The 461,373-nt window shown below is 46.5% G+C and carries 407 protein-coding genes, 4 pseudogenes and 4 riboswitches (2 of these 415 running past the window's edge); of the genes and pseudogenes, 102 read left to right on the top strand and 309 right to left on the bottom strand.

Annotation, left to right across the window (positions count from 1 at the left end; translation table 11 throughout):
- The 5 genes from BAZ21_RS03535 to BAZ21_RS03555 form a co-directional block, all read right to left on the bottom strand.
- Positions 1-635: the 5' portion of a helix-turn-helix domain-containing protein gene (locus BAZ21_RS03535; RefSeq protein ID WP_068497154.1), read on the bottom strand. The gene continues 739 nt to the left of window position 1, outside the view; the window shows 635 of its 1,374 coding nt (coding positions 1-635); the start codon lies at positions 633-635; its stop codon lies beyond the left edge, outside the window.
- Between the two features lie 431 nt (positions 636-1,066).
- Positions 1,067-1,738 (bottom strand): hypothetical protein, encoded by a 672-nt coding sequence (locus BAZ21_RS03540; protein ID WP_068497156.1) that lies wholly within the window; start codon positions 1,736-1,738, stop codon positions 1,067-1,069.
- 2 nt (positions 1,739-1,740) lie between these two features.
- A complete protein-coding gene (locus BAZ21_RS03545) occupies positions 1,741-2,931 on the bottom strand; it encodes a HEAT repeat domain-containing protein (RefSeq protein WP_068497157.1) in 1,191 nt (396 codons plus the stop codon).
- A gap of 765 nt (positions 2,932-3,696) precedes the next feature.
- Entirely contained in the window at positions 3,697-3,819 is a 123-nt protein-coding gene (locus BAZ21_RS29490; RefSeq protein WP_256019624.1) for a hypothetical protein, read from the bottom strand.
- Between the two features lie 397 nt (positions 3,820-4,216).
- The gene (locus BAZ21_RS03555) at positions 4,217-5,515 is read right to left on the bottom strand and encodes a helix-turn-helix domain-containing protein (protein ID WP_068497161.1); all 1,299 of its coding nucleotides are present in this window, start codon (positions 5,513-5,515) and stop codon (positions 4,217-4,219) included.
- A 297-nt stretch (positions 5,516-5,812) separates the two neighbouring features.
- On the opposite strand from BAZ21_RS03555, the gene BAZ21_RS03560 reads away from it, so the two are divergent.
- Both BAZ21_RS03560 and BAZ21_RS03565 read left to right on the top strand, forming a co-directional pair.
- The gene (locus BAZ21_RS03560) at positions 5,813-6,388 is read left to right on the top strand and encodes an RNA polymerase sigma factor (protein WP_068497163.1); all 576 of its coding nucleotides are present in this window, start codon (positions 5,813-5,815) and stop codon (positions 6,386-6,388) included.
- Positions 6,360-7,505, top strand: coding sequence for a DUF4179 domain-containing protein (locus BAZ21_RS03565; protein ID WP_068497166.1), 1,146 nt, complete (start codon positions 6,360-6,362; stop codon positions 7,503-7,505). Before BAZ21_RS03560 ends, BAZ21_RS03565 begins: the two co-directional genes overlap by 29 nt.
- 56 nt (positions 7,506-7,561) lie before the next feature.
- Here the strand turns inward: BAZ21_RS03565 and BAZ21_RS03570 are convergent, their stop codons facing one another.
- The 13 genes and pseudogenes from BAZ21_RS03570 to ftsE form a co-directional block, all read right to left on the bottom strand.
- A complete protein-coding gene (locus tag BAZ21_RS03570; protein ID WP_068497168.1) occupies positions 7,562-7,930 on the bottom strand; it encodes a hypothetical protein in 369 nt (122 codons plus the stop codon).
- 476 nt (positions 7,931-8,406) lie between these two features.
- The gene (sigI, locus tag BAZ21_RS03575) at positions 8,407-9,141 is read right to left on the bottom strand and encodes an RNA polymerase sigma-I factor (RefSeq protein ID WP_068497170.1); all 735 of its coding nucleotides are present in this window, start codon (positions 9,139-9,141) and stop codon (positions 8,407-8,409) included.
- Positions 9,142-9,298: 157 nt separating this feature from the next.
- A complete protein-coding gene (locus BAZ21_RS03580; protein WP_068497172.1) occupies positions 9,299-13,375 on the bottom strand; it encodes a glycosyl hydrolase in 4,077 nt (1,358 codons plus the stop codon).
- A 241-nt stretch (positions 13,376-13,616) separates the two neighbouring features.
- Positions 13,617-13,832: pseudogene (locus BAZ21_RS03585) on the bottom strand (glycoside hydrolase family 48 protein); the annotation flags it as partial.
- 613 nt (positions 13,833-14,445) lie between these two features.
- Entirely contained in the window at positions 14,446-14,829 is a 384-nt protein-coding gene (locus tag BAZ21_RS03590) for a hypothetical protein (RefSeq protein WP_068497176.1), read from the bottom strand.
- A gap of 210 nt (positions 14,830-15,039) precedes the next feature.
- A complete protein-coding gene (locus tag BAZ21_RS03595; protein ID WP_068497178.1) occupies positions 15,040-16,239 on the bottom strand; it encodes a DUF4179 domain-containing protein in 1,200 nt (399 codons plus the stop codon).
- A complete protein-coding gene (locus tag BAZ21_RS03600) occupies positions 16,226-16,762 on the bottom strand; it encodes a sigma-70 family RNA polymerase sigma factor (protein WP_068497180.1) in 537 nt (178 codons plus the stop codon). The genes BAZ21_RS03595 and BAZ21_RS03600 overlap by 14 nt, the downstream gene beginning before the upstream one ends.
- 175 nt (positions 16,763-16,937) lie before the next feature.
- The gene (locus BAZ21_RS03605; protein WP_068497182.1) at positions 16,938-17,495 is read right to left on the bottom strand and encodes a class I SAM-dependent methyltransferase; all 558 of its coding nucleotides are present in this window, start codon (positions 17,493-17,495) and stop codon (positions 16,938-16,940) included.
- 178 nt (positions 17,496-17,673) lie between these two features.
- A complete protein-coding gene (locus tag BAZ21_RS03610) occupies positions 17,674-18,990 on the bottom strand; it encodes a PDZ domain-containing protein (protein WP_068497184.1) in 1,317 nt (438 codons plus the stop codon).
- A gap of 167 nt (positions 18,991-19,157) precedes the next feature.
- Entirely contained in the window at positions 19,158-20,624 is a 1,467-nt protein-coding gene (locus tag BAZ21_RS03615; RefSeq protein ID WP_068497186.1) for a S41 family peptidase, read from the bottom strand.
- A 206-nt stretch (positions 20,625-20,830) separates the two neighbouring features.
- A complete protein-coding gene (locus tag BAZ21_RS03620; RefSeq protein ID WP_068497187.1) occupies positions 20,831-22,114 on the bottom strand; it encodes a murein hydrolase activator EnvC family protein in 1,284 nt (427 codons plus the stop codon).
- Positions 22,115-22,214: 100 nt separating this feature from the next.
- A complete protein-coding gene (gene ftsX / locus BAZ21_RS03625) occupies positions 22,215-23,132 on the bottom strand; it encodes a permease-like cell division protein FtsX (RefSeq protein ID WP_068497190.1) in 918 nt (305 codons plus the stop codon).
- Positions 23,122-23,808: a cell division ATP-binding protein FtsE gene (gene ftsE / locus BAZ21_RS03630; protein WP_007432660.1), complete on the bottom strand. Its 687-nt coding sequence runs from the start codon at positions 23,806-23,808 to the stop codon at positions 23,122-23,124. The genes ftsX and ftsE overlap by 11 nt, the downstream gene beginning before the upstream one ends.
- Before the next feature lie 224 nt (positions 23,809-24,032).
- Here ftsE and BAZ21_RS03635 point away from each other — a divergent pair, with 224 nt between their 5' ends.
- Positions 24,033-25,451, top strand: coding sequence for a VanW family protein (locus tag BAZ21_RS03635; protein WP_068497192.1), 1,419 nt, complete (start codon positions 24,033-24,035; stop codon positions 25,449-25,451).
- Positions 25,452-25,525: 74 nt separating this feature from the next.
- Here the strand turns inward: BAZ21_RS03635 and BAZ21_RS03640 are convergent, their stop codons facing one another.
- From BAZ21_RS03640 to prfB, 15 genes are all read right to left on the bottom strand, one after another.
- Positions 25,526-26,701, bottom strand: coding sequence for an S-layer homology domain-containing protein (locus tag BAZ21_RS03640; RefSeq protein ID WP_068497194.1), 1,176 nt, complete (start codon positions 26,699-26,701; stop codon positions 25,526-25,528).
- A gap of 327 nt (positions 26,702-27,028) precedes the next feature.
- Complete coding sequence (locus tag BAZ21_RS03645) at positions 27,029-28,663, bottom strand: glycosyltransferase family 39 protein (RefSeq protein WP_068497196.1); 1,635 nt, start codon at positions 28,661-28,663, stop codon at positions 27,029-27,031.
- A 100-nt stretch (positions 28,664-28,763) separates the two neighbouring features.
- A complete protein-coding gene (locus tag BAZ21_RS03650) occupies positions 28,764-29,183 on the bottom strand; it encodes a GtrA family protein (protein ID WP_068497197.1) in 420 nt (139 codons plus the stop codon).
- A complete protein-coding gene (locus BAZ21_RS03655) occupies positions 29,146-30,153 on the bottom strand; it encodes a glycosyltransferase family 2 protein (protein WP_068497199.1) in 1,008 nt (335 codons plus the stop codon). The genes BAZ21_RS03650 and BAZ21_RS03655 overlap by 38 nt, the downstream gene beginning before the upstream one ends.
- Positions 30,154-30,176: 23 nt before the next feature.
- Complete coding sequence (locus tag BAZ21_RS03660; protein ID WP_068497201.1) at positions 30,177-32,633, bottom strand: glycosyltransferase family 2 protein; 2,457 nt, start codon at positions 32,631-32,633, stop codon at positions 30,177-30,179.
- Positions 32,626-32,877 carry a hypothetical protein gene (locus BAZ21_RS03665; RefSeq protein ID WP_068497202.1) on the bottom strand — a complete coding sequence of 84 codons (252 nt, stop codon included), beginning with the start codon at positions 32,875-32,877 and terminating at the stop codon, positions 32,626-32,628. Before BAZ21_RS03665 ends, BAZ21_RS03660 begins: the two co-directional genes overlap by 8 nt.
- Before the next feature lie 394 nt (positions 32,878-33,271).
- Positions 33,272-34,684, bottom strand: coding sequence for an argininosuccinate lyase (gene argH, locus BAZ21_RS03670; protein WP_068497203.1), 1,413 nt, complete (start codon positions 34,682-34,684; stop codon positions 33,272-33,274).
- An 89-nt stretch (positions 34,685-34,773) separates the two neighbouring features.
- Positions 34,774-36,009, bottom strand: a complete 1,236-nt coding sequence (locus tag BAZ21_RS03675; RefSeq protein ID WP_010349641.1) for an argininosuccinate synthase — start codon at positions 36,007-36,009, stop codon at positions 34,774-34,776.
- Between the two features lie 54 nt (positions 36,010-36,063).
- Entirely contained in the window at positions 36,064-37,020 is a 957-nt protein-coding gene (argF, locus tag BAZ21_RS03680) for an ornithine carbamoyltransferase (RefSeq protein ID WP_068497205.1), read from the bottom strand.
- A 48-nt stretch (positions 37,021-37,068) separates the two neighbouring features.
- Complete coding sequence (locus BAZ21_RS03685; protein ID WP_068497207.1) at positions 37,069-38,331, bottom strand: acetylornithine transaminase; 1,263 nt, start codon at positions 38,329-38,331, stop codon at positions 37,069-37,071.
- Between the two features lie 52 nt (positions 38,332-38,383).
- Positions 38,384-39,223: an acetylglutamate kinase gene (gene argB / locus BAZ21_RS03690; RefSeq protein ID WP_068497209.1), complete on the bottom strand. Its 840-nt coding sequence runs from the start codon at positions 39,221-39,223 to the stop codon at positions 38,384-38,386.
- Positions 39,224-39,313: 90 nt separating this feature from the next.
- A complete protein-coding gene (gene argJ / locus BAZ21_RS03695) occupies positions 39,314-40,540 on the bottom strand; it encodes a bifunctional glutamate N-acetyltransferase/amino-acid acetyltransferase ArgJ (RefSeq protein ID WP_068497211.1) in 1,227 nt (408 codons plus the stop codon).
- Positions 40,541-40,645: 105 nt separating this feature from the next.
- Positions 40,646-41,695 carry an N-acetyl-gamma-glutamyl-phosphate reductase gene (gene argC / locus BAZ21_RS03700; RefSeq protein ID WP_068497213.1) on the bottom strand — a complete coding sequence of 350 codons (1,050 nt, stop codon included), beginning with the start codon at positions 41,693-41,695 and terminating at the stop codon, positions 40,646-40,648.
- A gap of 300 nt (positions 41,696-41,995) precedes the next feature.
- Positions 41,996-42,895 carry a YitT family protein gene (locus BAZ21_RS03705; protein ID WP_068497214.1) on the bottom strand — a complete coding sequence of 300 codons (900 nt, stop codon included), beginning with the start codon at positions 42,893-42,895 and terminating at the stop codon, positions 41,996-41,998.
- 99 nt (positions 42,896-42,994) lie between these two features.
- Positions 42,995-44,108 (bottom strand): peptide chain release factor 2 gene (prfB, locus tag BAZ21_RS03710; protein ID WP_141694938.1). Its coding sequence is split into 2 segments (ribosomal slippage): positions 42,995-44,035 and positions 44,037-44,108, totalling 1,113 coding nucleotides; the frame shifts between segments, so codons are not numbered across the junction.
- Between the two features lie 45 nt (positions 44,109-44,153).
- Between prfB and BAZ21_RS03715 the strand changes: the two genes are divergently transcribed.
- Complete coding sequence (locus BAZ21_RS03715) at positions 44,154-44,387, top strand: hypothetical protein (RefSeq protein ID WP_068497218.1); 234 nt, start codon at positions 44,154-44,156, stop codon at positions 44,385-44,387.
- Positions 44,388-44,562: 175 nt separating this feature from the next.
- Here the strand turns inward: BAZ21_RS03715 and secA are convergent, their stop codons facing one another.
- Both secA and hpf read right to left on the bottom strand, forming a co-directional pair.
- A complete protein-coding gene (secA, locus tag BAZ21_RS03720; protein WP_068497219.1) occupies positions 44,563-47,013 on the bottom strand; it encodes a preprotein translocase subunit SecA in 2,451 nt (816 codons plus the stop codon).
- Between the two features lie 417 nt (positions 47,014-47,430).
- A complete protein-coding gene (gene hpf / locus BAZ21_RS03725; RefSeq protein WP_025716758.1) occupies positions 47,431-47,991 on the bottom strand; it encodes a ribosome hibernation-promoting factor, HPF/YfiA family in 561 nt (186 codons plus the stop codon).
- A gap of 355 nt (positions 47,992-48,346) precedes the next feature.
- Here hpf and BAZ21_RS29495 point away from each other — a divergent pair, with 355 nt between their 5' ends.
- On the top strand, positions 48,347-48,529 hold the full coding sequence (locus BAZ21_RS29495; protein ID WP_256019655.1) for a hypothetical protein: 183 nt from the start codon (positions 48,347-48,349) through the stop codon (positions 48,527-48,529).
- A 74-nt stretch (positions 48,530-48,603) separates the two neighbouring features.
- Positions 48,604-49,086 carry a DUF11 domain-containing protein gene (locus tag BAZ21_RS29500; protein WP_256019657.1) on the top strand — a complete coding sequence of 161 codons (483 nt, stop codon included), beginning with the start codon at positions 48,604-48,606 and terminating at the stop codon, positions 49,084-49,086.
- A 164-nt stretch (positions 49,087-49,250) separates the two neighbouring features.
- On the opposite strand, the gene BAZ21_RS03735 is transcribed toward BAZ21_RS29500, so the two are convergent.
- From BAZ21_RS03735 to BAZ21_RS03810, 16 genes are all read right to left on the bottom strand, one after another.
- Positions 49,251-49,448: a cold shock domain-containing protein gene (locus BAZ21_RS03735; RefSeq protein ID WP_007432685.1), complete on the bottom strand. Its 198-nt coding sequence runs from the start codon at positions 49,446-49,448 to the stop codon at positions 49,251-49,253.
- Positions 49,449-49,813: 365 nt separating this feature from the next.
- Positions 49,814-51,025: a UDP-4-amino-4,6-dideoxy-N-acetyl-beta-L-altrosamine transaminase gene (gene pseC, locus BAZ21_RS03740; RefSeq protein ID WP_068497223.1), complete on the bottom strand. Its 1,212-nt coding sequence runs from the start codon at positions 51,023-51,025 to the stop codon at positions 49,814-49,816.
- Positions 51,026-51,055: 30 nt separating this feature from the next.
- A complete protein-coding gene (locus BAZ21_RS03745; RefSeq protein WP_068497225.1) occupies positions 51,056-52,003 on the bottom strand; it encodes a dTDP-glucose 4,6-dehydratase in 948 nt (315 codons plus the stop codon).
- A 91-nt stretch (positions 52,004-52,094) separates the two neighbouring features.
- Positions 52,095-53,141 (bottom strand): pseudaminic acid synthase, encoded by a 1,047-nt coding sequence (gene pseI / locus BAZ21_RS03750; protein WP_007432688.1) that lies wholly within the window; start codon positions 53,139-53,141, stop codon positions 52,095-52,097.
- Positions 53,141-54,202: a UDP-2,4-diacetamido-2,4,6-trideoxy-beta-L-altropyranose hydrolase gene (gene pseG / locus BAZ21_RS03755; RefSeq protein WP_068497228.1), complete on the bottom strand. Its 1,062-nt coding sequence runs from the start codon at positions 54,200-54,202 to the stop codon at positions 53,141-53,143. The genes pseI and pseG overlap by 1 nt, the downstream gene beginning before the upstream one ends.
- Positions 54,199-54,882: an HAD family hydrolase gene (locus BAZ21_RS03760; RefSeq protein ID WP_068497229.1), complete on the bottom strand. Its 684-nt coding sequence runs from the start codon at positions 54,880-54,882 to the stop codon at positions 54,199-54,201. The genes pseG and BAZ21_RS03760 overlap by 4 nt, the downstream gene beginning before the upstream one ends.
- Positions 54,879-55,823: an ATP-grasp domain-containing protein gene (locus tag BAZ21_RS03765; RefSeq protein ID WP_256019664.1), complete on the bottom strand. Its 945-nt coding sequence runs from the start codon at positions 55,821-55,823 to the stop codon at positions 54,879-54,881. Before BAZ21_RS03765 ends, BAZ21_RS03760 begins: the two co-directional genes overlap by 4 nt.
- 48 nt (positions 55,824-55,871) lie before the next feature.
- Positions 55,872-56,600, bottom strand: a complete 729-nt coding sequence (locus BAZ21_RS03770) for a cytidylyltransferase domain-containing protein (protein ID WP_068497230.1) — start codon at positions 56,598-56,600, stop codon at positions 55,872-55,874.
- Positions 56,601-56,617: 17 nt separating this feature from the next.
- The gene (locus BAZ21_RS03775; RefSeq protein WP_068497231.1) at positions 56,618-57,364 is read right to left on the bottom strand and encodes a crotonobetainyl-CoA--carnitine CoA-transferase; all 747 of its coding nucleotides are present in this window, start codon (positions 57,362-57,364) and stop codon (positions 56,618-56,620) included.
- Positions 57,365-57,499: 135 nt separating this feature from the next.
- Positions 57,500-58,495: a UDP-N-acetylglucosamine 4,6-dehydratase family protein gene (locus BAZ21_RS03780; RefSeq protein ID WP_068497233.1), complete on the bottom strand. Its 996-nt coding sequence runs from the start codon at positions 58,493-58,495 to the stop codon at positions 57,500-57,502.
- A 21-nt stretch (positions 58,496-58,516) separates the two neighbouring features.
- Positions 58,517-60,307, bottom strand: a complete 1,791-nt coding sequence (locus BAZ21_RS03785) for a motility associated factor glycosyltransferase family protein (protein WP_256019668.1) — start codon at positions 60,305-60,307, stop codon at positions 58,517-58,519.
- A gap of 115 nt (positions 60,308-60,422) precedes the next feature.
- Complete coding sequence (locus tag BAZ21_RS03790) at positions 60,423-60,767, bottom strand: hypothetical protein (RefSeq protein WP_084011502.1); 345 nt, start codon at positions 60,765-60,767, stop codon at positions 60,423-60,425.
- A complete protein-coding gene (gene fliS / locus BAZ21_RS03795; RefSeq protein ID WP_068497239.1) occupies positions 60,767-61,150 on the bottom strand; it encodes a flagellar export chaperone FliS in 384 nt (127 codons plus the stop codon). Before fliS ends, BAZ21_RS03790 begins: the two co-directional genes overlap by 1 nt.
- Before the next feature lie 17 nt (positions 61,151-61,167).
- A complete protein-coding gene (gene fliD / locus BAZ21_RS03800; protein WP_068497240.1) occupies positions 61,168-62,691 on the bottom strand; it encodes a flagellar filament capping protein FliD in 1,524 nt (507 codons plus the stop codon).
- Positions 62,692-62,703: 12 nt separating this feature from the next.
- A complete protein-coding gene (locus tag BAZ21_RS03805) occupies positions 62,704-63,051 on the bottom strand; it encodes a flagellar protein FlaG (protein ID WP_068497242.1) in 348 nt (115 codons plus the stop codon).
- A gap of 181 nt (positions 63,052-63,232) precedes the next feature.
- Positions 63,233-64,000: a flagellin N-terminal helical domain-containing protein gene (locus BAZ21_RS03810; protein ID WP_068497244.1), complete on the bottom strand. Its 768-nt coding sequence runs from the start codon at positions 63,998-64,000 to the stop codon at positions 63,233-63,235.
- Positions 64,001-64,275: 275 nt separating this feature from the next.
- On the opposite strand from BAZ21_RS03810, the gene BAZ21_RS03815 reads away from it, so the two are divergent.
- Positions 64,276-65,676 (top strand): carboxypeptidase-like regulatory domain-containing protein, encoded by a 1,401-nt coding sequence (locus BAZ21_RS03815; RefSeq protein WP_068497245.1) that lies wholly within the window; start codon positions 64,276-64,278, stop codon positions 65,674-65,676.
- A gap of 112 nt (positions 65,677-65,788) precedes the next feature.
- Here the strand turns inward: BAZ21_RS03815 and csrA are convergent, their stop codons facing one another.
- The 14 genes from csrA to BAZ21_RS03885 form a co-directional block, all read right to left on the bottom strand.
- Positions 65,789-66,031: a carbon storage regulator CsrA gene (gene csrA / locus BAZ21_RS03820; protein ID WP_068497247.1), complete on the bottom strand. Its 243-nt coding sequence runs from the start codon at positions 66,029-66,031 to the stop codon at positions 65,789-65,791.
- On the bottom strand, positions 66,031-66,480 hold the full coding sequence (gene fliW / locus BAZ21_RS03825; RefSeq protein WP_068497248.1) for a flagellar assembly protein FliW: 450 nt from the start codon (positions 66,478-66,480) through the stop codon (positions 66,031-66,033). Before fliW ends, csrA begins: the two co-directional genes overlap by 1 nt.
- A gap of 78 nt (positions 66,481-66,558) precedes the next feature.
- Positions 66,559-67,467 carry a flagellar hook-associated protein FlgL gene (gene flgL / locus BAZ21_RS03830; RefSeq protein WP_068497250.1) on the bottom strand — a complete coding sequence of 303 codons (909 nt, stop codon included), beginning with the start codon at positions 67,465-67,467 and terminating at the stop codon, positions 66,559-66,561.
- 23 nt (positions 67,468-67,490) lie between these two features.
- The gene (flgK, locus tag BAZ21_RS03835; RefSeq protein ID WP_068497252.1) at positions 67,491-69,071 is read right to left on the bottom strand and encodes a flagellar hook-associated protein FlgK; all 1,581 of its coding nucleotides are present in this window, start codon (positions 69,069-69,071) and stop codon (positions 67,491-67,493) included.
- A 15-nt stretch (positions 69,072-69,086) separates the two neighbouring features.
- Complete coding sequence (locus BAZ21_RS03840; protein WP_068497253.1) at positions 69,087-69,584, bottom strand: flagellar protein FlgN; 498 nt, start codon at positions 69,582-69,584, stop codon at positions 69,087-69,089.
- A 12-nt stretch (positions 69,585-69,596) separates the two neighbouring features.
- Positions 69,597-69,872, bottom strand: coding sequence for a flagellar biosynthesis anti-sigma factor FlgM (flgM, locus tag BAZ21_RS03845; protein ID WP_068497255.1), 276 nt, complete (start codon positions 69,870-69,872; stop codon positions 69,597-69,599).
- A 196-nt stretch (positions 69,873-70,068) separates the two neighbouring features.
- Complete coding sequence (locus BAZ21_RS03850) at positions 70,069-70,479, bottom strand: TIGR03826 family flagellar region protein (RefSeq protein WP_068497256.1); 411 nt, start codon at positions 70,477-70,479, stop codon at positions 70,069-70,071.
- Positions 70,480-71,213: 734 nt separating this feature from the next.
- Positions 71,214-71,678 (bottom strand): LysM peptidoglycan-binding domain-containing protein, encoded by a 465-nt coding sequence (locus BAZ21_RS03855; protein ID WP_068497258.1) that lies wholly within the window; start codon positions 71,676-71,678, stop codon positions 71,214-71,216.
- A gap of 351 nt (positions 71,679-72,029) precedes the next feature.
- A complete protein-coding gene (locus tag BAZ21_RS03860; RefSeq protein WP_256019679.1) occupies positions 72,030-72,593 on the bottom strand; it encodes a ComF family protein in 564 nt (187 codons plus the stop codon).
- Between the two features lie 350 nt (positions 72,594-72,943).
- Positions 72,944-75,040: a helicase-related protein gene (locus tag BAZ21_RS03865; RefSeq protein ID WP_068497260.1), complete on the bottom strand. Its 2,097-nt coding sequence runs from the start codon at positions 75,038-75,040 to the stop codon at positions 72,944-72,946.
- A 204-nt stretch (positions 75,041-75,244) separates the two neighbouring features.
- On the bottom strand, positions 75,245-75,685 hold the full coding sequence (locus BAZ21_RS03870) for a hypothetical protein (protein WP_068497262.1): 441 nt from the start codon (positions 75,683-75,685) through the stop codon (positions 75,245-75,247).
- Between the two features lie 89 nt (positions 75,686-75,774).
- The gene (locus BAZ21_RS03875; RefSeq protein WP_068497264.1) at positions 75,775-76,497 is read right to left on the bottom strand and encodes a response regulator; all 723 of its coding nucleotides are present in this window, start codon (positions 76,495-76,497) and stop codon (positions 75,775-75,777) included.
- Positions 76,498-76,501: 4 nt separating this feature from the next.
- Positions 76,502-77,662 (bottom strand): sensor histidine kinase, encoded by a 1,161-nt coding sequence (locus BAZ21_RS03880; protein WP_010349692.1) that lies wholly within the window; start codon positions 77,660-77,662, stop codon positions 76,502-76,504.
- Between the two features lie 47 nt (positions 77,663-77,709).
- Positions 77,710-80,427: a stalk domain-containing protein gene (locus BAZ21_RS03885; protein WP_068498007.1), complete on the bottom strand. Its 2,718-nt coding sequence runs from the start codon at positions 80,425-80,427 to the stop codon at positions 77,710-77,712.
- Positions 80,428-80,692: 265 nt separating this feature from the next.
- Here BAZ21_RS03885 and BAZ21_RS03890 point away from each other — a divergent pair, with 265 nt between their 5' ends.
- From BAZ21_RS03890 to BAZ21_RS03900, 3 genes are read left to right on the top strand one after another with little or no spacing between them, the layout of a single operon-like run.
- A complete protein-coding gene (locus BAZ21_RS03890) occupies positions 80,693-82,102 on the top strand; it encodes an efflux RND transporter periplasmic adaptor subunit (RefSeq protein WP_068497266.1) in 1,410 nt (469 codons plus the stop codon).
- A complete protein-coding gene (locus BAZ21_RS03895; RefSeq protein ID WP_068497268.1) occupies positions 82,099-85,215 on the top strand; it encodes an efflux RND transporter permease subunit in 3,117 nt (1,038 codons plus the stop codon). The genes BAZ21_RS03890 and BAZ21_RS03895 overlap by 4 nt, the downstream gene beginning before the upstream one ends.
- Before the next feature lie 58 nt (positions 85,216-85,273).
- Positions 85,274-86,173 carry a TetR/AcrR family transcriptional regulator gene (locus BAZ21_RS03900; RefSeq protein WP_068497270.1) on the top strand — a complete coding sequence of 300 codons (900 nt, stop codon included), beginning with the start codon at positions 85,274-85,276 and terminating at the stop codon, positions 86,171-86,173.
- A gap of 163 nt (positions 86,174-86,336) precedes the next feature.
- On the opposite strand, the gene metK is transcribed toward BAZ21_RS03900, so the two are convergent.
- The 52 genes from metK to BAZ21_RS04160 form a co-directional block, all read right to left on the bottom strand.
- Positions 86,337-87,539, bottom strand: coding sequence for a methionine adenosyltransferase (metK, locus tag BAZ21_RS03905; protein WP_068497271.1), 1,203 nt, complete (start codon positions 87,537-87,539; stop codon positions 86,337-86,339).
- 334 nt (positions 87,540-87,873) lie between these two features.
- Positions 87,874-88,164, bottom strand: coding sequence for an alpha/beta-type small acid-soluble spore protein (locus BAZ21_RS03910; protein WP_068497273.1), 291 nt, complete (start codon positions 88,162-88,164; stop codon positions 87,874-87,876).
- 115 nt (positions 88,165-88,279) lie between these two features.
- A complete protein-coding gene (locus tag BAZ21_RS03915) occupies positions 88,280-88,861 on the bottom strand; it encodes a hypothetical protein (protein WP_068497274.1) in 582 nt (193 codons plus the stop codon).
- 70 nt (positions 88,862-88,931) lie between these two features.
- On the bottom strand, positions 88,932-90,446 hold the full coding sequence (locus tag BAZ21_RS03920) for a stalk domain-containing protein (protein ID WP_068497276.1): 1,515 nt from the start codon (positions 90,444-90,446) through the stop codon (positions 88,932-88,934).
- Positions 90,447-90,544: 98 nt separating this feature from the next.
- Complete coding sequence (locus tag BAZ21_RS03925) at positions 90,545-92,905, bottom strand: copper amine oxidase N-terminal domain-containing protein (protein WP_068497278.1); 2,361 nt, start codon at positions 92,903-92,905, stop codon at positions 90,545-90,547.
- Positions 92,906-93,440: 535 nt separating this feature from the next.
- Entirely contained in the window at positions 93,441-94,787 is a 1,347-nt protein-coding gene (locus BAZ21_RS03930) for an efflux RND transporter periplasmic adaptor subunit (RefSeq protein WP_068497279.1), read from the bottom strand.
- A gap of 20 nt (positions 94,788-94,807) precedes the next feature.
- Positions 94,808-97,948 (bottom strand): efflux RND transporter permease subunit, encoded by a 3,141-nt coding sequence (locus BAZ21_RS03935; RefSeq protein ID WP_068497282.1) that lies wholly within the window; start codon positions 97,946-97,948, stop codon positions 94,808-94,810.
- 353 nt (positions 97,949-98,301) lie between these two features.
- Positions 98,302-102,321 (bottom strand): S-layer homology domain-containing protein, encoded by a 4,020-nt coding sequence (locus BAZ21_RS03940; RefSeq protein WP_068497284.1) that lies wholly within the window; start codon positions 102,319-102,321, stop codon positions 98,302-98,304.
- A 193-nt stretch (positions 102,322-102,514) separates the two neighbouring features.
- Positions 102,515-103,645 (bottom strand): glycosyltransferase family 4 protein, encoded by a 1,131-nt coding sequence (locus tag BAZ21_RS03945; RefSeq protein WP_068497285.1) that lies wholly within the window; start codon positions 103,643-103,645, stop codon positions 102,515-102,517.
- A 138-nt stretch (positions 103,646-103,783) separates the two neighbouring features.
- A complete protein-coding gene (locus tag BAZ21_RS03950; RefSeq protein ID WP_068498009.1) occupies positions 103,784-104,545 on the bottom strand; it encodes a WecB/TagA/CpsF family glycosyltransferase in 762 nt (253 codons plus the stop codon).
- A gap of 8 nt (positions 104,546-104,553) precedes the next feature.
- On the bottom strand, positions 104,554-105,693 hold the full coding sequence (gene csaB, locus BAZ21_RS03955; RefSeq protein ID WP_068497287.1) for a polysaccharide pyruvyl transferase CsaB: 1,140 nt from the start codon (positions 105,691-105,693) through the stop codon (positions 104,554-104,556).
- Positions 105,669-107,678, bottom strand: a complete 2,010-nt coding sequence (locus tag BAZ21_RS03960) for a DUF5693 family protein (RefSeq protein ID WP_068497290.1) — start codon at positions 107,676-107,678, stop codon at positions 105,669-105,671. Before BAZ21_RS03960 ends, csaB begins: the two co-directional genes overlap by 25 nt.
- A gap of 177 nt (positions 107,679-107,855) precedes the next feature.
- Positions 107,856-109,574 (bottom strand): phospho-sugar mutase, encoded by a 1,719-nt coding sequence (locus tag BAZ21_RS03965; protein WP_068497292.1) that lies wholly within the window; start codon positions 109,572-109,574, stop codon positions 107,856-107,858.
- A 96-nt stretch (positions 109,575-109,670) separates the two neighbouring features.
- Positions 109,671-110,117: a 3-hydroxyacyl-ACP dehydratase FabZ gene (fabZ, locus tag BAZ21_RS03970; protein ID WP_068497294.1), complete on the bottom strand. Its 447-nt coding sequence runs from the start codon at positions 110,115-110,117 to the stop codon at positions 109,671-109,673.
- An 897-nt stretch (positions 110,118-111,014) separates the two neighbouring features.
- Positions 111,015-111,227 carry a DNA-directed RNA polymerase subunit beta gene (locus tag BAZ21_RS03975; RefSeq protein ID WP_068497296.1) on the bottom strand — a complete coding sequence of 71 codons (213 nt, stop codon included), beginning with the start codon at positions 111,225-111,227 and terminating at the stop codon, positions 111,015-111,017.
- A gap of 10 nt (positions 111,228-111,237) precedes the next feature.
- Entirely contained in the window at positions 111,238-112,065 is an 828-nt protein-coding gene (locus BAZ21_RS03980; protein WP_068497298.1) for a flagellar hook-basal body protein, read from the bottom strand.
- A 15-nt stretch (positions 112,066-112,080) separates the two neighbouring features.
- Positions 112,081-112,965 (bottom strand): flagellar hook-basal body protein, encoded by an 885-nt coding sequence (locus tag BAZ21_RS03985; RefSeq protein WP_068497300.1) that lies wholly within the window; start codon positions 112,963-112,965, stop codon positions 112,081-112,083.
- Between the two features lie 125 nt (positions 112,966-113,090).
- Complete coding sequence (locus tag BAZ21_RS03990; RefSeq protein WP_068497302.1) at positions 113,091-114,089, bottom strand: rod shape-determining protein; 999 nt, start codon at positions 114,087-114,089, stop codon at positions 113,091-113,093.
- Positions 114,090-114,259: 170 nt separating this feature from the next.
- Positions 114,260-114,547, bottom strand: coding sequence for a sporulation transcriptional regulator SpoIIID (gene spoIIID / locus BAZ21_RS03995; RefSeq protein WP_007432737.1), 288 nt, complete (start codon positions 114,545-114,547; stop codon positions 114,260-114,262).
- Between the two features lie 202 nt (positions 114,548-114,749).
- Positions 114,750-115,490 carry a M23 family metallopeptidase gene (locus tag BAZ21_RS04000; protein ID WP_068497304.1) on the bottom strand — a complete coding sequence of 247 codons (741 nt, stop codon included), beginning with the start codon at positions 115,488-115,490 and terminating at the stop codon, positions 114,750-114,752.
- A gap of 70 nt (positions 115,491-115,560) precedes the next feature.
- Positions 115,561-117,006, bottom strand: coding sequence for a stage II sporulation protein D (gene spoIID / locus BAZ21_RS04005; RefSeq protein WP_068497307.1), 1,446 nt, complete (start codon positions 117,004-117,006; stop codon positions 115,561-115,563).
- A gap of 229 nt (positions 117,007-117,235) precedes the next feature.
- Complete coding sequence (murA, locus tag BAZ21_RS04010) at positions 117,236-118,591, bottom strand: UDP-N-acetylglucosamine 1-carboxyvinyltransferase (protein ID WP_068497309.1); 1,356 nt, start codon at positions 118,589-118,591, stop codon at positions 117,236-117,238.
- 320 nt (positions 118,592-118,911) lie between these two features.
- Positions 118,912-119,163 carry a DUF1146 family protein gene (locus BAZ21_RS04015; protein WP_068497310.1) on the bottom strand — a complete coding sequence of 84 codons (252 nt, stop codon included), beginning with the start codon at positions 119,161-119,163 and terminating at the stop codon, positions 118,912-118,914.
- Positions 119,164-119,516: 353 nt separating this feature from the next.
- Entirely contained in the window at positions 119,517-119,924 is a 408-nt protein-coding gene (locus tag BAZ21_RS04020; protein ID WP_068497313.1) for a F0F1 ATP synthase subunit epsilon, read from the bottom strand.
- A gap of 72 nt (positions 119,925-119,996) precedes the next feature.
- The gene (gene atpD, locus BAZ21_RS04025) at positions 119,997-121,397 is read right to left on the bottom strand and encodes a F0F1 ATP synthase subunit beta (RefSeq protein WP_068497316.1); all 1,401 of its coding nucleotides are present in this window, start codon (positions 121,395-121,397) and stop codon (positions 119,997-119,999) included.
- 120 nt (positions 121,398-121,517) lie between these two features.
- Positions 121,518-122,384: an ATP synthase F1 subunit gamma gene (gene atpG / locus BAZ21_RS04030; protein WP_068497318.1), complete on the bottom strand. Its 867-nt coding sequence runs from the start codon at positions 122,382-122,384 to the stop codon at positions 121,518-121,520.
- 213 nt (positions 122,385-122,597) lie between these two features.
- Positions 122,598-124,112, bottom strand: a complete 1,515-nt coding sequence (gene atpA, locus BAZ21_RS04035) for a F0F1 ATP synthase subunit alpha (protein WP_010349722.1) — start codon at positions 124,110-124,112, stop codon at positions 122,598-122,600.
- Between the two features lie 19 nt (positions 124,113-124,131).
- The gene (locus BAZ21_RS04040; protein ID WP_068497321.1) at positions 124,132-124,677 is read right to left on the bottom strand and encodes a F0F1 ATP synthase subunit delta; all 546 of its coding nucleotides are present in this window, start codon (positions 124,675-124,677) and stop codon (positions 124,132-124,134) included.
- The gene (gene atpF / locus BAZ21_RS04045; RefSeq protein WP_068497323.1) at positions 124,674-125,162 is read right to left on the bottom strand and encodes a F0F1 ATP synthase subunit B; all 489 of its coding nucleotides are present in this window, start codon (positions 125,160-125,162) and stop codon (positions 124,674-124,676) included. The genes BAZ21_RS04040 and atpF overlap by 4 nt, the downstream gene beginning before the upstream one ends.
- 109 nt (positions 125,163-125,271) lie before the next feature.
- A complete protein-coding gene (gene atpE / locus BAZ21_RS04050) occupies positions 125,272-125,496 on the bottom strand; it encodes a F0F1 ATP synthase subunit C (RefSeq protein ID WP_007432750.1) in 225 nt (74 codons plus the stop codon).
- A 105-nt stretch (positions 125,497-125,601) separates the two neighbouring features.
- Complete coding sequence (gene atpB / locus BAZ21_RS04055; protein ID WP_007432751.1) at positions 125,602-126,426, bottom strand: F0F1 ATP synthase subunit A; 825 nt, start codon at positions 126,424-126,426, stop codon at positions 125,602-125,604.
- Positions 126,427-126,455: 29 nt separating this feature from the next.
- On the bottom strand, positions 126,456-126,836 hold the full coding sequence (locus BAZ21_RS04060; RefSeq protein ID WP_007432752.1) for an ATP synthase subunit I: 381 nt from the start codon (positions 126,834-126,836) through the stop codon (positions 126,456-126,458).
- Positions 126,829-127,083 (bottom strand): AtpZ/AtpI family protein, encoded by a 255-nt coding sequence (locus BAZ21_RS04065; RefSeq protein WP_068497324.1) that lies wholly within the window; start codon positions 127,081-127,083, stop codon positions 126,829-126,831. The genes BAZ21_RS04060 and BAZ21_RS04065 overlap by 8 nt, the downstream gene beginning before the upstream one ends.
- A gap of 175 nt (positions 127,084-127,258) precedes the next feature.
- On the bottom strand, positions 127,259-128,425 hold the full coding sequence (wecB, locus tag BAZ21_RS04070; protein WP_068497326.1) for a non-hydrolyzing UDP-N-acetylglucosamine 2-epimerase: 1,167 nt from the start codon (positions 128,423-128,425) through the stop codon (positions 127,259-127,261).
- A 108-nt stretch (positions 128,426-128,533) separates the two neighbouring features.
- Positions 128,534-129,163: a uracil phosphoribosyltransferase gene (gene upp, locus BAZ21_RS04075; RefSeq protein ID WP_068497327.1), complete on the bottom strand. Its 630-nt coding sequence runs from the start codon at positions 129,161-129,163 to the stop codon at positions 128,534-128,536.
- 544 nt (positions 129,164-129,707) lie between these two features.
- Positions 129,708-130,958 (bottom strand): serine hydroxymethyltransferase, encoded by a 1,251-nt coding sequence (gene glyA, locus BAZ21_RS04080; protein WP_068497329.1) that lies wholly within the window; start codon positions 130,956-130,958, stop codon positions 129,708-129,710.
- Between the two features lie 71 nt (positions 130,959-131,029).
- Positions 131,030-131,617 (bottom strand): TIGR01440 family protein, encoded by a 588-nt coding sequence (locus BAZ21_RS04085; RefSeq protein ID WP_068497331.1) that lies wholly within the window; start codon positions 131,615-131,617, stop codon positions 131,030-131,032.
- 209 nt (positions 131,618-131,826) lie between these two features.
- Positions 131,827-131,908, bottom strand: a riboswitch (ZMP/ZTP riboswitch).
- A 78-nt stretch (positions 131,909-131,986) separates the two neighbouring features.
- On the bottom strand, positions 131,987-132,571 hold the full coding sequence (locus tag BAZ21_RS04090; RefSeq protein WP_068497333.1) for a low molecular weight protein arginine phosphatase: 585 nt from the start codon (positions 132,569-132,571) through the stop codon (positions 131,987-131,989).
- 103 nt (positions 132,572-132,674) lie between these two features.
- Positions 132,675-133,235, bottom strand: a complete 561-nt coding sequence (locus BAZ21_RS04095; RefSeq protein WP_068497335.1) for a manganese efflux pump MntP — start codon at positions 133,233-133,235, stop codon at positions 132,675-132,677.
- Positions 133,236-133,328: 93 nt separating this feature from the next.
- Positions 133,329-134,648 carry an L-threonylcarbamoyladenylate synthase gene (locus tag BAZ21_RS04100; RefSeq protein WP_068497337.1) on the bottom strand — a complete coding sequence of 440 codons (1,320 nt, stop codon included), beginning with the start codon at positions 134,646-134,648 and terminating at the stop codon, positions 133,329-133,331.
- Positions 134,649-134,803: 155 nt separating this feature from the next.
- Positions 134,804-135,496, bottom strand: coding sequence for a stage II sporulation protein R (spoIIR, locus tag BAZ21_RS04105; protein WP_068497340.1), 693 nt, complete (start codon positions 135,494-135,496; stop codon positions 134,804-134,806).
- Between the two features lie 183 nt (positions 135,497-135,679).
- Positions 135,680-136,873: an FtsW/RodA/SpoVE family cell cycle protein gene (locus BAZ21_RS04110; RefSeq protein WP_068497342.1), complete on the bottom strand. Its 1,194-nt coding sequence runs from the start codon at positions 136,871-136,873 to the stop codon at positions 135,680-135,682.
- Between the two features lie 75 nt (positions 136,874-136,948).
- Positions 136,949-137,848 carry a peptide chain release factor N(5)-glutamine methyltransferase gene (gene prmC / locus BAZ21_RS04115; protein WP_068497344.1) on the bottom strand — a complete coding sequence of 300 codons (900 nt, stop codon included), beginning with the start codon at positions 137,846-137,848 and terminating at the stop codon, positions 136,949-136,951.
- Between the two features lie 3 nt (positions 137,849-137,851).
- The gene (prfA, locus tag BAZ21_RS04120) at positions 137,852-138,919 is read right to left on the bottom strand and encodes a peptide chain release factor 1 (RefSeq protein WP_068497346.1); all 1,068 of its coding nucleotides are present in this window, start codon (positions 138,917-138,919) and stop codon (positions 137,852-137,854) included.
- Positions 138,920-139,196: 277 nt separating this feature from the next.
- Positions 139,197-140,297 (bottom strand): redox-regulated ATPase YchF, encoded by a 1,101-nt coding sequence (gene ychF, locus BAZ21_RS04125; protein WP_068497348.1) that lies wholly within the window; start codon positions 140,295-140,297, stop codon positions 139,197-139,199.
- A gap of 132 nt (positions 140,298-140,429) precedes the next feature.
- Positions 140,430-140,921 carry a GNAT family N-acetyltransferase gene (locus BAZ21_RS04130; RefSeq protein ID WP_068497350.1) on the bottom strand — a complete coding sequence of 164 codons (492 nt, stop codon included), beginning with the start codon at positions 140,919-140,921 and terminating at the stop codon, positions 140,430-140,432.
- A complete protein-coding gene (fni, locus tag BAZ21_RS04135) occupies positions 140,918-142,018 on the bottom strand; it encodes a type 2 isopentenyl-diphosphate Delta-isomerase (RefSeq protein ID WP_068497352.1) in 1,101 nt (366 codons plus the stop codon). The genes BAZ21_RS04130 and fni overlap by 4 nt, the downstream gene beginning before the upstream one ends.
- 239 nt (positions 142,019-142,257) lie before the next feature.
- Entirely contained in the window at positions 142,258-142,749 is a 492-nt protein-coding gene (locus tag BAZ21_RS04140; protein ID WP_068497354.1) for a DMT family transporter, read from the bottom strand.
- Between the two features lie 34 nt (positions 142,750-142,783).
- Complete coding sequence (locus tag BAZ21_RS04145) at positions 142,784-143,488, bottom strand: Crp/Fnr family transcriptional regulator (protein ID WP_068497356.1); 705 nt, start codon at positions 143,486-143,488, stop codon at positions 142,784-142,786.
- Between the two features lie 63 nt (positions 143,489-143,551).
- Entirely contained in the window at positions 143,552-143,977 is a 426-nt protein-coding gene (locus tag BAZ21_RS04150; RefSeq protein ID WP_068497358.1) for a DMT family transporter, read from the bottom strand.
- A 174-nt stretch (positions 143,978-144,151) separates the two neighbouring features.
- Positions 144,152-145,219: a HAMP domain-containing sensor histidine kinase gene (locus tag BAZ21_RS04155; RefSeq protein ID WP_068497360.1), complete on the bottom strand. Its 1,068-nt coding sequence runs from the start codon at positions 145,217-145,219 to the stop codon at positions 144,152-144,154.
- Positions 145,216-145,887, bottom strand: coding sequence for a response regulator transcription factor (locus BAZ21_RS04160; protein WP_068497362.1), 672 nt, complete (start codon positions 145,885-145,887; stop codon positions 145,216-145,218). Before BAZ21_RS04160 ends, BAZ21_RS04155 begins: the two co-directional genes overlap by 4 nt.
- A 231-nt stretch (positions 145,888-146,118) precedes the next feature.
- Between BAZ21_RS04160 and BAZ21_RS04165 the strand changes: the two genes are divergently transcribed.
- Positions 146,119-147,147 (top strand): zinc-dependent alcohol dehydrogenase, encoded by a 1,029-nt coding sequence (locus tag BAZ21_RS04165; RefSeq protein ID WP_256019730.1) that lies wholly within the window; start codon positions 146,119-146,121, stop codon positions 147,145-147,147.
- A 45-nt stretch (positions 147,148-147,192) separates the two neighbouring features.
- Here the strand turns inward: BAZ21_RS04165 and cls are convergent, their stop codons facing one another.
- A complete protein-coding gene (cls, locus tag BAZ21_RS04170; RefSeq protein ID WP_068497367.1) occupies positions 147,193-148,704 on the bottom strand; it encodes a cardiolipin synthase in 1,512 nt (503 codons plus the stop codon).
- Between the two features lie 231 nt (positions 148,705-148,935).
- On the opposite strand from cls, the gene BAZ21_RS04175 reads away from it, so the two are divergent.
- From BAZ21_RS04175 to BAZ21_RS04190, 4 genes are read left to right on the top strand one after another with little or no spacing between them, the layout of a single operon-like run.
- Positions 148,936-149,529 carry a TetR/AcrR family transcriptional regulator gene (locus BAZ21_RS04175; protein ID WP_068497369.1) on the top strand — a complete coding sequence of 198 codons (594 nt, stop codon included), beginning with the start codon at positions 148,936-148,938 and terminating at the stop codon, positions 149,527-149,529.
- Between the two features lie 25 nt (positions 149,530-149,554).
- On the top strand, positions 149,555-149,896 hold the full coding sequence (locus BAZ21_RS04180; protein ID WP_068497371.1) for a DMT family transporter: 342 nt from the start codon (positions 149,555-149,557) through the stop codon (positions 149,894-149,896).
- Positions 149,896-150,210 (top strand): DMT family transporter, encoded by a 315-nt coding sequence (locus BAZ21_RS04185; protein ID WP_068497373.1) that lies wholly within the window; start codon positions 149,896-149,898, stop codon positions 150,208-150,210. The genes BAZ21_RS04180 and BAZ21_RS04185 overlap by 1 nt, the downstream gene beginning before the upstream one ends.
- A gap of 14 nt (positions 150,211-150,224) precedes the next feature.
- The gene (locus BAZ21_RS04190; protein WP_068497374.1) at positions 150,225-151,157 is read left to right on the top strand and encodes a 1-phosphofructokinase family hexose kinase; all 933 of its coding nucleotides are present in this window, start codon (positions 150,225-150,227) and stop codon (positions 151,155-151,157) included.
- Positions 151,158-151,245: 88 nt separating this feature from the next.
- On the opposite strand, the gene BAZ21_RS04195 is transcribed toward BAZ21_RS04190, so the two are convergent.
- Positions 151,246-151,680, bottom strand: coding sequence for an Lrp/AsnC family transcriptional regulator (locus tag BAZ21_RS04195; protein WP_068497378.1), 435 nt, complete (start codon positions 151,678-151,680; stop codon positions 151,246-151,248).
- Between the two features lie 161 nt (positions 151,681-151,841).
- On the opposite strand from BAZ21_RS04195, the gene BAZ21_RS04200 reads away from it, so the two are divergent.
- Positions 151,842-152,303 (top strand): VOC family protein, encoded by a 462-nt coding sequence (locus BAZ21_RS04200; RefSeq protein ID WP_068497380.1) that lies wholly within the window; start codon positions 151,842-151,844, stop codon positions 152,301-152,303.
- A gap of 79 nt (positions 152,304-152,382) precedes the next feature.
- Positions 152,383-152,847: a DUF3592 domain-containing protein gene (locus BAZ21_RS04205; RefSeq protein WP_068497382.1), complete on the top strand. Its 465-nt coding sequence runs from the start codon at positions 152,383-152,385 to the stop codon at positions 152,845-152,847.
- An 11-nt stretch (positions 152,848-152,858) separates the two neighbouring features.
- On the opposite strand, the gene BAZ21_RS04210 is transcribed toward BAZ21_RS04205, so the two are convergent.
- From BAZ21_RS04210 to BAZ21_RS04225, 4 genes are all read right to left on the bottom strand, one after another.
- A complete protein-coding gene (locus BAZ21_RS04210; RefSeq protein ID WP_068498012.1) occupies positions 152,859-153,473 on the bottom strand; it encodes a LysE/ArgO family amino acid transporter in 615 nt (204 codons plus the stop codon).
- A gap of 75 nt (positions 153,474-153,548) precedes the next feature.
- Positions 153,549-154,325 carry a molybdenum cofactor guanylyltransferase gene (gene mobA, locus BAZ21_RS04215; protein WP_068497384.1) on the bottom strand — a complete coding sequence of 259 codons (777 nt, stop codon included), beginning with the start codon at positions 154,323-154,325 and terminating at the stop codon, positions 153,549-153,551.
- A 157-nt stretch (positions 154,326-154,482) separates the two neighbouring features.
- The gene (locus tag BAZ21_RS04220; RefSeq protein ID WP_068497386.1) at positions 154,483-158,112 is read right to left on the bottom strand and encodes an Ig-like domain-containing protein; all 3,630 of its coding nucleotides are present in this window, start codon (positions 158,110-158,112) and stop codon (positions 154,483-154,485) included.
- 17 nt (positions 158,113-158,129) lie between these two features.
- Positions 158,130-159,953: a motility associated factor glycosyltransferase family protein gene (locus BAZ21_RS04225; protein ID WP_068497387.1), complete on the bottom strand. Its 1,824-nt coding sequence runs from the start codon at positions 159,951-159,953 to the stop codon at positions 158,130-158,132.
- A gap of 513 nt (positions 159,954-160,466) precedes the next feature.
- Here BAZ21_RS04225 and BAZ21_RS04230 point away from each other — a divergent pair.
- Positions 160,467-161,690: an MFS transporter gene (locus BAZ21_RS04230; protein ID WP_068497389.1), complete on the top strand. Its 1,224-nt coding sequence runs from the start codon at positions 160,467-160,469 to the stop codon at positions 161,688-161,690.
- 149 nt (positions 161,691-161,839) lie between these two features.
- Here BAZ21_RS04230 and BAZ21_RS04235 read toward each other — a convergent pair whose 3' ends face one another.
- Positions 161,840-163,519 (bottom strand): glutamine--tRNA ligase/YqeY domain fusion protein, encoded by a 1,680-nt coding sequence (locus BAZ21_RS04235; RefSeq protein WP_068497391.1) that lies wholly within the window; start codon positions 163,517-163,519, stop codon positions 161,840-161,842.
- A gap of 207 nt (positions 163,520-163,726) precedes the next feature.
- Here BAZ21_RS04235 and BAZ21_RS04240 point away from each other — a divergent pair, with 207 nt between their 5' ends.
- A complete protein-coding gene (locus BAZ21_RS04240; protein ID WP_068497392.1) occupies positions 163,727-164,455 on the top strand; it encodes a copper amine oxidase in 729 nt (242 codons plus the stop codon).
- Between the two features lie 84 nt (positions 164,456-164,539).
- The gene (locus BAZ21_RS04245; protein ID WP_068497394.1) at positions 164,540-165,088 is read left to right on the top strand and encodes a GNAT family N-acetyltransferase; all 549 of its coding nucleotides are present in this window, start codon (positions 164,540-164,542) and stop codon (positions 165,086-165,088) included.
- Positions 165,089-165,187: 99 nt separating this feature from the next.
- On the opposite strand, the gene BAZ21_RS04250 is transcribed toward BAZ21_RS04245, so the two are convergent.
- The 15 genes from BAZ21_RS04250 to BAZ21_RS04315 form a co-directional block, all read right to left on the bottom strand.
- A complete protein-coding gene (locus tag BAZ21_RS04250; protein WP_068497397.1) occupies positions 165,188-165,682 on the bottom strand; it encodes a GNAT family N-acetyltransferase in 495 nt (164 codons plus the stop codon).
- Positions 165,683-165,787: 105 nt separating this feature from the next.
- Positions 165,788-167,035: an MFS transporter gene (locus BAZ21_RS04255; protein WP_068497403.1), complete on the bottom strand. Its 1,248-nt coding sequence runs from the start codon at positions 167,033-167,035 to the stop codon at positions 165,788-165,790.
- A 46-nt stretch (positions 167,036-167,081) separates the two neighbouring features.
- Positions 167,082-169,214 (bottom strand): molybdopterin-containing oxidoreductase family protein, encoded by a 2,133-nt coding sequence (locus BAZ21_RS04260; RefSeq protein ID WP_068497405.1) that lies wholly within the window; start codon positions 169,212-169,214, stop codon positions 167,082-167,084.
- 358 nt (positions 169,215-169,572) lie between these two features.
- Positions 169,573-170,418, bottom strand: a complete 846-nt coding sequence (locus BAZ21_RS04265; RefSeq protein ID WP_068497407.1) for a formate/nitrite transporter family protein — start codon at positions 170,416-170,418, stop codon at positions 169,573-169,575.
- A gap of 388 nt (positions 170,419-170,806) precedes the next feature.
- Positions 170,807-172,168 (bottom strand): FAD-dependent oxidoreductase, encoded by a 1,362-nt coding sequence (locus BAZ21_RS04270; protein WP_068497409.1) that lies wholly within the window; start codon positions 172,166-172,168, stop codon positions 170,807-170,809.
- A gap of 387 nt (positions 172,169-172,555) precedes the next feature.
- Positions 172,556-173,032, bottom strand: a complete 477-nt coding sequence (locus tag BAZ21_RS04275) for a glutathione peroxidase (protein WP_068497414.1) — start codon at positions 173,030-173,032, stop codon at positions 172,556-172,558.
- Between the two features lie 92 nt (positions 173,033-173,124).
- Positions 173,125-173,928 carry a (2Fe-2S)-binding protein gene (locus BAZ21_RS04280; protein ID WP_068497416.1) on the bottom strand — a complete coding sequence of 268 codons (804 nt, stop codon included), beginning with the start codon at positions 173,926-173,928 and terminating at the stop codon, positions 173,125-173,127.
- A 12-nt stretch (positions 173,929-173,940) separates the two neighbouring features.
- A complete protein-coding gene (locus BAZ21_RS04285; protein WP_068497418.1) occupies positions 173,941-174,834 on the bottom strand; it encodes an ABC transporter ATP-binding protein in 894 nt (297 codons plus the stop codon).
- Between the two features lie 315 nt (positions 174,835-175,149).
- Positions 175,150-175,833, bottom strand: coding sequence for a hypothetical protein (locus BAZ21_RS04290; protein WP_068497421.1), 684 nt, complete (start codon positions 175,831-175,833; stop codon positions 175,150-175,152).
- Between the two features lie 111 nt (positions 175,834-175,944).
- Positions 175,945-176,103 (bottom strand): hypothetical protein, encoded by a 159-nt coding sequence (locus BAZ21_RS28805; RefSeq protein WP_157739695.1) that lies wholly within the window; start codon positions 176,101-176,103, stop codon positions 175,945-175,947.
- Between the two features lie 181 nt (positions 176,104-176,284).
- Positions 176,285-177,304: an LLM class flavin-dependent oxidoreductase gene (locus BAZ21_RS04295; RefSeq protein ID WP_068497422.1), complete on the bottom strand. Its 1,020-nt coding sequence runs from the start codon at positions 177,302-177,304 to the stop codon at positions 176,285-176,287.
- A gap of 130 nt (positions 177,305-177,434) precedes the next feature.
- Positions 177,435-178,598, bottom strand: coding sequence for an AI-2E family transporter (locus tag BAZ21_RS04300; protein WP_068497423.1), 1,164 nt, complete (start codon positions 178,596-178,598; stop codon positions 177,435-177,437).
- Positions 178,599-178,774: 176 nt separating this feature from the next.
- Entirely contained in the window at positions 178,775-179,788 is a 1,014-nt protein-coding gene (locus tag BAZ21_RS04305; RefSeq protein WP_068497427.1) for an LCP family protein, read from the bottom strand.
- Positions 179,789-179,923: 135 nt separating this feature from the next.
- Entirely contained in the window at positions 179,924-180,868 is a 945-nt protein-coding gene (locus BAZ21_RS04310) for a cation diffusion facilitator family transporter (RefSeq protein ID WP_068497429.1), read from the bottom strand.
- Positions 180,869-181,080: 212 nt separating this feature from the next.
- Positions 181,081-182,661: a DEAD/DEAH box helicase gene (locus BAZ21_RS04315; RefSeq protein ID WP_068497431.1), complete on the bottom strand. Its 1,581-nt coding sequence runs from the start codon at positions 182,659-182,661 to the stop codon at positions 181,081-181,083.
- Positions 182,662-183,054: 393 nt separating this feature from the next.
- Between BAZ21_RS04315 and BAZ21_RS04320 the strand changes: the two genes are divergently transcribed.
- The 4 genes from BAZ21_RS04320 (at position 183,055) to BAZ21_RS04330 (ending at position 185,243) form a co-directional block, all read left to right on the top strand.
- Complete coding sequence (locus BAZ21_RS04320) at positions 183,055-183,699, top strand: immunity 50 family protein (protein ID WP_068497432.1); 645 nt, start codon at positions 183,055-183,057, stop codon at positions 183,697-183,699.
- 75 nt (positions 183,700-183,774) lie between these two features.
- Positions 183,775-183,933, top strand: a complete 159-nt coding sequence (locus tag BAZ21_RS28810) for a hypothetical protein (protein WP_176718092.1) — start codon at positions 183,775-183,777, stop codon at positions 183,931-183,933.
- 29 nt (positions 183,934-183,962) lie between these two features.
- Positions 183,963-184,592, top strand: coding sequence for a hypothetical protein (locus tag BAZ21_RS04325; protein ID WP_068497434.1), 630 nt, complete (start codon positions 183,963-183,965; stop codon positions 184,590-184,592).
- A gap of 90 nt (positions 184,593-184,682) precedes the next feature.
- Entirely contained in the window at positions 184,683-185,243 is a 561-nt protein-coding gene (locus BAZ21_RS04330; RefSeq protein WP_068497435.1) for a hypothetical protein, read from the top strand.
- Here the strand turns inward: BAZ21_RS04330 and BAZ21_RS28815 are convergent.
- From BAZ21_RS28815 to BAZ21_RS04345, 5 genes are all read right to left on the bottom strand, one after another.
- Complete coding sequence (locus BAZ21_RS28815) at positions 185,225-185,386, bottom strand: hypothetical protein (protein ID WP_176718093.1); 162 nt, start codon at positions 185,384-185,386, stop codon at positions 185,225-185,227. The two genes, BAZ21_RS04330 and BAZ21_RS28815, sit on opposite strands and share 19 nt — an antisense overlap.
- Positions 185,387-185,416: 30 nt before the next feature.
- Positions 185,417-186,772: a branched-chain amino acid transport system II carrier protein gene (gene brnQ, locus BAZ21_RS04335; protein ID WP_141694939.1), complete on the bottom strand. Its 1,356-nt coding sequence runs from the start codon at positions 186,770-186,772 to the stop codon at positions 185,417-185,419.
- A 51-nt stretch (positions 186,773-186,823) separates the two neighbouring features.
- The gene (locus BAZ21_RS28820) at positions 186,824-186,985 is read right to left on the bottom strand and encodes a hypothetical protein (RefSeq protein WP_176718094.1); all 162 of its coding nucleotides are present in this window, start codon (positions 186,983-186,985) and stop codon (positions 186,824-186,826) included.
- Positions 186,986-187,464: 479 nt separating this feature from the next.
- Positions 187,465-188,079, bottom strand: coding sequence for a TetR/AcrR family transcriptional regulator (locus tag BAZ21_RS04340; protein ID WP_068497441.1), 615 nt, complete (start codon positions 188,077-188,079; stop codon positions 187,465-187,467).
- Positions 188,051-189,595 (bottom strand): phytoene desaturase family protein, encoded by a 1,545-nt coding sequence (locus tag BAZ21_RS04345; protein WP_068497442.1) that lies wholly within the window; start codon positions 189,593-189,595, stop codon positions 188,051-188,053. The genes BAZ21_RS04340 and BAZ21_RS04345 overlap by 29 nt, the downstream gene beginning before the upstream one ends.
- Before the next feature lie 371 nt (positions 189,596-189,966).
- On the opposite strand from BAZ21_RS04345, the gene BAZ21_RS04350 reads away from it, so the two are divergent.
- Positions 189,967-191,202, top strand: coding sequence for a PHB depolymerase family esterase (locus tag BAZ21_RS04350; RefSeq protein WP_068497445.1), 1,236 nt, complete (start codon positions 189,967-189,969; stop codon positions 191,200-191,202).
- A 419-nt stretch (positions 191,203-191,621) separates the two neighbouring features.
- On the opposite strand, the gene BAZ21_RS04355 is transcribed toward BAZ21_RS04350, so the two are convergent.
- Positions 191,622-191,981, bottom strand: coding sequence for a hypothetical protein (locus BAZ21_RS04355; RefSeq protein WP_068497447.1), 360 nt, complete (start codon positions 191,979-191,981; stop codon positions 191,622-191,624).
- Between the two features lie 172 nt (positions 191,982-192,153).
- Here BAZ21_RS04355 and BAZ21_RS04360 point away from each other — a divergent pair, with 172 nt between their 5' ends.
- The gene (locus BAZ21_RS04360) at positions 192,154-192,396 is read left to right on the top strand and encodes a helix-turn-helix domain-containing protein (RefSeq protein WP_068497448.1); all 243 of its coding nucleotides are present in this window, start codon (positions 192,154-192,156) and stop codon (positions 192,394-192,396) included.
- Between the two features lie 142 nt (positions 192,397-192,538).
- The gene (locus tag BAZ21_RS04365; RefSeq protein WP_068497450.1) at positions 192,539-192,808 is read left to right on the top strand and encodes a helix-turn-helix domain-containing protein; all 270 of its coding nucleotides are present in this window, start codon (positions 192,539-192,541) and stop codon (positions 192,806-192,808) included.
- Positions 192,809-193,002: 194 nt separating this feature from the next.
- On the opposite strand, the gene BAZ21_RS04370 is transcribed toward BAZ21_RS04365, so the two are convergent.
- The 10 genes from BAZ21_RS04370 to BAZ21_RS04415 form a co-directional block, all read right to left on the bottom strand.
- Positions 193,003-193,878 carry a cysteine ABC transporter substrate-binding protein gene (locus tag BAZ21_RS04370; protein ID WP_068497452.1) on the bottom strand — a complete coding sequence of 292 codons (876 nt, stop codon included), beginning with the start codon at positions 193,876-193,878 and terminating at the stop codon, positions 193,003-193,005.
- Between the two features lie 42 nt (positions 193,879-193,920).
- Complete coding sequence (locus tag BAZ21_RS04375) at positions 193,921-194,676, bottom strand: amino acid ABC transporter ATP-binding protein (protein WP_068497454.1); 756 nt, start codon at positions 194,674-194,676, stop codon at positions 193,921-193,923.
- A gap of 18 nt (positions 194,677-194,694) precedes the next feature.
- Entirely contained in the window at positions 194,695-195,372 is a 678-nt protein-coding gene (locus BAZ21_RS04380; protein WP_068497456.1) for an amino acid ABC transporter permease, read from the bottom strand.
- The gene (locus BAZ21_RS04385) at positions 195,353-196,018 is read right to left on the bottom strand and encodes an amino acid ABC transporter permease (RefSeq protein ID WP_068497458.1); all 666 of its coding nucleotides are present in this window, start codon (positions 196,016-196,018) and stop codon (positions 195,353-195,355) included. The genes BAZ21_RS04380 and BAZ21_RS04385 overlap by 20 nt, the downstream gene beginning before the upstream one ends.
- A 218-nt stretch (positions 196,019-196,236) precedes the next feature.
- Positions 196,237-197,685, bottom strand: coding sequence for a SulP family inorganic anion transporter (locus tag BAZ21_RS04390; RefSeq protein WP_068497461.1), 1,449 nt, complete (start codon positions 197,683-197,685; stop codon positions 196,237-196,239).
- Positions 197,686-198,088: 403 nt separating this feature from the next.
- The gene (locus BAZ21_RS04395; RefSeq protein WP_068497463.1) at positions 198,089-198,313 is read right to left on the bottom strand and encodes a hypothetical protein; all 225 of its coding nucleotides are present in this window, start codon (positions 198,311-198,313) and stop codon (positions 198,089-198,091) included.
- Positions 198,314-198,379: 66 nt separating this feature from the next.
- Complete coding sequence (locus BAZ21_RS04400; protein WP_068497464.1) at positions 198,380-198,952, bottom strand: hypothetical protein; 573 nt, start codon at positions 198,950-198,952, stop codon at positions 198,380-198,382.
- A gap of 30 nt (positions 198,953-198,982) precedes the next feature.
- On the bottom strand, positions 198,983-200,653 hold the full coding sequence (locus BAZ21_RS04405) for an ABC1 kinase family protein (RefSeq protein ID WP_068497466.1): 1,671 nt from the start codon (positions 200,651-200,653) through the stop codon (positions 198,983-198,985).
- Positions 200,654-201,013 (bottom strand): phasin family protein, encoded by a 360-nt coding sequence (locus BAZ21_RS04410; protein WP_068497467.1) that lies wholly within the window; start codon positions 201,011-201,013, stop codon positions 200,654-200,656. It lies immediately after the preceding gene.
- A gap of 102 nt (positions 201,014-201,115) precedes the next feature.
- The gene (locus tag BAZ21_RS04415; RefSeq protein ID WP_068497468.1) at positions 201,116-201,754 is read right to left on the bottom strand and encodes a ThuA domain-containing protein; all 639 of its coding nucleotides are present in this window, start codon (positions 201,752-201,754) and stop codon (positions 201,116-201,118) included.
- Positions 201,755-202,174: 420 nt separating this feature from the next.
- Here BAZ21_RS04415 and BAZ21_RS04420 point away from each other — a divergent pair, with 420 nt between their 5' ends.
- Positions 202,175-202,624, top strand: coding sequence for an AbrB/MazE/SpoVT family DNA-binding domain-containing protein (locus tag BAZ21_RS04420; RefSeq protein ID WP_068497469.1), 450 nt, complete (start codon positions 202,175-202,177; stop codon positions 202,622-202,624).
- A 130-nt stretch (positions 202,625-202,754) separates the two neighbouring features.
- On the opposite strand, the gene BAZ21_RS04425 is transcribed toward BAZ21_RS04420, so the two are convergent.
- The 18 genes from BAZ21_RS04425 to BAZ21_RS04505 all read right to left on the bottom strand — a co-directional run bounded on the left by BAZ21_RS04425 (position 202,755) and on the right by BAZ21_RS04505 (position 220,948).
- The gene (locus BAZ21_RS04425; protein ID WP_068497470.1) at positions 202,755-204,212 is read right to left on the bottom strand and encodes a cobyrinate a,c-diamide synthase; all 1,458 of its coding nucleotides are present in this window, start codon (positions 204,210-204,212) and stop codon (positions 202,755-202,757) included.
- Positions 204,205-205,293 (bottom strand): cobalt-precorrin 5A hydrolase, encoded by a 1,089-nt coding sequence (locus tag BAZ21_RS04430; protein ID WP_068497471.1) that lies wholly within the window; start codon positions 205,291-205,293, stop codon positions 204,205-204,207. The genes BAZ21_RS04425 and BAZ21_RS04430 overlap by 8 nt, the downstream gene beginning before the upstream one ends.
- Positions 205,286-206,080, bottom strand: coding sequence for a precorrin-4 C(11)-methyltransferase (cobM, locus tag BAZ21_RS04435; protein WP_068497474.1), 795 nt, complete (start codon positions 206,078-206,080; stop codon positions 205,286-205,288). Before cobM ends, BAZ21_RS04430 begins: the two co-directional genes overlap by 8 nt.
- Entirely contained in the window at positions 206,077-206,793 is a 717-nt protein-coding gene (gene cobI / locus BAZ21_RS04440) for a precorrin-2 C(20)-methyltransferase (RefSeq protein ID WP_068497476.1), read from the bottom strand. The genes cobM and cobI overlap by 4 nt, the downstream gene beginning before the upstream one ends.
- Before the next feature lie 31 nt (positions 206,794-206,824).
- Positions 206,825-208,081 (bottom strand): bifunctional cobalt-precorrin-7 (C(5))-methyltransferase/cobalt-precorrin-6B (C(15))-methyltransferase, encoded by a 1,257-nt coding sequence (locus BAZ21_RS04445; protein WP_068497478.1) that lies wholly within the window; start codon positions 208,079-208,081, stop codon positions 206,825-206,827.
- Positions 208,074-209,219, bottom strand: coding sequence for a cobalt-precorrin-5B (C(1))-methyltransferase (locus BAZ21_RS04450; RefSeq protein ID WP_084011503.1), 1,146 nt, complete (start codon positions 209,217-209,219; stop codon positions 208,074-208,076). Before BAZ21_RS04450 ends, BAZ21_RS04445 begins: the two co-directional genes overlap by 8 nt.
- Before the next feature lie 74 nt (positions 209,220-209,293).
- Positions 209,294-209,938 (bottom strand): precorrin-8X methylmutase, encoded by a 645-nt coding sequence (locus BAZ21_RS04455; protein WP_007432843.1) that lies wholly within the window; start codon positions 209,936-209,938, stop codon positions 209,294-209,296.
- Between the two features lie 223 nt (positions 209,939-210,161).
- Positions 210,162-210,926: a precorrin-6A reductase gene (gene cobK / locus BAZ21_RS04460; protein WP_068497481.1), complete on the bottom strand. Its 765-nt coding sequence runs from the start codon at positions 210,924-210,926 to the stop codon at positions 210,162-210,164.
- Positions 210,923-212,017, bottom strand: coding sequence for a sirohydrochlorin chelatase (locus BAZ21_RS04465; protein ID WP_068497483.1), 1,095 nt, complete (start codon positions 212,015-212,017; stop codon positions 210,923-210,925). The genes cobK and BAZ21_RS04465 overlap by 4 nt, the downstream gene beginning before the upstream one ends.
- A gap of 91 nt (positions 212,018-212,108) precedes the next feature.
- Positions 212,109-213,920, bottom strand: coding sequence for a precorrin-3B C(17)-methyltransferase (cobJ, locus tag BAZ21_RS04470; protein ID WP_068497485.1), 1,812 nt, complete (start codon positions 213,918-213,920; stop codon positions 212,109-212,111).
- A 274-nt stretch (positions 213,921-214,194) separates the two neighbouring features.
- Positions 214,195-214,380: riboswitch (cobalamin riboswitch) on the bottom strand.
- 57 nt (positions 214,381-214,437) lie between these two features.
- On the bottom strand, positions 214,438-214,992 hold the full coding sequence (locus BAZ21_RS04475) for an LOG family protein (protein ID WP_068497490.1): 555 nt from the start codon (positions 214,990-214,992) through the stop codon (positions 214,438-214,440).
- A 157-nt stretch (positions 214,993-215,149) separates the two neighbouring features.
- Positions 215,150-216,001, bottom strand: a complete 852-nt coding sequence (locus tag BAZ21_RS04480; protein ID WP_068497495.1) for a uroporphyrinogen-III synthase — start codon at positions 215,999-216,001, stop codon at positions 215,150-215,152.
- A 101-nt stretch (positions 216,002-216,102) separates the two neighbouring features.
- Positions 216,103-217,275, bottom strand: coding sequence for a GerAB/ArcD/ProY family transporter (locus BAZ21_RS04485; RefSeq protein WP_068497498.1), 1,173 nt, complete (start codon positions 217,273-217,275; stop codon positions 216,103-216,105).
- 38 nt (positions 217,276-217,313) lie between these two features.
- Positions 217,314-217,538, bottom strand: a complete 225-nt coding sequence (locus tag BAZ21_RS04490) for a hypothetical protein (protein WP_068497500.1) — start codon at positions 217,536-217,538, stop codon at positions 217,314-217,316.
- Positions 217,531-218,751: a Ger(x)C family spore germination protein gene (locus tag BAZ21_RS04495; protein WP_068497502.1), complete on the bottom strand. Its 1,221-nt coding sequence runs from the start codon at positions 218,749-218,751 to the stop codon at positions 217,531-217,533. Before BAZ21_RS04495 ends, BAZ21_RS04490 begins: the two co-directional genes overlap by 8 nt.
- Positions 218,751-220,376, bottom strand: a complete 1,626-nt coding sequence (locus BAZ21_RS04500) for a spore germination protein (protein WP_068497504.1) — start codon at positions 220,374-220,376, stop codon at positions 218,751-218,753. Before BAZ21_RS04500 ends, BAZ21_RS04495 begins: the two co-directional genes overlap by 1 nt.
- 213 nt (positions 220,377-220,589) lie before the next feature.
- The gene (locus BAZ21_RS28825) at positions 220,590-220,760 is read right to left on the bottom strand and encodes a hypothetical protein (RefSeq protein ID WP_176718095.1); all 171 of its coding nucleotides are present in this window, start codon (positions 220,758-220,760) and stop codon (positions 220,590-220,592) included.
- A complete protein-coding gene (locus BAZ21_RS04505) occupies positions 220,757-220,948 on the bottom strand; it encodes a hypothetical protein (protein ID WP_068497506.1) in 192 nt (63 codons plus the stop codon). The genes BAZ21_RS28825 and BAZ21_RS04505 overlap by 4 nt, the downstream gene beginning before the upstream one ends.
- 163 nt (positions 220,949-221,111) lie before the next feature.
- Between BAZ21_RS04505 and BAZ21_RS04510 the strand changes: the two genes are divergently transcribed.
- On the top strand, positions 221,112-222,167 hold the full coding sequence (locus BAZ21_RS04510; protein WP_068497508.1) for an acyltransferase family protein: 1,056 nt from the start codon (positions 221,112-221,114) through the stop codon (positions 222,165-222,167).
- 122 nt (positions 222,168-222,289) lie between these two features.
- Here BAZ21_RS04510 and BAZ21_RS30360 read toward each other — a convergent pair.
- From BAZ21_RS30360 to BAZ21_RS04525, 4 genes and pseudogenes are all read right to left on the bottom strand, one after another.
- Positions 222,290-222,453 (bottom strand): annotated as a pseudogene (locus BAZ21_RS30360) (SPRY domain-containing protein); the annotation flags it as partial.
- A gap of 222 nt (positions 222,454-222,675) precedes the next feature.
- Positions 222,676-223,011, bottom strand: a complete 336-nt coding sequence (locus BAZ21_RS04515) for a hypothetical protein (RefSeq protein WP_068497511.1) — start codon at positions 223,009-223,011, stop codon at positions 222,676-222,678.
- 15 nt (positions 223,012-223,026) lie between these two features.
- Positions 223,027-223,740, bottom strand: coding sequence for a pirin family protein (locus BAZ21_RS04520; RefSeq protein WP_068497512.1), 714 nt, complete (start codon positions 223,738-223,740; stop codon positions 223,027-223,029).
- A 71-nt stretch (positions 223,741-223,811) separates the two neighbouring features.
- Positions 223,812-224,669, bottom strand: a complete 858-nt coding sequence (locus tag BAZ21_RS04525; protein WP_068497514.1) for a LysR family transcriptional regulator — start codon at positions 224,667-224,669, stop codon at positions 223,812-223,814.
- A 179-nt stretch (positions 224,670-224,848) separates the two neighbouring features.
- On the opposite strand from BAZ21_RS04525, the gene BAZ21_RS04530 reads away from it, so the two are divergent.
- A complete protein-coding gene (locus tag BAZ21_RS04530) occupies positions 224,849-225,829 on the top strand; it encodes a DMT family transporter (protein WP_176718096.1) in 981 nt (326 codons plus the stop codon).
- Between the two features lie 95 nt (positions 225,830-225,924).
- Here the strand turns inward: BAZ21_RS04530 and BAZ21_RS04535 are convergent, their stop codons facing one another.
- The 6 genes from BAZ21_RS04535 to BAZ21_RS04560 all read right to left on the bottom strand — a co-directional run bounded on the left by BAZ21_RS04535 (position 225,925) and on the right by BAZ21_RS04560 (position 231,230).
- Positions 225,925-227,910, bottom strand: coding sequence for a methyl-accepting chemotaxis protein (locus BAZ21_RS04535; RefSeq protein WP_068497520.1), 1,986 nt, complete (start codon positions 227,908-227,910; stop codon positions 225,925-225,927).
- A 153-nt stretch (positions 227,911-228,063) separates the two neighbouring features.
- On the bottom strand, positions 228,064-228,471 hold the full coding sequence (locus BAZ21_RS04540; protein WP_068497521.1) for a DoxX family protein: 408 nt from the start codon (positions 228,469-228,471) through the stop codon (positions 228,064-228,066).
- 124 nt (positions 228,472-228,595) lie between these two features.
- Positions 228,596-229,456 carry a M56 family metallopeptidase gene (locus BAZ21_RS04545; RefSeq protein ID WP_068497522.1) on the bottom strand — a complete coding sequence of 287 codons (861 nt, stop codon included), beginning with the start codon at positions 229,454-229,456 and terminating at the stop codon, positions 228,596-228,598.
- Positions 229,457-229,459: 3 nt separating this feature from the next.
- Complete coding sequence (locus BAZ21_RS04550; protein WP_068497523.1) at positions 229,460-229,873, bottom strand: BlaI/MecI/CopY family transcriptional regulator; 414 nt, start codon at positions 229,871-229,873, stop codon at positions 229,460-229,462.
- Between the two features lie 146 nt (positions 229,874-230,019).
- Positions 230,020-230,859 carry a response regulator transcription factor gene (locus tag BAZ21_RS04555; RefSeq protein ID WP_068497524.1) on the bottom strand — a complete coding sequence of 280 codons (840 nt, stop codon included), beginning with the start codon at positions 230,857-230,859 and terminating at the stop codon, positions 230,020-230,022.
- Positions 230,835-231,230, bottom strand: coding sequence for a Fur family transcriptional regulator (locus tag BAZ21_RS04560; RefSeq protein WP_007432866.1), 396 nt, complete (start codon positions 231,228-231,230; stop codon positions 230,835-230,837). Before BAZ21_RS04560 ends, BAZ21_RS04555 begins: the two co-directional genes overlap by 25 nt.
- 390 nt (positions 231,231-231,620) lie before the next feature.
- Between BAZ21_RS04560 and BAZ21_RS04565 the strand changes: the two genes are divergently transcribed.
- Positions 231,621-232,715, top strand: a complete 1,095-nt coding sequence (locus BAZ21_RS04565; RefSeq protein WP_068497525.1) for a GGDEF domain-containing protein — start codon at positions 231,621-231,623, stop codon at positions 232,713-232,715.
- 93 nt (positions 232,716-232,808) lie between these two features.
- Here BAZ21_RS04565 and BAZ21_RS04570 read toward each other — a convergent pair whose 3' ends face one another.
- On the bottom strand, positions 232,809-233,306 hold the full coding sequence (locus BAZ21_RS04570; RefSeq protein WP_068497526.1) for an RrF2 family transcriptional regulator: 498 nt from the start codon (positions 233,304-233,306) through the stop codon (positions 232,809-232,811).
- 91 nt (positions 233,307-233,397) lie between these two features.
- Positions 233,398-236,370 (bottom strand): glycoside hydrolase family 3 C-terminal domain-containing protein, encoded by a 2,973-nt coding sequence (locus BAZ21_RS04575; RefSeq protein WP_068498016.1) that lies wholly within the window; start codon positions 236,368-236,370, stop codon positions 233,398-233,400.
- Between the two features lie 235 nt (positions 236,371-236,605).
- On the opposite strand from BAZ21_RS04575, the gene BAZ21_RS04580 reads away from it, so the two are divergent.
- The 8 genes from BAZ21_RS04580 (at position 236,606) to BAZ21_RS28830 (ending at position 245,472) form a co-directional block, all read left to right on the top strand.
- A complete protein-coding gene (locus tag BAZ21_RS04580; RefSeq protein WP_068497528.1) occupies positions 236,606-237,076 on the top strand; it encodes an AbrB/MazE/SpoVT family DNA-binding domain-containing protein in 471 nt (156 codons plus the stop codon).
- Positions 237,077-237,334: 258 nt separating this feature from the next.
- On the top strand, positions 237,335-239,284 hold the full coding sequence (locus tag BAZ21_RS04585; RefSeq protein WP_068497529.1) for an anaerobic ribonucleoside triphosphate reductase: 1,950 nt from the start codon (positions 237,335-237,337) through the stop codon (positions 239,282-239,284).
- The gene (gene nrdG / locus BAZ21_RS04590) at positions 239,281-239,778 is read left to right on the top strand and encodes an anaerobic ribonucleoside-triphosphate reductase activating protein (protein WP_068497530.1); all 498 of its coding nucleotides are present in this window, start codon (positions 239,281-239,283) and stop codon (positions 239,776-239,778) included. The genes BAZ21_RS04585 and nrdG overlap by 4 nt, the downstream gene beginning before the upstream one ends.
- A 147-nt stretch (positions 239,779-239,925) precedes the next feature.
- Positions 239,926-240,125: riboswitch (cobalamin riboswitch) on the top strand.
- Between the two features lie 161 nt (positions 240,126-240,286).
- On the top strand, positions 240,287-242,605 hold the full coding sequence (metE, locus tag BAZ21_RS04595; RefSeq protein ID WP_068497531.1) for a 5-methyltetrahydropteroyltriglutamate--homocysteine S-methyltransferase: 2,319 nt from the start codon (positions 240,287-240,289) through the stop codon (positions 242,603-242,605).
- Positions 242,606-243,088: 483 nt separating this feature from the next.
- The gene (locus BAZ21_RS04600) at positions 243,089-243,418 is read left to right on the top strand and encodes a PadR family transcriptional regulator (RefSeq protein WP_007432875.1); all 330 of its coding nucleotides are present in this window, start codon (positions 243,089-243,091) and stop codon (positions 243,416-243,418) included.
- Positions 243,419-243,697: 279 nt separating this feature from the next.
- On the top strand, positions 243,698-244,417 hold the full coding sequence (locus BAZ21_RS04605) for a 3-ketoacyl-ACP reductase (RefSeq protein WP_068497533.1): 720 nt from the start codon (positions 243,698-243,700) through the stop codon (positions 244,415-244,417).
- A 187-nt stretch (positions 244,418-244,604) separates the two neighbouring features.
- Positions 244,605-245,042, top strand: coding sequence for an AbrB/MazE/SpoVT family DNA-binding domain-containing protein (locus BAZ21_RS04610; protein WP_068497534.1), 438 nt, complete (start codon positions 244,605-244,607; stop codon positions 245,040-245,042).
- Between the two features lie 268 nt (positions 245,043-245,310).
- Positions 245,311-245,472, top strand: a complete 162-nt coding sequence (locus BAZ21_RS28830) for a hypothetical protein (RefSeq protein WP_167383736.1) — start codon at positions 245,311-245,313, stop codon at positions 245,470-245,472.
- 25 nt (positions 245,473-245,497) lie between these two features.
- Here BAZ21_RS28830 and BAZ21_RS04615 read toward each other — a convergent pair whose 3' ends face one another.
- From BAZ21_RS04615 to BAZ21_RS04630, 4 genes are all read right to left on the bottom strand, one after another.
- Entirely contained in the window at positions 245,498-246,661 is a 1,164-nt protein-coding gene (locus BAZ21_RS04615; protein WP_068497535.1) for a nitric oxide synthase oxygenase, read from the bottom strand.
- A 149-nt stretch (positions 246,662-246,810) separates the two neighbouring features.
- Entirely contained in the window at positions 246,811-247,290 is a 480-nt protein-coding gene (locus tag BAZ21_RS04620) for a Dps family protein (RefSeq protein WP_068497536.1), read from the bottom strand.
- A 193-nt stretch (positions 247,291-247,483) separates the two neighbouring features.
- Positions 247,484-248,722 carry a M20 metallopeptidase family protein gene (locus BAZ21_RS04625; protein ID WP_256019808.1) on the bottom strand — a complete coding sequence of 413 codons (1,239 nt, stop codon included), beginning with the start codon at positions 248,720-248,722 and terminating at the stop codon, positions 247,484-247,486.
- A gap of 246 nt (positions 248,723-248,968) precedes the next feature.
- Positions 248,969-249,580, bottom strand: a complete 612-nt coding sequence (locus tag BAZ21_RS04630; RefSeq protein WP_068497537.1) for a TetR/AcrR family transcriptional regulator — start codon at positions 249,578-249,580, stop codon at positions 248,969-248,971.
- A gap of 171 nt (positions 249,581-249,751) precedes the next feature.
- Between BAZ21_RS04630 and BAZ21_RS04635 the strand changes: the two genes are divergently transcribed.
- Complete coding sequence (locus BAZ21_RS04635; protein ID WP_141694940.1) at positions 249,752-250,657, top strand: NADPH-dependent F420 reductase; 906 nt, start codon at positions 249,752-249,754, stop codon at positions 250,655-250,657.
- Positions 250,658-250,781: 124 nt separating this feature from the next.
- Here BAZ21_RS04635 and BAZ21_RS04640 read toward each other — a convergent pair whose 3' ends face one another.
- The 10 genes from BAZ21_RS04640 to BAZ21_RS04685 all read right to left on the bottom strand — a co-directional run bounded on the left by BAZ21_RS04640 (position 250,782) and on the right by BAZ21_RS04685 (position 260,256).
- Entirely contained in the window at positions 250,782-252,509 is a 1,728-nt protein-coding gene (locus BAZ21_RS04640) for an adenine deaminase C-terminal domain-containing protein (protein WP_068497541.1), read from the bottom strand.
- A gap of 28 nt (positions 252,510-252,537) precedes the next feature.
- Entirely contained in the window at positions 252,538-253,596 is a 1,059-nt protein-coding gene (locus BAZ21_RS04645; RefSeq protein ID WP_068497542.1) for an ABC transporter ATP-binding protein, read from the bottom strand.
- 16 nt (positions 253,597-253,612) lie between these two features.
- On the bottom strand, positions 253,613-254,401 hold the full coding sequence (locus tag BAZ21_RS04650) for an ABC transporter permease (RefSeq protein WP_007432886.1): 789 nt from the start codon (positions 254,399-254,401) through the stop codon (positions 253,613-253,615).
- Between the two features lie 6 nt (positions 254,402-254,407).
- A complete protein-coding gene (locus tag BAZ21_RS04655) occupies positions 254,408-255,229 on the bottom strand; it encodes an ABC transporter permease (RefSeq protein WP_010347136.1) in 822 nt (273 codons plus the stop codon).
- A gap of 27 nt (positions 255,230-255,256) precedes the next feature.
- The gene (locus tag BAZ21_RS04660; RefSeq protein WP_068497545.1) at positions 255,257-256,186 is read right to left on the bottom strand and encodes a nucleoside hydrolase; all 930 of its coding nucleotides are present in this window, start codon (positions 256,184-256,186) and stop codon (positions 255,257-255,259) included.
- Positions 256,186-257,259 (bottom strand): ABC transporter substrate-binding protein, encoded by a 1,074-nt coding sequence (locus BAZ21_RS04665; protein WP_068497547.1) that lies wholly within the window; start codon positions 257,257-257,259, stop codon positions 256,186-256,188. The genes BAZ21_RS04660 and BAZ21_RS04665 overlap by 1 nt, the downstream gene beginning before the upstream one ends.
- 175 nt (positions 257,260-257,434) lie before the next feature.
- A complete protein-coding gene (locus BAZ21_RS04670; RefSeq protein ID WP_068497549.1) occupies positions 257,435-257,779 on the bottom strand; it encodes a DUF2294 domain-containing protein in 345 nt (114 codons plus the stop codon).
- Positions 257,780-258,134: 355 nt separating this feature from the next.
- Positions 258,135-258,446, bottom strand: a complete 312-nt coding sequence (locus BAZ21_RS04675; RefSeq protein ID WP_068497551.1) for a hypothetical protein — start codon at positions 258,444-258,446, stop codon at positions 258,135-258,137.
- Between the two features lie 29 nt (positions 258,447-258,475).
- Positions 258,476-258,772, bottom strand: coding sequence for a WXG100 family type VII secretion target (locus tag BAZ21_RS04680; protein ID WP_068497553.1), 297 nt, complete (start codon positions 258,770-258,772; stop codon positions 258,476-258,478).
- Positions 258,773-258,813: 41 nt separating this feature from the next.
- The gene (locus BAZ21_RS04685) at positions 258,814-260,256 is read right to left on the bottom strand and encodes a lipase family protein (RefSeq protein WP_068497554.1); all 1,443 of its coding nucleotides are present in this window, start codon (positions 260,254-260,256) and stop codon (positions 258,814-258,816) included.
- Positions 260,257-260,335: 79 nt separating this feature from the next.
- Between BAZ21_RS04685 and BAZ21_RS04690 the strand changes: the two genes are divergently transcribed.
- Positions 260,336-260,683: a hypothetical protein gene (locus tag BAZ21_RS04690; RefSeq protein WP_068497560.1), complete on the top strand. Its 348-nt coding sequence runs from the start codon at positions 260,336-260,338 to the stop codon at positions 260,681-260,683.
- 287 nt (positions 260,684-260,970) lie between these two features.
- On the opposite strand, the gene BAZ21_RS28835 is transcribed toward BAZ21_RS04690, so the two are convergent.
- The 16 genes from BAZ21_RS28835 to BAZ21_RS04765 form a co-directional block, all read right to left on the bottom strand.
- Positions 260,971-261,117, bottom strand: coding sequence for a hypothetical protein (locus tag BAZ21_RS28835; protein ID WP_176718097.1), 147 nt, complete (start codon positions 261,115-261,117; stop codon positions 260,971-260,973).
- Positions 261,118-261,145: 28 nt separating this feature from the next.
- On the bottom strand, positions 261,146-262,540 hold the full coding sequence (locus BAZ21_RS04695) for a hypothetical protein (RefSeq protein WP_068497561.1): 1,395 nt from the start codon (positions 262,538-262,540) through the stop codon (positions 261,146-261,148).
- Positions 262,541-262,560: 20 nt separating this feature from the next.
- Positions 262,561-264,591, bottom strand: a complete 2,031-nt coding sequence (locus tag BAZ21_RS04700) for a DUF4163 domain-containing protein (RefSeq protein WP_068497562.1) — start codon at positions 264,589-264,591, stop codon at positions 262,561-262,563.
- Positions 264,592-264,608: 17 nt separating this feature from the next.
- Positions 264,609-265,682: a hypothetical protein gene (locus BAZ21_RS04705; RefSeq protein WP_084011518.1), complete on the bottom strand. Its 1,074-nt coding sequence runs from the start codon at positions 265,680-265,682 to the stop codon at positions 264,609-264,611.
- A gap of 65 nt (positions 265,683-265,747) precedes the next feature.
- A complete protein-coding gene (locus BAZ21_RS04710) occupies positions 265,748-266,980 on the bottom strand; it encodes a hypothetical protein (protein ID WP_256019827.1) in 1,233 nt (410 codons plus the stop codon).
- Positions 266,967-268,157 carry a hypothetical protein gene (locus BAZ21_RS04715; RefSeq protein ID WP_068497563.1) on the bottom strand — a complete coding sequence of 397 codons (1,191 nt, stop codon included), beginning with the start codon at positions 268,155-268,157 and terminating at the stop codon, positions 266,967-266,969. Before BAZ21_RS04715 ends, BAZ21_RS04710 begins: the two co-directional genes overlap by 14 nt.
- A 24-nt stretch (positions 268,158-268,181) precedes the next feature.
- Entirely contained in the window at positions 268,182-269,429 is a 1,248-nt protein-coding gene (locus tag BAZ21_RS04720; protein WP_256019830.1) for an NADase-type glycan-binding domain-containing protein, read from the bottom strand.
- Between the two features lie 191 nt (positions 269,430-269,620).
- Positions 269,621-271,045, bottom strand: coding sequence for a discoidin domain-containing protein (locus BAZ21_RS04725; RefSeq protein ID WP_084011520.1), 1,425 nt, complete (start codon positions 271,043-271,045; stop codon positions 269,621-269,623).
- A 65-nt stretch (positions 271,046-271,110) separates the two neighbouring features.
- Positions 271,111-273,837: an NlpC/P60 family protein gene (locus tag BAZ21_RS04730; protein ID WP_068497573.1), complete on the bottom strand. Its 2,727-nt coding sequence runs from the start codon at positions 273,835-273,837 to the stop codon at positions 271,111-271,113.
- A gap of 52 nt (positions 273,838-273,889) precedes the next feature.
- On the bottom strand, positions 273,890-274,267 hold the full coding sequence (locus BAZ21_RS04735) for a DUF4280 domain-containing protein (RefSeq protein ID WP_068497574.1): 378 nt from the start codon (positions 274,265-274,267) through the stop codon (positions 273,890-273,892).
- Positions 274,268-274,281: 14 nt separating this feature from the next.
- Positions 274,282-274,794 (bottom strand): hypothetical protein, encoded by a 513-nt coding sequence (locus BAZ21_RS04740; RefSeq protein WP_256019836.1) that lies wholly within the window; start codon positions 274,792-274,794, stop codon positions 274,282-274,284.
- Entirely contained in the window at positions 274,766-275,371 is a 606-nt protein-coding gene (locus BAZ21_RS04745; protein ID WP_068497580.1) for a hypothetical protein, read from the bottom strand. Before BAZ21_RS04745 ends, BAZ21_RS04740 begins: the two co-directional genes overlap by 29 nt.
- 357 nt (positions 275,372-275,728) lie before the next feature.
- Positions 275,729-276,685 (bottom strand): nucleoside hydrolase, encoded by a 957-nt coding sequence (locus tag BAZ21_RS04750; RefSeq protein WP_007432899.1) that lies wholly within the window; start codon positions 276,683-276,685, stop codon positions 275,729-275,731.
- A 123-nt stretch (positions 276,686-276,808) separates the two neighbouring features.
- A complete protein-coding gene (locus tag BAZ21_RS04755) occupies positions 276,809-277,423 on the bottom strand; it encodes a pentapeptide repeat-containing protein (protein ID WP_068497581.1) in 615 nt (204 codons plus the stop codon).
- Positions 277,424-277,463: 40 nt separating this feature from the next.
- Entirely contained in the window at positions 277,464-277,973 is a 510-nt protein-coding gene (locus tag BAZ21_RS04760) for a MarR family winged helix-turn-helix transcriptional regulator (protein WP_068497582.1), read from the bottom strand.
- Positions 277,963-280,344 carry an ATP-dependent DNA helicase gene (locus BAZ21_RS04765; protein ID WP_084011504.1) on the bottom strand — a complete coding sequence of 794 codons (2,382 nt, stop codon included), beginning with the start codon at positions 280,342-280,344 and terminating at the stop codon, positions 277,963-277,965. Before BAZ21_RS04765 ends, BAZ21_RS04760 begins: the two co-directional genes overlap by 11 nt.
- Before the next feature lie 167 nt (positions 280,345-280,511).
- Between BAZ21_RS04765 and BAZ21_RS04770 the strand changes: the two genes are divergently transcribed.
- Both BAZ21_RS04770 and BAZ21_RS04775 read left to right on the top strand, forming a co-directional pair.
- Positions 280,512-281,588 carry a diguanylate cyclase gene (locus BAZ21_RS04770; RefSeq protein ID WP_068497583.1) on the top strand — a complete coding sequence of 359 codons (1,077 nt, stop codon included), beginning with the start codon at positions 280,512-280,514 and terminating at the stop codon, positions 281,586-281,588.
- A 132-nt stretch (positions 281,589-281,720) separates the two neighbouring features.
- Positions 281,721-281,903, top strand: a complete 183-nt coding sequence (locus tag BAZ21_RS04775; RefSeq protein WP_068497585.1) for an aspartyl-phosphate phosphatase Spo0E family protein — start codon at positions 281,721-281,723, stop codon at positions 281,901-281,903.
- Positions 281,904-282,039: 136 nt separating this feature from the next.
- Here BAZ21_RS04775 and cidR read toward each other — a convergent pair whose 3' ends face one another.
- Positions 282,040-282,939 (bottom strand): cidABC operon transcriptional activator CidR, encoded by a 900-nt coding sequence (cidR, locus tag BAZ21_RS04780; RefSeq protein ID WP_373441515.1) that lies wholly within the window; start codon positions 282,937-282,939, stop codon positions 282,040-282,042.
- 130 nt (positions 282,940-283,069) lie between these two features.
- Between cidR and BAZ21_RS04785 the strand changes: the two genes are divergently transcribed.
- Complete coding sequence (locus tag BAZ21_RS04785; RefSeq protein WP_068497589.1) at positions 283,070-283,441, top strand: CidA/LrgA family protein; 372 nt, start codon at positions 283,070-283,072, stop codon at positions 283,439-283,441.
- Positions 283,438-284,115 (top strand): CidB/LrgB family autolysis modulator, encoded by a 678-nt coding sequence (locus BAZ21_RS04790; RefSeq protein WP_007432908.1) that lies wholly within the window; start codon positions 283,438-283,440, stop codon positions 284,113-284,115. The genes BAZ21_RS04785 and BAZ21_RS04790 overlap by 4 nt, the downstream gene beginning before the upstream one ends.
- Before the next feature lie 126 nt (positions 284,116-284,241).
- Here the strand turns inward: BAZ21_RS04790 and BAZ21_RS04795 are convergent, their stop codons facing one another.
- Positions 284,242-285,945: a glycerol-3-phosphate dehydrogenase/oxidase gene (locus BAZ21_RS04795; protein WP_068497591.1), complete on the bottom strand. Its 1,704-nt coding sequence runs from the start codon at positions 285,943-285,945 to the stop codon at positions 284,242-284,244.
- A 302-nt stretch (positions 285,946-286,247) separates the two neighbouring features.
- On the bottom strand, positions 286,248-287,084 hold the full coding sequence (locus BAZ21_RS04800; protein WP_068497593.1) for a helix-turn-helix transcriptional regulator: 837 nt from the start codon (positions 287,082-287,084) through the stop codon (positions 286,248-286,250).
- A 212-nt stretch (positions 287,085-287,296) separates the two neighbouring features.
- Between BAZ21_RS04800 and BAZ21_RS04805 the strand changes: the two genes are divergently transcribed.
- The gene (locus tag BAZ21_RS04805; protein WP_068497595.1) at positions 287,297-288,043 is read left to right on the top strand and encodes an SDR family oxidoreductase; all 747 of its coding nucleotides are present in this window, start codon (positions 287,297-287,299) and stop codon (positions 288,041-288,043) included.
- Between the two features lie 377 nt (positions 288,044-288,420).
- Here BAZ21_RS04805 and BAZ21_RS04810 read toward each other — a convergent pair whose 3' ends face one another.
- Entirely contained in the window at positions 288,421-288,978 is a 558-nt protein-coding gene (locus BAZ21_RS04810) for a glycerol-3-phosphate responsive antiterminator (protein WP_068497598.1), read from the bottom strand.
- A 212-nt stretch (positions 288,979-289,190) separates the two neighbouring features.
- Entirely contained in the window at positions 289,191-290,144 is a 954-nt protein-coding gene (locus BAZ21_RS04815) for an alpha/beta hydrolase (protein WP_068497600.1), read from the bottom strand.
- A gap of 269 nt (positions 290,145-290,413) precedes the next feature.
- Here BAZ21_RS04815 and BAZ21_RS04820 point away from each other — a divergent pair, with 269 nt between their 5' ends.
- Positions 290,414-291,049, top strand: a complete 636-nt coding sequence (locus BAZ21_RS04820) for an NAD(P)-dependent oxidoreductase (RefSeq protein WP_068497602.1) — start codon at positions 290,414-290,416, stop codon at positions 291,047-291,049.
- Between the two features lie 136 nt (positions 291,050-291,185).
- Here the strand turns inward: BAZ21_RS04820 and BAZ21_RS04825 are convergent, their stop codons facing one another.
- From BAZ21_RS04825 to kduI, 8 genes are all read right to left on the bottom strand, one after another.
- The gene (locus BAZ21_RS04825; protein WP_068497609.1) at positions 291,186-292,397 is read right to left on the bottom strand and encodes a cation:proton antiporter; all 1,212 of its coding nucleotides are present in this window, start codon (positions 292,395-292,397) and stop codon (positions 291,186-291,188) included.
- A gap of 311 nt (positions 292,398-292,708) precedes the next feature.
- Positions 292,709-293,296, bottom strand: coding sequence for a GNAT family N-acetyltransferase (locus BAZ21_RS04830; protein ID WP_068497610.1), 588 nt, complete (start codon positions 293,294-293,296; stop codon positions 292,709-292,711).
- Between the two features lie 52 nt (positions 293,297-293,348).
- Positions 293,349-294,713 carry an MFS transporter gene (locus BAZ21_RS04835; RefSeq protein ID WP_068497615.1) on the bottom strand — a complete coding sequence of 455 codons (1,365 nt, stop codon included), beginning with the start codon at positions 294,711-294,713 and terminating at the stop codon, positions 293,349-293,351.
- A 92-nt stretch (positions 294,714-294,805) separates the two neighbouring features.
- Positions 294,806-295,960: a winged helix-turn-helix domain-containing protein gene (locus tag BAZ21_RS04840; RefSeq protein WP_068497617.1), complete on the bottom strand. Its 1,155-nt coding sequence runs from the start codon at positions 295,958-295,960 to the stop codon at positions 294,806-294,808.
- Positions 295,941-297,179, bottom strand: coding sequence for a CynX/NimT family MFS transporter (locus tag BAZ21_RS04845; RefSeq protein WP_068497619.1), 1,239 nt, complete (start codon positions 297,177-297,179; stop codon positions 295,941-295,943). Before BAZ21_RS04845 ends, BAZ21_RS04840 begins: the two co-directional genes overlap by 20 nt.
- A gap of 272 nt (positions 297,180-297,451) precedes the next feature.
- Positions 297,452-298,228 (bottom strand): 2-dehydro-3-deoxy-D-gluconate 5-dehydrogenase KduD, encoded by a 777-nt coding sequence (gene kduD, locus BAZ21_RS04850; RefSeq protein WP_068497620.1) that lies wholly within the window; start codon positions 298,226-298,228, stop codon positions 297,452-297,454.
- Positions 298,229-298,288: 60 nt separating this feature from the next.
- Positions 298,289-298,933, bottom strand: a complete 645-nt coding sequence (locus BAZ21_RS04855; RefSeq protein ID WP_010347097.1) for a bifunctional 2-keto-4-hydroxyglutarate aldolase/2-keto-3-deoxy-6-phosphogluconate aldolase — start codon at positions 298,931-298,933, stop codon at positions 298,289-298,291.
- Positions 298,934-299,010: 77 nt separating this feature from the next.
- On the bottom strand, positions 299,011-299,841 hold the full coding sequence (gene kduI / locus BAZ21_RS04860) for a 5-dehydro-4-deoxy-D-glucuronate isomerase (RefSeq protein WP_068497622.1): 831 nt from the start codon (positions 299,839-299,841) through the stop codon (positions 299,011-299,013).
- Positions 299,842-300,182: 341 nt separating this feature from the next.
- On the opposite strand from kduI, the gene BAZ21_RS04865 reads away from it, so the two are divergent.
- A complete protein-coding gene (locus tag BAZ21_RS04865; protein WP_068497624.1) occupies positions 300,183-301,139 on the top strand; it encodes a sugar kinase in 957 nt (318 codons plus the stop codon).
- A gap of 185 nt (positions 301,140-301,324) precedes the next feature.
- Here the strand turns inward: BAZ21_RS04865 and BAZ21_RS04870 are convergent, their stop codons facing one another.
- Together BAZ21_RS04870 and BAZ21_RS04875 are read right to left on the bottom strand one after the other, a co-directional pair.
- Positions 301,325-302,338 (bottom strand): LacI family DNA-binding transcriptional regulator, encoded by a 1,014-nt coding sequence (locus BAZ21_RS04870; RefSeq protein WP_068497626.1) that lies wholly within the window; start codon positions 302,336-302,338, stop codon positions 301,325-301,327.
- A gap of 225 nt (positions 302,339-302,563) precedes the next feature.
- The gene (locus BAZ21_RS04875) at positions 302,564-303,973 is read right to left on the bottom strand and encodes an MATE family efflux transporter (RefSeq protein WP_068497628.1); all 1,410 of its coding nucleotides are present in this window, start codon (positions 303,971-303,973) and stop codon (positions 302,564-302,566) included.
- A gap of 316 nt (positions 303,974-304,289) precedes the next feature.
- Between BAZ21_RS04875 and BAZ21_RS04880 the strand changes: the two genes are divergently transcribed.
- Entirely contained in the window at positions 304,290-305,297 is a 1,008-nt protein-coding gene (locus tag BAZ21_RS04880; protein WP_068497630.1) for an acrylyl-CoA reductase family protein, read from the top strand.
- 158 nt (positions 305,298-305,455) lie between these two features.
- Here BAZ21_RS04880 and BAZ21_RS04885 read toward each other — a convergent pair whose 3' ends face one another.
- Genes BAZ21_RS04885 through BAZ21_RS04895 form a run of 3 tightly spaced genes read right to left on the bottom strand, consistent with a single transcriptional unit; the run spans position 305,456 to position 308,395 of the window.
- Positions 305,456-306,280, bottom strand: coding sequence for a carbohydrate ABC transporter permease (locus BAZ21_RS04885; RefSeq protein WP_068497632.1), 825 nt, complete (start codon positions 306,278-306,280; stop codon positions 305,456-305,458).
- Positions 306,280-307,146, bottom strand: coding sequence for a carbohydrate ABC transporter permease (locus BAZ21_RS04890; RefSeq protein ID WP_068497634.1), 867 nt, complete (start codon positions 307,144-307,146; stop codon positions 306,280-306,282). Before BAZ21_RS04890 ends, BAZ21_RS04885 begins: the two co-directional genes overlap by 1 nt.
- A gap of 16 nt (positions 307,147-307,162) precedes the next feature.
- Complete coding sequence (locus tag BAZ21_RS04895) at positions 307,163-308,395, bottom strand: ABC transporter substrate-binding protein (RefSeq protein WP_084011505.1); 1,233 nt, start codon at positions 308,393-308,395, stop codon at positions 307,163-307,165.
- A 168-nt stretch (positions 308,396-308,563) separates the two neighbouring features.
- On the opposite strand from BAZ21_RS04895, the gene BAZ21_RS04900 reads away from it, so the two are divergent.
- On the top strand, positions 308,564-309,568 hold the full coding sequence (locus tag BAZ21_RS04900) for a cellulase family glycosylhydrolase (RefSeq protein ID WP_068497636.1): 1,005 nt from the start codon (positions 308,564-308,566) through the stop codon (positions 309,566-309,568).
- Between the two features lie 115 nt (positions 309,569-309,683).
- On the opposite strand, the gene BAZ21_RS04905 is transcribed toward BAZ21_RS04900, so the two are convergent.
- From BAZ21_RS04905 to BAZ21_RS04965, 15 genes are all read right to left on the bottom strand, one after another.
- Positions 309,684-311,066 carry a lanthionine synthetase C family protein gene (locus tag BAZ21_RS04905; protein ID WP_068497637.1) on the bottom strand — a complete coding sequence of 461 codons (1,383 nt, stop codon included), beginning with the start codon at positions 311,064-311,066 and terminating at the stop codon, positions 309,684-309,686.
- The gene (locus BAZ21_RS04910) at positions 311,063-312,850 is read right to left on the bottom strand and encodes an ABC transporter ATP-binding protein (protein ID WP_176718099.1); all 1,788 of its coding nucleotides are present in this window, start codon (positions 312,848-312,850) and stop codon (positions 311,063-311,065) included. Before BAZ21_RS04910 ends, BAZ21_RS04905 begins: the two co-directional genes overlap by 4 nt.
- Positions 312,851-312,939: 89 nt before the next feature.
- Complete coding sequence (locus tag BAZ21_RS04915; RefSeq protein WP_068497638.1) at positions 312,940-316,131, bottom strand: lantibiotic dehydratase; 3,192 nt, start codon at positions 316,129-316,131, stop codon at positions 312,940-312,942.
- Between the two features lie 28 nt (positions 316,132-316,159).
- Positions 316,160-316,927 (bottom strand): hypothetical protein, encoded by a 768-nt coding sequence (locus BAZ21_RS04920; RefSeq protein ID WP_068497639.1) that lies wholly within the window; start codon positions 316,925-316,927, stop codon positions 316,160-316,162.
- An 11-nt stretch (positions 316,928-316,938) separates the two neighbouring features.
- Entirely contained in the window at positions 316,939-317,739 is an 801-nt protein-coding gene (locus tag BAZ21_RS04925; RefSeq protein ID WP_068497640.1) for an ABC transporter permease, read from the bottom strand.
- Positions 317,736-318,464 carry an ABC transporter ATP-binding protein gene (locus BAZ21_RS04930; protein ID WP_068497641.1) on the bottom strand — a complete coding sequence of 243 codons (729 nt, stop codon included), beginning with the start codon at positions 318,462-318,464 and terminating at the stop codon, positions 317,736-317,738. The genes BAZ21_RS04925 and BAZ21_RS04930 overlap by 4 nt, the downstream gene beginning before the upstream one ends.
- Positions 318,465-318,632: 168 nt before the next feature.
- Positions 318,633-318,797, bottom strand: a complete 165-nt coding sequence (locus tag BAZ21_RS29360; protein WP_218061415.1) for an FDLD family class I lanthipeptide — start codon at positions 318,795-318,797, stop codon at positions 318,633-318,635.
- A 447-nt stretch (positions 318,798-319,244) separates the two neighbouring features.
- The gene (abc-f, locus tag BAZ21_RS04935; RefSeq protein WP_068497642.1) at positions 319,245-321,329 is read right to left on the bottom strand and encodes a ribosomal protection-like ABC-F family protein; all 2,085 of its coding nucleotides are present in this window, start codon (positions 321,327-321,329) and stop codon (positions 319,245-319,247) included.
- A 104-nt stretch (positions 321,330-321,433) separates the two neighbouring features.
- A complete protein-coding gene (locus BAZ21_RS28840) occupies positions 321,434-321,577 on the bottom strand; it encodes an RAxF-45 family protein (RefSeq protein ID WP_162833912.1) in 144 nt (47 codons plus the stop codon).
- Positions 321,578-321,657: 80 nt separating this feature from the next.
- Positions 321,658-322,842 (bottom strand): MFS transporter, encoded by a 1,185-nt coding sequence (locus BAZ21_RS04940; RefSeq protein ID WP_068497643.1) that lies wholly within the window; start codon positions 322,840-322,842, stop codon positions 321,658-321,660.
- Positions 322,843-322,910: 68 nt separating this feature from the next.
- Positions 322,911-323,010, bottom strand: a riboswitch (purine riboswitch).
- Between the two features lie 56 nt (positions 323,011-323,066).
- Positions 323,067-324,026 carry an acetylxylan esterase gene (locus BAZ21_RS04945; RefSeq protein WP_068497645.1) on the bottom strand — a complete coding sequence of 320 codons (960 nt, stop codon included), beginning with the start codon at positions 324,024-324,026 and terminating at the stop codon, positions 323,067-323,069.
- Positions 324,027-324,038: 12 nt separating this feature from the next.
- Positions 324,039-325,088 carry a glycoside hydrolase family 130 protein gene (locus BAZ21_RS04950; RefSeq protein ID WP_068497647.1) on the bottom strand — a complete coding sequence of 350 codons (1,050 nt, stop codon included), beginning with the start codon at positions 325,086-325,088 and terminating at the stop codon, positions 324,039-324,041.
- 77 nt (positions 325,089-325,165) lie between these two features.
- Positions 325,166-325,999 carry a carbohydrate ABC transporter permease gene (locus BAZ21_RS04955; protein ID WP_068497649.1) on the bottom strand — a complete coding sequence of 278 codons (834 nt, stop codon included), beginning with the start codon at positions 325,997-325,999 and terminating at the stop codon, positions 325,166-325,168.
- 2 nt (positions 326,000-326,001) lie between these two features.
- Positions 326,002-326,883 (bottom strand): carbohydrate ABC transporter permease, encoded by an 882-nt coding sequence (locus tag BAZ21_RS04960; RefSeq protein WP_068497651.1) that lies wholly within the window; start codon positions 326,881-326,883, stop codon positions 326,002-326,004.
- 65 nt (positions 326,884-326,948) lie between these two features.
- On the bottom strand, positions 326,949-328,271 hold the full coding sequence (locus BAZ21_RS04965; protein WP_068497652.1) for an ABC transporter substrate-binding protein: 1,323 nt from the start codon (positions 328,269-328,271) through the stop codon (positions 326,949-326,951).
- A 277-nt stretch (positions 328,272-328,548) separates the two neighbouring features.
- On the opposite strand from BAZ21_RS04965, the gene BAZ21_RS04970 reads away from it, so the two are divergent.
- The 3 genes from BAZ21_RS04970 (at position 328,549) to BAZ21_RS04980 (ending at position 332,101) form a co-directional block, all read left to right on the top strand.
- Positions 328,549-329,724, top strand: coding sequence for an AGE family epimerase/isomerase (locus BAZ21_RS04970; protein WP_068497653.1), 1,176 nt, complete (start codon positions 328,549-328,551; stop codon positions 329,722-329,724).
- On the top strand, positions 329,721-330,911 hold the full coding sequence (locus BAZ21_RS04975; RefSeq protein WP_068497654.1) for a glycoside hydrolase family 130 protein: 1,191 nt from the start codon (positions 329,721-329,723) through the stop codon (positions 330,909-330,911). The genes BAZ21_RS04970 and BAZ21_RS04975 overlap by 4 nt, the downstream gene beginning before the upstream one ends.
- Positions 330,912-331,087: 176 nt before the next feature.
- Complete coding sequence (locus BAZ21_RS04980) at positions 331,088-332,101, top strand: substrate-binding domain-containing protein (protein ID WP_068497655.1); 1,014 nt, start codon at positions 331,088-331,090, stop codon at positions 332,099-332,101.
- 117 nt (positions 332,102-332,218) lie between these two features.
- Here BAZ21_RS04980 and BAZ21_RS04985 read toward each other — a convergent pair whose 3' ends face one another.
- Together BAZ21_RS04985 and BAZ21_RS04990 are read right to left on the bottom strand one after the other, a co-directional pair.
- On the bottom strand, positions 332,219-332,431 hold the full coding sequence (locus BAZ21_RS04985; protein ID WP_025716444.1) for a cold-shock protein: 213 nt from the start codon (positions 332,429-332,431) through the stop codon (positions 332,219-332,221).
- Between the two features lie 117 nt (positions 332,432-332,548).
- A complete protein-coding gene (locus BAZ21_RS04990; RefSeq protein ID WP_068497656.1) occupies positions 332,549-333,064 on the bottom strand; it encodes a DUF2179 domain-containing protein in 516 nt (171 codons plus the stop codon).
- A gap of 189 nt (positions 333,065-333,253) precedes the next feature.
- Between BAZ21_RS04990 and BAZ21_RS04995 the strand changes: the two genes are divergently transcribed.
- Both BAZ21_RS04995 and BAZ21_RS05000 read left to right on the top strand, forming a co-directional pair.
- On the top strand, positions 333,254-333,955 hold the full coding sequence (locus BAZ21_RS04995) for a CTP synthase C-terminal region-related (seleno)protein (protein ID WP_068497657.1): 702 nt from the start codon (positions 333,254-333,256) through the stop codon (positions 333,953-333,955).
- Between the two features lie 325 nt (positions 333,956-334,280).
- Entirely contained in the window at positions 334,281-335,324 is a 1,044-nt protein-coding gene (locus BAZ21_RS05000; protein WP_068497658.1) for a stalk domain-containing protein, read from the top strand.
- A 110-nt stretch (positions 335,325-335,434) separates the two neighbouring features.
- On the opposite strand, the gene BAZ21_RS05005 is transcribed toward BAZ21_RS05000, so the two are convergent.
- The 4 genes from BAZ21_RS05005 to BAZ21_RS05020 form a co-directional block, all read right to left on the bottom strand.
- On the bottom strand, positions 335,435-336,238 hold the full coding sequence (locus tag BAZ21_RS05005) for a copper amine oxidase N-terminal domain-containing protein (RefSeq protein ID WP_068497659.1): 804 nt from the start codon (positions 336,236-336,238) through the stop codon (positions 335,435-335,437).
- A gap of 192 nt (positions 336,239-336,430) precedes the next feature.
- Positions 336,431-337,612, bottom strand: coding sequence for an NAD(P)/FAD-dependent oxidoreductase (locus tag BAZ21_RS05010; protein WP_068497660.1), 1,182 nt, complete (start codon positions 337,610-337,612; stop codon positions 336,431-336,433).
- A gap of 27 nt (positions 337,613-337,639) precedes the next feature.
- Positions 337,640-338,071 carry a DUF1641 domain-containing protein gene (locus tag BAZ21_RS05015; protein WP_068497661.1) on the bottom strand — a complete coding sequence of 144 codons (432 nt, stop codon included), beginning with the start codon at positions 338,069-338,071 and terminating at the stop codon, positions 337,640-337,642.
- Between the two features lie 443 nt (positions 338,072-338,514).
- Positions 338,515-339,348: an HNH endonuclease gene (locus BAZ21_RS05020; RefSeq protein ID WP_068497662.1), complete on the bottom strand. Its 834-nt coding sequence runs from the start codon at positions 339,346-339,348 to the stop codon at positions 338,515-338,517.
- Positions 339,349-339,540: 192 nt separating this feature from the next.
- Here BAZ21_RS05020 and BAZ21_RS05025 point away from each other — a divergent pair, with 192 nt between their 5' ends.
- Entirely contained in the window at positions 339,541-341,034 is a 1,494-nt protein-coding gene (locus BAZ21_RS05025; protein ID WP_068497663.1) for an alpha-amylase, read from the top strand.
- A 63-nt stretch (positions 341,035-341,097) separates the two neighbouring features.
- Here BAZ21_RS05025 and gpmA read toward each other — a convergent pair whose 3' ends face one another.
- Positions 341,098-341,847, bottom strand: a complete 750-nt coding sequence (gene gpmA / locus BAZ21_RS05030) for a 2,3-diphosphoglycerate-dependent phosphoglycerate mutase (protein WP_068497664.1) — start codon at positions 341,845-341,847, stop codon at positions 341,098-341,100.
- A gap of 496 nt (positions 341,848-342,343) precedes the next feature.
- Here gpmA and BAZ21_RS29505 point away from each other — a divergent pair, with 496 nt between their 5' ends.
- The 5 genes from BAZ21_RS29505 to BAZ21_RS05055 all read left to right on the top strand — a co-directional run bounded on the left by BAZ21_RS29505 (position 342,344) and on the right by BAZ21_RS05055 (position 346,199).
- Positions 342,344-342,469 (top strand): hypothetical protein, encoded by a 126-nt coding sequence (locus tag BAZ21_RS29505; RefSeq protein ID WP_256019883.1) that lies wholly within the window; start codon positions 342,344-342,346, stop codon positions 342,467-342,469.
- A 784-nt stretch (positions 342,470-343,253) separates the two neighbouring features.
- Entirely contained in the window at positions 343,254-344,210 is a 957-nt protein-coding gene (locus tag BAZ21_RS05040) for a hypothetical protein (RefSeq protein ID WP_068497667.1), read from the top strand.
- 182 nt (positions 344,211-344,392) lie between these two features.
- Positions 344,393-344,650, top strand: a complete 258-nt coding sequence (locus BAZ21_RS05045) for a hypothetical protein (RefSeq protein WP_068497669.1) — start codon at positions 344,393-344,395, stop codon at positions 344,648-344,650.
- A gap of 427 nt (positions 344,651-345,077) precedes the next feature.
- Positions 345,078-345,554 (top strand): peptidoglycan-binding domain-containing protein, encoded by a 477-nt coding sequence (locus BAZ21_RS05050; protein WP_068497671.1) that lies wholly within the window; start codon positions 345,078-345,080, stop codon positions 345,552-345,554.
- Between the two features lie 15 nt (positions 345,555-345,569).
- Entirely contained in the window at positions 345,570-346,199 is a 630-nt protein-coding gene (locus BAZ21_RS05055; protein WP_068497672.1) for a DUF4367 domain-containing protein, read from the top strand.
- Positions 346,200-346,583: 384 nt separating this feature from the next.
- On the opposite strand, the gene BAZ21_RS05060 is transcribed toward BAZ21_RS05055, so the two are convergent.
- From BAZ21_RS05060 to BAZ21_RS05075, 3 genes are all read right to left on the bottom strand, one after another.
- On the bottom strand, positions 346,584-346,868 hold the full coding sequence (locus BAZ21_RS05060) for a hypothetical protein (RefSeq protein WP_068497675.1): 285 nt from the start codon (positions 346,866-346,868) through the stop codon (positions 346,584-346,586).
- A gap of 614 nt (positions 346,869-347,482) precedes the next feature.
- Positions 347,483-347,725, bottom strand: a complete 243-nt coding sequence (locus BAZ21_RS05070) for an aspartyl-phosphate phosphatase Spo0E family protein (RefSeq protein ID WP_068497678.1) — start codon at positions 347,723-347,725, stop codon at positions 347,483-347,485.
- Between the two features lie 213 nt (positions 347,726-347,938).
- Positions 347,939-349,324, bottom strand: a complete 1,386-nt coding sequence (locus tag BAZ21_RS05075) for a helix-turn-helix domain-containing protein (protein WP_068497680.1) — start codon at positions 349,322-349,324, stop codon at positions 347,939-347,941.
- A gap of 228 nt (positions 349,325-349,552) precedes the next feature.
- Between BAZ21_RS05075 and BAZ21_RS05080 the strand changes: the two genes are divergently transcribed.
- A complete protein-coding gene (locus BAZ21_RS05080; RefSeq protein WP_068497681.1) occupies positions 349,553-350,005 on the top strand; it encodes an AbrB/MazE/SpoVT family DNA-binding domain-containing protein in 453 nt (150 codons plus the stop codon).
- Positions 350,006-350,086: 81 nt separating this feature from the next.
- Positions 350,087-350,980 (top strand): DNA-binding protein, encoded by an 894-nt coding sequence (locus BAZ21_RS05085; protein ID WP_068497683.1) that lies wholly within the window; start codon positions 350,087-350,089, stop codon positions 350,978-350,980.
- Between the two features lie 151 nt (positions 350,981-351,131).
- On the opposite strand, the gene BAZ21_RS05090 is transcribed toward BAZ21_RS05085, so the two are convergent.
- The 4 genes from BAZ21_RS05090 to BAZ21_RS05105 form a co-directional block, all read right to left on the bottom strand.
- Positions 351,132-351,872, bottom strand: coding sequence for a Bax inhibitor-1/YccA family protein (locus BAZ21_RS05090; protein ID WP_068497686.1), 741 nt, complete (start codon positions 351,870-351,872; stop codon positions 351,132-351,134).
- Between the two features lie 173 nt (positions 351,873-352,045).
- On the bottom strand, positions 352,046-352,333 hold the full coding sequence (locus BAZ21_RS05095) for a hypothetical protein (RefSeq protein WP_068497688.1): 288 nt from the start codon (positions 352,331-352,333) through the stop codon (positions 352,046-352,048).
- A 238-nt stretch (positions 352,334-352,571) separates the two neighbouring features.
- Positions 352,572-354,866, bottom strand: a complete 2,295-nt coding sequence (locus BAZ21_RS05100; RefSeq protein WP_068497689.1) for a glycoside hydrolase family 2 protein — start codon at positions 354,864-354,866, stop codon at positions 352,572-352,574.
- Between the two features lie 198 nt (positions 354,867-355,064).
- Positions 355,065-356,129, bottom strand: a complete 1,065-nt coding sequence (locus BAZ21_RS05105; RefSeq protein ID WP_068497691.1) for a LacI family DNA-binding transcriptional regulator — start codon at positions 356,127-356,129, stop codon at positions 355,065-355,067.
- 201 nt (positions 356,130-356,330) lie between these two features.
- Here BAZ21_RS05105 and pepT point away from each other — a divergent pair, with 201 nt between their 5' ends.
- Entirely contained in the window at positions 356,331-357,566 is a 1,236-nt protein-coding gene (pepT, locus tag BAZ21_RS05110; RefSeq protein ID WP_068497693.1) for a peptidase T, read from the top strand.
- Positions 357,567-357,765: 199 nt separating this feature from the next.
- On the opposite strand, the gene BAZ21_RS05115 is transcribed toward pepT, so the two are convergent.
- Complete coding sequence (locus tag BAZ21_RS05115; protein ID WP_068497696.1) at positions 357,766-358,641, bottom strand: DNA-binding protein; 876 nt, start codon at positions 358,639-358,641, stop codon at positions 357,766-357,768.
- A 401-nt stretch (positions 358,642-359,042) separates the two neighbouring features.
- On the opposite strand from BAZ21_RS05115, the gene hxlA reads away from it, so the two are divergent.
- Positions 359,043-359,678, top strand: a complete 636-nt coding sequence (hxlA, locus tag BAZ21_RS05120; RefSeq protein ID WP_013312540.1) for a 3-hexulose-6-phosphate synthase — start codon at positions 359,043-359,045, stop codon at positions 359,676-359,678.
- Between the two features lie 5 nt (positions 359,679-359,683).
- Positions 359,684-360,241, top strand: a complete 558-nt coding sequence (gene hxlB / locus BAZ21_RS05125) for a 6-phospho-3-hexuloisomerase (protein ID WP_068497698.1) — start codon at positions 359,684-359,686, stop codon at positions 360,239-360,241.
- Between the two features lie 90 nt (positions 360,242-360,331).
- Here the strand turns inward: hxlB and BAZ21_RS05130 are convergent, their stop codons facing one another.
- Together BAZ21_RS05130 and BAZ21_RS05135 are read right to left on the bottom strand one after the other, a co-directional pair.
- The gene (locus tag BAZ21_RS05130; protein WP_068497700.1) at positions 360,332-362,479 is read right to left on the bottom strand and encodes an endo-1,4-beta-xylanase; all 2,148 of its coding nucleotides are present in this window, start codon (positions 362,477-362,479) and stop codon (positions 360,332-360,334) included.
- A gap of 63 nt (positions 362,480-362,542) precedes the next feature.
- Positions 362,543-363,466 carry a carbohydrate ABC transporter permease gene (locus BAZ21_RS05135; protein ID WP_068497702.1) on the bottom strand — a complete coding sequence of 308 codons (924 nt, stop codon included), beginning with the start codon at positions 363,464-363,466 and terminating at the stop codon, positions 362,543-362,545.
- Positions 363,467-363,552: 86 nt separating this feature from the next.
- Between BAZ21_RS05135 and BAZ21_RS28845 the strand changes: the two genes are divergently transcribed.
- Positions 363,553-363,699: a hypothetical protein gene (locus tag BAZ21_RS28845; protein ID WP_218061416.1), complete on the top strand. Its 147-nt coding sequence runs from the start codon at positions 363,553-363,555 to the stop codon at positions 363,697-363,699.
- 574 nt (positions 363,700-364,273) lie between these two features.
- On the opposite strand, the gene BAZ21_RS05140 is transcribed toward BAZ21_RS28845, so the two are convergent.
- The 4 genes from BAZ21_RS05140 to BAZ21_RS05155 all read right to left on the bottom strand — a co-directional run bounded on the left by BAZ21_RS05140 (position 364,274) and on the right by BAZ21_RS05155 (position 369,023).
- A complete protein-coding gene (locus BAZ21_RS05140) occupies positions 364,274-365,248 on the bottom strand; it encodes an ABC transporter permease (protein WP_068497704.1) in 975 nt (324 codons plus the stop codon).
- A gap of 14 nt (positions 365,249-365,262) precedes the next feature.
- Entirely contained in the window at positions 365,263-366,930 is a 1,668-nt protein-coding gene (locus tag BAZ21_RS05145) for an ABC transporter substrate-binding protein (RefSeq protein WP_068498032.1), read from the bottom strand.
- 314 nt (positions 366,931-367,244) lie between these two features.
- Entirely contained in the window at positions 367,245-367,418 is a 174-nt protein-coding gene (locus tag BAZ21_RS05150; RefSeq protein ID WP_068497706.1) for an aspartyl-phosphate phosphatase Spo0E family protein, read from the bottom strand.
- A gap of 219 nt (positions 367,419-367,637) precedes the next feature.
- The gene (locus BAZ21_RS05155) at positions 367,638-369,023 is read right to left on the bottom strand and encodes a helix-turn-helix domain-containing protein (protein ID WP_068497708.1); all 1,386 of its coding nucleotides are present in this window, start codon (positions 369,021-369,023) and stop codon (positions 367,638-367,640) included.
- A 221-nt stretch (positions 369,024-369,244) separates the two neighbouring features.
- Between BAZ21_RS05155 and BAZ21_RS05160 the strand changes: the two genes are divergently transcribed.
- A complete protein-coding gene (locus tag BAZ21_RS05160; protein WP_068497710.1) occupies positions 369,245-369,679 on the top strand; it encodes an AbrB/MazE/SpoVT family DNA-binding domain-containing protein in 435 nt (144 codons plus the stop codon).
- A gap of 101 nt (positions 369,680-369,780) precedes the next feature.
- On the opposite strand, the gene BAZ21_RS05165 is transcribed toward BAZ21_RS05160, so the two are convergent.
- The 3 genes from BAZ21_RS05165 to BAZ21_RS05175 all read right to left on the bottom strand — a co-directional run bounded on the left by BAZ21_RS05165 (position 369,781) and on the right by BAZ21_RS05175 (position 372,304).
- The gene (locus BAZ21_RS05165) at positions 369,781-370,599 is read right to left on the bottom strand and encodes a hypothetical protein (RefSeq protein WP_068497712.1); all 819 of its coding nucleotides are present in this window, start codon (positions 370,597-370,599) and stop codon (positions 369,781-369,783) included.
- 181 nt (positions 370,600-370,780) lie between these two features.
- On the bottom strand, positions 370,781-371,596 hold the full coding sequence (locus BAZ21_RS05170) for a hypothetical protein (protein WP_068497714.1): 816 nt from the start codon (positions 371,594-371,596) through the stop codon (positions 370,781-370,783).
- Positions 371,597-371,785: 189 nt separating this feature from the next.
- A complete protein-coding gene (locus BAZ21_RS05175) occupies positions 371,786-372,304 on the bottom strand; it encodes a hypothetical protein (RefSeq protein WP_068497716.1) in 519 nt (172 codons plus the stop codon).
- 265 nt (positions 372,305-372,569) lie between these two features.
- Here BAZ21_RS05175 and BAZ21_RS05180 point away from each other — a divergent pair, with 265 nt between their 5' ends.
- Positions 372,570-373,022, top strand: a complete 453-nt coding sequence (locus BAZ21_RS05180) for a regulator (protein WP_068497719.1) — start codon at positions 372,570-372,572, stop codon at positions 373,020-373,022.
- A gap of 115 nt (positions 373,023-373,137) precedes the next feature.
- Here BAZ21_RS05180 and BAZ21_RS05185 read toward each other — a convergent pair whose 3' ends face one another.
- From BAZ21_RS05185 to BAZ21_RS05195, 3 genes are all read right to left on the bottom strand, one after another.
- Entirely contained in the window at positions 373,138-373,638 is a 501-nt protein-coding gene (locus BAZ21_RS05185) for a hypothetical protein (protein ID WP_068497721.1), read from the bottom strand.
- 209 nt (positions 373,639-373,847) lie between these two features.
- Positions 373,848-375,614, bottom strand: a complete 1,767-nt coding sequence (locus BAZ21_RS05190) for a sensor histidine kinase (protein WP_068497723.1) — start codon at positions 375,612-375,614, stop codon at positions 373,848-373,850.
- Positions 375,611-377,242: a response regulator gene (locus BAZ21_RS05195; RefSeq protein WP_068497725.1), complete on the bottom strand. Its 1,632-nt coding sequence runs from the start codon at positions 377,240-377,242 to the stop codon at positions 375,611-375,613. Before BAZ21_RS05195 ends, BAZ21_RS05190 begins: the two co-directional genes overlap by 4 nt.
- Positions 377,243-377,611: 369 nt before the next feature.
- Between BAZ21_RS05195 and BAZ21_RS05200 the strand changes: the two genes are divergently transcribed.
- Positions 377,612-385,759, top strand: coding sequence for a leucine-rich repeat protein (locus BAZ21_RS05200; protein ID WP_068497727.1), 8,148 nt, complete (start codon positions 377,612-377,614; stop codon positions 385,757-385,759).
- Positions 385,760-385,891: 132 nt separating this feature from the next.
- Here BAZ21_RS05200 and BAZ21_RS05205 read toward each other — a convergent pair whose 3' ends face one another.
- Positions 385,892-386,665 carry a class I SAM-dependent methyltransferase gene (locus BAZ21_RS05205; RefSeq protein WP_068497728.1) on the bottom strand — a complete coding sequence of 258 codons (774 nt, stop codon included), beginning with the start codon at positions 386,663-386,665 and terminating at the stop codon, positions 385,892-385,894.
- Positions 386,666-386,781: 116 nt separating this feature from the next.
- The gene (locus BAZ21_RS05210) at positions 386,782-387,123 is read right to left on the bottom strand and encodes a cupin domain-containing protein (protein ID WP_068497730.1); all 342 of its coding nucleotides are present in this window, start codon (positions 387,121-387,123) and stop codon (positions 386,782-386,784) included.
- A gap of 262 nt (positions 387,124-387,385) precedes the next feature.
- On the opposite strand from BAZ21_RS05210, the gene BAZ21_RS05215 reads away from it, so the two are divergent.
- From BAZ21_RS05215 to BAZ21_RS05230, 4 genes are read left to right on the top strand one after another with little or no spacing between them, the layout of a single operon-like run.
- On the top strand, positions 387,386-388,621 hold the full coding sequence (locus BAZ21_RS05215; RefSeq protein ID WP_068497732.1) for an FprA family A-type flavoprotein: 1,236 nt from the start codon (positions 387,386-387,388) through the stop codon (positions 388,619-388,621).
- A 36-nt stretch (positions 388,622-388,657) separates the two neighbouring features.
- Positions 388,658-389,839, top strand: coding sequence for an NAD(P)/FAD-dependent oxidoreductase (locus tag BAZ21_RS05220; protein WP_068497735.1), 1,182 nt, complete (start codon positions 388,658-388,660; stop codon positions 389,837-389,839).
- A 15-nt stretch (positions 389,840-389,854) separates the two neighbouring features.
- The gene (rd, locus tag BAZ21_RS05225) at positions 389,855-390,025 is read left to right on the top strand and encodes a rubredoxin (protein WP_068497737.1); all 171 of its coding nucleotides are present in this window, start codon (positions 389,855-389,857) and stop codon (positions 390,023-390,025) included.
- Between the two features lie 60 nt (positions 390,026-390,085).
- On the top strand, positions 390,086-390,790 hold the full coding sequence (locus tag BAZ21_RS05230) for a Crp/Fnr family transcriptional regulator (RefSeq protein WP_068498035.1): 705 nt from the start codon (positions 390,086-390,088) through the stop codon (positions 390,788-390,790).
- A 150-nt stretch (positions 390,791-390,940) separates the two neighbouring features.
- Here the strand turns inward: BAZ21_RS05230 and BAZ21_RS05235 are convergent, their stop codons facing one another.
- Complete coding sequence (locus BAZ21_RS05235; RefSeq protein ID WP_068497739.1) at positions 390,941-392,623, bottom strand: glycosyltransferase 87 family protein; 1,683 nt, start codon at positions 392,621-392,623, stop codon at positions 390,941-390,943.
- Between the two features lie 271 nt (positions 392,624-392,894).
- Positions 392,895-393,608, bottom strand: coding sequence for an MBL fold metallo-hydrolase (locus BAZ21_RS05240; protein ID WP_068497741.1), 714 nt, complete (start codon positions 393,606-393,608; stop codon positions 392,895-392,897).
- Between the two features lie 138 nt (positions 393,609-393,746).
- On the opposite strand from BAZ21_RS05240, the gene BAZ21_RS05245 reads away from it, so the two are divergent.
- On the top strand, positions 393,747-394,094 hold the full coding sequence (locus tag BAZ21_RS05245) for a YrdB family protein (protein ID WP_084011509.1): 348 nt from the start codon (positions 393,747-393,749) through the stop codon (positions 394,092-394,094).
- An 88-nt stretch (positions 394,095-394,182) separates the two neighbouring features.
- Here the strand turns inward: BAZ21_RS05245 and BAZ21_RS05250 are convergent, their stop codons facing one another.
- Positions 394,183-394,782, bottom strand: coding sequence for a TetR/AcrR family transcriptional regulator (locus BAZ21_RS05250; RefSeq protein ID WP_068497744.1), 600 nt, complete (start codon positions 394,780-394,782; stop codon positions 394,183-394,185).
- Between the two features lie 197 nt (positions 394,783-394,979).
- On the opposite strand from BAZ21_RS05250, the gene BAZ21_RS05255 reads away from it, so the two are divergent.
- The 4 genes from BAZ21_RS05255 (at position 394,980) to BAZ21_RS05270 (ending at position 399,055) form a co-directional block, all read left to right on the top strand.
- Entirely contained in the window at positions 394,980-395,720 is a 741-nt protein-coding gene (locus tag BAZ21_RS05255; RefSeq protein WP_068497746.1) for an ABC transporter ATP-binding protein, read from the top strand.
- Entirely contained in the window at positions 395,717-396,478 is a 762-nt protein-coding gene (locus tag BAZ21_RS05260; RefSeq protein ID WP_007432992.1) for an ABC transporter permease, read from the top strand. The genes BAZ21_RS05255 and BAZ21_RS05260 overlap by 4 nt, the downstream gene beginning before the upstream one ends.
- Before the next feature lie 207 nt (positions 396,479-396,685).
- Positions 396,686-398,047: an amidohydrolase family protein gene (locus tag BAZ21_RS05265; protein WP_068497748.1), complete on the top strand. Its 1,362-nt coding sequence runs from the start codon at positions 396,686-396,688 to the stop codon at positions 398,045-398,047.
- Between the two features lie 105 nt (positions 398,048-398,152).
- Positions 398,153-399,055: an AraC family transcriptional regulator gene (locus BAZ21_RS05270; protein ID WP_068497749.1), complete on the top strand. Its 903-nt coding sequence runs from the start codon at positions 398,153-398,155 to the stop codon at positions 399,053-399,055.
- A gap of 371 nt (positions 399,056-399,426) precedes the next feature.
- Here the strand turns inward: BAZ21_RS05270 and BAZ21_RS05280 are convergent, their stop codons facing one another.
- The 4 genes from BAZ21_RS05280 to BAZ21_RS05295 form a co-directional block, all read right to left on the bottom strand.
- Complete coding sequence (locus BAZ21_RS05280) at positions 399,427-399,936, bottom strand: hypothetical protein (RefSeq protein ID WP_068497752.1); 510 nt, start codon at positions 399,934-399,936, stop codon at positions 399,427-399,429.
- 84 nt (positions 399,937-400,020) lie between these two features.
- The gene (locus tag BAZ21_RS05285) at positions 400,021-400,482 is read right to left on the bottom strand and encodes a copper amine oxidase N-terminal domain-containing protein (RefSeq protein ID WP_068497754.1); all 462 of its coding nucleotides are present in this window, start codon (positions 400,480-400,482) and stop codon (positions 400,021-400,023) included.
- A gap of 169 nt (positions 400,483-400,651) precedes the next feature.
- Positions 400,652-400,840 carry an aspartyl-phosphate phosphatase Spo0E family protein gene (locus BAZ21_RS05290; RefSeq protein ID WP_068497756.1) on the bottom strand — a complete coding sequence of 63 codons (189 nt, stop codon included), beginning with the start codon at positions 400,838-400,840 and terminating at the stop codon, positions 400,652-400,654.
- A 227-nt stretch (positions 400,841-401,067) separates the two neighbouring features.
- Positions 401,068-402,465 (bottom strand): helix-turn-helix domain-containing protein, encoded by a 1,398-nt coding sequence (locus tag BAZ21_RS05295; RefSeq protein WP_068497758.1) that lies wholly within the window; start codon positions 402,463-402,465, stop codon positions 401,068-401,070.
- A gap of 176 nt (positions 402,466-402,641) precedes the next feature.
- Between BAZ21_RS05295 and BAZ21_RS05300 the strand changes: the two genes are divergently transcribed.
- Entirely contained in the window at positions 402,642-403,085 is a 444-nt protein-coding gene (locus tag BAZ21_RS05300) for an AbrB/MazE/SpoVT family DNA-binding domain-containing protein (RefSeq protein WP_068497760.1), read from the top strand.
- Positions 403,086-403,270: 185 nt separating this feature from the next.
- Positions 403,271-404,452 (top strand): serine hydrolase domain-containing protein, encoded by a 1,182-nt coding sequence (locus BAZ21_RS05305; RefSeq protein ID WP_068497763.1) that lies wholly within the window; start codon positions 403,271-403,273, stop codon positions 404,450-404,452.
- On the opposite strand, the gene BAZ21_RS05310 is transcribed toward BAZ21_RS05305, so the two are convergent.
- Positions 404,438-404,881, bottom strand: a complete 444-nt coding sequence (locus tag BAZ21_RS05310) for an Lrp/AsnC family transcriptional regulator (RefSeq protein ID WP_068497765.1) — start codon at positions 404,879-404,881, stop codon at positions 404,438-404,440. The two genes, BAZ21_RS05305 and BAZ21_RS05310, sit on opposite strands and share 15 nt — an antisense overlap.
- A gap of 156 nt (positions 404,882-405,037) precedes the next feature.
- Between BAZ21_RS05310 and BAZ21_RS05315 the strand changes: the two genes are divergently transcribed.
- A complete protein-coding gene (locus tag BAZ21_RS05315) occupies positions 405,038-406,216 on the top strand; it encodes an MFS transporter (RefSeq protein ID WP_068497767.1) in 1,179 nt (392 codons plus the stop codon).
- A gap of 195 nt (positions 406,217-406,411) precedes the next feature.
- Here the strand turns inward: BAZ21_RS05315 and BAZ21_RS05320 are convergent, their stop codons facing one another.
- Entirely contained in the window at positions 406,412-407,119 is a 708-nt protein-coding gene (locus BAZ21_RS05320) for an SDR family oxidoreductase (RefSeq protein ID WP_068497770.1), read from the bottom strand.
- 59 nt (positions 407,120-407,178) lie between these two features.
- A complete protein-coding gene (locus BAZ21_RS05325) occupies positions 407,179-408,123 on the bottom strand; it encodes a helix-turn-helix domain-containing protein (RefSeq protein WP_068497772.1) in 945 nt (314 codons plus the stop codon).
- A gap of 163 nt (positions 408,124-408,286) precedes the next feature.
- On the opposite strand from BAZ21_RS05325, the gene BAZ21_RS05330 reads away from it, so the two are divergent.
- From BAZ21_RS05330 to BAZ21_RS05340, 3 genes are all read left to right on the top strand, one after another.
- On the top strand, positions 408,287-410,482 hold the full coding sequence (locus tag BAZ21_RS05330; protein ID WP_068497774.1) for a glycoside hydrolase family 52 protein: 2,196 nt from the start codon (positions 408,287-408,289) through the stop codon (positions 410,480-410,482).
- A 36-nt stretch (positions 410,483-410,518) separates the two neighbouring features.
- A complete protein-coding gene (locus BAZ21_RS05335) occupies positions 410,519-412,774 on the top strand; it encodes an alpha-glucuronidase family glycosyl hydrolase (RefSeq protein ID WP_068497776.1) in 2,256 nt (751 codons plus the stop codon).
- Positions 412,775-413,018: 244 nt separating this feature from the next.
- The gene (locus BAZ21_RS05340; RefSeq protein ID WP_068497779.1) at positions 413,019-416,444 is read left to right on the top strand and encodes a family 14 glycosylhydrolase; all 3,426 of its coding nucleotides are present in this window, start codon (positions 413,019-413,021) and stop codon (positions 416,442-416,444) included.
- Between the two features lie 179 nt (positions 416,445-416,623).
- Here BAZ21_RS05340 and BAZ21_RS29510 read toward each other — a convergent pair whose 3' ends face one another.
- The 4 genes from BAZ21_RS29510 to BAZ21_RS05355 all read right to left on the bottom strand — a co-directional run bounded on the left by BAZ21_RS29510 (position 416,624) and on the right by BAZ21_RS05355 (position 419,295).
- The gene (locus BAZ21_RS29510) at positions 416,624-416,737 is read right to left on the bottom strand and encodes a putative holin-like toxin (RefSeq protein ID WP_232289167.1); all 114 of its coding nucleotides are present in this window, start codon (positions 416,735-416,737) and stop codon (positions 416,624-416,626) included.
- Between the two features lie 165 nt (positions 416,738-416,902).
- Complete coding sequence (locus tag BAZ21_RS05345; RefSeq protein ID WP_068497781.1) at positions 416,903-417,637, bottom strand: ABC transporter permease; 735 nt, start codon at positions 417,635-417,637, stop codon at positions 416,903-416,905.
- Positions 417,638-417,665: 28 nt separating this feature from the next.
- A complete protein-coding gene (locus BAZ21_RS05350; RefSeq protein WP_068497782.1) occupies positions 417,666-418,376 on the bottom strand; it encodes an ABC transporter permease in 711 nt (236 codons plus the stop codon).
- Entirely contained in the window at positions 418,369-419,295 is a 927-nt protein-coding gene (locus BAZ21_RS05355; RefSeq protein ID WP_068497784.1) for an ABC transporter ATP-binding protein, read from the bottom strand. The genes BAZ21_RS05350 and BAZ21_RS05355 overlap by 8 nt, the downstream gene beginning before the upstream one ends.
- Positions 419,296-419,594: 299 nt before the next feature.
- Here BAZ21_RS05355 and papA point away from each other — a divergent pair, with 299 nt between their 5' ends.
- The 3 genes from papA to BAZ21_RS05365 all read left to right on the top strand — a co-directional run bounded on the left by papA (position 419,595) and on the right by BAZ21_RS05365 (position 423,074).
- Positions 419,595-419,744 (top strand): freyrasin family ranthipeptide, encoded by a 150-nt coding sequence (gene papA, locus BAZ21_RS30185; RefSeq protein WP_176718101.1) that lies wholly within the window; start codon positions 419,595-419,597, stop codon positions 419,742-419,744.
- A gap of 91 nt (positions 419,745-419,835) precedes the next feature.
- Entirely contained in the window at positions 419,836-421,239 is a 1,404-nt protein-coding gene (gene papB, locus BAZ21_RS05360; protein WP_068497786.1) for a PapB family radical SAM/SPASM ranthipeptide maturase, read from the top strand.
- Positions 421,240-421,343: 104 nt separating this feature from the next.
- Positions 421,344-423,074, top strand: coding sequence for an ABC transporter ATP-binding protein (locus tag BAZ21_RS05365; RefSeq protein WP_068497788.1), 1,731 nt, complete (start codon positions 421,344-421,346; stop codon positions 423,072-423,074).
- 146 nt (positions 423,075-423,220) lie between these two features.
- Here the strand turns inward: BAZ21_RS05365 and BAZ21_RS05370 are convergent, their stop codons facing one another.
- The 4 genes from BAZ21_RS05370 to BAZ21_RS05385 form a co-directional block, all read right to left on the bottom strand.
- Complete coding sequence (locus BAZ21_RS05370; RefSeq protein WP_176718102.1) at positions 423,221-424,249, bottom strand: NADH:flavin oxidoreductase/NADH oxidase; 1,029 nt, start codon at positions 424,247-424,249, stop codon at positions 423,221-423,223.
- A gap of 280 nt (positions 424,250-424,529) precedes the next feature.
- Positions 424,530-425,834: an ABC transporter substrate-binding protein gene (locus BAZ21_RS05375; protein WP_068497792.1), complete on the bottom strand. Its 1,305-nt coding sequence runs from the start codon at positions 425,832-425,834 to the stop codon at positions 424,530-424,532.
- A 106-nt stretch (positions 425,835-425,940) separates the two neighbouring features.
- Positions 425,941-427,587 carry a response regulator gene (locus BAZ21_RS05380; protein ID WP_068497795.1) on the bottom strand — a complete coding sequence of 549 codons (1,647 nt, stop codon included), beginning with the start codon at positions 427,585-427,587 and terminating at the stop codon, positions 425,941-425,943.
- Positions 427,580-429,439, bottom strand: a complete 1,860-nt coding sequence (locus tag BAZ21_RS05385) for a cache domain-containing sensor histidine kinase (RefSeq protein ID WP_068497797.1) — start codon at positions 429,437-429,439, stop codon at positions 427,580-427,582. The genes BAZ21_RS05380 and BAZ21_RS05385 overlap by 8 nt, the downstream gene beginning before the upstream one ends.
- Positions 429,440-429,560: 121 nt before the next feature.
- On the opposite strand from BAZ21_RS05385, the gene BAZ21_RS05390 reads away from it, so the two are divergent.
- Both BAZ21_RS05390 and BAZ21_RS05395 read left to right on the top strand, forming a co-directional pair.
- On the top strand, positions 429,561-430,457 hold the full coding sequence (locus tag BAZ21_RS05390) for a carbohydrate ABC transporter permease (protein WP_084011510.1): 897 nt from the start codon (positions 429,561-429,563) through the stop codon (positions 430,455-430,457).
- On the top strand, positions 430,457-431,287 hold the full coding sequence (locus tag BAZ21_RS05395; protein ID WP_068497799.1) for a carbohydrate ABC transporter permease: 831 nt from the start codon (positions 430,457-430,459) through the stop codon (positions 431,285-431,287). The genes BAZ21_RS05390 and BAZ21_RS05395 overlap by 1 nt, the downstream gene beginning before the upstream one ends.
- A gap of 106 nt (positions 431,288-431,393) precedes the next feature.
- On the opposite strand, the gene BAZ21_RS05400 is transcribed toward BAZ21_RS05395, so the two are convergent.
- Positions 431,394-433,082 carry a methyl-accepting chemotaxis protein gene (locus BAZ21_RS05400; protein ID WP_068497800.1) on the bottom strand — a complete coding sequence of 563 codons (1,689 nt, stop codon included), beginning with the start codon at positions 433,080-433,082 and terminating at the stop codon, positions 431,394-431,396.
- 284 nt (positions 433,083-433,366) lie between these two features.
- On the opposite strand from BAZ21_RS05400, the gene BAZ21_RS05405 reads away from it, so the two are divergent.
- Entirely contained in the window at positions 433,367-434,569 is a 1,203-nt protein-coding gene (locus BAZ21_RS05405; RefSeq protein WP_084011511.1) for a GTP-binding protein, read from the top strand.
- A 113-nt stretch (positions 434,570-434,682) separates the two neighbouring features.
- Here BAZ21_RS05405 and lepB read toward each other — a convergent pair whose 3' ends face one another.
- The gene (lepB, locus tag BAZ21_RS05410; RefSeq protein ID WP_068497802.1) at positions 434,683-435,303 is read right to left on the bottom strand and encodes a signal peptidase I; all 621 of its coding nucleotides are present in this window, start codon (positions 435,301-435,303) and stop codon (positions 434,683-434,685) included.
- A 329-nt stretch (positions 435,304-435,632) separates the two neighbouring features.
- On the opposite strand from lepB, the gene BAZ21_RS05415 reads away from it, so the two are divergent.
- From BAZ21_RS05415 to BAZ21_RS05425, 3 genes are all read left to right on the top strand, one after another.
- On the top strand, positions 435,633-436,982 hold the full coding sequence (locus tag BAZ21_RS05415) for a right-handed parallel beta-helix repeat-containing protein (RefSeq protein ID WP_068497805.1): 1,350 nt from the start codon (positions 435,633-435,635) through the stop codon (positions 436,980-436,982).
- Between the two features lie 111 nt (positions 436,983-437,093).
- Complete coding sequence (locus tag BAZ21_RS05420; RefSeq protein ID WP_068497807.1) at positions 437,094-438,626, top strand: MFS transporter; 1,533 nt, start codon at positions 437,094-437,096, stop codon at positions 438,624-438,626.
- 50 nt (positions 438,627-438,676) lie between these two features.
- The gene (locus tag BAZ21_RS05425) at positions 438,677-439,804 is read left to right on the top strand and encodes a glycoside hydrolase family 88/105 protein (protein ID WP_068497808.1); all 1,128 of its coding nucleotides are present in this window, start codon (positions 438,677-438,679) and stop codon (positions 439,802-439,804) included.
- A 70-nt stretch (positions 439,805-439,874) separates the two neighbouring features.
- On the opposite strand, the pseudogene BAZ21_RS05430 reads toward BAZ21_RS05425, so the two are convergent.
- From BAZ21_RS05430 to BAZ21_RS05450, 5 genes and pseudogenes are all read right to left on the bottom strand, one after another.
- Positions 439,875-440,201, bottom strand: a pseudogene (locus tag BAZ21_RS05430) (PD-(D/E)XK nuclease family transposase); the annotation flags it as partial.
- Positions 440,202-440,281: 80 nt separating this feature from the next.
- Positions 440,282-441,235, bottom strand: coding sequence for a polysaccharide deacetylase family protein (locus tag BAZ21_RS05435; protein WP_068497811.1), 954 nt, complete (start codon positions 441,233-441,235; stop codon positions 440,282-440,284).
- Positions 441,236-441,446: 211 nt separating this feature from the next.
- On the bottom strand, positions 441,447-443,402 hold the full coding sequence (locus BAZ21_RS05440) for an acyltransferase family protein (RefSeq protein ID WP_068498041.1): 1,956 nt from the start codon (positions 443,400-443,402) through the stop codon (positions 441,447-441,449).
- Between the two features lie 269 nt (positions 443,403-443,671).
- A complete protein-coding gene (locus tag BAZ21_RS05445) occupies positions 443,672-445,021 on the bottom strand; it encodes a sodium-dependent transporter (RefSeq protein ID WP_068497813.1) in 1,350 nt (449 codons plus the stop codon).
- Positions 445,022-445,368: 347 nt separating this feature from the next.
- Positions 445,369-446,286, bottom strand: coding sequence for a helix-turn-helix transcriptional regulator (locus BAZ21_RS05450; protein WP_068497815.1), 918 nt, complete (start codon positions 446,284-446,286; stop codon positions 445,369-445,371).
- A 229-nt stretch (positions 446,287-446,515) separates the two neighbouring features.
- Between BAZ21_RS05450 and BAZ21_RS05455 the strand changes: the two genes are divergently transcribed.
- From BAZ21_RS05455 to BAZ21_RS05475, 5 genes are all read left to right on the top strand, one after another.
- The gene (locus tag BAZ21_RS05455) at positions 446,516-446,872 is read left to right on the top strand and encodes a hypothetical protein (RefSeq protein ID WP_068497816.1); all 357 of its coding nucleotides are present in this window, start codon (positions 446,516-446,518) and stop codon (positions 446,870-446,872) included.
- A gap of 38 nt (positions 446,873-446,910) precedes the next feature.
- Positions 446,911-447,516 carry a pentapeptide repeat-containing protein gene (locus BAZ21_RS05460; protein ID WP_068497819.1) on the top strand — a complete coding sequence of 202 codons (606 nt, stop codon included), beginning with the start codon at positions 446,911-446,913 and terminating at the stop codon, positions 447,514-447,516.
- 255 nt (positions 447,517-447,771) lie between these two features.
- Positions 447,772-450,606: an excinuclease ABC subunit UvrA gene (uvrA, locus tag BAZ21_RS05465; RefSeq protein ID WP_068497821.1), complete on the top strand. Its 2,835-nt coding sequence runs from the start codon at positions 447,772-447,774 to the stop codon at positions 450,604-450,606.
- 35 nt (positions 450,607-450,641) lie between these two features.
- Positions 450,642-451,175, top strand: a complete 534-nt coding sequence (locus BAZ21_RS05470) for a CarD family transcriptional regulator (RefSeq protein ID WP_068497823.1) — start codon at positions 450,642-450,644, stop codon at positions 451,173-451,175.
- A gap of 89 nt (positions 451,176-451,264) precedes the next feature.
- Entirely contained in the window at positions 451,265-452,194 is a 930-nt protein-coding gene (locus BAZ21_RS05475) for a helix-turn-helix transcriptional regulator (RefSeq protein WP_068497824.1), read from the top strand.
- Between the two features lie 39 nt (positions 452,195-452,233).
- Here the strand turns inward: BAZ21_RS05475 and BAZ21_RS05480 are convergent, their stop codons facing one another.
- Positions 452,234-452,662, bottom strand: coding sequence for a pyridoxamine 5'-phosphate oxidase family protein (locus tag BAZ21_RS05480; RefSeq protein ID WP_068497826.1), 429 nt, complete (start codon positions 452,660-452,662; stop codon positions 452,234-452,236).
- A gap of 22 nt (positions 452,663-452,684) precedes the next feature.
- Between BAZ21_RS05480 and BAZ21_RS05485 the strand changes: the two genes are divergently transcribed.
- Positions 452,685-453,023, top strand: a complete 339-nt coding sequence (locus tag BAZ21_RS05485; RefSeq protein ID WP_141694941.1) for a hypothetical protein — start codon at positions 452,685-452,687, stop codon at positions 453,021-453,023.
- A 328-nt stretch (positions 453,024-453,351) separates the two neighbouring features.
- On the opposite strand, the gene BAZ21_RS05490 is transcribed toward BAZ21_RS05485, so the two are convergent.
- The 5 genes and pseudogenes from BAZ21_RS05490 to BAZ21_RS05505 all read right to left on the bottom strand — a co-directional run bounded on the left by BAZ21_RS05490 (position 453,352) and on the right by BAZ21_RS05505 (position 458,081).
- Positions 453,352-453,858: a hypothetical protein gene (locus tag BAZ21_RS05490; RefSeq protein WP_256019931.1), complete on the bottom strand. Its 507-nt coding sequence runs from the start codon at positions 453,856-453,858 to the stop codon at positions 453,352-453,354.
- A gap of 486 nt (positions 453,859-454,344) precedes the next feature.
- Complete coding sequence (locus BAZ21_RS05495; protein ID WP_068497833.1) at positions 454,345-454,524, bottom strand: aspartyl-phosphate phosphatase Spo0E family protein; 180 nt, start codon at positions 454,522-454,524, stop codon at positions 454,345-454,347.
- A gap of 189 nt (positions 454,525-454,713) precedes the next feature.
- A complete protein-coding gene (locus BAZ21_RS28855) occupies positions 454,714-455,208 on the bottom strand; it encodes a hypothetical protein (RefSeq protein ID WP_068497835.1) in 495 nt (164 codons plus the stop codon).
- Positions 455,209-456,331: 1,123 nt separating this feature from the next.
- The gene (locus BAZ21_RS30060) at positions 456,332-456,445 is read right to left on the bottom strand and encodes an aspartyl-phosphate phosphatase Spo0E family protein (RefSeq protein ID WP_176718103.1); all 114 of its coding nucleotides are present in this window, start codon (positions 456,443-456,445) and stop codon (positions 456,332-456,334) included.
- Between the two features lie 235 nt (positions 456,446-456,680).
- A pseudogene (locus BAZ21_RS05505) lies at positions 456,681-458,081 on the bottom strand (transcriptional regulator).
- 177 nt (positions 458,082-458,258) lie between these two features.
- Here BAZ21_RS05505 and BAZ21_RS05510 point away from each other — a divergent pair.
- Both BAZ21_RS05510 and serS read left to right on the top strand, forming a co-directional pair.
- Positions 458,259-458,705, top strand: coding sequence for an AbrB/MazE/SpoVT family DNA-binding domain-containing protein (locus tag BAZ21_RS05510; protein ID WP_068497837.1), 447 nt, complete (start codon positions 458,259-458,261; stop codon positions 458,703-458,705).
- Between the two features lie 298 nt (positions 458,706-459,003).
- Complete coding sequence (serS, locus tag BAZ21_RS05515; RefSeq protein ID WP_068497839.1) at positions 459,004-460,293, top strand: serine--tRNA ligase; 1,290 nt, start codon at positions 459,004-459,006, stop codon at positions 460,291-460,293.
- A gap of 119 nt (positions 460,294-460,412) precedes the next feature.
- Here serS and hmpA read toward each other — a convergent pair whose 3' ends face one another.
- On the bottom strand, positions 460,413-461,373 hold the 3' portion of the coding sequence (hmpA, locus tag BAZ21_RS05520; protein WP_068497840.1) for an NO-inducible flavohemoprotein. 269 nt of this gene lie beyond the right edge of the window; 961 of the gene's 1,230 nt are visible here — the last part of the coding sequence; its start codon lies off the right edge, out of view; its stop codon occupies positions 460,413-460,415.

A 461,373-nucleotide genomic window follows, 5' to 3' on the forward strand; every position in this document is an offset into this window, starting at 1 on the left:
GTTTGACTCCATTTGTGCAAAGAAGAATAAATATTAGTCATTTGCAATAGTGCGTCCAACTGATAGGCCGCAGGTAAACGATATAAAAAAGGAGAGAATTGAATAGTTAACTTTAAATTCTCCTCTGCATTAGTACCCAATTGTATGCGAAACAATCTATACTGGCTGATTGCAAGCCGTTCCGAGTGATAATACCTTTCGTTCTCTACCACACACTCGTAAAAAGGGACAGATTCCTCAACCTTGCCTCCTTTATGTAACTCTTCTGCAAGTTCAAATATTGTCAACACATAGGATAAATCCTCTGTTAGTCTCGACAATACTTTCTGAATACAGTCTTTCCTCTCTAACTCCACACAACGCAATAAAAAAGGCTTGATCCGTTTCCAGTGACCTTTTCCTTCGTAAAAGCATTCATCTATGTACAACTCATACAACCAGCCCTCGGGATATCCCAATGCCTTGGTAATGAGGTCCATCTGCCGAACGGAGATCGGCTTGGGCGGGTTGCTGTTCAGCATGGTGCTGAATGTACCACGGTTAATACCGGAGATCTTACTAAAGCTGCTAAAGCTATAGCCCCTTTGCTTCAATTCTGTCTCTATCTTCGAGCGGATCGTAGGTGTATGTTCCATGCTAATCCCCCTCATATAAGTTTAGACATATCATAAGTGGCATTTTATATGTAAAATTCACCCTATAGGAAATTCACTCCAATACAAAATCACGAAAATAGTGAAATATATAGTCTATATATTCACTTTAATTTATGATGCCTTAGACAGAAGTCTTTTTTTAACGAATTCGGTGATAATTGGGGCTTGGAACACATCCCTTTTTCAACATTCAAGCACTTCATTAAAGTACTGATTATTTAATGCAAAAAGGGCTCTCTCGGATTTATCCAAGAATGCCCTTCGTTTTTCCGTTTAGTGAAATCTAGAGGATGCTGCACTACTAATGCTGCTATTGGTAAGCAGGCGCAATACTACCGAAGACGCCCGTATAAAACTCAAACGATTTTATCCACAGTTTAAAGACTGATTAGTGTACTAGTTATGTGATTTTACGAGGTTCTTGGGCGTAATTGAGTCCATCTAGTAGGGTTATCTACGGTTGCCGCTCCACGCTGTACCCTTGGACTAACTTCTATCCAAGGCTCATCGTATCCTAAATTTGCGTGGTATTTCACATTTGCTTTACTTGATATATCAAAATCTGTTGGGTTCCCTGAGTTTGTTCTAGTACTAGATGGCCCCCAAACATAAACATCATTATATTCATAGACATACTCGATAACTCCATCGCAACGTATATCTGTGATTTCATCAACATGGACATATGATGACGAGCGAATATCGTCGTACATAAGTTGCGCTTGAGCAGTATAAGTAATGTCCGGGTCGCCGTTCATTCCAGCAAGCGTGCTTATAATATAGCTTCTTTTAGAATCTGTTATAGAAGGATTGGTATAAAATCCATAAAATGTCTTACCCGATTTAAAGCTATCAAAATCACTCAATACAACTCCACTACCGAAATAACCCTTAATTTCATAGACAACACCACTATTTCCGCGTACACCACCATGGTCACTTCCAAAAGTAAGCCATCCCCCCTCTCTATATCCTGCATCACCTCTATCTGCCGCATGAGTGTAACTAGCTCCTAGTAAAACTAATAGTGGAAGAAGTATAGCTATCAGTAATTTTTTATTTAGAAGCGAGATATTATGCATAATTATCTTCCCTCCCATTTCTTGGTATTAAACTCATCAACAAGATTTTCCGGTATAATCGTTTCTAAAGCGTGTTCTGCTGCTTTGATAACCTCTGAGTTTTTAGAATTTTTATGGATTTCCTTTATGCCAGGGTACGCTTCTCCATAATTGATAATCTCTGATGCTTTTAAAGCTGTTATGATTTTATCATCAGATTGGCTTTTCAACATGGATGAAATGGTATTCAAATTTCTTAGTAAGGAGTACTTACCAACTTCCTCTGCATTTCCCTTAAACTTTCCATAATGCTGTACAACTAGATTTACTGCCTCCTCACCACCAGAAATACCAAGCGCGTATATTGTACTTCCAAAAACCTGCTCATCCTTAGTTTCATTAAGAATTTTTTTCACCACTTCTATATAATTATCTAATTCTCCGGCTTTTGCAGCACTTGTAACCAAAGTGCGTAGTAGGGGATCATTCGCGTTCTCACTTTTGCTTAAAGAAGATAAGACCACTTTAAAATTAGGATCTTTTAACCTCCGCATAGCTGTAATTGCGGCGGATCTTACTTGAACGGATTCATTAGAATCATCAAATATTGCTTTCAAATTAATAGACTTTTCTTCAGTACTTAATACAGGGTCTTTTTGTGGCTCCAATTGCAATAAAGCATATCTCCGAAGATTCTCCTCTTCATGCTTATTTTCTATGACGGTTCTAATTTTTTCGAGACTGTTTTTATCCAATTTGTTACCATTAGCCAGTATATCTATAATAAATGCTCTTAATTTAGAATTATATTCTTGATCAGATACTATATCAGAGACTCCAAGTGGCACCTTTCCCTGCCACTCCTTATTTAAATAAGGTAAAATTGATTCTGCATACTTTTCAAAATTTGGCTCGTCGTAAATGGAAAGTTCACCAAGTGTTTCAAACAACTCGTTACCATTTAATGTTTTCAAATATTCAGTTTGTTTTACCCGGCTATCCGAATCACCATACACTGATAAGTTGACTGTTTGAGCGTTATTCAGTGATTTCAATACTTCGACATGATCTAAATCTTTAAGTGACGATATAGTTGGTTTAACAAAGCCTGTTGATTCTTTTGAGGCAGCATTTAATGCTAGAGCAGCAGGAACGACAGAGGAAATTAAGAGAATGGTAGTCCCGATTGTTACAACCGTCTTATTTATTTTCATCACTTGACCTTCTTTCATTTTTAATGAAAATTAACTCATACTATCCAAGAAGTATGTGTATACTTAGTTGTATTATTTTTTGCGACTACGGCGAATATATGTTATATTAACTGTAAATATTTGTTTGGAGGTATGGTCAATGAAATCATTTCGCTTTTGGTTGGTCCTAATCTCAATTCTAGTAATTATTGTAAATATTTCAGGATACGACGACTATAATATGCTATTGGCTATTATTAGCCCGTTGGTTTGGATTTACGAATCATTTCGATTTGTACGAGAAGCAGGTATTCCAATAGTCGTTGTATACTTGACTACACTAGGTTTCTGGTATCTTATTGGTTTGGTTTTGGATCGTCTAATAAAAAAAACAAGATAAAAATTTTAGACAAAACGTCTTATTTTGTATTGTAATCCGCCAAAAATGCGGCACTATCTTATGCCCTTTGAGCATGAGGTACACCACAGGTCAGCCTCTCCTGATGAGTCCCCGATCATGTATTGTCCTTTCTTAAAAAACATACACAAAATGAAAAAATTAAAAACAGATTCCACTCCATATTCCCTTTCATACAGGTCACCAAATGCCGTTTTTTGTACATATCCTTATCCCATTTCCGCTGCACTCGGCGATTTCTCTGACTTGGGATCACGGAGAATGCACTTTGCTCTTCCAAGATGTTCAGAATTTGATTGGTATCAAAGGAACGGTTCGCCAAAACAAAGGCTATGAGCTAAATCTATTGATTTCAGCAACTCGTAACCCTACCGAATCGTAGTCTTGCCAGTAGTCAATTTAAAACGCATGGAATTGCCTAAAGCGTCTACGACCGCATGAATTTCAGTGGTCGTCCGCTCTTTGTATTTATTTTTTACTGGAAGGATCACTCTCTAAAAAAGTAGGTGTTTTTATATCCCTTCCCTTCTTAGCGGGGTGCCATGTAGCACAAACTAGATCTTGCGCGGCGGGTTTCTCCGCCTAGATCTGGAAATCCCCATTATTCATGCTTCATGTGTCAAAAATACGAACTCCTTTCAAACAAGTGCTTTAGCTGCTTTGTTAAAATGCAAGTCGCTTTTAGCAAGTTCCTTCTGAAGTCCTTCCTTCATCCACTGAGCCAATTGCTTTAAATCATGTACAGTTATTTATCTTAAAACCTATCCCCCTTCCTACTAGCTCTAAAGAGATTATAGTTCTTGATGTGTTACAAAAAAGATAGAAATAAACATATAATTTCTTTTTTTACAAAATAATCAATAAAAAAGACCAATCTCGAAGATTGGCCTAATCTGACTGCATATGATCTTGAAGAATATCAATCAAAATTGGTGGCTTAAACCAATTCCTTTTTTTGGATAGTGAAAGAAAATTGAAAAAATCCTTTTGCCCTTCTAGTGCTCTTCCACGTTTGTAATGGTAAATGGCAAGCTGATACATGTAAGAATAATAATAGGTCAATTGTTTAACATCCTTAGAGTCCTGTAATCTCTTTATTTGCTCAGAATATTTATCAATAATAGAATCTACATCAAAATCATATCTATTAGCAGTTTCAAGTATAGTTACAAGTCCGGAACTTATTTCTTCGGGGTGATCTTCGAGGAAAGTTATATACGCCGGAAGGATATCTTTCTTGCCTATAAGTAAATCCAAAGTATAAGAATTGGCTTTAGCCCACAAACGGAATTGCTTCACATCTGCTTCACCTTCTGAGTCAAGCCCTTTAAACCAGCTTAAATCTGCATAGCCCTCAAGCTCTGCCCTTGCCTCTTTAATATAGCCTTTCTTTTGTAATGCTGTAGAGACAGAAAGGAATCCGTAGCCATAGTAAAATACCAAGTGTCGCTCTGCATGTAACCATGTAGTTGCTCTTCTTTTTTCTTTCCTTATTTGCTGGTTCGTATAAATTACATACGCCAGTTCCTTTAATTCGTGGCCGTACTTCTCCACCTCATCCCATTTGTGTAAGTAAAAATATATATTTGTGATCTTATGAATCGCCTCCAACTGATAATGCTCAGGAAGCAAATTACGATAAGGTATAAATTCCAATACTAACTCAAGGCTCTTTTCCAAGTCAGACATTGTAAATGCTTTAAACCTTTTGTATTGGCTTATAGCCAACCGCTCCGAATGACGATATTTTTCATTTTCGATTACACACTCATAAAAGGGGACAGATTCCTTTTCCTTGCCTCCTTTAAATAGCTCTTCTGCAAGTTCAAATATCGTCGACACATAGGACAAGTCCTCGGTTAGTCTCGACAATACTTTCTGAATACAGTCCTTCCTCTCTAGCTCCACACAACGCAATAAAAAAGGCTTGATCCGTTTCCAGTGCCCTTTTCCCTCGTAAAAGCATTCATCTATGTACAACTCATACAACCAGCCCTCAGGATATCCCAATGCCTTGGTAATGAGGTCCATCTGCCGAACGGAGATCGGCTTGGGCGGGTTGCTGTTCAGCATGGTGCTGAATGTACCACGGTTAATACCGGAGATCTTACTAAAGCTGCTAAAGCTATAGCCCCTTTGCTTCAATTCTGTCTCTATCTTCGAGCGGATCGTAGGTGTATGTTCCATTTCAATCCCCCTACAATAAGTTTTGGACATACCATTGGTGATACTTTATATGTAAATTCATCTAAATTGGAAATTAATAATGATATAAAATTGAGAATAGTGAAATATATGGTCAATATCCCTATTTTAATTTATGATGCCTTAGAAAGAAGTCTTTTTTTAACGAATTCGGTGATAATTGAAAAGTTGAATGAAGTTTATGAAGAGACGCATTAAAAGCAAGCTTCAAGTTTTTTTTATTTGAATGTCACAAACGCATACCATTTTCAGTTATATAGGCAGAAAGGAGGGATGTTAATGGAAAAACTACATGCAAGTAATCAAGACACAGATATCAATCTTGTCATAGAACAGGTTCAAGCGGGCGACAAACGAGCATACACACATATCATACGGCGTTATCAACAACAGATCTTTTTATATTGCTACTATTTACTTAAAAATCAGGAAGAAGCAGAAGATGCCGCTCAAGAAATATTCATCAAAGGGCTTGAGCACATCCATCAGTTCGTACCTACAGTTTCTTTTTCAGCTTGGCTTTACAAAATCGCTCAAAATCACTGCACTGACTTATTAAAAAGAAACGCTAGAACATTCAAATCCTTCATTCAGTACAAACTGAACCTAAAGCAACAACCAATACACGAATATACAAATTTAATTCACGAGTTACTGGACCAGCTAACATTAAAAGATCGCCAAATTTTATTATTACGTTCACTTGAGGATTACAACTACGAAGAGATTGCTACAATTATGGGACAGAAATCATCCACTATTCGAAAAAGATATGAGCGACTCCGTAAAAAGCTAATCAACTACAATGAAAAGGGAGGAAAAACATATGAGCATTCCTTTAAAACCGGAAGATAAAGAAATCGAGCATTTACAAAAGCTTATTCGGAATACCCCATTACAAGTGGATTTAATTGATAGAACTATGGAACGCTTTGAGAAAATGGACACAAGGCTTTATAAGCGTTCTAACATTCCACTCAAAAGGATGCGTAATACAATTATTGCGACTTCTGCTACGCTTGCAATTATATTTATGGTTGTGGTTGGTACTAGTTTTATTTCCCCAACTATGGCTGCATCCATTAGACAAATTCCAGGTATGGATTCTATATTCCAGCTTGCTGGTGATCTTGGTTTACAAACAGCAGACGAAAAAGGGTTGTTATCAAAACCAAATCTTAGTGACACTCACGATGGCCTGACTCTCAGTGTACCGGAAGTCATGTTTGATGGAACACGTATATCAATTGCCTTAGAACGACAAACCTCTGACAAAAGATTTTTAAATACCGAATTACCCTTATTACTTGATGATTTAATACTTTCCATTAATGGAGAGGAAATAAATTCTTCTTATGCACCTGCTAACACAAGCAACTCCATTGATCCCTATATGATACCTGGAAAAAATTCAAATTCAACAATTATACAATTTTCAGATTTACGTAACCAAGGAGGAAAAAAATTTCCAGATAAGTTTGATTTAACACTTTCCATGCCTGTCTCCGGCATTAAGCAACCATTTAAAATAGAAATTCCTGTGGAAAAGAACACCAAAAATAACTTGGTTTTTACACCATCCCTTAAGCGAGAGTATAAAAACATTGACTATACTCTAGAAAAAGTTGAGCTCACGCCGATTACAACCAGCATCACTACTCGCATAAAGCTACCCGCTAATTCAAAAATTTCTTCTTCACTTCCTTTGTTCTTGAGTTATGAAATTTACGATGATAAAGGAAAGCAACTAAATTTTATTAGCAACAATGGTTGGAGTGCTACTGATGGAAACGTTCTGATAAGTGATTCACGCTTTGAACCTTTCATCTCTCTCCCCAAAGAAATTACTATAAAGGTTTACAAATCTATCTTAAAAAAGGATGATAGGAGTAAGTTCGAACTAGGGAAAGATGGCAATCCAAAAAAAGAGTATTTCCCTGATTTAGAAATCACTTACCCAATTAATCCATGAAAATAAATAAGTGAAGGAAGTGAAGCGTACTTCACCTCCTTCACTGCATACAAATACTATCTTTCAACCTTAAAAGTATAAACTCCAAGTTTGGCTCCATTAGATTTAAAAGCTTCAACCTGAGCTGTACCGTAGCCAATCATCTTAGCTTTATTTCCATGAAGTTCGACAACATCACTTCCATACAAAATCATCCAGTTAGAACCTTCCATTTTATATGTGCTACCTATGCCTAATCGAAGTACGGGACTATCCTGCTTTGTAATGGGTGCTTTTTCTCCTGTTGCAAGTTCAAAAGTTACTGTAACTGTCGCTGGTTTTACATCTGATGCCGTTGAACTTACTGGTGAAGCGGAGGCTACTCCCCTAAAGATAATGCTAGCGCAGAAATTGATAGTGCTAAGATTGCTTTTTTCATTTGTCATTTCTCCTCTTTAATAGTCTTCTTTCTAAGCCACTAAATGCCTTGCTTTATGTCTGTGACTACGTTTCTGTTATTCTCAAGATATTAACCTTTTCATTTCTTCATCCCCTTTCTTCTAATTAATTCCATTCTAATTCTTGATGTGTTACAAAAAGGATTAAAATAAACATATCATTTCATTTTTTACAAAATAATCAATAGTCACAACCACCAGCTTAGCCGGTGGCTTCATCAGCCCTATAAGGGCATGGTACAAGCAAGCGGCTCAGAAGGCGTATTGGAAGTCTACCAACCGCGTGGGTTTTCGGTTTACCGACTCTCTCGTAAACGGGTCTAGCAGTTCTTTCATGGTCAGTTATTCGTATGTATATGATCCGTAGGGGTTTCCTTGTACAAAAAAATGAGCAGGCGGGATACTAAATCCCCCTGCTCATTTCAGCGATGGTATTTATATCATTTTAAAATGGCGGGAACTCGCTACAACTGCTCTACGCACCGCGTTTCCTCCTCCACACTTGTAAAAGAGATGCTCTCGCGGATTCCCGTAAAATCCTCGCAGCCGAAAATCAGAATCAGCGATATCAGATACTTTCGATTGCGTTCCAGTGTCTTTTTACTGACGTTGATCTCTTTGGTCATTGCCTTCAAGGGAAGCTTCTTTTTTTGAAAAAGATCGTTCAGCCACTCCCGGTTGTCACAAAAATTGCGGGCAATCCGCACCAGCATTTGCCGGGTATCCCGATGGCTTGGCATGATATCTTCCAGTTCCCGAAGACAAACACCGAATTCCTGGAGTCTTTCATCGTAGCTGACCAAATCCTCCGACAGCGCCGCAGCTCGTTCCTGCCTCTCAAAAGCATCCAGCGAGCTTACCTTATCTGCAATGTACAGCATTTCCTCTTCGTCTTTCCAATCGGCTTCGTTTTGGGAAATTTTTATTTTTTTCCGAAAATCATCAATCAATCGTCTGCGGATCATAAGAAAAGCGAAATTATTAAATGTTTTTCCATACTCCGTACGGTATCGATCGACAGCTTCATTGAAAGCGATCAAACCTATACTTGCTTCATCATCACTCCATCCAATTCGGCGCTTGCAGACGTGTTTGACAACCTTCAATATAAAGGGACGGTATTGAACAATCAGAGCCGACCGTGCCTGCTCATCGCCGTTGCGAATTTGCGGCAAGTATTCTTCAGATAAGTTGTTCATCTGGCAACCACTTTCCAATTTGTAATCACTTCATTTTTTTGTATTGTGGTGATTTACGGCCATCATAATGATGGTATGAAGCTTCGGGTTGAGAAGAACGTAATGTCCCCCCTCTCTTGGCGTTGATTCACATGTTGCCGTATATCAGACGCTTGCCTTAATTTGCTGTCGGTTCGGTTCCCCAAACAAGTTCGTCATTTTGATACAACGTAACTTTCGTATGATCGGCAAATGAAGTTTGCGTGCCTTTATACGAGTAATCGTCACTTTCGTTATAGTTCGACCAGTCTGTTTTATTAATACGGGTTTGAATTTCGCCCGTGCTTCCTCCAGGTGCTAACACGCCTGCATCCGAGTTGAAGCTGACTTCCAAATAATAATCAGCACCGGTTGCAGCTTTATCCATTTTAACCAGCTTGCCGTTCAGCTTCGAGCAGCCCAGCGTCGCATAGTCGCAGTTGAATGTCTGGGCGCGGTCGCCGTCGATCGTGTAGTAGTAGCGAATTTTCAACTCGTTGATCGGTACGGAGGTTGTACCTTTGTTTAAAATTTGGAAATGTGGCTTAAAGTGATTGTCGTTCACATTTGTATCCGCTGCGCGATACTGGAGCACCAGCCCTGTTGTCGGCTGCTGAACATCCGCTTTCGGCGCTGCACTAGCCGTGTTCGAAATCGTTTGGCCTGCATCGTTCTTCGCTACGACTTGGTAGTAGTACGTCGTGTCTGCCGTTACGTCTGTGTCCGTGTAGCTGCTTCCGTATACATCGCTCGCTACTGTCGCAGGCGTGCCGTTTGCAGCCGTCGAACGCTTCACTTCATAGCTTGCCGCCTTCGCCGATGCTGTCCAGTTCAGCGTTACTTTCGCCTTTTCGCCCGCTGCACTCAGCGTGAAGCTGCCCGGTACTGACGGTTGCTCGGTAATGCCATACGTTTTTAAGTTGGTCGGGAGCTTGTCAAGCGTAATGACGTTCGGATGATTATACACTTTTTTCAGATGCTCAAGACTGTTTTGTTTGCCGTCTCTCAGGAAATCCCCATACCATGTAGCGAACCAGCTCCAATGGGCTTGATACGCCTTCATCAGATCAGGATCTGGGATAGGTCCGTTTTCGCTCATGGCAACTAACTTCTTGTCCTTGCCCAATGTAACAAGGTCTTCGTATTTTGCAATTTGCGGGCTGTAGTCGCCTGCTTGCGGATAAGAGTCAAAGCTCAAAATATCCACATACTCGTCTCCCGGATACCAATCCGGAGCAACAGAATTCCAGACCCAAATCAGATTGTTCAATTTGTGCACTTTAGTCAAACGGTCATGCATCAAAATATACAATTTTTTAACAGGCTCAGGACCTTTGGCGCCCCACCAGAACCATTTGCCTTCCGCTTCGTGCAAAGGACGGAACAGGACAGGAACTTTCGCATCCTGCAACTTCTTCAATTGCCCTGCAATCACATCGATGTCGCGAATAAGCAATTTATAATCTTCGGACTCTGGATTATTCATCGCATATTCTATATCGAATGTAGTCGAATCGGCATAGAAGCCTCTCCACCATTCTTTACCTTGCGTATCGATAAGATCTTTCGGCGCGTTCCAGTGCCATGCAAAGGAAACAATGCCCCCTTGCTTATCCCACTCAATCGCCTTTTCCGTCTCTGTGGAATTAAGACCGTGTTCCGCTCTGCTTGGCGAATAGTCGATCAGGTCAAGCGTCGCAATAGCCGGCTTTTTACCTACATTTGCTTGAAGCCAATCAATTTCGTCTATATTCTCTTGACCAGAGAGCATATTCTTGCCGTATTGATCAACCAGGTAGTTCATCAATGCTTTTGCTTCTACCGTCGCATTCGGATTGGTGAGCGTTTTGGTTACCGCATGCGCTGGACGATCAGCAGCAGGCTCCAGCTTGACGTAGTCGATATCGTACCAGCCCCAGCCTGTTTCAAAACCGATCGTATTCGCCCCTGCATTCAACAGAAGCTTACCTCCGGATGTTTCTTTAAAATCAGCCGATTTCCAAAGCACCAGCTCGCCAGACGATTTGCCGTTTAAAGAGAAATTCGTGCGTTTGTCGTCATAAGGAGAACGGTAGCCGATTGTAAGATTGTACAAACCTGCCGCTGGAGCCTGAATCGTCATCGTCAGGGAATCCCCTGCATTGTGGAAATTAGTTACGTAACCGGTACCGGAGAAGCCGGCCCCGCTGGATTCCACAGTTGTTCCCTTCAGCGTGCCGTCTTCGGCTTCAAAGCGAACAGGGCCGTCTACAGGCACCTGCGGAACCGCATTCACGACATTGGAATCGCTCGTTCCCGCATTTGATCTAGCGGTTACTTTGTAATAGTAAGAAGTGCCGTTCTTTACGCTGGTATCCGTATAAGACGTTCCGATCAAGTTGGATGCTATAGCAGTAAAAGGACCGTTTGCATCCGTTGCCCGCTGTACACTGTAACCCACAGCTGCGCTGGAAGCGTCCCAGGACAAATCGATTTTACCATCGCCAGCCTCAGCTTTCAGCGTAAAGCTTTCAGGATCATCTACAGGAGGTACAGGCGGCTCAGGTGTACCATTGCCGGCAGTCAACACGATGTGATAAGCCGTCAAAGGTGGTACTGTATAGGTAAAGCGGTTGCCTGAAATTTGCGTGATTGGTGCAGCTTCCTTAATTTGCGAGCTATTTTTGTCGAAGCCCCATACTTTACCGGAACCGTAAGTTGTCTCACCGGAAAGATCGAATTGGGCGTCGAATGCGCTGTCCATGCTTTTATTCATGACAACGAGGTGCAGTTCTTTGTAGGATGCATCCGTTACAGAAGCATGCACTGAGCTATTGACAATATCCGAGGTTTGCGCATTAACGCTAATATCGCCGAAAGTAGAATTTTTTCCGTCATAATTGCGGTAAAGCTTGTAAGCAGCGCTAACGTAGTTGTTGGCGCCATCCTTTAACTTCCAGTAGTCTGCCATATAAACGTCGTTTTTGCCAAATATGCCCAGAACATCAGTCATAGCGATACCGCCGGAAATATCATTTTCACCGCCGTAGCTATACTCGGTCAAAGCCAGCTTGGTTCCCGGGTAATACTTGTCTATAGACTGCTTCAATCGAGGCAGTAAAGGCAAGAATGCGCTGTTCCATTGAGCGATCCAGCTATCTTCCTTGTAGGTCGGGTCCCACAAAGTACGAGGCGCCTGCATTCTGGCTTTCTTCGTTTCGTCGTTGCCTACCTCATTCGTAATTCGTATGCCTCCGCCCATCGCTTCGGGATACCAGTGCACATCGAAAACATCCAGCAATCTCTTGCCTTCGGCTTGCGAACTGAGGCGCATTTGATCCAGGAAATAGTCCACGAACCAGCTGTAATTGCCTTTTACAGAGTTCCAATCAGGTGCAGATTGAAGATCTGTATAGGCGCCAAAACCGTAAAGAACCGGGCCAAAAATTTCCGCACCCGCATCAACCGCTTTGACGGCTTTGGATAAACTTACCGACCGGTCTACCAACTCTTTCGCTCCGACCTTTTCACCATGAATGCGCGGATGCGTATGCGACCAGAGAGCTGGTTCATTGTCGAGCGAGTATCCTTTCACACCCGTCTTTGTTGAAGCAGCGCCGTACTTGTTCACCAAAAAGTTGACGAATTCATCCGCATAAACCTTATTGTCATTCAGATCAGGCTGCAGTTGGAACGGCGCATTTTTGGCGTTTACGACCTGATTCCAACGAGCGGAAGGGGCCTTTTCGCTTTCCTGTACACTTCCGTTTCCATCCTTGGCCACATAACCGGCCATCGGCAGCGTGACTAAAGAATAGGCGCCAAGCTTCAGCGATTGATCATGAAACGAAGTCGTCACCGCTCCTGGCTTTTCGCATTCGGCTTTTGTCAGGCCACCATTAGTGCATAAATAGTTATCGCTGGATTGCTGCCAATCGCTTCCTGCATTGGACATATTGTTTTCCCAGTTGTAGCCGGTCATTCGATTGCCACCAAGTCGTCTGGCAGCCATATTTTCATCGCCTGCCAAATCCTGATTCGTACCGTATATATAAGGACTAATAGGCTTACGATCCTTGGATGTATCGACTTTAATGGTAACGGTCTTTGCCGTTTGACCATGAACTACAGCTGGAGACGGTAGTGCCCCCCCTACTATAATCGTGCATGCCATGACGACAGGCAGCCATTTGGAACGTTTGGACAAAATACCACTACTACTATTTCTTGCCTTCATGCCGCTTTCCTCCTTTAAATTTAAAAAGAGCGGCACCCATACGGGTGCCGCTCCGTCAGGCTTTAAGGCTCCTGACCCCAAACGAGCTTATCGTTCTGGTACAGCGTCACCTTACTCCAATCCGCAAATTAATTTCTTGTAGGATCGTAGGAGTAGTCATCTGCCATATTGTAGTTCGTCCATTCGTTTTTGTTGATACGCGCTTGAATTTCGCCAGTCGAAGCTCCAAGTATCCGGCTGACTACACACTCTTCTCCGTCCGAAATCCAGAATTGGCCGGATCGTCAAGTGTCGCAACAGCCGCATTCACACCGCACATGATGCGTTTGCCGCTTGCATCGAGGTAGTATTCTTCGCTATCCATTACCGACCAAGCCTGCATATCGAACCAGCTGTTGGACGGAAGGTCCATATACACAGGTGCTTCCAGATAAGCCATATGGTAGAACATGCATTCGCCGCTACTACGCTTTGGTAGTTTTGGTAGCCTTGGTGCATATGGCTCGCGCCCCTGGACAAGTCATCTAAACCGCGTCTGACTGAATCTAAAAATATGGCAGGTATAACAGTTTACCTGCATAGCTTTCTACATAGTTGTTCTAGCTATGTCACCGCCTTTCTTTGAAACTGGACAAACTTCGACAGGTTATCTATTTATACGCAGGAAGATATTGTTTTCTGTCCGTCCTACTTCATATTTTTACATTTTATTACTTTCCCCCTCCCTAGATATAGAGATTAAGAACGATATATGTCGAATTGTGAGGTTATGATATAACCTTAACACAAAGGTGTATTGAAATTTTTAATCCTAGTTTTAATTAACTAGGATTAATTTCCTAAACAACCATAAAAATTGAATATTTATCCATGAATTGCGATATGGGTATAGAAGAATGCTAAAGTCAAATTGCTTTATGTAGCTTTGAACCTCTGAAAATAAAAAAGAATGGTTGAGCAAACACGGAGCCTGCTAAACCATTCCTTATGGAAAATTAATACGCCGTCCAGTCGCCACCGACGGCGATCACGACCCCGTTTATGAAACGGGAATCTTCACTCCAATCTCCCTATCGCACCTTGTCCTTTTGAATAAGCTCATAATAGATGCGCGAAGGCTCTGATTCTCCTGTGGATAAAATATATTCTGCCAAAGGGGCACACAGCTTTTGGAGGTAAAAGGAATATAGCAGCTCGGCCGTGTCAAAATGGATTTTCAGCACCTGCTTCATCAGTCCTTCAAATCTGGAGTAATCCAATTCCTCCGGGGTAATGTCAAACGGGTATTCAGGAAAGGTTTTTCTCTGAATCTCAACAAATTGTTCTCTAAGTTTCGGATGATTGCCTGATCGGGCAGCCGAGAAATTCATCATAAAAAAAGAAATAAAATCTGTCTCACGGTCACTTAACCCGTAATACTCACACCAACGCATGAACATCAGCGGTTTTACCATACATAAATCCCCTTTAACAAAAGCTCAGAATTATTATGAATTACACAAAATCTAACAGGTTCCAGCATATGTAATATATAGGTTAAGTCCCATTTTAAAATATGATTCCTTAAACGAATTTTGCTTTTAAACATATCCCCTTATTTCATAAAAAACTCTCCAGATATGATTCATCCGAAGAGTTCTTCGTGTCCGTCTCATCTTCACACCTTAATTATTTTCTCCAATTGGAATTTTCATTGCTAGTTCAGGCAGGTATGTTCTTTTCCAATTTCCTTGTTCATCATATGCGGGTTTGCCCCCCACCTCAGTTACATTCAAATAGGGTTTAATGGTAATGAATTTGGGTGTTTTTTCAAAGGGAGCAACGAAAATTTGGTGAATAGCCGCCCTTGTTTTAGTCCCAGGACGTCCTGAATCTCCAGTAACCCATGGTTGTTCCTGCCCTTTGTCATCAAAAACCGCATAGCCTAGTGTATTCATTGCCAGTCCATACCCGTATGCCTCACTCCCATACGTAGTCGGTCCTGGGCTTATATAATGGGTCTTAGTCGCAATCATGGTAGACATTGGTGTCATCTCTATTTTTTCTACAACCAAACGGGCAAACTCATTTGCTTTCTCCATTCGAGGTGTGAGCACCAAGTTTTTAGAAGGAATCTTTTGCACTGGTAATTCAAACTCAAAAGGTTCTTTTACTCCTTGGATTTGTATGCCTGCCTTTAGTTTAAATTGATCAGGAAGCTCTTTTCCCGAAGAGTACATTTTCTCCAAATCACTATAATAAACGATAACGGAACCCGGTGTGCCTCCGGAATTATAGCTTAGAAAGCGTCCATCGAAATCAAACGGTTTGCCATTGCACCATAATGTGATATCTTCAATTCGGTCTTTCAGCGTTGTGCCCAAATCTTCCCGGTTACTTTCCAATGTCAGAGCCAGACGAACACCGTCATAAGCAACCTGAGAAATGTGGAGCCGGGTTCCGTTATGAGTGCTGCTAACCGCTGTCTTTGTCACAAGACCTGCTTCCTCAACCTCCTGAAGTCCCAGGTCACCTGCTCGCATAAACGCATTTCCACCTGCTGTTGAAAGCCCTTGATTCGCTGTCAGTTGTAGAACACTGCTCACTATTGGAACTTGCCATAACAATTTCGCCATATTAGGAGAAATGAATGCAGAGGCTACGATTCCACTACTCAACACAATAGTTGTTATGAGCAAAGTTCCTATAAATCTACGACGGCGTGAAGTTGAGTCCGCGCGACTCGTATCTTGATAGATAAAACCTGTCTCAATCTGGCTATATACAGCCTCCAGCCGTTGTCGCACATACGGTGTTATGACATGCTCATTCCTAGCTTTTGCTTTAGCTGTTACCCACTCATTATCCAGCTTAATATCTCCCATGGATTGGTGTTCCCCTTTCTCCTGAATTTGATAACATGCGAAGCAGAGATTTCCGTGCGCGGTACAACCTCGTTTTGACCAGACTCTCTGATATGCCCAATGTTTTTGAAATCTCCTTAATGTTCAGATCATAGAAGTATTTTAAAATAATAACGAGCCGCATCGGATCTTCCAACTGATCCACTGCTTCATACAGTTCAATGTTTTCATACTCACCAGAAACACCAACTTGGTGCGAAAATTCAGATACGGCAACGGAGCGAGAACGCTTTTTAGCCAATTTATTGGATTCGTTAATGATGATCCGATACATCCAGGTTTTGAAGAGACTCTCGTCCCTCAGTGTGCCCAAAGATTTATATGCCTTGAGTATGGCTTCTTGTAGCGCATCAGCACTATCTTGTTCGTTTCTCAGGATAGAGTACGCCATTCCGTATAGATCGTTTTCAACTTCTCTAATAATGTTCACAAAAGCCCGTCTATCTCCGTGTTGCGCCTTTTTAACTTCATTTTCGATATTCAAAGGAAACCTCCTTTCAAGTTACCTATCTATTAGATCAACTAACAGGACGATCCGTTACAATTTAATTCCAAATTACACAACAAAAAAGACCTGTTCAACATCTTAATGACGCTAACCGGGTCTTCCCAAAAATTCTCTATTCGTATTTATTCTTATCCTCTACATAGGTGACAGATCACAGGCTGCAAGTGAATACATAGGCAGGTGGGACGTTGTAGTGTACTTTTTTAATTTGGATATCAGCAAAAAAGGTGCGAAAAAAATTGTGTTTGACCTTGCTATACTGGAACGTAATAAATTTACCCTCCTGACCTAAAACCTCTGCTGTTTGTCCCAAAATAAGGCTGGATAACACGGCTGGCAGGCTGGTAAAAGGAAGCCCTGACACAACATAGTCCACCTTGGAGACCTCATACTGGCGCATATACTGTGCTACGTGCTCAGCCGATCCGTGAATAATGTGCACCCGCTCCAAATGTCCGAACTTGCTTTGTAGTGTTTTGTAAAACGATTCATTGGCTTCGATCACCAGAAGTAGCGTTTCCGGGCGCTTGTTGGAGATCAACTCTTGCGTAAACACACCGGTACCTGCGCCGTATTCAATAATACACGATGCTTTGTCGAAGGAAATCGGTGTGGTAATTTGCTTGGCCAGCTGTCTTGAACTGGGGATAACAGCGCCTACGCTGCGCGGATGCCTAATATACTCTCGAATAAAGTGAATTGCATTCATCTTTTCCTCTCCCTGCTTCACACACTTGATAGGCATACGGTTCATCAACGTATCATATTCCATATCCATTGTATATTGATCAGAATAGTCATTTCAAGCAGGCGACTACCTGAATAAAAAAAGAGCGCAGCACTTTATTCGACTCTAATCCAATAAAGACTGCCCTCTTGTGGTAAACCTATTTTTCCATGGTGTCCAGGCTTACACCCTCTGCCTTCGATGCCTGTCCAGCTTTACGTCGCCGCGCACCTATATGCATGGCAAGAATCCGGTAGATTGAGGCCGACTGTATGGACACGGCCCAGCTCGCGTCTTCATCCGGTGCAAGCACGACCCCTAGCTGGTGATGATCGCCATCGTACATGCCACGCTGTACAAACTTGATCTCACCTTGAAGGTTGCGCACCTCCAGTTTGCAAAAAGCAGAATTGATTCGCAAGGCCTGGTGCAGCTCGGCACGGCTATTTACAATGACGCCGTTCACACGGTAAATGGCCTCCCCTGGCACAATGCCCATGGCCATCGCCGGACTGTCCGGCAGCACAGCAAGAACGCGCATTCCTTGCTCCGGATGAACAAACATCGGACTGAGACGGCTTTCCTCCAGGTTGCCATACCAGATCAGCGCTTCATGGGCGAGGAAGGAGAATAACGCTGCCAGCAGCATCAGCGGGCTCCACCATGCCGCCAGCAGACTTAGCAAAAGCAAAGCCACGCTGTACAGGAGCAGACGGTTCGACGTGAGCACCGCCTTTTGACGTGGCAGGTTGCCCAGCGTCATGCTGCTGAAGCCCATCAGGACTGGCAAGGCAGCCAGCATATATCCGGCTCCGGCATCGCCGCCGAATAAAGGTGTCCATGGAAGCGTAAAGCCTCCCTGAACGGGAACCAACAGCAGCAACGGAATCGGCCAGAGATCTTCCATACGGTAGCCTCCAACCAGCCTTCCCCGTTTGCCCTCCACAAATAGCGGAGTGGCCGCCTTTCCTCCTTGCCAGCGAACGAGCAGCGCCTCAGCCACATGCAGCGCGGCGACCAGCACCAGCAATGCAGGTATATCCAATCCGCGGATGGCTGCTAACGATGCTCCGAGCGCCCCCACAGGCTGCCAGCCATCTGCGACGTTCAATACAAATTGAGCCACACCCAGCAGACCTACCGAATAGGCCAGACACAGGTAACGGACACGCACCAGCATAAGCAGCAATGTGGTCACCCACAGACACACGATGGAAGCTGTGTTCAGATGTACGCTGACGAACATTCCCAGAGCGGATAGCACCATTCCAGCGATCAAGCCACTCCATACGACGCGCCAGGTTTGTCCTGCCCAACTGTGCACTTTGGTATGAAAGAGCTTGCGCTCCAATAGCATTTGCCGACGGTAGCCAAGCGCGACAATGAGTATCGAGATATAGTAAAACGGCTGCAAAAGCAGGTACAAGCAAGCATTCAGAACGCTCCATCCCCATTGTAATGCCCATTCCAAGTTCATTCACACTCCTTATGCCCCTGGCCCGCTGGTATAGCGGATCACGTACATTTCATATCCATTTATTCTATATGAAATTGCCAACGTAGGGAAGACAAACCGACAGACTGCAAATAAATCCCAATAACAAAGGAGGCTGTTTCCAGCCCCCTTGTTGTAGCCTTCCTAATTTATTTCGCTGCGCTAGTCTTCATTTCCTTCCGAATCTCTTCAATCCCCTGCTTGAGTTGATTATCGTTTTTCGGATCACGAATTTTTTCAATCAACTTGGCTTCCATCGCCGCTGCTGTCTTCGCATCAATGATACCGCTAGCCGTCAGCTTCGCCTGTTTTTGAAAAGCAATAACAGAGCTCTCGGTCGCTTTATCAAAGTAGCCGTCTTCACGCCCCGGTTTGTAACCCAAGCCTTGCAGAATGATTTGCGCATTTTTTACATCGCTGCTATTCATATTGTATTTCAAGGACTTTTCTTTGTTCAGTGGTGCCGCTGTGAAGTATTCAGGTTGCTCCACTGCGATATCCGGCTTAATCCCTTTTTTATGAATCCACGTACCATTTGGCGTTAGCCATTTGGCAATCGTGATTTTGAGTAGGCTGCCGTCGCCCATTTGCTTGTCATAGCTGGTTTGTACCGTTCCTTTACCAAAGGAGTTTTCCCCGATCAACACTGCACCAGCCGATTGCTGGAGAGCACCTGCCAGAATTTCGGACGCGCTGGCGCTGCCTTTATTCATCAGCAAAGTCACCGGATAGTTTTTGCTTGAACCTTTGGATTTCTCTTCTTCACGCTTCTGGTTCTTGTCCTCCACCTGTACAATCGTTTTGCCAGAAGGAACAAATTGCTGGGCAATATCAATGACGACCGAAAGCACACCGCCAGGGTTATTACGCACGTCGATGACGAGTCCTTTAAGCCCTCGTTTTTCCAGCTTCGTCAGCTCTTCTTTGAAGCGATCTGCTGTATTTAACGAGAATTGGGTGATGGTAATAACACCTACACCGCCGCTTTCCATATGAGCTGTGACGGTTTCCATATCAATGTTGTCACGGGTAATCGTGTATTCAAGCGGATCAGGAGAGCCATTGCGCTGAATTTTGACCTTGGCCTGACTGCCCTTGGGTCCCCGAATTTTGGAAACGGCCTTGTTGAGATCTAATCCATCCAGTGTTTCACCGTTAACAGACAAAATAATATCCTTAGCGCGTAGTCCCGCCTTCTCGGCCGGAGAGCCTTTAATCGGCGTTACTACGACTACTTTCCCGTTTTCCGCCGCTACCTCGGCTCCGATCCCGGTAAAAGAGCCTTCAATAGACTGCTCAAACTGTTGTGCAGTTTCTTTGCCCATATAAGAGGAATACGGGTCGCCTAGCGACTCCATCATACCATTGATGGCGCCATCCACCAGCTTGGTACGATCCACATCCTGATAATATTGTCCCTGAATCAGGTCCATCGCTGTCTCAATTTTGCGGATATCACTTCTGGAGGCGGAACTGCTCCCTGTCACACTTGCCAGCAGTCCCTCGCCCAGAGCGCTATTCCCCACTGTGGCCGTTCCAGTATAAGCAAAAGTGAGCAGACTGCCGCCAAGCAGGCCAATCACCATCAAGAGTACTGCTGTACTTTTTTTCAACATCTAATCGTCCACCGCCTTCTCTTTATCTTGTAGCCTATTCCTCAAACGCATATCCATTCACGCAGTATACGTCTAGCTTGTACGGAATATGTTAATTGTATCCTACTCCGTGTCTCAATGCACATGTTCTTCATCGGGTATCAAGTTATGAAAGCAAAGCCCTATCTACAACCGTATTGGCTACAAATAGGGCCTGTCTTTTTCAACTATAGATAGTTCATCGGATTTACAGGTTTGTTATTCTCGCGCACCTCAAAATGACAGTGAGGTCCTGTTGAATTACCAGTCGAACCAACTTCCGCAATTTTTTGACCGCGTTTCACCGTCTGTCCCGTATGAACCACCGTACCGCCATTGCGAATATGTCCGTATAGGGTCCATAGCCCGTCCCCGTGGTCAATTACAACCGTGTTTCCATAGCCACTCCACCATTCGGCTACAATGACAACACCGTCTTCTGCTGCATGAATATCGGTCCCCTGCGGAGCCGCCATATCAATGCCTGTGTGGCCTTTCAGCTTGCCGGTTATCGGATGTACCCGCATGCCAAAAGTAGATGAGAGTCGGTAATGGGATACAGGCAAAGCCAATGTGCCCGATCCGCCTGTATACGTACTTGCTGCCGCATGGCTGGAATTCGAGCCAGTGCCTGAGGATGAAGAAGCATATCGCTTGGCTTCAGCAGCACGTGCAGCCGCTCTGGCGCGTGCTGCTTTAGCAGCCTGCTCCGCTCTGAGCTTGTTTTTCTCCTGCAACAGACCCACACGTTTGTTAGCAAGGGCTACCAGCATATCATTTTGCTCTTCACTGATTTCATCTGACTCAGCAATATCATGATCATAGCCGGCGATCAGTCTTTGCTTCTCTTGCTCCTTGGAATTCAGCTCTGCTTTGGCGTCCTGCTTGATCGCATACAGCTTCTTCGCATTTTTATATTCCGTGTCGAGCTGCTTCTTCTTGCTTACGACCAGAGCCTTGTCCTTTTTATGCTCGTCCAACAGGATTTGATCCTGCTCCACGATCGTTTTCAAGGAATCTACCCGGCTGAGAAAGTCGCTAAAGCTGGTCGAAGACATAAGTACGTCCATATACGAGACGGTTCCATCCGTATACATCAGACGCACGCGCGTTTCCAGCATTTTTTCCCGTGACTGGATACGATCAATTGCTTCGGCCAAGTCCTTTTTAGTTGCACGCAGATTATCTTCCGTTTGATCTATCTCAACCGCTACACGAGTCAGCTGGTCGCTGACACTATTAATCTGATCAAGTACAATTTTCAGATTTTGCACGGTTTTATTTTTATAATGCTGGGCATACTGTTTATCTTGAGCAGCCTTTTCCTGCTGTTGCTTGGCAGATTTGGACTGCTTATCCAATTGGTTCAACTGCGAATTGATTTCACTCATGCTTTTGGCATATCCGTCAGAAGGCTGAATCAGCAATGCGGCTACCAAGGTAGCGGCCAACACAGATCCTGTTTTCTTCAACTTGCAATCCCCATCCTTTATCGCAAAATCTTTATCGCAACATAACAGCGGGCTTCCCCGTTCTAATTAATATCAATTACGACGTCCACCAAATGATTCTTTATACTTTCAAGAACTTGCGCATGGACAGGGTACTGCCAATAATGCCGACCAGCATCCCCAAAATAACCAGCAAAGCACTCAACTGAATCCAAATGCCCTCAAGCGGCATAAGCTTCAGCATATTCAATGCGATATCTCCCTGAACGGCCGTGAGCAGACGCTGATAGCCTGTAAATAAAATACCTACGGTAATCAGGGAACCAATGAGACCAATAAGTGCGCCTTCAATAAAAAACGGCCATCGTATAAAAAAGTTGGTCGCACCGACCAGCTTCATAATGCCAATCTCTCTGCGTCGTGCCAATATCGTCACACGAATCGTATTCGAGATCAGGAACATGGACATAATCGCCAACCCGGCTACGAATATAAAGCCAACATTGCGGATCAGCTTGGTTATCGTAAAGAGCGTCTCTACGGTGCCTTTTCCATAACGAACCTTTAAAATCGGCTTCTCTGGATGCAACGTATTCAGCTTCTCAATCTTCTCGGCCACAAATGGAACCGTCGTCGGTTCAATAACCTCTACCACAATTTTGTCCGGCAACGGATTGCTATCCTTGTCAAAACCCTCCAGCAGGTCTTTGCCGCTGTCTCCCAGATCTTTGCGCAGCTCTTCCAATCCTTGAGCTTTAGTCACAAAGCTGGTTTTGCTGATTTCCGGCATGGCCGCGATTTCCTTTTGCAGCGTTTCACGCATGCTCTGATCCACATTCAGCTCCAGAAATACGTTAACCTCCACCTGACTATCTGCTTGATCAGCCAAGGAGTTGACGTTGAGCACCAGCATGATAAACACGCCCAATATAAGCAGTGACACAATAATTGAGGTGATGGATGCTACGGACATCCAGCCATTGCGGAATATGTTTTTGAAACCTTCCCGCATATGACGCAAGAAGGTATTAAAAGTCATATCCGTACTCCCCTCTTACCTGATCTCTTACGATGTTGCCATTTTCGATAGCAATAACGCGTTTACGCATGGAGTTCACGATGTCCTTATTGTGTGTTGCCATCACAATCGTCGTCCCCCGGAAATTAATTTCGTCCAGCAACTGCATGATCTCCCACGATGTTTCGGGGTCCAGATTACCCGTCGGCTCATCGGCAATGATCACCGAGGGATTGTTCACGATGGCCCGTGCAATCGCTACGCGTTGCTGCTCCCCACCGGAAAGCTGGGCAGGCTCGCGATTCATTTTTTCTTTCAAGCCAACCAATTCGAGCACTTCCGGCACTCGTTTGCGGATCAGCTTTTTGGGAGCCTCTATCACTTCCATAGCAAACGCTACATTCTCATAGGCTGTCAAACGCGGCAAAAGGCGGAAATCCTGAAAAATGACTCCGATATTACGACGAACATAGGGGATTTTACGCTGCTTGAGCTTCCCGATATTAAATCCATTAACTGAAATTTGCCCCTTGGTCGGTACTTCTTCTCTATAAATAAGCTTCATGAAAGTCGATTTACCCGCCCCGGACGGGCCGACTACGTATACGAATTCATTACGGTCAATTCTGACCGACACTCCCTGAAGTGCGTGGGTCCCGTTAGTATAGGTCTTCCACACATCCTGCATTTCAATCACTCGATCACTTCCCGCTGCTTAATCATGTTACGTATAACCTAATAACCATTCGACATATTCCATGCATTTCCTTTATAAACTTCTGTATTTCATCATACCGTCTATCATTGTAACAAATTTGTTACCTAAATAGTACCGAAAGTTTTCCGCTTTTGGCACATATACATGAATATGATGGCACACGAATGCGTTACCAAGCTTACGAGACAGGAGACAGCTGCATTATGAAAAAAATTCATTTATCTGTCATTTGGATATGGTGTGGAATTTTGGCGCTGGCGATGCTATGGGGAGGGCTTCACCTGTACGCCGACAGACAAACGCTGCCGAAGGGAGTAAGGGTCGGAGGAATCAGCATGGGAGCTATGGATAAAACAGCCGCTCTTCGATTGCTGGACGAAAAACTGGATGCCTTGAAGCAACGCCCTCTGATCTTAACGGATAATGACAGCAGTGCGCAGGATATAAAACTTACCCTTGGAGAAGCAGGGATTACTTATAAAGCAGCGGCATTCCGCAATGCCGTAAAGGCGCTCGGCTCGGAGCATCTGTGGACTCGTGTGCAGACACGCTTTACCTTTGAAAAGGAATGGTCTGTCACGCCTTCCCGACAGGAGACCGCCTTAAAAGCCCAATTGGGAACCGATTGGGAGGAACAGCGCTACGGCATGCCGGTGAATGCCGTGCGTCAGATCACCGCATACGATCAGGTTCGCTATATTCCGGGGCGATCCGTCCGCCGCCTGGATTGGTCTAAACTGGACGTAGCACTGGATAGTGCGCTACCCAAGGATTTAACCGCCTCCGGGGAGCCGGTGCAAGTGGAGCTACCGTTCCGTCAGTTGGAACCGGATGTTACGGTGGATAGCCTGCGGGGCGAAGGTATCGAGCGTAAAATCGTCCAGTTTTCCACCAGCCTGGGCAGCAGCTCGGAAGGACGTGTGTATAATGTTAACTCGGCCGCCAGCACCGTTGACGGTTTGATCCTCAGGCCTGGCGATATATTTGACTATGGTCAAATAATAGCCAAGGCTGAGCGCACTCAAGGCTTTCGTGAAGCCCCGGTAATCGTGAACGGACAGCTGGAATCCGGCATTGGCGGCGGGATTTGCCAGGTATCCAGCACCGTCTATAATGCGGCGCTGCGAGTCGGCTTGGACATTGTTGAGCGCCACAACCACTCCTTGCCGGTCAGCTACCTGCCCAAGGGACAGGATGCTACTTTTGCTACAGGGTCTATTAATTTTCGCTTTAAGAACAATACGGGCAAACATTTGCTCCTGCGTGCCGCTGTTCAAAACCGCATGCTTACCGTAAAATTTTTTGGCACCTTCCCGTCTAATGTGTCCTTTGAGCTGGAATCCCGCACGGTTCGTGTCCTCCCCATACCGGAAAAGAGAATCCGTAATGGCTCATTTTCCCCCGGCTTCTATCAAGTACTTCGGCAGGGCAAGGAAGGTTATATAGTGGAAACATACCGAATCAAAAAGGTGGACGGCAAGACTGTGGAACGCACCCGGATCAGCCGCGATACATACCGTGCGCAGCAGCGTATTGTTGCTGTTCCTGACGAAAGTACATCGTCTGAGCCCCAAACACGCGAACCGCAAAAGCGTATTATCGAGGACGGCATAAGCGAATAAACGAAAGATCCCCCTCCAACGGCTGCCTGAATTGGTTCAGACAGAGTTAAAGGGGGATTTTAATTATAGACTGATTACTCGCTGCGTTTACCCAAAACAGAAACTTCTACAGGCGCAATTTCGTTGCCGTCTGCATCTTTAGCCTTGATTACCAGTCTAACCGTTGCTTTTTGAGCAATCACGCTGATACTAAATGTACCATCATCCTTGGCTACCGCACTACCGATGGGCAGATCGTTGGAATAGGCAGTTACTGTGGAACCAGCTTTGGCTGTCCCTGTAATTGTACCTTCCCCGTCATACACGTCATTGACTTTCAGTGTACCTGTGCTTGAAACCGCGTCAGTAGTTGCGTCTTTAGTTGCGTCTGTATCTGCACTAGTATCGGTTGTTGCAGAGTTGTCCACAGTCGTGCTGCTGTTCGTCGTAGCATCTGTAGTTGTGGTTGTGCTTTCTGTGGTTGTGCTAGTGCTGCTATCCTCAGCTTCGCTGCCATAAGTTGTAGACGTGCTGCCATAAGTGGAATCCGTAACATTGCTGTATGTGGAATCTGTTACGGTTACGCCAGGAGTCGTTGTCAGATTATCAACGGAGCTCAGGTTGTAACCGGATGCCGCATCCAGAATAGCAATCGCTTCTGCACGAGTCAGCGGCTTCAGTGGCTGGAATTTGCCATCAGGATAGCCGTTAATGATTTTTTGCTCCGCAGCTGCCGCTACACTTTTCTTCGCCCAAGATCCAATCTTGTCGGAGTCGATGAATCTAGTGACATCTGCTGCGTTACCCGCAGTCAGTCCAATCGCTTTGCCCACGATAGCCGCGGCTTCCTGACGTGTCACTTTTCCATTCGGTTTGAGCTTGTTATCTGCATAGCCACTTATGTAACCTGCATTCACGGCACTTGTCAGCTCATTGTATGCCCAGTGCGATGCTGGTACGTCTGTGAACGTTCTGCTTCCATTACCGTTTACTTTCACACTGTCTGCATACGTTACGTCCGTCACAGCCGGAGTTTCCACTGTAAACGTACCCAGGCTGCGGTTCAGAAGAACAATAAATTCTGCGCGCGTGATCGCTGCATCCGGTTTCGTTGCACTATCCAAATGCCCTGTAGCCGACCAGCGTTGTATCTGATCTCCTGCCCAATGGCCGCTTGTTGTTTGAGGAGCTGCTGCCGCTACGCTGAATGCGCTTAGAATAAGGCCCGTACTCAATACACCTGTAACTGTGTTTCTGAATTTCTTCCCCATACTGTAAATTCCTCCTTTGGTTGGCTTCATCATTCTTTTTTAAACACTTTACCAGAAATCAAACCCGAATAACCCCCAAATTGAAAAAATCGTCCCATATAACCACACCCCCGCCTAATGTAGGATAAATAAGACTCAGGACTTAATGCCCAGCTAATTGCTAGGATATGTATATGTGGACAGGCCACGGGCTACCTTGGGGACGCCAAAATCCAGGATGTATTGGCATGGCTGCCGATTCAGGGGCAACTAACAGGTTAAAAAAATCCCCACAGCCTTCCTCACCATACTACAGTGAAGAAGAGGCCGCGGGGATTTGTTGCACAATCAAGGAGCTGTTGTTGTCTCCGTTGATGCAGATACTTTAGCTTGTGACTTGGGTAACACTTTGTACAGGCGCCACTCGCCGTTAAACTCACGCTCAAGCTGGACCCACGGTGCACCCTTTTCATATAAATTCGGATATACCATATTGATTTTACTCAGTGGCATGCCTGACATGATTTTAGGTACAAGGATATAATCCACATGGCTATCCTGCGGATAGCTTAATGCTTTATTGAACGAGTAATCACTTGTGATCAGGAAACGTTTGGGATACTGACTATATACGATCATCGTGTAGGCTGAGGCCGAATCGGTCATAATCGTAGACTTCGGCAGATGCTCGTCCAGCCAGACGGCGATCTTTCGATCTGATACCTGTCTTACATAGTTCACATTCCCCGTCCGGGTGAGGAAGCTGTTCTCATCCGGTGCAATATCCGGACGAGTCAGCGCATAAGAGAGTAATCCTGCGGTAAGCAGCAGACTGACAGATACCAGACCAAAGGCCGCTCTCCGCCATCGTCCCTGAAGCTGGCTCAGCTCATACGGCAGCCATGCCACGGTAATGGGGAACACATACATAAAATAACGGAACCACCCATACGAGGATTGCTTCATCATAAGTAAAAATTGCAAGCCCGGCACGGACAGAAACAGCAGCAAAATAATCAGGGTTCCCCACCGGAACAAGCGCCCGCTTAATAAACGAATAAGCAAAATAGCAAACAGCGGTACGGAATACCAAATCGTTTTGGAAGCAATAAACTTCAAGGCTACCAGCGGATTGGAGAACATCTCCACGAATTTATCATCATTCAGCAGCTCTGCTGATTGCGCCGTGTTCGAATACTCCGAATTGAGGAAATAAAAAGCATTTCCCATAATGAGATAATTAAAGAAAATCCACAGCAGCCCGGAAAAGACCACGGGGAGCAGGAGCAGAAGCCAGGTCGCCTCGACCTTGTGCAGCTTTTCCCGCAAAGGCAGCTCACGTCTATCCATATGCCGATGTAAAAACAGCACTGCTACGACCACGCCACAGGCCATTGCTACGCCCAGAGGCACCGCCTCATAGCGAGTCCAAAACGCCATAGCTAACGCTAATCCGGATACAATCAGACTCGCTGTCATACGATCCTTGAGCCACAGCGCAAATTCAATCACCGTCATCATAATAAAATATATGTATAGCGAATCACTCAGCCCGTTGGCACCAAACAGTAGAACAAATGGATTTAGCGCATACAGCAAAGCTAGCAGCAAGCTCATTCCCGAGCTAAGCCCTGTTCTGACACCTGCCCGATACAGCAGCATAGCAGTCAAAGCTGCGAAGGTAGCACTAAGGATGACCGCGGCCAATCCATGGGATGCTAATGCCGGAAAAACCGGATACAGCACTAGAATCACCATTTCCAGAAGACTGGGCAGCGGATTCCAGATAAACCCGATTGCGCCCAGATGCGGGTCACGGCTATACAGCACATAAAATGCGTTAGCTACGCGACTGAGCGCGTCCGTATGCATATATCCCAAAACATAGCTGAAATAAATGCCTGCGGACAGCTCTAACGCAAGTATAAATACAAACAGACCTATAGCCATCCATCTGCTTGCAGACCATTTGCGAAAGGACATTCCTCTCGTTCCCCCTCAAACTTGTTGCGGTATTGCAGCTATAGCCTTATCTTCCAACCTATAGCTGCATGATTCGAACGTTTTTCCGTGTTTTTTAAAATTATGAAGCCTCTTTCTGATGCTTTTGCGGAACGGAGAAAATCCAATAGCGATTCCAGAGGTAATTATGAATGGGCACGATGATGGTAGTCAGCACTTCACCAATCAGATACGACCAACCGATCCAGTGAATCGTTACGTACATAAGACCTGCATTCAAGAGCAGACCACAGGAGCAGACCAACAAATATTTAAGAAATTGTGTGCGGCTCCCCTCGCCGGTGGGTTCGAATGTCCAGTTCCGATTCAGCACGTACGAAACGCACAACGTCACCACAAATCCTATCGTAGTAGCTGTTACCGCAGGGACCTTAAACAGCTCCACCAGCAGCACAAGTACACCGACATGAATACCTGTACCCAGCAACCCCACAATACCGTATTTAATGATTGGATACTTTAGATATGAACGTCTGATCATGTTGATTAAACTCCCTATCCACCCACAATCGGTCAGCATTCGCCCGTTTGTCCGCGATTAGATAACGGGGTCGGGCTTTGACTTCGTGATATATGGCGGCAATATATTCTCCTACTACTCCAATGGACAGCATGAGGACACTGCCAATGATCAAGAGCAGCAATATGACAGTGGTAAAACCGGTCACAGCGTCACCCATTAATTTGCGCATCAAGGTTTGAATCCCCAAGACGACTGAAATCAGCATAAAAATGATTCCCATCAAACTTACTACCCGCAGCGGTACGGTTGAAAACGAAACGATCGCTTCTGCTGCCAGCCGAAACAGCCCAAACGGACTCCAACGGCTTGGACCTTGCTCCCGTGGAGCTACCCGGAACGAAATCTGGGCTTTGCGGAAGCCAAGCCAAGCCGTCATTCCGCGAAAAAACGGCATCCGCTCCGGCATCGCCATCCAGGCATCCACGACCCGACGATCCAAAAGCTTATAATCAGAAGCATCCTTCAGGTTAAAGCCCGTCAGACGGTTCAAGGTCGCGTAAAACAATGAAGCACCGAGCTTTTTGCCCACCGACTCTTCTCCCCTGAATTCCTTCACACATTCCACCAGATCATAACCTTCATTCTGCCATAAACGCACCATTTCCCCGATCATCTCAGGAGGATGCTGTAAATCGCCGTCCATGACGATGATCGCATCGCCGGAGGCATTTTCCAAACCTGCGCACAGTGCCAGCTCCTTGCCAAAGTTCCGGCTCAGCCGCAGCGCGAGCAAAGAGGGCATGCGACGGGACAATTCGGACAGTTTGAGCCACGTATCGTCTTTGGAACCATCATCTACGATAATCAGCTCATAGCGTGAGGTGACAACAGACAATACTCCATCAATTACCGTGAGTGAACGCTCCAAATGCGAGCTTTCATTGTACATGGGAATGACGACGGATAAAAAGGGGGTTTTTGTCTCCATTCTTGCTCCTTCTCTCTTCATATTCAGGAGGACTGTGCCGGGGCATCATCCAAGTCGTGCATATCGGTCAGACCATGTGTCGTCTTCTCCCAATAGAACGGTTTGGTAATGAGCTGCCAGGCTGCTTTTACCGCAGCTATACTCATAAGTACCCAATATATTGGCGAAAGCAGCCCGTATTTGACCATCGAGTATGAAAATGTTCGTTCACCACGCTCTTCCAGCTCCCCGATGACCCAATACATGCCGGCCACATTACTGAATACGAACAGAAAGTTGCCGATATAAAATTCCGCGCTGGCCAGGTAATACACATAACCCGGAAACAGCTTGGGAATAAAAGACAATTCCCAGCCGAACCATAAAATAAGCAAGCCCCAAAAAATCGGGTTCAGCAAAGGCAGCATTGGAGTTGCCAGAATCATGACCTGGAAACCGAAAAAACCTTTCCAGCCCACTTCACGCACCAATTTAACCGGATTGCGCATATGAACCAGCCATGTCTGCATATAACCCTTGATCCAGCGTGACCGCTGACGAATCCAGTTGCCGACGCGGCTGTTGGCCTCCTCCCATGTACGGGAGTCGACAATGGCGGTTTTATAGCCGCCTTTATACAGACGTATGCCCAAATCGGCATCCTCGGTTACATTGTAGGGGTCCCATGCGTTGATATCTTTTAATACAGATACCCGAAAATGATTGGACGTGCCGCCGAGCGGAATTGGGGTATCTAGCTGCATAATGCCTGGCAGCAGCAATTCGAACCACATACTGTATTCTTGAGTAAACCAGCGAGTGAGCAAATTTTGCGTGCTGTTAAAATAATTGAGCTTCGCTTGAATACATGCATAATTCTCAGGAAGTGAGTCGAACGCCGCAATGACCTTTTTAAGCTGGTCAGCGTCGGGACGGTCCTCGGCATCGTAAATGACGACAAATTCGCCACGTGCCCGAATTAGCCCGTAATTACATGCCTTTGGCTTGGTTTTCGGCAAGCCGTCAGGAACGATCAGTGTCGTATAATAGGCAGGCAGCTTCATTTCGCGAAGCAGCTCAATCGTCTCAATGTCATCCTCTTCAATTAGCAACCGCACATCCAGCTTGGACTTGGGATAATCCAGCTGCTCCAAATTCCGCAAAAGCATCGGAAGCACGCCAGCCTCCTTGTACATCGGTACAAGAACCGTATAGATCGGCAGCTTTTTTTCATCCATGGCGTCAACCTCTTCCTTCGTGAAGCGAAGCTGCGCTGCACGCCGGGAACCGAGATAGATAATGCCGAATTTGAAAAGGGTCATAGCAAAATAAAACAGCTGAATCATCATATTGATAATCAGCACCGTTTTCCAACTGTTCCAGAAGAGGCCGAGCAGTGTAATTACGCCCATCGCCGTGAACACCCATAGCTGTCCCTTCGTAAAGGTCGTGCGCGCCGAATTGTGCGGCTCTTTTTCCAGCAGTCCGGTCGTGCTCTCCTGCATCATTTCTTCGCCGTAAATTTTACCCCAGAGCTGCTCCATCTCTTCCTTGGTCGCCAGCACTTGCTCTACCGGCATACCGAGGATTTCCTCCAGCTTCAAGCGTCGCTCTTCCGGCAGCGGGTCACTGACCGCCACAATATAGCGGTTCATATATTGATGAATGACGACCACACCATAAGCCATAGCCACCTGCTCGGGCAGCTTATAGGCAGCATCCAGCGCTAATTCCTCACCGATACGGCCGATACGGTTCTGTGTAGCAATCGCGCGGTACAAATCCGCGGGTTCCAGCATTCGCAATGACAGTAAAATGTCGCCGAGCAGCCCGCCGCTCTTCGCCTGGAACTCCAGTGCACGCTCTAGCTGCTCGGGTAAAATATAGCCGGAACGAACCAGCATATCGCCTAATCGTTCCTTGGACTCGTCCCCGCTAACCTGCTGCTGCAGCTCCCCGACTGTAATGAAGCCCATCTCCACGAGAATGTCACCCAGCCTGCCACCATAACGCTTCTGGTTTCGGATGGCGTCCGCCAGCTGATCCCGGGTAATCAGCCCGTTCTCCACCAGTTGATCCCCCAGACGGGCTTTACCGTTTCGTCCGCTTTGGGCTCCAGTGAAAATCTCTCCATCTGCCGCGTCTGCCATGCTGGAGGCCGCTCCTACAGCGGCGCCTGCTGCCTGTTCCTGCTGCCCGGAAGCGTACTGGACTTGCGCCTCCTGTGCCTGTCCAGCCTGCATGCCTTCATCCAGCAATGGCTCCACTGCTGCTGAATCATCAGCGTTCTTGATAGCCTGGATGCGAAGCTCTGTATCCTGAAGTCGCCGTTCCAGCTCTTCGATATGAAAATCAAGCTTGTACAGCACCGGAGCTTGCTCCGACCGCTGGGCTTCCAGCTGCTGCTGCAGCTGAGCGATCAGTTGACGCTCTTCTTTTATTCTTTTCTTGGTTTGGCGAATCGACACTCCGCCAATCTGCCACCTAAGCTTGTCACCCATGGATTCCCGCCCTTTCAATCCAGCGCCGCTCTTCGGCGAGCGCGTCCGCAAGCAACTGCTTCAGCTCCGCATCCCGCTGCTTTTTCCGTTCCAGCGCCGCGTGAAAAAGCTCCCGTTCCTCACGCAGCAACTTCTCCGCTTGCATCCGCTCCTCATTCAATGAAAACACCAGTTGTTCGGCGTCAGAAGCACGATAACCGATCCATGCGCTCTTTAACTTCCGTGCCGTTCTTTTACTTCTCATAATACCTCCTGTACGGTCCCAACTCTGTCCCTTGAACATATCACTACTTCGATGATCCATCCGTTACGCATATCAGAACATCCTTATATTTCTTATATATACCAATCGTTTACACATTGATGCAAATTTTCCGGTCGGAAAGAGCTCTTTCCGACCTAAACTCAGCTATGTAAAAATGGGTCCGTTCTGGCTAATTGGGTCTACCTTTAAAAACTTAGTGCTATTCTACCATAATTATGTCAGAAGTAGGTATACAATAATATAAACTATTCAATCTTTCATACTTATGTATGACCAGGTATTTAGAACTACTTACATATGCCTTAAAAAACACAAAAGGCACCGCGAACGGTGCCCTCTCTTGAACAAAACTTGAAATTCCTATTTTGCTGATTTAGTTACTACGTTGGTGTTCTTCAAACCAGGCTGACGTGTTCGCCAGGAGCTGCTCACTGCGTCCAATGGCTGCCTGTACCTGCCCTGTAGCTGTTCCGCCATATACATTCCGTGCGTTCACTACTGCCTCTGGTTGAAGCACCTCATAAATGCGGTCGTCGAACAAATCGGAGAACTGCTGGAATTCCTCCAGTGTCAGATCAAGCAAATATTTGCCGTGCTGAATACAATACAGCACGGTTTTGCCGATGACCTCATGCGCCTGACGGAAAGGAAGTCCCTTGCCGACCAGAAAATCCGCAATATCCGTTGCGTTCGAGAAATCTTGATTGACCGCTTGACGCATACGATCCTTGTTCACCTTCATCGTGGCGATCATCGGTGCGAACAGCTGCAGCGCTCCTTCCAGCGTAGCAACGGTATCAAACATGCCTTCCTTGTCCTCCTGCATGTCTTTGTTGTATGCCAGTGGCAAGGATTTCAGAACGGTTAGCAAGCCCATGAGATTGCCGTAGACACGTCCGGTTTTACCGCGTACCAGCTCCGGTACGTCCGGGTTCTTCTTCTGCGGCATAATGCTGCTGCCTGTGCAAAAGGCATCATCCAGCTCCACGAAGCCAAACTCCGTGCTGCTCCACAGCACCAGTTCCTCGCTCAGACGAGACAAATGCGTCATAATCAGCGAGGCTCCAGCCAGGAACTCTACTATAAAATCCCGGTCGCTGACGGCATCCAGACTATTTTCATATACGCCATCAAACCCGAGCTGCTCAGCTACAAAATGACGGTCGATCGGGAAGGTGGTTCCTGCCAAAGCGCCAGCACCTAACGGCAACACATTGATACGCTTGTAGCTGTCCTTAAGACGGTCAATATCACGCTCCAACATAGATACATATGCGAGCAAATGATGTGCAAATAAAATCGGCTGCGCACGCTGCAAGTGTGTGTATCCAGGTACAATCGTGCCCAGATTGTCTTTCGCCTGTCCGATTAATGCGGCTTGCACGTCATGCAGCATCCCCACCAGCGATACGACACGGCCACGCAAATACAAGTGCATATCCGTGGCTACCTGATCGTTGCGGCTGCGGCCTGTGTGCAGCTTACCGCCAACCGGACCAATAGCTTCGATCAGATTTTTTTCGATATTCATGTGAATATCCTCGTCCGAAACGGAAAATTCAATCTCGCCACGACGGATGCGCTCCCGCACCGTGTGCAGCCCTTCCTTGATCGTGTCGGCATCCGCTTGCGGGATAATGCCGCATTTGCCCAGCATGGCTACATGGGCCAAGCTTCCTTGAATATCCTCTTCTGCCAACGCTTTATCAAATCCGATGGAAGCCGTGTATTCCTCTACCAGCTTGTTCGTTTGCTTTGTAAAACGCCCGCCCCATAACTTACTCATTGCATAATCCCCTCTCTGCAATAACAAGCCGCCCTCGTCGTTTGGACAAGAACGGCCCGCATTCCGTACATTTTTTTTAGATTACATCATTATTTATGATTTTTTGTGACGCCCGCATTAACCTTCAAACGCAAAGCATTCAACCGGATGAAGCCTGTTGCATCGCCTTGATCGTAGGCTTGTGTCGGATCGGCTTCCATTGTCGCAATATCCGGGTTGTACAAGCTAACCGGACTTTTGACGCCTGCGCCGATAATATTGCCTTTGTACAGCTTCACGCGCACCGTACCACTGACATTTTTCTGGCTCTCATGAACCAAAGCCTGCAAAGCCACACGTTCCGGCGCGAACCAGAACCCGTTGTACACCAAGGTAGCATAACGGGTAATCAGACTGTCACGCAAATTCATAACTTCGCGATCCATCGTGATGGATTCCATTTTGCGGTGAGCTGTGAACAGGATCGTACCGCCCGGTGTCTCGTAGACTCCGCGGCTCTTCATGCCCACAAAACGGTTCTCCACCATATCCACACGTCCGATGCCGTGCTTGCCGCCCAGTTCATTCAGCTTTTCCATCACCTGTAGTGGAGTCAACTGCTCTCCGTTCAAAGCGACGCAGTTGCCTGCTTCAAATTCCAGCTCCAAATATTCCGCTTCATCAGGAGCGTCCTCTGGCGCGTTGCTGAGCAAGAACATCTCTTTATTTTCAGGAGCGCTCGGATCAAACCAAGGGTCCTCCAGCACACCGCTTTCATAGCTGATATGCAGCAGGTTGCGGTCCATGGAGTACGGCTTGGCTGCAGAAGCGGTTACCGGAATATTATGTTTTTCAGCATAGGCAATCATTTCTGCCCGGCCCGGGAACTGATTGCGGAACTCTTCCAGCCGCCAAGGTGCAATCACCTTGATATCCGGCGTCAACGCCGCCGCGTTCAGCTCGAAGCGCACCTGATCGTTGCCTTTACCTGTTGCGCCATGAGCGATCGCTGTTGCTCCCTCGGCAATCGCAATATCGACCATCCGCTTGGCGATCAATGGACGTGCAATACTCGTTCCGAGCAAATATTGTCCTTCATACAAAGCACCCGCCTGAAACATCGGATAAATAAAATCCTTGGCGAATTCATCACGCAGATCATCAATGTACACTTTGGAAGCTCCCGTAGCGAGCGCTTTTTCCTCCAAACCGTCCAGTTCTTCCTTCTGACCGATATCAGCGGTAAATGCGATGATTTCGGCATCATACGTTTCCTTGAGCCATTTCAGAATGACCGACGTATCCAGACCGCCGGAATATGCGAGTACGATTTTTTCTTTTGCCATGATTAAAGTCCTCCCCAAAATGCTTCTAGCCTTTATCTTCCTTACCTATCTTCCTTACCCCAGCAAAGCAACCAACAGCGCTTTTTGCGCATGCAGGCGATTTTCCGCTTCATCAAAAATGACCGAATTCGGACCGTCAATGACACCCGCACTCACTTCTTCCCCACGATGTGCAGGCAGACAGTGCAGGAACAAATAATCCGGCTTCGCCAGCTTGACCAGCTCCTCATTCACCTGGAAGTCGGCAAAAGCAAGCTCACGCTCCTTTTGCTCTTCCTCAAAGCCCATGCTCGCCCATACATCCGTATAAATTGCATCCGCATCCTTTACCGCTTCTTGCGGACTTTGGGTTATAACAATTTCACTACCTGTCTGTTTGGCAATCTCACGGGAAGCTGCAACGACACTCGGGTCGGGCTCATATCCGGCAGGACTTGCAATCGATACATGCACTCCGAGCTTCGCTCCACCAATCAAAAGAGAATGCGCCATATTGTTGCCATCCCCGATGTAAGCCAATTTGAGTCCTTTTAGCTTACCCTTTTGCTCATACAAGGTTTGATAATCAGCCAGCACCTGACATGGATGCGCCAAATCGCTCAAGCCGTTGATCACAGGAACGGATGCATAACGTGCCAATTCTACGACATTATCGTGCCCAAAGGTACGGATCATAATGCCGTCCAGATAACGTGACATCACTTGTGCCATGTCGCTAATGGGTTCGCCGCGTCCCAGTTGAATGTCATTTTTGCTGAGGAAAAGGGCGTGCCCGCCCAATTGATACATCCCAACTTCAAAGGATACCCGTGTACGTGTGGAGGATTTTTCGAAAATCAGTCCAAGTGTTTTCCCCTGTAGCGGCTGATAGGTTTCTCCGTTTTTGTGCTTACGCTTGATTTCGATGGCGAGATCAATTAAATACTGGATTTCCTCTGCCCTGTAGTCATCCAGCTCAAGGAAGTCCCGCCCCTTCAAATTCATCTGCTGCAGTGCGCCGCTCTGGCTCATGCTATCGTCTCCTTTTACACTTTAATCTGGATGATTTGATCTTTAAAACTAAGCCACATGCTCCCGAATCAATTCAGCAATCAGTGTTACAGCCTGATCAATTTCATCCTTCGTTACATACAGGTTAGGCAACAGGCGAATCACGTTTGGTCCTGCTGTAATGAACAGAATTCCCTTCTGCTGTCCTGCCAAAACAAGCTCTGCTACCGGCTCTGCACACTCAATGCCGACCATCAGCCCTTTTCCGCGGATATCCTTCACAAAAGGAATATCTCCAAGCTGCTTTTGCAGGCTATGGAACAAATATTCGCCCATCTCAGCTGCACGTTCTGGCAGTTTGTCATCTATAATCGTTTCAATGGTAGCCTGAACCGCTGCCATCGCGAGCGGCGTACCACCAAAGGTGGAACCGTGGCTGCCCGCCGTGAACGCTTCACGCAAATATCCTTTGCCCAGCATCGCACCTACAGAAAAGCCACTGCCCAGTCCCTTCGCCAATGTAAAGATATCCGGCTCTATGCCATAATGCTCGAAGGAAAACAGCTTACCTGTCCGTCCCATGCCTGTTTGCACCTCATCAATGATCAGCAGCAAGCCATGCTCGCGGCACAGCTTGGTAATCACGTCTACGAAAGCAGGGTCTACCGGATACATGCCGCCTTCAGCCTGCACCATTTCCAGCATAATGGCCGCCGTATTTTCACTGATGGCCGCTTCAAGCGCAGCCTGATCATGAAGTGAAACGCTTTTAAACCCGGCAGGAAGCGGCAAAAATCCCTCTTTAACTTTATCCTGACCGGTAGCGGTCAGGGTTGCCAGTGTCCGCCCGTGAAAGGATTGCGTGAACGTAATGATCTCGTAGCGGGCAGTCTGCTTTACTTTTTGATGATACCGACGCGCCAGCTTAATCGCAGCTTCATTCGCTTCTGCTCCGCTATTGCAGAAAAATACAGCATCCGCGCTGCTATTGGCAGTCAGCAAAGCTGCCGCCCGTTCCTGCCCCGGAATATGAAACAGATTGGATACATGCCACAGTTCATCAATCTGTTTTTTCAAACGCTCAGCTACAGCCTGAGGGGCATGCCCGAGATTGGTAACGGCAATGCCTGACATGAAATCCAGATAACGCTTGCCCTGATCATCCCACAGCCAGCTTCCTTGACCTTTGACCAGTGACAGCGGATATCTTGCGTAGGTTGGAAAAAGAGAGCTTTGCGGCTGCGCTTCTGCCGCTACCTTTTCCGTGCGCACTCCGATTGCATCCGTATTTGGCAATTCCTCGCTCACCAGTGCATTAGACTCCTTACTCATGTTGTTCACGCTCCTTTTTTTGTTTGGTTATACAGGCTTCCTTATATCACAATTACTGCATACGCACGATGCGCGTTCCAATTGATTCCCCGCCCAGCACACGGCTCAGTACCTGCGGTTCACTGCCATTCACAATAACGACTTCCTTCACTTTTCCGTGGATGCAGGCAATAGCCGCCCTCACTTTTGGGATCATGCCCCCGTAGATTTCACCCGTGCTGATCATATCTTCAATCTCCTGTACAGTGATGGAGTCCAGTACCTTCTTTTCTACTCCATTCTTTTTCAATATGCCTGGTACATCCGTAACAACAATCATCCGGCTGACGCCGAGATGAGAGGCCACTGCACCCGCCGCTGTATCGGCATTAATGTTGTAACGCTGACCAGATCGATCAATGCCAATAGGTGCAATCACAGGCATATAGTCCATATCCAGCACACCTGTAATAATCGAAGCTTGAACAGACGTTACCTCTCCGACCCAACCGACCTCTGCGGCATTCGGCACAGGCTTTGCTTCGATTAAATAGCCATCACTGCCTGACAACCCCAACGCTCGCCCTCCGTGCATCCCTATTCTGCGTACAATCTGCTTGTTAATGTTGCCCGCCAGCACCATTTCCACGACATCCAGCACAGGTTCAGTCGTTTTACGCAATCCATTAATGAACTCTGTTTCGATTCCCAGTTTCGCCAAATTGTCAGAGATCGCGGGCCCCCCGCCATGTACAATGACAGGCTGAAGACCTTCCGACTGCAAACGGGCCAAGTCGTCAAAAAAGGAATCAGGCAGCGCAGCCAGCGTACTTCCTCCGCATTTCATCACAAAATTACGACGTGCCACTCCGGCTTGATTGGCTTGATCCGCGTGTTCCGTTGCTGATTGCATATCATCTCTCCTTTTCTCCTCTGCACAGTCCATGCAATTTTAAAATGATGCCAGATTTAACCCGTTTTGTTCCGTACTTATTCCTTGCATTTATGTCCGATATGCAGCGTTAATCCGCACATAATCATAAGTTAAGTCACAGCCCCAGGCTGTAGCAGTCCCGTTGCCGTGATGCAAATCAACGACAATTCGCACCATGTCTCCCCGCAAATAGGAAAGTGCCTCGGCTTCATCAAAAACGACCGGACTGGATTGGCTCAGCACGATAATATCACCCAGGCGGATGTCTACCGTATCTGGATTCACCGGCTCTCCAGCACGCCCGACGGCTGCGATAATGCGTCCCCAGTTGGCGTCTGCGCCGAAAACGGCTGACTTCACCAGACTGGACCCGATCACCGTCTTGGCTATCGCCTGTGCAGACGCATCGCTTACCGCCCCGCTCACAGACACCTCTACCAGCTTCGTAGCACCTTCTCCATCGCGAGCAATCGCCTTCGCCAGCTCCCGGCAGATATAGGTGAACGCCTCGGCAAAAGCCTCCCAATCGGGATGACCTGTATCCAACTCGCGGTTGCCCGCCAGCCCGCTTGCCATAGCGATCAGCATATCGTTGGTACTTGTATCGCCATCTACTGTAATCATATTAAAGCTCGTATCCGTCGCCTGCTTTAGGAGCTGGTGAAGCGCCGCCTGCCCGATGGCTGCATCACAAGTCATAAAAGCCAGCATCGTTGCCATATTCGGATGAATCATGCCCGAGCCCTTCGCCGCCCCGGCGATGTGCACCGTCACACCATCCACTTCAACCGCCACGCACGCTTCCTTTTTCACCAAATCTGTCGTCAGAATGGCCTGGGAAAATTGCTCCGCTCCATCGCTTTCCCCGTTCACGCGGTCAGGTAATAACGATATACCGCCAAGCACACGATCCATTTTCAAATGCTCACCAATCACGCCAGTCGAAGCAACGGCTACATTGCTCTCGGCAACCTCCAGCTCACGAGCCGTAGCCGCACGCATAGCGTAGGCATCCTGCTCCCCTTGATGCCCCGTGCAGGCATTGGCATTCCCGCTATTCACCACTACCGCCTGCAAACGGCCATCCGCCAAGCTCTCGCGGGTCACCTTCAGCGGTGCAGCCTGAAACACATTGGTGGTGTACACCGCAGCAGCCGTCGCCTCTACCTCGCAACGAATTGCGCCAATATCGTTGCGGTCTGTATTTTTCAGTCCGCAGTGCAATCCCCCGGCTGTAAAGCCACGCGGAGTTACGATGTTGCCCCCATTTACTACTGTAAACCCTACTTTACTCATAATTATGTGCCCTCGTACGCAACATATGGGATGAGTAACAGCTAAGCTTGCGTTCCCAAACCTGCCTGCTGTCGTTCCCCGCAACCTGTTGCGGTTACTTGCTACTTACGGATATACCGGTATGAAGCCCAGCCCGAGGTTCTCCTCCCATCCCATCATCAAATTTAAATTCTGAATCGCCTGTCCGGCGGCACCCTTCACAACATTATCAATGACAGAAATAATCGTAAGGCGCCCGGTTCGGGCATCTGCTGCAAAACCGATATCACAATAATTCGAGCCAAATACTTCCTTCGTCGCCGGCCATACACCTTCGCCACGTACACGAACAAATGGATGATTTTTATAGTAATCTCGGTATAGCCCGATAAGATCCTGATCCGTATGGTCACCTTTCAACGTGACATAGATTGTACTCATAATTCCCCGGGTCATAGGCACAAGCTGTGTCGTAAACGTGACCGTAACATCCTCGCCCGCAATATCACCCAGAACCTGTTCGATTTCAGGGATATGCTGATGCTTGTTCACCTTATAAGCCTTAAAGTTCTCGTTCATTTCCGCATAATGCGAAACAAGACTTGTTCCTCGTCCAGAGCCGGATACCCCGGACTTGGCATCCACAATCAGCGTCCGATGGTCGATCCAATCCGCCTTCAGGGCAGGGATAATCCCTAGCAGTGTTGCCGTTGGATAGCAGCCCGGATTAGAAATAAAAGAAACACCCGCAAGCTTTTCTGCATACACCTCGCTGAGTCCATATACCGCTTGCTTGAGATATTCGGAGGAAGCCGCAGGCTTTTTATACCATGCTTCATACGTTTCCCCGCTTCGGAGCCTGAAGTCCCCGGATAGATCAATGACCTTCAGTCCGGCATCCAGAAGCTGCGGCACCAGTTGGGTGCTAACGCCCGATGGCGTAGCTGTAAAAACCAGATCGGCCTTGGCAGCAATTTCGTGGATATCGACACCGTCCAAATCCTGCACCACAATGTCCGTCAGATGTGGAAACCCGTCACTGATCGGGACACCCGCGCTGGACGAAGATATAACAGATACAATCTCTACCTGCGGATGATGAACCAAAAAACGAATGAGCTCCACCCCGCCATACCCGGTGGAACCGACAATTGCCACTTTTAGCTTGCTGCTCACAGACCTTCCTCCATTCCGTTCCTATGAAATATGTATTATTATACGACTCTATTCATATAAATACAACACACTCATGTAATGTTTTACCGCAAATTTAAAATTACCGCTCCTGCCTATTCTTTTGACGGACAAGCTATGCAGACTATAAACAAAGAAATAAAAAAAGAGACAGGAAGTCTCTTGGGTACAGTCCGACGTTCTGCATAAAGAAAGAGGCTTTATTCAGTTGAACGCTTCACTGGTAACCACAAAAAACCCTCGTCTGATAAGACGGGGGTTTCCAGCAGGTCACTCCTGTTTTTAGCTTTCCTTCTTAAAACCTTCTCCCAGCACTTCACGCGTGTTACTAATGATCACAAAAGCTTCCGGATCTACCAAGCGGACGAGCGTTTTGAGACGAGTTACCTCGTTTTGCCCGACCACAACCATAAGTACAGGGCGTTCCTCATTCGTGTAACCTCCACGTCCTGCCAGCTCTGTCAATCCCCGATCCAAGTCCTGCAATATGGCCTGTGTGATCGTTTCCTTCTGGTTGGATATGATGTAGGCCACCTTGGAATAGCTTAGCCCCATTTCCACAGCATCAATGACCTTGCCTGTTACAAACAGGCCAATCAATGCATACAATGCCCGCTCCGGGGACAGGGTAAAGCCAGCCAATGTAATGACCGTGCCATCCATTAGCATGACACAGAGAGAAAGGCTAAAGCCCGTATATTTATGAATAATTTGCGCCAAAATAGCCAGTCCGCCCGTCGAGCCTCTGCCCCGAAATACGGTGCCCAATCCCAAACCCACTCCGATCCCGCCATACAGCGAAGCCAGCAGCGGATTCGTTGTCGGAACCGCCCAATCCTTGGTCACATACACGAATAGCGGCAGCATAATACTCCCCAGCAGAGAGCGCAGTCCGTACTTTTTCCCTAACAGCAGCACCCCTGCTATAAATAGGGGGATATTCATACCCCATTGCGTATAGGCCGGTTCCAGACCAAACAGCTCCTCGCCCACGATAGACAAACCCGATACCCCACCGGACGCAATCCGGTTTGGAAGCAGGAACATATTGAAGGTCAGTGCTGTAATGAAGGACCCGAGTATTATCAGCAAAATATCCGTTACATTACGTACGGGGCCGCTGGCGGCAATCCAAGGCTTGCGGCGTCTTCGGCGAGCAACGGGAGGATTCAATTGAGACATAAGTTCATGTTCTCCTTTAATTCAAAATACCGTATACACAAAAATTCCTACAGTCCGCAGGCACCCGGTCCGCGGTTCTGTAGGAAAACGTACAGGCTATTATTCTGCGTCCAGCTTAATTTGACTGCGCAGGTAACCGTCGATGAACGGATCGAGATCGCCATCCATAACAGCCCCTACGTTGCCTGTTTCCACGCTGGTACGATGATCTTTGACCATACTGTATGGATGGAACACGTAGGAGCGAATTTGGCTCCCCCATGCAATATCAGACTGTTCTCCACGGATTTCGTCCAATTGTTGCCGTTGTTCTTCAATCTTGCGCTCATAGAGCTTGGAACGAAGCATCGTCATCGCACGTTCACGGTTCTTGATCTGGGAACGTTCATTTTGACAAGTCACGACAATACCAGTAGGCAAATGCGTAATCCGAACAGCTGAGTCGGTCGTATTAATATGCTGACCACCCGCACCGCTGGCCCGGTACGTATCAATTTTAAGATCTTCCGTGCGGATCTCAATATCCACATCATCCGCAATTTCCGGAACCACATCACAGGATACGAACGATGTATGCCGACGACCGGAGGAATCAAATGGAGAGATGCGAACAAGCCGATGCACGCCTTTCTCCGCTTTAAGATAACCGTAGGCATTGTAACCTTTGATCAACAGGGTTACACTCTTGATCCCCGCTTCATCACCTGCCAGATAATCCAGGGTTTCCACCTTGAAGCCCCGTTTTTCTGCCCAGCGTGTATACATGCGTAGCAGCATTTGGCCCCAGTCCTGGGACTCGGTACCGCCTGCTCCCGGATGCAGCTCCAGAATAGCATTAAGCTTGTCATAGGGCTGATTTAAAAGCAACTGCAGTTCAAACTCCTGCAATTTGCTCAGCAGCGATCTAACACTGTTTTCAATTTCTCCAACCAGTGCTTCATCGCCTTCCTCATCAGCCAGCTCAGCCATCATGCCTGTGTCTTCATATTCCTGACGAAGCTGTTCATAGCTGTCCACAGAAGACTTAACAGCATTCATTTCGGCAATTACACCTTGGGCCTTTTCGTTATCATCCCAAAAATCAGGCGCAGCCATCTTTTCCTCAAAGTTCGCGATCATTTCCTGTTTGAGATCTAAGTCAAAGAGACCCCCTAAGGTTTGTTAGTTTCTTGCCTATTTCTCGTAAATCATGTTTTACACTTGGATCAATCATGATGTTATTCTCCTTTAATATGTGGTTAGGGGGAGTGAAAGCGTTGTGAGTTACGGCTGGGTGGGGAGACGCTGCGCGAATGATTTGATCTTACGATCGCTGTTGCAGCGAGATGCCCTGATTGAAATAACACATTTAAAGGTGGGCATCTCACTGCAAAGGCGAACGCTTGCGCTTCTCCAGATTCAAATCCTCCGCTTCGCTACCGACCGCCGTAAAGTCAAACAGCTTTTAAATAACTGGCTCTGGTTAAGTGAGCCGAGTCAAGAGCTGAATTAACTGACAAACAAGCAGGGACCTGCTTATTTGTCATAATTGTTTTAAAAAGAATTGGGAGCGCATCCGTCCCCTGTATGGCACAAAATGGCCGACGGGCAGTGTTTGAACTGCCGTCTGCCATTATACGCATTGCACGGAATGGTGTATCTCTATATCAATTCTTTAATTCAAATCATTATCTTCTGCGTGGACGCGCAGGGGCGGATTTCTTTTTAGGTGCAGCAGGTTCGCCACTCGTCGAGATTTTATCTTCATCAACGACAGCCTGACGTTCTTGGTTGGATTCAATTTGTGCTTTCATGATGTATGTCGAAACTTCCTCTTGGATGCTGGCGATCATAGCATGGAACATTTCGAAGCCTTCAAATTGGTATTCACGCAACGGATCAGTACCACCGTAAGCACGCAAGTGAATGCCTTGACGCAATTGATCCATAGCATCAATATGATCCATCCATTTGCTATCAACCGCACGCAGTACGATAACTTTCTCGAACTCGCGTACCATATCTTCGCCAATCATTTCTTCACGGCTGTGGTATCTGTCGGTAACTTTCTCGAAGATCATATCTACCATCTCTTCTCTTTCCTTGCCCCACAGATCATCACGAGTCAGTGTATTTTCCTCAAGCAGGTTGTTATTTACATACTCTGCAACTTCTTCAAGCTCCCAGTTTTCAGGAATGTCATCCCCGCAATGAGCTTCCACCACACGCTCAATGACAGGCTTGATCATATCAAACACAATTTCCTTAATGTTCTCCGATTCCAGCACTTCACGGCGCTGTTTGTAGATAATAGCACGCTGCTGGTTCATGACATCATCATACTGGAGAACGACTTTACGCTGATCAAAGTTGTTGCCTTCGACGCGTTTTTGCGCTGATTCGATAGCACGTGTAATCATGCGGCTCTCGATTGGCTGGTCTTCTTCAAAGCCCAAGCGCTCCATCATATTCAATACGTTATCCGCACCAAAACGCTTCATTAATTCATCGCCGAGTGATAAGTAAAACTGCGTGGACCCTGGATCACCCTGACGTCCTGCACGTCCGCGAAGCTGATTATCAATACGACGGGATTCATGACGCTCTGTACCGATGATATGCAATCCACCGAGTTCTGATACGCCTTCACCCAGTACGATGTCAGTACCGCGCCCTGCCATATTGGTAGCGATAGTAACCGCGCCAGCTTCACCTGCGTGTGAAATAATCTCCGCTTCCTCAGCGTGATACTTGGCGTTAAGCACTTTATGACGAACGCCTTTGCGTTTCAGCATCTCAGAAAGCAGCTCCGAGTTTTCGATAGAAACCGTACCTACCAATACCGGCTGATTCTTTTTGTTACGCTCCAGAATTTCATCCACTACTGCATGGAATTTGCCTTTTACGCTCTTGTATACAACGTCAGGCATATCTACACGCTGGTTAGGTCGATTCGTTGGAATTTGGAGCACTTCCAGACCATAGATTTTTTTGAATTCTTCTTCTTCTGTTTTCGCTGTACCCGTCATACCAGCCAATTTGCGGTACATACGGAAGTAGTTTTGGAATGTAATCGTCGCCAGCGTCATACTTTCATTTTGTACAATGATGTTTTCCTTCGCTTCAATGGCCTGATGCAAACCATCACTGTAACGACGTCCAGCCATCAGACGACCTGTGAACTCATCGACAATCAGAACTTCACCGTCAGCTACGACATAATCCACATCCAGGCGCATAATAGCGTTAGCCTTCAATGCCTGTACAATGTGGTGGTTGATCGTCACGCTTTCCTGATCGTACAGATTTTCCAGTCCGAAGAAATTTTCGGCCTTGGATACGCCGTTTTCGGTCAAGGCAACCGACTTCACCTTGATATCCAGTGTGTAATCCTCTTCAACATTCAGGCTCTTCACAAAACGGTCAGCTGCGAAATACAGCTCTGTCGATTTTTGAGCTTGTCCTGAAATAATCAATGGTGTACGAGCCTCATCGACGAGAATGGAATCCACTTCATCAATGATACAGAAGTATAATGGTCGCTGTACCATCTGCTCTTTGTAAAGCACCATATTATCGCGCAGATAATCAAACCCAAACTCATTGTTCGTACCATACGTGATGTCACAGGCGTAAGCTTCCTGCTTGGCGGCATGATCCATGTTCGCCAAATTCAGCCCTACAGTCATCCCCAGGAAGTTGTAGATTTGTCCCATTTCTCCGCTGTCACGCTGTGCCAAATAGTCATTGACCGTAACCACGTGCACACCTTTACCCAACAGTGCATTCAAATAAACCGGCAGCGTACCTACCAATGTTTTACCTTCACCGGTTTTCATTTCGGCAATTTTACCTTCATGCAGCGCAATACCGCCGAGCATCTGAACGTCATAATGACGTTTGCCCAGCACCCGCTTGGACGCTTCACGAACGGTTGCAAAAGCTTCCGGCAGAATTTCTTCAGCCGTAGTACCTTGTTCAATCCGCTCTCTAAACTCCGCCGTCTTCGCTTTCAGCTCCTCATCCGAGAGCTTCTCAAAATCCGGCTCTATTTTATTGATCAGTTCAACCGTCTTCATCAAACGTTTGACGTCACGTTCATTTGTATCACCAAAAATTTTTTTAACAATTCCTAGCATGGTTTACCCCTTTCGCGCAAAACAAATTAATAGAATCAATTTCACAATAAGAAAGGGTCCATGATGAAATTGATTCCCGATATGTTTGACAGGCCCGGCTGTACCAGCCCATCGTGCGATGTTCTTTGCATAAATTGTAACAGTTTGTAGGACATGCCGCAACACAAGCAGCCTCAGGAATTGCATCCAGTTAAAGAAACCAGAGCAATTGACGCATGAAATACACATTTGGTTACGTTTATTCGAGTTAAAATTACCCTATTCCATTTACAACATACATATAAAAGAGCCCTACCCCGCCAGATTTGCAAGGATAAGGCTCGTTGTTATTTTCATTTTCGCTAATATCCATAAAGCATGCTTGCATTGAAACTGTACTATTCATTTTAAAATAAGGTGAGCTTCTAACTCTACAAACTATTCCCGTTCAATTAGACCGTACTTACCGTCATTGCGTTTGTAAACCACGCTGACTTCTTCGTTATCGATATTGGCAAATACGAAGAAATTATGTCCAACCATGTTCATTTGAAGAATAGCTTCTTCCACATCCATAGGCTTCAATAAGAAGCGCTTGGTGCGAACGACCTCCAGCTCATCCAGTTCTGCATCCTCATCTTCAGCCACAACCACGCCACCTGCCGGATCTTCCACAAAAAGAGTTTTCAAACTGCCTTTTTGACGGAATTTTCGGTTTAGCTTGGTTTTGTTCTTTCGGATTTGCCGCTCAAGCTTGTCTACCACGGCATCAATGGACGCATACATGTCATCGCTTTCGTCTTCGGCACGGAGTACAAGCCCCGGCAAAGGAATGGTTACTTCTACAGTGTGCAAATCTCTGGTTGTGCTTAACGTTACACTTCCGTCAGACGTCGGGGGTGCATCGAAATACTTTTCAAGTCTGCTGAATTTCTTATCAACGTAGTCCTTCAAAGCGTCGGTAACCTCGATCTGTTGACCTCGTACTGTTAAGTTCATAGGGCACGCCTCCTTTGCCCCTTCAGTATAACACATATGTTAACGCCAAGTAAAAAAAACACCCAACATTTCGAAGCTTTTTTACAAAAATCTTCATTATTCGATAAAACGCTTCAGGTAACGTCATCCTTGTATCTGGAGCTTCACCAGTTACAGGCATTACACTCGGCTCGCTTGTTCCTTCCAGCAGTACCGTAGTGAATTTCCAATCGGTTGTTTCGTCTCTGCTACCCCCGCTTGTACCAACCGTTCTTGGGCAAGCGAACTTTACCTACTCACCGCCTGACGGTAGAGTGCTGAGTGGTTCTATCACATCAAATACAGTCAATGTCAGCGTATCCGCACTAATACCCAGGTGACGCAAACACCCAGCTTGGGGGCCGCTGTAATCGGCGATACAGTCAGATACACACTGAGCATCACGAATAGCGGTGTAGATTTGGCCACATACCGTTGTAACCGATATTATTCGGCCGTAACCTCCTTTGTTCCAGGTAGTGTGCTCATCGACGGCGTAGCCATCTCTAAGCCTCTCTAGTTGCTGGAATTGCCATTGACGACGTTGCGCCTGGAAATACATTCATCGTTAGCTTCCAAACATCTGTCCAAACTTTGCCGCAGCCTCCACTGCTCACAAATATCTCAGCCGTCACATTTACCAGCGGAACATTCACCGACACTACCTTTTCCGATCCGCTTATCGTACCTGTATTCCAGCCGCTCATTGCACTTGCCAAAACATCCAGCACCCTTAACGCCTCTGTTGGTGATACACTAACCTACACGATACAGCTTAACAACTTTGGCAACGTAACTACGGAAGTTACTTTGCCAAAGTTCATTCCGGCCGGAACTCTGTTCATTCCTGGCAGCCTGCAACTGAACGGTCAATTGCTGTCGGGAGCCAATCTATTAAAGGCGGTATCACGGCACAATATCCATTGTTCTCAGAGCTGTTACCACAAGGATTGGTTTATGTACCCGGCAGCCTGGCCATCCAAGAAAAAGCATAGCCAGGCGCCAATCCCGGTACAGGCACCGCCCTCCCGGATATTGCACCAGGCGAAATTCTCAACCTTACGCTACAAGCGCTGATCCACGAAGTACCGTGGCTCTTTTTTATGTCAGGATTCCAAAAAAATCCTTATGTGTTTAGAAAAAAATAAAAAAGCCCTGGAATATATTCCAGGGCAGTTGCTAGCGCGTTATCCATTGCTAACCATCTTACCAATTATGTAGGTCGGCTATGCCGGGGATGATTATAATTTGGTTACGTTAGCGGCTTGTGGTCCACGTGCGCCTTCGACAATGTCGAACTCCACGTCTTGTCCTTCTTCAAGCGTTTTGAAACCTTCTGTTTGAATTGCGGAAAAATGTACAAATACGTCGCCGCCTTCAGCAGTTTCAATGAAACCATAACCTTTTTCAGCATTAAACCATTTTACTTTACCTTGCATGCACTAACATTCCCTTCGTCATCAAATGAAGTGAAGCTCTCGCCCACATTTCCGACTATACCACCCAAACTTATCCATTGTCAATTGGAATTGATAATGTTTTCATACATTATTTTACCACAATTTAGGATTCAGTATTGATTTAGTCAAGGCATATATACAAAAAATAAAGGAGCTTCTCAGCTCCTTTACCCCGTACAAATTTATTTGAAACAAAAAATTTAAATAGTTTTCTTCTATAATTAAATTACAGAAGAGCTCCATCACAGAAAATTCCGTAAGAGATATTTTTCTTGCTCATGCTCCATCCTCATATGAGACGACTATTCATGGTCATCGTTAGAAGTTGGTCTTATATAAGATTTTCACTTTGTTATATTTTCTCCAGAAACCGATCTTGAATATCTGGTCCATACCTTACGAACCGCCTGAATTACATCCTGCACATCCTGATCTGTCATCTTAGGAAAGAGAGGGAGTGTTAATGCTGTCCGATAATACTCCTCAGCGTTCGGACACAGCCCTTCCTCATAGCCGAGGTTTTGGTAATAAGGTTGCAGATAAACAGGAATATAGTGCACATTTACACCGATATTCTCAGACCGTAAGGCCTCAAATATCGTCTTCCGATTTGCGTTAAAATGCTCTGGCTGCCAACGGATCACATATAAGTGCCAGCTAGAGTTCGCCCCGGCAAGCTGCTCAGGAAGGACAATCCCGGTCAACTCACTCAAAGCTTCATTGTAAGCCTGCACGATCGTACGACGCTTCTCTACAAACGCATCGAGCTTCTTCATCTGGGAATGCCCCAATGCAGCCTGGATATCTGTCATACGATAGTTATATCCCAGTTCCTGCATTTCGTAATACCAAGAGCCGTCGTTTTTTGTCAACTCCTGTGGGTCGCGTGTCATACCGTGGCTACGGAACAATAACAATTTTCGATAAAATTCCTCAGAATTCGTCGCAATGATGCCACCCTCGCCTGTCGTAATATGCTTGACCGGATGGAAACTGAACATGGTCATGTCCGCCCATGAACCTACTTTGCGTCCATGGTAATCCGCCCCCAAAGAGTGAGCCGCATCCTCAATGAACACCAACCCACGGTCCCGGCACAACATCGATATTTTGTCGAGTTCAGCCGGCTGACCCGTAAAATCGACGGCTATGACCGCCCGAGTATGCTCGGTAATCCGCTCTGCAATCCGGTCCGCATCAATATTGTAGGTGTGCATATCAATGTCGGCGAACACCGGCGTTCCTCCCTGGTATAATACGCAATTACTACTGGCGAGGAATGTAAGTGGTGTTGTGATAACCTCATCGCCTTGTCCAATCCCTGCGGCAAAACAGGCTCCATGCAGTGCAGCAGTTCCGTTGGTGAACGCCACCGCATACTTGGCACCTACATACTCAGCAACCTTCGCTTCAAATTGCTGAATCGCAGGTCCCTGCGTAACAAACCCGCTACGGAGTACATCCACAACAGCTTGAATATCTTCATCGTCAATCCATTGCTGTCCATATGGCAACAGTGTATCACGCACAGGTTCAGTTATTACATCATCGGACATTCAATTAACCCCCTCTATGCTTAAAACAAACTAGATCATGCCGCTCTCACGAATCCAGACTGTCGTACGCCGGATACCTTCTTCCAAACTAATACGCGGTTCCCAACCAAGTAACTCCTTCGCCTTCGTCGAGTTACACAACAGCTTCTGAATCTCACTTTGCGGATGGATGTGCTCCACATGCTTGATACGGGACTGATCGCCACTTATCAGAAATGCCAGATCGTTCACAGAAATATCCTGACCCAATCCCGCATTGACAATCTGACCATTGACACGGTCGCTAAATCCAGCCTCCACGACGAAGCGAGCGCAATCCTCAACGTACAGAAGATCACGGGTTTGTGTGCCTTCTCCATAGATGTTAAGGTCTTTACCTTCCAAATGGTTTTTAATGAAGATCGCAACTACGCCGCCCTCACCGCCTGTCTTTTGAAAAGGGCCATATGTATTAAACGGGCGAATAACCACTGTTGGTAAACCATAAGCGAAATAGTAGGATAATACCATATTCTCAGCAGCTACCTTCGCTCCTGCATAAGGAGAAGCCGGCTTGGTCGGATGCAACTCATTAATGCCTTGATCGTCGCTACAGCGGTCATAAACCATACATGTACTCATAAAAACTACCTTGGTTTGATGCTTGCGGCACTGCTCCAAGATTGCGAAGGTTCCTACCGCATCGTTATTAAAAGTAGTGCGTGGATCATCAATAGAATCCTGTACATTTATGGAAGCTCCTAAATGGTAGCAAATTTCAAACGAATGCTCTTCGAACAACCGTTCCAGCAGCGCTTCATCCAAAATACTTCCTTTGATGAATTCCTTGAAGTTGCTGTGTTCGACTAGATCCGACAAATTTTCCTCGCGTCCATTCGACAAATCGTCGACAATCCAAACCTGATGCCCATCCTCCAACAGACGCTTGGCAACCCAACGCCCAATAAAACCAGCGCCACCAGTGAGTAAAATGTTCATAAGTGCAACTCCTGTCTATTTCATTTTGTCGAGACTCTTCATAGTGTATAGCCTGATTGTACTTACTCTATGACCTGTGGCTCACAGGCACTTAAAATAACCCCCAGTTTACTGGCGTACCTTTAGGGGTATTCTCTTTCACTGATTTTCCAATAATTTCGTCTAGAAATTTTGTCGGCAGTCCTAAGCCTGGACGAATTGCCTTAATATGCTCCCTAGTGATCATTTCACCCTTTTGGATGTCCTTGGCGATATAGAGAGACCTTCTATGCTTCAAAGACTCCTTTTCTCGTTCCGTCGCACCATATGTAATATGGCCGATAGACTGCCAGGCACGTTCTGCTTCCGTCACCAGCGCAGCCATTTCTTCAGGCTCCATGGAAAAGGCTGAGTCCACTCCACCATCAGCACGACGCAACGTAAAGTGCTTTTCAATTACCGTCGTCCCCAAAGCCACACTCGCCACCGACACGCCAACCCCCATAGTATGATCCGATATACCAACCTGGCAACCGAATAGTTGTTCCAAATGAGGAAGCGTCGCAATATTCGTATTGTCTGGCGACGCAGGGTAAGTACTTGTACATTTCAGTAAAACAATGTCCTTGGCGCCAGCCTCCTTCGCTGCACGAACTGATTCATCTAGTTCAGCTACCGACGCCATACCTGTTGAAATGATCAGTGGTTTGCCTGTTGCCGCAACCTTTCGAATTAATTGGATGTCCGTGTTTTCAAAGGAAGCTATTTTATAAGCAGGCACTTTCAATGATTCAAGAAAGTCGACAGCTGATTCATCAAAAGGAGTGCTGAACGCCAAAATCCCCAACTCTGCACATTTATTGAAAATGGGTTCATGCCATTCCCATGGCGTATATGCTTCCTGATAAAGACTATACAACGAATTGCCTTTCCACAGACTGTTCGGGTCCTCAATGAAAAAGTCGCCCTCATGAATGTCCAACGTCATTGTATCTGCTGTATAAGTTTGGAGTTTGAGCGCATCCACTCCAGATGCCGCCGCAGCCTCCACGATGGCAAGCGCCCGATCGAGCGACTGATTATGATTACCAGACATTTCTGCTATTATAAAAGGTTTGTGTTTCTTACCGATCCAACGGTCGCCAATTTGGAATTCCACTATAATTCCCCCTTCAATATGGAAAGGATGGGATGTCTCCCGCTCCTTCTCTGTGTCTCCGTCAAAGCCAGAACCGCCCTGCTCTGCTCAGCTAACAATTCGGGCTTATTCAGCAATTTCTCCAGCATATCTGTAACTTGTTCAGTCCTGACCTCCCCACTTGCCCCTATATGCCATGCAAGTCCCCGTTTTGCTGCTTCCATAACAGTTGCCTTCTGATTTTCAGCCACGGTGATAATCACGGAAGGTACACCCATATAGCAGCGCTCCCACATAGAGATTCCACCTGCACCGATCGCCAAATCCACTGAGGCTAACAGCTCCGCCATATTCGAATAATTCTCATAAAACGTAACATGGTCAAAAGGAGAGAATGCCGCTCGCAGTTCTGGTACACGAGAATTGGCTGGACCTGCAACTACAATAAAATGAAACTGTTTCCCGATTTCGCTTTCAACGACAGGCAGCATTTTGCCCAACTCATTGGTTGGATCACTTCCACCGAAATTAACAAGAATGCATTGACATTGTGTCCGAGCGACCGCGTTTTCCGACAGACGGAAAAAGTCGTTCCGTAGCAATGCAAATTCCGGGCCCAATAGTTGAAGTGCATGCTCCGGCAGCAATCCAATATATCTTTTATCCATATCTGGATATAAGTTCTGGTCCAATAGTACGTCACAATCATGTGGCCGATTTGCCAGGTCATCAATCACGAAGATACTGCGGACATAAGGACGGAGCAATTGCTCCCAACGGGCATCTAAGCCATAATGGTCCACAATAAGCCAATCGCATTGTTCACCACCTACAGCTGCAGTCTCCCGGGCATCCCGGTCCATATCTAAGGGTTCCTCATCAGTTCCCGATAGACAGGAAAGGCTAAAGCCTCTGCAGCAAATATCTTCAGCCAAAGCTTGCGGTATATCAGCATTACACACAAAGCGGATATCTGCTGGTATGTTATCTCGTATGCTCAAGGCAAGGGTAATGCACCTCATCACATGCCCGGTTCCCAGTCGAGAAGAGGCATTCGCCCGTATCAGAATCTGCATTTTCATTGGAATACATCCCAAGCAGTCGTAATCTCAAACAATTGGTCCAAAGTCTCCACTTCCACATCTGCATTATATTCCTCAGGCTTTACGGTATCCTTAAAATGCCCTCGACGAATTCGAATCGTGCGGTACCCTAAAGGCCGTATACCCACAAAGTCTTTGTTCGGATTATCTCCAATATATATAATATCGGACGGATCAACCTTTTCCGTTTGCGCGATGAGCTGGAAACAATAAGGAGAAGGTTTAGATCTATGTCTCCCGTATCGATAGGTGATATAGCATTTCCTCACCCGCTCTTCCAAACCTAATGCTTTAATCTTGTTATATTGTACGACCTTGTTGCCATCCGTCACAATATAGATCGGGGAGCCTTCGACCGCCAGGCGCTCCAAAACCGCATCCGCATCAGGGGATAGTGTGATGTCCGGTCGATGAAGCCTATAAATCGATAGGCATTTCCTGATATTACGCCGTGTTGCCATCCCATAATGTTCAAGCACTCTGTCAAAGACCTTTCCTCTACCCTCTTGCTCCAGCACATCCCACATGATTGAGAAGGCCTCCTGTGAGTTTATACCAAATTGCTCGCTCAAGTAAGAAGCGACCGCCTGAAATCCGCTTCGAACAAAAGTAATTTCTTCGTACAAAGTATCATCAAGATCAAAAACAAAAACCTTCATAAGATTAGGTCCTCCGCATGCCGAACTAGCATTTTCTCATGCGCAGATCTATGAAAGAACAAGTCGTCAATTTGAGTCCCCTCGCTCTCCTTCAGAAACCAGAAAAAACTATCCAGCCCCATTGCTAATGATAGCGTCGACGCTCCCCCAAACCGACAGTTACACTCAATTAGATGCTGCCGTTTATCTCCATCCACTATAAGCTGGAAGATAACATGACCACGAAATCGGAAACGCTCTGCAATCTGCTGACACAGTTTCTCTATTTCCGGGTAACGGACTGATGTCGTGATCTGTGACTCCCCATTCATCACCCAATTGCGTTGCCGAACAAGAGCCCCCACAGCCTTACTTTCCCTTGTTAAGAAAACATCAACACTATATTCGATCCCTTGAATCAGAGGCTGAAATACTGGGTTCAACATTCTTTTCGCATGCCTTTTGGTTTCATGGGGGCTAAGACCAATACCCGCATTGATTGAACCGGCCCCAAATCGCTCTTTCACCACATATTGTCCAACGTTATAGTAGGAGGATGTTGTTATAGCTTCAAGCTCTGTGAATGTTGGAATTACCGGATATCCCTGTTCCGCCAGTACCTCATAAAAGCGTAACTTGTCCAAACATAGCTCTACTGCATCAACATCCGATATCATAACCGTAATCCCGGCCTTCTCTAGTTGTTGCCGATGCTCTGCAAAATATAGTAATTCTCCGTCTCTGCTCGGAATGATTACTGAAATCTCTTGTGCATGACAGTAGCTGATAAGACTATCCACCGTCAAATCTTGTAAAGAAGGACAAAGCCAGAATACATCAACCACATACTGCCCTAAACAGCTAGCACTAATATCCGCTCCATACAACTTGGCACCTGGACGGGCACGATGCAGAGCATCCCTTACCGCTTTAATCATAGGCACCTTCTGACTGATACTCATGATCATGACATTCATACCGCAAACCTCGCTTTATCAGTCATCACTTTATTACTCGCCTAGCTTTTTTTGCTTTACCTCCGCATTGATCAGCGCCAGTTCAGGTTGACGCTCAAGTAGCGAAAGTATCTCGTTCCAGTGGAAAATGCTGCCTGTATATAACTCCCCATAAATCCTGGAAATCAGCTCCCAATCCTCGGGGGTATCTAACGTCAACCTGTATCGACTAAAATCTGTGCTGCTGCTGTATGCATGGATATGAAATAAATCAGGATGCTGGTAAATGTAGGGTGTAACGTGCTCGTATTCATATTCTTTCGTGGCATGAAAATACGATCGGCTTAAAGCATCAAAGGTAAACACTTCTGTATCCAGTCCCCGTGCAAAAGTACCACTTAAACCACTGCTGGAATAATCTAAATCATTGTCCAAAAAATGAGTAATGACTTTATCGGAAATAAGTGGGTCTAACAGAGGACAATCCGATGTAATTCGCACAACAACATCTGATTTTACTTCCTTTGCTGCTTCATAGTAACGGCTGAGGACATTCGTCCGGCTTCCCCTGAAATAGTTTACCCCGTAATGGCTTGCCTCCTGACAGATATGGTCATCCTCCGTCTCCGTGGTCGTAGCCACGATGACCTGGTCCAAGGTAGGAATTGCAAGTACCCTATTAATCACATGTCCCAGAACTGTCTGATCCCCCAGCTTGTTCATAACCTTGCCAGGAAGACGCGTAGATCCCATACGGGCTTGGATAATGGCAGTAATATTCATGAATATTCGCCTTTCTTTTATTCAATAATGATATAAGAACATAGTGGATTCATAGGATCTCTTCTAATGGCATATCGACTTAAACCCAATACTTCTTTTAAAGCGATTGTCTCACCAGGAAGTGCACTATAGTTAAGCTCATCAAAAGCTAAAACACTTCCTTTTGTGAGATGGCTTGAAATAGCCTCCAGGCATTTTTTTGTAGGTTTATATATATCAAAATCAAAATATGCTAATGAAACAATAGTTTCAGGATGATCAGATAGATAAGTCGTAATACTATCCGTTGCATCTCCCTTTATCAACTCATATTTTTTAATGTGGGAAATCGGACTTTCTTGTTCATGAAATTGCATCACACTGTCCAAGTACTCAAAATAGTTAGGAGTAACAGAATAATCTCCTTTACTGACGTGCTGACCATCCTTAATATCTACTTCAGGAAAGCCTTCAAACGTATCAAATCCAATAATTTTTCTATTATAATTATATGGTTCATATATACCCCTTAAATTTTCATATAACGACAGATTCTGCCCCCATCTCACTCCAAATTCCATAATAACTCCATGAACATTTATAATCTTTTTATATAATTCATTAATGTATAATAGCCTTGAGAGAGTTTGTCTTCTTAGATAAATCCCCATATTATCCAAAATTTCCTCATCAGGAATGGGTGAATTCTTCATTATCTCCACGAATTTTTGTTTACCTTTTTTTTCTTCATTACTTGAGTTTCCTAAATACCTGATTGAATTCATATGTTACTCTCCCCTACTTTTTTATAGAATCCTTTTTTCAGTGCTTCTCGAACGGTAAATACTAACACATCAAATGCTCTTTAGATCTCTTTCCATGGGTTTATTTTCAATTTTTCATATCCTGTTCGACAACAATTAAATCAGATTTTCTGATATTAACCAGTCTATAATCACGTTTTTAGCAATTGGAAGCTCATTTGGCTTAATAATCTTATTTGATAACGTTTGATTTTTATTTTTAGAAAGTGATGGTATAATATACATTTGCTCTGTTTCTAGAGCATTTAGTCGTTCGTCTTCAGTCATTAATTCTTCAAACATCTTCTCGCCTGGACGAAGTCCTATCCGTTTAACTTCGACTTTAGTTTTGATCCCGGATTTTTCTAAAAAAACCTTTATGAGCGCTTCGGCTAAGTCACCAATTCGCACAACAGGCATTTTCAGGACAAAGACTTCCCCCCCCTGTGCATCCTCGTTAGCCTGCAGGATTAATTCAATCGCCTGTGAAGGGGTCATCATATATCTCAACATCTCTGGATCTGTAATGGTGATTTCGTCATTTTCCAAAATTTGCTTCTTAAACAATGGAATAACGGAGCCACGTGAACCCATCACATTTCCAAAGCGAACCGAAGAAAATATAGTAGACTTGGAGCCCTTTTGATATTCAGAGGCCGAAATCAGACGCTCTGCTGTTAGCTTGGTTGCACCATAAGTGTTGGTCGGAGAAATAGCCTTATCCGTACTTGTGAAAAGGACCTTTTTCACACCATTCTCCAAAGCCGCCTGAATGACATTCTGAGTACCTATTACATTGGTTTGTACAGCCTCAAACGGGTTATACTCACACGAAGGTACGTGCTTCATTGCGGCTAAATGGAATACGTAATCAATATCCTCCATTGCTCTCATCAATCTTTGCTGATCTCTCACATCACCAATCAGAAAACGCAATTGATTAGAATGGGCTTGAAAATCTATATTCATTTCATACTGTTTATGCTCATCACGGCTAAAAATACGAATTACACTCGGCTCATCTTTCAAAAGTCTCTGCACCAGTTGACGCCCTATTGTTCCCGTTCCACCTGTGATTAATATTTTCTTCCCTTTGTAGGTTTCCTTCTGCATTTTGAACACGTCCCTTGTCCTTTAACTCTTTATATTATCTATTCTGCGAATTGCTTCTATAAACAGTTCTTCAAGCATCGGAATTTTATCCAGTATCTCATTCGTTAGCTTTCCTAGATGTTCATGTATCATGTCAGCTTTGCGGGAGAGATTTTGCTCTATAGCGATCAAAGGTTGTTGCTGGTCAAATAGACCAATTTCCAGTGGAAGTACGGTTTCTATAATAGGATTAAACCAATCTCTACTTACAATGCTGGTCCAGCGTTGTTCAATTTCAACAATCGCATTGTGACATTTGAGCGGCTTCATTCGGCTCCATTCTCTAATATTCCCGATCGTTTTCAGCATGATTTTCAATTCTTCCCTGAATTGAGCGAAATCATTGAGCGTATGCTGTATTTTCCCTTTAACCTCTTCGATACGATTCTCATTTATAATAAAGGGCTGATTCCGTTGGATACTGGCTATTGCATCGTGCTCAATATGTTCCTCGGCAATCATATCATATACTTCTTCAATCGGCTTCCAAACGGTTCCCTCTAGCGCGGCCCCGTTACGAGTCGTATTAATAAATTCAATACTGGATAAAGCTTCAAACAAGTGCTCAAGTGCGTCTTTCATAAACAAGAAACTTTCGTTCGTAGCATTATATTCACCATGCACGTTCAATACCTGTTGCAGTGCCTTCTCCATAAACGATGCTTTGTGGGATTCGTTAATATGTCCTACTCCATCAGCGTAGACCTTATTACCTGGGAAGGATAAATCCTGCCCCATCAGTACGATGCGCCGAGCCCCAAGCCATGCAGCCGCTTGTATGGCTGAGCCTACAACCGTCGGTGTTGCTGTTATAGCAACCTGTGTCTGGTCAATTCCTAAATAATACTGCGAAATAGGATCATTACTCAGCACAAAATGGATGGTATCCTTCTGCTTTCGATCTGTAATCCCAAAATAAGAGGTAGACCCGTATAATAGAGGAGCTTCCAACGTTTCTGGCTGGGAAAACACCTTATCATTGATAATACCACCATCCAGCGTGACCGCTAAATGCGGCTGTATTCCCTCTTTAACTAGTGCTTGAATACTAGAGCCCGCTGCGATAACAAGCGCATGAGGTTGCACTCGCTTAATCCACTCAATATCCTGCTGAAGCGATGGCCCCGATGCGATAATAAAAGCCGTGCTTCCGGGAAAAGAAAATTTAAAATCATCAATAGAGGGCGAAGACAGCATTCCCGCCATCTGGTACATGCTGTTACGAATCCAGTCCTGCCGAAAAAAATGATTAGTGCGTTGGTTTGATTCATAGGTACGATTGTAATCTTTCAATTTTTCTTTAACATCACGTAATACATTCATTTCGTCCTCGAGATAATGACGAAGTGCAACAAAGGCTAACTCTCGCTGCATATGGACAGACGCCATATAAAACAGTGAATTTAATTGGAGATCGCCAATGGCCAGCCAGTACAAATTGGGGTGCTCTAAAAGAATCCGCATATCATAACTGCTAATAGACTTTAGGAACTGGTATTCATCCGGTTCATATACAAGAAGCAAGCGGTCAGGATACATTTCAAGGATGTCAGCGACGCCAAGACCCTGACCAAATCCATAAACAAAGACACATTCTATATTTCCTACCGATTGCTGAACCGCCTCCAGCCAAATATGATCTTTTTCTACAGGTTCATTATAAGACTTGTGATCCTTGACCCCAGTTGGCTCAAGTGAGAGTACTGTACTAGAAACATTTGGAAATCGCTTCTGTATAGCTGTCAGATTCAATGATAAAATTGTCAAGACCATACCACCATTCATTATGATTCTTCATAATTAATATATCGGACTGTAACATGAAGGAGTGAACCTTGCAAATAAAAAAATCCCTCCCAGTATAACCTGAGAGAGATTATAATACCATTTACTTCCTGTGATCTATAAAAAGACTATCAACTGAATAAGCACGCTGGTAAGCACTTTGTTGGACACGTATATTTCCTTTTCTCTCCATCCAACTACCGGCTTCATCTTTCAACTTATTCATACGCTCCAATATCGGTGCATCCATATCCAAAATAAGTCCTATTTCTTGTTTATCTTCCTCAGTGATAACATTCCGAAATTTCTTCATTTCCTGCACAATTTCTTGTCGACGATCGACAAAAGCAACTAACTCTTCCTCTTCTATGATCGAGAGTCGGTTGGTCGTCTCTATTGTCATTTCTTTTAATGCTTGAATGAGGGCTTGAATACTGTTACTGTCCATCAGCTACCTGTGACCGAGCTTGGAAGTTTGCTCACTTCCACCCAAGCCTCACGAAGATCTGTTAGATGTTCCTCTACTTCCCGAGCCTTAGAGACATCTTTATGAACGTTAGCTTCAATCAGACAATGCAGCATATATTCATAAATTCTTAATAAATCCTGTGCAATCGGATAGTCAAAATTCAAGGCAGATATTAATTCATGGATGATAGCTTGTGATTTACAAAGATTATAGTTCGCTTTCCCGAAATCTTTATCTAAAATCCCGTCTATACCTGCCCGAGTAAAACGGATTGCCCCATCATACAGCATAATCAGAAGTTTAGGCTTGGAGGCAGTCTGGGCTTGAGCCTGCTGGTACTTCTGGTAAGGGGATTGAATCAAATGTATGACCTCCTTATTTATCTAAAGCTGGACAAACTAGAAGAAGTGCTATTATATTTATTAATTGCCGTCTCCATAGCTGTGAATTTTTTGTAGTAATTCGTTTCTATCATATTCAATCGGGCTGTCATATCGGTAATTCTTCTGTCAATACTCGTTAACTCTGTTCCCATTGTGCTGTTGATAAGGAATGAAGCACTAAGATCAGTACTTACCTTTGAGGTTCCTGCCTTGTCAGCTAACTTTTGCAGCGCAGTATTGGATATTTTTTTCATGCGTGCAAAAATCCCGTCTTGGTCCGTATATTTATTACTTTGTGCTGTGGCAGAATCCTGCTTACTGAAAAAGTTGGTCACAATATCAGGATCTTTATCTAAAGCAGCTTTCAGCTTATCTGTATCTAAAATAAGTTTCCCTTTTGTCTGATACGTACCTGTTGTTATACCGAGCTGGGCAAGACTAATTGTTGTACCGTCGTCCAGTTTAACTCCCTGAGTCATTGCACTACGCATATCCGCTGCTGCGCTCTGCAAAATACTGTCATTTTTAAGCATTCCACTTTTAGCTTTATCAGTCCATTGTTTAACTTCATCATCACTCATGTCCTTTTTTTGGGCAGTTGTTAAAGGTGTATATTTTTTGTATCGTTCTTCACTAACTTTGTTATTCAACGTAGAGAGAACATCGTTGTACGCATCAACAAACCCCTGAACCGTTTCAACCAGCTTATCCGTATCTTTGACCACTTCAATGCGTGTAGAAGTACTGCCACTGGCATTATTAAGCGTAAGTTCGACACCATTCATCGTGAAGGTATTGGAGGATCTTGTGATATCCAAACCATTTACAGTAAGTTTAGCGTCTTCGCCGCCTGTAATGGTATTCCCCAGCTTTAAAGCAGAAAATACCGCTCCATTAAGCTCAATATCTTTGGCTCCAGTCGTTTTACTTGTTAGAGAAATCTTACCTGTGGCAGAGTCATAGATCGCACTCACACCAGCTTGCTTATTTGAATTGATTTTTTGGACAAAGGAATCAATCGTTTCATTGGCAGGATCTATTTCTATGGATGCTTCCGAAGCTCCTGAACCAATTTTGACTGTTATTGGAGTGGTTCCTGAGATTCCCGAATCTTTAATATCCTGTAGCTTAACAGTTCCCCAATCGGTCGGTGCAGAAACAGAACCATTGAGTTCAATAGCTGCAGAAGAAGTAGCGCTTGATGCTGTTGCCAGCGAGGTCACTTTTACATCCAATACTCCACTGGCCGACGAAGATACTTTCGCACTAACTGCACTAGTATTTCCGGTAATATTCGCCTTCTGAGCACTGATTGCACTACTCAAGTTAAGTTTAGATAGTTTATCTTGCGTAAAACTAACCAGTTTCACACTGGTCTCCCGATAGTTTTCACGCTTCCATTCCATTAGCTGTTTCTGTTGATTTAGCTTGTCGAGCGGAGCGCTCTCAGCTGTCATCAGCTTTTTAACCATTGAATCTATATCCATACCAGACGCCAAACCACTTATTCTTGTTACCATGAACGTTCCTCCTTATGCCTTTTTATCAACAATAATCCCGGTGATTTCCATCATTCTTGCTGCTACATCCAGAATTTTTTCTGGCGGAACCTCACGAATGAGATCGCCCGTTTCCTTGTTTAAAACTTTAATCATAATAGTGTGGGTTTTTTCGTGTACAGATATTTCAAACATTTTTCGAGGACCTTGAATCGCATCAATTGCTTTTTGCAATTGTTCAATTGTTTGCTCGTGTGTTTGCTGTACTTTTGCAGGAATTACAGATTGGACTGGATCAGTAGCTGTCTCCTCCTTTGGAGTTCCGGCAGAAACATGAATCGGTGTTATACCTCCTGCATTGGCGGGTATCAACGGTTCCATAACATAACCCCTCGCTTGTAAAATGGTATGCCACGCACTGCATCTCTTTTATTCCTATCAGATGTCCTACTTTATATATCGGTTAATGATTTAGAATGTTTATGAAAAATAATACAAAAAAACAAAAAAAGGCTCTGCATTTTGCAGAGCCTTTTTAATAATTCGCTTGCTTTCCAAAATCTTAACGAAGCAGGGACAATACGCCTTGTGGCGCAGAGTTTGCTTGTGACAGCATGGATTGCGAAGCTTGCAGCAAGATGTTGTTTTTGGACAAAGCAACCATTTCTTTTGCCATGTCAGTATCACGAATACGGGATTCGGAAGCTGTCAGGTTCTCAACTGTAGTACCCAAGTTATTGGAAGTATATTCCAAACGGTTTTGAACAGCACCCAGTCTAGCACGTTGTGTAGCAACTTTATCAATACCGTCACTTACGCTTGTCAACGTGGAACCAGAATTCAAGCCAGTAAATCCTGTAGTAGCAACACCACTAACTGTAATTGTAAAAGCTTTATCGTCAGCTTGTATTTTTACGTTAGAAGTGATTTTGATTCCATTGAACGTTGTGTTGGACATGATAGCGTTGATTTGCGATCCCAATGCGTTAAGCTCCATGTTGATATTGCTCTTGTCGCTTGCAGAATATGTTCCGTTCAGCTTTTGAACGTTCAATTCTTTCATACGGGAAAGCATGGAGGATACTTCGTTCATTGCACCCTCAGCAGTTTGTGCAAAAGAAATACCGTCTTGAACGTTACGTTGAGATTGTTCCAGACCACGGATTTGTCCGCGCATTTTTTCGGAGATGGAGAGACCAGCAGCGTCATCAGCAGCACGGTTGATACGCAGACCGGAAGACAGCTTCTCCATGTTTTTACTTGCTGCAGCATTATTCATACCCATGTTACGATGAGTGTTCAATGCAGGAATATTGTGGTTAATAATCATTTGAAATTTCCTCCCTGAAATGGTTTAATTCCCACGTCCTTGTGGTATGAGCGTCTTCACAGGTCGGCCGCCCTGAAGAATTACCGCTCTAAATTATATATCGACACCTGCCACTGTATTGTTTATAGCATTTCAAAATTTTCAAAAAAATCTATTTTGGAAAACAGCATTTCGACTCAAAAATTTTTATTTTAACCAATAATTGATATTTTTTGAACTCTAGCTTATATTAAGCTTGTGGTAAAAAATATACTAATATAAGGAGTGTTTCAATTATGCTTCGGAAAACTATTCGTTTGCTATCCGTTTTGATACTCGCGGTTGGGTGGTTCTCATCTTCTTTTAATCAGGCACTTGCGGGTTCTTCTCAAGCTAAACCTATTCAGTTGCCAGCACAATTTCTGAATTCCATGTATAAGAATGGCTCAAACACACTTTTAAGCGACCTACATACAACGCCAACCCAATCCAAATCTCTTTCAATCTCCAAGGAGGAAATTTTAAAATATCCAAAGTTAAATGCATTACCAGAGACTTCGTCTAACAATAAAATTTCCGTCTCCGCAGTCACATATGATGTTTATAATACTACACCCGATGGTGCGATCTTTATTAAATCTGGCATTTCCACACAAGGTTATATTACTGCAGAGGGTGAAGGCCGCTGGTTTTTCACACGTGTTGAAACTCCCAATAAACTGACTGTCTTTCTGAATCCAGGGGCATCCACAACCAATGATTACGATCTTCATCTATACAAGCTTGATGAAAGCACAGGAACGCTAAACAAAGTTTCCTATTCCACAAAGGGGGCTGGTCAATATGAACAGGTCAGCTATGTAGCAGGGAGCGGCTATTATTTCATACTTGTCCAATCATATAAGGGATTTGATGTCACCCAGCCATTTTCCGTTCATACTATTCAATCCGACAGCTATGACAGCAGTGAACCAGATGACAATCCTTGGTTTGCTAAAAACCGCGGATCAGCTACCTTTAGCAGCAGCCAAACGATCGACAATATCCTGGATGAGGATTGGAGCAAAATCAAGCTTCCTTCTGATACTAATGTCCGTCTCAACCTCAACAATACGTCAGCTTACGGCGAATACCGACTGGACCTATATGACGCTAATTTGAACAGTCTCGGATATCTGAACCAGAACACAACTGCACAAATAAAATTATCCGCAGGTGAATATTATATTCGTGTTATTGCGCCATCCAAATTCGATCTCACCACTCCATATACTTTGACAGTGAGTTACCAAAATGCTGATGTTGCACGGGTGGTAACTTCCAACATTACAACAGACGGTGGAGTATACGGTTTTATCAACTATGGCTATGGACAAAAATGGAGAATAAAAAATAATATCACCATTAGCGGCAGAGCGTTTGATGCCCAAGGTACTCCTGTTGCAAATGCTATTGTTACCACGAGAATTATTGTGACAATAAACAATAAGGTATTCACGGCAAGCGGAACAACCAATGAGCAAGGATACTTTACGATTCCTGTAAATGGTTTAACCTCGGCTGCAGGTAGGTACTCTTTCTACAACAGTGTCAGCACACATTATTTCGATATTATCCCAATCGACTTTTACAGTGGCGGTAAACTACTAAACTCCGATATCAACAGTCTCTATCATTTCGCTTACCAAATAAGATAGTATAATACAAAGCGAAGGTTATTAAATCCTTTTCAGTTTAAACAGCATGATAAATAAAACAAAAAAGCTGGCCCCCGATGGGGTCAGCTTTTTTATCAAATCTAACAGAGGCCTACTCGATGCCGCTACTTTCTCTTCCCATTTCCAATATTGCGTTTTGGAGAGTTTTAAGATCCATTGCTGCGCTTTGGTTATTATCCTGAATTGCGTCGAAAATCTCTTTACGATAAATATCTATATCCTTGGGGGCAGATATTCCAATCTTAACGTTATCTCCTTCAACGGAAAGCACGGTTAAAACAATATTATTCTGAATTACGACAGACTCGCCTTTCTTGCGGGACAAAACCAGCATCAGGCTTCACCGCCTTGCTCTTCCAATTTCAAATCTGGCCATAATGCATGTTTGGTCGTATACTCTGAACTTTGCAGAACGATCTGCTTACCTTTTAAATTTTCAGTATTAAAAATGATAGGTGCAATTAAGTTGACCGTTATTTTGTCTCTATTACTGTGCCAGGTTACAATACAACGTACTGCCACCTGCTTTTGCTCTGTTACATCAATATCTGCAAGAGCATCATTAGACAACTCAAACTCGTAATCATGTACAAAGTCAAAAGGGTTGATTGTTATAAAGGAGACCCCTGTCTCTTCTACAGCACTAAAAATACTAAAGAACTCGTTATGTTCCTGTAGCTTAAATTCACGTAAATACTCGAAACCGGGTAATCCTTTAGGGAAAATAAAAATGGACTCTGTTTTATATTGTCCCTTTTCATCTACTTCATGTTTTTGGTTCATACCTCATCCTCCTAAGATAGTAACAAAAAAGCTACGGACTTTCGTCCATAGCTTCAAAATGTCAAAGAAAGCAAAATGTCATCTCATAAAATCCATAAGAGATGGCTGCATGATCTGAGCCGATGATTTCAAAGCAGCTTCATATATGGTCTGGGCAGAGGTCGCCTGAATCATCAGGCTTGCAATATCCGCATCCTCAGTCTTAGACTGCAAATTTGTTAAATTCAAATTACGATCACCCAGACGCGCTTGCACAAGCTCCACACGATTCGTGCGCGCTCCAACTTCGGATAGGCCGGACTGCATTGTGGTATAACGCGATTCAATATCTGTGAGTTGATTCGCTACTGTCGTTTGGTTTCCACTTGCTAAAGCTGCACTCAAATTATCCATAATTTTAAAAACGTTATCTGCATCCGTTGACGCTCCAAAAAACTCACTTCCAGAAGTATTCACCTGAAATGTGGATTGATCTCCAATTGCAAAATTTACAGCACCTTGATCTGTATCAATTTGGTCATAGCTAGTAATTGTACCAGTAAGCTCGTATGGCGCCTGGTCATACTTTTGACCATTAAAAATGTATTTACCACGAATCTGGCTATTCCCAATATTGGTCATTTGCTCTTTGAGCTGATCCACCTCTAACTTAATCGCATCCAATCCGGATTGAGGAACAGTACCAGTTGAGGCTTGAACTGTTAGCTCTTTTAGTCGTTTCATCACATCTCCAGCCTGCTGCATAGTGGAATCCGTAAAATCCAACCAGCTTACGGCTGCATCTGCATTGCTGGAATACTGCTCATTGGAGGCCAGCTCAGATCTGTAACGAAGAGCATAAGTCACACCCACAGGATCATCTGAAGGTTTATTGAGCTTACGTCCGGTTGTAATCTGATTCTCCATTTTATTCATATTGCTATAGTTACGATTCAGGTTACTGAGCGTTTGCATGCTCATCATCCCCGAGGTTACTCGGATCGCCATACGCTACCTCCTACTAATTTGAATTAGAGTCCTACACGGCCTGTGCTATTAATCAGCTTGTCCAGCAATTGATCGAATGTCGTCATAAAACGTGAAGCCGCACTATAAGCATGTTGGAACTTAATCAGATTGGACATCTCCTCATCCAAAGATACCCCGCTAACAGACTGTCTGCTCAAATCTACTTGCTCTGTCAGTAGTTGTGCGTTCTTCGATTGACGTTCTGCCTCCTGAGTCTGAACCCCAAGCTGCCCGGCAATAGAGCTAAAATAATCATCCACTGACGTTGGACTAGATAAAGCTGCCCCGAAATCAAATTTTACATTTTTCAAGTTAGCCATTGCCATAGCTAAAGCGTTATTCCCGAGTATCACCTTCTCATCTGTCGTTCCCGTACCCTCTACCCGCAGAGAAGTTGCAATTTTATTAGGGTCACTTTGTATGTCGGGGTTTAGCGTAATATTACCCGCTGTAATCGCAGCTCCATCTTTAGAGGTAAAAAAAGCATCCCCTTTAGTAGGAGTTGTCCCACTAATTGTATAACCCAACTGGTGAAGTCCATTGATACCTTGAACAGTAACTTTCAAATCGCTCGTTAAAGTCCGGTTATTATTAGCATTAGAGTAAGTAACCGCTGTATTATTCGGCCCTGTATTCAATACCGTTCCTTCAGGAAGCACAGTTCCTTTAGGAAGGGTAACCTCAATATTCCCATTAGCTAGTGTGTTCGCCAATTGGTTCATCTGGTTTTTGTAATCCGCAACATATCTGTCACGTGATAATACCATTCCGTAAACTTCACCGCCAGTCAAGGTGCCACCTGTAAAAGCAGCCTGAAGACCGTCTGCGGTTAATGGTGTAACTACAGTACCAGCTACAGCTATTTGCCCAGCTACTGTTACTTGATACCCATCATCCAGTTGAGTAACCTGTACATTAGCCAATTTGGACAACTTATCGATCGCATAATCTCGCTGATCTCTCAAGTCATTTGGATTATCTCCCAACGACTCCAACTTGGTGATGTTACCGTTTAAATCTGCTACAGATTGCAAAAGAGCATTCATTTCTGTTGTTTTTAATGTAATATTATTGGTTAAATCAGAATCTAACGCATCAAGCTGTTTGCTTGTCTGATTCAATGCATCCGTCAATGCCAGCGTCGTTTCTTTTACGATTTTACGGTTAGTTACATCCTGGGGATCTTGACTTAAATCCGACCAAGCATTCCAGAAATTATCCATAACCTTGCGCATTCCTGTGTCAGAGGGCTCGTTCATAATTGCTTCGAGCTTATTCAAAGTATCGTAGCGGATATCCCATCCACCTAAAGAGGAGTTTTCATTGCGATACTGGTCGTCCAAAAATGTCTGACGAACACGCTCAATAGCAGTGAATTCAACACCTGTACCCATTTGCCCTCTTACAACGGAACGATTCAAACCATAAGCTTCCATAGAGTCGGTGGCTTTCATACTGACCACTTGTCTGGAATAACCAGCTGTGTTGGCATTTGAGATATTGTGTCCGGTTGTATTGAGTGCTGCGGTTTGTGTGTTCAAGCTTCTTTTTGCTGTTTCTATAGCATGAAATGTTGAGACCATACTTTCCTCCTTCAATTAGGCCCGAGTGTCGAATAACCCTGAGCGGATAGTAGAATTTTTTTCATCTGGTCGGTGATACGTTGTTTCAGATTCCTCATAATAAGACATCGTCTCTATGGAAAAATCAATGTAAGAGAGCGCCTGTTCTATAAGCTGACGATTCAACTCATTAAGTTGCTTAAGTTCGTTCAACGTCTCCGAAAGCCGTGCTTGAATGCTTAACAATTTCTGCTTGTCTTGAAGGTCAAAAACAAGACGGGATAACTCTGTAATGGTTAAGTTCAACTTAGATTTAATTCCGCGTTCCTGCAAAAACTCATATGCAGAGGAAATACGTTGTTCTTCAAGTTGATCAATAAGTTTGGATATCTTCGATTCCTGATTCATGACTAAAATGAGCTGATCTACCTTATTAGATATCAGTGCTGCTTTTTTTTGAGTTCCTAATGCAATCAACTGCTCGTGAGCCTCTCTCAACTGCTCCAGCACATCAATCAGGCGCTCTAAAGGCATATTTTACTTCACCTAGCTTTCGGAAGACTGCTTGAAGTAAGGCAACAGCTTCTCTGCAATTTTGTCTGCATCCACACGATATGTTCCAGAAGCCACTTGCTGCTTAAGATCCTGAATCTTTTTAACTCGATCTGTATCGCTGCTGCGGTTCAGCATTTCCATTGCTTCCGGGGAGATGGAAACCTCATCCTTGCGACGAGATTTCTTTTGCTCCTCTTGGCGCCCTGTTTCAATATTTCGCTGGTATGGATTAATCGCTCCGATGCGGTTGGTCTCGTTAATTTTCATAACTTCCACCTTCCTTAGTTATTTGATATGGTCAGAATGTATCAGACGACATAGCGTCGAACATGGTTCGTATTATGCCTTACTTCTTTATTTTGTGCGTGATTGCTAAAAATAAAAAAACCGATAAGCTCTATAAAGATTATCGGCGGTATTTGAAACTTTTTGAATAGCTAAATACGTTTTTAATTCCCCTGTACTACTTTCCACGAAGTTTATCCATTGCACTGTAGGTACCTTTGCCCATATTGTTACTTTGCTCCTGATTACTGCTTTCACGTGCGGCCTGATGCAGGTCTTTGGTCAGTCTTGTTCGACAAGAATCGCACATGTGTCCTTCACGAATCGGTATTCCGCACACCTCGCAAGGATACGTCATATTGGGTGCATTAGCAATGGAAATACGTCCCTCACGTATAAATGTCGTGATTTGCTTAACGGATACTCCAGTAGCCTCCGAAAGCTCATGCATATGAATCCCTTTATTTTCACGTATATGTTTGACGCAGCTCTCATATTCAAGCTCAATTTCTTTAATACAATTCTGACAGATTCCTCTGACATTTATAATAAATAGCTTTCCACAGCGGGGACAGTTATCCAAATTCATCCTCTGCAGCGCCCCTTTCCAATTTCCGGTCTCTTATTACTTTTATCCTTACATTACCTTATACTGAAGAGCCTCGTCTAGCGGATATTTCAAAAAAGATTCTCAGATTTTACACAACTACACATTTTGTACGTTATCATAATTAAAATATAGATGATAATACTTCATCAGCAAAATTTTCTCCACATCTATATGTATCATTATTCAAATGACATACAACCAAGGAAGCCAACGAATCTTTACATCTCAACCTATGGCATGTATCTATTTATCGTCAAACAAGGCGACTTATTTAAGATGAAAAAATAAAATAAGCGCCATTCCAGTAATTTTCGGGAATAGCGCTTCATTATAATTAAAATAGCTATATATGAATATGATCAAACATAGAAATGCAGGTCAAACTGAGGGGAAAACCGGGCGAAACAATCCTCAGAAGAATTCATGTTCACCTGTGCCCCGAATACTATCAAGCAAATGCTGTAAATCCGGGGGATCGGCGCCCATACGAATGCTCCGCACATGGAGTGTGGGGATTCATAAATCTTATGCAACTATCCTCATCTCAATTCATAAACTATCTGAAATCAAGATAGGTGCATTATTGAAAATTTGCAGCCCAAAAAAAACAAACAATTATTCAAAAAAGCATTGTTTTAATAGAGGCCTTCCCGTATACTATAGTCAAACACTTGGTTTAATAAACACATATTATTATGCATTCATAATAATAATTATTTATTTGTGTTTGTTTGTGGCACTTGCAGTTCTTGACCCACTTTAATCAGGTTGTTGATTTTAACCAGTTCTTCGACAGTTACGCCGTATTTTTCTGCAATAGAAGCCAGTGTATCGCCGTCTTGAACATTTACTGTGATTGTGTTTACAGTAGCTGGTGTTTCAGTTGTAGTAGTTGCTGGTTTTGTAGTTGTTGTTTGGTTGTTCTCAGTAGCTGGTTGAGCTGGTGTTGTAGCTGCTGCTTCTTCAGTAGCTTTAATTCCAAAAACTTTTGCTTCGAATGCTTTTTGTGCTGCTTCTTGTTGTTGAATGATCAATTGTTCTTCAGCTACATCTTTATCACGATCTTGTCCTGATGCTGCCATTACTTGACCTGTTGCGAGTGGACTCAACAAAGATACTGCACCTAAGCTAACTGCCAGCATACTAGATACTGCTACTTTTTTCATTACGTTTTTCATGATTTTTTCTCTCCTCTTTTTAGCTTTAAATTTTAATTAACTGCTTTACTACTGAGCGAGACACTCCCAATGTCCGCTCTGTTTGTCGTTAGCCAATTCATTACCAATTCATGTTAGCTATCAACAGATAGAAATTTTACTCCTCTTTTCCAAAAAAATCAACCTCTAAATTGAAATATTCTTAATTCATCCCTCACTTCCTTACTTTTTGTTTGTCTCTATATTTTTATTATATATCTCTTTCTAGCTCGTTGTCAAATTCTGCTGATTGCGCAGTGTAAAAGGACTCTACTCAATCTTTATTTCATAGTTTCAAATAGGCCTCCCATAACAAATACAGAAAATTTAGACTTATGATCTTGCTAAAGTCAGGCAAAAAATAGCCAAATGCACCCCTTGCTCTGCTGCCTTTTCACCTAAAACACGCGCACACGCCTGCAAGGTGCTACCTGTTGTATAAATATCGTCTACGAGCAAAACAGTAACATACTGCATCCTCGCTGATGTATATCGAGAATCTGCTTTTAAAATAAGAGGCTTCAACAACTTTGGCATATCAGGGACAACAGCAAAGGCATTATCCATGGTGCTTATGCGTTCCTTTTTGGTTTTAAAGCTCTGTTTGCCTGTATCTTGTGGACGAGCAAGTAAAGATACGAAAGGGATCTTATTCCGCCTGGCAATCTCTTCTGCCAAAACTTGAGCCTGATTGAAGCCTCGTTCTGCCAGTCTTGTCTCACTTACCGGAACACAGGTCACAACGTCTACGTTCCACAAAGATCGTTTGGGAATAGAATGGCCATGGTCTGTAAACTCATGTCTCATCGCCCGATAGGCTCGGTTCATTATCTCGCCCAACGCAGAAGCATACTTTTCATTCCCACGATATTTGAACTGTCCAATCCATTCTCTCATCATCGGCGTATAGCTGATTGCACTTCGATTACACACATAGTAGCCTGCTGATCGGACAGGCCTTACACAATCCGGACAAAATGTCGGACGCCCGCAATGAACGCACCGAATTTTGTAAATCCAAGGAATTTGAGCAGAACAAGAAGTACAAATCCCGGAGTACTCGGAAAAATGCCCTGTGAGAGTGCCACAAGAGATACATGTTTGGGACTGACGATGAAGTAGCCAATTCATAAAAAGACGGGTTTTGGAAATCATACCCATACCAGAATACACCTTTCTTGGTAGTTTACGTACCGACATGGCTTCAGGTTTCATATTTCTAAAAAAACTTTTTTTATTTACTGCATTTAATGCTTTTTCTCCTTCAGATAGCCTTTTTTTCGTGCTAGTGTATTCATGCGTTGAATCTGTCTGATTGCTCTCTTTTGACCACGAGTCCATTGGGAAGATGTAAAAATAACGCCACCACACGGGTCATCCTTGGATCTTCCCGCGCGACCCGCCATTTGGACGAGAGATGCCTCATCAAAAAGGCTGCTATCCGCGTCCAGTATGTACACATCGCTTCGTGGAACAGTCACGCCCCGCTCTAAAATAGTGGTTGTAACCAGTACACGTATTTCAGTAGCTCGGAATAAACGTACTTTAGCGGTTCGCTCTTCATCCTGTGATGAGGTACCCGCAATAGGAACATCAGGTAAGTGTTTAATCAGCAGCTCTACAAGACCCTGAATATGTGAAATTCGTGTCACAAACAAAAAGACCTGCGCTCCACGTTGTATAGATACACGCAGGTGTTGGATCAAGGACGCAGGAAGCTGAGCTTTTTGCAGCCACTGCTTCACTGGAGCAGTCCCTAAGCGATATGGAACAGGTAATGGATAGCGATGAAAACGAACGGGAACCTTGGCGTGTGGCAGCCAGCCGCGTGCAGCCTCTTTCTGCAGGGCATGCGGTGGCGTAGCAGACAAATAGATAAACTTGCCCTCTGGCTTACATACAGCTTGTGCAGCAAAAGCGAGCATAGGATCATTGTGATAAGGAAACGCGTCAATCTCATCAATCACTACCAGATCAAAGGCATGACGATAACGCAATAGCTGGTGTGTCGTTGCCAGTGTCAGCTGTCCTCTTTGCCAACGTTCTGCGCTTCCGCCATAGAGCGTTACCATGCTAGCCTGGGGAAAAGCAACTGCCAAACGAGGTGCCAACTCCAGCACCACATCCCGGCGCGGTGTTGTTACAAGCGCTGTCCCTCCGCGCTCCAACACATGCTGCAGGAGCGGAAACATCATCTCCGTCTTGCCTGCGCCAGTCACGGCCCAGAGCAGAAAACGTTCTGCCGCGAAATCGTTGACTTGCCGATCAGCGATACGCCCCGCACGCTGCTCGCTGCCGGCAAGGGTACTGCCATGCGTAGCGGCAGCGCCTGAGCCCCGGCGCGTAACCATGCCGCGCCGGAACAATTCGCACACCCGCAGCCAGTGGCCTTCCGGGTGGGAGCGTCTCCGCACCTCCACGGGTGGTGCGGCCAAAAAGCGCAGTGCCGCTTCGGCGGCGGCACGTTGCGCAGGGCTCAGCCCCCAGCGGTCGAGTTCCACCGCCGGGGCTGCTGCCGTGCGCGGCACGGCGGGTTTCGCTGCACCGCGCAGCAGCAGCGAGCATTCACGGCTGCGCCCAAGTGCGAGACAAGTCTCGCAGTAGGCGCACGCCTTGCGTCCGCACGATGCGCAGCTCGTGCGGTACACCATCCCGCTGCCACAACGGTTGCAGCGGAGTTCATATGCACGCGCGGCAGACCAGCGCGCACGTGGTGCGGGGGCGAGGCCAGCAGCAAAGCTGAGCCGGCCTTGCAGATATGCTAGTTGCGCAGCTGAGCGCCAAGCATGCTCCAAACCTGGCGCTGCCTCCGCCAACAGCGCTTCGGCTTCCGGTACGAGCAACTGGCGTCCTGTCAGCAATTCAACCAACTCATCTGCTTGGCGTGCCACACACTGCATATCCAGTTCTTCAATTTCACTGCAGAGATTCTTTTTTTGAATAAAACATAATGCTCCTTGTATTTCTCGTCTTTCTCCCTCATTTTCTGCACCAGAAATCCAGCCTTGTACACGATCCCAAATGCATAAATGGTCTGTTTCTCCAGCTAAAATTCGTTGTCCGCCAAAAGGTTCCAGAGACAGCTCATTCTTTAGGTTGGAAAGAATATATCCCCACCACTGCTTATTCCCCCATCGCTTCATATCCACTAGTTCCTTGAATATTTCACACAGCTTTGTTCCCCAAGGCAATGGAAGCCCTTCTCCTAATAACACCCACCTATCGACAATATTCTTCTGTCCCTCATTTCGATGCATCCACCATGTCATATCCACTCGAATATCCACAGACAATCGTAAATTCCAATGCCCCATATACCTAACCGCATACACAGCAATTTTCATCGTATTTCCCTCCCGCCTATCACGATCATTTTTTCTGCTTCTTATCACACCAGATAAAAACAAAAAAGCACACTCCTATGGCTTATAGCCTGAAGTGTGCTTCACATCAATCGAACCTCAACAAGATCCGTACCATCTTGCATATGCAATTGCTTATACATATTTATATCCGATTTTGAGCCTTGTGTCCACAATTCCCTGTCATTAAGGAACAAGCGGGGTGTCTGCCAACGGGTTGGCTGTTCTAAGATCAATAACAACCTGCTTTTCACCGCCTGACTTCGGTAAAACCGGGTCCCCCGGTGAGAAACGACATGAAATAACTGAAATTTCCATATGGCTATAACGCACCATCCGTGTCAGAATCGGCAGTGTTTCGTCCATGGACTCATCATCCAGTACCGTCACATGCAGCGGCCTCCGGTGTAGCCAAGCAAGTATGCTTAACGAACGCATCACCCATTCCACGCGATCACCGTCATTGGACGTAATCACAATATAGCGGGTCGCACGATGCTCCGGAGATAATGAGTGCGCATCTTCACCATTGCGATAAGCCTGAACCGCCTGTCGTATATACATGAGATGCACGACCGCGGCTCCTAGACCGTATATAAGCAATATCCAAACCAAGTGAGCCGTCACGAAGGTTCCACCTCCTCCTATAGCGACAATATATGCCGTATAACAGGAAGAGGTGTCACGGTTATGTACTGGGTTGCAAAGACTACACTTTACAGCGTAACCCATCCGTATTTGATCGAGTTAATAACCGCTTGTGTTCGGTCGTCAACCTCCATTTTTTGCAGAATGCTGCTGACATGGTTTTTGACCGTTTTTTCGCTAATGAATAAATATTCACCGATCATTTTGTTGCTCTTGCCTTCAGCCATCAAACGCAGCACTTCAGCCTCACGGCGGGTCAACGGATTATTTTCGCCTGCGACAAACTTCACGCCTGCTTCCTTGGTATGACCCTCAGCCATAGCCCCGGTTTCATTCAGGTAGGTCATCCGGCGGAGCTGCTGAATAAGTTTACCCGTTACCTTCGGATGAATAAACGCATATCCTTCATGAACCGAGCGAATTGCGTTAATAAGGGACTCGGCCTCCATATCTTTTAACAGATATCCGTTGGCCCCCTTGCGCAACGTTTCGAATACGTAGCTTTCATCATCATGAATGGATAAGATGATCACTTTGACATCCGGGAACATCTCGCGCAGCTTTTCGGTTGCCTCTACACCATTTTCAATTGGCATATTAATGTCCATCAGAACAATATCCGGTTTCTCTACGTTACAAAATTCCAGCACTTGGATGCCGTCGCCACATTCCCCGATGACCTCAATGTCATCCTCCATATTCAAAATACGTTTAAGTCCTTCACGGAACAACTGATGATCGTCCGCCAAGAGAACTTTAATGGGTGCATTACTGACTTCTTGATTTTCCATGTTGTTACTCCTTTCCCTTTTCCACGTTGGTTGGGATATGAATCACTATCTTGGTGCCCTGATTCTCAGCTGATTCGATCTCCATTCTCCCCTCGAGCAGTTCAACCCTTTCCCGCATACCAATCAGACCAAAATGCCCATGATCTTTGCTTTTTTGCTGGAAGAGCTCTGGCTTGAAGCCCAGACCATTATCCTGTACCACGATTTTTACAAGCTGCGCCTGATAGGTAATCTCAACAAGCACATAGGTAGGATAAGCATGCTTGGCAGCGTTGGTCAAAGCTTCCTGAATCAGACGGTAAATGGCTGCTTCCATCGCGGAAGAGAGACGGTGTTCCTTGCCCCTTGTTTCAAAAAGAGCTCTAATCTTCGTTTTTTCTTCAAAATCTTGCACATATTTTCGGAGCGTCGGAATAAGCCCCAGGTCATCCAGGGCCATAGGACGCAGATTGAAAATGACCTTGCGCATTTCCTCAAGACTGGAGCGGACTTGTTTCTTCAAGTCTACTATTTCGTCCTGAACCATCTTAAATTCCTGCTTGGCGATCATTCTTTCCACAATTTCCGTCCTAAGCACTAGATGTGCAAGGAGTTGCGCAGGTCCATCGTGAATTTCACGAGATATGCGCTTACGCTCCTCTTCCTGAGCCAAAATAATTTTGAGACCAATAAACTGTCGATTTTTAGCCGATTCGATGATCCGCGTCACTTGTCCCAGCTCACCTGACAAATATTCCAGCACGACACCCATCTGTGAGCCAATGGTTTCGGCGCGCTCGACAGAAGCCTCGACACTTTGGGCTCGCTTTTGCAGATCATCTCTTCTGGCTTTAAGATACATTTCCTTCTCGCGAAAAATCATCACATCGAGTTGAAGCTGTGTCGCCTTCTCATAAGCCTGCTTGATATCTTCTTCTGAATAGCGGACAAAGTCACGGCTGACCTCAGTCAGCCGAATGCGGGACCGCCGATAATTCATTTCCAGCTGGTCCACCTTTTCAATCGTTTCCGCCGTTTCCTTCAGGACACTTTGAAGCTCCTGATTTAACGTGACCAGCTCGGTCCGGGCCGTGTCCAATATTTCGAACATCTGATATTTGCTGTTCTCCATCACCTGGATGGCATTTTTAATGACTCGGTCTATGATATCGGCTTGAAAGTCCACAAATGTTCTACTCCAATCCTAGCATTTCAAGTATATATCATACCATATCATGACTGGAGGGTGATGGTCTTCGTTTCTTGTTCCCATTTTACAGTCATCCCTAACTGCTCAGACACGAGTCTTAATGGGACTAAAGTCCTACCGCCTAATACTATAGGTGCTACATCAGTGCTCTGACGCTTTCCGTTTAGAACAACTTCTTTTTTCCCCACGGTCAAATCCATCAGTACACCGCCACGCATAATCGTGATCCGCTGATCGCCTGCATTCCACTTGGCCTGCCCACCAAAAGCATCAAGCACATACTTGATCGGCACATATGTTGACCCATTGCGTGTCATCGGAGCCGCATCAATCGCGGTCGCTGTTCCGTTCACGCTCATTGACTTTTGCCCAATCGTCATCTGAGCTGTTCCTTTTTTGAGTCCTTCGGTGCCAACCGTTCCCGGTGTATTAAAAGAAATATTATCAAAAGCAACATTGCCCGTTTTAGCGCGCTCATCCTGACCCTCGGCTACATTGACTACATAAAGACGCTTGAGCTTCGCCGGATACGAAATATTCAAACCGCTCATATCTGCGTTTATCGTTTTCCAGCCGTTCCAGTCAATCACTTTGGCCAGATCAATATATGCCGTTTTGCCTTGAGCATCCTCCAATTCCGCCCGCAGCCAGTTCAGACTCTTATCTCCTCTCACATCAACGGAAATGGATGTAGCCGCTTGTTCCAGCGTTTTTCCGGTTGTACCGTTCAGTTGAGCATAAGCATACATTTTGCCACTGCCATCCGTCATGTCGTAGTTCAGCTCCAGCACCTTAGAGTTGGCATGATCCCCATCTCCTTGCACAACGGCAGCTGTCCCGGTAACACCAGCTACATTCGAAGTAAAATCAATCGGATACGAAACATTTTCGAAATTCTCCCAGTTGCTTGTACTCTCCCCGCCTGCAGACAGGAAGACAACTGCACTGAAACCATCATAGCGACCGATGGCATAGCCCGTTTTCACACCCGAGTCCACCGAGTTGACCGTAAGCTCGCTGTCCTTAACACTTCCCTTAAAGCCGATGAATTCCCACTTGAGGGCATCTGACGTAATGCTGACGCTCTGGCCATCTTTCGTCTTTGCCGTTACAGGTACTGCAATTTTAGCTCCAGCGGCAAGTGAGCCTGTTCCACTTCCTGCGGTCAGTGATGAAATTTCATCTGCTCCAAGCACCGTAACCTTGGTTGTAGCGCTTGCTGAACCACTGGATGCTGTTAGCGTAGCAGTTCCCGGCTTGGCTCCCTTGACAATGCCGCCGCTCACTGACACAACAGCCGGGTTGCTGGATTTCCACGTTACTTGCACCTTCGAAGTATCGAATGGATTGTAGTAGTTGTCATATCCTTTGAAGGAATAGCTTCCGGTCTGACCGATCAGCAATGTTTTATTGCCTTTAATCGTGAAGCCTTTAAGCGTTCCTTTAGGAGCAGTGGTATATACACCCACTCCATTCACGACGCTGCGCTGCTCTGTACCGTATTCCGTATTAAAAGTAAGCCCTGCAGTCGTATCTCCCAAATCACGAGTTACCATGGTAGTAGAGCCGCCCCCGTCAAGGTTCATCCCCTTCCAGACGCCAATATCTTGCATCAGCGTTTGCAGCTCGCTCAGAGAGACACCAACGCTGTTCCCGTTCTTCTCAACGGCAATGACATAAGCATAACGCTTGTCACGGGAATATCCCAAAGCTGTACGCGCACGGGTCCCGCCTATGCTTGTTGTGCTTCGGGAAAACGAGGTTTTCTGACCGTCATTTACTAATATGGTATGTCCACCAATCATCATTTGAAGGTTGGAAGGATCTACTTCACTCCCTGTCGATTTCACACGAAGGTGATAGCTCGTTTCTACTGTCTGTCCCACTGTCAGATGCTCTTTGGCATATTCAGCCGCCTTACCATGAGTACGCAAAATATAGCCATCCTGTGGGACTGTCATATTCAATCCAGCGTTGCTGGAGACTTGCGTAACCACACCGTTTTGTACCAATACCTCGGTAGGCGTTGTCGAGCTGTTTTTTGGACGTTCCACTGCCTTCCAAGCAGATGTATAAATATACATAGCATTGGAGTGGCTGTAGCTGCTTCCACTCGTTTCAGGCGTATATGAAGCCTTGTTCATCCCTGCCAAAGAAAAGGATGACCCATCCCCGGCCTGTACTGTACCTTCAAAAGTAAACTGCTCTACCATCGGAGAACCGTCCTTGGTTACGGCAAAAGCATACATGCCTGTTAAATCAGACGGAGTAGACATTAACACACCCTTGGATACTTGTCCGCCAATCGGTGCTCCCTCGCTGGAGGTATTAAAATAATCTCCGTTTACGCCAGCAACCGCACCGGTTTCTTTTGCCATGCCACCAGTACTCTGACGGGTTGTGAACTGTCCGTTCTTCCCAGTCATGACATCCAGCTTGACGTATGGATTTTGCAAGTCCACCCGAATAATATCAGCCAGTGCCGTTCCTTTTGAACCTTTAAAACGATATTTCATCAAAGTTGCACCAGAAGTAAGGATTTCTTCGCCCAGCTTTACAGTTGAACCGGAGGCTGCATTTGCGATTGGCACAGACATCCAGCCATTTAACGGGATTAGAGCCCCTGTACCAGCAACCGGCCCTACCCACAATACTCCTGCCAGTGTCAGAACGGCCCATTTCTTAGCTATTCTTCTACCTTCCACTTTCTCATTGCCCTGTTTCCTATTACTTAAAAACATTTGGATAATAGCTCCCATCTTCATTGTATTCAAACGGAATGCTCCGTACGTGTACTCTACAATAAACAAAAAAAGTCTTCTTATATTAATAGACTTATTATAAAGGCAAAAGTTACGAAAATCCCGTCAACTTATTCACAAAATCGAAAACAGCGAATTGACGAACACAATATGGGCGCAATATAATACAAATGAACTAATAAGTTCAAAACATACTAATCAGTTCAGGTCTATTTTCATATGGCCTATCGGGAGGTTTGAAATCATGAATAAACAACGGTTACTTACCGTACTTTCTTTATCCCTGAGCATAGCGGTCGCTGGATGTTCCAGTGCGGAGAAAGATGCCGCTTTAGGCTCATCTGCACAGCCAACCGTTGTGCGTACTGCAGTTGTCAAATCCTCTCCGCTCCATACTGCCTATAACTTATCAGGCACTCTTCAGGCTTATGAGGAAAACACACTGGCTTTTCAAAATGGAGGTACCGTAGCCAGTGCATATCTCACTATCGGTACTGCTGTACAGAAGGGGGCCGTTATTGCTCGTTTGGATGATGCTGACTACAAGCTTCAGGTGGCACAAGCGACTGCCTCCATCCTGGAAGCGCAGGCTGGTATTGATAACGCGCAGGCTAACTTACAGGCTGCCGCCTCTGCGATTCAATCTGCCGATGCAGGTATTACAGGAGCTCGCGCGAATGTCAACAAGGTCAATAAAGGGGCACGCGCTCAAGAGAAGCAGCAGGCGCAAGCTACTGTAGATAAGGCACAAAGTGCTTATAATAAAGCCAAAACAGATAGCGAGCGTACACAGAAGCTGTTTGAAGCAGGTGCTGCTACCGCATCAGATAATGAGAACGCTCGCCTGAATGCTACCGCAGCCCTGAAAGATCTGGAGCAAGCCAGGGAATCCCTATCCCTTTTGCTGGAAGGGGCCACAGTCGAAGATCATCAATCCGCCCAGGCTAACTTTCAGGATGCGCTTGCAGGTAAAAGCAAAGCTCTTGCTGCCAGTGAGCAGGCTGCGGCTTCCCAAAAACAAGCCCATGCCAACTACGAAAAAGCCCTTGTTGCCAAGGGGCAGGCAGAACTCGCACTTTCACGCACCCGTCTAATCGCTCCAGTGAACGGCGTTATTTTAGGCAAGAGTGTGAATGCAGGTGACTTGGTCGCTTCAGGCCAGGCCGTCTATCGGATAGGCTCTATTGACCGTCTCAAGGTACTACTGCCGGTACCGGACAGTGAAATCAAAGATTGGAAAAAGGGACAATCGGTGAATGTGATGCTATATGAAGAAAGCCGCCAAGGCACGGTTTCCAACATCTATCCTTCAACCAGTACCAATACGGGAATCGTTAACGTAGAGATCGTTATAAACAATCCACAGCGAGACTGGTTGCCTGGTCAAGTCATTAAAGCTGCTCGACAGGTGACAGACAAGAACGGCATTCTCGTTCCCGCTGAAGCGGTCATTAACACAGGAAGCGAGCCCTTTATTTTCAAAGATATTAAAGGAAAAGCTGTTAAAACACCCGTAGAGCTTGGCGATCAGGTTATAGAAAATCAATTGCAAATCGTATCCGGCCTTCGTGAAGGTGAACGCATTGTTATTAAAGGGGCAGAAAATCTGTTTGATGGAAATCCGATTAAAGCGGAGGAAGGCGGCCGCCCATGATTGAATATTTCGTAAAAAAGCGAAAAATTACGTTACTGTTTTTTGTTATGCTTGTTTTAGTCGGAGCTTTTGGATTTTTTCAATTGCCGAAACAGGAGATGCCAGATGTCACCATACAGAATGCTATGGTAACAACAATCTACGCTGGTGCTTCACCACAAAAAGTAGAACAAACCGTAACCAAAGAACTGGAAAAGCGCATTAAGGAAGTTGAAGGTGTTAAAACGATTAGTTCGACTTCCGGCAACGGATTCTCCTCTATTTTAATTGAATCCAAAAATGGAGTTGATCCTCAAACCGTCTGGGATAATATGCGTAAAAAAGTACAGGATGCGCAAGCTGATCTTCCCGAAGGTGCTGAAACACCTGTTGTGAATGACAAGCTGACCAGTTCGTTTATTGGTTCCTATGCCCTGGTCGCTGACTCTCCTGCACCGCTGTATAAACTAAATGATTTGATCACAACGTGGAAGGATCAGCTCAATACCTTATCAGGTGTATCAAGTGTCAAGTTCAATGGCCTTCCTGATCAGGAAGTACGTGTCCAAATCGACAATCAAAAGCTTCAGCAATACCATCTGTCGTGGGGACAGGTTGCACAAGCGATCCAGTCACAAATGGATCGGGTTCCTACCGGTGATATTGAATACAACGGGCGCACCTTTCAACTCATCGTCCGGGAAACCCAAAAAGCCGAAGAATTAAATCAGGCCATTCTGACACGTACAGAAGCAGGGGCTCCTGTTTATTTGCGAGATGTCGCTTCAACGGAGCTGTCACATCCCCATGCAGAATATTTTGCCTATGTAGGGGAGAAGCCAGCCATTACGCTAAGCATTGGAGCAGAAAAGGGCACAGACGTCCCGTCTATGAACGAAAAGGTCAATGCGAAGCTCAAAGAACTGGAGAAAACACTTCCCGAAGGCGTTCGTCTTGAGACTCTTTTTGCACAAAAGGATCAGGTAGATCATATCTTCGGTGATTTACAACGAGAGACGATTCTAGCAATTGCAGCTGTTATTCTCGTTTGTATGTTGGGCCTGAATTTGCTGACCTCAACGTTTGTCGCACTGGCGATTCCAATTTCGGTTGCGATTGCCATTATCTTTTTGCCTATGTTCGGTATTACACTGAATCAAATTTCCGTTGTCGGTCTGATCATTGTACTTGGTATACTCGTTGATGACGCCGTAGTGGTCAATGATAATATTGAGCGAAGACTTACGGAATTAGGAGAATCGCCCACAGATGCAGCTGTAAAGGGTACCAAAGAAGTGATGCTTTCGATTTTGATTGCAACACTGGCTACCATCTCGGCCTTTGCTCCACTGTTGTTTCTACCCGGAAATGTAGGTGCATTCATCAAGCCTATTCCGGCCATTGTTTCTCTGACCATGCTTGCCTCCATGGTTATGTCACTCACCATTATCCCAATTTTTCGAGAATGGTATGAGAAACGCAGACAGACTCGGCGACCTCAAGGTAAAACGAAGCCTGCAGGCTTGTTGGGCCGGCAGATTCAGTCTTTGAACAAGCTGTACTCACAAAAGCTGATGCCCAAAGTCATTAAGCGTCCCTTGCTGACTGCAATGGCAGGACTTATGCTTGGAACGGCCGCTTATGGATTGGTTCCTTTCACCTCAGTTGAACTCTTTCCAGAAGCAGAGGACCCTCATGTTGCATTAAATATAAAGATGCCTATAGGCACCTCCGTTACAGAAACAGATCAGGTTGTCAAAGACATTGCAGGCTGGATCAAGAAGCAGCCCGAAACCTCCAAGGTCGTCTACAGTGCCGGAGGAACTGCTCCGCAACTATTTAGTGACATTAGTAGTTCGGGTGGTGATATTAGATATGATGAGACTGTAGGACAAGTTGCTATCGTCGGTAAAAAAAATATTTTCGATCTCAATAAGACAGTCAATGCTTGGGAACAGCATGCTAAAAAATCCTATCCTGAAGCTACTGTGACGACGTATATTCCTCGTCTTGGAATCCCGGTGGGTAAGCCCATCTCTATTCGGATTTCAGGTCAGAACCTGAATCAGCTACAAACCCTTGCCCAAAAAGTAAAAGAGCAGATTGCCACAGTAGAGGGTACAAGCGGTGTCATGGATGATATAGGAATTGAAAGATATGCACTGGATTTGCAGGTCAACAAACAAGCCATGGATCAATACCTGGTAAGCTACACAGATCTGACTCGTACCCTGCTTTTATTAAAAGAAGGGGCTAAAGTTAGCCAATTTGATACAGGAAACGATCTGGTGGATATCAAATTGTATTTGAATCATGACAACGAGGAGCCCAGCACGCTTTTCCAACAATTAAGTGTAGTCAATTCAGCCGGTGCGCAGATTCCGTTAAACCAGCTCGTACAGATTAAGCCTTCATTTGCTATTCAGCAAATCAAGCATTACAATATGGAGCGGACGATTACGGTAGAAGCCGACTTGAACGGGCGAACTGCAAGCGATGCAATGGTGGATGTAGAAAGCAAACTGGCACAAATGAAGTTCCCTGAAGGCTATAAATGGGAGGTAGGCGGCGAAACATCCGATCAGTCCACCATATTCGGGGATTTAGGAAAGCTGGCAATCGTTGTAGTCCTGCTCATTTTACTCTTGATTACCATGCAGTTTTATTCGCTGTCCATCCCTATTATCATTATGACAACCGTATATCTGGCAGCAGCTGGCGGCATTATTGGTATTTTCTTAACTGGCATGCCTATCGGTTTTATGAGTATCATGGGGATTATTGCACTCTCAGGTATTGTTGTACGGAACGGTATTGTGTTAATTGAATTTATCGAGGATGCCCGACATGAAGGAATGGAGCTAAAAGAAGCTGTGATACAAGCAGCCGCTGCCCGCTTCAGACCCATTTTATTGACTTCTCTGGCGGCCATTGTAGGCATGATCCCGTTAGCTCTGTTGGGAAGTCTTCTCTTCAAGCCACTGGCCTTTACCGTCATTTTCGGTTTGCTATTTTCAACCTTGCTAACCTTGTTTGTCGTGCCGTCCTTATATATGATTATGGCCAAGTTCAAGATGCGCCGTCAGCTCCAAAAACAGCAACACACAGTTATGACACCCGACCGGCCTTTGTAGAATGAATGTATGGAGTAAAGCGGCGGGATGGCGGATTGGCCCCTAGGGGGTAGTATGTATGGAAAGCAAAAAAAATGATATTTTACAGGCAGCCATTCGGCTGTTCTCCAGAAAGGGCTATTATTCAACATCTGTTGAAGAAATCGCCAAAGAAAGCGGGATGGCAAAGGCATCCTTTTATAAATATTTTCAGGGAAAAGAAGAATTGCCTCTGGAAATGTGCGTTATTCTGGAGAACAATATTGAACAAGACATCAGAGCACTTTACAGTAAACCCGACCTCACTAATGAGGATAAGCTGCATGATTTTACTGTGCTTTATTTAAGAAATCTTGTGAAAAACAAAGTATACCTGATGATGGATCTTCCCGAGCCGTCTATGCTTATTTTTCAAAATGAACAACTCAACAGCACCTTCGAACAACATGAATACAAATTGTACAAATGGATATGTGACTGCCTGATCGATGTTTTCGGACCAAGTATTGAAGATTATGTATGGGATATTACCTTTGTGCTCAAAAGCGTTGTATTTGAATATATTCGTTTCTTTGCTGACCGAATGAACGATGAAACGATTGAGCATCTTACGCAATTCATCATCTTCTTAATCAAATCCTTGGTAGCCAATCTGAATAGCGCTGATCCGGCTCCTCATTTGTGGAGCCGTCAGGGCTGGATGCCCGAAAGTGTACTAAGCAGTCCCTTCGATCATGGGCGCCAGATCCAAAGCCTCCTCCACTCTCTGGAAGACAGCATACTGTTGTCTACCTTGAGTTTGGAGGATAAGCAGGAGTACCAGCAAATTTTCGCTCTGTTAAAGGAGGAGGCTCTGAAAGCGAGCCCTCAAAAGGGGCTCTTAAAAGCTCTTTTCTCTTACTTGGAGCAGCGTAAGGAACTGCAAAAGGTTTGCCATTTACTCAAAAAATTATTGGACCTTGCACCGGTATCGGAATAATAGCCAATCATTCGGTGCATTATAACAGACTTTCAGACGCCGATAAAGTAAATTTTGCTGAATCTGCTGTAGTTAGTCTGCGAAACATAACTAAAAAAGACTGCTCATTTACATGAGACAGTCTTTTTTAGTTTATTACTGTTATTTAAGAACATGCGAGGAATTATAGACCCGCTTGTTCTTTCAATGTTTCTGCCTTGTCTACGCTCTCCCAAGGTACATCCAGATCTGTACGGCCAAAGTGACCGTAGGCAGCCGTTTGCTTGTAGATTGGACGGCGTAGATCCAGCATGCGAATGATACCTGTTGGACGAAGATCAAAGTTGCTGCGGATCAGTTCAACCAGCTTCTCATCGCTTACTTTACCTGTACCGTATGTATCCACGTTAATCGAAACCGGCGTAGCTACACCAATCGCATATGCGAGCTGAATTTCCACCTTGTCAGCCAATCCAGCTGCCACAAGGTTTTTTGCTACATAACGAGCAGCGTAAGCAGCGGAGCGGTCCACTTTGGTCGGATCCTTGCCGGAGAATGCTCCCCCGCCATGGCGTGCATAACCACCGTATGTATCGACAATAATTTTACGACCTGTCAGACCTGCATCTCCTTGAGGTCCACCAATAACGAAGCGACCCGTCGGGTTGATGTAATATTTGGTTTGCTCATCCAGCAATTCAGCAGGAACAACCGGCAAAATAACCTTTTCCTTAATGTCTGCTTGAATTTGCTCCAATGTCGTATCCTCTGCATGCTGTGTAGAAACCACAATGGCATCGATACGAACAGGCTTGCCATTCTCATACTCAACCGTTACTTGTGTTTTACCGTCTGGGCGGAGGTAATTGAGTGTTCCATCCTTACGCACTTCAGACAAACGTCGTGCAATACGGTGAGACATAGCGATAGGCAAAGGCATCAGCTCAGGGGTTTCATTTGTAGCAAAACCGAACATCAAACCTTGGTCCCCTGCACCAATGTTTTCTGTTTCTTTATCCACTTCAGCAGGATCACGGCTCTCCAAGGCAGCATTAACACCTTGAGCAATGTCCGGAGATTGTTCATTTAAAGAAGTCAATACAGCGCAAGTGTTGTAGTCAAAACCGTACTTTGCACGTGTATAGCCAATTTCCTTGATTGTGTTTCGTACAATGGATGGAATATCCACGTATTCCGATTTGGAGCTGATTTCACCAATGACGAGAACGAGACCGGTAGCTACCGATACTTCACATGCTACCCGTGCATTAGGGTCATTAGCCAAAAAGGCGTCCAAAACAGCATCGGATATCTGATCGCAGATTTTATCTGGATGCCCTTCTGTTACAGACTCGGACGTGAACAAATGACGGCCCTTTACAGACATGAACTTCAACCTCCCATAATTAAAATACATGAGGATTTATATGAGAAATCCTTACATGACGATGGTACTATTCAGGGCACCTTCAAGCCAGCATATGACAGGAAGATATCTTTTCACCTGATTAACAAAAAATGAACCTTTTCCGGTAGGAAAAGGTTGCGTACAAGCCTCAAATGTCATGATATCCTATTTAAAACAAGGTGTCAATTCATATCGCTTAATTACAAGCTTCGAAGTCGGAATAAGTTTGCATGTGAATCATTTTCGACTCACATGCAAACAACTTCACTTCACAAGCTACTATGTTTATGGAATTTGTAGAGATTATTGTAATTTATAATGCACCAAATTCAGATAAGCTACGCTCAGCAGATTGTACCAATCGCTTCGTAATTTCTCCGCCAACAGAACCGTTTTGCCTTGAAGTTAAATCTCGCCAGGCCATATTCCCAGTTCCCGCAAACTCCCCCAATTCCGCAGCGAATTCACTATCAGCGTTGGGATGTATATGTGCATATTGAGGGTTATAGACAGGAAGTCCAAACTCAGCAGCGATCTCATACTTCAAATCATGTAATCTGGCACGGCTTTCGGGAATTAATTGTCTTTGACTTCTTGACGCCATTATACACACCCTCCATTACATAGTATTGTCTTTCATGAGGTTAGTGTGCAGCGATTAGAGATCAATTAGCCAAGAACAATTTGCTATCCCAAACAGTATTTATGAACAAGAGCAGTTACTGTAACGTATAACCGCCTCGCACCATAACGACCAGGCCAAACTTCTGACCTTCTTTTACCTGAATACCTCTTCCTTCTCTAGGAAAAGATAATAAATGATTTTTTTCAACAGCCTGATTATGAACAATTTCCGTTCCAGAAGTAATATCAATAGCACCACTGGCATCCATACTATACACAACAGCATACCCATTACGTAAAATAAATTCCGCTCCAGCTTTGGCAATCAACTTTTGACCAGGCTTTACATCAACAACCTTCAGTTCCTCGGTCTGTTCCACCGATGTGGAAGCTTTGCCTGTGCTAGAGGCTCCCGAAGTTGTTGTACTAGAAGTGGCATTTGTCGCGGGAGCCGCAGAAGTAGTCGTTTTACTATTAGTGCTACTTGCTGGTGTCCCACCTTTGATGGCCTGAGCGATCTTTTGGTCGACATAGCTTTTGGTTACGACCGGATCATCAGCTGTGCCTGGTTGTCCAGAGCTGGAGGCTCCATTTGCTGCGTTGTTCATTAAGGAGCCTGCAATGATTCCTCCTCCAAGTAAAACTGCAGCCAACGATACTTTGTAGCGTGATTTCATGCTGATCCTCCTACAGCAGGTTCATGCCTCTGTAAAAATAATTATATATTAGTATTGTTGTTAGCTTGCTTTAAGAAGAAGCACCTTGCATGGCCCACGGTTTGTTATAAGCCATCTTCAAAGTATCAATACTTGAAACCAAGTCCTCTGCTTGCTGTTCAGCAGTGGTCACTTTCAAATTAGCCTCATAAACCTGAAGTTCAGTAGCCAGGCCTACATCAAATTGCTTTTTAGCCATATCAGCCGCACTTCTAGCGCTCACCAAACCAGCTTGAATTTGAGAGTATTGACTTTCCAAGCCTTTGATGTTGTTATAAATCGTTCTTACAGCTTCTTCAAGCTGTCTCTTTGTACCTTCTGTAGCATACTGAGCTTTCTCAACATCAAGTTGTTGAGCTTCGTATGTCGTTCCTTGAGTATTAAAACTGTAGAGCTTCAAGCTCAATTCAGCTAAATCCACTTTTTGTTCACTTAACCAAATAGCCGTGCTGCTGGTAAGTACTTGGCTCACCTTAGTTTCCACATTATCTTTGAATTCAGAATAAACAGGTTTATCCTTCAATTCGTAACGCTGTTCTGGCTTGTAACCAATCACTTGATTCAAAGATATATATGCACTATCCAGATCTTTTTTAGCCTTGTCTAAAGCAGCTTGATTTTGAGTTAACTGATTGGTTGCTTGAGTCACCTCATAATCACTCGACATTTGATTATCTCGTTTAATTTGTGCAACTTTCAGCTTGCGCTCAGCATCTTCAATATTCAAAGCAGCCAGCTTAACAGCATTTTGCTTTTGAAGAAGCTTGTTATAAAGATCCTTCACATTATATTCAATGCCTTCTTTGGTCATTTCCAGGTTCTTTTTGGCAGCCGTATAGTTAAGGTTAGTTTGGGCATAGCCTTTAAAAGCTTTATCTTGTGCTTCATCACCTGCTTCGGCAGGAACAAAGTCAATATTTTTACCTGTTTCCTTCATAATCTTGCCAGCTTGATCGATATTCACTTCTCCTGTTTTAACGGAGGTACTATCAGCTATAGCCAGCTTAACCGCATCATTATAGGTCAAAGAATCGTTATAGTATGTGTCATAAGTAACTTTAGTCACCGGAGCTGTGAAAGGCTTACTGGACAAGCTATCTCCAGTAGTGCTTCCATTAGCTTGATTTGAAATCGTTACTGTTCGTGTAGTCTGATTCCAATCTACTTTGGCGCCTAATGATTGGCTCACAAAACGCAAAGGAACGAATACTTGGCCCTTTTGAATTTGAGTTGCAGCGTCCAATTGCACAGGTGCGCTGTTCTTATAGGCAAGTTTAGAACCAACATTTAAAGTCAACGTATCTTCATTTTTAGATGCCGTTACTTTTTTAGCTTTGCTATCCCATTCCACTTGCGCTCCCAAGCTTTCAAAGACACCGCGAAGAGGCACTAAGGTTGTATTTTGACTAACCACTGGAGACTGTGTATATTGCTGAGTTACACCGTTAATAATAACCTTTATATCACCTGATTGAGCACCTGCAAGACTGGCAAACGTAGAAGTAAGAGTCAATGTGGACAGTAGTGCCACTCCAAAACGTTTCATAATTTCTCTCCTTTGTCAATAAGGCTAATAAAAGAAAAGGGCTCCAAAAGGAACCCTCTTCTCATCTAATTCAGTTAACTCAAAAGAGCTGCTCTTAATTACTTGTTGTTTTCAACAGTAACTGTTTTTGCAGTTGCATCATAGTTAATGGATGCATCCAGCGCTCTACCTACCCAAGAGATTGGCAGTACAGTACGGTTTTTGTTAGTTACAGCTTTAACGTCCATACGAATCACAGAACCGTTAACAGTCAACAGGTTTGTGTTCAGTTTGATTTGAGCAACAGTGCTACCTTTGATCAGGGTAACTGTGGAAGTTGCTTTGTCAAACAGGATGTTTTGTGGGGATACACCCAAAGCTTCAGCTGCATAACGTACTGGCAAGTAAGTGCGTCCGTTTTCAGCATAAGGAGCTACTTCTGCTGTTTTAGATTGACCATCTACAGTATAAGAAGTGCTTCCCAGTGTGAAGACAGCTTTAGTACTAGTAGCGCCTGGAGCTGGAGTTCCAACAGTTGCGATTGCTACTTCAGCAGCTGCAGTGTTGTTGTCTTTCCAGTTTTGAGTGTTGTCAGTTGCGCCTTTGTATGCAGTGTAAGAAACTGCGCTACCTTTCAGCTTAGCAACGATGTCGCCTTGAGCTACAGTACGGTCAACAGTCAGCTTAGGAGCCGAGATTGTGATTGTACTTGGAGTAGCACTTTCGCTGTCGATGTAGAAGCTCAGACGGCCTTTGTTGCTTTCGCCGTAAGTATCAGTAGATACGCTCTTCACTTTAACGTCACCAGCTGTAACTTTTACTTCTGGAGTAGAAGCAAAACGTACGCCTGTTGGCAATTCCAAGATTACTTCGCGGCTACCGTCTTTCTTAACGAAAGCTTCTTTAGCAGCTTCAGTGATTGTGATGTCGCCAACTTGTTGGTCGCCCAGACCGATTGTCAGGGTTGGTTTGGAAGCAGCAGCCAAAGTAACTGCTTGTTTCACAGTTGCAACCTTAACAGTACCGCTCAGACCTTGGCTACCACCAACTTCAACGTTCAGATCGCCAGAGAAACCTGGTTGTGTAGCAACTTCAACGTTTTTCAGTTTCAGGGTACCAGCATCAGTTGTGCTGTTAACGTTTTTGAAAGTCAGTTTCAAAGTACGTTTGTCAGAGTCAGTGTAAGAAACATCTGCTCCACCCAATCCGTTAGTGTTCTCCATAGAACCTACGAAGTTGCTTCCTGGGCTGTTGCTTTCGAAAGTAGACTGCCAACGAGCACCTTCAGGCAGACGCAAAGTTACAGTACGTCCATTAACAAAAGATTTAGCAACAGTTTCTTTAATTACGATGTCGCCAAGTTTTTGTTCGTCATGACCTGCAAGGATAGTTGATGGAGTAGCAACGGAAACGCCACCACCGATTTGACCATAGCTACCAACTACGAGGGAGCTAACGTCAGTTGTTGCACTACCGGAAATGTTAGCTGTAACATCGCCTTCTTTAGCACTAGTTTCATCATCAACATAGAATTCTACAGGCAATTGGAAAGATGTTTGTTTAGTGCTTTGGTTTTTCAAGGACAAAGTCAAAGTGTCGCCGTCAATTTTAGTGATTACATCACCAGAAGCGATATCACCATAAAGAACGGTTGCATTACCAGCAGTGTTCCATTTGAAACCACTTGGCAATTTGAATTTAATGTTGTTGTTGTTAGCCAAAGAACCAGCAGTTTCTTCTTTAACTTTCAAAGTTGCAGTGAAGTTTTCTTCGCTGGAAACAGTATCAGCTACAGACAAAGATACTTGACCGGAAGAAACTACATTTGCAATTGTAACTTCACCACTAGTCAGACCACTTGCGGAAGCAGCGTCAATAGAAACTTTTACAGGGCCATTGCTAGGTCCAGTAACGTTAACTTTACCAAAGTTCAGGTAAAGATCAGCGCTATCTTTGGAGTTGCTGAAATTCAAAGTTACTTTTGCAGAGTTGTTAGTCAGCTTAGTAACTTCCACTGCATTAGCGTCGTTATATCCAGTAGATGGAATGTTTTCTGGATCGTCGTTATCTTGTGCATCCAAGTATACGCCCAAACCATAAGTATCATCAGTAGCAGTAGTTACGCGACCAACTCCGTTATTAGCGCCAGAAAATTCAAAGCCTTTTGGCAATGTTACTGTAAAAGATGCGCCAGCAGCGATGGAAGCTTGGCTAATGCTAACTTTTGCTCTACCCAATGTAGCGTTAGATTGTGCACTAGAGCTAATGCTAGGAGTGCTCAATGCAGTATAGCTGGAAGCCGCATGGATTGCAGTTGGTGCAGTCAAAGCTGCGATTGGAGCTGCAACACCAGCAACCAATGTTGCTGTTGCCAGCACGTTGATCATTTTTTTATTAAACTTTGTCATAACCTTTTTTTCTCCTCCTTGAATATAAACAGAAATATTATTTTTGTCTTTTTGTCGGATCTTGTCACTCATCAGTCGTTACACCTCCTTTCCGAGCTTTATGAGAACCCTTATAAAATGATATCTGTGACAATATCACAGAAGCTTGGAATCTAGTTGAAAGAAAGCGTCCATTTACGACGTACTCCAGTATTATACAATGTGATAACAATGCCGTAAAGATTTTTTTTAGCGAATTTTGTCTTTACACGCTTTTGTACCCCTTTGTTTCATACTCACCCAATTAGACGTAGCATAGGTTTAAAAAGTTGCGTCAGTTTCAAAAAAAAATTTATTTTTTTTGATTATGTATTCCGCTTTCCACAGTCATAATTATACTATTAAACCTGTTCCTCCGTCATCCTACAACTTTTACCTTATCAGCCTTAAATGTACAAGGGCTTTCCCTGTGCTTTTAAAGCAGCTTTTATTGAAGTATATTCATTGAGAAATATCCATAGAATATATAATGTATACAAAAGATCAAAGATACCTTTGAGCTCTTATACATTTTAAGCAGTAGGTAATGACGGAGTAACAGTATTTATTTTGAATATTACAAAAACAATTACTTCACTATATTAACCTTCGCACCATCTGTAAGCAGACTTATACCTTTAACGGCAATAGTCTGCCCTTCAGTAAGCCCTTTGGTTACTTCAACCTGTTTGGCGCTTTCCTCGCCTGTTTGCACCTCTACCCGCTTAGCTGTGGATCCCTCAACTACATACGCATACTTTTTCCCCGCCTGCTCCGTAATTGCATCCTGCGTCACGAGAATATTGTGTGCAGCTTCTGATTTCATGTAAACATTCACTACCATACCGGATTTGAACTCGCCAGAAGGATTAGGGACTGTTATTTCGACAGGATATGCCTTGAGATCATTATCCATAACGGGATTGACCGCTGTCACTTTAGCTTCAATTCGCTTGTCTAACGAGTCCACCCCTACAGTCACAGTGGAGCCTACATTTAACTTAAGCAGATCCTCTTCAGATACATTTACCTTGGCAAGGATCGGATTGGTGTTTGCAATTGTAGCTACAGCTGATTGAGAGCTGACCATTTGCCCTGTTGTACCTGACACTACGGAAATAGTGCCTGACATAGGGGCTCTTACGACAGCGTCAACAAGCTGACTACGTGCCGTATCCAAAGCAGCCTTGGCCTGATTTACCGAAGCACGTGCTACATCAATACCTGTTTTTTGCTGTGCCAGACGCAAAGATTTCTGAGCATTACTGTATGTTGTTTGAGCACTTTCCTTGGACGTTTGCGCATTATGAAGTGCAAGCTGAGCGTTTTCCAGCGCTGTTTGAGCTTTTCTATGCGTTATTTGAGACTGCTCTAGATCAGATTGCGAAACAGCACCTGCACTAAACAACTGCTGATTTCGAGTTAGCGTACTTTGGGCATCACGCACAGAATTCTGAGCATCTACCAGAGCATTCTGAGCCTGTGTAATAGCATTGTCTTGCTGAACAAGTGCACTTTTAGCTTGGTCTACACTCGATTCACCCTGCTGCACCGATTGTGATGCTCCAGACTCAGCCTGCTTCAAATTAGCCAGTGCAACCTGATAGGATTCTTGAGACTGCGTGATGGAATCCCGAATGTCTTTCTGATCAATCGTAAACAAAACATCGCCTTTGTTTACCTTTTGCCCTACCGTCAAATTAATGTTCTGTATTTTTCCGCTAATTTTCGGGGAAACCTGAGCCGTATCTTTAGGCGCGAAGCTGCCTACAATCCCTGTTGAATCCGCCAGACTGCCTTTAGCTACTTTTGCTACCTGGATTGGAATTGCTTTTTGGGCAGCAGGTGAAGCAGCGGGAGCCTCTCCCCCACCGCAGCCTGCCAATGCAACTGATAAAAGCAATGTCGTGGCAATCAGAGCACTTTTTTTATTCATTATATCTCTTCACCTCATTATTAAATGTGAACACTCTTTTGTTGCAGCTTTGCTTCTTTTTTAAGCTCTCTCTTCGCCTGTCTTTTCAATTTCCGATTTTTACGTTTTTCGATCATATTATCCATGATTACGTAGACTACCGGAATAAGAATCAATGTAATCAAAGCAGCGAAGGACAACCCGAACACAACGACAACTGCCATAGGTGCTTGTGTTTCATTACCATCTCCTGTAGCGAATGCCATTGGAAGCAAAGCAAGTACGGTAGCAAGCGTAGTCATCAAAATTGGACGTAACCGCTCAGATGCTCCATGAATAATGGCTTCATCCCGATCTTGACCTTCTTTACGGAGCTGGATGATGAAATCAATCATAACAATGGCGTTATTCACGACCAAGCCGACGAGCATAATATAACCGGTTAGTGCCGATACGCTAAGACTAGATCCTGTGACAACCAAACCGATAAGCACACCTATTAATGTAGGTGGAACCGAAAACATAATAACAAACGGTGTAAGCAACGATTCGAACTGTCCTGCCATAACCATATAAATCAGCACGACAGATAGCAGAATAGCTATCGCCAAGTTCATAAAAGACTCCATCATTTGTTCATTTTGTCCGCCACCTGTATCTGCACTGTAGCCTTCTGGGAAGTGAGTACTCTTCAAAAGAGCATCTATTTTTTGATTAATGGTAAGAATGTCCCCTGTTCCATCAATATCAGCAGTAATCTGCACTTGACGCGTTTGGTCTTGACGAGAAACAGTATCGGGTACAGTCCGTTTATCAATACTTACTACTGAAGACAAAGGTACATCAATACCTTGTGAAGTGGTAATCCGTAAGGCTTGAAGGTATGACAAATCATGGCGATTCTGTTCTGGCAACGATATCTTCACATCAATCTGATCTTCACCTGTACGATAGCTTGTGGCGACTGATCCATTAAAAGAAGTATTCACTGCAGATAAGATTTGGGTCGCTGATAAGCCATATCGACTAGCAAGCTCCCGATTAACCGTAATCTCATATTCTTCGCGAACCGCACTCAAGGAACTTTTTACATTAACGGTACCAGGTATGTTTTTCACGTCCGCAACGAGATTGTCCGAGAGTTCTCTCAGGACGTCAATATCGTCACCTTTTAGATTAATATTAACTGCCGCTCCACTTGAAAGGCCTGTTGTAGACACCAGTGTAATCTCTGCATCCGGAATACTATCAAATTTCTTACGAAGGCCCTCAACTATAACATCTGTTGGCTGATGCCCATCCTTCAGCGCAACATTTAGATCTGCCGAGTTGGTTGGAGTTGCGCCTGAAAAGGCAGAATTGCCACCAGAACCAACTGTCACTGTCATTTTATCCAGATCAGGAACTTTCAAAATTTCTTTTTCTATATCTTGAACAACCTTTTCAGTTTCTTCCAAGACCGTTCCATTAGGAAGTTTTACGTTAACTGTGAATTCCCCAGTATCGGATTCCGGGATAAATTCAGTCTTAACCATAGGAATCAGAGTCCCAGCTGCAACAAACATTAATAATGTAATGATTAAAACAGATTTTCTATGGTTAATCCCCCACTTCAGTACACGTCGATAGCCACCCTTAAACTTCTCGAAGCCAATATTAAACCACACAATCGGGTTAATACCTTTATAAGTACCTGAAGAGTATATTGATTCATCCGGTACGGTAGGTAACCAACGTGAGCTGAGCATTGGAACAATCAGAAGAGACACCACCAAAGCTGCAATGTGAGAAAAAATAACAGTTAATGCCAGCGGTTTAAATAGAACTCCCGCAATTCCGTCAACAAAAACAACTGGTAAAAATACTACGATCTGCGCAAGTGCAGACGCCATAACGGCATTACCCACCTGCTTGGAGCCATCAATAGCCCCTTGTAGCATGCTCTTCCCTTCATGTCGCTGCCTAAAAATATTCTCAATAATAACAACGGCAAAGTCGACAAAGGATCCCAATCCCAGTAGCAAACCACTCAATGAAATGACGTTGATGGTTTGTCCGCTAAAATACATCATCATAAACGTTGCTACGAAAGAAATTGGAATAACGATAGCAGCAATAATGGTGGAACGTGTACTATTCAAAAATAACAGCAACACAATGGCTGCGATAACAAGCCCCAATATAGCATGCTCTACTAATGAGTTTACGGAGTCGCTAATGGGTTTGGAAGCATCTGTTACCATCTCCAGTTGAGTTCCCGAAGGTAACTCCTTCCGTATTGAATCTAAACTATCCTTCACAGAATTGGCGATTGAAAGGGTATTTCCCCCTGTAGCTTTAGTAACAGAAATATTGATACTTGGCTTTCCATTATAGGTAGAAATGGTTGTAACTTCATCCACAGAATCTTTAACTGTCGCAATGTCCTTTAGCTTAACGCTTCCCTTCCCTACTGGAATTGGCGTTTCAGCCATTTCTGAAACAGCTTTATATTCACCTTGAACCCGAAGTTGGATTTCTGTATTACCTCGGTACACCGAACCAGCAGAACCAGCTATGTTATTGGACGATAGTGCTTGGTTGATTTGATCCAGCGTAATGCCATAGCTTTGAAGCTTGGCCTGATCTACCGTAATCTTCACAAGCCGTTCTTGCCCACCTGACATGCTGACTGACGCTACTCCCGCAATTCTTTCAAGCCGCGGCTCAATAATATCTTCAGCAATAGGCTTCAGCTTGTTAACATCCTGGTCCCCTGTAAAAGAGAGCGTAATAACCGGCGTTGCGTTAAGATCCAATTTAAGTACACGCGGTGAATTTGCCGCCTTTGGAAGAGATCCTCGAACCCCATCAATTTTATCTCGCATGTCGAGGGTTGCCTGATTTATATCTACTCCCCAATTAAATTGAACTATGACCATAGATGATCCTTCTGAAGACTCCGACTGGATCGTATCCACATTCTCAATAGAAGCCAGACTCTTTTCAATAGGTTTGGTCACCAATTCCTCAACTTCTGTCGGTGTCGAGTTCGGAATACTGGTCGCTACCACAGCAATAGGCAGCTTCATATCCGGCATCTGCTCGACAGGAAGCCTTAACGCAAAAATACCGCCCCCGATTAACAAAGCAATAATTAACATAAATACTGTTACAGGACGGCGTATTGAAAACTGAGACATCTCATCACTCCCCACTCATTTCTCTATGTAATATTTAAGCACACTAATCCTCTACTACGAAGAAATAGACGTAAAGTTTCAGTTAAATGTGCAAAAAAAATATATAAGCAAATAATAAACACATTTTGAGATAAATACTTAAAAAAAAAGTAGTTTATTTAAATGCATTCATGGTAATACAAGAACAATAGTACTGTAAACTTTACCATTAGTTATTTGCTCATTGCTATTATGGCATAGGCCCTTAATCCCAGTCAAATAGCTGATTTATAAAAAACATCCCTCCCATGTATATGAAAGGGAATTCCAATTTCGCATGGAGGGATGTTTCAATAAATCAAGCTTATTAAGGATTAGATTTTAGGAAGCAGCTTTTTATCAGCCATAACTTTACCAATAATAATGGCCGCATCGCCACGCAAGGTCAGTGATGTAGGATTAAACATATACCCTTGCTTCAGATCACTTGCATCAACAGGCGAACCAGTGATGAAGCCCTTCTTGGCAATAGCCAGCACAGATGCTTGTGCATAATAATCAATCTTGTCTGCATCTTTAAAGGTTTTGGACAGATTCTTCATGATCTTGTCATGATCTGTTTCCAGCTTCAAATTCAATGCCTTGGCGATAATGACCGCTGCATCTTGGCGCGTGATTACATCTTCCGGCATAAAGATTCTCGGTTGTGAGCCTTTTACAATGCCGGCACGTGCAGCCGTTTCAATATAACGATAATCGTAAAGAGCATCTGCTGATATCGTATTTGGAATGGACACATCGTCAAAATGCTTCGCCCCACTGAAATTAAGAGGAAGTTGCAGGCCTTTAACAATCATGGCCGTGAATTCGCCTCTCTTAATGTAGCTGTCAGGTCCAAAACTATTAATTGGATCCATCGGATTCATGACACCTTTAGCCAGAATAGCCTCAATGTAATCTCTGGCGTACTTGTGCTTAATGACATCACTATACGTTTCTCCAACCTTAGCAACTACATAATAGCCGAAACGATCGAACGGTACTTTAATGGTATGTTTCTTCGGATCTACCACACCACCAATGTTCTGCCAATCTTTAAGATCAGAATCAAAATAGAACACCGTCATTTGTTTCCCTGCATCCTGAGCGATACTATCATCATACGTCAGCGTTAATGTACCGCGCTTGGAAGGCACTAATTCATTAGAAGGATCACGCCAGTAGAAGTTTTTGATCTTACTACTGTCATTTTGCGATTTATTAGCCAGTTGATAAGGATCGGCACCAAAAGTCACCGGATCGTATTCATCTGTTTTAATATCATCTGCTACACCTGGGTCAATCCAGAATACCGGACTCGACATGTTAAAGCGAGTTGGGAATTCTCTGTTAAAGTATCTGCTTCCATCTGCAATCAAGCTCTGCATATCCGATAATGCTTTTTCAGTTTCAAATTCATGACGGTCTACTACACCATCTTCACTATTTGCTATTGCAAAGTACAAAGTATGGCCGGAGAACACCTGATTTTTGAACTGTTGAGGTTGATCGTAATCCCGGCGGATCAGACTGGTTCCTTTTGCAAAGGTAAGTGCCAGATTGCCATCAAACACTTTGTGTGATGTTTTCATGGCTTCCATATATTGCTCGCCAGGGATATTCGTAGGTACATATTTAACAGTGATAGTCTGCTTCAGTTTTTCCTTACCTACTGTAACTACCACGTCAATCTTAGTATCTTTGTTGGCTTTCAGCCCTGTAAAGATAGCTTTATAAGCTGAAGGGTAATCAACAGTGCCGTCATAATCAGAGTCAAACCCCTCTTGAACTGCTGTTTCCTTGCCCACTGTAACACTATCTGCATTAGGTGCATTCACAATAACTTGTACAAAGTTTTGATTCACGATTCTCTTTTCAGGGAGCGGACGCAAAATATCAAAAGCTGTGGATTGGCCGGATACTTGCAGTCGGAAAGTAGCAAATGGTCCACTCTTGCCACTGTTGTACAAAGTAATGTTATAGGCTACTGGTGTTCCATCTTGCGGAACGGTCTGGTTTTTCAGTACAAAGCTGAAATATTTTTTGTCCGGATGATAGTACACAAGCAGATCCTTTAAATCTTTGCTTGTAAATTTATCTGTAGTAGCGCCGGAGTTGTACGTTGTTTTGGCATCTTCTGCTGAGAAAAACTCATTATTCAGCGTCCAGTTCATCTCAGTGCCGTCTGAGCCCTTAATCTCCAGAATATATTGATCTTTATTGGCAATATCACTTAATGAACCATTTACCTGATCTGCTTTACCCAAATCGGCAATACTGAAAGTACCAAATACATTAATATTTTTCAGAGATGTTTTGTAGTTCGTATCATCTACCTTAGTAAAATTAGCATCTTTTGCTTTTGGTGCAATCTCGCTATATTTTGGCGTACTGCTCAAGCCGCTAACTGGTGTAAAAGGAATAATCCCTTGTGTGTTTGGCACCGGAATTACCGGAATATTCGTCTGTGTAAAGTTTACTTTTACCGTATTGCTGTACTCAATACCTGGTTTGTACACAAACTTGATTTCATTATTCCCGTTCGCCAGTGCATTGGCTGCGGCTGTTTCTGAGGAAGCAGCAAGCTTAAAGTCCACTCCTGAGCCATCCAGATCAACCAGCACATTGTTGACATACAAGAATACGTTTCGGTTAGCACCAGTGTAATGAATATCTGCTGTGTTGCTTACATCAAGCAATTTACCTTTAAAGTAACCCAATTGCGTCAGTTTATAGGTGTTCAAGTTTGAGCTGGATGTATTCAACGGAATTTGTTGCCCATCATAAATCGTATCGTATTTCATGAACGGACCCTGCAACAGATTCACCGTTGCTTTAATTAACTTGGTCGAGTCACCATTCAGGTAAAAATTCAGTACATTTTGTCCTTCTTTAGGCAAAGTGTCTACATAAGCAACGATTTTCTTCACTTGTGTTGCCTTGCCATTGATTGTTCGAATCACATCTTGAGGTGACCCTACAGTATGAACCGGTACTCCAGAAAGCTCACTGATTGAAGAAGGTGCACCGTTAACAACGATGAACTCCATACCTACAGGAACAGATGGAGCATCTGTGGTCTTGTTCTTCATAGAGCTTCCAGTTAATTTCATGGCTTCATCTATGGCAGTGGCCTGATCAGACCCGCTTCCATTAATTCTGTTCAACAACTGATTATTAAAATCAGGAAGATAGTTTACATCATCAATGTACGGCTGAGTGCTGCTGCGCAATGTAAATTGAACAGCCGATGGAGCTGGAGGTGTACTGCTATCAGTATAAGTTATACCCAGAGATGCTCTGGTCAAATGATCAATTACAGCCTCTGATGGTACAGTCACTGTGAATGGATACACCTTATAGCCATTTGATGTAACCACATTAGCCGTATCAATCGTGGCATCAATCCCAGTAGCACTACCTACAGCACTGCCATTGTTACTTACATCTGTAAAGCGTGCATTAATCGTAGCTACTCCTGGATCAGATGCACCGCCTGGAACCAAAACCTTACCATTCAAAACAATTCCACTCGTAGATGAAACGGTAAAGTCAGGTGAAGTGGTCAGGTCAGCAGACACATTTCCATCCTTGCTCAAATTCAAATCGGAAAATTCAGGTTTGCCTGTATAGATTGTAATTTCACGCGTAACCGTAAGGGCCTGAGTTCCGTTACCCACTTTAATAGTCACTATATTTTTACCAGGGCTGAGTACAACACTACCTGTTAATCTATAGCCAGTAAAAGAACTAATGTTATACGAGTTACTGCTTTTGGTAGACGTGAGCGTTACACTGTCGGCGTTAGGAGCTGTACCTTGAATGACCACCTTAACGTCATCCGAACCACTATTTCTAGCGTCTGTCAACACAGCTGTTTGGTTCTCTACCAGCTGCTCGGTTGCACCATTCAGCGTGGCAGACAGATCATAAACCTTGGGTCCATCCTGGTACTCTACGTAAATAGAATCCTTCATGTCAGCCGAGTTTTGGCTGCTTTGGAATGTGATTCGGTTCAAACCAGGAAACAGTTTAATGTCTGTAACTTTAAGCGTAGAACCACTAACCGTAATTCCGCCTTTTTGACTCTCATTTTTATTCACCACGTTAAGAGTCGTTCCATTCTTAGAGAGCTGGAATACACTATACGATATCGTGCTTCCATTCACTCCGTTAATCGTTCCGTTAACTGTAATGCGGTCGGTGTTTACCGATCTGGCCGAATCCACATCATATTTTTCATTTGGAAAAATAAAATAAGTTCCTGTCGCAGCATGAGCCGTACCTACCAGGGCCGCCGGCACCAAGCCAATGATGAGACCAACCGTCAGCAACATGGATAGCAATCGTTTCAAATCATTGTCCTCCTTTGATTCTGTCGCACCTTGGGGTACGTAATCATTCAATACTTTTTTTATCGGTAGTGAACATACAAAAAATTAGTAAATTCTCAAAAAAGGAGGGGGATTTTTTATAGCAAACAACAAAAAAGCCTTCAAACCCGCGGCATACCGCCAAGCTTGAAGACTTACATTTTAAATAAAAAATTTATAATTTCGATCGCGTCTGCGAATCCGGCTTAGCCAACAGGCGAATCAGTGTGTTAATAACTGGACGCTTGGTTTTGCCCACCAGACCAATAACCTCTGCACCAATCTGTAGGAAAAACATCATAATACATATCACGACAAAGGTAACCCAGTTTGCTTCATTAAGCGCAGCAGACGATTGAATCACGGCTAATACACCGAAAAATGCAGCAATACCGTAAATAATCAAAACAGTCTGTCTATGACTGAAACCTAGTTCGCGTAAGCAATGATGCAGATGACCTTTATCCGGTGAAAAAATCGGTTTTTTCTGCAACTTGCGACGAATGATAGCAAAAAATGTATCTGATAAAGGTACACCGATAATAATTAATGGCGTAATAAACGATACGATAGCAATCTGCTTGAAACCAAGCATCGAGAGCATTGCCAGACTGAAACCTAAAAACAGCGACCCTGTATCACCCATGAATATCTTCGCAGGATGAAAGTTAAAAAATAAAAATCCGATAATGCTGCCCAGCAGCACCAGACAAAGCATAGCCACCATGTAGTTGCCCATCAAAAGGGACATCACAAAAATGGTTCCAATCGCAATCCCTGAAACACCCGCAGCCAGTCCATCCAGACCGTCAATCAAATTGATGGCATTCGTCACACCTACAATCCAGAAAATCGTAAGCGGGATGGAAATCCAGCTTTCCAAAGACGAGTATGCATCCTGAAAAGGTACATTTACAAAATCAACACGAATATCAAAGGCAAACACAACCATACAAGCAACGGCAATTTGAGCCAAAAATTTCAACTTTGCATTGAGATCAAAACGATCATCGAGAGCACCAATCAGCGTAATCATCGTACCGCCAATCAGAAAGGCCGCGATAAAGTTAATATCCCGTGAGGACAGCATTCCGTCGGGTACAAAAGGCAAAATCGCCAATAAGGACAACAGAAACGCCAGGAAAATCCCCAGTCCGCCAAGTCGCGGCATAATCCGGGTATGTACTTTTCGGGCATTCGGTACATCGACGGCTCCAACCTTAACAGCGAATTTCTTGACGAGCGGTGTCAGTAACAGCGCAAGTCCCAGTGCCATGATGAAACCAATAATATAGATCAATAGCATTTGATCATTCGACCCCCAATTTTAAAGCAAATCCCTTTTCAGATGTAACCGCATTGAATTATACTCTGATCAAAAATAAATACCAAGCTTCATATTCTGGCAAATTAGCGGGTTTTGAAGGCAGATTCAAGCTATTTATCACACTTTTGTGACGTTTTCTTTTTCACGCATCACTTTCACGGCGAATTTCGGCAGCGCAAGCATTCTTTTGTACCGACTGGGCTCTTTAAGCAGCCTATACAGCCACTCAACTCTGAGTTTCTGGAACAATTTAGGCGCACGTTTGGTTCTGCCAGATATAACATCAAAACTACCGCCAACCCCCATCATTACCGGTACGCCCAGTTGCTCCTTGTATTTACCAATCCACGGCTCCTGTGTGTCCGCGCCACGTGCTACAAATAACAGATCCGGATTCGCTTTACGAATGGCTGCGATGACTGCCTCATCCTCTTCGGACCCGAAAAAACCATCGCGCTGGCCACAAACCGTAATTCCAGGATAAAGCTCATGTACCCGTTGTGCAGTCGCTTGAATCACCTCGGACGTTGATCCGAGCAAATAAACTTTCCAATGATAGTTTTCTCCGGCTCTAAGCAATTCATGTAATAAGTCAAAACCCGCTACTCGCTCAGGTACAGGGTGTCCTACATAATTTGCGGCCCAGACCACGCCAGTCCCATCTGGAACAATTAGCTCGGCCTGCTTCATCACTGACATGTACACAGGATCTTCCAATGCAGCCATAACCATAATTGGATTGGCAGTGATCACTTGATGGGGTCTGCGAGACTCCACCGCCTGGATTAATACATTTAAAGTATCTTTCATATTAAGCCTTGATACCCGAACACCGAAAATCGGGACGGTAGGCACATTCGTAACCTTATCAACTGTCACTGTATCCATCATCCTTTGCGACACAAGTAATTAATGATATGCTGTGCCGGCAAACGTGCCTCGCTCTTCAACAAAGCAATTGCCGCTCCTTGGCTCTCGATCCATTGATTTCGCTCGTCTAGCAGCCGCATAGCCTCTTCAGCCAGCTTTTGTCCATCCAGTGCTTCTGTAGTGCCTACAGGCTGACTGCCGACGCGGCTGAGAAAATGGTCAATTTTGGGATCGTAGGATATCCCCAAAGGGGGCACTTGATGAGATGCTGCATAGATCAAGCTGTGCAGTCTCATCCCGATCATCAAACTGCAACGACTGACTTCCAAAAGCATCTGCTGAGGATCGGTAACCTGATCAGATATACTGACACGGCTACCTGTTTCCCTAATATCCCCTAACAAATCCATTACCATCCTTGAGGCCTGCTCGTCGTCAGGCAAATGGAAAGGAAAGAAACGCAAGTGTACGCGGCGTCCAGCAGCTAATTTTTTCAGACCGTCTGCGATAGCCGTCAAATCGCGATGCTCCTTGTCCCAGTAGCGTACAGACACACCGACAATCGGAAGTTCATCCTGATTAAGCTCAGCAGCAGCTTTGTGCGCCTGATCGGAATCGGAGGGCAATGGGAGTCCCATTACCGGATCGGGAACGACCTCGACAGTCGGACGCTTTAGCTTCATGCTACCCAATAATGCGGCGGATTGCTTATCTCTTACAGATACATATTCGCAACGTTGAAACACAGACCGGATCATGGGATAAAAAATTTTCCGTTGCACCGGACCAATACCCTGAGCATATACAAATGTCGGCTTTCCCGCCCATTGAGCGAGCTTGAGAATTGCGAGGTAATAAGGAATGCTTTTGGGACTTGTCGCGTCCTGAAGCAAGCTTCCACCACCACTGATTAGCCCGTCGCTGTTTTTAATCGCGCTTCGAACTTCCCCCAGACTCATACGTGGGACAGCTTCTACCCCATACATTTTCTCTGTCCATGCAGGGTCAGAAGATAGAACAACAGGCTTAACCGTAATCCCGGCTTCACGGCTTTCCTCCTCTAATGCAGTTAAAATGGACTTGAGTACCGCTTCGTCTCCACTATTGCGAAAGCCGTAATAACCCGAAATGATTATCGTTTGAGCTGTGGTGACCATTTCTTCCAACATCCTTCCAGCACTTGCCACGCGACAATTGCAATAATTCCCAGAAGCAGGCCCAATCCCAATCCTAATAGTCCACGACTAAGCGAAAGTGCCGCTGGAGAGTGAATGTGAGCAAAAGTATCCACCATAGAGGCTTGGCCTATAGCAGCTATGATCAGTACATAGATCGCTTTGCGGTATTTCAAGGCCAAGAACGCGCCTGCAATAAACAGGGGGTGTGCCATCAAAAATTCCTTATTACGCGGACGTACACCAAATGCATTCTCAAGGAAATTCCGGAAAACCAGCTCCGTGTTCGACACGGTTCCCGCATTCCCTGTACGGCTCAAGTAGTACATTCCTGCGGCTCCGATAATAGCCAATACAACTACCCACAGTACGGTAATCGGCGTGCGGAGCAACTTGGAAATTTCCTCACGTATAGAAACACCACGATAAAAGAAAATATAAACCGCAGCCAAAAAGATTGGCACAACGTGAAGCAAGCTCACACCTCTAAATTGGTTCAGCACAAGGCTGTAGGCAATACTGTTCAGCAGCGCAATAACAAAAGGTACCGCAGCCAGCGACAGGATTGCTGTTTGAACGTACAGAATAAGCGTTTGAACCAAACGCTGACCTGGAGAGGGCTCCTGTTCACGTTTAATTCTAATCGTACGTACGGCAATGACCATTGCAATCGTAGGACCGCTAATTGCTGCGAGCAGCGCCAAGCCTTGCTCCATCAAGCTGGAGTTCAGGACATAAAGACCTGCGGAGCCGACCAAACCAAGTGCAAACGCCAGCAGAGTCAATGCCGGGACAAAATAGGATACCATAATAGAGAAGAATGCAAGTGCGCCCAGTACGACGACCATTTTCAGATAGCGTTGAATTGAAGAATCAACCACCTGGAATGGCTCAGCCTGTCCGAGCTCAAACCCCTTTTTCTCCATCCGTTGTACTGCATTTCCTGGCTCGCCCAAGCTGTGAATCAGATTATCTACCGAATCCTTTACTTTAGCCTCAGCTACACTACGCGTAGGGGCGGTATTAAGATACAGCATGCGAATATTGCGATCCTTGGTTGCCAATGCAAAACGATCAGCCAAGGTCTCGACATCAAGTGTTGAATCCTTGTCGCTCAGAGAATACAGTCGAACAACATTATAGTGTATATCGTAAGCAAGCCTGTTGAAGCCGGCTTGTGGTTTTTTCAAGTTTTCAATAGCAGCCAAGCCAATATCATATTTATTAAGCAATTTAGCAAATGCCGCCAGACTATGCTTTTTTTCATTATCTGTAAAGCCTTTGACCGAATCTCCTTCAAACAAAATGCGTTTCACACCATTCTGCTGAAAGGAGGCCAGCATTTCTTCCGTCAATTCCTCGTTATAAGGAAGACTGTCACTCATCCGCGGAACAATAAAAAATCCTTTGCTCCGAAGCTGCTTCATCGCAATCGGGTCAGGCTGCATCGGCTTAAGGTACGCATCCTCCGGGGATGTTTCCACAACGACCCCTTCCTGTCCCTGATAGCTCCAAGGCTTTACGTTAATGCCCAGGCTTGTAAACGTACGTTCAATTAACGGCTTTAGTGCCTCAGCATTTTCTTTGTCAGCAAAAACAACGTACGTAAAATTCTCATTTGCAGGTGAAAGGCGTTTTTCCAAATCTGCAACGTTCTGAGTCGTATAGGTTACGACCCGGCCCGCTTTGCGGAAATCGTCCAACGTACTTTCATACATTGCCATACTGTTCACACCCGCCTGCTTTAAGCGGTCAAGCTGCTCGTTCAAATAATCCTGCGGGTGAGCCTGATACGAAGCTGCCTCTGTCAAATCCCGATAATCGAATACAATCTCTACTTTTTTACTCGAAGATTCTGTCTTCACACGATCGGCGATGACTGGAATGGAGGCCAACAAGCCGAGCGCGACCAGAATCCACAACCATTTTCGAGAAGCCGTATTCCAATACTGCCATTTCTGATACACCAAAGAACCTCCTTAATATCCGTTGCCGCAATAAGCCTATTTTCCCAAAGCCTATTCTAGATTATTCTGCAACATAGAAATGACCCCCACGGCGTACTGCCCTTTGCCGTGAGAGGTCACCGATTACTTATTTCGTATCCAATTGTCTTAACCTATTCTATTATAAATGGATTTGTCTCAAGCGTCTACGCGCGCCATAACAGCATCCACCAGACGGCTAATTCTTTGCTCTGCATCTGCCAGCGAAGAACCGCGTACCGCGAAGTATACTTTGATTTTTGGCTCAGTACCAGAAGGACGCAGACAGAACCATGAACCGTCCTCCAGTAAAAATTTGAGTACATTTTCCTTAGGGAGTCCGTCCAACCCTTGCGAGTAGTCCAGCACCTTGTCTACCTTCACGCCTGCAATCTCTTGAGGAGCATTGCTGCGCCAATCCGTCATTTTGCCCTGAATCTGTGCCACTCCGTTCTTGCCCTTCAGTGTACGAGACTCAAGCTTCTCAAGGAAGTATCCAAACTGCTCGTACAGCTCTTGTAAAACATCATACAGTGTCTTGCCTTGGGTGCTGTAATAAGCAGCAGCTTCAGCAATCAGCATGGCTGCCAGAACGGCGTCCTTATCACGAGCGTAATTGCCTGCCAAATAGCCATAGCTCTCTTCATAACCGAACAGGTAGGTATAATCTCCCGTTTGGTCAAATTGGTTCATTTTCTCACCAATATATTTGAAGCCAGTTAGCGTATTAAACACAGTTGCACCAAAATGTTCGGCAATGACTGCGCCCATTTCGCTGGTGACGATGGTTTTGATGACCGCCCCGTTATTCGGGAGCTTACCTGTTTCCTTCAGCTGATTCAACAAGTAGTACACCATAATCGCACCGGACTGATTCCCGGACAACACCACATATTCGCCGTCACGGTTCTTTACCACCGCCCCCATGCGGTCAGCATCAGGGTCTGTTCCGATCAACAAATCCGCACCAATCTTCTCGCCCAGCGCAATCGCCAGCTTGAATGCATCCCGTTCCTCCGGGTTCGGCGACTTGACGGTGGAAAACTCAGCATCCGGCAGCTCTTGCTCAGGTACAATATGCACCTGCTCAAAGCCGATTTTCTCCAGCACACGGCGAACCGGTATGTTTCCAGTGCCATGGAGAGGTGTAAACACGACCTTGAAGTTTTTGCCTGGTCCAGCCGCAATCAGCTCACGGTTCACACTTACACTGGCTACCGTATCTACAAACGCTTCATCTTCCTCTTCTCCAAGCCAAACCAGCAGTCCCTGCGCCTCGGCTTCTTCACGGGTCAAACGGTGAATATCAGCAAAAGAAGGAACCTCACGGATATAGCCAATCACCTGTTCAGCCTGATCAGGGACAAGCTGACCGCCTTCATCATTGTATACCTTGTATCCGTTATATTCAGGCGGGTTATGGCTCGCAGTTACGACAATCCCTCCACTGGCCCCCAAATGACGTACGCTAAATGAAAGCTGCGGCGTCGGACGCAGGGACGGGAACAACTTAGCCACAATGCCGTTGCCAGCCAGCACCAAAGCTGCATCCAGGGCAAACTCTGGCGAGAAATGGCGCGAATCATGTGCAATGACAACCGAAGGCTTGCCTTCTTTTCCAGCATGCTGCTCCAAAATGTAGCGAGCCAGCCCTTGAGTCGCACGTCCAATGACGTAGCGGTTCATTCGATTACTACCTGCCCCGATTACTCCACGTAGACCGCCTGTACCAAATTCCAGCTCTTTGTAAAAGCGATCCTCCTGCTCCTGCTCGTTGCCCTCCAATGCGCGCAACTCCTGTTTGGTTTCTTCATCAATATAAGGGTCTTGCAGCCAGCTCTCAATGCCTTCTAGTGCTTTTTTACTCAACTGCGTCATACGTTATTTCCCCTCTCCATTTTTGGTTGTCAAAACAGGATTTCTATGTACACATGCACTCGGTTCAAACGTCGTGCTTATGTCAGCAGAGCTTGCTTATTGGGAAGGATCGGACAAAGCAAACATAATTTCGCCCTCAGCTACTACCGTATCGCCTACTTTAGCCGTAGCTTTCCCTTTGCCAAATGATCCTTTGGAACGGGTTATTTCCACTTCAAGCGTCAGCGTATCCCCAGGAACTACCTGTCCGCGGAAACGGAAGCCATCCAGCCCTGCCAAGAAGCCGATTTTACCGCGATTTTCCTCTAGATGCAGCAATGCGACAGCTCCAACCTGAGCCAGGGCTTCAGTGATCAGCACACCTGGCATGACCGGATATCCCGGAAAATGTCCAATAAAATGAGGCTCAGTCATCGTTACATTTTTAATGCCTACTGCTCTTTTCCCTTCCTCCAGCTCAATAATGCGGTCCACCAACAAAAATGGTGGTCGATGCGGAATAATCTCCTGAATTTGATTAACATCCAATTGCAATTTGTCCATTTACCTTAATAACTCCTCTCGCTTGCAGGTTCGGTCCTGAATCAGTCATGAATTGCTGCAAGCATAATATTACCCATCGGTGCTGCATAAAAACAGTTTATTGCGGCAACAATGATAGATATCCTTCACCTACTGCAGAAGTGAAGGTTGAGATAAGGGGCTTTTTCCGCCGGTTATGCAACGAGAGGCGCGAAGAGGCCCTTTTGCCCGTGTTTGGTCTTACCCCGCAGTGTTATAAACTTCCCCATCATTATACAGTCATCAGGTGCAAAAAGAAAATTACGCGGAAGTACCATATTGGTTGCTCCTATTATGGGTAAAGCGGAGCTTCAATTTGAGTCAAGGTGGACGGGCTGCGCGATTTATTTGATCTTCCGATCGCTGTTGCCCCTTAATTTTTTCATTTTATAAAACCTGTAAGGTTAAAATTTAGGGGCAAAGGCGAACGCTACCGCTTCTCCAGATTCAAATAAACCTCTCCGCCGAGTTACTTTTGGCTCAAAAAGAAAGCTCGCTTCAATAATGCTCGCTTGTCGTAAAGGGCGGAACAAAACCGCGGGCCTCTGCGATGGCCTTCATTGTTTGCAATCCATCCGCGCTACGCTGGAGGCTCCTGCCATTAAAAACACAACAAAACCCTGCGCCACTGGCACAGGGTTTTGTTTTTTATTACTACCCGCACAAATTGCGGGTGGTTTATTTTAATAAGAGTGGCCCTGATGGCGGGTAGCAGCGGAGCGGGCAGAATTGTTCTGAAGAAGCGCAGCGTTTGCCTTTATCCCCGGATTCAAACCTCGAATGTTTTAAAATCAAAAGGAATCTGGGGATAACAGCAATCGGAAGAACAATCTGCACGCGGAGCGACCTTCTCCCACCACCCCACTCATTTAAAGTAAACTAAGGCGCAAATATAAGATCAATGACGTGCTGCCAGGTTTTCCATTCAAATACGCCTGCCAGTCCTTGCTTACCTACAATCACGTATCCTGCAATTAAACCACCTAACAGCGAAAACAGGAGCAGCAGCGGAACTACGAAATAACGGGCAGTACGCCAGCGGGACTTAGTCTTTTCAGGAACTGGACGGGAATCGGCTTGTTCTTCTTTCATCACCAAATCCCTAAGCCCTCAGATTGTTAGCCAAGTTCATCATCGTATCGCTAGAAGTCAGCGCCCGCGCCGCCATTTGATACATCCGCTGGACTTGCATCATATCCGTCATTTCACCTGCTAAATCCACGTTAGACTGTTCCAGGTAACCGGAACGCACGGATACGTCCGCTGGTACAGCTCCCGCTACACCTGCTGCACCGAATACGTTTGCTTCTGTTACTCCATTCGCCAATACGAACAGGTTATCATCCCGCTGTTCCAGTCCTTCTGGACGCTGAACATCCATCAGCTTGATTCGCTGGCCAACTGTTGGTTCGCCCGTCCCATTCGCACGAATCAACAACTCACCGTCTGAATTAATGGCTACCTTAGAACCCGCTGGCGCAGTCACAGGAACATCATTGTTGTCCAACACCGAATAGCCTTCAGCCGTGGTCAACATCATCGTTGCACTATCATTCGGATCAGGAATAAAATGAAAGCTGCCGTCACGCGTCCAAGCTTTTTGTCCATTGCCCTGAACTTCAAACATGGCATTGCCCTGGATCGCCAGATCAGTAGGAAGTCCTGTCTCCTTGAGTGGGCCTTGTTCCATATTTTTCATAATCGAGGCTACTTTAACTCCGTAGCCCAAATTATAGCCGAGCGGCATAGCCCGCCCATTTTGGAGATACGTTGAAGGCTGCTGCTGTACATTAGCCAGCACATCTTCAAAGGAACCCTGTTTACTCTTATAACCAGTCGTATTAATATTGGCGATATTATCGGCAATCAAATCCAAACGCTGTTGCACACTGCCCATAGACACCATTGCGCCAATCATGGAGTTGTTCATCACTTACCCCCTGTGTTATACACGGCCTACTTCGTTAACGGCCTTGTCCAAGCTTTTATCATAAAATTGAATAACCTTCTGATTCGCTTCATAAGCTCTTAACGCAGCCATCATATCCACCATCGACTGAGCAGCATCTACATTAGATACTTCCAGATAACCCTGGCGAACGGACACCGCATCGTTAGCGGTCATCATTCTGGCTGTAGCACCGTCTGTATCATTCAAGCGGAAATTTCCGTTGCCCTCACGCACGAGCTGGTACGGCCGATCAATGACACTAATTCCGAGCGTTGTTCCCAGTGTCTGGTTGGATTGGCTATCCACCAATTCGCCCCGCTCATTTACTTTAAGTGCTGAAACAGCCCCCGTCAATCGAATCGGGTTGCCATTCGTATCCAGCACTGCTGATCCAGTCGACGAAAGCAACGCTCCCGCTCCATTTACCCGAAAATGTCCGTCACGCGTATAGCGTACATTTCCGTTATTGTCACGGACCGTAAAAAACGCTTCTGGACGGTAGGTGACTTCACCGTTAGCATTGACAAATTTCCCCGCCTGATCAAAAGCCATAGGCTGACCAGTTGCCGGGTCGTTCACACTAATGTTGGACTGTATCGCGAAATCCGTAGCTTGTCCGCTGTCCTTCAATGCCCCCTGAATGTAAGGGGAGAGGCTTTCCTCGGCAAAAACGCCAGTATTGAGCTTGCCGACCGTACGGTCTGGATTATCCGGATTACCGCCCGTCATGGAAATAAGCATTTCGGGAAAAGAACGTTGAACACTGTTCTCCTGTTTGTATCCCGGCGTATTCATATTGGCAATATTTTGCGTCACGGTGTCATGGCGTCGTTGCTGTGTTGTCATTCCGGCTGCCGCAGTATATAAACCTCTCAACATGTATCGTGCACCCCAATCCTGTACTCTGCTAATGCATCATCATCTGCTCGCACGGAGGACGGAAGCCGACATGCTAGGCATTCTGTCCGACCGCACACGAGTCTCATATAGTCACTATCGGCAGATTAGAACTTTTTCTTAACCACATGATCCAAATTATCCAGCATAATTCCTGTGCCTTTAACGACACAATGCATTGGATCTTCGGCAACCAATACAGGAACACGCAATTCTTCAGCAAGCAGCTCATCCAATCCGCTAAGCAGCGCACCGCCGCCAGTCAGAATGACACCACGGTCAATAATATCAGCTGACAGTTCCGGTGGGGTCTGCTCCAATACAAACTTGGCTGCAGCAACAATCGCTGATACAGGGTCTTTAAGCGCATCCTGAACTTCTTCTGCGGAAATACTTAATGTTTTGGGCAATCCGGATACCATATCCCGTCCACGGATGTCCATCTCCGCACGTCGTCCACTCGGATGTACAGTTCCGATAGCAATCTTGATATCCTCAGCCGTACGTTCCCCAATGAGAAGCTTATACTTTGTCTTCACATATTTCATGATGGCTGAATCAAACTTGTCCCCTGCCATTTTAATGGAAGAAGCCGTAACCACATCCCCCATAGAAAGGACTGCAACGTCTGTCGTTCCGCCACCAATATCCACTACCATGTTGCCGCTAGGCTCAAAGATATCCATTCCTGCCCCGATAGCAGCCGCTTTTGGCTCTTCCTCCAAAAATACTTCTTTCGCCCCGCTGCGCTCCGCCGCTTCACGAATCGCTTTTTGTTCCACTGAGGTAATGTTCGTCGGCGCACAAATCAAAATACGAGGGTGGCTGTACCAGCTTTTTCCTCCTACGCGATTGATAAAATATTTTAACATTGCCTCCGTCACTTCAAAATCGGCGATAACGCCATCACGCAACGGACGAATGGCTATGATATTACCAGGAGTCCGCCCAACCATACGACGTGCTTCCTCTCCGACAGCCAATACTTTTTTTGTATCGCTTTCTATCGCAACAACGGAAGGTTCGTCAAGAACAACCCCCTTCCCTTTGACGTGGATAAGCACGTTGGCCGTACCGAGGTCGATACCGATATCATTACTGAACATATTAAAGAGGCCCCCAAAGTGATATTTTAAAAGCTAAGATTCGACAAGAAGCGGCAAATATATGTATAAACCTACGGTTACATGTCATTTTTCGTCTTGTACCATCTTTTAACATATCATACTTCAGGGGGGTGATTCAATGGCTTTCCCAGCCAATTCACTATATATTTTTAAGACTTGCCGGAAACGAGAATCTCCCTTCTTTTCCCACTCGTTTTTTTGTACTTAATTTTTGTCGCTTCCCCTCCTCGCAGATGGCGGATGGATTTATGGTATTCGAGAATGTGTTTCACTTGATCGGCAAGATCCGGGTTGATTTCAGGCAGCCGTTCGGTCAGATCTTTATGCACCGTGCTCTTGGAGACACCAAATTCCTTGGCAATCGTACGGACCGTATTCCTTGTTTCCACGATACAGCGACCGATTTTGATGGTCCGTTCCTTGATGTAATCGTGCACGCTCCCGCCTCCCTACTGTGGATAGTTTGGTACATTATATGAGGAGCGTGCTTATATATTCGCGGTTTGGCGGGAAGACATGCTTCGGAAGGCCTATTTATTTGCCAGCAACAGCTTATCTGTTTACCTCCTGAACAAAAATGAACAAGAAAAAAGCAGGGAATGTGGATTCCCCGCTTTGCATGCAAAGCCATGACCGAATTTATTTTTTAGGAAGCAGACCTGTAGGATTCACCGGCTTGCCATCCTGATACACTTCAAAATGCAGATGTGTTTTCAAATCCTTTTCAAGCTCGTTACGTCCCGCTGAAGCGATCACATCGTTTTGTTTAACTTGGTCGCCCTCTTTTACTTTCAGATCACTCAAGCTTTGGTACACCGTTTTGAGATTGTTATCATGCGTGATTTCTACGACATTCCCCATCAGCGGATGCTGTTCCACACGGGATACTTTGCCACTCAGGGCAGCTCTCACTTCAAACGTCTGATCGTCGGCCCGGGAAAGATCAATTCCGGTGTTAGCAGTAAAGGTTTTATCATACTCTACCATTGCTGCTGCCTGTTCATCAGCTGTCGCGTTTTCGTCAAAAAATGGCTTTACGACCTTTACTGCGGCGGCATCTGCCACCGGCCATGCGATATTTTCCGACTGGGCAACGACTTCCACACTTTCTGGCTGTTGTCCATTGACATCGGTATTGACTGCGCTTGTGTTTTGTACCGATGGACTAGCTGGGTCAGGTTTGAAAGACTTCTGGCTGGCATCCTGATAGACCCACACTAAGGTTAGTATAATGGCTGCTGCGGCAATGTAGGCTGCCGGGTATGCCCACCTTTTGGACAACAGCTTTTTCCACGAAGACGGCTTTGAAGCTCTTACACCCTGAAAGGTTTTGGGTGTTTCTTCATGATTTTGGTTCTGGTTTTTATTTTGTTCACTCATTTGCTCATCACCTCAGTAACCAGTGTTACCGGGTGCAACTCTTTTATACTTCAAAGTTTTGAAAAATTTACTAACTTAGAATACGAGAAGCCTGTGCAAAGGAAATCCCAGTATAGTAGTGAAGAAGAATTTGAGTAGCAGTGTGCCCTTCCTTGGCCATTCCGTTGGCTCCCCACTGACTCATGCCGACACCATGGCCGTAGCCGTAGGTAGTTATAGCAATCTTGTCTCCCTCGGTCCTCCACGTAAATTCAGCCGAACGCAGTCCCAGTTTATTGCGAATTTCCGGTCCTGTAAAAACAGTTCCTCCTACTTCAATTTTTTTGATGCGATGTCCCTCTGTCTTGGAAAGTACCCGGATCTCGGGCATATTTTCTCCTTCAGTAGAAGCGGCTATCGCAGCACGGCTCAATCCCAATCTATCAAACATGCTCTGACGGCTCAGTGTGATGGTTTCTGTATATCGAGGAGCCAGCTGCTTGTCCCATGGGCTCGATACGCTCCGCAAGTAAGGCACAGCCTTGGCCCATACATCCTCTGAATTTTCGGTATAACCGTTGCTGGTAGAAAAAAAAGAAGCGGTAATCGGTTTGCCCTCATATACCATGATCGTATCCTTGGTATCGCGCACAGCCTGCCGAATTTTAGCCAGCTCAGCAGTTTTACCGGAATGTCCCCACTCTCTAGTAAGTTTGGCTTTAGAAATGTAAGCCTGATGCTTAACGGTATCCGTCACATCCGCTCCTGCCGGAGCGCCGCTGGTGTCATCAGCCAGCAAACGCCGGGTGATGAAGGTGCGCGCGGCAATGGCCTGCGCCTTCAGTGCCTCGCCTTCGAAGCTGGGCGGCATTTCGGCGGCTACAACGCCGACAATGTACTCCTCCAGCGGCAGCGTCTCTGTACGGCCCGTAGACGTGACGTACACGCGCACATCCGGCTCTGCCACTGCCGGAACACTGCGCGCTGGAGCAGCGGGCACCGCCGGTATGGGCGGAACCCCCGGCATCCGCGTGACGGGGGCCTCAGGCTTCGCTGCCGCGACGGGCATCTCGGGGGCTGCCTTGCGGCCGCCCGGTGGCAACGGCTGCGCCGTATGGCGAGGCCACGCTATTAGCGCGGGCACAGCCAGCGCAAGCGCCAGCAAGCCTGCTATGGCGGCAGCCGGCAGCCAGGGGCGGTGGCTGCCCCAGCGTGGAGCACGCCCGGCGGCAGGCCGCAGGTGCGGCACTGGCACCGACATCGGCGGCCTGCTTGCGCCGCGCGTGTCGCGAGTTGCTGCGCCGGGCACAGGCAGCGACGCACCTGCGGGGTGCAAAGCGGGAGCCACTGCCGTTGCACGCCGGGCGTACCCGGCTTCAGCGGGCAATAGGCCTCGTGTGCCCGACTGCTGCTGAGCAAGCTTGCTTGTCTGTGGCGGAGCAGCTATAAAACCGGGACTTTCCTCTGCAGGTAAAGTCCGGCGGTGTTCATTGTCATGATAAATCGGTATACGAATACGAACCTGTGAATCTTTCATAGGCTGAAACCTCCATCAAAGGGCTGAATATCCGGCCGGAAGCAATGATCTGTCCAGTAGATATTTTCAATCATATGAGGTCGTCCACTTTGATAGAACCGTTTTAAGAGAACTGAAAGAATGAAAAAAAGACAAGCTGAAAACACAAAAAAACCAAGCCCTTGCGGACTTGGTTCCTAATTGTTTGTAAACATGCTCATACGTTGCATGAAGCTGCGTACGTTAAGGCTTAAGCCAAAGAAGGTTGAATCTTTTTGAACAGATTCCCTGTAGTCTCTTCCGGCATCACACGCTCTGTACTGGACGAATGATCCAGCTTCGGCTCTTCTACGGTCACTCTGTAAATATCCGCGCCTAATCTGGTCAGCTTCTCAGCCAAATGAACGTAGCCACGGTCGATGTGATGTACACCGGATACTTCCGTTGTACCTTCCGCAATAAGTCCCGTCAGGATTAACGCAGCACCTGCACGCAAATCTGTCGAGGTCACTTTCGCACCTGTCAGCTTCGCATTGCCGGTTACAATCGCAGAACGGCCTTCGACTTTAATCTCCGCATTCATGAGATGAAATTCATCCACATGCATAAAGCGATTTTCAAAGACGGTTTCCGTGATAATGCTCGTTCCTTCAGCAGCAAGTTGAAGTGCCATCATCTGAGACTGCATATCTGTAGGGAAACCAGGATAAGGCAACGTTTTAACATCAACGGCCTTTAACGGCTTATCTGCGATAACACGAATTCCGTTTTCATCCGGTTGAATGGTTACACCCATTTCTTCCATCTTGGAGATAACAGGTCCCAAATGATCGGATATTGCGCCTTCTACATATACGTTCCCGCCTGTGATCGCAGCAGCAACCATATAAGTACCTGCTTCTACACGGTCGGGAATGACCGTATGCTTCACACCATGAAGTTTCTCGACGCCTTCAATACGAATAACGCCTGTGCCTGCGCCGCGTACCTTGGCTCCCATACCATTGAGGAAGTTCGCAAGATCAACGATCTCAGGTTCCTTAGCAGCATTTTCAATAGTGGTTACGCCCTCGGCAAGAGTAGCGGCCATCATAATATTCTCAGTTGCTCCTACGCTGGCTACATCCAAATAAACTTTGGCCCCGCGCAGACGCCCGTTACTTTTAGCTTCAATAAAACCTTGGCCCAGACTAATCTCGGCCCCCAATGCTTCAAAGCCCTTCAAATGCTGGTCAATTGGTCGTGTACCAATTGCGCATCCGCCTGGAAGCGAAATTCTTGTGTGTCCCAAACGTGTAAGCAACGGTCCCATAACCAAAAATGATGCGCGCATTTTCCTAACCCACTCATAAGGGGCTTCACAGGAAACTATCTTCCGCGCGTCAACACGAATGACCTCATCTTGGTATGTAACGCCTGCTCCTAAGGACTCCAATACTTTGTTAATGGTCATCACATCGTCTAGAGGAGGTGCATCAATAATAACACTTTCTCCTTCTTCTCCTAGCAGAGAAGCGGCGATGATCGGCAGAACTGAGTTTTTGGCTCCGCTGACTTTGACACTCCCGGTCAATCTGTTGCCACCGCGGACGATAAATTTGCTCATCTATGATTCCCTCCGCGCGTCATTTCCCTTTTCCATCATGGAAAAAAAGAACATATTCCGCTATTTTCATGCCTTGCTTTTTCATTACATAAAAAACAAGATTTCATTATACCCTAACTGCCATCATACCACTGTTCAAAACAAGTATACAAGCGTTTTTTGTACTTTACGTCCATCGTAATCCAACTGAATCTGTCGGCAATACATGTATGTTCTTTTGTTTACCATTGTTGACAATATGGAACGATGTTATTCGACAATTCCCGCAGAGACACAGTCATAAAACCATATAACCCGCCCACTTCATGTTAAACAACACGCTAGAGCATCTGGCTCCACGAGATGTAGCTCAACAGGAAACCAGCAACCAATTGCCCGACGATAATAGCAAGAAACAAGTGTAACAATCTGCCTTGCGGCCCTTTGGGGTGCCGGATGATCAAATCCAGCTTTAAGCTCTGTAAAGCCCACCAGGCTAACGCTATACAGATGAGTGACACGATCATGGAGATCAACGCGATCATACTCGCTGATTGACTTAGCTGTTCAGCCAACTGCTGCTTCCCGTTCATCCGAAATCCTCCCATCTGCTTTACAGACTTCTTTATAATACTCGGCGAACGCCTAATATGCTAGTCATATTTCTGTTTTCAGAACATTTATTTCGACAAAATATGAACAATTACTTCTGTTTCGTGAATTTAAAAGGTACTATGTACCTAACTGCCAAGCAAGAAATAGGACTGCATATTTGGTAATGTTATCTAAAAAAAGGGCCCGATCACAGTGATCGAAGGAAGGTAAGGTTTTCCTCTCCTCCTGCCGGACACTCTCTGGCAGAAGTTATGAAGCGGTCTCCCTGTCATTCCATCCGTATACTATGCCGAACCCTCTTATAATTCCACTAAAACCTAATATTTAATTCTTACTTGGTTCTGATGCTTGTAGCATTCAAACGGTTAAGCGCCCGTTGCAGGGCCACTTCCGCCCGATGATGGTCTATCTGTTCCTGCTTGCTCTGGAGCCGCAGTTCCGCCCGCTCCCTTGCCGCACGGGCACGCTCTACATCAATCTCTTCAGAGCGTTCCGCACTCTCAGCCAAAATGACCACTTTATCCTTGCGGACTTCAACAAAGCCCCCATTGACCGCGATCACCTCAGTCTGACCACCGATTTTAATACGTATCGGTGCAATCTTCAAGGGAGTGACCAAGGGAAGGTGTCCGGGTAAAATACCAAGGTCGCCTTCCGAGCCGCGAACACTGATGCTGTTGACCTGCTCTGCATAGACCAGGCGCTCCGGCGTCACAATCTCTAATAAATACGTGCTCACTTGAATCCCTCCTGAAAGCTGTCCACAGACAGCTCACTTCGTAAGGCTCTCGGCTATTCTTTGCCTGTGTACTTACAGCGTTTTGGCTTTTTCTACTGCTTCTTCGATGGCTCCTACAAAAAGGAACGCTGCTTCTGGAAGATGATCATACTTTCCTTCCAGAATTTCCTTGAAGCTTCGTACCGTTTCTTTAACCGGCACATATTTACCCGGGAAGCCGTTAAACGCTTCGGCAACGTGGAAAGGTTGGGACAGGAAACGCTGGATTTTACGTGCACGTGCTACCAGCATTTTGTCTTCTTCACTCAGCTCGTCCATACCCAGGATGGCAATGATATCCTGAAGCTCGTTGTAGCGGGCCAAAATTTGTTTTACCCCTTGTGCTACATTGTAATGCTCTTCACCTACAACATCTGGAGCCAAAATCCGGGAGCTTGATGCGAGTGGATCAACCGCTGGGTAAATACCCATTTCGGAAATTTTACGTTCCAGATTCGTCGTTGCATCCAAGTGGGCAAACGTTGTAGCAGGAGCCGGGTCAGTGTAGTCATCCGCAGGCACATAGATCGCCTGAATGGAAGTAACAGAACCTTTTTTAGTCGAAGTAATCCGTTCTTGCAATTGACCCATTTCAGTTGCCAGCGTAGGCTGGTAACCTACTGCGGAAGGCATACGTCCCAGCAGGGCGGAAACCTCAGAACCCGCTTGGGTAAAGCGGAAGATGTTATCAATAAAGAGCAGCACGTCACGGCCTTCCTGATCACGGAAGTACTCCGCCATTGTCAGACCGGTGAGGGCAACACGCAAACGCGCACCCGGCGGCTCGTTCATTTGTCCAAACACCATCGCTGTTTTGTTGATAACGCCGGACTCTCTCATTTCATGGTACAAGTCATTTCCTTCACGTGTGCGTTCACCTACACCCGCAAATACAGAAATACCGCCATGCTCCTGAGCGATATTGTTAATCAGTTCTTGGATCGTTACGGTTTTACCTACACCGGCACCACCAAACAAACCAACTTTACCGCCTTTGGCATAAGGAGCCAGCAAGTCGATAACCTTAATGCCTGTTTCGAGCATTTCTGCTTGAGTCGTCAATTCATCGAAAGTAGGTGCCTGACGGTGAATTGGATTTTTTTCTGCTGCACTAATATCAGCACCATTATCAATTGGATCTCCCAGTACGTTAAATACACGTCCCAGAGTAACCTCACCAACAGGTACCGAAATTGGTGCCCCAAGGTCTACCGCTTCAGCTCCGCGAACCAGACCATCTGTGGAAGACATGGCAATACAACGTACACGATTATCGCCCAGATGCTTTGATGCCTCAAGCGTCAGATCCAGTTTGACTCCAGTCTCCAGCACAGTCCCAATATGAATAGCATTAAGGATTTCCGGAAGCTGACCACGTTCAAATTCAACGTCAACAACCGGACCCTGGATGCTCACTACGCGTCCTTTGTTCATCTTTTGGTTTCCCTCCTACAAGCTTGCACAGCCGCAAATCCGAACATCACTGATTTGTTTTGCGCTCGCAAATGATCATATTAGTATAGGCTCTGCTATACAGCAGTCTGCAAAAGCTCATTAAGACTGAGCATTTGCCCCTGCCACAATTTCCGTAATTTCCTGGGTAATAGCCGCTTGACGGGCACGGTTATAGGTCAGCGACAGTTCACCAATCAGCTTGGTAGCATTTTTGGTAGCAGAACCCATCGCCGTCATCTTCGCTCCCAGCTCACTAGCTTTACCATCCAGCAAAGCGCCGTAGATAAGTGTTTCTGCATAACGCGGCAACAATACTTCCAGCACTCCTTCTGGTGAAGGCTCATACTCGTAATCAACCGAGGATGAAGCAGTATCCGAATCCGGTGTTGCCATTGGCAACAAACGGTCAACGGTCGGAATTTGAGTCAGTGCGTTGACAAAGCGGTTATAGCATAGATAAAGCTCATCAAATTCTTTAAGTTCAAAGCCTTTTACAGCCTTGCTTGCAATCGTTTTGATATCTGCAAAAGCAGGTGTATCCGACAAGTCAGTCACTGACTCTGCAATAGGGAACTCACGACGTCTGAAATAATCCCGTCCTTTTCGTCCGATGATGAAAATCACATATTCATCCTGTGAACGGTGACGTTCCGCAATCGTCTGCGTAACCTGCCGCAAAATATTGGCGTTATAACCACCAGCCAGACCACGATCAGATGTGATGATGAGATAAGCAGTCTTCTTGACCGGACGCGTCTCCAGCATTGGATGCTTGACGTTATTCGATCCAGAAGCAATACTGCTGACGACTTCCTTAAGCTTTTCCGCGTAAGGACGAGCCGATTCCGCTTTCTCCTGAGCTTTTCTCAGCTTGGATGCAGCGACCATTTCCATCGCTTTCGTAATTTGCTTTGTACTCTGCACACTTTTAATCTGACGTTTAATCTCGCGCATACCTTTTGCCATGATTTCACCACCTTCAAGCTTTGGCAAGGCCAAAGCTAACTTCGTAAGCAATCCTTAGCTTTGAGAAAAACAAAGCCACTTTGTAAAGATTCAAGCCCAGCCGAACATATGTTAAAGGGCCTGTTATTGAGGGTAAAACGTGCCAAGGAAGCCAAAGCCCGAGGGGCACGCTTCCTTAGAACATTTTTCGTCATAAACAGGCAAATTCATGTATTAAACCGACGTGGCAAATGATTTTTTGAATTTCTCGATAGCTGCCTTCAAAGCTGCTTCGTTATCAGCCACCAAGTCTTTTGTATCACGGATAGATTGGAGCACATCCTGATGATCAGACACCATGAAAGACAAGAAGTCCTTTTCAAAACGTTTTACATCCGCTACCGGGATATCATCAAGGAAGCCTTTAACAGCAGTGTACAAGCTCACGACTTGCTGCTCAACAGGCAGCGGCTGATGTACACCCTGTTTCAGGATTTCCATCATGCGCGCACCACGGTCAAGACGGGCTTTCGTGGATTTATCCAAATCGGAACCGAATTGGGAGAACGCTTGAAGCTCACGATATTGAGCAAGATCCAGACGCAGGGAACCTGCAACCTTTTTCATCGCTTTAATCTGAGCGGAGCCCCCTACACGGGATACAGAAATACCTACGTTAATCGCCGGGCGTTGACCTGCATAGAACAAGTCAGCTTCCAGAAAAATTTGTCCATCTGTGATGGAGATTACGTTAGTTGGAATGTATGCAGAAACGTCGGAAGCCTGTGTCTCGATAAACGGAAGCGCAGTAAGTGAGCCGCCACCCAATTCATCATTCAGCTTCGCTGCACGTTCCAGCAAGCGAGAATGCAGATAGAAAACGTCACCCGGATAAGCCTCACGACCCGGTGGACGACGCAGCAACAGGGAAAGCTCCCGGTACGCAGACGCTTGTTTGGTCAAGTCATCATATACGACAAGGACATGCTCGCCTTTGTACATGAAGTACTCACCCATAGCGCACCCGGAGTAAGGGGCAATGTACAGCAAAGGTGATGGCTCAGAAGCAGATGCCGTAACAACAATCGTATATTCCAAAGCACCGTGACGACGCAATGTTTCAACAACTTGAGCTACCGTAGATTGTTTTTGACCAATGGCAACATAAATACATTTCATGCCGTTGCCTTTTTGGTTCAGAATCGCATCAATCGCAATAGAAGTTTTACCTGTTTGACGGTCACCGATGATCAGCTCACGTTGACCGCGGCCAATCGGAACCATAGCGTCAATGGCTTTAATTCCTGTTTGCATTGGCTCATGTACGGATTTACGGGCCATAACACCTGGAGCCTGACTTTCCACCGGACGGAATTCCGTGGTAGCAATTGGGCCTTTGCCATCGACTGGTTGTCCCAATGGATTAACAACGCGTCCAATCAGTGCGTCCCCAACAGGGACCTGCATGATTTGGCCTGTACGTTTTACTTGACCACCTTCACGAATGTCAGAGAATGGTCCAAGAATAACGACACCGACATTGCTCTCTTCCACGTTGAGCGCCAAGCCCAATACGCCATTATCGAATTCAACCAATTCCCCGGCCATGACTTTTTCCAGTCCGTAGACGCGGGCAATACCGTCGCCGACTTCAACAACAGTGCCGACTTCAACGACCTCGATATCATTTTTATATTGTTCAATCTGACTTTTAATCAATGAACTGATTTCTTCAGGTTTGATACTCAAGTGTGTTCACCCCTATCTTCTATACTCGTCTGTTAAAGGATTTCTCAAGACGATCCAGCTTGCCGGCCAGACTGCCGTCGTACAGTGTATCGCCGATAACCACTTTCAATCCGCCCAGCAGACTCGGGTCTACTATATTTTCCACACGGATTGTTTTATGTTCACGGGCTCCGAATTCCTCGGCTACCGTTGCTTTTTCCTGCTCACTCAACGCATAGGTGGAATACACCTTTGCATGGGCCAGTCCCAGCTTGTACTCCTGAATCTCAAGGTATCCGGCAAGGAGATCTTCAAACAAATCGGCTCTGCTGCGCTGAATCAACAGCTTAATCGTGTTAATCAGCGAGGTAGACAGCTTGCCTTCAAAGCTGTTGGCCAGAACCTGAAGCTTGACCTCTTCCGTAATATTAGGAGAATTAATAAACTTACGGATTTCCGCATCCCCCGATACAGCCTCTACAAAAGCACGCAGTTCCTGCTCGGTCTCCATAATGGTCTGCTCCTGCTCTGCCACTTCAAACAAGGCTTTCGCGTACCGTTTGGCAACTACCGTATCCCGGCTCATGCTTTGCCTCCTACCTCTTTAAGGTACTGGTCGACAAGCTCTCCCTGGACTTGGTCTTCCTTGATTTCTTTTTGAAGCAGTTTGGAAGCAATTTGTACCGAAGCTTTACCCACTTCGCTGCGCAGTTCGGCAACTGCCTTATTGCGCTCGCTTGTGATTTCACGAACAGCTTCGTCTTTCAGGCGAACCGCTTCATCTTTAGCCTGAATGATAATTTGCTCCGCTTGCTTGTTACCAGTTTGTTTCGACTGCTCAATAATATCGTAGGCTTCCTTGCGCGCTTGCTGGAGAGCCTGTTTTTGCTCCTCAACATAGGCAGCAGCCTGTTCACGCGTTTGTGCCGCTTCACTCATTTGCTTCAAAACAAGCTCACGCCGCTTCTCCATAACTGAAAAGAGAGGGCCGAATGCATAACGGGTCAGCAACCAGTACAAGATCAAAAATGCAATGACAGTAAACACGATACTTGTCCAATTAAAATGCAATTGAAGTCACTCCTTTCCGGTGAACGTCAGTCCTAGATCTTTCATATTCAAACGAACAAAGAAGGCGCGGATGGCTGTGCCTTCCCCGCCAAACCTTGCTTCCATTCAATTAAGCACCTGCGTAGAAAATGAATGCCAGAACGACCCCGATGATTGGCAGGGCTTCGACCAGACCTACACCGATAAACATTACTGTTTGCAATGTTGCTTTTGCTTCAGGCTGACGAGCGATACCTTCAACTGTTTTACTTACGATCAGACCGTTACCGATACCAGCGCCCAAAGCGCCCAAACCTACTGCGATTGCAGCTGCGATATATGCCCAAACTCCCATTTTTAAAAATCCTCCTTAGTGATGTGTATTTGTATTTTACATGTATTTGCAGTTAAGAGCGAAGCGCACTCCTGAACTTAACTAAAAACCGGAAAATGAGCCTGTCTAATGCTCTTCTTCATGCGTATCAATGGACTGTGAAATATATACAAACGTCAGAATCGTAAAGACGAACGCCTGGATACTGCCGACAAAAATACTGAATCCTTGCCAGACCACGAGTCCCAATACGGAAGCAACCATACCTCCAACGCCAAGTGCTGTCATTTTCAGCAGAACACTGATCAAAACTTCGCCGGCAAAAATATTACCGAATAGACGCATACCATGTGTCAGTAGTTTTGAGAACTGCTCAATCAGGTTAATTGGCAGAAAGAAAGGAAATGGCTGAACGTAGTGCTTAAAGTAAGCTTTGGTGTTACGGAAGATTCCCAGGAAATGAACCAGAACAAAGATCATCAATGCCAGTCCAATGGATACCCCTGCATCTGCGGTAGGTGATTTCCACCAGTTGACACCTACATGGGCAGCTTCGCCCGGATGAGTCGCCTGTGCTTGCTCTAATGCTTCCTTGACCGGAACGATATCATGCCCGAATACTTGTGCGCTTTGCACATTATCGAATTCAGTCACGATCCCGAACGGCAGACCCAGCATATTTCCGACGAAAATGAACATGATCAGCGTCATCCCTAAAGAAAGGAATGGCTTCCCTTTTTTCAAATCCATCGTACTGGAAATGAGTCCTTGAACGAATTCGACAACCCATTCCAAAAAGTTTTGCAGCTTTCCTGGATTGTCCACAGACAAATTGCGCGTTGCAGCAAAAGCCAGTCCAAACACAATAGCGCAGGTCACTACCAGCATAATAATGACGGACAAGTCAATGCTAAACCCGCCCAATTGGATAATCGGTGATTCATGCAACATGTTTTCTCACCCCTTTCTCAGTTGAGCCATCATTTTTCCTGAAGCGCGAATATGATGCCTATAATTAAAAGAAGGAATTGCCCAGTTACAAGGCTTGCCATTACAGCGATCTCATCGAAATAGGCCGGAAATTCTACAGCCAGCACCACTGCCAAAATTGAGGTCGCTAATCGAACGCCAAAGCCAATACCTACTACTCTCTTCTTTCTTTCACCGGCGGCCGCACTCGCAACCTGTCGAATTTTGTAGGCCATATACAGCACATTTAGACAGCTTACTCCCGTTCCCAGAATGATTCCGTGAGCAATGTCACGATGTTGGGGCATGAAAGCGGAGACCAGGAAACACAGAGCCATAATCATAAGCGCTACGATCCATAACATTTTTTGCATACGGGTCATCTCATTCATGGCTATCCCTCAATACCTTTCCGATCACAAGGGCAATACTCAATGCGCCTACAACCAAGCCTGCGAGAACGCTTACGCCAATCCAAATTCCGGAGCCACCAAGTTTGGCATCAAGCCATTTTCCGGCATAGAAACCACCCAGTGTGCATACCGTCAGATCAATGCCGATAGCGCTCACCAGTCCAATTGCCTTGAAGGCATTTCCGGTGTTATTTTGGTTGTTGTTTTGCTTGGAAGGTTTGACCACTTTTCCATGTCACCCCTGCAATTCCAGTCCATTTTACTTAAATATAAGATGCTTTGTCAATTGAGATATTTTAGTGCCCTAAAGTATAAAAATCAGTCGACAAAGCATCTAAAAATGCTGTATCCCTTGGTAACCGTACAGTTTAACTGTATGCTTGCCTTGTAAAGGAATATTATTACGAGCGAACACCTTTTGTGAACATTGTGTGAAATTTCTCAGGACGTTCAGATTTAACACCATAATGGTGCAAAATCGCATTGACAATTCTTACCGAAGCCTGTCCGTCACCGTAAGGATTCGCCGCCTGACTCATAGCCTCATACAACGCGGAATCTGTCAAAAGTGCCTTGGTGCGATTGTAGACATTCTCTTCACTCGTACCGACCAATTCCAATGTGCCTGCCTCAATTCCTTCCGGTCTTTCGGTCGTATCCCGCAGTACCAGTACAGGTACTCCGAACGAAGGCGCTTCTTCCTGAAGACCGCCGGAATCCGTAAGAATCAGGTGCGTGTGCGGATAAAAATTGTGCAGATCCACGACATCCAGCGGATCAATCAGCTTAATACGCGGATGGTTGCCTAAAATCTCAAATGCAGGCTCCTTCACAGCCGGACTCGGATGAACCGGATACACGATAGCGATATCTTCAAATTCGTCTGCGATCCGTTTTACCGCATTAAAAATTTGACGGTGTGGTTCCCCTTGTGACTCCCTACGGTGGGCTGTCATAAGAATCAAACGCTTGCCCTGCGCCCAATCCAGTACCGGGTGCTCGTAATCCTGGCGAACCGTATACTGAAATACGTCAGTCACCGTATTTCCTGTTACATATATTCGCGATTCAGGTTTATTTTCCTTCCGCAAATTTCCAGCGGATAAAGAAGTAGGCGAGAAATGAAGATCAGATAGTACACCTGTGAGCTGACGGTTCATTTCCTCCGGATATGGAGAAAGCTTGTTCCATGTCCGCAAGCCTGCTTCCACATGCCCTACTTCAATTTGTTGCATAAAGGCTGCGTAGCTCGCCAGGAAAGTCGTCAACGTATCACCGTGAACCAATACGATATCCGGCTTGGCCTCGCGCAGTACAGGTTCCAGCCCCTGAAGTACACGTATGGAAATTTCGTTGAGTGTCTGACGGTCTTTCATCACATCCAGATCATAGTCAGGGTGAATGTTAAAGACCTCCAGAACCTGATCAAGCATTTGGCGATGTTGAGCTGTAACGCATACCACGGACTCGATATGCTCCGGATGACGCTGAAGCTCCAAAATGAGAGGAGCCATTTTAATTGCTTCCGGACGCACTCCAAAGATGGTCATTACTTTGATTTTGGACATTTTGAGTTGAACCCCTTTTCATAAATAAACGTCCGGTTCACAGATCTTCTTAATCCGAAAACGATCTGTCCGCAACGTCCATAAATTTGCCGAAACGCCAAAGACGGTCTACTTGGTTCCGTACAAGCGGTCTCCCGCGTCACCAAGACCTGGAACGATATAGCCATGATCATCCAGACGCTCGTCCAGTGCAGCGACATAAATGTCTACATCAGGATGCGCATCTTGTACAGCTTTGACTCCCTCAGGAGCAGCAATCAGATTCATCATTTTAATTTGGGTACAGCCTCTCTTTTTCAACACATCAATGGCCGCAATCGCCGAGCCGCCTGTTGCAAGCATCGGATCAATGACGATCAATTCACGCTCAGTCACGTCTGTAGGCAACTTCGTGTAGTATTCCACAGGCTGCAATGTTTCAGGATCTCGGAACAATCCCACATGACCTACCTTTGCTGCTGGCAGCAGCTTTACAACGCCGTCCAGCATACCCAAGCCTGCACGCAAAATTGGAATGAGTCCCAGCATACGTCCGGAAATCACTTTACCTTCTGTCTCAGCAACCGGTGTTTGCACCGTAATGCTTTCCAACGGGATGTCCCTCGTAATTTCATAAGCCATCAAAGTTGCTACTTCATCCACGAGCTCGCGGAAATCCTTGGTGTTGGTCCGCACATCGCGGATAAATGTAAGTTTGTGTTGGATCAAAGGGTGATCACAAACCACCAGTTTTGCCATGATATATTCCCTCCGGTATTATCGTCACGTTCTTCCGCACCAGAATATCGAACATTCTGAATGGAAAGGGATCTATGTAACCTATTTGTACAAACCAAATAAGCACAGATGCAGTGCGTGCCTGTAAATCCTGTTTATTATAACATTCCCTTGATTGATTTAACACCTGCCACCGCAACCTTTAGTCAAGAGAAAGATATGTAAAGTAAAATACCCACTCCGCTACTTTGCGGGTGACTTTTGTCATAGAAAATCGAATCAAAAAAAGGCCCTGACGGCCCTTGACCGCTAAAGCCTGTAGAACTTTAAAATCCTTTCGAATTTCCACAATCCGAAAGTGTGTACATACCAGCCAAACAGCATATGGTAAGCTTTGGAGCTCCCTAATCCAAGATGATTTTTTGTAAACGCTTCATTATATATGTAAACGGTTATTTACCCAAAAATGTAAGTTTCGAGTCGCCAGAAAACAATAAGGGCTGATTCCCCTCCGACTTGCAGAAGGAAAACAGCCTTATTCAACCTGGATAGGTGACCGATATAATTAGTATTGAGTACCCGGATAGATCGGGAATTTTTCAGTCAGCTCGCCAACCGCTTGGCTTGCTTTGGACAATACCGTATCATCCTTCGGATTTTTGAGCGTTTCGGCAATGATTTTACCGATTTTAACCATAGCCTCTTCATCCATACCACGAGATGTCGCAGCAGGAGTACCGATACGAATTCCGCTGGTAACGAACGGGCTGGTCGGGTCGAAAGGAATCGCGTTTTTGTTCACCGTAATGCCTACGGAATCCAGTACATGCTCCGCTTCTTTACCTGTAATGTTCAGATTACGTGTATCCAGCAGCATCAGGTGATTATCTGTACCACCCGATACGATGTTAATTCCCTCTGCCAGCAGTGTCTCAGCCAGCACCTGTGCATTGCGAACCACGTTTTGTGCATAGGTTTTGAAAGAAGGCTGGAGCGCTTCACCCAAGGCAACCGCTTTGGACGCGATCACATGCATTAATGGGCCACCCTGAGTACCTGGGAAAATAGCCTTGTCAATCGCCTGTGCCCACGCTTTGCGAGTCAGAATCAATCCGCCACGCGGACCACGCAGCGTTTTATGCGTCGTTGTGGTTACAAATTGAGCATGCGGAACCGGGTTAGGGTGAATACCCGCTGCCACCAGACCGGCGATATGCGCCATATCTACCATGAACAACGCCCCCACATCGCTGGCAATGGAAGCAAAGGCTTCAAAATCAATGGTACGCGGATATGCGCTCGCCCCAGCTACAATCAGACGAGGGCGATGCTTGAAGGCCGCCTTGCGCACTTCATCATAGTCAATGCGGAAGTCGTCTTCACGTACACCATAAGCAACAAAGTTATACAACAAGCCGGAAGCGTTAACGGGACTTCCGTGTGTCAAATGGCCGCCATGCGCCAAATTCATACCCAGTACGGTATCTCCGGGTTTGAGCGCTGCTAAATACACGGCCATGTTCGCTTGTGCTCCAGAGTGAGGCTGCACGTTGGCATGCTCGGCACCGAACAATTCTTTGGCGCGATCACGTGCAATGTCCTCGACGATATCTACGTGCTCACAGCCACCGTAGTAACGTTTGCCCGGATAGCCTTCAGCATATTTATTTGTCAGTACAGAGCCCATCGCTTCCATAACCGCTTCACTGACGATGTTCTCGGATGCGATCAGCTCGATATTGTGGCGTTGTCGTTTCAGTTCAAGTCCCATTGCTTCCAGCACTGCCGGGTCACTATTACGCAGATGTTCCATCATGATTGATTACTCCCTCTCCATAGTCAATTGTTGGGTATACAAAGTATAAAACAAACAGTCCACGCCAAATGCTAATCACAGTTTCCGCCATCTTCTTGTTCAAGGGTGTACACTGCCCGTTGTCCGCCAATCAGCGGAGGGCGCGTGAATGCAGCAGTCACACGTGCTTCGCCAATCCAGCGAAGGCTTGGACGAAACGGAACGGCTATGGGGCGCAGATGCATGCCAATCAGCGTTTCGCCAATGTCTATCCCGGCATGCGCCTGCACGTTCATCGCCAAACACGCGTCGTCCAGTGACCGATAGGCGACCGCAGCCATAGAGCCGCCTGCCGTACGGACAGGAACGGCGGCAACTTCCATGAATCCCAGCCGCTCCAGCACAGCCCGCTCAACGACCAGTGCACGGTTCAAATGCTCGCAGCATTGAAACGCCACGTCAAAGCCATATACCTGGCGTACGGACTTTACTCCAGCCAGCAGCTGCTGAGCCACATCAAGCGCTCCCGCCGTGCCGATCCGACTTCCAGCCACTTCACTCGTGCTTACGCCAACAACCAGCAGACGACCAGCCTTCAGATCGGCCGCTTCAGCAAGTTCCCGCACGACAGAAGCGGTCTGTGCTTCAAGTGAAATCTCACGATCCAATTGTCCTGCCATTGGAACCTCCCTTGGTTGAACAGTCCCTCAGAGACTAGGCACGGTCTCATGCCTCAAGTTCAACAGACTTTCTCCTGATATCACAATCTGACTATATTATAGCCGATGATTCGGATTTCGAGCAGAAAAAATAGAAGAACAAGAAGGCAGCAGAAGATCCGGAATAGCTCATATACGAAAAAAGAGCAGTCCACACCTACGTGGAATTGCTCTTTTGCCCAGGCGACCGGCCGTATATCCGATGCTCCATCGTGGTTAATCCCACTGTTGTCGCCAGTTACACCGGATTCTCATTTTTCCACCTTATCTTAACGGATTAACCGCCGAAAATCAACAGATTCCGTACAAATCAGACGAGCGGCACCGACTTTATTCGGAGGAAGCCTTTAACTTGTCCAGCAGCTTATGCAGTGCCGTGCGGATTTCCGCAGCTGTTACATCGTAATCCTCCCGCGCCCCCCCGAATGGATCGGAAATATCAAAGCCCGGAATCCGTTGGTGCAGCTCAATCATCCGCTCACGCTCCTGCGCCGACAGCTCTTGTCCGAGTGAAGTCATCAACTGTTGTGAAGCGTACAAGCCATCTAACTCCTGTACATCATTCAGCACCTCATCCCGATCCTCCGCATATTCCTTGAGCGTAAATACTTTGTCCGCCGCATGGGGAAACCGCTGAATGACGTGCTGCTTATGACCTTGCGTCAAGGTTAAAATCAGATGTGCCCACTCGGCAAGTCCACCGCTCAAAGGGGTCGAGGTCATCCGATCCGAGATATCGTGGTCCCGTAGAACCGCCTCTGCGTGTCGGGATATCGGTGTGCCTTCCATCGCGGCCACTCCCGCAGAGCGCACCTCCAGCTCCAATCCGTGTTCAGCAGCCAGCTTGCGCAGCATCCCTTCAGCCATTGGACTGCGACAGGTGTTCCCTGTGCATACGAATAAGATATGCTTCAACGTTTTCACCCCCCGTATGTTTCAAAATATATAAACAGAGGATCACTATAATCCTAAGCCTATGCTATCATTCTGTATTTATTTTACACTGTCCACGCTAAAATCAAAACATAAACATAAAGCCAAACGCCAGCAAAATAGCACCGCCTACGGCTTCTCCATAATCCCCTAGATTGTGGCTGACCTTGCGACCCAGCAGCAATCCCAGCATCGCCATCACTCCTCCGCACAAGCCAAACGCCAGAACACTCAGCACCAGATCACTTTGGAACATCCCCAGCGACACCCCTACAGAAAACGAGTCGACGCTCACCCCAAGCGCAAACAACAAAAGACCCAAAGGTGAACGATGATCCAACACTTGTACACCGTCTCCCTTGAAGGAGCTATATACCATATGCCCGCCTAAAAGGATGAGTAGCCCACCTGCAAAATAGGTCGTCACATAGCCCAGTAAAGAACTCATATAATGGCCTGTGAACATCCCCAGTAATGGCATCAGAATGTGAAAAAAGCCAATAACCGTACTGATGCGCAGCATATCCCGCAGGCGTATCCCCTTCATGCCGATCCCTATACCCAGCGATAACGCATCCATCCCCAGCGCTACTGCCATGATCAGAATCGTTACGACCTGCCCGACATGGGCAGAGGCTGACAGCATACTCCATCCCTCCATTATCCGTCCTTTCTTGTACACGTTATGCGGACAAGGGGGAAAACAGTACAAGCATACTGTGGATGTACCTGTATAATGCTAAAGACGAACGACTCGATGACCTGCCGCTTTCAGCAGACGATTCATGACAGCTTCTCCCAGCCCATTGGGCGGACAGGCTTCCGACAAAATATAAGTGACACCGTCCTCATCGCAGCGACGCAGCACGCCGTACAGGCGCTGCGCCGCCTCATGGAGTGCGTCCCGCTTGCCCAGCGCGTAAACGCGCTCTCCGGCGTAGCTGGCGGCATGCTCGTCGAACGCGAGCACCGCCGTGCGCTCTCCGCGCGCGCGCGCCTCCGCCAGCGCAGCGCGAATCCAGCCCGCCACCTCATCGGGCGACGGGCCCTGCACTACACTCAAGCGGCCGCGCGGCGCGTAGTGCGTGTACTTCATGCCCGGCGAACGCGGTGCCGGGCTATCGGCGTCCTCGCCGGGCGAAGCGGCGGCCAGGCCCGGGTCCAGCGCGACGGCGCGAGCGACCGCAGCGAGCTGCTCGGCCGTCACGCCGCCGGGGCGCAGGATGGTGACGGTTCCGTCGTCACCGGCCTGTACCACCGTGGACTCCAGCCCTACACCCGTAGGGCCTCCGTCCAGAATGCCGCCAATGCGGCCCTCCAGATCCTCCTGCACATGCTGTGCAAGGGTCGGACTGGGCCTTCCCGAGCGGTTCGCGCTTGGTGCAGCCAGCGGACAACCCGCTTCCGCGATCAGGCGCAGCGCTATCGGATGATCCGGCATACGCACGCCGACCGTGTCCAGTCCTGCCGTCACACGAGGTGACAGCGCCCGCGGCACCACCGGCAGCACCAGCGTCAGCGGTCCCGGCCAGAACGCTTCCATCAGCGCCTGGGCCGTATCGTTTATTTGGGCTACCATACCGCTCAATTGAACAGGATCGGAAATATGTACAATGAGCGGATTGTCGGAAGGACGCCCTTTGGCGGCAAACACAGCCTCCACTGCTGTTGTACTGCGTGCATCGGCACCCAGGCCGTATACGGTTTCTGTAGGGAATGCCACCGTCTCTCCCGCCTGAAGCAGCTCGGCGGCCTCACGGATGCCCTTTTCCGCTGCAATCCAAGCCTGTCCACCCCCCAATTCGCTGGAGGCATCCTCTTCAGTCTCACGAACAGCAACCGTAACATCAGCTTCTTTCATTCCAGCAGACGTCCTCTTAGCAGTTGCAGTCATGTCTGTTTCGGGAACCAAACATCTTACATCCCACCATTTTGTATCTGAAGCCTCCAATGCCTGCTTCAGCCTGTGAACCCCTTGTTCACCCAGCTCCCGCTTGGGCTCCTCCTTCCTTGCAAACGCTCTGTGCACATCTTGTATTGGATTCGATTTATCGGTCATATCAGATCATCCCATATCTTATTGTCATACAGTCCGGTCCATATCGCTTGATCTCCAAAGAAACCTGCTTTGAAAACCCGACTGAATCGGCCCTGCCATGTTCATATATATTGTACATCCCATTATAGCATATGGGAGACTTGCAACTCTCAAGATTAGGCAAATAGGCCGCTTACCCAGCCCCACAACCCCGTAAGAGCATCCCACAGAAAAAAGCGCACTTCCGGTTCCTTGCCATTCGCATTTGTCTGACTGTCTCCGCGATTCGCTTTTGCCGCTACCGTTTGTGCCGCTGCTTCCCCACTGCCTGCATCAATAAAACACAACGGTGGAAACAGCACGCACCACCAATTTTGCCCTTTGCCTTGTCCCAGTGTGACCCGGAGGGCCTCATAATTCCCTGCAGGATAGACAAGACCACCATACATTTTCGTCGGAAAAGGAACGCTTGCCAGTTCCACCTGATGATTGTATACAATACCGCGCCGAGCCAGCTCGGCACCTACCAAACGATTAATTTCAGGCAAGTGAGCAGCAATCAACGATCTCGCCTGATTTAAGCTTTGCGGGTTTTCCAGCTTTCCCACCCACGCAATCATCTGCTGTACGATGGCGTCCCGTATATCGCGCTTGACCAGTTGATCCTCTGGACGATCTGAATTGGCTAAAATGCGCAGCCGGATAGATTCATGTGGAATCACTCTAGTCCCGGTTGTTGTCATTCCTGACGTTATAGGGCCTCTGGTTCCTGTGGTCATGGCAGCATCCGTTTTTTGGCCTTCCCAGGACATCATTAAGATCGAAATACAAAATAGGATCATGGCAGCTTGCTTTACCCAGCTTTTCATCTTCATCCCCCCAAACCCAAACTCTATCATGTCTATCAGTTTGTCCGGTTTGGGAGAGTCTAAACCTATGAATCTCAAAAATGTTCAGGGCAAAGCTTTGTTTATGGTTTGCGAATATGAAAAAGCCCAGATTTCGCAATCTGGACTTTTTCGCCGCGCCGTTCTACCCACAATCCATGTACACTAGACCTTTTTCGCCTTCGTCAAATTCGCTCTGGAAGGCTGTGGCAGATCATCCTCCAGCTCCTGACCGTGCACCTTAATACTCATAACCAAACCAATACTAGCCATGTTAATGAGCAACGACGTACCCCCGTAGCTTATGAACGGAAGCGTAATCCCCGTGAGCGGCATGATGCCCAGAAATGCGCCTATATTCTCAAAAATCTGATATAACAGCATGGACACAATACCCACGATAAGATACGGTCCGGCACGATCACGGCATTCCAGCGAGATCAGGATCATACGGTGAATTAGAATAAAATAAAGCAACAGCAGCACCGAAGAGCCCACAAAGCCGAATTCCTCCGCTACCACTACAAAAATAGAATCCGCATACGTATAAGGAACACGCCCGGATTGTACCGAGGTTCCCTGCAAAAAGCCTTTGCCCATCATTCCGCCAGAGGCAATCGCCAGCTTGGCGTTTTTGGTATGGTAGGATGCCTTCGCGGTCGCTTTTTCAGGTACCAGCCAAGGGTCGAGACGCTCCACCCAGTGACTGCGACCAATCCCTTTCATAAAGGAATCAATCTCATCGTGAAACGAGATATAGGCTTTGAGCCCGCCACCAACAGCGACTGCAAATATGGTAAATCCGATCAGCGCATGGGATGCCTTCACATTCCCAATCCATAGCATACCAATGACGATGACGATGTATCCGAGCGCGTTACCCAAGTCATTTTGCGCCATCACCATAGCAAAAGGAACAAAGCTCACCAGAGCGACTGGAAGTACGTCCTGAACAAAATACAGCCTGCTCTTGCGCTTTTTGATCAGCATATACGCCAGAAAGATGATAAGAACCAGCTTGAATACCTCGGCAGGCTGAAGGTTCAAGCCACCGATTTTCAAAAAGCCCTGGGAGTTGTTAACCGTCCCGCCAAAAAAACCGAGCACGAGCAGGAATATTCCGCCTCCATATACATACAGTGCTTTTTTTATAAATATCCGAAAATCGACCACCGCTATACCCAAGATCGCCACAAAGCCCAATATATAATATCCGATCATCTTCTGGTAATCGTTGCCGTGATCCGCCAGGTTTGTAGGACCTCGACCTGCGCTGTATACCGTTATGATACTAATCGCCATGAGCAACACCAGAATAAAGATAACCGGACCATCAATTTTTTTCAATTTCTGAAGCATGATTTCCCCCTGAGCCGTTTCTCGGTCATACTCCTCTTATTCTAAAGGAAAGACTCGCAAAAAGAAAATGCAGCACTACTCCGAGACACCTAGGACATGTCTTTCAATCCTTGCAAGGTCTGGCACGATCAAGATTGTCTTCCAATGACCTGCCTGCTCCAGCAACGCGGCCACGTCTCCGGCCTGCCCCATGCCCAACTCAAATCCAATAAGCCGTGGCGGAGCCTGAAGGAGCCCTAGCTGCTCCAACATCGCCCGATACGGGCCAAGCCCGTCAGGGCCGCCATCCAGCGCCATGCGCGGCTCATGGTCGCGCACTTCCGGCTGCAAGCCAGCGATATCAGCAGCCGGGATATACGGCGGATTGGACACGAGGATGTCCACCGCCGCACCCGCGAACGGCGTTAGCAAATCGCCCTCGCGGAATTCCACGGCTGCGCTGTTCGCAGCGGCATTGCTGGCCGCCATTTTCAGCGCAGCAGCGGAAATATCCCCCGCTGCTACGCGCCAGCGCGGGCGCTCAGCCGCCAGCGTCACGGCGATTGCACCGCTGCCCGTGCCGATATCGAGCGCCTGCGGAGCGCCGTTCGACCACAAACGGTCGCCGTGCTGGAGTATGGCCTCGACGAGCAGCTCGGTCTCGGGGCGCGGGATCAGCACCGACGGCGAAACCGCAAACGGGCGGCCATAAAATTCCTGCCGTCCGATAATATACTGCGCCGGCTCGCCCGCTGCTTTACGGGCTATGATCGCTTCCCAGGCCTCCTTGCCGGAGGCGGGGAATGGGTCAGCCAGTGCAGCATAGAAGGCCGTGCCTTCCAGCCCAAGCACATGCTCCAGCAACAGGCGGGCGTTATGCTGTGGCTCCAATACGCCACAGCCTCCTAAAAAAGAAGAAGCCTCGACTAAGGCTTCTCTGATACTTATGCTCCGATCCGGCGACATTCGATATGCACGATCACGTTCGTGTCCCAAGGCTTAAACCTCTTGTTCCATCAAATCAGCCTGCTCCGCAATCGTGAGTGCCGATACGATTTCTTCAATCTCCCCGTTCATCACCTGATCCAGCTTGTGCATAGTCAAGCCAATCCGGTGATCTGTTACACGACTTTGCGGGAAGTTGTAGGTACGAATGCGCTCACTGCGATCCCCGGTACCTACTTTGCTCTTGCGCTCACCTGCGTATTTGGCTTCTTCTTCCTGGCGCATCATATCCGAAATGCGGGCGCGCAAAACCTGCAGCGCCTTCTCCTTATTGGAGTTCTGGGATTTGCCGTCCTGACAGGTTGCCATAATGCCTGTTGGCATATGCGTCACACGCACGGCGGATTTAGTCGTATTGACAGACTGACCGCCCGCACCGCTGGAGCAGAAAGTATCCACGCGGATATCCTTGTCTAAAATTTCGATATCCACTTCCTCTGCCTCAGGCATCACGGATACCGTGGAGGTAGACGTATGAATACGTCCGCCAGATTCCGTCGTCGGAATCCGCTGTACGCGATGTGCGCCACTTTCGAATTTCATTTTGCTGTATGCACCGCGTCCGTTAATCATGAAAATAACCTCTTTAAAGCCCCCCAGGTCATTCATGTTTGCATCCATCAGCTCTACACGCCAGCCTTGGGTATCTGCATAACGGGTGTACATCCGGTACAAGTCCGCTGCAAACAGTGCGGCTTCGTCACCGCCCGCAGCACCACGAATTTCGATAATAACGTTCTTATCATCGTTCGGGTCCTTTGGCAGCAGCAAAATACGGATTTTCTCGTCCAGCTCCCGCTTGCGGGCACTCAGCTCTTCAATCTCCATTTTGACCATTTCACGCATCTCGTCGTCCAGCTTTTCACCCTGCATGGTTTTAGCAGCGTCCAGCTCTTCAACGACAGTTTTATATTCGGTATATGCTTCATAAGCAGGCTGTAAATCAGACTGTTCTTTGGAATAATCTCTAAGTTTCTTGCTATCGTTCGCCACATCCGGATCGCAGAGCAGTTCGCTCAGTTTATCGTAGCGGTCCGCCAATGATTGCAATCGGTCCAACAAGCGATTCACCTCTTCAGTTAAATTAATATGAAACCAGCTTCAAATTCACTGGCTACAGCTCTTTATTATAACAACTAATCGGTTAATTAGCTACAAAAATTACTTACTAATTTAGGATTTTGCAAAAATCCGCAAATCTATTGGAGTCGAATACACAAAATCCTGAATGAATTAAATGACAAATTTTCAATAAGAAAAAAATACGCAGCAAATAAAAAGCCGCCGCCCTGGACAGGCAGCGACTACTTAATTAGGAAATACAGGAAACTAATGCATGCTAAACATTAAAACGGAAATGCATGACGTCTCCGTCCTGCACCACATATTCCTTGCCTTCCAAACGAAGCTGACCACGTTCCTTGGCCCCGTTCATAGAACCGGCAGCGACCAAATCATCGTAGGATACAACCTCGGCGCGAATAAACCCACGTTCAAAATCCGAGTGGATGACGCCCGCAGCGCCAGGTGCCTTCGTTCCTTTGTGAATAGTCCATGCGCGTACTTCCTGCACACCTGCTGTGAAGTACGTATACAATCCCAACAAGCGGTAAGCTGCTTTGATCAGACGGTTCAGACCGGATTCAGTCAGTCCCAGCTCCTCGAGGAACATCGCCTTGTCTTCGCCTTCCAGCTCAGCAATTTCAGACTCTACTTTGGCACTGATCGGTACCACTTCAGCATTTTCTGCGACTGCAAATTCACGTACCTTTTGCACATATGGATTGCTGTCAGCTTCCGTTACACCATCTTCACTGACATTAGCCGCGTACAGTACAGGCTTCATCGTAAGCAAATGGAGATCGCGTACAATGAGACGGTCTTCGTCCGACAATTCTACGCTGCGCGCAGGTTTGTCAGCATACAGCGATTCCTTGATCCGTTCCAGTACTTCAACCTCTTGGGCGTACTGTTTGTTGCCGCCCTTCATGTTTTTGCGGGAACGTTCAATACGCTTGTCTACGCTTTCGATATCCGCCAGAATCAACTCCAGATTAATAGTCTGAATGTCGCTGATCGGGTCAATTTTGCCGTCCACATGGGTAATATTCTCATCTTCAAAGCAACGCACCACATGAACAATTGCATCTACTTCGCGAATATGGGCCAGAAACTTGTTACCCAAGCCCTCGCCCTTGCTGGCACCACGTACAAGTCCTGCAATATCAACAAATTCAAAAGCCGTTGGCACCGTTTTGTTCGGTACGACCAGCTCAGTCAGCTTATCCAGCCGCTCGTCCGGTACTTCAACGACCCCTACATTAGGGTCAATTGTACAAAATGGATAGTTTGCGGATTCCGCCCCCGCCTGCGTTATTGCGTTAAACAGTGTTGATTTGCCCACGTTCGGCAGACCCACGATCCCCGCTTTTAAAGCCATAATCAGAACAACTCCCGTTTATATAAAATATGCGTTATACCATCTGTTAGTTTACCAACCCACATTATATAGGAGAACCTATACATGCGGCAAGCATACGGCTGTGGATTTAGGATTTTGCTGCATTCCTATCTAGATTTCTTTGCTCATCTGGATATCCGTAACCCGATAACCCGACTTGCGATATACATGCAAAGCTCGCTCATTATGCCCGAATACGTGCAGACCGATGCGAACCGCGCCCAGCTTGCGGGCCTCCTGTTCCAACGCCCCCATCGTCAACGTACCCAGGCCTCGCCCCTGATATGAATCGTAAACGAGAATATCCAGCAAAAAAGCCTCTTTGCCTTGCGTACCTTCTGTAATGTTGAACCAGATATATCCCGCTTCCTCCGGGCTCTGGCCAGCACTACCTGAATATTCAAGCATGTACAGGTGAGCATGAGGGGTATCCAGTCTTTGCGGCAAATATGTTGCAAAGCTCTCCCTTGCCCTCTCCGGCGCTTCTTCTACCGTCCACGTGCCTGCCTGAATTTTCTCCTCCGCGTAATCCGCGAGCGAACGCTGTTCAAAGTGTTCATATTGCTCTGCGTTCATCGGAACCAATCTGATGAATCCACTCATCCGTTCGCCTTCTTTCTTAGTCGAGTTGTGTCTTTAAGACCTTCAATCCCAGCTACTCCGATGCCAAACATGACTGTACGCAATTCCAGCTCTACCTGCTCCAATCGCGCTTCCAACGCCTCGCTGGAGGCGACCGCCGAGCCGAGCAAGGAACGTCCGAAGCCTGCCATGTCAGCGCCCAAAGCAAGCGCCTTGGCGGCATCGACACCATCTCTCAATCCACCGCTGCCGATCAGAGCACCATGGGGCTGAGTGGCCCTGACTTCTACGATGCAATCTGCGGTGGAGTTACCCCAATCGGCAAACGCTTCCGCCGCCGCACGGCGTACAGGATCGGGATTGCGGAATTTTTCCACCTGGCTCCAGCTTGTCCCGCCCGCGCCAGCAACATCAATAAAAGCTGCACCCGCATCATATAGTCTGGAGGCCGTCTCGCCATCAATGCCCCAGCCTACTTCCTTGACTCCTACAGGCACTGAAAGCTGACGACACAGCTCCTCGATACGCCCAAGCAGACCACTAAAATCTAAATTCCCTTCAGGTTGAAAAATCTCCTGCAATCCGTTCAAATGCAGTACCAGCATGTCAGCTCCGGCAATTTCCACGGCACGACGACAATCGTCCACACCAAATCCGTAGTTTAGCTGTACCGCCCCCAGATTGGCAAAAATCGGTATACTGGGCGCCAGACGGCGAACCGCAAAGGTTGAGGCCAATTCTTCTCTTTCTATCGCAGCCCGTACCGAACCAACGCCCAACGCCCAACCACGCTTCTCGGCCGTCTCTGCCAATCGCTCATTGATCGCCCCCGTCTCGGCGCTGCCTCCTGTCATGGAGCTTATAAGCAGCGGTGTGCGCACAGTGCGTCCCAGAAAGGCAGTATTCAGACGCACATGGTCAAAATGCAGCTCAGGCAGTGCGCAGTGTTTAAAGGCATACCGCTCCAGTCCACTGGTGATGCCTTCCCCCGCCACATCTTCTTGCAGACAAAGGCGGACGTGCTCAATCTTCCGTTCACCTGTCCGCGCGGCAGGCAACAAGGAGCCAGTCCTGCCGGAACCGTCAGGTGATCCTTTTTTATGCTCTGCATTACTCATCTATATTTCACCTCATCCAAGTCGCTCTGTTTATCGGTATCGGGTTCGAGAAGCACAAATAAGACCGTTCCCGAACACGGTAACCGATCTATTTATCGTCTCCTATATCAGAGCCTTTAAAAACGTCAATTTAAGATATCTTCATTGTATCATGGATGGAAAAATATATACATCACAAAAACCGCTCCCACACGGAGGGGCGGCTTTTCTCATCCTAATCTATTCGCGTCTGCCTCAATTCATCCCTCCAGTGAGTCAGGCACAGGCGTAATGTTTTTTTGTTGTCCCTTCGTACGCCCCTGACCAAGCTTGAATACCAGAATACCACCGATAATAACCAGCACCCCGATCAGCTTGTTAAAGGTGAACGGAATCTTTTCCAGCCCCAGCCACCCCAGCGAATCCCACAACAAAGCGGTGCCTAATTGTGCTGTCAATACAACCGAGATTGCATAGGTTGGGGCAAGCCGCTTCATGCCTTGTACCAGACAAAACACGACGCCGACACCAATCATTCCACTGAACCAGTACCACAGCTGCATATGCTGCAAAGTAAATGTATTTTTCCCTTCAAAAATAAGACTTCCGAGCAAGGAAGCCAGGAAGCCTGTTCCCAACACCAATGTGGTTGTAGCCCATGAACCTGTCCGCTCATTCACCTTATTGTTGAATATCGTTTGCAAACTGACCAAAGCACCCGCAATGATCGCGAGTACAATCCCTGATAACATGATTTCAACTCTCCCCTGATGATCCTTTGATTTACTACAAAGATTCGTAAATATTCTGGCCTGCCAGCTCGCTTAAACCCTGTCTGTCCCGAATGACAATGTAGCCTTTTGTCCGCTCAACCCATCCATCCTCAATCATCTTGCGTATGACGCGGTTAAGATGTCTGTAGCTGGTTCCGATCAGATTCGCTACATCCACTAGACTGGATACCCGTAATTCTTCATGAAAGACAGAATCGGATTCGTCAAAAGAAACGGATAGCAGATAGCTTGCCAATCTGACTTCCACGGGGTACATGAGGTTGAAGTTGGAAAAGTCGGAGTCCAGGCAAAACTTTCGCGTGACTACATCCAGTAAAAACTGGAGTAAAGGAGCATAGTCTCTTCCGTATTTTTGCATCCATTGATGGTGAATACCGATCACATAGATCGGAGACACAGCCTCTACCGTATTGATTACTTGACTACTGCGAATATATTCAACATCCCCAATGACTTCGATCGGTTTTTTGAAGCAGAGGATCAATGTCTTGCCTTCCGTAGAGCTGGTATAAATCTTGACCTTGCCCTGTACCAATATGTACAGATATTCAATAGCATCCCCCTGTGAACAAAGCTTTTCCCCTTGTTCCAAACGATGCAATGATAAATGAGGACGCAGTGGCTCATAGAGTATGGATTCCAGCTGATGCAGTTGCAAAAAATGTTGCAGTTGCTCTTGGTCCTGAATTTCTCTCATTCCTAAGCTCACCTTCAATTCTGCGTTCTGGACTTTTGCAACGAATAACGAATGAAGTTCTAGTTAGAGCTTCAAAATAATCACACCCGCGATCATCATGCCAATGCCTATAAATTGCGGCAGCTTCATCTTTTGCTTCATTAGACCGAACCATCCCCTGATATCGATCAAGAAGGTTAAGCACAACTGGGAAATCAACAGCGCCGAAATCGTGAACGTCACGCCGATATGTTGAATAGCCGTAACTTCGCTGAATATGATAATGGCTGCAAATGCGCCACCCCAAAGATACATCGGCTTTACCTGTTTCATTTCGGCCACGCGTCCGTCCCGTGTAACCATCCAGACCAAGGCAGCCAAAATAAAGCCGATTAATTGAGTAACCGTAGCTGCCTGCCATGTACCGATATCATGACTGATTCGTGTATTCGCCACCCCTTGCAGCGTAATGCAAGCGCCTCCCAGAAAAGCAAACAAAATTCCTCTCATCAATCGTTATTCTCCCCATGTAAATGACGTTTTTATATATTAAAGTATAGGGCAGACTTCCTATAAAGGACATATGTCCTCAATCATTCCATTCCGTTTCAGCCTGTTAAATGGGGGCTTTTATTAATCCTGAATCCGTGATAGATTGACATTTTTGTGGAGTGCGCTGGCTTCTCACTTTTCTACTTTTAATTGGACTGTGAATGTTGTTCCCTCGCCCGGTTCGCTCTTAACTGATATGACACCGCCAACCAATTCAATCACACGTAGCGAAAGCGCAAGTCCAAGCCCGTTTCCCTCTGCATGATGTGAAGGATCGCCCTGATAGAATTTATCGAAAATATGCTTCATCGTTTCCTCGTCCATGCCGCAGCCCGTGTCTGATACCATGACGGTAATCGTATCTTCGTCCGAAATTTGCCTTAGGATGATCGTTCCACCGGGAGATGTAAATTTTAGCGCATTGGAGATCAGATTGTGCCACACAATCTCCATCATGCTTTCATCCGCGTGAATGATGGCTCGATCCTCTATATCCACCACCAATTCAATATTTTTTTCTTCCCATGCATTTTCAAAATAAAGAGTGCAGTCGCACAGCTGCCTGCACAGATCGTAAGGGTCGGCCGCAGCGCTGATCTCCTGATTCTCCAATTTGTTTAGCTTAAGTATGTTGACTACGAGTGTTGCTAGTTTATTAGTGGAAGAAATGATTGTATCCGTATAGTCCTTCCGAAGCTCCGGCGGCAAATCATCCTGCTTCAGTGCCGTAGCGTAGCCGTGAATGACAGACAGCGGGGTCTTGATTTCATGGGACACATTGGCAATAAAGTCGTTTTTCAGCGTTTCAATGCTGCCCAACTCCTCGACCATCTTGTTGAAATCCTCAAACATCACGTCTACATAGTCCTTCTTGTCCGCTTTGTGAATTGGTTCGAGATAGACCGAAAAGTCACCCTCAGCTACCTGTTTGGCCGCCTCACTGAGTTTTCGCATGGGCTTATCAAATTTGTTGTACTTTTGTCGAGCGGTAACAAGGCAATAAATGAGGCTTACGATGACCCAATAACCTGAGATCCCGAAGATGTACTGCCACGGGAGGTATTCTCCGGGAATATACGCATTATAGATTAACGCTTGCCCTGCGGTTAGTGTGGACAGCAAAAAATAGGTGACCAAAAAATCTTTCCATGAAAAATACGATGACATAATCCGGACATCCGGCTTCAGTTTCTTCTTCATTGAAGCACTGCCTTGTATCCAAGACCATGCACCGTCATGATCTTGAAATCCTCACAGCAGGAAAACTTGTCCCTGAGTTTGACAATATAAACATCCACCGCACGAAGGCTGGTTTGGCTCTCGATGCCCCAAAACTCGTCCATCAGCTGGGCACGTGAAAAGGTATGCTTAGGATAGGAGAGCAATTTATAGAGGATATTAAATTCCCTGACCGTCACGGGAACTTCTCTGCCGTTCACCGTTGCAGTCCTATCATCTGCATCCATCAAAAGACTCCCTACCCTCAGCTTTTTCTCATGGGCAATATTGGCCCGTCGAAGCAGCGCCCCCACTCGCAAGACCAGTTCATCCATATGAATCGGTTTCACCATGTAATCGTCAATGCCTGCAAGGAAGCCTTTTTGTTTGGAGGAAATATCGTCACGGGCCGTAATAAAAAGAATAGGGATTGTCTTGTTAATACCTCTGACCGTCTCCGCAAATTCAAAGCCGTCGATTTCCGGCATCATGACGTCGGAAATGAGAAGGTCATACAAATTGTTATACATCAAGTCATATGCCTCCCGCGCATTCAGGCAACCCTTGGCTTTGTATCCGTTGTTGCTTAAATAGGTGCAAAAAATTTGGTTGAGCTTGGTATCGTCCTCGACAACGAGTATGTTGATCATAAAAACGTCCTTTCCAAGGGAATAGAATCATCATAATCGATAGATATTAAAAAAATGTTTGAAAGCGAACACGTACTTTTGAGCGAATCAGCAAATTATTTTTTATTAATATTTCGCACACATTTCTTCAACATATTTGAAACATTCCTGCTGCATGATAAGGCAATCCAATCCTCATTGGAAGCTGTTGAAGTAAAAAACGTGCAGGCGAACGATTATAATTCATAGGGAGTGAAGTCAGAAATGAAGGCAGCGATCTATTATGGCAAAAATGATATTCGGGTTGAGGAAAAATCAATTCCGGTTGTGGCTCCCAAAGATGTCCTGGTCAAAAATTTGTGCGGCGGGATATGCGGTACAGATATTAATATCGTCAAGGTCGGTAAAGGAGATATGGGAATCCGGCTTGGTTCAGAATTTGGACATGAAATGGTCGGCGATGTTGTAGAAATTGGATCTGAAGTGTCTCCACAGATCAAAGTCGGGATGCGTGTAGGGATTAATCCCATTACAGCAAAAAAAGTTGGGAGACGGTTGTCCCTGGAATGTTCCGGATTTTCCCAATATGTCCTGGTGGAAGATGCTGAGCTTAACTATAATCTGTATGAAATCGATAAAAGTGTTCCCTTAGAGGTCGCGTCACTGCTGGAACCGATGGCCGTTGGACGGCACGGTGCTTTCAGCGCGAACCCGCAGCCAACCGATAATATTGTCGTTCTGGGCGCAGGTCCGATCGGACTTCTCGCTGCTGCCAGCTTGATTGCTGAAGGCATGAACAACGTCTGTGTTGTCGATATTGACGAATGGCGATTGGCAAAAGCTGCTGGAATAGGTGCTGTAACCGTGAATACAGCAGAAACAACACTTGAAGAAGGTTTGGCTGCACATTTTGGTACCGTGAACGTTTACGGTCTTGACGTCCCCAATGTAGATGTGTTTATAGATGCAGCGGGTGCTCCGGCTTTGTTTGAAAGCGTTATGAGAATCGTTAAACCCGAGGCCAGAATTTCGATTATTGCCGTTTATAAAACGGAGGTGCCAGTCAGCTTGCACCAAGTCATGTCAAAAGAAGTACAAATTAAAGGTTCTAGCGGCTATACCCACGAAGATTTTTGCAAGGTTGTAGAGCATCTTAAAAATTTCAAGAGTGAGCTCTCCACCCTGACAACGCAGGTATACAAGCTTGATGATATTCAAGAAGCCTTTAATAAGGCCATTGATGCTAAAGAAACAGTGAAAGTGGTTGTGGATTTAACGTGAAATTCCACCAACGAGATTAACAACACCAGCCTTGATCTACTCATCCTACAAGAGTGGTGAAAGCAACCGGGCAAGTGATTCCATCAAGCGTTTGAACAGACGCTTTTTCATAAATTCCTCGCGAACGATTAGACTGGCGGACTGCAAGTCCCGCTCGTAATCCTTCACCATCTGCTGTACACTGTGCGTTTGAATCAACAGGGCATTGACTTCAAAGTTCAAATGAAAGCTACGCATATCCATATTGGCGGTTCCAATGGTAGCAACCTCCCCGTCAATGATGAGCAGCTTGGAGTGAAGAAACCCTTTTTCATATTCATATACCTTAACCCCTACCTCCAGCAGCGATTGGAAGTATGAATGGGACGCGAGAAACGGTAGCCATTTGTCCGGTTTCGCAGGAAACAGAATGCGCACATCCAGACCGGATAAAGCAGCCATCCGCAGGGCAGTCAGAATATCCTCGTCCGGGATGAAATAAGGTGTGGCCAGCCAGACCGACTTGCGAGCGGACGTGATCATGGAGAAAAACAGATTTTTGAGCGTTCTCCGCTCATTATCCGGGCCGCTGGCAATGATTTGCACGCCCCCATCCGTAATCGGCTCAATATTGGGAGACAGATATTCCTTATCCAGCACCGATTCGCCTGTCATATGAAGCCAGTCCTGCAAAAATATAAGCTGCAGCGTCCGCACAGCCTCACCCTTCACAATCATGTGCGTGTCACGCCAGAAGCCGTAGGCTTTATTGCGACTAAGATACTCATCCCCTACATTCAGACCGCCAATCAATCCGATATTGCCGTCAATGACCACGATTTTACGGTGATTACGGTAGTTTACCCGGCTAGAGAAGAACAATATCCGCGCGCCGCCGTATGCAACGACTTCTACTCCCGCATCTCTCATCTCCTTCAAAAATGCCTTCGACAACTGAATGCTGCCCACCGCATCGTACATAAACCGGACCTTGACGCCTGCTTTCGCCTTTTCGATCAAAATTTTCTGAATGCTTGTACCGATATCATCCGACCGGAAAATGTAATATTCCATATGGATATGATGCTGCGCCTTACGCAGCTCTTCCAGCAGCGTGGAGAAAGTTTCATCCCCATTGTTCAGAATTTGAGTTTCTGTTGCAAAATAAATCGGGGAGCGGGCCAGTCTGCGAGTCAAACGCATCAACTGCTGCTGCTCATCTGTAAAGCAGGTCAGATCACGTTTGACGTGCATGGCGTCCTTTTCAATCCGCTCGTAAGCCTCTTGGTCACGCAATGCCTTTTTGTCATACTTGCGGCGTTTGAAAACATTTTGCCCAAACAAAAAATAAAGAGGAAGTCCAACAACCGGCAGCAAAGCCAGCAGCAGAATCCATGACATCGTAGTGGAAGGATTGCGATTCTCCGTAAAAATAATCAGACTGATAGAGATAACCGTCAGGGTAGAAAAGATACTGATGACAGTCCCTTCATTTGTGCCGATGGAATTAAACAAGCCAAAATAATAAAAAATAAACACCAAAACCGCGATCAACACGGCCAGCAAACTTCGCCTCATAGCCAACCTCACTTCCAATGGACTGCATTTGACAGGTATTCTTCATTATATTGTACATGAGCCCCTTATTTCTTCCCACTTTTTTATTAAAGATAATGATAATAAATGAATCTGGAGAAAAGCAAAGTACAAGAGGATCTTGCAAGATCCTTACAAATGAAAGGATACGGGGTTGACACTCATTTTTTTTCGTGCAAGAATGAACTAACGAACGTTAGGTAGGTGAAAATAATGGGAATGGAAGACATTCGAAAGGCTGCTCTTTTCCATTTTGCCACCATTGGGTATGAGGGAGCATCCTTGAGCAATATTGCCGGTGAGGTCGGTATTCGAAAACCGTCTATATATGCGCATTTTCAAGGCAAGGAGGATCTGTTTCTACAGGTGGCGAGATACGCTTTTCAAGAGCAGAATTTACGTATTTTCGAATACTTTACGGAACGTAGAGATCAGTCGCTGGAGCATACACTGCATGACTTCCTGTTTTGGATGGGACAGGAATATGAGAACAACAACACCGCCAAGTTTATGATTCGCTTTTCCTTCTTTCCGCCTGTATCTTTGTATAACGAGGTTCTGGATATCGTTAATCCTTTTCTGGACAAAATGGAGCGAAAATTGACTCGCCGCATCCGGAATACGCGGGATCGGGAACCCTTTGGACATATGGAGCCAGTGGATGTGGCTTTAGCCTACATGACATTGGTGGACGGAATCATGGTGGAGCTGCTGTACAGTGGAAGCATCAACTACCGCCGGAGACTGAACGCTGCGTGGCCTATTTTTTGGCGTGGGATTACGTTAATTCCACCTTATGAAGCATGAAGAAGCAGAGAGGAGAACGTTCATCATGAACCGCAGTTGGATTTATGTTTTTGTGGGCGGCCTGATTGAGGTCGTATGGGTATCGGGTCTGAAGCACGCGGATTCTGTACTCGCCTGGATGATAACTGTGCTGGCGATCGCAGCCAGCTTTTATTTAATTATAAAGGCTGCCAACCGCCTGCCTGTAGGCACGGTGTATGCCGTATTCACCGGACTGGGCACAGGTGGCACCGTCGTAGGCGAAATGCTGCTATTCGGGGAACCGTTTCAATGGTCCAAAACGCTGTTAATTGCACTTTTGCTGGCAGGTGTCATTGGCCTGAAATTAGTGACTGACCGCGATGCTCAGAAAGGAAGTGACGCATAATGGCTTGGCTTGCATTGGTTATGGCGGGATGTTCGGAAGTATTCGGAGTCATTGGCATGAAGGGAATTACGGTTGGCAAGGGATGGAAGGCTTTAATGCTGATGGTCTTATCCTTTGTTCTCAGCTTCTCGTTGCTCAGCTATGCGATGAAGAGTTTGCCTATGGGGACTTCTTATGCGGTATGGACAGGCATCGGAACGGTAGGCAGCACGATTACAGGCATGTTTTTGTATGGTGAGCAAAAAAGCGTATTGCGTGTCCTGTTCATCGCCATGATTCTTGCCGCAGCTTTGGGTTTAAAGCTGATTTCCTAAAGGAGTGATGCCTTGTGATTACAACCGTAACGCTTAATGCGGCTGTAGACAAAATCTACACCGTTGCAGGCTTCGGCTTGAATGCCGTCCACCGCATCGAAGGCGGTCTGACGGTGCCGGGCGGCAAGGGCGTGAATGCCGCCCGCGTCATTCGCACGCTGGGCGAGCCTGTGCGGGCGACCGGGTTTGTCGCCGGACACACCGGACGGCTGCTCACCGACGGGCTGCGCGCGGAAGGCGTGAGCATCGATTTCATCGAAGCCGCTCACGGGGAAACCCGTCTCGCCATTACCGTGCTCGACCCGTCTGCGCACACGCAGACCGAGCTCATTGAGAGCGGTCCGACCATCGGACCGCTGGAGCTGGCCGCGCTGCGGCGCAAAATCGCGACCCTTGCCGTGGACTCGGCTTGGGTCGTATTCTCGGGCAGTCTGCCCCCCGGCTGCCCGCCAGATCTGTACGCCGAGCTGTGCACGCTGGCGAAGGCGCACGGCGCACGGGTGGCGCTGGACGCGAGCGGCGAAGCGCTGCGCCTGGGGCTGCGCGGAAAGCCCGACCTCGTGAAGCCTAACGAGGTCGAGGCCGCTCACTTCGCCGGCATCGACGCCGCGCGCCCGGATGCCGCTGAAGCGGCGGCAGCGCAGCTGCTTGAGGCCGGAGCGCAGCTGGCCGTCATTTCGCTCGGCGCACGCGGGGCGCTGGCGGTGACGCGCGATGCGCGCTACCGCGTGAGCCTGCCACACGCGGACATTGTCAGCGCGCTCGGCAGCGGTGACGCCATGGTCGCCGGGCTGGTCACCGGCGCGGCGGCGGGACTGGAGCTCCCTGCCATGCTGCGGCAGGGAGCGGCCTGCGGTACGGCGGCAGCTTTGCACGCCATGGCCGGCAGGATCGAGCTCCAGGACGTGAAACGTCTGGAGCAAGGCATTACGGTGACGCTGTTGTAAAGCAGCGTCACTTTTTTATTCCATTTGAATATTCTCTTGTTTATGGCTCGAATATACTTTAGTCCCAATGTGCCGTTCGCTGACGAGCTTACAGCAAAACCCTGTTTTCCAGTATATTTTTCATGCAAATATGTGACTTCGAAGGGCCCAGCTTGACCAGTGAATCTTGAAACTCTGCAATTTCCTCTACCGAAGCAGTTTGTATCTTGATAAGATAATTAAACTCCCCACTGATACGAAACAAATCGGTAACTTCCTTCGCTTCTTCACAAAAATCAACCAGCTCTTGGCAATGTTCTGTCTTTAATAAGATAAAAGTAGTGGTCCCTCGATTCAGTTCCCGCAAATTAAATACAGCACTATATCCGGAGATGACCCCTTTCTCTTCAAGCTTGACCATTCTTTCTTTAACGGACGGTTGAGACATGGAAATTTCTTTACTGATCTGGGAAATAGATATCCTGGCATCATGCTGAAGCAACTGCATTATTTTGTGGTCTATATCGTCTAAATGATGCTGCATATCAAGCACCTCCTGATCCAATTTTAGAAAAGTAATATTTTTCAGCCATATTACCTTTTATTTAATCAATAATCCAGCTCAATTACCTCTCTTTTTATATGTAAAAGCTAAAATATCATCTATATACTAAGGTTAACCTACATATAAGGAGAGATTTCAACATGAGTGTAATGGGACTAGCGCATGTGGCGATTCAAGCCATCGATTACCAGACAACTATAGCATTTTATACCGAAGTATTAGGGTTTAAAAGAGGGCATTACTGGAGCCTGCCATCCTTCCAAATCCAAGAGGCCTCTATGCTTATTTCACCTGATCAGAGAACCTGTCTCGAAATTTTTGACAACGATGCAGTCATTCCTGCCCAAGGAAAAAAGGCTGCTTCTGAGGAAGAAATTGCTCACGGTGCTTTATTGCACCTGGCCTTTTACGTAGACAACGTGGATGAAATATATCAACGGGCCCTCGACCATGGAGCAAGAACCTTTGTGGAACCTGGTCAGCTCACGCTTGGCGAACCCCCTCTGGCTGTCAAAAATGCATTAGTTCACAGCCCCAATGGTGAGGTTATTGAATTTATTGAAGATGTTAATTTTGACATGTCCTTATCGAACAAAAAATAATCAACGTAGTCCGATATTCCGATATATTGATTACCATGTTATCTATAAGGAGTAGATTATCATATCAATTGATTTTAATGTGTATTGGTTTCATTTTAGCTCCGATCTGCTGATGCCGTTGTTCAGCTTGCTTGGGCTGCTGCTCATCTATTTTGGATTCAGAACTATCCGTCGCCATCGCTATCGTAAACACCATTGGATTCGTACCAAGGGGCAAATCGTTGATGCGCATATTGAAGTTGACGTAGATGTCGTTCCCTTTGATCGTGATGATCCGGTAGATACCAGCTACACTCGCCAATTAAAAGTACGTTTCTATACGACTTCAGGCCAAGCTGTGGAATTCTGGAATCCTTATAGCACCAATCTAAGCTTCAACCGGGTTGGCAGTAAGATCAATGTACTATACAATCCGGCAAACCCTCGGGACGCCAGAATTGCTGGCGGTGTAAATGGGGCAGGCTGTCTTGCCTTCTCGCTGTTTTTGATCGGTATTCCCTTCGCTTTGAGCGGGGTATTCGTGATATTGAAGTTTTTCTTCTAGCAAGGTTTAGATTACATACCGGTGATAAAATTGATTGCCATATAAATAGCCAGTCCTAAAATAATCAGTGCCGATATTTTATTGAGCACCGTACCGAACCTTCCTTCTGAATCCATACGTCCAACGAGACGCCCAGCCATGGCCAAACCGATAAACCATATCCACGATACTGACACAGTGGCCAAGCCGAAGGCCCAGCGTTCCGCACCATCATATTGAAGTGAGCTGGTTCCAATTACGCCAACGGTGTCGAGTATGGCATGCGGATTTAGCAAGGATACCGAAGCAGCAAAAATCATCTGCCGTTTTGGAAGCATAGGCTGGCTTTCTCCCGAAGAAGCTGCCTCTGATCTCCAAAGGGTCCAGGCCATATATAGCAAAAACAAACAGCCTGCGGCATAGAGCACATTCGTGAGCCATAGAAACCGCTGCAAAACAAGGGAAACACCCCCAACCGCAAGCGCGATCAGGATTGTATCACAGACACCCGCCGTAATGACGGCAGGCAGTGCATTGCGAAACCGCGACTGTGACGCCCCCTGATTAAACACAAATACATTTTGCACTCCCAAAGGCAAAATCAGCCCCAGTGCCAATAAAACGGCATGGATAATAGTTCCCAGCATATTATGTACTCCCCCCAAAATCATTACATATCTTCTCTCTCATCTTCCACTATTCCCTTCCTGTCCTTGGTGAGATCATCGTTCTGGATTTCTTAGGTTTTCCGGGTTCCCTCTATTTTCTGTTTTTTGCATGGCTGGTACGTCTTGTATACACTCCAATTGTTTCACGGTAAGCTGGTAGTCCTGTGGATAGTTCATGTTGAACACAGCTTGCTTCCACATGTCTAAGCTCGCCCCCGACCATTCGCCCGCTCTCTCATAACGAACGTTCAAGGAATTCAGCCAGTCGATCAGACGAAGACGGCCACTTCGCAAACATTGTTCAGCAGACGGCAACGTACTGCGATGATATAGGCCCAGCAACGGATGTATACGTCCATCCACAGAGGCAATCACCGCCTGTAATGCTGGTTCCGTTGGCTGGGGCAACAAAGCGTTTTCAGCCAATGAACCTTGCTCTCCTTGTACTTGTTGCTTCCTTTGTTCACTGGCTACCTCTTGCGCCGCTGCCCAGTTCGTTGCATGAGCAAGTAGAGCATGCAATACCTCTGGCTGCACAAAGGGCATGTCACAGGCTACTACGATCCCCCATTCCGTTTTGGAAGCAGAAAGTCCTGCATGAATGCCGCTCAAAGGACCCAAGCCGGGATACAGGTCTGCCGTCGTTTCCAACCCCAGTCCCCTATACTGCTCTGTATCTCGGGTCACTGCAATAACCCGTCCCGCTACTTGTCCTAGCACTTCAGCTATTCTCTCCAGCACCGTAACTCCTCCGAGCTGGAGCAGTGCTTTGTCCTGCCCCATTCTGCTGGAGCGTCCGCCTGCCACGATAATCCCAGTCACCTCCACCATTACCATCGCGCCTCCTTTTTCCTAGAAAAAAATCTATCATTAAATAGCGATAGCTCTAATAATAGCATCTATTATAAACATAAAAAATGGCGATCCACACGGACCGCCAAAAAAAGAGTATTAATTCGTCTAATTCATTGTTTTTTAATTTTGTTTTTTAATTTATGAACTTAATAAGTTGCAAAAACCGTTTTAATATCGAGGTCGCTTCTACCCGTGTTGCCTGCTGTTTGGGAGCAAGCAGGTCCGGAGACACGCCTTTGATCAAGCCTTGCTCTGTGGCCTGCGCCATAGCCTCTTGGGCCCAAGGAGAAACCGTAGAAGCATCACTGTACATCTCTTTATATTTCTCACTGGAAGAACCGGCATTCAGAGCCTGAGCATAATGCGCAGCCTTCTCGGTAATGACTGCGATCTCCTCGCGCGTAATCACCTTTTCTGGTCCAAATGACTGATTTCCGTAACCACGGATCAGACCAGCTTCCATCGCAGCCCCAATACTACCGGCATACCAGGCATCTTCTTTTACATCTGTAAAATGCTCTGCTAACGGTTTCTCCTGCATACCAAGCCCACGCACAAGCAATGCCACAAATTCAGCTCTTGTTACAGCCCGATTTGGCTCAAAAATATCAGGTTGGACACCTTTGACAATCAGCTTGTTTGCCAGCATCTCCACATCTTTTTGCGCCCAATGATTCTCCAGATCCTTAAACTTTTTGTCTGCTGAGACTACAGCATAAATGCTGTTATGATTTGATTTGATGATTGCCTCTGTTTGTCCATTCACATTCCGTATCAACACGGGAACAGATGACAGCACACCTGTCTGAGGATCGAACCATACAGCCGCTACATGCTCAGGGTCAACCTCATGATCGAGTATCAATTTCCGCTCCACGTAATGCCCGAAAAATTCAGTGATCTCTTGATTTCCGGCCATTAGCTTGAAATCAACCGGGTTTACCACAACACCCACTAAACCCGTGTCAGCAATAGCTTGCCGTACTTGTGCCCCGTTTTCGCCTGCCAACGATGAAATTTCGACGATCAGGTTGTCTTCAGGATATAATGAGACCAATTTGTCAACCAGTTCAGTAGAAAGAGTGAACTGGGCTACATCTGTGCGTATGCTGATCGGTACCTTTTTAGTTTCTTTTTGATATTCTTTTAAAAAGGCAGAAGGTATATTCACTTTTGCTGCTTTATTGTATCCCGAAGCATCAACTACCAGCTCTTTCTGGTCAACATTTGTAACATTCAGAGCTTGACTGGCTTCTCCATCATTCAAGCCGATAAGTTGAATAGTACTGCTCTTATCGGGTACTGTCTTAGCGTCTGTTAATACGACACCAGTCTTAGACTCCGTTTGTGAAGCCGCAGACGAGGTATCCTGATCAGACGTTTCTTTATCCTTGGAACGATGTGGGCGCTCATCTCCCGTACGGAATGTCCATTCCTCTGGAGTATGCACCCCCGCATACGGGTTCATTGCCATATCTGTCAGTGCTCCCGAGGTGATTTCCACATAATAAGGTTTCCCTTCTTCCAATCCGCCCGATAGCACAAAGTACGCCATCTTCTCCTGGCCTGACACCGTATATATCCTGTTCGAGTCCCCTGCACCGGATATCCGCAGCTCACGAACCACGGCTCCCCCCGATGCTTCGTGCAGTCTTACATACCCGTGATTCCATCTCACCGGCTCGTTGAACTCCATGTTAAAGTACGCTTTTCCTAGTCCCACACCACTTAAATAAAGACCTTCCGGCGACTTCGACACCAGCTTCGGTGCCGTCTCATCCGCTGTCACGAAGTTCCACATGCTCTTGTCCCAAACGCTGTTCGATCCCTGGCCTCCACGATCCACAAACATCCCCGAGCTGACCTCTACATAGTACCAGGTATTGTCTGCCAGCGGATGGTCCAGCTTCATCGACACGTGCTGGCCACTGATTTGTATCGTGCCTCCTGCAACCGTGCCTCCGCTTACGTCGATCCGTCCAACCTCGGTTCCATCCCACTGGTGCACGGTGAGATGGCCTGCCCCCAGCCTCATCTCTTCGCTGAAGATCATGCTCAAGCTCGGCGTCAGCGTCTGACCGCTTCCCTGCGGATACAGGTCCGTATAATACGGCTGCATATCTCCCGTGCGGAATGTCCATTCCTCTGGAGTATGCACCCCCGCATACGGGTTCATTGCCATATCTGTCAGTGCTCCCGAGGTGATTTCCACATAATAAGGTTTCCCTTCTTCCAGTCCGCCCGATAGCATAAATTGTGCTATTTTTTCCTGGCCTGACACCGTATATATCCTGTTCAAATCCCCTGCACCGGATATCCGCAGCTCACGAACTACGGCTCCTCCCGAGGCCTCGTGCAGTCTTACATACCCGTGATTCCATCTCACTGGCTCGTTGAACTCCATGTTAAAGTACGCTTTTCCTGGTCCCACACCACTTAAATAAAGACCTTCCGGCGTCTTCGACACCAGCTTCGGTGCCGTCTCATTCGCTGTCACGAAGTTCCACATGCTCTTGTCCCAAACGCTATTCGATCCCTGACCTCCACGATCCACAAACATCCCCGAGCTGACCTCTACATAGTACCAAGTATTGTCTGCCAGCGGATGGTCCAGCTTCATCGACACGTACTGTCCGCTGATACGTACCGTACCTCCTGCAACCGTTCCTCCACTCACGTCGATCCGTCCAACCTCGGTTCCATCCCACTGATGCACGGTGAGTTGGCCTGCGCCCAATCTCATCTCTTCGCTGAAGATCATGCTCAAGCTCGGCGTCAGCGTCTGACCGCTTCCCTGCGGATACAGGTCCGTATAATACGGCTGCATATCTCCCGTACGGAATGTCCATTCCTCTGGAGTATGCACCCCCGCATACGGGTTCATCGCCATATCTGTCAGCGCACCTGAAGTAACTTCCACATAATAAGGTTTTCCTTCTTCCAGTCCGCCCGATAGCATAAATTGTGCTATTTTTTCCTGGCCTGACACCGTATATATCCTGTTCAAGTCCCCTGCACCGGATATCCGCAGCTCACGGACCACGGCTCCTCCCGATGCCTCGTGCAGTCTTACATACCCGTGATTCCATCTCACTGGCTCGTTGAACTCCATGTTAAAGTACGCTTTTCCTGGTCCCACACCACTTAAATAAAGACCTTCAGGCGTCTTCGACACCAGCTTCGGCGCCGTCTCATTCGCTGTCACGAAGTTCCAGGTGCTCTGATCCCAAATGCTGTTCGATCCCTGACCACCACGATCCATAAACATGCCTGAACTGACCTCTACATAGTACCGGGTATTGTCTGACAACGGATGGTCCAGCATCATCGACACGTACTGTCCGCTGATTTGTACCGTGCCTCCTGTAACCGTTCCTCCACTCACGTCGATCCGTCCAACCTCGGTTCCATCCCACTGATGTACAATAAGATGGCCTGTACCCAGTTCTACATCTTCGCTGAACAACATGGACAGATTTGCGGTCAATGAAACTCCACTTTCCTGCTGCGGGGATAACCAGGTATAGTGAGGAGGTTCTTCCATTTGCGCCTGCATATAGACCGATGAAGCCACACTCAGTGAAGAGGCACTCGTGGAGAATCCATCCGGCATATCTGCATTTTCTATGATTTCACTGTTAGGACTCTCCGCCGCAAACGTCGCTGCCATATAAGGGTTGGCTAGGTTAAATACCTGTGTTGTCAGTACACTTGCCTTAATTATTCGGTTTACATGATTCTTATTTCTTTTTTTCTTGCTCATATATGTGCTCCTTTTATTTAGGCATGAATGGAACGGTGAAATTCATGGATTTCACTCTTGATTTCCATATAATCTTGCTGGCATTTCCATATGAAATCTCCGAAGTACAGCAGAATTTGTTCCCCTCTGATCTGAGGATTTCTACTGTTCTGAATGACATCCATTTTGCTGTATAAAAACTCATGCCGCATACGATGGCGAGGCAGAATGTATATTTTGAAGAAATCGTTTCTCAATAATGAGGCAAACAAATCGTCAAAGTGCCCGAAGGACACATTCAGCATATTGGCCTGCTTCAAACTGAGCTTTTGTTTAATGTCGAGCAGAGCGTGGTGAATCTGTTCCATAATTTTTTGAAAGACCTCTTCATCCCTCTGAAGTTCTTCAATACGTGACTTCAAAAAATGAGGATCATACTCCGGATTGCTGCTTGTTTTCAACCATGAATCATCAATTGAACCTTTTAACCCTACTCGGATTACATCTTCCAAGTTCTGAAAAGATGTTCCCTTAATAACAGCACCCTCACGTGTTGTGTTAATAAATTCAGTCTCTCTTGCTATATTGATGTAAAATTCCATTTCCGTTTTCATTTTAATAAAAGAATGATTTGTCACAACCTGTTGGCCATGGACACCCTCAACACGCGGTGAATTGACACTAACCGGAATTCCTTGAGAATTGGTAATCCCCTCAGCATAATATTGTTCATCGCGATAAGCTAAATTTTGCCCCACCAGCACAATAGGGTCTGCTTTCATCCGGATCATACATTGGAGTGCAATGACCGCTACAGAAGGAGCATCATTAATAATCGTCGGTTTATGTCCCTCCGGTGTGCGCAATATGTGCATGGAGAGCTCATCCTGAGAGATGATGACATGCATAAGACGACCTGGATAATCATCGAGTGTATGTTTGCCGACCGTACTGCCGAAAATGAGTGGAATAGAATCAATTCCCTTGTCGATCACCTTTTGAATTACATTTACGTTGTATTCGTTCGGGTCATAACTGAATGTGCCGTGCGGATAAATGCCATGCTCCACCAGCGTATTTACTGCCGACCCTACCGTAAACAGGTACGCAAGATTATTCTCACGAATATGACGAAGATGCTCAATTTCGTCGTTAAGCGAAGGGCCAGCAGATATAATCAAGACTGGCTTGCCCGCAATATGTTCTGCTCCTGTGTGCAGAAAATCTGAACTATGTAAAATAAAAGGGAAATTATGAATACTGTTTAACGCCCATTTTTTTTCGTACACGTTATTGATAGCCATTTTGTCCTTCTTGTTAGAGACCATCCTGTACAATATTTCATTAAATTTCTTCAATTCCGCATTAAATAGAGAGCGGTACGGGAGCCACGGAACAACTAATACTCCAGATACACGGTCAATCAACCTGTGCAGTGTACTGAGCGTCTCCCCCGTTATTGCTCCTACCATAACTTCTTCGATCATCTCATCAGCCACCCAGTCGTTTTCATTCAGGTGCTGCAAAAAAACATTCATCACACCAGTATCCGGCTCGACGATGGAGAAGCTGGTATTTGGGTGCTTATGCAAAAATTCGCGGATATGATACCCAAGTCCTACTCCAAAAAAGATCACGTGCGCTTGGGGTTTAACCTCTTTAAACCCGGAGATAAATAGCTCTGCTTCCCGCCTAGGCTGCTCAGGATCATGTAAATAATATGATCGTCCCTCACGAGTCAGTGCTATGTTGGGCTCGTTGGTTTCAGAAGCCAGCAACTCACATCCTTCTCCTGCCTGAAGCAGATGAAGCCGAGGAAAACGGCGGTACAAGGAATTGTCTCTACGATGCTGTGATGCCATTTTCCATTCCTTTCCACCCGATATCTCATAAAACCAACGATATAGGTCAGATGAACCCATATATTCCCTTATAGAGAATAGTATTCTGATTTTATGTAATATCTGCGTCATTATATTTTAAATCAGAAAAAAATAATCCTAAATCACCCTGATTATGGATTAAGTATCGGCTATTCTTTATATAAACTTTAGGTCTTAAGAACCTATTTATAAATAAAGATTTTGTAACCAACCAAGCATCTGCTTGAACCAACAATATATAGACTCAAACGCTGCAGTTCATCTACATGTCGCCCCTTGGAGCACCAAAAATCAAAACTAGCAAAATAACGCAATAGTTATTAAGTTTGCTTAAGCTATTATCGAATTAATGCCCTTAAATAAATATTACATAATTGTTAATTTATTGGTTTGTTAACCCTTTCAACACATGATACATTGGAATAAAGAACCTCCCCACAGATCGGCATCGATGCGCAGTTCTCTATCGGGCTAAGAAAGGAATGGCTTGTCTTGCAAAAGAGAGAAATTCAAGAGAGTTCTCTATATTCCCTAAAGCTGTATAACTTTTTTCTATATGGGGCTATGGTCATTTTCTCCAGCTTCTTCCCATTGTATTTGCAGGATATCGGCATGGACAAGCTTGAAATTGGGAGCCTGATGGCCATCGGACCTTTTGTATCCGTATTCGCGAACCCTTTTTGGGGATATACAAGCGATCGGAGCCGCAACCTCCGTCGCATACTGCTATTTATGATTATAGGTACATTGTTATTGCTGCAAGCTTTATTTCATGTCCATACGTATGTCATGATCTATGTATCGATGATTGGTTTTTATTTTTTCCAAAGCCCTTTATTCGCCCAGAGCAACAGTCTTATTCTCAGCTACATTGAGGGCACGGATCGAAAATTCGGTTCGTTTCGCATATGGGGCTCCTTCGGCTGGGCTGTGACTGCGGCAGTTGCTGGCATGCTCGTTGACCAAATGGGAATATCCAGCATATCCAGCATCTTTACAGTACTGCTGCTGGCTGCACTGATCTGCACCCTGACGATCCCACCACTGAAAAGCACTGTGGAGACAGCGGCCATTCATTTGCGTGGCTTTGGCAGCATTTTGATGAACGGTTACTTTATATCCTTTATTTTATTGGGTATCCTTGTCTCCATCCCGAATTCGATCAACAGTGCCTTTATGTCCCTGTACATCACCGAGCTGGGCGGGTCCAAACTGATGCTTGGTTTTGCCGTCTTTATGTCATCGGTATTCGAAGTTATTGTCTTTTTGCTATTTGATCGCTTCTTGAAGAAAAAAATGACCGTGATGGTCGGCTGTCTGGCCCTCGTCAGCTTGCTGTTTGCCTTACGGTGGGAACTGATGGCCCTGGCCACAGACCCGATTCAGATCGTATTCATTCAGACACTTCATTGCATCACCTTCGGTGGGTATTTTTATGTAGGTACTCAGCTAACCGTCCTGTTCACTCCTACTGCTTACCGTTCATCCGGGCAGGCTGTATATACCTTGACCTGGAGCGGCATTTCCGGCATCGTCGCAGGTTTTGCGGGAGGCTGGCTGTTCCAAAACTTCGGTGGGGAAATGATGTACAATGTAGGGGTTTTCTTCGCCCTGCTTGGCTCTGTGGGATTCGCCATCATGTGGTATATGCTGCACAAGAACGGCTATCAGCCCTGTCACGCGAACGAGCATAAACGAACAAAAGAGTCCCTTTAACAACACCAGAGGAATGCGGTATATCTATCGTCAACAGCACTTATCAAGAACAAGTAAACAAAACATAAAATAAAGGAGTCTGCCCACGGCAGACTCCTTTATTAACCTGGTCGCACAGAACTACCTCTGGTTCCACTCTTTCCAACCACCTATTGCTTAGGCAATTGGAAAGAGCTTTTCAGCGATACAACACGGTTAAATACAGGCTCGCCCGGCTTGGACAGCTTCGGATCGACACTGAAATAACCATGACGGAAAAATTGGAACTTGTCCTGCGCTTGGGCCTCTTTCATGTTTGGCTCCACGTAGCCATGAGCAATTTCCAAAGATTTCGGATTCAATTGATCAAGGAATGTTTTTTCCGATCCGTCCTCTTCCATTGCCTCCGGCTCCTCTGCATTAATCAAAGGCTCGTACAAACGGAATTCAGCCGGAACTGCCCGAGTAGCCTCTACCCAGTGGATCGTGCCCTTCACTTTACGTCCAGTAAAGCCTGATCCACTCTTTGTTTCTATATCATAAGTACAGTGAATTTCCGTTACATTTCCGTCCGCATCCTTAATTACATCGTTGCATTTAATGAAATAAGCGTGTTTGAGACGTACTTCATTACCAGGGAACAAACGGAAGTATTTGCTCGGCGGATTTTCCATAAAATCCTCACGCTCAATATAAATTTCACGAGAAAATGGAATTTGGCGTGTGCCAAGCTCTGGATTTTCTGTGTTGTTTTCCGCCTCCAGCATTTCAACCTGTCCCTCAGGGTAGTTGGTGATAACCACCTTTAACGGATCAATGACTGCCATGGTACGAGGTGCCTTGAGCTTCAAGTCCTCACGTGCAAAATGCTCCAGCACCTGCAAATCGATAACTCCGTAGGCTTTGGAAATACCCGTCTCGTATACGAAATCACGGATAGCCTCCGGTGTATAGCCGCGACGACGCAAACCTGAAATCGTCGGCATACGCGGATCATCCCAGCCGTCTACATGCTTCTCATCTACCAGAAGCTTCAGCTTGCGTTTGCTGGTTACTGTTTGGGCCAAATTCAGCCGTCCGAATTCGTATTGATGAGGCACCTTTTCCATCTCACATTCAGCTACAACCCAGTCGTACAGTGGTCGTTGATCCTCAAACTCCAGCGAACAGAGCGAGTGGGTCACGCCCTCAATAGCATCCTCCAGCGGATGCGCATAGGAATACATCGGGTAGATGCACCATGTGTCACCTGTATTGTGATGTGCTGTGTGCGAAATACGGTAAATAACCGGATCACGCAAATTGATGTTTGGCGAGGCCATATCAATCTTGGCGCGCAGCACCTTTTCACCGTTCTGATATTTACCTGCACGCATCTCTTCAAACAGCTTGAAATTCTCTTCCACGCTGCGATCGCGATAAGGGCTATTTTGTCCCGGCTCAGTCAGCGTACCGCGAGTTTCGCGAATTTGGTCCGCGCTTTGGTCATCCACGTAGGCTTTACCCTTTTGGATTAACAAAATGGCACGATTGTACATTTCTTCAAAATAATTGGAGGCAAAATGTTTTTCTTCCCATTCATAACCAAGCCACTTCACGTCCTCCTGAATGGAGTTCACGTATTCCGTGTCTTCCTTCGCCGGATTGGTATCATCGAAGCGCAGGTTCGTGCGTCCTCCGAATTCATCTCCCAGTGAGAAATTGATCCAGATGGCTTTGGCATGCCCAATGTGCAAATATCCGTTTGGTTCAGGCGGAAAGCGTGTAACAACCTCCTTTACCTTACCCGTTCGTAGGTCCTCTTCAATGACACTTTTAATAAAATTGGGGGGAGTGATCGGCTTCTCCACGCTAATCAACCTTTCTTCCGTATAATCTATGCAAAACCTGTTCCCTTAAATATACCCTTTCACAACACATAACTCAATAAAATGAAAATCCATATGCTCTCTACAGCAAAAAAAGGTGCAAGTTATGAAAAAGAGTTAACATTTTCGGTAAATAAATTCGTTATATTGTATATATCTTTTAATTTGTCCGGAAAAGGAGACCCACCCGTGTTTAAGCTGCTTATCGTAATCCTGCTGTCTATGCTGTTGTCCTCTTCCGTGACGACACCTGCACATCCTTCATCAAGCCCGACGACCCGGCCTGTGCAATCTCGTCCGTTAGCTGTCGCTCCGGAAGACTCATCTGTCAACTTATACGCTGTGAATCCGTCACAAGGGCTGTTCCGTTCGGCTGTGCTGGAAATCGGTCAGCAGCGCCGCACATTCGAATGGTCAGGCTCTGCGGATATTTCTACCGCACCACAGTTATATTACAAGGATGTAAACGGAGATGGCATCCGTGAAGCCGTCGTGATCATTACACGTGCCTCGGGAACAGGTGTCGAATTGCAGGAACTGCATATTGTTAACGCACAGACGATGGAGGAGTACGTGGTCGAATCAGCGGCAGACGCCGTGTCCCGGCGCGTACAGAGCGTCGTGGAGCTGCGCGACCGCAAACAGCAGGTGCATATCGCTGTCATGATTGACGGTGCCACCACATGCACGATGGACCCAAAAGCGTCAGCGTTTTACGATGATCCTTCCCAATTTACGAAGCAGCTCGATTTCAGCTCTGTCGTGATGTATGATGCCGAACAGTCCTCTCTAAGAGCCATCGTATCGGGCAGTGTATCGCCTACCGAATTTGTAGGTGATTTGAAGCTGAAGTATGTATACGAGCATGGGCGGTTCCGGGTAGGACCTATAGAATTTGAAGCTTCTTCTTCGTTTTGACGACTTTCGCAGAATAAGGTAGCATGAGATTACATGCTAGACTGGCTGGTTTAGCGATTTTCCGAGTGAAAGAGGGGATCAATCATGTTTACATACGCATTGGACGAACGCACAGTCCTTCGGCCGCTCACCAAGGAGCATGTGCAGCCTCTGTTTGAGCTGATCGAAATGTCCCGTGACCGTTTGCGTCAATGGCTTCCATGGGTAGACTCCACCACGGAAATCAGCCACACAGAGCAATTCGTACAGAGCGCCCTGAAACAAGCCGCAGAGAATGGTAGCCTGACCGCCGGCATCTGGATGGATAACGAGCTTGCTGGCATTATCAGCTACCATGAGATCAACTGGAATCACCGTTCGGTCAGCATTGGATACTGGCTTGGACATGGGTATGAAGGACAAGGCCTCATGACCAGCGCCTGCCGTGTATTCGTCGAATATGCGCTGATGGAGCTGGATTTGCATCGGGTCGAAATCCGCTGCGCAACTACGAATTGCCGCAGTCGCGGTATTCCGGAACGTCTGGGCTTTGTACTCGAAGGCATTGTACGCGAAGCAGAATTGCTGCCCGACGGCTACATGAACCACGCCGTGTACGGTATGCTCCAAAAGGAATGGAAGCAGCTTCGATAACACTGCACCATAAAACAGCGCCGCAGTCTATAGGGTCTGCGGCGCTGTTTATTATGAGCAGGACATGAAAAACAAATGTTGCTGTTCGCGGCCTCCGGCCTATTTTAAGAAATAGGCCATTAACACATCATCCACAAATTGGCCTGTGATGTAAAACTCCTCATGCAGACGTCCTTCGATCACGAAACCACATTTCTCATAGAACATAAGGGCTTCCGTGTTACAGGAGAGTACCCGCAAACTTAATTTGCGTATGCCCTCAGCAGCAGCAATGTCCTTCATGGAGTTCATAAGCGCCATCCCAATGCCTTTACGATGATAATCGGGATGTACGGCTATATTGATTTCCAACACATGGCGATTACTAGCCACCAGTGTTGGAGAACGAAATCCGACATACCCGCAGAGCACTCCCTGCTCAATGGCGACCAGTTGGGAACCCGGAGGCGAATTGCGTAAAAACTCCCCGCGCGACTTCCATGACAGTGAAGCGGGGGCCGTTCGTTCATTCCATACCAATTCATCCAGCGCAATCAGATCAGGAGCATCCTTCATCTCCGAATGACGTATCGTCAGGGGTTGACTTATAAACAATTCCTTTCAATCCTTCCTGTGAAGGCTTTCCTGAAGCAATAACTGTAGCTATCCCGTCACTTATTGTACCATAATCATGGCTCATTACTGAACTTTTATTGGGACTTAAGAACTGGGAGTATCCACCTTGGTAGCAGCTTCGAAAACATCCAAATCATGCCGGGAACGGTTCAACCAGCTATGCAGGACAAAAAACAGAATCGACAACACCGCTACGCCTATTGCCAGCCAAAGTGCGGGCGGTAAACCGCCAAAATCATACAGCCTTCCCATAATATAAGGTCCCATCACCCGTCCGGCTGCGCCAATGCCCCCCACAAGCCCGATGTAAAAGGGCGCTCCTCGACCTCCGTGATCAGACAGAAATGCCGGAACCGCAGGGGCAATCAGCATTTCTCCCAGTGTAGCCAAGACCATAGCGAATATCATCCCCGTATAGTTCTGTGTACCCAGCATGATAATATAAGCCAACAGGTAAAATCCTCCGGCCCATGTCATTTGGGCTGAAGCATGCCGGGCATACAGACGTTTTATCCAGAAAATAATCGGCTGTGCAGCAAAAATAAGAATACCATTCAACGTCCACAGAAGCCCGTACATCGTTTTAGGCAAGCCCTGCTCGATAATAAATGGAGATACTCCCGTATTCCAGATGGAATTGCCAAACCATAAAAAAAGCGACCCCAGGCCAACAAACAGATACAGTCTGGTATCACGAAAAAGCAGCCCAGCCGATAATTCCTCTCTTTTCCTCACTGACTTGCCGAGATGAACTTCCCCCTCTTCCCGATCCACCCTGCTAAGATAGGACCAGAAAAATCCGGCAAATACCGCCGAGGTTACCCCGTTCATCACAAAGCTGAGCTGATAGGAAAGATCCGCCAGAACGCCGCTCAATCCCGTTCCTAAGGCCACCCCGATATTATTGGCGACATAAATAATATTAAACAGCTCACCCCGACGGTCAGCGAAGCGAAAGCCTACAAAGGCCTGAATCGCAGGCACAGATACCACATTAAAAAAACCGATAAAACCCATCATGATGACAAACGCAACCCAATGTCCGCTGGTAAATGGAAGCGTGAGAAGTCCCAGCGCGTTCATAGCCAGTGAACCGACAATCAGCTTCTTGGCTCCAATACGGTGATACAGGGCTCCTCCCAGCACCTGACCAAAAATCCCGCCCAGAGACTGCACTAAAATCGCAATCCCCGCATCTCCCATACTGCGGTTCAGCTCGTCAAACACGTACATGCTGACCAGCGGCCACATCAGGGAGCTTCCGGCGGAATTAATCAGGCTGGCGACGAGAAACACCTTTACTTCTTTCGGATAAGACTCCAACCATTTCATATCTTTTGTTTCTCCTTTAGTATGTGACGCCATAAAAGGCATAAGCTCATTGACGCTTCACATTCACCACCGTTGAAAAGAAAGTTGCCCCCTGTCCCATATCTGACAGCCGATCAGAGGTTAACGCATTGGCACGCTGTCTGCGCCCCTTGCCTTCCCACCATAACCCTTGGCTAATCACTGTACCAGGCAGCATCAGATCGGTAACTTTGGCTTTCAGCTCGTACGTTCCCCGACCATTCCATACGGTAACCAGATCCCCCTCCACGATGTCTCTTGTCTGAGCATCCTCCGGGTGAATTTGCAGCACAGGCTCCCGCTCCAATCGCTGATGCTTGGGCAGATTGGCGAAGGTGGAATTGAGAAAATTATGATTTGGCGGTGAAATAAACATCAGTGGAAACTGCTCACCCGCTTGCGGTCGCTGCTCTCCGTCATAACCTTCGACCAGCGGCACATACGTAGGCATCGCGGGCAGACCCATTTGCTTCATGCGTTCCGAATACAGCTCAATCTTGCCCGAAGGCGTGGTTAGACGATCCAGATAGGTAGCTTTGGGCGTCATGTCCAGCTTTACAAAAGGCGACTGCTGCAAAGCTTCTAAAGTAACACCATTGAGATAGGGATTCGTTGGGTTATCCAGTGCACCCGCGATCATGTCCTCTTCACTTTCCGTAAATGCAGCTTCATCAAAGCCCATGGCTCGTCCGAGCAGGCTAAACAGTTCATAGTTGCTTTTGCTTTCTCCGAGCGGAGCAATGACTGGCTTCTGCATCTGTATATAGTGATGCCAGTAGGATTTGTACAGGTCTGTACCTTCAAAAGAAGACGCCGCAGGCAGCACGATATCCGCATAGCGGGCCGTATCGGTCAGAAACAGGTCATGCACGACCGTGAATAGATCCTCCCGTTCAAACCCCTGCATCACCCGTTCCGCATCCGGTGCTACGACCACCGGATTGCTGCAATATACAAACAGCGCCTTGATTGGCTCATCCTTTTGCAGCAACGCTTCTCCGATCCGGTTCATGTTGATCACCCGGGCATCCGGGTTCCGGCGCAGATCAGGACGCGCCAGATTGGCGCCGTTAAATTTGGCGTAAGCGCCATTGGAGCGTGATGCGCCTCCTCCGTGCTTCAGCCATTGTCCGGTGAGCGCGGGCAAGCATGTTACCGCGCGTACATTCATGCCGCCATTATCATGGTGTTGAAGCCCGTTGCCGATATTGATATACGCCGCTCGCGCCTGTCCGTACATCTCCGCCAGGCGAATGATATCCGCTGCAGGTACACCCGTAATACGCGCAACCCGCTCCGGGGTGTACGCCTTAACATGCTCGCGCAGTTCCTCATGGCCTACCGTGTAGCGGTGTAAAAATTCATCGTCCGTTAGCCCTTGCTCGAACAGCACGTTCATCATTCCCAACACGAGCGCCGTATCCGTTCCCGGGTATAAAGGAATGAACCAATCCGCCCATTGCGCCGTCCGGTTACGATGAACATCAATAACAACCACCTTGGCACCTTTTTTACGTGCCTTCTCGGCTAATACTACCTGATGCATGTTCGTGCTGATGACATTTCCACCCCATACAATAATCAGGTCTGCATCCTCTGTATCCTCCGGGCTGGTGCCCCCTTTAAAACCCATGACAGATGCCCAGCCTTCATTCCCGGCTACGCTGCAAATCGTCTGATCCAGCTGACTAGAGCCCAGCGCATTGAAAAATCGGCGATCCATCCCGTCCACACTCAATACGCCCATATTGCCATAAAAGCTGTAGGGAAGAATGGATTCCGGGCCGTCCGTACGAATCAGCTCCTTGAACCGACCTGTAATGGTACCGACTGCCTCTTCCCAGCTAATTCGTTCAAATTTCCCTGCTCCTTTGGGGCCTACACGCTTCAGCGGATAGAGCACCCGATCAGGGTCATATACCCGTTCCGTCATATTACGAACTTTATTACAAATAGCCCCTTTTGTAATAGGATGATCCGGGTTACCCGTTACCTTGACAATTTTCCCATTTTCCTTGTGAAGCAGGAGCCCGCACGTATCTGGGCAATCTAGCGGACACACAGCCGGAAAAATACCATCGGCCTGATCCGTCATCTGCTGCCCTCTTTGTAAGTCTGGTTGAAGCGTAGCCTCAGAAGGCGCGCTGTTGCGATGATCCATGGTGTTGATGCTCCTTTCCGTTACCGTTTCCAAAAATTACACTGTACTTATCATATCTACAGCTATGAGCTATGGCAAGAGAAGGATTTTGCCAAGCAGCTTCCGACCGAAAGAGCCAAAAAATCCGCCTGCTGCATAGAGCAAAACGGATTTTCGAACAATCACAATTATTTTTTTATAGCCCTGTTTCATCATTGCTTACCAGGGGTAAAAGAGATCAAGGCATTATGGACGAGAGCACACTCATCCTCCATGCCAAATCATGGACCACTCCCAAAAAAATCCGCCATGACAGGTTTCGTTCCCCCGGACCTGTCATGGCGGATTTGCTTTGCTCGATTCTGTCAACAGTTACTAATCAAGCACGATCACTCAACGGATTTGGAGCAACCGAAGAAGTAGTCTGAGTTCCGCTCACTGGATGTGCATCGGAATGCGGCTTTTTCAAATAGGCTAACCAGTAAGCCCCAGCCACAAACAGGCTTCCTCCAACCAGATTTCCCAGCCAGACCGGAATAAAGTTCATGATATAATCTGCCCATGAAAAATGGCCTGCAAAGATAGCCGCCGGAATGAGAAACATATTGGCCACAACGTGCTGAAAGCCAATAGCAACAAAAGCCATGGTAGGGAACCAAATCCCCATAATTTTTCCACCTATTGAATCCGTGCTATACGCCAGCCATACAGCCAGCGCTACCAGCCAGTTACATCCAATACCAGATATAAACGATTGCAAAAAGCTATCATGCAGCTTATGACCTGCCATATCCACCACTTTGTCCAAATAAGGACCCGCTTCTGTCAGACCCAGTACATGGCCAAAGAAAAATGCAACAAATAACGCACCTGCAAAATTACTAAGCGTAATAATGACCAGATTACGAAGCATGGCGCCGGTCTTAATCCGTCCTGCCCATCTCGCCAAAGGGACAGCCATCATATTGCCGGTCAGCAATTCTCCGCCAGCGATCAATACTAATACCAGCCCTACAGGGAACACGGCAGCTCCAATAAAGGTAGCAATACTCCCCCATTCCTTAGGCGCGCTTGCAATAACACGTATATCCAGCAAAAATCCGAGTGCAATAAATGCACCTGCCAAAAATCCCAATACCACCGACACGGTCCACGGGTTGTTCGCTTTGGCCACTCCTGTTTCCACCGTCTTTTCGGCAATTTGCCCCGGTTTATAGCTTGCCATATGTTCCCGCTCCTTTAACATCTTTTTACTCTTATATTCTTCTTTCATATTTTATTTAAAATCAGTGATTAAGTTTGTGAAAAAAATCACTTTTATAGTTATTAAAAAAAACAGCCCTTGGATCAAGGACTGTTTTTCGTGTATTAATGCGTCTACCGCGCCACTAAGCACTTATAATTAATTATATTCTTCCTTTTCAACTGCTCTCAAGAACCAAAGAACTCCGCCGAGACCGATTGCTGCGACAACTACAAGAAAAAGGATATAAAACAAATCCATTATCTACCTCTCCCCCTAATCCTTATGCTCTCTATATTGTACTATAAGGATTCGTTCATACGTCTCAGATTGTTGACAAACTTATGAACAATGTCACAGACAAATCGAATTATACGGTAACTGGTTTTCGTTCAGCTAGCGAAGGCAATGCTTCCAACCCTGCTGCATTCAGGAAATTCCAAGGCTTGTTATAATGCGGCTGGAAGAAGAAATCGACAAAGGCCAGTTGGTCAATGGTCATATGATTTTGAATGGCTACGGATAGGGTGTTAATGGATTGTGTCAAATCCACCTTTGACATAATTTGAGCCCCAACAATTCTCCGTGTCTCCCGCTCATATACAACTTTCAGAAGCACCTTTTCAGAGGTTGGCATAAATTCAGGGCGATAGCTGTCCTCAATGGTTACAGCCTCTACGCTCATTCCTTCGTCTACTGCCGCTGCTTCCGTCAGACCTGTTCCTGCAATATTGTCTTCATAAATTTTAATACCCGAGGTTCCTTGTGTTCCCATGTAGGCAATTGTCGGCTGCACCAGATTGCGTGCTACCAGCGTACCCATGCGAACCGCGTTTGTCGCCAGCGGGATATAAGCCGTTTTGCCTGTCGGATTGTAGCGAATTGCACAGCTGTCACCTGCTGCAAATACGTCCGGGCAGCTGCTTTGCATATAATTGTCCACGATGATCGCACCGTTCGGCAGCATATCCACCTGACCTTTGAGCAGATCTGTTTGAGGACGGAAGCCGATGCAGAGAATAACAAGCTCTGTTTCGTATTCTCCTTCGGAGGTCACGACTTTACTCACCTTGCCATTTGTCCCCTCAAACCGACTCACGGTTTCGCCCAGTACCAGCTTGATGCCGTGTTCTTTCAGAGAATTTTCAATCCGGTCTGTATACTCGTGGTCCAGATATTTATTCAATATACGATCAGCGCTATCGATCAGCGTTACATTTTTACCGTTCATTTGGAAAGCTTCCACCAGCTCAACACCGATGTATCCGGCTCCGACAACTGTGATGTTCTGCACGTGCTTGGCTTTCTCAATGATCTCGTTCGAATGATTATAGTTTTTACAGAGCAAAATATGATCAAGCTCAATGCCTTCCAGCTTCGGAATAATAGGCCAAGAGCCAGTCGTTACAATCAATTTATCAAATGTGTCCGTAAATTCTTCACCTGTTTGGAGATCACGTGCACGCAGCGTTTTGCCGACTGTATCTACACTTGTCACCTCATGAAGCATCTTGGTCACTACACCCATGTCAGCCAGCTGATCCGGGGATGAATAGAACAATCCGTGCGGATCCTTGACGACACCACCTACATAGAGTGCAATACCACAAGATAAAAACGAAATATTATCATTGCGCTCGTAAACGGTAATTTCGGCATCTGGATAACATTTAGCTGTGTTGACGATTGCTGCCGTGCCTGCGTGTGTACATCCGATAACTGCTACTTTCATGTTGAATTCCTCCTTGGTGTGTGGGCATTATTGTATAATAATTGTGAATTGTTTCACGTTACCAGATTGCCTCTTGTGATTTATTTCACTTCATGCACTTATTATAATGTGATCTTTTTCACATTACAATAGCTTTTTATGATATTCACAATTTGTCCACAATTAAAAAACAAGGATACACAAAGCCTGTCATTTGATGAACGCCTCTTTGTTTCATGTAGTTTTCCCTGTATGACCCCGATTATGCCTTTAAAACAGACTCTCAAAAGAAGCAGCGATCATCCAAGCGAATGTGATATATAGACAGCAAAAAAGGCCCGTTTCCCGGAGAAATGCCGGAAATCAGGCCTTTTTTTAGACATATACTTTGGAATTAAAGCAAAGCTATCATAGCAATTGCTCAATGACCGTCTTCATGGCCTCTGGTGATTCCTTAGGCTCAAAACGGGCCACAGGCACACCCTCACGATTCACAATGAATTTCGTAAAATTCCATTGAATCGTACCATCTTCCTGCTCTCCAGGCTGCTGCTGCTTCAAATATTCAAACAGAGGCGCTGTATCTGGACCGTTGACATCCACTTTGGCGAATACCGGAAACGTAACTCCGTAATTCAATTGGCAAAATTCAGCCGCTTCCTCGCTGCTGCCCGGCTCCTGACCGCCAAATTGGTTGCAAGGGAAGCCTAATACAACCAAGCCCCGATCTTTATATTCGTCATAAAGCTTTTGCAAGTCTCCATATTGCGGGGTAAGTCCGCATTTGCTGGCGGTATTCGCAATAACCAACACCTTGCCGGTGTAGGTGTCCAAAGGAACCTCCTGATTCGCTGGTGTTACGGCATGATGAGAATAGACAGACATACAGCATCCTCCTTCGTATCGAGTAGTTTAGGTTTCATAACCTATTTTACCCAAAACGCAACGGACATGCCAACAGCCTATCCTCATAGGGCTTACCGTGATGCCAACACTTCGCGTCTACGCTCCTCACGCTCCGAAGCCGACATTCTTGGACAAGCATAACAATACCGCTGGCCCCCGCCTGTCTTGTAATATTGGCAGCAGGACGGTTTCATGTAAGTATTTTCACCGGGGCGGTAAGGATTGTCCAGTTCAACGAGACGAACGGTAAACGGGTTTCTTTTACGTCCGAATACCTCTCCCTCCAGCTCCCGCGTCACATAACCAAAATCTTGTTCAAAACGCTTCACATCCTGTGGATCGGTCAACATGGGCTGTATTCTGTCCTTAAAATACAACAAAGTCAACGGAAACTGTCCCCACATCTGTCCCATGGATACGCCTCCTGCCGCAGCCAATGCCTCCAATATGGGCCGCAGCTGCAAGCTGTAAAAGTCACGAAGCGCTTGCTGCGCTTGTTCGGATGAATGTTTCTCTCCGTCCAGTCGCGCATTATCCAGCTCTGTCGGGTCGATGACCTGCAAGCTAATAGAAGGGGAATTTCCTTCACAACAAATATGGATTCTGAGATTGGAAATGGACAGATCTAGCCTACGTTCACACAAGGACACCATAAAATGCTGGGCAAACACAAGACCACGCAACTGGTTCACCAAATACACAGCTGCGGTCAAAAGGTCTTCAGCTTGCAGAAGCTCACCATAATACTCCAATACTGAACGAGCCTTCTCCGGTTCAAGCCATTCTGCCACTGGCCCGGAATACACTGCATCTGCCGGCGTGTCTGTCACTATTTTCGCCAATTGCTCCAGCTGATCGTAATCCAGTGGTTTCATCTTGTGTCCCCTTTAGCCTCTTGCTGCAACTTTTGGTCTAGCTTCACGCCGCTCTCCAACAGAACCCGCCGATTGCTTCTCTTCCAAATTCATGTCCTTCACAGCTTGGCTTACCGTTGGCTGTCCAGCCAGGGCATACGGAAGACAGAGCGGTACGCCCGTACGAGGATCTGTTACGATATCCGCTTCAATACCAAATACCTCACGCAACACATCCGGGGACATAACCTCGGTTGGAGCTCCTACCGCCTTGGCCTTCCCTTTTTTGATCGCGATCATATGCTGAGCATACCGGGCCGCATGATTCAAATCATGAACGACCATAACAATGGTGCGTTCCGCAGAAGTATTCAAATACTCTAGTAAATGCAGCACTTCCAGTTGATGCGCCATATCCAAAAATGTAGTCGGCTCATCGAGAAACAAAATATCCGTATCCTGCGCGAGCGCCATAGCAATCCATGCACGCTGACGCTGACCGCCAGAAAGCTGATCAATCGGGCGATCGTGGAACTCGCTCATTCCCGTTACCTGGATCGCCCACTCTACCATTTTGCGGTCGTCAGCTTTCATGGAGCCAAAACCTTTTTGATAGGGAAAACGTCCGTAAGATACCAGTTCCGTCACGGTCAATCCTTCCGGTGCAGTCGGATTCTGCGGCAAAATAGCCAACTGTTTGGCGACCTCCCGGGTGGATTGCTTATGAATGGATTTACCGTCAAGCAGAACACTACCACCTTTAGGATTCATGATGCGAGCCATCGTTTTCAGAATGGTGGACTTGCCGGAGCCATTTGCGCCCACCAATGCGGTAATTTTCCCTTGCGGTATTTCAACGTTCAGATCTTCTACAATCAACCGATCTTCATAAGCAATATCCAGATTTGCCGTTTTCAGACGAAACATTTGGAATCATCCCTTTCCCTTATCCAATATATAGTCACGGGCTTGACGCACGATATTCATCAAAACTTCATCCTATCTTTATATAATAAAGATATTGATAATCATTATCAAGTGTTAAGTGGCATATTCCCTTTAACATACGATTCAGATCATCAAATATGCCCTTAAAATAAGCAAATTTGGGGTTACTCAATGAGGAATGTACTTAGGCACCTGACTGCTCCTTAATTGTCCTTTTGAGAGCTTTCGTCATAAAACAGGAGCCGCGCTGATCGCAACGGCTCCTGTTTTATTTCAATACATCTAATCTAATAATTAATGTTTATCAACTCTAAAGGCAACCCCAACAGGTTTAGACACCATCACATAACCTAAGAAGGAATCCCCCCACGGGTATGGATCATAAACTCCTAGTCTATGTTTCTCATATCGTGGAAAAGCACTAATAACCCATCTTTCTCCCTTAGGAACTTTCACAGAGTATTCATCAGATAGCGAAAAACCCTGACTCAGACTAAATCCCATGCTGGCTTCTATTGCTTCAGCAGAACCCGAAATCGATCCCTCTACTTGGGCTGTGATTGAAGATGATACTGTAAGTTTTGCATCGCCAGGTCCATAATAAGTACTTACACGAAGTGCATTATTAGTATCAACCCAATAACCTTTATTTTCATTAGTTTTAACGATTGGACCAATCCCCCATGACTGTGGGCTAACAATATCTTTTTTGCCTTTTTCTTGCGTTAGATTATCATAATTGACATAATAGTAATAAACATCCTCTCCAACATTACTACTTGAGCCTGTATATTTGTATACTTGCCCATGGTTAGATGTTATTTCGTCCGTTTTTTCCCAGTTCCCTATTTCGGCTTGTATACTAGAAGATAACGGATTTGGTGCTTCACTTGCAGAAGCAAGGGCGCCGTATGGGAGTAATAGCGCAGTCATTGCTGCCAATATTGCGGTTTTTGTCATTACTTTGAATGGTTTCATATTTTCTTAATTCTCCTTTTCCAAAAATAATTTTAGGGTGGTTGTCATTATGAGTAAATTCGAAAAAAAACTAATTAAGTATTTGTCGTACGGATTTGTGGTAGGTATATATTATTCCTTCATCAAAGGCCCAACACACTCATCAACAGTGAATGGTACAACTAAGTTCTTTACGTTACCTGCATCTGATTTTATTTTTGGTGCATTATCAACCTCATTTCTAGTAAGTCTTATTTTTGGATTCTTGTATTTTTTAGTGTTTTTGGCCAATAGAAGGAATAAATAAATTTTACCTCTATATTCCTAACTTGTTAATTACATGTTTTTATCATTTTTTATACGTATACTTCCAAATGCAAAGAAGCCGTGCTGGTCGCAACGGCTCTCTTTTACTTTATTTCCCTGAAGTTTTGTATAGAGCCCCAGTTCTCTCTATCTCCCGCCAATCGCATTAAGAACGTACAGCAGACAGCCCAAATGCTTCAGCCATAAGACGTATCGACTTCATCTTCGCGTCAAAGTCGTGAATGATGCTCGCAACCATGACCTCTTGTGCATGATAGTCCTTGCATAATTGCTCTATTTGACGCTTTACCTGGTCGGGCGAACCAACCACCATACGCTTGCGATTTTCGCGAATACGCATCCGGTCATATGGGGTATATGGATACGCCAAAGCCTTTTCTACAGAAGGTGTTCCTGCGGAGCGCATTCCCTGCTCCAGCAACACCAGGGACAAGTCCATACTGGAGGCCAAGCGGTTCGCTTCTTCTTCGGTATCCGCACAGATCGCAAATATGGCGACAAGTGAACGCGGCTGGTCACTATGCCGGGAAGGCTGGAAGCTCTCCTGATACCCCTTCATAGCTTCTGTACCGCCTTCCCCGTTAATAAACTGGGCGAACGCAAAGCCCACGCCACGCTCGGCGGCCAGACCGGCACTATCACCGCTGGAGCCAAGCAGCCACATTTCCGGTGCTGTCTCTACGAGTGGCATCGCTTGTAGCGAACCAAAGCGATGCTGGTTGCCTGTGCTGTCATGCAAATACGCTAGCAGATCATCCAGCTGCTCAGGGTACAGATCAACGCCGCCCCTCATTTTTCCCTCCTGCAAGGCTCTGGTAGCAATCGGCATGCCTCCCGGCGCTCGTCCGAGACCCAAATCAATGCGTCCCGGATACAAGCCCTCCAGTACCCGAAAATTTTCCGCTACTTTATAAGCGCTGTAATGCGGCAGCATTACACCACCCGATCCGACTCGAATCGTAGAGGTACGGGCGGCCAGATGCGAGATCAATACCTCCGGGCTTGAGCCAGCAAGATTAGAGGCAGCATGATGCTCTGACACCCAAAAGCGATGATAACCCAAGCGCTCCGCCTCTATAGCAAGCTCAGCGGTCTTTTGTAATGCTTGCGCATGCGTCATGCCTTCCGATACCGGAGATTGGTCAAGAATGCTGAGTTTTATCATAAAAGTCTGACCTTTCTGTTGTGGAATAAGAATAGGCATTAATTATAGCATGTGAAGCCACAGTTACCCAAGAGGGGTTAAAATCGATTTCATACCGCAAAATATATTTTAGGCTGAAAATTGAAAATATTTATTTTTCGTAGAGACTCGCCTTCACTTGATCTGCTTCATAAAGATGCGAGCGCTTTTTAAAGAAACTAAACAGATGTGTAACGATTACTTTCAAGACCGCATAGCCTGGAACCGCCAGAATGATCCCTACTACGCCAAACAAATTGCCTGCTGTCAAAATAACAAAGATGATCGTGATCGGATGTACTCGAAGAGATTTGCCCATAATTTGTGGAGAAATAAATTTACCTTCAATGAGCTGAACAACCGTCCATACGATAACCATCTTGAACAGCATAAACGGAGAGGTGACCAGAGCTACAATTAATGCAGGCGTAATGGCAATTACAGGCCCCAAGTAGGGAACAACGCTCGTAAAGGATGCAATGACTGCCAGCGTCAGGGAGTAGTCCAACCCAATGATCAAATAACCGATATACAGCAGCACCCCAATACAGAAGCTGACAATAATTTGTCCACGAATATACGAGCTGACCTGATGGTTCATTTCGGTCATAATACGATCAGTCTCTTTACGAAACATAGGCGGGAACATCTTCAGGATCGACTGTGGCAGCTTGCGCCCATCTTTCAGCAAATAGAACAAAATAAATGGAACTGTAGCAATCGCAAGCACGGTTTCCGTGACTACTCCTACAAAGTTTCCTACACCTGTCCAAGCATTATTAATGAAGGCAGATAACTTTTCAGAAGCTTTGGAGGCCAGTTCAGACGGATTGATTTGAACCGTGTTCAGGAACTGGTTCACAAAGTCACTGCCAATTAATTTCTCAAACTGCACTTGTACTTGCTGGCTATATGCAGGCACATTTTGGATAAGGCCCTGTATTTGATCGCGGATCACAGGTATCACCGATGTAATCACAACAGCAATAATCCCTATGATGAGCAAATACAGCACAATAATGGAGTAGATTCGCTTTACCTTATTGCGCTCCAGTACATCGATCAGCGGATTGAACAGATAGTACAGCACGCCGGACAAAATGACGGGAAGAATAATCGTTTTCAGCAGCACCATGACAGGGGTAAAAATGTATGAAATTTTGGTGAGCACCAGAATATTCAAGCCGATGAGCAGCAATACCAGCAGGAATAACACAAACTTGTTGTTCAAAAAGAACTTTTTGAATCGGTCTTTCCATGCCGGAGTCGTTTCCACATGACATTCCCCTTCTCTTAGGCAAATAAGTGTTCTATTTTCTTAATAGTTAAGATATATCTTTGCAATAAAATATACAAGTTTATACCTGAGGATTTTGCAAAATCCTGCCCTCAATAAACACAAAAGCAAACAAAGTTGTACGACAGCGTACGAACCTCGTTTGCTTTGGATGGTTATGGAGTATCATTTGTCGTGGTGACAGAATCTGTCGGCGTGGCCACAGGCTTGTTTTCCTGTTCAAAAAGATTTTGTATGAATCGCTTAAGCTTGCTTTCGTCCACCCCTAGTACCTGCGCCCCCTTGATCGTTTCCCCACGCACCAGCTCATTGGGTGGGATTTGCTGTTTGGCTATCGTTTTTGCGTCGATATTAAAGCCTAATGAGGCCAGTTGCAGCATTTCCGTAGTACTTAGATTCGTTTCAATATAAGGAGAAATGCTATTTAAAATACTCGGTAGCTTAATCAATGAAGAGGTTGACTGGATTTTGCCGCCCAGCTCGGTTATGAATTTACGCTGCCGTTCAGTCCGCGTAAAGTCGGAAGTTGCATCATGACGGAAGCGAACATATTGCAGGGCTGTTTTGCCGTCCATGTGCTGCATTCCCTTTTTCAGATCAATATCGAACTGGTGTTTATCCGCTTTGGATGTGTAATGCATGTCTTTTTCAACATCCAGATCAATACCGCCCACAGCATTAACCAGCGCAATAAAGCCATTAAAATCAGTGTATACGTAGTATTGAATCGGTATGCCCAGCAGGTTGCTTACGGTCTGTCTGGTCAGGTCCGGACCACCGTATGAAAAGGCAGCATTCAATCGGCTCTTCCCATGACCCGGGATATCGACGTACGTATCACGCAAAATCGACATCAGCGTAGCCTTCTTCGTGACTGGATCAACAGAAGCGACCATCACGGAGTCAGAGCGCCCTGAGTCCTCCCCACGTGAATCGCCACCCAGCAGCAATATATTTACTCTCTCTGTTCCATCCCACTCCGGTGGGAGCGACACATCTACAGGTTGTACATTGGCTTGGCTTTCTGTTTGCGGTTTGAATTTTGAATCCTGTCCGGAAGCGACCGAAATTTGATTCGTAAAATGATATATAGAGTAAGCATAATATCCACCCACTATAAGAACTACCGCAGCCACAGAAATGCCTAGCCATTTTAAAAATTTTCGCATATTGTCCGGTAACCTCGCTTTTATTCATCATCGTTCGACTTTTAAAAGCATACCCTTCCTGCAAGTTGGCTGTCAATTAAGCCTATCTGTACAAGCCTACCGAGAGGTCTGTCAAGTGGTCGTTGCTCGTGTCTGTTAAGACTTATTTCCAGAGTCTTTCTGCGTCAAGTTCTCAGCTTTGAGGTCGTTCGGATACCATGGATTCAAATGGACAAGCACCTCATACACTCTCGGTTCCTGCTTCATGACAGCCCCCTTGATCAACCGGATAATATCGTGTCCCTGCTGAATCGTCAAAGTAGCATCCACTGAAGCGCGGATATCCACAATAATGTAATGGCCGTGTTCACGGGCACGGATACGGTCGATACGTTGAACCTCGGCTACACCAAGTGCGGCCGCGGCGTAGCTTTCGATTTCCTCAGGTGCAATGGCCTTCTCCATAAGTACGTCTATGGACTCACGGCCCATTTCCCAAGCCAATTTCAGGACCAGCAATGCCACGACAAAGCCCGCAATCGGATCACCGTAGGATAAAATCGGAATACTCCAGTGCTCACCAATCAAACCGAGGCCGATCCCCAGCACAGCAGCCCCTGAAGCGTACACATCAGCCAAATGATCCTTTGCCGTCGCAATGAGACCCTGACTATTAGCCGCTCTCCCGATACGAATCGTGTAAATATACAGCCACTGCTTCCAGAGCAGGGAGATGACTGCCGCCACCCATGCTAATATATGCTCCTGCGGCATCGGCTCGAACAGTGCCGCAATGGAATGATAGCCGATGAATATGCCGGCCCCGAACAGGATGACCGCTACCACACTCGCACCGATCACTTCTGCCTTGCCGTGACCATAAGGATGATCCTCATCCGGTGGCTGACTGGATATGCGCATCGCTCCCAGCGCCGTTGCAGAGGCAATCACATCCCCGGCGTTATGCACACCGTCAGCCATCAGCACCTTACTGTTGAACATGAGTCCTGCAATAATTTTAATGCCGGTTAATAGGATGTTGCTAATCAGGCTGATCCATGCCGAGAACATGGCGCGCTTGCCCATATCCTGTTCCTGCATAATATATAACCCCTCCATCATTTTCTTTAACAAGGTACTCCATTGCACACGCTAATCTGTTATTTCAAAGCAGTTCCGCTGCTTATTCCATCTTATGATACGGCCCCTTCAGATGGCATAAATGTAGATTATAATAGCCCCGGAAGATGAGCCTCTCCGGGGCTATTATGATAACCATAGCTGAGCATTCTATGAGAACGCTCCTGTATTAACTATCTGGACCGTCCACGACGGCCTCCCTGTCCTTGACCGCCGCGCGGGCCGCCTTTGGCTTGTCCACTGCGACTTGCATGGCCTCCGCGTGCGGAACCGCCGCCGTTGCCACGGTCGTATCCGCCACGTTCGCTGCTTTGCCCTGCCGAGCGACCTCGGCCTCCGTGTGCGGAACCGCCGCCGCTGCTGCGGTCGTATCCGCCCCGGTCGCTGCTTTGCCCCGCCGAGCGACCTCGGCCTCCGTGTGCGGAACCGCCGCTGCTGCGATCGTATCCGCCGCGGTCGCTGCTACTGCGGCTGGAGCGGCGCTCGCCGCCTGCACCGTCACGACGGCCTGCCTGTTCACGGCCGTTGCCCCGGCGCCCGCCGCCAGAATCACCGCCGCCGAAGGAACGGCGGTCGTTTCTGCCCGAGCGGCGTTCTCCACCCTGCCGCTCAGATGTATCGGGAGCAGGTCTACGCTGCCCGCCACCCTCACTGCTGGTGAATGTGACACCAGCAACCTTCTGGATGTTCCGAAGCTCTGGAACATCCCTTGGCGTGGCGAGCGTCACCGCCACACCTTTGCCTCCGGCACGGCCGGTACGCCCGATGCGATGGATATAGCTTTCGGCATCCTGCGGCATATCATAGTTGAAGACATGTGTGACGCCTTCTACATCCAGACCGCGTGCAGCAACATCGGTCGCTACGAGCAATTGAAGCTTCGCTTCACGGAACGCCTTCATCACCTGCTCACGCTTGTTCTGGGACAAATCTCCGTGAAGCTCACCGCTTGCGAAGCCCATCTCCTGCAGCTCCTCGTTCAGCTTGGCAGCACGGCGCTTCGTACGGCAAAAAATAACCGCCAAATACGGGCGGTCCGTATTCAGCATATCCACCAATGCCTGTTGCTTGCCCCGGTCTGTTGTTTGCACAACCACCTGACGGATTTGGCTTACCGGAACGGAAGAAGCGGATTTCACTTTGACATCTATCGGTTCATTCATATAGACACGAGCCAGCTTGCGGATACCGGCTGGCATCGTTGCGGAGAACAGCATCGTTTGTCTCCGATAAGGGACCTCCTGAAGAATCGTCTCTACATCGTTCAAAAAGCCCATGTGCAGCATTTGGTCAGCTTCATCCAGCACCAGCATTTTGACGCCACCCAAATCCAGTGTGCCACGTCTCAGATGATCCAGCAGTCGACCAGGCGTACCAATAATCAGTTGTGCGCCGCCTTTCAGCTTACGGAGCTGACGCTCTACATCCTGTCCTCCGTAGACAGCCAGCAATGATAAATTCGGCTCTATCGCAGCCAATCGTTTCGCTTCCTCCGTAATCTGGAGCGCCAGTTCACGCGTAGGCGCAATCACAAGAGCTTGCGGATAACGCTTTTCCAAATTCATTTTCTGTAAAATCGGCAGTAAAAACGCAAGCGTTTTACCTGTTCCGGTATGTGCCTCGGCAATAACATCCTGATCCTGCATCAACAGCGGAATAGATTCCTGCTGTACCGGGGTGGGCGCTGTAATTCCCTGCTCTTTCAAGACGTCTACCCAATGCTGCTCTACGCCTAATGCTGCAAAATTCTTCAAGTCGTATTCACTTCCCTTATCTGTATTCAATATGTGTCACGTAAAATAGGTTTCATGTGCCATATGACATCGATCGTTCCATAGTTCAGAATTCCCATTTTTGTATCGGTGCTCATTCTCCCCTTTTCAGGAAGGGAGCTTATCCGTTATCGTTGAATCTGTTCCTGTAACCAACATACGGCCGCAAGGCGGCTCAGGCCGTTCCATTTATGACTTTCCTAGTATACGCGAAGTTGAACAGGTTTCCAAACGATTTTAATGAACCATGCCAAAGTCAATGCAAAAGATGAATTCCATCTTCATGTCATATATTATGGTAAGAGAATGGGTAATTCATGAATAAAGGATGGATGTCCGTGGTTACACCAATACACCCTCAGGAGGTTGCAGCACATGCGTATTCAAGTTCAAAGCGTTAAAAAAACAAATAACGACTATCTTATGCAATATCAAGCCGGAGGAGCGTTGCCGTTCGTTCCCCATGATATTGTTCTGATTCATGGCAAACAGTATTTTATTGGCACGATTTTGAAGGTAGAGTTGGAACAGGCCCTTATACGTATCAATCCACAATATGAAAACCAGCTGACAGGCTCCATCGGGCTGGAGCTGGCTTTCTCTCCAACGGTTTCTATTCAAGGAGCGGACAGCATTGTAGAAAAATTGGGCTACTTTCCTCCCTTTCATTATGACCGAATTACGGCTGCCAATATGACGAAAGACCAGATTACACTAACAATTGAGCTATCCCCCGCTACCGTGCTGGTACCCAAATCTCCGGATCTGGAGCCTTCGTCTGAGGCACCTGTCACCCCGGAGACTCCTGCCAAGGACGTTCCCCGTTACGCAGTAACTTTTACATTTCTGGAAACCAAAGAACATGTATTAACTCCGGTAGAAGTAGAAAATATCATTTTGCAGCTTGATTTCCGTTATGAAGAAGCAGATATGGTCGTCGATATTGATGCATTATCAGGACTATCAGGCAGCTTTCTGTGCAGAGGCATCCGTGCGGAGATTACGGAACTCGATGAATAAACAGGAGGGTCGCGAGCTGCTGCTCACGCCTGATGAAAACTACGAGCTTGTTTAGAAGCAGAGCTGGTGCTAGCTTTGGAGCTAATTCGTAGTGATGCATACATATTAGTCAAGGAAGCGGCCTTTGCGCTGCTGTGCGCGCATAAAGATCAGCCTTTTGCACGACATGCCCTGGAGCAATTGCTGCAACACGAGGAATTCGGCGTATCGGCCAAACGGGAGCTGTCCACATAATCGACCACCAAAGGAGAATTACCCTACTTATGCGTGTAAAAATATTTATATTCATAGTTATTATCGGAATTTTATGTGTGCCTGCCTATTTCATTATGAGAAGCTTTGGGTTATTTCAAGATGAGAAGGTGCTTGTACATTACAAGCTCACCGTTGAGGTAAAGGGTAAAAAGTACGACGCCTGGCCTTTAATCAGCAGCTTTACCGCTATAGATAAAAAAGGAGACTATCGCCAGCTCTACTATCAGGTGGAGGACCCTGGCATAGAGTACCTGTTTCAGCTAGCCTATGGACAATATGAACTCAGACCCTCCAAGGAAAATCCTTTTCTGGATGGAGAAGTCCACTACACCATGGATCATCCCGAATATGTTCGTGAGGAAAAGCAGTATGAGAACGCAAGTGACTACACGGTGTTAACCCATTTTTACAATCAACAGGAGCAAATGATCTACACCTACAACCCTGAAGCCAAACTCGACAAGGCATACGTTCGTTCCATCATCACCGCAGGTATGAGTCGCACCACCGGTAGATCAAGTAGTACAGTGAAGGATAACTATATCAATATCAGCAAGCTATTCAAGGACAAGCTGGGAGTAAATGTGAAGGTAGACGTGGATGAGAACAATAAAATCGTCACCCTGGCTATGACATGATCTCACAGACTTAGGTTTTATGGAGCAGTTCGATCGGTTAAGAGACTTCTAACGAAGATTACTCAATGAGCAGAAAGGAAGGGCTTACTGATGGCAGAAGCACATCATCCTAAATTGGGACCCGCTTATTTGGAAGGATGGGTTGTACCCGAAAATCCAGAGGCATGGACCGAGCAGGAATGGACAGGCAAGCTCCGTTCACAGGCCGGGCAAACGAAGTTTCACATTTTTTATTATGGAGAGCTCATGGACGAGCTAATCGCCGTAACCGAATTTGCACCGCAGCTCGTGATTGCGGAGGATGCAGCGACAGGCGAACAGATCGTGATTTTTGATGGAACCCGGCATGGTTACGATGCATTGCTATGCGAAACATATACAGAGGAGCAGCAAAACCATCGTACTCCTCTGTTGCCTTATCTGGACGAAGATGGTGAGGATACCTTCGAGGTAAGCGTGACCGCTTTTTATAATGTTGATTGGGATGACGAGTTTTCAGACGATGTGGATGAGAATGGACAGCTGGAGCTGATCAACGGCGAAGGATGCAATTTTGAAGAGGCGAAGCGAAACGGCTTTGATGCAGTCAGTATTACGATTACCAGCGCTAAAGGTTTACAAACAGAGATCCTTCAGGAAGAACTGGCCTGACGATGATGTCCAAAAGAGCCAAACATCGGGAAGGCAGACAATGCCCCTTCTTTCCGCAAGGCAAGTATATGCTCACCGGACGAAAAAAAAGCTGCGGCTACCGATTCTTCAGTAGCCGCAGCTTTTTTATTTGGATTTGACATACAGGGCAGTTCAAAAGAAAAGATGTAAAATCATTTATTTAATTGGGCTTCATAGGTATTAGGACTATTTTTCTTCCTTAACATAACAAATATGTAGCCTCCTACTCCTCCTAAAACAGACGGAATTAACCACCCTAACCCTACATCATATAGTGGAAGAAACTGAGTGAAAAAGTCATTAATTACTTTAATTTTTATTCCAGCAGCATTCAAGCCATCAAATAGACTAATGATAAAGGTTAATATCAAACTGCCTTGATATACTTCTGACTTTCCTTTAAATGCGGGATGTAAAAACGTTAAAAATATTAGAGAAATAGCAATGGGATATATTGTCATTAATACTGGCGTTGAAACCTTAATGAGCTGTGTTAAACCTATGTTGGCTACAAGGGTACTAAATATAGATAACATGACAGCTACTTTTTTATAAGAGAGGTTTGGAAACAATCCATGGAAAAAGGTAGAGCAGGCAGTAATAAGCCCCACACTTGTCGTTAAACACGCTACTGTAATCATTAAGCCTAATAGAATAGAACCGTAAGATCCAAAATAGTAGGATGAAACCTTAGCTAACACCTCAGCCCCATTTCCTAAAACACCCAATTTTTCAACGCTAGAAGCTCCCATGTATGAAAGAGACGTATAGATAAATGCTAAGAGTATAACCGCAATAGTTATCGCCTTGGCACAAATGATCATCAACTCTTTTTTAGTAGTAGCTCCTCTTTCCTTAATGGCATCCACAATAATAATTCCAAAAATAAAGGCTACAAGAGCATCCAATGTTAAATAACCCTCTTGGAAGCCTTTGAAAAAGACATGCGATGTATAACCCTCAGCAGGTTCTTGGAATTTTCCAATTGGGTGAATAAGAGCTACAACCACAAGTATTCCAATGAATGTCAATTTAATGGGCGTTAAAAACTTTCCGATTACATCAATAATTTTGGTGGGGTTAAGTGATAACAAGCATGCAACCGCAAAAAAAAGAATAGTAAATACAAAAAGTGCGACAGGATGATCTGCATCGTTTGAAAAAAAAGGGTTTACTCCAATTTCAAAAGATACGCTACCGGTTCTAGGAATTGCATATAAAGGACCAATAGCTAGATAAAGGATCGTTGTAAAGACATTACCGAATACGGGATGTACACGACTCGCTAAAGATTGCAAATTGCTTTTGCCCGAAAAAACAAAGGCTGTGACGGCTAGTAAGGGTAAGCCAACTCCGGTAACCAAGAAACCTGCATTGGCTATCCATACATTCTTTCCGGCCATTTGACCAAGCATAGGTGGAAAGATTAGATTCCCTGCACCAAAAAATAAGGCAAATAGCATTGATCCTATAATGATAATAAAGGACGAAGAAACACTTTTTGACATAATAAATCCTCCAACCATGAAATCACATGGTTTTATTTTTATTCGTTTTTTTTAATTTTGTATAAATTCTTTTACCCCAGGAACAGCCTGCTCTATACTTTCAATTTCAGCCGATTTCAGCGGCTTGGCAGACTCGTTGCTCGCCAAAATGATCGCAGTCCACACCGGAATGCTGTGTGGTGTCAGCCCGTGCGTAAACGGGCATCCATTCATCTTCCACCTGCTGGAGCATTACACCTTCCGTAAAATCAGGAATCTTCTTATCCGGTCTGCGACTGTCCCAATCAAACAGCTCGTAGGTGTCTATCCGTAGTCCTTTCTTATCGCACGTGACGTTCAGGTATTCATGAATCCCTTCGTGAAGCTTCCTTCTTCATCTCCTTATAAATTGTAGTTCCCACGTAATTACGATAGACTTGATTATAACTAATTTATTTCCTGATTATAGCATATCTCTCATTTACATTTGGACTCTATCCCTATAGATGAAGTGCCAGAAAGCAGGTGTATCCTATATGTATGTGATGAAATTGTATCATTCTTGCAAAAACAGCATTGCCGAGTTTTGGAGTAAGGGGAGAAGGAATACGGATGACAGTACATTTTGAGCATACCTTGGATTAACCTTGTGGAACCGACATATGAGGACTCGCATGTACAATGATGTGAGGAGACGAGAGTTAGCCGCTTCGTCAGCGGCTTAGCCCCCGGAAAAAAGTATCTATAGTGAATGAAATCAATTCATCATTCGATTTTGCCATAGGAAGCTCAAAATTCAGGAGCAAAGAAGTCAAGCCGTGCAGCATGCTCCATACGGCTCTGGCGATCAGGCGATCATCTCCCTGAATGATGCAACCCTCTTCCATAGCGGCCTTAAGCCCGGCTTCAAGCAGCTCAAAGCCTTTAAAACGTCCACTATCAATAAGGCTGACCGGGCTTACGGACTCAAGGTCGCTGATGAACAGGATATTGTAATATTCCGGATTAGCCGTTCCAAAACGGACGTAAGCATCAGATACCGTTTTCAGCCTATCCAAGGCATTCAAGCCTGCCGCCTTTGCTTCTTCCAAGCGCTGCTGGAGAGCCTGCAGGAACAGAGCATTTCCTTCCAGCAGCAGTTCACGGACAACAGCTTCTTTATTGGCAAAATAATGATAAATGGTCGTTGGTGAATATTCGATCTGATCCGCAATCTTGCGCATAGAGACTTCGGCGTACCCTTGATTCAGGAACAGCGACCGGGCGGCCTCGATAATTTTTCGGCGGATCTCATTGCTTTCACGTTCTCGGCGTTTGATATGTTTCATGAGTAGATATACTTGCCCTTTCTGCCTGCCCCAATTTGGCGGCGATACGATCAGCTTCCATTATACCCGAGTTCATAGCCCCTTGAAACCCGCCTCCAGGCTGTGTCCAGGCACCTACCAATGACAGATGTTCTACAACGGATTTATGCTTCAGCCTTTTTATGCCTGACTGACGAACTGTTTGGGCGTAGCCGTAGACAGCCCCGCCGGGATTGGCGGTATAGCGCTGCATCGTCCGCGGTGTGCCTAGCTCCGCCACCACCACTTTGCTGCCAAAACCCGGATACAGCTGTTCCAGACGCTCCAGTATCTGCTGTGTTACGGTTTCCTTTTTGGCTTTATATTCGGAGCGTGCTGCAGGCCAGTTCTCCAATCTGTCCAAAAATGTGACTGCAATAACGCCTTTACCCGGTTCATTAAGTGTGGGGTCCATGGCGTTATAATTGGTAAGCATCCAGTTGCCTTGGGTATACTGGCCGCTCATCATGAATTCATAATCGATCTCCGAATCCGGTACATCATTCAGAATTAAGTCTTCTTCGGTAATACCAAGCTCGTGAGGCTCGCATGATAATCCGAGATACAGTTGGGTGAGAGATGTGCCAGTCTCCAGCCTGCTGACAGCCTCCAGCTCACGACGGGCAGCAGCATGATTCTCCAGCAGACGGCCATAGGTATGATGAGGACTAATACCGGACACAATCCAATTGGCTTCATAGGCATCCCCTTTTTTCAGACGGACACCGGCTGCTTTGCCGCCTACGAGCACAATTTCAGATACCTGACTACGCAGGTGAACTTCTCCGCCAGTTGATTGAATCGCGGCAACCAGTGCATTGGATAAAGCCTGTGCGCCTCCCTGAATGTAATAAGTTCCTTCCAGATGATAACCGAGCCAGGGAATAAAAAAGTACAAAGCCGCCAGCCGCTTCGGAGGCAGTCCATAATAGGGCCAGAGTGCGGTGAAAAACTCCGTGAATCGGTCAGACAGCCCAAACTGGCTTACAGCATCCCAGGTGGTCATTTGCGTCCAGCGGAAGAAGGTTCCTGCTTTGAGCAGCCCCGCTGTCTTACGCCAGAGACCGGGGGAAGAGGAAGAAAAGGCAGAGAAGCCTGCCCCAAAACGACGAATGCCTGCAAACAGCTTGTCGATAGCTGTCTGCTCAGCAGGGAACATGTCTTTGAGGAGCTGCACATATTCTTGCACATCGGATGGGATATCAATGATCTGCCCTTCCCAACGAATCGAGTAAGGGTGCTTTTTGCGGAGAGGCACAATTCGCTGGTCCGCATTGCAGCCCTTTAGCATCTGTCCGAAGCTGCCTTCCTCGAGTCCACCTACACCATGCAGGGATACATCAAAGGTATACCCCTTTCTTGTAAATTCAGTTGCAAACCCGCCAGCCAGCGTATGACTTTCAAAAACAGCGGTCCGGTAACCGAGCGCAGACAATCGTGCTGCACAGGACAAACCACCCAATCCAGCACCGATGACGATAACATCATATTTACCCATGATTTCATCCCCTTTTTGTTAACATCGTTATCTTAGTTAACGGTGTTAAGTTAAAAGGATTATATACCACAACATTCCTTTTGGGAAGAGGCTTTAGCTCCTTTTTATCGTCCAGGATTTTGTCACTCCTTCGTTGCAAAAGTTGAATTTATTTAAAAAAACATCCATAATTGTAGCGCTTTCACTTGTCAGATTTCAATGAAGATGCTATCCTTCAAGTGGGATTGTTACTGAAAAGGCAAAACCCGAGTACATTTATGTACCCGGAGTTTGCCTTTTTTTCATTTTGTATGGATACAGCAGCATATAGTCAAACGTCCCAAATATGTGGTAAGCGCTTTAAAAAAATAACACCAAAGGAGATTAATCTCATGCAAAGAAGACGTTTCGCCCTTGTTCTACTATCTTTCGTGTTCCTGCTTACGATCTTTTATCCATCCTCCAGCTCTGCCGCAGCAGCATCCGATGTTCCAGCACCACAGGCTACCCTGCTTACTCAGGTACAGCCTTTGGGTGAGGTCGTTTCTGCCGTTGTACTGAAATACAGCACCAACATTAACGGGGCATCCTTGTCCACTTCCAGCTTTCAGGTTCAATCTGTACTCAATGATGTATACACAGACAGAACCGTGACCGGTGTATATACCAACGATACCGGTGCCATCACCAACCGCAGTACTCATGGCAAATATGTCGTGATCGAGCTCGATACGCAAGATAAAAATGCAACTACCCTTACTTACGATTCGACAAGTGGAGTCAACCGCATCAATCCGTTGAATTATTACATTAGTCAAAAGAAAGATATTGCTACTCAAAAGAAAACAGTCGTTCCTGCTTCTCTGCAAACTGTTAAAGCAACTAATAAAGTGACACCCATTGTAGACGATTTCCAAAAAAACACCTTTGAAAATAAAGACGGCTACAAGCTGAACTACTTTACGTTTGAGCCTAAAGTAGAGCCCGGCAAAACCTACCCGCTGGTTGTGTTCCTGCACGGAAACGGGGAGCGTGGTGACGGAAACGGAGTCAACCTGCTGGCAAATGCCGGTGCTGTCACTTGGGCTTCTCCTGAGCAGCAAGCCAAACACCCATCCTTCGTAATCGCTCCACAAAGCCCGATTGACCTGGAGCATAAATTCATTTGGGCGGATGAGCCACGCAACAGCGTTGTAGCCGATTTGGTACGTGAAACGGCGTTGAAGTATCCGATTGACACCAACCGAATCTATATCGTTGGTATTTCTCAAGGAGCTATGGGTACGTGGAGATTGTTGGAAAAGGATCTTGATCTGTTCGCTGCAGGTGTGCCGATTGCCGGGTTGACCAACTATGAAAAAGCCATCAACATGTATGCGCCTGTTGATCCTAAACACGTCGAAGTACTGAAAAACGTTCCGATTTGGGCCTTCCATGCTGCAGACGATACTAGCGTAAGTCCTAAAAACTCGCAAGAAATGGTAGCTGCCATTAAAGCACAAAACGGAAACCTCATTCATTTCACTGAATATGAAGCAGGGATTATCAAGCCTGTAGGACACTTCTCCTGGGTTCCCGCTTTGCAAAATCAAGATATGATTGAATGGCTGTTTGCACAAAAGAAATAAATGATGTTTGTATATCTAAAAATTAAAGCGCCAGATTGGTTCAAAACCCGTCTGGCGCTTTTTTATAGCATCCAAAAAAAAGGCACCTGCCTTCCTGTGTCCACCATCAGGAGAGCAAGTGCAAAAACAAAACGAGGAGACTAAAATTTGACACTGGTATTGCCATTTGCAGTTAACTTGGAAGCTCTAACCCTATTCACTTAGGCTCATATTGGGAGTCTGTGCCTAAAGACTTAAATGATTATGATTCTCATTATCATTTAAGATTATATAATTAAATCTACTAGGATGCAAGAGCTTTCGGGGAAATATGTACCTTTATTACGGCGGTGTTCATTTCACCCTTTTACGCTTCTGTGTTACATTATATAAATAAGACGAGAACAAAAATTCGAAACAGAATTTACGTTCGCTATTTTTCATAGTCCTTTATTCCGAACTAAGTCAAAGTCTATATCTTCCCGACATGTGTTCCATAACAATTCATCTGTAAGAAAACTTAATGCATCCATGTTGCGCAATCGTTCGACCAACTCGGTAATCACATCTATGTCCTCACGTTGTACATGTCTGGCAAGAGTGATACCGCCTGTATCGCCGTCAACATATAGATGCGAATGATGTCTTTCCTTTTTTACATGTCGAAGAGTAAGCACGTTATTGTCGATCATCATGACGTAACGGTCCTTGATCAGATAGCCCTCAAAAAGCTCATACATATGCGGAAGGTCACAGGGACCAAGAATAAGGCTTACTTTTTCAAAATTACTTTTGTTCATTAGAATTTAGCTCCCTTCACATCTGCTACATTGTCCTCTATGAAAGGTTGTTGAGTTGAGTTCTTAATGCATAAGCCTTTGAAGTACAACCTTTGTAGTTATTTTATAACTTTTAAGGATAAACTTCAATAGTTAATATCATTCTATCTAAATTTTTTAATGAGGTGTATGTATGGGAATTACTTTCAAACTTGAAGAATTACTTCGAGAAATCGGGATTACTAAAAATGCCCTCGCTCGTGAGGCTAAAATCAGACCCAATACTATCTACGAAATGTGTAACAATACATCCAAGCGGATCGAATTTAAAACATTTAATACCGTAATGGAAACGCTGATTCGCCTTTCTGGTCGCCCATTAACCCTGCACGATGTTCTCGAATATATACCTGAAAATGAACTAGAGAAACACTAATTCATTCATAGAATAGTCTGCTGCACCTTATATCTCTGCCCTTGGCAGGGATATTTTTATCCTTGTTATTTAGCATAATTGTTATCATTATTTCAAAGTACGTGTAGCTAGAATCTATACTGATAAAGGAGTATTTTTCATAATGAATGTTCATGAGAGATATCATTTTAAACTTGGCGATATTTTAGAAGAACTTGATATTTCCCGCAATAAACTGGCCGTAGAAGCAAAAATACGTCCGGCTACTGTAATAGATATGGTAAATGGCAAAACCAAAAGACTTGAACTGGAAACACTAGTCCATATACTTGATGCTTTGAATAGATTTGCCCGCCAGCGTAGATTCACTCGTACGATTACTCTTGCTGATATTGTAGAATATATACCTGAAGATGAAGCCCATGAATATTAATTCTGCATAGAGAGCAGCTTTATTTTCAATCAGCCTATACAAAGCAAAAAGGCCCAACTCTTGGAAGTATGGGTCTTTTTGCTTTAAAGGAATCCATTATGCAAATATATAGATTTACAGCACTTAGAACTTAATTACATTTTAAAATGATCGTATAAACGTGTCAAACACTCTTTACCCAACCCTTACAATAATCAATTCACTTTGCCTCCCTCTACGACCAATTGATCCGTAAAGCCTTCTCCGTAAACGGAGGTCAGTGTGTCCTTGTAGGCTTGATGCACGAAGTTTTCCTTGCCCAGTGTAGCCAGCTCATTGTTGATCCAGTCCAACAGCTCCTTATTTCCCTTCGCTACTGCGGGTGCAATCGTATCTTGACCACCAAAGGACGGGATGGTTACCGTGAAGCCGGGGTTGGCCTTTGCCCAAGCGATCAGCTCTGTATTATCGTTGGCAATGGCGGCGCCGCGTTTGTCTTTGAGGGCTGAGAAGATCTCTGTGTATTGATCGAATTTGAGCAGCTTGATGTCGGGATAATTTTTCGTAAAATAGGTTTCAGCCGTCGTTCCCTTGGCGATAATCAGCTTTTGGTCCGAATTCCTCAATTGATCAATCGTGGTGATTGGAGCGCTGTCAGGTGACACAATGCCAAAGGATAATTTCATATACGGGTTGGCAAAATCGACTTTTTCTTTACGCTCATCCGTCACAGTAAAGTTAGCCATGATGATATCTACCTTGTTGGATTCCAAATAGGCGACCCGGCTGGCAGCATCCACCAGTACAAATTCTACCTTGGACTCGTCGCCCAAGAGATCTTTGGCAAACCGCTTCGCAATGTAAACGTCAAAGCCTTGATTCTTCCCTTCCGAATCCACGTAGCCAAAAGGTGGCTTATCCGCGAATACACCGATTCGAATCTTGCCGTTCTTTTTAATGTCCTCAATCGAAGCAAATTTAGCCGAGTCTGAACTACCGTTGGTATTGCCGCCTCCTGCACATCCCGCCAAACCGACGAGCAGCAAGCTCAAAGCCAGTAATAACGTCGTGAACTTCATTCCTTTTCTCATCTGTATTCATCCCCCTGTTTTATTGGCATTTTGCATAATCCATCATCCTTTTTCGTACTGAAATATATCCAGAAAGTGCTGGGCACGCTCTGTTTGCGGTTGGGTAAAAAATTGCTGTGGCGTAGTCATTTCACATATCTGTCCTTGATCCATAAAAACGATACGATCTCCTACCGACTTGGCAAAGCCCATTTCATGCGTCACGATAATCATGGTCATGCCCTGGTGTGCCAGCTCTCGCATGACATCCAGCACCTCTCTGACCATTTCCGGGTCCAAGGATGCGGTGACCTCGTCAAAGAGCATAATTTCGGGATTCATACACAGGGCGCGCACAATCGCAATCCGTTGCTTTTGCCCGCCTGATAATTGTCTCGGATACGCATCTTTGCGATCCAGCAGACCCACTCGCTCCAATAGCTGCTCCGCTTGCTCAAGTGCCTCCTGCTTGTTTCTTCGCTGAACTTTAAGCGGGCCGAGCAATATATTTTCCAAGACCGTCATATGCGGAAACAGCTCATAGTTCTGGAACACCATTCCGATATGCTGCCGCACCTCACGCCAGTTCACTTTTTTTTCTGTCAGGTCCTGTCCTCTATAGCGGATATCCCCACCCTGGACTGGCTCCAGACCATTGAGACATCGGAGGAGTGTGCTTTTTCCACATCCCGAAGGACCGAGAATAACGACGACTTCCCCTTTCGTTACGTCCAAACTAATCTGCTGCAGCACTTTTCGTTCCCCGAAGCTTTTGTGCAGCCCTCGAATTTCCAGTAAAACCTCCACCGCTTCTCCCATGACACCCACTCCATCCTGCTAATTTTGCCATCTGCGTTCAAATCTTTTGGAAAGCCTGGATAACGGATAGCATACGAGAAAATACAATATGAAAATAAAGCCGTACACCCAAAAGGATGCCGAAGGCGCTTTGATTACACCAAGCTCAATAATCTGCTGCCCGACCTTGATCACTTCCACTACACCGATCAGCACCACTAAGGACGTTGTTTTGATCATCCGTGTCGCCAGATTAATAGAACCCGGAAGCATTCGGCGCACCGCCTGGGGAATGAGCACATGTCGGTATAGTTGCCCATAGGTCAGTCCCAATGCCTGCCCGGATTCCACCTGATGCTTGGGCAGTGATTCCAACGCACCACGAACGATGTCACCAATCTCCGCCGCTCCCCACAAGCTGAATACGATAATTGCCGTCAATTCCCCGCTGATATTCACATTCAGCAAAGGGGTAAATCCAAAATACACGACATACAACCACACCAAAATCGGAATAATGCGAAATGTCTCCAAATAGAATCTCAGCACAAACCGAATCGGCCTTGATTTTAAGGTGCGCAGCAGCCCCATCAGGATGCCTAATAGAGTACCGATCACAATTGAAATAAACGCAATCTCCAGCGTAACGAGCAATCCCCCTAATAGGCGCTCCAAATTGGAGCCTTCAAAAAGCACATTAATCCCCGAACTCAGCATATCGCACCTTCCTTTCCACCCACGTCAGCAGCATCGACAAAGGCAAAAGCAGGACGAGGTATGCCAGTACCAACAGAATGAGCGATTCTGCCGTTTTGTAGTACATGCCGATCAGGTCTTTTGCCACATTCATCAGATCTAATAACGCAATAGCGCCAACAATGGAAGTCTCCTTAAGCAAAAAAATCGCATTCGCTCCCAAGGACGGAATACTGATGGCAAAAGCCTGTGGCAAAATAACATATCTCGCCAGTTGTATCTTGGACAATCCAAGGCTCAGCCCGGATTCCGTCTGGGTTTTGCTCACCGCTTCAATTCCACTACGGAACGCCTCGGCCATATAACCCCCGCCCAAAAAGGTCATGCCTACAATGGCACACGTCATTTCGCTCATATGCAGGCCTATTTTCGTAAACCCGTAATACAGAAAATATAACTGTACAAGCAGCGGTGTATTTCGGGAAAGCTCAATATAGGCTGCGATGATGCCGCTGATTCCCCTCACCTTGTAATACAGTACGATGCTGCACAGCAAACCGACGACGAGTGAAAACAGAATGGCAAAAAAGGCAATCTTCAACGTCAGCCACATGGCTTCTCCATATAACGGCAGGCTCTCTACGATAAACTCCCAGTCTAAGTTCATATGTGTATACCTTTCAATTTTCAATTATTCCTATGTATTTGCTATGCTTAATAACAATGATTGTATTCCTGCCCAATTATTACGTCAATACTTCGACAAAAATTTGTCATATTTATCTATGATTTAGGAAAAATATATTATTTCATCTCAAAAATAAATAAAAAAAGCCTGAAATAGATAAATTCCATTTCAGGCTTTGATTTATGCTATACGATTCATCACACAAGCGGCTCTGTAACCAAGGGACCGCCGAGCTTCTCTACAATCAAACGGCTCTCCTCATTTAGCCCCCGCAGGGTGATGGATTTGCCGGATTTCCTGTATTTTTGCAGCACCTTGCCAATGGCAGTAACCGCCGAGTGATCCCAAACATGCGAATGGCTAAAATCCACCACGACGCGCTTCGGATCATCCGCAGGTTCAAAATAATCGACAAAATGAGTGGTTGAAGCGAAAAACATCGGACCCGCAACATGGTACACCTTTTCATCGCTATCCTCTGTCGTACTGATGCGGATTTTAGCCATTTTCCAGCCAAAATGCAATGCACTCAGCAGTACGCCCGCGATCACACCCTTGGACAAATCATGCGTGGCCACCACGATGATCACCGTCATAACCATAATAAACGTGTCTGCCTTGGGTACCTTTGCAATATTTCGGAGTGCATTCCAGTCCACAGTTCCGATACACACCATGAACATGACGCCCACCAATGCGCCCATTGGCACTTCCTTTACAACCCCGCCAAGCACTAACAGCAAAAAGGCCAAAAACACCCCTGCCGTAAAAGTGGACAAACGTCCTCTGCCGCCCGAGCTGACATTAATGACCGATTGCCCGATCATCGCACAACCGCCCATACCGCCAAAAAAGCCATTTATAAAGTTGGCAATCCCTTGCCCGCGAGCTTCCTGGTTTTTATCGCTTTTCGTCTCGGTCATTTCATCCAGAATACTGGCTGTTAGCAGCGACTCCAGCAATCCGACCAGTGCCATCGTAAAAGAATACGGCAGCAAAATCCATAACGTGTGCCACGACCACTCAATTTGAGGCAAATGGAATGAAGGCAAGGAGCTGGTTAGCGTACCGATATCTCCTACGGTCTTCACATTCAATCCAAATACATACGTAATGATCGTCATGATGATAATAGCCGTCAGTGGAGCAGGAATGCTTTTTGTGAATTTTGGTAAAATATACACAATGAGCAGCGTACCCGCTACCATCGCATACATGATCCAGTTCGCTCCATGAAAATGGGTAAGCTGCGCCATAAAGACGAGGATCGCCAGTGCATTCACAAACCCGGTCATGACCGGCTGCGAAATAAAGCTGATAAACCGGCCTATTTTCAAAACACCCAGCAGCACCTGAATAATCCCTGCCAAAATGGTAGCTGCAAACAGATATTCCACGCCATGATCCTTCACCAAGCCGACGACCAGTACCGCTACAGCCCCGGTTGCTGCCGAGATCATCGCAGGGCGACCGCCTGCAAAAGAAATAACAATAGCCATGGAGATGGAGGCATACAGTCCGACCATGGGATTGACACCCGCTATGATCGAGAAGGCAATGGCCTCCGGAATCAGCGCCAGCGCCACGGTCATGCCCGCGAGTATATCGGCCCGGATATTACCGAACCATTGTTGTCTAAGCTTCATACAGTCTCGTTCCAGCCTCCTATATTTACGGAGAGCAGCGTATTGACCTGCAACCCAATGTTGTTCGGGCACCCGTCCAGCGGTCAATCGCAATGGCTCTCCTTCATTCAGCTCGTCTCTCTCAAACGAACCCGTCCGTTATATTCAGTCCATCATTATAACGTAAGAGATTCGCAGAAACGAATTGGGTAAAAGGCTATTTACGGAAAGAAACCACTCATTTTCTTGAAATATCGCCTGTTTTCTTCATATGATTCGTTTTCTTATATTTAAAATTTTCGCAATTTCTAAGACTCTGGCCTGTTAAAGTTTATCACCTTAACCTCATATTCGGACTCGGCAAACTGCAAATCTTGATCCGCCGTAACCAGCACCAATCTGTTTATAATAGCTGTCGCAAGAATCAAAGCATCTTAACACTCTCTTCGATCTCAAGCAACTGCTCCTTGCTTAGGCTGCCTCGGGAATTCAAGACAGCTTGCAACCCTTTCGGCAACGGAGACTCTAAATCAATAACCTCAGTCTCCCCTTGTTTATTTTCTATAGTAACCTTTGATGGCTCAAACCCAATATCACGAAGGAGACTTAGGAGGCGTATACGATGTATATCCGTTAATTTTTTTGCCACTAGAAACACTCCTTAGCAAAGAATAGATTCCGGTCATAGCTCGGTTGATTTGTTGTTTTCTTATATTTAAAATTTTCGCAATTCCTGCACCAGCTCAGATAAGGCTTCAGCTATATCAGGTTCGGAATTGTTCTGGAGCATGTTTTCAAAGTCAGGGAGAGCTTGCTTCAATAACCGATAGCTATAATCATAGTAGCTCCAAAATGCCACAGGATCATAGCCGCGTGCTTCCTCCTCTTCCCACTCCAGTTCATCTTCTTCGGGATCGCTGTTTTCAGGCCATAGATATTTTTCGTCCAATAGCATGGTCAGGGCTTCCACAGACTGCTGTGAATCGGCTTGTTCCTGTACCATCTCCAGTGCCCCAACGACCGCATGATACAATTCCAGTTCACTCAGCGTAATACGTTCCGGCCTTCTCGTCTGTATATTGCGTAATAAGAAGAGCAACACCCACGGCGTAACTTGCCATAATGTACCTTGATGCTCTATCAGATCAGCGATTGCTGCATACTCCCCATTGGATATCAATTGCGGCAACTCCGTGCCCCTACCATAAGGAGTAGTCAGGCGGTGCCATAGTACATCTGTTATTTGGAGATGATGGATTGGAGTGGTATTGATCTTATAGGTATCCATGGCTCATGGCTCATCCTTTCCGGCAAGTATCTAAAATCTCCCCGATTTAAAGATAGAATACAATAAAAAGGCAACCATCAAGAGCGCCACGACAAAACCAATTTCAATAGCAGGCACATTCCACAGCACCGTCGCCTGATGGTTCAGCGATGAACCAATAATCAGTCCAACCATAATAATGCTGAACGCTAACAGTACAATGCTGAATGACAGGCGATTGCTGATCTGATCCAGCCTGCGCAGGAGCATTTCCAGCTCTGGTACGGTGACCTCCAGCTTGAGCTTGCCTTTGCTGATAATGGAGGCCAAATGCCGCGCCTGTCCCGGCAGCTCCATGAGCGTCTCCACCAGTTCGGTCGCACCGCCCAGCAGCTTGCCCCGAATGCGGCGACCGCTGAAGCGTTCCTTCAGCAGCTTGTTGCCGAAAGGCTCCGCCAATGCGATGATGCTGAGATCGGGGTCAAGCAGCTGGACGACTCCCTCCAATGTCAGCAACGCCTTGCCGAGCAGCAGGACATCCGACGGCAGACCGATTCGATGGCGCTGTGCTGCACCAAACAGGTCGTTCAAAGCATCGCCAATGCTGACCTGTGAGAAAGGAACGTCCGCGTAATCTTCGCGCATCTTGTCCAGATCGGCACGCAGCGCATTCAAATCGGTGGCCGGTTCGACCAGGCCCAGCCGTTCGATGGCCCGCACCATGGCATCGGTGTTTTTGCGCATTAATGCAATAATGAGGGAGGCCAGATGATTCCTCATCTCTTCACTTAGTCGCCCGGTCATGCCAAAGTCGAGGTAAGCGAGACGGCCATTTTTCAAGACAAGCAAATTCCCGGGATGAGGATCGGCATGAAAAAAGCCCTCTATAAAAATCTGATGCAGCATGCTGTGCACCAACTGCTGCGCCAGTTCTTTCAAATTATATCCACGGCGTAACAACTCCTCGCGACTACCCAAATGGGTTCCGTCCAGAAACTCCATGGTCAGTATGCGGGAAGAGGTATGATCCCAATATATTTTCGGAATATAGGTATGTGGGTCCTGCTCAAATTGGAGCGCGATCTTCTCTGTGTTACGGGCCTCATGGTTGTAGTCCAGCTCCTGAATGAGCGATTTCCCCAGCTCCTCCACCATTTGACGAAGCTGATAACGCTCCACCCATTCCCAACGCTTGGCTGCCATTGCGGTCAATTCCCGCAAAATGTCCAAATCCCGTCGGATGATGCGGTTAACGCCTGGACGCTGGATTTTAATGGCGACCATCTCACCGCTGTGCAGCTTGCCCAGATGCACCTGTCCAATCGAAGCAGCAGCCAGCGGAACATCGTCAAAACGAGCCAATATGCCCTCCAATGACGTGCCCAGCTCCTGCTCCAAAATGCCTCGCGCCATTTCAGGCGAAAAAGGCGGCACCTGATCCTGAAGCTTGACCAGCTCACGGATAACAGGCTCCGGCAGCAGGTCGGCACGCGTGCTTGCCAACTGTCCAAGCTTGATGAATGCAGGCCCCAGGTCCTCCAGCACCAGTCGTATCCGTTCACCCAGCGTTTTGGACTCGGGAGCTTCTCTCGTCAGCCATTTGCGTGGCAGTGACAGCAGTTGGAACAGGCCCATTTCCTCCACCATATAGCCAAAGCCATGACGCGCCAGCGCCATGGCAATTTCCCGGTAACGACCGGCATGCTTCATACGAACTGCCATTTAATCCAGCCGATTCGCTTCTTCGGCATCGCTTGAACCCGTAAGCGCAGCCTTTTCTTTTTCCAGTTCTGCTACCTGTTTTTCCAACAATGCCACACGTTGCTCCAAACTTGCGACATCATTTTCGGTAGGTACTTCCAGCTCCTGCAAAATGCGGCTAACCTGCTCGCGGATCAGCGTTTTGAATTGGCCCTGTTCCTCTTCCCCCCGTTCGATCAGACGATCGATCAGCGCTTTGGATTCCGAGGGCGCAAGTTCTCCCCGGTGTACAAGATCCTCGACGGCTTTCTCCACCTTTTCTTTGCTGACAATAGTGAGGCCCCATCCCAATGAGATGGCTTTTTTGAACAAATCGCTCATGATATATCCTCCCCTACCTGTGATTACCTATAGTATAACCTGAAAAGGGCAGCCGCATAAAGTTTGCAGCTCCCCTTCCCCTAAGAACGGTATTCGTTATATTTAGCCCGGAAACCGTCCGGCCCACTTGGCAGCCTGAAGCAGCAGCTTGCGGTATCCCTCGTGCTGGAAGCTTGGCTGATTATGTCCAGGCATCAAGTAGACGACCCGACCCAAACCATAGGACAATGACCATGCCGCTGGCCACCACTGACCCTCATACTCGTATTCCATCAACAGTGTTTTTTCAGTGAATGGATCAAAATCAAAACGATACGGCTCCTCTTGGATCTCGAACGGTTCAATTCCTTCCATGATCGGGTGATCCGGCTCAGTTACCTTGAAGGAAAGCGGCCCCGCAGACGGATGCCGCAAGAAACGAGCTCCCATCAGCTGTGCAATTTCATACCGTCCTTGCAGTGTAATTCCATTATGCAGCACTAGCAATCCGCCTCCGCCACTGACGTAGGACAGCAGTCCTGCCGTTTGTTGAGGGGACAAAACCTCCTTGCGACTATCGCAGTACGAAATACATAGATCGAATGAGGCCAGATTTTCCTTGAGCAGCATTTTACGATTCTCGCTGCATTGTACCGTCATCCAATCCTGTAAAATATGGCTAATCTCTTCGTCCACCCCTTGCAGCGGGTGAAACTCCGGGTATGAATAATCTCCTAATAGCAATGCTTTTCTTCTGTCCATACTAATCCTCCTTGCCTGGCTTGTATATAAGGACTCTAAAGGCGTGCCCCGTGTCATTTATTTTTGTTTGTGTGGTCAAATCGCGCTACAAATTTCGTTTGACCCTCATCCATTTCACATAACAACGCCATCGTTGTCCGAAGCTACAGCATATATAAATAATTCTACAGACCGCCTATGAAATCCTTTAGCAGAGGATTATAACATATACATTCACTCGGAATAAACTTATTTTAAATTTATAAATATGAACGCTGGCGATTCGGCCCGTTTATGGTATACTCGTAAGAAAAAAAGTGCTGTATTCTTTTCAAAAATGAAGCACTTTTTGTAAAATGTATGCTTGCGGTTGTAGAATTGATAAGCCTTGCTTCAAACTTATACGTTCTATAAATTTTAAAAACCGGGGAGGTTGCATGAATGAAAAGGACTGGAATGACCCGGCCCTTGGACAGCTTGGGACGAATTGTGCTTCCGAAAGAGTTGCGCATGACGATGGAGATTGACATCGGCGATCCATTAGAGTTTTTTATTGAAGACCAGACACTCATGCTCCGTAAGTACAAATCAACCAATTGCATTTTTTGCGGTGCGGTTGATACCAACACCTATTTTAAAGATCAGTTTATTTGCGATGAATGCGCGGCCTCGATGAAAACGGAGGAATTGATTCCAGTCACGACGACTGAAACCAATTCGCCTCCACTGAAGCAAAATATGCATATCAAAAAAATTTATCAGCGCACAGACGTTATTTTGGAGAAAATGAGAGAACTGATGGAGGAGCATCCCGCATCTTCGCAAAAACAACTCGCCTCCATGCTTGGCGTGAGCCAGGGAAGGATTTCCCAGCTGAAAAAGCTCATGTAAACAAGTCGTCAAAAAAGTAATGAATACGCTTCCGTTAAATGTAAGGTATATCCTGTCCACGTTTAAAAAAGCCGGGTCCCCTAATGGACTCGGCCTTTGTTGTTCACATGAAGTATCTCGTTCAACTAAATCACCGACCGTAAGCCCTGCATTTCTCCACCCAGCGTGCTGCCGCCTTGGAAAGGGAAGCGAGATGTATATGGGTGTAGGCTGCCAAAAGGTTTCCTTGCGCGTAGCCCTCGCTCTGGAGCCCACGCATCCCCTTGGTCTGATAGGCATAGGGGTAGGGAGTGGGCGATTCATCGTAGGCCATCACTGAATAATGAAATTCATGGCCCCGAATCGTCTCTCCAGCCTCCAGCAACAGGCAATCCTGCAATGCGGTCGCTTCCCGGTATCCCAATGCGGCCCGCTTCTCCTGCATTCGGACATCGGACGGAATGACTCCAGCCATACGATGAACGCTGCCAGCACGATCCGTAAGTGTCCGCGCCAGCACCATATAGCCGCCACATTCAGCAAATATGGGCATATCTCGGCGTACTGCATTGCGGATATCCTCCAAAAAGCCTGTATTGGCAGCGATAGCCGCGGCAAACTCCTCAGGAAAGCCGCCGCCCAGATATAGGCCGCTTGCATGCTCAGGAACGCGCTCTCCCGCCAGTGGACTAAAATAGGCAATTTCTGCTCCCGACTGACGCAGCAAGTCCAGATTCTCCGGGTAGTAGAAATTGAACGCCGCATCTTTGGCGACGGCAATGACGGGGCGCTCCCCGGTCGCGGTCTGCGTTCCTTCCGCTGGAAGCCGATCCGGGGCAAATAATGGCTGCGCGGGCAAAGACAACGGCGGAGCCGAATCCGCCAATGCCCGCAGTGCCTCCAGATCCGTGCCCGCTCGGATCAGCTCTGCCGCCCGTTGGAAAAGCGGCTCCAGCTCGCCACGTTCCACAGCGGGCACCAGACCCAGATGACGCTCGGGGATGTCCAGCCCGTCATCGCGCTTTAGCCAGCCGAGCACGGGGATACCGCACTCCTGCTCAATCGCCTTCTTGACGATGCTGTAATGCCCCTGGCTTCCGCAGCGATTCACGATCACGCCCACAATACGCAGCTTCGGCTCCAGGCGCTGGAAGCCAAGCACAATAGCGGCCGCGCTGCGTGCCATGCTGCGCACGTCGACAACCAGCAATACAGGGCTGTCCGTCAGCATGGCGATTTCGGCGGTCGACCCGGTATTGCTGAGCGGGTCCTTGCCGTCATACAAGCCCATGACGCCTTCAATTACGGAAATATCCGCACCTTCGGAAGCACGGATAAAGGTTTCACGCACCGTATCAGCTGAGGTCATCCAGGAATCGAGATTACGGGAAGGCGTTCCGGTCGCGGCCGTATGATAGGTCGGATCAATATAATCCGGCCCGCACTTAAAGCCCTGCACTCGCAGGCCGCTATCGGCGAATGCCTTCATCAGCCCGAGGGTGACGGTCGTTTTGCCCGCGCCGCTGCCCGTGCCGGCAACAACAATACGGCTTCTGCGCGCTGCAGCCGACGGATCAGGCTGTACAGCCTGCTTCATGACGTCAGTCATAGGCAACCCGGGCTACGGACAGCGTCATATTGCCGCTTTTTTTCTTTTCCAGCAGCCAATGGTCTGCACCGGAAGACAACAGGGCTGCAGGCTCGCTGACCCCGTATGCGCCAGTGTATTTGAAGACCGTTTCCGATGGATTGGGAAGCTGCACTGTGTTCAGCTCTGACGGGGTATACGTCACCAGCTCCCAGCCGTATTTGGCGCAGAGGGCGAGCAAGCCCTCTTCATCCTTTTTCAGGTCAATGGTAGCAATATTCCGTACGCTTTTTACGGACAAACGCAGCTCTTGCAAGGTGCTGAGCACGCCAGCCTCCAGTTCCTCCACAGCCGTGCCCCGGTTGCAGCCAATGCCAAGCACCAGGCTTTTGGGACGGTACAGCACACCGTTAGTAAGAAAACGCTCCTCTTCCTCCGGCTCCAGCAGACGATCGCTAACGACCAGCGCGGCGTTAAAGGGCTCTCGCGAAGCTTCTGCCATCGAAGAGTATACCTTGATATGCGCAGGTATGGGCTTGTCGTAACGCCACCAGTTCCGTTCACCTGTCTCTTGTATAAGCGCGACAGGCTCCTCGTTCACAACGGCCGCACTCACTGGAGTGGCCTTGTCGAAGCTATCGACTACCCAGCCCAATTCCCGACCCAACATGTCCACCGGAATCGTACCCTGTACGTCCGATGCGGTTGTAATCACTGCACGTGCGCCCAGCACAGCGGCTACATGGCGGGTCAATTCATTGGCACCGCCCAAATGGCCAGACAGTACGCTAATGACATGCTCTCCGCGATCATCAATGACGACTACGGCCGGGTCTACCTTTTTATCCACCAAAATTGGCGCAATCATGCGAACCACTGCACCGAGGGAAATAATTAAAATAATCCCGTTATATTGTTTAAATAAATCCGGCAAAATCAGCTTGACCGAGCCTTCAAACAATTGAATGCCGCGCTCCTGCTCGTCACCCCGTTCAAACTTGGACATGTAATACACATCGGTGCCGGGAAAGCTGGCTCCCAGATTACGTACCATTTCCACTCCGTGCTTCGTGATCGCCACAGCGGCAAATGGATTACTCACCCGGCTTCACTCCCTTCCGGTAGCCATGGGTGAACGACTTGTCGTACAGCTTGGAACGATGCGCATCCTTGTCCACCAGGTCCGGGTCGAGTGCCCAGCCTGCCAAAATCATGGCATGCATCGTGATGCCCGCTGCACGCAGATCGGCTGGCAATTGGGCAAGCGTCGTGCGTACAATTTTTTGGTCAGGCCAGGTTGCGCGCTGTACGACCGCTACAGGGGTATCCTCGCTCCAGCCAGCCGCCAGAAACTCGGTAACCACCTTCTTCGCCAGCGTTGCGCTGAGGAACAGAGCCACTGTACAGTGATGGGATGCCAGATCACGCAGCTTTTCCCGGTCCGGTACAGGTGTACGGCCTTCGGCTCGCGTCAGAATAACCGTCTGCGTCAGGTCAGGTACGGTCAGCTCTGCGCCCAGCACGGCCGCAGAAGCGAAGACCGAGCTGACACCCGGTATGATTTCATAGGCTACTCCGCGCTGCTTCAGCAGCACCATTTGCTCCAGAATCGCACCGTACACAGCCGGATCACCTGTATGTACACGAGCTACACTGCGTCCGGCCTGCACCGCCTCGCTCATAATCTCGACCTGCCGCTCCAGATCCATGCCCGAGCTTTGCAGTACCTGCGCCTCTGGCTTGGCTGTCGCAATCAGCTCGTCGTTCACGAGTGAATCCGTGTACAATACAACATCGGCTGTGCGTAGAATCCGGGAGCCTTTTACCGTAATCAACTCCGGATCACCTGGCCCCGCTCCTACGATATATACCTTTGGCTCCAACGTCATTTGCTCACCACCATCAAACTCAAATATTCAAGCTCCTGCCCGCGCAGCTCACGTGCATTGCGCCATACCATTTCATATGGAGACGTAACCTTGGTGATCACAGACGCACGATCCCCAAGATTGAGCTCATCCAGCACATCCAGAATCAAATCCAGTACCTTGGCAACCTTGATAAACACGACCGTATCGTGATTTTCAATCGCCCGCTTCATCGCTTCCCTATCATCCGTAGCCGGAATAATACCGACCTGCTGATCTCCGTCTGCCAAAGGCAATTCCAACGCTGCCGCTGCTCCCAACACGGATGAAATCCCTGGAATAGATACAATCGGCACCTCGGGATGGAGATCCTTCATAAGCCGCGCCAAGTGAATAAAGGTACTGTACAGATTGGGATCTCCCTCTGTAACAAAGGCTACATCCTTGCCTTCACGCAACGCTTCCCAGCAAGCAAGCACCGTTTTGTTCCATTCCCGCTCCAGTACAACCGGGTCCTTGGTCATTGGAAAAATCAGCCCCAGCATCTCTTTTTCCTCCGGGTTTACGTACAATTCCACGATCTCATGAGCGTATGACTTGCCTCCCCGGCGCTTCTTCGGATAAGCCACAACTGCACATTCCTGAATCATGCGGTACGCCTTGACTGTAATCAGCTCGGGATCACCCGGCCCCACACCTACGCCGTAAAGTGTTCCTGTTGCCGCCGTATTCATGTTGTCTCTCTCCCCCTCTTGATTTACCAGCTTACTCCCCTACTGCTTTGTCAGCTACGTCCGCCGACGGTTGTCCCGTAATGACGTATATCGGATTCAGTCCGTCAAAGCGCGTCATATTTAAAATCGGCTTGCTGCGTGCCGTCTGCAGCAGCGTTACCGAAGTCTCCAGCCCTGCTGCTTGCATCGCCTTCATACCGTCATGCAGCGTCTCGATGGTGGCAGCATTGACTACAATTCGTCCATCTGCACGCAGACGGGAAGCACACAGCCGAATCAGTTCTGCCAGCTCTCCCCCGCTCCCGCCGATGAACACCGCATCCGGGTCCGGCAGTTCGTCCAGTCCAGCAGGCGCTTTGGCATGAATAACCGGAAAATCGGTGCGGAATTTGATTTTGTTCGCTTCCACATTCGCCAAATCGCCTTCATTTTTCTCAATCGCAAATACTTGCCCGTACTTGGCCAGCCGTGCACACTCCACAGCTACAGAGCCGGAGCCTGCGCCGATGTCCCATACGATGCTTCGCTCGGTCAGACGCAGCTCGGACAAGCTGAATACGCGCACCTCGCGCTTCGTGATCAGCCCCTTTTCCGGCTTGCGTTGGTGAAATTCCGTATCCTCAAAGCCAAATCCCCGACGAGGTGCTGGTGCATCCGCATCTTTGCGACGGCGCAAAATAACCACATTTAACGGCTGAAACACGCCCTGCGCCATTTCCTCCAAGGTATAATGCCGATACGCCTCGTCCGGTCCGCCCAAATGCTCGCCGACAAAGGCATCATATTCTGTCATGCCAAAATGCAGCAGATAAGCGGCAACTGCGGCGGGATGATTGCGGTCATCTGTCAATAAAGCGACCTTATTCTGTCCGTCGATCCGCTGCGCCAGTCCGGTCATCGGACGACCGTGTACACTTTCCAGCACTGCATCCTGCCAGCTTTCTCCCAGACGGGCAAACGCAAGCTGAACCGAGCTAAGATGCGGCATAATGTCCAGATGCTCGGCCCCCAGCTTGGCAGATAAATACCCTGCGATGCCAAAAAAAAGCGGATCGCCTGACGCGAGCACGACAATATCCTTGTCCTCACGCAAGCGTCCCAGTTCTTCCACGACGGCGGATAAGCCGCTCTTTAAGGTTCGTTTTTCCCCTGTGGCTGCCTTGAAAAAGGCTAGCTGGCGCTCTCCGCCAACCAGCAGGTCCGCACGCTCGATTCGTTCCAGCGTCTCCTGCGACAAACCTGCCGCTCCATTTTCACCGATGCCAATGACACGGATCACTCTACTCACCGACTCTCGCCCTCCCCAGCACGTTTCCTTTCAGCGTTACCAGTACCATTTCTATGACAATTCCACCGCCTGCATGCTCCAGACAATGCTGACATCCATAGGTGCACAGCTTTTCAAAAAAGCTCAGCGCATTAGCCTCGGTCATCATATCAGCCACCTGCGTCGCGGTATTGGCTTCTGCCACTGCCGCTGCAAGCGACTCGTCCACACCTGCCTCGCGAGCGACTTTAGCTAGAAAGCCAAAGTCCACCGGGGCACTCTTGGAGTGAACCATCATGACGCCTTGAGCGACCTTGGACAGCTTGCCGGGCATGCCGACGAGAATAATCTTCTTCATTCCCAATCGTTTGCCATGTTTGACCGCAAAGCCGACAAATTCGCCCATCTGAATAAAGGCTTCTTCCGTCAGCTGATCGTACATTTGCATGGCATATTTTTCACTGCTGCCGCCTGTGGTCAGGACAATTTCCTGGCAGTTCATCGCTTGCGCAACCGATATGGCCTGCACGACACTGGCTTTATAAGCCGACGTGGAAAATGGAACTACCACACCGCGTGTCCCCAGTATGGAAATACCGCCCAGAATGCCAAGCCGCCCGTTCAGCGTTTTCTTGGCGATTTCTTCGCCGTCCGGTACGCTGATGACGACACGGACACCTTTGGCTGATCCGTGCTCCTCCAGCACGCCTGCGACAGCCTCCGTAATCATCCGGCGCGGCACGGGATTGATCGCTGCTTCCCCGACAGGTACAGGCAGACCGGGTTTCGTTACCCGCCCCACGCCGATACCGCCATCCAGCTCAATGCCCGGCTCCTCGCGCCAGCTAACAGACGCGGTAATTCGCGCCTGATGCGTGGCATCCGGGTCATCGCCACCGTCCTTGATCGTCGTGCAGGAAGCTTCGTCCGCGTTCAGCACAGGCTCGATCAGCTCAAACGCATGATCGAAGCCCGCTGGCAGCGATATCACCGCTTCCTTCGGCGGAATGCCCGTGATGAGCATTTGCACCGCTCCTTTGGCCACTGCGGCTGCACAGGCTCCAGTCGTAAAGCCAGACCGCATCGGCTTGTCCGGCGCGGGAGCTTCACCGCTTTTCATTCGTTTGGGTCTGTCCGCGGACGCCGCTTCCTTTTCCATATCAATTCCTCCTTAACCTCTTCTGCTGATCATGCTCCAATTCATTCCATGATACAGCAAACGGACAACCGCATCTAGCGGACAGCCATTAAGGAGATCGCATTCAATGCCGCTACAACAATCGTACTGCCGCCCTTGCGCCCAATATTCGTAATGAACGGAATATCGAGCTTGCGCAGCTCATCCTTCGACTCTGCTGCAGACACGAAACCAACGGGCATCCCGATTACCAGTCCGGGCTTGGCCGCTCCTTCCTTGACCAAACGAATCAGCTCCAGCAGCGCGGTCGGCGCATTACCAATCGCATAAATACCGCCTTCGCCAGCCTGAATCGCTTTGCGCATCGAAATAATGGCGCGTGTCGTATTCAGCCTCTTGGCTTCTTCTATGACATCCGGGTCGGAAATATATACATGCACATCCCCGCCAAACTGACGGATACGATCCTTGCTGACCCCCGCCTGAATCATTTGTACGTCTGCTACAACCTGCTGGCCTGCACGAATCGCTGCAATTCCAGCTTCAATCGCTTTCGGATGAAACACCATACTGCGACCCAGCTCAAAATCAGCGGATGCGTGAATAACTCGCTGTACAACCGGATATTGCTCGGCTGTAAAAGGATGCTCTCCCAGCTCTTCCGTGATCATCTCGAAGCTTTTGCCCTCAATTTCCTGCGGTTGTACCGTTAACGGTTTAAAATCGGTTTTAAAATCCATCGTCTCGACCACTCCTTATGAAAGGTTAGAAAATTAAATTAGCTTAGAACATTAAAGTTACCTATTGTTCCACTACGCAGTCGGATGATGCTGCAAAAAAACTGCGTATTTTAAGATAGCTATATTTTAAATACACGCCAGAAATAGCCCCGGGTTCATCGGATTGACTGGGATCGACCAGCTCTCCATAGGATCATAGAGTCACGTCTTAGAGCGCAGGTCTCTATTCGGCAGTACGCAGAGCGTCAATCACTCCGTCGAAATAATCAAATACCGTACCAAATTCCACTTCCGGTCTGGAAATCAAAATGACATGAATGCCGAGTTCCAGTGCAGATTGAACCTTTTCATCTACAGCCCCTGTGCGGCCACTTTCCTTGGTCACCATTACCGTTGTATCAAAGTGCTTGTACAAGGCCTCGTTCATCTCGCGGGAAAAAGGCCCCTGCATGGCGATAATATTTTTTTGTTCCAGCCCGAGCTCGCTGCATTTCTCCATATTGTCCAGGCGCGGCAGCATACGTGCAACCAGACGAATATCCGGTTCTTCAAGCAAATGCCTGGTGAATGTGCCGAGCGTCTTGCCGCCTGTTGTAAGCATGATGGAGCCTTTGAGCCGCTTCGCTTCCAGTGCAGCTTCCTCATAGGACGGTACAATGTGAAGCAACGGATGATTGTCGTACACCAGCCCCGCCCGCTCGTAGCGAATATAAGATACTCCAGACTCGCGAGCGGCTGCCATGGCGTTCGCATGTGCTTCCTCAGCAAAAGGATGACTGGCATCTACGATGGCTTGCACTCCCAGTTCTCGAACCACTGCTGCCATTTCATCGGCTGTCATTCGACCTGTACGTACGTCCAAACCAACTTCAGACAAGCTGGCTGCTGCACTTTCCGTTACGACTGAGGTCAGCACCTTGAAGCCATTGTCACGAATTTGCACCGCTAATTCCCGCGCATCGCTCGTTCCACAAAGCATGAAAATCATGAGCCCTTCACCTGCCCGCTGCCAGCAATTCCGCTGCTGCCCACGACAGACGGCGTATGTGAATGATTGTGGTGGTGTTCATGATCATGGTCATTATGGCTGTGCGCATGTGCATGATCATGATCATGCTCGTGCCCGTGGTCATGCGAGTGCCCCTCATGGTGGTGATCGTGTCCATGGTTATGTCCATGATGATCATGATCGTGATGGTGGTCATGATCGTGGTGATCGTGATCATGGTGATGATGGTGATGCTCCTGTGCCTCCAAGCGGAACTGACAGTTATCGCAATTCGCTGCAACCTTGCCGAATAAGCCTTCATTCGTCCGCTCCAGCACCAGTTCGACCAGTTCCGGATGGAAACCAAAATACCCCCCGATTTCAACCTGCAATTCAGGATGAGCCTCGGCAAATTCCTCGGTCATTTCTCCGATGCGTTTAATCAGCACCCCTGTGAACAGAAAATATGGAAGCACGATAATTTTTTTGGCTCCCAATCGCACACAACGTTCCAAGCCATCCGGGAAAGAAGGCTGTGTCACACCGATAAAGCAGCTCTCGACCCAGGTATAAGGAAGCTTCTCCCAGAGCATACGGGTGATTTTGAAAAAGTCACTGTTCGCATCCGGATCGCTGCTCCCGCGTCCCAATACCAACACCGCCGTTTCTTGGTCCGTTACCTCACCGGGTGCCTCCACAGCGCTATTCATTCCCGCCGGAACTGCAACCGGACGAGCTTCTTTCAAGCGGCTTAGCAGGATGCTAACGATTTTTTCGTGAACGCCAATCGGACGTGCATATACAAATTCCACTTGCGGATATTTCGCTTTCGCTCGGTCAATTGCCATCGGAATATCAATTTTGGCGTGCACTGCTGCGAACAAAATAATCGGCACAAGAACGACACGTGTCGCCCCTTTCTCCACACACGCCTGTACCCCTTCGGCAATACTGGGGCGTGCCAGCTCCAGGAAACAGGTTTCTACACACGTCCCCGGTACGCGAGCTGCTACCGCCTTCGCAAATTCCAGCAGCTCCTCGTTCCCCTCCGGGTCCCGGCTTCCATGTCCAACCAATAATATTGCATTCACTGCTGTTTTTTCCTCCTCATGATAGGGATAGCCTACATGACGCCCTATTTTATATATATGCTTGTGTCCGACTCATTAGGCTTCTGGTCCACTAATCACCACAAACCGCATTCACTTCTACCGTTGCAGGTGCATCTTCATGGTGAAAGCCAGCAACAACACCTACACGTTTGAAAAATTTATGGAAACGCTCGTTCGGATGCCCTTTTTCCTTATACTCTGCGATGACATTCTCGACGATGTCTGTAATCTGTTCCCCCGGAATCCCTTCCGCTACAGGTTGAGCGGCATGAGCATTGCGGCCGAATTTTTTGCCGCCAAGGAAGAGATCGTATCCGCCCTTGCGGTAGACAATTCCGATATCCTCCAGCACCGCTCCATAGCAGGCCATACCGCAGCCGTTCAAAGCAATGCTGGTTTCTTTGGGTGCCTGCAATCCGCCAAGCACAACCTGCAGATGCTCAGCCACAGGCACAGCGTCATCCTTCTCCATGTTGCAGAAGTCGCACGCCTTTACCTTAAACACATCGCCAATGGGCATGACGATTAATCGCTCATCCCGCAGCTGTCCGACCAGCTCCTCGGGATCTGCGCACGGTACGCGCAGCACGATCTGATGATCCGGCGTATACTCCAGCTCGCCATCATCCCCCGCTATCTTCGCGAGCAGGGCCATCTGACGAGCGGTGAACTTTTTGTTTCCCACGCCAGGGGAAACACCCACCTCGAACAGCGCCGGCTTGCCAAAGCCGCCCGTCGCTGTCCCGACCGCAGCCCCCGCTACGGCCACGGCTGCCGCTCCATGAGCGCTCGCGGCGGGCGCTTGCCCGCTCCAGCGCGTGTTGGCTTCGCCCGGCAGCCTGCCTCCCGCAGCGAGACGGCTCAACGCCTCTGCTGCCAGCGATGCCGGGGCCGCCCCGGCTTGCGCCGCAGACGGCGCGGCCTGCACGGCAGCTACCGCTTGCGGGCGGGCCTGCGTGGCAACCGCAGCGGCAGTACCGCTCGCAGAAAGCCCGGGCGCGGCTGGAGCTGCGCCTGCCTGCGACGCATTCAACGCGCGATCCTCGCGCGCGCCCAGCGACCACGGCTCCGCTTCCGTGCGGAGCCGCTGATGCGGCTTGAGCGCCTGCTCGCTCGCATCGAGCGTATACTTGCGCTGATATCCACGCGGCGTTACAATCAGGCCGTCATACACCGTCGTCGAGGAATTGCCGATGATTACGGTCGTCAGCATCCCGATGTCATGGTTCAGCATATCCTCCAGTGTCGTCACAATCACCTGCTGACGTTCACGGTAAGCACTCTTAACCAGTCCAACCGGAGTCTGCGGATCACGATAGCGCAGCAGAATGGACTGCGTTTCAACAATTTGGCGTGTACGCCGACCACTGCGCGGATTGTATAGTGCGATGACAAAATCCGCCGAAGCTGCGGCTTCCACACGCTTCACAATCGTTTCCCACGGGGTCAGATGATCACTCAGGCTGATCGTGCAGGCATCATGCATAACTGGCGCACCCAGTAATGAAGCGCAGGATTGAATGGCCGAGATTCCCGGCACGACTTCTACCTCAACCCCGTCCTCACGGCGCCAGCCCTTTTGCATCAGCACTTCATACACCAGCCCGGCCATACCATATACACCTGCGTCTCCACTGGAAATCACGGCTACCTTTTTGCCCATCTCTGCCTGTCGAACCGCCTCCTGCGCGCGGCTCACTTCCTCAGTCATCCCTGTGCGTACAATCTCTTGTCCGTTCAACAACGGACGGATCAGATCCACGTAAGTGTTATAGCCAATAATGACCTCACTCTCGGCCAGCGCATCCAATGCCCGTTTTGTGATATGTTCCATATCTCCCGGTCCAAATCCGATCACCAGTAATTTTCCTAATGGACTCATCGTGTTCCTCCTATTTATGTTTTCAAGGCATCTAAGCAACTCAAAAAACCCCATCCTGCCCGGATGGAGTTTCTATGTACGCATCTTCTCACCAGACAAACAGGTGCAAGCAGACATTTTTTGTCTCCCTCCATCCTGCCGTTGTTTTCCATCTGTCCGTTTACGCTTCAAACGCTTCTGAACATTCATGTCCACGTAAAGCTGCAACCAACATGGAAAAGCAACGTGTGCCTGGTTCCTGATTTCGTACACCCATCCTCTCCGCGAAGGTTATCGGTGCATACAGATCAAGGTAGGTCTCCTGGCTTGGCATCAATAGATCTTTTCGTCTTCCCCGTTTTTCGCGAGTGACAACTTGAAAAAATCCTCTTCCTTACAGTGGCGGGACCGCTCGGGATTTGCACCCGATTCCCTGTTACCCTTTGCTTAGTCACAAAGGCACCTTGTCTGTCCGCTATTTGATTATGGGTCTTATCATAACCTTGCCTCAATCAGTTGTGCAAGCACGAAAAACGCTTTATTTCAAGTTCTCCGCCTTATTTTTCAGCATATGCAGCAATTCATCCGGGTCCGCAGAGATGCTCAGCAGTGATGGATGCTCAGCCCCGGCAAAGCCCTCCTGTACACTATGGCGCACCATTTCCACCAACGGGTCAAAATATCCGCTCACATTCAGCAGACCGATGGGCTTGCGGTGAATGCCGATCTGCGCCCAGCACAGCACCTCGAACAGCTCCTCAAAGGTCCCCAGGCCACCCGGAAGGGCAATAAACGCGTCGGCCAATTCGCTCATCGCCGCTTTACGTTCATGCATATTTGCAACCTCAATGAATTCGGTAATCCCCCGATGAATAATTTCCGCATCAAATAACAGAGTTGGCATAATGCCGGTGACCTGACCGCCGCCCGCCAGCATTCCATTTGCCACCTCACCCATCAGCCCTCTGCTGGAGCCTCCATAGATCAGGCGGACATGATGTCGGGCCATGGCCTCTCCCAGCTTGCCTGCCGCCTCAAGATATACCGATGAATGTCCAGGTCTGGACCCGGCAAATACACAAATAGAATCCATTTACGCTCAGCTCCTGTCCTAGTAGCATGCATCGAAAACGTATTCATTATATGAGATAAATATTTTCGCTATAACAAAAAATGCTGACGCTGCATGTCCAACAAAAAAAGATAAAGGCCCCGTAGAACCCTTATCTTTTTTTATGCTTGATCACATGTCAGTGCCCATTCACAACTTCCAGACCGAAGCCATGCGCCGAAGCGCTATGCTCAAAATATTTCCCCAGCTCGACCATCATCGCGCCCATACGCTCTTCTACCGGAAATACGATCCGTTCAATTCCTTCTTCCAAAATGGACTGTGCGGTCACCTTGCCTACTGACACGGCAATGACATCCTGGCGAAAAGCCTCCAGCAAATCATCCATACGGTTCTGTGCTCTGGCGTATTGGCACAAAAAGCGGATTTGCGGGCCACTGGTAAACGTGACTGCGTCAATATTGCGATTCAAGATATCCGCCAGCAATGCTTGTAAATTCGCTTCCTCGGGTGGAATATGCTTATAAGGAAGCACTTGCCGAGTCACAGCCCCCTGCTCATCCAGCCACTTCACCAACCGCGGGGCCGGATCACCGTGCAGCTGCAGCAGCACTTCCTTCCCCTTCAGATCATACGGCGCAAAAGCCCGCGTCAATCCGTCCAAACTTCCATCTTCGTCCCGTACATCTGGTATGAAGCCACGCTTTTTGAGTCCATTGACCGTTTTATAGCCCCGTGCCGCAATATTTGAGCCTTGCAGCAGCTCCATAATCTGCTCTGCCACGCCCATATCCTCCGCCATATCAAACAGCGCATCCAGCCCCATACCTGTCGTAAAAATGTTCCAGTCCGGCGGCTGCTTCACCCACGATACCACCGCGTTGCGCAGCTCAATATCATCCAGAAAAACCGTGCCCTGGGCCGGACGAAGCACGGGCTCGCCCCCCATTTTCGCAACCAGCAATGCCATTTCGTCTGCTTTACGGGGACCAGCAAGGGCAACTCTCTTGCCTGCCATGCGTTGTGCCATCCTGTTCCCTCCCTTGTAAAAATCATACTTCTTTCTATCAAGTATACAATTAGAGGGCCGAAAGACAAATAAAAATTACTTTTCCGATGAATACAGTAAACTTATAAGCTAGCTTGTCCTGTTCTGCTTGCCTGCTGGCTTTCTTGCTGATTCGTGCCAACTTGCTGACCCGTGCTATCCTGCTTCTCTCCAGATGGCTTATGATATTCTCTATCTTCTTCAGGCTTGGGTCGGAGCAACAGCCATAGCACAAAGGGCATGACAACAAAGAAGACAATCATCACCACGGTCCATTCCCGGCTGAAATTATAAATTTGCACGATGTTAGAGAACAACATAAAGGAGCAGACGTAACCCAGCAAACCCATAGGCCAAACCATCAGCCCCCCAAAAATATGGGCAAACATGCGCTTAACCGTCAAACTGATAACGTACAAATCAACCCCGATTTTCGTAAGCAAGGTCGGTACGGTCAGTGCACCCACAAACAAGTCGAACCGATCCAGAAAGTCGGTTAACTGCAACTGACGCGCCAGTTCATACGTTGGATAAAACAGCCGCGACAAGATAGGAACACCAATAACCAGTTCCTCCAGCAGCACGATTATAATCATAAAAACGGTTCCGATTAAATGTCCAAGCCACGCACTGCGGGCATTGTAGCTCCGTCCAGAAAGGATAAAGGGCAATATTATGAGGTCTGCCATATAGCCAAGCATCCGCCAGCTGCCTTTGACTACTCCACCTATATCCGGGTGTAAAAACGGTCTCATTGCTGAAAAATCTATATTGCGTCCGAAAAAAAGCGGCATCGTCAGCAGCGTCAGAATCAACACAGGTACGGTAAATTCCGTCATACTCACGATGGTTCTGATTCCGCCTTTAGCCATAAACACCAAGGTCAACAGCATAATAAGAGATATGACGACAATCGGAGTCATCGGCAAAAGGACCACCTCCACCAGATCCGTAATAATCCTCAAATCCCTGGCGAAAATGATCAGAAATAAAACAAGATACATCACAAGCAGCATGCGCCCCAGCACAGGGTGAGAGCTGACGATGGCCTGCAGCAGATCCTGATCCGGAAAACGCCGCTTAAGCCTCAACATCGCCCAGATCGGAAAGCATATGACGATAGCAGCCATTGCGCAGGTCCAATAGGCATGCTGATGCGCGTAATCTGCCGCCTGCGTCGGAGCATGCACCAGGGTAATACTAACCTCCATTAACACACTAAGCAATACGATTTGTCTGGTTGTGAACTGTTTCATACAGGAGATCCTCCTTTTTCCACAGGCATTCTCATTCGTTACAACGTAGGAGGGAGCCACATATCAATGAAACGGCTCAGCCATGTGGCCACATAAACAGAGCTCTTCGTCGAGGTTCCGTAAATCCAGATGCCAATGCTAATGACATACAACACACGTGAGACCCAGCGATTGACAGCAGGTGCGGAATTCAGACTTTTGCGGTCAATCAGATACATGAACAGCATAGCGAGCACTAAGGGGAACAGAAATACTTTATTCATTTTGGACTTGCTCCTTTTTGATTCCGAATGGTTTGGTGACCGCACCGATATTCTCTATATGCACAATCGGGTCTATAACGACCTCCACCTTGGGGTACAGTTGCTCCCATTGAGATTTAATCCGTTTCCATTCATCCGGACGACTCATAATGATAGCCCTTCCCAAACCAAGTGCGTCTGAATGATATTTTTGCTGAATAACCCGGATAACCTCACCCAGCTCTTTCTCGATCTCCTTGGCCGTCTGTTGCTCCAGCCACTTCAAATTTTCTCCATTAGATATATCGAAGGTTGTCTCATCCTCCCTGACATTTCCGTTGCAGTTCAATTGAACGGTCATTCGAATATCATTTCCTCGAATATAGGGCTTGATTTGCGCACTATTTTCGATGAGGTGCACAGACAGATAACCAGAACCTTTAGGGGAGGGGATGAATATTTCCGTCTCCTTGGCCTGCCCCATACCCAATAGCAGAAACCGGCTTAGATGGTTATCAATCATTCCGGTTAATCTGTCTTTGCGAAAGACAGCCAACCCATCCACCTGGATATTCGTCTTCTTGTCTTTTATAGTGGCAGGGCCATTTTTCACCAGGGACATCACCGGTACAACCGGGTCAATGCCGTCCAGCAGGATTGAATTCATTAGCAGCTTAATGGAGCGGGGGTTTTTCATGTATGCATAGTTGAGCTCACGCACCATCTCTGCCGGATATTGCTCGATCGGGGCGTCCGCCTGAAGCACATCCAAGGATGCTCCCTTCGTTATGACAACGAGAGAAGACAGACGGTTCTGCGGAATACGCGCCAATACATCCATCATTTTGCTGATCCCATCCCGTGCCAGTGCCTCGCCGAACAACAGCACCCGGCGATGGGAGAAATTCAGCGTTCGTGAAACTCCCCGCTGTTCCTCGGCGCTTGCCCCCCGAAAGCTCGGGCCTACCTTGGAATCCAGGTAATAGGATTTGGTCCCTTTTGTACCTCCTCCACCTCCTGTGCTTCCCGAAGATCCGAGCTGCCCGGGAAGAGCAATTTGCATCGTTACACGATATTGATCCCCTTCCTTATCCAGCCCGGTACCCATTACAAAGGCCACGTCGTTTACTTCACGGCGATCCCAGCATCCACCCAAAAGAACAGAACAAAGCAGAAGACAGCTCAGCATAGCCGCTTTACGTATTTTCCCTGCATTGGAGCCTTCGGGCTTCATCACCATCCCTCCTCGGTTGTGGGTGTTCCATTCATCTTTCCTTTTTCCCGTTTGTTGCTGTTATTGCCGATCCAGGAAGGACGTTTGATCATTTTCCACCAAGGTGCACGCACAACAATGTCCTTCTGATCAGTATGGTTATATGGACTGTAGCCACTCATGTAAGGCACACCAAACGACGTTAGCTTGGTTAAATGTGTAGCGATCAGTGTGGTCGCGATAATGATTCCAAACAGCCCAAACACACCTGCCATCAGCATAATCGGGAACCGCAACAGTCGAATCGTAATGGCAAAGTTAAAACGCGGAATGGTAAACGAAGCAATCCCCGTGAGGGACACAACAATAACTATGGGGGCCGATACGATTCCTGCCTGCACGGCTGCCTGCCCGATAACAAGCGCTCCGAGGATACTGACAGCCTGACCTACCGTTTTGGGGAGACGAATCCCTGCTTCCCGTAACGCCTCAAAGGAAACCTCCATCATCAACGCTTCTACCAGGGCAGGGAAAGGGATGGATTCACGCGCCGCCGCAATACTCAAGATGAGTGTCGTCGGCAGCATATCATGATGATAGGTCGTGACGGCTACATATAATGCGGGCAAAAAGAGAGCCAGTATGAGAAAAAGGAAGCGAATCCAGCGAACCATATTACTGATGAAAAAACGCTCGTAATAGTCTTCGCTCGCTTGCATCATCTGCCACATCGTGACTGGACCAATCAGGGCGAAGGGCGTCCCGTCCACAAAAATGGCAAAACGTCCTTCCAGCAATTGCGCGGTGGCGGTATCAGGGCGTTCCGTGTATTCCATTTGCGGAAAAGGTGAAAACGGGTGGTCCTCAATCAGTTCCTCAATGTATCCCGTCTCCAGCACCGCATCAATTTTGATATCGCTGAGTCTCTTTTTCACGTCTTCCACCAGCTTTGGATCTATGATGCCCTCAATATAGGTAAGGACGACGCTCGTTTGAGTTTCTTTCCCGATGGTCATGCTGTGCATCTTGAGCTTGGAGGTCTTCAGCTTGAATCGCAGCAAGGCCGTATTCACACGAAGGGTCTCGGTAAATCCTTCACGCGGCCCACGAATAACCGCTTCGGTCTGCGGTTCCTCCACTCCACGGCGGACGCCTCCCTTGGCACTGAAAATATACGCACGAGGCGTACCGTCTACGAGCAAGGCTGCATTGCCATCCAGTATTGCCGCCGATACCATTTTCCATTGGTCCATCGTTTTGGTCTGGGACATGGAAATCCGTGTTTCATCCAGCGGGTCCAATGTACCGTTGACTTCGGGGTCCTTGAGCATCATGCCCAATATGAAAGGCCGCAGAATATGATCCTGCAAATCCTCCGATTTCACCGTGCCTTCAACATAAGCCAACAATCCTTTGCGTTCAGGGGAAATCATCAGCTCCCGGTAGACGATATCAGAGCAATCCTTGAAAATATCACGCAATGCAGTCAAGTTGTCTTCCAGACTGCTCCGCAGCGGCTGTTCCAACCATGATGGTTCAGGCAGTCCTTTAAGAGCATCGTAATTTCGTATCTTGCGGTCTGCAGCCGGAATCGTGCGCCGGCTCCACGGTAATCTCGGCAGCTTGGGAAAGTGTACTTTCTTCATCGTTATCCCCCCTCTACGAATGAGCCGAACAGGTATATGAAATGTAGGATGTACCAGCCTGCAAAGGATTATGTATCCAATGAACTCAAAAAGAAGACTCCAGTTCCACTTCAAGGTGGTTTTGGAGTCTTCTTTTAATCTGAGCTTAAAAGTTACCTATTGCGCCACTAATAAAAAAGCTCTGCCGACCAATTAAGGTTAGCAGAGCTTTTTTTATTTCTCTCGTTTTGACAATGCAAAATTGATTATCTCTCCAATTACAGTTCCAGTCAAAATAATATAAAACATCATAGCATGTAGCTTATACCCCAGTGCATAAAAAATTCCTATGCCTATTGCATAGCCTAGCAAAATACCTGCATAACGTTTTAAAAATTTGTTCATGGTGTACACCCGTTCACACCGTCAATCATCAAAGTTTGATCTTTTGGAAAATACTCAATTTTTTCGGTTTGGATCTGATTTTCCTCTGACTCAGTCAATTGCTCCGCACTACTTACTAAAGGTAAAAAAGTTGCGCAGCGTAATACCGATGCCAAAGTGGGTACGAACACTTTATTGAAAATTCCCATAGATAAGTCTCCACCTATACAAATATTTCAGACGGTTATAAATGCTACACCTTGATCAGTAAGAAGTAAGGGGAAATTTGTCGAACATTAAATCAATATATTTTATATTTTTCGTTTGTGCTAATATAACTTTATTCAATTACGCTAGAAAAGGGGATATTTTGTGCACCATGACAGGGAATTAAAGCTTACAGAAACAAATATTGCAAAAGGTATTGCTGTAATACTACTTTTAATTCATCATCTCTTTGCTTTTCCTGACAGATTAAAGTATGACTATGTTTCATTATTTAGTTTATTTCATGAGCGAGGGGAGTTCTATGTAGGGCATTTTGGTCAAATAGCGATATCTATTTTTTTATTTTTAAGTGGTTATGGATTATATAAAAGCAATGTTCAAAGCCCAGATCATTTAATGAAAAAAAGCTACACGAGATTAAAAAAAATAATGATTAATTACTGGGTTGTGTTTCTGCTTTTTATTCCTGCGGGCCTATATTTCTTTGGAAACTCCGATAGATTTCAAAATAATTCGATAATGGATTTTTTACGGAATTTTCTAGCATTATCAAGTTCATACAATGGTGAGTGGTGGTTTTTGTATGATTACATTTTGTTGCTGCTCATTTTTCCAGTTGCCTTTCAGGCTTTTCAACGTAACGCATGGGTAACTTTATTGGTTGCCGGCCTTGTTTTTTATAATTCGTATTCACAAGGAAATTATTACAGTATTATGTATTGGCAATTGCCGTTTATGATAGGATTGTTCTTTGCTAAGTATAAATTGTATTCTTGGATTAACAAAATTTATAATTCCATCATATTCAATAACATCCTATTTGATATCATCATCATTGTAGTGTTATTTCGCTTTCGTACCACTAGTCAATTATTTGAGAAGACGACGACTGATATGATAATCGCCCCTTTATTTATCCTTGTCAGCGTTCATCTAATGAGCAAATTAAAACTAACCAGAGTTTTTGCTTACTTAGGTAAAAGCTCCATGAATATTTGGTTAACCCATACCTTTTTTTGTTACTATTATTTTCAGAATATCGTTTTTCTGCCCAAAGTATCTATTTTGATCTTGTTATGGTTAACGTTGCTAACGGTGCTTACTTCTATTGTAGTGAACAGCATAATTGCTGTTATTAATAACAAATTGTACAGTAAACATATTGATTTAAGTCCAAACAATGTGGGAGGGCAAGTGTAGAGTTTGCAATCCTTTGATCTAGAACAGTGTAATGTACAGCGCAACAGTCTAGGTATAATTATCGAGGTTTAAGTAAATGTAAAGAAGGACTTCATTAGCACGTGGCTGATATGAAGTCCTTCTTACTGTTTAGTTGGATACTCGCTCACTTTAAATGTCAGTATTTTATTGAAGATCACATGGCCCTTACGGTTGCTGAAAGATCCTTTGTTATTTCTTTATCGAATCCGTCGTCCATTGTTACAGTCAGAATGGCACGGTCACCAGTTGGTTGTGAGGAACTATCCAGCGAAAATAGGATGATTCATACCCCAATGGTATCAATCTCTCACATTCCCGTAATAAACGACACCGAAAAGGGCTGGATCAAGCGTCGACCTTTATCGCCAACACCCTTTCCAAGCCCTTTTTGACAAATTTCGAGGTGCGAAGAACCCGGGGTTTTTATGTGAGCTTCACATTCGCACCTTACTGGACAGCCATGTCAAAAATTCAATATAAAATAGTGTTAATCTCCCCAATACTCCTCGGGGTGATATTCAATCTTAGAATCAGCTTCGAGCGTAAGCTCACCTGTCTGATCATTATATTTCACGCTTTCCGGGGTTACGTAATACCAATGCTTCACGATGGATTTATCCTCCGGCGTTACAAAACAAAATACGTTCAGCTCTCCGCTATAACGCACAATTGCCTCTGCCGTCTCACGCGGCAGCTCTTGAAGTGTGAAGCAAAAGAGGCCATCCGTCGTTTCCAGACGGCAATCGAATACCTGCTTGCGGCTATCAGCAAAGCTACGACCCGTGACGGCATGCTTGATCAGCCAAGTTTCCTGCTGCGCCATGGCGCACACCCCCTCTTAAGGTAAATCTATCAGCATATAAAACACAGGCTCCTGTGCCTCCAGCAACAGCTTCGGCTCCTGCTCAATCCGAGCCGAATCACGCCCTTGCAGAATATGTTCACCGTTCACACGAAGTGAGCCTTCGATGATGAACAAGAACACACGTCTTCCCTCAGCCTGTGTGAATTCCAGACGCTCTCCAGCCTGAAGCTTGCTTAAATAAATCGTCAAATCCTGATGGATGGCAGCTATTTCACCCTCCGTGCCTGGAACATGATTCCCGGCAACGACAGGCAAAAGCTGGCCGTGCAATCGCTCAGGGTTGAACGCTGTAGCCTCATATGATGGCTCCAGCCCTCTCGTGTGCGGGCTAAACCACAATTGCAGCAAACTGACATCCTCCGCTTGCGAAGCGTTGTGCTCGGTATGGACGATACCGCGGCCCGCTGACATCCGCTGAATGCCTCCAAAACGGGTCACCGCCTCATGTCCACGGTTGTCTTCATGACGCAGCTCTCCATAGAGCACGATGGAGACAATCTCCATGTCACTGTGCGGATGCGCCCCAAAGCCTCTTCCAGGTGCGATGACATCGTCATTACAGACGCGCATAGGGCCAAACGCTGTATTACTCTCATCCTGATACTCCGCGAATGAAAAGCTGTGACTCCCCCGCAGCCAGCCCTTATCGAAGCTGAATCGGGATGCAGCCGGAAATATTGTGAACATAATAGCCCTCCTTCAGGAAGAAAAAATGAGATCAAATCCTTCTCAATTGTACCCGAGCCCAAGCGATAAAGCTACGCCTGAATCTGAGCGATAATTTCATCGATAAAGGACTGCAAGGTGCTGGTAACATAGGCCTCCTTACGACGGATAAATACCGTTGTCACTTCATTGTACGGCTCTGGCAGCGCATGACAATGCACATGTCCCTGGGCCTTCAGCCCGCTGATCGAAGACTCGGGGAACACGGTCATTCCAATACCAGCCGCCACACTGCCAACAATCGTCTCAAACGTCCCAAACTCCATAATCTGCTTGGGAATAATCCCCTCCATCCTGAGCCAGGTTTCCAGCCGCTCCCGGTACCCGCACCCTTTTTTATATAAAAGAAGCGGGCGGGTTGTAATATCCTCTACGGAAAAGTCGTCTCCCTGGGAAACGAGAACCAGCTTTTCCTGAAAGACATCAAACTGTTCGATGAGGGGATGCTTCACTGGTCCGGTCACAAAGGCTCCATCCAGCCTCATTTCTGCAACCTCCTGCACCAGATGCTCTGTAACCCCGGCCTTGAGCGACAACTCAACATCCGGGTAGTGGCTGTAGTAAGCATGCAAAATCGAAGGTAATGCAACCACCGTCTCCACAATGCCGATCTCCAGTACCCCCGAAGGTGCAGAGGTGCTCTGAAACGCATGCTTCATCTCCTCAAATTGCGACAAAATGCTCTTCGTATATTGTAGCAGACGCTTTCCCTCCGCATTGAGGATCATGCCCCGCTTATGTCTATAAAATAAAGGCGTTTGCAGTTCCTTTTCCAGCAGCTTGATTCTAGCCGTCACATTGGACTGAACGTAGCTAAGCTCGGCTGCCGCCTTGCTGACACTGCCATGAGCAGCTACGGTCTGGAAAATGTTTAAATCGTTCAAGTCCACTACTGCTCCCCCTTAATGTGAAGGGCAAGACCGCCAGAATTGACGCGCCTTGTCACTTATGATCATTTTAAATGATCATAATGTTTATTTTCAATCATTTTACCATCAGCTTCCCATCCTTTATGATGTGTCCATAAGATATGTCCGCTGAGGCCGGCAAGGAGGAGCTTTTTTTCACCATGAATAGACAAATCATGACCGGATCTTTATTGTGTCTGATCGCCAGCATGTCCTGGGGCGCCATGTTTCCGGTTTCGCACATTGCCTTACAACAAGTCAATCCGCTGTATTTCTCGTTTTTACGTTATTTCTCAGTTACGCTTATCCTGATCGTGCTGTTATGGCTCAAAGAGGGACGGGCTGCCTTTCGCTTTGAGGGCGGGGGCAAGAAATTGCTTTTCTTCGGTACGATGGGATTTACCATCTACAATATGGCTGTATTCCAGGGACAACACTGGATGGGGGCAGCTGGCACCATTGTAGCTTCTATTATGGAAGTTCTGATGCCGATGATCTCGATTGCGATGATATGGACCCTGACCCGTAAAATGCCTCCGAAATATACGCTGATCAGTATGGTGATCGCATTGGCTGGGGCAATACTTGTGATTACGAACGGAAAATGGACCTTCTTCACGCTTGCCGGGCAGCATTTGCTGCCGCTGCTGCTCATTTTTGCAGGAGTCGTCGGATGGGTCGTGTATTCCATGGGAGGCAGCCACTTTGCAGGCTGGTCCACTCTTCGCTATTCGACCTTAACCTGCCTGCTCGGAACTTTTGTTTCCTTCGTCGTGGTCATTGTTTCCTCTGCCTTCCATTGGATTACAGTGCCGGACTGGCAGGATGTGTGGTCAGTCAAATACGAAATGAGCTTTATGATTCTGCTTCCAGGACTTGCAGCCTTGCTGAGCTGGAATGCCGGAATCCGAAAGCTGTCTCCGTTGAACGGGATTCTGTTTATTAACTTTGTACCGATTACTACGCTGGTGCTCATGTACTTCCAAGGCTATGCCATCAGCCAATTCGAGCTATACGGGACATTGCTGGTCATCTTCGCACTGGTGCTGAACAATATGGTTCAAAGAAATACTCTACGCACCTCCAGCACTCCAAGCCGTATCCGTTTCCGCTTGGATCGACGCAAATTATTCCAAAGATAGTACCTAATCTATATGAGCCATAAATTGTGGCAAAAAGCATAAAAGCGCATGGACAAGGAGAATAAACTCCTGTATCCGTGCGCTTTTATCGTTTATTATTTTTCTCCGACCCGGAAGCGTCCAACCAGCTCACGCAGTTCCTCAGCCATTTGGCTCAGATCCGCTGAGGAAGAAGCAATTTCCTCGATAGAAGCAAGCTGCTGTTCAGCTGCGGCTGAGATCGACTCGGTGTTGCCCGCTGCCTCGTTCGAAATATGGGAAATATCGCTCATAATACTCACGACACCTGCCGCACCCCGGGCCATTTCCTGTGTCACTCCGGTAATATCATTGATATGCTCCGTCGCTAGTTCCACAGCCTGGCTGATTTCCGCAAAAGACTGCTCAGACGTGCTTACTGAATCAATGCCTTCTGTAACCCGTGTTCGCGCTTGGCGCATAGCCGTCAAAGCATGTTCCATATCCATTTGCATGGCCTCAATACGCTCTGAAATCAAGGTCGCCGATTTGGCAGATTCCTCGGCCAGCTTGCGTACCTCCGTAGCAACCACAGCAAAGCCTTTGCCATGATCGCCAGCGCGTGCCGCCTCAATGGATGCATTTAGCGCCAGGAGGTTCGTTTGCTTGGCAATACCGGATATGACGCTGATGATATTCTCAATTTCGCTGGAGCGTTCACTCAGGGAATCCATCGCATGTCCGAGATCGTTAACGGTCTCGTCGATATCATGCATCTTCTGTACAGCTCGCGTAGCTGCCTTGCTGCCTGCTTGTGCGGACTCTGCGTTACTTTTTACCTGTTCAGATACGCCCACCATACGCTCGGATACGTTCGTTACCTGCTGAGCAAGCTCTTCCATGCTTACAGAGCCATGTTTGACACTCTGGGCCTGACGCTCACTGCCCACTGCTACTTCCTGAATAGCTATGGTGACATGCTCAATGGCTTGGGTCGTCTGATCGGCCCCCGAAGCCAATTCCTCTGCCGAAGAGCTTACCCGATCTGTGGTTTCGTGTACGCTTCGAATCATCGTGCGCAAGCTATCCACCATCGATTGGAAGTGGGAAGACAACTGACCCACCTCATCGGTTTTTCCTGTTTCCAAATCGCCTGTCAAATCTCCTTCACTGATCTGCTCTGCCGATTTTTGCAGCTTGCGGATCGGCACCAGAACGGAACGGGTAATCAGGAAAATCGCAATAAGTGCAATCACCAACGAGGCTGCCAGCACGAAAATGGTTACGTAACGCATGGCAGCGGTAGCATCGCTAATTTCGGATTGATAGAAGGTTCCCGCAATTTTCCAGCCAGTTTCCTTATTCGTTACATAGTTCAGGTACTTCTCTTGGCCTTCATATACATATGTATACTGCCCGCTCTGCGCAGCATACATATCATTAATAAAGCTTGCATCAAGAGATGTACCCGGCTTAGCCGTAGGGTGGACCACAAATTTTTTCGTATGATCCAAAATAATGATATATCCCTCTTGCCCCACTTTGATGGAAGCCAGTTTACGTACACTTTCCAGATTCAGAGAGACCCCGATAACTCCGGACTGGTCGGAGAGCGTTTGAGATATGACGACAACAGGAGTACCCGATGAATTAACTACGACAGGGGTAATTGCCACTTTACCAGGCTGCTTCATCGCTTCGATATACCAGTCCCGCTTACGGGGATCATATGTACCTTCGTCCTCTTTAGGCACCCCCCGAATCATCAAGCCATCTGGAGTACCGACAAAAATATCGGTCGCATCTTCGTGCAGGCCTATGTATTGGATCAGCTTGGGCTGAATCAACGGGCTGTTTCGGCCATCAATCATGGAGCTGTCAAGTCCCTTAGCCAAATAACCCACATCTTTGATTTTACTGGCAAGTGAATATTCAATTACCGAGTTAGCCGTCGCTACCCCCTGATTTGCACTACTGTAGAGCTGCTTCTCCATAGCATTAAACGATGAATTATAAGTCGCGATAGATATACTTAAGCTCGGAATCAACAAAACAAGCAAAAAACCTAAAATCAGCTTGTTTCTGAGTGTCCAAATGGTCGTTCTCTTTCGCATCTTTTCCATGTATTTTTCCCCTTTACTTGAAAAGCTATGTTTTGAATTACACTCATGGAAGTTATATCGGTCGAATGCAGCAAATAATTTACAGCTATATTTCACAAATGGGCAAAATAAAAAACCGCGCCCTGAGACCAAGGGCGCGGTTCATATGATAATTTAGACCTGCACGTTGCTGCTTCCAGACTTTTTACGACCAAACAACTGATCTATCGACAAAAAACGTCCACCAACAAGTGTTTGCTGAAGACTAGTGAACAGAACCAGCAGATCAAATTCAATCGAGCCAAAAGGCTGTCCTTTTTTAGCAGTCAGCAATACACCGATCATCACGATGGTCAATGCTGCTCCGGCAAGTCGTGTTCCAATACCCAGGACCAGTGCAATACCGCCAACCAGCTCAACCGTAGCGACCACAGGAGCCAACCAACCAGGAAGTCCGATACTTTGGAAGAAGCCGGAGGTTCCGTCCAATCCTTGAAATTTTTGTGAACCGTGAACAATGAAAATGACCCCTGTAAAGATTCGTACCAACAGTAATCCAATATTCGTAAGTGTTTGATTCATATGCTCATCTCCTTTTAGGTTGTGTACAGATTAGGTAATCAGCACTACAATGTGTAGTGTATTACATATCAATAATCGGTAGGTAGCGCGTAAAGCGCCACCCATTAGGATATATCTTGCCAAGCTACATTAACGCCAGTGCAAACATAAGCGTCAGCATCACTAGCACATAGCTGGAAAACATAATCGAACGCCAAGGCATTGGAATGATCGGCTCTTGCTGAGGGTCTAGAATACGTGAGATACGATAGTTAATGGACGTTTCTGCAAAAGAGGAACAAGCGGCGGAGTTTACCAGGCGGGTCTTGGCAGGCGTCATACTCAGAAGCTTGAGCAGTGCGCTTCCAATCCCAACCGGTGAACCGGCTCGATTAATTGCTTCATTGTCGGCCAAAATTTCACGGGCTATCTTATAATGGTTGGTAATATGACGCAGCACCGGCAAGTAGAACAGCAGTGTGGCACACATTTGCAGCAGCCATGTCTTCAATGGATCATAATGTTTCATATGATGCGCTTCATGGTATATGACAGCCTCCTCCTCGTGTTTGTCCAGTACGGACAACAATGCGGAAGATAATACAATGCGCGGCTTCCATAACCCCATGGTGAAGGCGGCAGGCTTGGCATAATCTATGACCCAAATCCGGTCAGCTCCGAGTTCACGATATCGTTCACCCAATGCCTCCGTCAGCGGCAGGTCACGCATTCGGTACAGTCTGCGGAAAGCTGCCCTCGTGGCCATACACTGTCGGACCGCTTCGCACCCGGCGATGCCGAAGGTAAGAAAGACGAGCCCGCTAAGCGCATCCACCATGTAGCCGATTCCGTAATTTTGCAACAGACTTCTGCAAATTTGAAACACGTTAAAATTCAATGTCCAGCCGAAAACATGCTGCCCGGCGTACATACCCATCTGTATAAGGGCGAAACCCGAAATCAAGGCGCCTGCTGTAAACAGTAATTTAGAACGTGTTTTCCACATCGTCTACATATCCTTTTTCCATTGTTTAATTTTTTGTTCCAGACGTTCGATCAGCACGGGATCAGCCATCTCCAGCGCATCAATCATATGATTGACAGCAAGTGGACCAAATTCATCCACCAATTCGTGACTCAGCTCCTTGGATTGTTCATCCATGAACTCTTCCCTGCTTAGTACCGGGCGATATAAAGACGTTCTTCCGCGGATACTCTTACTCAGTATTCCCTTTTCCACCAAACGGTTCATAACGGTCATCACCGTATTGAAGTTAAAGTCACGGTCCCCCTCCAACGCGGTCTGCACTTCTTTGATACTCCGATCCGAAGTGGACCATAAAATATCCATGATTTTGGCTTCCAGAGGTCCGAAAAAACGGTTAAGTCCAGTTTCGCCAGCTTTAAAATTCAGTCGTTTCATAAGAAGCACCTCACACTACCGATTGTAGTGTATGTACCCTGATAAAGTCAACTGTCTCACCTAGTGTCAGTTTCCTCAAGGAATTCATATATCTCCGCCGAATGCCTCCATCCGGCGGAAATTCATCAGCTTTGATGACCTTCAGTTCAATCTGCCAATCTGTAGCCTACGCCTCTTACCGTCGCAATATATTCAGGCTCGGCAGGTCGGTCATCCAGCTTCTTGCGCAAGCTTTTGACATGCACGTCCACAACGTTGCTGCCACCTACAAAATCCGTCTCCCAGATATCGTGCATCATTTGCTCACGGGAGATCACTTTGCCTTGAGCATCAATCAGTTTCAACAGCAAATCGTATTCTGTTTTGGTCAAACTCAATTGTTTTTCTTCTTTGTATACTAGCATTTTATCACGGTCAATCCAAATATCCTTGAACACCGTGCGACGGCTGGCCTCCCCTGCCTGACGGGAAGCTGCCGGATGACGTACAATCATCCGTTCGATATCATGCACCATGTGATTGGAAGCCAGCGGCCATACCAGAACCTCTTCAGAAGGAAGCAGTTCATGCGCTCGTACAGCCGACCGATCCTGAACCACATACATGACGGGGGTGTCTTTCATATGCTCTGCCGCAAGACGATTGCGGAAATCCAGCAGCTCACTACGTGTATCGGCAGCAGTCAAATCGTAAATCAACAGATCACTTCCCAAATGACGCTGCACTTCCGGCTCCCAGCGATGAAACACCATCACATCAAAGCATGCGTCTGACAATGTGCGTACCAAGCCATGAACTACACCCGGAACCGAGCTGATCAGAACGAGGCGACGTGTGGTTGGGCAGTACAACGGCTCATTGGAAGGAGCCGTCTGCAACGCAGGCGCAGAGGGAGCGGGTAACATCGTTGTCCAGTTACCCTTCACCCGTCTGGGCATCTCAGCTGCTTTGAAACGATTCGTTATTTGATTCGCTTGCTTTGGCATTCCTTACACACTCCTCCGAATACGACATGGGCATGGGCAATGGCATATCCCGTTTCATGCGCAACCGTCTCGGTCCAATCGTCTGGAACCTCGCTCATCACTTCATCTACCCGTCCGCATACCTGACAAATAATATGCTGATGATCGTCCATCCGTCCGTCATAACGACTGGCAGCTTCCCCTAGTTTCAGCTCGCGGATTAATTCCTTATCTGTTAAATAACGCAGCGAATTATATACCGTTCCATAGGCCAGATTATATCCGCGCTCCATTAACCGATTCATAACATCGGCCGCAGTAGGATGATCATGGGCCTCACGAACCACATCGTACACCGCTTGGCGCTGCGAGGTTAAATTTAAGGTTCTCATACCGCATCTCCCTTAACTGTTCTAGATTATATTTATTCTCAACTAGTAATCACAATAACAATTTAATTTAGAATAAGTATAAATCTTAATTTATTTCAAGTCAATAGGATCGGATAATTCGTACCCAGCATGGTTACATGTAAATAATTTTATTCAAGTTGCTTTCCAGATCAGCTTCGATCTTTAAAGAACGCGAAGAGGTTTAATTTTTCCTAATTATTGTATATTTGGAGTATGCTCAATCTATTTCCAGTTATGCACTAAATGTAAGGGCGAAACGTTATAAGTCACATCGGCGTAATAAATTTCAATAAATTCTTCATTTTCAAGCCTAATGTCAGTTTTTTTTGATAAAATGAAGGAATATGCCTCTCGGGAGTGGTTAGCATCTTGTTCAGTACCTTCTTTGTAAATACCTGTATCCTTGTTACCTTTTTGTATATAACCGGCCTCATATCACAAAGATATAAAATCCGTCTACACACCTTAAAGTATAAGGTACATTGGATTGGAGGTGCTCTTTTTGGTTGCTATGGCATTGTCTTAATGTACTATTCGTTCCACGTTGGTTTTAATACGATTGCCGATCTTCGCCATCTGGCCATTGTGGCTACCGCGACTTACATTGGCGGTCCGGCAGCGCTCCTGGCTACCCTATTTATATGCTTAGGCAGATTATTGCTGTTTGGTGTCACCACACAGGCCATGGTTGGGGCTTTTTTTATGATGCTCGTGGGCCTGGGTTGCGCTTTACTGTCACATCTGTCCTGGTCCCGTTTATCTAAGCTGATCATTATGAATGTTTTCGCTTTGGGCGTTATCTTCTGTCCTTTCATGATTAATTTGAATAATAATATAGATGATGTCCTGCACGTTTATCCGCTCCATTTCGTGATTTCCATGGCAGGCGGGTTCCTTGTATATATCATTGCTGAGTCTATCAATACCTCCAATGAGCTACTGCTTCGTCTGGAGCACACCTCCTATACAGACCATCTCACCAATTTAAGCAACAGAAGGCAGCTTGAATCTTCACTGGAAGAACAGCTTCCCCGGGCTCGTCAACGTCACGAGCACCTATCTGTACTGGTGCTGGATATTGATCACTTCAAGGAAGTGAACGATACCTATGGTCATGCTGCGGGAGATGCCGTGCTGCGCCAGCTTGGACAGATTTTGATTGACAAATGCCGCTCTAATGACATAGTCACCCGCAGCGGGGGAGAGGAATTCACCGTGCTCTTGCCGAATTGTTCTTTTCGGCAAGCACTGCGCATAGCGAATCAGATTCTTAGTGGCGTGAATCAGTACGAGTTTGTGCTAGCGGACAGCCCTGCTCTTAAAGTCACCGTGTCCATCGGCGTGACAACCTTTCCTGATACCGGGGGAGATATATCCGGGGCGGCTCTGCTGGAGCAGGCGGATAAAGCATTATACGAAGCTAAACATGCAGGGCGTAACCGGATTTGCTCGTATGAAATATAGTTTAGTTAGGGGCATACGCCCCCAACACCAATAGCCGATATAATCCTCTTTTGGAGAGTTGTATCGGCTATTATCATTTTGAATAAAAATGTGCTATTCCCTTTTGGAAGATGCCTCGTTATCCTTGCCTTCATTATGGCTGCAGCTGCCCACTATGAGTGTTGTACGCTGGGCGAGCGAAGCTAGTGTATGAGACTCCCATACCTCCAGCATACGGCGTTCGCTCTCGGCCAAAATTTCAGATACAGCGATCGCCAGTTCCCCACAAAAAGGGTTCGTCTCCGGTTCATGCATCATACCCGGGAAAATCGGATCACCTATTTCAATGGCGTGATATATATCCGCAAGTGTAATATGGTCTGCCGAACGGGTCAGCACATAGCCTCCCTCACGGCCCTCGCGTGCTGCGATTAATTCTGCCTGTACAAGTCGCGTCAGCACCCTGCGTACCAGGGTTACTTCGCAGTCAATGGAGCGAGCAATCGATCCGCTGGCACAGAGCTCTCCATGCTTTTCCAAATAGACAAGCGCCTTTACCGCCACCCCAAGCCATCTGGGCGTTGCGGTGCGTAGTCTTTTTTCACTATTCAAATGAAATGACACCCCTAAGCTGTAGAAACTTCGATGAATGCATTGTACGTGAAGTCAGAAGTAAGTTCAAGCCTGCGGACCAGAATCCCCTTTAGTACAAACAAGCGTCCAAAATAAAATGACTTAATCGCACCTCCCCACTCAACCTCAGGTACACATCATGTACGCCCGAGATTGGACACAGCGCTTCGGCGAGCGTCATCCATGCCTGCGCTCCTCCTGTATTGCCCACGTTCATACGGGCCACTGCTTCGCTGTCCGGCGTATCCAAACGAAGCTCAATAACTGCATCGCTGCTATTGCCTGACACGCGGCATTGAAATTCAGCCGTGCTCGCCGCCCCCCATTCCACGCCGTGAAAAGCGATCCAGCCAGGATGCTGAGATGAATACGGACGTACACAGGCTTCCTTTTGCTCCTTGCTTTCATCCAGCAGGATATTGGCACAATCATCAAAGTTCTCAGCACGAATGCTCCATCCGGCTTGACGGGGCGGAATGACTTCGCCTCGAACGTTCACAGGACACTCCAGCCGGATATCCGCTGAAGAAGCACCTGCCAGCAGGGTGTATTCGCCAGCTTCAACGCAATAGCGATCCCGTGTAACATCCCAGATCGCCCAATCCTTCACTCGAATCGTAAAAGCAATCGTTCGCGTCTCCCCCGGCTCTAAGCGGACACGTTGAAATCCGCACAAGGTCTTCAACGGCCGCTTGACCCGCGAAGCTCCAGGCCGTACATATAGCTGTACAACCTCCTCACCGGCAGCTACGCCCCGATGGGTCACATCCACCCACACCTGAAGGGTATCCGTGGCATCCAGTGCAGCAATGGAGCTTACATTCCCCGCCCCGTCCTCTCTAGCCGCCAATGCGCTTGCACCAGGCACTTGGGCATCTGTGCGCAGCTCGCTATATTCAAAAGGCGAATATGTCAACCCGTGACCGAACGCGTACAAGGGTTCACCTTCAAAATACTGATAGGTACGGCCGCCACGAATAATATCATAATCTTTGATGTCGCCTAATTGCTCCTCGCTCTGGTACCATGTCATGTTCAAACGACCCGCGGGCGCATAATCACCGAATAGTACATCGGCTACTGCCGTGCCATGCTCTTGACCCGCATGAGACGTGTATACGATCGCAGGGATATGCTCCTGAATCCAGGGAATGGCAAACGGGTAGCTGCCTGTCAAAACTACAATCGTATTCGGATTGACACGGTACACCTCCTCGATGAGCCGCTGCTGGGAAGCTGCCAGCTCCAAGCCGGGGCGGTCATTCTCCTCCTTGCCGTTAATAAGCGGGTGATTGCCAACGAATACAATCGCTGTATCTGCCGCTTGCGCAGCGGCTATCGCTTCCGCCAAACCATCCGACACCGTTTCTACCTGGAACGTCGCATGACCCTGGCCTGAGGCTGCTGAGACTGTCGAGGCGTTACCTGCTACAGTGTTGGGAACGGAACTTGTGGTCTCCACTACCTTTAATGAGCCCTCCGCCCCTGCAACCACAGGCTTGCCGTTCCAGGTCGTCCACAGACGCTCTCCTGTTTCAACAGGGGTTAGTCCGAAGACTTCTTTTACATACCAGCCATAGGCCTCTTCAGCTGTCACGCGAAGCGTTTCTTCATCGCTCGTCATATAGGTACCCAGACGCTCATCGGTCAACGTCACGCTTCCATAGCCCCAATCCGTCATGGTCAATACCGTTGGCTCACCATCAGGGGACAGCCGTATCTCGCCGGAAGGCTCGACTATAAGCTTCGCCCCGTCGCTCGCCGCCGTAAAGGTCACGCGATCCTTGGCATCGCGGTACACGACGCGTTCCTTCGTGTCCTCGCTTTCCAGCTTGGCGCGAATCGCTTCCAGAGGTGTACTCCGATAAGGCAGTGTGCCGGAATACCAGTCGCGGTACACCTCATTGCCGAGCGTACCAATCACGGCTACTTTGCCGCATTGCGCAGGGTCCAGCGGCAAGAACGAGCGCTCATTTTTGAGCAGCACGACCTGCTCCCTTGCCGCACGCAGCGACAATTCACGGGCTTGCTCTGTCATTAGATGCTCTTCCCCGATCCGGGCATAGGGATTGTCTGTCACCGGATCAAACTCTCCCAAACGGAAACGAACACGGAACGTATGGAATAGTGCCCGATCCAGATCTGCCTCCTCCAGCGTTCCTTGCGCCAACGCCTCACGGATCGCCTGCTTGGAAAGCTCCGCTTCATCCGTTATACTGTCAATTCCCGCTCGAATGGATTCGGCCACACCCGGTGTATGAGAGTCATAATACTGATGGTCGTTGGCAATCCCCATGACATCACCCGCATCACTAACGACAAAGCCGTCCATCCCCCATTCGCCCCTGACAATATCGTTAACCCCATGATATAACGTCGCAGGCGTTCCATTAATCAGGTTATAGGAGGTCATCATGGACTGGGCTCCACCTTCCGTAAAAGGCTTCTCGAAGGCTCTCAGATAATATTCTCTCAGGTTCCGCGGATCTATGCTGGAAGAGCCGATTCCCCGATCTACTTCATTATTGTTGCCCAGGAAATGCTTTAACGTCGCGACCGCCTTCAAATAGACCGGATGATCGCCCTGTATTCCCTTAACTAGCTCCTTCGATAGCTCCCCTGTCAAATACGGGTCCTCGCCATAAGCCTCCTCGTTCCGTCCCCATCTTGGGTCACGCTCCATATCCACCGTAGGTGCCCACAGGGTCAGGCCGTTTAATTTCGGATCACGGCGGTAATAGACACGCGCCTCGTCTGCAATCACAGAGCCAATTTGCCGCATCAATTCCGCATCCCATGTACACGCCAATCCCACGGGCTGAGGAAATGAAGTCGCCTCCCCTAACCAGGCTATACCGTGTGCCGCTTCTGTACCGTGCTTGTACGCCGCGACCCCCAAACGATCAATGGCAGGCTGATATTGCAGCATGGATTCAATCTTTTCCTCCAAGGTTAGCCGGGACACTAAATCTCGTACACGCTCATCCAGATGAATCTTCGGATCTTGAAATAAATATTCGATATCCGCTGTTTCATGACTCATATCCGTCATCTCCCCGTCTCCAACTAAAATGTTGTAAAAGGCCGTTATGAAAGCGTTTTAATATATCATAGCGAAAAAGAAGAGGCCCGGCAACAATATCGAAATCCTCCTAATATTGGTTGAAAGAGCTGTCATAGCAAAAAAAACAAAAAAAAGTTTTTTTCCTGCAATATCCAAAGCTAAAAATAATATTTTTTGGTATAATCAGGATATATCACGAAAGGAGGAAGCAAGGATGAAAAATACCGGAATGACACGGCCTCTGGATCAATTGGGGCGAATTGTACTCCCTAAGGAAATGCGCACCACGATGGATATCAATATTGGTGATTCGCTTGAGTTTTTCGTAAATGAAGAAGGATTTGTGTTAAGAAAATATACCGGAGTCTCCTGCAAATTTTGCGGCACAGTTGATCATTTAACTTATTTTCGAGACAGCTTTATTTGCGCAGACTGCATCCAGGTATTAAAGACAGAGGAAAATGTACATGCCACCAGCACCGATGCCATCCAGGCTCAAGAACATAGCAAACCAATCCAGACCGACACAGCCTGGCGGCCTAAGCAATCCAGAGTGCAGCAGGGTGAAATGGTAAAAAAGCTACGCAAGCTGATTCAGGAGCATCCAAATCTGCCACAAAAGGTTTATGCCGAAATGCTCGATATTTCCCAAGGCCGGGTGTCTCAGCTAAAGAAGCTACTCTAGACCCCCAATTCTATATTTTTTTTCATCACGTATTCCATAGTCAGGTATAGAGTAAAGAGCGTATCTACAGATGTGTTCCTTACTCTATGCCTGACTTTTTTGTGCTCCGCGCCTCCACATGGATGTGACAATAGTCACATACTCTCGCAACATCCCTATATACAATATATAGATCGAAACAATTGGTTAGAACACAATATCATCAATATGTTGTTTTTGTGAAAATAATATATATTTTACTATATGGAGGGTTTTGTGATGAAAGTGTTGGAGGAACATCAATTATACGATATCGGCGAGCGGGTTATAGGGGCACAAGATCTGGACATGCTTCGCGAGAATGCAAACCTGAATGGAGAATCATTCAGCGGCAAAATGAGCAAGCTCGGCTCCGAGTATGCCAAATGGTATGCGCGCCTGCGCGTGCTTCCGTCTGAACTGACGAACGCCATTGACCACGGATATGTATATGTTCACGATTTGGACCAATATGCGCTCGGAACTACGAATTGTATCTTTATCCCTTTTGGTCGTTTACTGCAAGACGGCTTTAATACAGGCAACGGCTCTGTGCGCACACCGCAAACGATCATGTCTGCTATGGCACTGGTCGCTATCATATTCCAGTCTCAGCAAAACAGCCAATTCGGAGGTGTCTCCGCCAATAAAATAGATTGGGATCTTGCTCCTTATGTTGCCCGCTCCTTCTGCAAGCACCTGCGTAAGGGACTCCGGCTGTTTGAGGAAGAGATTACGCCTGAGTTGTCTGAGGATGAACTACATATAGCCAATACCCAATTGCAAGCAATCTGTCCTCGTTCCTATGCATTTGCACGCGAAGAAACGGAAACAGAGACCCGACAGGCCGCTGAATCGCTCATTCATAACCTGAACACCATGAGCAGTCGGGCAGGGGGACAAATTCCGTTCACTTCACTGAATTACGGGATGTGTACTTCTGCTGAAGGTCGGCTTGTCTCGCAATCGCTGCTGGAAGCCACGATTCGCGGCCTGGGCAGCGGGGAAACTCCTATTTTTCCACAGCATATTTTCCAATGTAAAAAAGGAGTCAACCAAGCAGAGGGCGATATCAACTACGATTTATTCTTGAAGGCGGTAGAATGCTCCAGCAAGCGGATGTATCCCAATTTTGTGAATGTGGATGCTACCTTCAACCTGCCCTATTACCGCGCAGATGACCCGGATACCATCATTGCAACGATGGGCTGCCGTACCCGCACCATTTCTGACCGCTTCGGCAGAAACCGTCAGAGCGGCAAGGGCAATCTCTCATTTAATACCATTAATCTGGTGCGTCTCGGGATTGAATATGGCATTTGCACAGGCAAGCGCAAGCTGCCTGACCGGGATGGCTTTGATGCCAAACTGGAAGAGGTTATGCGCATTGCTGTGGATGGACTCATGCATCGCTATCATATCCAAACCAGCCAGCCTGCCAAAGCGTCAGACTTTATGATGCGCGAAGGGGTATGGGAAGGCGGAGAAAAGCTGGAGCCGGATGAACAAGTGGGAAGCGTGCTTAAGCACGGTACGCTGTCGCTCGGATTTATCGGGTTAGCCGAATGCATGAAGGCACTGTATGGCAAGCATCACGGAGAGGATGACGCTGTATACCGTGAAGCACAGCGAATCATTACTTCCATGCGCATGTATTGCGACCGGATGAGCGAATATCACAACCTGAACATTACGTTGTTCGCTACACCTGCCGAAGGCCTGTCCGGCAAGTTCACGCTGCTGGACCAACGTGATTTCGGAATTATTCCCGAGGTAAATGATCGAGAATACTACACGAATTCTTTCCATATTCCTGTGTATTACACCCTCCCGGCTGCCCGTAAAATCAGTTTGGAGGCTCCGTTCCATAACCTGTGCAACGCCGGTGCGATTTCGTACATTGAGCTGGACGGTAATGCGCGGAATAACCCGGATGCGTTTCTTAAAATTGTGCAGTACGCACTTGGTCAGAACATCGGCTACTTCTCCATCAACCATCCGGTAGACCGCTGCACGGACTGCGGCTATGAGGGAATTATCGGGACAAGCTGTCCTCAATGCGGCACAGACGAGGAACACACGCACTTTCAACGCTTGCGTCGGGTAACCGGATATCTGACAGGTGATTATACCGTACGCTTCAATGCTGCCAAGCAAGCCGAAGTTCGCGACCGGGTGAAGCATAAGTGAATTTGTGCGGCTATATTCCGGAATCTCTGAACGAAGGGGACGGCCTGCGCACCGTCGTGTTCATTAGTGGCTGCCGCCATGCCTGCCCCGGCTGCTTCAATCCGGCGTCGTGGAACTTCCGCGCAGGTGAGCCTTTCACGCCCGAACGACAACAGGAAGTCATCCGTGACATCATGGATAATCCGTTGTTGGACGGACTGACTCTCTGTGGAGGGGACCCGTTTTTCTCCGCGGAGGAATGCTCACAATTTGTACGTGACTTCCGCACAGCCTGTCCCGACCGAACCGTGTGGGCTTATACCGGTTTTGTCTATGAGGATCTGCTCGCGGATCAGGCTCGACGGGAGCTGGCGCTGCTATGCGACGTAATTGTGGATGGACCTTTTGTAGAACAACAAAAGGACCTGACTCTCCGCTTCCGGGGCAGTCGCAATCAGCGTCTGGTGGATGTAAAAGCCAGCATTCAGGCAGGTCATGCCGTTTCATTAGCTTGAGATCATTTTGTACTCTGCCAAATGTTATATCCTAAGACAAGTCCCCCACTACAGGGAAGGCTTGTCTTTTTTCTATTGCGTATCCTGTCAGTTTCACTTATGATGATGAACAAGTATACGAGTGCATAAATATTCGTCATACCTTAATTGCATAGTTTGGAGATAGGTGTCTGTTCTATTCAGTTCAGACTTAAAAGGGAAGCCGGTGCAAATCCGGCACGGTCCCGCCACTGTATACGGGGAGTTTTCAGCTATTTATACATCCACTGGTTCACACACAGACCGGGAAGGATTGCTGAGAATCATGAGCCGTGAGTCAGGAGACCTGCCTATTTCAACAACATCGCAGTACCTACGGGAGATAGGGAGGTGTTAAGAGCAGTCGCCGTATTTTTGATTTTTCTAATCACGGAGGCATTCTTTCCCCTACTCATTTTTAAGCCTTGGGGATGGAATGCCTTTTTTGGTACGTAAAAATAAACTGGCTACCAGTTAGGAGGAAAAGTACATGTCCATTAACGAACGGCCGGCATTGTCCGGTTTGATTAGCAGTAATCTGGGTTATCCGCGTATCGGCGGGAACCGGGAATGGAAGAAAGCACTGGAACGTTTCTGGAACGGCAGCATGGACGAAAGCGAACTGCATGTCGAGATGAAAAGATTGCGCCTGGAGCATCTGAGCAAGCAGCAAGACAAGGGAATTGACCTTATTCCTGTCGGAGACTTCTCCTATTACGATCACATGCTTGATACATCCGTGATGTTCGGCCTGGTGCCAGAACGTTTCAACTATCGGCCCGCAGGCCCGGTTCCTCTATCTGTTTATTTCGGGATCGCTCGTGGGCAAAAGGGGGCTACCGCCAGTGAAATGACCAAATGGCTGAATACCAATTACCACTATATCGTGCCCGAATTGGCAAATGCAGCCCCGGTACTCACCGAAAACAAACCCTTGCAGGCTTATCGTGAGGCCAAGCAGGAACTGGGCATTGAAGGCAAACCGGTCCTCATCGGTCCTTATTCATTCGTGGCCCTGTCCAAGGGCTATGACCACAAAGATCTAGCCACTATTGTACGAAGCTTCTTGCCGCTGTATATCCGTGTCCTGTCCGAACTGGCAGCGGAAGGCGTTCAGTGGGTTCAGATCGATGAACCTGTCTTGACCACCTCATTCCCGGCTGAGGATTTGGACATTATTCAGGAAGCCTATGAGACTTTGACTCAAGCGGCACCAGCCTTAAATATTATGTTGCAAACCTACTTTGGCAGCGTGGAGCATTATAAGCGCCTGTCCACCCTTCCGGTACAGGGTTTGGGTCTTGATTTTGTGCATGATGATGGCGAAAATCTCCAACATGTATTGCAGCACGGCTTTCCTGCAGGAAAAATGTTGGGCGCTGGAGTCGTTGACGGACGCAACATATGGCGCAGTGATCTGAAAGCCGTAGCTGCGCTACTCAGTCAGCTGGCGGAACAGACAAGCGCCACACAGCTGATCGTACAGCCGTCATGCAGCCTGCTGCACGTACCGGTCAGTCTGGAAGCAGAGCAAAAGCTGGACATAGAGCTGGTGCATGCGCTGGCCTTTGCCGATGAGAAGCTTGAGGAGCTCACCGCCCTGACGGCTGCACTTGGCGAGCGCAATCCATCCGCTCTTGCGCAGGTTGAACAAAGTGCCGATGCGGTAGCCCGCTTCAACAGCTCAGCGGCACGTGTACAGACGGCTGCCGATATGGCCGCACTGCTGGACAAAGAGCCTCAGTCACGCAGCGTTCCTTTCGGCCAGCGTCGTGTGGTTCAGCAGGATAAGCTGAAGCTGCCTCCACTGCCTACAACGACCATCGGCAGCTTCCCGCAAACCGCTGAGATTCGCAAAGCTCGTCTGCAATATCGCAAAGGAGAATGGTCTGCCGAGCAGTACCGGACATTCATCCAGCAGCAAATCAAGGAATGGATTGACATTCAAGAGGAAATTGGTATTGACGTGCTTGTACACGGGGAATTTGAACGAACAGACATGGTTGAATTTTTTGGTGAGAAGCTAAAAGGCTTTGCTTTTACGCAAAACGGATGGGTGCAATCCTACGGCTCCCGATGCGTCAAGCCGCCGATTATATACGGGGACGTTTCGTTCGATCAACCTATGACTGTGGAAGAAACAGCCTTTGCTCAATCCTTGACTTCCAGACCTGTTAAAGGAATGCTTACAGGCCCTGTGACCATTTTAAACTGGTCCTTCGAACGTAATGATATTCCGCGCAGCCAGGTTGCTTTGCAGTTGGCGCTGGCATTGCGGGCAGAGGTAGAGGCACTGGAACAAGCGGGTATAGGCATGATTCAGGTCGATGAGCCCGCAATTCGCGAAGGACTTCCGCTGAAAAAAGAACAACAACAAGCGTATCTGGACTGGGCGGTTCAAGCCTTCCTTGTGACCACAGCCACCGTCGAGCCTGCGACCCAAATCCATACACACATGTGCTATTCCGAATTCCAGCATATGATCCAGTCCATCTCCGATATGGATGCCGACGTTATATCTATTGAAACCTCGCGAAGCCATGGAGAACTGATTGTCAGCTTTGAGGATCAGGTGTACGACAAAGGCATCGGTCTAGGGGTGTACGATATCCATAGCCCGCGCATTCCCGATGTGGCCGAAATGCTAAGTATGATCCAACGTGCCCTCCGCGTCCTGCCATCAGATTTGTTCTGGGTTAATCCGGACTGTGGCTTGAAAACCCGCACCAAGGAGGAATCTATTGCCGCATTGCGGCAAATGGTGCAGGCCGCTCAAGCCGCCCGGGATGCGTTGGCTGTATCCAATTGATTTCTGTACATTCTCGTACCACCGCTATTTTTCCTACAATATTCCATTCCCCTTTCCGGTCCTTTCAGCTAAAGGCCGGAAGGGGGATGGTTTCCAATTCAGCCTTTACCCCCCCTCTCATAAAAAGAGATCTTTAACTCTGTCGAATACTTTACAATCTATCATTTTAATAAATGAAATTAAAGCAACGTTCTATTTGCACATTCAACCAGCATTCGAGATATTTCTAAATAGAACTACTTTCTTCTACAGCATTCGCTAATTTATTGAGCCTTGAAAAGACGAAAAACAGTCATTTTTCACGAGAGATTTACTTATAAAAATTTAATACCTTGCATTAATCAGTACATGATGTTAAATTATACCTGACTACTGTTCCATGATTAGTACCTTGACAAATTAAGACAAACACGCACGTTTCTTCCCCTTACTCCGAACAACATCTATGAATCATCAATAACATCCAGGAAGGGAGTACTGCTCGTGAATGTGAACATCCAATTCAAAAAAGGGGTGCTTGAACTGTGCGTTCTGGTCCTAATTGGTCGCAAGGACCGATATGGCTACGAATTGGCTCAAGCCGTTTCCCGTCATATCGAAGTAGCCGAAGGGGCTTTATATCCACTGCTTCGCCGTCTGGTATCAGAGGGATACTGCACAACCTATTTACAGGCATCGACTGAGGGACCCCCCCGTAAATATTATCGTCTGACCGATACAGGCAACCATTATACGACAATACTTACACGGGAATGGAATGATTTTGTCCATCATGTCGCAAGCCTACTGGAGGAAGGAAACAACAGCTATTGATAAGTAATGGACCACGGTAGATATACATTCGGGTAATGTAGCACTTCAAAATGCCTTCGTACAAAATATATCCATCACCGCTAGTTCAGGCAATGCCGAAATTACTAACCTTCAAAGTACCCACCTGTCGCAAAATAAACATCCGGCAATTTTACAACCAATCAGGTTAAGCAGGCTTCCTCATTGGAGGCGAGGTTTGGTTCAAGGAACTTATACTTGTATAATGTAACCATGTGCTCAAATGCACAAGCCGTCATGTATTTATAAGGAGGAGACTGGATGGAACTTAAAAATAAAACAGCTATTATTACGGGGGCCAGCAAAGGAATTGGCAAAGCAATTGCCGAAACCTTGGCCAAGGAAGGCGTTAATCTGGGTTTAATTTCACGCACATTGGCTGATCTGCAAAAATTGCAGGATTCGCTGGGAAGTACATACGGCGTGAAGGTGGTAAGTGCTGTTGCGGATATATCCGATCGCGCACAGGCCGCTGCCGCTGTAGCTTCGCTGGAGCACGAACTGGGCGCTGTCGATATTTTGATCAACAACGCAGGAATCGCTACCTTCGGTACAGTCGCGGATATGGACCCTGAAGAGTGGGAGCGTATTATTCGCGTCAATTTGCTCGGGACCTATTATGTTACACACGCCGCTCTCCCAAGCATGCTGGCACAACAGAGCGGAAATATTATCAACATTTCCTCTACAGCAGGAGAACGAGGCTTTGCAACAGGCTCGGCGTATTGCGCATCCAAGTTCGCTCTGATGGGCTTCACGGAAGCACTGATGCAGGAAGTTCGCAAATCCAACATTCGCGTTACCGCGCTGACCCCAAGCACCGTCAATACAGAATTGGCGGCAAACGCAGGCTTGCCTATTGGCGACGAGGACCGCATGCTTCAGCCGCAGGATTTGGCCGATTTGACATTGGCCGCATTGAAGCTGCCTCCGCGGGTTCAATTAAAAGTAGCCGGTATTTGGACAACCAACCCACAGTAATTCGACACGACATCTTAGATTCATTGGCTGTATCATGCTCCGGTAGGCGTAACTGTACGTCATGCCGGAGTTTTTTTTAAGCATAGTCCACCACAACAGACTGCAATATAAGCGCTTTGTACTTCCAGCATACATAACATACCATTTTCGCAACCATAAGCGCATTTCATGAAAGGGGAAAAAAATGATGAAAAACACTGGAATGACACGACCTTTAGACCATTTGGGCCGTATTGTGCTACCCAAGGAGCTACGCAATTCCATGAATATTAATATTGGTGATGCCCTCGATTTTTTTATTACTCCGGAGGGCTTGATGATTCGCAAGTATACGGGGGTTTCTTGTTATTTTTGTAGTGCCGTAGATAACTTGAGCTATTTCAGAGACCACCTCATATGTCATAGCTGTATTGAAGCCCTGAAAAGCGACAATCCTTCCAGTCATTCGAATGAAGCCCATCCTGCCCCTCCCAAGAAGAGAAGGAATTACAGAAATCAGAATGAACTCCTGAATAAATTAAAACAGCTCATGCAGGAGCACCCTAATGTATCTCAAAAAGAATTAGCTGAAATGCTCGAACTGTCTCAGGGACGTGTATCACAGCTTAAAAAGCTTCTGCCCTGAATCGCCCTAATCGCACCCCGCTTTGATCTTACACACAAAAAAGAGCCTATCGGCTCTAGGGGTGATCATTCTAACGCAATGTCAGATTATACTCTAACCGGGACCCGATAGGCCAGCAAGGACTCGTCTATAACGGCAGATATAAACGCTGCTTCGATTTCAGGCAACAGTCCAAACACATATTTCCATGCATTTTCTTTAATTTGCAGCGCAAGCCGTTGCCGGGTCCCTTTACGATACTATACCTTTATTACAAAGGAGGACTACCATGTCAGAAGATTATTATGTAGGCTGGGGAACGCTAGCCCTTATTAATGCTGGCTTGGCACAGTCCAAAAATCGGAGTAGGCTAAATTGGTTCCTGCTCTCGCTGTTAATCGGCCCGCTAGCCACACTATTTATCGTTGTATGGGATAAGTTGGAGCCCTAGTCCGGGTTTATTTGCAGCTACTCCGTTATCCGGAATGAAAAGGGCAGCCTTGCGGCTTCTGCTGTAGCACTGTATCTGCTGCTGTATTAGCCTGTCTGGGCAGATATGGTTTCTCTTGAACTCCAAAATTCGGCTTCACAAGCCGATTATCATAGGAACTGTGAAAAATATGCGTTGCTGCCGGGGATAACGGCGGGATCAGCCATGTCCAATTGCCTGTCAGCGCTCGTCCAGCCTTGGCTTCCCGTTCCTCAAACAGCCGAAATTGTGCCGCTGCGGTATGGTGGTCCACAATGCTGACTCCTGCTTTTTTAAAAGAATGCAGCACGGCAATATTCAACTCAACCAGCGCCCGATCGCGCCACAGCGATGTTTCGCTGGTAGTATCCAGTCCCATCAGCTCAGCCACCTGTGGCAGCATGTTATAGCGGAAGGTATCCGCAAAATTGCGGGCACCGATTTCTGTTCCCATATACCAGCCGTTAAAGGGAGCAGCCGTGTAGACGATACCGCCAATCTCCAGCGTCATGTCCGCAATCATAGGCACCGCATACCAACGCAACCCCAGTGAGGCCAACCCCTGCAGCTCCGGATGCTCAATGGGCACCTCCAGCACCAGATGCTTGGGAATCTCAAATAGCTTGGGCGGCTGTCCATCCGCTTCCACAACCAGCGGCAAAATATCAAAAGGAGTCATGGCTCCCTGCCATCCCATATCTATACAAGCCTTAGTAAAATCCAGCGAGATCGGGTCCCCGATCACTCCTTTATCGGTTTCATAGCCGGCATAACGGATAAGCTGATGATTCCAGATGCGAATATTCGGCAATCCTGGTTTGGAGGCGCGAAATACAGTCAGCGTCGGCTTGATTTTACCGCCATTCGTCCCTATGCGTATATGCTCCAGCAGCTCGTTTGCCACTTCCTCTGCATCTGACGCGTTACGAGCATCCCTCACCAAAAGCTTGTCCCAAAACAAGCGCCCGATGCAACGATTGCTATTGCGCCAAGCCATGAGTGCCCCGTGCTCCAGCTCTTCAAACGTGTGATCATACGTTCCAGTAGTTTCTATGTCTTGACGAATACTAAGAAGCCGGGCTTCCGCTTCATCGCGGCTTCGGCCCAGCTCCTCATAACATGTGTATATAAACTGCTCCGCTTCATACAAAAGCTGTTGTTTCACTTCCATAACATACACCCCATCCCGGTAGCTCTATGATTCATGAGCCTATGGTCTTCTACGCCTTCTCGTCATTATACTCCAGTGGCAGACTGGAACCAACGGGATGTGTGCTTGTTCACCTGATCTCCATATCCGTGGAAATCTTTCCTAATGCCTTATCCCAAATACGCACTGAGCATCCAGATATGTTTATCTACCGCTTCCCTCAAACCATTAAGAAGATCCTCAGTCGCTTTATCCTGTGCCACTTCTGCCGCCTCCATGCCGTTAGCCAGTTCACCAGTAATGGTTTTGAAATCGGCAACAACGGACTTCACCATATCCTCGGCTGTTTGCTCACCTGCGGACTCCTGAATGGCCGACAATTGCAAGTGCTCCTTCAAGGTAGCAGCCGGACGGCCGCCAATAGCCAGTAGACGTTCAGCAATCGTATCCAGATTGGCTGTCGCTTCATTATAAAGCTCCTCAAATTTAGCATGCAGTGTAAAGAAATGAGGACCTTTTACGTACCAGTGGAAATAATGCAGCTTCGTGTACAAGACGGACCAGGTAGCTACCTGACGGTTCAAAGCCTTATGCAATTCTTGAATAGCCTCTTGTGCAGGTTGTGCGTTCGTATGATTTAGTGTACTCATGTTTAAAATCCCCTCTCGTTATCATTCAAAATATAGTTGGTGTAAAGCCTGGATGCTCGTTAGCAGTAGTGTCTGATTTTCTTCTAAATCCCATGCGTGAATCCAATAAATATTCACTAATTAATTTAGACTTAATCTAAATCCTGTTTTAATTATAACACTATATCGATGTTTTTCAAGACTTTATTCGGGTTTAATCATGAAGATTATATGAAGTTGCCAATTCATTCAAGGCAAACACTACATGCATTCGTGTACCCAAAATCAAAGCTCGTTCGTCTATATCAAATCGGGGATGGTGCAGCGGATAAGAAGGCTGCCGATCAGGCGTACTTATGCCAATAAAACCGAATACGCCTGGAATCTGTTGTGTATAGAGAGCAAAGTCCTCCCCTGCTAAAAATGGGGTCCCCAGCGTCTTCGTATTCTCTGACCCAAAGACTTTCTCCGCTGCACGTGCTGCCGCTTGTACGATCGCAGGATCATTTTGAAGAACCGTTCCCGTCCGTTGAGAAATATATGCTGTGCCACCATGCAAAGAGGCAATACTGTTTGCACGATCAGCTATCGCTCGAGTAATCTGTTCAACCGTCTCCGTACGAAAAGCCCGGAAGGTGCCTGTAATTTCGCTATGACCTGCAATAACGTTTTTGGCATCGCCTGCTTGCAGGGTGCCAAATGATAATACAGCCGCTTCTTGTGGATCAATGGCGGTGGACATAAAAATTTTCAAATCCGTAATAAATTGGGCAACCATAATAATCGCATCCGAGCAAAGATGAGGAGTGCTGTGATGTCCCGAAAGGCCTGTGAAGCGGATCGTAAAATGCGAAGAAGCGGCCATAGCCGTGTGTGGATGAAATCCAATCGTTCCCACAGGTAGATCAGGCCATACATGCATAGCAAACGCCGACTTCACATCCTCCAGCACGCCATCCTCAATCATGTCCCTTCCTCCGCTAATCAACCTGCCATCCAAGGGAGAAGCCAACGCCCCCTCCTCTGCCGGCTGAAAAACAAACTTGATCGTACCTTGAATCTGCTCACGATTCAGGCTAAGTACCCAAGCCGCTCCCAGCAGCATCGCCGTATGTGCATCATGTCCACATGCGTGCATCGCTCCATGTATTGTGGAGATATAATCGATCGCATTTTGCTCAGTGACAGGCAAGGCATCCATATCCGCACGCAGTAGCACGGTATCCCCATCCTGTGTGCCGCGCAATACACCAACAACTCCTCTGCCAAAATGCTTTCCAACTTCTGTCTGTACCTCCAGCCCCCAGCTTTGAAGAAGCTCTGCTATGTACGCAGCTGTCCGCTCCACATCAAACAAAACCTCCGGGTAGCGATGCAATTCCCGGCGAAAAGCTATCAAATTCGTTTCCAACGCATCCGGCATAACCAGATTATCAAGAGCATGAGTCATCATCGTCTGACACTCTCCCTTTGCTTTATGAACTACAAGCTGGCATAAAATCAAAATCACAAAACCTTATCGGAATATTTATAATATCGATTTAGCCTAAATGTAGTCTTTATCCAGCAAGCCGTCAACGCGTTATACATAGGTTACATCAATAAGAGTATAGAAGATATTAATTTTATCTGCTGAATCATGACAAAAAGAGGCGACTCACATGGGAGTCGCCCCTACTACTCGATTGCATGCACACGGTCATTGGAGACCTTTTATCAGAACTTCAACTGATTTCTCGCCCGTTTTGACAATATCGTAGGTAAAGTTTGAAAGACACCAGGTGATCAAGGCCCCTGTTAAATAAGAGTATACAGCATTCACAATCTCTTCTCTGGATAAATCGCTTCTGAATAATGAGTCGGAAATTCCTTCGTCCACGATTTCTAAGAGAAGCTCCGTCTCTAAACAGTCAGATAAGAATGAGGAACGTTCGGGCGATTTTAATGTTAGATTGACGATAAAAGCAAGCTTAGTCAGTTCTTCTCCAATGACTAATGGAAAGCCTAGGGCAACCATCATAAAAGTTTTAAGCTTGTCGATTGCAGAAGCATCTTTGTTCTCTAGCAAATACTTCTTGAAATTTTCATCCATATATTCAGAAATATCGTCACGGTACAATTTTCTGATGATATCCTCTTTGGACTTATAGTGAATATAAAACGCGCCTTTAGAAAGGCTGCATTTCTCGCAAATTTCGTCAACCGTAACATGGTTATACCCTTTAGTTAGGATAAGCTCCTTAGCCACTGTAAATATTTTTTTCTTTGTTGCTTTCCCCTTGAGCTGTCGATTCGTTTCTGCTGCCTTCATGCCATCCCTCCTGAGATGCGTCGAGGTCAAACGCCGGTTTATCTATTTAACAACTACAACTATAATGCATGTGTTTTTAGTAAGTCAAAGAATACGGCTTGGTCGGGAAGTTTGACAAAACAAAAGTGACCGCAGTATACTGACTGTAGTCACTTTTGTTTATAAATGACGATGAAAAACACATCAAACCATACGGAGAGAGGGTTGTACAGATTGAAGATCGCCATTATCGGAACGGGATATGTTGGAGGCAACCTCACCAGACTCATGACCAAGCTAGGGCATGATGTCTCGATCACAAATTCCAGAAATGCTAAAGTGCTGCAAGAGCTAGCCAAGGAAACAGGCGCAAAGCCAACAACGATTGACGATGTTGCCCAAGGGGCCGAGGTTGTAATTATCTCGATTCCTCCAAAAAGTATTCCCGTCCTGCCACCAGGATTTCTCGATAAGATCGCTCCAGGCGGGGTGGTCATTGATACGGCCAACTATTATCCGTTACTTTTCGATATTCTAATTGAGCCTGTTGAAAAAGGGCTGCCTGAAAGTCGTTGGGTGGAGCAACATATCAAACACCCGGTCATTAAAGCATTCAATGCAACACCTTGGTATAACCTGACAAGGGGGCTGCCTACGGGAGCTCCGGGCCGTCTGGCCATGCCTGTGGCTGGCGATGACCCGGCTGCTAAGGCTATCGCACTAAAACTGGTGGAGGAAATAGGGTTTGATGCAGTCGATGCCGGCGGCTTGGATGAGTCATGGCGTCAACAGCCCGGAACGCCTGCCTATTGCGTCGATCTTGATGTGCCAGGCATGCATAAAGCTCTATCCCAAGCGACTAAAGAACGCAGTCGTGATTTTAAAGCCATCAATCTTAGTAACGAAGAACGAAAAGCAGCGCATGAGATACAGAGTGCTTTTCACAAGAATATCAACAAAGCCGTCCTCACTCTAATGGAAGCGAACAATTGGACGGAAGCTGAAGCAACAAGAGCTCTTTTCACTCAATTGGTGAAGGGCAACAAACCAGCGAGCGATATTTTGAAATTCGTTTTTGAACATAAACGTCTAGACTAAGAAAATCCGGTACATCTTCAACTGGATCGCCTGAAGAACTAAAAAAAGAGAAACCCTGGTCTTCACAAAGACCGGGTTTCTCGACAAGCCAGAGAGCCGACCTACATGGGGGTCGGCTCTCCTGTTATTCTTGCATTTCGGAAGGTTCCACAATTAAAGGTACAACCTTGCCAGCATTTACATCAATCAGGCCGTGATCGGTAATTTTCAAGGCCGGGCTGACCGGCAGAGAATGCGTGCTCAACGACATGATTGGATTGTAATGGCGGTAGCCCAGTGACAGCAAGGCTGAACGCAGCTCCTTCACATGGGCCGCAACCATTTCCAGCGGTCCTTCTGTTAAAATCCCGCCTACGGCTAACGGCAAATGGGACAGCACCTTGCCATTTTCAACTACGCAAAAGCCGCCTTGGCTGGAAAGTACCGTATTCGCGGCCAATACCATATCCTGCTTGTTATGCCCTACGACCAGCAGGTTATGATTATCGTGCGAATAGGTGGTTGCCACCGCGCCCCGTTTAATCGTATCTCCCCCGATCAAACCGTAGGCACGGTTGCCGTTTTTGCCATACCGTTCAAACGTAGCGATAAGTCCGTGCTCACCATGTTCCCATATCAACTCACCCTGCTCCACTTGCGTAGGTGCAATCCGTTCGCTTGTAAAGGTCGATCCATCCTCGACCATCATGATACGGCATGGATGCGTTCCATCGGCTACATCCATCTCTACAGTAAAATCCTGCTCTGTGAGCGGCTCCAGCTTGACACTTTGATAAAAATGGTCAGGGAAGCGGTGTTGCATCAATTCCTGATGGTATTTCTCGAATTTATCAAATACCTTGTTCCCGTCCTTATAGACTTGCTCCACATCAAACTGACCAAGATCGGACAGCAACACAAAATCAGCTATTTTCCCCGGTGCAATCGTTCCACGGTCATGCATGCGCATCCGTCCCGCCGGAGTATAGGTAGCCGCATAAATGGCGTCCTCAGGCTTCATCCCCATCCGGATCGCTTTACCTACAATATGATTCAGATGTCCTCGCTCCACGAAGGAGTCCGGCATCACATCATCCGTTACGAAGCAAAAATGCTGTGCCACATCTTCCTGAATCAGGTAATCCATTACCTCAGGAGTCATGGATTTTTCTTGAATCTCAATAAACATTCCGGCAGCCATCCGTGCCTTCATGCCTTCAATACTTTGATGCGTATGGTCTGAACCAATTCCCGCATAGATCAACTGATGCAGGTCCAGATCCAACAGCTTCGGAGTATGACCTTCAATAATCAGCTCAGGGTAATGCTCACGAACATGTCGCAAAATCCGATTCGTCTTGCTCTCCGGGTCACGAATCACATCCACATAGTTCATAATCTCACCCAGGCAAATCATCTCGCCGGTTTGCAGCAACGTATCAATCTCAGGAATATCTATTTCGCCCCCTGAGGTTTCGAGCGGCGTTGCCGGGACAGAGCTTGGAATACTGTAGAACATATCAGCCACGCAATCCTTGCTGGCTTCCATCATTTCCTGAATTCCTTCCAGTCCAAAAACATTCGCCATTTCGTGTGGCTCCGGTACAATCGTCGTCACACCGTTGCGAATGAGTCCATAGGAAAAAGTGGCTGGTGTCACCATCGTACTTTCAATGTGCAAATGAATGTCGATCAAGCCGGGAATCATATATTTCCCGTGCCCCTCCACAATTTCAGCAACCTCGAAAGACTCCAGACCACGCTGACCAATGTACATAAACTTGCCGTCAAGTATAGCAACGTTGCCTACTTCAAACGTCTTATAATAACTGTTATACACCTTAACTTGTAAAATCATTTTGTCTGCACGCATGATGTATCTCCTTCATGGAACCCGCTGATTATTGGACCAGCACCATTTTATCTGCCGGAAAATGCAGGGTAACCCGCTGACCACTGAGGTAAGGCGTATCCATTTCCTGATTGGCGGTAAAGCTTCCCTTCGCCGTTTCCACCACATATTGATAGCTGCGTCCCAGGTACGTACTCACCTTAATGATGCCGGGAAGCTCATTTTCCCCCGTCTCGTTGCCTTCTGTACGAATGACCAAATCATCCGGGCGAATAGCACCCTGACGAGCACCCGGTTGAGCTGTACCCTGATTACGAGCTACGCTGAACGATAGATCGCCTGTATGAAGTCGAATATGATCTCCTTCTTCAGTACGTTCGTCAAAGGCCAGAAAATTATTAAATCCGATAAAACGGGCAACAAATTCGGTCGTTGGATATTTAAAAATGGTCGATGGCGCATCCAGTTGCTCGATGTTCCCCTTATTCATAATCGCAACCTGATCAGAGATCGAAAAACATTCCTCCTGATCGTGCGATACATACACGGTAGTGATCCCCAATTCCTGTTGAATACGGCGGATTTCTACACGCATATTCACACGCAGATTAGCGTCCAGGTTGCTCAACGGTTCGTCAAACAGCAGCAGGTCGGGTTCAATCACAAGTGCCCGGGCAATCGCGACACGTTGACGTTGCCCTCCTGACAATTCACCAGGGAAGCGTTTTTCAAAGCCCCCCAGACTGACCGTATCCAGCATATTCATCACACGGCGTTTTACATCATCTTCCTTTACCTTGCGCAAGCGCAGGCCAAAGGCAACATTATCAAAAACAGATAAATGCGGAAAGAGTGCATAGCTTTGGAATACAAAACCGAAATTCCGTTTGTTGACCGGAACCCGGGTATAATCCTTATCCCCAAACAAAAATGTTCCTTGTTTGGCTTCGAGAAATCCTGCAATGAGACGCAGTGTGGTCGTTTTGCCACAACCACTCGGTCCGAGCAACGAAAGCAGTTGCCCCCGTTCGAGCTGCAAATCAAAATCCTGCAAGATCAGTTGGTTGTCATAAGCGACCGATACGCGATCCAGAGTAAGCAGTGCCATTAGGTTGAAGCCTCCATTACCTTTTAGTGAAGTAAGACAATCCCATCAGTCGTTCGATCAAGAACATAAGGATACCGGTCAAAATCATCAGCATAACTGAAATTGCTGCAATCGTCGGGTCAAAATAATTTTCGACGTAGGTCAGCATTTGAATGGGCAAGGTGCTGAAGCCCGGTCCTGTCATGAAGACGGAAATGTCGACATTGTTGAATGATTCCAGAAAGGCAATCAGGATAGCCGCAATAATACCTGAACGGATGTTGGGCAGAACCACCTTGAAAAAGGTTTCTAGCCGTCCAGCTCCCAAACTGAGCGCTGCTTCCTCAATCGCAAAATCAAAGTTAGACAAGCTGGAGGCAATGACCCGTATAATGAACGGCAGCATAATCACTGTATGTCCGATTAAAAGTCCAGCGTATACCGGCAAATGATACACAATGATCAGATAACGCAGCAGGGTAAAGCCGAGAACAATACCCGGTATGAGCAACGGGGAGAGGAATAGAGCATTCAGCGCGTCCTTCCCGCGAAATGAAAAACGACTAAGCGCATAAGCAGCAGGCATACCAATCAGCAGCGCCATGATATTACCCAACAAGGAGACAACAATCGACGTTTTGAACGTGGACATGAACAAGTCCACCTCAAAAATGTTCTCATACCAGCGCAAGGAAAAGCCCTGCGGCGGAAATTTTAATACCGTGCCCGGCTCGAAAGAAGTGACCGATATGATCAACAGCGGACCGAGCAGAAAGATGAAGACCAGCAGGCTAAAGAAGCCTAGTCCGTAATGTTTCTCCCGCATATCCACCTACCCCTTCGGATTGAGTTTATGGGCCGCCTTATTTAAGAGACCGACCACGATAAATGTAATGACAATCATAATTGTTGCAATAACGGAGGCCAGAAACCAGTCGTTCAGTGTCATCGCGTTCTGATACAAAAATGTTGCGATAACCCGCTGTTTTCCACCAAGCAATGCCGGTGTCGTATAGGCAGTCAGGCTGCCAACGAAAACAAGAATGCTTCCGATGATCAGACCCGGCACAGACAGCGGAAATACTATTTTACGAAATGCGCTGAACCTTGAAGCTCCGAGGCTCTGAGCAGCGTGAACGAGATCACCGTCGATATTTTCAAGTACACCGATCAGTGAAATAATCATCAGCGGTAAAAACAAATGAACCAGACCAATAATCATCGCCGCCGGGGTGTACAAAATATTCAATGGCTCGTCCACGATTCCCAAACCGAGGAGCACGTTATTTAACAGACCTTTGCGACCCAAAATGACCATCCAGCTGAAAGACCGTACCACTGGACTCGTCAACAAGGGAAAGATAGCCAGTGCCAGCAAAATTCCTTTACGACGCGGGGCCTTTTGCGAGATATAATAAGCCGTCGGGAAGCCCATCAATATACACACGAGTGTCGTAACGACACTAACTTCCAGCGTAGTCAGCAATATTTTCAGAAAATAAGGGTCCTTGAAGAAATGGAGATAGCCTTCTAGGGTGAATGAGCTGTTCTGTACGAAGGTCGAGCCGATCGTCAACACAATCGGAATGACCATGAACACCGCCAGAAAGAGCAGACCTGGCAGCAGCAGCCAATACAAGTATGTTTTCTTCATGGGTAGCTCCTTGCGGTTATCAAAATATTATTCCTTGTTCAGCACCTGGATAAATAATTCCAGAAAAGCTTCGCTATCCACCTGCTCGCACACGTTCATGTTGGGTCTATGATTGAGACGGTTCTGCACATCACCCACCGTTTGTCCATCACATAAGCGGCTGGAGGTTTCCACGTCGACATACAGCAGCGAGGTTTCTACCAGCCTCGAATCCAGCGCGACGCCCACGGCAAGCGGATCATGAAGCGCACATGCTTTGACCCCGTTGCGTTCCTCATATCGTTTGGTGTAGACGGCTGTGCTTTCAGCCACATAGTTACGAATGGCCGGATGGGTCAGGCGGGCAATATGATCCGCTGTCAACAGCGCTTTCCGTGTTACATCCAGTCCAACCTGTACCAACCGTTTAAATCCGGCATGAAATACGATCCGCGCCGCTTCAGGGTCGGCATACATGTTGTATTCGGCCACAGGCGTAATATTGCCGCAGCCGTGAATAACTCCGCCCATAAAAACAACTTGATCGACGCGTTCCGTCAGCTCAGGACGCTTCAGCAACGCCAGCGCCAGATTGGTGAGCGGACCGGTGCAAATGAGCGTCACTTCTCCCGGATGAGCCATCACCGTATCAATGATGATATCCGGAGCAAAACCTTCGGACTCCGATATGGCGGGGATCACTTTACTCAATGCGCCACCGATCCCGTCTTCTCCATGTACACGGTGCTCATGCAGCCCTTTACGTATTAACGGTGCCTCGGCCCCCCGATAAACCGGAATATCCGGTCTATCCAAAAGGTCGAGGATTTTGCATGTGTTCAATGTTGCTTGTTTCAGCGAAACATTGCCACACACCGTAGTAATCGCCTGGATATCCAGCTGACCACTTTTGGCCGCCAGTAAAATACCTAACGCATCATCAATACCTGTATCTACATCTAATATGACTTTTTTCATTATTGTGTAACTTCCCGGTTCCAGCGGTCTGTCCATGCTTTAATATGGTCGTTAACGAATTTCATATCCAGCTTGGTCAGCTTGTTCACCACATCTGCACCGTACGTAATTCCTTCTGTATCAGCACCGGACAGTACCACTTGCGTGTTCACCGGAGAATCCACCTTCGCCTTGGCAGACTTTTCTTGAACTTCCTTACTCAGCTGCCAGTTGATAAATTCCTCAGCCAGCTCCTTTTGGTCGGAGCCTTTCACTACATTAATCGTGTTCATTACTGCATAAGCACCTTCACTTGGAGCTACAAATTTCGCTCCTGGCACAGCCGCCTGCAAATCTTTGAAGTACATTTCCATAATCGGTCCGCCTGCGATTTCCTGCTGGCTGAACATGTTGACGAACTCGGATGTTTTACTATAAAACTTAACGATATTCGGGCTCAGCTCTTTCAGCTTCCCGAAAGCCTGGTCTTCATTAAACTCCTTACTACCCGCTACCTTGGAGGCTGCATCTACGATCATCGGTCCAGCTGTTGCTGTAATGTTCGGCAGAGTCACGTTTCCTTTGAACTCACTGCCCCACAGGTCAGCCCAAGAGGTCACATTCTTTTTCACCAATTCCGGGTTGTAGGCAATGCCGAGACGGCCCACCGTATAAGCAGGGCCATAATCCTCGCCCAGCGGTGCTTTCGCAATATCATAGATTTGATTCAAGTTTGGCACCTTGCTGCGATCCAGCTTTTCAAACAATCCTTGCTGAATCCCCTGTTGAGCATAATAATCGGACAGATAGATCAGATCGACATCCGTGCTTCCTTGACTGATTTTGTTCAACCGCTCTGCGTTATTTCCAATTTCCACGACAATATCTACGTTATGTTCCTTTTCAAAGGGCTCGTACACTTCTTTATTGAAAAAGTCCTCGGAAAAGCCCCACGTGGAAATGACCAGCTTCTTTTTCCCATCAGCTGAACTATCTTTTCCATCTGTCTGACCGCCAGTAGCATTGCTGCCGCAACCAGCCAGTACCACAGATGCCAAGGTCACAGCCACGAATCCTTTAAACCATTTTTTCATTAGAAACTCCCCCTGTTTGTTAATTCTTCACACCTAATGACACAAAAAAGAAAAGTACTCTTGTAAAACAAGAATACTTTTCTTCGTAAACAAAGAATAAGTTGATCCCGCTGCGCGTTATAACAGGTTCTCCCCTCAGATAGATCCGAAGCGAAAAGCCGAATATCCAATTGTATTAGGATTCCTTCAGTATGATGTTCGTGATTGCCCACTGCGTCGCTGAATCGTAATCGCGCAGTAAAGCTTCAATATCGAGCCCCATATCCTCAACCAGCTTTTCGCGAAGTCTTTTCTTATACAGCATGGACATTCGGAAATCCACTTCCAGCTTCAAGCCGGGGGCTTCCACTTCCAATGCCGCCGAGCGTGGAGAACGCCGGTGCTTCGCCACAAAGGTAACTATGTTGTTCTCAACGGTGGCCCGCAGCAGCGTGGTCCCGAAGCCGAACAGTTCCTTTGAAATTTCGTTGTAAATCTGACACATCCGCTTCTTGCTTTCGTTACTGTCGAGCAGCGTCATGAACCCACCCTCATCAGCATATTACGTACAATCAATCTTTCAACACGATAGATTATACATAAATATAGGATAAATAGCAATCATAATCCCTGATTCAATAACATATGATGCGAAAAAGCGAACAATATGTCGAACTTTGTAGAGCTTTAGAATATTTTCGCGTTTTTTGGTCTGAGATATCATAACCACCTTTTTCGTCGCCATTCCGGGAGGATAAATTTTTCTCTTCTACTATATAAGTGGTTTGAATACATCATTTTTTCCAAGCACATTTAACCGTACTCCGCTGGAGTCCTCCCCACGGTGTACGGTTTATTTTATAATATGTAGCTAACTGCGCTGGACTGGAGACTCTTTATGAAAAAGCTGATTGAATCCATGAGGATACTACAAGGGCAGCCGGCCACAGCAGCATAAAATTCGCTATAATATACGCCTTCTTAAAAGCATAACGATGATAAAAATACCAACAGCTCCATGATATGAATACTCCTAACGGGTAGCTCATCAGGATATAGACAAAAATATAACTGATCAGGTGATCACCGGCTGTCGGTGCATCAAAGGAAAATACAGCCAGCATCAGCATGACCGGATAGGCTAATAACGTTAAGCCATAAACAATATTCAATATAAGTAAAATAACGAATGCGTTTTGATTCTTCATGATGTTCTCCTAACTATTGCGATTGCCTATCACCATTGAGCAGCACGTTTGCGTTTCTCTTCCCGTCGATCTGCTTCTTCCATTTTGCGAATATAACGTTTCAACTGCTCTTTATGCTCGTCCAGTTCTTGTATTCGTACAGTTGTTCCCTGGAGAAATACCTCCATTTTACGTGTTAATTCAACAGCCGATTCGCCCCGCCAGTCTTGCAGACGACCATATATATTTCTCATCTGCTGCTCTTGATGCTGAAGTCTTTGCTTTAGCTGTTCGCACTGCTGTACAGCCCTCCGCAGATCCCCCGGGCTCAAAGATATTCTGCTCATCTCTTGTGCCTCCTGTTGTGTTCTTCCAGTTGATGATCTATTTACTGATCCACCATCGTAAATTCCTGGCCCTTGCGATCTATATACTCCGCGATCTCCGTAATTGATTCCTGATACCAGCGATTAATCCGATCCAACGTCGCCGTCGCACTATGCGCAATCGGGGTCAAAGACTGACTTTCACTGGTGCCAATATGAGCCTGAAATAACTGGATGGATGCTCGGGTATCGCTGGAAAACCCATGCAAGCTGGAACGCATCTGATTAGCCGCATGCTTTAGCTCCTCTGGTGTTAATTGAATTGTGCCTCCATTTTTGTTGCCTACAAAGTAAGCTCCGCGTTGTCCTCCCCCCATGATATTCACTCCCAGTGCAGTAGCAGCAAGCTGACCGAAGGCACCCATTTGACCACCGTATCGTTCAACCAAATCGCCCATAACTTCCTTGAATTTTGCCTCCGCCGCAAGCCTTTGCTCGTATGCCTGTAATCGTGGGTTGCCCTCTACCAGTTGTCCGTCCATCGTGTACAATGGATTGCTGATATTTCCATCTGCATTAAATGAAAAATAATCCATGCTATGTGTTGTTTCCCCCATTATCGAATTATAGAACTTTGTAACGGGATCTTGTTGCATCATAGGCAGCGTAATCGGGACGTAAACAATGGGAGACCATTTGGGTCCCAAAAAAAAGTCGGCCCACTTATTTTCTCTTTTGATCGGTAACGAAACAGGAATAGTAAATTTGGCTTCATTAGCGGTCTTATAATCATTATTTATAAAGTAGGTCGTACCAACATGCGGCTTTGCATCCTTAGCTCCCGAACCGATGGTATCTTTCGGATTGACATAAGCGACATTCGTCTTTTGAAAATCTCCGTTTTCCACCTTCTTTTGAAGATCATCCGGTAACAAATGTACAATGCTTGGTGCATTATAACTGACCGAGGACAGTCCGTTCCGCACCGCAACGTATTCTGCCTCCGCTCCTCCCAGAGAATGGCCTGTGGTAGATATTTCAGCAGAGGGATACTGCTTCTTCACTACATCATACAGATTTTGAGCTTGTGTAAATTGATTATTCTGGTACTGTGCCTCATATTGATGAAATGCACTTTGCACTTGTGGCGGGAGTTTGTCCACCTCTCCCTTGTTATTTTCATAATATTGATGGACTTCCTCCAACGTTTTCGCACGACCACCCACGACATCGTTAATATCGGTCCCCCAGTCCATCGCCACACTCCACTTTGGACGATCAGGCGGCTCAGTACCTCTATAACCTATAATCACCTGATCGGTTTTTTCGTTATAAAAAACCGTCGCATCAAAACCTGAACCATTGGTGTCATGCAGCATCGCCCCTTCAGGTTCAACAATCTTCCAGTCAGGAACAACCCTGCTTTTTGAGTCTTTAGCAGTCAACTCCCGGTCATATATTCTATCCGCAATGGTCCAATATGTTTTATCACTAATGAAAGTCAAATCATTCCCACCTTGTCTATTATGTAAATATATTATAGAGTTATGAAAAAGATGATTACCAGAAAAGGAGAATTGTAACTTGAACAGAAAAACCCCACTAATTCTGGCACTTATTTTAATGGTTATGTACTTAGGAGGTTGTTCCAACTTGTCTAACAACGAAAAAAAAGAATTAGTAGATGTCGCTACTCCTATCGGCGTGAAATTTATCAAAGAACACTATGACGCCGATTTCATATTAAAGGATTATACTGTAGATGACCCGGCCATCCACTCAAGGATATATCTGTATGGATACATTAAAGGTCACGAAGACAGCAAAATTACAATTTACTATAACTATAAAACGAAAGAAGTCATTGATGTCTCCGGGCCGGATTGGTTCATTGACAGTGAGATTCCCAAATACAAGTCCCCTTCTTCCTGAGAAGGGCCCTCCACAAACCTTTTATTTTTCTAGGTCAGGATAGCTTGCTGCCGATATTAAAGTCTAATTTTTCCCATATTAAGAAGTAGTATTATTATAGTGCATCCTATTTACGAGGGATATAGCCGAGAGGAAAAATAAGTATAAAGTCATTGAATATCGTATATCTGGTCTTAGTACATAGTTTCTGTTGAATAGGTCTTTGTAACCGTATGTTAGTAGAAGATTACATAGGTAAACGCAAATAAGGCTCCTTAGGAGCCTTTTCCAGTCGTCACAAGACACATTTACCGTTCTTCACTTTTGGTACTATCCTGATTTACATGAATAAAAGGATATTCGCCTCTGCTTATTTTACGTTTCCATTCTTGAATCATATCTTCCTGGGTTGGTGGCTGCTCATTCACGATTGCTCCAGTAGTTACTTTAGCCATGACTATTTACCTCTCATGATGGATTTAATTATTGCGTCTTTATCTTTTCTCCAGTCATTTTGATGTTACCATCCATTTCTACCAGACTCGTTTTACATTTTAAACCGATGGCATCTTTCGCTGTGACTTGTATTGTGTTACCCGCATTGAACACCAGATTGCCATCGGCTTTTACACGGATATCTTTCTTGCTCCGCAGTTCGATCCCATGGTCATCCAGCAGTCGAATCACCACTTCATCGTCGTTCCCGGTGATTAAAATTTCATTTTTCTCAAATATAATCGCTTTGCGGTACTTCGTCATAAATATTTTCGTTGAAGGGTCCTTAATAAAGTCGCCCCCTTTGGATCTTTTGCGGATCGAGTGAGTTACAATGGCGTCTTTTTCTTTAGGGGTCGGAAAGTAGATATCTACAAAGTCAAACAGCTCTGGCATACAGTACCATCCCGTATTCCCTTCCGATGTATAAAATGTAGCCGTTGGAAAAGTACAGGTTTCCTTGACGTTCGGCTTTACCTTATCCATTTCATAAAAGAAAACCTTCACATGGTCCTGCTCGATTCCAATTACCTTGGACTTTAACGAGATGCCACGAATGTTCTCGTTTAAAATCAATTCCTGCTTCGTTCCATCGGCCGTTGTTAGCACATATTCATGCCACAAGGTACTGTGCCTTATAAACGCAACAGACTGCAAAACGCACAAGTTCTTTCCTTTGAATTTAACCTCGGCCCCGATTTGTAGCAGGACATCTTTGGCCCCTGTTGTTTGCACTTTATAATACAAAAGATCCTCGTCCTTGCTTGCCCCTGGTTTGGTCTTTCTGGTCATGGAGTAGTTATACTGTTTTAGCTCACCTTTCGTTATACCGTCGGGCAATCCAAAATAAAACTGAGGTTTTTCTCCTATCGGATCAGGTATCAATCCCCAGCCAAGTCGAGACGCTATACGTTTCAGAAACGACCAGTCCGTCTCATCGAATTGCATCGTAAATTCCTGTAAAAGCTGATCCTTTAATTGGCTCGTACAATTGGCTTTAGGATAGGATTTGAGCACATGCTCCAGCAATGTCTGCAGCTTCATCTTTACATTTTGAAAGGATTGTCGGTGAGGCACTTCATCCAACTGGCTTGTATAGGACACAGCTTCAGCGACCAAATGAGCTACATTGGACACCAGCTTGATTCGGATCTGCGTGGTTAATCCCCTGAACAACACAATCTGTTTATGATCATCATTCACATAAGAAATAACCAGCTTGGCGCCTGCATCCATATGAGTTGTGTACTCTTCCATTTGTGTACCGTTTAACACACCCGTCAAAAAGACCTTCACATGCTCATTCATTTTCTGTACAACTTTAACCTTCGGATTTTGAAGAGATAAAACAGCTCCGTTATGCTTGATGATTGGATATCCCATGTTTCTGCTCCTTTGGTCGGTTAGTTTACGTTTATCCGTTGTTTGCTTGCGTATTGAATGACATCCTTGATGGTTTGATTATGTCCCTTATCATTGATGGCCTGATCCAGTGCAGGCAGCGTGGTAAAGGTTTTATTTTTCTTCTGAAAGTAGATACCTGCTATAGGAAAAGGGTCAATTCTATCAGCCCCCCCAATCCCGTTATCCACATTGGCGATGATGATAACATCTTTCAAACCATCGTTATTTACGTCCTTGAAAGCTACCGCTTTTACGCCTCCATAAAATGCAACCCACTCATTGTTCCCGTAGAACTTAGGAAATGAATATAAAATATGCCCTTGTTTATTTAATAGAAAGAAGAAGTACTTACGAAAACCTTCCGTATATCCATAAGTAGATACAAACTGTACTTTCCCAAAGCCTTGGAAAGTGGTTCGAAAAGACTGTGACTCTTCAACTTCATATTGATTGGTATCCAATCTTCCCCCGTAAGCAACAGAAGCAGATTGATCAACAACAGGGTTTAATTCTTGCCATAATTCCTTATTTTGCTTAATGCCATCTGGAATTTGTTGAAGACGAATTTCATACTCTGCATGATCCCCTGCTACATGAGCCACAGGAATACTAAATCCCAGGGAATCACTTGTAAGGTAACTAAACGTATCTATTTCTGACTCCTCGGCTGAGTCACCTTCCGATACATCTGCGCTTGTTAACCATTGATTTAACCCATCTTGAGTAAAATTATCGAGTAAATCTTTTTGCTCTGGCTCTACAGCTGTGAATTTCCCGCTTTTTAAAAGCTCTAAAAAAGGTTTTTCGACCTTTACCAGATCACTCAATCTTAATCTTAAAGCCTGCTTCATATCCAAGTTGGTCGTATAAAAAATATGATTAGGATAGGCTGCCTTCTTCACATAACGAATACCCGTATATTGAATACTCAAGAACCGTTCACTTTGCCGTTTAATCTCATAATCAATTTCGAGATGAACTCCAGAATCAGAATCTCCGTATTCGTGTAATCCTTTTAAAGCTTCAGTCTTAAGAATTTGGTTTAAAGACTTCTGCTTTGCAGCATCTTCAAGTTTCGTAATTTGAGGATATTTAATATCGATTCCGTTTCTCGAATATTTCTCTTGAATGAGTTCATAGCTTTGCTGATCAATATGAGTATTTGAGCTGATGCTATGCGCAGAATCAATATGGACTTCTCCGCTTTTGGAGAACTCAATGATAATGTTCTGTTCAGAATCATCACTGTTTATTAAGAAACCATCGCCGTGGTCTAAAACCTCGATACTCATGCTACCACGTTGTCGATTCTCAAAAATAATAGGCTCATTCATATCCTTGTTCAGTTCCCACAAATCCGGGAGCTTCATCTTACCTACATCTATGCTTTTCTGCTTCCACTTTTGCTCGGATAATTCCCACAAATCAATAAATACGGGGTCTGGATGATATATTGAAACATATCCCCCCAACAACAACTGTATTCCCTGGTCTGAATCCCGAACGATAAAATCTGTAGCTAATTCTGGCCCGTCATCCTCAAGCATCTGGGCATGTACAAGTTCCTTCGTACTCCACCACTGAATAAATGTGTATTTTCCTCCGATTGTACCTGTCACCGTAGTGGGTGCTCTATAATTCACAACTCTAACGTTTAGCTGCCCACTTTTTATCTGAAACGATTTTGTTAAGATAGTAAGTTCATTATCAAATCTTTCTACTAATTCTCCATCATTCATCTCTACACTTTCTGGTTCGTTTAACAACAAATTAAGTTCCTGTGTGAACTCCTCAATCTTTTTTTGTCTGGCATCAGAATCCACATTCTCATCGTTGACTATACGGACTTTTTGTACTAACGCGTCCAACTTTTTCGAATAGGAAATCGTTTGGGCTTCATTTTGGAGAGAAAGCGCATGATTTGTTTTTGTTATTGAAGAATCATTCTCTTTCGTACATCCGTTCATTACTACACAGGAAATTAGTACTAACAGGACGCAGCAAATACGACCGCCCTTTAAGTGATTCATGCTGCATTTCACGCTCTCTATAATTTATCGTTTATCTCTATGCTCATAATCTTCCACTTGCCCGACTGCTTTTCCAACGTAAACACAAGTCCTTGGCTTGTTTCCTCTTCTTCTGAGCTACTCCTTACCAAAAACGTCCGCTGATTAGCCTCATTAGCAATCTCTCTTATATTCAGATCTAGTCCCGTATAGTCCATAGCGGAAAAATCTATGATATCGTCAAAATTTTGGGGGGGACTTGCTGACAAAGCAGTGAACTCCGCCATTTCAGGCAAGTGTATCAAGAAGCGATTCATAAGATAATGATCCTCCAAATAATTTCGAATAATATCTTTAGGAACCGTGGGGTATGCAAATTTCTTATTTTTATTCTCATATAGTACTTTTAATTTCTCTGGTCCAGTCCTGTCGAATTTTTGATAAGTCATTATCGTATGTTGTTGAGTATCCTGAAAACGGTAGTAACTCACATCCTCAAAAATACCATCTTTATTAATATCCTCCAGCTTCCTGCTTCCTTGCCCTGTTGCTTCTGGATAATTGTAATTCAGGTTGTTAATTCGGTTATGGTCTAAAGCAAATATAGAAAATCCTTCTCCATCATCCTCTTTGCTAGTGGAATATACTACGATGAAATTTCGATCTGTTGAATCCAACTTCATGATCTTCACATCTGTATTTAGATGCACAACTATAACAGGGTCCTCTAATTTATCAATAATGTGATAGCCGGCATCCTCCCGGATTACAAATATGTTGTCAATTTCCTCTTTTTCCAACCCAAAAGCAAGCACGTATTCCGGCTTTCCATCACGATCCAAATCTTCTTTTAATATTTTATGAAGCTGCTCATCCTGGGGTTGAATTTTCTTTATAAACTGATCTAATGCGTTAGGAACTGTAGCGTGAGCACTATATCTTTTATTTATTGGATTATCGATATGACTATCTCGTTCTTGATCAGCAGACTCTGGTTCCGTCGCAGCCTTATGCTCCATCACTTGAGCGTCAGGGTTCATAGGTTCAATTGTGTGCTGCTTTTCGTTCGTTTGTTGTTCCGCACATCCATTCAATAGCAGGCTAATTAACATTGCTAACAATAGTGTTGTATGCTGTTTTACAAAATTGATTTCACAAAACTCCCTTCTTACATTACTTATTGCACGTTTATTCGTTGTTTGCTCACATATTGAATGACATTTTGAAGTGTTCGGTTGTGGCCTGTTTGATTGATATTCTTATCCAATTCAGGCAAGGTAGTGTACGTATTGTCCTTTTTCTGAAAGTAAATCCCCGCGACAGGGAGTGTCTCTATTCCGTGTGCATTAACTCCGGTGATATAATCCGCAATTATGGCAATATCCGTACGCCCGTCCTGATTTAAATCCTTAAAGCTTACTGCTTTGATCCTGTCAATCATCTTACCGTTATTACCATAAAATTCGGGGAACTCGTATAAAATCTTGTTTTCCACATACTTCTCGCTGTTAGCTTCCAAAAAAAACTTTGCTTGTATCAGATCATTCGTGTCCTCATCTTTTAAAGTGGATATAAACTTTACTTCTCCCCATCCATTAAGAGTGGTGGTAAACGATTGTTCTTTTTGGATAGTATATGGTTCCAGATCAGGGTCGGGCTGAGCATCTTCATCTACATAATCAGCACTACGTTGCTGCTTTATGGATTTCTCCATGTTATATTCGATAAAAATATTATCTACTTTCTCTGTTTTAGTATCCCAATAAATATTCAAATGTAGGCCATTTTTGGAGTAAACCAGACTTCTATTTGTTATGGTACTTGGTTGACCGTAAAGTTGTAGCACTTTACCAAGGGTATCACCAATCTTCAATCCTCTTTTGGTTCTAAACTTGGGGTTTTCCAAGCTCACGGCTACTAGATAACTTTCACCATCAACTAGCTCCTCCCCTTCAAGTTCAATTTTAGATAAGACTACAAAATCAATTTCTGGATCTTCATAGTTAGGATAAGACAAGCTCCATCTTCTATATGTTCCATTCCCACTAACATACCCCCGATTGAAGTTATCGTATCCTTCACCATAACCCCACTTACGAATAAGTTCTTTAATGTCCGTATTTTTATCAATCTTGTGCGACCGATAAGAAATTTCAAAGTCCTCGTCCTGAAGGGGTTTAGGATCGGCAGATACAACATTTTTGGCTTTATCTGTTTTTTTATCTGGATAGTAGCCAGTGCTTTCTTGCTTAACTTTAGTGGTAGCTGTATCCCCACTATTATAATCATGGATAGACGAAGAACTGCATGCAGTTAACGCCAATATCATTACAAGCATCATAATGAGATAACCGTAGCTTTGCCTGTACATATCTTTTCCTCGTTTCTCATTATAGTTATCGTTTACCAACGATTGTCCACTCTCCCGTACGTTTCTTTTTGCTATCGTTACCATTTTGCACAGGTTTAAAATTAACATTAGGAAGCTTAATACCTTCGGATGCAGCAATTTTCTGAGTTACACTTTTATCGAGACTCAACAGATATTGTTCATAGTTAGAAGCTTCATTCCCACTAAATAAATTGTAAACTTCCTGCACATGTTCACCCCAATGGTTATCACTAGCGTATTCCCCGCAATCAACTTGCTTTGATTTCATTCTAATGATCGGTGTGATCCAATTACAATATTGAAATACGTTTCCTTTACCCGTAATACCACTCAATTTATTGTTTTTCACTACGGCCTTTCTGAAGTCCTGACCATAGTATATATAGCCCAATATTTTTCCAAATATTAAGCTATTGGCTTTCATCAAATCTTTAGCATAATTAGTTTCAGCACCATGTTCACCATCTGCTGCCCTATTTGTACTACTAGTGTTAAAACTGCCAGTTCCTTCTTGAATAATAATTGCTAACAAAAAACGAGGATCAATCTGAATGTCATACGTTTCTTGTATCTTTTTTGTAGCTTCCCACAAACCGTGTATCTTTTCCTGATTCCATTGCATTTTAGTGAATTTTAATGAGCGTCTTTTAAATGTTTTCTCAGCTTTAGAACTACCGTTATACTGGAATTCAGCAGGTATCCATTTTCCAGCCGGAGTCTTTACGTTCGTTTTTGTAGGTTCATCTTTCGATTCGGTGGTAACGGGTACTTCTGGTGATGCCTTATCAGTAGTGTCGATCAGACCCAGCTTCTCTCGTATGGCTTGTCCCGCCTTCTCAGCAGCCAGCTTTTCCCTGATATTCCCGCATGCCTCGGCGGTCATCCAACGGACGGTTTCTTTTTGCATCTGCTCTTGGGCCCACTTGGGCATCGTCGCCATTTCGCGGAGCTTGCTTCGAAGTCCTTCCGCCAGCTTTTGTGCTTTACGCATGCCGACTTCGTCACCGTTGGCTTGAGCGATATACCAATCCTCTTTGTATTTTCGCAACCAGGACTGAGCCCAGTCGGGATAATTCAGTTTTTGTTTCTTCTGTTCAGCTACCAGATCAAAGGCCTTTGCTTTCCTGCTCGCATTAGCTGCAGTTAAAGCTTTCAACATAGGTGTTGCACCAAACGTTGGTTCTTTCCACTTCATATGACTTCTCCTTTGTTAGAATACTTAGAAGAATCGTATCTCCGACATACATGTATCGTGATACTTGGTTCCTTTCTCTACTGCCTCAATCGTTATTTTCACAAATGAGGTATGAACGGCACCATCAGGAAATCCGTTACTTAAAAAATCATTATCTACCATCATGGTCTGCCCATTCGAGAACTCCAGTTTCATTCGTTTAACTCTATTATTTGCTTGGAAAGCATTAGATGACTTAGCTAGACCATTGATGAGTTCAAACCCCTTTAATTCTTGCATAGAGCCAAAATCAATCTTGATCCACTCCCCAATCCCGTCTCCCTTAACCCCTTCACACCAGGCTGTGCTCGCATCTCCGTCCATGATGTTTCGGGCAGCATAGGAATTGCCTGCTTGATCTGGGAGTATAGATGAAGCAATAATTTTCTGTGCCGTGATGTTTTTTCGATATTTCATCAAATCCGTTGTAGTCTGTACCCATTGTGTAGGGGACACGTTATAGCCTATCCTGTGGAATACATTGGAGTATTTTATAGGCAGACCTGTTTGGATGTCTCGTTGTTGCATTTCACCCTTCGAGTTCAAATAAGCAACCCTGTGGTTATCCGAAGTTATAACAGGAGATTCTGTGGCTTTCATTAGCAACTTCTTCTTCCCAGTCCTGATATCCAACATATATGTCTTATCCCTCTCGTAGGAAGAGAGAACCAATTGATCGTTAGAAAGCCACTGTTCGACCTGTAGTCCTGCTATCCCTGGTTTTATTTGTTGAATTTGCTTATTCTTGGACAAGTCATAAATCAATACATTATGGTTACTATCTACAAGGGCAAATTGGTTACCGTCAGGCGAGAACACTGGAAGATTGAGATAGTGACCATCATTTAATTGCCCTAATGCTTTAGTTTTCTGTCCCTGGTTCATATAATAAAAAAAGGCAGCATCATCTGTGTAAACACATTTGCGTAAGTCAGGAGACATAACAGCGTAGTCCCTATTCGGCACCTTAAATTCATACATTTTCTTAGTGGTAGATAAATCAAAGATTTTGATGATTAAATAATTCAAATCCTGCGACTCTCTAAATAAAGCAATACGCCTGCCATCATCCGAGAACCCAGCCAGATACAACTCATATTCAGGATACGTTTCACCTTCACTTGCATGTAATTTGCCTATAATGTCGTACAAATCAATATAGGTATTGCCTGTAGGATCATCCATATCAGCGAGATATTCCATGGGCATATTTCCATTTTCCGCTTCAAACAACAGCCAATTTACGGACCTTTTTGCTGGAGGAAGTTTCTTGGACTGCGGGACTGAACTATGGTCTTCATTTAGACCTTGCACTACTTGGCTTTTACTCGATTGCATGCAGCCGCATAGAATGGAAAATATTATAACGAGCAACGCAATTTTATTTATCGACACCATAGATTTTTCCCACTTTCTACAACTCATCACAATAACTTCAGCTCACCTATACAAGTATTTGGGAGGTCCGCGCCCTTTTTCACTTCTTGGATGGTAATCTTAACAAAAGATGTTCGTATAGGTTCATCAAACTTGAAACGTGTGTCATTGTTCTCAAGCACTGTCGATTGTCCATTCGAGAAATCAAGTTTCATTCTTTGGATTGTATTCATGTCTAAATACTTATTGTTAACCCACATAGTGCCATCAACCATTTCTATACCTCTGACTTCTTGAGTTGAACCCAAATCTAAAGTTACCGTTTCTCCTACTCCGCCTGTCTTAGATCCTTCACACCAAGGGGTTAAATTATTATCGTCCGTTAGATTGTTCACACTAAAAGAACGATTCCTCTGATTGGGCAGTGTGGAAGAGGCCGTAATTTTTTTCACTTCGACCTTGTTGCTATACTTCATATAATTGGTTGTTGTATTGATCCACTGTATTGGAACAGTGAGTACTCCTTGATTTTTAGTAAAAGAGGATATATCTTCCTTTCTTCCATCACTCACATGAACCAGATACATTTTTGGAGCTTCGTATTCTGCTGACAGCACTAACTTTTGGTCAGGGGATAGTATAAATGGTTCCGAGCTTTTAGTTATCCACCTTTTTTCTCCGCTCTCTATATCCAATGAATAGACATCTTGTGTGTAATTTTCGTCCTCTTCAGAAATTTTATAAATTAATTTATCCTCTTGATCCCATTGCAAAAGCGAAGCCTCAGAACCTACAAGTAAACGTTTTGCTCCACTAATACTGGACAGATTCAGCATAACGATTCCTGTTTGATCATTTTCCTTAAAACAGAATCTAGTACCATCTGGAGAAAATAATCCTGAACTAATGATACTTAAATTTATTTTGCGTTTCCCGAGATCTATTTTTGTCGTTTTCCTCTTTACTACATCATATAAATATACTTGCCCATTCAACTCATAAAGATATTTCCTTAAATCAGGGGAGACTACAGGATAAGACGTTGGAGGCAATTCAAACTCGGATTCTTTTTTTCCTGAGTTCAGGTCATATACCTCAAGAATGTGTTTTTGGTCCCCTTCTTCAATATCAGAGATTGTCCTTACGATTGCCATTCGACTGCCATCATTTGATACTCTACTGACAGTTACTTGGGAGCCGCGATATTTTATTCGTTCTTCCTTAGTTTGCATCGCATCTATCAAATCATCGATTCGTATATAGGTCTCTCCTGTAGGATCATCTAAATTGGTCAAAAATTGAGTAGGATCTGGATCTTCTTCCCCATTTAAAAGCCACCGTGCTTTGTTTTCAGTTTTTACCGCATTTTGCGTCGACGTAATACTTTCGACTGATGATGTTTTTTGGGGCTGAGATGATGTTTCTTTAAACTGATTACATGAAGATATAATAACTACCAGAACAATAGTCATTATTAATCTTATAAGTTTCACTTCTTCACCACTTTCTAAAAAGCTAAGGTTTAAGATTCAAGATACTAATCTTGAATAATTCGTCTAATTGAAATAACAAAAGAATACATAGGTTTAGAATTGATCCAATTTGATGAAAGAGTATTGATTCTCACATTTTGTTTCTTATTTCTCTTATCTGCTTTTTTGGGATATGGGTTTCTGCCCGATTCATGAATAACTTGTCCATTGCCAATATAAATCCCTACATGTACTGGATCTACTTTAGGATAATCATCTTCCCCCCAGTTATACAAAATCAGATCTCCTAGTTTAAGATTCTTAAGGTCTCCTCTGGATCTCAAGCTTTGGTGGTTAATTCCTTTGCCACTGTGTATTTGAACTTTAGTGTTACCTCCTATTTTTTCATTAAGTACAGTTAAATAGACAGATGAGGTAAAGTCTGAACAATCCATATACGGTGGTGGGTTGTCCACATCAAGTATCATCGTTCTAATTACCGAATCAATACAATATGGAATTCTACCTTCAAACTTCTTGGCAAATTCTACAATGGCTTTCCTTTTCTCCTCAGCAGAGCTGTTGGATGGTGTAGGCTTCGGTTCTTCCTTCGTCGGCTTTTCAGAAGTAGTCGGCGTCTTCTTGCCCGGTTCCGTTTTCGTTGTTGGAGCAGTCGGCGTTGCAGCCTTGCTAACCTTGGGCCACGGAAGAATGCCATTGGCTACTTGATGCAGGTACACTGCGAGCACATCACGGCCATAGCCCTTATTCTCCAGACCGTATTTCTTCGCAAAGTCCTGCAATGCGGCGTTAAGCTCCTTGTCCCAATCCCCGGTAGTTGGCAGCTTGTATGAGAAGCTGTCTGGATATTTCTTGGCAAGCTTGTTTAAATTCTCTCTCGCAAGCAGGCTGTTCACGCCATACTTGCTCCGCAGAGCAGCCGCTTCCTTGGCGATGGCCTTTTGATCAGCTACGGTCAGCTTATGGGCGCGCTCTGCGTATTGTCCGGATAGCTCTTCCAGCCGATTCGCATCGAGATAGGAGTTGGCCGAATGGCCGCGAATCAACTCGTTGATGATCACATGATCACGCAACTGGTTGGCGAGAATATGCATCTGCTTTTGCTTGGCTTTATCGTTCGCGCCATGTGCTTCCCACCATTGAGAGGTGTACTCATGCATTTGTGCTCTGGCCCAGGCAGGCATACGATCTATTTCTGCCACCTGCTGACGCAGTTGCCTGGCCTTGGCCGCTGCTTCCTTGGCAGCCTTTTGGTCCCCTGCTGCCACAGCTTTGTAGTAGCTCGTTTTATATTGAAGCAGCAGATCCTGCACCCATTGCGGATATCCCTTCCCCTTCAATTCCTGAACCAGAGATTTGTAGGCCTTCAGTTCTGCATCAGGCACCTGATTTTTCACAAGCTTACTAGCCTTGAGATGAAGCGTTCCATCGGTTCGGATATAGCTGGTTTTGCACGTCAAAGACAGCTCGCGAGTAGCGGTCATCTGTACCTTTTTGCCGTGCAGCACCAAATCTGCATCGGCGTGAAAGGTAAGATCGTGATGACTATACACGTGAATACCGGAGGCAGGATTTAAGCGTACGAGTATCTTTTCTTTTTGGGTGGAGAAAGCTGCTTCTTTATCATCGAATCTCGCTATTTTTTGAGTTTTGGTATGGAACAGCTTTCTTTCCGGCTTGCTGATTTCATCTCCTTTGTGATCTCTTTTGCGAAGAGATTGAATCACATGGGCATCCCGCTCGTTGCTCGATGGAAAATACAAATGGACATGATCCCCAAGCTCAGGCATGCAATGCCAACCGATCCCATCCCCGGTGTACATCGTCGGGTAAGAAAACCAGTAGCCTTCGGCTTTGGACTGTAAGGTATCCACGGACAAGTGGAGCTTGACAGCCTCTCCTTCACTGTCTAAATCAATGACTTTTCCTTCAATGGAGGCTCCTTGTATAAACCGATTATGTATAACCTCTCTTGGAACACCTGCTTCCGGAACAAGAACATAATCATAGGTCATGAGACCTTGCTTCATCTCTGCATGAATCTGATCAATAATCCAATGCTTTCGTTGAAATACAACGATATCTCCAAGCTCAAAGCGTTTCGTATCCTCCACCTCAGCGTATGTATACCTGGAACCTGGCTTTGTTTTTTGAAGGGTAAAATTAATACCATGCAGCTCCCCCTTCACCTGTTCCTTCGAGGTGCCCAACCACAATCTCGGGAACACGGAGGTGATCTCGGCAATCAATCCGGTTTGCTGGTGAGAGGCCATTCTTTTTAGAAACTCCCAATCACTCTCTTGATACTGAATAGTAAAGCCGTCCAACTTGTTAGCGCTGTCCGTCAGGTCAATAAAATCCCCGTGTGGATAAGCATCTACGAGCTTGCGGAATAATTGATAGTACGTCCAGTTCCTGTTTTGGAACGAACGATTTTTCAGTTGCTGGTCCATCAAATATGTAAAAGAGGCTGCCTCAAGGTACATGTGATATACACCATTTTTGAATCCGATGCGAATATTGGTGACGATTCCTTTAAAGATACTAACCGCCCCCTGATCTTCATCCGTCTCATATACCTCCAGCACATCCTCAGCGTAAGCTAATCCATCATACTTTGCATGATCCTCATCCGGTATGAGTGCAGTGATGTATACCTTGCCATGATCGTTCACCTTCTGCGTCAATTTAAAATCCAGCAGCCGGACAATTTCATATGGAGCATTCACTCTAATATTGCCATAAGTCAGCACAGTTCCAGCCAGTCCCATCTTACAACCCCCGTTTGCTTTTCATGTGATGCAAATCCCTGTAATCTGTTAGCTATTCCTGCCCATCTGTTGTGAATGAAATTTTGCCGCACCACATGCATAAATTCGTGGAACAGCTCATAAGGGCCGGAGATTGATCTACATATACATCTCTTTTTCCATTCAACCAGGGCATAGATACACTCGGTTTGCAGGACTGCGGAATGATTTTTCCGGAATTGCCTTTGTTAGCAGAAACCACTGCAGGATTATGCATACTACGGCACATTCCGAAAGACGGGATATGCGTGTGCGGGTAAAAATCCTGAATATTCCCCTGCAATTTATCGCCAATGCTAATCCCCCTGTTAGCTGAAACACTAAATCTTCCCGCATGACTTCCATAGCTGCAATGTATCTGTGCCCCATCCACTACATAGCTCTCACTCATTCTTGGATTCTCCTTTATATAGATGGACTCGCTGTATCAACCTTTTGTAATTTCAAGCCTGTCAAATTAAACTTTAAAATACATTCAGCCACATCGAGATCTACAATGATATGATGATTTGCATCCTGAACCCTGAAAATCTTGTGATTCTCCACTGCATATTCATCTAAAATGATTTTCCTCAGTGTACCGTCCCTATGGTATTCACTAAGCTGTGATAAACACATAAGGCTAGGCGGATTAGCCAGCCAATATCTCGTTTGCTGCATTCGCTGCATATCGGCAAAAACAATCAGCTTCCAACCCAGTCCCGCTTGATATATATCAAAAATCTCCTTTAGCCGTTCAGAGACTATAGTTACCGGGTACTCCATAAAATCAATATAGTCTGCATCACCTGAAACATAAAATTGTAAAATGGAATCTTCTGCGCTGGCTGCCCACTCCAGCAGCTGGCCGCGATTCATCTCTACGGGATGCATATACTCTGTGATCCGATCATCTTGCTGAATTATGTAGTATTCCATCGCCTGCTGCGTACACCACCTTACTGATTCCTTTATACTCCCCTATTCGTACTTCCAAATCCTCCTCACAGCTCAGCACCTTAAATTCCGGTGTTTGTACAGCCTGTCCAATAGCATCCCTGGCTAACTGCAAAATGTATTGATGAAATTCCTCCGCAGCCTGAAGTGCAAATCGCTCTACATCTGGCTGAATAACCTTATTCATATAAGGTTTTCGGAGCTGGCTCAATTCATCCACCAATTCTCCCCAAAAGCTGAAAGCCCATCCTGCATCATAGACTCCTTGGCATGGCCCGGGATCAAAGAACCATCTTTTATCATAGGCTTCGATGATATAGTTATAGTTTCGATCCATCAGATAGGTACGCCGCATGGAATAAGTTATGTATCCGATCCTGGTTTTGGACGCCTCTATATGATTAGCCTGCTGACAAATCCATTGAAAGGATTGAATAAAAGATAAGATGAGCTCTTCTTTTCGCTGTTCATACAAAGACGCTACGTGGTGTTTTTTCTGATTCAGCACCTCTTCTGCATAGGTCCCATGAAAGTGTTCTAGTGCTTCCAGTCTATTCATAATCCCACCTCTAAACCTATTATATAGAATATTTACATGATATTACTGGTACTATCCTCCTATTTTATTACACTTTTTTCATATGATGAAATTTTAAATGAAGGCGTGAAAAACTTTGAAAATCACCAATTAATTTCACGAATGTGTATTCATATGCTACATACCTGTCAAAAAAAGCACCTTACTAGACCTATAAGATGAAGGTTTGCGCAAACGAATAGGTAAATCGAAGCAGAAAGTACGGGCTGCCTGAAAATAAAAAAACCGTGACGGATAACGTCACGGATTTTGATATATAGTGCTTTGCAAATGGATTGCATTCTTTACTCTAAGCCGCACGCATAGGCATGACCAGGCTTAGTAACGTTTGGGAGCAGCCTGCTTGGCCAAATCAGTCATATACGTAAAAAAGGCTTCCGGGTCTGTATCATATACCAGATTCACAGGACGACCTTCCGCCTGCTCTACCGTTCTGCCCTGGCTTGGACCTTCAGCGATGACGCTGCAATGCACCGTCTTTTTCTTGACAATGTCCGGGCGTCCGACAGATGCAGTGGTCAGAACATCCCACAGAAAGTATGTTGAATTCGTTTCACTATAAACGAGCGGCGGACAGCCTGCGTAGCAGTTGCCCAGGAAATCCACGCCCTCATACCGACGCTCGGCAGCCCAACGATTACGCACGGCTGGCGTCAATGGTACTTTGCTTGTGCTTTCCAGCGCCACCAGATCAATCGTGATGCCGCTTTGCCATACACGGTAAGCCGCTTCCGGGTCCCAGAACACATTCCACTCTGCTGTGCCGTCATGCTCCGGCTCCTCTACATTCCCTTTTTCAAAGGTGCCGCCCATCCATACCAGCTTTTCAATCTTGGCTTCAATGTCCGGTGCCTCATCCAGCGCGCGTGCCAGATCGGTTAGCGGTCCGGTGAACAGCAACAGCGTTTTACCCTCGGCTCCGCGTACCTTTTCGATCAGATGCTGATGAGCCGGCAGGGATGAAAGCGGCGCTTCCATGCGCCCCGATTCATTCAGCACCGGTAATGCATCCACATAAAAGGAATGTATACGCCAAGCAGCAGGAAATGGATTTTTGCCGCGTGAATTGGATTTAGCAACTTCCACAGGCCCTTTATTTTGTCCAAAACGATCAATAATTTTACGGCTGGCATCCGTTGCGGGCTCCAGGTAGCCATCCGCCGGAATAACAGATACTCCAGTCAAATGAACCTGCTCCATCTGAAGCAGCATAAACAGGGATACCAGATCATCTACTCCACCATCATGATTAAAATAAACGTTTGTCTGACTCATCTGTCTCTTCCTTCCTTTATCCCCGTAAAACAGGCTTGTTCTTATCGGCATCATTCTTCATTATGCCTGATCGCTGCACAGGAGTAAATGTACTATGGTGATGAATCATTATGTAGTCCTTGCTCAACTGAAACCTTCTACCTTCGCTCCATAGGATCGAGCCACGGCTACGGCCTGCTGGATATCCAGCTTGGCTCCGGTGATATTCAAATCTTTAAAATTCACACCATCCATCTTCGCGCCACGCAGGTCCGTTCCCTGCAGATGTGCTTTCTGCAATCTTGCGTGAGTAAGATCTGCTTCGCGCAAATCTGCCTTTTCCAGATTACATTCGGACAAGTCTGCCTCCTTGAAGCGTATTTTCCGCAAATCCTGCTTCCTTAAATCCGCATGACGCAGATTCGTATAAGACCAGTCTCCACCCGTAATCGTGAGCCCGTCCATATTGGCCCCCGCAAAATCCGAGCCTACCAGCTTGCAGTTGTCAAACCGGGCTACAAACAGATTGGCGTTGGTGAATAGACAATTTGTAAAAGCAGACTCCTTGTAATGAGAGGCATTCAGAATGGCTCCGGTAAAATCGCAGTCCACAAAAGTACAGCCTTCCATGAGTGACTCATTCATCTCCACCCCTCGAAAACGGCATCGGGTAAACTCACAATTCGTCCACTCGCCTTCTCTGGCATCCATCGAGCCAAAATCACGGTTTTCATAGACCTCATTTGCATAAAAGAACATGTTTATCTCCCCCATTCCCCATCCCCAAAAAATCAGGCATTCAGCATTTCGGCAAGGATCGCTCAAAACCGCTTTTCATTTTTCCAAGCAAGGCCTTCATCGTCTCATGATCCTGTTCTGTAAACTCCGTCATACATGACCGGATCAGCTTGGTGTAATAAGGACCTACCGTCCTCAGCAGCTCTCGTCCAGCCTCTTTTAATCCGATGGTCACCATCCGTCCGTCACTTTCGTGAGCTACGCGCTCGATCATGTCATCCCGTTCCAGCCCATCAATCAGCCCCGTCATGGTTCCCCGTGTGACATCAGCCCTTTCAGCCAGCTCCGATGGTGTCATTCGATGCGGTGCATGAAAATGTAACAGGCTAAGGACGATGACTCTGCCCTGCGAGGCTCCCAGCCTGGTAAGATTGGTATCCATTTCTCTGAAAATACTGCTAGCCAAGCGCGCAAAAGTTACGAAAGTCTCCATATTATCCACTTCGGCCTCCTCTTGACCAAAACGACGCAGCACCCCGCGTATGGAGTCATTATGAAAATTAAAATTCATAGTCTGTCCATTCCTTCCCTAATCCCGCTTGTTCAGCCAAACGATAGCTCCTCCATTCCTCCGGCAGCAAAGAAGCATACGGCTCCTTGGCAAATCGATCATCCACCAGAACCAGCAGGCCTTCGTCCTGCTCTGTACGGATAAGTCTTCCTCCTGCCTGAAGGACTTTATTCATCCCCGGGTATACATACGCATAGTTAAAGCCGTTCCGTCCTTGCTCCGAAAAGTATTCCCGCAGCACATCCCGCTCTGCGCCAATTTGCGGCAATCCCACACCAACAACCACGACCCCGTTCAAGCGGTCTCCCGGCAAGTCGACCCCTTCGGCAAATACACCACCCAGCACGGCAAAGCCGAGCAAGGTACGCTCCTGTCCAGGCTGGAAAGCCTCCAGAAAGCGATCGCGCTCCGGTTCGGTCATACCCGGACTTTGCACCAACGTATCTGCCGGTACGTCCCGAATCATAAACTCCTCGTATACCTCACGCAGATACGGATAGGACGGGAAAAATACGAGGATGTTCCCTTTACGTTCCTCTGCCAGTCCGGCCAGCATATCCACAATCGCTCCCTTTGAGCGCTCACGATCCCGATAACGGATAGAGAGCGGGAATAGACGTACATCCCATTGCTCCTGATGAAAGGGAGAAGGAACCTGCAGCGTATAGTCCTCCTCCTTCGCTCCCAGCATATCGCGGTAATAAGCAAGCGGCGTCAATGTTGCGGAGAAGTAAATAGCTGAGCGATAGCCCTTAATAGCCTGTCCGAGCAAATGCGAAGGATCAAGGCAAAATAGCTTGACCCGCACTTCACTGCGTCCCGCTTCAATATAGGTAACGTAGCGTTCATCGTACAAAGCGGCAATTCGCAGCATATTTTGAGCGGCAAAGTACGTATCCAGAAGCAATGCATAAGCTGCACCTGTACTGCTCGCACGCTGGGCATCGCTCACGCTTTCCCCCGTTACCAGTTCACGTTCGGCTGCTTCCACAAAAGGCGTGAGCAGCTCCAGCATCTCTTGCGGTGCGGACGCCTCCACTGCTTTTCCTGTATCCGCATGCAATTTACGCAGGGTAATCATATGCGCGTTCACTGCGTTCGCAGCCGCGGCAATCTCCGGGCTGAGCAGTTTAAATTCCCTTTTCAGCTCCAGAAAAGACGATTTCAGCATTTCCGCCGAAAACATATCCCGTCCGCGTTCCACCAGGTTATGCGCCTCGTCTACCAATACAACGCCTTTTCGCTTGTGCTCCTCCAGCAATCTCTTCAAGGAAATACGCGGATCGAAAACATAGTTATAATCACTGATTATACCATCCGAGGCATACGCTACATCTAGTGAAAATTCAAAGGGACATACCCTGTGCTTGCGCGCATAATGCTCAATCACCGCCCGAGTCATTAATGTCTCATTTGCTAAAATATCGGACACCGCACCGTTGATTCGGTCATAATAGCCCTCGCACATGCTGCATGCTCCGACATCACAATCATTTTCATCCTTAAAGCAAATTTTATCCTTTGCAGTCAAGGTCACCACGTACATATGCAGCCCTTGAGTCTGCATTTTGGCATACGCTTCTTCTGCTGCTGCGCGGGTCGTGGTACGGGCCGTCACATAGTATACCCGGCTCACCAGCCCTTCGCCGATGGCCTTGATTGCAGGAAACAAGGTGGAAATTGTTTTACCGATACCCGTGGGCGCTTTGGCAAACAGGCTGACCCCTTCGGCAATCGTTTTGTACACCGCACCCGCGAGGGTGCGCTGACCTGAACGATACGTGTCAAAGGGAAAGTCCAACGTGCCAATACTGGCATCCCGCTTTTCCGCATGCGCTCTCAACAGGAATGCATAGGGTGCATAGCCGGCAATCATCTCCTGTGCAAAGGATTCCAGCTCTGCAAAGGATAGCTCCCGTCTAAATCGGCGAATGTCTCCACTATGCGTCTGTACATAAGTAAGCTGAATCTGCATGGAATGATGCTGCTCCTCGCGAGCAATCATATAAGCGTACAAGAATGCTTGCGCCCAATGTACAGGCTGACCATCCCCCTGAATATCTTCAAGGGGCAGAGATATCGATTTGATCTCATCAACTGTCCATACACCATCCAGCTCAATCAACCCGTCACAGCGGCCTTCGACAATGAACAATGCATCCTGATATGGAATTTCCGTGCGCAAATATACCTCTTTGCGGTCATGCTCCCTATAGCCTTTCTGGATTACCTGATGCACGCGAGTTCCTTCCAGCATACTGCTGTTCAAGCGGAAACCACTGTGAATGCTGCCGCTTCGATGCACATATTCCACAAGTGGACGCACTGATATGTGAATTGGTTCCTTCATACGATCACCCGTTCCGGTCATAGTCCTTTCACTTTATCACGAAGATAAAGGAAACGTAAGGGACATAAGCATCGTTTGTGCTCAATCGGTATTCACTCATACTTATTTTTTACCGAAATATAGAAATGAGGCTTATTACTTTATTCTCGACAGTGTCCAACTCACATTACAGCATAAAGGATAGGGTTATGTTAAAAGAATTAATTAACAATTTCGCATTATTAACGAGCTTCTTATTCTTTGGGAATTTGCTTTCACGAAAATACGCACGTTACCTGGAGAAACATAGATATATCCATCGGGTAATGAACGGGTTGATGCTGGGACTGTTTGGTATTCTTTTAATGATGGCCGGTTTATGGATCAACGGGAACTTTGTGGTCGATCTGCGCCAATTGGCCATTATCATCTCTGTTTATATGGGAGGAACGATTTCCGGCCTGTTGACCACCCTGATCATAAGCCTGTACCGTATTTACATCACCGGTGGTTTGACAGATATTTCTCTGACTGCTACTGTCAATTGCTTCATGGCACTGGGCATTTCACTTACCTTCATTCGAGAAAAAAGCCTAACGCTCGGCAAATGGATGTCAGCTGTGCTTGGAGCTGCTGTTATGTCGCTGTTATCTACTTTTTTTGTGGTTAATCCTCCTAATAATGAAACTATTATAATAGTCACAACCGTTAAGTTGCTTGGCGGCTTGTTCACCTATTTTATGATGTCCCATATCAAAAAAACAGAGCGGGCCATTCATCTGCTGGAAGAGGCTGCAAACCGGGATCATTTAACCGGATTATACAATCCGCGTGCTTTTGATGCGCTGTTTGAGGAGATCCTTCATACTTCCAAAGCCACAAAAAAGCCATTTGGCGTCGTGATGCTGGATATTGACCACTTTAAAATAATTAATGATACGTATGGGCATTTGAACGGAGATACCGTCTTGAGCCAATTAGGAATTTTGTTAAATCGGGAGTTCACAATGAGGGCATACCCTTCCCGTAAAGGCGGAGAGGAATTTGCCATTATAATTGGAGATTGCGACAGCCAGAAGGCAGCAAGCCTTGCCGAGAAGATTCGAAAGGCTGTGGAACATGGCCCATTCCAACTGAATGACGGAACCATCGTTCCCCTGACGGTATCTGTCGGAGCAGGCAGTTTTCCTGCCATTACAGCGGATAAATTATTGGAGAAAGTGGATGACGCTCTATATGAGGCCAAACGATTAGGACGTAATCGGGTGGAACTGGCAAAATCATAGCATTAGTCACTAAATGTCAGGTAAGATGGATTATTGTTAATAAAATGTGGTAAAATGGAAAAAACATCATTATAAAAAATCTTCTGCCGCTAGTGGAGACATGCCTTACAATCGACATGGGGGGTGGTCTTTTTGAACCTCGAACAATTAGAAAAACTCATGGAAAAAGAACGCCGCGAACTGAATCGCATGGCTAACTTACACGGATTAAGGGACGAACGTGTATTGGACAAATCCTCCAGGCTTGACCGAATTATGGACAAGTACCTTCACACCAAGCGTGCGGGAAACCAAAACAATCAGGCACATTCATAGAAGCAAGCTACATCGCTGCCCATAAGGGCAGCTTTTCGTATTATCAGGTTAGCCAGAATCTTCTGGTTATGTGCATACGGGCCTCCCCTGACGCATCGCACCGATATCGCAATCATCTGCTCACGGAATACTTGGATTACTTGCTGCCATACTCCGTCCGCAGCAGCTCCTGTGTGAACGATATCCATTCTCTGGCTGCAAAGGACAGGTAACGATCCTTCTGCCAGATCATTCCCAAATGCCAGGGGATGACGGGGTCCACCAATGGAAGAATACGCAAGCGCTCGGAATCCAGATCCCGGCAAATGGCCTCCGGCAATAGCGCTATCCCCAGGTTCGCTGCAACCATTTCGCTGATCAAATCCCATTGTGAGCTTTCGTAGACTACACGCGGCTGAAAGCCGGCACGGACACACTCCGCAATAATACGGTCATGCAGCGTAAAATCCTCGCGGAACAGTACAAACGCTTCCTCCGCCAGCGCGGATAACGGCACCTCCTTGCACTCAGCCAATGTATGCGTAGGGTGAACGAGCAGATTCAGCTTTTCCTCCACAAACAGAAACGTCTCAAACATATCTCCACTCGCAGGCAGCACAATCACTCCGATATCCAATGCCCCGGCTCCTACGTCCCGCTCCACTTTCTTCGCTCCATCCTCGAACAATTGAATGGTTACATCGGGATAGGCCTTGTGAAACTCCCCAATGACACGCGGAAAAAAGCTCGATCCAACCATCGGCGGCAGGCCGATGCGGATGTGCCCTTTTTTCAGGTTCATCAAATCACTCAGCTCCGAGGACAAGCTCTGAAAGGACTTCACAATCGCTTGAGCCTGAAGCTCAATCACCTTCCCAGCGTCCGTCAGCTCGATTCTTTTGCCAATTCGATCGAACAAGGTAACACCCAGCTCATCCTCCAGGCTTTTAATCGTTTTACTGATCGTCGGCTGTGTAATGAACATGCTTTGGGCCGCCTTTGTAAAGCTGCGCAGCCGCGCGACCTCCAAAAAATATTGTAAATGTCGGATATCCAAACCTGCACCTTCTTCCATAGACAAACGGAATACATTACATTCTTTATATGCATTTTACTCATGAAAGCTTGTGATGTAAAATTTCATTACAGTTTGAAAATAACGAAATCAAAGATAGGAGTCAACATATATGAAAAGCTTCATACGCGGTGTTCTGCAGGTTGCCGTCCTGATGGCCTTTTCACTCATCCTGAACGCGGTAGTTTCCTGGCTTCACCTGCCTGTACCCGGTAGCATTATCGGTATGGTGATCCTTTTTATTCTGCTGCAAACCGGCTTGGTCCGACTAAGCTGGATTGAGGTTGGCGCGAACTGGCTGCTGGCCGAGCTGCTATTATTCTTTATTCCCTCCGCTGTCGGTGTTATGAATTATTGGCCGATGCTGGAACACGATGGTATGAGTATTATGCTGGTGGTATTGCTCGGCACCTTTCTGGTGATGGCCTGTACGGGTATGGTCGCCAGTCTGCTTGGTAAACGAAAGGAGCACAAATCATCATGATCGGTCTTCTATGTATTGTATTGACACTCGCTATCTACTGGATGGCCAAACGCATGTACCGCACCCTGCCCAAGGTATATATGTCTCCATTGCTTATTACACCTGTTGTTATTATTTTGATTTTGACGCTGACGGGCGTGAACTATCGTTCCTATAATTCAGGTGCTCACTTGCTGTCCACGCTGCTGCAACCAGCTACGATTGCATTTGCCGTCCCTTTGTACCGCAACTTCCCTGTGTTGAAGAAGCATGCGTCCCAAATCGTATTTAGTGTGCTGTCCGGCTCCGTTGTAGCTGTATTGTCCTCCATGGCTCTTGCCAAATGGATGCATCTGGACTCGTCGCTGCTCAGCAGCCTGATTCCCCGCTCCATTACGACACCCATTGCCATGAATGTATCACAAACGATTGGCGGTAATCCAACCGTCACAGCTGTATTTGTTATTTTGACCGGCTTGAGCGGTCTCATTATTGGTCCGATGATCGTCAAGCTGTTCCGTATTGAAAATGAAGTCTCACGCGGGGTACTGCTCGGTACCGGTGCTCACGGTACCGGCACCTCCAAAGCATTCGAGTTCAGCTCGCTGACAGGTACAATCTCCAGCATCTCTATGGTACTCGCCGCTCTCTTTACGTTGGCGGCTGCGCCGTTCCTCTTCCACCTGATGCTGTAAGCTAGTGCTATTCAAAAAGAACCTCCATTCCACACAGCCATCGTGGAACGGAGGTTCTTTGCATATTTAAGAGCAATGAAAGAGAGCGTTCAGGAGGCGCTCAAGGATGCATATCCTGCACAGTAATCAGATGGCCTTCACGATGTCTGACTTCTTTTCTGCCTCTACAGGCGTCACCGCTTCATGCAGATAAGCATCCAGTTCAGCCGCATATTGGCGCTCTTGCGCAGGGCTCCAGCCTGCATGTTCGGACATCAATGCAATGACGGGCTGCTTCCAGCGCTTTACTTCGTCAATCTGGAAGAACAGCGCTCCGGTTCGTCGAATGAAGAAATCAGACGGTGTCACCGTCATTTCCTGCTCCATCGCATACATGAGCGGGACACGCATATCCAGAGGCAGCGCCGCTTCCGTCTCGGTGGCCTCCTTCATGCTGCGCACCGCGATGGCAAACAGCCGCTCTGTATTGGAGCCGTATCGGGTGGCCCATGCTCTGGCCATTTGCGGCGATAGGCCGAGCACAGCACCCGCTGTGGCTTGCTTGCTCACGAAGGCGTCCCAACCTGCCGAGCCGCCTACACTGCCGCCCGAAATCGGGATATGTCGGGTGCGGCATGCCTGGAAGCTCTGCCCATGCAAGCGCCCCAGCTCCCGTACTGCACGATCCACGACGAGCTCGGACATTTTCCGGTAGCCTGTCAGCTTGCCGCCCGCAATTGTGATCAAGCCTGAACGGGATTCCCAAATTTCATCCTTGCGCGAAATTTCCGAAGGGCTTTTACCGTCTTCATAAATAAGCGGCCGTACCCCTGCCCAACTGGATTCCACATCCTTAGCGCTCAGCTTCATGTCCGGGAACATCCCGTTGATCGCTTGAAGCACATACGCCCGATCCTCGGCAGTTATTCGGGGATGAGCTGTATCCCCCTCATATACCGTGTCGGTCGTACCTGCATAGGTTTTGCCATCACGCGGGATCGCAAATACCATGCGTCCATCCAGTGTGTCGAAGTACACAGCCTGTTTGAGCGGAAAGCGCTTGGCATCGAATACCAGATGGACGCCTTTCGTCAAGCGAAGCATTTTACCCTCCTTGGAGCGATCCATCTCCCTCAGCGTATCCACCCACGGTCCGGCCGCGTTAATCACCAGCGAAGCCCGAATTTCGTAAGCTTTGCCTGTGACCCGATCCGTTACACCTGCGCCGCTAATTCGTCCGTCATCATACAGCAGGCTGTCAGCCTTGGCATAGTTCACCGCCAGCGCCCCTCGTGCAACAGCCTCCTTCATGACCTCAATCGTCAGGCGAGCATCATCTGTACGATACTCTACATAGCTGCCGCTGCCCTTCAATCCTTCCCGCTTCAGCAAAGGCTCACGCTCCAGCGTAGCCTGGATGTCCAGCATTCGGCGGCGCTCACTGCGTTTCACTCCAGCAAGAAAGTCATATACCAGCAGACCAATCGAGGTGGTGAACGCATTAAACGTGCCTCCCTTGTGAAAAGGAAGCAGCATACGCTCTGGTATAGTCACATGTGGACCATTTTCGAATACAATTGCCCGCTCCTTCCCGACCTCGGCTACCATCTTAACCTCAAACTGCTTCAAATAACGCAGACCGCCATGCACCAGCTTGGTAGAGCGACTGGATGTGCCTGCCGCAAAATCCTGCATTTCCACCAGCGCCGTCTTCAAGCCACGATCCGCGGCATCCAGTGCAATTCCGGCTCCTGTAATGCCGCCGCCAATAATTAATATATCAAAATGCTCATGCCCCATACGTTCCAAAACAGCCGTTCTATCCTGCGCAGCAAATCTCTGTTCTCCCATCATCTATCCCTCCAGCTTTGTATATATTCACGATGCGATCTGCCAACCCAGTCATCAAAAGATACAAAAAAAGACCACGAACATCGCTGCGGCGTATGCCGAGCGGTCCATGGTCTCTCCAAATCTCCTGACGAGTATTAACTTATCCATATCGTAGCACACACTGTACACGATGAAAAGGGAAATCTGCCTGGAACTGCATCAGGAACTCGTTCATCACTGCTCCTCCATCTACACAGTGCACACTGCTTGTATTGAACTAACGTTTCCCGTTAATGGAATAACCTGACTTTCTATCGTTCTCAACGAGATCCATGCAATAAACCTTCTAACAGCTCATTAGTTCCTGTGTTTTCGATTGGCGTATATACCCCCATCACGAACTCACCGCTTTCAGAGACTGTAAAAGTATTGTAACGAAATGCCAACAGTCCTGCCTGAGGATGATGTATCACTTTTTCTCCTTCCGAGTTTCTGGAGACATCATGTCGTCCCCACCACTCTCTAAACTCCTCGCTCCTGTCACTTAACATGTTAACTAAATCCTGATACCACGAATCATTCATGTGCAAGGCGTATCGGCTTCTAAAATGGGCCAACAACATGGTGGCGACGTTTTCCCAATTAACTATGCGAGCTTTGTTATCCTTCATCATAAAGATGCGCCAAAGAATATTTCTTTCAATCTCTGCTATTTGGTTAAAGTCTCCACACAATATACTTGTCATTTTATTCCAAGCAAAAAGGTTCCATCGTCTGTCGATGACATAGGCAGGGTATGTCCCCAGCTTGTCGAGAATCTGTTGAAGGGCTGGAGAAATGGATTCATCTTCTGTAACGTTTGGAAGTACAGAGTGGTTAGCCAAAACGAATAGATGGTTGCGTTCATCGTTACTGAGTCGGAGTGTTCGCACCAAACTCTCCAGTACTTGTTCCGACACTTGAATATCCCGCCCCTGCTCCAGTGCAGTGTACCATGGTAAGGAAATGCCTGATAAACTTGCCACTTCTTCTCGCCTCAGACCAGGCGTACGACGACGTGAGGTCTCAACCCGTAATCCCACATCATGCGGGGATAGACGTGTGCGACGGGTCCGAAGAAAATCAGCTAGTTCTTTTCGTCTTCTTTCAGAATTCATAACAATGATACACCTCTATATCCTGATAGAATTTATAACAGTATCCGTACGATTAGCATTCAGAATAGTACTACAAATACAGGCCTATTTGGGCGTTTACAAAACTGATTATAATCGATTTGTCGCCTACAGTGTAGGAGGAATCGGCAGTCAAGGCTGAATAGGTTGTACTTCCGTTCTATAACAAATAATCGAAGAAGAGGGGATTTAGGGTGAAACCAGAACAGAATGATCGTAGCAGTACTTTGAGAGGCCAACGCATTATTCTCTTCGGAGGAACTTCTGGAGTTGGATTTGCGACAGCCGAAACCGCTGCAAGGGAAGGAGCGTCCGTAGTCGTAGTATCCAGTCGAAAAGAGAAGGTTCACAATGCGATCTTGCGCCTCCCCCAAGGTTCGGAAGGACATGTGGTTGATCTATCTAGCGAGGAGCAGGTTCGAACATTTTTCAGCCAAATTGGTGAATTAGACCACTTGGTTTTCTCGGCAGGCGATTCATTACTAATCAAAAATTTCAGCTCAATTGACGTGGAGACTGCACGGCGATCCTTTAACCTGCGGTACTGGGGAGCGTTTATGGCCGCAAAATACGGAAGTGAGAACATCAGACAGAACGGTTCCATCATTTTAACTTGTGGCATTGCCGGAGTCCGACCTCAGAAGGGTTTGACGGTCGCAGCCAGCGTATGTAGTGCTGTTGAATCTCTAGCCAGGGCGCTGGCTGTCGAACTCAGTCCGCTTCGTGTCAACACCGTTAGTTTAGGGCTAATACGTACTGAGATGTGGGACAGTATTCCTGAAGAAGACCTAAACGCGATGTATGAAACTGCCGGAAAAGACCTCCCGGCTGGCCGAGCGGGAGAACCCGAAGACGCAGCTGAGGCTTATCTTTATTTAATGCGTGGAAAATATTCCACCGGACAGACCATTGTCGTGGATGGCGGTTCTACACTGGTGTGATTTAATTGTACAAGAAGTGTAATATGCCTATACTTTACGCTCCAATGAATTTCACATCGAGTCACTACAGACTCAATCATGGAGTTGCCTCCAACAACAAGGGTACTCTTAATGTCAGCATGCTTTAACCCATTACCATTCAGCAATGAAAAGGCTGTACGAGGTCACCAGAGCATGATCATGTTCCTAGGTGGCCTCCCACCAAATAACTTCTTTATATAGGGAACTGCTTAAGTCCTCGATCAAAATCTGAAAATCAGAATTCTACTGATTTAGATCAACCTCGTGATAGGACTAAACAAACATCTTGCAGAAATACCCAAGATACAAAATGAGTTTTTTTGAATTTATGCAAAATACATGTGATCTAATCTAATCTATTGCCTATAATGCTCGAACAGCTGTTTATTGGATGTCGTCACTGCTGTAGCTCCCGCAGCGAGAGCCGCTTCCACATCCTCCGGGGTACGAATCAGTCCGCCCGCCAATATGGGAATACCCGTACGTTCACTGACCTCTTTAATCATGGGTGGAACAATGCCTGGCAGCACCTCAATGTAATCGGGCCGTGTTTTTTCCAACAGCGCGTAGCTTTTTTCCAGCGCAATCGTATCCAACAGGAACACCCGCTGAACCGCAAGAATTCCCTTCTTTTTAGCAGTGGCAATCACGCCGGACCGGGTCGAGATAATCCCAAACGGCTTAATCTCCTGACACAAATATTCCGCTGCATATTCATCATTTTTCAAGCCTTGCACCAGATCGGCATGCAAAAGCATCTGCTTGTTGCAACTCCTGGCTAGCTGGTACAGGCTGCGCAGCTGCGCTACATGCGTATCCAGAAAAACCGCATACTCATAGGAGCTGTCCAAAATGCCCTCCAGCTGCTTCATGTGCTTGGCAGCAGGCAAAATGCGTTGTCCCTGAAATGGCATGGATATCCCCCTTAGATCCCTAGGCTAAAATATCGGTTGAATCTTTCAAATTTTATATTATCACTCTGTTTAACGAACGTGAAGCGGTTTCATTTTTAGGCATATATAAAAGGCTGTCTTCCCGTCAGTAAATACCTTCGGGAAAACAGCCTCAGTCCTTAACAGAAATAGATTACATCCTGCGTCAGCGCCCTTGAATGCTTTATATTGTACTAGCCCTCAAAGCCTTGGCGCAGCCATGAGGTAGCGAGCGCGATTGCACCGCGCTTCGCTGCGGTTTCCGCCAACGAGTTCAGCATCACGAAGTCGTGAATGATGCCCTGGAAACGTACAGCGGTCACATCTACCCCCGCTTCACGCAGCTTGCTCGCATACGCCTCGCCTTCATCGCGCAGCACGTCGGCCTCGCCTGTAATGACCAGCGCACGCGGCAGTCCCTTGAGCTGGGCTGTGGTGGCGCGCAGCGGGGACGCCGTGATCTGCGCTCGTTCGTTGGGATCAGTCGTATATTGATCCCAAAACCATTGCATTCCCTCGCGGCTCAAGAAGTATCCTGTGGCGAACTCGTGATACGATTCTGTGTCAAAAGAAGCGTCCGTCACCGGATAAAACAACAGCTGCTGCCGGATGGAAGGACCGCTGCGTTCCTTCGCCAGCAGGGTTACGGCGGCGGTCATGTTACCGCCGACACTGTCTCCAGCTATCGTCAGCGTATCGGGCTTCAGCCCATGCTCCCGTCCATGCTGTGCCACCCATTGAACGACGGCGTAGATTTCCTCAATCGCTGTCGGGTATTTGGCTTCAGGTGACAAGCTGTATTCCGGGAATACAACGGCTGCCTGTGCACCCACTGCCAATTCCCGGATCAGACGGTCATGCGTATGGGCATTCCCGAATACCCAGCCTGCTCCATGCACATATACAATGACCGGGAGACCGTCTGTCACCTGCTGTGGGCGAACAATTTTGACCTGAACCTCACCGCTTGGACCACCGGAAATCGACAGATCCTCTACATCTGCGGCAGGCTTGTCTGCTGAACCGGATTGAACCTCATTGACTGTTTCACGTCCTTTTTCAGGGCCCAAATCATACAGAAACGGAGGTTTGGCATTATCGTCTGCAAATTTTTGTGCTGCAGGTTCAAGCTGTACTTTTTTACTCATGTCGAGTCACCCTTTCTTGTCTAAGATCATCTAAGGTCTTCATGTTTTCATACATAATGCTTATATTGGCTCATTCAGCTTCACTTTATATACTTAAACGAGTTTTGCTCTTTCCAATCGAAGGACTTTAGTTGGCTTAGTAGAAGCGCTTGACTTTCATTTTATATTGTAACTATAATAGTTACATATCCAAGTTCGTGAATGAACAGGATGCACTTACGATTAAACGAATGAAACATCCAAATTATATTTATAGGAGGCTTTCTATTATGAAAATTGCAGTTATTGGTGCAGGCGGTAAAGCAGGAAGTAATATTGTAAAAGAAGCATTGGACAGAGGTCATGAAGTAACGGCAATCGTTCGCGACCCGGCTAAAGTAACAGAAAGCCGTGCCACAGTGGTACAAAAAGACGTTTTTGATCTGAAAACAGACGATCTGAAAGGTTTTGACGTTGTCGTTAACGCTTTTGGTGCTCCACTTGGACAAGAGCATCTGCATGTAGACGCAGGCAACGTACTGATTGAAGCGCTGCGTAATGTGTCCGGTACACGCCTGATTGTCGTAGGTGGTGCAGGCAGCTTGTTTACTGATGAATCCCACACACTTTTGGTCAAAGATACGCCTAATTTCCCGGATTTCGTATATCCAACAGCAAATAATCAAGGAAAAAACCTGGAAATTCTGCGCGGCACCAGCGACCTGAACTGGACTTTCATTAGCCCTTCCGCTGAATTTGCTCTTGGCAAACGCACTGGCTCTTATCAAGTAGGCAAAGACACGCTGTTGGTTAATTCCAGAGGTGCAAGCTATGTTAGCTATGAAGATTATGCGGTAGCTGTAGTCGACGAAATTGAAAAACCTCAACATCTGAACCAACGTTTCACGGTGGTATCTGAGGCCTAATTCCCGCATTTTTACAGGACATTTAACATAAAAAAGGCCCTTCGCTCACTTTCTAATGCTGTATAGGAAGTCCGCTTTACTCCAAATCGGACTATCCATGCACGCAATGAGAAGTTGCACCCGAAGGGTCTTTTCGTTACGACTTGTTGATGTTTTCGTTATGACTGTCGATGCCAACCTTCTTCTTCGACTCGTGAACAGATGACTCCGTCTTATCGCTAAAGCATAGCTTAAGGATCGGAGGTGCAGCCAAGGTCGTCAGAATGACGGCAATGATCACCGATGTAAAATATTGCTGTGCCAACAGACCCGTTTGCAGACCGGTAGCTGCGATAATAAGCGCGACTTCACCACGCGATATCATCCCGGAGCCAATCGCAAGCGAAGAACGGTTATCAAAGCCTGTCAGCCGCGCCCCGATCCCTCCGCCGATTAGCTTCGTCACTAGCGCAATCAGTGTCAAAGCAACCACAAATCCGAGCTGCTGTCCTACTCCTTCGAAAGAAACATTCAAGCCAATACTTACAAAAAATACAGGGACAAAAATGGAATAAGCGATGGGCTCCACCTTTTCTTCTACCACATGCTTATAATCGGTCTGTGCGATAGCAATCCCGGCTGCAAAGGCCCCGATAATTCCTGCCATCCCCAACATATCAGCAAAATACGCAAACCCGAAGCAGATCATCAATGCCCCCGTGATGACCGCTTCAGTCACTTTTAGTGGTGCAAGTATTTTCATCATCCACGGTACAACCAGCCATCCCCCCAGCACAGCTACGACGAAGAAAATCAGCTTTTTGCCGACAAGAAGCCCCAGCGACATCTCCTCCCCGCCCATACCGAACACACTCATCATCACTGCAAGCAATACCACCACGAGCACATCATCCAGCACAGCCGCTCCCAAAATGGTTGAGCCTTCCCGGGTATTCAGCTTGTTCATATCCTTGAGCACCTGCACCGTAATGCTAACAGAAGTAGCGCTCAGGACAATCCCGAGGAACCACCCTTCATTCACCGAGAATCCAAAGGCTTCCCCTACACCAAAACCACAGACCAACGGCAAAATAATACCTCCGACCGCCACCGCTACCGCAGGTTTCCAGTTACGCCTGAGCTGATCCAGATCGGTCTCCAGTCCGGCAATGAACATCAGCAGAAGCACGCCGATCTCAGACATATCATGAATTAGCGTATCATTCTGAACCCAGCCCAAGACGGCAGGACCCAGCACGATCCCCGCAATCAGCTTCCCCAGCACCGCTGGCTGACCGAGCCTGACTGACAGATGACCCGCGACTTTTGTGAACAACAGAATCAGCAGAAGATATAGTATAAATTGCATAGACTGCCAGCCTCCTTTTGTTTTAGCATTTGGACTCATTGCGTATACTCCGGAATTCAAGAACATTCATACCCATAAAATGCCGTGAAATCGTGCAAAATATGTATCTGACCTGGCACATGGTCACTCTGACAAAATAAAAAGGGGAACCTGAAGTACAGCACAGGTTCCCCTCCAAAAGACAAAGAGGAGCCTTGGTGACAGGCTCCTCCGGTAATCATGTTCATTTGATGTTGTCGGTCATATTCGCGCAATGAGTAACTTTATCTGTCTATTATACCTCTTCTGCAAACCTGTGTAAATGCGGATCATCAGCTCTCCGCTTTTTTCACATATCGGTCGCGGTATTCATGATTCAGCATACTCATCCAAATCGAATCATGATATTCATGATTGTAGAATAAAGCATCCCTTTGCACACCTTCACGCTGGAAGCCTACCTTTTCATAACAACGAATGGCCCGTTCATTATAATCAAATACATTCAGCTCAATCCGATGCAGATTACAAATACCGAATCCGTAATTCAGCATCAGAACAAGTGCTTCGCTGCCATAGCCTTTTCCTTGATCTCCCTGCTCAGTAATGGCGATACGGATGTTGGCGCTGCGATTCATGGTGTCTATATCCTGCAGGGCGATATCCCCGATGATACGATCATCCTCGCAAAGCGCGATCAGAAGCAGCAGGCTTGAGGTATCCTGGCCCTTAGCCTCGATATAACGCGCAATTTGATCCTTGCTAAAGCTGCGCTGCGTGCCTGTCAGCATCCGCACATCCTGATGGAACAACGTATTATAGTACAGCTCTGTATCCTCCACATGAATGGGACGCAAGTACACTTGCGATCCTTCAAGCAATCGTGCCACAGACGTTGTGGTTGATTCTGGGTGATTCATGGGTTATTCCTCCTGGATTAAAATTCCGAACTGCAAAATTCAAAATAAACAACTATGCAAGATCGATATGTTGTTCCGTCGTAAGGCTGGAATCAGCGAGGGGCTCGCGCCAAATCACGGATTGAAGCAGTAATCCCGCTAATCCCAGGAGGCCAACAGTCATCCCGATCCAGACAAAGGCAGTCCCTGCCCCAGCGATTCGGATCAATATTCCCCCGGCCAGTGGCGAAACGATCATGATCGCACCAATGACGGTACTTTGGATACCAAAGACCCGCCCCACCATATCAGCCGGGGTTTTGGCTTGTAAAATGTAGTTCTGGGTGATGATGTAGAGACCGTTGCCCACGCCCAGCATAGCCCCAATCATAAGCAGTACGGGCAAGCCTGTCCCTGGTTGCGCCCAGCCCAAAGCGGCAATAGCTCCGCCAACCAGCACATAGCCTCCACCTAGCCCCCAGCCTGCGCTTATGCGATTCAAGCGATTAAGTATGAGCATGCAGCCGACGGCGCCAGCCCCTATGGCTGAAACCAGCCAGCCAAGCAGCGATTCGTTGCCCGGAGCGAGCACGCGCAGCAGCGTAGGGAACTGGTAGTCAATCATGAGAATGGCAATCGAGCCAAAAAGCCCGAATATGAGCGTATGCAAAAGCATTCGAGTGCGCCAGAGGAACGCCCAGCCCTCCCGCCATTGGCTGAGAAAACGGGATGCGTGAGCAGGCTTCTCCTGCATCTTGGCATCATCCATCTCAGGCGCCGTACGTGGCGATTCCAGCTTTTCTTGCAGCTCGCCAGCAACCGTTTGCTGCTCTGTGCTGGCCAGCGCCGGACCGATTCCGCGCAGCGGCCACAGCAGCAGGCCGGAGCAGAGGCGCAGCAATGCATTCAAAATAATGCATGCCTGGGGGGACAGCACAGTCAAGGTCATGGCACCCAGCAATGGCCCCGCCACTTTGGAGCCCTGATTGACCAGCCCGTTCAGCGAGGTCGCCCGAAACAGGTCGCCGCTGGCGACCACTGTGCGGGTCAAGCCTTGCTGTGACGGCATTTGGAATACGCCAGCCGCCGCGCGCAGGCCCAGCAAAGGCAGCAGCCACGCCGGGCCTGGGACGGCGAGAATCGCCAGCGTCAATAAGGCGATAGCTGCATCGCAGCCGATCATCAGCCGGGCCTTGTGTACCCGGTCGGCTAAAGTACCCGCGATGGAGCCGAGCAGCAGACCCGGTAGCGCCATCACTACCGGAATCAGCGCAATCAGCATGGGATCAGCCTCCCAGCGATAAGCAACAAGCACCTGAATGGCGATGGCATCAAACCAATCGCCAAAGGAAGCAGCCGTGTGCGCTGCAAACATTCGCGTAAAACGGCTATTGCGCCAAATGCTGGGCGTGGATTGCGGTTCTTTCTTCTCCTTCATTTCTACTCACCCTGCTCTCAAATTTCTGCTTCTTTAGCAATAAGAACATTCTAACGGGTCTATATCAGAAGAAAATCAGACAGCGAAAAATATCAGACCCCAGAAAGCGTCTGCTCCAGCCAGCGCCTCAGCGCCGAACGATGCACTGTTAAGCCATTATCCCGGTCAAGTCGTTCGTACCGAGCCGCATATTTTTCTTCCAGCATGGGGTAGGTGCCGCAAAGCTTCAAAAAACCGCGGATTTGGCAGACCGCCTTGATTTTCAGCAATTCCTGTTTACCCATATCAAGGGTATCCAGCCCTTCATCCATGAGCCGCTCGGCGTTGTCCACATCTCCAGTACGTAAAAGTATAAGTCCGCGCATCATGCGATAACGGCCCAGTTCGCGCAAATATGGAGCCTCCGACAGCAAACCTTCCAGACGATCAGACAGTTCGGCAGCCTTTTCCATATGATTGGCAACCAGATGCATGTACATCTCCATCAGTGCAACAGGCATCACAAATTTATCAAGGCTATCCCGCTCCATTACCATCAAGGTCAGTGGCAGACCTTCCTGTACGCGCTCAGGCTGACCATTCTCCACATAAGCCTCCAGGATGTTGAGAATACGCAGTTCCCGCTCCTGGTCACTGGACAGCTGCCCGCTCGACAGCGCTCGCTCACACAGGGCAAGCGCTTGATCCGTAACCCCGGCTGTGCCTGTATACAACAGCAGCATCCAATACAATCGGTCTTTAGGAGCAAATTCCTCCCGTTCCAAAAACCACAATATATCCGCCTGCACAAACCGAGTATACATTTGATAAAAAGGAGACATCTCAAATCCCATCTGCTCCTGCTGAGCAGCCAGCGCTGCGATGGAATTCCCCTGTCCCAGCAGTTGGTATTTCCGGAACAGTCCATGGACAGCGTCCTGCACCTCCTGATCGTACAAGGACGGATGATTTTGTCGTTGTTGCACATCAGCCAGGGTCAAGCTGTAGCCATACCCTCTGACGGTATGAATACGGAGCGTATGCCATGACTTGAGTTTTTTCCGCAATCTGTAAATATGATCATCCACCGTACGCTCTACCGGATACTCCAGCGGCCATACACGATCCAACAGTTGCTCCCGGGTGAACACCTGGTTGCGATTGTCATATAGAAAACGCAGCAGCGCAAACTCTTTTGCCAACAGTATGACCTGCTCTGTACCACAGATGACACTGTAGCCCTCTGCATCAAATTGCAGCCTGATCATCCACCTCGCCTCCGACATATCGTTTCTTCGCTGCACCCAGTCCTGTAAGCATAAGTACAACACTCAAGCACAAAAGCAGCAGCAGCGGAATCGTCCAGCCTTGTGTCGCATCATGCAAATAGCCGAACAGCGTTGGCCCAGTCGCCGCCAGCAAATAACCAAAGGATTGCGCCATACCAGACAGCTCTGCCGCCTGCTGCGGTGTCCGCGTCCGCAAATTAAAGAACATCATCACTAACGGAAAGGCGAAACCGCCCGCGATGCCGATACAAATAACCCAAACCACACTCCATTGTGTAGCTCCCAGCAGAAATCCGCCCAGACCGATAAAATACAGCGCAGCCATAATGAGGACCAATATCCGCTGATCCTTCAACCGTGCTGCCCAAATCGGCACAATAAAGGTAAACGGCATTTGTGAAAACTGCAGCACGGACAGCATCCAGCCCGCAGTCTCGGAATCCATTCCCTGTCCGTTCATCATCTCGGGAAACCAGGCGGCAGGGACATAAAACAGGGCAGATTGCAGTCCCATAAACAGCGTCACCTTCCAGGCCAAAGACGATTTGTACACACTGACGGTTCGGGCGGATATTGCCGCCTTATTGACCGTTTTGCGTGCTCTGAGAAGCTGGGGAATCCAGAGTAAAATACCAATCACACCCATAATGGCCCATATTCCCAATGCACCGCGCCAGCCCATACCTCCGTTCAAAGCGAGCGGTATACTCAGACCCGATGCTGTTGCAGCAACCACATTCATAGCTACTGAATATACGCCGGTCATGAGCCCACTGTTGCGAGGAAATTCCTCTTTAATCAGACTGGGCAGCAAAACATTACACACGGCAATAGCCAATCCCAGCATGGCTGTTCCGATAAATAATGCGGTCACTCCCAACGTGGAACGCACCACAATACCTGCGGTTAACAGCAGCAAGGCTGCAAAAATAACACGGGATGACCCGAAGCGGCGCGACAGATTAGCCACAAAAGGCGATAATAGGGCAAAAGCAAGCAGCGGTAATGTCGTTACTAACCCGCTCAGTGTATTTGAGATATGCAAAGAATCCTTAATCAAGCCGATAAGAGGCCCTACAGAAGTAATCGAAGCACGCAAATTAGCACCTACCAGCACCACTCCTACGGCAAGCACCCAAGGACCGGCATACCACAAAGATTTGTATACTAAAGCTCGTTGGTGTTGCTGTGAATTCATCTCTCTATTCTCCAATCCCTCTGTGTTATGCTCAAAGGCTCCAACCTTGTGTACGGCTGGAGCCTGAGCAATTTTTCTCTTATTAAATTATAAGGGCATTGATGCCATATGCATAGGACGGATCAGCATAGTACTCCTAATCTTCCAGTTCAGCATACAGCTCCAACTGAACAAACAAAGGCTGCCTGCAAGGATTTTTTCCTTTGGAGACAGCCTTCAGCTCATGACTCAGATGTGTTTTACGGTGCTTAACGTACTTAACCTTAACATACTTAGCGCACCAGCCAGCCGCCATCCACCGCAAGAATATGACCATTCATATAATCGGAACCCTGGCTGGCGAGGAACACGACAACCCCCATCAGGTCGGAAGGATCGCCCCAGCGGCCTGCAGGAATACGTGACAAAATTTCCTGATTGCGGCTCTCGTCCGCACGGATTGGAGCTGTGTTCGCAGTCGCAATATAACCAGGAGCAATCGCATTAATCTGAACATTATGAACCGCCAGCTCGTTGGCAAATGCCTTGGTTAAGCCAGCCACTGCGTGCTTACTTGCGGTATACGGCGGAACGAACTTGCCGCCCTGAAAAGCAAGCATAGAAGCGATATTGATAATCTTCCCGCTTTTTTGCTCTACCATCACCTTCGCTACTTCCTGACTCAGATGATATACAGCATTCAGGTTGATTTCCATGACAGCGTCCCAATCCTCAGCCTTGTACTCCAGCAAAGGAGCGCGACGAATCGTACCCGCATTGTTGACAAGGATATCAATCTTGCCGAATTCCTTGACGCATTCTTCTACAATTTTCTTAATCGATTCTTTTTTCGTCAGGTCAGCTTTATAAAAGACAACCTTCACACCTGTAGGTTCCAGCAGACGTCTGGTTTCTTCATACTCTTCAATGTTAGCTACAATGAACAAATCAGCGCCCGCTTTGGCTAAAGCTACTGAATAGCCCTGACCCAAACCCGTGTTGCCTCCTGTTACAATGGCTGTTTTGCCTTTCAGATTAAAAAAGTCTAATGAAAAAGTTTCCAGGCCCATACTTACGCCTCCATCACAGTTTAGTATAAATCAATTTAGTTAAATAAATCTTCTTACACGTTACAGTGCTGCACGAATTTCTTTATATTTGGCTACATAACGCGCCGCATTTTCGGTAATCAGATCATAGCGGCCTTCCTTGGCCGGAGCCGTCAGATTGCCACCAATCCCTACTGCGACACATCCGTTGCGCAGCCAGGTCTCCATATTATCCAGATCAACACCGCCGGTTGGCATAATCTGCACATGAGGCATTGGGCCTCTGACTGCCTTGACAAAATCGGCTCCCATCGCACTGCCCGGGAACAGTTTTACTACATCACTGCCTAATTTCATGGCTTCCTTGATTTCATTCAGCGTCATACAGCCGGGCATATACGGGATCGCGTACAAATTGCACAGCTTGGCGGTTTCTTCTTCAAAAGAAGGACTCACGACAAACTCCGCTCCAGCCAAAATTGCGATTCTCGCCGTCAGTGACTCCAATACAGTCCCCGCGCCAATCACAGCCTGATCCTTAAATTCGTCTCTCAATCTGCGAATGACCTGGTCTGCATCCGGTGTAGTAAACGTAAGCTCAATATTGTCCAGACCGCCTTCAATGCAGGCTTTGGACATTTGGTACGCTTCCTCCGCTGTGTTTCCCCGAATAACTGCGACAACACCAACCGAAGTGATATGCTCCAAAACTTTCTTTTTCGTCATGTTCCTGATCCTTTCCACGAATGGGATGGCCATGTACCATTAGCCGCTTGCAGGTTTCCGCTTCAAACGCGCACGGATTAACGCAACTCGCTCATGGCTACCTGATCCATGTCTTTGTATGTTTTATTTTCACCGGCCATGCCCCAAATAAAGGTATAGCTGCCTGTAGCCGCACCACAGTGGATGGACCAAGGCGGAGAAATCACTGCTTCATCATTTTTCATAACCAGATGACGAGTTTCGTTCGGCTCGCCCATCATGTGGAACATTCTCGCGTTCTCTTCCAGCTCAAAGTAGAAATATACTTCCATGCGGCGGTCATGCACATGTGTCGGCATGGAGTTCCACACACTGCCGTTTTCCAGCGTCGTCATGCCCATAACCAATTGACAGCTTTGAATGCCTTCATCATGGATATAGCGGCGCAGCGTACGACTATTGGCCGTTTCCTGCGAACCAAGACTTTCAGACGGCACGTCGGCAAAAGACTGCTTTGTTGTCGGATACGTCGTATGAGCCAAAGCCGAAACGATATAAAATTTTGCAGGCTTTTCACTGGAATCGCTTTCAAAGATCAACTCCTTGCCGCCTTTTCCAACGTAAAGACAGTCTTTCGTAGCCAGCTCGTAGGTTTCACCGTCTACCTTGACCTTACCGCTGCCGCCGACATTGAAAACACCCAGTTCGCGGCGCTCCAGGAAGGTTTCCGCTTTGATTTGATCGCTGCCTTCCAGCGCAACAGATTTATTCACGGGATAAATACCCCCGATAATGACACGATCTTCATGCGTATAGACCAGCTTGACTTCCTCAGGCACAAACAGATCCTGAATCAGATAGTGCTGACGCAACTCTTCAGTCGTAAAATGCTTGGCATGCTCGGGATGAGTTGAATAACGCATTTCCATAAAAAACATTCCTCCTGTTTAGATAAACTTTTTTATCAACGGAATTGTTATAAAAGCGGTTTCTAACTCTACTTCTTAGCTAGAATTGTAATTATTATCTAAGAGGGTGTCAACCCAAAACTTCACTATACCTTGAAAAATCCTGATTATTCACGAACTTTTACACGTTTTTTACCTTCTGATAAACAAATTTATATTTTTTTATCTACATTACCCAAAAAGTTTTTAATAAATATATCAACTCCCTCATTGTGAAAAACCGATTTATGTGATAATTTCATTTTATTCAGGTGGTGCATACGATTACAGATTTAGTTTACTAAACATAAGGAGGAATTCAAATGACCGCAACATTGGATGCTGTTACCTTCGGAGAACCGATGGCTATGTTTTATGCCAATGAAGCAGGCTCTCTGGATGAGGTGCGTTCATTCACCAAAGCGCTGGCCGGGGCGGAGACGAATGTTTCGGCCGGTTTGGCGCGTTTGGGACTACGAGCGGGACTCGTGACCAAACTCGGCGAGGATACGTTCGGCAAATTCATTGCCGATGCGCTGCGCCAGGAGAAAATCGACACCCAGAACGTCATGTTTACCAAGGACCACTCTACCGGAATGCTGATTAAATCCAAAGTTACCAGCGGAGACCCTGAGGTGGAGTATTTCCGCAAAAATTCTGCCGCCTCCACACTGAGCATCGCTGATTTTAACGAAGCCTATTTTGCCGGGGCTCGTCACCTGCACTTTACGGGTATTTCTGTCGCACTTTCCCCTGAATGCCGCGACTTCGCCCGACATGCGAAACAGTTTATGAAAAAGGCAGGTAAAACGGTATCCTTCGATCCCAACCTCAGACCCAAGCTATGGCCTGACACACAAACGATGGTCGAAGCAATTAACGAAGCGTCTGAGGGCTGCGACTGGCTGCTGCCAGGCATTCATGAAGGTAAAATATTGACAGGCTACACCTCGCCTGAGGATATCGCCTCGTTCTACCTTGACCGCGGCACCTCGCTGGTCATCATCAAGCTGGGAACAGAAGGCGCATACTACAAATCCGCGGATGCAGAGGGATATGTCAAACGCTTCCGCGTGGACCATGTCGTGGATACCGTCGGGGCCGGTGACGGCTTTGCCGCAGGTGTGATCAGTGCGCTGCTGGAGGGCTTGCCCCTGGCCGAAGCGGTCAAGCGCGGTAATGCACTTGGCGCGCTGGCTGTCATGTCAGCCGGAGACATGGACGGCTATCCGACGCGAGCCGAACTGGAGTCCTTTTTGCTCAGCGCCAGCACGAATTAGTCCGAGTTTATTCCCCGGATAATCTTCGCCGCTATTAGCGCAAGCTCAACAAGGCCGAATCAGCAAAAGTCGGCCTTAACCTTCAATAGCCCGTATTCGCTTTTGTGTGACCTGAGCAGCATACGCATGCTCAGGTCGTACAAAGGAATACGGGCTATTTTTATAATTTATGACAGGATGCTCGTCTACAGCGTCTTGACTGATTCTCCCCGATTAATATCGGGCACAAAACGGTAAATAATCGGCACTGATTCGCCACCCTCCTCAATACTGGACAGCAGCGTCTTGGCCGCCTGCTTCCCCATATCCGCAATCGGCTGCGTAATGGTCGTAATCGGCGGATTGTAAATATGGGCAAACTCCGCATCATCAATTCCGATAATGGACAGCTCTGCCGGAATGCGTATGCGGCGGGCATTCACATATTTCAGTGCTTCTGCCAGCACGATATCATTCCCGGCCAATAGTGCAGTTGGCGGCTCCGGCAGCTGAAACAGCTCCTCCAGCGTCTGCTGGATTCCTTCTCTTGGTACACTGCGCATATACTCCTCCCGGAAGGGCAAGCCAGCCTCCTCCAGCGCCTTTTTGTAACCGCTCAGCCGCTCTACTCGTGGCGTAATCCGGTTCACTCCAAGCGGCAGAGTAATCAGCGCAATCCGCTCATGCTTATGGGATACCAGCTCCTGAATCGCCAGCTTAATCGCCATTTCGTTATCCAGCAGCAGGCTGCGTGTATTCACACCGTCCACCAGACGGTCCAGGAACACCAAAGGATACTTTTCGCGAATGAGCTGGTTGTAAATATCCGCATGCTTGCCTGTCGGGAAGATGATTAAACCGTCCACCTGGCGGGCCTTGAGCATCTCAATATACTGGCTCTCCTTGTCCGGATTTTCGTCGGCGTTACAGATGATCACCTGAATGCCAAAACGCTGCAATTCCTCCTCAATCGCGCGGATGGACTGGATCGACAGCGTATAATCAATGTTAGCTACAATAACACCTACCATGAAGGTCCGGTTTTGCTTCAAACTGCGGGCCAGCCCGTTAGGCTGATAATTCAGCTCCTGAATCACCTCGGCAATCCGGTCTCTGGTCTGGTCGCTCATGTATTTATATCGTTTGTTCAGAAATTGCGAGACCGTGCTTTTAGACACTCCCGCCTTCTGGGCAACATCTTCAATCGTCGGCTTCTTCATCGGTACACTCCTTGTCCTTCATGTACTGCGTTAGTGCAACAAAAGTATATCTTTTTTTTAGTAAATTTACCATACTTCTATTTATGAATACATGATTATATTTGCTGAGCTTAAAACTTACCTGTGGTGCCACTGCGCAGACGGATGGTGCTTCAGACAGCAAAAAGAGGCAGCTCAAGATGTTCTCTTGAACTGCCTTCACGTAATCATACATGCTGCTCGACATCAATGTGCCGGAATCGGGGCTGCAGGCTGATCCGGTGTATCGTGCTCGACCAGCGCATGCTTTTCCCACAAACGGCTTCTCCAGCGAGCATACATAATGATGGCACGAGTCCATTCATCAGCCGCAATAGCCAGCCACACACCTGCAAGTCCCATTTCCAGCTTGAACACAAGCAGATAACCGAGCGGCAGGCTCATGCAGACCATGGAGATCAGTCCCATAAAGACCGGGAACTTGGCATCTCCAGCAGCACGCAACGAGTTAATAATGACGATATTCGTCGTCCGGCCGCTTTCCAGCAGGATACTAAGTAAAATGACCTGTGCTCCCAAACGGATAATTTCAGGGTTTTCGGTGAACAGACCGAGCAAAGGCACACGGAAAAAGATAACTACCGCATCAATAATCACGGTCACGAGCAATGCCCATTTTACACTGCTTAATACCCGTTTATAGGCTGTATCCTTCTGTCTGGCTCCCACAAGCCTTCCCACCACGATAGCCGTCCCCATACCGACAGCCATACTGAACAAATAAATATAGCTTGAAATATTATTCGCATATTGACGCGTAGCCATCGCCTCTGCACCCAGATAAGTTACATATAGCGTGAATATGAGCTGACACGACTGATACATAATGGACTCCAGCGCGGATGGCACACCAATACGCAAAATTTTGGAGATAAATTTTCTGGACAACTGGACGTAATATTTCCACTCAACACGCACCTCGGTGACCCGGTACATGAGCCAGAAGAAGATCAAGAGACAAATAAAGCGGCTGCCTACCGTAGAAATAGCTGCCCCCTCTACGCCGAGCGCAGGCATTCCCCAATGTCCGAAAATCAAAACATAGTTGCCGACCACGTGAATCACATTCATCAGCACCGATACATACATCGTTTCCCGGGTAAACCCATGTGTACGAATGGTCGCTGCCAGCGCGTTAATCAATGCCTGAAGGAAAATAGCACCTCCGACGATACTTATATAGGAATCTGCATAAGCCAGAATATCTCCCTGGACATTCAGCCATTGCAGCATATGAGTACCAAAGACGAGAAAAATGACGCTAAGCAATAGACCTACCATTAAATTCAACGTAATGGCCGTGCCCGTAACCTGGGCCGCTTCGACAAGTTTTTTAGAACCGATATATTGAGCTACGACGATAGCAGCGCCGTTGCCGATAACCTCCAGTACAAGGATGGCAATTGAAATAATTTGGTTGGACGCGCCCACACCCGACACTGCATTATCAGATACAGAGCTGAGCATGAATGTATCGACGCTTCCCATTAGCATAAACAGGAACAATTCAAGGAATATAGGCCATGTCAAACGGAACAAATTCAGTTCCTTGGCTTCGGACAATACCGAACCATTTTTTAGTGCTCTGGTTGTCATTCATTCACCTTTCTTCATAGATTTATTTAGCGATCAAAAGGTATGTTAGCACAGTCATTCTGAAAATACATCCCGTTTACGTAAAATGATTTGCAAAACGTGTAAGAATTCATTTATCACTTTCTTAAACATTGATTATCGAACTTTATTGAAACGCAAACATGGCACGATTATTTCTGTAATCCCGGCTTTTCCGACAGAATCAGGATATAAGGTATAATATAGGATAAGCCTGTGAGCATTGCCGCTGACAGACTGCGTAGATGGTTATAAACTCATAGGCTCACACTTGCAAAATAAAGGAGGCTTTTTACAAATGACTCAAACCTTTCAAGCCCTGGTCGTCGATCAGACACAGGACGGTGAAGTTCAGGCAGAGGTACGTTCTCTAGAAGCTGGCAGTTTACCTGCTGGAGAAGTATTGATTCGTGTCGCTTATTCCAGCATCAATTATAAAGATGGGCTTGCCGCCCGCAAGGATGGCAATATTGTCAAAGCCTATCCGTTCGTACCCGGTATCGATTGCTCTGGAACGGTCGTGTCTTCGGAGGATGGCCGCTTTAGCGCAGGACAAGCAGTGCTCGTGACCGGATACGGGCTCGGTGTGTCTCAATTCGGAGGCTTCAGCGAATATGCTCGCGTACCTGCGGATTGGGTCGTTCCGCTTCCGGACGGACTTACGCTGAAAGAGGCGATGATTTACGGAACAGCCGGATTCACGGCAGCCCTGTCGTTATATCGGCTGGAGCAAAACGGCGTTGCGCCGGATCAGGGCAAAGTACTCGTCACGGGAGCGACGGGTGGTGTAGGCGGTGCAGCCATTGCCTTGCTGAACAAGCAGGGCTACCATGTCGTAGCCAGCAGCGGCAAGGCCGATGCGCATGATTATCTCAAGGCGCTCGGAGCCGCCGAGGTCATTTCCCGCGAGGAGGTCTACGACGGCGCGGAGAGCATCCGGCCGCTGGGCAAGCAGCTTTGGCAAGCGGCCGTTGATCCTGTAGGCGGAAAGCCGCTCGCTTCGCTGCTCAGCCAGATCGCCTACAACGGCTCCGTTGCCGTGAGCGGCCTGACGGCAGGCACCAAGCTGCCTACGACGGTGCTGCCGTTTATTTTGCGCGGCGTAAGCTTGCTGGGCATAGACTCCGTCTTCTGCCCCTACGACACCCGCGTAGCGATCTGGAAGCGGCTCGGCAGCGACTGGAAGCCGGAACGGCTGGAGCGGCTGGTTGAGCGCGAAATCGGGTTGGCTGACCTGCCAACCGCGCTGGAGGATATCCTTGCAGCCCGCTCGCAAGGAAGAACGATTGTGCGGCTGGCCGATTAAGCGGAAGGGAATCCGCTAGCGATCACTTGATATCATTTTGCGTGAGGTAGCGGCATTCCTTAGGCTTGAACTTCGGCTTGGAATCATTTTAGAAGCCTGTAAATCTGCAGTTTTGAGATTTACAGGCTTCTTTTTTCGTGTGGTATCTGCTATAAAAATCACTTCACAGAGCCTTGTGTAACGCCATTGATAATCCATTTTTGAGCAATCAGATAAACGATAATCATCGGCAGCAAGGCCATCAAATATGAGGCAAAGGCCAGATTAAAGTCGGTATTGAACTGCCCCTGGAACACATACTGGACGAGCGGCAGCGTATACTGCTCCGGGTCACTGATAATAATGAGCGGCAGCAGAAAGTCATTATAGGTGGACAGACAGGTGAGAATTCCCACCGTAGCACTGATCGGCGCCATCAACGGGAATATAATGCGCCAAAATGTCCCCCATATCGTCGCACCATCTACCGTGGCCGCCTCTTCCAATGCCACCGGAATGGAGCGAATATAGCCGACATACACGAAGACATTAAATGCCAGACCATACACCGTATGCAGCATAATGAGCCCCAACAGATTGGTCATATGAAGCCCTGAGGCCAGTTTAACAATCGGCAGCATGATGATCGGGAACGGAATAAACATGGCGCTCACAAAGTAAAAATATAACCCCTTAAAAAACCGACGCTGCATATTACGGGCAATCGCATAAGCGACCATTGAATTGGTCAGCAAAGTGAGTATGACCGTCGATGTCGTGACCATCGCACTATTCTGAAAAGCGCTGAAAAAGTTAGTCATTTCCACAGCGCGACTAAAATTGTCCCAATGCAGCTCGGTCGGAAAAGCAAAGGCAGAATGCGCCATCTGTTCGGGATTTTTAAGCGCAATGGTCACCGTCATATAGAGGGGAAACAGGATAAATATCGTCCCCAGCGCCACCAAAAACAGCACAAGCCAGTTGATACGTCTGCTCGTTCTCATCAGTTATCCATCTCCCTTCTCTGGAGGAATCGCAGCTGTAAGATGGAAATCATCGCGATCACAATAAAGTAAATGACAGAGTTAGCCGACTGATAAGCAAATTCTCCACCTCTAAAACCTCCGGTGTAAATCAAGTGCGAAATGGACTGGGTTGCCCGGCCCGGACCGCCGTTCGTCAAGGCCACGATCTGATCGAACACCATCAGGGAATTTTTCATCGCCAGTACCATATTGATGGTGAAAAACGGAGCAATTAACGGAAAGGTAATGCTCCAAAATTCACGCCATTTACCCGCACCATCCAGATTGGACGCCTCATACAAGCTTGTCGGAATAGTTTGCAGCCCGGCCAGATAGAGAATCGTATTAAAGGCAATGCCCTGCCATACGGCTACGATCACCACCCCCACCCAAGCCAACTGCTCGCTGCCCAAGATGTTCGTCGATAGCGAAGTAATGCCCAGGTTCTGCCCCCAAATTGTAAACACGTTCGAGAACAAATAATTGAATATGTACCCCACAATCAGCACACTCAAAATATTAGGCAAAAAATAAATGCCCCGAAAGAAGTTGCGGAACCGTATTTTAGCATTCAGCCCCATGGCAATCAGCAAGCTGAGGACGTTAATCGCAAGCGTAACCACAATCGCAAACTTGAAAGTAAACCAGTAAGCGTTACCCACATTGTCGTCCTGAAACAAATTCACATAGTTTTTGAACCCGACAAAATGATACTGATGACCGAATCCGTTCCAATTGGTGAGTGAATAATACAAGCCCTGCAAGGCAGGCAAGGTTAAGAATATAAAAAACAATAGCACCGCCGGCACGGTCATCCAGTAAAAAGCCGTTAGTCGCTTGTTCATGTCTCATCCTCCTCCCCTATCGGCGGTTAGCTACTTTATCCCATTCACGGTCCAGCTTCGCCAGATAGGCGTCGATGTCCCCATTTTGCAGAAAAGCCTGCACAATGGAATTCAACTGCACAGCTTTGGGGATATAGTGATCAGCAAAATCAATGACACGCCCCGATTTAAAATACGGCAGCAGCTCTGCCACACTCGGATCATCCTGCGCGACTCCCTTCACCGCCGAGAACAGCGTTTGCTCCGTGATGTACTGCTTGCTGTTCTCCGGCTTCAACAGGAAGGCAATAAACTCCTCGGCCTCCTTTTTATGCGGGGTGCTTTCCGAAACGGCCAGCAGTGTATCGATACCGGACACCAGCTTGACCGCCTGCTCGTCGTTCCCTGTCGGTAACGGGAAAAATCCCAACTCCACCTTCGGATTCGCCTTACGAATTTCAGATATCGCCCATGAGCCCTGGATGTACATTAATCCCTGCCCGTTAGCAAAGGCTCGGTTGCCATCCGCATAGTTTTTGCCAAAATTGTCGCCATGCCCATACTCCAACAGCTCCAGCTGCTTTTGTGCAACCTCGCGGTACTTGTTCTGAAAGGTGACCTTGTTTTCGCGCCGTTGCAGGAAGAAATCAATGCCCACCAGATTCGGCCCAAGTGCATTAAAGGGAAGGTTCGTTTGCCAATCATCTTTATATGTAAAATAAAATGGAATTTTACCAGCAGCCTTGATCTTTTGCGCCGTTGCAATCAGTTCGTCCCACGTTTTGGGAATGCTTAAACCCATTTCCCTAAACAGCATCTTGTTGTACATCACACCATTTACATTCGCAGCATAAGGGATTCCATACACTGGGTCTATCCCGGTCACGTCCTTGAGCATTTGAAGATAAATCGAATCTACGCTGCTCGGTAGCTTGGTTTTAGCCAAATCCGTAAAAATACCGCTTTGCGCCAAAATGGAATAAGTATCGGTGGCTCCAAGCCCCACGATGTCAGGCACGTCGTTTTTGACGACCCGGGTCAATAGCACGGTCTCCGCCTCCGGCGGGTTTACCTGTGTGACCTCAATATCTGGATGCTCCTGATTAAATTGAGCGATCAGCTTATCAAAGGAGTCCTTGGCTTCCGGCTTGTTTTGAAAAAACTCCATTTTCACCTTATTTGAAGCATCATCCCTGTTGCATGCGCTTACAAAAACCGACAGCAGCAGGATCGCCGCCAACACAGACAGCCTTTGCCCCCATTTCCACATGCTCATACCTCCTTTTCCCCTATGTCAATCTATGCGGGACTAGACAATTCATACCCGTCCCTTGCAGAAAAGAAATGATGCACCCTATTTCAACATTACAGTCAATGGAATACGTTTCCATTTCCAACATAAGATTAACTGGACTATAAAGAAGGAGGAGATTGATTCGTGAGAAATTGGCGTCTTTATGGCAAAAAATCTTTCATCTTTACTATTATTTTTCTGCTTTGTTCCAGTGTAGGGTTATTGAATGCGGGTACATCATTTGCAGCCTCCGGTTTTTATGTAAGCGGAAACAATTTGAAGGATGCCAATGGGAACAACTTTGTGATGCGCGGGGTGAACAACCCTCATATCTGGTTTGATGCACAAGCCTATCAGGCATTGGATGCGATTGCTGCGACGAAGTCCAACACCGTCCGCATTGTGTGGCAAACCAATGGATCGGCGCAAAGACTCGGAGAGATCATCGAACGGGCCAAACAGCTCAAACTGATTTCCGTAGTTGAGCTGCACGATGTTACTGGCAGCAATGATGCCAACCGCTTGAATGAGATGGCTCGTTATTTCGCCAATCCGGCGGTGAAGAAAATACTGGTCGATAACCAGAAGTATGTCCTCGTGAATATCGCCAATGAATGGGGCGACAACAACCTGTCCGATGCCGCATGGCGGGACGCTTACAAAACAGCAATTACCACCCTGCGCAACGCAGGCTTGCCGAATACGATTGTGATCGACGGCTCAGGCTGGGGACAATACGCTTCCCCAATCAAAGCACATGGCGTAGAACTGCTGCAGCATGATCCCAACCACAATCTCTTATTTTCCGTCCATATGTATGCCAACTATAATGACTCCAGCAAAATCGGATCTGAGCTGCAAGCCATCAAGGACAAGGGGTTGGCTGTAATTGTAGGTGAGTTTGGCTACAACTACAACAATGGCAACAACAACCTGGGCACCACCGTGAACCCATATGAGGTTATGAAGCAGTCCCAAGCCAAAGGCATCGGCTATCTGGCCTGGTCCTGGACGGGCAACAACAGCGAAAACGCGTGGCTTGATCTCGTGAACAGCAGCGACTGGAAGACACCGACGGCGTGGGGAAATACTGTGTTTAATGATGCCAACGGCATCAGAAACACTTCGAAGATAGCTTCGGTCTACTAAAGCCGAGTCTCCCCGAAGGAAATTTGTGATAAAAAAAGATCCTGCCGACCTTCAAAGGGACGATTGGATCTTTTTTGCTTTATGATGTTCGGATAAGGCAATAACATGAAATGTCTTAGCGAATTAGAAAAGCAGCATCCCAATCCGGATTTTCATCCCCTATCAATGAAGCCAACACCAGTGCAACTCCAGCACTTCCATTTAGAAAGCCTGCCTCATCTACTTCTGCTAGCCTTCCATCCAATAGGCTATGATCATAAAAGCCAAATAACGAATTAGCATCGAACATATCCAGTACTTCTTCTAGTAGTCTGTCCCGCATCATACCTAACTGCTCATGGCCCGTATCTGAGTACATACGTTGAACCAGATGCAACAATCCCCCAATACCATGACACAATGTCGCAGAAGATAATCCTCCTTTGCGATAAAGCCGTTGTTCCATTTGCAGATAAGCACTGAGACCCGTTTCAATCCATTCCTCATTCTGTAGAGCTTGTCCCGCTAACCAAATGGAGCGAGCAATGCCCGGTACACCATAACACCAGGAATCACGATAATACTGCGTGCTTTCAGGCAGCAGACGGTCATCCACCCATTCCTCAAAGGAAACACGCCCAGGCCAAATTATGCCCTCCGTATCCTGAACACGCCAATGATGTATAAATTGCGCCAGCTTGCGTATATCGTCCACCAAAGGGGGAAAGTCGGCTCCATGAAGGGCAGACAGGCTCATAAAAGCTAATGGACCCGCGATGCCATGCGCAAGCCCTAAGTTAAAATTCCCTTGCGGATATTGTTTCTTTTCATTCTCCTGGAATTGATTCTCCGAGGTAATATGCCAGCCAGGTACAGAATGTCCATTCCTAGTACGGTCACTGCACATCACTTGAAACAACTCAATCGTCTGGTTCCATACGGTGCGCATAGTCGGGCGATCAGAAAATAACATGGCGATGCGTCCGGTCCCTGTAAAGCCTGATATGGTGTCATACTGGCTCATTTGTAATTGTCCTTTTCCCCATTTCTCCCGACATAGGGCCAACCTATGTAAAGTGACCTCTTCGAACCAGGAGGCAAGGGAATCGAGCATTCCTTGATAACGTGTGCCCTTCCTAGATAATGAGTAAATAGCCAGCAAAATACCTGATAATCCACTATACAGAGATAAGTCATGGATACCCTGTTGCTCCACGATCATACGAATTCGTTCTAAATACTGATGTCCTACAATATCCCAACCATTCTCAGGATAGAGACGATCCAACTGCCCCATTAATAAACATATTCCCGTGAACCCACTGCCCAAGCTTTCATCTGACCAACGATCTATCTTCATTTCGTCAGTTTCTATTGGAGGTATTTTTTTCATCCATAAACGCACCTGATCCGGATCCCTATAGCGTTCGGTAATCTCCTGCAATACTGCGGATATCTTATCCTTCATTCCTCCCTCGACGGGTATCCAATTGTCGCATACATATGAAATTGTCGTCATCCTGAAACTCTCCCTCCGGTTTCGACCAAAGCTTCTTCATTGAATGAACTAGCCTGTATGCTATACATCTCTGCATATAACCCATCCAATAGCATCAGCTCCTTATGGGTCCCTTGCTCGACAATTACACCATTATCCATGACCACGATTTTTTGCGCCAGACGTGCTGAAGAAATTCGATGTGTAATAAAAATTCCGATGCTATCCCTCATTAATTCTAGAAATAAGACCAGCAAATCCCTTTCTGCTACCGGATCCAAGAATGAACTCGGCTCATCCAAAATATACACATCTGCCTTGCGCAAAAAAGCCCGAGCAATTGCCATTCTCTGCCATTGGCCTCCTGAGAGTTGGTAGCCGCCCTCAAACCATTTACCAAGCTGTGTATCCAAGCCTTGTGGAAGTTTGGTTATAATCTGGTCTATAGCTGCGTACTGGGCTGCATGAATGAGCTCCTCATCCTGCTCCATACGCCCTAATGATCCAAAACCAATGTTATGACGTGCTGACATTTCATAATGCATGAAATCCTGAAACACGACTCCAATTTTGTCTTGAACCTGCTGCAAGTCATATTCCTGAACGGGACGGCCGTTAATTTTAATGACGCCACTATAATCAGAATAAAGCTGCATCAGAATTTTCATGAGCGTCGATTTCCCTGATCCATTTCTGCCCACAATGGCTATCGTTTGTCCTTTAGTCATTGTCAAATGTATATTCTGAATAGAGGGAACCGTTTGGCCTGAGTAGGTAAAAGAAACACCATCTATTGATATTTGCTCAATACACAAATCTTCTTTTTTTTCTCGGTCGGTCGGCAGTACCATTTCCTTTTGCTGGCGGACCGGGTCTGATGTGGGCAACTGCAGGAATAGAAATAGCTGCTCCATATACAAATTATTTTGCGAAAATTGTACAATTCCCTGAATCAAAGTCTGCATCTGGCTTTGAGTCAACATGATTGCTTGAATATATCCATATAAGCTCCCTATTAATATTTTTTTCTCGAGGGTCTCCCTAATAGCCAGCCATACTACCCCCAACAAAACAGCAAGCTCCAACAGACTGTACAGAAAGGTAACCTTAACACGTTTGCCCAAAATTTGTCGGTCCTCTACAAAAAATCTTTGCAGCAAATCTCCATATCTCTTGAGCAAATAAGAACTCAGGTTAAAAATTTTGACTTCCTTGACTGCACGATCATTGGTCAGCAGGTAAGTCATATACCAAGACTCCCGATATAACGGAGTTCGATTCATATAGATTTTAAATTGTTCTTTGTTTAGCTTAAAAATAGAATATACAGACACCAGAGAAACCATAAATAGAATGATGACCACCCACCATTTCCACAAAAAAATCAAGGTTGAGGAAGACAGCATAGTGACCAGGCTGGATAAAATTTTCGCCATTTGAGTATACAGTTGATACGGCCGATACGCGGCTTCCTGGGAAGCGCGTTTTAATTGATCATTAATTTCCGAATTCTCATAATCAGCTAATCCCAAAGAACTTGATTTTTCCCCGATCATAATATTCAGGGATTTGGATAGAACAGCCTCCAATGTTCCTTCAACATAGGTCTGGCTCATTGTAACTACACTTTTCAATATGTGAATCGCTATGAATAGACCAAACTGTACCATAATTATTGAGATGCCCTGGGCACTAAAAGAAACAATGCTGTTAAGCAGATTTTGCATAATGATCAGCGTCAAAACAGGCATCAAACCCTGAATAATATGCAAAAAAATGCTGGACACCATATAGGGCTTATTCATACCAAATACTAACGCAAACAACTTTAATCCCTGGCGCACAGACTTACAGATAGTAGAAGACTCAAGATTCCTAGTTGCTTGAATATCAGTCATTGGCGATTCCCCCGATACTGAATCAAACTGTTCAAAGCATGTCTGGCCATAATCATGACCTTCCGCTCTCGATCCCTGCCTATTCCGAGCAGTCGATTCAGATGCATATGAGTCACACTGAACACAATATCCTCTCTTGTGTTGGTGATTTCTCCTTCCAGCTCCTGCTCATAAAGCACACGGCTATATTGCTCTACGGCTTCTTTTCTTATGTTAAAAATGCTCTCTATAGCTTGGCGGTTGGATTGTATGGAATCCGACATTTCCAGATCGGAAGTCATCCATTGTAAAAAGAACTTTCGTTCCTTGCGAAAATCCTCCAAATACTCCTTGAAATCAAAATATTGATTCATTAGTTTGAACGCATCTTTCTCATGGTAACCAAACTGATAAAGGATATTGATAACACTTAGAGTAGCTATAACATCCTGTTCCAAGGAAACCTGATTAAATCTGATGAGATGTACAAGTTTAGCCGTCACCTCACTATCGCAAGAAAACATCCTCTCTGCCCAGGCCATGAGTTTATTCCCACCGTAACGCTCTATTTCAGGCTCGTACGTGTCGATGACAGCCCTGACTATCATTCCTTCGTGCAGAAGCATCTCCGTCCATTTATGAAACGTGGAGAGGAACGTATTTGCTGTCCTATTCTCTGGCAGTTCAAAACGGACACGCAGATGCTTGTTCGGATCGGCATATCGGATAAAATACGCCTGAAGGATGGTACCATTCTCTCTATTCTCCCGCACAAATTCTTCCCAATATCCACCGATAAACTCATCTTGCCGGCTATTCATACCGTATAACTTCGCGTAAAACCAAGATTCTCCCGGCAGATAAGTGCGGGCTGTGTTTGTCATGTGTTGATTACTCTTTCTTATATGCAATTCGAGAGAAGCCGCAGCTTCCTCCACAAAATGATAAGTATCATCAGTCTGATTTCGCACGAGCGGACAAACAAATTCAGCGGTTAAATGTCCTGTTCCACAGGAGACGAGTGCACTGTCAATACCACCAATGTGCTCTATCAAGGTAACCTTGCCTTTGAACTGGAGATCTCTGCAAATTTGTTCGATATGTAAAGGATGATCCATGTCTAGCAAAATACGATTATCTGATTCAATCATGTAAACATAACGCGGTATATTCCATTTCTTTTGAAATGCGCTTATCTCCTCAGCAAAATCAGCCATATTCTTTCCCGAGTTACTTGCTGCCTCACTTGTAATTCTCCATGTTCCCGGATAAAGAATGATATGCTTGTATCTGAGACGCGGGGTAAAAGGAGCGTGTGCCACAAACCCCCACTCCATGGGGGACCAATGACGATAGCCATCCTCGCTAACCTCCACGATAAAACGGTATATATTAGGAGTTAATTCCGCATTAAGCATATGTCCCGGACTAGCAATGACCTCACAATTGCGGCTCTTTGATTTCAAATAGAAGTGATCGTTCCTTACGCCAACAACGAGATCAGACATATGAATTTGTCGATCTTCCGGCATCGTATGATTAGTCCCGATTGCGATCTCATAAGGTCGAGTTTGCCTCGTTAACACTACATTTGCTGATCTTCCCGAGCTAGGCAAGTAGGATATCCCAGCCAGCAGCTTTTTGGGCTGCAAGCGCTGCTCTTCCAACTGGATACTAGAGAATATATCGTCAAAAGACTCCCCGAACAGGTCCAAGAATCTGCCGAACGTCTTTCCCGCTGCGTCAGACCCCTGATTAGGTGCCAGGAGCAATGTATATTCACCTCGATCCAAAGCCTGCTGGTCGGAAGCAATCAACTGAAAAAATAATTCCATGGAAGGTGCTGCTGTCCATTCGTCCGATTCCTGTCCCTTTACCAATTCGTCTATCATGTCATCTGTCAATACAATTTCATGCTTCACTTCACGAATAGCAGATACAAACCATTGAAACAAAAGCTTCTCCTGATGTGATCTCGACTTGGATGGAGACATATTCTGTAGCCGTACTCGACGGCTCGTGGGGTGTTTATAGCCTGCCGGAGTCCCCAATCCTGTGTCCTCATCCAGTAAATCCAGCAAAGGCACCTCTCGATATGGTCCGTATTTTTCCAAAAATTCTACACAAAACTCGTCTAAAGGTCTATTCTCACGCGTTGAAAGTCTGGTCAATACTTCTGCAACACACTCAATATCCTTACGTATGGACTGCGGAAGAACAATATCTCGATCTTCCAGAGAGAGGTCGATTTGCAAACTGGATTTTGCACTGAACATTTGGGCCATTTTTTGTCTTAAATTCTCAAGTATCTGTCCCCCTTGGCCTATAGAGAGACGATTGTAATTAGCAGAAGTATCTGCGATTTCATCAAGATCTCTTTTTAACTCTTCAATACCTACTACTGAGTTCAGAACAGATCGTATATGGTTCAACGGTTCAGTAGTCGTCGTAGGCGGAATAAGTTCGGAAATCAGGAACTCTTGCTCGAAAAGCTGCCACACATAACGCTCAATCATCTCAATATCAGCAGCCTCAAATGTTTTGCTAAGGTGATTGACCAAATCCAGATATGGTATAAAGGTGGAGCAGGCGTCCATCACACAATCAAATACTTGAGTCGTACGAACAGATACACTCTGGTCTTCGCCATCGACCATGCTACCGTGCCTTGTCGTGTAAGGAATTTTAGCCCGGTTACCCTGACGATAAATTAGTGTATTACTCCGAACCCGCAGCTGACGTACAACCTCTTTACGGCTTTCAATCATCCCAACTGCCTTCATCAGCCATTCCATGTCGGGTCGTGCACGCTTTTGAAACGTGTTCATCCCTCGCAAAAATAGTTGTGATTGTTCTCCGAATTTTCCATAAGTGATACCCGATAATAAACCAAACGGTGTTGGTCGTGTAATCATTCTAATGATATAACGCATAAAAGCTTTAATAACTTGCCCCTGTTTGCGAGGATTGTCTTGATTGCTGATATGTACTAAAGAGTCAAGCAAAGTGGGACTAGAAACTGCCAATGCTTCACGTATGAATGGATCGCGAGACAATTCCGTTAGACGTTCTAATGCAATCTCCCTAGCATCTTCCCCCTCTTTAACACTGACCGGAAAGCATTTATAAAACTCTTCCATGGGTAATACAGGAGTACGAAGCATAAAGAAATCCAACGTTTTGTACAGATCGCCTATTGTCGTCTTCATGGCGGAGCCTCCATTCTAAACTGAACTTTTAAATTATTTTTCTTTGCCAACGTACAAAGCTAATAACCGATCCGATCAGTATAGTAGCGATTAAACACATCCAGAAATTAAGGGAACCTTCAACTCTTAAAGCAAGTACAATTTGTTGAAAAGGATCCATTAACAAGACAAGCGGTCTAATCACCTGATAAAGGGCCGCAGACAAAACAAAAATAACAATAAAAGCAAACAAGGGCCTTGAAATAAACAAGCATACCGCACTACTCAAAAGCAACTTCGCCACACAAGCCAGTGTTAGGACTAAATAGAAAGCAAGTGTATATGGAATAGCATCCGAAGATGAAGACACTGCTTCTGAACCATATTTAAAAAAAGTGGAGGCATGCGGAAAAAGCAGCCACCCTGCCACCATACCTATAACTAAAGCCGTCCCTGTAAAAATGACTGTTGTAACCGTTAAGGCGAGTAGTTTACCAAGCCAAAATCGGAAACGACGATACGGTCGCAATACATATAAACGATATGCTCCCGTATGAAGATCGCCGCCTAATTGATCAACATACAAAATAGGCAGCATCGCTAAGATTAAGAATAGAGAAATCTCGCTCATCATAAGCCACGGCAGGTTCAGATTGTTAACAACCACCGTCCCTTCACCAAACCGATATCGCATTGTGCCATTCGTTTTAAGACTCCATATATTCACAATAATAAGAAGAAGCATTGCTATATATAATAGAAAAGTAGATTTTCGATTCCAAATTCGCTCTAGTTCACTCAACCAGATTCCAGACATAACAGGTCCTCCTAATACAAATAATCATCAGCTACAAAACGACGATAAGCCCACCCTGTAAAAAAAATCAGATGAAACAAGACAGCAACCACAATCGCACCATTGATAGACCAATTCCATATCAGAGATTGATCGAGACCCCTGTATTGTAAATATGGAATTAGTAAAAACGAAACCAAATTTCTTAAAAATGGAATAGAAGAGAACAGAGCCGCTAGTTTCAAGTACAGCGGATCAAACAGCAAAACACCCAGATTGTACGTCATACAAATACCGATCGCATACGTTACACTTTTGCTGCACATAGCAATAAATGAATAGAGGGAGCTTATAGCTAATAAAGAGGCAAATGCCCACCCATAATATTCAAACGCCCGGAGCCACATGTGTCCGAAAATACCTACATCACTTATATGATTTGAGAATTTCCAAACACCTACGGTGACTTGTGAGGATATACCATATACAATCAGGAGAAGTAAAATGGAAGTATTTACAACCAACAGTTTACTCCAGAAAATCTGACCACGGGTAAAACGGCGCATAAACAATAATCTCAGTTGCCCGCTCCTAAATTCCTCCGTAAATACGGCGGCCACCAAGGTAGCCACAGCAAAATTGCATATTAAATATAGGTTTTCACGCAAGCCTGCAACAATAAAATTCCTAGATAAGATTTCAACAGGAATCCTTAGCGTGTGCAATATATATATCCCAGTCGAATAAACCAGTACAGGGGTACACAAAATCAGTAACCAGAACCATTTCCTTTTCCACAGTCTTTCAAACTCGCTATAAATTAGTGCCTTCATAGTCCCATTAGCCCCATAAAGGCATCCTCTAACCGTTGACCTTCCTTGACAAGTTGATCGGCGGCCCCTTTCCAGACAAGCGTCCCCTCTTTGATTACAATCAGTTCGTCACACATTTGCTGTAATTCATCTAATAGATGACTTGAGACAAAAAAAGCATAATCATCTGTGTCACGCAAACGGAGGATTATATCTCTCAGCTCTCGCATCCCCATAGGGTCAAGGCCATTAGAAGGCTCATCGAGCAAAAGTAGTTCAGGGCTACCTAACATGGATTGAGCTATGCCCAGCCGTTGTTTCATCCCCAGTGAATAGGTTTTGACTTTATCATCCCCACGCTTTTCCAGTCCCACCCGTTCCAGTAATTCTTTGATATGGTTTTCCCGATCCGAGGACACAATTTCCGAATGCAAACGAGACAAATTGCGCAGTACCTGTCTGCCTGTCATATAATCAAAAAAGACTGGAGATTCAATAATAGCGCCCACTTTGGATAACGCCTTTTCCCGATCTGTATGTACATCATATGATGCTATCCTTACAGAACCACTAGTAGGCTGCATCAGTCCTGTCATGATTCGCATCATCGTCGTTTTGCCGGCTCCGTTGGGGCCAATGAATCCGTATATTTTACCTTTTTCGAGCTCAAAGGAAATATTATTTAGCAAACTTCGCTTGCCTACATTTTTGTTTACCTGCTTCACTTCCAATAAGAAATCGGACATACTTTTCCCTCCATTACCAAACACGATATCAAAAATACCTCTGAATAATTTTATAGTTAAAAAATAAATATTTATCAAACAAGAAAAAGGGACATTAAGGTCCCTCCTTCTTGTTTTTCATTTTATGGATGTACAATAAAATCATGATTTAGAAAGGCTACACTCGAATTAGCAGAGTGAACCAATATTTGTAAAGCATCTGTTTCCACAGGTTTCAACACAACTGGCAGCTGTCTTGCCGCTAGAACATGCCACAATGCTCAGAACTTGAGGCTCCACAGAACCTTGGGATTTGTTTACTTGAACATCCAGATCAAATAAATTTTCAGCCATTGCATTCCCCCCCTTTCATTCAGATATACCATTAGCCTTCAGCGAGACTCATATTCACCCCGCCGAAACTTTCCTTCTCGCACTAGAAGAGAAGGATTTATATGAACAACACCCCGACCAGATCGTCACCTACTCGAAATATTGCCATATATTACATAGGCAACCTGTATGTATGATCTTTGTTGACAACAAAACTTCATGTAACAATGTTTAATATCTTGTCTACAATTAGAAGAATATCACATGTTGCAAAATGTAAATCTATTACTTTATATGTAAAACTAAATAATATTATTTTATTAAAATGCATTAATTTAAATATATGGGTATTTTATTTCCACCCTCATTCTCTTTTAACCATACAAAAATAGCCCTTCAGTAATGTTCTACCTCAGGGCTACCTTTATATGAAATATACCGTTGCCAATCCAGTAACCAGTCTTTCACCTACTCCAGCTCGACCCACTCGCCAAGCAAAACGTCCAGCTCCGCTTGCAGCCCTTCACGCGCGTCCCACAGCTCCGCCATGCGCGCCGTATCGCTGCTTGTGCCGAGCAGCTCCAGCTCGGCATCGGTCGCCGCCAGCTCCGCTTCCTTGGCGGCAATAGCCCGCTCCAGCCGCTCGCTGGATACGGCGGGCGTTCGGGACGGCTTCGCGGCCTTCGCTCCGCGCGCCCCAGACCCGGCATCGGCCGAGCCCAAGCGACCTGCCGACCCGAAGCGAGCACGGCTCGCATCGGCTCCGGTGGTCGCTCCTGTATGCGAAGCCGTCCCCGCGCCATTGCTGGCTGCACCGGAATGTGCAGCCAGGCCCGCGCCTGAGCCGCTGCCAGTTGCGGCTCTACCCGCAGATGCCTCGCGTGCCCCGGCATCCCCCTGGCTCAGCAGGCGGGCGCTTTCCAGCTCCCGCTTCTTCGCCCGGTATTCATCAAAGCTGCCCAGATAAAAGGTCAGCTTGCCATTTTCCAGCTCCCACACACGCCCGGCCAGCTTGTTCACAAAGTAGCGATCATGTGAAATCGCCAGCACGGTTCCCGTGTAGGTGTCGAGCGCTTCCTCCAGCGCCTCGCGTGAGTCGATGTCCAGATGGTTGGTCGGCTCATCCAGCACCAACAAATTCGGCTTTTTCATCACCAAGAGCGCCAGCCGCAAGCGGGACCACTCTCCACCGGACAGCATGCTCACAGGCTTAAACACATCGGCACCGTAAAATAAATACTTCGCCAGCAGCCCGCGCGCTTCGCCTTCCTCTACGCCGGCTTCTTCCTTGAAATAAACAAGCACCGTCGCCCGGCTATCCCGTTCTCTCTCTTGCTGTGCCAGATATCCATATTCCACGCGCGAACCCCATTGTACCGTACCTGCATCCGCGCTTTCCTGACCAAGCAGCAGCTTGAGCAGGGTCGTTTTCCCTGAGCCGTTATCACCCAGCAAGGCTACCTTTTCACCAAACTCCAGACTGCCTGTGGCCCCTTTCAATATCTGCCGCTCTCCATAGGATTTGACGATTTCCTCAAATTGCAGCACCCTGCGGCCCGAGCGATCCTCCAGCTTTAAGTGAAACTCCGCACCTTGAGGGTCCAGCACAGGCCGCTTCACCAACTCCATACGCTCCAATGCTTTACGGATCGAGGCCGCTTTTTTAAAAAACTTTTCGTTGTCGCCATTGCGGCCCCACTCTTCAAAACGCCGAATGGCCTCCTTCATCTTTTTGATCCGCTTTTGCTGCTCCTTATAATCCTCGAATTGCAGCAACAGACGTTCTTCCTTTTCCTTGACGTAGCCGCTGTAGTTCGTATAGTACGTAAACGCCTCGCCATCCTCCAGCTCAATCATCTTGACGGCGACCCGATCCAGAAAATAACGATCATGGGATACAACCACACACGCACCTGTATAGCCCTGCAAAAATTGCTCCAGCCATTCCAGCCCCTTCAAATCCAGATGGTTGGTCGGCTCATCCAGCAGCAATAAATCCGGTCGACCGATGAGCTGTGATGCCAGCGCTATCTTTGTTTTCTCCCCACCAGACAATGAACCGAAGCTGCGCGCATACATGGCTTTGGAAATACGCAGCCCATCCGCCACCTGATCTATATTGGCATCCATTTCGTAGCCGCCGCTGCGCTCAAACCGCTCCTGCAAAACAGCATACGATTGCAGCAGCTTCCCCAAACGATCCGTATCCGCCGCCACAACCGGATCTGACATTTCCTGCTCCAGCCTGCTCATCTGGCTGCGGCAATCCTTCAGCTCACGATAGGCGTAAGCCAGCGTTTCGTACACAGTGAGGCTCTCAAACTCCGCCGGGATTTGCGGCAGGTAGCCGATTTTCGCATCCTTGGCGATGACAAGCTGCCCCTCATCCGGGCGGGACAAACGTGCAATCAGGCGTAGCAGGGTCGTTTTGCCGCTTCCATTGCGGCCGATGAGACCCACCTTTTCACCTGTATGAATTTCAAATGATGCTCCATCCAAAATCAGATTTGCAGCGTGGTATTTTTTCAATTGTTGACCGTTTACGATATACATGTTCAGGCTCTCCTTTATTTAGGAAGACCCTTACCCGGGTAACACAAAAAGAGCCGCAGGAGCAAGCCCCGCGACTCTTCGGAAGGTACAGCAATCCGTTCGAGTTAAGGTAGGCGTCTTCTCGCGATGTTTACAACCGTATGATTAAAATTGGACAGACTTCTCCCGTTGAATGGAAAAGCATGAACAATGCCAGCCATAGCAATCGGCAGCTGGCTAATACGGTTGTTCAGCATCTCGTGATTCACCTACCTCACCCCCTTCTTCATAATTGTGTGTAGTATAACATGGTTTATCGCATTATAAAAGAGGGGGATGGCCTATCGAACTATAAAATGGAGTGATGTCCATGTCCTCTGACGGTCTGTGATGCCGTGGTTCTCGTAATCGAAAATACGCCGCATACAAAAGCAACCATCACAAAAACCCCGCCTACCCAGGCGTTCGTAGCAACAGATTCGCCACTCTCAATCACCACACCGCCCAAAGCCGAGCCGAGAGCGATCCCAACCTGGAGTGCAGAGAAGTTAAAGCTTTGCTGAATGCTACCCGATTCGGGCGCATGTTCAATAAGATAGCTTTGCATCGGCGGCGACAAGGCCCAACTCAGTATTCCCCAGATGATCAGGAGCGGTGCAAACACATAAATCGAGTGAATCGAGAACGGCAGCAAGAACATTACGGCGATAAATACCCCAACGACGATGAGAATACTTTTCGCTGTGCCGAACCGGTCAGCCAACGAGCCGCCAATAAAGCCGCCGCTCACTGCCGCCAGCCCAAAGACGAAATAGGCCACACTAACCCACGAGGCGTTTAAGCCCATCAAATTCTCCAAAAACGGAGTAAAATACGCGTACAACGTGTAATGTCCCGCCAGTGTCAGCGTGGTCACTAGATGAGCACTGATCACTTTTACATTTTTCAAGGACTTCAACTGCTCGCGCATAGGCACAACATGCTCCGTCGGAATTCGCTCCATAAACAAGTTCATAACGACCATAGAGACTACCGTCAACAAGGCAATGATGAGGAACAGCACACGCCAGCCCAATGCATTGCCAATCAGCACCCCGGCTGGAATTCCAAGCACGATGGACGAGCTAACCCCCATGGAGATGACACCGAGGACTCGGGCCTGATAAGCCTTGGACACAACTTTGACCGCAATGGTCAGCGATAACGTCACAATCAGCGATCCGCTTGCAGCGGTAACGATACGGGATACAAACAATACAGCATAATTCGGACTCCAGAAGGCCAGCAGGCTTCCCAGAATAAAGATAAACATCGACCACAAATACAGTCGTTTTCGTTCGATTCTGGCGGTCAGCGCCAATAAAGTCGGCCCAGCGATTGCGTAGACGAGGGCATAGATCATAATAAGCTGACCTGCCGTGCTTACAGAGACATTCAAATCGTGTGCAATCTGGGGTAGCACGCCACCGATAATTAATTCCACCAGACCCACCGTAAAGGTCGCAAGCGTCAAAATTACTACTTTAAGGTTCATTACATTAGCTCCTTTGCTGTCATGTAAATTCCTCGTATAACGTAAAAAAATCCTGACCACAAGAAATGTACAAGACGTACACTTTTTGTAATCAGGATTTATCGGTTCCTGGTAGAGACCCTCAAACCATATTATTGAGGTTATACAAATGGGGCATTCATTTATTACGTGTTCACGAAGGTTATAGCTAACACTATAAAGGAGCCTACGGTTAAGTTCAACCCCTACAGCCGCAAAAATTCGCTCATGGCACGATCGGACAGATAAGGTAGATACTCATGACCGTATTCGTGATACAGAAGCATTTCCTTGTCGGATACGATTTTATTGTACACCGCAAACTGCGTGGAGGGTGGACAAACGATGTCCGACAGCCCCGTCACAAATAACACACGACCGCGAATACGATCTGCCAAATGTTGAATATCAATGTAGCCTAATCGGTGGAATAGCTCCTCCTCGCGCACATGATTCGGATCAAACCAGCGAAAATAATAAACCAATTCCTCATATGCAGATGTCGTTGCATCCAGCGCCCATGCTCTTTTATAGTCCGACAGGAACGGATATACCGGGACCGCTACGCGGACACGTGGCTCCAATGCAGCGCAGGCAACCGTCAACGCCCCTCCTTGGGAGCAGCCAAATGCGCCGATCCGTTCAGGGTCGACCTGCTCCATAGACATCAGAATGCGCACTGTCTGCACGGTATCCAAAAATACATTGCGGAAATACAACCGATCCGGGTCCGGGTCGTCAATCCCCCGGATGATATGTCCGCGAATCGTTGTTCCCTGAACCTGCAAGTTGTCCTCGGACAGCCCGCCTTGCCCCCGGCAATCCATGGCCAGCACGGTGAATCCGTGTGCCGCATAGCTCACCTTGTCGAACCAGTCGCCGCTGTCACAGGAGTATCCGTGAAACATAGCCAAAGCCGGGCCTTTCCCTGTCATCTTTTTGGGACGAGCCAACTTCCCGTGAACCTTCGCTCCGCCCACCCCTGTAAAATACAGGTGGTAGCACTCCACCAGTGGAGAACTAAAATCGGCCGGCTCCATCGTGTAATCAAGCGGCTGCTGCTCCAGCTCCTGCAGCGCCCGCTCCCAGTATGCCTCAAAATCCGAGGGCTTCGGGCTGCTGCCCGTATACGACTGCAATTGCTGTAAAGACATATCCTCCGGCATCCAAATCTCCTCCTACATCCGGCCCAATTCATGGTCGTCGGCGACCACTTCATCCGTTGCGATGACATACTTCATCATGTCGGACACTGTCGTATACGCGACACCTACATACGTATCGGCTGCTCCATAATAAATCGCGATCCGTCCGGTGTCGGCATCATGCAGCGTAGCACACGGGAACACTACATTCGGCACGAAGCCCCGTTCCTCATACCATTCCTCCGGGGTCAGCACGAAATTGGAGGAACGATATTTAACCTTGGATGGATCATCCAGGTCAAGAACGGCTACTCCCATGCTGTATACCAGCCCATTGCACGTGCCCGTCACTCCGTGGTAGAACATGAGCCAGCCCTCGGTCGTCTCAATCGGAGCCGGTCCGCCACCAATCTTGACCGATTGCCACCAGCCCTGCCCGCCCTTGCTCATCACATGACGGTGCTTGCCCCAGTACACCAGATCCGGGCTTTCGCTGAGAAAAATATCGCCAAACGGCGTATGACCGCTGTCGCTCGGACGGGATAGCAACACATAGTTCCCGTTTAGCTTGCGGGGGAACAGCACACCGTTGCGATTAAACGGCAGGAACGGATTTTCCAATCGTACAAAGCTTTTAAAATCCTTCGTTTGCGCTATCCCCAGCGCCGCACCGTAAAAATCTGTACACCAGATGATATAATACGTATCCTCTACTCGGACCAGACGCGGATCGTAAGCATAATTAGGCTGGTAAACTTCCCCTTCCTCATCAACCAAATGCAAACGTTCCGTTTCAATGTCCCAAGCCAACCCGTCGTCACTCCAGCCGAGATGCAAATGCGGACGTCCATTAATCGTTTCGGCCCGAAATACCCCCACAAACCGATCTTCAAACGGGGCTACTGCACTGTTGAAAATACGGGCAATGCCCGGCACCGGATTCCGGCCAATCACCGGGTTTTCCGTATGTCTCCATACCGGAGCCTCGCTGCCTTCAGGCTTATCTTGCCAGGGCATTTCCGGCAGACTGTCTCCCACAATTCGTACGTTGCTTATGTCCAAATCCACATTTAATTTACTCATACATACGTTCTCCTCTCACCGAGACACTTGTTTTTATCGATTTTCTATGAAACCATTATTCTATTTCACTGCTCTTTCTATTTCACTGAGCCCTGAGCGAATCCGTTATAGATATATTTTTGCAATGACAAAAATGCAATCAGCGTCGGAATAATGGCTATGATAATACCCGCGCTGATCACTTCCCATTGCGAGCCATAAGGACCTTTAAACTTGAACAGCGCTGTCGATATGACCTGCAGGCTTGTTTTGGGCATATACAGAAACGGGGTGTAAAAATCGTTGTAAATATTAACGCCCTTGATAATAATCACGGTCACGATGGCAGGCTTCAGCAGGGGCAAAATAATGCGCCAGTAGATCGTCAGATAGGAGGCCCCGTCCAGCATGGCCGATTCATCCAGTGCTACTGCGATGGAATCCAGAAATTGCAGGAAAATATACACCGCAATAATATCCGTCCCCAAATACAGCAAAATCGCTGCCCAAGGCGTGTTAAACAGCTCCAGCTTGTTGATAATCTGGAACGTCGATACCTGTGTCGTTACCCCCGGAATGAGGGTTGCGAGCAAGAACGCCCCGAGCATGAGACCTTTACCTTTAAATTTAAAGCGGTTCAAAATATACGCAATCATGGAACCCGTCAGCGTGGCACCGATGATGGAGATCAGTAGAATAAAGGCCGTGTTCACGAATCCGGTTAGCATATTTCCACTGACAAAGGCTTTGGCGTAGTTCGCCCAATTCAGCCAGTTCACCGGGGGAGTCAGCGGACTGGTTGCCGCATATTCAGCCTTTGTCTTCAAGGAAGCAAACAAAATTACGACAATCGGCAGCAGTGCGACGAATGCACCCAGCAAAAGCGCGGCATATTTGATGCTGCTTGCCAGCGTTCTTTTCAGCATATACATGATTAGTCCTCCCCCCGAATCAGCATACGTTGAAGCAGTGTAACCACGATCACAATCAGCAGCAAAATAACCGCCATCGCCGAGGCCAGGCCGACCTTACTGTATTTGAACGCCACATCAATCGTTTGGATCACGAACGTTTTACTGCCATTGGAGCCGCCAGTCATAATATACGGAATATCGAATGCACTGATCGCACCGCTAATTGCCAGGATCAGATTCAGCTGCAAAATACGCTTGATACTCGGCAAAATAATGTACCGGAACTGATGCCAGCGGTTGGCCCCGTCGATATCAGACGCTTCATACAGATCACTTGATATGGAGGAAATCGCACCGAGAAACACAATAAAGTTAAAGCCCATGTATCTCCAGATCGACGTGCCAGCCAGCGAAATGTTGATAATCTCCGGGTTGCCCAGCCACAGCTTGATATACGAACCCAGCCCCAGGGCCTGAAGTAGCGTATCCAGTGTGCCATCCGGCTTGAAGAAGAATAGAAAAATAAAACCAATGGCCACCCCGTTCATCAGGGAAGGGAAAAATAAAATGCCTTTAAACACATTTTTAAACCAGGTTTGAAAGCTGAGAATGGTTGCAAAATAAAGAGCCAGCCCCATCTGTACAAACGTGGCGACAAAGTAATACAAACTGACCTTAAACACCGAGAAATACTCGGGGTCGGTAAAGATTTGGATATAGTTTTCAAAGCCCACATATTCCAGACGCTTGCTATAGCCGTTCCAGTCCGAAAAGCTGTATTTGAACATGTTGATCACCGGCAAGTACGCAAAAGTGATCAGCAGCGCCAGCGGAATAAATGAAAAGGCTGCAATAATCGCCAATCTTTGTTTGGAGTAGCTGAGATTCGAAAATTTGAACATGCTGCACCTCCTGGCTATCCGTCATCGACTGCTACGTCGATCCTTTCCAAGCGTCGTTCGGATGACTATTTGGCTTCCTTCGCAGCCACTTCAGCTCGCGCCTTTACCCATGCGTCGTTCAGATCCTTCATAATGGTGTCATACGATTCCGGGCGGTTACCGACTGCTGCCTCAATAATGCGTTTCTTGAAATCCGGTTGCCACAAGCCGATTTCTCCCTTTTTATCGATTTTATCAACAATCCCTTCCTGTCCTTTTGGTGAAGGAGTGAGCGTTTCAAAGACAGCCCCCTGCTCCCCATATTGCTTCAAAATCTCAGGCAATTTCGCACCCTGTAGCGGACTAATGCTGCCTGCCTGCTCTACGGCATAGTTGGACTTCTCGGTAAACCAGTCCACCCAGGCACGGGCCGCTGCTTTATTTTCACTGTTTACGTTAATACCGAGGTTATAATCACCTGCCAGCGGAACAAGCACCTTGGAGGCATTCGTCGGAAAAGGCATAAAGCCTATATCATCCTTGTTGGTCGCTGTGCTTTTGATCTGGTCAATGGCCCAGGAGCCGAGCACCATCGTACCGATTTTGCCTTGCGCCAAATCCGCCTTGGAGGTTTCCCAATCCGTGGTGGTCGGGTCTTTTTCGATCAGACCATTTTTAGCCGCATCGTACATGATCTTATACAGCTCATAGTGAGGCTGACCCTTTGTGAAATTGTCGTCTGTATTGGGCTGCGTGACATTCACATATTCCTTCGTACCCGCCACCGTAGCCAAATCAGCTTCCCACTGGGTCAGTGCCCATCCAGAGGCATAGTTCGTAAACAGCGGCACCGCCTTGGTTTTGTCCTTAATCTGCTGTAGCGCTTTCAAAAATTGATCCGGGGTTTTGGGAAGCTGCGTGATCCCCGCATCCTTGAACACTTTTTTGTTATAAATCACACCGGAGTACGTCATCGCTACCGGAATACCGTAGACATTGCCCTCCACCATACGTTCTTCAATGCCGGTATACTTGCTTTTCATCTCCTCATAAGTGCCCAGCGGCTCGAAAAAGTCGGGAAGCTCTGCAATGGGAATACTGGTAGGAATAAGCAAGACATCTCCGTAATCTCTGGTCCCCATCCGGATTTTAATTTGACTCTCATAATCGGCTAGCGCCTGAAAATTGATCCTCACGTTCGGATAAAGCTTGTTAAATTCCTTGGCGTAGTCCTGAAACACCGTATCCACAATGTCTGTCCGTTGCGTAATGACCGTGATTTCACCCTCCACATCCTTCGGATCAGAGCTGGCTGCTGGCGTATCTGATCCTTTTGGGGCACACCCTGCTAATAATCCTGCTAACAACAGCACCGATAGTAACGGCATCAAAACCTTGGACAACTTCATGAAACGACCCCTCCTGTTGTTTTAAAATAAGGTTATCGTTAAACTAACAAAATCATTCTATTATGATAACGCTTACTATGTCAATTTTATTATTTTTAGAAAGCCTATTGATGGACAACCAGGGATTAAGCAACGCTATAACTTTCTCGCTGCATACCGTTTTACCTTTGGATAACTGTTACTAATCAAGAGAGTTGACAGCTTTAAAATACGTGATTATGATCTTTTTGTAAAGTTAACGATAACTTCATTAATTCACAAAGGAGGATTGTGCCTCTTGGACACGTTGCTACATGAGGTTAGACAGGAATGGAAGGAACACATACTCCCATTCTGGCTCAGGCTGAAGGATGAAGCACACGGTGGATTTTATGGTGAGGTGGATGTCGATCTGCACGTCCATAAGAAGGCCGACAAGGGCGGGATAGCCACTGCACGGTTGCTCTGGTCATTCTCGGCAGCAGCCCGTGTGACCGGGGAAAATATCTATAAGGACGCCGCACGACACGCTTTCCTGTTCTTGCAAGAGCACCTGATAGATCCGGTATATGGAGGCATGTACTGGATGGTAGATCACACAGGCCGTCCAGCGGACACGTGCAAGCACGTCTATGCGCAGGCATTCGCCATTTATGCATTATCCGAATATGTGCGGGCAACGGGCGACCCGGATGCCCTGCCACTGGCTATGGAGCTGTTTCACCTGCTGGAGCAAAAAGGATTTGATCGCACCCACCAGGCATACGGTGAACAATTTGATCGGATGTGGAACACACAGCCTAATGAGCTGCTCAGCGAAAACGGGGTTACCGCGCACATCACGATGAATACGCATATTCATGTTCTGGAAGCGTATACCGGGCTGCTTCGCGTACAACCGGATGGGGAAGTAAGGAATGCGCTGGGGAACGTATTGGACATTTTATACAGTCGTGTTTACGATGCTTCCGCCCGGCGGTTGGAGGTGTTTTTCGACAGTGACTGGCGCTCTCTGCTCGACCTGACTTCATACGGTCACGATATTGAAGCCAGCTGGCTGATTGAGGACGCTATGAATGTACTGGGTCACCATCCCCCGAAATATGTGGACATGGTGGTGGATATCGCCCATGCGGTAGCCGAACGTGCTATTCAGCCGGATGGTTCACTAATCAACGAACGGGAAGGCGATCGGGTAGACACCTCGCGGATATGGTGGGTACAGGCAGAAGGAATCGTCGGCTTTTACAATGCGTATCAACGCACACAGGACGAACGTTTCTTACAGATTGTACGGGATTTGTGGGCCTACACTCGGCAGTATATCGTAGATTCACGCCCCGGAGGTGAATGGTTTTGGTCCGTTCAAGCGGATGGCAAGCCTGATCCGAGAGAGATTGCAGGACCTTGGAAATGCCCATATCACAACAGCCGATTTTGCATTGAAATGCTGGAAAGGATGGGAACGAAATGATTCATACCCAATACAATAAGCTGCTGGCGCAGCAAGAGGAACTGATTACACGCCCGAATGAGGTCAACACCACCTTTTATAACGGCATCTACGAGCGCTACCGTTATCCTGTACTCACACGTCATCATATCCCGCTGCACTGGCGATTTGATTTGAACGAACAGACCAACCCGTTTTTCATGGAGCGTCTGGGCGTGAATGCAGCGCTAAACCCGGGCGCGATCTATCATGAGGGCAAATACGTTCTGGTCTCCCGCACCGAGGGGCTGGATCGGAAATCGTTTTTTGCCCTGGCCGAGAGCGATAACGGTATTGACCAGTTCCGGTTCATCGATGCCCCATTGGTATGGGAAGATATCGACCCGGACGAAACGAACATGTACGATATGCGGCTGGTGAAGCATGAGGACGGCTGGATCTACGGCATTTATTGCTCGGAAAAAAAGGACCCTGACGCACCACCCCACGACACCTCCAGCGCTGTCGCTCAGGCCGGACTGGTTCGCACCCGCGATCTTCGCACCTGGACCCGTCTACCGAACATTGCCACCCGTTCCCCGCAACAGCGCAACGTCGTCCTGCACCCCGAATTCGTAAACGGCCAATACGCCTTTTACACGCGTCCGCAGGACGGATTCATTTCCACCGGCTCGGGCGGCGGCATTGCCTTCGGTCTGTGCGAGGATATTACACAGCCCGTGATCGAGAATGAAACGGTGATTGACGAGCGTTGCTATCATACGGTGTACGAAGCCAAGAACGGGCAAGGACCCGCTCCGATCAAGACCAGCCGCGGCTGGATTCATATCGCTCACGGTGTGCGCAATACTGCTGCTGGTCTGCGATATGTGCTGTACACCTTTGCCACCAGCCTGGAGGACCCTTCGCGCGTCATCGCCAAACCCGGCGGGCATTTTATAGCCCCCTATGACGAAGAGCGCGTCGGTGATGTCTCGAACGTTATTTTTTGTAATGGAGCAGTGGTCAACGAGCAAAATGAAGTCTTTATTTACTACGCCTCCAGCGATACCCGTATCCACGTGGCAACAACGACCGTCGACCGTCTGGAGGACTACACGTTCAACACGCCGCCTGACCCACTGCGTTCACTCGGCAGCGCCGCTGTCCGCCGTGAGCTGATTCAGCGCAATGAAGCGCTGCTGCAAGCACAACCTCATTCTTCGTAGCAGACATAGGCCGCAAGCTTTATCCTGCCTGCGGAACCATGTATACTATCCAGAGAACAACTGTTATCCGCAGATTAATTGTTGTTCTCTGGGCAGCTAGGCTGCTAATCTTTATCTTTACAGGACAGCTAGGCTGCTGATGTTGATCTTTTTTTAATTGGAAGGCGGAACAGGAAATGAAGAGCAACGTAACGATGCGGGATATTGCAGATAAGCTGGGGGTTAGCAGTGTGACCGTGTCGAAGGCGCTCAATGACAAAGAAGGAGTCAGCGATGAGCTAAAGGAGCGCATCAAGACGCTTGCGGGCGAAATGGGCTATCGTTTCAATACCGCTGCCAAGTCCATGAAGGAGGGCCTCACCTATAACATTGGCGTTGTCATTCCCGAGCGTTTTACCGGCCCCGGTCAATCGTTTTATCTGCACATCTATCAGCAAATTGCACGGGAACTCGAACAATACGGCTACTACGGCATCCTTCACATCCTCCATCGCGAGGACGAGGAACAGCTTAATCTGCCACGTATCTATTACGATCGCAAGGTGGATGGCTTCATTCTTCTGGGACAAGTGAGTAAGCCATATATCGAGCTGGTGCAATCCATGGACCTGCCCAAAATGTTTCTTGATTTTTATGATGAGCATGCCGATATCGACTCCGTAGTAACCGATAATTTTTACGGTGCCTACGAGCTGACCAACTATTTGATTGCCCAGGGACACCGGGATATTGCATATGTGGGTAACCTTTATTCCACCAGCAGCATTCAGGACCGTTTCCTCGGCTACTATAAATCCTTACTGGAGCACAGGCTGCCCCTACGTAACGAGTGGGTGCTCAGCGATCGGGACGACGAGGGTGTATACGTTGATATGGAGCTGCCCCAGCCGCTGCCGACCGCCTTCGTATGCAACTGTGACCAGGTGGCGTACAACCTGGTGCAAAAGCTAATTGCCCTGGGCTACCGTGTACCTGAGGATTGCTCTGTCGTTGGCTTCGACAATGATGTATATGCCACTCTTATTGTTCCGCAGCTGACCACCGTCGGAGTAGACATTGAACAGATGGCACGTACTGCCATTGAATCGATGATGAAAAAAATAAGCCATCCCGGCAGTCGTTTTGGGCGAGTCCTCGTACAGGGTCACATTGTGTATCGTGATTCCGTGCAGCGTATGGAGAGGCCGTGATCGATGTAAGCATGTCTTGGACAATCGGGTCCTATTCTCCTCATGGCTCCACAACCAAAAGCCGCTCAGCTTGTGCTAGAGCGGCTTTTGATGTTCATAGATGTTGCAAATCCTGATTCAAGAGCGTTGGGCGACAAAGGAATTGCCCGCCTGATTGAGAATCGGCAGCATCCGCATTTCCTGCCCCATCGAGGCTTGGCAGAGTGGACACACCGGTTCGCTCAAAAAGGTAAAATCCGTTCGCATCCAGCCGTTACAGCCCTCGTTTGTACACGACCAAATGGCTGTATTTTCCTCTGGAATGATCTCCGGGGCCTGGCGTCTGTACATCTACATCCCCCCTCGGTTTTTATAGGGTAATCCCCTGTCAGCATTCTGTTCATTTTCTCCTGTGCGGGTATTAATATGCTCCAACCCCCGAAAAATATGCGTATTTTACCAAAATATTTATTTACGGATTGCCTTGGTCCAGAAGCCGCCATGAAATTGCTTCGGTTCTACCGTAATGACAAAGGCTTTGGGGTCCAGGTCCAGAATCGATTGGTACAGCTTGTTCTGATTGTTCCGTTTAGCCAAAATTTCCATCACCAGACGTTCCCCGTCCCGTCCACTGCCCAGCCAGGCTGTAACGCCGTATCCTTTATCCCGCAACGCATTGGCAATTCCTCCATTGATCTCATTGCTGATGACCTTGACGGTGACGTAGCCGAGTGCTATTTTTTCCTCAATCCATGCCCCGATAAGAATACCCAACGCATAACCAATGGCGTATACCGCCAGACTCGCCACCTGATCCAGATACTTGAGCACCACATTCAAGCCAAGCACATAGACCGTGACCTCCACGGTGCTAATGAGCGCAGCGATATACCGCTGACCTTTCAGCGTCAAAATCATGCGCAGTGTATACGCCGACACATAAATAATTTGAATAACGAGAATAAATAGCAAAATTTTGAGCATACGCTCACTCCCCACTTCACGTTCTGATTTAGCCCGTACTCATCATTATGCCCCTGTATGTCATATACAGCCTCAGGTTTCGTATGACCCGCGCTTGGTGTCCAAAAAAAACGGAATTAGGCTCTTGACTTAATACAAATATTGGATTATTATTCTCTTTTTTAATTAGTGAGGAGAGGGTGTTTAGATATGTATTGTATCGGTTTAATCGGGGATTACGATGTGAATGTTGTAGCACATGTGGCTATACCCCTAGCAATTCAGTTGGCGGCAGATGAACTGGGGATTCAATTCATTTTCGAATGGATTCCAACGCCTTCGTTGGATCAGGATTTCGAACAAAAATTATCTAAATATCATGCGATTTGGGTCGTCCCTGCCAGTCCTTACCGAAGCATGCAAGGCGCTCTCAACGGCATACGGTTTGCTCGTGAGCAGCAGATTCCCTTTTTAGGTACGTGCGGTGGATTCCAACATATGATCATTGAGTTTGCAAGGAATGTAGTAGGACTTGCGGAAGCAGAGCATGCCGAGGAAAATCCCGATGCCTCGTTCATTTTAGTTGCTCCGCTCTCTTGTTCGGTAAGCGAAAGAACGCATACGTTTAGGCTGGCCCCCGGTTCAAAAACGATAGATTTTTATGATTCTCCTGAAATTGTTGAACAGTATGGAATTTGTAATTATGGTTTGAATCCAGAGTATCGCTCCAGGTTAGAAAATGCGGGTTTAAACATTGCCGGAGTAGACCTTGATGGCGAAGTTCGTATTATGGAACTGGATCGACATCCTTTTTTTATTGGAACCTTATTTCAACCTGAACGTTCGGCACTGAAAAGTATTACTCATCCATTAATAAAAGCATTTCTTCGCAAAGCAGCCTCCTCGAAATAAAAAAGTTCGTTACGCTAACAGAAAACTTTAGTTCAATGAAAACAACGACAGTCTAGGACTTTATTTTCTTCTGACACTTGGGTAATGACGCACTGTTTTATCAACAAGTCTCGTTGTCTTGTGCAGTGGGTTTGTTTTATTTTGGTTCGTTGCTTTTTTTTAAAAACATTTGTGTAAACAGGGCAACTTTTACGGTTACTGTTGCGTCTAAACAATATAAGCACAACCAACAGTTACTCTTCCAAATGTGTTGGATTTTGTAGGTATTAATGTTACTCTAGTCTATGAACCACGCTAATTCTTAAATAAAGGGGTAGACCAACGAATGAAATCATTGAAATCCATGAAGAAACCAGTCATCATTACTGCTGTTTCGGCCTTGGCCATCTCTGGGGCTCTGTTCAGCCAATCTACATATGCTGCACAAGCAACTAAGCCAATCAGTGCAGTTTTTAACAATATTAAAATTATCTACAACGGAACCGAGGTTCCTTCTGATGCTAAAACAGAACCATTCCTGCTGGATGGCGTGACGTATATCCCGCTGAAGCTGGCAGGTACAGCTTTGGATAAAAAAGTACAATGGGATGGCACAAACAAACGCGTAGTCATTGCTGATAATGGCGTTCCTATTGATCAATCTACGGTTACAGCACTGAACAACCAGATTACGACACTGACTCAGGAGCTGAACACGGCAAAAGCAGCGAACACGACGAAAGACGCTACCATCGCTCAACTGCAAAAAGACAATCAGGCGCTAAAAGATGAAGCAAGCAAAAACAGCTCTGATTCCCTGAAAGATCTCCAAAAGCAGTTGAACAAGGATTACAGTGATACCTACAACACGAACTCGGATATCACGCTGGACGGCAACAAAAGCGATATTACCGTGACTATCGAAATGACCAAATCCAGATGGGAAGACCTATCCAGTAGCAGACAGAAAAGCTATCTGGAGGACATCGTTGATGACATTTTGAAAGAGTACAAAGATGCCGATGTTGAAGGCACAGTGAAGAACTCCAGTAATAGGGATAAATTGGCGACCTTTACAACCAACAGCAAGGGCGATGTTACTATTAAAAAGATAGCTTCTTCTCTGGATACCAGCACGATCCAACGTAATTTGAGCGACAGATACGGCAGCTACGCCGGCATCAACCTTGATTTCACCGTGAGAGGCGACAGCAGTGAAGCTACCGTGGATGTGTATGTAACTTCAGATGACTGGAATAAACTCTCTAGCACTCAAAGAACCAGCCTGACAGATGGCGTTATTTATCATCTTAAAGAGAGAGAGTCCGTTGACAGAGTCGTGGGATACGTACGCAATAAAGGGAACAGCAGCCAAATCATTACCTTCTAAGATTAGTTTTAAAAAAAGCGACAAAGGCTTCAGAGCCCTTGTCGCTTTTTGTTATTGATTTACTTCTTCCCCTCTTCTTTTCTTAACTGCAACCTTCGATAGCTGAACAATTACTTAATCAACCTGCCTACGGAAGTAATATATTTTATATAATCACTATCCCCATTGTTCGCGCCTATATTTCTTGTATACACCAAATGACCGGGGCTGGTTATTTTAACTTTGTGAAACGTACCGGGTTTAGAGTAAGGATCTACGCTATAGCCCCCTTTGCTATACACAATCATGGGATTAAAGTCGATTTGCTTGAAGTCGGGTGATAAGCTGCTCTCGTACATAGCATAAATATCCAATACGCCTTTTTTTCGATCCCAATCAAAGGAAGTAAGATCAAATGCATTTGCATCCATGACCTGAGCCAGGTCTTGTCCCTTAAAATTCATAAGAACAGGACTTTCCGTAAAGCTATCATGCTTTAGTGACAATAATTCACGCTTGGGATTCCACTCCATCTTCGCATCTGTATCTTTCAACAGAATGGATACCGGTAAAAACATCGCATTACTTTTCATGATGGGGACTGTATCCATTGTCACTGGCTCGCCGTTAACCGATATTTCGGGTGACCCGATCGTTACCATTACATTACGGCCCAACAGATCAACAGAAGCGGTTTTGTTGGCTGCATTGTAAGTTACTTTACCACCCAGTATATCCTCTGCCGCTTGGAGCGGTATAAGCAGTCTGTTCTTCTTATCCATAAAGGGTGATGCTGGATAGGTGTATAAAACGTAATGATCATTGACCTTGAGGTGTATCGGCGTTTGGCCTTGAGCTTGAGCTGATGCCAAATTCAAGTTAGCATCAGCAAAACTTAATAAAACCATAAGGCAAATTAATAACCTGATTTTCATAATGCCCTCCTCGTTATTGTTTGTTACCAGTGTATCGTCACAAAAATATCATTTCAACCATAATTTACAACATATATCCAAAAATACACATGACACTTTACATATACTGGTTTATAATGGATTTAACTGCAAAACAAAAAGAGAGCACAGAATTGCACTCTCTTTGAATAAAGCATATAAAAGCAAGAAATATTAATAAGCCAATGCAAAAAGTCCTTTAATGTGGGACAGGTAACGGATGTTACTGCCTTCTTTCATCAAAGTAGCTACAGCGCCTTTCAGTTGGGTGCCATTCGCGCCTACAGTACCGATCGCGTCTGTTCTGCCCAAGCTGCCCAGCGTACCGGAGAATACAGGTGTGAATTGTTCCATCTTTGCTCCGTTAAAGTAAGCAAACAGGTTGTAACCCACCGTCTCGCCCATTTGCCAAGCCAACTGTGCAGTTGGAGGGTATGGACGCTCGCCTTCACTCGGGAACACCACTGCGCTGTCACCAGCCAGGAAGATGTCTTCGTGGGAAGTCGATTGCAAGGCACCATTCACGGTTGCACGACCACGGTTCACTTCAATACCGGATGCGCCAACCAGTGCGTTACCTTGTACGCCGCCTGTCCAGACCAGTGTGCTCGTTTTGATCGAGCGTCCGTCTTTGAGCAGAACTTCGTCGGCTTTCATTTCCGTAATTGGAACACCAGCTACGATTTGAACGCCACGTTTTTCAAGGCTTGAGACTGCACGATCAACCAGTGCTTGCGGGAAGCCTGCCAGAATAGATGGTCCAGCTTCTACACAGTAGAGGCTAATATCTTCGTAGTTAATGCCTTTTTCACGGCAAACCGCAGGCAGCTTGTCAGCATATTCGCCTACCAGCTCGACGCCTGTCAGACCACCACCGCCGATAACGATTGTAGCGTCTGCTTTGTTACCGGATTGCTTGTAAGCATCCAGACGAGCTTCCACATGTGCGCGGATACGATTGGCTTCTGCCACTGATTTCAGTGTGAAGCTGTGCTCTTGCAGCCCCGGAATACCAAAGTAAGCCGTTTCACTGCCCAGGGAAATAACGAGAGCGTCATAGCTCAACGTAGCGCCACTGGCCAAGGTTACTTTTTTATCGTCCGGCTTGATTTCCGAAACCGTATCCACTTTCAGGATAATATCTTTGTTACGCAGCAGTTTCTCCAAAGGAAGCGCAACAGCTTTTTCGGCAATTGTACCTGCCGCCAAACGGTGCAGCTCCGTAATAATTTGGTGCGACGCAAAGCGGTTAACCACTGTAATGGTTGCTTGGCTAGCGTCCAGATGCTGGCGTGCTGTGAGAGCGGCCAGCAATCCGCCGTATCCGCCGCCCAAGATCAAAATTTGCTTCGACATGTCCATCCTCCGTTCTTGATCAGATAATTATTTGCTTTCGCGTTGGCGCTCATTCAGAATGTCCAGGAAAGCCTGGCTGAAACGCAGCGTTTTTTGTACATTTGGATCTTTAAGCATTTTGAGCAGGCCAAACAGACCTACACTGCCGTCTGTAGTTTGTACACGGTCGTTAGCTTCAATGGCAGCAGAAGCCAAACCTTTAGCCGACTCTGTAACAGGCTTCACAAACTCTCCCATGGAGTTTTTCATATCTCCGAGAAAGACAGGGTCGGTTGCCAGACTGCGGGCTACATCATAAGCGTCGGTCATCAGAGTAACCATCTCAGTCAACTTGGGCAGGTTCTCTACCAGCACGGTCAGCGATTGCTGAACCTCCGGTTTCATCAATTGGTCCAGTACATCCCGAGACTCTTTGGTAGCTTCTTGTGTTACAGCCACCTCTTGTTGGTTTTCAGACATGCGTGAACGTCCTCCTTTACTGTGAAAATAGAAGTCCATTCCTTTCTTATAACCTGTATCTATAAACTCTAGCAATAAAACATTCTATGAATTCGCGCCCTTAAACATGCAAGAAGCACAGCTTAAACCGGCCTATACCCTAAAGGGCAAGACTGATCATCGCAGATGCCAATTGTATATTACTCAGACGGTATTCTGTTGTTGTTACTGCTGCGGAATATCTCACGAAGCGCTTCTCCGTGACTACAACAGGCCGAAACGGAACCCTATACCTCTATATTACACTTTTTACAACACAATCGTCGAAAAAATTTTAAATTTTCACAAATTTCCGCAAATTTTATTTGTTATTTTAGATAAAAATTAGAATAAACTCGTTTTTTGTCCAAGTTTACCGTTGAAAAGGAGCATTACTATAGGCTGATACTCCCTTAGAAATCGCCCTACGTATGCAAGGTGTCCTCAGAAGTACCGGAATCATCAGGAGACTCTAAATTATGAGGGGACGGCAGCGGCACACCAGACTCGATAAATTCCTCTACATCACGAGCAGCTTTAACCTGATTGCACTCGTTGCAGGCACATACACAATTGACCGGCGTCGTGTGCCCACCTTTAGCACGAGGCAGCAAATGATCAATTGTATCACCATAGCCGCCACAGAAAAAGCAGGTATAACGGTCACGCTTGAGCACATATTGGCGAAATTCCTTGTTACTGTAGAGCCTGCGAACGGTGTATGGATTTACAATCACCGCCATGCGCTCTCTAACCAGGGTCATTGCCAAATCAAGTTCAATCTCCTGATGCCAGCGTCTCCCCTGATCGGTTTTGCCTCTGAGCCGAATCATGCCGTTGCGATTGAGGCGCAGCGCCCGGGTATCCGCAGGCTTTAGCCTGCTAAGCAGATTCCGCACCCGCTGTCGATGGCGCTCGCGCGCCTTATCTGTGACCGGCTTCCTGCGGGGTAGGTGAGGCAACAGGTCAGACTGTGCCGATGAATCCAGACTTGGGACAGCCTCACCTGCCCCCAGGTTATGCCGCGTCATGGAAGCGGCCAAGGGCTTCATTCCCTCGCCGGAGGGAGCAGACGTAGCCACACGCTCTTGTGCGGCTAATCCCCGGCAAGAACGGCAAGGACCGCGGCGGGAATACGGGCCCGCCCGACGGCCGGTTCTGCGCTGAAACTCCGCTAGCGGCTTCAGTTCCTGACAATACGTACATTTTTTCATCAACGGCTCGCCCGCTTCATTTCTGCTTTGCTGTGGTTCCGTCATGTTCATCCCTCCTCCCTCCGTCGCTCATGCTTCTTCATGGGTTAGCCTGAAATTTGTACCCCTGTTAAGTTAGATTCATTTTACCGTTTTCACGTTTCCTTTTCTAGCCATCGTTTAGTACCATATTAACCGTCTGACGTTTAGCCCCCCTCACTTGGTGGGTAACTTGTTATATATGGAGGAGGGACGCACATGAAAAGGAACCATACGATGATGCAGTTTTTCGAGTGGAATGTCGAAGCAGACGGTTCTCACTGGAAGAAACTTGCCCGCCTGGCACCGGAGCTGAAGGCTAAAGGAATTGACGCGATATGGATTCCACCTGTCACCAAGGGCCAATCGCCCGAGGATACGGGATACGGCGTCTATGACCTTTACGATCTGGGCGAGTTTAACCAAAAGGGTGCGGTACGCACCAAATACGGAACCAAGAAAGACCTTTCGGAAGCTGTTGCCGCCTGCGTTCGCCACGGCGTGACCGTCTATGTCGATCTGGTCATGAACCATAAGGCCGGTGCAGATGAAACCGAAGTGTTCAAGGTCGTCGAGGTTAACCCGGATAACCGCAATGAGGTTATTTCAGAACCCTTTGATATCAAAGGGTGGACTAAATTTACATTTCCCGGCCGCCAAGGTCAGTATTCCACATTCCAATGGAATTTTGAACATTTTAACGGAACTGATTATGATGCAAGTCAGAACCGGACAGGAATTTATCGTATTTTAGGCAAAAATAAAAGCTGGAGCGAACATGTAGACGATGAATTCGGCAATTATGATTATTTAATGTTTGCCAATATTGACTATAACCATCAGGATGTACGCAGGGAAATGATTCGCTGGGGCCAATGGCTGGTGGATACCCTGCAGTGCAACGGATTTCGTCTGGATGCGATCAAGCATATCAATCATGAATTTGTACGGGAGTTTGCCACGGAAATGATCAAAAAGCGTGGACAGGATTTTTATATGGTGGGCGAGTTTTGGAAGCCGGATCTGGAATCATGCCAGAGGTTCCTGGATACCATCGATTATAAAATCGACCTGTTCGACGTATCCCTCCACTACAAACTATATAGCGCTTCCTTGGGTGGCAAGGATTTCGATCTAAGCACCATTTTCGAGGACACGCTGGTTCATACTCACCCCCTAAACTCGGTCACTTTTGTCGATAATCATGATTCTCAGCCGCATGAAGCACTCGAATCCTGGGTGGGGGACTGGTTCAAGCCCAGCGCCTATGCGCTCATTCTGCTACGCAAGGACGGTTATCCCTGCGTATTCTACGGGGATTACTACGGCATTCGGGGAAAAACACCCGTGAAAGGCAAGCAGACTGAGTTAGATCCGCTCCTGTATGCCCGGTACCATAAAGCCTATGGAGAGCAAAAGGATTATTTGGATGATCCCCATACGATTGGATGGGTGCGTCTGGGCGTTCCTGAATTGAAAGGCTCCGGCTGCGCTGTAGTGGTCACCAATGCAGACAACGGAGAAAAGCGTATGTTCGTAGGGAAACAGCGCGCAGGAGAGCAATGGACTGATTTGACGGGGCATCACAATCACGCCGTAACGATCGCTCAGGACGGCTACGGCGTATTTCCAGTTCGCGCCGGCAGCGTATCGGTATGGGTACTTCCCGCCGGAAATGACAGCCGGGGAGCAGAAGACGACTTGGAGGCTTAACTTTATTCAACACAAAGAGGACAGGATGCGAGGAAGCGCCCTGTCCTCTTTGGTATCTTCCATTTACTCTATCACCTTGCTTTGATTGGCTACAGCCTGCTTTTTCGCCTCCACATGACTCGGATCACCCAAATAGAAGCGTCGGATAGGATCTATATGATCGTCCAGCTCATACACCAGCGGAATGCCTGTCGGAATATTTAAATCCAGCAATGCGGTTTCGTCCAGATTCTCCATATACTTGATCAATGCGCGTAACGTATTGCCATGTGCGGAAATGATAACTCGATCCTTTTTAAGGATCAACGGCACAATCCGCTGCTTCCAAAACTCCCCGACCCGGTGCACCGTATCCTCCAGACTTTCCCCCAGCGGCAGCTCCTCCGGCTTAATGTGGCGGTAACACTCTTCCCTGCGTGGACTCCGTTCATCCTTCTCATCCAGCATGGGAGGTCGCACTGTCAGGCTTCGCCGCCAGATATGAACCTGTTCCTCGCCATATTCTACAGCAGAATCCAGCTTGCTAAGCCCTTGCAGCGCACCGTAATGGCGTTCATTCAGCTTCCATGACTTCTGCACGGGTATCCACAAATGATCCAGCTCATCCAGGATGTGATACAGCGTGCGTATAGAACGCTTTAGCACAGAGGCAAATGCCAAATCAAACGTATACCCGGCCTCCTTGAGAATACGCCCCGCCTCGATGGCCTCATGCGTTCCCTGTTCAGTCAGGTCCACGTCCGTCCAGCCTGTGAACAGGTTTTGTCGGTTATACACACTTTCTCCATGCCTCACCAACACCACTTGATACATACACCCACTCCTCTCCTGTTTGTCATGATGTTTATGTTTACCCAACTTCTATGTATTTAACGTAAAATGCAATTTTTAAACCATCTCTTCTTTGGTATCAAAAAAGGACGGCATTCAGCCGTTCAACCTGTTTTCTTGATTATACAAAAAAGTACCCTAAGGGTAGACTTTTTTGTAAGTGCCTACTCTATAGGGTACAGTTTAAAGGGCTAGATGGTTTTTTGCTTATATGAGCAAGTTCATTTCAATCAACGCTCTCATATAGAGAACGACATATGTATTTACGAGACATGTTTCAGCGCATCTCAGAATGGCGATCTGGCTGATGTTCCAGGCATTTGGCGAGGTTGTAGAGGAAGGAATACTATATTTCAGAAAATGCTAGTCTTTCGTTAGATGGCTTGCCTGTTAAAGTGAAGAGATTTTATACGACTTGTTAAGGGGTCAGATTGTTAGCTGCGAATGTCTAATAGAACAGAAGGGATTAGGTATTAAAATGACTATAGATTATCGAAAATTATTGATGGAATACGGCTATCCAGCAGACTTGGTAAACGGATGGAGTCTGGAAGAATGTCAGGCCGAATGGGACGAGTTCTGCGCGATATGCATCCCGGAGTAATACAAACAACCCCCCGCATTCCTTGGCCGGGCTCGCGGGGGTCAATCGACCTAAACCTCACCAAATTATACCACGGGTGAGGGAATAGCGATAATGGGGACTTTTTCAGTAGCTTCCTTCAGGCCAAAGATCGTCTGCTTGATATGGCCATGAGCAAGCTATCCAGTATGCAACGGGAGGTTATTCCGCGGAGTTACCTGGGCGATGAGGGCGAGTTTGACTATATCAGTTGCGGGGAAATGTGCATTAGTGAAAGCACATTTCGTAGATTAAAAGGTGAAGCTATCAACATACTGGGGACTGCATCGAATCTTAACGTTATAACAGAAAAATATATAGATATCCAAATTGTATAAAAAGCAAAAGTCGAAGATCGGTTTTCTTCGACTTTTGTTGCTTTAATCTTCTACAAAACGGATATATGGACGTTGGAAATATCTTTGGTCAGACACGAAAAAATATTCTTTTCCTACCACAAGTGGAGGGATAACGGACTTTGAAGATATATATAATTTTTTAATCTCACCTCCGTTAGCGGGATCACTCTGTATTACTAAGTAATCATCATGGATTTCAACTAGTTTAGCCATTTCACTTGGATGAGATCCTGAATAATAATAAATCCAGCCAAATACTAGCAAAATAAATGCAATTCTTAAAGTAATTTTAATTATTTTATTTTTTTGACCAAAAATATCATCACCTCCAATAATTTACCATTATACTATATATATGATAATGTCGGAAATAGATTTACTAAATTATTCCATTATGGAGGTAAAAAATGAAAAAGAAGACAGGTTTACTCTCGCTTGTGGTAGTTGGACTCCTTGCATTTTCTCAAGGGTCAGTTAGCGCGGCTAGTGCGGCAGAAATTGAGGTAACGGACTATACTCCACTGAAAATTGACAACAATCTAACGGTTAAAAAATTTTCTGATGGTCGTATTGAGCCGATTGAGAATGCAAAATCTTTGACGGAGAAACAACAATACGAGATATTAAGCGAAATGGGTTATACCGAAAAAGAAATTGAAAAACTCTCTGAGGCAGAGAAAGTTTATCTCATTACTGAGGGTGGAGTGAAAGTTAATTTAAACCAAAGTGAAATGGTTCACAAATATTTTGATCTTAGTGGTAAGGAACATATAATCACACCAGAAAATGAAGCTGAAATTAACAAAATCAGAGAAGCTGATTTTAAAAAAATAAAAGGTGATAAGTTTAGCACATCTGCAATGGGATCTGTTAACGACGGTACTTTTTCAGGCACTTCTTCAATTCAATATTTGGGGAAAACAGCAAACGGTAATGAGTTCAAGTATTCATACAGAACACAATTTAGCTGGAGCAACATCCCTTGGTTTACCCTAACAGATAGGGTCGCGCATGCCTTCCAATCTCATACTACTGCCCTTGGGTCAAAAGCTGATTTCTTTTATCGTTCAGCAAATGGAAACTGGCATGATGGTGAATTTAGTAATATTGACCAATCACAAACTTTGGGGACTATTGGGTCGGTCCGCTTAATACCCATCAAAGAGCAATATGGAACTTTATATACTGAAGTAAGAATACCAAAAGCGCATGGTGGTTATACAGGTAGCTTCGCCAATGCTTATGCTCATTCATTCACTGAAGTACCATTCGCTATATCTTTAGGTTCAGTGAGTATTACTGGGAGTGGATTAGGCGATTTTTGGAGTTGGAGAAGCAATTTCACAATTGGTCAATTTGACTAGTAATATTTTTGACGGAAAAATGATCGCTTTATGGCCCGCCATTGGACTTTTGATGAGATAAATTTATACCATGGAAAATCGAATAAGGAATACACCACAGCCTTCGAGCTTCGGTGAATCAGGTCGGCCAATGTGCCGGCCTTTTCAATTTTTCAACAAGCTAATATTAGGAGGACATAATCATGTCTGCACAACCACGTTTTGCATTTTTTAGTAAGGACCGCATTTTGCATCTGCACGATGAAGAGCATGCCAAACAGCATGGAAAGTATGTACAAATGAGTCTGACGGACGACGAAAGCGGCTATCTGGTAATTGAGGGACAAGGTGTTATTTACTATACCGACGAGGACAAAGCTTACGTCAAAGGCAACAAGTCGGACGGCAAGCTCATTGCTACGCCAACAGTGCTCAAGCAGCTTGCAGCAGAGCTTCTGTAATTCGGCAGAATCCAGTTTCCTTCCCCGGAGATCATTCCGGGGCTTTACGGCACGCGCAGGCAGCAAGGCACCAGTTAACCAGCGGAAACATTAACAGCCTGGTCGGACCCCTTGCGCGGTTCAATTCCGCAGCGTGCCCCTAATAAATTGGTAGGGTTGTCCATAGTTTTGTTGAAAAATTACAATAAAAAAACTTATAATGTAAGAGGATACAAACAAATGTAAAAAATAGCTAACTAATTTATAATAGCTGTTTTTTGAACATGCTTTATTAGTCATAAGAACATACCAGTAGTCTTACATAACCATCCTGATTAATAAAGTCCACTCTTGTCTTGGAAAGAAGGGGATCACTCTATTTAATCAGAACAAGGAAGCTAATGAGCAGGGCTAAAAATCGTAGAATTATAAAATGGAGGGAACTGCGTTGAAAAGAAACCTGAAATCTGTAATGTCTCTAGCTGTTGCATCTATGGCGTTAGTAGGTAGTCTCGGGCTTGCAAGCATAGCAAGTGCCGCCAGTGATTTTAGTGGTTTCCCTACTTTGCGCCAAGGCGACAGTGGGGGATATGTGAGAGCGCTGCAAGCAAATTTATGGGCCTATGGACAACAGGGAGCCGTAGGAACGATTGATGGAAGTTTTGGTAGCGGTGTGAAATCGGGGCTCCAAAATTTTCAAAGAGCTAAAGGACTAACGGTAGATGGAATAGCTGGTTCTGGGACTTGGAATAGAATGAACTATAATGTCTCTGTTGAAGTTCCAGGAAGATCTTTCTATTTATCTACTCCTGACAGTTCGACTTATTACGTGTTTTATGGGACAAGAGATAGTGGTAGTGGTATGAGATATTCTGTTTTGTACAAATCCAATAATAGGACCGTTACTGAAGGTACTGTATATTAATAGGAGGGGTTTAATTTGAAAAAACAATTAGTTGCTGTAGCATTAGGTGGCGCACTCGTAATAGGTAGTGGTGCATTTGTATATAATTCATATGCTGCCGAATCGGAAGCTCCATCGCAGGTTCCGGTTGAGACGAAAGCAGAAGCGATTGATGCTTCAACAGTACAAGCGCCGACTGAAACACCAGCAGAGACAGTAGTTGAAAGCTCTGGTGATATCGAAGGACTCATAAACATATCTGATGTACCAGCAGAAAATATCCATATTCCCAATCTAGCGCAGGGAGCCTCGCTTAAAGCGACAGCGGCTGAAAAACACAACTTGAAACCATTAAACACAACAGCTTTAAAAGGCGAGAATGGACTGATCATTAGACAGTCATATCGCGGAACTGATGGTACTGAAATTATGGTCATTCAAACCGAATCCCAAATGGATGAACAGGCTACTATTGATAGTTTGAAAGACTCATATAAAGGGGAAAAGGTTGAGTCGACTAAAATCAACGACCATACTGCTGTTTATGTTGACGGGGAAGAAAGAAAGGTTGTTCATCTGATTACTAAAGATCACTTTTATACTGTTTCTTCTTTCAATTCCACTCTTGACGAATTGATGGAAATTGCAAAAAAAATTCAAGAATAACAAGATAGTCAAGTTAAAAACAAAAACACAAGCGCATTTACTTGTGTTTTTGTTTTTTCCCTGAAGCTTAATTTATTTATTAGGGAGGGAACGCCTTGTTCCACGATCAGGAGACAGGAAAAAAGAAGGTAGCCAAAGAGGGATGCTGTATACATTGTGACAACCCATCAACACATGTTTCGTTGGGGATTCGATTCTGTGCTATTTCAATCCACGCACTCATATAGAGAACGACTTTTCTTACATATAACACCATCTTCTAAAACTATAATCAAGCATGTACCTTATGAAGAAACTCTTTGGAACACGAACAATAGAGCCGTGGAAAAATGTCCGGCGCGAGTAACGCTAAAAAAAGACGCTCCCGGTTTCCCAGGAACGTCTTTAATAATCTTCAACCCATAAAGATACATATATAAATAAGACGTAAGCTAAAAGAAAGAATGCAATCACACTAAGGAGGATAATCCATATAAGACGGGTTTTAAATGGGGACAGGATTTTTTCCCATGGTCTTAGGATTTTCTGACGGGTAGGCAGCAACTCATATTCTAATTTTTTCAAAACGACTTCCGCTTTTTTTTCATCTTTAATTAAAAGTTCACTCCATAATTGTTCATATTGCTCTCGAATTACTTCTTTATTAGAACTATCTTTTAGCAAAACCATTTGTGACCTCCATAGATCATAAAGTAGCAAGAAGACCTAAAGAACTAGTCTTCAGATCCCCCTTGCATCCTAATTTTAATTTCCGTATACATGTCCTCTTATCTTCACGGAATTACCAAGTTCCTCATTTGTAGCTTTTAAGTACACACCAGAATATTGCCGACCTGTGTAAATAGTATTATAAAAAGCCGCTCCATTCCAATAATTGAAACCAGTTTGGAATACCTGCACGTAAGCATCATCACTAAAAATACCTTTTTTCACAATACTATACCGCACAGCACACTTTGACGTGCTTCCAGGAATTCGCTGCTCCTTCGTATTCCTCCACATATCGATAAAAGCCCAAAACGACCGATGTACTGGTCGCCTGTCCCGCCTCTCAAATTTTGAAAGGCAGAAGCGGACAACGGACTCAGAAGTCAGTTAAATGAATAAAAATCCCGTTACCGTCCCAACGCATGTCCGACTCACCATGAACCATCGTTCTAGGCGTAGCAGCTTGGCTATTACTATAAATGTAAATTACGCACCAACTTATTTACATTTTATTACATGGGCATGTATTTTTATTTTTATCTCAGATAATCCATTTTATTGAATAATTATGAGCGTTATGTGGGATTGGGAAGGGGAATATTTTTGCATAAGGAAGGAGTGGCTTCTGAGGTTTCTGACTGAACAAAGTGATGTTTATTCTGATACATACGATTGTACTGATTAATTAGTTCGTTCAAAAACATAGCCTGCTCAAGTACGCAAGCATGTCCAAAACCATACTGTTTATAAAGATCATGCAATCGTTGTCTGGCACTTTCGATCTGTTGATTTAACGTTAAATTTTCATCATTGTTCATGTTCATTACCCCCTGATAAATCTCATTTTATGAGGTAATGAACAAATGCATTATGATCTTTTTTAGTCAAAACAACAAAATAAATAAAAAAAGCCAGCATAAGGGCTGGCCAAGGTAATAATTATTATGGATTAAAATGTTCCAATATGGTCTTGCGTCTGGAATGTTCCAACGGTTGGATTGTGAACTGGTACTACGAATACCAGTAAGAAACTAGCTGTTATTAAGGTTAAAGCTATCTTTTTTATCATTACTTTTCCACACCTCCCTATAAATGGATTGGAACTGAGTCTGTACTTCGGGAGCCGCATGTGTTTTAAAATCGAAAAATAGCCCAACACAATTGGCAATAAGTAGTACATGATTTATTGTAACAGATTTTTCCAAAGCTTTTATTAAACATTTGAAACCGTATGGATATCTACCTTTGTTCAAGCTGTATTTAGCCAGTTTGTACCAAAATCGTGCTTGCTGTTGCAGTAAAAACGGCTCAACAGGAGATGGTTCCTTATACGACGCAATTTTAGGTTCAAAGCGATGGAGGATGTGATCCACATCAATATTGTATTTATTGGCTGCTTCAACGATATTCAAAAGTTCATTAAAAATGTGTTGTTCGCCGGATATATATTCTACGTAGTCCGACAGAACACTAATATCTCCAGACATAAGCCCGTTTACGTAAGTATTAATTTTAGCCCATTGCTGGAATTGGTTTTTCCAATAAAGTGATTCATCATCATTCTCTTTTACCCAGCTTAGATCGGCATAACCTTGAATATGTTCTAATGCCTGTTTATGACTTCCTTTCGCATCACAAGCATGTGCGCACATCAACTCAGCGTAGGCTATGTATGCAAACAGTGGTCCAGAACGCAGTTTATTTTTCAGTTCTGTTTCTTTTTTGGAATTATGAACTAAGTCATATTGAACCTGTCCTAACTTATACATCTGACATGAAAATTTATAGACCTTATCCCACATACTTAATGATCTATACACGTTGGCCAAGTCCTTAAAGGCATCCAGTTGGTCAACTTCATCCAAACGGTCGACAAAAGGTTCAAATTTAGCAGCTGCTTGAAGATTTTGAGCCTGATCTTTCCCGATCCGGATGCTGAACAACCGATACTGGCACAAAGCAAGCCGTTCTGAATGCTGCTTTCTTTCACTCACAGCCACGTTTTCATAAAGGTAAGCTGCTGTGTCCCGATACCCTTTGTGGAACAAATCCTCAGCCAGTTCAAAGAGTGAATGAGTGTAGATCGGACTATCTAGAAACATGCTTACAGCACGCTGTAAGCAATCCAGTCGCCCTAACTCAACACAACGATATACGAAAGGTTTTACTCTCCGCCAGTTAAGTGGAGATTCTTCAACACATTCTTCAACGAATCGCTCATAAAAATAGTCCGGTGGTAAATTCATGCCCATCGTAATGCGATCCAGTTGATTAACAGATAAAGAACGATTACCTGTGATGATGCTGCTAACAGTGCCTACATTTAAACTCGTGATATTGCCAAACTGGGTCATACTTAAGCTTTTCTGTTTCAGATATCTTTCAATTTCTGCCCGAATCGTAGGTGTTATTTCCATGAATAAATCACCCTTTCAGCGTGAACTTTGGAAGTCTGCAAATTTAAGCAAAAAGAAGAATTGGAAAACTTATAATATAATGAAATATTTGTATGTTTTCAATATACCATCTATTGGTACAACAATAAATACCTCTTTTTGGAGAACATTGGATTTTACACGCAAAAATCATAGGTAACCGTTCAGAGAATGAAGTGGGTTTCTATCATCTGATAAGGAGGATCTCAATTGAAGAGGACAGGTATGACACGTCGCTTAGATACGTTAGGCCGGATTGTTATTCCCATGGAAATCCGAAACACAGTAGGGATTGAGATTGGCGAGCCTTTAGAATTTTATATGGACATTGAACAAGGTTTTATGGGCATTGGAAAGTATAGTAGCGGGGTTTCCTGTAATTTGTGCAAATCATTTCAGGATCTAACCTATTTCAAAGGTTTACTTCTATGTAAGCAATGTATCCTCGACCTGAAGGGAAATGTAGGTATTAGTCCCATTCCTGCCCCTGTTGTTAAGGAGCCTACGTACAAAGAAAAAAAAGTAAAACGGCGGTCATCACAAGAACTGATTGAAAGCCTAAAAAGACTCATGCGGGAACATCCTACAGCCAAGCAGAATGAATATGCAAAATGGCTTGGCGTGTCACAAGGCCGTATTTCTCAGCTTAAAAAGCTATTATAGCGTGCGGTAACGTTTTCTTCATGATTTTACCTATAAAGGCTCCGTTATAGTGAAATGAATCTATCTTATGGAGGGTTAGTGATGGAGAATCGTTTTAAAACAGAGGAAGAAATTTATTTGTTGTCTGAACACGTGCATCCCTTGGATAAGGGTTTTGAATTGTTTCGGCTAAATTATAGACAAAATGATTGGGCAGAAGCGGATCGCGTCGCTGAACACATTTTAAGTATGGCTGAACGCAGTTATAACAGTAGACAAAAATGGGGTGACGTTGTTCCTCTAAATCAGATGCTAAAGCACCCACTTATCTTTTATTTTGGATACGGATACCTGGCTAAATCCATCGTTTTCCAGAAGCAAGGTCTTTTTGATCGAGCAAGAGAATATATAGCTAAATATGCTGACTTAGGATGGTACGAACATGCTACGGACGAAGATATACAAGAAATAGAACGTTTTAAAGGATTGGCAGTGGCCAATGGATACGCTGTAGACTTATTATCAGGGAATAAAGAAATATTGAAGGAGTACAATGAGTTTTTACAAGAAAACGACGAGGAAACATTGCCCGGATTAATCACAATTTTTGAGGCAGCAAACATAAATGAATGGAATATAGACGAGTACTATTATTATATCCCCGATCAGCTAGAGACTTTTTCCAGCTTTGAAGACCTTGGAAATCGTGTGTATTATGTGAAATTACTTAATCAACTAGCTATCTATAACATAAATCAGCAGCGGTATGGTGTCGCCATAAATGATATTCTGAATTATTTGCAAACAGCAGTTACAATGGATCTATACAGGGAATTCATTACAACTATTGCCATGTTCGAAACCGTTCGTCCGTTTGCAACAACGGAACAGCTGACAAAGTATCAAAATATCTTACAGGGAGTGCATTCACATGAGAAAAATATTAGTAGTTACATTTATGCTGATGATATTTGCTCCTTTCAACCACGGTGTTAACGGGTAACAGCAAAGGCCAATTGCATCAGCAGGTGGCCCTCAGGCTGTCGAGACTTTCTCGAACAGCCTGAGGGCGGATTCAGCCGTCCTCTTCTCCTTATCCTGCACCTATCTGCACATTAAAGTGAAACTATTCATGAATTGCAGACACTTAGTCCTCCTTGCTGAACTTGGACAACAGCTCCAGAATCCGCACATACAGCCATACCAGGGTCAAGAGCAATCCAAAAGCGCCGTACCATTCCATGTATTTGGGTGCCCCTTGCTCGGTCTGCTCCTCAATAAAATTAAAATCCACCAGCAGATTCAAAGCCGCAATGATCACAACAAATAAACTGATGCCGATGCCAAGCCAGCCTGTCTCATGGATATACGGAACATTCATACCGAAAATGTTCAAGATGAAGTCTACCAGCGTGACCAGAGCAATGGCCAGCGTACACAAAACAACGAATGAGATAAAGCCCTGTGTCACCTTGATGATTCGCTGTGTGTACATAAAGAGCATCAGTAACAAGATACCTACGGTCAGCAGAATGGCATTGGCCACAATGCCGGGGTATTCATACTCCATATAAGCTGAAATACCGCCTAAAGCAAAGCCACTGAAAATCGCATAGATTGGCGAAAGAAGTGGAGCTGTTTTTGGAAAAAAGAATATCGCAAGGGCCATGCCGGCCATGCCGAACAAGCCTGCGGTCATCATGGATAGTACCTCTATGATCCCCTGATCATTCATATACCAGGTTATACTGCCAGAAACGATAAGCAAAACAAGTAGAAGCAACGTTTTGTTTACCGTTCCTCCAATGGTCATACGTTGTTCGCTAACTTCTCTTTCATCTTCTCGCAAAAAAATGTCATCACGTAAAACCGGATTGCTTAAGCTCATTCAGGGTGCTCCTTTTCAAATGTGTTAGTTTCTAAGTTTGACCTGTCGATTCTCTATGTCGTATATGTATATATCGGCACAACCCCAAAAAAGTTTCAGAAAGTTTCAAATAAACAAAAAAACTCTAGCTCACTTTGCAGCAAGCCAGAGTTAGAGGATCAGGTCGTCACAGATTAAAAATCAGACGTGGCAATTTGGATCGTGCCCGTCACAGCTCCAGCTGCAGTAGCCTGGAGAGCGGCTACCAGCAGTAAAGCAACTTCTAACGTAAGACTGTTGGCTGCCGGAATCACATAAGTGATCACAGGAGCATTGACACGAGTAACGACAAGATCGACTGGATTTGCACCCGTATTATTAACAGTAATCGTAGCATTATTCCCGCCATTCAGGTTTTCAAAAAAGGATTTACCCACACCCGCAGCGAGATTGTAGATTTGCGAAGGTAAAAGGATCGCCATAGTACTCACCTCCCTTGCGTTTGATAGTGTATTCTATGCCTTCAAATCTATGAACGTAATTGTGAATTGACTCAGGAATAAGACACAATTTACGAGATTTATAGATTAACGCACCTTAAAATACACGAAAGAAGGGTTGCCCTCTCAGATTCTTGCAGAACCTGCGGACAACCCCTTTTTTTGAATCATGGAAAACCACTCACCGTTAAAAATCCGGCTGTACGTTGCCTTTGCATCCTTATTTTACGATAATGCTCAATTCCTGCGGACTAAAACGGGAAGGGGCGGAAACCTTCACACAGATATTTCCAGCCTCCCCCTTCGTACGAATCCAGAACGCAATACGCCCACCAATGAGCGCCAAGCTGGATGGGCCTATCAATTCACCCACTCCCTCGACCTCCACCGAAACGGGATCAGCATAGAACGGCAAGCCGTTGCCGTATTCGTCCAAAGCGTCCACCACAACTCTCGTCACGTCCCAATCACCCGCCTCCAGCACGGTATCGTCTGCGGACACCCGCAGCTCCGTCGGCACTGGATTACGAGAGTAGCGTCTGCGGATCACTTCTTGACCGTCCACATACCCGATGAACACCGCATCTTCCCACTTCATGCCCCAGTGGCCTGTCAGCTCGTCAATAACGACGGGAGGATGTGGAAGCGCCGGGTACTTCTCTTGGTTCGGACGATAAACTCCCTTGCGCTCGTCGCCGTAGATAAACTCCACCTCATCGCAATTGGTAAACACAACCAGCGGCACAATGCCTCCGATGTTTCGCTCACCACGGGACCAATACGTAACCGGCTCCATCACAATTTCCTGCTCGACCCGCTTCTGGCTACGGTACACATTCGCCGCAAATTTAGGCAGACGAAACATATCCATGACACCGTGGTAGCAAATTTTATCGCCAGAACCAAAGTCGGCATGTGTATTATAGTCAAAAGCACACCAGCCGATCGCTCCGGCAATGCCTTCATCGGCATAGGAGGCATTTTGCACCCGCGTATGGCGCAGCGCATGCTCCATCACCCGTTCCTCCTGATCAAAACGTTTGGTCGGATACATATGCCCGTTATACTCCGTTACCAGATAAGGGACCGGGTGATCCAGCTTTGTAACAAAAGATGGCTGGCGCAAGCCTGTCGTTTCACCATCTACGCCCTCTGTATCGTCATACGTATCGAAATTGCGAATTTCCTTCGCCAAATATTTTTTATGCCCACCGTCATGAACAAAATCGTTCATCGTATATACATCTTCCAGCATCTCGCTGCCTACAATATAACGCACACCGCCCGTAGCGCGGGTCGGATCAAGCCTGCGTGCAAGCTCATTGGTACGGGCGTACAGATCATGGTCATCCTGCGATTCATTAATCCGTACACCCCAGATCACGATGGATGGATGATTGCGATCACGGATAATCATGTCCTCTACGTCCTTTACTGCCTGTTCCTTCCACGCTTCACCGCCGATATGCTGCCAACCCGGAATTTCCTCAAAAACGAGCAATCCAATCTCATCACAACGATCCAGAAAATGACGCGACTGCGGATAATGCGACGTCCGCACCATGTTCAGGCCCAGTTCTTCTTTGAGTATATCAGCATCACGTCGCTGCGCTCTTTTGGGCATCGCATAGCCGACATACGGGTAAGACTGATGGCGGTTCAAGCCAAGCAGCTTGAGCTTACGCCCGTTCAGGTAAAATCCATCCGGCTGGAATTCGGCTTCGCGAAACCCGAAGCGCACGCTCAGCTGATCCAGTTCTTCCCCGTTACGCAGCAGCGTCAGCTCTGCTTCATACAGCTTGGGATTGTCCAGCTCCCACAGCTGTAGACCGTTCAGCTCTTTCAGCTCAAGTGCCATATCGCCCGCAGTCACTGCTGTCGGTCCGGTCTCTGCCTTCAAGCTGTCTCCATCCAGCAGCCGTAAGGCGACCGCCAAATCGCCCTGCTGAGCATCCATTCCCTCCAGCTCGACGGTCACGTGTACCGCTTTGCTTGCCGCCAACGGCTCCGGTGTCTGGACGAATACCGTTCCGAAATGTACAGGCTCGACGATTCGGAGCTGCACCTCCCGGTAAATCCCGCCATAGGTCAGATAGTCGATGACTGCCCCAAAGGGTGGAATGTCGTCCCGTTCCGTAGAATCGACGACAACCGTAAGCATATTAGAACCGCCATATTCAGCAAGCTCGGTCAATTCAATGCTGAATGGTGTATAGCCGCCTTTATGCTCACCCGCTTTTACTCCGTTCAAATATACCTGTGCATAGGACATAACCCCTTCAAAATCGACATACACCCGCTTACCCTTGGCATCTGCCGGAACATCCAGTTTCCTTTTATATGTGGAAACAAACTGAAACGCCTTGTCGTCAAAATAGTTATACGGCAGCTCTACATTGGTATGCGGCAGCAAAATGGACTCATATCGACTCGCATCAATACCTGTACTTACTTCACTTTCGACATATTCAGGACGGTAAAACCACTGGTCATTCAACGGCAAAATGGTACGCATGGGCAGTCACCTCAACCTTTTATTTTTCACTCTTACACCATAGTAAAATATTTAGGTAAAAATAACGAGTAAAACTTAGTAAAATAAATATATTTTTAATGTAAGCATTTACAAAAGAAATGTCAATTCCATTTTTGCATCTCCCCATAGCACAAACAGCCCCGGTATACCGGAGCTGCTCAAATCCATTTGTTGATTCTACTTTGAATGAGTATACAGCGGTGCGCTGCTGTTGCGAATCATCAGCTCCGTCGGAATGGTGACCTTGCGTCCCACCTCGTTTGGACCGTTACGCACCGTATGCAGCAAAAGCTGAACGCCCGTCTCTCCCATCAGCTCGGTATACGTTTTGACCGTTGTCAGCGATGGCGTCAAATATTCGGCTGTCGGAATATCATTGAAGCCAACGATTGAAATACGTTCCGGGACAGCAATGCGATGCTGTTCCAGCGCCTTCATTACACCAATAGCCACTGAATCGCTCGCAATGAAGAAGGCCGTAGGCAAATGTTCCAGGCCTGCCAGGATCGCCGCTTCCATCGCGCGAAAGCCGTCTGCCGCCGTTCCGCCGCACTCATGAACATCATCCGCTGTACATAATCCATGCTGCTCCTTGTACTGCAAAAAGGTCTCAAAGCGGGCATCCAGCTCTGCCCGTTCAGAATCATGAGCTTGCTCATCCTGCCCCATGCCCACATACCCGATATGGCGATGACCCGCGTCCATCAAATAATCGAGCGCATCCGCCGCAGCGTGTGCGAGATCAATGACCACATAGTCTGCGCCCATGCGCTCCACCGGGTGATCCAGAAAGACACAAGGAACGGGCAGCTCCAGCATGTGCTCTACCTCTTGGCTGCTAAAATGCCCCAGCACGATTAGCCCGTGCAGCCCTGCAGACAATGTCTTCAGGGCCGCCAAATCTTCCCGTCTGAAAATGCGCTCCAGCTGCGCCCCGCTTTGGCGGCACTCTTTTTCCACGCCAAACCGGATGGACAGATAATAAGGGTCCTCCAATTCCTCATATGCACTCAACCAGTGCACCATCCCCAGTCGGATCGGCCCCTCCGCCTTTTTGCGGGGCTGGCGGCCGATACCGCCATTTTTACGTTTAACAGTTGTATATTTCATCCGTTCGGCAACCTCAAAAATTTTACGTCGCGTTTCCTCTGACACAGACAGAGTTTCATCATAATTCAGTACTCGGGAGACCGTGGATATAGAAACCTCCGCCTCCTGAGCGATATCTTTTAACGTAGGCATTGCAGACTCCTTTAATCGTTTTACTTCATTTTTACGTTCTTTTACTGTTATCTTACTCGTCATACCTATACAACACAACCCGTCACCTGAAAAGGCCAATCCATTTTTTTCATATATAAGTCCAATCATGATAAAATACATATCATTAGAGTTTTAGAAAATTCCCATTATATCAGTAATGACGCCAAGGAGGATATACACATGAAACAGGAATTGATCGACCGCCTGACCACTTATGTTCAGGTAGATACCCAATCTGACGAAGACAGTCACACCTGCCCCACCACACCAGGACAGCTCACATTGGGCAATCTGCTGGTGGGTGAATTGAAAGCCATTGGTATGACGGACGTGACCATCGATGATAACGGTTATGTGATGGCCACCCTTCCCTCCAATACGGATAAAGAGGTTCCCGTCATTGGCTTTCTCGCACACCTTGATACGGCTACTGAGCTGACTGGTGCAGGGGTAAAGCCGCAATTGACGGAACATTATGACGGAGGAGATATCACGCTGAATGCGTCGCTTGGCGTGGTGCTTTCTCCACGTGAGTTTCCCGAGCTGACTCAATATAAAGGCCACAGCCTGATTACCACAGACGGTACCACCCTGCTTGGTGCAGACAACAAAGCCGGGATCGCAGAAATCATGACAGCCGTACACTACCTGATTGATCACCCGGAAATCCGGCACGGCAAAATCCGCGTTGCTTTTACACCCGACGAGGAGATTGGAAGAGGACCTGAACGCTTTGATGTAGCCGCTTTTGGTGCTAAATATGCTTATACCGTCGATGGCGGACCGCTTGGAGAGCTGGAGTACGAGAGCTTCAACGCGGCAGCAGCCCATATTACCATTCATGGGGTGAATGTCCATCCCGGCACAGCTAAAAACAAGATGGTCCACGCTGCCAAAATTGCCATGGAACTGCATAGCCGTCTGCCTGTGGACGAAGCCCCGGAATATACGGACGGATACGATGGCTTCTATCATCTGAAGGAGTCTACAGGCACGCCAGAGCATGCAGAACTATACTATGTTATCCGTGATTTTGACCGTAAGGGCTTTGAAAACCGGAAGGCTTATTTAACGAACGTGGTCAAAGAGCTGCAAGCCGCTTACGGAGAAAATCGCATTACGCTGGAGCTGAGAGATCAGTATTACAACATGAAGGAGAAAATCGAGCCTGTCAAACATATCGTGGACATTGCGTATGAAGCGATGAAGAAGCTGAATATTGAGCCTATTATCAAGCCAATCCGCGGCGGTACAGACGGTTCACAGCTGTCCTATATGGGACTGCCTACACCGAATATTTTTACGGGTGGCGAGAACTATCACGGTAAGTTTGAATATGTATCGGTGGACAACATGGTGCTTGCGACCAAGGTTATTGTTGAAATCGTTCAATTGTTCGAACAGCACGGCAAGTAAACCGGCTACACAAAATAAATAATCAGCATAAAAAAAGGGGAGCCCACTGATCGCAACATGCGTAAAAGTGTGCTCCCTTTATTGTCAAAAGCCCTGCCGGACCTCCTCATGGAAACTCAAAGCTCAACCACGATGAGAAAAGACACCATGATTTGAAGGAGCTAGCCCTCCCACTGCATTTGCCACCGGAAGAGTAATACTAAGAAACGCCAAGACCATAGTTACCGAGATTAATGCCTTTTTCATTATGAAACCCCCTTAATAAAATGGTTTGATATTGCTCTTGCTGTGACGGTGTTGCCAAATCTCGATAAGCCTCAAACAGAGCAACCAGCGTCCTGAAATCAGCATCTGCTTCCTCATTAACAGAGAATTGCAGAGAGACAAGGACATAGTTTAAAGCAACGGCGTACTGCTGCTTTTTAAAATAATAAATGGCTAACTGGTTGACCAACTTTATATAATATACGCGGTTCCCTCTATCTTCATAACTTTCAAATATCTCGATATCGTCAGCAAAATCGTTCAGCAGGTCGTCTATATCCCAATTATTCAAATTAGCTGCTTCGGCAATACCGATCAGCCCTGGAAGCACCTCCTCGTCATTATTATGAAGAAATTGAACATATTCAGGCAGAAGCTCCCTTTTGCCCGAAAGTAATTCAATGGTATATAAATTGGCTTTGGCGAGAAAACGGAATCTCTCCACTTCTTCTTGACCACTCTGATCCATCCCCATAAACCAACCCATTTCGCCGTACTTCATAATATAATCTCTGGCTTCCTGATACTTGCCCTTATTTTGATAATAAATAGATTTAGCCAGATAGCTGTAAGCATAATAAAACACCAGCGGGTGTTTGGTATCCAATGTCTCATACTTCCCGTCCGCAGCATTTCTCAGTTGGGTGTGATACAGGCTTTCAGCCAACGTATGCAGATAGTCTGCAACCTTGTTCGCTTCATCCCAATCATTATGTGTATAGCTGATTCTAAACAACTCACAAGCTTTATCGAGTTCGTGGCTGTCCGACAACAAATAAATGGCCTCCCTTTGGTTCAGGACCTCTTCCACTAAAACCCGCCTCCCTAACTGAAAATTACGGTTACTTCTAGCCTAATCGCTATTCTCCAGGGCATCTATGCTGCTAACTTCTATATTTTGCATACCAGTATATTACAAATATAGACAAAAACTAACTTGAAGTCAATTCAATAATAGGTAAATTATTTTTTTTGCAACCTGACATAGCTGTGTACGGTTAAACAGGCTAAATACAGGACCCTCCTCACAGGTGGATTTAGGAAGCTACAGTATCGTCTGGGTAACTACGTTACGAATTAGTGCGTACTTTTCAACCGGATACCGGGGCCTTACAATCAAACCTGTGCATGAAACCCAGGTATAAGCAGCACTTGACAGAGCATGTACCCGTTGATCAAATACAAATTTACCAAAGGAGTGAAGTTAATAACATGGAACTTCAATTGGCTTTAGACTTAGTAGATATCCCGCAAGGTATTGCATTGGTAAAAGAAGTAGAGTCGTATATTGATATCGTCGAAATCGGTACGCCGATTGTCATCAATGAAGGACTTCATGCAGTAAAAGCAATGAAGGAAGCATTCCCGAATCTGAAAGTACTTGCCGACCTGAAGGTTATGGATGCAGGCGGTTATGAAGTGCTAAAAGCTTCCGAGGCTGGTGCAGATATCGTTACGATTCTGGCTGTAGCTGAAGATGCAACGATCAAAGGCGCAGTAGAAGAAGCTAAAAAACAGGGCGGAAAAAAAATCCTGGTGGACATGATCGGCGTTAAAAACCTGGAGCAACGCGCCAAAGAAATCGATGCACTCGGCGTAGACTATATCTGTGTGCATACAGGCTACGATCTGCAAGCGGAAGGACAAAGTCCGTTTGAAGCACTGCAAACCGTCAAAAAAGTCGTGAAAAACTCCAAAACAGCTGTGGCTGGCGGCATTAAGCTGAGTACATTAGCTGAGGTTGTGAAGGCCCAACCGGATCTGGTTATTGTCGGCGGTGGAATCACTGGCGAGGACGACAAAAAAGCTGTAGCTTCCCAAATGCAGCAGCTCATCAAGCAAGGTTAATTCCAATGGAAACCTCTCAATACTTATCCCAGGTGCTCAAGGAGCTGCAACTGGTTCCACAACTGATCAGTGATGCGGAGTCGGAACAGCTGATTCACTCCATCACCGCTGCGAACAAGGTGTTCGTCGCCGGAGCGGGTCGTTCAGGATTCATGATCCGTTCGCTGGCGATGCGGCTGATGCATATGGGAATTCAAGCATACGTGGTTGGGGAAACCGTAACTCCCGGCTTGGGTGAAGGTGATCTGCTGATTATAGGCTCAGGCTCAGGCGAAACCAAAAGCCTGACCTCCATGGCGGAAAAAGCGAAGAAGCTCGGGGCCTCCCTGGCGCTTCTAACCACTTCTCCAGAGTCCACCATTGGCAAGCTGGCTGACATTGTCGTCAAGCTGCCCGGCGCCCCCAAGGACCCGGCCAACAAGGATTACCAGACGATTCAGCCTATGGGTTCGCTGTTTGAGCAAACCCTGCTGCTGTATGGTGACGCGTTAGTACTCAAAATGATGGAACAGCGCAAGCTGACTTCCGAATCGATGTTTGGTCAACACGCTAATTTGGAATAGAACGGTTATATCTTTTTAGATAATAAAGCAGGCTGTCTTCCACATGTCAGAATATGTGAAGGACAGTCTGCTTTTCTGTTTTTATGCTAGTTATTTGGTGACTCCCGCTGACAACACCGGAACCTTGGACGGATCAACCAGCGCCCAATAGGCATATTTGGCCTTTAACCGTTCGTCGAACAGCAGCGGCTTATCCAGCCGGGCAATCGGGAAATTACTGAGCCACGTATTTCCGTCATCCGTACCCCAAATGGTCACATTACTGATATGCTCCTGCTGTCTGGAGAACATATCGAACAACGCCCGATAGCGTTGAGCCTGCCGGATCAGCATGGATTCAGGTATCGTTTCGTAGCGATCCGTATCATTGGAATAGAGACCCATATCAAGCTCCGTGATCTGGTTGTCCAGACCGAGCGAAGCAAACTTTTCAATGGATTGCTCAATCTGGCTAATAGAAGGGAACTCCAGGCGAATATGCGATTGGTGGCCTACACCATCGATCGGCACTCCTTTAGCGAGCAAATCACGCACCAAATTGTACAGGAAATCCCGTTTTTTCGGTTCATCCGTGTTGTAATCGTTGATGAACAGCCGGGCATTAGGGCCTACCACTTCCCTCGTGACACGGAACGCTTTTTCAATATAATCCGTACCGGTAATCTGATACCACATGCTGCGGCGCATACCGTCCGGCTGGTCAGGATCAATGACTTCATTCACCACATCCCAGTCGGTAATATCATTTTTATAACGGGCTGCAACAGTACGAATATGCGTCTCCAGTCGATCCAGCAAAAGCTTTTTATTCTCGGCAGTCGGTGTCATCGGCTGTCCATTCTTATCCTTAAACATCCAATCCCCGGTCTGGTTATGCCACACCAATGTATGAAAACGAATCGCCAGTCCGTGCTGTTTGGCAAATTGTACAATCTTGTCCGCCTCTTCCCAATGGAACTGTCCCTCGGACGGCTGCAAGGAGACGGGCTTCATCTCATTTCCTGCCACGATGCTGTTAAAATGCTTTTGTACCAGCTCACCGTAAGCCCCTTCGGTCTGGAATGCCATAATCGCCGTACCAATGTTGAATTGCCCCTGATATATTCCATGCAAAGAGGGGATATCCTTCTCAATAGCCAGCGGAGGAACAAGAGACAGCTCAAAATCATCCATATAAAAGGAGGATGTTCCTGCTGCCGTTTCCAAATACATAGAAACTGCATCCGCATCATGCGCGAGCGTATACGTTCCCGACAAATGCGCCCATCCCCCTGTCGTGATCGCCGTATCGCCTATCACCGTTTCATACGCGCTTTTACCCTGATAATCGCGCTGCACGCTAAGTCTCACCTTGGCAGGCTGCTCGCCGGACGCCAGCTTCACCCAGGCGCTGACCGTATACTGGCTGCCCTTTTGCAGCTTGGCTGTCACATCCAGCTTGGGCCCGGCATATGCTTGTTGTCTGCCTGTGGTCAGCAGGCTGTACGAGCCGGTTCGCGCATCGGCATTCGAAGCCCGCACCTTCTCGGACCCTAAACGGGATACCCAGCCCTGAGTTGTACCCTCTTCAAAACCGGCGGATACGACATCACCGGTCGGTTCCGTTGGGGATGGAGTGACTGGTGTTTCCGACACCTGTCTGATTTCCACCTCATCCACATAATATGCCTGTGCGGGATTCGAGTTTTCGATATACAGCTTCAATGCATCCATATTCCCGGTAAACTTATATCTCCCTTGAAGTTTGACCCACGCTGTATCTGCTGTTTCCGTTTGTGCTACTGTCTTCCATTCTGTAGACCCGCCTGTCGACTGCTGCTCCACCGTCAGCTTAATCACGCTTGGAACCGCAGCTTTGCCGTCCAGCTTCACATATCCGCTAATTTCATATTCCACCCCCGGCTGCAAAAGCGGCTTCACATCCAGCTCCGCGCCGTTCCAGTTAGCCGTGCGGGAAGTTGTCTTGAGACTGTGCGTGCCGCCGTATGCAGCCTCCGAGACGGATGCAATTTGGGTATTGGCCCCTCGTGGCTTCCAGCCCTCGCTGTTTCCTTGCTCAAATCCATATGTCCCGATCGTTTTATTCACACCCGCCGTCGCCAGCATGGTCTTCGAAACCAGCGGGGAATGTTCCACAGACGGAGCCGCCTTCACTACGGCCCCCCCACACCATCCGACAGGCAGTAACATTGCTCCTGTCAGCATCACACAAAAAGTTGTATACCTATATGACCGCAAAGCAATTCCTCCAATACTCAATTTTTTTGAATTCGTTTGTGGGACCACTGAATTTCAGTTGCTTTATCCTTTGACCCCTCCCAGAGTCATTCCCTTTACAAAATATTTTTGTAAGAATGGGTAGACCAAAATAATAGGCACAGAAGCGACAATCGTCATCGTGGCACGAATGGAAGTAGGAGTAACCGCCTTCGCCATATTTTCCGAGCCTGCGAACTGGCTGGCATAGTCCTGAGCGTTAACGGACGTATTGGAATTTTGCAGGATTTTCATCAGCTCATACTGGAGGGTGCTCCATTGCTCATACGATGAATTGTACAAAAACACATCAAACCAGGAATTCCATTGCGAGACCGCCGTGAACAGCGACACCGTCGCCAGTACCGGTACACAGAGCGGCAAAACAATGCGCACAAAAGTGGCAAACTCCCCGGCCCCGTCAATACGCGCAGACTCCAAAATCCCTTCTGGCAGTCCTTCAATAAAGGATCGAATCACAATAACGTTAAACACTCCGATCAGCCCAGGCACGACATACACCCAGAAGGTTCCAAGCATCCCCAGTTCTCGTACCAGCAGAAAGTTTGGAATCAAGCCACCGTTAAAATACATCGTCAAAATAAAAGCGATCGAGACAAACTTGCGCAGCACATACTCCGGCCGGCTGATCGTATACGCTACCATCGCGCAGCAAAACACCGAGGTTACCGTACCCGCAACCGTACGCAATACAGAAATCAACGTGGCATGGAAAATCGTCGCTTCCTTAAACACAAATTCATAATTACTCCACGTGAATTCACGCGGCCACAAATAAATGCCTCCCCGAATCGAATCATTTGCTTCATTAAGCGAAACCGCCAGCGTATTCAAAAACGGATACAGCGTCACCACCATCAGACATAACATAAACACCATATTGCACGCATCAAAAATCCGATCCGAGGGCGCCCGAAATCGCCCATGCAAGGCCTTCCCTTTGCCCATGACTTCCTCCCCTTTCTAAAAAATAGCCTGGCCATCTGACTGGGGACCCTAATGCAATTATTTTTTTGAAGCTATATAAGTTGAACTTGAAAGTTACCTATCGTGCCACTGCGCAGACGGATGGTGCTTCCCATCGCCACCGCCCCCGGATTTCCGAAATAAAGCCTATGAACAAGGTAGAAATCCGGGGAAGTGATGCTTCCGAAGCGAGCTTTCCTACGGAAAGCTTTTAAAGCGACCGCTTCGCTTGTACAGCACCATTCCGCCTACTCCGTTTTATTTGTACATTTTTTAGTTCAACTTATATAGTTGGTGTTGTTATTTGAGTGGTTATATTAGTAGCAATTGGAGTGGAGTATGTGTGAATTATTAGTGTTATTAGAAGTTGTACATTAGTTCGTTTATAAGGTCTTGATAAGGTCCGCGAATCGGCCTGTTAAAAATCCCCCCCTGCACCTGCAGTATGATGAGTACACACCTTCTGTTATCGCTACCACTAGCTCACCCCTTAAAGAACAAGCGATAGCGATACTGAGCCACCACGACGCAGTTGCCCAAGGAAGCGCGAGTCACGCGCCTTCCCTTAAGCCCTTCCCTGCCCCAACCCTCAGTTCTATAAAAAAGTGACTTTACGGCGGGGAGCAGCGGAGCGGGCGGAATTGTTCTGGAGAAGCGGTAGCGTTCGCCTTTATCCCCGGATTTTAACCTATATATTCCTTATTCCAATAAGAAAATCCGGGGATAACAGCGATCGGAAGAACAATCCGCACGCGAAGCGACCTTCCCCCCCATAACTCACTCTTTTTTCTAGAACAATCTCTCCTCCCCTAACCGCTTCGCAATATGATTGGCGCTGAACAGCAAGATAAAGCTGACGACTGTTTTAAACATCCCGGCAGCAATGGAAAGTGAGAAATTGCCCATCTGGATACCATATTTCAGGACGAAGATATCCAGATTTTCCGAATAGTCCACGTTCATGCCGTTACCCAATAAATATTGCGGCTCAAAGCCGGATTCCAGCAGATTGCCGATGTTCATAATAAGCAGAATGATGAATACGGGCTTTAGTCCCGGCAATGTCACATGCCAAATCCGCTGAAAACGCCCAGCTCCGTCAATCTCAGCCGCCTCATACTGCGAGGGATCAATCATCGTCATCGCGGCCAGATAAATAATGGTGTTCCAGCCGACATTTTTCCATACCTCCGATGCGCCGAGAATGCCCCAAAAATAGCTTCCCTCTCCCAGCCATAAAATAGGCTCCTTGATCAGTCCCAGCCACATCAGCACCTCATTGACAATCCCGCCGTCCGCCGACAGCGCTGTACTGATAATGCTGGCCGCCACCACCCACGAAATAAAATGCGGCAAGTAGCTGATCGTCTGCACCACTCGCTTGAACACAATCTGACGAAGCTCATTCAGCAAAATCGCCAATGTTATAGCGGTAACGAAGCCCAGCACCAGGTTAATGAAGCTCATCGCCAGCGTATTGCGCATCACCCGCAGAAAATGTTCATCCTGAAACAGAAAACGGAAATGCTTCAACCCGACCCATTGCTGATCAATCAGCTTACGGGCAGGCTTAAAATCCTGAAAGGCAATCGTCCAGCCCCAGATGGGTAAATATTTGAAGATAAACAGCCAGATTAAAAAAGGAACGGACATCCATACCAGTGCCCGCTGCTGATTCAGTCTGTGCATAAATCCCCTAAAGCCGGTTCGCCGTGAGGATGGAAAAGGGTCCGGGGAGGTCGTGGCAACTGTCGTGCGGCCCATAGATGCTTCCTCCTTTACTTTTTATCGGCAATATCTACTTTTTTTGTAACCTCCTTCGTGATCAGTTCCTCATACGCCTTCACATCCAGTTTGTTGAATTCAGTAGTGTATTCATTCCAAATCGCGTCAAACTGCCCCGGTGCAGACAGCACCAAACGCGGGAAATATTTGCGCTGCAGGTCGCCCTTCTTTTGCTGGAAGAGCTGTGCAGGTGAGCCTTGAGCAATCGGGATACTCCAGGCCGGATACCATGGGCGCTTGTCAGGTGCGGAAAACATTTGCGAAAAGGACTCTACACCATAGACTTTTAGCAGCTTTTGATCTCCTTCGGTGTAGGACATACGCGCAACCTCAGGCTGCCGCCCCGGACTGACCGAATTGCCGTCAGGCAGGGAGGAGCCATTACCATATCGCGGCCAATTATATTCAAAATATTTGAACCCGAAGGACTCGCGGAACGCATCCAGCGTTGTCTGCCTGATTTGCTCCTTCGTCCGGTACATGCGCCCTTTCTCATCTACATTATAGGTTTCGCCTTTAACTCCCCAGTGGGATAACACTTGATTTTCGTCTGTTAGCAGGTTGTCAAAAAACTTGATCATACGCACCGGGTCCTTGGCGCTGACCGTAATTCCAATGCCCCGGTTATTAATGAATGATGGAGGATCAAGGTACTGATCCTTAATGTTTTGATCGTATACAACGGGCAATCCCACATATTCCAAATCATCATTCCCCGACTGCTTGGAAGCTTCCTGAAGATTATTTAACGCCTGCCCTACCTGCCAGCGGTAGTCAAAAAAGCCCAGCACCTTGCCCGAGGTCAGCTTCGCTAAATATTGATCGAAATTGTCCACAAAGGAAGATTTATCAAACAGGCCCTCCGCATTGAGCTGATTCAGCTCCTTCAGATACCGCTTCGTGATTTCCTCATCCCCATAATCCGTGGCCTGATGTGATTGCATATCAATGATTGTGCCGCCATCGTTCGGATAGCCTGCCAGATGCATGGGTGCGTTCGTAAAAGCAAAGAACTTATCCTGCGTGGTTAACGACAAGTAACCGGTCAAGCCTTCGTCTGCATGTTTTTTCGCGTAGTTGCGAATCAGAGTCAAATACTCGTCGAACGTTTTGATTTTTGGGTATCCCGCTTCTTTCAATACCCTGCGTTGCACCCAAAAGGCTCCCTGCTCCACGTTAGGCGCAGGTAAATAATCGCCTACCACCGCGCTGAGCGGCAAAAAATAAATATTCCCGTCCTTCGCCTTCATCAGGTTGTAATACGGTCCATATACGCGCTTGATATTCGGTCCATATTTGTCGATCAAATCATTCAGGGGAATAAAGGCCCCGGCATCCAGCAGCTTATCAATCGTGCCTTCGGGCACAATGGCGTCCGGGTAATCGTTACTGGCAATAAACGTACCGATCTTCGTATTGGCATCCCCTACCAAATGCTCCAGCTTCCAGTTTACGCCCGTCTGATCCTCCAGAATTTTACCGATCCGCGTCTCATTCGTATTGATGTCCTTGCCCGCGTTGGCATTAAAATACGTGAACGTTACCTTCTCCTTGCTTTCTCCCGACGCAGCCTCCTTGCCCGCACTTCCTAAGCAGGCAGTGATCATAGATACCATAACGATGAATACCAGACCCAACATTCCGAATCTTTTGCTTGCCATGTCAGACAATCCCCTTTCGGCCTCTTTGTTGGTTAATTGTGGATACCAAATTGTAAGCACTTTCATTTTATAAAATGCCATAAATTTCGATCACCCGCCAATCTAAAGGTTTTGCTTAGGAAACTAAAGGTGGATCACAGCCGCTTATAAGGGCGGTGACTTTGAACCAGGTACAGAAATAGATCGTATTATTTACAATATTTAACTTGGTAAAATGTATATACATATCACCCAAGGCATTTTATAGCATAATTATGATCGTTATGTGGGAAGAGTTGTAGTTTTGCATAAAAGGATTGGGGGGCTGACTGAACCTAGTGATGTAAATTCTTAGTCTGGTACATACGATTGTACTGATTAATGAGTTCGTCCAAAATCATAGACTGCTCAAGTACACATGCATGTCCGAGGCCATATTCTTCATAAAGATCATGCAATCGTTGTCTGGCACTTTCCATCTGTTGAGTTAAGGATTCATCTATGTTCATATCTTCACTACCCCCTATATATTTTCATTTTAGGGGTAAATGACCAATTACATTATGAACGTTTTTTAGCCAAAAAAGTTATACAAAAAGACCAACCGAAGTGGCTGGCCCATGTTAATAATTTAATATTAATTAAAATGTCCCAACGCGTTCTTGAACTCGAACTGTGCTTGAGCTTGGAGTTTCGTTAGGACTGGTAGTGCAAATACTAGTAAAAAGCTAATCGCTACAAATAGCAAAACCGTCTTTTCGATCATTTCTTTCCCACATGTTGTACCGAGCTAGTATTCCAGGTTCAGCATATGCTCTGAAACGCTCAAACAAACCAACACAATTAGCAATAAGAAGTGCATGTTTAAGAGTAATGGCTTTTTCAAAAGCATCTATTAAACATTTGAAACCATATGAGTATCTGCCTCTATTCAGGTTGTACTTGGCTAACTTATACCAGAATCGTACATTTTCTTCGAGTATAACTTGCTGCTCTGTTAATACATTTGTGTGTTCTGAATCTCGATAAGCTGCAATTTGGGGTTCGAAACGCTGAAGAATATGATCAATGTCGATGTCGTACCGATTAGCTACTTCTACGACGTTTAAAAGTTCATTAAATACATGTTTTTCACCAGATATATGCTCAACGTAATCCGGTAGAACGCTAATATCTCCAGACATAAGCCTGTTTACGTAAGTATTAATTTTAGCCCATTGCTGAAATTGACCCAGCCAATGGAGTGTATCTGAATCAGTTTCCTGAACCCATCTTAGATCAGTATAGCCACGTATATGCTCTAAAGCCTGTTCATGATCTCCAATTGCATCACAAGCATATGCGCACATCAGTTCAGCGTAGGCTATGTATACAAAAAGAGGCCTGCTAAGTTTCTTTTCCGGTTTCATTTTTCGCTTGGAATTATGAACCAAATCGTATTGAATCTGTCCTAACTTATACATTTGACATGAAAATATGTAGACCTTATCCCACATACTTAATGATCTATACACGTTAGCCAAGTCTTTCAAAGCATCCAGTTGGTCAAATTCATCCAAACGGTCGACAAAAGGTTCAAACCTGACAGCCGTTTGGAGATTGTGAGCCTGATCTTTCCCGATCCGGAGGCTGAACAAACGATACTGGCATACAGCAAGTCGTTCTGAATGCTGCTTTCTTTCGCTCTCAGCCACGCTTTCATAAAGGTAAGCCGCCGCGTCCGGGTAGCCTTTTGGGAACAAGTCCTCAGCCATTTCAAAAAGTAAAGGGATGTAGACAGAAGTATCTAACAACAGACTCACAACCCGCTTGATGCAATCCAATCGACCAAGCTCCACACAACGATATAAAAAAGGGCTTATTTTCCGCCAATTCAGAGGTGATTCCATGATGCACTCTTCAATATAACATTCATAAAAATGGTCTGGTGGTAACCCCATTCCGGCAGTAATGCGATCTAACTGGTTAACAGATATAGAACGATTGCCTGATACGATGCCGCTAACTGTACCTACATTCAAATCAATGATGTGACCAAACTCAGTTAGAGTTATGCCATTCTGTTTTAGGTATTTTCCAATTTCGGTGCTAATCATAGGTGTGATTTCTTCCATGAGTAAAACCACCCTTCACGTAAAATTGTGCAAATTTAATGCGAAATAAGATTTGTAAAATCTATTATATAATAGAATTTTTGTATGTTTATAATATACCATCTTCTAACACAACAATAAATACTTTTTAAGGGGAACATTGGAGATTTTGGACATACAAGTCGGATCGAAGAAATTTAGGTGAGTTTCTTTCTATAATTCTGAATTAGGAGAGATATCAATTGAAGAAAACAGGTATGAAACGCTCCTTAGATTCGTTAGGCCGGATTGTTATCCCAATAGAAATCCGGGCCAATATGGGAATTGAAATTAACGAACCTTTAGAATTTTATGCGGACGTTGAAACAGGCTTTATAGGCTTAGAAAAGTATAGTAACGGGACTTCCTGTAAACTGTGTAATTCGATCCAGGATTTAAGCTATTTCAAAAGCTCTCTATTATGTAAGCAATGTATACTCGACATGAAGGGGAACGTAGGTATAACTTCCGCTCCTGTTCCTGCTGTTAGGGAGAATCCTGTGTGTAAAGCACACAAAGCCCATCGGTCTACATTACAATTGCTTAAAAGTCTACGGGAACTAATGCGTGAACATCCAGAAGCCAAACAGAGCGAATATGCCGAATGGCTTGGCGTGTCCCAAAGCCGAATATCTTAGATAAAAAAATTACTATAGGTTGGTTCACATGACCTTGAGAAACAAAACAAAGAAGCTCCAGACCTTCATCGGACTGAGAGCTCCATTGTTTTGTTCAGCTATTATCTTGTGTCCGAAGACCGGGAACCAGCCGCGCCCCATATTTCCACATTAACCTTGTTTTCACTACCACGGAACTGAATTATATATCGTCCGGAACGCAAACCGTCAGGGAATCCCTCATCATTACTTCTCCAAACGAGCTCGCCTTTACCATTGATTTTCAAACCATCAGCATACACTTTACCAGTATCGCTGTGCTCTACAGTGAATCTAACCGCAGCACCAGAATAGTTCCTGATGCGAAGCTTGACATGTCCAAAACCCTTAGGAACCTCGAAGCTACCTGATGCAGTTGCACTTCCCCCTATAGTGAAGTTAAAAGAATTCCCCATCTTCTGAGGAGTTATGATACGGTCACCCTTAGTTGTTGTACCAGCATTTTGGGTCACCGTAGTGGAGATATTTGCAGAATCAGTTCCTGACACGCCCCATGCTGTGACATTCACAATGTTGCCGCCAGCTCTCCATTGTATCTCATAATTTCCTGAGCGCAGCCCTTGTGAAAAAGAATCTAAGCTATTCCAGGATAATTCTTTACCAGCACCCACAGTCTTAGTAATATATAATTTTCCACTGTCTTTATGCACCAGACTAAAAGTAATGGTTGAATTACCTCTGTTTTTCACAAAAATTTTAAGGTGCCCGTATCCAGGAACTAATACAAAGTGTGATACCGGGTCCTTTCTGTCGAACGTGTCATCAAAAACATCTCTTGATTTAGTTACATTTGAACTTGCAAAGATCGCACCCGGCACAGCAACAGTCCCCAGCAAACTAATAGATAAGGCTGATGCAAGAAATAATTTGTTCTTGTTCATAGATTATTCATCCTTTGCATTACATCCATCCGAATTACGCCAAAAATTCCGTATATTATATACTTTTGACAAAGAAGTAAGCTTCAGACCGGATGAAGAGGCCTGAAGCTTTCCTTGTTTCGCTTGTCACGTTTATCTCACAGTATAAGTATATGTGGCAGTAGCCGCTGTCCTTAAGCTATTAGAGGTCTCCAGGCTGTGAACCGGCAACTCCATTGAATTCCGCATTAACGTCATAATTGCCACCACGCCATTGAAGGGTGTAGCTTCCCGAACGCAAACCATCTGTGATGCCTTTATCAGTACTTTTCCAAGTAAGTGAACTGCGAGGTGAGATTGTTGCTCCAGAGATATATTCTTTACCTGAATCATTGTGCGTTAAACTTACCTTGACTGGATAACTAGAATTATTTTTCAGAGTAAGTTTAACATGCCCATATCCTCTAGGAACCTCAAAGGCACTTTGGACAGTTGCACCTCCTTGAACTCTACTGCCGAAAGAATTTCCCATCTTCTGAGGAGTTATGACACGGTCACCCGTAGTTGTTGTACCAGCATTTTGGGTCACCGTAGTGGAGGTATTTGCAGAATCAGTTCCTGACACGCCCCATGCTGTGACATTCACAATGTTGCCGCCAGCTCTCCATTGTATCTCATAATTTCCTGAGCGCAGCCCTTGTGAAAAAGAATCTAAGCTATTCCAGGGTAATTCTTTACCAGCACCCACAGTCTTAGTAATATATAATTTTCCACTGTCTTTATGCACCAGACTAAAAGTAATGGTTGAATTACCTCTGTTTTTCACAAAAATTTTAAGATGCCCATATCCAGGAACTAATACAAAGTGTGATACCGGGTCCTTTCTGTCGAACGTGTCATTAAAAACATCTCTTGATTTAGTTACATCTGAACTTGCAAAGATCGCACTTGGTATAGCAACTGCCTCCAGCAAACAAATAGATAAGGCCGATGCAAAAAATAGTTTGTTCTTGTTCATAGATTATTCATCCTTTGCATTACATCCATCCGAATTACACCAAAAATTCCGTATATTATATACCTTTGACAAAGAAGTAAGCTTCAGACCGATGAAGGGGCCTAAAGCTTTCCTTGTTTCGCTTGTCACGTTTATCTCACAGTGTAAGTATATATGGCAGTAGAACGGTTGTCCTTAATTCCGAAGCTATTAAAGGCCCCCACGCTCTGAAGCAATGACTCCCCATACGTGTCCATCAACTTTATAGTCGCTACCACGCCATTGCAGTGTGTAACTTCCAGAACGCAAACCGCCTGAGTAACCCTTATCAGTACTTCTCCAAGTAACTTCGCCATGAGCTGGAATTTTCAGACCAGTAATATACTCTTTATTTGATTCAATGTGCGATAAACTTACCTTGACTGGATAGCTGGAATAATTCTTTATACGAAGTTTAACATGTCCATATCCTTTAGGGATATCAAAGGAAGCTCCTACAGTCGCACCTCCGGTTACCCCGACGTCAATAGCATCTATGGCTCTTTGAGGAATTACGATAACATCACCAGCAGGGGTTGTATCAACAGGTTGGGTTACAGTAGCTTCTGGTGTAGAAGTATTCACAGAATCACTTACATCTGAACTTGCTAAGATCGCACTTGATATGGCAGCTACCCCTAGCAAACTAACAGATAAGGCTGATGCAAAAAATAATTTGTTCTTTTTCATAGATCATTCCTTCTTTGTATTATACCGCTACCGAATTATACTAATAGATTCCATAGGTTGTATATTTTACACAAAAGAAGTAACAATATTTCAGCTAATGTTTCTTCATGTTGTTCCCTCCTATTGTATGGAAATATGCTTACATATCAATATTTACATGAAATTCCCAAAATTTTTGTATACATATTTAGGCAAGTATGTGAAAGGGTATTTGGAAAATTAATTTAGGTAGGTTTCTATAATTCTGATTCAGGAGGATATAGCATTGAAGAGAACGGGTATGACACGTCCCTTAGATACACTAGGCCGGATTGTTATTCCCATAGAAATCCGGAACTCAATGGGGATTGAGATTAACGAACCTTTAGAATTTTATGTGGACGTCGAAACAGGCTTTATGGGCTTAGGAAAGTATAGTAACGGGACTTCCTGTAAACTGTGCAATGCGATCCAGGATTTAAGCTATTTCAAAGGGTCCCTTTTATGTAAGCAATGTATACTCGACATGAAGGGGAACGTAGGTGCTACTTCCACTCCTGTTCCTGCTGTTAAGGAAAATCCTGTGTATAAAGAACACAAAGTCCATCGGTCTACATTACAATTGCTTAAAAGTCTACGGGAACTCATGCGTGAACATCCAGGGGCCAAGCAGAGTGAATATGCCGAATGGCTTGGCGTGTCCCAAAGCCGAATATCTCAGATAACAAAATTATTATAGATCGGTTCTGTCCCGATCTTACGATGTGACCTTGATAAACAAAGAGCGCTCCAGACCTTTCACCGGCCTGGAGCGCTCTTGTTTTGTCAGGAGTCGTTAACCTTATCTCTTAACATTAGAGTTCATCTGGGTTAGTGGCTGATATAGCCCATGCTGAGGCGTCTACATAAGCTCCGCCAGCGCGCCACTGTATTTCATAGTTTCCTGAGCGCAATCCGCTTGAAAACCCATCCGTGCTATACCAATTAAATGTATCACCAGCACCCACATACTTGGTAAAATAATCTTTCCCACTGTCGACATGCTTTAAGGTAAAAGTAAGCGTCGCCTTGGTGTTGTTTTTTACACGTAGCTTAACATGACCATATCCAGGAGATATGGAGAACTCTGTTAATGGCGACTTGCCGTCAAGGTTCACATTAAAAAGATCTTTTGTCCTAAAAAGACTCACGTCATGATTATCAGGTGTCTTAACCTCATCTTGGGTCGCGTAAGTCGATGTATTTGCAGAATCAGTTACAGCATCTGAATCCGCAAAGATCGCACTTGGTATGGCAACTGCCCCTAACAAACTAACAGATAAGGCTGATACCAAAAATAATTTGTTCTTTTTCATAGATTATTTCTCCTTTGTATTACTACTTAATTGTACCAATAGATTCCATAGGTCGTACATTTCCAACAAAAGAAGTAACAATATTACAGCTAATGTTTTTTCATGTTGTTCCCTCCTATCGAATAAAAAAATATACTTACATATCAATATTTACATGTAATTCCCAAAAAAGTTGTATACATATTTAGGCAACTATGTGAGTGGATTGCTCACTCCCGGTCCGCGGGAATCATAATACGAATCTCCGTCCCCTCGCCGGGTGCGCTGCGAATAGCAAGCTCAAAGCGGCTTCCGTAATAAAGCTTCAGACGGTATATGACATTCTGCAGACCGATACGCTCGCCCATTTCCTCCTGTTTTTGCATGTAGCTGTACAGCCGTTGTACCTGCTCCACCGACATGCCGACTCCATTATCGCGAACCGTTAGCAGCAGCCGCCCCTCCTGATGCTCAAAATGAATCTCAATGCATCCCCCGTGCTTTAGCGGCTCAATGCCGTGAATGCTTGCATTCTCAACCAGCGTCAGCACAACCATTTTGGGAAGCAAATAGTCCAGGTCTTCGGGTCGCGCCTGCACTTCATACCGTATCCGTTCACCAAAGCGGTATTGCTGAATTTCCAGAAAACAACGGATCAGCTCCAGCTCCTCCCGCAATGTGACCCTATCCTTGTTCCACACCAGCGAATTGCGGAAAATCCGCGCCATGTTATGAATAATGCGAGCGGTCTCGTCCTCATGCTTCATCAGACTTCGCATACGAATCGTTTCCAGTGCATTGAACAGAAAATGCGGGTTAATCTGGCTGTGAAGTGCATTAAGCTGGGCATGTCTGCGCTGAATCTCCACATTTTTTCGCTGGATATCCGCTACATATACATCGTTAATCAGTCGCTTTATTTTGAGCGTCATCCGATTGAATTCACCTGTTAGCTGCCCGATTTCATCGCGCGATTCTGTACCGGGAATCAGCTCAAAATGCTGATTTTTCACCTTTTTCATATACCTCAGAATACGATGAATTCGCACGTTCAGCGAACGTGTAATCCAGACGATGATCAAGGTAGGCAGCAGCATATTCATACAGGTTAGCAGCAGCACGAAATTGCGGGATTCCTGCATTCCATACAGCACTTCATCTCCCGACACCGCAGCCACAATGCTCCAGCCATTGAGATTACTCGTCAGCACATAATTGGTTTTGAACTCTGTGGTGTTCTCAGTCAGCTGAAGGGTGCTATAGGTCACACCCCCATGATTTATATCAACCTTGGAATCGGTCGTATACTCGATTTCCCCCCGTTCGTTGAGCAGAAAGAGACTGCCCTGCAAATTCAGGTTATGGAAAATATCTCGGATGGACGACATCCGCAGCTCTATTTTCAGTATTTTCTCGCGGCCATTTTGAGAATAAAAATAATTCATCCGCCGAATCAGGCTAAAGGGATGCAGCTGTTCACCCTTACCGTCGTCAGTACGTACAAATATAGGCTTGGACTGCCGTCCGGGCGGAATTTTTCCATACCAGGGCAAGCCTTTGACCCGCTCATCTATAAAGCTGATCCCCCCGGAATTCAGCAGCGTCGGATTATCTGTGTAGATCGTAATTCCACCCACAGAATGGTATACGGGACTGTAAGTATTGTTCAACATACGACGTAAATAAGAATCATAGGCGGCAATATAATCAGCGGGGTGGGGATACGCTTGCTCCAACAGCTCATTGAGCTGATGATCGGTATAAAAGATAGACGAGATTTCCATCGCATCCTCAAACTCACGGTAAAATTCAACTTTTATCTGCTCCAGCGCACGGGAAATATCCTGCATACGCTGTTCCCTTACATTTTGTGAGGTGACGTGGTAGAAAATCAGATTGGTCAGCACTACAGGCGTAAACACACAGAGGAAATAAAGCAGCAGCATTTTGTCCCGCAGCCGGACATGATCAAGCGTTGTACTACGCAGCAGCTTCATTCGCTGGCCCTCTCTGACCCGTCTCCAACGTTCAGGCTGTTGCGGTATTCGCTTGGGGTGGCATGCACCCTCTTTTCAAACTGGGTAACAAAATAGTCTGAACTGCCAAAGCCCACACGCTCGGCAATTTCATAAATGCGCAAATCCGTCTGTCGCAGCAGCCGCTTCGCCTCCTGAATACGCAGCTTCAGCAGAAATTCATTAAAGTACACGCCGTACGTTTTTCTGAATAGTTGGCCGAGGTAAACCGGATTCATGTAAAAACGGGCTGCAATACTTTTGAGGCTGATATTCTCGGCGGCATGCTGCTCAATGTAGGCACGAATGTGCTGGATGCCTCCCTGCTGACGCTCCTTGCGCAGAACTCCAATATATGTCCCACTTTCCTCGGCAAATGCCGTAAACAGCCGCTGTAGTTCACCCAGTGACAGGTTCATATCCTGCCAGTTCATCATCGGTTCCAGTGACTGAAGTGAGTGCTCATTTCCCTGCATGTTTTGAATGACTCGTACAATACTGAGCACGCATTGATGCAGGCTCATTTTCATAGCCTCAGGGGCATAGCACTCTTCCCGAAAGCTGCTGAATAAATGCTCCACGGTCACACGCAGCTCTTCCAGCCGCAGTTCCTCGACTTGCTCCGTCAAGCAATCCAGCACGTCCTGATGTATGGTCCTGTAGTGGAGTGAAGGCATTCTCCCCGCCTCATATACCACAATACCGCCAGGGTCATGAATATATTTATGGAGCACTGCTTCCTTCGCACAGACATAGGACCGATGAATATCCCGCAGCCGGTTCACAGGACTTCCTGCGTAAATGAAGACCCGGCTGGCCACCCGATCCTTCAGTGACTTCATCCCCTCTATTTCCTGTTGTAGCGCTTTCATAAACACCTCCACTTTGGCTTCAAAGCACCCCAAAAAGAAATCCGGTACGATGAGTCCAATCCGGTTACGATGCTCATGGACATAGAGTGGGTACTTGCCGTCCATCAAACAATGGAGCGCCTGCTCTATAAGCTCCCTGAATTGGAAAAGCGACAACAGGACGCCATCGTCACCGGGACGCCATGGATGCTGATCATTCAGCTCGACAAGTACATAGTACATATGTGCCGCTTCCCCAAGCCGCAGCTGCTGTTCCCAGCGGGTCACCACGCTGTCATCCACATTGTTCATCATCAATGTCTCTAATAGCCCGCCTGTGCGGTGGTTTTGATATAGCTGTGCATTCTGCTGCTCACGATGCAGCCTTTCACCCAATCTGCGCAGCGTAGCCGAAAAATCACCCTCATCAATCGGCTTGAGCATAAAATCATGAACTCCATAGCGAAGCGCCTGCTGTGCGTAGGCAAAATCACTGTAGCCACTCAAGATAATAAACGCAGGGTGCACTGTACTCCGTTCGAGTACAGTGTGAATCAGCTCTAATCCGTCCAGCACAGGCATACGAATGTCGGTAATAACCAGGTCCGGGTGAATATTTTCGATTAGCTCCAGCGCATCCTCACCGTTATCAGCTTCTCCCACGATTTCAAAGCCACAGGCTTCCCAGTCCATAATTTGAAGCAGCCCTTTGCGGGTGAATATCTCATCATCCACCACGATGGCTCGATGCAGCTTCATAATCTGCTTCCTCCTTTCGATACATGCATCATTTTATTTTGGATAAATCTTCCAAATGTCTCTAGTAATATGGTAATGTGAAAACATCGGGAATTGGAAATTGCTGTTACACCTATCTTCTTTTCCTATCATTTTCCCGATTCATAGACTTCAATAACCTCTTAAGAAACACCTGCCTCCAGGCCTCCACAACACGATCAACCTCTGTTTAGTGAAAATTTTTAAAAATACTGTATTGACTCTTTCTATTATTATTAAGTATATTGATAACGATAATCATTATCATTTAGGGGTGAATGGTGATGCACATCAGTGATCCTGCCGGATCTCTTTTTTACTATACTAATCTATTTTCAGGAGGGAACAAGATTGTTGAAGGTTTGGAAAAATAAATGGATTGCAGGCATTCTTATCGTCTTACTCATAAGCAACACCCTGCTTGCTGCAGGATCAGGATTTGCAGCTTCAGCGACAGATGAGAATAGCACTATGCTTTCACTGGATACCGCAGAGCAGAAAGCCGATGCAGTAGCAAGCTCCAGCTCAGGCGGGCCTTCCTTTAAGGAACAGCTGGAAAAAGGAACCTTAAAGCACAGCGGAATCGCCAGAAAATCCGTTGCCGAGGCAACCTATGAAGCATCAGGAGAAACCAACGTAACACAAGCCACCTACGAGCCCTCGGGTAAAGTAACCGTAATTGTGGAATTACAAGGTGCCCCGCTTATTTCCAGTGCTTCCGGCAAAGCTTTCAGTAATCGACTGAATGCTCTGCAAAGCAGTGAGCGTACCCTCACAGCCCAGCACGAATCGTTAAAAAGCCAGATTCGCGCGCTCTCCACTAAGGATTCATCTTCCTTAAAGACTTTTGGATTAAGCAAGATGACCGCCCCCAAATTAGAAGTCATCTACGATTATTACATGGTTATGAATGCGATTTCGGTAAAAGTAGACTACCAGCAGTTGAAGGAAATTCGACAATTGCCTGGTGTTAAAAACGCCTGGGTAGCCAGTACCTACGAAAAGGTCGTGCCCAAGCAGTCCATGGAGCCTCTCATGGCGAACAGCTCGGGAATGATCGGTACTCCAGCGGCAGCTGCGGCCGGCTATACAGGAAAAGGGATGACGGTGGCTGTTATTGACACCGGTCTGGATTGGAAGCATGAAGCCTTTTCCACGCATATGCCTCCCTCATTGACCCTAAAACATAGCCGTCAAAAGGTTAGTGACATCCTAAACAGTACCGATATGTCTGCTGGCAAAGTGAATGTAGATGATGTCTACATGGATGACAAGGTGCCTTACGCCTATGACTATGCTGACAAAGACACCAATGTTATTCCCTCAGCCAGCTCTGACAATGCCCACGGCACTCATGTGGCAGGCACTATAGCTGCCAATGGCGATAAATTAAAAGGGATTGCACCTGACGCCCAGTTGATGATCATGAAGGTGTTTGATGACATCAACGGATATACCAATGATGCTGACATCATTGCTGCATTGGACGATTCAGTCAAAATGGGAGCAGATGTCATCAATATGAGCCTTGGCTCCAATGCGGGCTTTTCTACAGCTGGAGAGGCAAGCAAGGATGCCATGTACAGCAGAATTGAAAATGCCGGGATCAACCTGGTGGTCGCTGCCGGCAACAGCTACAGCGCCGCTTATCAAAACCAGTCCGGCTCCAACCTCCCGTTTGCCAATGAGCCCGACAGTTCTATCATAGCCGCTCCTTCCACTTATGAAGCTGCCTTATCCGTGGCAAGCATGGTGAATAGCGGTATCTCGGACGCCCCTTATATTCTCGCAGGCGATCGAAAAATTATTTTCAACGATACCTCCAGTGCCGCTGATCCCAAAATACAGGCGTTGAACGGTACATACGACTATGTATACGCTGGTTACGGAAGCACAGAGGATATCCAGAAAGCAGGGGATTTAAAAGGGAAAATCGCCTTGATATCCCGTGGCGGTCAAATAAGCTTCCAGGAAAAGGTCGGCGCTGCCTATGGGGCTGGCGCGGTAGCAGCTGTTATTTTCGACAATGAAACAGGCAAAGCCAACATGGATATCAGCTCCTATTACATTCCGGCCGTTTCCATTACAAAGGAAGACGGAGAATTCCTGCTGAACCTGGCTAATAAAAAGCTGACGGTGGACGAAAAATTCAGAACAAATGCGCCTAATCCAGATGGATACAAGATGTCGGAGTTTTCTTCATGGGGCGTGTCACCGGATTTGAAGCTGAAACCGGAAATCACTGCACCCGGAGAAAATATCTACTCTGCCGTTCCCGGCAATCAATATGAGACGATGAGTGGTACATCTATGGCTTCTCCTCATATCGCCGGAGCCGAGGCTATAGTAAAACAATATGTCACCAGCAAATTGAATATTGCAGATGCGGTTGAACGGGAAAAGCTGGTGCATACCCTGCTGATGAACACCGCCCACCCTGCCAAGGATGCGGATCAGCAATATTACTCCCCGCGCAAGCAGGGCGCAGGCTTGGCCGATGTGAACGGAGCAGTCACGACAGGAGCTTATGTAACGGTTAAGGACAATGAACGACCTAAAGCCGAGCTGGGCTACAACAAGGCAGGAACTTATTCCTTCACCTTTGATATTCACAGCATGTCGGATGAGGCGTTGACCTATGACCTGAATACAGCGGCTCTATCGGAAAAAATAGTGACGAAGGATGGCAAGAGCCTCTTTGCGCAGAAGTCTACAGACTATGCCGAAAAGGGCATCCAGGTACAATACAGCGGTGCAACGGACGGTAAAGTAACTGTACCTGCACATGGGACAGCGAGCGTAACTGTGAAAATTACATTGTCGGATGCGCTCAAAGCACAATTTGATCAAGCAACAAAAAACGGAACCTTTATTGACGGATTCGTGATGCTGAATGCAGAAAAGGGTGTGAACCTCTCCATTCCGTTCGTCGGATTCTATGGGGATTGGGGACAACCTCGTATTTTCGATGGTACGGAGTATGGCAAGGAAGGCTACTCTATGCTAGGCAGTACAGTTTATAACTTGGTTCCCGGTGTACAATATCTTCTGGGCCAAAACCAGGTTGCCATTGCCCTGGATCTGAACTGGGGAGTCATGCCCGAGAAATTCGCAATTTCCCCGAACAGCTTGGGGAACAGCTCAAAAATTGTAGGTATCTCAACAGGCATGCTGCGGAATGCAGAAAGCTTGAAGTATACCCTTACCGACCAGGCCGGAAACATTGTCAAAGAGTTTAATTATTCACACGTCCCGAAATCCATCTACTATCCAAGCTCTGGTGCAATCAGCTGGGCGGAGGCTCTTCTGGGCGACCAGCCTTTCTTTGACGGACTGGACAAGAATAATAACGAAGTACCGGAAGGAATATATACCTTCAAGATTACCGGGGTAGTCGCAGGTACAAACGGGCAGGGAACCGATTCCTGGACCTTTGATTTTGCCTATGACAAAACAGGCCCCAAGCTCGCCGATTACAGCATTTATAAAGAAAATGACAAAACGTATCTGAAGATGACCATCAAGGATAACCATTATACCAGCGGGCTGCAATTAACCACAGGCAATGGCGGTGCATTGTCCAATCTGGTGGCTATCAAGGATGCCGATGAAAAGCTGCCGGACGGAACCTCCGTCAATACAGTAACGATGGATATCACTGATCTGAAGGACAAGCTGACGAAAAACGGCCTTCCTACAGACAAAATCTCCGTAGACATGTTTGACTATGCGTTCAACTACAGCAGTGCAAGTATTGTTCTTGAGCCTGTAGGAACAGAAGGCATTACACTGGATAAGGAGGCTCTCTCCTTAATCGTCGGTACAACCGAGGATTTGAAGGCAACGATTACGCCGGTAAATGCCACATCCAAAGCGATTACCTGGACAAGCTCTGATCCGGCGGTGGCTGCCGTCGATACAGAGGGAGCTGTTACGGGTGTGAGTGTCGGCACGGCAACCATTACAGCCACCTCCAATGGCAAATCGGCTTCCAGCCAGGTTACGGTCACACCCATCGGCAGTCAGGGCATCGTGCTGAACCGTGCGGCGTTGAAGCTGACCGTTGGCTCAAGCAAGCCCTTGAAAGCCACTACCAGCTCTGAAGTTGCAGGTCCAATCAACTGGACAAGCTCTAATGAGTTGGTTGCCACTGTAGATGAGAACGGATTGGTTAAGGCAAAAGCTGCCGGTACAGCAACGATTACGGCGACGGCCTCCGGAAAATCCGCTACCAGCCGAATCACGGTAGAGGGAGTCTCGAACACTGATTTCACTATTGTGAATGGAGTTCTGACGAGCTATAACGGTCCCGGCGGTCACATTGTCATTCCCGATAGTGTAACCGAAATCGGAGAGGAGGTATTTGCCTACCGCGAGGATATTTTGTCGGTGAAAATTCCGGCCTCGGTGAAAAAAATCGGCAGAGCGGCATTCAGCTATAACAAGGAGCTTAAAGTCATCACTTTATCAGAGGGGCTGGAAGTGATCGGGGAAAGCAGCTTTTCCGATCTCGCCAAGCTTGCACAAATTACGCTGCCGAGCACAGTAAAGGACATCGGAGATAATGCCTTTGCCCGTGACACAGCTCTCAAATCGTTGCACCTGCCGGATGGTTTAACCCGAATTAATGCAGGAACCTTCCGGGAAACCCGTAATCTCGTTTCCATTAATATTCCGGAGAGTGTAACGGAAATTGGCGATCATGCGTTCACCCTTACAACCAGCCTGAAAGAAATCAAGCTGCCGGACGGCCTGACCGTCATTGGCCGCGGAGCCTTCACTTCCTCGGCGATCGGGTCCATCGAAATTCCGGACTCTGTCACTTCCATCGGGGATGAAGCCTTCTGGGGAACCCGGATCGCTACCGTCCAACTGGGCAGCGGGCTGCTCACCATTGGAGCAAGAGGCTTTGCAGAAACGCAAATCTCATCCGTTGTCATCCCGGACAGTGTAACCACCCTGGGAGACTTCGCATTTGCCGAAAGTGCGAAGCTAGCCAATGTCTCCATCGGGAAGAGCGTAACTCAACTGGGACAGCAGGCATTTGACATCACCGGCAGCTCAAGCTTAAAAAATATCGAAGTGTCCGCGGACAATACAGCCTTCTCAAGCCAGGACGGGGTGTTGTTCAACAAGGACAAAACGACCTTGATCCGCTATCCCGCCGGACACGGTCGGGATACCTATACAGTTCCTGGCACCGTGACCAAAATCGAGGATTATGCCTTCCATGTTTCTGCCAACTTGAGCTCCATCACGCTTTCGGATGGCCTGCAAAGCATTGGAAATCATGCTTTTGATTCCAGCGTTAGCTTGCTTTCCCTGACGATTCCAGACAGCGTCAAAACAATCGGGAAGGCGGCGTTTATGCACTCCGACAAACTGGAAAAAGTGAAGCTGGGTGACGGAGTTGAAGAGCTGGGTGCGTATGCATTCGCCTATAATTTCAAACTGACAAGCATCGATCTTGGCAAAAGCGTCACAAAAATTGGTGACTATGCCTTCCAATACAACAGCAGTCTGGTGGAAATCACGATTCCGGATCAAGTACAGTCCTTGGGCAGCTTTGTACTGTCCAACTCCGAGCGGCTGTCCATTGTGAATATCGGGAAAGGTGTGACCTCCATTGGCGGTAATCCTTTTGCCAGCTCATTGATGATTAAGAGCGTTAATGTCGACCCAGACAACGCTTCTTATGCCAGCGAAGATGGGGTGCTGCTGGATAAAGGGAAAACCAATCTGATTTTATACCCTTCGGCCAAGCCGAACGCTTCTTATCAGATTCCTGCGACCGTCACAAATATCAGTAATTACGCCTTCCAAAGGGCACAGTTCCTGACGGATATTCAATTCCCTGAGGGACTGCTTACCATCGGCACGTCTGCGTTTAACGGTACGAGAAATCTGAAATCCGTTAAACTGCCTGACAGCTTGACGGAAATCGGAAGTTTCGCCCTGTCCGATACAGGCATCGAAACACTTGTGTTGGGAAGTAACCTGACCAAAATTAACGACTGGGCCTTCGCTTTCTCCAATCATTTGAAGTCAGTCGCCATTTTGGACAGTAATACTACACTTGGAGGGTTTGCCTTTACCGGTTCTCCTAACCTCAGAACGGTCATTTTGGGTGAGGGTGTATCCGACATTGGCTGGGGAGTGTTTGGCGACACACAAGACCTTACCATTTACGGCTGGCCGGGTTCAGAGGCTGAAACATACGCGGAGAGCAATTCCATTCCGTTTAAGGTGTATACGCCATTATCCGTGCAGTTAAAAGCCAAGCATGAAGCGGCAGAAGGCATCATCGCCCTGAGCGCGGAGGCGACCGGCGGAATCGGCAACAAAACCTACTCTTTCCGGGCGCTGAATGAAGACAGTCAGGAGACAGTAACGCTTGATACGTATTCAACCGGCGACACCTATCAGTGGGCAACTCCACAGGCCGGCAAGTATATCGTTTATGCAGATGCGAAGGATGAAACGGGTGTAATCAAAACCGGTGTCCGGCAAATAGAGGTGCTGGCGTCGGGTGAAGTGATCATTTCGGCCAATCCGGCTACCATCAGTCCAACATCCCGCAACTTTGACCTCGGCCATCCAACAGATGTGACCACGGAAATTACTTGGAACGAAGCCCATAGCGTAACCAAAGTGGTCTATGGCGTGAATCAAGGTCCTAGCCGAAGTGTCACAGAAGCGGTCTATAACAGGGATGCGCTGGTCGAAGGCCACGATTATACCGTAAAAGGAAATACACTGACATTGAAAAAAGGCTTCGTGTCCGGCCTAAACCTAAAAGAAGGCGATACCGTCAGCATTGAATTGCTCTTTGACTTAGGAGACAAGGCCGTATTCACGGTCCGAGCCATCCAAAGTCCTGTAGAAGTAGATGCGAGCATCAATCCGAAAACAGCCAGCTTTGACAAAAAAGCCAGCAATCAGACAGATATAGAGACGACCATTACCTGGAACGATGCTTCCTCCATTACCGATATCAAACAAGCAGGAGCATCCATCGGAGCAACGGCTTATACTGTTAACGGCGATATTCTGACGATCAAAAAAGAGTATCTGGCAACTCAATCGAAGGGCAATCTCCTGTTAACCGTGCAATTTGATAAAGGCAACGATGCTGTATTGATGATCCAGATTTCCGACACAAGCAGCAGTAAAGATGACAGTGACAACGATAGCAATAGCGACAGTAGCGACAGTAGCAACAATAGTAATAGCAGTAATAATTCCAGCAGCAGTAGTGGCGGCACCGGTGGAAGCTCCAAAACCGCGACATCGAGCACAGCCTCGTCTGTCCGCGTGCTGGATGCCAAAGGCAGTCCCATTGAATCATTTAGTACCAAGCTGAACAGCAGCACAGGACTCGCAACGATTACAATGGATTCCGATTTCCTCAACAACGCCTTCGCTGCATCCCCAGCGGATGGCAAGGGAATGAAAACGGTAGAGGTCACCGTTGAATCGAATCAAGCCAAGTCCTATGAGCTGACGCTACCGACAAGCTTTGTAACCAGTGCGGATGCATCCCGTGCTATTCAAATTAAGACGGGGATGGCAGTCGTTACCCTCCCAGGCAACATGCTCGGGATGGCAGAAGCTGCAGGAGCGCAACATATTACGCTGGAATTAAGTTCAGGCAGCAACAGCAAGCTGGATGCACAAGCGCGCTCTCATATCGGAACCCGTCCTGTGATTGAACTGAATCTCAAAGCCAACGGCAAGCGATTGCCATGGAATAATAACAATGCGGCTGTAACCGTGGCTATTCCTTATGTGCCTACAGCAGCAGAACTGCAAAATCCAGAGCATATTGTCATCCAGTATGTAGATGCAGCAGGTCATGCTACTCCGGTGACCTCAGGAAAATATGACGCATCCATTGGAGCCGTTCGCTTTACTACGCATCATTTTAGCCAATATGCTATAGCCTATGTGGAAAAATCCTTCCAGGATTTGGGCCAACATGCTTGGTCCAAGAAGCAAATTGAAGTACTGTCCTCCAAAGGCGTCATCAACGGTACGACGGAAAATAAATTCTCGCCTGCGGCCAAAATCACTCGGGCGGAATATCTGACGCTGCTGGTGAAAACGCTGGGACTGACCACAAGCTTCGACAGCAACTTTGCCGATGTTAAGCAAGGAAGCTACTACTACGAAGCAGCAGGCATGGCCAAAAAGCTTGGCATCGCAGGCGGTTCCGGTGACAACAAATTTAATCCGAATACACTTGTATCCAGGCAGGATATGATGGTCATGACCGACAAGGCCCTGCAAAAGGCAAACAAGCTGGCTGCCACAACCTCGACGGCTGCACTGGATTCCTTCAGTGATCGTGCAGATATTGCTGGTTATGCTGCTGCAAGCTTGGCTGCACTGGTGCAGGAAGGGCTCATTACAGGATCAGACGGCAAAATAGCCCCTAAAGCACCAACCACTCGTGCCGAGGCTGCTGTATTCCTGTACAGAATCTATAACCAAAATTAAATCTTCAAAAATAAATTCAGTCTGACATAGCAACAAATTTACAAAAAGGAGACGAATCCCTGAATGGGGTTTCGTCTCCTTTTTTGCTATTTGCGTAACAAGATTTATTATTCTCTTATTCAGAACTTCAGGCTATCGCTCAGCGATGATACTGACCGCTTGCAGATGGTCGGCGTACTTTACAAACTGTTTGCGCATACCCATAACCCTTGTCCGGGCAGCATGGTTGCGCATAAGGTTAAAGGCAATTTTTCCAAATCTCAACCAGCCCTCATCCTGAATGATACGTGGCAGATGCAGTAAGTGCATGGGGACCGTATAGATTTTAACAACCTTAAAGCCTTCCTCTTTCAGCAGCTGTTCCCATTCGAGTACCGTTAACGGTGTCGCATTAACTCTCATGGCTACAGCTAAATCCTTGTAAATCTGCTTTCTGAGCTCAGGCTCAATATCATTTGAAGCTAAGCACATCTCATGAATAGCATACTTCCCGCCCGTTTTCAAAAGTCTCCTGGCTTCCGAAATAATCTGTGCTTTCTTGGCCCTTGTGTGCATCGTCAGCATGGCTTCCCCATATACCACCGTCGCAGAGGCATCCGGCAACGGAACCTGTTCAGCATCGGCAATAATTACTTCCCGATTTGCTCCGCTTGCATACGTTTTTACGATAGAAGCCGCCTTCTCATTCTGTTCAATCGCAATATAACGGCGGGGATTAAGCCGCAGTGTGATTTGGGCAGTTATGCCCAATCCGGGAGCAAACTCAATAACCTCATCCTGTCCGGTTACGTCAAGTCCTTCGATCATCCAACGTGTCGTTTTTAACCCTCCGGGCCTAAGCACGCGCTTACCGAGACTTGCCAATACCCAGTGTCCTGGCACCTGTTTGTAATCTACTGTCTGCATCCGCCATCAACACCTTTTCTTAAAATTCGAGAATGATATTCATTATCAATATGAGCGTAAAAAAAATTAACCTTTTTTATTTTTTGATTTATATAGCGATGGTAATGTGCCCTCTTTTATATGTTCTGCGCATAGCTTTCACTTGGCGTTTTGGTCAACACCACATGCAGGCTGGAATTCGCATCTGCACCACCACGATAGGAAAAGGATTCATCTCCTGTAACATGAATTATATCCCCTTGGACAACTTCCGTTTCTTCACCATTCACAGTTACAGTACCGTTGCCTTCAAGAACAAGCAAATATACATTCGCTCCTGGGTGATTATGTGTTGGCAGCTCGGCATTAGGAGTAAAGTTGAGAATAAAAATTACATTGTCGGCTTCCTTATGCACAATTCGTTTGGTAAACGCAGCTTCTTTATATTCCTGAAATTGAATGAGATTTGATTTTTTCATATTGGTTCACGCTCCTGTTTGAAATTAGATTTGCTTAAGATGGATTGAGACACCTGACATGCTGCTCTCAAGCTTTTCAATCGATATGACCTTATTGTATTGAAATATTTCGCTCGCTTTGTGATTGCAATCACTAAACTAAATTTAAGTCAAAAATACTTTTAAATATTCAAAAATTTGATTTCAATCAACTTTTTCATCGTTACATCCAACTAGAATCGAATTGTGCTAGACAAACAAAAACAAGCAGGAGGTTGTTCCTATGAAACCAGGATTCCAACTGGCAAAGGATATTTATTGGGTAGGAAAAATTGATAATCGTGAGGTTCCCTTTCATCGTCTTCTACTATCAAAGGGTACAACATATAATGCATATCTACTGAAAACTGGAAAGCCAACCATTGTAGATACCGTAGATATGGCGTTCGGTAGAGAATTTGCAGAGGCTGTGGCCGAATTGATCGATCCGTTGGACATTCAATATATTATCGTCAATCACACGGAACCGGATCATTCAGGCGGATTGGCGGCGCTTGCTTCCAAAGCAACGAACGCTACAATTGTCTGCACTGAGATTGCCGTTCCGGAAATTCAGCAAATGTACAAGCTTCAGCACCGCAACTTCCTCGTAATCAAGGACGGGGATCAACTGGATATTGGAGGCAAGACACTGCTGTTCAAGGAAACACCTTACCTCCATACGGAAGAAACCATGATTACGTATTGCGTGGAAGATAAAATCTTGTTCCCTTGCGATATTTTCAGCACACACGTGGCTGTAGAGCATTTATTTGCCGATGAGGCCGGTTTTGATATCACCGAAGACTTCGTCGGATACTATCAGGCTATTATTCATCCGCATCGCAGATATGTGCGTACATTAATCGAAGCTGTTTCTGACCTGGATATTGAGATGATTGCCCCTTCCCACGGCTTCGCGATCCGGCATGATATTGCCAAATTTATTGATTTGTACGCATCTATGAGCACCGAAACCAAGGAGGATAAAAAAGTAGCGATTGTTTATGCCACCTTAAAAAATAATACTAAAAAAATGGCAAACATCCTGAAAGACTGCTTTTTGGAGAACCAAATCAAGGTGGAGCTATGGGACGTAGATAAGGCAGATGAAACGGAGATTTTGAATAGTATTGCCTCAGCGGATGCTGTTTTCGTCGGTAGCTCTACCAAATATGCAGACATGACGGGCAAACTGGAAGACCTGCTGCAAAAAATGCAAAAGATGAATCTGGAAGGCAAGCTGGCTGCTGCCTTTGGTTCTTACGGATGGAGCGGAGAAGCCATTGAAGTTGTACAGGATTACTTGAACGGTACCAATATGAAGGTTCAAAGCACTTCGGATGTCATCAAGTCAACCGGTATGACGCATGTGGAATTCCCGGTACGCGTTCGCTTCTCTCCTACAGAAGATGAAAAAGTGAAAAAAATTAAAAACGCCGCTGAATTTGTCTCAGATCTGCTGCTTAGCGTCATTTGAACAAAGACAGCTTATAGCGAATAGGAGAGATACTGCATGGGGAACCAACATTACGTTATTATCGGAGGCAGCGTTGCCGCCGTCAACGCGGCGAAAGCGATTAGAGATCATGATGAGCTGGCCGAAATTTCTATTTACGGGGAAGAAGCATCCCTTCCGTATAACAGAGTCAAACTTTCCAAGGGACTATTCACTGACCTGCACAGCGACAAAATCCTGATCAAAAAGGAGAAATGGTTTGCCACTCAACGGATTAACGTTTATTCCGGCATCAAGGTCACCGCGATACACGCAGAGGACTGCACCATCGAAACAATAAGCGGACAAACCGTTGCTTATGACAAGCTTCTGCTGTGTACAGGGGCCCACAACCGTAAGCTTTTGCTGGACGGAGCTTCACTAAGGAATGTTCACAATATACGGTTTCGACAAGATGCAGACAGACTTAAAACGGAATTACGGAAGGAAGACCGGATATGCATCATCGGCGGTGGTATTCAGGGTGTAGAAACCGCCTGGTCCTTCCAGCAAGCCGGATATGCTGTAACCATTCTGGAAGCCTCGCATCGGCTTATGCCCCGCCAGCTGGATGAGAAGGCCGCTTCTATTTTGAGCCGTCGGATTACCGAACAGGGCACAAAGGTAAGCCTTGGACAAGGCGTAAAGCGTATTACAGGCACAGATCACGTAGAAGGTGTAGAACTGCAGGACGGCTCTGTTATTCCCTGCGAGCATGTCGTGTATTCTATCGGAATCGTACCTAATACTGAGCTTGCTCGCCAAACCGGCCTTGATATTGGACACGGCATCTTGGTGAACGAACAGATGGAGACCAGCTTCGCCAATATATATGCAGCAGGTGATGTAGCCGAGTTTCAGAATAGAGTGGATGGATTATGGGAAAGTGCTATAGAGCAAGGGAAAATAGCAGGAGCTAATATGGCGGGTGCATCCGTCAGCTATCAGCGTCCCATCCCTGTTACCCTGTCCAACAGCTATGAATGCCCCTTGTTTTCCATAGGTCTGGTAGACGAACAAGTCTGTGACACCAGCCTGACCCGTGAAAATCAAGTTTCTTATACACGTATGTTCATACAAAATGGCTCTATCTGCGGCGTGATCGGCTTTGGAGATGCTCTCGCTTCACTTCCATATAAAACAGCCGTCATCCAGGGACTCAAACCGGATGCGCCAGAGCTTACAAAAATTTTAGGATGACAAGGAGAAATAAAGATGAAAAAATATGTATGTCAGCCCTGTGGATACATTTATGACCCTGCTGTGGGTGACCCTGATGAGGACGTTATGCCAGGTACAGCGTTCGAGGACCTTCCGGAAGACTGGGTTTGTCCAGTCTGCGGTGAGGACCAAAGCCATTTTTCCCCAATAGATGATACAGAATAACAAGAAACGCTATACTTTGTAGCTTCCGGTTTATGAATGGAGTGAATGAATGTGAATGAGATGTCCTGTCCCTGCCAGTGCGCAAAGGAGCCCTGTGCCCGCAAAGTGCCTATCTTTTCCTCTTTGTCCTGCGAAGATTTGTGTAAGGTTAGCTCCATGATCCGACACCGGAAATATCAGAAAGGCGAGGCCTTGATTATCGAGGAACAGGCATCCGATACGCTGTACATTATTAAAAGCGGGCATGTTAAACTTCTGAAGATGACGCCTCAGGGCAAGGAGCAAATTCTGCACATTCTGACAACTGGCGATTTTTTTGGCGAGTTGAATATATTTAACAGCGATGAGCTGAGTAACTTTAGTGCGTATGCCTTAAAAGATACTGATATTTGTATGCTCACCAAGGATGATATGGAGCAGTTGATTCACAACAATCCCGATATCTCTTTGAAGCTGCTCAAAACCATTACCAAACGCTTGGCCCATACCGAAAAGCTGGCTCAAAGCCTGGCTACCAAAGACCCGGAAATCCGTATCGCCTACATGATTCTTGAGCTTGGGCATAAATACGGCAAACGGGACGGCTCCTACATTAAAATAAATCTCCCCCTTTCACGCGAGGAAATGGCTAATTATGTGGGTGTCACACGCGAAACCATCAGTCGCAAATTCGCAAAATTTGAACAGCTGGGGATTATTCATACTAAGGGTACACGAGAGATTACCATCTGCGATATACAGAAACTGAACGAATATATAGATTGAGGCTCATCAATAAAAAAACCGCTTCTTTGAGCTTGTGGCTTGTGGCGCCTTGACCACTTCCCATTTGCCAAAGAGCGGTTTCTTTTGTTCTGTACATTTTGCAATCAGCTATTTTTCCAGCGTTGTGTTCACACCTTGGGATGACGCTCCCTATGTTAATTGCCCCGATGGAAGCTCCGATGGAACCATGTCCTTGGCAGGAGCAGCCTCAATCGTGTTGGATTTGGAGCAATCCCATACTACTTTGACCAGATACACAAACAGCAGCACGTTCAACAACGAGGTCACACACAATATGATACCGTACTGATCCCGAGTATTGGAGCTATAGAAAATATCGAAGGTGTTCAGGAAAATCGTAAGACTGAATCCACCCGCAAGCCACAAAAATCTTCGATCCCGCAAATACAGATACGCCAGTACCGCCAACGCAGCGGCAGGGAACAAGTATCGTTCATGCATGCTGGAAGCGAAGGTAAATACACCTGCAATTAGCACTAATGCAGCCGCGGCCGCAAATTGTGGTTTCCGACTGCGGATATACATCCACCACGTAAACAAAGTCACCAGTACAATGCAGATCATACCCCATGTATGGTAGCTGAACAGGAACAACGTCGTAGTATCCTGCGTATAATTGCCACCAATCAGTGCGAAGAAGTTATACGCGTTCACGGAAGCATACGGATATTCGCCAACCGTTCCCTTGTATAAATCAAGCAGCCATAACGGCTCCTGCCCCCACGAAAAAGGCAATATGACCAGAATGGTCGTCACAACCGCTCCGCCGACGGCCAAGAGCCAAGGCTGTATTTTACGCTGTCTCAGCAGCTCGAAGAACAGAACCGGCCCATAAATAATCCCCTGCGGCTTCATCAATACCGCTATCGTAAACAATACGGTGGACCAGCCGATCCGGTTTTCCACCAGTAGTACAATCATGCCCACAATCAGCATGGTAAAGAATGAATCTACCTGTCCCCAGAAGGTCGAATTGATAAATACAGCCGGGTTAAACACATAGAATATAGCCAGCCCGAGGCTAATTGCATAGCCGACCCGTTTGCTTGCCAGCCGGTACAGCATGTACGCTGTCACGATATCGGCTAATATATTCGGAAGCCGCAGCAGCACAGACATATAGGGACTGAAAGCATCTGTAGAGCCAATTTTACCGATCACATATAAAATATAAATATAGAACGGCGGATAATCACTTGATCCGTTCGTGTAAAAGCCCGATAAGCTATCCGCTGCCGTCATAGCCCAGTTCCGGAATAGCATTAAATCCATGTGACCCGAGATCCATGGGGCGATCGCCATTCTTAAAAAGAATCCCGCACCCAGCACGGTCCACAGCATCAGCCCCCGGTTGCGTTCCCCGAGCTTCCATTCCCGGGCCCGAAAACGGTACGCAATAAACACGAACACACCGAAGAATACAGCAGCAAAGATCGCCAGCGGAGTTGCATAAGCGGATGAAGAATTTCCATTTCTTCCACCGCCCATACCGCCACCAGGCCCACCCATGCCAGGTCCGTTGCCGGACATGCCGCCCGGACCTCGGTGCTGCCCGTCTCTGGTAACACCATTGCCCCCGGATGTGGAATTGCCATTCCCGGCCGTTGTACCTTTGTCACCCGATGTCGATGTATTCTGAGTGGATGGGGTGGATGAATCGGCAGATTGGCCTGTCGTACCTTGACTCTTACCGTCAGAGCTATTCGTGGTATCCGTCGATGTCGAATTTGAGCTGGTATCCTGCCCTACATCTCCTGCTCTACTATTTCCAGTGGTCTGTCCGTTCGAGGGACGTTGCCCCGGTCCTCCCATGCCCCCGCCAGGTCCGCCTCCCCCGAATCCGCCAGACGGGCCTTGCCTAAAAGCGGCGGATTGGGACGCCGAGCTGCCCGAATAACTCCATAACGAAACGACACTCAAGACAGCACACAATATGAGACTGCATAGAAGTATATATTTCAGACCGTTCGCTTTCCAAACATTCAAATCCGATGCACCTCTCTCTGTTTCTATTTTCCTCATATTGTATCTGCCTTAGCTTAGGACTTTGTGAGTTCTGGCTGAATGTTGGCTGAATATGGGATCATTGCGCTGTGCATTGTTGCTCCATATCCTTAATTGCCCTTTCCAGTTGAGTCTGCGGATGCTGTAGCATATTGCCGTGACCGACAGCCAATAAGGACGGCTTGTGATGCGCGAGCTTTTTGGCGCTTTCCAGCGAGCTTTCCTTGTTCCAGGTGGCCAGTGCGGGAAATGGAAACAGTGGCTTGAGCCTTCCCGACACCGCCACACCACCCCGGACCTGGAAGGCATCACCTGCAATCAACGCACGGGTGCGAGTGTCCAGAAATGCCATCGAGCCCGGTGTATGCCCCGGGGCGCTGATCGCCAGCAGCGAGCCTACATGGTCCCCATCCTCCAGCAAAACATCAGGCCGGGTAAGTATGCCTTTCGGTACACTGCCACGAATGGGAGTATCCGGTTCCCCCGCCTCCAACGACACATCACCCTGTAGCAGCCGCGCATCTCGTCTGGAGATGAATACTTGTGCATCAGGATTTCTTGCCTTCAACCGATCCAGCGCACCCACATGATCCTCATGGGCATGGGTAAGTACAATTCGTATAATCGGCTTCCCCATCCGCGCGGCAGCCTGTTCAATACCTTTGGCACTGTAAGGCAATCCGGCATCGATCAGGGTGAACCCATCGTTCTCCTCCACCAAGTAACAGTTCACCGGGAACAGTCGGGGCATAAACGTCAATTGATACACATGTTGTACCTGAACGATACGCATCCATCTCATCTCCTTGTTTTTTAAAACTAATCATATTAGTATTATAAATAATGTGATTAGTTTTAATCAAATTTTTTTCTTTTATATTCATCTGGAGTTTCTATTTATCACATCGCGCTGAAGGAGAGGGTGATTCGCTTGGAACTGCTGTGGGGACTAAAAATGCTCAATCTGGCCATTCGTTTCCTTCTGGAAGTCTGCGGTATTGTTGCTTTTGCATATTGGGGGTTTATCACAGGGGTTAACGTACCTGTGCGACTGTTGCTAGGAGTGGGTGTTCCTGTCCTCGTGATGAGCGTTTGGGGCTTCTTCATCTCTCCTGCGGCCCCCCTCCCTCTTCAAGGTTGGGTTCATCTTGGCGCTGAACTAATCATCTTTGGTTTAGCAACTGCAGCGCTATTTCGCAGCGAACGGTATCTTTGGGCTGGCATTCTGGCCGGTACATTCATCGTTAACCGTCTTCTCATGCAATGGTGGGGACAATAATAGTTAAAAAGCAGCAAAAAGACAGACCCGGAATCCTGCTTCCGGGTCTGCCTCTCTATCAAGTTAGGCAAATGTGGCTTGTTCGACCTCAGGAGTTTCCTGAAAGTTCGGCATTTCGCTGCTGCTGCACGCGCAGACCTGCCAAAAAGGTATCCATCATCACTGCAATGCTCCGATCCACTTCCACAGGTAAACCAAAGCCTCCCTTCTGTTCAAGCGAGGCAAACCCATGCAGAAGACTACGGAACCCCCTCGCTGCATGAATGCAATCCTCTTCCTTGAAGCCGTAGCCACTGGACAGAACGGAAATGACAAGCTCTGCCACGCGATCCGCAGCGTCCCTCAATTCAGTATCCTTACGGTCGGTAGCATACAGCATCGCTTCATACAGCCCGGGTCGTTCGCGGGCATATCGCATGTATGCTTTCCCCATCGCAGCCAGTGCATCATCGCCCGCTCTGCCAACCGCCGCACTTATCAAAGCCTCCTCTAATTGCTCAAGGCTATGCAGTGCCAGCACTTGACGCAGTCCGTTCAGGCCGTCTACGTGGTTGTACAACGACGGAGGACGAATGTGCAGCTTTTGCGCCAGCGTGGTGAGCGTGACCTCCCCCATCCCCCGTTCGTTGGCAATGTCCTCAGCAGCTTGTAAAATATCTTGCAGCTTTACTCCGTTTCTCGGTGACATCCCTATGTCTCCTTTTATCGAATTTCTATGTAAGGCTATTACGACTACACACACTGAACCCTATTTCCATTTTAACTAATCCTGTTAGTCTATACAAAGTCAATGCCGTTTGCAATAACTGGTATAATAAAAGAAATAAGATCATAAAGCGGGTCTGACAACTTTTTTGATCCTCTATAAAGGAGAACACTATATCTATGGATTCCATACCACTTCCAGCGATTGAATTTAAGCACATCACCAAGTATTTTACCGGATCTGAGCGGCAGCGAGCTGTCCTGAACGGAATTACGGCAAAAGTCTCCCCCGGCAAAATCACCACGCTCGTCGGCCCGTCCGGGTCGGGCAAAAGCACTCTGCTCTCACTGTGTAACCTTTTACTGTCACCGGATGAAGGAGAAATCAGCGTATTCGGCAAACCTGTATCCGAGTGGGAAATCCCTGAACTGAGACGGAAAGTAGCATTGGTTTTTCAGGATGCTCCCATGCTTCAAGGAACCGTCCTGTACAATCTCCAAACCGCAGAACGGCTGCACGGTACGGTACTGCATGATCCGTCCGGCCTGTTGGAACGCGTAGGGCTCACCCGCGACCTGCTGGATCAGAAGGCGCAGGATCTGTCCGGCGGTCAAAGACAGCGCTTGGCCTTGGCCCGGACGCTCGCCAACCGCCCGGATATTTTACTGCTGGATGAGATTACCTCCGCCCTGGACCCCGCTTCGGTTAAAGAGGTTGAGGATCTGCTGCTTCGAATGAACAAGGAAGAGGGAACGACAATGATCTGGATTACGCATCATATGGAACAAGCCCGCAGAGTGGGCCACGAAACATGGCTGATGATCGACGGAAGATTGGTGGAACAAGCGGATACCGAGACCTTTTTCCATGCGCCGCAGCATAGTGAAACCCGCAGGTTCATAGCAGGAGAATGGGTATGACGATTATTGCCCTGATTCTTTCCCTCGGTTTTGTATTTATTGCCATCGTCATGTCCAAATCCTTCAAGCTTGGCCTGGATCGGGATATTATTATCGCCACGATCAGAGCATCGGTTCAGCTGCTGGCTATCGGTTATGTATTACATTTGATTTTCGGGATGCAGAGCTACGGATTTATCGTATTGTTCATTCTGCTCATGATCACCGTAGCTTCCCAAAATGTGGCACGCAAAGGACGATTTATTCCCGGCCTCATGTGGAAATCATTTCTGACGCTGCTGTGTGTGGAAATCGTGACACAGGCATTCCTGATTAGCCTGCATATCATTCCGGCGACAGCCCGGTATATGATTACGATTAGCGGCATGATCATTGGCAGCTCCATGATTTTGTCCAGTCTGCTGGTGTCCCGGCTCAAGTCGGAGGTCCTGCTGCGCAAGCCTGAAATCATGCTCATCCTGGCACTAGGTGGCACACCGAGACAAGCCATTTTTCCCATACTCAAGGATTGCATACGCTCCAGTATGATTCCTACCATTGAGGGACAGAAAACGCTGGGGCTTGTCCAGCTACCCGGCATGATGACCGGGCAGATCATCGCAGGAGCCAATCCAATTGCCGCCGTCCGTTTGCAGCTGCTGATCGTATTTACCACCATGACCTCTGCGATTTTGACCAGCGTGCTGCTCAGCCTGTTTATTTATCCGGTATTATTTACGCGCCAGCAGCAGCTGCGCACAGAAGCATGGGAACGCTAATCCCTATCAGATTAGAGCGCTTTTGCAAAAGTCTATCTGCCAGATGATCGGTAGGTAGGCTTTTTGGTGTATATTCCGGTTCCTGCACGAAATAAGTATGCTGTGATTTATATCATCAGGCTTACAATATACATATATAGGTTAAATACCTATTTTAAGAAGGGTCACAGAAACAGTCATCTAACAACACAAAAAGGAGATAAAAAGATGAACCATCGTTTATTAATCCAAAACGGCTGTGTACTCACGCTCGATAAGACCATGGGTGATTTTAAAAAAGCGGATATTCTTATCGAAGGAACCAAAATTGTCGCTGTTCAACCGGAGTTGGAAGCATCCGATTGTGAAGTTATTGACGCTACAAACATGATTGTGATGCCGGGATTCGTAGATACACATCGCCATACCTGGGAATCTGTCGTTCGTAATATAGGTGCCGATTGGTCTCTCGAAAAGTACCTGGGGCGTATTTACTATGGGAATATTGGTGCTAAATTACGTCCGCAGGATGGATATGTAGCCAATCTGCTGGGCGCACTGGAAGCGTTGGATGCAGGGGTTACCACGCTACTGGATTGGTCGATGATTAATTCACCCGATCATACGGATGAGCTGATCCGGGGCTTGCAAGAATCGGAAACACGAGCGGTCTTTGCCCACGGAGTTCCTGGTGATGCCGAATATTGGTCCAGAGATAGCCGAATTCGTCAATCCGATGACAGCAGACGGGTGAAGAAGCAGTATTTCTCATCAGATGACCAGCTGCTTACTATGGGGCTGGCCATAAGAGGGCCAGAATTTAGCGCATGGGAAACAGCAGTTGATGAGATTCGATTCGCTCGGGAGCTCGGTGTGCTGTGTACAATGCATTTGGGCTTCGGGACATGGGGTTCGGTGGATCGGTCGATTGAAAAATTGCATAAGGCCGGACTGCTCGGATCGGATCTTAACTTTGCCCATGCCAATACACTCAGCTATGAGGAGTATAAGCTGATCGCAGATTCGGGCGCCTCCATTTCCGTGACTCCGGAAATCGAAATGATGATGGGACATGGCTACCCAGCTACAGGGCTGTTTATGGAGAACGGTGGAAGACCCTCATTGGGAGTCGATGTTGTAGTGTCAACCGGTGGAGACATGTTTGCACAAATGAAGTTCGCTTTACAGGCAGAACGTTCCAGAATTAACGAGAAAATTCTCGCCACAGGAGAAATGCCGGTGGAATTCACCATTTCCGCACGGGACATTTTAGAATTTGCAACGATTGACGGCGCCCGGGCATTGGGACTGGATCAAAAGATCGGTACGTTAACTCCGGGAAAAGCAGCCGATCTGATTATGATTCGAACCGACGATCTGAACATGTTTCCAGTAAATCATCCAATCGGTGCTGTTGTGCAATGTGCCAACACGAGCAACGTTGATTCGGTGCTTGTGGCTGGAAAAGCTGTCAAACGGAACGGAAAAATGCTGCATGTAGACATCCAACGTTTGCGCACTTTAGCCAATGAGTCCAGAGATTATATTTTCTCGCAATACGGAGTACCTGAAGAAGCATGGCCAATCTGATTACTGTACTCTTTTAACAAGGTAGTTCCATAGCCGTGCATGCAACTCAAGTCAAATATTCCTGTATTCTGCTTGTTAAGATGGAATCGAAAGGAGGGAATCATCGTGTACGAATGGAACGAAATGGTCCAGCTCATGATTGATTGGATAGATCATAATCTTACTTCAGCACCATCATTGTTGAAAATGTCCAATCAGTTAGGCTACTCCCCTTATTACTGTACAAAACAGTTTCATGCTCTTACAGGGATGACGTTAAGGGATTATGTCTGGATGCGCAGAATTAGCCGTGCAGCCCTTGAACTACGGGATAGCAATGTCCGCATCCTCGATGTTGCCATAAAGTATGGGTTTTCTTCACAGGAAGCTTTTACACGAGCATTTATAAAAGCTTTTGAGGTAACCCCGGCTGTATATCAAAGAGAGCCGAGACCTATTCCGTTAGCGATTCGTGTTGAAGTGTTCTCTCCTTATCATTATCATTTGAAGGAGCGGGATCGGATGATTAAGGAACATTTGCAAGAAGCCGCAATTAAAATCGAGCATATACCAGCTCATAAATTCATTGGAATCTGGGATGTCTCTTCTCGAAACTACGGTGATTTCTGGAGAAATGATCATAATTGTGATGAAATTTGCGGAACACTGGAAAGCATGTCTCATCTCAAGCTGCCCGAACAATTGGGTCAAACTGCAGGCTGGTTCTATCAGGATGGTCAAAAAGGCTATCTCTATGGAATACCGGTTGCCGCTGACTACGCCGGAGAGATTCCAGCGGGAATGGAGTACCGGAACATCCCCGAATCAGACTACCTGGTGTTTTTTCACCCGCCCTTCAATTATTTGAAACACAATGGAGAAGTTATGAGAATTGTGGAAGAGAAGGCTTGGAGCTTTGACCCTGCCAGCATGGGGTATGAATGGGATGAGGAAACGAAGCAGGATTATCAGCGACATTTCCCGGAGGGATACGGCTACGCAGTGTTACGTCCAGTAAAAAAAATGTAGTGAAAAAAATCTCCTGAAGCCGCACGACAGAGAGTATTATTCGTCTGGCGGCTTCTTTTTTTAGAATGGAATGGGTAAGTGTGCATCACCATGGTAATAACTTGTTACACTATTGGTTTGGAGGTATAGGTAATGAAATCATTTCGCTTTTGGTTAGTCCTAATCTCATGTCTAGTTATTACTATAAATGTTATGGGAAATGACGACTATAATATACTATTGGCTATTATTAGCCCATTGGTTTGGATGTATGAATCATTTCGATTTGTGCGAGAAGCAGATATTCCAATAGGCGTTGTATACCTAACTACACTAGGTTTCTGGTATCTTATTGGATACGTTTTGGATCGTTTGATTAGAAAATTGAAAAATTAAAATTCATTGAAATTATCCTCTAAACTATCGTCTACCTTCTCAGGCTCGTACTCGACTGTTTTATAGTCAGGTGACAAAGGAATCATATTGACCACAACATTCCTCATTTTCAACTTATACGTCCCTTCTTCAAAAGCAAGAATATACTTAATCGGAGGTAACTCCATATCCGCATACTTCGTTATCGACGAAATAACAATCTTAGAAGGGTCAGAATCATCAACAAACGTAATACGGTAGTCTATTGGTGTTCCTTGGGCTTCTAGAAAATGAAGTCGCGCCTGGTCTGTTTTAAAGCGATAATCATCAGACAGTGAAAGCATCTTGTCGTAATCACGGCTCATAGAAGCATTCATATATTCTGAGAATGTCGAGACAGCAGCCTCTTTGGGCTTATCGGGAAGTTTGTAAGGTTCTTTATCCCCTCCAAAACCTGTAGCCATTACAGTCAAAATCCCTCCCAGAATAACCAAGCAAGCCAACTTCTTACGTAGTGCAATCTTCAATGAATAAAACCTCCTTTGTAGACTATTTATATTCAGGTCTATGCATCGATGTTGTTTTTTGAAATAAATTCACTTTTACTCAAGTTATTGCTTAGTAATGTTTACATATATAGTCTCGTTTTTTGAGGTACTGTCTACAGTCGCACCTATCACCTCTGAAACAAATCTGAGCGGCACCATCACACGGTTAGGCGATACTGGCATAACAGGCGCACCAGGCATTATTTGTTCTTTATCATTTACACAAGCTACTCTACTTCCAATAATCAGACGTACGATTTTTCCATTTCCAGAACGGATTGTAACCTCTTGCTTCTCTCTATTCCAACTTACAGTTTCACCCAAATTCTCTGATATAAATCTAATGGGAACATACGTTGTACTGGTTGCTCGTTCGATATAAGGATTTGCATCAGATGTAACTTCAACATTGTTTATTTCAAGGACAATATTGTACAAATATTGAGGGAGAGCAGCATTTGCCTGATCTACTGTTACAAAGAAAATCACAACAAAGAGTATAGTATTAACTGTTTTTTTTAACACACTATATCATTCCTTTTCTAGTAGAAACGGATTTTTTGAGCTCATTCATACTTAAAGTCGAGATTCCGCATCAAGCTTCCTCCGCATAATTTATTACATTTTCTGACTTTCGAATGTATTTTTATTTCATATAAGGCATTTTATAGATATTGTGATATAATCGGTTCCATTACTCGTTAGGGGGATTAGTTTTGCATAAGGAGGGTTGGAAGATACGGTTGTACTGGTTAATGAGTTCGTCCAGAAGCATAGATTGTTCAAGCACAGTGGTGTGTCCAAAACCGTACTGGTTATACAAATCATAAAGCTGCTGTCTGGCATTCTCTAATTGATGATGTAACGTTTCGTACGTCTCCATTCAAATTCCCTCCTAATGAATCTCATTTTAGGATGGAATGAGTAAATATGAATTACCGATTTTTTCATTCAAAATCGGCAAAGTGAAACAAAAGAAGACCAGCATTTAAGCCGGTCTTGGTAATGAATTGATGCTTAATTCATGCCCCGCCAATGTGCCCTTGAACCTGGATTGCACCATGACTCGGATATCCAGCTTGAATTGGTAGTGCGAATACCAGTAAAAAGCTAGTTACCGCCAAGAAGAAAGCCATCCTTTTGATCATTTCTTTCCCACACCTCCTGAGACATTTTTTCGTACTGAGCCAGTGTTTCAGGAGCGACATACGCTCTGAAACGATCAAACAAACCTGAGCAATTGGAAATAAGTAGTACATGGTTAATTGTAACAGCTTTTTCAAAAGCGATTATTAAACATTTGAAACCATATGGATATCTTCCTTTATTTAGGCTGTACTTAGCAAGCTTATACCAAAACCGAATATACTCTTCTGGTAAAACCTGCTGTGTATACATATCTTCAGATGTGGGCTCTTGATAAGCTGCAATTTGAGGCTCAAAGCGCTGAAGTATATGATCCACATCTAGATTGTAGCGATTAGCTGCTTCGATGATGTTCAAAAGTTCAGCAAAAATTTCTTTTTCGCCGGCTATATACTCTACATAATCCGGCAGCACACTAATATCTCCAGACATAAGTCTATTTACGTACGTATTAATTTTTGCCCATTGCTGAAATAAACCAATCCAATGAAGGGTATCGGAGTCCTTTTCCTTTACCCAACTTAAATCCCTATATGTGCGTAAATGTTCTAAAGCCTGGGCATGGTCTCCTTTGGTATCACACACATTTGCACACATCAGATCAGAATAGGCTATATATACAAAAAGTGGTCTACTTAGTTGCTTTAGTGGCTGTTGTTTCTTGTGTTTGGGGCTATGAGCCAGAGCATATTGAATTTGTCCGAGCCGCCCCATTTCCTTGGCCAATCTATATACTTTGTCCCACTGGCTCAATGATCTGTATACATTCGCTAAATCTTTTAAGGCATCGAGCTGATCCATTTCACCCAAACGATTGACAAAAGGCTCAAATTTATTTGCTGCTTCGAGATTAATCGCTTGATCTTTCCCAATCGTAAGCTTAAACAGGCGATACTGGCACACTGCAAGTCGCTCGGAATGCTGATGTTTTTCGCTCTCAGCCACGTTTTTAAAAAGGAACGCCGCTGCTGCATTGTGGCCGTCTTTGAAGATATCCTCGGCTACTTCAAAGAGTAACGAAGGATAGATAGGGTTATCCAGCAGCAAAAAGACAACTCGCTGCAAGCAATCGAGCCGATCCAGCTCCACGCAGCGGTACAAAAAAGGGCTAATTCTTCGCCAGTTCAGCGGTTCTTCCTCAATACATTCTTTAACATAACGATCATAAAAATGGTCTGCGGATCGCTCCATAGCTAAAGTTATACGATCCAATTGATTAACAGAGATGGACCGATTGCCCGTTACAATTCCACTCACTGTACCCGGGTTCAATCCTGCGATATGCCCAAACTCGGTCTTGCTCAAGTCTTGTTGCTTCAGATACTTTTCTAATTCTGCTCTTATCGTAGGTGTGATTTCCATGAATAAACCACCCTTTCAATGTGGACTCTGGGGTCTGGAACTTAGTAACTGAATCTATGTAGTTCAAAAATTCATATTATTATGAAATGTTTTCCTGTTCACCATAGTACCATCTTTTGGAACAACATGAATACTACTATTTTATTACTTATCATCTTTTTAATAGGAGGTAAATTATGAAAAACACAGGTATGACGCGCTCGTTGGATACTTTGAGTCGAATCGTTGTTCCCAAGGAAATGCGGGTGACTATGAATATTGAATGTGGGGATTCGGTAGAATTTTTTGTGGATGAGGAAACAGGCTTTATGGCTTTAAAGAAGTATACAGGTGTCACCTGTAAGCTGTGTGGCACAGCTGAAAATCTGACGTATTACAGAGCTTCATTTTTATGCATAGACTGCACCCAGAAATTAAAGAAAAATATCGATTGTTGTCCCCTACCAGCTCCTTCTGTTCAAGAACATACACTTCCAAAAAGAACGAATCAATCGGCAGAAAAATTACTTGGACGCCTTAAAGAGCTCATTCAGGAGCATCCCGATGCCAGACAATACGACTATGCAAAATGGCTTGGGGTGTCACAAGGGCGTGTATCTCAACTTAAAAAGCTACTGTAAAACGCAGCATAGCTTCTTGTAAAATCCTATTCATTTAAATCCAAGGCCATCATTATAATATAATTTTATTTTAACGTTAATACCCACTGAATACCTTTGTTTACTTATGTAATACCGTCTTCTCATCCTGTAAACTAAGTTCCACCAAGCGATAACCGCTGGATCATAGAGAGGATGAGGTATTCATGGGTTTGGAAAGTAAAGTTTTTGCGATACAAAATGGTCTGGACGGACGTGTAAATGCAGTCCTGGATCAAACCCTTGCCGAGAAGCGCCTAATCGGCGCAGTGGTCATGATATATATGGATGGTTCACCCGTGTATGTCCGTGCGGCGGGGCTGGCTGATCGAGAAGAACATCGTCTTATGCATGAGAATGCTTTATTTCGGCTCTCTTCTGTGTCCAAGCCGATTGTATCTACTGCGGCCTTGGTTTTGGCAGCCCAAGGGTTGATTGAACTCGATGAATCTATAGAACGCTGGTTACCGGACTTTCGCCCCCGATTGATCAGCGGCGAGCAGCCATCCATTACAGTACGCCAATTGCTCACACATACTGCCGGGTTGACCTATGGCTTTTTAGAGGAGGAAGGCGGCGGCTCCTATCATCGTGCAGGCGTATCGGATGGCATGGATTTTTCAAATCTTACGCTGGAAGAGAACTTGCAACGTTTGGCTTCCGTGCCTCTGTTGTATACACCGGGTAAAGCGTGGGGCTATTCGATTGCCACTGATGTGCTCGGCGCTATCATTAGCCGTGTATGTGGCACAACCCTTGATGCAGCTGTCAAAAAGCTCATTACAGAACCTCTCGGTATGCACGATACCAGTTTTTCGGTCGCTGATACCGGACGGCTTGCCGCTCCTTATGTTAACGATACACCAGAACCCCGGCGGATGCGTGAGCTTGAGATTGCGCAGGTTTTTGAAGGCACAGCGGGAATTCGTTTTCAGCCTGCACGAGCCTTTGATCCCACGGCTTTCCACTCTGGAGGCTCTGGTATGATTGGCAGTGCAAAAGACTTCATGCGGCTGCTGGAAACACTGCGAAACGGCGGCAATCCTTTACTTCCAGAGGAGTGGGTTCGTGAAATGGGCACCATCCAGACCGGAAACCTCCCCTTGGCAAGCTGGCCAGGGCGGGGCTTTGGACTGGGATTCACCGTACTCCACAATCCCGACGAAAGTGGAACAGCAGAATCCCCCGGAACGTGGCGCCTCGGAGGAGCTTACGGTCATTCGTGGTTCGTTGATCCCGCGCAAAGACTCAGTGTGGTCGCTTTTACCAATACAGCATTTGAAGGTATGTCGGGTCCGTTTACAACCGAGCTTTGCCAAGCCATTTACGGCAGCTCAAATAGGGTCTGATAAAACGGGAGTTACATGTTTAAGCTCTACAGGCGAGGATAAGACGATTAACGTGGTAGAGTGACCGTGCTTTCCGCACTCATCCCCGAATTGCTCCAGCTTAAGCATGGATTCGGTCATAACCTTTAGTAGATAATTTTGCTCGCCGCTGATTCGATGGCACTCAATGACTTCAGGTGCAGATTGGCAAAACTCAACAAATGAATTGCATTGATTCGTGTGCACGAGCACATGAGCCATGATCGGCTTTCCGACTTTTTCATGTGAAACCATGGCACGATACCCGGTGATGATCCCTTTATCCTCCATGCGCCGCACTCTTTCCGTTACGGCAGGCTGGGAAAGTCCAACCTCCTTACCCAGCTCGGTCATGGAGATGCGCGCCTGGTTTTGTAGACACAACAAAATTTTATGGTCCACTTGGTCCATCAAATTCATCTCCTTAAATCCAAGGTGATATTGCATAAACACAATTATTATTATGTAGTATTTCGGATATTGACTTACAATTTCATGTTCTAATGGAATATTAGCATGCAAAATCAAGGACGTAAAGCAGGAAAACATAGAGAGGGAATGAAACTAATGAAATATAGAAAGTCCCTGCTTTTCATTGCGCTTGGCCTATTCGGTGTATACACGATTGAGTTCGGTGTGGTCGGCATTTTGCCGGTCATCATTGAACGTTTTCATATTACGGCAGCTCAGGCCGGGTTTCTCGTCAGTTCATTTGCATTGATCATCGCGCTGTTCGGTCCCTTCATGGTGCTATTGATGTCCAGGTTTAACCGCAAGCGAATCATGACAATGTCGTTGTTTGTTTTTGCCGTAACAAGCTTGCTGTCAGCCTATACATCCAACTTTTATCTGTTGGTGATTTTACGTATCATTCCTGCTCTGTTTCACCCGGTGTATTTCTCGCTGGCCTTTGTCGCCGCCACTGCGTTGTATCCCCCGGAAAAAGCAACACAAGCTTCTGCCAAAGCCTTTCTCGGCACGAGCATGGGAATGGTACTCGGTATTCCGATTACGGCCTATATCGCCAATCAATTTTCATACGAGGCCTCCTTCTGGTTTACTGCGGTAGCGAATGGGATTGCAGGGATCGGTATTTTATTCATGCTGCCGGATACACCACAAGCCGAAATGTTCTCCTACCGGAAGCAGCTTGGCATTTTGCGTAAAATACCGCTGTGGCTCAATATCGGGGCGGCTACTTTTATTTTTGCAGCCATGTTCTCGGTGTATAGCTATTCTGCCGAATATTTGGGGCAAAACACAGGTATGAGCAGCGATGTTATCAGCTTTCTGCTTATTATTTTCGGTATCGGCGGAATGCTCGGCAATCTATTGGCTGGCAAGCTCATGGGCTTGCATAAGGTTCGCACCGCTCTTTTTCATCCAGTAGTCTTGGGGGGCACCTATTTGCTGTTGTACGGGATCAGTTCTTCATTTATCCCTACGCTCTTCATCATTATCGTGTGGGGGGCCGTTCATACCAGCGGGCTGATTGTCGCCCAGATTTGGGTGATTGATGAGGCCAAAGAAGCTCCCGCGTTTGCCAACAGTCTTTATATCTCGTTTATTAACCTAGGGGTTTCACTGGGTTCGCTCACAGGGGGTTGGTTTATTGCCAGAGCGGGGATACAGGGGACGCTGTGGAGCGGCTTGTTGTTCGCCATGCTGGCGATGGTATGCATCGGGTCTAAAGTGATTTATCCACGTATTTTTCGAAAATATAAAAGTTTAGAAGTGCAGAACTAAAGAGTTGCAAGGGTCTAGGCAATGTTGTTCGGGGGCTATCCAGTGACAAGACTGCGGATGGAGTAGCGGAAGGGCCAAGCCTGTTATCATAAAAAAACCGGTCAACACTTTGTATGGTGTTGAACCGGTTTTTGTTTAAAGATTTATTCCTGCCTGTCGGATCGGATCAGAATAAAACATGCACTTCGTTGCGCTTTAGATCAGCGTATAACCACCATCCGGGAACAGCACACTTCCAGTGGTAAACCTGTTCGTCATCAGGTACAACACGGTATGTGCGATTTCCTCGTTATAGCCCACCCGACGGAGCAAGGTTACTTCCTTGTATTCCTCAAAAGCCTGCGCCCGCTGCTCCCCCTCGGGACCGTCTCGCCAAATGGTGCCGGGAGATACGACATTGACCCGTATGGGAGCCAGCTCTACCGCCAAAGCCTTGCCCAAGCTTTCGATGGCGCCGTTAGCCGCTCCATATGTAGCACCAAAGCCCATTGGCCGCTGGCTGAAAGCCCCGGACATGAGGACGATCGAGCCGTCCCTGGAGATATGCGGCACCGCATGCTTGGCAGCAAAATATTGCGGCCAGAATTTCCCCTCAAACGGAGTTTTCGCCTTTTCCGTATCTATGGTGATCGGACCACGTGTATAGCTCGCGCCCGGTGTGAACAAATGATCGAATGCTCCGACCTTTTCAAAAAACGCCTGCACTTCCTCCTCCTTCTGATTATTCAGTTGGAAGGCTTCCACTGATTCTGCAGGGATGAGTTTCTTCGCCTGCTCCAGTTTGTCCGCAGAACGCCCGGCGATCACGATATTCGCCCCCTGTTTTGCTGCTTCTATTGCCGTTGCCAGCCCTATACCTGAACTGCCGCCAATCACGACGACACGTTGAGATTGTAAATTCATATTAACCTCAGCTCCTTTATAGGGATTATAGCATAACTATTTTATGAATATACATATCTTTATTCAGACGGGCTTTCCTGCACCGTGCTTTTGCGGTAGGATGTCGGGGACTGTCCGGACCAACGTTTGAACTGTCTGCTAAAATGCGCAATATCTCCGTAGCCGAGCATGTCGGCAATTTGCTGCACCGACCATTGCGGGTCAGCCAACAGCAGCTTGGCTTCATGCAGAACAAGTCCTGATAGATATACACGGGGAGATACGCCAAAAACACTCCTAAATACACGGTTGCAATGGGACACACTAATGCCCAGCTCCGATGAAATCCCCTCGATCCCGTCCTGTTTTTCCACCGAGCCGACTTGTCCAAAAGACTGATTCACCCTGCCCTGAAGACGACTGGCAATCTGATGGGCAAGCTCTGCCTGCACGTATCCGCGCCCTGGCAGATGTGCCGCTTCGCTTGATACCGCCTCCCACAACGTGGCAAACAGCTCAAATACAGCGGACTGAATCCGCATACGCTTGGCCACCGAATCACCGCTTGCTCCCATGCCTTCTGGCGCAGAAAGATCGAGCAGCTTGCTCAGCGCAGGTCCCATTTGCCTCGCTACCGTGCCTTCGGCCGGGAACAGCACTTGCTCCAAACGGCTCAGCAACGAAAGGAACAACTTATCATCAATATCAAAATGCATGCAAAAATATGTAAAGCCCTCTCCGTTACTATGGCTGGAATGGACGATTCCCGGGCGCAGAAGCACTAGCTCCCCCTCACGCTGTGTATAGCTGCAACCATCCACAACCATGACCTGTTCTCCCGCAAGCACGATGTTAATCTCATATTGAGGATGCTCATGTGGAGGATAACTCCAGTCTCTTCCGACACTTCGCGTATGGATGGCAAACAGATTGACTGTAGTCCGCACATCGGGAAAAAAGAATTCCTCTCCTACAGCCGTAAGGTCTGAATGATCGGGGCGCTTCGGTAAACGTGGGGATGACATGTTTTCCCTCCTGGCTTGCATCGTATTTACTCCAGTATATCGTTTTCAGCGCGATTTGGATAAATTGTTGAGCGATTTGACAATGGTTCCCTGACACATGACATGCTAGGCTCTATGTGTGTCGAATGAAAGTTAAACTTTATTGTGAAAGGGGTTTCATTATATGACGAGAAACATATTTTATAATACACAGCATGCACCTATGGGTGCCTTCTCCAGCTTTACGCTCGGATTTAAGGGAAATCGCGGCGGGCTCGGCCTGGAGCTCGGAAAGCCGGCGGATGAAAATGTATACATCGGGCTGCAATCCAGAGACGGCAGCGTATACGAGGCGCTTCCTTTTTTTGCATCTGCACAGGATGAAAGTGTCCGCTATGATGTGGAGAAAAAGGATAAAAAAACGGAGCCGCTGCTCGTTGCCTTTGCCGATCAAGATATTACCCGTGAGCTGAAAGCAGGAACGGATACATGGCAGGCCGGTGATTTGGCGTTCCGGCTGTATTCTCCGGTTCGCCAGGTGCCCGAGCCGGGAACTGCGGATGAAAGCGAGCTGCGGGCTGCGCTGGTTCCGGCGGTATTTGCCGAGCTAACGGTCGATAACACGCAGGGGACCGCAGCGCGGAGAGCTTTTTTCGGCTATCAGGGCAGTGATCCATACAGCGGCATACGCATTGTAGGAGAAGACCCGCGCAGGGACGCTACCGATTCCACCCGCTCTGAGAGACTCACGGGCATCGGCCAAGGGCGCAGCACAGCCATTGTGACCAATAGCAGCGAAGCGATACCTGCCAGTGGATTTGCACTGGAGAAGCTGCTCGGAGAGCCTATGGCCGAGAATTTATCCTTTGGCCTGGGCGTGACGGGTGCAATCCTCATGGATGTTCCCGCAGGCGAGAAGCGCACGTATTCCTTCGCCATATGCTTCTATCGCGGTGGCATCGTGACGACAGGCATCGAAGCGACGTATTACTACACTCGGCTATTCAAGGATATTGAAGACGTCGCGAGCTATGCTTTGGAGCATTTTGCAGACCTGACGGCGGCCTGTATCAAGGCTAACCACTGGATCGAGTCGGCAAGCTTGAGCCCGGATCAGGAGTTTATGCTCGCTCAGGCGATTCACAGCTACTATGGCAGCACCCAGTTGCTCAGTCACCAAGCGGACGGAGAACCGATCTGGATTGTGAACGAAGGCGAGTATCGGATGATGAATACACTCGATTTGACGGCAGATCAGCTCTACTATGAATTGATTTTGAACCCGTGGACGGTACGCAACGAGTTGGAGTGGTTCGTCCAAAGATACAGCTATCGGGATGAGGTACGCTTTCCGGGAGAGGAACAAACCCATCCGGGCGGCATCACGTTTACGCATGACATGGGTGTGGCAAACGTGTTCTCCCGGCAGGGGTACTCCTGTTATGAACTGGCAGGGATTGACGGCTGCTTCTCTTATATGAGCCACGAAGAGCTGGTGAACTGGCTATGCTGCGCCACGGTATATATCGAGCAGACACAGGATCGGTCATTTACGACACGTATGCTGCCTATCCTGCGTGAGTGCTTCGATAGCATGCTGCAGCGGGATCACCCAGACCCGGCACAACGCAACGGCTTAATGGGCCTGGACAGCTCCAGAACCCTTGGAGGCGCGGAAATTACGACCTACGATAGTCTGGACGTATCCTTGGGCCAGTCCCGCAACAACATTTATTTGGGCAGCAAATGCTGGGCCGTATATGTAGCGCTGGAAAAGGTGTTTGCCTCAGAAGGACTTGACTCGCTTGCACGGGAGGCTGGCCTACAGGCAGACAAATGTGCAGCGGCAATCACAGCGCACATGACAGACCAGGGATATATCCCTGCCGTTATTCGGGAAGGCAATGATTCGCAGATTATCCCTGCGATTGAGGGGCTGATTTTCCCTTACTTTACTGGCTGTGAGGACGCGCTTAAGCCTGATGGACGGTTCGGCGGATATATCCAGGCGCTGCGACGCCATTTGGAAACTGTATTGGTGCCAGGGGTTTGCCTGTTTGAAGATGGGGGCTGGAAGCTGTCCTCGACCAGTAACAACTCCTGGCTGAGTAAAATCTATCTGTCGCAGTTTATCGCCCGTGAGCTGCTGGAGCTGCCTTGGGAGGAAGCAGGGCAGGCCGCAGATGCCACCCATGTCTCATGGCTCCTTCACCCCGAAGAATCCTACTGGTGCTGGAGCGATCAAATGCTCTCCGGCATTGCCCACGGCAGCAAGTATTACCCGCGTGGAGTTACCGCTATTTTATGGCTGTATGAAGGCAAGGACAACCGTCTCGTTCTTCCCCGGCATATGAGTCAGAATCAGGAGCAGCATGTCTGACTCGAACCTTCATCTGTCCAAAAGGAGGCTCCCATTATGAGCAAGCGTATGGATATGCAAAAAGAGAGCGGCTATGACGCTTGGCTGCATTATCGCCGCAATCGTAAGGTGGAGAATTTACCCGCTTGGTGCAGAGTCATCGTGGTTCAAAAAGCAGATGAAGTGCTTCAAACAGCTGCGAGTGAGCTTCAGCACGGATTGGCCTCCATGTTCGGACAGCAGCCAAAGATCAGCGCTGTTCCTGTGAGTGCACCATTCATTGCTTTGGGTACGTTCCAAGAGCATGCATGGGTCGCAAAACAATTTAGCCCGGAAGAACAGGCAGATGTGAGCACAGAAGGCTACCGAATTCGCGGGATGGAGACTCCCAACCTGGCACATTCAGCTTCGCATGACAACAATGATATCAATGGAGCGTATGTCACGGTCGCCGGGCAGACCAGCAAGGGCGTATTATATGGGGTTTTTCATCTGCTGCGCTACCTGCAAGGTGGACTGGATGGCAAGCTGAAGCCCGCCACCGAAGAAGCATTGCAAGCACCCATTCTGGATGTACTGTCCAATCCGGCTAATTCCATCCGCATGATTAACCACTGGGATAACATGGACGGCAGTGTTGAACGCGGGTATGCGGGGACGTCCATTTTCTATGATAATCATGCCTTTACTACAAATATGAATCGCCTTCGAGACTATGCTCGTCTGCTTGCTTCTATTGGCATTCATGCGCTGTCCATTAACAATGTGAATGTCCATCACGTAGAAACCGAGCTGATTACAGATACATTCCTACCGGATGTGGCCAGAGTGGCTGCGGTGTTTCGCGCCTATGGCATCCAAATCTACCTGAGCATTAACTATGCCAGCCCTATGCAGCTCGGTGGACTAACCACCGCCGATCCGCTGGACCCCGGTGTAGCTGAATGGTGGCAGATCAAAGCCCAGGAAGTCTACACCGCTGTTCCCGATCTGGGCGGCTTCGTGGTCAAGGCCGATTCCGAGAATCGGCCCGGACCGTTCAGCTATGGGCGTCATCACGCCGATGGAGCCAATATGCTGGCAGATGCGCTACAGCCCTATGGCGGGCGTGTGATTTGGCGCTGCTTTGTCTATGACTGCAAGCAGGATTGGCGCGACCGCAAGACGGATCGGGCTCGCGCGGCCTTTGACCATTTTAAGCCACTGGATGGGCTGTTTCGGGATAATGTCATTTTACAGATTAAAAATGGCCCCATGGATTTTCAGGTGCGGGAGCCTGTCTCTCCCTTGTTCGGTGCGCTGGAAGCTACCCAGGTACTGCTGGAATTTCAGATTGCACAAGAGTACACGGGACAGCAGCGACATCTGTGTTACCTTGTTCCGCAATGGAAGGAGGTACTGGATTTTGATACCTATGCACAGGGGGAAGACTCCACCATCAAGCGCATTGTGAGTGGCGCTCTGCATAGCAAGAGCCATTCTGCTTCCAGTAGCAGGAAGGCCATTGTTCATACCGGCAGCGGCAGTTTCCAGGAGGAGCCAACGAATCATGTCCCCAAGCACGAAAACTATGGGATCGCCGCTGTATCCAATATTGGAGCCGACGCTAATTGGACCGGGCATTTGCTCGCCCAATCCAATCTTTACGGCTATGGTCGGTTGGCATGGGACCCGGAGCTGTCCGCAGACGAAATCGCGGATGAATGGGTTCGGCTGACGTTTAGCGGTCAAGGGAAGGGGGACAGCAACAAAGATTTAATCCCTGCCATTAAGCAAATGCTGCTCGATTCATGGAATATCTACGAATCCTACACCGCTCCCCTTGGGGTCGGCTGGATGGTCAGTCCCGGTCACCACTATGGGCCAGATGTAGACGGCTATGAATATTCGATGTGGGGCACCTACCATTTTGCCGATTGCCGGGGGATTGGTGTAGACCGGACGACCGCAACCGGAACGGGCTATGCAGGACAATATTTTTCTCCTCATGCCGATATTTACGAATCTACTGACACCTGCCCGGATGAGCTGCTATTATTTTTTCACCATGTTCCTTATACGCACACGCTTCACTCCGGCCAAACGGTCATACAGCATATTTATGACACCCACTTTGAAGGCGCAGAACGTGCGGCCCAGCTTAAAGACACATGGATCAGTCTGCAAGAGCAGCTGAATAAAGGGATATATGAACAGGTGCTGGAGCGACTGGAGCATCAGGCGGAGCACGCCAAGGAATGGCGGGATCGGATCAATTCGTATTTTTATCGCAAAAGCGGCATTCCCGACCAGAAAAATCGTCCTATTTATTAAGGAGATATGCTGCAACTTGCTATTCGTCATATCACTAAGAGGCATGTGTCTGATTCGGACCGTGCCTTATTTTTTTGCCTGGATTCGTTTGAAAATATACGGCTGTAACTGCAAAATAGTCATATTCCTCCCCCCTGAATGTGCAATAAATTCTTCTTTTTATGCAACCGCTTGCTTTATACTATTTTTGTAGACGTTTACAAAATGTTGTCGAAATAGACTATGCTTTGGGGAGGATGATCGATTGACCTTGTATCGAAGTCTATGGAACAAAGGGTGCCTGATTCTGCTAAGCCTTGTGCTGTCTCTGACCGCCTTCATTGGCTCACCTTCCAATACGGCAAGCGCCGCGGTTGCTGATGATTTTCAGGCTTCCGTCATGGGGCCGCTGGCGAAAATCAATGACTGGGGCGCATTCAAAAAGCAACTGCAAACGCTGAAAAGCAACGGCGTGTATGCCATCACCACCGATGTCTGGTGGGGCTATGTAGAAAGCGCAGGAGATAACCAGTTCGATTGGAGCTATTACAAGACCTATGCAGACGCTGTGAAAGAGGCAGGACTGAAGTGGGTTCCTATTATCTCTACGCATAAGTGTGGGGGAAATGTCGGGGATGACTGCAACATCCCGCTGCCAAGCTGGCTGTGGAGCAAGGGCAGTGCAGATGAAATGCAATTCAAGGATGAAAGCGGCTATGTCAATAACGAAGCCCTTTCACCGCTATGGAGCGGAGCTGGCAAGCAATATGACGAGCTGTATGCCTCGTTCGCTGAACATTTTGCCGGGTACAAAAGCATTATCCCCAAAATTTATTTAAGCGGTGGCCCTTCCGGTGAATTGCGATACCCGTCCTACTATCCGGCGGCAGGATGGAGCTACCCGGCACGGGGCAAATTCCAAGCCTATACTGAAACAGCCAAAAATGCGTTCCGCACGGCCATGAATGAAAAGTATGGATCATTGGACAAGATTAATGCGGCCTGGGGAACGAAGCTAAGCAGCCTTAGCCAAATCAACCCGCCGACCGACGGAGACGGATTTTACACGAACGGCGGGTATAATTCCACCTTTGGGAAGGATTTTCTGTCGTGGTACCAAAGCGTGCTTGAAAACCATCTGGGCGTCATCGGAGCTGCTGCTCACAAAAACTTCGATTCCGTGTTCGGTGTCCGCATCGGAGCCAAAATTTCCGGTCTGCACTGGCAGATGAACAACCCTGCCATGCCTCACAGCACAGAGCACGCAGGCGGATATTATGATTACAATCGCCTCATTCAAAAATTCAAGGATGCCGATCTGGATTTGACCTTTACTGCATTGGAGATGAATGACAGTGGCACTGCACCGAATTATTCCCTGCCGTCCACACTGGTAGATACCATCTCTTCGATTGCAAATGCCAAGGGCGTTCGCCTGAATGGTGAAAACGCACTCCCAACAGGCGGTGGCGGATTCCAGAAAATTGAAGAGAAAATCACAAAGTTCGGTTATCACGGCTTTACACTATTACGCATCAACAATCTCGTCAACAGCGACGGCTCACCAACCGGGGAAATGAATGGATTCAAACAGTACATTATCAGCAAGGCCAAGCCTGTCGATAATGGAGGCGGTACAGGCAACAAAGTAACCATATACTACAAAAAAGGCTTCAACTCGCCCTACATTCACTACCGCCCGGCTGGCGGAAGCTGGACGGCTGTGCCTGGCGTAAAAATGCAGGAGGCCGAGATTAGCGGCTATGCCAAAATTACCGTCGATATCGGCTCTGCTTCCCAATTGGAAGTCGCTTTTAATGACGGTAATAACAACTGGGACAGCAACAACACCAAAAACTACTTTTTCAGCACAGGCACTTCTACTTACACGCCAGGCAACAGCGGCAATGCGGGAACCATCACAGCTGGCGCTCCATCGGGTACCAATCCCGGGGATGGCGGCGGTACAACCAACAAGGTAACTGTATACTACAAAAAAGGCTTCAATACACCTTACATTCACTATCGCCCGGCTGGCGGAAGCTGGACGGCTGTGCCTGGCGTAAAAATGCAGGAGGCCGGGATTAGCGGCTATGCCAAAATTACCGTCGATATCGGCTCTGCTTCCCAATTGGAAGCCGCTTTTAATGACGGCAATAACAACTGGGACAGCAACAACACCAAAAACTACTTCTTTAGCACAGGTACTTCTACCTACACACCTGGCTCCAACGGAGCCGCAGGAACTGTCCAAACGGGGTCGCCTTCGGGCGGCTCTACTCCCACCGAACCGGGTAATCCCTCCAATCCAACACCTCTTGGCACAGACTGGAGCAAACAGAGCATTTACTTTATTATGACAGACCGTTTCAGCAACGGGGATACATCGAACGATAATTACGGTGGCTTCAATTCGAACAACAGCGACATGCGCAAATGGCATGGCGGCGATTTTCAAGGCATTATTAATCAGCTCGACTACATTCAGAATATGGGCTTTACAGCCATCTGGATTACTCCGGTAACGATGCAAAAGGGCGAATTCGCTTATCACGGCTATCATACGTATGATTTCTATACCGTTGACGGGCATCTTGGGACAATGGACAAGTTTAAAGAGCTGATCCGTAAAGCGCACGACAAAAATATCGCTGTTATGCTGGACGTAGTTGTCAATCATACAGGCGATTTTCAACCAGCGAACGGATTCGCCAAGGCTCCTTTTGACAAAGCAGGCTGGTATCATCACAATGGCGACATCACAGGGGCAGACTACAGTTCCAACAACCAATGGAAAATTGAAAACGGCGACGTGGCCGGATTGGATGACCTGAATCAGGACAACCCTGCAACAGCCAACGAGCTCAAAAACTGGATCAAATGGCTGTTGAACGAGTCGGGGGTCGACGGGCTACGGGTGGACACTGCCAAGCATGTACCCAAAGGCTTCCTAAAGGATTTTGACCAAGCGGCCAATACCTTTACCATCGGTGAAATTTACAGCGGCGATCCCTCTTATGTAGGCGATTACACCCGATATCTCGATGCTGCACTGGATTTTCCCATGTATTATACGATCAAGGATGTGTTCGGACGCGATCAGTCCATGACCAAAATCAAGGAACGCTACTCGGATGATCGTTACTATCGTGATGCCCAGACGAACGGCGTATTTATCGACAATCATGATGTGAAACGCTTCCTTAACGAGGCCTCCGGCAAGCCTGGTGCCAGCTCTGACAAATGGCCACAGCTCAAGGCCGCTTTGGGCTTTACTTTGACGTCGCGCGGGATTCCAATCATCTATCAAGGCACCGAGCAGGGCTTTAATGGCGGAGATGATCCCGCCAACCGGGAAAACGTCGTGTTTAACGCCAATCACGAGCTGTACCAGTACATTGCCAAACTAAACCGTGTGCGCAACAGCCATCCTGCCCTGCAAAACGGCAGCCAAAAGGAAAAATGGGCAGACGACTCCTTTTACAGCTTCCAGCGCTCTAAAAGTGGCGACGAGGCTATCGTACTCATCAACAACTCGTGGAGCAGTCAAACCCGCACGATTGGCAACTTCGATAATCTGTCCAACGGCACCCGTCTGACCAATCAGTTAAGCAACGACTCCATTCAGATCAACAACGGTTCGATCACCGTGACGCTCGCTCCGAAGGAGATTAAAGTTTTCACCAAGTAACAGCCGCATTCAGTTACATTGATTATTCAAATGTGCTAAAATGAGTTATAGAAGGTTATACTAAAAAAGAGCAAGGATGCTGGTAACATCCCTACTCTTGGCAACAGCCGCTTTGAAGAGCGGTCGGCTGAAAAGGGCTAGCTATTAGAAATAGACCGTGTTTCCCTCTCCAGGGCGGTCTATTTCGATTTGTTTTGGTTCAATGCAATAACAATCGTAACGATTAATCCGATCAACGCTACTAATAGCGTGCCGAACATCATCATTAATGTCAGAGCATCCTTAACCTCCACAGGCATCACCTCCCTTCCGGGAGACTTAGCCGACCGCCCACCTAAGCCATTCTGTTGTTACTAGAATTATAGCACGTAAATCCGTCCTTCTGCGACAACATTTTACAGTTTATTCAATCAACCTCATACAGGACACTCATCGTCTTTTTCCACTTACACATCTACTTATTTCTCTATTCGAATATAGCTTCGCAACGCTAAAAAAAGCCCGAGCACAAAAATGAAGCATATACTGATGATCCCTCCAGGAACATACGTGAATGTTCTCCCCATTTGGCCATGTGGAGAAAACAATAACGGCACTGTCCATGGATAAAAGGTATTCCCCGGTGTATTAACCAAAACAAAATTTAAGCACATGACCGTACACATCCCTATAATGGCGGGCACAAATTTTTTCCAGCGAATAGCGAAGAACGTAATGATCGGGATGAGCATAGCGTGCATAAGAATCATTTTAGCGAATATCCCAAGCTGATACATAACAATTTCAAAGGTTATCGGTCTGGTCGTAATAAACGTCCCCAATATCGCAGATAGTCCAAATGCCAACAACAGGCTAACAGCGATGTACATATAAATAACGAGTAGCTTGCTGAGGTAGATGCGAGTTCGACGAACCGGGTTTGTGAACAGGGCAATATGGGTGTTCTCTTGATACTCTCTCGCAAAGATATAGCAGGTCAAAATGTAGTAGCTCATATATCCAGTCAGAAAATTAATGATGGATACCAAATCCATAAAGTATTCATTCCACCCATCACGATCCAAGGAGAGCTTGGGATTCACTGCGTAAGTATAAAAATTCAAAAATACAGTTACTATTAAAATAAACACACTTAGAAAAAGAATTTTAGTTCCTTTTAACTTCAAACGCTCTGCTTTAAACAGATCAAACATAGTAGCCCTCCTTTCAAAAAATCTGAATTTAGCTTCTTCTTTGATATGACCATATGGATAAAAATAATCCCACAACAAAGGTAAGGGATAAGCTGAACCAGGCTATTGAGATATCGACATGCCTGACCATGCTTCCTTCATTGGGAGATAAAAGATACGGAACAATCCACGGATACCATTCACTTTTGTAAATGAAATTTAAAAATACAGCAACACAAACTATGAGCACGACCCCCATAAGGCTTTTCCAACGTATTGCGAAAAAAGAGGCAATCGGAATTAACATCGCATGCATCACACACATCTTAGCAAATATTTGAACCTGGTATACCCAAATAGCCATTGTTAAGGGACGGCCAATGATCAGCATCCCTAATAATGCAGACAAAAGCAGGATGGAAAATAAAGAAAAAATAATATATACGTATATGACCATTAATTTACTGATATAGAATCTAACTCTGACTACAGGCGCGGTAAACATAAAAAGATGCGTGTTTTCCTGGTATTCTCTTGCAAATATATGGCCCGTTAATACGTAGTAACTGATAAACCCAGCTGCAATATTAACCATGAGGACGATGTCCTCAAAATAGGAGTCCCAACCTTTTTTATCAATTGAATATCTGTCAAAAATAGCGCCCAAACTGAACACCAACAGCACAACAGCCAGCAATATAATATAGCTCAAGAAAAAAGATTTAGAGCCTTTAAGCTTAATGAGCTCTGCTCTAATCACGTCGCCCACCCTCTCCTGAAATGAGAGACAAAAAGTACTCCTCTAGCGTCTGCTTGGAGGTGTGTATCTCATAGACTGGAAAATGATGATCTATTAACTGTTTATTTAACGCGGCTGTATTTTCAATCGGACTATTAATTCTTAGTTGTTGTCGGGACATCACTTTAGATTGTAGCTGCTTCATGTGTTCTTGCAGAAATGTTTGTACTGGTTCTGCATCGTTTACTTTTATATCTGTGTATTGTTCAAAATCTTCCTCCAACCGACTCAAACGGTCTTCTGTCAACAGCTTTCCATTATGTATAATCCCGATGTGTGTAGCTAACTGCTGAATTTCGCTCAAGATGTGGCTGGAAATAAGAATCGTTTTCCCTTCTTCCTCGCACAACCGCTTCAATAGCTGACGAATTTCCTTAATTCCTGATGGGTCCAGTCCGTTCGTCGGCTCATCCAATATGAGCAACTCAGGGTCATGAACAAGCGCCCTCGCAATCCCTAATCTTTGCTTCATCCCTAAGGAAAAATCCTTAAACTTCTTCTTGCCAGTATGTTCTAATCCTACGGTAGACAGTGTACGATCTATTCTTCCATTGTCCTGTACCCCCATGTACATACAGCAAATTCTTAGATTATCGCGTGCACTCAGATTTTCGTATAAACCAGGCGTTTCGATAATCGTACCTATTTTCGAGAAGATAGAAGGATAGTTTTTCTCCAAACGCTCACCAAATAAAAAAACCTCCCCACTTGTAGGCTCAATTAGCCTCATTAGCATGCGGATAGTGGTTGTCTTGCCAGCTCCATTTTCACCGAGAAAACCATAGATACTCCCCCGCTCCACATGTAAGGAAATATCGTCAACGGCTACTGACATCCCGAACTGCTTACGGAGCTTTTTTGTTTCAATAATATATTCCACTTTCAAACCTCCTATTGCAATAATCACCATTTATCATACATTTACTGGGATGATGAATCAACAAAACATTACACTTTTAGTATTCTTGTAATTTTTTTACCATAAATAACAAATGGTATTTTATATCTTGAAGGTTTTTAAAGATGTGATATAAGCCACTCAAATACAAATAAAATAATACAAAAAATAATAATATTATACAAAATTTTGTAACACATATTTTACCTTTTTAGTTGTATGATTTCTATATACCTTACATATCCATACACCGCATAGCTTAATAAAAGGAGGTGAAGAACATGCTAAAACAAATCAACGTTATCTCTGGTGTTAAAGAACCCATTCTTGCGTACGGATGTCCAAGAAATGATGATTGCTATTATTGCGATCTCAAAGATTACTGCCGTTCATGTGATGCAATGGATTTCTGTATTTCCAGTGATACCTAGTATTTATCCATATCTAAATAACGGGATTAATTTTATTTAATCCCGTTCCCTCTTTTTAAACCATCCTAATAATAAAAGCGAGGTATTTGAAATGGCTAATCTGATTCAAGATAAAAAAGATGAAATCATTCACTTTCACCCTTATAAATTGTTTGAAGTCAACTCAAAAACCTACTTTTATAATGTCGTAACGAATGCCATATTTGAGATTGATTCATTGATTATTGATATTCTACATAGTAAGGGAAAAATCGAAGAACATGTTGTTAAGGAATTGTCCAAACACTATGAGCTATCACAAGTTAGGGAAGCCATACAAAACATGAAGGAAGCTTATATTATTACCACTGACACCAACATAGCAGAAGTTGAAAAAATTGGTGTGCTTGATAACTCGCAAAAAGTCTTCAAATTATCCTCTCTGACCTTATTTATGGTGCAAGAATGCAACCTTAGATGTACATACTGTTATGGAGAAGAGGGGGAATATAACCAGAAAGGAAAAATGACCTCTGAAATCGCTAAAACTGCTGTAGATTTCCTGATTAAACAATCGGGAGAGCTAGAGCGATTAAACATCACTTTTTTCGGTGGAGAACCCTTATTAAATTTTCCTCTCATACAAGAAACGGTGCAGTATGTTCATGAGCAATCCAAAATTCATAATAAGAAATTCTCTTTTTCAATAACTACGAATGGTACTCTCATCACTCCTAAAATCAAAGACTTTTTTTACAATCATCATTTTAGTGTACAAACCAGTATAGATGGTGATGAGAAAACACATAATTTCAATCGTTTTTTCAAAGGTGGACAAGGGTCTTATGATTTATTATTGAAGCGTACAGAAGGAATGAGAAAGGATCATGCAATAGGCGCGCGTGGTACAGTAACTCCCGCAGAACTTCACCTCTATAAATCTTTTAATCATTTAGTACAATTGGGCTTTAGAAACATATACTTATCTCCAGCGCTCTATTCCTTATCAGACGAGCATTACAATACTTTATCCAAAGAAATGATTAAACTTGTGGATCAATTCCATGAGTTACTGGAAAACGAAGACTATGCTACAGCAAAAAAAATGTCCAATGTCCTTGGATTGCTTAATAAAATCCATTCCGGGGGTCCTAGAATTCACTTTTGCGGTGCAGGTACAAATGCTGCCGCTGTCGATGTTAGAGGAAACCTGTTTCCTTGCCACCGTTTTGTAGGCGAAGATGAATGCTCCATTGGCAACCTGTTTGATGAGGATCAATTGAGCAGACAGTATGATTTTATAAAAAACTCAACGGTAAGAAATAGAACGACCTGTTCAGGTTGTTGGGCCAAAAATCTTTGTGGTGGAGGTTGTCACCAAGAGAACTTTGCAGAGAATGGAAATGTCAATCAACCCGTAAGTAAACTTTGCAAAGTAACTAAAAGTTTCATTAACGCTACTATAAACTTGTATCTCCAACTTACTCAGGAACAAAAAAGCATTCTTATGGGTTAGTAATGATCTTTCGGCATTGTACACTCTGCCACTTCTTATGTATTTATCAATCAATGCCGATCCAACCATTCTATCCCCTATCCTCAATGATGGAGGACCTAATTATGTTCCAACTAATCAAAAGGTATATTAAGCCTTTATTACCATTGCAAGCTACCGTTCTATGTATCATTATTGCCAATACACTGTTTATGATCTACCAACCTATTTTAATGCAAAGGCTAGTAGATTCTTATAACGTTAAAACACTATCTGTTAAAGATATCAGCTATTTTGGTATTCTTTTTTTATCATTACTGATTGGCGGAGGATTGACAGCAGCGCTTAGAGATTCAATTATTTTTAGAATTCGTAATTTATTGCAGTTTCGATTAAGAAATGATATTTACCATCAGAATCTTAGTTTACGAAGCCATCAGCCTACCGGGAAAATTATTTCTTTAATTTATAATGATGTCGAGGCGCTTACAGGATTGTTAAATCAAGCATTTATAGCCATGTTTACAGATTGTTTAACGATTATCGCAACTGTTGTTGTTCTTTATTTTATGAATTGGAAGTTAGCTACAGTCTCTTTGATTTTCATACCTATTTACTTTTTCTTATACTACAATTCGAAGAAAAAAGTCTATCAGTTAAATGTTGCTGCAAAAAAACAATACGAAAATGTGACAGAAACCCTTCAATTAGGATTAAAACAAAAATGGACCTCAATTAGATTTAACCGCCAAAAGTTAAGTAGTGCCTTATTTTGCAGAGAACAAATTCTTCTGGTTCGTATTTTGAAAAGACTTTTTGCTCGTGAGCTTTCACTAAGTATAATCAGTAACTTCTTAAGTGGGTTTTTCCCTGTACTTTTACTAGTCATTGGAGGCTTCTTATTAATTAAAGGAGAGATTACCTTAGGCACACTCGTCGCCTTTAGTACATATATAGTCAAGCTGTTACAACCGGTATCACGCCTATCCCAGCTAAACGTAGGTGTACAATCAGCGGTAGCTTCAGCGGAAAGGATTCTTAACTTTTTCAATTTAAATGACGTTTGGAACGGCAATAATCTTTGGGGCTGTATGGAAAATGAAATACATGTAAAAAACGTATCATTTTCTTACAACAATCTTACTCCTGTTCTTGATGACATCTCTTTTAAAATCAAAAAAAATCAAATGTTAGGTATCGTAGGAGAAAGCGGATCTGGTAAAACGACTATTGTGAAACTTCTAACCGGGGAAATTATTCCGACTCAGGGTGAGATCATCTATGGGGATAAGAGATTAGACGATTTGAATAAAAATTCCTTCTATAAAAATATAGCGGTAGTCACACAAGAAGAATTATTAACAACGGGAACAATATTCGACAACATTGCTTTTGGAAATAAAAATGCTACTTTAGATGAAGTTATTGATATTTCAAAGAAGGTAGGGCTACATGACTATATCTCATCACTTCCCAAAAAATATGATACTTACATCGTTTCCGAAAAATATGACCTATCTGTAGGTCAGAAACAACGTCTTGCTATAGCAAGGGCATTGCTTCATAATGCACCCGTGCTCATTTTTGATGAGCTGACCTCTGCACTTGACGCTGAAACTGAATCTCTAATTCTGCATCTTTTAAATGAGCTTAAAGGTAAGCGAACCATCATCATTATTGCTCATAAATTCCAAACAGTCATTCATGCGGATCATATATTAGTTGTTCAAAATGGTCAAATTATAGAACAGGGTAGCCATGCTGATCTAATATCGTATAGCAGCATTTATTCTAACTCTTATATGAAGCAAAAAGATTTTCTACTAAATGAAGTACAGGAGGCTTCCTACAAATAGGAAACTGTTTTGTATAAACTGCCCAGTTCCGTTATCTGCAGAAGAAATACCAGAGGCAATCTTGAGCAAACAAATCAAGGCACCTGACGAAGCGTACACTTCGTTGCGGTGCCTGTTTATATAAACAACGTGGAGATACTTAGGCCTCAGTAGCCACGTTGATATTGTTCAGGTATGGAAGGCTTCTCGCCGCGCAGCGTGACTGCTGCATGCGTGCCCCAATAAGGATCGCGCAGTAATCCACGTCCTATAGCGACCAGATCGGCATCCTCGTTGCCGATAACAGACTGCGCCAAGGCTGGGTCATCCAGTGCGCCGACAGCGATCACCGGAATGCTCAGTGCCTCGCGAATTTGGCGCGCGAACGGCACTTGATAACCCGGATAGTTGCCCGGCTTTCTTGTTCCGGCCGGACCTTCCCCGCCCGAGCTGACATGAACGACATCTACGCCAGCAGCCTGATAAGCACGGCTCAGCTCGATGGCATGATCCACATCGTATCCGCCGTCCACGTATTCCACGGCGCTGATGCGGAAGATCAACGGCATGCCCGCAGGCATTTCCTTGCGTACAGCCTGAATCACTTCAACACCAAAGCGGGATAAATCCTGACCGTATACGTCATCCCGCTTGTTCGTAAGCGGTGAATGAAATTGGTGAATCAAATAACCGTGTGCGCCATGAAGCTCAATCGTGTCCACGCCCGCTTGCACCGCACGCCGGGCGGCATCTGCGAATTTTTGCACCATGCCCTGCACTTCTTCCGTGGTGAGTGCGCGTGGCTGTTTATAACCCGCATCCGGGTAGGCAATGGCGGAAGGAGCCACTGGCACTGCCGCATCCTCAGCTTTACGGCCTGCATGAGCAATTTGGATGCCTACCTTGGCGCCGTGCCCATGAATGCCATCAATCAGCTTCTTAAAAGCAGGAATATGTTCATCTGACCAGAGTCCCAAATCATAGTCCGTGATTCGTCCATCCGGCTCTACATCTGTCATTTCTATAATAATTAAGCCCGTGCCTCCGATAGCCCGACTCAGGTAGTGAACATGATGCCAATCATTCGGAATCCCGTCCTTGGCTGTCACCGAGTACTGGCACATCGGGGCCATGACTACACGATTTTTTAATTCCAAATCCTTGAGTTTATACGGTGTAAACAACGAATTCGTCAAAACGTTCATCCTCTCTTTTCTAATCTTTACTACCAAAATCGGCACAGCCCAAACGGAACAAAGAGATTCCCCAACCGGAGTATCCCTCGTGTTTGCACCGTGCAGTCATTATGTATGTTGTATGTCGTAGATATATTGCACACAATCTATTATCCACAACCCAATAACTTTTTGCAAGTAAATATTTAAATATTATTAGATATTTTTTTGTCAACACTCCTTCAAAAGCCCCTCCATAGCACAAAAAGACGCCCTTACGGACGTCTCTGAAAAATCAGCCTTATTGTGACGAGCCTAATTGTACCCATGCTTTCTCAATCTCTGCAACCGCCTGATCCTTGTTCATGTTGCCACTGATATAAGCCTGCATCAGTTCACCAAACTTTTGGTGGAACGTATCCAGCGAGTAGTTGACAGACAGATCACCGGATTTCGATGTTTTCAAAATACTTTCCATTTCCTTAGGCATCTCCAGGTCAGGAAGCGGCGCATCCTTAATTGGAGGAATCACTTTCGCTACTTGGGAGAACCAGTTCTTACCGTATTCCGAGGTGTACAGCCAGTTGAAAAATTCAATCGTTTCCTTGGCTACTTCGGAATCCTTGTTAATACGCAGCGCCTGATCTGCCCCGGTAATGATGACCGATTGCTCGGCTTTGTCACTTACCGGATATCCCATGATGCCAATCTTGAGATCGGGATTAATCTTTTTGATCGCTTCCTCATCCCACGCGCCTTTACCCGTCATGAACGCAGCTTTGCCGGATGCAAAATCACTCACTTCCGCATTGCTGTCCCGTTCCAGCGGCTTATCTGTGCCATGCTTCACCGTCAAATCAATGAAGCTGAAGAAGTTGTTGTACAGCACCGGGTAGTCCTTGATTTTGGCTTTGCCTGCAATAAAATCACTAACGAGCTGCTTCGGCTCTACGCCCGCATCCTGCGCGGCGGCATCTACATAGTGCTGGAAGATGTGCTTCCATACCCACCATTCTTTATATGCGTTGGCAAATGGAGTAATGCCTTTCGCCTCAAGCTTGGTGACTGCGTCCTGCATCTCCGCAATCGTCTTAGGCGGTGAGGTTACTCCGGCCTTGGCAAGCAAATCCTTGTTGTAAATCAGCGTAAACAAGTTCCCCTTCACTGGTAATCCCAGCACTTTGCCGTCGCTGGAACTCATATTCGCCCGAACTGCATCTGTCATGGCTGCTGCCAGCGGTTCATTGGTCAGATCGGCGCTATAATCAGCATACGTATCAATATCGCCTCCTGCCGTCGTTTGGAATACATCCGGTGTACTGCCTGAGGCAATTTTCGACTTGAGAATCGTGTTATAGTCTGCCTGCATGATTTCCAGATTAATCTTTACGTTAGGCTTGACCTTCTTATACTCCTCAATATACGCGTTAAAAGCATCCGTATACTCCGGTGAGGCTGTGAACATATTGATTGTAACCGGTTTCAATTCTTCGTTGCCGCCAGCCTTCCCTTTCGCCGCGTCTGAGTCACCGCTGCTTCCGCATCCGCTCAACAAACCGACCGTCAATAGCAAACTGCCGGACAACGCCATCATCTTCTTTAACATGGATACTCCCCCATTTGTTTGTGATCAACGTTCATGGGCTCATTCTAAAAAATATAGTCCGATTTAAAAAGGCAGATAAGTGAAGCATTAAGGGTAAAAAAGTAGTTTATTGCAGGCTCACACGATACTCGGACGGTGAAACCTGATAATAATTGCGAAAAGCCTTGCTGAAGTAGTTTTTATCCTTGTAGCCAAGCATATCGGAAATCTCCTGAATTTTCAGACTGGAATCGCTCAGCAGTTCCTTCGCCTTGTCCATGCGAACCTTCTGCACATATTCGTGAATACCGTAACCAAACTGCTGCTTGAACAGCTTCATCAGATACTCCCGGCTCAAGAAATAAGTCTCGGCAAAAAATGAAATCTTAATATCTTCAAAATAGTAACGGTCGATATGCTTTTTGATATCCGATATGTCAAAGGGCTGGTTCCCCGCCTGGGCATGCTGAACCCCGGCAATGTAAAGCTCCAGCATTCGGGTCAGCCTGTGTCCGTAGTCGGCAAAGCTTGTAAAATCAGCAGACAGCTCGCCTTCACTCCCCCGTTCACTTTCCTCCAAAGCGCCCTTTTGACTAGACGCCGATACAGATGCGCCCAATTCAACCGCTGCTTCTCTCAGCAAGAAATGAAACTCCCTGATCAGCCGATCCGCGTCCTGCAAGCGGAAAACAGAGCCGGATGCCAATGGCTTCAGCAGATCGTTTAGCAGTACTTTTGCCCGGTTCGCCTGGCCTGTCTGGGCGTCCTTTTGGATCAGCAGCAGCCGATCCGTCCACTGCACTTCCTCTGATTTTATCGTTTGCCGAGGCGCCGTATGAAGGATGGATGCCCCTTCCAGCTTCAACACATCCGTGCTGTAAATAAGCGCCTTCGCATCCGCGTAAGCAGACGCCAGCTCCATTACATCTGTGCAAGGCTGGCCTACCCCGGCGGCCACCACCATGCCGAACAGCCCATGCAGGTTCGCCACCGCCTTCTGTGTCACCTGTGCCAGCAGAAAAGCCATATGTTCTTCCTGACCCGGAGCCAGGGTACAGACGGAGACGACTTCACGCTCCCGTCTTGGGTGAGGGAAGCTAAAGCAGTTCAATCGCTCGTCCGATGTCTGAGCCAGCACATTCGTTACGGCAAAGTCCATCAGCTCGGTATCGCCATGAAAACGTGTCCTGCGAACCTCATCCCTGTTCAGCAGCCGCAGCACGCTCACTCCAAAGCGATTCCCCGGCTGATCCGCCCCGATCAAGGGGAGCAGCGTCGTATTCGCCTGTCTTTTAAAGCTGCCATCCAAAATGGACAAATACAGCTTCTCCTTCAGCTTGGGCAGCGACATATTCAGCGTAATGTTCTGGCTGATGAACTCGTTTTCGCTCTGCTTCCGGCTTTCGAGGATGTCCACGGCCTTGCGTAATGCCTGGTTCAGATCCTGTCGATGGATAGGCTTGAGCAAATAGTCCACCACCCGGGACTGTATCGCCTGCCGTGTATATTCGAAATCGTTGTAGCCGCTAATGACAATCGTCAGCAGATGGGGGTACGCCTTTTCGATAGCACGAAGAAACTCGATACCGTTCAGTTCCGGCATTTTCATATCCACCATGACCACATCTATGTTGTGCTGACTCAGCATCTCCAGTCCAAGCCTTCCGTTCGTCGCCTCATAGATATGCTCGATGCCGAGATGGTCCCAATCCCCGACAATACGAATGGCTTCGCGCAACGGCTCCTCATCGTCAATAATCAGTACGTTATACATGACTACTACCTCCCTGGGGGATGCGCATTTTGATTTCCGTTCCCGTTTCATCTGCAAGTATGAATAATCCGGCCTGATCTCCATATAAAAGCTTTAACCGTGTATTCAGATTCTTCAAGCCGATGTGCTCGCTCTCCCGTTCTTCCCATTTTTCATGGAACGAATCCAGCACCTGTCTCAGCTTGTCCTCCGAGATCCCCGGTCCGTTATCCCTGACCGTAATGGTGGCATCTGTAGCACCGGATTCGGCTGAAATCACAATTAGAATATCGCTCGATACTTTTTCCAGTGCATGCTTGATGGAGTTTTCCACCAACGTCTGTACGGATAATCTCGGAATCCGCAGGTCCATCAGCGTTTCCTCCCACACCAGCTCCAACCGCAGCCTCGTCCCGAATCTTGCTTTTTGCAGGCCCATATACCGTTCAATATGCTTGAGCTCTTCGCGGGCAGCCACGATATCCTTGCCGTTGATCGAATATCGCAACGTTTGGGCCAAGGCATCCACCATATCGGCCATGTCGAACATCTCCCGTTTTAATGCCTGTGTAGAGATGGCTTGCAGGGCATTATACAGAAAATGAGGATTAATTTCAGCCTCCAGCGCCTTGAGTATGGCATTTTTTTCGACCAGCTTCATTCGATAGCGCTCATTAATTAATTCTTCGGTTCTTTGGACCATTTCGTTAAAATGCAGTGACAAATACGCAATCTCGTCATGTCCCTTCACAGGAGCCGCTGCGCCAAAATCTCCGGTGCTAAACCGCTTCATCTGGGTGGACAGCTTATGTAAAGGCCGGGTAATGGCGTTCGAGGTCAGCGTTACCAAAATAATAGACACGCCTAAAAATAAAGCCCCGATCACGTAGCTCCAATTGCGCGTCGTCGTAGCCGCCTCATAAATTTGGCGGTAAGGAATAGGCTTGATCAGCTGCCAGCCTTCCTTTTCGCCAGCATCATAAACAATCAGATACTCCTGATTGCTGCTGCGATCTGACCACGTTACCCGTCCGCTTCCTCCCTTGCCGATCTGTGCCAACACCCCCGAATCCCGTATGCGCTCATACAGCGGAAAGCTGTCCACATAAAAGGGAACCCGTTCGGGGCTTATCAGCAACAGGTGATCTCCTTTGCCCAGTGGGATGTTCTTCATAATATCGTCGACGGCGCTCGTATTGTAATAAAAGGACAATACCGCCTGCGGGTGACGGGATGCAATCGACCTTAGCACTCGATGATATGCCATAAAGCTGGCCTGTGGTGCCACATAGCCCATATCGGAACGGGACTCCACAAAAGATTGAAACGATTCGTTGGTCGTGCTCGCCATCGCCTCTTGATACCAGGGAAGCTTGGGAATATCCGTGTTTATTCCTTTGCGTACCGTAATGTTATACGTCTCCCTGGTAACCACATAGTATTGATGGCGGTCCGCCACATACAGATAGATGGCCTCCAGATCATTACGCGAATAAAACATGCTGCGCAAGTAATTTTCAATGACCATGCGCGAAGCATAGTCATTATTCTCATTGACGATTGCGTTCATGATATCGTTATAACGAAGCTGCGGAAGAGCCAGCTGCTGCATCCCCTCCAGGTAATCCTCCAAATTTTGATTGACCAGCAGCAGATTATTGGTCGTGCTGGCGATGCTATGGTTGACCGACTCCTTTTCAATCATCTGGTAGGAAATAATCGTGAGCGAACCCACCACCAGAATGATCACCGAGGTAAAAAGCAGTATGAGCTTGTTCACTAATTTCTGCGTAATTCGCCTCCATATGGATCGAAGAAGCGCGCCTGCCCGCTCTGATATCATGATCACCGCCCCTTTTGAAAGCGTACACATTTTTACCCTCAACTGTTTTCTTAAATCCATTGGTCCGGCCGAGGGGCTATCCTATACTTTCATTATATCTCAAACGGCTTGGAGCGAAAGATCGGAAAATGTTGAGAAAAAGAGGTGCATTATGCTGAAAAAAAGGGGAATTCGGGGCGACAAGGGTAGCAAATTGGAATTCGGTTTATTCACACTGCCCGTAATCTTGTGCATTACGATTGCATTTTATATTCCGTTTTTGATGACGATACGCTATTCCCTGACCAAGTGGAACGGCATTGCCAAACATCCGAAATTTGTAGGTCTGGATAACTTCAAGCAAATCCTGCTCGGAGACGCCAACTTTGCACATGCAGCCTGGTTTACCGTCAAATATGCCATTCTGTACATTGTGCTGGTGAACGTGCTGGCTATTTTGCTGGCGCTCGTCCTCGACATGAAGCTGAAAAGCTCGGCCTGGCTGCGGGCGGCTTTCTTTATCCCTTATATTCTCAGCCTCGTGATCGTGGGATTTATATGGAAATTCATTTTCATGCAAGGCTTTGAATCACTGGGGCACAGTACGGGCTGGGGCATCTTCCAGCTAAGCTGGCTGGGTGAGGAAGGGCTCGCGTTTGTTTCCATTTTGGCGGTATCCATTTGGCAATCGATTGGCTTTTACATGGTGATTTACATTGCAGGCCTGCAATCCGTACCCGATGATTTGAAGGAAGCTGCCATTGTAGACGGAGCAGGGCCGATTCGGAGGTTTTTCAGTATTATTTTACCGTTGCTCGCACCTTCCATTACCATCTCGGTCTTCATGGCATTGACCAATTCGATCAAGGTGTTCGACGTCATTTTATCTCTGACTGGCGGTGGGCCGGGAGGTACGACCTACAGTATTGCCTATGATATTTATCGGGACACGTTCCAGAACAATCTATACGGCTACGGAACAGCCAAAGCTTTGATTTTATTCGTCGCCGTGCTGGTCATTACAATCATTCAATTGTCTATTTTCAAACGCAGGGAGGTTGAAGCCTGATGCAACGCAGCCGTACGGGACGTATTTTGCTGGAAGCAGGCATGATCATATTATCGCTGTTATTTCTGTACCCGCTGTTTCTCGCCATTAACAATTCGTTCAAAAGCTTCGCTGAGGTCATGACCGACGTCATTGCGCTGCCCAAGCAGTTTTCACTGGATAACTACGTATATGTATGGCAGTTTATTAACTACCCACGCTTGTTTCTGAACAACACAATCATTACGGTGGTTGGGCTGGCAGGTATCGTGCTGATATCCTCCATCGCCGCCTACAAGCTGGCACGAACCAAAAGCAAATGGAGCTCCGTGATTTATATGCTGTGCATCATGCCGATGCTGATTCCGTTTCAGTCCATCATGCTAACCGTCCTGCGGCTGGCAAAAGACCTGAATCTGGCGGACAGCACTTGGGGGCTTGGGCTATTGTACTGGGGCTTTGGCGCACCGCTGGCCGTATTTATTTATCACGGCTTCGTGAAAGGTATTCCTGCCGAGATTGACGAAAGCGCCAAGATCGACGGAGCCTCGGGCTTCCGGCTTTTCTTTTCCGTGATTTTCCCCTTGCTGAAATCGGTCACCGCCACCATCGTTATTATCGACGTGATGTGGATCTGGAATGATTTCCTGCTGCCCCTGCTCATGGTTAACGGCTCGCCTAGCACCAAAACGCTTACGTTGGCAGCTTATACCTTCGTCGGGCAGTACACGTCAGACTGGCAGTATGCCATGACCGCCATGGTAATGGCCGTGCTGCCTTCCATTATTGTATTTATCTTTCTGCAAAAATACATTGTCAAAGGCGTTGTTGCCGGAGCTGTAAAGGGCTGAGACAGCTATTATGAATATAAAGTTGAAAAAAGAGGACTTGCGTGTAATTAATGCAAGTCCTCTTGGCCTTATCATAATCGAGCCTGTGCATCTGTACAGCACGGCACTAAGCCTTAAACCGCCCCAATGCCTGGAGCATCTCTTCTGTTGTCCGCTGTAAATCGGTAGAGCAGGTATTCAGACGATGAATCTCTTCCATCTGACCGGAAGCTGCAACCGATACCTGCTGTGAGCCGCTGCTCGTCCTGCGGGCAATGGCAATAACTTCAGCAGCGGAAGCCGTAATCTGTTGCATGCCCGCCGACATCTGCTCTGCGGTTGCCGCCATGCTCTCGATTCGCTCCGCAATATGCGTGCTTCTCTCTACGATATGATCGAAGCTGTCATGTGTCTCGTTCATAAGCCGCTGCCCGTTGTTCACATGGGCTACCACATGTCCAATCGCCTCTGCCGTACGCTGCACATCTCCATTAATGTTCTGGATCAGCTGTGCTACCTGGCGGGAAGCTATTCCAGATTGGTCTGCCAGCTTGCGCACCTCGGACGCTACAACCTCGAATCCCCGACCCTGCTCGCCTGCGCGAGCGGCTTCAATCGAGGCGTTCAGCGCCAGCAGGCCTGTCTGTTCGGATATTCCCTGAATGGCCTGCATGATTCCGGTAATCTCCCCAGACTGACGATGCAATGCTTGAATCAGAGCATCCGTAAGCTGAATGGACGAATGCAGCTCATTCATCTGCTCCATCGTGAGGCGGGCCTTTTCCGCTCCAGCCTCTGCCTGCTGCTTGGAATCAATGGCAGCTTCCGCAACCTCCGAGGCATGCTCCGCAACATTCTGAATGCCATGAGCCATCTCTTCCATCGCTGTTTGGTTTTCCAAGACACTTCGGGTCTGCGATTCGGCTCCGCCTGCAACCTGCCGGATGGTATCAGCAATGCCATTGGCCTCTCTGGTTGTCGCCTCGGCAATGACGGCAAGCTGCCGCGTTGAATCGGCTACCGCTCCGCATGTATGCACGCCCTCGGAGATCAAAGTGCTTAGATTTTCACGCATTTCATTGTAGTTGATGCTCAGCCGTCCTAGTTCGTCGCCGCTTGGGTCATGCAGAACAGAAGTAAAATCCCCCTGACCTGCCCTGGCAAGCGCTTGGCCCACCCGCCCCAGTCTTCGATTCACCCTGCTCATGTACCAGAGAATCACGATCAGCGAGACCGCAATTGCAATCACAACGACGATCATAAACTGACGGATAAATCCGCTAATGATCCCATCTATAATCGACTGTGATGCACCTACGTACAGAATACCGATCACGGCCCCCTCTGCACTGCGGATGGGTGCGTACGCAGCTTGATAGGTTTTGCCGACAACCACCGCTTGCCCATAATAGGGCTGGCCCTGCTGTAGAACAACGGCAGCCACCTTCTCCGATACCTTCGTGCCTACTGCACGTTTGCCATCCAGCATCACATTCGTCGCTACCCTTTGCTCCCCTTGAAAGAAGGTCACCGTATCGCCTGTGGTCCCACCAATCTCATCGACGATTTCTTCATTATTGTTAATCAGCTTGCTTCCCTTATATAATTGCCCGTCCTTAATCTGCCATGCTCCACTATACTTGTAGTCCACCAGTCGAGTAGCCATATTCAAGTCTCTTTTTGCCTTTTCTGTAGCGAAAGCCTCGATCCCCTCCTCCATCCGACTGGTAACCACATAAGCAATTACAACAGATAACACCATTAAAATGCCGATTACCATACCACTAATTTTAGTGCCTATGCCTATTGTCCGCATGTACTTGATACGTCCTCTCTGATCTGCGCCATGCCGCCCCGCCCAGTGCAATTTGTAGTTGAATCTGTTTCATCATGGATACTTACTTTATCGTACAAATTACTTCAAATTTTAATTATTTATTGATTTGAAAATCATTAGTCTCCCTTTCCTTGACATTTTCTCTCATTAATGATTTACTGTTTTTATTATTCGTAATTATTACGATTAAATAATTCGAACAAGAGATCTACTGCAACATATTCAGCATTTCATAAACACTTTCGAAGGGATGAGTGATTACGTTGGCAAACACGATGGAATCGGAAAAGAAAATACCGGTTACGGTACTAAGCGGGTACCTCGGCTCCGGCAAAACCACGCTGCTCAACCATGTACTGAACAACCGCGAAGGCTTGCGTGTAGCTGTCATTGTCAATGACATGAGTGAGGTAAATATCGATGCCGATCTCGTTCGTGACGGTGGAGGATTATCGCGCGTAGATGAGAAACTGGTGGAAATGTCCAACGGCTGCATCTGCTGTACGTTGCGGGAGGATTTATTAAAGGAAGTGGAGCGACTGGCGCTCGACAAAAAGTTTGACTACATCCTTATTGAATCCACGGGTATAGGCGAGCCGATTCCGGTTGCCCAGACGTTCAGCTATGTAGATGAAGAAAACGGCATAGATCTGACCAAGCTGACGCGACTGGATACTATGGTTACCGTCGTGAATGCGCCGGAATTTTGGAAGGACTTCTATTCGAGAGACTCGCTCAAGGATCGTGGGCAGGAAGTGGCGATGGAGGATGCACGCGGCATCGTTGATCTGCTGATAGAGCAGGTGGAATTTTGTGACGTGCTGATCATTAACAAATGCGATCTGGTATCCCCGGAGGAGCTGGAACGACTGGAAAAAGCGCTGCGCGGCATTCAACCGAACGCCAAAATCATTCGTTCCGAATATGGTAAAGTTGATCCAAAGGAGATTTTGAACACGCATCGCTTCAACTTTGAAGCAGCCAGTCAAGCGGCAGGCTGGATACAGGAAATGAACAAAGATGAGCACATACCGGAGACAGAGGAATACGGCATTGCTTCGTTTGTGTACAAGCGCAAGATTCCATTTCACCCCGAACGCTTGCTGAAATGGCTGGCAAAATGGCCTGCTGAGGTTGTCCGCTCCAAGGGGTTGGTGTGGTTCGCCACGCAAAACCGTACTGCTTTTACATTCAGTCAGGCGGGCAGCTCCAAGCAATTCGCGCGCGCAGGGCTGTGGGTATCTGCCTTGACCGAAGAAGAACGGCAATACTATCTCGGCGAGGATTTTGAAAAGACACCTGACTGGGATGAACAATATGGCGACCGGGTTACCAAGCTTGTATTCATCGGTATCGATATGAACCGGGAAGAGATTGAACGCACATTGGATGAGGCGCTGCTGACTCCTGAAGAGATGGAACAGGACTGGAGCAAGCTGCCTGACCCTTTTACGAAAAAAATATAATACGAACACGAGTAAAACGGAGTAGGCGGAATGGTGCTGTACAAGGAAGCGGTGGCGATGGGAAGCACCATCCGTCTGCGAGTGGCACGATGGGTAGCTTTTAAGTTCAACTTTTATTTATGCTTGACCCACTGCATACTGTCCAGCGGCCAAAATATCACATCCGCACGTCCAACAATATCTTTAATTGAGACAAAGCCAATGGCACGACTGTCCCTACTGTTATTGCGGTGATCACCCATGACAAATATATAACCCTCGGGAACCTTGGAATCCGTTATGGTCCCGTTTGGAAAGTCCACATTGTTGTATAGCTCTCCCTTGGCATGCGCCGCCTGAATGGCCCCTTGAATGTAGGGCTCCTCTACTTTCTTGCCATTTACGTACAGATTGTCACCTTGGTATTGGATCTGATCCCCCGCAACACCAATGACGCGCTTAATAAAATCCTTACCTTCTTTTCTGACATGAAATACAATAACCTCACCGGGCTTGGGATCACGCAAACTATAAATGATCTTGTTCACGACAACTCGTTCATCTGTCTTGAAGTTCGGTTCCATGGATGCTCCCTCAACGATAAATGGTGCAAATAGCAGCCAACGTATAATGAACACGAGCACAATGGCTACAATAATCGCTTTAAGCCAATCTATCATCTCGCTTTTAACCAGCGGCTGCTTTTCCAGCAATTCTTTAGACGTTGGATTCGTCAAATCATTCCCGTTCTCCATGCGTTAAACCTGCCTTTTCTCACAGATTTCGTTCCTATTATATGTATAATGTTTAAGTATAATCAAATTTTCCCAGTCTGGCAAAAATATATTTTTAGTTGAAACAAAAGTGTGAACTTTTTTTCACAATATTAAAAAAACAACAAAAAACTGTTGATGCAAACGTTAACATATATTACACTGTGCATATGCATCTTAGAGCGTTATGGACATATAGTAGGAGAATCTGTCACCCAGGAGGTGTCCTGTTTTTACTGGAAAGACAGCATGAACCACTTGTAAATATGCTATCTATTTCAAAATAAGAGCTCAAATAAGGAGGAATTTACATGTTTAAACGCAATGATCGCACAAAACACGGATTTAACGCTCTAAGCCTCGGTGTTTCTTTTGTTTTCGCTTCTTCATGCATTATTGGAACCGCTTACGCAGATACGTCATCCAGCATTACTTCCTCTACCCCCTCTGCAGAGATTTCCAGCACAGTTGATTCATCTGCTGTCTCCACAACGTTGGCGGCGGGTGACTTATATGTAGCACCAAATGGTAACGTGTCCAATCCGGGCACCATATCCAGTCCTACCACTCTCGAAGCAGCACTTACACAAATTGCACCGGGTAAAACGATTTACCTGCGCGGCGGCAACTACGCCTACTCCTCAACGATCACCGTTCAGCATGGGAATAACGGCAGCAAAGGCTCACTCAAGGGACTGGTTGCTTACGGCAGCGAAAAGCCGGTACTTGATTTTTCAGCTCAAGCCTTTGGTTCAAGCAACCGGGGACTTCAGCTTAACGGCGACTATTGGCTGGTAAAAGGGCTTGAAGTCAAAGGTGCCGGGGATAACGGTATCTATATTGGTGGTAGCAATAACCGGATTGAAAATGTGGAAACCCACCACAACCGGGATACTGGACTTCAGCTTGGACGTTACTCCACTACCGCCTCCAACAGTGAGTGGCCTTCAAACAATTTGATTTTGAATTCCTACTCTCACGATAACGCTGATCCCGATAATGGTGAGGATGCCGACGGCTTTGCTGCCAAGCTGACTGTAGGACCAGGCAATGTATTTGATAACTGCGTGGCTGCGTACAACGTAGACGATGGCTGGGATTTGTATAGCAAAACCGAAACGGGCCCCATCGGTGAAGTAACCATTCTGAACAGTGTTGCCCACCACAACGGGCAGACCTCAGACGGAACATCTACCAAGAACAGTGACGGCAACGGCTTTAAGCTGGGTGGAGACAAAATCAAAGTCAACCATATCGTGAAAAACAGTATTGCTTACCAGAACAAAAAGCACGGCTTCACCTACAATAGCAACCCAGGCAGTATTACGTTGACCAATAATACCTCGTGGGCCAATGGACAAAGTAATTTTGCTTTTGACAAGGGTGATCATGTATTCATCAACAACCTTTCCTTTGAGGGAAGCTCCAGTGACAAAACAAGCGGTACAGATCAAGACAACTCCAGTGTTTGGTGGAAAAACAAAAAATCGACGAATGCCAAAGGTCTGGCAGTCAGTGCAGACGACTTTGTCAGTCTCACGCCTTCCATCACACGAGGTGCAGACGGTTCCATCCAGTTGGGTAATTTTCTTAAGCTGGCCAAGGGAAGCGATCTGATCGGCTCGGGAACACCGAGCGGTACCAATATAGGGGCTCGCTAAAGCCCCTTCCAATCAGGACGCCCTGGCCCATCTACCAACTTAGACAATTCTGCATTATATAGCGACCGGTGATTGTCCTCATAACCATAGAAAATATGAGGTGAACAGACCATGGAACGAAAAATCACACTGAAACACACTCTCGCCTATGGAAGCGGTAACATGCTGGGAAGCGGCGCACTCGCCGTCAGCGGCGCATGGCTCATGTACTTCTATACGACCTTTTGCGGACTGTCTCCGGTTCAGGCCGCAGCCATTTTCTCCGTTGCCAGCATCATAGATGCAGTCAGCAATCCGATCATGGGCTTCATCAGCGACAACTTTCACCGAACCCGCTTGGGCCGTAAATTCGGCAGACGCCGTTTTTTCATCATGCTGGGTATCCCGCTGATGCTCGTGTATCCGTTGCTTTGGGTAGATGGGTTGGGCTTCTGGTATTACCTGAGTACCTACGTGCTGTTTGAGCTGGTATATACCTCTGTTATGGTGCCGTATGAAGCACTTGCCGCAGAGATGACCCGGGATTTCGGCGCTCGCTCCAGACTGACTGGATGGAAAGCAATGTTCGGTAAAATGGCCAACTTTGCTGCTGCCTTCATCCCTGGTCGCTTTATCGCCGCTTACGGCAAAGATTCCCCATTGCCCTTTTTGTACACCGGGCTTGTGTTTGCAGCTATTCTGCTGATTGCTCTGGCATTTTTGTACAAAAACTCCTGGGAACGTCCCGACGAGGAACTGCAAAAGGAATTGGAAGGCGAGGCTCCTCTCTCTTTTATTGATTCCATGAAAAAGCTCTTTGTCGATATTTCATCGACTTTCCGGGTGAAAACGTTCCGTCATCATCTCGGTATGTATTTAGGGGGCTTTTCAGCGGAATGGCTGTTCACATCTGCCTTCACGTACTTTATTGTCTTCTCCTTGTTCCAAAGCTCGGAGATGGTATCCAATCTCAACAGCTTTAACTCTATAATTCAACTGATTTCCACCTATTTGTTCATTCAATTTTGCGTGCGCAAAGGCTTCCGTATGCCTTTCATCGCCGCACTCGTCATCGTATGCTTCAGCGTACTGGGCTACGGCGTGCTCTACTTGACAGGTGCCTCCAATATGATGATGTGGTTGTACGTGATCACACTGTTCATGGGACTTGGTACAGGCGGTGTCTACTACATTCCCTGGAACCAATATACGTTCCTTGCCGATGTGGATGAAGCACTGACTGGTCGTCGCCGCGAGGGCATTTACGCGGGTATGATGACGTTTGCTGGCAAAATGGTGCGGGCCGTTGTCGTCTTCATTCTCGGCTGGGTGTTACAGCACTTTGGCTTCGTATCCGGGGCCGATACCCAACCGGTTGCTGCTCAGCACGCCATCTTTTATGTACTCGTCGTCGGTACTATCGCTCTGGCGATCATCGGTATGATTGCTTCTGTCGTGATGAAGCTGGATATTGACAGTCACAAGAAGCTCATCGCCGAAATTGATCGTCTCAAAAACGGGGGCTCCATGAAATCAGCCAAGCCGGAAGCACGTAAGGTGTTCGAACAGCTGACAGGGTTTAATTACGATCGGTGCTGGGGCAACAACAATGTAGGCTTCAAGAACAAACCCGTTGACCCTAAGACACATACTCCGTCCATGTAAACCAAAATAACGATCATAGATCGAACATTTTCCAAAGAGGTGACTGTATCATGGCAAATCCGATATCACAACCAACAACCAATCCGACAAAAACAAATTCCTGGGCTGTACGCATGAGCGACTCTGTACTGGCACGAAGCCCTGAATTTTATGAAAAATGGGAATATGACCACGGTGTCATTTATAAAGGCCTGGAATGGGTTGGCGAGCTGACAGGTGATCCCAAGTATATGGAATATGTAAAAAAACATATGGATCATTTTGTTGACGAAAATGGCGTTATTCAGCGCTATAAAGTAGATGAGTACAACATCGACCACGTAAATAACGGCAAGCTGCTCTTCTCTCTGTATCGTGCCACAGGGGATGAACGTTATAAGAAGGCAGCTTACCAATTACGCAGCCAGCTGGAAAAACACCCACGTACCGGCGAGGGCGCATTCTGGCATAAGCAAATCTATCCATACCAAATTTGGCTGGATGGCCTGTACATGGGTGCACCGTTCTATGCTGAATTTATCCGCGAATTCGGAGATCCGTCAGAGTTTGACGATGTGACCCTGCAATTCAAGCTATGCTACAAGCATACGCGTGACCCTGAAACAGGTCTGCTCTACCACGCTTGGGATGAGAAGCATGAGCAGCCTTGGTGCAACCCGGAGACAGGCTGTTCCAAAAACTTCTGGGGCCGCTCGATCGGCTGGTTTGTCATGGCACTCGTTGACGTGCTGGACTATATTCCGGAGGATCATGCAGATCGTCCTGCCTTGATCAATATGCTGACAGAGACACTGGAAGCCCTGCTGAAGGTCCAGGATGAAGCTAGCGGTGTCTTTTATCAGGTGCTCAATCTGGGCCACGTGAAAGGTAATTATCTGGAAGCATCCGCTTCCTGCATGATTCTCTATGCGATCGCCAAAGGCGTGCGCAAAGGCTATTTGCCAGAGCATTATCGTCAAGAAGCGGAAATCATCCGCAAGGGAATTATCGATGAATTTATTACGATTACCGAAGAAGGACTTGTAAATCTGAACAAAACGGTGCAAGTAGGCGGCTTGGGCGGTAAAGATCGTCGGGACGGTACATTCGCTTACTATATCAGCGAGCCTATTGTAACCAACGATCCTAAAGGGATCGGTGCTTTTATCCAGGCGATGGGTGAAGCAGAACGGATCTAAAGCCAAGAGCAACTCCATATGCTGCAATACAAAGGACGAGGGCTAATGACCCTCGTCCTTTTGTGATCCATCATTTATTTTTTAAATCCAAAATCTCTGACTCAGACAGCCCAGAGGCTCTTACTATAATGGAAATTTCAACTCCCAAAGTAAGAAGCTCTTTGACCATTTCAACCGCCTTCTTCCGTTTACCTAAAGCCTCACCACGAGCCTCACCGCGAGCCTCACCACGAGCCTCACCTTCAGCTAGCGCTCCTTCAATCATAGAAGCTTCATCATGCAAGTATTTCTGTCTATCCTCATATAATCGGCGGGCTTCTGTATCCTGACTAAGAAATTCTAACGTATCCATTGCTTTCTTTAATACAGGCTCATTCATCTTCAGCACCTCCCATGTACCACGCTGAGAAATCCTTAGACACACTACGCAGGAACAAACAAATTGTTTTTAATCAGTATTTTGTATCATTCGATTTTCTACTTCATAACTTTAAATTCATAGCCCTGTTTTTTGAGATACTCTATAATTTGCGGCAAAGCTTTCGCAGTTTCTTCCTTGCCATAGGTATCATGCATTAAAATCACGGCCTTTTCCCGACCTTTTACCGACCGTATAAATTGGTTTATCAATGCGGGCGCTTTTTTGGGTGAACCCTCTGCATCTTTGTTTAATACGTTCCAATCTACTTGATGGTAATCCTTTTGAAGTAGTACTTTATCCAATGCAGCCATCCCCTGCGGATCTCTTCTCTTCCATGTCATATGGCCTCCCGGAAATCGGACCATTCTTGTAGAGAATTCCGGCCCCAGAATACTCTTTAAGACCTGATTATTCCTTTCAATATCCTGCATAACACGCTCAGTATTTACTTTCCTGTGAGGATACAAATACTTATAATTATGTGAATACGTATGATTTCCGATCGCATGGCCTTCTTTAACGATTCTTTTGACGATGTTCCTTGTATGTTCGTTTTCATTGGCTTCCTTGCCTACGATAAAAAAGGTTGCCTTTACTTTCTGTTTTTTCAGAATATCCAGTATTTGAGGTGTTACCGTCACAGATGGTCCGTCATCGAAAGACAGGTAGGCTACCTTTTTCCCATTAGCTCCATCCGGCTTTTGCCCGAGCATTTGCTGGTTTAGATATTTCTCAACAAAAGCGCCATCTTCAACGCCGGTCTCATCTTTTGGTAAAGCTGCTTTACCCTTGGAATCCGTATTTGCTTTTACTTTAGATGGATCATGCGCTACGGAATCTGTCTTTTTAGCAAGCTCCTGTGTTTGCGCTGGTTTGCTGTCTGAAAACATAATCGTAATCAAAGTAATACAACCCACTATAAATAATAAAATAGCAGCCAACATGAGTCTTCTTCTGTTCCTCTTTGAGCGGTGCTCGCTGGCCCTACTATGTGAATAGCCCTTTTCCATAAGCTTATGTACCTCCACACCACATTTAATATTCTCTCGATATAGACGTATTTACATGAGGATTTTTCAAAATCCTTACATGGGTTACTTTACCACAAAGTGCGCTGCCCTTCGGATACTAAATAAGAAAAACCACCGGATCAGGGGACAACCTACTCCCGGTGGTCTTTCACTTACATTGCATAAATAAATGTATGAGTATGATTGCTAATCATGAAGATTGCTTCGTGAGGGCCTGAGCCAGCAAAGACGCATAGGCTTTGGCCCCCTTGGGTTTCAAATGGACTCCGTCATGTTCGAAGTATGAGTTTTTACCAGAGCTGGCTCCGTACCAATCGATCATCGTAATTCGTGAGTCCTGGGAGGCCGCTTCGGCAAGATGCTTGTTCACAATGCTCTCCCACGGTCGAGGTACACGGGTATTCACAAGTATAATACGCTTCGCATCCTTCAGACTGGCCAGCAGATTGGATAGCTGGTCCTTGGTAAAAGCACCGTTCGTGCCCAGCTCAATAATAACCGTCTTCCCCAGCTGCCCGTTCTGTCTCAGCTGCTCCAACACGGCAGGCGCTTCCGCCATCTGACGGCCGATCCGCCCATCTACAACGGCGCCCGGAAAGGATTCCTCAATGTACGACTGGACATCCAGCATGACCGAGTCCCCGATCGCGGTCACACTTGAACCATCAACTGTCGTAGGTGCAGCTTGTTGGGTTGAAGTATCCGATGGTGTCGTGAGATCATCGGTAGTCCCTGCCTTGACCGCCGTATTTTTAGGCGTTTGGGGCCCGGTCGACGCTGGAGTCTGCGCCTTGCTGCCTTGGGATGCTTGCGGCGGCTCGACTTGGGGCTCCCTGGAAGCCACAGATACCGTTCCATGGAGCGGTGGCATCGCCTTTGGCTTTGCAACAGGCGTCTCATCGCTTGACGCTGCCTGTATCGTTGCATCAGGAGACGCCACGTACAGGTGAACAGTACCCGCAAGTACGCCTACAAAAAGCATAGATGCTGCCGTTGCAGGTATCCATCTCCACCGTGCCTGTCTGCGAACCACTGAACGGATTCCCGCAAGCCAACTACGGAATCCCCCATGGCGGATCGGCTCCTCGATATATTTATACGAGAGAGAGGTCAGCAGTACGGTAGCTAACAGTTGTACTATGATTCGCGTAACATGCACACCATCGGTATCCACCTGAGGTGTCGTCAGTGTGATGACCGGAACATGCCACAGATACAGCCCGTAGGAACGGGCGCCAATCCAGCGCAAGGGCTTGAGTCCCAGCAGTCGGCCAAGATGGCTCACCGGATGTGCCAACGCTGCGACTACAATAGCAGTGACCAGCGCGATGCCTAACAATCCACCCCGGTACAGAGACGGGTCATATTCATTCGAGGCCCACGCCCAGTGACAAAGCAGCAGCAAGCTAATTGCGCCGATGCTATCCAAAAGCAATCGCGCCTTTGCTGAGGTCTGCTCTTTCAGCTTGCCGCTCGGCCATACCAAGGCCAGCGCTGCACCAATGAGCAGAGCGAACCCGCGCGTATCCGTGCCATAATACACCCGGCTCGGATCGCTTCCCGGCACGTAAATCACGGCCATCAAAAGCGCAGAGATTAACGCCAGACTTGTCACCCAGCCGGCGAGCACACTGCGCCTCGGCATGCATTTTAGCCCCAACGCCAACAGCAGCGGCCACAAAATATAAAATTGCTCCTCCACCGCCAGCGACCACAGGTGTCCGAGTGGAGAAGGTGGACCAAAGCTTTCAAAGTACGAAACCTGATGAAAAATAAACCACCAGTTGCTCATATACACTAAAGCGGCAGGTACATCTCCGCGCAAGGCTGTAAGCCGTGACGGATCGAAAAGTAGCGAGCACAGAACAATGACAGCCACAACCGTCAACATGGCAGGCAGCAACCTTCTGGCACGACGCAGCCAGAAATCTTTCATTTTAAAGCTATGATATGTATCCCACTGACTGACCAAAATATCGGTAATCAAATACCCTGACAAAGTAAAAAACACACCTACACCCAACAAACCACCCGGCAACCAGTCCGGATTCAGATGATAAACAATGACTGCGATGACCGCCAGCGCTCTTAATCCGTCCAAGCCTGGCATATAACGACGTTGTGATGGCAACCGATTCAATTTCATTTCAGCCGCCGTCCTTCTTGCAAACTCAAGCTCCCTGTCTGTTCCAATCTCTTCTGCCCTTTCCCTCTCCTGCACATCGTCTGTGCGATGCCCTGTAGCCTTTTTGTTCATTATATAAAACTTCATAATCGTAGTGATTTCAATGAAGTTAAAATTAATGACAATGTTTTTATTATATCACTCCTTTCCACAGTTAGGTAAGCACTGATAGATATACAAAAAAAGGTATCTCTTCCCTTGGGAAGAAAATACCTTTTTATTGGTTTTGCTTAAAATTTGATAATTCCTGAGGTGTGCAGGAAGACCAGCAGCATCAGGATCGGTGCAACATACCGAAGACCAAACAACCATACGCGGAACCAGAAGGGTTTGAGATTTGCATGCTCACCCGCAGTCTTCCAGTAGTAGCCTGTAAATATAACAATCAACAAGCCGCCTAACGGCAAGAAGATGTTGGAAGCTGTGAAGTCAACGAAATCAAAGAAGGATTTGTCGCCGACTTTCAATTCCGGAACCAGTCCCATGGACAATGCAGAAGGGACACCCAGCATCAGGCACAGGACAGATACGATGATAACCGAGCGAACCCGGCTCCAACGGAACCGCTCCATAACATAGGCTACGGGTACTTCCAGCAAGGATACCATAGAACCTAATGCAGCAACCGCCAGCAGTACGAAGAACAACCCGCCGAAGAAAGCACCGAAAGGCATGGCAGAGAACGCAGCCGGTAAAGCAATAAAGACCAGAGACGGCCCTTGAGCCGGGTTAATTCCAAAGGAAAAGGTTGTAGGGAAAATAATCATACCTGCGATAAATGCATAGATTAAATCTCCGCCACCAACTGCCAGCATGGCTCCGCCCAGCGATTGTCGACGATCCACATAAGCACCGTACGTGACCATAATCCCCATCCCCAGTGAGAGCGAGAAGAAGGCATGTCCCAAAGCAACCAATGCAGACTCTATACTAAGTTTGGAGAAGTCAGGATTCAGGAAGAAGGCTACACCCGCACCCGAGCCTGGCAGCATAAGCGCATTTATCATTAACACGAGCAACAGAATAACCTTGGCAGGAATCAAAATTTTATTGAACTTTTCAATTCCGTTCGATACCCCGAGAGTAACCACGACTGCTGTAAATGCAAAAACAACTAACAGCCAAACCAATGGAGCGTAGCCCGAGGAAAAGGAAGCAAACTGTCCGGCGAAATCATTATTTGAAAACAGACTTCCACTGAATGCCTCTACGGCATAATGCAGTGTCCAGCCTCCTACAATGGCATAAAACGACAAAATAACAAATGGCACGATAACAAACATAATGCTCATCTTGCCCCAAATCGGATGACCGCCCACTTTGACCATGGCAGAAGCAGCACTTCCTCGACCCGCACGGCCAAGCGCAAGCTCCGCTAAAAGGACTGGCAAGCCTACAAGCAACAGGCAGATGATAAATAACAAGAAAAATGCAGCTCCGCCATATTGTCCAGTAATATACGGAAATTTCCAAATGTTGCCCAATCCTGCCGCACTCCCGATCGCTGCCAGGATAAATCCGGCCGACGAGAAGCGTTCATTTTTATCAGACAGGCTATTCTGCCCCTTGCTCAAACTCATTATATCCCCCTCATTCATCTCTACTTCCGCATAAACATAAGCATGCGTACATAAATAATTTTTACTCATTATAGCGTAAGTAGGATGTAAGGTCATACATAATTTTTCACTATTTATCGAATTTATTTTTATATTGTCGAATATCTACACAATCCTACAAAAAACTACATTTTTTCTTCGACATTCTTCTTTATAATTGCCTCTCCCATGCGATTGGATACTTTTTGATAAATATACGAAATCGCCAGCAATACCACACCGAAGGAGAAGTAGGCTACGATGGTGCTTCCTGTTGTTAACAGGTGCAGATCAAATAGATCAAGTCGTTAGGGTGCTTTCAAAGCAATCTAAGAATGAATATACTTACTGATCGAACGCTGGAGTCTATTGTATATTTCTTGACGTACATGTTCTGGTTCCAGACATTCACATTTGTCCCCGAAACTGAGCAAGTGTCCATAGCCGTAGTCATTTTCAATAAATGGGAAGAAGGCTACCAACTTATTGTCTTTATAAGGCTTGATATTCTCCTTGCCACAATAACCCTCCATATACATTCGTAGTGACTCATCAATAAGCAGTTTAAGAATAACCTGCTCCTTTTCAGTAGAGTCCCATGGTTCAAATGCAAAGCTTTTGGGAGAAAAATGTTCATTATGCAATGTGAGCGAAGACATACATGAAAGCCTGAACATACGAAATCCTTGTCGAGTGGTACAGTAGGCCTGCAAATACCAGCTGGCATCTTTGAGTACTAATCGGTATGGTTCAACTTTATGTTGGGTCAATTGATCAAATTGGTCTAAATAGTTGAATGATATTAATAGATTTCTTAGAAGAGCAGTTTGCAATTGCTCGAAATTGGGCCGTATAGTTGCTTTTCCGAACCATGGAGAAGGATCAATAGCCATCTTGCTCTCTACAAAACGAAGTTGTTCTTCAGATACCAAGGACTTGACTTTAGCGATTGTATTCAAAATTTCTTCACTAGACATGGAGGCATGAAGTCCATTTAAGCCTAGCAATAAAGCTGTTATATCCGCGACAGTAAATATTTTTTTCTGAATTTTATATTTCTCCATAATCCCGATCCCTCCACTCGCACCAGGATAAGTGATAATAGGAATGCCAGCTTTGTTTATGGTTTCAATATCTCTAAAGATGGTTCTGGGAGTAACTTCAAACATTTCAGCAAGCTTGGAAGAACTAACTCTATCTCGCTCTAGTAGCAGCATGACTATAGACAGAAGACGATCAATCTTCATGAGGACCCCCTAAAAATTTTAACGTTGAAATTAGAAATATGACAATATGCTGTCATAATTCTATGTGATAATCTTTGAATTGTCGACATTGAAGAACATAGCTTGATAGAGAAGAAAGTGACGACTTTTTTCTTTTTCACATACAGTTATTAATTTTATTGAAAAGGTAATACCACCTCATGATGTAATACGCTCCTTTGCTGCGGTAAGAATACAGGAGGAACCAAACATGAATCTGATAAGTAAAGAAGTAACTCATATTACTTTCGGGACTGGGCGGATCATCTTCATGACGGAAAAGCGGCTAGATGTTCATTTTGCAGAATCCATTGGGCCAAAGGCATTCGTCTACCCAGATGCTTTTGGCAGCTATTTGCAAATGAATGATTCCAATGCGCAAGCCTTTGTCTTTGAGGAATATATGAAGAAAAAGGAACAGATAGAGGCAGAGAAACAGAAATTGGAACAGCTTTGTAAAGAGAATGAAGAGGAGCGAGTGCGAGCTGCCACTGTAAAGGCAGCACGAACGACAGCCAAGAAAAAACGAGAACAATCTAATAGGTTAAAAAGCAGCAAAGTAAAGTAACCTGCTAAGGTGAATAGATTTATGGTTCAGGAGGCCCAATGTACGACTATAAGGATCAATCATATGAGAAGGTTCAATTTAACGGGAAAGATTTACGTTACGGGGAACTGACTCAATGTACATTTATTCAATGCACATTTGATCATGCTTCTATGGAAGAGATTGTGACCAAGCATTGTCGGTTTATAGAGTGCAGTTTTCATGGAACGGCCTTGAACGGCTCCATTCATCATGAATCAGCTTTTGAAAATTGTAATTTTGTCGCAGCTAATTTGTTTGTAGCTAAGTTCATATCCTGTAAAATGACAGGCTCCGATTTTTCAGGTGCTCAGCTGGATGGAATAACGATCACTGAAGGGGACTGGTCCTATACAAATCTCAGACTGGCCCCATTGAGTAAGCAAGATTTAAAGAACATACGTTTATGTGAGGCTGACTTAACAGAGGCTAACTTGGAAAAAGCCGATCTAAGAAAGTCCGACTTAACCGGCGTGTCCTTGGCAAAGGCCCGGCTTCGGGGAGCTGATCTTAGAGGAGCTATCCTGGAGGGGATCGATCTTAAAAATCTCGATTTGAGAGGAGTACGAATGGATAGCTTACAAGCTATTACTTTTTTGAAGTCCTTTGGTGTGAAGGTGGATTAATGTTGTAAGCGAAATATCTATCGTCAATCTGGTTTAAACATTCCAGAGTTTTTCTTGTCCAGCGGATACGAGTTAAATGCCTGGGTTCTACAGCAGAACGTACCTTTGGCGAGGTTGTTTCATCTAAAAAAATTATGTAAATTTGATCCCTGTATTCCTTCATGGAGGAAAAAAGACTTGACAGGTGTATGATACGATTATTTTGTACGTGTGGAAAATAGGATTAATGTACTTGCGAGAGGCTGGAGGTTACTTATGCGGGAGTTTATACAAGTTCATGGCGCAAGGGAGAATAATCTGAAAAACGTAAGTTTGAACATACCACGTAATCAATTTGTTGTATTCACTGGTGTAAGTGGTTCAGGAAAGTCGAGTCTGGCTTTTGATACACTTCACTCTGAGGGCCAAATGCGTTATGTTGAATCTTTATCTTCGTATGCAAGACTTTTTTTAGGCAATACGAACAAGCCGGATGTTGATTCGATAGAAGGACTTTCACCTGCGATCGCTATTGAACAAAAAACCACCACCAGTAATCCGCGTTCTACAGTCGGTACCGTCACCGAAATTTACGATTATTTGCGTTTATTGTGGGCCAGGATTGGAGTTCCACATTGTCCTCACTGTCACAGTGAAATCAGTCGTCAGTCTATTGATCAAATTATGGATCAAATTCACCAATGGCCCAACAAGACGAAGTACACCATATTGGCTCCACTAATCCGGGATAAAAAAGGAGAGCATCTACAACTTTTGGAGCAAGCAAAAACCAATGGATACGTGCGCGTACGTGTAGATGGCCGGGTTCTTCTTTTAAGCGAAGATATCCAGCTCGACAAAAACAAGAAACATACCATTGAGATTATTGTAGACCGATTAATGGTGACCGAGGGTGGCTCCGAAAGATTAGCCGACTCTCTAGAAACCGCCTTCGGTCTATCGGGTGATATTGTCATTATTCATCGCTTAGACACTGACGAGGATATCCTATATTCACAAAGCTTCGCTTGTACTAAGTGCGGCTTTTCTTTACCGGAGCTATCACCTGGAATGTTCTCCTTCAATAATCAGTTTGGCGCCTGCAAGACCTGTACAGGATTGGGCTTTCATTTAAAAGTGGACCCCCAAAAGATTATTCCTGATTCAACCCGTTCGATCAACTCTGGCGGGATCGCTGCAAGTGGCTGGAGTAATCCCCATACCAATTCATATATACGTATGTACTATGAAGCTCTCGGCAAAAAATATGGCTTTGATTTCGATACGCCGCTTGATCAATTCTCGGAAGAAGCTCTAAATGGATTACTATATGGTACTAACAGTGAGAAGCTGGAACTTGTATATACGCAAGCGAAGGACGGCCCCTCCAGACGGATTCACCAGTCTTTTGAAGGTATCATCAACAACATGGATCGCCGTTATCGTGAGACTCAGTCGGAAATCGTGCGAAAGGAGCTTGAAGGTTATATGTCGGCTCTGGAATGCCCTGACTGTCATGGCGACCGCTTGAATCCGATGATGCTTGCTGTAACCGTTGGAGACATGAATCTTTCTGATTTTTGTAAGTTGTCAGTGACCGAGGCTCTGAATTTTTTCAACCATTTGAAGTTATCCGGGGCCAAATTGATCATTGCTGAATCTGCCATTCGAGAGATTCAAGGGCGACTTGATTTTATGAAGAATGTCGGCCTTGAATACTTAACGCTCGCTAGAACAGCTGGTACACTCTCAGGCGGCGAGAACCAGCGCATTCGATTAGCTACGCAAATCGGTTCAGGCTTGACCGGAGTGCTCTATATACTAGATGAGCCCTCCATTGGCCTACACCAAAAAGATAATGAGCGACTCTTGGCCGCTCTGAAAAGTATGCGTGATCTGGGAAATACATTAATTGTTGTCGAGCACGATGAAGACACGATACGGCAGGCAGACTGGATTGTAGATATCGGACCAGGTGCAGGCATAAATGGGGGCGAGATCGTTGCTCAAGGTAAACTCGAGAACATAGCGAAGGAAGCACGCTCCATAACAGGTCAATATTTGTCCAATCAAAAGCAAATTCCGGTACCGTCAAAGAGACGGACAGGCAATGGGCATACCTTAACGATTGTAGGAGCAGCAGAAAATAATTTAAAGGGCATCGATGTATCCATCCCTCTTGGCACGTTGACCTGTGTGACAGGGGTGTCCGGATCAGGCAAATCGAGCCTTATTAATGAGATCCTGTATAAGAGGCTAGCCTCCGAACTGAACCGCGCTCATACAAGGGCTGGCAAACATCAACGTATTGATGGAATTCATCACTTGCACAAGGTTATCAACGTAGATCAAAGCCCAATTGGCAGGACACCGCGTTCCAACCCGGCAACCTACACGGAGCTTTTTGACAATATACGTTCTCTATTTGCTATGACCAACGAAGCTAAGCTTCGAGCATATGGCCCCGGCCGATTTTCGTTTAATATTCGTGGTGGACGTTGTGAAGCTTGTACTGGGGACGGGCTAATGAGAATTGAAATGCACTTTCTCCCGGACGTCTATGTGCTATGCGATGTGTGCAAGGGGAAACGTTACAACCGCGAAACCTTGGAAGTTCACTATAAAGGAAAAAGTATCGCTGATATTCTGGACATGACTGCTGATGAAGCTGTTGATTTCTTCGAAAATATCCCCAAGATTCGCAAAAAAATTGATGCGCTATGTAAAGTAGGGCTTGGATATATAAAATTAGGTCAGTCCTCTACTACACTATCTGGAGGAGAAGCGCAACGGGTGAAGCTTGCGGCGGAACTACTTAAACCGGCCACAGGTTCAACTATATACATTATGGATGAGCCCACTACCGGATTACATGTAGCAGACGTACATCAGCTAATAAATATTTTACACACGCTAGCTGACGCTGGTAACACGGTGGTGGTTATTGAGCATAACCTGGACCTCATCAAAAATGCGGATTATATCATAGACTTAGGGCACGAAGGGGGCACGAACGGTGGAAACATTTTATGCATAGGGACCCCTGAACAAATCGTAGATTGTGAAGCAAGTTATACAGGACTGTTCTTGAAAAAAGAATTAGGGAAATAATGAGCCAGTGTTCGCTTGAATAGGAGGAAAATTGGATGTTCCATACGGGAGACTTTATTATTTACGGTAACAGTGGGGTCTGTCAGATTAAAGCGATAGGGTCGCCCAATATTCCTATAACGATCGGAACCAAATTATACTATACATTATCTCCAGTCTTTGGTACGGAAACCATCTACACACCTACAGATACCAAAGTATATATGAGGCCAATGATATCTTGTGAGGAAGCCAAGAAGCTCATCGAACAAATCTCTATTATTAGAGCAGCTAAAGTAGAGGATCAAAAAAAACGTGATGTAAAATGGTGGACAAACTTATATGAGTCCACTTTGCAAAAAAATAATTGCAAATCCTTAATAGAACTCATAAAAACGATATATATGAAGAATGCAGAAATGATTATACAAAAGGGAAAACTGGGGTATACGGATCAGAAATATTTGAAATATGCTAAGGAGCAGTTGTATAGTGAACTCTCTATTGCTTTAGGGATAACCAGGGAAGAGATAAGTCATAGGATTGAAGCCACTATGGAGCAAATCATCATGAATAACCAGTCGAAGTAGCTATGAAAAAGTGAAAACGAATCAAGCGCCGGTTAATCATGGAATAAAACGCAGAAATGGAGAGTCTAAGCTAGGGATAGGTGATATTTTTGAAGATCGATCGATTAATTTCTATTATTATGTTGCTTCTTGAGCGTAGAAAAATCAGTGCTCCCACTCTTGCCGAAATGTTTGAAGTAACCCCGCGAACAATATACCGGGACATTGAAGCTATTAACAAAGCGGGTATTCCGATTGTTACTTACCCCGGTGTCAATGGTGGTATCAGCATTGTTGAGGAATATAAATTTGAGAAGAAACTATTTACAGTTTCGGATATCACCACATTATTAGTAGGGCTTGGAAGTCTACACTCCACTGTGTCAAGTGATGACTTCCTTAATACACTGGCAAAAGTGAAAGCCTTATTTCCAAAGGAGGAAATAAGGGAATTTGAAAATCAAGTTATTATTGACCAAAATCCTTGGTTCGGTTTAAAGAGTCTAAAACCCAACTTTATTGAAATAAAAACGGCAATTCATGAGAAAAGGTTATTATCCTTTAGGTACCGGGATCAGTCAGACAAAAGTACGGATAGGATCATTGAACCCTACAGATTAGTCTTAAAGGATACTGCTTGGTATTTGCAAGGATATTGTACTATGAGGGAGGGGATGCGGGTGTTTAGAGTATCTCGCATATCCTTGCTTAAGCTTATGAAAGAAAATTTCATCCCGAGGGAACTCGATATGCAATCACTGGATTACCCGGATGAAAAGCAGAGGACTGTTCAACTACTGATTGATGAATCTTTACGAGAGTTGATGGAAGAACTTTGTGGAGAGGACAACATTAAGCTGTATGATGACCAAAGGTACATTGTACAGTTTCCTTTTGTAGATAATGATTATTGGTATAACTCTTTAATGAAATTTGGAGATAAATGTGAATGCTTGGAACCCGAGCATATTCGGAATGAACTTATACAAAGGATCAAACAATTGTGTGCAGTATACAACATCCCCACAGACCTACAATAGGAGAAGTTCTGCGGGGATGTTCTGCTATGAGCTGATAATTTAAATATGGGTCAATTCAATTTTCTCAGTCTGATGATGGCTCAGTGTTACTAGCGCCTCACTAAAGTGAAGCTCATACAACTCAAGTATAGGGATCACAGGACCTAATGATTCTTCAAAATTCGGAATATTTCTTGCAAATCCATCCTTAAGCTCGGCAACGGAGAGTTCGCTTTTACGAACAACAGCTTGCTGGACTCGGACCACCTGAATCCCTTCCTCAGGGATGGTTGTAAACGCGACTTTATCATTTTGAACAAATTCCAAAGTCTTAGGTGAGTTAGGGAATGTAGGGAAGTAAACGGTATTTTTCGCTTGGTCATAATAGGAACTTACAATTCGTACATTAGGAATATTCCCCGCAGATGTTGCTAATGCGATATGGCCGCTTCTCCCTAAGATATTATTGAATTCTTGTTGAAATTCCATGTTTGTTTAATCTCCTTTATTCATGATTGAACCACAGTTTCTGGCGGTTGATTTAATGGTAGCATATAGAATGATGACAACAGTGTGTCATCATTCTATAACTGGTAAGAAAAATATAAGATTAATTACATATTTGGTGTTGCTTGAATGTGATATAATCAGTCCTCTCAAACAAGCGGATATGTTCGAAATTTCAGTGTGTCGGATAGAGTATATTCATCTATTGAAGCAAGCGTATATGATGATATTGCAAGTTACGCAGCAGCGGGAAAATGCCGGCTCAATTAAGAAAGTAGAGGCTCTTTTTTGGGTACTTCAGTCCTTAACCCATAAGAACATAGATAGTCCGATCGATAATTAACAAATATTAAGTATGTTACATTTATACAAAATACCTAATTACCCTAATATATTTTATGGAAGCTGGCTATACTGTAGAATTCGTTGAAAAAGAATTTGACGTAATAACTCTCCAACGCTAGTTACTATGTATATACTTGATCTACAGTTTGATTAGATTTCAATAATATGGATCAAACTCACACGTCACAATAATAGCAAAAGTCATACATGTCACTTTCCTTCTCTTATCCAGCATTTCAGTGGCAGCATACGATCTGAAATACTTACAAACCAACACAAATAAAAAAAGGTCGACCTTTCACCGCTCATAAACAACTATGAGATAATTACAATTCCCCTCGTGAAGTACCTATACGAACTGCGAGTTCACCAGACATATAAGCATTTCCTGAGGTAAGGCTTACATAAAATTTACCGGTAGACCAAGCACTCGAGCTAACTTCACTATAAGTCTGGCCAGGCTTCACTGTTCCAGAAAGCTTCTGCGCACCTGATGGAGAGCCTTGATTTACTGAAAACTTAATTGGTTGGTCGCCGTCATTACGTATCCAAACTTTAACATACCCATATCGTGCTGGAATTTCAAAATCCTCTGTAAGCTCTGTATTGCGAAGAGTTCTATTAACCACCGATTTAGTTTCTTGAGGAGTAATAACATGATCTCCCGTTTTTGGAGTATTCACATCTGTTGATTCGTTTGCAGACTGACTCACTTGTACTGAGTCTGTTGTAGCTGGTGCAACATTGGTCGTAGCTGCTGCAGAAGCAGTTAATGGAATTGCAACGGCTAGAGATAAAACAGATAACAAAGAAGCTTTCTTAATGTTCTTCATATTCATAGCCTTCTATCATTAGATTTTGTTTTTACCAAACCGATCTTAACTTACCTCATTGAATTGATTGAATAGAAAAGCGACCACCTCTTCCCAAGACAAAGAATGGTCTTTATTAACCAACTCCCGTATGTAAAAGTTCCCATTTTGCTATTATTTTTCGATTTTGCAATAGAATTTTGGATAATCACACCAATATATCATGAGACACACTTGAACGCCGCATTTTATCAGCCAGAACATACGTGTGTAACACGAATGCAAAAAGGCGAAGCCTTATTACTGGTACTGCTATTTTTCCTTAATCCATCACAGGTATCAAGCCATCAACAAATTTATTACATTTAATTACATGAGTATGTATGTAGCTATCAAATAAGACATTTTATAGAATAATAAATTTCGTTATAGGACAATCAAATTATTTTTGCATAAAGCAGGAGTATTTATCATTTTACGCGAGTTGGAAGCATGATGGATTTCGGGTCACACTAGGTGGGGCAGCTTCTTGGTCTGAAACATACGATTGTATTGATTAATCAGTTCGTCCAACAACATAGACTGCTCAAGTACACAAGGGTGTCCAAAGTCATACTGCTCATACAAATCATGCAGCCGTTGCCGTGCGCTTTCCAATTGTTGATGTAACGTTGTATCTGTGTCCATCGTGTATTCCCTCCTCATGAATCTCATTTTAAGGGGGCATGTGCTATTAGAGGACGCCATTTTTCAGCCAAAATATTCAATATAAAACAAAAAAAAGATCAGCCAATAGGCTGGTCAACTGGAAAAAAGGATCAAGCTTTGAGCCAGTAAGTTTTAAAAAACCAGAAAGTTGCTGGCCCTACTCGGTTGTTATTGGTAAGCAGGTGCAAGGTAAGTATTGCGAACATTCGTAGCGACAAAATCCCATGAGCTTATTCTTTGTCCAGTGTAATTATCATACTGAACGGCTCTATACTTTTTAAGAGTTAAGTCAGCCGAAACCCCTAGTCTACTAAATCTACTCGGGTCTGCCGGGATTTGCGTCGCTACTGAATACATGTATGAAACTCCGACAGTAAAAGATACATCGTCATATTTTAGCGTAGTAGATGCATTATATGTTTCGCCACTATTAACTGTATAATTACTTGCTTTTGCCCAGTAAGGAGTATTCTTATGATAATTGATAAATTGGTGATCTCTTGTAGTACCTGAAATAAACGTGTTGTCAATGTGAGTACTCGAAGGCCGTATTACAGAGTCGACAGCTTCTAACTGGACTGTAGTATTCTTATCATTTGAAGCAGCTACGTATGAATCATAATCCTCTTTTGTCAAAAAGGACACTACATCGCCGTTATCCAAAGAAACAGTTTTATAGGCTCCATCGACCACAATAGTCGCAGAAACAACATCAGGTTGGGGAACTGCTACATCATCTTGTGCTGCATAAATGTTAGGAGTACCTACAACAAAAAGCAGTAAAGCAGAAAGAATAATCGCAAATTTTTTTCATAAGATTTCCTCCTGGTCATATATTTGCATTATAATGATAACATTAGCATCTGTTTTGCATGCGTTTTAACAATTCATAAAGGAGAGATATACATGTATTCAGTAAGCGGCACCATAGCTTTGATAGCAAGCATGTCTATGTTTTGGCTTCTATACTATTTAAGAGTCACCCATTCCGCAGGATTTAATGATGCTTTTTACTTATTTCCACTGATCTTAATTACGCTGTGTATTTATTTTTATTGGAAAGATCATGATGAAAAAAAGTAGGTAATCCAATATCTCATGATCCAGACGTTTATATCCCCTCTCTTCTTGACCGGACACTCTTAAATCCTACCTGATGCTCACACTAGGTCATGAGTGCATCTTCGCCGCCATGACCCGGTCACTCTCCCGGTTTATTCTTGCTTCGTGTGCAGCTATATTTTCACAGCCAATCCCCCTCCAAACAAGTGGTTTAAACTCCTTGTTAGACGATATTTATACAAATCCCCATACACGGTTGAAGTGAATAGGAAGTGTATACTCGTTCATGTGAAGCACACCAGCATCAAAATCACGCAACACTTTTATACATAAATTTTTAATTCATCTTCCAAACTTTTAGTATGTTACTTGCTTTGTTACTCGCATTCAAAACAGATATCACATTACCTGACTACACACCACCGCCTCATTAATTAATATTTTTCGGAAAATGTTGAAATGTAAATGATATCAATATATTCCTTTATTTGAGATTCCATTTTAACACATACAAATATAAAAATTTTCCGATATTCGCATGATAATTGGTACTGTTACTTTCCTCTAATCCATTGAGGTATCTTCCTGTCAAATAATTTATTACATTTAATTACATGAGTATGTATGTGGCTATCAAATAAGACATTTTATAGAATAATAAATTCCGTTGCGTGAGAAAAGAATTATTTTTGCATAGAGGACTACAAGCATGATGGATTTCGGGTCACACCAACTGCTCAAGTACACAAGGGTGTCCAAAGTCATACTGCTCATACAAATCATGCAGCCGTTGCCGTGCGCTTTCCAATTGTTGATGTAACGTTGTATCTGTGTCCATTGTGTATTCCCTCCTCATGAATCTCATTTTAAGGGGGCATGTGCTATTAGAGGACGCCATTTTTCAGCCAAAATATTCAAAATAAAACAAAAAAAGACCAGCCAATAGGCTGGTCAATGGCAAATAGGTCAAGCTTTGAATCGTTAATCAAAATGAACCAATATGCTCTTGCGGTGTGACTGTGCCGTGAGCTGGGATGTTAGCCAGAACTGGTAGTGCGAATACCAGTACCAAGCTAGTCGCTGCCAAAAGCAAAGCCATCTTTTTGATCATTGCTTTCCCACACCTCCTCATAAATGGATTGAAACTGAACCTGTGTTGCAGATGCCGCATGTGTTTTGAAACGAAAGAATAATCCTGCACAATTGGCAATTAGTAGTACATGGTTAATTGTACCAGCTTTTTCTAATGCGTCTATTAAACATTTGAAACCATATGAATATCTGCCTTTATTGAGGCTGTATTTAGCCAGCTTATACCAAAATCGTGCACGCTGCTGTAGTAAAAATTGTTGTGAGTATTTATCGATAGAGGATGATTCCTGGTACGCTGCAATTTGGGATTCAAAACGCTGGAGAATATGATCTACATCTATGTTGTAGCGATTAGCGACTTCAATAACATTCAAGAGCTCGTTAAAAATGTGCTGTTCACCAGTCATGTACTCTACGTAATCCGGCAGGACACTCACATCTCCAGACATAAGCCTGTTGACGTACGTATTAATTTTCGCCCAACGCTGAAATTGACCTTTCCAGTGAAGTGAATCCGGGTCCGTCTCCTGCACCCAGCTTAGATCAGTATAACCGCGGAGATGCTCCAGCGCCCGCTTATGATCCCCCTTCGCATCACAGGCATTGGCGCACATCAGTTCAGCATAGGCTATGTATGCAAATAATGGTCCAGAACGTTATTTTCTTTGCGGCTCTGTTCCTGTTCGCTTGGAGTTATGAACCAGGTCATATTGGATCTGCCCTAGGTCCCCCATTTTCTTAGAAAATGCATATACCTTGTCCCATTGGCTCAATGATCTGTACACATTCGCCAAATCCTTCAGGGCATCCAGTTGGTCGATCTCATCCAAACGATGGACATAGGGTTCAAATTTAGCTGCGGCTTCGAGATTCAGATTTTGATCCTTTCCGATCGCAATGGTGAACAAGCGATAGCGGCACAGAGCAAGTCGTTCCGAATGCTGCTGTCTTTCACTCTCGGCTACGTTTTCATACAGGTAGGCTGCTGCTTCTATATAGTCATTTTGGAAACACTTCTCAGCCAACTCAAAGAGTGGAGAAAGGTAGGTCGGATTATCCAGCATCAGACTGACTACTCGCTGCACGCAATCCAGCCGCCCAAGCTCCACACAGCGGTATAAGAATGGGCTAATTCTTCGCCAGTTGAGCGGTTCTTCTATAATGCACTCTTCAATGTACTGCTCATAAAAATGATCTGGTGGCAGCTCCATCCCGACAGTAATGCGATCCAGTTGGTTAACGGATAAAATACGGTTTCCTGTGACAATACCGCTAACCGTACCTACATTCAAATCAATGATGTGTCCAAACTCGGTCATGCTCAGGTCTTTTTGCTTCAAGTATTTTTCAATTTCTGCTCTAATCGATGGTGTGATTTCCATGAATAAACCACCCTTCCAGCGTGAAATTTGATTTATTGCATATTTAAATAAAAATGGAACTTGGAAAATCTATTGTATAATTAAGAGTTTATCTTTCCATAATCGTACCACTTTTTGGAATAAACATAAACACTTCTATTTTATTTCTTTTTATCTTGTTAATAGGAGAGTATCGCGATGAAGAATACAGGTATGACACGCGCTTTGGATTCGTTAGGTCGAATCGTGATTCCTAAAGAAATGCGGAGATCAATGGATATTGGCGTTGGTGATCCTCTGGAATTTTATGTAGATGCCGAAACAGGCTTTTTGAGTATGCGCAAGTATACCGGGGTCTCCTGTAAAATGTGTAGTTCTGTTGAATATGTGACCTATTTCAGAGATTCCTTTTTGTGCAAAAGATGTATACATGAGCTGAAAGGAAATATAGGAGTTAGTCACATTCCTGTTCCTGTTGCCAAGGAACCTGCTCATCAGGAAAAGAGATCGCATCAACCTTCACACATATTAATTGAACGACTGAGAGAACTTATACGTAACCATCCGAACGCTAGGCAGGGTGAATATGCAGCATGGCTTGGTGTATCACAAAGTCGTGTATCCCAGCTTAAAAAGTTGTTGTAGCTTGATTAACCTGCCGAAAATTCGTATACTTACAAAAAAGCAAACGATACTATGCCTGTGAAGAGCATCCAACTCGGAGGCGTTTACGCCAAGGATCATACGTTAGCGTAGGATATGGCAATATATGTTCCTAAGTAAACCGGACCCGCCCGTTACAGCGGAGCAAAGTGGATTGGAGAGTCATGACATCTGTCATGCTGTCCGGTCAATTTGGGTGGCACCGCGAGATCAAAGCGCTCCTCGTCCCATGTGGATGAGGGCGCTTTTTGTATTTTTATCCGAAAGGAAGTGCGGTGTCATGTTGGACATCAAATGGATCAGAGAGCATCAGGAACAGGTTCAGACAGCGGCAGACAACAAAGGAATGCAGGTATCGGTGGCAGAGCTGCTGACCCTGGATGATCGGAGAAAAGAGCTGCTGCAGGAAGTGGAGCAGCTGCGTCAGACGCGTAATCAGTGTAGCCAGGACATTGGAGCGCTGCTTCATGCCGGAAAGAATGAACAGGCAGAGGCAGCCAAGCGGCAGGTCAAAGAAATTAACGGACAATTAGACCGTCTGGAAGTCCCGCAGCAGGAAGTGGAGGAGCAATTTCAACAGTTCTTGCTTCTGATGCCTAATATCGTATCGCCAGATACGCCACGGGGCAGATCGGATGAAGATAATGTAGAACTGGAACGGGTCGGAACGATACCTGATTTCGGATTTGAACCCAAGGATCATATGGCACTCGGCCAGCTTCACAGCCTGTTCGACGTTCCTCGCGGCGTCAAAACAGCCGGGACCCGGAACTACTACCTGACGGGAGCAGGGGTCGCGCTACACAGGGCTGTGCAGCAGCTTGCAGTCGATCTGCTGACTGAGCGAGGATTCCAGTTGTTGGATGTTCCGCTAATGGTACGCTCTGAGGCCATGCGCAGCACTGGCTTTTTCCCGCTTGGGCTGGATCAGACCTACCGCATCGCAGGGGAGGATCAATGGCTCGTAGGCACCTCGGAGGTTCCGCTGGTCGCATATTACAGCGGTGAAATCGTAGATGTCACCAATCCAATCCGGCTGGCGGCTGTATCGGTATGCTTCCGCAATGAGGTCGGCTCAGCCGGAAGAGATGTGCACGGACTGTATCGTGTACACCAGTTCGCCAAGGTGGAGCAGGTCGTGCTCTGCGAGGCCAGTCTGGACGCTTCGGAGCAGATGTTCCAGGAGATTACACGCAATGCGGAAGACCTGCTTCAACTGCTGGAGCTGCCCTACCGCAAAATGGCGGTCTGTACAGGCGACATGGCGCAAAAAACCTACAAGCAGGTGGATATTGAGACATGGATGCCCAGCCGACAGGCTTACGGCGAGACACATTCATCGTCACAGCTGCTTGATTTTCAGGCACGCCGTTCCAACATCCGCTATCGCAATGCGGACGGCAAGCTGCAATATTGTTACACACTCAACAATACAGCGGTCGCTTCGCCCCGGATTTTGATCCCGTTGCTGGAGCATCATCAGCAGGAGGACGGCTCGATCCGCATTCCGGAGGCTTTACGTCAGTATATGCCGCAGCGTATGGAATTTCTGCGTCCGCCCATTTTATGAAAACACGAGCACACTAAGAAGAATAGTAACCAATAAGTAGTACCTAATGAGTAGGATTTCCCATTGTAATCATCACAAAAAAGACGAAGGACAGCTATCCTTCGTCTTTTTATGATGTCTCACTGCGCTTCTGCTTCCCACGCACTGGCAGGGCCAAAAAACTCATAGTGGATATCCGCAGCAGGGATATTCCACTCCTTCAACAGACCATACACCGATTGCATGAACGCCTCGGGACCGCAAAAGTAATACTGTGCGTTACGTTCCGGCGCCACGGATTGCAGCCAGGGCAGGTCCAGACGACCTTCCTTGTGAAAGGCCTGCGCCAGCCGATCCTGCTCCGTTGGTCTGCTGTAACACCACCGAACTGCGGCCTGTGCATGTGCGGCGACCAGCTTTTCCACCTCATTACGCAGAGCATGGTTATCCCCATTGACTGCTGCATGGACAAAGGTGACAGGGCGATCCGGGGCAGACTTCACCAAGGAAGCCAGCATGCTGACCATCGGTGTTAGCCCGACTCCACCGCTGATCAGCACGACAGGTCTGTGATCTGTCTGGTCCAGCGTGAAATCCCCAGCCGGTGCAGATACCTGCAGCACATCGCCCTCCTGTACCTGCTCATGCAGGTACACAGATACTTTGCCCGCCGGACGGGACCCTACAGCATCCTCGCGTTTTACGGATATCCGGTAGTGAGGTTGGCCCGGGGCAGCCGAAAGGCTGTATTGACGGATGTGGGTATTATGTTCACCCGGAATATTCATCTGCAGGCTGATATATTGCCCAGGCTCGAATGCAGGCAGCACCTGTCCATCCTGCGGCACTAGATAAAAGGACGTAATTTGGTCGCTTTCCTTAACCTTTTTCTGCACAACAAAGCTCTTAAAGTCTGACCAGCCTCCCTGCTGCTGTTCCGCCTCCTTGTACATTTCAGCTTCCACGTCTATAAATACATTAGCGATCACACCATAGGCCTCGGCCCATGCGGCGATGATCTCATCTGTAGCTGCATCCCCCAACACGTCCTTGATCGCAGCAAGCAGATATTTTCCAACGATAGGATAATGCTCAGGCTGG

This window comes from Paenibacillus kribbensis, assembly GCF_001705305.1.
GTDB classification, from domain to species: Bacteria; Bacillota; Bacilli; order Paenibacillales; family Paenibacillaceae; genus Paenibacillus; species Paenibacillus kribbensis_B.

Bases quoted from the DNA above. Each gene is read 5' to 3' on its own strand.
- BAZ21_RS05135 (WP_068497702.1), bottom strand. From the start codon at position 363,466: ATGGGCAAAGGGAAGGCCTTGCATGGGCGATTTCGGGCGCCCTCGGAT.
- secA (WP_068497219.1), bottom strand. From the start codon at position 47,013: ATGCTAGGAATTGTTAAAAAAATTTTTGGTGATACAAATGAACGTGAC.
- BAZ21_RS04540 (WP_068497521.1), bottom strand. From the start codon at position 228,471: ATGAATCAAACACTTACGAATATTGGATTACTGTTGGTACGAATCTTT.
- BAZ21_RS05010 (WP_068497660.1), bottom strand. From the start codon at position 337,612: ATGTCGAAGCAAATTTTGATCTTGGGCGGCGGATACGGCGGATTGCTG.
- BAZ21_RS04545 (WP_068497522.1), bottom strand. From the start codon at position 229,456: ATGTGGAAAACACGTTCTAAATTACTGTTTACAGCAGGCGCCTTGATT.
- BAZ21_RS04310 (WP_068497429.1), bottom strand. From the start codon at position 180,868: ATGCAGGAACAGGATATGGGCAAGCGCGCCATGTTCTCGGCATGGATC.
- BAZ21_RS04140 (WP_068497354.1), bottom strand. From the start codon at position 142,749: ATGTTATCAGGGATTGTACTCGCGATCATTGCGGGTGCTTTGGTCAGT.
- BAZ21_RS04745 (WP_068497580.1), bottom strand. From the start codon at position 275,371: ATGAATAGACTGGAAGCACTAGAACACTTTCATGGGACCTATGCAGAA.
- BAZ21_RS03840 (WP_068497253.1), bottom strand. From the start codon at position 69,584: ATGCCTTTAGAGCGCCTGATTGATGTGCTGGAGCAGTTGAGAGAGGCT.
- BAZ21_RS04895 (WP_084011505.1), bottom strand. From the start codon at position 308,395: ATGTGGAAATGGGGGCAAAGGCTGTCTGTGTTGGCGGCGATCCTGCTG.
- BAZ21_RS04365 (WP_068497450.1), top strand. From the start codon at position 192,539: ATGAATGTTCATGAGAGATATCATTTTAAACTTGGCGATATTTTAGAA.
- BAZ21_RS03560 (WP_068497163.1), top strand. From the start codon at position 5,813: ATGGAAAAACTACATGCAAGTAATCAAGACACAGATATCAATCTTGTC.
- BAZ21_RS05165 (WP_068497712.1), bottom strand. From the start codon at position 370,599: ATGAACAAGAACAAATTATTTCTTGCATCAGCCTTATCTATTAGTTTG.
- BAZ21_RS03985 (WP_068497300.1), bottom strand. From the start codon at position 112,965: ATGTTGAGAGGTTTATATACTGCGGCAGCCGGAATGACAACACAGCAA.
- BAZ21_RS04760 (WP_068497582.1), bottom strand. From the start codon at position 277,973: ATGAATTTTAATTTTCATAATGACTCCATACGCGGGGTGCTGCGTCGT.
- BAZ21_RS03890 (WP_068497266.1), top strand. From the start codon at position 80,693: ATGAATAAACAACGGTTACTTACCGTACTTTCTTTATCCCTGAGCATA.
- BAZ21_RS03665 (WP_068497202.1), bottom strand. From the start codon at position 32,877: ATGAGAAGTAAAAGAACGGCACGGAAGTTAAAGAGCGCATGGATCGGT.
- BAZ21_RS03785 (WP_256019668.1), bottom strand. From the start codon at position 60,307: ATGGTCTTGACAATTTTATCATTGAATCTGACAGCTATACAGAAGCGA.
- BAZ21_RS05240 (WP_068497741.1), bottom strand. From the start codon at position 393,608: ATGCGTATCGTTCAGGTACAACATGTGTATCAATTGACGTTTATGCCC.
- BAZ21_RS28815 (WP_176718093.1), bottom strand. From the start codon at position 185,386: ATGTCAAATCCAAATAAAAAAGCTGCGGCTACTGAAGAATCGGTAGCC.
- BAZ21_RS04845 (WP_068497619.1), bottom strand. From the start codon at position 297,179: ATGAATTCACAGCAACACCAACGAGCTTTAGTATACAAATCTTTGTGG.
- BAZ21_RS04620 (WP_068497536.1), bottom strand. From the start codon at position 247,290: ATGAGTACACTAAATCATACGAACGCACAACCTGCACAAGAGGCTATT.
- BAZ21_RS04740 (WP_256019836.1), bottom strand. From the start codon at position 274,794: ATGGAATACTACATAATTCAGCAAGATGATCGGATCACAGAGTATATG.
- BAZ21_RS04955 (WP_068497649.1), bottom strand. From the start codon at position 325,999: ATGTATATGCTGAAAAGAACGCTGGCAAGCAGCATCAAATATGCCGCG.
- BAZ21_RS04275 (WP_068497414.1), bottom strand. From the start codon at position 173,032: ATGTCTGTCTATTCTCATCATGCCGTAACACCAGCGAATCAGGAGGTT.
- BAZ21_RS03900 (WP_068497270.1), top strand. From the start codon at position 85,274: ATGGAAAGCAAAAAAAATGATATTTTACAGGCAGCCATTCGGCTGTTC.
- BAZ21_RS04615 (WP_068497535.1), bottom strand. From the start codon at position 246,661: ATGGAAGTGAAACAACAGCTTTTGTATGAAGCGGAGCAGTTTATATAC.
- BAZ21_RS03765 (WP_256019664.1), bottom strand. From the start codon at position 55,823: ATGAGTATCAGTCAGAAGGTGCCTATGATTAAAGCGGTAAGGGATGCT.
- BAZ21_RS04260 (WP_068497405.1), bottom strand. From the start codon at position 169,214: ATGGATCATCGCAACAGCGCGCCTTCTGAGGCTACGCTTCAACCAGAC.
- BAZ21_RS05140 (WP_068497704.1), bottom strand. From the start codon at position 365,248: ATGGGCCGCACGACAGTTGCCACGACCTCCCCGGACCCTTTTCCATCC.
- BAZ21_RS04725 (WP_084011520.1), bottom strand. From the start codon at position 271,045: ATGACTATTGTTCTGGTAGTTATTATATCTTCATGTAATCAGTTTAAA.
- BAZ21_RS05425 (WP_068497808.1), top strand. From the start codon at position 438,677: ATGGCAAATCCGATATCACAACCAACAACCAATCCGACAAAAACAAAT.
- BAZ21_RS05325 (WP_068497772.1), bottom strand. From the start codon at position 408,123: ATGTCATCCCCACGTTTACCGAAGCGCCCCGATCATTCAGACCTTACG.
- BAZ21_RS05090 (WP_068497686.1), bottom strand. From the start codon at position 351,872: ATGAGCTTAAGCAATCCGGTTTTACGTGATGACATTTTTTTGCGAGAA.
- kduD (WP_068497620.1), bottom strand. From the start codon at position 298,228: ATGGGCCTGGAAACTTTTTCATTAGACTTTTTTAATCTGAAAGGCAAA.
- BAZ21_RS04960 (WP_068497651.1), bottom strand. From the start codon at position 326,883: ATGTTCAAATTTTCGAATCTCAGCTACTCCAAACAAAGATTGGCGATT.
- rd (WP_068497737.1), top strand. From the start codon at position 389,855: ATGAAAAAATATGTATGTCAGCCCTGTGGATACATTTATGACCCTGCT.
- BAZ21_RS04060 (WP_007432752.1), bottom strand. From the start codon at position 126,836: ATGAATGAGATGACCCGTATGCAAAAAATGTTATGGATCGTAGCGCTT.
- atpE (WP_007432750.1), bottom strand. From the start codon at position 125,496: ATGGGAGTTTGGGCATATATCGCAGCTGCAATCGCAGTAGGTTTGGGC.
- ftsX (WP_068497190.1), bottom strand. From the start codon at position 23,132: ATGACTTTTAATACCTTCTTGCGTCATATGCGGGAAGGTTTCAAAAAC.
- BAZ21_RS04870 (WP_068497626.1), bottom strand. From the start codon at position 302,338: ATGAAGAAGCCGACGATTGAAGATGTTGCCCAGAAGGCGGGAGTGTCT.
- BAZ21_RS05215 (WP_068497732.1), top strand. From the start codon at position 387,386: ATGAAACCAGGATTCCAACTGGCAAAGGATATTTATTGGGTAGGAAAA.
- cobJ (WP_068497485.1), bottom strand. From the start codon at position 213,920: ATGAGTCCATTAGGAAAATTACTGGTGATCGGATTTGGACCGGGAGAT.
- BAZ21_RS04655 (WP_010347136.1), bottom strand. From the start codon at position 255,229: ATGAAGAAAACATACTTGTATTGGCTGCTGCTGCCAGGTCTGCTCTTT.
- BAZ21_RS04640 (WP_068497541.1), bottom strand. From the start codon at position 252,509: ATGCGTGCAGACAAAATGATTTTACAAGTTAAGGTGTATAACAGTTAT.
- BAZ21_RS05060 (WP_068497675.1), bottom strand. From the start codon at position 346,868: ATGGTTTTGCTAAAAGATAGTTCTAATAAAGAAGTAATTCGAGAGCAA.
- BAZ21_RS05220 (WP_068497735.1), top strand. From the start codon at position 388,658: ATGGGGAACCAACATTACGTTATTATCGGAGGCAGCGTTGCCGCCGTC.
- argH (WP_068497203.1), bottom strand. From the start codon at position 34,684: ATGAGTAAGTTATGGGGCGGGCGTTTTACAAAGCAAACGAACAAGCTG.
- argB (WP_068497209.1), bottom strand. From the start codon at position 39,223: ATGCAATCAGCAACGGAACACGCGGATCAAGCCAATCAAGCCGGAGTG.
- BAZ21_RS04700 (WP_068497562.1), bottom strand. From the start codon at position 264,591: ATGAATCACTTAAAGGGCGGTCGTATTTGCTGCGTCCTGTTAGTACTA.
- BAZ21_RS04965 (WP_068497652.1), bottom strand. From the start codon at position 328,271: ATGAAGTTGTCCAAGGTTTTGATGCCGTTACTATCGGTGCTGTTGTTA.
- BAZ21_RS04270 (WP_068497409.1), bottom strand. From the start codon at position 172,168: ATGAAAGTAGCAGTTATCGGATGTACACACGCAGGCACGGCAGCAATC.
- BAZ21_RS05365 (WP_068497788.1), top strand. From the start codon at position 421,344: ATGTTCCAACTAATCAAAAGGTATATTAAGCCTTTATTACCATTGCAA.
- BAZ21_RS04695 (WP_068497561.1), bottom strand. From the start codon at position 262,540: ATGGGATATCCAATCATCAAGCATAACGGAGCTGTTTTATCTCTTCAA.
- BAZ21_RS05260 (WP_007432992.1), top strand. From the start codon at position 395,717: ATGACGATTATTGCCCTGATTCTTTCCCTCGGTTTTGTATTTATTGCC.
- BAZ21_RS04515 (WP_068497511.1), bottom strand. From the start codon at position 223,011: ATGGCGCAGCAGGAAACTTGGCTGATCAAGCATGCCGTCACGGGTCGT.
- BAZ21_RS05025 (WP_068497663.1), top strand. From the start codon at position 339,541: ATGAAAAGGAACCATACGATGATGCAGTTTTTCGAGTGGAATGTCGAA.
- BAZ21_RS03675 (WP_010349641.1), bottom strand. From the start codon at position 36,009: ATGGCAAAAGAAAAAATCGTACTCGCATATTCCGGCGGTCTGGATACG.
- BAZ21_RS04390 (WP_068497461.1), bottom strand. From the start codon at position 197,685: ATGAAGCTTAGACAACAATGGTTCGGTAATATCCGGGCCGATATACTC.
- BAZ21_RS28830 (WP_167383736.1), top strand. From the start codon at position 245,311: ATGTCAGAAGATTATTATGTAGGCTGGGGAACGCTAGCCCTTATTAAT.
- BAZ21_RS04575 (WP_068498016.1), bottom strand. From the start codon at position 236,370: ATGAGTCATGAAACAGCGGATATCGAATATTTATTTCAAGATCCGAAG.
- BAZ21_RS04450 (WP_084011503.1), bottom strand. From the start codon at position 209,219: ATGGAAAAGGAAGCGGCGTCCGCGGACAGACCCAAACGAATGAAAAGC.
- BAZ21_RS03930 (WP_068497279.1), bottom strand. From the start codon at position 94,787: ATGAATAAAAAAAGTGCTCTGATTGCCACGACATTGCTTTTATCAGTT.
- BAZ21_RS04920 (WP_068497639.1), bottom strand. From the start codon at position 316,927: ATGTCTGGAATCTGGTTGAGTGAACTAGAGCGAATTTGGAATCGAAAA.
- BAZ21_RS30060 (WP_176718103.1), bottom strand. From the start codon at position 456,445: ATGGACACAGATACAACGTTACATCAACAATTGGAAAGCGCACGGCAA.
- BAZ21_RS04375 (WP_068497454.1), bottom strand. From the start codon at position 194,676: ATGGGAGAAGCGGTGGAGGTTTTACTGGAAATTCGAGGGCTGCACAAA.
- atpD (WP_068497316.1), bottom strand. From the start codon at position 121,397: ATGAACAAAGGACGCGTAGTGAGCATCCAGGGTCCGGTTGTTGACGTT.
- BAZ21_RS03810 (WP_068497244.1), bottom strand. From the start codon at position 64,000: ATGATTATTAACCACAATATTCCTGCATTGAACACTCATCGTAACATG.
- BAZ21_RS04940 (WP_068497643.1), bottom strand. From the start codon at position 322,842: ATGAACCTTAAAGTAGTAATTTTGACGCTTGCGACCTTTACGGTGGGT.
- BAZ21_RS04155 (WP_068497360.1), bottom strand. From the start codon at position 145,219: ATGAAGAAGAAACTGAAGCCGGATGTCCGGATTATGTCATCGTATTTT.
- BAZ21_RS04985 (WP_025716444.1), bottom strand. From the start codon at position 332,431: ATGTACAGACGCCAGGCCCCGGAGATCATTCCAGAGGAAAATACAGCC.
- BAZ21_RS04905 (WP_068497637.1), bottom strand. From the start codon at position 311,066: ATGACGACAATTTCATATGTATGCGACAATTGGATACCCGTCGAGGGA.
- sigI (WP_068497170.1), bottom strand. From the start codon at position 9,141: ATGAACAACTTATCTGAAGAATACTTGCCGCAAATTCGCAACGGCGAT.
- papA (WP_176718101.1), top strand. From the start codon at position 419,595: ATGCTAAAACAAATCAACGTTATCTCTGGTGTTAAAGAACCCATTCTT.
- BAZ21_RS05155 (WP_068497708.1), bottom strand. From the start codon at position 369,023: ATGGAAGAAATCACACCTATGATTAGCACCGAAATTGGAAAATACCTA.
- kduI (WP_068497622.1), bottom strand. From the start codon at position 299,841: ATGGAAATGCGTTATTCAACTCATCCCGAGCATGCCAAGCATTTTACG.
- BAZ21_RS03860 (WP_256019679.1), bottom strand. From the start codon at position 72,593: ATGAGAGAATGGATTGGACAGTTCAAATATCGTGGGAATGAAAAGTAT.
- upp (WP_068497327.1), bottom strand. From the start codon at position 129,163: ATGGCAAAACTGGTGGTTTGTGATCACCCTTTGATCCAACACAAACTT.
- BAZ21_RS04320 (WP_068497432.1), top strand. From the start codon at position 183,055: ATGCGTATTCAAGTTCAAAGCGTTAAAAAAACAAATAACGACTATCTT.
- BAZ21_RS04400 (WP_068497464.1), bottom strand. From the start codon at position 198,952: ATGGATACCTATAAGATCAATACCACTCCAATCCATCATCTCCAAATA.
- BAZ21_RS04650 (WP_007432886.1), bottom strand. From the start codon at position 254,401: ATGCGGGAGAAACATTACGGACTAGGCTTCTTTAGCCTGCTGGTCTTC.
- BAZ21_RS05510 (WP_068497837.1), top strand. From the start codon at position 458,259: ATGAAGAATACAGGTATGACACGCGCTTTGGATTCGTTAGGTCGAATC.
- hxlB (WP_068497698.1), top strand. From the start codon at position 359,684: ATGGAAACCTCTCAATACTTATCCCAGGTGCTCAAGGAGCTGCAACTG.
- BAZ21_RS05230 (WP_068498035.1), top strand. From the start codon at position 390,086: ATGTCCTGTCCCTGCCAGTGCGCAAAGGAGCCCTGTGCCCGCAAAGTG.
- BAZ21_RS05290 (WP_068497756.1), bottom strand. From the start codon at position 400,840: ATGGAGACGTACGAAACGTTACATCATCAATTAGAGAATGCCAGACAG.
- BAZ21_RS05255 (WP_068497746.1), top strand. From the start codon at position 394,980: ATGGATTCCATACCACTTCCAGCGATTGAATTTAAGCACATCACCAAG.
- BAZ21_RS05330 (WP_068497774.1), top strand. From the start codon at position 408,287: ATGACGAGAAACATATTTTATAATACACAGCATGCACCTATGGGTGCC.
- BAZ21_RS03855 (WP_068497258.1), bottom strand. From the start codon at position 71,678: ATGAAAAACGTAATGAAAAAAGTAGCAGTATCTAGTATGCTGGCAGTT.
- BAZ21_RS04350 (WP_068497445.1), top strand. From the start codon at position 189,967: ATGCAAAGAAGACGTTTCGCCCTTGTTCTACTATCTTTCGTGTTCCTG.
- BAZ21_RS04095 (WP_068497335.1), bottom strand. From the start codon at position 133,235: ATGCTGTCAGCCTCTGCCCATGTCGGGCAGGTCGTAACGATTCTGATC.
- BAZ21_RS04825 (WP_068497609.1), bottom strand. From the start codon at position 292,397: ATGCAATTTATACTATATCTTCTGCTGATTCTGTTGTTCACAAAAGTC.
- BAZ21_RS04630 (WP_068497537.1), bottom strand. From the start codon at position 249,580: ATGAAGGCAGCAGAAACGAATCGACAGCTCAAGGGGAAAGCAACAAAG.
- BAZ21_RS05305 (WP_068497763.1), top strand. From the start codon at position 403,271: ATGGGTTTGGAAAGTAAAGTTTTTGCGATACAAAATGGTCTGGACGGA.
- BAZ21_RS05205 (WP_068497728.1), bottom strand. From the start codon at position 386,665: ATGCAGACAGTAGATTACAAACAGGTGCCAGGACACTGGGTATTGGCA.
- BAZ21_RS05390 (WP_084011510.1), top strand. From the start codon at position 429,561: ATGCTGAAAAAAAGGGGAATTCGGGGCGACAAGGGTAGCAAATTGGAA.
- BAZ21_RS05385 (WP_068497797.1), bottom strand. From the start codon at position 429,439: ATGTGTACGCTTTCAAAAGGGGCGGTGATCATGATATCAGAGCGGGCA.
- BAZ21_RS04405 (WP_068497466.1), bottom strand. From the start codon at position 200,653: ATGGCAGTTCGTATGAAGCATGCCGGTCGTTACCGGGAAATTGCCATG.
- BAZ21_RS04110 (WP_068497342.1), bottom strand. From the start codon at position 136,873: ATGCTTCAGAAATTGAAAAAAATTGATGGTCCGGTTATCTTTATTCTG.
- BAZ21_RS05450 (WP_068497815.1), bottom strand. From the start codon at position 446,286: ATGAAGATTGATCGTCTTCTGTCTATAGTCATGCTGCTACTAGAGCGA.
- flgK (WP_068497252.1), bottom strand. From the start codon at position 69,071: ATGGTCTCAACATTTCATGCTATAGAAACAGCAAAAAGAAGCTTGAAC.
- BAZ21_RS04625 (WP_256019808.1), bottom strand. From the start codon at position 248,722: ATGATGACTCATGCTCTTGATAATCTGGTTATGCCGGATGCGTTGGAA.
- BAZ21_RS05395 (WP_068497799.1), top strand. From the start codon at position 430,457: ATGCAACGCAGCCGTACGGGACGTATTTTGCTGGAAGCAGGCATGATC.
- BAZ21_RS05455 (WP_068497816.1), top strand. From the start codon at position 446,516: ATGAATCTGATAAGTAAAGAAGTAACTCATATTACTTTCGGGACTGGG.
- BAZ21_RS04360 (WP_068497448.1), top strand. From the start codon at position 192,154: ATGGGAATTACTTTCAAACTTGAAGAATTACTTCGAGAAATCGGGATT.
- BAZ21_RS05400 (WP_068497800.1), bottom strand. From the start codon at position 433,082: ATGCGGACAATAGGCATAGGCACTAAAATTAGTGGTATGGTAATCGGC.
- BAZ21_RS03980 (WP_068497298.1), bottom strand. From the start codon at position 112,065: ATGAACAACTCCATGATTGGCGCAATGGTGTCTATGGGCAGTGTGCAA.
- BAZ21_RS04550 (WP_068497523.1), bottom strand. From the start codon at position 229,873: ATGAAACGACTGAATTTTAAAGCTGGCGAAACTGGACTTAACCGTTTT.
- BAZ21_RS03610 (WP_068497184.1), bottom strand. From the start codon at position 18,990: ATGAACTTGGAATGGGCATTACAATGGGGATGGAGCGTTCTGAATGCT.
- BAZ21_RS05420 (WP_068497807.1), top strand. From the start codon at position 437,094: ATGGAACGAAAAATCACACTGAAACACACTCTCGCCTATGGAAGCGGT.
- BAZ21_RS03640 (WP_068497194.1), bottom strand. From the start codon at position 26,701: ATGGGGAAGAAATTCAGAAACACAGTTACAGGTGTATTGAGTACGGGC.
- BAZ21_RS04325 (WP_068497434.1), top strand. From the start codon at position 183,963: ATGCGTGTAAAAATATTTATATTCATAGTTATTATCGGAATTTTATGT.
- BAZ21_RS04580 (WP_068497528.1), top strand. From the start codon at position 236,606: ATGAAAAATACCGGAATGACACGGCCTCTGGATCAATTGGGGCGAATT.
- BAZ21_RS04950 (WP_068497647.1), bottom strand. From the start codon at position 325,088: ATGAGTAAATTAAATGTGGATTTGGACATAAGCAACGTACGAATTGTG.
- brnQ (WP_141694939.1), bottom strand. From the start codon at position 186,772: ATGTCAAAAAGTGTTTCTTCGTCCTTTATTATCATTATAGGATCAATG.
- BAZ21_RS04555 (WP_068497524.1), bottom strand. From the start codon at position 230,859: ATGCCAAAGCAAGCGAATCAAATAACGAATCGTTTCAAAGCAGCTGAG.
- BAZ21_RS04245 (WP_068497394.1), top strand. From the start codon at position 164,540: ATGTTTACATACGCATTGGACGAACGCACAGTCCTTCGGCCGCTCACC.
- BAZ21_RS03805 (WP_068497242.1), bottom strand. From the start codon at position 63,051: ATGGAACCGTTGATACCCGCCAATGCAGGAGGTATAACACCGATTCAT.
- pepT (WP_068497693.1), top strand. From the start codon at position 356,331: ATGAAACAGGAATTGATCGACCGCCTGACCACTTATGTTCAGGTAGAT.
- BAZ21_RS03635 (WP_068497192.1), top strand. From the start codon at position 24,033: ATGAAAAAAATTCATTTATCTGTCATTTGGATATGGTGTGGAATTTTG.
- BAZ21_RS04830 (WP_068497610.1), bottom strand. From the start codon at position 293,296: ATGAATCACCCAGAATCAACCACAACGTCTGTGGCACGATTGCTTGAA.
- BAZ21_RS04585 (WP_068497529.1), top strand. From the start codon at position 237,335: ATGAAAGTGTTGGAGGAACATCAATTATACGATATCGGCGAGCGGGTT.
- BAZ21_RS04455 (WP_007432843.1), bottom strand. From the start codon at position 209,938: ATGGATTTTAAAACCGATTTTAAACCGTTAACGGTACAACCGCAGGAA.
- metK (WP_068497271.1), bottom strand. From the start codon at position 87,539: ATGTCTGTAAAGGGCCGTCATTTGTTCACGTCCGAGTCTGTAACAGAA.
- BAZ21_RS04200 (WP_068497380.1), top strand. From the start codon at position 151,842: ATGAGTGTAATGGGACTAGCGCATGTGGCGATTCAAGCCATCGATTAC.
- BAZ21_RS03580 (WP_068497172.1), bottom strand. From the start codon at position 13,375: ATGAAGGCAAGAAATAGTAGTAGTGGTATTTTGTCCAAACGTTCCAAA.
- BAZ21_RS04380 (WP_068497456.1), bottom strand. From the start codon at position 195,372: ATGCTGAGTTCGGGGATTAATGTGCTTTTTGAAGGCTCCAATTTGGAG.
- BAZ21_RS04885 (WP_068497632.1), bottom strand. From the start codon at position 306,280: ATGAGAACGAGCAGACGTATCAACTGGCTTGTGCTGTTTTTGGTGGCG.
- BAZ21_RS04130 (WP_068497350.1), bottom strand. From the start codon at position 140,921: ATGAGTGGATTCATCAGATTGGTTCCGATGAACGCAGAGCAATATGAA.
- mobA (WP_068497384.1), bottom strand. From the start codon at position 154,325: ATGGTGGAGGTGACTGGGATTATCGTGGCAGGCGGACGCTCCAGCAGA.
- BAZ21_RS03565 (WP_068497166.1), top strand. From the start codon at position 6,360: ATGAGCATTCCTTTAAAACCGGAAGATAAAGAAATCGAGCATTTACAA.
- BAZ21_RS04765 (WP_084011504.1), bottom strand. From the start codon at position 280,344: ATGACCGGAACGGGTGATCGTATGAAGGAACCAATTCACATATCAGTG.
- BAZ21_RS04505 (WP_068497506.1), bottom strand. From the start codon at position 220,948: ATGGGAATTTTCAATAAAGTGTTCGTACCCACTTTGGCATCGGTATTA.
- BAZ21_RS04925 (WP_068497640.1), bottom strand. From the start codon at position 317,739: ATGAAGGCACTAATTTATAGCGAGTTTGAAAGACTGTGGAAAAGGAAA.
- BAZ21_RS04890 (WP_068497634.1), bottom strand. From the start codon at position 307,146: ATGAACAAGCGACTAACGGCTTTTTACTGGATGACCGTGCCGGCGGTG.
- gpmA (WP_068497664.1), bottom strand. From the start codon at position 341,847: ATGTATCAAGTGGTGTTGGTGAGGCATGGAGAAAGTGTGTATAACCGA.
- BAZ21_RS04420 (WP_068497469.1), top strand. From the start codon at position 202,175: ATGAAAAGGACTGGAATGACCCGGCCCTTGGACAGCTTGGGACGAATT.
- BAZ21_RS03735 (WP_007432685.1), bottom strand. From the start codon at position 49,448: ATGCAAGGTAAAGTAAAATGGTTTAATGCTGAAAAAGGTTATGGTTTC.
- atpG (WP_068497318.1), bottom strand. From the start codon at position 122,384: ATGGCAAAAGGTATGCGCGAGATTAAACGTCAGATTAAAAGTGTGCAG.
- BAZ21_RS03935 (WP_068497282.1), bottom strand. From the start codon at position 97,948: ATGTCTCAGTTTTCAATACGCCGTCCTGTAACAGTATTTATGTTAATT.
- BAZ21_RS04475 (WP_068497490.1), bottom strand. From the start codon at position 214,992: ATGGATTCTATTTGTGTATTTGCCGGGTCCAGACCTGGACATTCATCG.
- BAZ21_RS04370 (WP_068497452.1), bottom strand. From the start codon at position 193,878: ATGAGAAAAGGAATGAAGTTCACGACGTTATTACTGGCTTTGAGCTTG.
- spoIIR (WP_068497340.1), bottom strand. From the start codon at position 135,496: ATGAAAAGCTGGGTAAAGCAAGCTGCCATGATCCTATTTTGTATTTCG.
- BAZ21_RS04295 (WP_068497422.1), bottom strand. From the start codon at position 177,304: ATGATAAAACTCAGCATTCTTGACCAATCTCCGGTATCGGAAGGCATG.
- BAZ21_RS05210 (WP_068497730.1), bottom strand. From the start codon at position 387,123: ATGAAAAAATCAAATCTCATTCAATTTCAGGAATATAAAGAAGCTGCG.
- cls (WP_068497367.1), bottom strand. From the start codon at position 148,704: ATGAGGCGAAGTTTGCTGGCCGTGTTGATCGCGGTTTTGGTGTTTATT.
- BAZ21_RS05320 (WP_068497770.1), bottom strand. From the start codon at position 407,119: ATGAATTTACAATCTCAACGTGTCGTCGTGATTGGCGGCAGTTCAGGT.
- lepB (WP_068497802.1), bottom strand. From the start codon at position 435,303: ATGGAGAACGGGAATGATTTGACGAATCCAACGTCTAAAGAATTGCTG.
- BAZ21_RS05045 (WP_068497669.1), top strand. From the start codon at position 344,393: ATGTCTGCACAACCACGTTTTGCATTTTTTAGTAAGGACCGCATTTTG.
- spoIID (WP_068497307.1), bottom strand. From the start codon at position 117,006: ATGAAAGATTCACAGGTTCGTATTCGTATACCGATTTATCATGACAAT.
- BAZ21_RS04410 (WP_068497467.1), bottom strand. From the start codon at position 201,013: ATGAGCGATTTGTTCAAAAAAGCCATCTCATTGGGATGGGGCCTCACT.
- atpB (WP_007432751.1), bottom strand. From the start codon at position 126,426: ATGTTGCATGAATCACCGATTATCCAATTGGGCGGGTTTAGCATTGAC.
- BAZ21_RS04340 (WP_068497441.1), bottom strand. From the start codon at position 188,079: ATGAAACATATCAAACGCCGAGAACGTGAAAGCAATGAGATCCGCCGA.
- BAZ21_RS05480 (WP_068497826.1), bottom strand. From the start codon at position 452,662: ATGGAATTTCAACAAGAATTCAATAATATCTTAGGGAGAAGCGGCCAT.
- BAZ21_RS05445 (WP_068497813.1), bottom strand. From the start codon at position 445,021: ATGAGTTTGAGCAAGGGGCAGAATAGCCTGTCTGATAAAAATGAACGC.
- BAZ21_RS04150 (WP_068497358.1), bottom strand. From the start codon at position 143,977: ATGAGAGGAATTTTGTTTGCTTTTCTGGGAGGCGCTTGCATTACGCTG.
- papB (WP_068497786.1), top strand. From the start codon at position 419,836: ATGGCTAATCTGATTCAAGATAAAAAAGATGAAATCATTCACTTTCAC.
- BAZ21_RS04980 (WP_068497655.1), top strand. From the start codon at position 331,088: ATGAAGAGCAACGTAACGATGCGGGATATTGCAGATAAGCTGGGGGTT.
- BAZ21_RS04040 (WP_068497321.1), bottom strand. From the start codon at position 124,677: ATGAGCCGGGATACGGTAGTTGCCAAACGGTACGCGAAAGCCTTGTTT.
- BAZ21_RS04345 (WP_068497442.1), bottom strand. From the start codon at position 189,595: ATGGGTAAATATGATGTTATCGTCATCGGTGCTGGATTGGGTGGTTTG.
- BAZ21_RS04185 (WP_068497373.1), top strand. From the start codon at position 149,896: ATGGCTTGGCTTGCATTGGTTATGGCGGGATGTTCGGAAGTATTCGGA.
- BAZ21_RS04280 (WP_068497416.1), bottom strand. From the start codon at position 173,928: ATGAAACCACTGGATTACGATCAGCTGGAGCAATTGGCGAAAATAGTG.
- BAZ21_RS03885 (WP_068498007.1), bottom strand. From the start codon at position 80,427: ATGTTTTTAAGTAATAGGAAACAGGGCAATGAGAAAGTGGAAGGTAGA.
- BAZ21_RS03650 (WP_068497197.1), bottom strand. From the start codon at position 29,183: ATGATCAGACGTTCATATCTAAAGTATCCAATCATTAAATACGGTATT.
- BAZ21_RS05490 (WP_256019931.1), bottom strand. From the start codon at position 453,858: ATGAAGAACATTAAGAAAGCTTCTTTGTTATCTGTTTTATCTCTAGCC.
- BAZ21_RS04175 (WP_068497369.1), top strand. From the start codon at position 148,936: ATGGGAATGGAAGACATTCGAAAGGCTGCTCTTTTCCATTTTGCCACC.
- BAZ21_RS03925 (WP_068497278.1), bottom strand. From the start codon at position 92,905: ATGAGTGACAAGATCCGACAAAAAGACAAAAATAATATTTCTGTTTAT.
- BAZ21_RS05460 (WP_068497819.1), top strand. From the start codon at position 446,911: ATGTACGACTATAAGGATCAATCATATGAGAAGGTTCAATTTAACGGG.
- BAZ21_RS04820 (WP_068497602.1), top strand. From the start codon at position 290,414: ATGAAAATTGCAGTTATTGGTGCAGGCGGTAAAGCAGGAAGTAATATT.
- BAZ21_RS04220 (WP_068497386.1), bottom strand. From the start codon at position 158,112: ATGAGCAAGAAAAAAAGAAATAAGAATCATGTAAACCGAATAATTAAG.
- BAZ21_RS05440 (WP_068498041.1), bottom strand. From the start codon at position 443,402: ATGAAATTGAATCGGTTGCCATCACAACGTCGTTATATGCCAGGCTTG.
- BAZ21_RS04225 (WP_068497387.1), bottom strand. From the start codon at position 159,953: ATGGCATCACAGCATCGTAGAGACAATTCCTTGTACCGCCGTTTTCCT.
- argF (WP_068497205.1), bottom strand. From the start codon at position 37,020: ATGAGCCAGAGCGGCGCACTGCAGCAGATGAATTTGAAGGGGCGGGAC.
- BAZ21_RS05105 (WP_068497691.1), bottom strand. From the start codon at position 356,129: ATGCCTACGTTAAAAGATATCGCTCAGGAGGCGGAGGTTTCTATATCC.
- fliD (WP_068497240.1), bottom strand. From the start codon at position 62,691: ATGGTAACAAGAATAAGTGGTTTGGCGTCTGGTATGGATATAGATTCA.
- BAZ21_RS04795 (WP_068497591.1), bottom strand. From the start codon at position 285,945: ATGGGAGAACAGAGATTTGCTGCGCAGGATAGAACGGCTGTTTTGGAA.
- BAZ21_RS03775 (WP_068497231.1), bottom strand. From the start codon at position 57,364: ATGAATTCAATCAGGTATTTAGGAAACTCAAGTAATGAAGAAAAAAAA.
- BAZ21_RS04530 (WP_176718096.1), top strand. From the start codon at position 224,849: ATGAATAGACAAATCATGACCGGATCTTTATTGTGTCTGATCGCCAGC.
- BAZ21_RS05100 (WP_068497689.1), bottom strand. From the start codon at position 354,866: ATGCGTACCATTTTGCCGTTGAATGACCAGTGGTTTTACCGTCCTGAA.
- BAZ21_RS04415 (WP_068497468.1), bottom strand. From the start codon at position 201,754: ATGGACAGAAGAAAAGCATTGCTATTAGGAGATTATTCATACCCGGAG.
- BAZ21_RS03705 (WP_068497214.1), bottom strand. From the start codon at position 42,895: ATGTCTCAATTGAATCCTCCCGTTGCTCGCCGAAGACGCCGCAAGCCT.
- hpf (WP_025716758.1), bottom strand. From the start codon at position 47,991: ATGAACTTAACAGTACGAGGTCAACAGATCGAGGTTACCGACGCTTTG.
- BAZ21_RS03915 (WP_068497274.1), bottom strand. From the start codon at position 88,861: ATGAAATCACGCTACAAAGTATCGTTGGCTGCAGTTTTACTTGGAGGA.
- BAZ21_RS03790 (WP_084011502.1), bottom strand. From the start codon at position 60,767: ATGGACAGTAACAGTATTCAAGCCCTCATTCAAGCATTAAAAGAAATG.
- BAZ21_RS05185 (WP_068497721.1), bottom strand. From the start codon at position 373,638: ATGAAAAAGAACAAATTATTTTTGGTATCAGCCTTATCTGTTAGTTTG.
- BAZ21_RS04875 (WP_068497628.1), bottom strand. From the start codon at position 303,973: ATGACAACCAGAGCACTAAAAAATGGTTCGGTATTGTCCGAAGCCAAG.
- BAZ21_RS04425 (WP_068497470.1), bottom strand. From the start codon at position 204,212: ATGACTGACGTCATGAAGCAGGCTGTACAGCCTGATCCGTCGGCTGCA.
- BAZ21_RS29505 (WP_256019883.1), top strand. From the start codon at position 342,344: ATGACTATAGATTATCGAAAATTATTGATGGAATACGGCTATCCAGCA.
- BAZ21_RS04945 (WP_068497645.1), bottom strand. From the start codon at position 324,026: ATGCCGGAGGATATGTCTTTACAGCAATTGCAGTCGTATACGGGCAGC.
- BAZ21_RS04915 (WP_068497638.1), bottom strand. From the start codon at position 316,131: ATGAAGACGACAATAGGCGATCTGTACAAAACGTTGGATTTCTTTATG.
- BAZ21_RS05250 (WP_068497744.1), bottom strand. From the start codon at position 394,782: ATGTCACCGAGAAACGGAGTAAAGCTGCAAGATATTTTACAAGCTGCT.
- BAZ21_RS05195 (WP_068497725.1), bottom strand. From the start codon at position 377,242: ATGAAGCTGCATCGAGCCATCGTGGTGGATGATGAGATATTCACCCGC.
- BAZ21_RS03910 (WP_068497273.1), bottom strand. From the start codon at position 88,164: ATGGCGTCAAGAAGTCAAAGACAATTAATTCCCGAAAGCCGTGCCAGA.
- BAZ21_RS04285 (WP_068497418.1), bottom strand. From the start codon at position 174,834: ATGTTTCGTCTGAAAACGGCAAATCTGGATATTGCTTATGAAGATCGG.
- BAZ21_RS04635 (WP_141694940.1), top strand. From the start codon at position 249,752: ATGAAAAACACATCAAACCATACGGAGAGAGGGTTGTACAGATTGAAG.
- BAZ21_RS04715 (WP_068497563.1), bottom strand. From the start codon at position 268,157: ATGAAGTGGAAAGAACCAACGTTTGGTGCAACACCTATGTTGAAAGCT.
- BAZ21_RS04355 (WP_068497447.1), bottom strand. From the start codon at position 191,981: ATGAACAAAAGTAATTTTGAAAAAGTAAGCCTTATTCTTGGTCCCTGT.
- cobM (WP_068497474.1), bottom strand. From the start codon at position 206,080: ATGACGTTGGAGCCAAAGGTATATATCGTAGGAGCGGGGCCAGGTGAT.
- BAZ21_RS28820 (WP_176718094.1), bottom strand. From the start codon at position 186,985: ATGAATGGATGCCCGTTTACGCACGGGCTGACACCACACAGCATTCCG.
- BAZ21_RS04750 (WP_007432899.1), bottom strand. From the start codon at position 276,685: ATGAGTCAGACAAACGTTTATTTTAATCATGATGGTGGAGTAGATGAT.
- pseG (WP_068497228.1), bottom strand. From the start codon at position 54,202: ATGAAAATGCAGATTCTGATACGGGCGAATGCCTCTTCTCGACTGGGA.
- BAZ21_RS03605 (WP_068497182.1), bottom strand. From the start codon at position 17,495: ATGAATGCAATTCACTTTATTCGAGAGTATATTAGGCATCCGCGCAGC.
- BAZ21_RS04610 (WP_068497534.1), top strand. From the start codon at position 244,605: ATGAAAAACACTGGAATGACACGACCTTTAGACCATTTGGGCCGTATT.
- BAZ21_RS04705 (WP_084011518.1), bottom strand. From the start codon at position 265,682: ATGTTAATTAGCCTGCTATTGAATGGATGTGCGGAACAACAAACGAAC.
- BAZ21_RS04255 (WP_068497403.1), bottom strand. From the start codon at position 167,035: ATGAAATGGTTGGAGTCTTATCCGAAAGAAGTAAAGGTGTTTCTCGTC.
- BAZ21_RS04665 (WP_068497547.1), bottom strand. From the start codon at position 257,259: ATGAAAAAATGGTTTAAAGGATTCGTGGCTGTGACCTTGGCATCTGTG.
- BAZ21_RS03555 (WP_068497161.1), bottom strand. From the start codon at position 5,515: ATGGAACATACACCTACGATCCGCTCGAAGATAGAGACAGAATTGAAG.
- BAZ21_RS04535 (WP_068497520.1), bottom strand. From the start codon at position 227,910: ATGGAAAAGATGCGAAAGAGAACGACCATTTGGACACTCAGAAACAAG.
- BAZ21_RS03920 (WP_068497276.1), bottom strand. From the start codon at position 90,446: ATGAAACGTTTTGGAGTGGCACTACTGTCCACATTGACTCTTACTTCT.
- BAZ21_RS05235 (WP_068497739.1), bottom strand. From the start codon at position 392,623: ATGGGAGGACCGGGGCAACGTCCCTCGAACGGACAGACCACTGGAAAT.
- murA (WP_068497309.1), bottom strand. From the start codon at position 118,591: ATGAGCAAATTTATCGTCCGCGGTGGCAACAGATTGACCGGGAGTGTC.
- BAZ21_RS05345 (WP_068497781.1), bottom strand. From the start codon at position 417,637: ATGTTTGATCTGTTTAAAGCAGAGCGTTTGAAGTTAAAAGGAACTAAA.
- BAZ21_RS03655 (WP_068497199.1), bottom strand. From the start codon at position 30,153: ATGGAGACAAAAACCCCCTTTTTATCCGTCGTCATTCCCATGTACAAT.
- BAZ21_RS04520 (WP_068497512.1), bottom strand. From the start codon at position 223,740: ATGTTCACAATATTTCCGGCTGCATCCCGATTCAGCTTCGATAAGGGC.
- BAZ21_RS03780 (WP_068497233.1), bottom strand. From the start codon at position 58,495: ATGCAGAAGGAAACCTACAAAGGGAAGAAAATATTAATCACAGGTGGA.
- csaB (WP_068497287.1), bottom strand. From the start codon at position 105,693: ATGGTCACCACAGCTCAAACGATAATCATTTCGGGTTATTACGGCTTT.
- fliW (WP_068497248.1), bottom strand. From the start codon at position 66,480: ATGAACCAAAAACATGAAGTAGATGAAAAGGGACAATATAAAACAGAG.
- BAZ21_RS05470 (WP_068497823.1), top strand. From the start codon at position 450,642: ATGTTCCATACGGGAGACTTTATTATTTACGGTAACAGTGGGGTCTGT.
- BAZ21_RS05415 (WP_068497805.1), top strand. From the start codon at position 435,633: ATGTTTAAACGCAATGATCGCACAAAACACGGATTTAACGCTCTAAGC.
- BAZ21_RS05190 (WP_068497723.1), bottom strand. From the start codon at position 375,614: ATGAAGCTGCTGCGTAGTACAACGCTTGATCATGTCCGGCTGCGGGAC.
- BAZ21_RS04770 (WP_068497583.1), top strand. From the start codon at position 280,512: ATGTTAAAAGAATTAATTAACAATTTCGCATTATTAACGAGCTTCTTA.
- BAZ21_RS04480 (WP_068497495.1), bottom strand. From the start codon at position 216,001: ATGGCACAACGCATGGCAGGCAAGAGAGTTGCCCTTGCTGGTCCCCGT.
- flgM (WP_068497255.1), bottom strand. From the start codon at position 69,872: ATGAAAATTAACGAGACCAACCGCATCGGAGCGATTAATCCATACCAG.
- BAZ21_RS05015 (WP_068497661.1), bottom strand. From the start codon at position 338,071: ATGTCTGAAAACCAACAAGAGGTGGCTGTAACACAAGAAGCTACCAAA.
- cobK (WP_068497481.1), bottom strand. From the start codon at position 210,926: ATGATTTTCATGCTTTGTGGAACGAGCGATGCGCGGGAATTAGCGGTG.
- metE (WP_068497531.1), top strand. From the start codon at position 240,287: ATGTCCATTAACGAACGGCCGGCATTGTCCGGTTTGATTAGCAGTAAT.
- BAZ21_RS03815 (WP_068497245.1), top strand. From the start codon at position 64,276: ATGCTTCGGAAAACTATTCGTTTGCTATCCGTTTTGATACTCGCGGTT.
- BAZ21_RS04670 (WP_068497549.1), bottom strand. From the start codon at position 257,779: ATGACGCTGCTCGACAGTAACGAAAGCAAGAAGCGGATGTGTCAGATT.
- BAZ21_RS03595 (WP_068497178.1), bottom strand. From the start codon at position 16,239: ATGGGAGATATTAAGCTGGATAATGAGTGGGTAACAGCTAAAGCAAAA.
- BAZ21_RS03760 (WP_068497229.1), bottom strand. From the start codon at position 54,882: ATGAAGGTTTTTGTTTTTGATCTTGATGATACTTTGTACGAAGAAATT.
- pseC (WP_068497223.1), bottom strand. From the start codon at position 51,025: ATGTCCGATGATGTAATAACTGAACCTGTGCGTGATACACTGTTGCCA.
- ychF (WP_068497348.1), bottom strand. From the start codon at position 140,297: ATGGCTTTAAAAGCGGGGATCGTGGGTCTGCCGAACGTGGGCAAATCA.
- BAZ21_RS05310 (WP_068497765.1), bottom strand. From the start codon at position 404,881: ATGGACCAAGTGGACCATAAAATTTTGTTGTGTCTACAAAACCAGGCG.
- BAZ21_RS05300 (WP_068497760.1), top strand. From the start codon at position 402,642: ATGAAAAACACAGGTATGACGCGCTCGTTGGATACTTTGAGTCGAATC.
- BAZ21_RS04990 (WP_068497656.1), bottom strand. From the start codon at position 333,064: ATGCTCAAAATTTTGCTATTTATTCTCGTTATTCAAATTATTTATGTG.
- BAZ21_RS04755 (WP_068497581.1), bottom strand. From the start codon at position 277,423: ATGTTCTTTTATGCAAATGAGGTCTATGAAAACCGTGATTTTGGCTCG.
- BAZ21_RS04880 (WP_068497630.1), top strand. From the start codon at position 304,290: ATGACTCAAACCTTTCAAGCCCTGGTCGTCGATCAGACACAGGACGGT.
- BAZ21_RS04815 (WP_068497600.1), bottom strand. From the start codon at position 290,144: ATGAGTAAAAAAGTACAGCTTGAACCTGCAGCACAAAAATTTGCAGAC.
- BAZ21_RS03965 (WP_068497292.1), bottom strand. From the start codon at position 109,574: ATGACGCAGTTGAGTAAAAAAGCACTAGAAGGCATTGAGAGCTGGCTG.
- BAZ21_RS04495 (WP_068497502.1), bottom strand. From the start codon at position 218,751: ATGAAGCCCGAAGGCTCCAATGCAGGGAAAATACGTAAAGCGGCTATG.
- BAZ21_RS03875 (WP_068497264.1), bottom strand. From the start codon at position 76,497: ATGGAAAATCAAGAAGTCAGTAATGCACCCATTAAAGTTCTCTTGGCG.
- hxlA (WP_013312540.1), top strand. From the start codon at position 359,043: ATGGAACTTCAATTGGCTTTAGACTTAGTAGATATCCCGCAAGGTATT.
- BAZ21_RS04560 (WP_007432866.1), bottom strand. From the start codon at position 231,230: ATGAGAACCTTAAATTTAACCTCGCAGCGCCAAGCGGTGTACGATGTG.
- BAZ21_RS04180 (WP_068497371.1), top strand. From the start codon at position 149,555: ATGAACCGCAGTTGGATTTATGTTTTTGTGGGCGGCCTGATTGAGGTC.
- BAZ21_RS04085 (WP_068497331.1), bottom strand. From the start codon at position 131,617: ATGGCAGGACAATTGGATCGTGAGATTTCACTTGAAGCACAGACCGCT.
- BAZ21_RS04290 (WP_068497421.1), bottom strand. From the start codon at position 175,833: ATGAAACCATTCAAAGTAATGACAAAAACCGCAATATTGGCAGCAATG.
- BAZ21_RS04330 (WP_068497435.1), top strand. From the start codon at position 184,683: ATGGCAGAAGCACATCATCCTAAATTGGGACCCGCTTATTTGGAAGGA.
- BAZ21_RS04790 (WP_007432908.1), top strand. From the start codon at position 283,438: ATGATCGGTCTTCTATGTATTGTATTGACACTCGCTATCTACTGGATG.
- glyA (WP_068497329.1), bottom strand. From the start codon at position 130,958: ATGATGGAACATCTGCGTAATAGTGACCCGGCAGTGCTGGAAGCAATG.
- serS (WP_068497839.1), top strand. From the start codon at position 459,004: ATGTTGGACATCAAATGGATCAGAGAGCATCAGGAACAGGTTCAGACA.
- BAZ21_RS04840 (WP_068497617.1), bottom strand. From the start codon at position 295,960: ATGATCAGGCTGCAATTTGATGCAGAGGGCTACAGTGTCATCTGTGGT.
- BAZ21_RS04100 (WP_068497337.1), bottom strand. From the start codon at position 134,648: ATGACCGATAAATCGAATCCAATACAAGATGTGCACAGAGCGTTTGCA.
- BAZ21_RS05495 (WP_068497833.1), bottom strand. From the start codon at position 454,524: ATGGACACAGATACAACGTTACATCAACAATTGGAAAGCGCACGGCAA.
- flgL (WP_068497250.1), bottom strand. From the start codon at position 67,467: ATGGCGATCCGAGTAACCTCGGGGATGATGAGCATGCAAACGCTCAGT.
- BAZ21_RS04865 (WP_068497624.1), top strand. From the start codon at position 300,183: ATGACCGCAACATTGGATGCTGTTACCTTCGGAGAACCGATGGCTATG.
- argJ (WP_068497211.1), bottom strand. From the start codon at position 40,540: ATGAGTAAAGTAGGGTTTACAGTAGTAAATGGGGGCAACATCGTAACT.
- BAZ21_RS05070 (WP_068497678.1), bottom strand. From the start codon at position 347,725: ATGAACAATGATGAAAATTTAACGTTAAATCAACAGATCGAAAGTGCC.
- BAZ21_RS05005 (WP_068497659.1), bottom strand. From the start codon at position 336,238: ATGAAAATCAGGTTATTAATTTGCCTTATGGTTTTATTAAGTTTTGCT.
- BAZ21_RS03660 (WP_068497201.1), bottom strand. From the start codon at position 32,633: ATGGGTGACAAGCTTAGGTGGCAGATTGGCGGAGTGTCGATTCGCCAA.
- wecB (WP_068497326.1), bottom strand. From the start codon at position 128,425: ATGTCCAAAATCAAAGTAATGACCATCTTTGGAGTGCGTCCGGAAGCA.
- BAZ21_RS05435 (WP_068497811.1), bottom strand. From the start codon at position 441,235: ATGGAAAAGGGCTATTCACATAGTAGGGCCAGCGAGCACCGCTCAAAG.
- BAZ21_RS05075 (WP_068497680.1), bottom strand. From the start codon at position 349,324: ATGGAAATAACACCTACGATTCGGGCAGAAATTGAAAGATATCTGAAA.
- BAZ21_RS04975 (WP_068497654.1), top strand. From the start codon at position 329,721: ATGATTCATACCCAATACAATAAGCTGCTGGCGCAGCAAGAGGAACTG.
- BAZ21_RS04490 (WP_068497500.1), bottom strand. From the start codon at position 217,538: ATGAATAAAGTATTTCTGTTCCCCTTAGTGCTCGCTATGCTGTTCATG.
- BAZ21_RS05000 (WP_068497658.1), top strand. From the start codon at position 334,281: ATGAAATCATTGAAATCCATGAAGAAACCAGTCATCATTACTGCTGTT.
- BAZ21_RS03850 (WP_068497256.1), bottom strand. From the start codon at position 70,479: ATGAATTTGGATAACTGTCCCCGCTGTGGAAAGCTATTTATTATAAAT.
- BAZ21_RS05170 (WP_068497714.1), bottom strand. From the start codon at position 371,596: ATGAACAAGAACAAACTATTTTTTGCATCGGCCTTATCTATTTGTTTG.
- BAZ21_RS04195 (WP_068497378.1), bottom strand. From the start codon at position 151,680: ATGCAGCATCATTTAGACGATATAGACCACAAAATAATGCAGTTGCTT.
- BAZ21_RS05295 (WP_068497758.1), bottom strand. From the start codon at position 402,465: ATGGAAATCACACCTACGATAAGAGCAGAATTAGAAAAGTATCTGAAG.
- BAZ21_RS05145 (WP_068498032.1), bottom strand. From the start codon at position 366,930: ATGGCAAGCAAAAGATTCGGAATGTTGGGTCTGGTATTCATCGTTATG.
- BAZ21_RS04660 (WP_068497545.1), bottom strand. From the start codon at position 256,186: ATGAAAAAAGTCATATTAGATGTAGATACAGGTATTGATGATGCGTTA.
- BAZ21_RS05375 (WP_068497792.1), bottom strand. From the start codon at position 425,834: ATGTTAAAGAAGATGATGGCGTTGTCCGGCAGTTTGCTATTGACGGTC.
- BAZ21_RS04730 (WP_068497573.1), bottom strand. From the start codon at position 273,837: ATGGGACTGGCTGGAACTGTGCTGACTTATGGCAATATTAGAGTGAAT.
- uvrA (WP_068497821.1), top strand. From the start codon at position 447,772: ATGCGGGAGTTTATACAAGTTCATGGCGCAAGGGAGAATAATCTGAAA.
- BAZ21_RS05085 (WP_068497683.1), top strand. From the start codon at position 350,087: ATGGAGAATCGTTTTAAAACAGAGGAAGAAATTTATTTGTTGTCTGAA.
- BAZ21_RS05315 (WP_068497767.1), top strand. From the start codon at position 405,038: ATGAAATATAGAAAGTCCCTGCTTTTCATTGCGCTTGGCCTATTCGGT.
- abc-f (WP_068497642.1), bottom strand. From the start codon at position 321,329: ATGTATATCGTAAACGGTCAACAATTGAAAAAATACCACGCTGCAAAT.
- BAZ21_RS03685 (WP_068497207.1), bottom strand. From the start codon at position 38,331: ATGAGTAAGGAGTCTAATGCACTGGTGAGCGAGGAATTGCCAAATACG.
- BAZ21_RS03975 (WP_068497296.1), bottom strand. From the start codon at position 111,227: ATGAAAGAAGAACAAGCCGATTCCCGTCCAGTTCCTGAAAAGACTAAG.
- BAZ21_RS05380 (WP_068497795.1), bottom strand. From the start codon at position 427,587: ATGTATAACGTACTGATTATTGACGATGAGGAGCCGTTGCGCGAAGCC.
- BAZ21_RS03895 (WP_068497268.1), top strand. From the start codon at position 82,099: ATGATTGAATATTTCGTAAAAAAGCGAAAAATTACGTTACTGTTTTTT.
- BAZ21_RS05485 (WP_141694941.1), top strand. From the start codon at position 452,685: ATGATTGAACCACAGTTTCTGGCGGTTGATTTAATGGTAGCATATAGA.
- BAZ21_RS04680 (WP_068497553.1), bottom strand. From the start codon at position 258,772: ATGAGCAGAATATCTTTGAGCCCGGGGGATCTGCGGAGGGCTGTACAG.
- BAZ21_RS04500 (WP_068497504.1), bottom strand. From the start codon at position 220,376: ATGAAGAAAGTACACTTTCCCAAGCTGCCGAGATTACCGTGGAGCCGG.
- BAZ21_RS04800 (WP_068497593.1), bottom strand. From the start codon at position 287,084: ATGAATTCTGAAAGAAGACGAAAAGAACTAGCTGATTTTCTTCGGACC.
- csrA (WP_068497247.1), bottom strand. From the start codon at position 66,031: ATGCTGGTTTTGTCCCGCAAGAAAGGCGAGTCTGTCGTAATTCAGAAT.
- BAZ21_RS03540 (WP_068497156.1), bottom strand. From the start codon at position 1,738: ATGCATAATATCTCGCTTCTAAATAAAAAATTACTGATAGCTATACTT.
- BAZ21_RS04265 (WP_068497407.1), bottom strand. From the start codon at position 170,418: ATGGCAAGCTATAAACCGGGGCAAATTGCCGAAAAGACGGTGGAAACA.
- BAZ21_RS03615 (WP_068497186.1), bottom strand. From the start codon at position 20,624: ATGTTGAAAAAAAGTACAGCAGTACTCTTGATGGTGATTGGCCTGCTT.
- BAZ21_RS04015 (WP_068497310.1), bottom strand. From the start codon at position 119,163: ATGAACGGGAAGCAGCAGTTGGCTGAACAGCTAAGTCAATCAGCGAGT.
- BAZ21_RS03570 (WP_068497168.1), bottom strand. From the start codon at position 7,930: ATGACAAATGAAAAAAGCAATCTTAGCACTATCAATTTCTGCGCTAGC.
- BAZ21_RS04910 (WP_176718099.1), bottom strand. From the start codon at position 312,850: ATGAATAAGCCCTATATGGTGTCCAGCATTTTTTTGCATATTATTCAG.
- BAZ21_RS05040 (WP_068497667.1), top strand. From the start codon at position 343,254: ATGAAAAAGAAGACAGGTTTACTCTCGCTTGTGGTAGTTGGACTCCTT.
- BAZ21_RS05020 (WP_068497662.1), bottom strand. From the start codon at position 339,348: ATGACGGAACCACAGCAAAGCAGAAATGAAGCGGGCGAGCCGTTGATG.
- BAZ21_RS05150 (WP_068497706.1), bottom strand. From the start codon at position 367,418: ATGAACATAGATGAATCCTTAACTCAACAGATGGAAAGTGCCAGACAA.
- BAZ21_RS04385 (WP_068497458.1), bottom strand. From the start codon at position 196,018: ATGAACTTAGACTGGGAGTTTATCGTAGAGAGCCTGCCGTTATATGGA.
- BAZ21_RS03590 (WP_068497176.1), bottom strand. From the start codon at position 14,829: ATGGTAAAACCGCTGATGTTCATGCGTTGGTGTGAGTATTACGGGTTA.
- BAZ21_RS05095 (WP_068497688.1), bottom strand. From the start codon at position 352,333: ATGGCGATCCTTTTACCTTCGCAAATCTACAATCTCGCTGCGGGTGTG.
- BAZ21_RS05175 (WP_068497716.1), bottom strand. From the start codon at position 372,304: ATGAAAAAGAACAAATTATTTTTTGCATCAGCCTTATCTGTTAGTTTG.
- BAZ21_RS04835 (WP_068497615.1), bottom strand. From the start codon at position 294,713: ATGAAGGAGAAGAAAGAACCGCAATCCACGCCCAGCATTTGGCGCAAT.
- BAZ21_RS04995 (WP_068497657.1), top strand. From the start codon at position 333,254: ATGTATTGTATCGGTTTAATCGGGGATTACGATGTGAATGTTGTAGCA.
- BAZ21_RS03945 (WP_068497285.1), bottom strand. From the start codon at position 103,645: ATGCTATTGATCTATATTATTGGTTTCATCATGGCACTGGGACTTGCG.
- BAZ21_RS04785 (WP_068497589.1), top strand. From the start codon at position 283,070: ATGAAAAGCTTCATACGCGGTGTTCTGCAGGTTGCCGTCCTGATGGCC.
- BAZ21_RS28825 (WP_176718095.1), bottom strand. From the start codon at position 220,760: ATGAACAAATTTTTAAAACGTTATGCAGGTATTTTGCTAGGCTATGCA.
- BAZ21_RS29360 (WP_218061415.1), bottom strand. From the start codon at position 318,797: ATGGCTGAAAATTTATTTGATCTGGATGTTCAAGTAAACAAATCCCAA.
- BAZ21_RS05265 (WP_068497748.1), top strand. From the start codon at position 396,686: ATGAACCATCGTTTATTAATCCAAAACGGCTGTGTACTCACGCTCGAT.
- BAZ21_RS04645 (WP_068497542.1), bottom strand. From the start codon at position 253,596: ATGGCACTGCTTACTCTGGATCGCGTATCGGTCGCTTATGACAACCAA.
- BAZ21_RS28835 (WP_176718097.1), bottom strand. From the start codon at position 261,117: ATGGCTAAAGTAACTACTGGAGCAATCGTGAATGAGCAGCCACCAACC.
- fabZ (WP_068497294.1), bottom strand. From the start codon at position 110,117: ATGGACAAATTGCAATTGGATGTTAATCAAATTCAGGAGATTATTCCG.
- BAZ21_RS04810 (WP_068497598.1), bottom strand. From the start codon at position 288,978: ATGCCATTTCAGGGACAACGCATTTTGCCTGCTGCCAAGCACATGAAG.
- BAZ21_RS03545 (WP_068497157.1), bottom strand. From the start codon at position 2,931: ATGAAAATAAATAAGACGGTTGTAACAATCGGGACTACCATTCTCTTA.
- BAZ21_RS03990 (WP_068497302.1), bottom strand. From the start codon at position 114,089: ATGTTCAGTAATGATATCGGTATCGACCTCGGTACGGCCAACGTGCTT.
- BAZ21_RS03770 (WP_068497230.1), bottom strand. From the start codon at position 56,600: ATGAATATTACTGCCATTATCCAAGCCCGTATGGGATCTACGCGTCTT.
- BAZ21_RS04930 (WP_068497641.1), bottom strand. From the start codon at position 318,464: ATGTCCGATTTCTTATTGGAAGTGAAGCAGGTAAACAAAAATGTAGGC.
- BAZ21_RS03645 (WP_068497196.1), bottom strand. From the start codon at position 28,663: ATGTCCTTTCGCAAATGGTCTGCAAGCAGATGGATGGCTATAGGTCTG.
- BAZ21_RS03865 (WP_068497260.1), bottom strand. From the start codon at position 75,040: ATGAAAATTGCTGTGTATGCGGTTAGGTATATGGGGCATTGGAATTTA.
- BAZ21_RS04210 (WP_068498012.1), bottom strand. From the start codon at position 153,473: ATGCTGGGAACTATTATCCATGCCGTTTTATTGGCACTGGGGCTGATT.
- BAZ21_RS04605 (WP_068497533.1), top strand. From the start codon at position 243,698: ATGGAACTTAAAAATAAAACAGCTATTATTACGGGGGCCAGCAAAGGA.
- BAZ21_RS04855 (WP_010347097.1), bottom strand. From the start codon at position 298,933: ATGACGAAAAAGAAAGTTTTGGAGCATATCACTTCGGTTGGTGTTGTC.
- BAZ21_RS04305 (WP_068497427.1), bottom strand. From the start codon at position 179,788: ATGCGAAAATTTTTAAAATGGCTAGGCATTTCTGTGGCTGCGGTAGTT.
- BAZ21_RS05335 (WP_068497776.1), top strand. From the start codon at position 410,519: ATGAGCAAGCGTATGGATATGCAAAAAGAGAGCGGCTATGACGCTTGG.
- cobI (WP_068497476.1), bottom strand. From the start codon at position 206,793: ATGAATACGGCGGCAACAGGAACACTTTACGGCGTAGGTGTGGGGCCG.
- BAZ21_RS04735 (WP_068497574.1), bottom strand. From the start codon at position 274,267: ATGAGTGAGAGCTATGTAGTGGATGGGGCACAGATACATTGCAGCTAT.
- BAZ21_RS04485 (WP_068497498.1), bottom strand. From the start codon at position 217,275: ATGAAACAGTTCACAACCAGACAAATCGTATTGCTTAGTGTGTTAATG.
- fni (WP_068497352.1), bottom strand. From the start codon at position 142,018: ATGAGTAATGCAGAGCATAAAAAAGGATCACCTGACGGTTCCGGCAGG.
- BAZ21_RS04145 (WP_068497356.1), bottom strand. From the start codon at position 143,488: ATGAGAGAAATTCAGGACCAAGAGCAACTGCAACATTTTTTGCAACTG.
- BAZ21_RS04160 (WP_068497362.1), bottom strand. From the start codon at position 145,887: ATGATCAACATACTCGTTGTCGAGGACGATACCAAGCTCAACCAAATT.
- BAZ21_RS03745 (WP_068497225.1), bottom strand. From the start codon at position 52,003: ATGAACATTTTACTCACTGGTGGCGCTGGTTTTATTGGGCGTTGGGTT.
- BAZ21_RS04000 (WP_068497304.1), bottom strand. From the start codon at position 115,490: ATGAGTGAACAAAATAAAAACCAGAACCAAAATCATGAAGAAACACCC.
- BAZ21_RS04675 (WP_068497551.1), bottom strand. From the start codon at position 258,446: ATGAAGAATCAAAACGCATTCGTTATTTTACTTATATTGAATATTGTT.